This window comes from Mycobacterium sp. WMMD1722 (assembly GCF_049315205.1).
GTDB lineage: Bacteria > Actinomycetota > Actinomycetes > Mycobacteriales > Mycobacteriaceae > Mycobacterium.
Genome location: NZ_CP186056.1, coordinates 4,439,900 through 4,888,230, shown reverse-complemented (window position 1 = coordinate 4,888,230; position 448,331 = coordinate 4,439,900). Strand labels below are relative to the sequence as shown.

Annotated in this window: 451 protein-coding genes, 9 tRNA genes, 3 pseudogenes and 1 riboswitch (2 of these 464 running past the window's edge); of the genes and pseudogenes, 201 read left to right on the top strand and 262 right to left on the bottom strand. The window is 68.4% G+C overall.

Going from position 1 to position 448,331, the window contains the following annotated elements; genetic code table 11:
• A protein-coding gene (locus tag ACN27E_RS23650) for a YihY/virulence factor BrkB family protein (protein ID WP_422745198.1) crosses the window boundary here: on the top strand, positions 1–720 show its 3' portion. It extends 282 nt beyond the left edge of the window; only the last 720 of its 1,002 coding nucleotides appear in the window; its start codon lies beyond the left edge, outside the window; the stop codon is at positions 718–720.
• Positions 721–754: 34 nt separating this feature from the next.
• The gene (locus ACN27E_RS23645) at positions 755–2,341 is read left to right on the top strand and encodes a DUF2252 domain-containing protein (RefSeq protein WP_422745196.1); all 1,587 of its coding nucleotides are present in this window, start codon (positions 755–757) and stop codon (positions 2,339–2,341) included.
• A 26-nt stretch (positions 2,342–2,367) separates the two neighbouring features.
• On the opposite strand, the gene ACN27E_RS23640 is transcribed toward ACN27E_RS23645, so the two are convergent.
• From ACN27E_RS23640 to ACN27E_RS23595, 10 genes are all read right to left on the bottom strand, one after another.
• A complete protein-coding gene (locus ACN27E_RS23640) occupies positions 2,368–3,198 on the bottom strand; it encodes a DUF1206 domain-containing protein (RefSeq protein ID WP_422745195.1) in 831 nt (276 codons plus the stop codon).
• A gap of 145 nt (positions 3,199–3,343) precedes the next feature.
• A complete protein-coding gene (locus ACN27E_RS23635) occupies positions 3,344–4,600 on the bottom strand; it encodes a cation:proton antiporter (protein ID WP_422745194.1) in 1,257 nt (418 codons plus the stop codon).
• A 103-nt stretch (positions 4,601–4,703) separates the two neighbouring features.
• Positions 4,704–5,726, bottom strand: a complete 1,023-nt coding sequence (locus ACN27E_RS23630; protein WP_422745193.1) for a sodium:calcium antiporter — start codon at positions 5,724–5,726, stop codon at positions 4,704–4,706.
• A 242-nt stretch (positions 5,727–5,968) separates the two neighbouring features.
• Entirely contained in the window at positions 5,969–8,143 is a 2,175-nt protein-coding gene (locus ACN27E_RS23625) for a glutamine synthetase III (RefSeq protein ID WP_422745191.1), read from the bottom strand.
• 280 nt (positions 8,144–8,423) lie between these two features.
• Complete coding sequence (locus ACN27E_RS23620; protein WP_422745190.1) at positions 8,424–8,780, bottom strand: hypothetical protein; 357 nt, start codon at positions 8,778–8,780, stop codon at positions 8,424–8,426.
• A gap of 39 nt (positions 8,781–8,819) precedes the next feature.
• Complete coding sequence (locus tag ACN27E_RS23615; protein ID WP_422745188.1) at positions 8,820–9,131, bottom strand: hypothetical protein; 312 nt, start codon at positions 9,129–9,131, stop codon at positions 8,820–8,822.
• A 2-nt stretch (positions 9,132–9,133) separates the two neighbouring features.
• Positions 9,134–9,988, bottom strand: coding sequence for a phage major capsid protein (locus ACN27E_RS23610; RefSeq protein WP_422745187.1), 855 nt, complete (start codon positions 9,986–9,988; stop codon positions 9,134–9,136).
• A 100-nt stretch (positions 9,989–10,088) separates the two neighbouring features.
• Positions 10,089–10,529: a hypothetical protein gene (locus ACN27E_RS23605; protein ID WP_422745186.1), complete on the bottom strand. Its 441-nt coding sequence runs from the start codon at positions 10,527–10,529 to the stop codon at positions 10,089–10,091.
• A gap of 168 nt (positions 10,530–10,697) precedes the next feature.
• Positions 10,698–12,023: a phage portal protein gene (locus ACN27E_RS23600; protein WP_422745184.1), complete on the bottom strand. Its 1,326-nt coding sequence runs from the start codon at positions 12,021–12,023 to the stop codon at positions 10,698–10,700.
• Positions 12,020–13,336, bottom strand: a complete 1,317-nt coding sequence (locus ACN27E_RS23595) for a terminase large subunit domain-containing protein (protein ID WP_422745183.1) — start codon at positions 13,334–13,336, stop codon at positions 12,020–12,022. The genes ACN27E_RS23600 and ACN27E_RS23595 overlap by 4 nt, the downstream gene beginning before the upstream one ends.
• Before the next feature lie 151 nt (positions 13,337–13,487).
• Here ACN27E_RS23595 and ACN27E_RS23590 point away from each other — a divergent pair, with 151 nt between their 5' ends.
• On the top strand, positions 13,488–13,820 hold the full coding sequence (locus ACN27E_RS23590) for a hypothetical protein (RefSeq protein WP_422745181.1): 333 nt from the start codon (positions 13,488–13,490) through the stop codon (positions 13,818–13,820).
• 374 nt (positions 13,821–14,194) lie between these two features.
• On the opposite strand, the gene ACN27E_RS23585 is transcribed toward ACN27E_RS23590, so the two are convergent.
• The 6 genes from ACN27E_RS23585 to ACN27E_RS23560 form a co-directional block, all read right to left on the bottom strand.
• Positions 14,195–14,590, bottom strand: coding sequence for a hypothetical protein (locus tag ACN27E_RS23585; protein ID WP_422745179.1), 396 nt, complete (start codon positions 14,588–14,590; stop codon positions 14,195–14,197).
• Complete coding sequence (locus tag ACN27E_RS23580) at positions 14,587–15,996, bottom strand: AAA family ATPase (protein ID WP_422745177.1); 1,410 nt, start codon at positions 15,994–15,996, stop codon at positions 14,587–14,589. The genes ACN27E_RS23585 and ACN27E_RS23580 overlap by 4 nt, the downstream gene beginning before the upstream one ends.
• Positions 15,993–16,346, bottom strand: a complete 354-nt coding sequence (locus ACN27E_RS23575) for a DUF2742 domain-containing protein (RefSeq protein WP_422745176.1) — start codon at positions 16,344–16,346, stop codon at positions 15,993–15,995. Before ACN27E_RS23575 ends, ACN27E_RS23580 begins: the two co-directional genes overlap by 4 nt.
• Entirely contained in the window at positions 16,343–16,540 is a 198-nt protein-coding gene (locus ACN27E_RS23570) for a hypothetical protein (protein WP_422745174.1), read from the bottom strand. The genes ACN27E_RS23575 and ACN27E_RS23570 overlap by 4 nt, the downstream gene beginning before the upstream one ends.
• The gene (locus ACN27E_RS23565; protein ID WP_422745173.1) at positions 16,537–17,040 is read right to left on the bottom strand and encodes a hypothetical protein; all 504 of its coding nucleotides are present in this window, start codon (positions 17,038–17,040) and stop codon (positions 16,537–16,539) included. The genes ACN27E_RS23570 and ACN27E_RS23565 overlap by 4 nt, the downstream gene beginning before the upstream one ends.
• 257 nt (positions 17,041–17,297) lie before the next feature.
• Complete coding sequence (locus ACN27E_RS23560) at positions 17,298–17,510, bottom strand: DNA-binding protein (protein ID WP_422745172.1); 213 nt, start codon at positions 17,508–17,510, stop codon at positions 17,298–17,300.
• Positions 17,511–17,627: 117 nt separating this feature from the next.
• Between ACN27E_RS23560 and ACN27E_RS23555 the strand changes: the two genes are divergently transcribed.
• Entirely contained in the window at positions 17,628–18,179 is a 552-nt protein-coding gene (locus ACN27E_RS23555) for a helix-turn-helix domain-containing protein (RefSeq protein WP_422745170.1), read from the top strand.
• Positions 18,163–19,335, top strand: coding sequence for a tyrosine-type recombinase/integrase (locus ACN27E_RS23550; protein WP_422745169.1), 1,173 nt, complete (start codon positions 18,163–18,165; stop codon positions 19,333–19,335). The genes ACN27E_RS23555 and ACN27E_RS23550 overlap by 17 nt, the downstream gene beginning before the upstream one ends.
• A gap of 33 nt (positions 19,336–19,368) precedes the next feature.
• Here the strand turns inward: ACN27E_RS23550 and ACN27E_RS23545 are convergent.
• A tRNA-Leu gene (locus ACN27E_RS23545) sits at positions 19,369–19,442 on the bottom strand.
• Positions 19,443–19,511: 69 nt separating this feature from the next.
• Between ACN27E_RS23545 and ACN27E_RS23540 the strand changes: the two genes are divergently transcribed.
• Positions 19,512–20,489 (top strand): diphosphate--fructose-6-phosphate 1-phosphotransferase, encoded by a 978-nt coding sequence (locus ACN27E_RS23540; RefSeq protein ID WP_422745167.1) that lies wholly within the window; start codon positions 19,512–19,514, stop codon positions 20,487–20,489.
• 4 nt (positions 20,490–20,493) lie between these two features.
• Here the strand turns inward: ACN27E_RS23540 and ACN27E_RS23535 are convergent, their stop codons facing one another.
• On the bottom strand, positions 20,494–21,129 hold the full coding sequence (locus ACN27E_RS23535; protein WP_422745166.1) for a DUF4396 domain-containing protein: 636 nt from the start codon (positions 21,127–21,129) through the stop codon (positions 20,494–20,496).
• A 42-nt stretch (positions 21,130–21,171) separates the two neighbouring features.
• A complete protein-coding gene (locus ACN27E_RS23530) occupies positions 21,172–21,855 on the bottom strand; it encodes a decarboxylase (protein WP_422745164.1) in 684 nt (227 codons plus the stop codon).
• Between the two features lie 261 nt (positions 21,856–22,116).
• Here ACN27E_RS23530 and ACN27E_RS23525 point away from each other — a divergent pair, with 261 nt between their 5' ends.
• The 12 genes and pseudogenes from ACN27E_RS23525 to ACN27E_RS23470 all read left to right on the top strand — a co-directional run bounded on the left by ACN27E_RS23525 (position 22,117) and on the right by ACN27E_RS23470 (position 36,046).
• Positions 22,117–22,218 carry a potassium-transporting ATPase subunit F gene (locus tag ACN27E_RS23525; protein WP_422745163.1) on the top strand — a complete coding sequence of 34 codons (102 nt, stop codon included), beginning with the start codon at positions 22,117–22,119 and terminating at the stop codon, positions 22,216–22,218.
• The gene (kdpA, locus tag ACN27E_RS23520) at positions 22,219–23,889 is read left to right on the top strand and encodes a potassium-transporting ATPase subunit KdpA (protein WP_422745162.1); all 1,671 of its coding nucleotides are present in this window, start codon (positions 22,219–22,221) and stop codon (positions 23,887–23,889) included.
• Positions 23,890–23,891: 2 nt separating this feature from the next.
• The gene (kdpB, locus tag ACN27E_RS23515) at positions 23,892–26,018 is read left to right on the top strand and encodes a potassium-transporting ATPase subunit KdpB (RefSeq protein ID WP_422745160.1); all 2,127 of its coding nucleotides are present in this window, start codon (positions 23,892–23,894) and stop codon (positions 26,016–26,018) included.
• A gap of 1 nt (position 26,019) precedes the next feature.
• Positions 26,020–26,880: a potassium-transporting ATPase subunit C gene (locus ACN27E_RS23510; protein ID WP_422745158.1), complete on the top strand. Its 861-nt coding sequence runs from the start codon at positions 26,020–26,022 to the stop codon at positions 26,878–26,880.
• Positions 26,855–29,457 (top strand): annotated as a pseudogene (locus ACN27E_RS23505) (ATP-binding protein). The gene ACN27E_RS23510 and the pseudogene ACN27E_RS23505 overlap by 26 nt, the downstream one beginning before the upstream one ends.
• Positions 29,454–30,134 (top strand): response regulator, encoded by a 681-nt coding sequence (locus tag ACN27E_RS23500; protein ID WP_422745156.1) that lies wholly within the window; start codon positions 29,454–29,456, stop codon positions 30,132–30,134. Before ACN27E_RS23505 ends, ACN27E_RS23500 begins: the two are co-directional and overlap by 4 nt.
• A gap of 30 nt (positions 30,135–30,164) precedes the next feature.
• A complete protein-coding gene (locus ACN27E_RS23495) occupies positions 30,165–32,039 on the top strand; it encodes a propionyl-CoA synthetase (protein WP_422745154.1) in 1,875 nt (624 codons plus the stop codon).
• A gap of 106 nt (positions 32,040–32,145) precedes the next feature.
• Complete coding sequence (locus ACN27E_RS23490) at positions 32,146–32,613, top strand: DUF4383 domain-containing protein (RefSeq protein WP_422745152.1); 468 nt, start codon at positions 32,146–32,148, stop codon at positions 32,611–32,613.
• Between the two features lie 3 nt (positions 32,614–32,616).
• Positions 32,617–33,324: a ZIP family metal transporter gene (locus ACN27E_RS23485; RefSeq protein WP_422745150.1), complete on the top strand. Its 708-nt coding sequence runs from the start codon at positions 32,617–32,619 to the stop codon at positions 33,322–33,324.
• A gap of 18 nt (positions 33,325–33,342) precedes the next feature.
• Positions 33,343–34,128: a prolipoprotein diacylglyceryl transferase gene (locus ACN27E_RS23480; protein ID WP_422745149.1), complete on the top strand. Its 786-nt coding sequence runs from the start codon at positions 33,343–33,345 to the stop codon at positions 34,126–34,128.
• Positions 34,125–34,487: a hypothetical protein gene (locus ACN27E_RS23475; RefSeq protein ID WP_422745148.1), complete on the top strand. Its 363-nt coding sequence runs from the start codon at positions 34,125–34,127 to the stop codon at positions 34,485–34,487. Before ACN27E_RS23480 ends, ACN27E_RS23475 begins: the two co-directional genes overlap by 4 nt.
• Positions 34,484–36,046, top strand: a complete 1,563-nt coding sequence (locus ACN27E_RS23470; RefSeq protein ID WP_422745147.1) for a radical SAM protein — start codon at positions 34,484–34,486, stop codon at positions 36,044–36,046. The genes ACN27E_RS23475 and ACN27E_RS23470 overlap by 4 nt, the downstream gene beginning before the upstream one ends.
• On the opposite strand, the gene ACN27E_RS23465 is transcribed toward ACN27E_RS23470, so the two are convergent.
• From ACN27E_RS23465 to ACN27E_RS23440, 6 genes are read right to left on the bottom strand one after another with little or no spacing between them, the layout of a single operon-like run.
• Positions 36,017–36,835, bottom strand: coding sequence for a CbtA family protein (locus ACN27E_RS23465; RefSeq protein ID WP_422745145.1), 819 nt, complete (start codon positions 36,833–36,835; stop codon positions 36,017–36,019). The genes ACN27E_RS23470 and ACN27E_RS23465 overlap by 30 nt on opposite strands.
• Positions 36,826–37,047: a CbtB domain-containing protein gene (locus ACN27E_RS23460; protein WP_422745143.1), complete on the bottom strand. Its 222-nt coding sequence runs from the start codon at positions 37,045–37,047 to the stop codon at positions 36,826–36,828. Before ACN27E_RS23460 ends, ACN27E_RS23465 begins: the two co-directional genes overlap by 10 nt.
• Before the next feature lie 22 nt (positions 37,048–37,069).
• Complete coding sequence (locus ACN27E_RS23455; protein WP_422745141.1) at positions 37,070–37,381, bottom strand: nitrile hydratase accessory protein; 312 nt, start codon at positions 37,379–37,381, stop codon at positions 37,070–37,072.
• Positions 37,378–37,998 (bottom strand): nitrile hydratase subunit alpha, encoded by a 621-nt coding sequence (gene nthA / locus ACN27E_RS23450; protein WP_422745139.1) that lies wholly within the window; start codon positions 37,996–37,998, stop codon positions 37,378–37,380. The genes ACN27E_RS23455 and nthA overlap by 4 nt, the downstream gene beginning before the upstream one ends.
• A complete protein-coding gene (gene nthB, locus ACN27E_RS23445) occupies positions 37,995–38,732 on the bottom strand; it encodes a nitrile hydratase subunit beta (protein WP_422745138.1) in 738 nt (245 codons plus the stop codon). The genes nthA and nthB overlap by 4 nt, the downstream gene beginning before the upstream one ends.
• Complete coding sequence (locus ACN27E_RS23440) at positions 38,732–39,274, bottom strand: DUF1097 domain-containing protein (protein ID WP_422745136.1); 543 nt, start codon at positions 39,272–39,274, stop codon at positions 38,732–38,734. Before ACN27E_RS23440 ends, nthB begins: the two co-directional genes overlap by 1 nt.
• A gap of 311 nt (positions 39,275–39,585) precedes the next feature.
• On the opposite strand from ACN27E_RS23440, the gene ACN27E_RS23435 reads away from it, so the two are divergent.
• Entirely contained in the window at positions 39,586–40,638 is a 1,053-nt protein-coding gene (locus ACN27E_RS23435; RefSeq protein ID WP_422745135.1) for a GlxA family transcriptional regulator, read from the top strand.
• Here ACN27E_RS23435 and ACN27E_RS23430 read toward each other — a convergent pair.
• The 5 genes from ACN27E_RS23430 to ACN27E_RS23410 are packed head-to-tail and all read right to left on the bottom strand — an operon-like array spanning position 40,635 to position 44,899.
• A complete protein-coding gene (locus ACN27E_RS23430; protein ID WP_422750079.1) occupies positions 40,635–41,582 on the bottom strand; it encodes an exopolyphosphatase in 948 nt (315 codons plus the stop codon). The two genes, ACN27E_RS23435 and ACN27E_RS23430, sit on opposite strands and share 4 nt — an antisense overlap.
• Positions 41,583–41,593: 11 nt before the next feature.
• Entirely contained in the window at positions 41,594–42,091 is a 498-nt protein-coding gene (locus ACN27E_RS23425) for a DUF501 domain-containing protein (protein ID WP_422745134.1), read from the bottom strand.
• Entirely contained in the window at positions 42,084–42,800 is a 717-nt protein-coding gene (locus ACN27E_RS23420) for an FtsB family cell division protein (protein WP_422745131.1), read from the bottom strand. The genes ACN27E_RS23425 and ACN27E_RS23420 overlap by 8 nt, the downstream gene beginning before the upstream one ends.
• 20 nt (positions 42,801–42,820) lie before the next feature.
• A complete protein-coding gene (eno, locus tag ACN27E_RS23415) occupies positions 42,821–44,110 on the bottom strand; it encodes a phosphopyruvate hydratase (RefSeq protein WP_422745129.1) in 1,290 nt (429 codons plus the stop codon).
• A gap of 57 nt (positions 44,111–44,167) precedes the next feature.
• A complete protein-coding gene (locus ACN27E_RS23410; protein ID WP_422745127.1) occupies positions 44,168–44,899 on the bottom strand; it encodes a lytic transglycosylase domain-containing protein in 732 nt (243 codons plus the stop codon).
• A gap of 175 nt (positions 44,900–45,074) precedes the next feature.
• Between ACN27E_RS23410 and efeU the strand changes: the two genes are divergently transcribed.
• The 3 genes from efeU to efeB are packed head-to-tail and all read left to right on the top strand — an operon-like array spanning position 45,075 to position 48,431.
• Positions 45,075–46,001 carry an iron uptake transporter permease EfeU gene (gene efeU, locus ACN27E_RS23405; protein ID WP_422745125.1) on the top strand — a complete coding sequence of 309 codons (927 nt, stop codon included), beginning with the start codon at positions 45,075–45,077 and terminating at the stop codon, positions 45,999–46,001.
• Positions 45,998–47,158: an iron uptake system protein EfeO gene (gene efeO / locus ACN27E_RS23400; RefSeq protein WP_422745123.1), complete on the top strand. Its 1,161-nt coding sequence runs from the start codon at positions 45,998–46,000 to the stop codon at positions 47,156–47,158. Before efeU ends, efeO begins: the two co-directional genes overlap by 4 nt.
• The gene (gene efeB, locus ACN27E_RS23395; RefSeq protein ID WP_422745121.1) at positions 47,139–48,431 is read left to right on the top strand and encodes an iron uptake transporter deferrochelatase/peroxidase subunit; all 1,293 of its coding nucleotides are present in this window, start codon (positions 47,139–47,141) and stop codon (positions 48,429–48,431) included. Before efeO ends, efeB begins: the two co-directional genes overlap by 20 nt.
• A 75-nt stretch (positions 48,432–48,506) precedes the next feature.
• Here efeB and ACN27E_RS23390 read toward each other — a convergent pair whose 3' ends face one another.
• From ACN27E_RS23390 to ACN27E_RS23380, 3 genes are all read right to left on the bottom strand, one after another.
• Positions 48,507–49,508 carry a nucleoside triphosphate pyrophosphohydrolase gene (locus tag ACN27E_RS23390; RefSeq protein WP_422745119.1) on the bottom strand — a complete coding sequence of 334 codons (1,002 nt, stop codon included), beginning with the start codon at positions 49,506–49,508 and terminating at the stop codon, positions 48,507–48,509.
• Positions 49,509–49,675: 167 nt separating this feature from the next.
• On the bottom strand, positions 49,676–53,326 hold the full coding sequence (gene mfd, locus ACN27E_RS23385) for a transcription-repair coupling factor (protein WP_422745117.1): 3,651 nt from the start codon (positions 53,324–53,326) through the stop codon (positions 49,676–49,678).
• A 29-nt stretch (positions 53,327–53,355) separates the two neighbouring features.
• Positions 53,356–53,952: a TetR/AcrR family transcriptional regulator gene (locus ACN27E_RS23380; RefSeq protein ID WP_422750077.1), complete on the bottom strand. Its 597-nt coding sequence runs from the start codon at positions 53,950–53,952 to the stop codon at positions 53,356–53,358.
• Between the two features lie 201 nt (positions 53,953–54,153).
• On the opposite strand from ACN27E_RS23380, the gene ACN27E_RS23375 reads away from it, so the two are divergent.
• The 8 genes from ACN27E_RS23375 (at position 54,154) to pth (ending at position 60,083) form a co-directional block, all read left to right on the top strand.
• Positions 54,154–54,225 (top strand) — tRNA-Gln (locus ACN27E_RS23375).
• Between the two features lie 13 nt (positions 54,226–54,238).
• Complete coding sequence (glmU, locus tag ACN27E_RS23370) at positions 54,239–55,687, top strand: bifunctional UDP-N-acetylglucosamine diphosphorylase/glucosamine-1-phosphate N-acetyltransferase GlmU (RefSeq protein ID WP_422745115.1); 1,449 nt, start codon at positions 54,239–54,241, stop codon at positions 55,685–55,687.
• 108 nt (positions 55,688–55,795) lie between these two features.
• Positions 55,796–56,776, top strand: a complete 981-nt coding sequence (locus ACN27E_RS23365) for a ribose-phosphate diphosphokinase (RefSeq protein WP_422745113.1) — start codon at positions 55,796–55,798, stop codon at positions 56,774–56,776.
• A gap of 1 nt (position 56,777) precedes the next feature.
• Positions 56,778–57,122 (top strand): arsenate reductase (glutaredoxin), encoded by a 345-nt coding sequence (arsC, locus tag ACN27E_RS23360; RefSeq protein ID WP_422745111.1) that lies wholly within the window; start codon positions 56,778–56,780, stop codon positions 57,120–57,122.
• Positions 57,119–57,775 (top strand): LpqN/LpqT family lipoprotein, encoded by a 657-nt coding sequence (locus ACN27E_RS23355; RefSeq protein ID WP_422745109.1) that lies wholly within the window; start codon positions 57,119–57,121, stop codon positions 57,773–57,775. The genes arsC and ACN27E_RS23355 overlap by 4 nt, the downstream gene beginning before the upstream one ends.
• Positions 57,776–57,802: 27 nt before the next feature.
• A complete protein-coding gene (locus ACN27E_RS23350; protein WP_422745107.1) occupies positions 57,803–58,672 on the top strand; it encodes an oxidoreductase in 870 nt (289 codons plus the stop codon).
• A 148-nt stretch (positions 58,673–58,820) separates the two neighbouring features.
• On the top strand, positions 58,821–59,498 hold the full coding sequence (locus tag ACN27E_RS23345) for a 50S ribosomal protein L25/general stress protein Ctc (protein WP_422745105.1): 678 nt from the start codon (positions 58,821–58,823) through the stop codon (positions 59,496–59,498).
• A 6-nt stretch (positions 59,499–59,504) separates the two neighbouring features.
• Positions 59,505–60,083, top strand: coding sequence for an aminoacyl-tRNA hydrolase (gene pth, locus ACN27E_RS23340; RefSeq protein ID WP_422745104.1), 579 nt, complete (start codon positions 59,505–59,507; stop codon positions 60,081–60,083).
• Positions 60,084–60,105: 22 nt separating this feature from the next.
• Here pth and ACN27E_RS23335 read toward each other — a convergent pair whose 3' ends face one another.
• Both ACN27E_RS23335 and ACN27E_RS23330 read right to left on the bottom strand, forming a co-directional pair.
• Positions 60,106–60,414 (bottom strand): GlsB/YeaQ/YmgE family stress response membrane protein, encoded by a 309-nt coding sequence (locus tag ACN27E_RS23335; protein WP_422745102.1) that lies wholly within the window; start codon positions 60,412–60,414, stop codon positions 60,106–60,108.
• Positions 60,415–60,496: 82 nt separating this feature from the next.
• Positions 60,497–61,531 (bottom strand): 4Fe-4S binding protein, encoded by a 1,035-nt coding sequence (locus ACN27E_RS23330; RefSeq protein WP_422745100.1) that lies wholly within the window; start codon positions 61,529–61,531, stop codon positions 60,497–60,499.
• Between the two features lie 122 nt (positions 61,532–61,653).
• On the opposite strand from ACN27E_RS23330, the gene ACN27E_RS23325 reads away from it, so the two are divergent.
• Together ACN27E_RS23325 and ACN27E_RS23320 are read left to right on the top strand one after the other, a co-directional pair.
• On the top strand, positions 61,654–62,166 hold the full coding sequence (locus ACN27E_RS23325; protein ID WP_422745099.1) for a DUF6611 family protein: 513 nt from the start codon (positions 61,654–61,656) through the stop codon (positions 62,164–62,166).
• Positions 62,167–62,172: 6 nt separating this feature from the next.
• On the top strand, positions 62,173–62,346 hold the full coding sequence (locus tag ACN27E_RS23320; RefSeq protein ID WP_422745098.1) for a hypothetical protein: 174 nt from the start codon (positions 62,173–62,175) through the stop codon (positions 62,344–62,346).
• Here the strand turns inward: ACN27E_RS23320 and ACN27E_RS23315 are convergent.
• The 7 genes from ACN27E_RS23315 to ACN27E_RS23285 all read right to left on the bottom strand — a co-directional run bounded on the left by ACN27E_RS23315 (position 62,322) and on the right by ACN27E_RS23285 (position 70,195).
• Positions 62,322–63,170, bottom strand: coding sequence for an ABC transporter permease (locus tag ACN27E_RS23315; protein WP_422745096.1), 849 nt, complete (start codon positions 63,168–63,170; stop codon positions 62,322–62,324). The genes ACN27E_RS23320 and ACN27E_RS23315 overlap by 25 nt on opposite strands.
• Complete coding sequence (locus tag ACN27E_RS23310; protein ID WP_422745094.1) at positions 63,167–64,120, bottom strand: ATP-binding cassette domain-containing protein; 954 nt, start codon at positions 64,118–64,120, stop codon at positions 63,167–63,169. Before ACN27E_RS23310 ends, ACN27E_RS23315 begins: the two co-directional genes overlap by 4 nt.
• 114 nt (positions 64,121–64,234) lie before the next feature.
• Positions 64,235–65,869, bottom strand: a complete 1,635-nt coding sequence (locus ACN27E_RS23305) for a fatty acyl-AMP ligase (RefSeq protein WP_422745093.1) — start codon at positions 65,867–65,869, stop codon at positions 64,235–64,237.
• A 315-nt stretch (positions 65,870–66,184) separates the two neighbouring features.
• Positions 66,185–67,159 (bottom strand): 4-(cytidine 5'-diphospho)-2-C-methyl-D-erythritol kinase, encoded by a 975-nt coding sequence (locus ACN27E_RS23300; RefSeq protein WP_422745091.1) that lies wholly within the window; start codon positions 67,157–67,159, stop codon positions 66,185–66,187.
• Between the two features lie 75 nt (positions 67,160–67,234).
• Positions 67,235–68,119 carry a 16S rRNA (adenine(1518)-N(6)/adenine(1519)-N(6))-dimethyltransferase RsmA gene (rsmA, locus tag ACN27E_RS23295; RefSeq protein WP_422750075.1) on the bottom strand — a complete coding sequence of 295 codons (885 nt, stop codon included), beginning with the start codon at positions 68,117–68,119 and terminating at the stop codon, positions 67,235–67,237.
• On the bottom strand, positions 68,116–69,243 hold the full coding sequence (locus ACN27E_RS23290) for a transglycosylase family protein (RefSeq protein WP_422745089.1): 1,128 nt from the start codon (positions 69,241–69,243) through the stop codon (positions 68,116–68,118). The genes rsmA and ACN27E_RS23290 overlap by 4 nt, the downstream gene beginning before the upstream one ends.
• Positions 69,244–69,361: 118 nt before the next feature.
• Positions 69,362–70,195, bottom strand: coding sequence for a TatD family hydrolase (locus ACN27E_RS23285; RefSeq protein WP_422745087.1), 834 nt, complete (start codon positions 70,193–70,195; stop codon positions 69,362–69,364).
• Between the two features lie 26 nt (positions 70,196–70,221).
• On the opposite strand from ACN27E_RS23285, the gene metG reads away from it, so the two are divergent.
• The 4 genes from metG to ACN27E_RS23265 all read left to right on the top strand — a co-directional run bounded on the left by metG (position 70,222) and on the right by ACN27E_RS23265 (position 75,192).
• The gene (metG, locus tag ACN27E_RS23280; RefSeq protein WP_422745085.1) at positions 70,222–71,784 is read left to right on the top strand and encodes a methionine--tRNA ligase; all 1,563 of its coding nucleotides are present in this window, start codon (positions 70,222–70,224) and stop codon (positions 71,782–71,784) included.
• 85 nt (positions 71,785–71,869) lie between these two features.
• Complete coding sequence (locus ACN27E_RS23275; protein ID WP_422745083.1) at positions 71,870–73,030, top strand: NAD(P)/FAD-dependent oxidoreductase; 1,161 nt, start codon at positions 71,870–71,872, stop codon at positions 73,028–73,030.
• Positions 73,027–73,932: an RNA polymerase sigma-70 factor gene (locus tag ACN27E_RS23270; RefSeq protein WP_422745081.1), complete on the top strand. Its 906-nt coding sequence runs from the start codon at positions 73,027–73,029 to the stop codon at positions 73,930–73,932. Before ACN27E_RS23275 ends, ACN27E_RS23270 begins: the two co-directional genes overlap by 4 nt.
• A gap of 21 nt (positions 73,933–73,953) precedes the next feature.
• A complete protein-coding gene (locus ACN27E_RS23265; protein WP_422745080.1) occupies positions 73,954–75,192 on the top strand; it encodes an aminodeoxychorismate synthase component I in 1,239 nt (412 codons plus the stop codon).
• On the opposite strand, the gene rsmI is transcribed toward ACN27E_RS23265, so the two are convergent.
• Positions 75,162–75,998, bottom strand: a complete 837-nt coding sequence (rsmI, locus tag ACN27E_RS23260) for a 16S rRNA (cytidine(1402)-2'-O)-methyltransferase (protein WP_422745078.1) — start codon at positions 75,996–75,998, stop codon at positions 75,162–75,164. The genes ACN27E_RS23265 and rsmI overlap by 31 nt on opposite strands.
• A gap of 25 nt (positions 75,999–76,023) precedes the next feature.
• Between rsmI and ACN27E_RS23255 the strand changes: the two genes are divergently transcribed.
• Both ACN27E_RS23255 and ACN27E_RS23250 read left to right on the top strand, forming a co-directional pair.
• Positions 76,024–77,565 (top strand): dolichyl-phosphate-mannose--protein mannosyltransferase, encoded by a 1,542-nt coding sequence (locus ACN27E_RS23255; protein ID WP_422745076.1) that lies wholly within the window; start codon positions 76,024–76,026, stop codon positions 77,563–77,565.
• 99 nt (positions 77,566–77,664) lie between these two features.
• Positions 77,665–78,534: a hypothetical protein gene (locus tag ACN27E_RS23250; RefSeq protein WP_422745075.1), complete on the top strand. Its 870-nt coding sequence runs from the start codon at positions 77,665–77,667 to the stop codon at positions 78,532–78,534.
• Positions 78,535–78,561: 27 nt separating this feature from the next.
• Here the strand turns inward: ACN27E_RS23250 and arcA are convergent, their stop codons facing one another.
• A complete protein-coding gene (gene arcA / locus ACN27E_RS23245) occupies positions 78,562–79,767 on the bottom strand; it encodes an arginine deiminase (RefSeq protein ID WP_422745074.1) in 1,206 nt (401 codons plus the stop codon).
• Positions 79,768–79,822: 55 nt separating this feature from the next.
• On the opposite strand from arcA, the gene soxR reads away from it, so the two are divergent.
• Both soxR and ACN27E_RS23235 read left to right on the top strand, forming a co-directional pair.
• Positions 79,823–80,254: a redox-sensitive transcriptional activator SoxR gene (gene soxR / locus ACN27E_RS23240; protein WP_422745072.1), complete on the top strand. Its 432-nt coding sequence runs from the start codon at positions 79,823–79,825 to the stop codon at positions 80,252–80,254.
• Positions 80,255–80,288: 34 nt separating this feature from the next.
• On the top strand, positions 80,289–80,885 hold the full coding sequence (locus ACN27E_RS23235; protein ID WP_422745071.1) for an alpha-ketoglutarate-dependent dioxygenase AlkB: 597 nt from the start codon (positions 80,289–80,291) through the stop codon (positions 80,883–80,885).
• 4 nt (positions 80,886–80,889) lie between these two features.
• Here ACN27E_RS23235 and ACN27E_RS23230 read toward each other — a convergent pair whose 3' ends face one another.
• Complete coding sequence (locus tag ACN27E_RS23230) at positions 80,890–81,561, bottom strand: DUF5642 family protein (protein WP_422745070.1); 672 nt, start codon at positions 81,559–81,561, stop codon at positions 80,890–80,892.
• Positions 81,562–81,588: 27 nt separating this feature from the next.
• The gene (locus tag ACN27E_RS23225) at positions 81,589–82,251 is read right to left on the bottom strand and encodes a DUF5642 family protein (protein WP_422745068.1); all 663 of its coding nucleotides are present in this window, start codon (positions 82,249–82,251) and stop codon (positions 81,589–81,591) included.
• Between the two features lie 107 nt (positions 82,252–82,358).
• Here ACN27E_RS23225 and ACN27E_RS23220 point away from each other — a divergent pair, with 107 nt between their 5' ends.
• A complete protein-coding gene (locus ACN27E_RS23220; protein WP_422750074.1) occupies positions 82,359–83,078 on the top strand; it encodes an LpqN/LpqT family lipoprotein in 720 nt (239 codons plus the stop codon).
• A gap of 4 nt (positions 83,079–83,082) precedes the next feature.
• Here the strand turns inward: ACN27E_RS23220 and ACN27E_RS23215 are convergent, their stop codons facing one another.
• Positions 83,083–83,904, bottom strand: a complete 822-nt coding sequence (locus ACN27E_RS23215; protein WP_422745066.1) for a shikimate 5-dehydrogenase — start codon at positions 83,902–83,904, stop codon at positions 83,083–83,085.
• A complete protein-coding gene (locus tag ACN27E_RS23210) occupies positions 83,904–84,896 on the bottom strand; it encodes a GNAT family N-acetyltransferase (protein WP_422745065.1) in 993 nt (330 codons plus the stop codon). Before ACN27E_RS23210 ends, ACN27E_RS23215 begins: the two co-directional genes overlap by 1 nt.
• A gap of 146 nt (positions 84,897–85,042) precedes the next feature.
• Here ACN27E_RS23210 and ACN27E_RS23205 point away from each other — a divergent pair, with 146 nt between their 5' ends.
• Complete coding sequence (locus ACN27E_RS23205; protein ID WP_422745064.1) at positions 85,043–85,732, top strand: GAF domain-containing protein; 690 nt, start codon at positions 85,043–85,045, stop codon at positions 85,730–85,732.
• 128 nt (positions 85,733–85,860) lie between these two features.
• Positions 85,861–87,348: a sugar transferase gene (locus ACN27E_RS23200; protein WP_422745062.1), complete on the top strand. Its 1,488-nt coding sequence runs from the start codon at positions 85,861–85,863 to the stop codon at positions 87,346–87,348.
• Positions 87,349–87,360: 12 nt separating this feature from the next.
• Here the strand turns inward: ACN27E_RS23200 and ACN27E_RS23195 are convergent, their stop codons facing one another.
• From ACN27E_RS23195 to ACN27E_RS23170, 6 genes are all read right to left on the bottom strand, one after another.
• Complete coding sequence (locus tag ACN27E_RS23195; protein ID WP_422745060.1) at positions 87,361–88,860, bottom strand: sugar transferase; 1,500 nt, start codon at positions 88,858–88,860, stop codon at positions 87,361–87,363.
• A 108-nt stretch (positions 88,861–88,968) separates the two neighbouring features.
• Positions 88,969–89,041 (bottom strand) — tRNA-Ala (locus ACN27E_RS23190).
• 48 nt (positions 89,042–89,089) lie between these two features.
• Positions 89,090–90,181 carry a gephyrin-like molybdotransferase receptor GlpR gene (glpR, locus tag ACN27E_RS23185; RefSeq protein ID WP_422745059.1) on the bottom strand — a complete coding sequence of 364 codons (1,092 nt, stop codon included), beginning with the start codon at positions 90,179–90,181 and terminating at the stop codon, positions 89,090–89,092.
• A 170-nt stretch (positions 90,182–90,351) separates the two neighbouring features.
• Complete coding sequence (locus tag ACN27E_RS23180; RefSeq protein ID WP_422745057.1) at positions 90,352–91,005, bottom strand: GNAT family N-acetyltransferase; 654 nt, start codon at positions 91,003–91,005, stop codon at positions 90,352–90,354.
• Positions 91,006–91,014: 9 nt separating this feature from the next.
• Complete coding sequence (gene glp / locus ACN27E_RS23175) at positions 91,015–92,271, bottom strand: gephyrin-like molybdotransferase Glp (protein ID WP_422745056.1); 1,257 nt, start codon at positions 92,269–92,271, stop codon at positions 91,015–91,017.
• A gap of 38 nt (positions 92,272–92,309) precedes the next feature.
• Positions 92,310–93,221 carry a UTP--glucose-1-phosphate uridylyltransferase gene (locus ACN27E_RS23170; RefSeq protein WP_422745055.1) on the bottom strand — a complete coding sequence of 304 codons (912 nt, stop codon included), beginning with the start codon at positions 93,219–93,221 and terminating at the stop codon, positions 92,310–92,312.
• An 83-nt stretch (positions 93,222–93,304) separates the two neighbouring features.
• On the opposite strand from ACN27E_RS23170, the gene ACN27E_RS23165 reads away from it, so the two are divergent.
• From ACN27E_RS23165 to mscL, 4 genes are all read left to right on the top strand, one after another.
• Positions 93,305–93,892, top strand: a complete 588-nt coding sequence (locus ACN27E_RS23165; RefSeq protein ID WP_422745053.1) for a 5-formyltetrahydrofolate cyclo-ligase — start codon at positions 93,305–93,307, stop codon at positions 93,890–93,892.
• Positions 93,893–93,964: 72 nt separating this feature from the next.
• Positions 93,965–94,309, top strand: coding sequence for an FmdB family zinc ribbon protein (locus ACN27E_RS23160; RefSeq protein ID WP_422745052.1), 345 nt, complete (start codon positions 93,965–93,967; stop codon positions 94,307–94,309).
• A gap of 68 nt (positions 94,310–94,377) precedes the next feature.
• A complete protein-coding gene (locus ACN27E_RS23155; RefSeq protein WP_422745050.1) occupies positions 94,378–95,043 on the top strand; it encodes an SAF domain-containing protein in 666 nt (221 codons plus the stop codon).
• A 54-nt stretch (positions 95,044–95,097) separates the two neighbouring features.
• Positions 95,098–95,550, top strand: coding sequence for a large-conductance mechanosensitive channel protein MscL (mscL, locus tag ACN27E_RS23150; protein ID WP_422745048.1), 453 nt, complete (start codon positions 95,098–95,100; stop codon positions 95,548–95,550).
• A 108-nt stretch (positions 95,551–95,658) separates the two neighbouring features.
• On the opposite strand, the gene ACN27E_RS23145 is transcribed toward mscL, so the two are convergent.
• The 8 genes from ACN27E_RS23145 to ACN27E_RS23110 form a co-directional block, all read right to left on the bottom strand.
• A complete protein-coding gene (locus ACN27E_RS23145; protein ID WP_422745046.1) occupies positions 95,659–96,012 on the bottom strand; it encodes a hypothetical protein in 354 nt (117 codons plus the stop codon).
• A gap of 229 nt (positions 96,013–96,241) precedes the next feature.
• Positions 96,242–96,901, bottom strand: coding sequence for an MspA family porin (locus tag ACN27E_RS23140; RefSeq protein ID WP_422745044.1), 660 nt, complete (start codon positions 96,899–96,901; stop codon positions 96,242–96,244).
• A 690-nt stretch (positions 96,902–97,591) separates the two neighbouring features.
• Positions 97,592–98,089, bottom strand: a complete 498-nt coding sequence (locus ACN27E_RS23135; RefSeq protein WP_422745042.1) for a MogA/MoaB family molybdenum cofactor biosynthesis protein — start codon at positions 98,087–98,089, stop codon at positions 97,592–97,594.
• Between the two features lie 83 nt (positions 98,090–98,172).
• Positions 98,173–99,528 carry a S1C family serine protease gene (locus tag ACN27E_RS23130; RefSeq protein WP_422745040.1) on the bottom strand — a complete coding sequence of 452 codons (1,356 nt, stop codon included), beginning with the start codon at positions 99,526–99,528 and terminating at the stop codon, positions 98,173–98,175.
• A 196-nt stretch (positions 99,529–99,724) separates the two neighbouring features.
• Positions 99,725–101,263, bottom strand: coding sequence for an ATP-binding protein (locus tag ACN27E_RS23125; protein WP_422745038.1), 1,539 nt, complete (start codon positions 101,261–101,263; stop codon positions 99,725–99,727).
• The gene (locus ACN27E_RS23120) at positions 101,263–101,949 is read right to left on the bottom strand and encodes a response regulator transcription factor (protein WP_422745036.1); all 687 of its coding nucleotides are present in this window, start codon (positions 101,947–101,949) and stop codon (positions 101,263–101,265) included. Before ACN27E_RS23120 ends, ACN27E_RS23125 begins: the two co-directional genes overlap by 1 nt.
• Before the next feature lie 66 nt (positions 101,950–102,015).
• Positions 102,016–102,189, bottom strand: coding sequence for a 50S ribosomal protein L32 (gene rpmF / locus ACN27E_RS23115; protein WP_422745034.1), 174 nt, complete (start codon positions 102,187–102,189; stop codon positions 102,016–102,018).
• A gap of 108 nt (positions 102,190–102,297) precedes the next feature.
• Positions 102,298–102,702 carry a hypothetical protein gene (locus ACN27E_RS23110; RefSeq protein ID WP_422745032.1) on the bottom strand — a complete coding sequence of 135 codons (405 nt, stop codon included), beginning with the start codon at positions 102,700–102,702 and terminating at the stop codon, positions 102,298–102,300.
• 151 nt (positions 102,703–102,853) lie between these two features.
• Here ACN27E_RS23110 and ACN27E_RS23105 point away from each other — a divergent pair, with 151 nt between their 5' ends.
• From ACN27E_RS23105 to ACN27E_RS23075, 7 genes are all read left to right on the top strand, one after another.
• Positions 102,854–104,551, top strand: coding sequence for an acyclic terpene utilization AtuA family protein (locus ACN27E_RS23105; RefSeq protein ID WP_422745030.1), 1,698 nt, complete (start codon positions 102,854–102,856; stop codon positions 104,549–104,551).
• Entirely contained in the window at positions 104,548–105,720 is a 1,173-nt protein-coding gene (locus ACN27E_RS23100; RefSeq protein ID WP_422745028.1) for an acyl-CoA dehydrogenase family protein, read from the top strand. The genes ACN27E_RS23105 and ACN27E_RS23100 overlap by 4 nt, the downstream gene beginning before the upstream one ends.
• Before the next feature lie 89 nt (positions 105,721–105,809).
• Complete coding sequence (locus ACN27E_RS23095; RefSeq protein WP_422750072.1) at positions 105,810–107,342, top strand: acyl-CoA carboxylase subunit beta; 1,533 nt, start codon at positions 105,810–105,812, stop codon at positions 107,340–107,342.
• Between the two features lie 11 nt (positions 107,343–107,353).
• Positions 107,354–109,315 carry an acetyl/propionyl/methylcrotonyl-CoA carboxylase subunit alpha gene (locus tag ACN27E_RS23090; protein WP_422745026.1) on the top strand — a complete coding sequence of 654 codons (1,962 nt, stop codon included), beginning with the start codon at positions 107,354–107,356 and terminating at the stop codon, positions 109,313–109,315.
• Entirely contained in the window at positions 109,312–110,472 is a 1,161-nt protein-coding gene (locus ACN27E_RS23085; RefSeq protein WP_422745024.1) for an acyl-CoA dehydrogenase family protein, read from the top strand. The genes ACN27E_RS23090 and ACN27E_RS23085 overlap by 4 nt, the downstream gene beginning before the upstream one ends.
• A 31-nt stretch (positions 110,473–110,503) precedes the next feature.
• A complete protein-coding gene (locus ACN27E_RS23080) occupies positions 110,504–111,274 on the top strand; it encodes an enoyl-CoA hydratase family protein (RefSeq protein WP_422745022.1) in 771 nt (256 codons plus the stop codon).
• Between the two features lie 218 nt (positions 111,275–111,492).
• The gene (locus ACN27E_RS23075) at positions 111,493–112,077 is read left to right on the top strand and encodes a DUF1707 SHOCT-like domain-containing protein (RefSeq protein WP_422745020.1); all 585 of its coding nucleotides are present in this window, start codon (positions 111,493–111,495) and stop codon (positions 112,075–112,077) included.
• Here ACN27E_RS23075 and ACN27E_RS23070 read toward each other — a convergent pair.
• From ACN27E_RS23070 to ACN27E_RS23060, 3 genes are all read right to left on the bottom strand, one after another.
• The gene (locus ACN27E_RS23070; protein ID WP_422745018.1) at positions 112,074–113,054 is read right to left on the bottom strand and encodes a PE-PPE domain-containing protein; all 981 of its coding nucleotides are present in this window, start codon (positions 113,052–113,054) and stop codon (positions 112,074–112,076) included. The genes ACN27E_RS23075 and ACN27E_RS23070 overlap by 4 nt on opposite strands.
• A 128-nt stretch (positions 113,055–113,182) precedes the next feature.
• Positions 113,183–115,216, bottom strand: coding sequence for a VWA domain-containing protein (locus ACN27E_RS23065; RefSeq protein WP_422745017.1), 2,034 nt, complete (start codon positions 115,214–115,216; stop codon positions 113,183–113,185).
• A 50-nt stretch (positions 115,217–115,266) separates the two neighbouring features.
• Positions 115,267–116,649: a sigma 54-interacting transcriptional regulator gene (locus ACN27E_RS23060; protein WP_422745016.1), complete on the bottom strand. Its 1,383-nt coding sequence runs from the start codon at positions 116,647–116,649 to the stop codon at positions 115,267–115,269.
• Positions 116,650–116,728: 79 nt separating this feature from the next.
• On the opposite strand from ACN27E_RS23060, the pseudogene ACN27E_RS23055 reads away from it, so the two are divergent.
• Positions 116,729–117,940: pseudogene (locus ACN27E_RS23055) on the top strand (serine/threonine-protein kinase); the annotation flags it as partial.
• 106 nt (positions 117,941–118,046) lie between these two features.
• A complete protein-coding gene (locus ACN27E_RS23050; RefSeq protein ID WP_422745015.1) occupies positions 118,047–119,165 on the top strand; it encodes a GGDEF domain-containing protein in 1,119 nt (372 codons plus the stop codon).
• Positions 119,166–119,173: 8 nt separating this feature from the next.
• Here the strand turns inward: ACN27E_RS23050 and purH are convergent, their stop codons facing one another.
• Genes purH through ACN27E_RS23030 form a run of 4 tightly spaced genes read right to left on the bottom strand, consistent with a single transcriptional unit; the run spans position 119,174 to position 123,762 of the window.
• The gene (gene purH / locus ACN27E_RS23045) at positions 119,174–120,757 is read right to left on the bottom strand and encodes a bifunctional phosphoribosylaminoimidazolecarboxamide formyltransferase/IMP cyclohydrolase (RefSeq protein ID WP_422745014.1); all 1,584 of its coding nucleotides are present in this window, start codon (positions 120,755–120,757) and stop codon (positions 119,174–119,176) included.
• Positions 120,754–121,383, bottom strand: a complete 630-nt coding sequence (gene purN, locus ACN27E_RS23040) for a phosphoribosylglycinamide formyltransferase (protein ID WP_422745013.1) — start codon at positions 121,381–121,383, stop codon at positions 120,754–120,756. Before purN ends, purH begins: the two co-directional genes overlap by 4 nt.
• A 9-nt stretch (positions 121,384–121,392) precedes the next feature.
• Complete coding sequence (locus ACN27E_RS23035) at positions 121,393–122,808, bottom strand: DUF6350 family protein (RefSeq protein WP_422745011.1); 1,416 nt, start codon at positions 122,806–122,808, stop codon at positions 121,393–121,395.
• Between the two features lie 57 nt (positions 122,809–122,865).
• Entirely contained in the window at positions 122,866–123,762 is an 897-nt protein-coding gene (locus ACN27E_RS23030) for a DUF5336 domain-containing protein (RefSeq protein ID WP_422745010.1), read from the bottom strand.
• Between the two features lie 378 nt (positions 123,763–124,140).
• Here ACN27E_RS23030 and ACN27E_RS23025 point away from each other — a divergent pair, with 378 nt between their 5' ends.
• Positions 124,141–124,989: an LLM class F420-dependent oxidoreductase gene (locus tag ACN27E_RS23025; protein WP_422745008.1), complete on the top strand. Its 849-nt coding sequence runs from the start codon at positions 124,141–124,143 to the stop codon at positions 124,987–124,989.
• Positions 124,990–125,005: 16 nt separating this feature from the next.
• On the opposite strand, the gene ACN27E_RS23020 is transcribed toward ACN27E_RS23025, so the two are convergent.
• From ACN27E_RS23020 to sucC, 3 genes are all read right to left on the bottom strand, one after another.
• The gene (locus tag ACN27E_RS23020; RefSeq protein ID WP_422745007.1) at positions 125,006–126,565 is read right to left on the bottom strand and encodes an acetyl-CoA acetyltransferase; all 1,560 of its coding nucleotides are present in this window, start codon (positions 126,563–126,565) and stop codon (positions 125,006–125,008) included.
• Between the two features lie 134 nt (positions 126,566–126,699).
• Positions 126,700–127,614 carry a succinate--CoA ligase subunit alpha gene (gene sucD / locus ACN27E_RS23015; protein ID WP_422745006.1) on the bottom strand — a complete coding sequence of 305 codons (915 nt, stop codon included), beginning with the start codon at positions 127,612–127,614 and terminating at the stop codon, positions 126,700–126,702.
• 12 nt (positions 127,615–127,626) lie between these two features.
• The gene (gene sucC, locus ACN27E_RS23010; RefSeq protein WP_422745004.1) at positions 127,627–128,790 is read right to left on the bottom strand and encodes an ADP-forming succinate--CoA ligase subunit beta; all 1,164 of its coding nucleotides are present in this window, start codon (positions 128,788–128,790) and stop codon (positions 127,627–127,629) included.
• Positions 128,791–129,090: 300 nt separating this feature from the next.
• Here sucC and ACN27E_RS23005 point away from each other — a divergent pair, with 300 nt between their 5' ends.
• Positions 129,091–130,203 (top strand): M23 family metallopeptidase, encoded by a 1,113-nt coding sequence (locus tag ACN27E_RS23005; protein WP_422745002.1) that lies wholly within the window; start codon positions 129,091–129,093, stop codon positions 130,201–130,203.
• Positions 130,204–130,875, top strand: coding sequence for a hypothetical protein (locus ACN27E_RS23000; protein WP_422745001.1), 672 nt, complete (start codon positions 130,204–130,206; stop codon positions 130,873–130,875). It abuts the gene before it with no gap.
• A 21-nt stretch (positions 130,876–130,896) separates the two neighbouring features.
• Here the strand turns inward: ACN27E_RS23000 and pcrA are convergent, their stop codons facing one another.
• The gene (gene pcrA / locus ACN27E_RS22995) at positions 130,897–133,242 is read right to left on the bottom strand and encodes a DNA helicase PcrA (RefSeq protein WP_422744999.1); all 2,346 of its coding nucleotides are present in this window, start codon (positions 133,240–133,242) and stop codon (positions 130,897–130,899) included.
• Between the two features lie 200 nt (positions 133,243–133,442).
• On the opposite strand from pcrA, the gene ACN27E_RS22990 reads away from it, so the two are divergent.
• The gene (locus tag ACN27E_RS22990) at positions 133,443–133,742 is read left to right on the top strand and encodes a chorismate mutase (RefSeq protein ID WP_422744998.1); all 300 of its coding nucleotides are present in this window, start codon (positions 133,443–133,445) and stop codon (positions 133,740–133,742) included.
• A gap of 22 nt (positions 133,743–133,764) precedes the next feature.
• On the opposite strand, the gene ACN27E_RS22985 is transcribed toward ACN27E_RS22990, so the two are convergent.
• The 3 genes from ACN27E_RS22985 to ACN27E_RS22975 form a co-directional block, all read right to left on the bottom strand.
• Positions 133,765–134,217 (bottom strand): hypothetical protein, encoded by a 453-nt coding sequence (locus ACN27E_RS22985; protein ID WP_422744996.1) that lies wholly within the window; start codon positions 134,215–134,217, stop codon positions 133,765–133,767.
• A gap of 138 nt (positions 134,218–134,355) precedes the next feature.
• Positions 134,356–136,440 carry an acyltransferase family protein gene (locus ACN27E_RS22980; RefSeq protein ID WP_422744994.1) on the bottom strand — a complete coding sequence of 695 codons (2,085 nt, stop codon included), beginning with the start codon at positions 136,438–136,440 and terminating at the stop codon, positions 134,356–134,358.
• Between the two features lie 74 nt (positions 136,441–136,514).
• Positions 136,515–137,963 carry an NAD-dependent succinate-semialdehyde dehydrogenase gene (locus tag ACN27E_RS22975; RefSeq protein WP_422744992.1) on the bottom strand — a complete coding sequence of 483 codons (1,449 nt, stop codon included), beginning with the start codon at positions 137,961–137,963 and terminating at the stop codon, positions 136,515–136,517.
• 50 nt (positions 137,964–138,013) lie between these two features.
• On the opposite strand from ACN27E_RS22975, the gene pgi reads away from it, so the two are divergent.
• Entirely contained in the window at positions 138,014–139,678 is a 1,665-nt protein-coding gene (gene pgi / locus ACN27E_RS22970) for a glucose-6-phosphate isomerase (RefSeq protein WP_422744990.1), read from the top strand.
• A gap of 71 nt (positions 139,679–139,749) precedes the next feature.
• Here the strand turns inward: pgi and ACN27E_RS22965 are convergent, their stop codons facing one another.
• The 8 genes and pseudogenes from ACN27E_RS22965 to ACN27E_RS22930 all read right to left on the bottom strand — a co-directional run bounded on the left by ACN27E_RS22965 (position 139,750) and on the right by ACN27E_RS22930 (position 145,278).
• Positions 139,750–140,073, bottom strand: a complete 324-nt coding sequence (locus ACN27E_RS22965; protein WP_422744988.1) for a hypothetical protein — start codon at positions 140,071–140,073, stop codon at positions 139,750–139,752.
• A 98-nt stretch (positions 140,074–140,171) separates the two neighbouring features.
• Positions 140,172–141,740, bottom strand: a complete 1,569-nt coding sequence (locus ACN27E_RS22960; protein WP_422744986.1) for a succinic semialdehyde dehydrogenase — start codon at positions 141,738–141,740, stop codon at positions 140,172–140,174.
• A 36-nt stretch (positions 141,741–141,776) separates the two neighbouring features.
• Positions 141,777–142,235 carry a zinc finger domain-containing protein gene (locus ACN27E_RS22955; protein ID WP_422750071.1) on the bottom strand — a complete coding sequence of 153 codons (459 nt, stop codon included), beginning with the start codon at positions 142,233–142,235 and terminating at the stop codon, positions 141,777–141,779.
• 162 nt (positions 142,236–142,397) lie between these two features.
• Positions 142,398–142,640: pseudogene (locus ACN27E_RS22950) on the bottom strand (DNA-formamidopyrimidine glycosylase family protein); the annotation flags it as partial.
• Between the two features lie 14 nt (positions 142,641–142,654).
• Entirely contained in the window at positions 142,655–143,047 is a 393-nt protein-coding gene (locus ACN27E_RS22945; protein WP_422744984.1) for a phage holin family protein, read from the bottom strand.
• Between the two features lie 26 nt (positions 143,048–143,073).
• A complete protein-coding gene (gene cobF / locus ACN27E_RS22940; RefSeq protein WP_422744982.1) occupies positions 143,074–143,811 on the bottom strand; it encodes a precorrin-6A synthase (deacetylating) in 738 nt (245 codons plus the stop codon).
• Between the two features lie 15 nt (positions 143,812–143,826).
• Entirely contained in the window at positions 143,827–144,885 is a 1,059-nt protein-coding gene (locus ACN27E_RS22935) for a YihY/virulence factor BrkB family protein (protein WP_422744981.1), read from the bottom strand.
• A gap of 84 nt (positions 144,886–144,969) precedes the next feature.
• Positions 144,970–145,278 (bottom strand): DUF4235 domain-containing protein, encoded by a 309-nt coding sequence (locus tag ACN27E_RS22930; protein ID WP_422744979.1) that lies wholly within the window; start codon positions 145,276–145,278, stop codon positions 144,970–144,972.
• A gap of 51 nt (positions 145,279–145,329) precedes the next feature.
• On the opposite strand from ACN27E_RS22930, the gene ACN27E_RS22925 reads away from it, so the two are divergent.
• From ACN27E_RS22925 to ACN27E_RS22910, 4 genes are all read left to right on the top strand, one after another.
• Complete coding sequence (locus ACN27E_RS22925) at positions 145,330–146,196, top strand: LLM class flavin-dependent oxidoreductase (protein ID WP_422744978.1); 867 nt, start codon at positions 145,330–145,332, stop codon at positions 146,194–146,196.
• Positions 146,197–146,234: 38 nt separating this feature from the next.
• Complete coding sequence (locus tag ACN27E_RS22920; RefSeq protein ID WP_422744976.1) at positions 146,235–147,245, top strand: chemotaxis protein CheB; 1,011 nt, start codon at positions 146,235–146,237, stop codon at positions 147,243–147,245.
• Positions 147,235–147,993 (top strand): STAS domain-containing protein, encoded by a 759-nt coding sequence (locus tag ACN27E_RS22915; RefSeq protein WP_422744974.1) that lies wholly within the window; start codon positions 147,235–147,237, stop codon positions 147,991–147,993. Before ACN27E_RS22920 ends, ACN27E_RS22915 begins: the two co-directional genes overlap by 11 nt.
• Positions 147,994–148,087: 94 nt before the next feature.
• Positions 148,088–149,893, top strand: a complete 1,806-nt coding sequence (locus ACN27E_RS22910) for a CheR family methyltransferase (protein WP_422750070.1) — start codon at positions 148,088–148,090, stop codon at positions 149,891–149,893.
• On the opposite strand, the gene ACN27E_RS22905 is transcribed toward ACN27E_RS22910, so the two are convergent.
• Entirely contained in the window at positions 149,890–150,288 is a 399-nt protein-coding gene (locus ACN27E_RS22905) for a hypothetical protein (protein WP_422744972.1), read from the bottom strand. The two genes, ACN27E_RS22910 and ACN27E_RS22905, sit on opposite strands and share 4 nt — an antisense overlap.
• Before the next feature lie 57 nt (positions 150,289–150,345).
• Positions 150,346–151,389, bottom strand: coding sequence for a helix-turn-helix transcriptional regulator (locus tag ACN27E_RS22900; protein ID WP_422744970.1), 1,044 nt, complete (start codon positions 151,387–151,389; stop codon positions 150,346–150,348).
• A gap of 86 nt (positions 151,390–151,475) precedes the next feature.
• Here ACN27E_RS22900 and ACN27E_RS22895 point away from each other — a divergent pair, with 86 nt between their 5' ends.
• From ACN27E_RS22895 to rnhA, 4 genes are all read left to right on the top strand, one after another.
• A complete protein-coding gene (locus ACN27E_RS22895) occupies positions 151,476–152,237 on the top strand; it encodes an SDR family NAD(P)-dependent oxidoreductase (protein ID WP_422744969.1) in 762 nt (253 codons plus the stop codon).
• Positions 152,238–152,362: 125 nt separating this feature from the next.
• Positions 152,363–152,752: a hypothetical protein gene (locus ACN27E_RS22890; protein WP_422744968.1), complete on the top strand. Its 390-nt coding sequence runs from the start codon at positions 152,363–152,365 to the stop codon at positions 152,750–152,752.
• Between the two features lie 41 nt (positions 152,753–152,793).
• On the top strand, positions 152,794–153,432 hold the full coding sequence (locus ACN27E_RS22885; RefSeq protein WP_422744966.1) for a glyoxalase: 639 nt from the start codon (positions 152,794–152,796) through the stop codon (positions 153,430–153,432).
• Entirely contained in the window at positions 153,429–153,890 is a 462-nt protein-coding gene (rnhA, locus tag ACN27E_RS22880; protein ID WP_422744964.1) for a ribonuclease HI, read from the top strand. The genes ACN27E_RS22885 and rnhA overlap by 4 nt, the downstream gene beginning before the upstream one ends.
• Before the next feature lie 15 nt (positions 153,891–153,905).
• Here rnhA and ACN27E_RS22875 read toward each other — a convergent pair whose 3' ends face one another.
• The 3 genes from ACN27E_RS22875 to ACN27E_RS22865 all read right to left on the bottom strand — a co-directional run bounded on the left by ACN27E_RS22875 (position 153,906) and on the right by ACN27E_RS22865 (position 158,238).
• Positions 153,906–155,507: an FMN-binding glutamate synthase family protein gene (locus ACN27E_RS22875; RefSeq protein ID WP_422744962.1), complete on the bottom strand. Its 1,602-nt coding sequence runs from the start codon at positions 155,505–155,507 to the stop codon at positions 153,906–153,908.
• 139 nt (positions 155,508–155,646) lie between these two features.
• On the bottom strand, positions 155,647–156,843 hold the full coding sequence (locus tag ACN27E_RS22870; RefSeq protein ID WP_422744960.1) for an FAD-dependent oxidoreductase: 1,197 nt from the start codon (positions 156,841–156,843) through the stop codon (positions 155,647–155,649).
• A gap of 15 nt (positions 156,844–156,858) precedes the next feature.
• Positions 156,859–158,238 (bottom strand): rhodanese-like domain-containing protein, encoded by a 1,380-nt coding sequence (locus ACN27E_RS22865; protein WP_422744958.1) that lies wholly within the window; start codon positions 158,236–158,238, stop codon positions 156,859–156,861.
• 177 nt (positions 158,239–158,415) lie between these two features.
• Between ACN27E_RS22865 and ACN27E_RS22860 the strand changes: the two genes are divergently transcribed.
• From ACN27E_RS22860 to ACN27E_RS22850, 3 genes are read left to right on the top strand one after another with little or no spacing between them, the layout of a single operon-like run.
• A complete protein-coding gene (locus tag ACN27E_RS22860; RefSeq protein WP_422744957.1) occupies positions 158,416–159,012 on the top strand; it encodes a rhodanese-like domain-containing protein in 597 nt (198 codons plus the stop codon).
• Positions 159,013–159,014: 2 nt separating this feature from the next.
• Positions 159,015–159,890, top strand: coding sequence for a sulfite exporter TauE/SafE family protein (locus tag ACN27E_RS22855; protein ID WP_422744955.1), 876 nt, complete (start codon positions 159,015–159,017; stop codon positions 159,888–159,890).
• A gap of 59 nt (positions 159,891–159,949) precedes the next feature.
• Positions 159,950–160,219, top strand: coding sequence for a metal-sensitive transcriptional regulator (locus ACN27E_RS22850; RefSeq protein ID WP_422744953.1), 270 nt, complete (start codon positions 159,950–159,952; stop codon positions 160,217–160,219).
• Positions 160,220–160,233: 14 nt separating this feature from the next.
• Here ACN27E_RS22850 and ACN27E_RS22845 read toward each other — a convergent pair whose 3' ends face one another.
• The 5 genes from ACN27E_RS22845 to ACN27E_RS22825 all read right to left on the bottom strand — a co-directional run bounded on the left by ACN27E_RS22845 (position 160,234) and on the right by ACN27E_RS22825 (position 164,087).
• Positions 160,234–160,575 (bottom strand): DUF202 domain-containing protein, encoded by a 342-nt coding sequence (locus tag ACN27E_RS22845; RefSeq protein ID WP_422744951.1) that lies wholly within the window; start codon positions 160,573–160,575, stop codon positions 160,234–160,236.
• Position 160,576: 1 nt separating this feature from the next.
• Entirely contained in the window at positions 160,577–160,957 is a 381-nt protein-coding gene (locus tag ACN27E_RS22840) for a YidH family protein (protein WP_422744949.1), read from the bottom strand.
• An 89-nt stretch (positions 160,958–161,046) separates the two neighbouring features.
• Positions 161,047–161,886: an alpha/beta hydrolase gene (locus ACN27E_RS22835; RefSeq protein WP_422744947.1), complete on the bottom strand. Its 840-nt coding sequence runs from the start codon at positions 161,884–161,886 to the stop codon at positions 161,047–161,049.
• Between the two features lie 149 nt (positions 161,887–162,035).
• Entirely contained in the window at positions 162,036–163,550 is a 1,515-nt protein-coding gene (locus tag ACN27E_RS22830) for an HNH endonuclease signature motif containing protein (RefSeq protein WP_422744946.1), read from the bottom strand.
• A gap of 66 nt (positions 163,551–163,616) precedes the next feature.
• Entirely contained in the window at positions 163,617–164,087 is a 471-nt protein-coding gene (locus ACN27E_RS22825; RefSeq protein ID WP_422744944.1) for a MarR family winged helix-turn-helix transcriptional regulator, read from the bottom strand.
• Positions 164,088–164,160: 73 nt separating this feature from the next.
• Here ACN27E_RS22825 and ACN27E_RS22820 point away from each other — a divergent pair, with 73 nt between their 5' ends.
• On the top strand, positions 164,161–165,153 hold the full coding sequence (locus ACN27E_RS22820) for an NAD-dependent epimerase/dehydratase family protein (protein ID WP_422744942.1): 993 nt from the start codon (positions 164,161–164,163) through the stop codon (positions 165,151–165,153).
• A gap of 1 nt (position 165,154) precedes the next feature.
• Here the strand turns inward: ACN27E_RS22820 and ACN27E_RS22815 are convergent, their stop codons facing one another.
• The 6 genes from ACN27E_RS22815 to ACN27E_RS22790 form a co-directional block, all read right to left on the bottom strand.
• Positions 165,155–167,455 carry an ATP-dependent DNA ligase gene (locus tag ACN27E_RS22815; RefSeq protein WP_422744940.1) on the bottom strand — a complete coding sequence of 767 codons (2,301 nt, stop codon included), beginning with the start codon at positions 167,453–167,455 and terminating at the stop codon, positions 165,155–165,157.
• 37 nt (positions 167,456–167,492) lie between these two features.
• Complete coding sequence (locus tag ACN27E_RS22810) at positions 167,493–168,578, bottom strand: ABC transporter ATP-binding protein (RefSeq protein ID WP_422744939.1); 1,086 nt, start codon at positions 168,576–168,578, stop codon at positions 167,493–167,495.
• A gap of 12 nt (positions 168,579–168,590) precedes the next feature.
• Positions 168,591–169,463: a carbohydrate ABC transporter permease gene (locus ACN27E_RS22805; RefSeq protein ID WP_422744937.1), complete on the bottom strand. Its 873-nt coding sequence runs from the start codon at positions 169,461–169,463 to the stop codon at positions 168,591–168,593.
• Complete coding sequence (locus tag ACN27E_RS22800) at positions 169,463–170,446, bottom strand: carbohydrate ABC transporter permease (protein WP_422744935.1); 984 nt, start codon at positions 170,444–170,446, stop codon at positions 169,463–169,465. Before ACN27E_RS22800 ends, ACN27E_RS22805 begins: the two co-directional genes overlap by 1 nt.
• Positions 170,446–171,702 carry an ABC transporter substrate-binding protein gene (locus ACN27E_RS22795; RefSeq protein ID WP_422744933.1) on the bottom strand — a complete coding sequence of 419 codons (1,257 nt, stop codon included), beginning with the start codon at positions 171,700–171,702 and terminating at the stop codon, positions 170,446–170,448. Before ACN27E_RS22795 ends, ACN27E_RS22800 begins: the two co-directional genes overlap by 1 nt.
• 126 nt (positions 171,703–171,828) lie before the next feature.
• The gene (locus ACN27E_RS22790; protein ID WP_422744931.1) at positions 171,829–172,842 is read right to left on the bottom strand and encodes a sugar-binding transcriptional regulator; all 1,014 of its coding nucleotides are present in this window, start codon (positions 172,840–172,842) and stop codon (positions 171,829–171,831) included.
• Positions 172,843–172,970: 128 nt separating this feature from the next.
• On the opposite strand from ACN27E_RS22790, the gene ACN27E_RS22785 reads away from it, so the two are divergent.
• The 9 genes from ACN27E_RS22785 (at position 172,971) to ACN27E_RS22745 (ending at position 181,236) form a co-directional block, all read left to right on the top strand.
• Positions 172,971–174,398, top strand: a complete 1,428-nt coding sequence (locus ACN27E_RS22785; RefSeq protein ID WP_422744929.1) for a mannitol dehydrogenase family protein — start codon at positions 172,971–172,973, stop codon at positions 174,396–174,398.
• Positions 174,395–175,333 carry a carbohydrate kinase family protein gene (locus ACN27E_RS22780; RefSeq protein ID WP_422744927.1) on the top strand — a complete coding sequence of 313 codons (939 nt, stop codon included), beginning with the start codon at positions 174,395–174,397 and terminating at the stop codon, positions 175,331–175,333. Before ACN27E_RS22785 ends, ACN27E_RS22780 begins: the two co-directional genes overlap by 4 nt.
• Positions 175,333–176,301 (top strand): Ku protein, encoded by a 969-nt coding sequence (locus ACN27E_RS22775; protein WP_422744925.1) that lies wholly within the window; start codon positions 175,333–175,335, stop codon positions 176,299–176,301. The genes ACN27E_RS22780 and ACN27E_RS22775 overlap by 1 nt, the downstream gene beginning before the upstream one ends.
• An 80-nt stretch (positions 176,302–176,381) precedes the next feature.
• Positions 176,382–177,173 carry an SDR family oxidoreductase gene (locus ACN27E_RS22770; RefSeq protein ID WP_422744924.1) on the top strand — a complete coding sequence of 264 codons (792 nt, stop codon included), beginning with the start codon at positions 176,382–176,384 and terminating at the stop codon, positions 177,171–177,173.
• Between the two features lie 10 nt (positions 177,174–177,183).
• On the top strand, positions 177,184–178,260 hold the full coding sequence (locus ACN27E_RS22765) for a diacylglycerol kinase (RefSeq protein WP_422744922.1): 1,077 nt from the start codon (positions 177,184–177,186) through the stop codon (positions 178,258–178,260).
• Positions 178,261–178,289: 29 nt separating this feature from the next.
• Positions 178,290–178,532: a hypothetical protein gene (locus tag ACN27E_RS22760; protein ID WP_422744920.1), complete on the top strand. Its 243-nt coding sequence runs from the start codon at positions 178,290–178,292 to the stop codon at positions 178,530–178,532.
• 40 nt (positions 178,533–178,572) lie between these two features.
• Positions 178,573–178,836 carry a hypothetical protein gene (locus ACN27E_RS22755; RefSeq protein WP_422744918.1) on the top strand — a complete coding sequence of 88 codons (264 nt, stop codon included), beginning with the start codon at positions 178,573–178,575 and terminating at the stop codon, positions 178,834–178,836.
• 81 nt (positions 178,837–178,917) lie between these two features.
• Positions 178,918–180,171, top strand: a complete 1,254-nt coding sequence (locus ACN27E_RS22750) for an Nramp family divalent metal transporter (protein WP_422744917.1) — start codon at positions 178,918–178,920, stop codon at positions 180,169–180,171.
• Positions 180,172–181,236, top strand: coding sequence for a poly-gamma-glutamate hydrolase family protein (locus ACN27E_RS22745; RefSeq protein WP_422744915.1), 1,065 nt, complete (start codon positions 180,172–180,174; stop codon positions 181,234–181,236). It abuts the gene before it with no gap.
• A 6-nt stretch (positions 181,237–181,242) separates the two neighbouring features.
• Here ACN27E_RS22745 and ACN27E_RS22740 read toward each other — a convergent pair whose 3' ends face one another.
• Both ACN27E_RS22740 and ACN27E_RS22735 read right to left on the bottom strand, forming a co-directional pair.
• A complete protein-coding gene (locus ACN27E_RS22740) occupies positions 181,243–182,625 on the bottom strand; it encodes an APC family permease (RefSeq protein ID WP_422744913.1) in 1,383 nt (460 codons plus the stop codon).
• Between the two features lie 13 nt (positions 182,626–182,638).
• Entirely contained in the window at positions 182,639–184,237 is a 1,599-nt protein-coding gene (locus ACN27E_RS22735; protein ID WP_422744911.1) for an amidohydrolase, read from the bottom strand.
• 37 nt (positions 184,238–184,274) lie between these two features.
• Between ACN27E_RS22735 and ACN27E_RS22730 the strand changes: the two genes are divergently transcribed.
• From ACN27E_RS22730 to ACN27E_RS22720, 3 genes are all read left to right on the top strand, one after another.
• The gene (locus ACN27E_RS22730; RefSeq protein ID WP_422744909.1) at positions 184,275–185,042 is read left to right on the top strand and encodes a DUF1365 domain-containing protein; all 768 of its coding nucleotides are present in this window, start codon (positions 184,275–184,277) and stop codon (positions 185,040–185,042) included.
• A 64-nt stretch (positions 185,043–185,106) separates the two neighbouring features.
• A complete protein-coding gene (locus tag ACN27E_RS22725; RefSeq protein WP_422744908.1) occupies positions 185,107–185,688 on the top strand; it encodes a sigma-70 family RNA polymerase sigma factor in 582 nt (193 codons plus the stop codon).
• Entirely contained in the window at positions 185,685–186,434 is a 750-nt protein-coding gene (locus tag ACN27E_RS22720) for an anti-sigma factor (protein WP_422744906.1), read from the top strand. Before ACN27E_RS22725 ends, ACN27E_RS22720 begins: the two co-directional genes overlap by 4 nt.
• On the opposite strand, the gene ACN27E_RS22715 is transcribed toward ACN27E_RS22720, so the two are convergent.
• Entirely contained in the window at positions 186,431–187,543 is a 1,113-nt protein-coding gene (locus ACN27E_RS22715) for a glutamate--cysteine ligase 2 (protein ID WP_422744904.1), read from the bottom strand. The genes ACN27E_RS22720 and ACN27E_RS22715 overlap by 4 nt on opposite strands.
• 165 nt (positions 187,544–187,708) lie before the next feature.
• Here ACN27E_RS22715 and ACN27E_RS22710 point away from each other — a divergent pair, with 165 nt between their 5' ends.
• From ACN27E_RS22710 to ACN27E_RS22695, 4 genes are all read left to right on the top strand, one after another.
• Positions 187,709–188,533, top strand: coding sequence for an LLM class F420-dependent oxidoreductase (locus ACN27E_RS22710; protein ID WP_422744902.1), 825 nt, complete (start codon positions 187,709–187,711; stop codon positions 188,531–188,533).
• Positions 188,534–188,561: 28 nt separating this feature from the next.
• Positions 188,562–188,637: transfer RNA gene (locus ACN27E_RS22705), tRNA-Arg, on the top strand.
• 48 nt (positions 188,638–188,685) lie between these two features.
• The gene (locus ACN27E_RS22700; protein WP_422744901.1) at positions 188,686–190,449 is read left to right on the top strand and encodes an ABC transporter ATP-binding protein; all 1,764 of its coding nucleotides are present in this window, start codon (positions 188,686–188,688) and stop codon (positions 190,447–190,449) included.
• A gap of 127 nt (positions 190,450–190,576) precedes the next feature.
• The gene (locus tag ACN27E_RS22695) at positions 190,577–191,299 is read left to right on the top strand and encodes a hypothetical protein (protein WP_422744899.1); all 723 of its coding nucleotides are present in this window, start codon (positions 190,577–190,579) and stop codon (positions 191,297–191,299) included.
• A gap of 61 nt (positions 191,300–191,360) precedes the next feature.
• Here the strand turns inward: ACN27E_RS22695 and ACN27E_RS22690 are convergent, their stop codons facing one another.
• Positions 191,361–191,741, bottom strand: a complete 381-nt coding sequence (locus tag ACN27E_RS22690; RefSeq protein ID WP_422744898.1) for a DUF4189 domain-containing protein — start codon at positions 191,739–191,741, stop codon at positions 191,361–191,363.
• A gap of 193 nt (positions 191,742–191,934) precedes the next feature.
• Positions 191,935–192,618 carry a GAF and ANTAR domain-containing protein gene (locus ACN27E_RS22685; RefSeq protein WP_422744897.1) on the bottom strand — a complete coding sequence of 228 codons (684 nt, stop codon included), beginning with the start codon at positions 192,616–192,618 and terminating at the stop codon, positions 191,935–191,937.
• A gap of 283 nt (positions 192,619–192,901) precedes the next feature.
• Here ACN27E_RS22685 and ACN27E_RS22680 point away from each other — a divergent pair, with 283 nt between their 5' ends.
• Positions 192,902–193,348, top strand: a complete 447-nt coding sequence (locus tag ACN27E_RS22680) for an Hsp20/alpha crystallin family protein (protein ID WP_422744896.1) — start codon at positions 192,902–192,904, stop codon at positions 193,346–193,348.
• A gap of 25 nt (positions 193,349–193,373) precedes the next feature.
• Here ACN27E_RS22680 and ACN27E_RS22675 read toward each other — a convergent pair whose 3' ends face one another.
• The gene (locus ACN27E_RS22675; protein ID WP_422744895.1) at positions 193,374–193,841 is read right to left on the bottom strand and encodes a hypothetical protein; all 468 of its coding nucleotides are present in this window, start codon (positions 193,839–193,841) and stop codon (positions 193,374–193,376) included.
• Between the two features lie 76 nt (positions 193,842–193,917).
• Between ACN27E_RS22675 and ACN27E_RS22670 the strand changes: the two genes are divergently transcribed.
• Entirely contained in the window at positions 193,918–194,364 is a 447-nt protein-coding gene (locus ACN27E_RS22670) for a cupin domain-containing protein (RefSeq protein WP_422744894.1), read from the top strand.
• Here ACN27E_RS22670 and ACN27E_RS22665 read toward each other — a convergent pair.
• From ACN27E_RS22665 to ACN27E_RS22600, 14 genes are all read right to left on the bottom strand, one after another.
• A complete protein-coding gene (locus tag ACN27E_RS22665) occupies positions 194,354–195,079 on the bottom strand; it encodes a 3-keto-5-aminohexanoate cleavage protein (protein ID WP_422744892.1) in 726 nt (241 codons plus the stop codon). The genes ACN27E_RS22670 and ACN27E_RS22665 overlap by 11 nt on opposite strands.
• A 74-nt stretch (positions 195,080–195,153) precedes the next feature.
• Positions 195,154–196,575: an aldehyde dehydrogenase family protein gene (locus tag ACN27E_RS22660; RefSeq protein ID WP_422744890.1), complete on the bottom strand. Its 1,422-nt coding sequence runs from the start codon at positions 196,573–196,575 to the stop codon at positions 195,154–195,156.
• 37 nt (positions 196,576–196,612) lie between these two features.
• Positions 196,613–198,325 carry a thiamine pyrophosphate-binding protein gene (locus tag ACN27E_RS22655; RefSeq protein WP_422744888.1) on the bottom strand — a complete coding sequence of 571 codons (1,713 nt, stop codon included), beginning with the start codon at positions 198,323–198,325 and terminating at the stop codon, positions 196,613–196,615.
• 2 nt (positions 198,326–198,327) lie between these two features.
• Positions 198,328–199,299 (bottom strand): acyl-CoA dehydrogenase family protein, encoded by a 972-nt coding sequence (locus ACN27E_RS22650; protein WP_422750068.1) that lies wholly within the window; start codon positions 199,297–199,299, stop codon positions 198,328–198,330.
• A gap of 5 nt (positions 199,300–199,304) precedes the next feature.
• A complete protein-coding gene (locus tag ACN27E_RS22645; protein ID WP_422744887.1) occupies positions 199,305–200,468 on the bottom strand; it encodes an acyl-CoA dehydrogenase family protein in 1,164 nt (387 codons plus the stop codon).
• Positions 200,465–201,406: a Gfo/Idh/MocA family protein gene (locus ACN27E_RS22640; RefSeq protein WP_422744886.1), complete on the bottom strand. Its 942-nt coding sequence runs from the start codon at positions 201,404–201,406 to the stop codon at positions 200,465–200,467. Before ACN27E_RS22640 ends, ACN27E_RS22645 begins: the two co-directional genes overlap by 4 nt.
• Positions 201,403–202,341 carry an acyl-CoA dehydrogenase family protein gene (locus ACN27E_RS22635; RefSeq protein WP_422744885.1) on the bottom strand — a complete coding sequence of 313 codons (939 nt, stop codon included), beginning with the start codon at positions 202,339–202,341 and terminating at the stop codon, positions 201,403–201,405. The genes ACN27E_RS22640 and ACN27E_RS22635 overlap by 4 nt, the downstream gene beginning before the upstream one ends.
• On the bottom strand, positions 202,338–203,489 hold the full coding sequence (locus ACN27E_RS22630) for an acyl-CoA dehydrogenase family protein (protein WP_422750066.1): 1,152 nt from the start codon (positions 203,487–203,489) through the stop codon (positions 202,338–202,340). Before ACN27E_RS22630 ends, ACN27E_RS22635 begins: the two co-directional genes overlap by 4 nt.
• A gap of 2 nt (positions 203,490–203,491) precedes the next feature.
• A complete protein-coding gene (locus ACN27E_RS22625; protein WP_422744883.1) occupies positions 203,492–204,658 on the bottom strand; it encodes a CaiB/BaiF CoA transferase family protein in 1,167 nt (388 codons plus the stop codon).
• Positions 204,655–205,590 carry an SDR family NAD(P)-dependent oxidoreductase gene (locus ACN27E_RS22620; protein ID WP_422744881.1) on the bottom strand — a complete coding sequence of 312 codons (936 nt, stop codon included), beginning with the start codon at positions 205,588–205,590 and terminating at the stop codon, positions 204,655–204,657. Before ACN27E_RS22620 ends, ACN27E_RS22625 begins: the two co-directional genes overlap by 4 nt.
• A complete protein-coding gene (locus ACN27E_RS22615) occupies positions 205,587–206,420 on the bottom strand; it encodes a TauD/TfdA dioxygenase family protein (protein ID WP_422744879.1) in 834 nt (277 codons plus the stop codon). The genes ACN27E_RS22620 and ACN27E_RS22615 overlap by 4 nt, the downstream gene beginning before the upstream one ends.
• Positions 206,417–208,273: a flavin-containing monooxygenase gene (locus ACN27E_RS22610; RefSeq protein ID WP_422744878.1), complete on the bottom strand. Its 1,857-nt coding sequence runs from the start codon at positions 208,271–208,273 to the stop codon at positions 206,417–206,419. Before ACN27E_RS22610 ends, ACN27E_RS22615 begins: the two co-directional genes overlap by 4 nt.
• A gap of 61 nt (positions 208,274–208,334) precedes the next feature.
• On the bottom strand, positions 208,335–209,747 hold the full coding sequence (locus tag ACN27E_RS22605; protein ID WP_422744876.1) for an aromatic ring-hydroxylating oxygenase subunit alpha: 1,413 nt from the start codon (positions 209,745–209,747) through the stop codon (positions 208,335–208,337).
• Positions 209,744–210,595 (bottom strand): SDR family NAD(P)-dependent oxidoreductase, encoded by an 852-nt coding sequence (locus tag ACN27E_RS22600; RefSeq protein ID WP_422744874.1) that lies wholly within the window; start codon positions 210,593–210,595, stop codon positions 209,744–209,746. Before ACN27E_RS22600 ends, ACN27E_RS22605 begins: the two co-directional genes overlap by 4 nt.
• Before the next feature lie 167 nt (positions 210,596–210,762).
• Here ACN27E_RS22600 and ACN27E_RS22595 point away from each other — a divergent pair, with 167 nt between their 5' ends.
• From ACN27E_RS22595 to ACN27E_RS22560, 8 genes are all read left to right on the top strand, one after another.
• Complete coding sequence (locus ACN27E_RS22595; RefSeq protein WP_422744872.1) at positions 210,763–212,370, top strand: SMP-30/gluconolactonase/LRE family protein; 1,608 nt, start codon at positions 210,763–210,765, stop codon at positions 212,368–212,370.
• Positions 212,367–213,104: a GntR family transcriptional regulator gene (locus ACN27E_RS22590; protein ID WP_422744870.1), complete on the top strand. Its 738-nt coding sequence runs from the start codon at positions 212,367–212,369 to the stop codon at positions 213,102–213,104. The genes ACN27E_RS22595 and ACN27E_RS22590 overlap by 4 nt, the downstream gene beginning before the upstream one ends.
• Entirely contained in the window at positions 213,101–214,696 is a 1,596-nt protein-coding gene (locus tag ACN27E_RS22585) for an AMP-binding protein (protein WP_422750064.1), read from the top strand. Before ACN27E_RS22590 ends, ACN27E_RS22585 begins: the two co-directional genes overlap by 4 nt.
• Position 214,697: 1 nt before the next feature.
• Complete coding sequence (locus ACN27E_RS22580) at positions 214,698–215,474, top strand: SDR family NAD(P)-dependent oxidoreductase (RefSeq protein WP_422744869.1); 777 nt, start codon at positions 214,698–214,700, stop codon at positions 215,472–215,474.
• 25 nt (positions 215,475–215,499) lie between these two features.
• Positions 215,500–216,957 carry an AMP-binding protein gene (locus ACN27E_RS22575; RefSeq protein ID WP_422744867.1) on the top strand — a complete coding sequence of 486 codons (1,458 nt, stop codon included), beginning with the start codon at positions 215,500–215,502 and terminating at the stop codon, positions 216,955–216,957.
• A gap of 36 nt (positions 216,958–216,993) precedes the next feature.
• Entirely contained in the window at positions 216,994–217,650 is a 657-nt protein-coding gene (locus ACN27E_RS22570; RefSeq protein ID WP_422744866.1) for an NAD(P)H-binding protein, read from the top strand.
• Complete coding sequence (locus ACN27E_RS22565) at positions 217,647–218,078, top strand: VOC family protein (RefSeq protein WP_422744865.1); 432 nt, start codon at positions 217,647–217,649, stop codon at positions 218,076–218,078. The genes ACN27E_RS22570 and ACN27E_RS22565 overlap by 4 nt, the downstream gene beginning before the upstream one ends.
• A 111-nt stretch (positions 218,079–218,189) precedes the next feature.
• Positions 218,190–219,278, top strand: a complete 1,089-nt coding sequence (locus ACN27E_RS22560) for a GGDEF domain-containing protein (RefSeq protein WP_422744863.1) — start codon at positions 218,190–218,192, stop codon at positions 219,276–219,278.
• A gap of 30 nt (positions 219,279–219,308) precedes the next feature.
• Here the strand turns inward: ACN27E_RS22560 and ACN27E_RS22555 are convergent, their stop codons facing one another.
• Genes ACN27E_RS22555 through ACN27E_RS22530 form a run of 6 tightly spaced genes read right to left on the bottom strand, consistent with a single transcriptional unit; the run spans position 219,309 to position 225,865 of the window.
• Positions 219,309–219,755, bottom strand: a complete 447-nt coding sequence (locus ACN27E_RS22555; protein ID WP_422744862.1) for a type II toxin-antitoxin system Rv0910 family toxin — start codon at positions 219,753–219,755, stop codon at positions 219,309–219,311.
• Between the two features lie 2 nt (positions 219,756–219,757).
• Entirely contained in the window at positions 219,758–219,988 is a 231-nt protein-coding gene (locus ACN27E_RS22550) for an antitoxin (protein WP_422744861.1), read from the bottom strand.
• Positions 219,989–219,997: 9 nt separating this feature from the next.
• The gene (locus ACN27E_RS22545) at positions 219,998–222,400 is read right to left on the bottom strand and encodes a cation-translocating P-type ATPase (RefSeq protein WP_422744860.1); all 2,403 of its coding nucleotides are present in this window, start codon (positions 222,398–222,400) and stop codon (positions 219,998–220,000) included.
• Complete coding sequence (locus ACN27E_RS22540) at positions 222,397–224,001, bottom strand: serine hydrolase (RefSeq protein ID WP_422744858.1); 1,605 nt, start codon at positions 223,999–224,001, stop codon at positions 222,397–222,399. The genes ACN27E_RS22545 and ACN27E_RS22540 overlap by 4 nt, the downstream gene beginning before the upstream one ends.
• Before the next feature lie 9 nt (positions 224,002–224,010).
• Positions 224,011–225,129 (bottom strand): MBL fold metallo-hydrolase, encoded by a 1,119-nt coding sequence (locus tag ACN27E_RS22535; protein WP_422744856.1) that lies wholly within the window; start codon positions 225,127–225,129, stop codon positions 224,011–224,013.
• A 1-nt stretch (position 225,130) separates the two neighbouring features.
• Positions 225,131–225,865, bottom strand: a complete 735-nt coding sequence (locus tag ACN27E_RS22530; RefSeq protein ID WP_422744854.1) for an enoyl-CoA hydratase — start codon at positions 225,863–225,865, stop codon at positions 225,131–225,133.
• A gap of 28 nt (positions 225,866–225,893) precedes the next feature.
• On the opposite strand from ACN27E_RS22530, the gene ACN27E_RS22525 reads away from it, so the two are divergent.
• Positions 225,894–227,369 (top strand): carboxyl transferase domain-containing protein, encoded by a 1,476-nt coding sequence (locus ACN27E_RS22525; protein ID WP_422744853.1) that lies wholly within the window; start codon positions 225,894–225,896, stop codon positions 227,367–227,369.
• 6 nt (positions 227,370–227,375) lie between these two features.
• Here the strand turns inward: ACN27E_RS22525 and ACN27E_RS22520 are convergent, their stop codons facing one another.
• The 3 genes from ACN27E_RS22520 to ACN27E_RS22510 form a co-directional block, all read right to left on the bottom strand.
• On the bottom strand, positions 227,376–227,624 hold the full coding sequence (locus tag ACN27E_RS22520) for a hypothetical protein (protein WP_422744852.1): 249 nt from the start codon (positions 227,622–227,624) through the stop codon (positions 227,376–227,378).
• On the bottom strand, positions 227,621–227,836 hold the full coding sequence (locus ACN27E_RS22515; RefSeq protein ID WP_422744851.1) for a DUF3072 domain-containing protein: 216 nt from the start codon (positions 227,834–227,836) through the stop codon (positions 227,621–227,623). Before ACN27E_RS22515 ends, ACN27E_RS22520 begins: the two co-directional genes overlap by 4 nt.
• A gap of 61 nt (positions 227,837–227,897) precedes the next feature.
• Positions 227,898–228,452 (bottom strand): TetR family transcriptional regulator, encoded by a 555-nt coding sequence (locus ACN27E_RS22510; RefSeq protein WP_422744849.1) that lies wholly within the window; start codon positions 228,450–228,452, stop codon positions 227,898–227,900.
• 97 nt (positions 228,453–228,549) lie between these two features.
• Here ACN27E_RS22510 and ACN27E_RS22505 point away from each other — a divergent pair, with 97 nt between their 5' ends.
• Positions 228,550–229,689, top strand: coding sequence for an FAD-dependent oxidoreductase (locus ACN27E_RS22505; protein ID WP_422744848.1), 1,140 nt, complete (start codon positions 228,550–228,552; stop codon positions 229,687–229,689).
• Here the strand turns inward: ACN27E_RS22505 and ACN27E_RS22500 are convergent.
• From ACN27E_RS22500 to ACN27E_RS22490, 3 genes are read right to left on the bottom strand one after another with little or no spacing between them, the layout of a single operon-like run.
• The gene (locus ACN27E_RS22500; RefSeq protein ID WP_422744847.1) at positions 229,667–230,059 is read right to left on the bottom strand and encodes a hypothetical protein; all 393 of its coding nucleotides are present in this window, start codon (positions 230,057–230,059) and stop codon (positions 229,667–229,669) included. The genes ACN27E_RS22505 and ACN27E_RS22500 overlap by 23 nt on opposite strands.
• A gap of 54 nt (positions 230,060–230,113) precedes the next feature.
• Complete coding sequence (locus tag ACN27E_RS22495) at positions 230,114–231,727, bottom strand: AMP-binding protein (RefSeq protein ID WP_422744845.1); 1,614 nt, start codon at positions 231,725–231,727, stop codon at positions 230,114–230,116.
• Positions 231,724–233,433: an AMP-binding protein gene (locus ACN27E_RS22490; RefSeq protein ID WP_422744844.1), complete on the bottom strand. Its 1,710-nt coding sequence runs from the start codon at positions 233,431–233,433 to the stop codon at positions 231,724–231,726. The genes ACN27E_RS22495 and ACN27E_RS22490 overlap by 4 nt, the downstream gene beginning before the upstream one ends.
• Positions 233,434–233,509: 76 nt before the next feature.
• On the opposite strand from ACN27E_RS22490, the gene ACN27E_RS22485 reads away from it, so the two are divergent.
• Positions 233,510–234,613, top strand: a complete 1,104-nt coding sequence (locus ACN27E_RS22485; protein ID WP_422744842.1) for an epoxide hydrolase family protein — start codon at positions 233,510–233,512, stop codon at positions 234,611–234,613.
• A complete protein-coding gene (locus ACN27E_RS22480) occupies positions 234,613–235,983 on the top strand; it encodes an NAD(P)-binding protein (protein ID WP_422744840.1) in 1,371 nt (456 codons plus the stop codon). The genes ACN27E_RS22485 and ACN27E_RS22480 overlap by 1 nt, the downstream gene beginning before the upstream one ends.
• Before the next feature lie 18 nt (positions 235,984–236,001).
• Here the strand turns inward: ACN27E_RS22480 and ACN27E_RS22475 are convergent, their stop codons facing one another.
• The 3 genes from ACN27E_RS22475 to ACN27E_RS22465 are packed head-to-tail and all read right to left on the bottom strand — an operon-like array spanning position 236,002 to position 241,699.
• Positions 236,002–237,834, bottom strand: a complete 1,833-nt coding sequence (locus ACN27E_RS22475) for an ABC transporter ATP-binding protein (protein ID WP_422744838.1) — start codon at positions 237,832–237,834, stop codon at positions 236,002–236,004.
• Positions 237,831–239,756, bottom strand: coding sequence for an ABC transporter ATP-binding protein (locus tag ACN27E_RS22470; RefSeq protein WP_422744836.1), 1,926 nt, complete (start codon positions 239,754–239,756; stop codon positions 237,831–237,833). Before ACN27E_RS22470 ends, ACN27E_RS22475 begins: the two co-directional genes overlap by 4 nt.
• The gene (locus ACN27E_RS22465; protein WP_422744835.1) at positions 239,753–241,699 is read right to left on the bottom strand and encodes an ABC transporter ATP-binding protein; all 1,947 of its coding nucleotides are present in this window, start codon (positions 241,697–241,699) and stop codon (positions 239,753–239,755) included. Before ACN27E_RS22465 ends, ACN27E_RS22470 begins: the two co-directional genes overlap by 4 nt.
• Positions 241,700–241,788: 89 nt before the next feature.
• Here ACN27E_RS22465 and ACN27E_RS22460 point away from each other — a divergent pair, with 89 nt between their 5' ends.
• Complete coding sequence (locus tag ACN27E_RS22460; RefSeq protein ID WP_422744834.1) at positions 241,789–242,556, top strand: potassium channel family protein; 768 nt, start codon at positions 241,789–241,791, stop codon at positions 242,554–242,556.
• Here ACN27E_RS22460 and ACN27E_RS22455 read toward each other — a convergent pair.
• From ACN27E_RS22455 to ACN27E_RS22445, 3 genes are read right to left on the bottom strand one after another with little or no spacing between them, the layout of a single operon-like run.
• A complete protein-coding gene (locus tag ACN27E_RS22455; RefSeq protein WP_422744832.1) occupies positions 242,549–243,094 on the bottom strand; it encodes a chromate transporter in 546 nt (181 codons plus the stop codon). The genes ACN27E_RS22460 and ACN27E_RS22455 overlap by 8 nt on opposite strands.
• Positions 243,091–243,654 (bottom strand): chromate transporter, encoded by a 564-nt coding sequence (locus ACN27E_RS22450; RefSeq protein WP_422744830.1) that lies wholly within the window; start codon positions 243,652–243,654, stop codon positions 243,091–243,093. Before ACN27E_RS22450 ends, ACN27E_RS22455 begins: the two co-directional genes overlap by 4 nt.
• Positions 243,647–244,645 (bottom strand): phospholipase D-like domain-containing protein, encoded by a 999-nt coding sequence (locus tag ACN27E_RS22445; protein WP_422744829.1) that lies wholly within the window; start codon positions 244,643–244,645, stop codon positions 243,647–243,649. The genes ACN27E_RS22450 and ACN27E_RS22445 overlap by 8 nt, the downstream gene beginning before the upstream one ends.
• Before the next feature lie 115 nt (positions 244,646–244,760).
• Between ACN27E_RS22445 and prrA the strand changes: the two genes are divergently transcribed.
• Complete coding sequence (gene prrA / locus ACN27E_RS22440; protein WP_209305827.1) at positions 244,761–245,471, top strand: two-component system response regulator PrrA; 711 nt, start codon at positions 244,761–244,763, stop codon at positions 245,469–245,471.
• A 2-nt stretch (positions 245,472–245,473) separates the two neighbouring features.
• Positions 245,474–246,817, top strand: coding sequence for a sensor histidine kinase (locus ACN27E_RS22435; protein WP_422744827.1), 1,344 nt, complete (start codon positions 245,474–245,476; stop codon positions 246,815–246,817).
• A gap of 22 nt (positions 246,818–246,839) precedes the next feature.
• Here the strand turns inward: ACN27E_RS22435 and ACN27E_RS22430 are convergent, their stop codons facing one another.
• Both ACN27E_RS22430 and ACN27E_RS22425 read right to left on the bottom strand, forming a co-directional pair.
• Positions 246,840–247,415: a hypothetical protein gene (locus tag ACN27E_RS22430; protein ID WP_422744826.1), complete on the bottom strand. Its 576-nt coding sequence runs from the start codon at positions 247,413–247,415 to the stop codon at positions 246,840–246,842.
• Between the two features lie 30 nt (positions 247,416–247,445).
• Positions 247,446–247,820, bottom strand: coding sequence for an FKBP-type peptidyl-prolyl cis-trans isomerase (locus tag ACN27E_RS22425; RefSeq protein ID WP_422744824.1), 375 nt, complete (start codon positions 247,818–247,820; stop codon positions 247,446–247,448).
• A gap of 43 nt (positions 247,821–247,863) precedes the next feature.
• On the opposite strand from ACN27E_RS22425, the gene ACN27E_RS22420 reads away from it, so the two are divergent.
• Genes ACN27E_RS22420 through ACN27E_RS22410 form a run of 3 tightly spaced genes read left to right on the top strand, consistent with a single transcriptional unit; the run spans position 247,864 to position 250,058 of the window.
• Positions 247,864–248,112, top strand: coding sequence for a DUF2630 family protein (locus ACN27E_RS22420; protein ID WP_422744822.1), 249 nt, complete (start codon positions 247,864–247,866; stop codon positions 248,110–248,112).
• A 5-nt stretch (positions 248,113–248,117) separates the two neighbouring features.
• Positions 248,118–249,662: a phytoene desaturase family protein gene (locus ACN27E_RS22415; protein WP_422744821.1), complete on the top strand. Its 1,545-nt coding sequence runs from the start codon at positions 248,118–248,120 to the stop codon at positions 249,660–249,662.
• Between the two features lie 27 nt (positions 249,663–249,689).
• Positions 249,690–250,058, top strand: a complete 369-nt coding sequence (locus ACN27E_RS22410) for a hypothetical protein (protein WP_422744819.1) — start codon at positions 249,690–249,692, stop codon at positions 250,056–250,058.
• A 61-nt stretch (positions 250,059–250,119) separates the two neighbouring features.
• Here the strand turns inward: ACN27E_RS22410 and ACN27E_RS22405 are convergent, their stop codons facing one another.
• From ACN27E_RS22405 to pdxH, 7 genes are all read right to left on the bottom strand, one after another.
• A complete protein-coding gene (locus ACN27E_RS22405; protein WP_422744817.1) occupies positions 250,120–250,551 on the bottom strand; it encodes a MarR family winged helix-turn-helix transcriptional regulator in 432 nt (143 codons plus the stop codon).
• Positions 250,541–251,983 carry a DHA2 family efflux MFS transporter permease subunit gene (locus ACN27E_RS22400; RefSeq protein ID WP_422750062.1) on the bottom strand — a complete coding sequence of 481 codons (1,443 nt, stop codon included), beginning with the start codon at positions 251,981–251,983 and terminating at the stop codon, positions 250,541–250,543. The genes ACN27E_RS22405 and ACN27E_RS22400 overlap by 11 nt, the downstream gene beginning before the upstream one ends.
• A 119-nt stretch (positions 251,984–252,102) precedes the next feature.
• Complete coding sequence (locus tag ACN27E_RS22395; RefSeq protein ID WP_422744815.1) at positions 252,103–253,407, bottom strand: citrate synthase; 1,305 nt, start codon at positions 253,405–253,407, stop codon at positions 252,103–252,105.
• A gap of 45 nt (positions 253,408–253,452) precedes the next feature.
• Positions 253,453–254,139 (bottom strand): TetR family transcriptional regulator, encoded by a 687-nt coding sequence (locus ACN27E_RS22390; RefSeq protein ID WP_422744813.1) that lies wholly within the window; start codon positions 254,137–254,139, stop codon positions 253,453–253,455.
• Between the two features lie 9 nt (positions 254,140–254,148).
• Complete coding sequence (locus ACN27E_RS22385; protein WP_422744811.1) at positions 254,149–254,799, bottom strand: TetR/AcrR family transcriptional regulator; 651 nt, start codon at positions 254,797–254,799, stop codon at positions 254,149–254,151.
• A gap of 68 nt (positions 254,800–254,867) precedes the next feature.
• Positions 254,868–256,160: an MFS transporter gene (locus ACN27E_RS22380; RefSeq protein ID WP_422744809.1), complete on the bottom strand. Its 1,293-nt coding sequence runs from the start codon at positions 256,158–256,160 to the stop codon at positions 254,868–254,870.
• A complete protein-coding gene (gene pdxH, locus ACN27E_RS22375) occupies positions 256,161–256,820 on the bottom strand; it encodes a pyridoxamine 5'-phosphate oxidase (RefSeq protein WP_422744807.1) in 660 nt (219 codons plus the stop codon).
• An 82-nt stretch (positions 256,821–256,902) separates the two neighbouring features.
• Here pdxH and ACN27E_RS22370 point away from each other — a divergent pair, with 82 nt between their 5' ends.
• Together ACN27E_RS22370 and ACN27E_RS22365 are read left to right on the top strand one after the other, a co-directional pair.
• Positions 256,903–258,033, top strand: a complete 1,131-nt coding sequence (locus ACN27E_RS22370; protein ID WP_422744805.1) for a citrate synthase 2 — start codon at positions 256,903–256,905, stop codon at positions 258,031–258,033.
• On the top strand, positions 258,030–258,647 hold the full coding sequence (locus ACN27E_RS22365; protein ID WP_422744803.1) for a maleylpyruvate isomerase N-terminal domain-containing protein: 618 nt from the start codon (positions 258,030–258,032) through the stop codon (positions 258,645–258,647). The genes ACN27E_RS22370 and ACN27E_RS22365 overlap by 4 nt, the downstream gene beginning before the upstream one ends.
• 1 nt (position 258,648) lies before the next feature.
• Here ACN27E_RS22365 and ACN27E_RS22360 read toward each other — a convergent pair whose 3' ends face one another.
• Positions 258,649–260,955: a family 1 glycosylhydrolase gene (locus ACN27E_RS22360; RefSeq protein ID WP_422744801.1), complete on the bottom strand. Its 2,307-nt coding sequence runs from the start codon at positions 260,953–260,955 to the stop codon at positions 258,649–258,651.
• Positions 260,956–261,101: 146 nt separating this feature from the next.
• Between ACN27E_RS22360 and ACN27E_RS22355 the strand changes: the two genes are divergently transcribed.
• A complete protein-coding gene (locus tag ACN27E_RS22355; RefSeq protein ID WP_422744799.1) occupies positions 261,102–261,551 on the top strand; it encodes a VOC family protein in 450 nt (149 codons plus the stop codon).
• 6 nt (positions 261,552–261,557) lie between these two features.
• Here the strand turns inward: ACN27E_RS22355 and ACN27E_RS22350 are convergent, their stop codons facing one another.
• Positions 261,558–263,237, bottom strand: a complete 1,680-nt coding sequence (locus ACN27E_RS22350; RefSeq protein WP_422744797.1) for an FAD-dependent oxidoreductase — start codon at positions 263,235–263,237, stop codon at positions 261,558–261,560.
• A gap of 17 nt (positions 263,238–263,254) precedes the next feature.
• Positions 263,255–264,280: an AurF N-oxygenase family protein gene (locus ACN27E_RS22345; RefSeq protein WP_422744795.1), complete on the bottom strand. Its 1,026-nt coding sequence runs from the start codon at positions 264,278–264,280 to the stop codon at positions 263,255–263,257.
• A gap of 142 nt (positions 264,281–264,422) precedes the next feature.
• On the opposite strand from ACN27E_RS22345, the gene serC reads away from it, so the two are divergent.
• Both serC and sepH read left to right on the top strand, forming a co-directional pair.
• The gene (gene serC, locus ACN27E_RS22340) at positions 264,423–265,535 is read left to right on the top strand and encodes a phosphoserine transaminase (RefSeq protein WP_422744793.1); all 1,113 of its coding nucleotides are present in this window, start codon (positions 264,423–264,425) and stop codon (positions 265,533–265,535) included.
• A 102-nt stretch (positions 265,536–265,637) separates the two neighbouring features.
• Complete coding sequence (gene sepH / locus ACN27E_RS22335) at positions 265,638–266,471, top strand: septation protein SepH (RefSeq protein WP_422744791.1); 834 nt, start codon at positions 265,638–265,640, stop codon at positions 266,469–266,471.
• Between the two features lie 7 nt (positions 266,472–266,478).
• Here the strand turns inward: sepH and ACN27E_RS22330 are convergent, their stop codons facing one another.
• The 3 genes from ACN27E_RS22330 to ACN27E_RS22320 are packed head-to-tail and all read right to left on the bottom strand — an operon-like array spanning position 266,479 to position 268,033.
• Complete coding sequence (locus tag ACN27E_RS22330) at positions 266,479–266,757, bottom strand: DUF2537 domain-containing protein (RefSeq protein ID WP_422744790.1); 279 nt, start codon at positions 266,755–266,757, stop codon at positions 266,479–266,481.
• The gene (locus ACN27E_RS22325; RefSeq protein ID WP_422744788.1) at positions 266,754–267,605 is read right to left on the bottom strand and encodes a TrmH family RNA methyltransferase; all 852 of its coding nucleotides are present in this window, start codon (positions 267,603–267,605) and stop codon (positions 266,754–266,756) included. Before ACN27E_RS22325 ends, ACN27E_RS22330 begins: the two co-directional genes overlap by 4 nt.
• On the bottom strand, positions 267,602–268,033 hold the full coding sequence (locus ACN27E_RS22320) for a MarR family winged helix-turn-helix transcriptional regulator (RefSeq protein WP_422744787.1): 432 nt from the start codon (positions 268,031–268,033) through the stop codon (positions 267,602–267,604). The genes ACN27E_RS22325 and ACN27E_RS22320 overlap by 4 nt, the downstream gene beginning before the upstream one ends.
• Positions 268,034–268,107: 74 nt before the next feature.
• On the opposite strand from ACN27E_RS22320, the gene ACN27E_RS22315 reads away from it, so the two are divergent.
• Positions 268,108–268,374, top strand: a complete 267-nt coding sequence (locus ACN27E_RS22315) for a DUF2530 domain-containing protein (RefSeq protein WP_422744785.1) — start codon at positions 268,108–268,110, stop codon at positions 268,372–268,374.
• Positions 268,375–268,408: 34 nt separating this feature from the next.
• Positions 268,409–268,861: an SRPBCC family protein gene (locus ACN27E_RS22310; protein ID WP_422744783.1), complete on the top strand. Its 453-nt coding sequence runs from the start codon at positions 268,409–268,411 to the stop codon at positions 268,859–268,861.
• On the opposite strand, the gene ACN27E_RS22305 is transcribed toward ACN27E_RS22310, so the two are convergent.
• Complete coding sequence (locus ACN27E_RS22305; protein WP_422744781.1) at positions 268,858–269,631, bottom strand: DUF3027 domain-containing protein; 774 nt, start codon at positions 269,629–269,631, stop codon at positions 268,858–268,860. The genes ACN27E_RS22310 and ACN27E_RS22305 overlap by 4 nt on opposite strands.
• Positions 269,632–269,701: 70 nt before the next feature.
• Here ACN27E_RS22305 and ACN27E_RS22300 point away from each other — a divergent pair, with 70 nt between their 5' ends.
• Together ACN27E_RS22300 and ACN27E_RS22295 are read left to right on the top strand one after the other, a co-directional pair.
• Positions 269,702–271,429: an MFS transporter gene (locus ACN27E_RS22300; RefSeq protein WP_422744780.1), complete on the top strand. Its 1,728-nt coding sequence runs from the start codon at positions 269,702–269,704 to the stop codon at positions 271,427–271,429.
• Positions 271,426–271,914: a DUF2771 domain-containing protein gene (locus ACN27E_RS22295; RefSeq protein WP_422744778.1), complete on the top strand. Its 489-nt coding sequence runs from the start codon at positions 271,426–271,428 to the stop codon at positions 271,912–271,914. Before ACN27E_RS22300 ends, ACN27E_RS22295 begins: the two co-directional genes overlap by 4 nt.
• On the opposite strand, the gene ACN27E_RS22290 is transcribed toward ACN27E_RS22295, so the two are convergent.
• Positions 271,911–272,915, bottom strand: a complete 1,005-nt coding sequence (locus ACN27E_RS22290; protein WP_422744776.1) for a glutathione S-transferase family protein — start codon at positions 272,913–272,915, stop codon at positions 271,911–271,913. The genes ACN27E_RS22295 and ACN27E_RS22290 overlap by 4 nt on opposite strands.
• A 66-nt stretch (positions 272,916–272,981) precedes the next feature.
• On the bottom strand, positions 272,982–273,392 hold the full coding sequence (locus tag ACN27E_RS22285) for a cold-shock protein (RefSeq protein ID WP_422750060.1): 411 nt from the start codon (positions 273,390–273,392) through the stop codon (positions 272,982–272,984).
• A 139-nt stretch (positions 273,393–273,531) separates the two neighbouring features.
• Here ACN27E_RS22285 and ACN27E_RS22280 point away from each other — a divergent pair, with 139 nt between their 5' ends.
• The 4 genes from ACN27E_RS22280 to ACN27E_RS22265 all read left to right on the top strand — a co-directional run bounded on the left by ACN27E_RS22280 (position 273,532) and on the right by ACN27E_RS22265 (position 277,156).
• The gene (locus ACN27E_RS22280; protein ID WP_422744774.1) at positions 273,532–273,939 is read left to right on the top strand and encodes a YccF domain-containing protein; all 408 of its coding nucleotides are present in this window, start codon (positions 273,532–273,534) and stop codon (positions 273,937–273,939) included.
• A complete protein-coding gene (gene moaA, locus ACN27E_RS22275) occupies positions 273,936–275,000 on the top strand; it encodes a GTP 3',8-cyclase MoaA (RefSeq protein ID WP_422744773.1) in 1,065 nt (354 codons plus the stop codon). The genes ACN27E_RS22280 and moaA overlap by 4 nt, the downstream gene beginning before the upstream one ends.
• A 2-nt stretch (positions 275,001–275,002) precedes the next feature.
• Positions 275,003–275,269: a MoaD/ThiS family protein gene (locus ACN27E_RS22270; RefSeq protein WP_422744771.1), complete on the top strand. Its 267-nt coding sequence runs from the start codon at positions 275,003–275,005 to the stop codon at positions 275,267–275,269.
• A gap of 258 nt (positions 275,270–275,527) precedes the next feature.
• A riboswitch (cyclic di-AMP (ydaO/yuaA leader) is annotated at positions 275,528–275,699 on the top strand.
• 11 nt (positions 275,700–275,710) lie between these two features.
• Positions 275,711–277,156, top strand: coding sequence for a transglycosylase family protein (locus ACN27E_RS22265; protein ID WP_422744769.1), 1,446 nt, complete (start codon positions 275,711–275,713; stop codon positions 277,154–277,156).
• 2 nt (positions 277,157–277,158) lie between these two features.
• Here the strand turns inward: ACN27E_RS22265 and ACN27E_RS22260 are convergent, their stop codons facing one another.
• The 4 genes from ACN27E_RS22260 to ACN27E_RS22245 are packed head-to-tail and all read right to left on the bottom strand — an operon-like array spanning position 277,159 to position 278,737.
• On the bottom strand, positions 277,159–277,587 hold the full coding sequence (locus ACN27E_RS22260) for a molybdenum cofactor biosynthesis protein MoaE (protein WP_422744767.1): 429 nt from the start codon (positions 277,585–277,587) through the stop codon (positions 277,159–277,161).
• Positions 277,584–278,066: a MogA/MoaB family molybdenum cofactor biosynthesis protein gene (locus tag ACN27E_RS22255; protein WP_422744765.1), complete on the bottom strand. Its 483-nt coding sequence runs from the start codon at positions 278,064–278,066 to the stop codon at positions 277,584–277,586. The genes ACN27E_RS22260 and ACN27E_RS22255 overlap by 4 nt, the downstream gene beginning before the upstream one ends.
• On the bottom strand, positions 278,063–278,545 hold the full coding sequence (moaC, locus tag ACN27E_RS22250) for a cyclic pyranopterin monophosphate synthase MoaC (protein WP_422744763.1): 483 nt from the start codon (positions 278,543–278,545) through the stop codon (positions 278,063–278,065). The genes ACN27E_RS22255 and moaC overlap by 4 nt, the downstream gene beginning before the upstream one ends.
• Positions 278,546–278,737, bottom strand: coding sequence for a hypothetical protein (locus ACN27E_RS22245; protein WP_422744762.1), 192 nt, complete (start codon positions 278,735–278,737; stop codon positions 278,546–278,548).
• Between the two features lie 64 nt (positions 278,738–278,801).
• Here ACN27E_RS22245 and ACN27E_RS22240 point away from each other — a divergent pair, with 64 nt between their 5' ends.
• The 4 genes from ACN27E_RS22240 to ACN27E_RS22225 all read left to right on the top strand — a co-directional run bounded on the left by ACN27E_RS22240 (position 278,802) and on the right by ACN27E_RS22225 (position 283,886).
• Positions 278,802–281,093 (top strand): helicase-associated domain-containing protein, encoded by a 2,292-nt coding sequence (locus tag ACN27E_RS22240; RefSeq protein ID WP_422744760.1) that lies wholly within the window; start codon positions 278,802–278,804, stop codon positions 281,091–281,093.
• 37 nt (positions 281,094–281,130) lie between these two features.
• Positions 281,131–282,780: a DNA repair helicase XPB gene (locus ACN27E_RS22235; protein ID WP_422744758.1), complete on the top strand. Its 1,650-nt coding sequence runs from the start codon at positions 281,131–281,133 to the stop codon at positions 282,778–282,780.
• Positions 282,781–282,860: 80 nt separating this feature from the next.
• Positions 282,861–283,196, top strand: a complete 336-nt coding sequence (locus ACN27E_RS22230; RefSeq protein ID WP_422744755.1) for a hypothetical protein — start codon at positions 282,861–282,863, stop codon at positions 283,194–283,196.
• A 102-nt stretch (positions 283,197–283,298) separates the two neighbouring features.
• Positions 283,299–283,886: a hypothetical protein gene (locus ACN27E_RS22225; RefSeq protein WP_422744753.1), complete on the top strand. Its 588-nt coding sequence runs from the start codon at positions 283,299–283,301 to the stop codon at positions 283,884–283,886.
• Here ACN27E_RS22225 and ACN27E_RS22220 read toward each other — a convergent pair.
• Together ACN27E_RS22220 and ACN27E_RS22215 are read right to left on the bottom strand one after the other, a co-directional pair.
• Positions 283,883–284,227: a cupin domain-containing protein gene (locus tag ACN27E_RS22220; RefSeq protein WP_422744751.1), complete on the bottom strand. Its 345-nt coding sequence runs from the start codon at positions 284,225–284,227 to the stop codon at positions 283,883–283,885. The genes ACN27E_RS22225 and ACN27E_RS22220 overlap by 4 nt on opposite strands.
• Before the next feature lie 50 nt (positions 284,228–284,277).
• Positions 284,278–285,267 carry an LLM class F420-dependent oxidoreductase gene (locus tag ACN27E_RS22215; RefSeq protein ID WP_422744749.1) on the bottom strand — a complete coding sequence of 330 codons (990 nt, stop codon included), beginning with the start codon at positions 285,265–285,267 and terminating at the stop codon, positions 284,278–284,280.
• A gap of 81 nt (positions 285,268–285,348) precedes the next feature.
• Between ACN27E_RS22215 and ACN27E_RS22210 the strand changes: the two genes are divergently transcribed.
• On the top strand, positions 285,349–285,771 hold the full coding sequence (locus ACN27E_RS22210) for a pyridoxamine 5'-phosphate oxidase family protein (RefSeq protein WP_422744747.1): 423 nt from the start codon (positions 285,349–285,351) through the stop codon (positions 285,769–285,771).
• Positions 285,772–285,846: 75 nt separating this feature from the next.
• Here ACN27E_RS22210 and ACN27E_RS22205 read toward each other — a convergent pair whose 3' ends face one another.
• From ACN27E_RS22205 to ACN27E_RS22190, 4 genes are all read right to left on the bottom strand, one after another.
• A complete protein-coding gene (locus ACN27E_RS22205; RefSeq protein ID WP_422744745.1) occupies positions 285,847–287,994 on the bottom strand; it encodes a 3-hydroxyacyl-CoA dehydrogenase NAD-binding domain-containing protein in 2,148 nt (715 codons plus the stop codon).
• A gap of 9 nt (positions 287,995–288,003) precedes the next feature.
• Positions 288,004–289,215, bottom strand: coding sequence for an acetyl-CoA C-acetyltransferase (locus ACN27E_RS22200; protein ID WP_422744743.1), 1,212 nt, complete (start codon positions 289,213–289,215; stop codon positions 288,004–288,006).
• 126 nt (positions 289,216–289,341) lie between these two features.
• Positions 289,342–290,445, bottom strand: a complete 1,104-nt coding sequence (locus ACN27E_RS22195) for an alkene reductase (RefSeq protein ID WP_422744741.1) — start codon at positions 290,443–290,445, stop codon at positions 289,342–289,344.
• 13 nt (positions 290,446–290,458) lie between these two features.
• Positions 290,459–290,923, bottom strand: coding sequence for a RidA family protein (locus ACN27E_RS22190; RefSeq protein WP_422744739.1), 465 nt, complete (start codon positions 290,921–290,923; stop codon positions 290,459–290,461).
• A gap of 44 nt (positions 290,924–290,967) precedes the next feature.
• On the opposite strand from ACN27E_RS22190, the gene ACN27E_RS22185 reads away from it, so the two are divergent.
• Positions 290,968–291,435 (top strand): MarR family winged helix-turn-helix transcriptional regulator, encoded by a 468-nt coding sequence (locus ACN27E_RS22185; protein ID WP_422744737.1) that lies wholly within the window; start codon positions 290,968–290,970, stop codon positions 291,433–291,435.
• A 12-nt stretch (positions 291,436–291,447) separates the two neighbouring features.
• Here ACN27E_RS22185 and ACN27E_RS22180 read toward each other — a convergent pair whose 3' ends face one another.
• The gene (locus ACN27E_RS22180; protein ID WP_422744736.1) at positions 291,448–291,873 is read right to left on the bottom strand and encodes a DUF2000 family protein; all 426 of its coding nucleotides are present in this window, start codon (positions 291,871–291,873) and stop codon (positions 291,448–291,450) included.
• A gap of 80 nt (positions 291,874–291,953) precedes the next feature.
• Here ACN27E_RS22180 and ACN27E_RS22175 point away from each other — a divergent pair, with 80 nt between their 5' ends.
• Both ACN27E_RS22175 and ACN27E_RS22170 read left to right on the top strand, forming a co-directional pair.
• Positions 291,954–292,406 (top strand): Lrp/AsnC family transcriptional regulator, encoded by a 453-nt coding sequence (locus ACN27E_RS22175; protein WP_422744735.1) that lies wholly within the window; start codon positions 291,954–291,956, stop codon positions 292,404–292,406.
• A gap of 26 nt (positions 292,407–292,432) precedes the next feature.
• On the top strand, positions 292,433–293,602 hold the full coding sequence (locus ACN27E_RS22170; RefSeq protein WP_422744733.1) for a pyridoxal phosphate-dependent aminotransferase: 1,170 nt from the start codon (positions 292,433–292,435) through the stop codon (positions 293,600–293,602).
• Here ACN27E_RS22170 and ACN27E_RS22165 read toward each other — a convergent pair.
• From ACN27E_RS22165 to ACN27E_RS22145, 5 genes are read right to left on the bottom strand one after another with little or no spacing between them, the layout of a single operon-like run.
• On the bottom strand, positions 293,599–294,516 hold the full coding sequence (locus tag ACN27E_RS22165; RefSeq protein WP_422744732.1) for a TIGR03564 family F420-dependent LLM class oxidoreductase: 918 nt from the start codon (positions 294,514–294,516) through the stop codon (positions 293,599–293,601). The two genes, ACN27E_RS22170 and ACN27E_RS22165, sit on opposite strands and share 4 nt — an antisense overlap.
• A 39-nt stretch (positions 294,517–294,555) precedes the next feature.
• A complete protein-coding gene (locus ACN27E_RS22160) occupies positions 294,556–294,999 on the bottom strand; it encodes an SRPBCC family protein (protein WP_422744730.1) in 444 nt (147 codons plus the stop codon).
• A gap of 49 nt (positions 295,000–295,048) precedes the next feature.
• Positions 295,049–295,489 carry an SRPBCC family protein gene (locus ACN27E_RS22155; RefSeq protein ID WP_422744728.1) on the bottom strand — a complete coding sequence of 147 codons (441 nt, stop codon included), beginning with the start codon at positions 295,487–295,489 and terminating at the stop codon, positions 295,049–295,051.
• Positions 295,490–295,495: 6 nt separating this feature from the next.
• Positions 295,496–295,942, bottom strand: coding sequence for an SRPBCC family protein (locus tag ACN27E_RS22150; RefSeq protein ID WP_422744727.1), 447 nt, complete (start codon positions 295,940–295,942; stop codon positions 295,496–295,498).
• Positions 295,943–295,977: 35 nt separating this feature from the next.
• Entirely contained in the window at positions 295,978–296,427 is a 450-nt protein-coding gene (locus tag ACN27E_RS22145) for an SRPBCC family protein (protein ID WP_422744725.1), read from the bottom strand.
• Between the two features lie 51 nt (positions 296,428–296,478).
• On the opposite strand from ACN27E_RS22145, the gene ACN27E_RS22140 reads away from it, so the two are divergent.
• Both ACN27E_RS22140 and ACN27E_RS22135 read left to right on the top strand, forming a co-directional pair.
• The gene (locus tag ACN27E_RS22140; RefSeq protein WP_422744723.1) at positions 296,479–296,832 is read left to right on the top strand and encodes a UBP-type zinc finger domain-containing protein; all 354 of its coding nucleotides are present in this window, start codon (positions 296,479–296,481) and stop codon (positions 296,830–296,832) included.
• Positions 296,833–296,878: 46 nt separating this feature from the next.
• Positions 296,879–297,046 (top strand): hypothetical protein, encoded by a 168-nt coding sequence (locus ACN27E_RS22135; protein ID WP_422744722.1) that lies wholly within the window; start codon positions 296,879–296,881, stop codon positions 297,044–297,046.
• A gap of 3 nt (positions 297,047–297,049) precedes the next feature.
• Here the strand turns inward: ACN27E_RS22135 and ACN27E_RS22130 are convergent, their stop codons facing one another.
• Positions 297,050–298,036 (bottom strand): NAD-dependent epimerase/dehydratase family protein, encoded by a 987-nt coding sequence (locus ACN27E_RS22130; protein ID WP_422750059.1) that lies wholly within the window; start codon positions 298,034–298,036, stop codon positions 297,050–297,052.
• A gap of 94 nt (positions 298,037–298,130) precedes the next feature.
• Between ACN27E_RS22130 and ACN27E_RS22125 the strand changes: the two genes are divergently transcribed.
• A complete protein-coding gene (locus tag ACN27E_RS22125) occupies positions 298,131–299,492 on the top strand; it encodes a WS/DGAT/MGAT family O-acyltransferase (RefSeq protein WP_422750057.1) in 1,362 nt (453 codons plus the stop codon).
• On the opposite strand, the gene ACN27E_RS22120 is transcribed toward ACN27E_RS22125, so the two are convergent.
• The 4 genes from ACN27E_RS22120 to ACN27E_RS22105 all read right to left on the bottom strand — a co-directional run bounded on the left by ACN27E_RS22120 (position 299,493) and on the right by ACN27E_RS22105 (position 300,419).
• Positions 299,493–300,110, bottom strand: a complete 618-nt coding sequence (locus ACN27E_RS22120) for a TetR/AcrR family transcriptional regulator (protein WP_422744720.1) — start codon at positions 300,108–300,110, stop codon at positions 299,493–299,495.
• A gap of 8 nt (positions 300,111–300,118) precedes the next feature.
• Positions 300,119–300,195 (bottom strand) — tRNA-Phe (locus ACN27E_RS22115).
• Positions 300,196–300,235: 40 nt separating this feature from the next.
• Positions 300,236–300,312 (bottom strand) — tRNA-Asp (locus tag ACN27E_RS22110).
• Positions 300,313–300,346: 34 nt separating this feature from the next.
• Positions 300,347–300,419, bottom strand: a tRNA-Glu gene (locus ACN27E_RS22105).
• Between the two features lie 120 nt (positions 300,420–300,539).
• Between ACN27E_RS22105 and ACN27E_RS22100 the strand changes: the two genes are divergently transcribed.
• Positions 300,540–300,612: transfer RNA gene (locus ACN27E_RS22100), tRNA-Lys, on the top strand.
• A 322-nt stretch (positions 300,613–300,934) separates the two neighbouring features.
• On the opposite strand, the gene ACN27E_RS22095 is transcribed toward ACN27E_RS22100, so the two are convergent.
• Both ACN27E_RS22095 and ACN27E_RS22090 read right to left on the bottom strand, forming a co-directional pair.
• On the bottom strand, positions 300,935–302,503 hold the full coding sequence (locus ACN27E_RS22095; protein ID WP_422744718.1) for a phytoene desaturase family protein: 1,569 nt from the start codon (positions 302,501–302,503) through the stop codon (positions 300,935–300,937).
• Between the two features lie 54 nt (positions 302,504–302,557).
• Entirely contained in the window at positions 302,558–303,163 is a 606-nt protein-coding gene (locus ACN27E_RS22090) for a TetR/AcrR family transcriptional regulator (RefSeq protein WP_422744717.1), read from the bottom strand.
• An 81-nt stretch (positions 303,164–303,244) separates the two neighbouring features.
• Between ACN27E_RS22090 and ACN27E_RS22085 the strand changes: the two genes are divergently transcribed.
• Positions 303,245–303,739 (top strand): DUF2834 domain-containing protein, encoded by a 495-nt coding sequence (locus ACN27E_RS22085; RefSeq protein ID WP_422744715.1) that lies wholly within the window; start codon positions 303,245–303,247, stop codon positions 303,737–303,739.
• Here the strand turns inward: ACN27E_RS22085 and ACN27E_RS22080 are convergent.
• The 3 genes from ACN27E_RS22080 to ACN27E_RS22070 form a co-directional block, all read right to left on the bottom strand.
• Positions 303,736–304,956, bottom strand: a complete 1,221-nt coding sequence (locus ACN27E_RS22080; protein ID WP_422744713.1) for a serine/threonine-protein kinase — start codon at positions 304,954–304,956, stop codon at positions 303,736–303,738. The genes ACN27E_RS22085 and ACN27E_RS22080 overlap by 4 nt on opposite strands.
• A gap of 191 nt (positions 304,957–305,147) precedes the next feature.
• Positions 305,148–306,569: a PGRS repeat-containing protein gene (locus ACN27E_RS22075; RefSeq protein ID WP_422744711.1), complete on the bottom strand. Its 1,422-nt coding sequence runs from the start codon at positions 306,567–306,569 to the stop codon at positions 305,148–305,150.
• 641 nt (positions 306,570–307,210) lie between these two features.
• Complete coding sequence (locus ACN27E_RS22070; RefSeq protein ID WP_422744710.1) at positions 307,211–308,218, bottom strand: oxygenase MpaB family protein; 1,008 nt, start codon at positions 308,216–308,218, stop codon at positions 307,211–307,213.
• Positions 308,219–308,286: 68 nt separating this feature from the next.
• On the opposite strand from ACN27E_RS22070, the gene ACN27E_RS22065 reads away from it, so the two are divergent.
• The 7 genes from ACN27E_RS22065 (at position 308,287) to phoU (ending at position 316,477) form a co-directional block, all read left to right on the top strand.
• Positions 308,287–308,871: a TetR/AcrR family transcriptional regulator gene (locus ACN27E_RS22065; RefSeq protein ID WP_422744708.1), complete on the top strand. Its 585-nt coding sequence runs from the start codon at positions 308,287–308,289 to the stop codon at positions 308,869–308,871.
• 123 nt (positions 308,872–308,994) lie between these two features.
• Positions 308,995–309,990 (top strand): acyl-ACP desaturase, encoded by a 996-nt coding sequence (locus ACN27E_RS22060; RefSeq protein WP_422744706.1) that lies wholly within the window; start codon positions 308,995–308,997, stop codon positions 309,988–309,990.
• Positions 309,991–310,055: 65 nt separating this feature from the next.
• On the top strand, positions 310,056–311,189 hold the full coding sequence (dusB, locus tag ACN27E_RS22055) for a tRNA dihydrouridine synthase DusB (protein WP_422750055.1): 1,134 nt from the start codon (positions 310,056–310,058) through the stop codon (positions 311,187–311,189).
• A 123-nt stretch (positions 311,190–311,312) separates the two neighbouring features.
• Positions 311,313–311,966: an undecaprenyl diphosphate synthase family protein gene (locus tag ACN27E_RS22050; RefSeq protein ID WP_422744705.1), complete on the top strand. Its 654-nt coding sequence runs from the start codon at positions 311,313–311,315 to the stop codon at positions 311,964–311,966.
• The gene (locus tag ACN27E_RS22045) at positions 311,956–313,326 is read left to right on the top strand and encodes an FAD-dependent oxidoreductase (RefSeq protein ID WP_422744703.1); all 1,371 of its coding nucleotides are present in this window, start codon (positions 311,956–311,958) and stop codon (positions 313,324–313,326) included. Before ACN27E_RS22050 ends, ACN27E_RS22045 begins: the two co-directional genes overlap by 11 nt.
• 227 nt (positions 313,327–313,553) lie before the next feature.
• A complete protein-coding gene (locus ACN27E_RS22040) occupies positions 313,554–315,719 on the top strand; it encodes an LCP family protein (RefSeq protein ID WP_422744702.1) in 2,166 nt (721 codons plus the stop codon).
• Positions 315,720–315,808: 89 nt separating this feature from the next.
• Entirely contained in the window at positions 315,809–316,477 is a 669-nt protein-coding gene (gene phoU, locus ACN27E_RS22035) for a phosphate signaling complex protein PhoU (RefSeq protein ID WP_422744700.1), read from the top strand.
• A gap of 78 nt (positions 316,478–316,555) precedes the next feature.
• On the opposite strand, the gene pstB is transcribed toward phoU, so the two are convergent.
• The 6 genes from pstB to ACN27E_RS22005 all read right to left on the bottom strand — a co-directional run bounded on the left by pstB (position 316,556) and on the right by ACN27E_RS22005 (position 322,261).
• The gene (pstB, locus tag ACN27E_RS22030; protein WP_422744698.1) at positions 316,556–317,332 is read right to left on the bottom strand and encodes a phosphate ABC transporter ATP-binding protein PstB; all 777 of its coding nucleotides are present in this window, start codon (positions 317,330–317,332) and stop codon (positions 316,556–316,558) included.
• 17 nt (positions 317,333–317,349) lie between these two features.
• Entirely contained in the window at positions 317,350–318,267 is a 918-nt protein-coding gene (gene pstA, locus ACN27E_RS22025) for a phosphate ABC transporter permease PstA (protein WP_422744696.1), read from the bottom strand.
• Positions 318,264–319,313, bottom strand: coding sequence for a phosphate ABC transporter permease subunit PstC (gene pstC, locus ACN27E_RS22020; protein WP_422744694.1), 1,050 nt, complete (start codon positions 319,311–319,313; stop codon positions 318,264–318,266). The genes pstA and pstC overlap by 4 nt, the downstream gene beginning before the upstream one ends.
• 47 nt (positions 319,314–319,360) lie before the next feature.
• Complete coding sequence (gene pstS / locus ACN27E_RS22015; RefSeq protein WP_422750054.1) at positions 319,361–320,467, bottom strand: phosphate ABC transporter substrate-binding protein PstS; 1,107 nt, start codon at positions 320,465–320,467, stop codon at positions 319,361–319,363.
• A 127-nt stretch (positions 320,468–320,594) separates the two neighbouring features.
• Positions 320,595–321,494: a mycothiol synthase gene (gene mshD, locus ACN27E_RS22010; RefSeq protein WP_422744693.1), complete on the bottom strand. Its 900-nt coding sequence runs from the start codon at positions 321,492–321,494 to the stop codon at positions 320,595–320,597.
• Positions 321,491–322,261 carry a winged helix-turn-helix transcriptional regulator gene (locus ACN27E_RS22005; protein WP_422744691.1) on the bottom strand — a complete coding sequence of 257 codons (771 nt, stop codon included), beginning with the start codon at positions 322,259–322,261 and terminating at the stop codon, positions 321,491–321,493. The genes mshD and ACN27E_RS22005 overlap by 4 nt, the downstream gene beginning before the upstream one ends.
• Before the next feature lie 185 nt (positions 322,262–322,446).
• Between ACN27E_RS22005 and lmeA the strand changes: the two genes are divergently transcribed.
• The 8 genes from lmeA to ACN27E_RS21965 all read left to right on the top strand — a co-directional run bounded on the left by lmeA (position 322,447) and on the right by ACN27E_RS21965 (position 326,821).
• Positions 322,447–323,232 (top strand): mannan chain length control protein LmeA, encoded by a 786-nt coding sequence (gene lmeA / locus ACN27E_RS22000; protein WP_422750052.1) that lies wholly within the window; start codon positions 322,447–322,449, stop codon positions 323,230–323,232.
• A complete protein-coding gene (locus ACN27E_RS21995) occupies positions 323,229–323,651 on the top strand; it encodes a thioredoxin family protein (protein WP_422744690.1) in 423 nt (140 codons plus the stop codon). The genes lmeA and ACN27E_RS21995 overlap by 4 nt, the downstream gene beginning before the upstream one ends.
• A gap of 28 nt (positions 323,652–323,679) precedes the next feature.
• The gene (locus ACN27E_RS21990) at positions 323,680–323,769 is read left to right on the top strand and encodes an Ms5788A family Cys-rich leader peptide (protein WP_372442983.1); all 90 of its coding nucleotides are present in this window, start codon (positions 323,680–323,682) and stop codon (positions 323,767–323,769) included.
• 98 nt (positions 323,770–323,867) lie between these two features.
• Positions 323,868–324,353: a DUF4395 domain-containing protein gene (locus tag ACN27E_RS21985; RefSeq protein ID WP_422744688.1), complete on the top strand. Its 486-nt coding sequence runs from the start codon at positions 323,868–323,870 to the stop codon at positions 324,351–324,353.
• 33 nt (positions 324,354–324,386) lie between these two features.
• Complete coding sequence (locus ACN27E_RS21980; RefSeq protein ID WP_422744686.1) at positions 324,387–325,220, top strand: sulfurtransferase; 834 nt, start codon at positions 324,387–324,389, stop codon at positions 325,218–325,220.
• Positions 325,221–325,223: 3 nt separating this feature from the next.
• Entirely contained in the window at positions 325,224–325,526 is a 303-nt protein-coding gene (locus tag ACN27E_RS21975) for a DUF1416 domain-containing protein (protein ID WP_422744685.1), read from the top strand.
• A 161-nt stretch (positions 325,527–325,687) separates the two neighbouring features.
• Positions 325,688–326,008 (top strand): DUF732 domain-containing protein, encoded by a 321-nt coding sequence (locus ACN27E_RS21970; protein ID WP_422744683.1) that lies wholly within the window; start codon positions 325,688–325,690, stop codon positions 326,006–326,008.
• A gap of 141 nt (positions 326,009–326,149) precedes the next feature.
• Entirely contained in the window at positions 326,150–326,821 is a 672-nt protein-coding gene (locus tag ACN27E_RS21965) for an FABP family protein (RefSeq protein WP_422744682.1), read from the top strand.
• A gap of 1 nt (position 326,822) precedes the next feature.
• Here the strand turns inward: ACN27E_RS21965 and ACN27E_RS21960 are convergent, their stop codons facing one another.
• From ACN27E_RS21960 to ACN27E_RS21945, 4 genes are all read right to left on the bottom strand, one after another.
• The gene (locus ACN27E_RS21960; RefSeq protein ID WP_422744680.1) at positions 326,823–327,563 is read right to left on the bottom strand and encodes an amino acid ABC transporter ATP-binding protein; all 741 of its coding nucleotides are present in this window, start codon (positions 327,561–327,563) and stop codon (positions 326,823–326,825) included.
• The gene (locus ACN27E_RS21955; protein WP_422744679.1) at positions 327,560–328,399 is read right to left on the bottom strand and encodes an amino acid ABC transporter permease; all 840 of its coding nucleotides are present in this window, start codon (positions 328,397–328,399) and stop codon (positions 327,560–327,562) included. Before ACN27E_RS21955 ends, ACN27E_RS21960 begins: the two co-directional genes overlap by 4 nt.
• The gene (locus ACN27E_RS21950) at positions 328,396–329,256 is read right to left on the bottom strand and encodes an ABC transporter substrate-binding protein (RefSeq protein WP_422744677.1); all 861 of its coding nucleotides are present in this window, start codon (positions 329,254–329,256) and stop codon (positions 328,396–328,398) included. The genes ACN27E_RS21955 and ACN27E_RS21950 overlap by 4 nt, the downstream gene beginning before the upstream one ends.
• 258 nt (positions 329,257–329,514) lie before the next feature.
• The gene (locus ACN27E_RS21945; protein ID WP_422744675.1) at positions 329,515–330,384 is read right to left on the bottom strand and encodes an aminodeoxychorismate lyase; all 870 of its coding nucleotides are present in this window, start codon (positions 330,382–330,384) and stop codon (positions 329,515–329,517) included.
• Between the two features lie 32 nt (positions 330,385–330,416).
• On the opposite strand from ACN27E_RS21945, the gene ACN27E_RS21940 reads away from it, so the two are divergent.
• Together ACN27E_RS21940 and ACN27E_RS21935 are read left to right on the top strand one after the other, a co-directional pair.
• Positions 330,417–331,484, top strand: coding sequence for a YgfZ/GcvT domain-containing protein (locus tag ACN27E_RS21940; RefSeq protein ID WP_422744674.1), 1,068 nt, complete (start codon positions 330,417–330,419; stop codon positions 331,482–331,484).
• A gap of 135 nt (positions 331,485–331,619) precedes the next feature.
• Complete coding sequence (locus ACN27E_RS21935; RefSeq protein ID WP_422744672.1) at positions 331,620–331,799, top strand: DUF3073 domain-containing protein; 180 nt, start codon at positions 331,620–331,622, stop codon at positions 331,797–331,799.
• A gap of 12 nt (positions 331,800–331,811) precedes the next feature.
• On the opposite strand, the gene purM is transcribed toward ACN27E_RS21935, so the two are convergent.
• The gene (gene purM / locus ACN27E_RS21930) at positions 331,812–332,903 is read right to left on the bottom strand and encodes a phosphoribosylformylglycinamidine cyclo-ligase (RefSeq protein ID WP_422744670.1); all 1,092 of its coding nucleotides are present in this window, start codon (positions 332,901–332,903) and stop codon (positions 331,812–331,814) included.
• A 107-nt stretch (positions 332,904–333,010) separates the two neighbouring features.
• Here purM and ACN27E_RS21925 point away from each other — a divergent pair, with 107 nt between their 5' ends.
• Together ACN27E_RS21925 and ACN27E_RS21920 are read left to right on the top strand one after the other, a co-directional pair.
• Positions 333,011–333,445, top strand: coding sequence for a cupin (locus tag ACN27E_RS21925; protein ID WP_422750051.1), 435 nt, complete (start codon positions 333,011–333,013; stop codon positions 333,443–333,445).
• Between the two features lie 71 nt (positions 333,446–333,516).
• Positions 333,517–334,497, top strand: a complete 981-nt coding sequence (locus ACN27E_RS21920; protein WP_422750049.1) for an NAD(P)H-binding protein — start codon at positions 333,517–333,519, stop codon at positions 334,495–334,497.
• 2 nt (positions 334,498–334,499) lie between these two features.
• Here ACN27E_RS21920 and purF read toward each other — a convergent pair whose 3' ends face one another.
• From purF to ACN27E_RS21845, 15 genes are all read right to left on the bottom strand, one after another.
• Positions 334,500–336,038, bottom strand: coding sequence for an amidophosphoribosyltransferase (gene purF / locus ACN27E_RS21915; protein ID WP_422744668.1), 1,539 nt, complete (start codon positions 336,036–336,038; stop codon positions 334,500–334,502).
• Between the two features lie 170 nt (positions 336,039–336,208).
• Positions 336,209–336,601, bottom strand: a complete 393-nt coding sequence (locus ACN27E_RS21910; protein ID WP_422744667.1) for a sterol carrier family protein — start codon at positions 336,599–336,601, stop codon at positions 336,209–336,211.
• A complete protein-coding gene (locus ACN27E_RS21905) occupies positions 336,601–337,236 on the bottom strand; it encodes a CPBP family intramembrane glutamic endopeptidase (RefSeq protein WP_422744665.1) in 636 nt (211 codons plus the stop codon). Before ACN27E_RS21905 ends, ACN27E_RS21910 begins: the two co-directional genes overlap by 1 nt.
• Positions 337,236–338,948, bottom strand: a complete 1,713-nt coding sequence (locus ACN27E_RS21900) for an alpha/beta hydrolase (RefSeq protein WP_422744663.1) — start codon at positions 338,946–338,948, stop codon at positions 337,236–337,238. The genes ACN27E_RS21905 and ACN27E_RS21900 overlap by 1 nt, the downstream gene beginning before the upstream one ends.
• Complete coding sequence (purL, locus tag ACN27E_RS21895) at positions 338,945–341,251, bottom strand: phosphoribosylformylglycinamidine synthase subunit PurL (RefSeq protein WP_422744662.1); 2,307 nt, start codon at positions 341,249–341,251, stop codon at positions 338,945–338,947. Before purL ends, ACN27E_RS21900 begins: the two co-directional genes overlap by 4 nt.
• A 27-nt stretch (positions 341,252–341,278) precedes the next feature.
• Positions 341,279–342,496, bottom strand: coding sequence for a cation:proton antiporter (locus tag ACN27E_RS21890; RefSeq protein WP_422744660.1), 1,218 nt, complete (start codon positions 342,494–342,496; stop codon positions 341,279–341,281).
• 30 nt (positions 342,497–342,526) lie between these two features.
• Positions 342,527–342,874 (bottom strand): VOC family protein, encoded by a 348-nt coding sequence (locus tag ACN27E_RS21885; protein ID WP_422744658.1) that lies wholly within the window; start codon positions 342,872–342,874, stop codon positions 342,527–342,529.
• Between the two features lie 14 nt (positions 342,875–342,888).
• Positions 342,889–344,148 (bottom strand): M18 family aminopeptidase, encoded by a 1,260-nt coding sequence (locus tag ACN27E_RS21880; RefSeq protein ID WP_422744656.1) that lies wholly within the window; start codon positions 344,146–344,148, stop codon positions 342,889–342,891.
• 98 nt (positions 344,149–344,246) lie between these two features.
• On the bottom strand, positions 344,247–345,470 hold the full coding sequence (locus ACN27E_RS21875) for a hypothetical protein (protein WP_422750048.1): 1,224 nt from the start codon (positions 345,468–345,470) through the stop codon (positions 344,247–344,249).
• Between the two features lie 89 nt (positions 345,471–345,559).
• Positions 345,560–346,300 carry a hypothetical protein gene (locus tag ACN27E_RS21870; protein ID WP_422744655.1) on the bottom strand — a complete coding sequence of 247 codons (741 nt, stop codon included), beginning with the start codon at positions 346,298–346,300 and terminating at the stop codon, positions 345,560–345,562.
• A complete protein-coding gene (locus ACN27E_RS21865; protein WP_422744653.1) occupies positions 346,297–347,616 on the bottom strand; it encodes a hypothetical protein in 1,320 nt (439 codons plus the stop codon). Before ACN27E_RS21865 ends, ACN27E_RS21870 begins: the two co-directional genes overlap by 4 nt.
• A 23-nt stretch (positions 347,617–347,639) precedes the next feature.
• Entirely contained in the window at positions 347,640–347,924 is a 285-nt protein-coding gene (locus tag ACN27E_RS21860; protein ID WP_422744651.1) for a type VII secretion target, read from the bottom strand.
• 45 nt (positions 347,925–347,969) lie between these two features.
• Positions 347,970–348,644, bottom strand: coding sequence for a phosphoribosylformylglycinamidine synthase subunit PurQ (gene purQ / locus ACN27E_RS21855; RefSeq protein ID WP_422744650.1), 675 nt, complete (start codon positions 348,642–348,644; stop codon positions 347,970–347,972).
• Positions 348,641–348,880, bottom strand: coding sequence for a phosphoribosylformylglycinamidine synthase subunit PurS (purS, locus tag ACN27E_RS21850; RefSeq protein WP_422744648.1), 240 nt, complete (start codon positions 348,878–348,880; stop codon positions 348,641–348,643). Before purS ends, purQ begins: the two co-directional genes overlap by 4 nt.
• 36 nt (positions 348,881–348,916) lie before the next feature.
• Positions 348,917–349,585, bottom strand: a complete 669-nt coding sequence (locus tag ACN27E_RS21845; RefSeq protein ID WP_422750046.1) for an ATPase — start codon at positions 349,583–349,585, stop codon at positions 348,917–348,919.
• Between the two features lie 43 nt (positions 349,586–349,628).
• Between ACN27E_RS21845 and ACN27E_RS21840 the strand changes: the two genes are divergently transcribed.
• On the top strand, positions 349,629–350,282 hold the full coding sequence (locus ACN27E_RS21840) for an MBL fold metallo-hydrolase (RefSeq protein WP_422744647.1): 654 nt from the start codon (positions 349,629–349,631) through the stop codon (positions 350,280–350,282).
• Here ACN27E_RS21840 and ACN27E_RS21835 read toward each other — a convergent pair.
• The 5 genes from ACN27E_RS21835 to ACN27E_RS21815 all read right to left on the bottom strand — a co-directional run bounded on the left by ACN27E_RS21835 (position 350,279) and on the right by ACN27E_RS21815 (position 355,208).
• Positions 350,279–350,983: a DUF2334 domain-containing protein gene (locus ACN27E_RS21835; protein WP_422744646.1), complete on the bottom strand. Its 705-nt coding sequence runs from the start codon at positions 350,981–350,983 to the stop codon at positions 350,279–350,281. The genes ACN27E_RS21840 and ACN27E_RS21835 overlap by 4 nt on opposite strands.
• Before the next feature lie 72 nt (positions 350,984–351,055).
• Positions 351,056–351,559 carry a glutathione peroxidase gene (locus ACN27E_RS21830; RefSeq protein WP_422744644.1) on the bottom strand — a complete coding sequence of 168 codons (504 nt, stop codon included), beginning with the start codon at positions 351,557–351,559 and terminating at the stop codon, positions 351,056–351,058.
• A 27-nt stretch (positions 351,560–351,586) separates the two neighbouring features.
• A complete protein-coding gene (locus ACN27E_RS21825) occupies positions 351,587–352,141 on the bottom strand; it encodes a TetR/AcrR family transcriptional regulator (protein WP_422744642.1) in 555 nt (184 codons plus the stop codon).
• Positions 352,142–352,173: 32 nt separating this feature from the next.
• On the bottom strand, positions 352,174–354,318 hold the full coding sequence (locus ACN27E_RS21820; RefSeq protein WP_422744641.1) for a S9 family peptidase: 2,145 nt from the start codon (positions 354,316–354,318) through the stop codon (positions 352,174–352,176).
• Positions 354,315–355,208, bottom strand: coding sequence for a phosphoribosylaminoimidazolesuccinocarboxamide synthase (locus tag ACN27E_RS21815; RefSeq protein ID WP_422744639.1), 894 nt, complete (start codon positions 355,206–355,208; stop codon positions 354,315–354,317). The genes ACN27E_RS21820 and ACN27E_RS21815 overlap by 4 nt, the downstream gene beginning before the upstream one ends.
• A 141-nt stretch (positions 355,209–355,349) precedes the next feature.
• Between ACN27E_RS21815 and ACN27E_RS21810 the strand changes: the two genes are divergently transcribed.
• Entirely contained in the window at positions 355,350–355,967 is a 618-nt protein-coding gene (locus ACN27E_RS21810; RefSeq protein WP_422744637.1) for a hypothetical protein, read from the top strand.
• Between the two features lie 12 nt (positions 355,968–355,979).
• Here ACN27E_RS21810 and ACN27E_RS21805 read toward each other — a convergent pair whose 3' ends face one another.
• Positions 355,980–356,582 carry a TetR/AcrR family transcriptional regulator gene (locus ACN27E_RS21805; protein WP_422744635.1) on the bottom strand — a complete coding sequence of 201 codons (603 nt, stop codon included), beginning with the start codon at positions 356,580–356,582 and terminating at the stop codon, positions 355,980–355,982.
• Positions 356,583–356,650: 68 nt separating this feature from the next.
• Here ACN27E_RS21805 and ACN27E_RS21800 point away from each other — a divergent pair, with 68 nt between their 5' ends.
• Both ACN27E_RS21800 and ACN27E_RS21795 read left to right on the top strand, forming a co-directional pair.
• A complete protein-coding gene (locus tag ACN27E_RS21800) occupies positions 356,651–357,238 on the top strand; it encodes an FAD-dependent oxidoreductase (RefSeq protein ID WP_422744634.1) in 588 nt (195 codons plus the stop codon).
• Positions 357,239–357,463: 225 nt separating this feature from the next.
• On the top strand, positions 357,464–357,823 hold the full coding sequence (locus tag ACN27E_RS21795; RefSeq protein ID WP_422744632.1) for an FAD-dependent monooxygenase: 360 nt from the start codon (positions 357,464–357,466) through the stop codon (positions 357,821–357,823).
• Here the strand turns inward: ACN27E_RS21795 and ACN27E_RS21790 are convergent.
• The 4 genes from ACN27E_RS21790 to purB all read right to left on the bottom strand — a co-directional run bounded on the left by ACN27E_RS21790 (position 357,771) and on the right by purB (position 361,501).
• Entirely contained in the window at positions 357,771–358,331 is a 561-nt protein-coding gene (locus ACN27E_RS21790) for a DUF1707 SHOCT-like domain-containing protein (RefSeq protein ID WP_422744630.1), read from the bottom strand. The genes ACN27E_RS21795 and ACN27E_RS21790 overlap by 53 nt on opposite strands.
• Positions 358,328–358,777, bottom strand: coding sequence for an SRPBCC family protein (locus tag ACN27E_RS21785; RefSeq protein ID WP_422744628.1), 450 nt, complete (start codon positions 358,775–358,777; stop codon positions 358,328–358,330). The genes ACN27E_RS21790 and ACN27E_RS21785 overlap by 4 nt, the downstream gene beginning before the upstream one ends.
• Before the next feature lie 82 nt (positions 358,778–358,859).
• On the bottom strand, positions 358,860–360,083 hold the full coding sequence (locus ACN27E_RS21780; protein WP_422744626.1) for a cytochrome P450: 1,224 nt from the start codon (positions 360,081–360,083) through the stop codon (positions 358,860–358,862).
• Positions 360,080–361,501, bottom strand: coding sequence for an adenylosuccinate lyase (purB, locus tag ACN27E_RS21775; protein ID WP_422750044.1), 1,422 nt, complete (start codon positions 361,499–361,501; stop codon positions 360,080–360,082). Before purB ends, ACN27E_RS21780 begins: the two co-directional genes overlap by 4 nt.
• Before the next feature lie 59 nt (positions 361,502–361,560).
• On the opposite strand from purB, the gene relZ reads away from it, so the two are divergent.
• A complete protein-coding gene (gene relZ, locus ACN27E_RS21770; RefSeq protein WP_422744624.1) occupies positions 361,561–363,321 on the top strand; it encodes a bifunctional ribonuclease/(p)ppGpp synthase in 1,761 nt (586 codons plus the stop codon).
• On the opposite strand, the gene ACN27E_RS21765 is transcribed toward relZ, so the two are convergent.
• The 3 genes from ACN27E_RS21765 to ACN27E_RS21755 all read right to left on the bottom strand — a co-directional run bounded on the left by ACN27E_RS21765 (position 363,284) and on the right by ACN27E_RS21755 (position 366,067).
• Positions 363,284–364,714: an APC family permease gene (locus ACN27E_RS21765; RefSeq protein WP_422744622.1), complete on the bottom strand. Its 1,431-nt coding sequence runs from the start codon at positions 364,712–364,714 to the stop codon at positions 363,284–363,286. The two genes, relZ and ACN27E_RS21765, sit on opposite strands and share 38 nt — an antisense overlap.
• A 103-nt stretch (positions 364,715–364,817) precedes the next feature.
• Complete coding sequence (locus ACN27E_RS21760; RefSeq protein WP_422744620.1) at positions 364,818–365,429, bottom strand: TetR/AcrR family transcriptional regulator; 612 nt, start codon at positions 365,427–365,429, stop codon at positions 364,818–364,820.
• A 92-nt stretch (positions 365,430–365,521) separates the two neighbouring features.
• Positions 365,522–366,067 carry a hypothetical protein gene (locus tag ACN27E_RS21755; protein ID WP_422744618.1) on the bottom strand — a complete coding sequence of 182 codons (546 nt, stop codon included), beginning with the start codon at positions 366,065–366,067 and terminating at the stop codon, positions 365,522–365,524.
• Between the two features lie 73 nt (positions 366,068–366,140).
• Between ACN27E_RS21755 and ACN27E_RS21750 the strand changes: the two genes are divergently transcribed.
• Positions 366,141–366,983, top strand: a complete 843-nt coding sequence (locus tag ACN27E_RS21750) for an alpha/beta hydrolase (protein ID WP_422744617.1) — start codon at positions 366,141–366,143, stop codon at positions 366,981–366,983.
• 5 nt (positions 366,984–366,988) lie between these two features.
• On the opposite strand, the gene purD is transcribed toward ACN27E_RS21750, so the two are convergent.
• Positions 366,989–368,257, bottom strand: a complete 1,269-nt coding sequence (gene purD / locus ACN27E_RS21745; RefSeq protein ID WP_422744616.1) for a phosphoribosylamine--glycine ligase — start codon at positions 368,255–368,257, stop codon at positions 366,989–366,991.
• Positions 368,258–368,352: 95 nt separating this feature from the next.
• Here purD and ACN27E_RS21740 point away from each other — a divergent pair, with 95 nt between their 5' ends.
• Together ACN27E_RS21740 and ACN27E_RS21735 are read left to right on the top strand one after the other, a co-directional pair.
• The gene (locus ACN27E_RS21740; protein WP_422744614.1) at positions 368,353–369,588 is read left to right on the top strand and encodes a cytochrome P450; all 1,236 of its coding nucleotides are present in this window, start codon (positions 368,353–368,355) and stop codon (positions 369,586–369,588) included.
• A 43-nt stretch (positions 369,589–369,631) separates the two neighbouring features.
• Positions 369,632–370,225 carry a TetR/AcrR family transcriptional regulator gene (locus tag ACN27E_RS21735; RefSeq protein ID WP_422744612.1) on the top strand — a complete coding sequence of 198 codons (594 nt, stop codon included), beginning with the start codon at positions 369,632–369,634 and terminating at the stop codon, positions 370,223–370,225.
• 24 nt (positions 370,226–370,249) lie between these two features.
• Here the strand turns inward: ACN27E_RS21735 and ACN27E_RS21730 are convergent, their stop codons facing one another.
• The 5 genes from ACN27E_RS21730 to ACN27E_RS21710 are packed head-to-tail and all read right to left on the bottom strand — an operon-like array spanning position 370,250 to position 375,039.
• The gene (locus ACN27E_RS21730; RefSeq protein WP_422744610.1) at positions 370,250–371,476 is read right to left on the bottom strand and encodes a hypothetical protein; all 1,227 of its coding nucleotides are present in this window, start codon (positions 371,474–371,476) and stop codon (positions 370,250–370,252) included.
• Positions 371,466–371,900, bottom strand: a complete 435-nt coding sequence (locus ACN27E_RS21725) for a carboxymuconolactone decarboxylase family protein (protein ID WP_422744609.1) — start codon at positions 371,898–371,900, stop codon at positions 371,466–371,468. The genes ACN27E_RS21730 and ACN27E_RS21725 overlap by 11 nt, the downstream gene beginning before the upstream one ends.
• Positions 371,901–371,902: 2 nt before the next feature.
• On the bottom strand, positions 371,903–372,766 hold the full coding sequence (locus ACN27E_RS21720; RefSeq protein ID WP_422744607.1) for an NAD(P)-dependent oxidoreductase: 864 nt from the start codon (positions 372,764–372,766) through the stop codon (positions 371,903–371,905).
• A gap of 31 nt (positions 372,767–372,797) precedes the next feature.
• On the bottom strand, positions 372,798–373,559 hold the full coding sequence (locus tag ACN27E_RS21715; RefSeq protein ID WP_422744605.1) for an SDR family oxidoreductase: 762 nt from the start codon (positions 373,557–373,559) through the stop codon (positions 372,798–372,800).
• Between the two features lie 10 nt (positions 373,560–373,569).
• Complete coding sequence (locus ACN27E_RS21710) at positions 373,570–375,039, bottom strand: aldehyde dehydrogenase (protein ID WP_422744603.1); 1,470 nt, start codon at positions 375,037–375,039, stop codon at positions 373,570–373,572.
• Positions 375,040–375,224: 185 nt separating this feature from the next.
• Between ACN27E_RS21710 and ACN27E_RS21705 the strand changes: the two genes are divergently transcribed.
• The 10 genes from ACN27E_RS21705 (at position 375,225) to ACN27E_RS21660 (ending at position 383,032) form a co-directional block, all read left to right on the top strand.
• Positions 375,225–375,809, top strand: a complete 585-nt coding sequence (locus ACN27E_RS21705) for a TetR family transcriptional regulator (protein WP_422744602.1) — start codon at positions 375,225–375,227, stop codon at positions 375,807–375,809.
• A 22-nt stretch (positions 375,810–375,831) separates the two neighbouring features.
• Positions 375,832–377,052 carry a cytochrome P450 gene (locus tag ACN27E_RS21700; RefSeq protein WP_422744600.1) on the top strand — a complete coding sequence of 407 codons (1,221 nt, stop codon included), beginning with the start codon at positions 375,832–375,834 and terminating at the stop codon, positions 377,050–377,052.
• An 11-nt stretch (positions 377,053–377,063) separates the two neighbouring features.
• Positions 377,064–377,888: an SDR family oxidoreductase gene (locus tag ACN27E_RS21695; protein ID WP_422744599.1), complete on the top strand. Its 825-nt coding sequence runs from the start codon at positions 377,064–377,066 to the stop codon at positions 377,886–377,888.
• Positions 377,885–379,240, top strand: coding sequence for a cytochrome P450 (locus ACN27E_RS21690; RefSeq protein WP_422744598.1), 1,356 nt, complete (start codon positions 377,885–377,887; stop codon positions 379,238–379,240). Before ACN27E_RS21695 ends, ACN27E_RS21690 begins: the two co-directional genes overlap by 4 nt.
• A gap of 6 nt (positions 379,241–379,246) precedes the next feature.
• Positions 379,247–379,465 carry a ferredoxin gene (locus tag ACN27E_RS21685; RefSeq protein WP_422744596.1) on the top strand — a complete coding sequence of 73 codons (219 nt, stop codon included), beginning with the start codon at positions 379,247–379,249 and terminating at the stop codon, positions 379,463–379,465.
• Positions 379,465–380,004: a nuclear transport factor 2 family protein gene (locus tag ACN27E_RS21680; RefSeq protein ID WP_422744594.1), complete on the top strand. Its 540-nt coding sequence runs from the start codon at positions 379,465–379,467 to the stop codon at positions 380,002–380,004. The genes ACN27E_RS21685 and ACN27E_RS21680 overlap by 1 nt, the downstream gene beginning before the upstream one ends.
• Positions 380,005–380,095: 91 nt before the next feature.
• Positions 380,096–381,229, top strand: coding sequence for an NDMA-dependent alcohol dehydrogenase (locus tag ACN27E_RS21675; protein WP_422744593.1), 1,134 nt, complete (start codon positions 380,096–380,098; stop codon positions 381,227–381,229).
• Positions 381,230–381,233: 4 nt separating this feature from the next.
• Positions 381,234–381,662, top strand: coding sequence for a nuclear transport factor 2 family protein (locus ACN27E_RS21670; RefSeq protein WP_422744592.1), 429 nt, complete (start codon positions 381,234–381,236; stop codon positions 381,660–381,662).
• Positions 381,663–381,672: 10 nt separating this feature from the next.
• Positions 381,673–382,521, top strand: a complete 849-nt coding sequence (locus ACN27E_RS21665) for an SDR family NAD(P)-dependent oxidoreductase (RefSeq protein WP_422750043.1) — start codon at positions 381,673–381,675, stop codon at positions 382,519–382,521.
• A 106-nt stretch (positions 382,522–382,627) separates the two neighbouring features.
• A complete protein-coding gene (locus ACN27E_RS21660; RefSeq protein ID WP_422744591.1) occupies positions 382,628–383,032 on the top strand; it encodes an HIT family protein in 405 nt (134 codons plus the stop codon).
• On the opposite strand, the gene ACN27E_RS21655 is transcribed toward ACN27E_RS21660, so the two are convergent.
• Positions 383,027–384,463, bottom strand: a complete 1,437-nt coding sequence (locus ACN27E_RS21655; protein ID WP_422744589.1) for a sensor histidine kinase — start codon at positions 384,461–384,463, stop codon at positions 383,027–383,029. The genes ACN27E_RS21660 and ACN27E_RS21655 overlap by 6 nt on opposite strands.
• 49 nt (positions 384,464–384,512) lie before the next feature.
• The gene (locus ACN27E_RS21650; protein WP_422744587.1) at positions 384,513–385,232 is read right to left on the bottom strand and encodes a response regulator transcription factor; all 720 of its coding nucleotides are present in this window, start codon (positions 385,230–385,232) and stop codon (positions 384,513–384,515) included.
• Positions 385,233–385,326: 94 nt separating this feature from the next.
• Here ACN27E_RS21650 and ACN27E_RS21645 point away from each other — a divergent pair, with 94 nt between their 5' ends.
• The 6 genes from ACN27E_RS21645 (at position 385,327) to ACN27E_RS21620 (ending at position 389,719) form a co-directional block, all read left to right on the top strand.
• Positions 385,327–386,061, top strand: coding sequence for a hypothetical protein (locus tag ACN27E_RS21645; RefSeq protein ID WP_422744585.1), 735 nt, complete (start codon positions 385,327–385,329; stop codon positions 386,059–386,061).
• A 27-nt stretch (positions 386,062–386,088) separates the two neighbouring features.
• Positions 386,089–386,160 (top strand) — tRNA-Thr (locus tag ACN27E_RS21640).
• Complete coding sequence (locus tag ACN27E_RS21635) at positions 386,145–386,495, top strand: HNH endonuclease (protein ID WP_422750041.1); 351 nt, start codon at positions 386,145–386,147, stop codon at positions 386,493–386,495. Before ACN27E_RS21640 ends, ACN27E_RS21635 begins: the two co-directional genes overlap by 16 nt.
• Positions 386,492–387,475 (top strand): TIGR03885 family FMN-dependent LLM class oxidoreductase, encoded by a 984-nt coding sequence (locus ACN27E_RS21630; RefSeq protein WP_422744583.1) that lies wholly within the window; start codon positions 386,492–386,494, stop codon positions 387,473–387,475. Before ACN27E_RS21635 ends, ACN27E_RS21630 begins: the two co-directional genes overlap by 4 nt.
• The gene (locus tag ACN27E_RS21625; protein WP_422744581.1) at positions 387,472–389,151 is read left to right on the top strand and encodes an alpha-amylase family protein; all 1,680 of its coding nucleotides are present in this window, start codon (positions 387,472–387,474) and stop codon (positions 389,149–389,151) included. The genes ACN27E_RS21630 and ACN27E_RS21625 overlap by 4 nt, the downstream gene beginning before the upstream one ends.
• Before the next feature lie 79 nt (positions 389,152–389,230).
• Entirely contained in the window at positions 389,231–389,719 is a 489-nt protein-coding gene (locus tag ACN27E_RS21620) for a hypothetical protein (protein ID WP_422744579.1), read from the top strand.
• Between the two features lie 7 nt (positions 389,720–389,726).
• On the opposite strand, the gene ACN27E_RS21615 is transcribed toward ACN27E_RS21620, so the two are convergent.
• Positions 389,727–390,341: a M15 family metallopeptidase gene (locus ACN27E_RS21615; RefSeq protein WP_422750039.1), complete on the bottom strand. Its 615-nt coding sequence runs from the start codon at positions 390,339–390,341 to the stop codon at positions 389,727–389,729.
• Between the two features lie 228 nt (positions 390,342–390,569).
• Between ACN27E_RS21615 and ACN27E_RS21610 the strand changes: the two genes are divergently transcribed.
• From ACN27E_RS21610 to ACN27E_RS21590, 5 genes are all read left to right on the top strand, one after another.
• Positions 390,570–392,906: a xanthine dehydrogenase family protein molybdopterin-binding subunit gene (locus tag ACN27E_RS21610; protein ID WP_422744578.1), complete on the top strand. Its 2,337-nt coding sequence runs from the start codon at positions 390,570–390,572 to the stop codon at positions 392,904–392,906.
• A 2-nt stretch (positions 392,907–392,908) separates the two neighbouring features.
• Positions 392,909–393,598 carry an SRPBCC family protein gene (locus ACN27E_RS21605; protein WP_422744576.1) on the top strand — a complete coding sequence of 230 codons (690 nt, stop codon included), beginning with the start codon at positions 392,909–392,911 and terminating at the stop codon, positions 393,596–393,598.
• Entirely contained in the window at positions 393,595–394,485 is an 891-nt protein-coding gene (locus tag ACN27E_RS21600; protein ID WP_422744574.1) for an FAD binding domain-containing protein, read from the top strand. The genes ACN27E_RS21605 and ACN27E_RS21600 overlap by 4 nt, the downstream gene beginning before the upstream one ends.
• Positions 394,478–394,972, top strand: coding sequence for a (2Fe-2S)-binding protein (locus ACN27E_RS21595; protein ID WP_422744572.1), 495 nt, complete (start codon positions 394,478–394,480; stop codon positions 394,970–394,972). The genes ACN27E_RS21600 and ACN27E_RS21595 overlap by 8 nt, the downstream gene beginning before the upstream one ends.
• Positions 394,973–395,095: 123 nt before the next feature.
• The gene (locus ACN27E_RS21590) at positions 395,096–396,013 is read left to right on the top strand and encodes an NAD(P)-dependent oxidoreductase (protein WP_422744570.1); all 918 of its coding nucleotides are present in this window, start codon (positions 395,096–395,098) and stop codon (positions 396,011–396,013) included.
• Here ACN27E_RS21590 and ACN27E_RS21585 read toward each other — a convergent pair.
• Positions 395,996–396,832, bottom strand: coding sequence for an SDR family oxidoreductase (locus ACN27E_RS21585; RefSeq protein ID WP_422744568.1), 837 nt, complete (start codon positions 396,830–396,832; stop codon positions 395,996–395,998). The two genes, ACN27E_RS21590 and ACN27E_RS21585, sit on opposite strands and share 18 nt — an antisense overlap.
• 45 nt (positions 396,833–396,877) lie before the next feature.
• Complete coding sequence (locus ACN27E_RS21580; RefSeq protein ID WP_422744567.1) at positions 396,878–397,774, bottom strand: enoyl-CoA hydratase; 897 nt, start codon at positions 397,772–397,774, stop codon at positions 396,878–396,880.
• Positions 397,775–397,843: 69 nt separating this feature from the next.
• Here ACN27E_RS21580 and ACN27E_RS21575 point away from each other — a divergent pair, with 69 nt between their 5' ends.
• Together ACN27E_RS21575 and ACN27E_RS21570 are read left to right on the top strand one after the other, a co-directional pair.
• Positions 397,844–398,008, top strand: coding sequence for a hypothetical protein (locus ACN27E_RS21575; RefSeq protein ID WP_207361987.1), 165 nt, complete (start codon positions 397,844–397,846; stop codon positions 398,006–398,008).
• A 3-nt stretch (positions 398,009–398,011) separates the two neighbouring features.
• Positions 398,012–399,481 carry an alpha,alpha-trehalose-phosphate synthase (UDP-forming) gene (locus ACN27E_RS21570; RefSeq protein WP_422744566.1) on the top strand — a complete coding sequence of 490 codons (1,470 nt, stop codon included), beginning with the start codon at positions 398,012–398,014 and terminating at the stop codon, positions 399,479–399,481.
• Between the two features lie 7 nt (positions 399,482–399,488).
• On the opposite strand, the gene ACN27E_RS21565 is transcribed toward ACN27E_RS21570, so the two are convergent.
• The 12 genes from ACN27E_RS21565 to ACN27E_RS21510 form a co-directional block, all read right to left on the bottom strand.
• Positions 399,489–399,983 (bottom strand): mammalian cell entry protein, encoded by a 495-nt coding sequence (locus tag ACN27E_RS21565; RefSeq protein ID WP_422744565.1) that lies wholly within the window; start codon positions 399,981–399,983, stop codon positions 399,489–399,491.
• Positions 399,983–400,672, bottom strand: a complete 690-nt coding sequence (locus tag ACN27E_RS21560) for a mammalian cell entry protein (RefSeq protein WP_422744564.1) — start codon at positions 400,670–400,672, stop codon at positions 399,983–399,985. Before ACN27E_RS21560 ends, ACN27E_RS21565 begins: the two co-directional genes overlap by 1 nt.
• Positions 400,673–400,686: 14 nt before the next feature.
• Positions 400,687–402,435: an MCE family protein gene (locus tag ACN27E_RS21555; protein WP_422744562.1), complete on the bottom strand. Its 1,749-nt coding sequence runs from the start codon at positions 402,433–402,435 to the stop codon at positions 400,687–400,689.
• A complete protein-coding gene (locus ACN27E_RS21550) occupies positions 402,435–403,631 on the bottom strand; it encodes an MCE family protein (protein ID WP_422744561.1) in 1,197 nt (398 codons plus the stop codon). The genes ACN27E_RS21555 and ACN27E_RS21550 overlap by 1 nt, the downstream gene beginning before the upstream one ends.
• Complete coding sequence (locus ACN27E_RS21545; protein ID WP_422744559.1) at positions 403,628–404,980, bottom strand: MCE family protein; 1,353 nt, start codon at positions 404,978–404,980, stop codon at positions 403,628–403,630. The genes ACN27E_RS21550 and ACN27E_RS21545 overlap by 4 nt, the downstream gene beginning before the upstream one ends.
• Positions 404,981–404,994: 14 nt before the next feature.
• Entirely contained in the window at positions 404,995–406,053 is a 1,059-nt protein-coding gene (locus ACN27E_RS21540) for an MCE family protein (RefSeq protein ID WP_422744558.1), read from the bottom strand.
• Positions 406,046–407,080, bottom strand: a complete 1,035-nt coding sequence (locus ACN27E_RS21535; protein ID WP_422744557.1) for an MCE family protein — start codon at positions 407,078–407,080, stop codon at positions 406,046–406,048. The genes ACN27E_RS21540 and ACN27E_RS21535 overlap by 8 nt, the downstream gene beginning before the upstream one ends.
• Complete coding sequence (locus ACN27E_RS21530; RefSeq protein WP_422744555.1) at positions 407,080–408,282, bottom strand: MCE family protein; 1,203 nt, start codon at positions 408,280–408,282, stop codon at positions 407,080–407,082. Before ACN27E_RS21530 ends, ACN27E_RS21535 begins: the two co-directional genes overlap by 1 nt.
• A 6-nt stretch (positions 408,283–408,288) precedes the next feature.
• Entirely contained in the window at positions 408,289–409,131 is an 843-nt protein-coding gene (locus ACN27E_RS21525) for an MlaE family ABC transporter permease (protein ID WP_422744553.1), read from the bottom strand.
• A gap of 2 nt (positions 409,132–409,133) precedes the next feature.
• Positions 409,134–409,898, bottom strand: coding sequence for an MlaE family ABC transporter permease (locus tag ACN27E_RS21520; protein WP_422744552.1), 765 nt, complete (start codon positions 409,896–409,898; stop codon positions 409,134–409,136).
• A 260-nt stretch (positions 409,899–410,158) separates the two neighbouring features.
• The gene (locus ACN27E_RS21515) at positions 410,159–411,100 is read right to left on the bottom strand and encodes a 3-oxoacyl-ACP reductase (protein ID WP_422750037.1); all 942 of its coding nucleotides are present in this window, start codon (positions 411,098–411,100) and stop codon (positions 410,159–410,161) included.
• Positions 411,101–411,104: 4 nt separating this feature from the next.
• On the bottom strand, positions 411,105–411,296 hold the full coding sequence (locus ACN27E_RS21510; RefSeq protein WP_422744550.1) for a ferredoxin: 192 nt from the start codon (positions 411,294–411,296) through the stop codon (positions 411,105–411,107).
• Between the two features lie 179 nt (positions 411,297–411,475).
• Between ACN27E_RS21510 and ACN27E_RS21505 the strand changes: the two genes are divergently transcribed.
• From ACN27E_RS21505 to ACN27E_RS21490, 4 genes are all read left to right on the top strand, one after another.
• Positions 411,476–412,657: an acyl-CoA dehydrogenase family protein gene (locus ACN27E_RS21505; RefSeq protein ID WP_422750035.1), complete on the top strand. Its 1,182-nt coding sequence runs from the start codon at positions 411,476–411,478 to the stop codon at positions 412,655–412,657.
• 17 nt (positions 412,658–412,674) lie between these two features.
• Positions 412,675–413,772 carry an acyl-CoA dehydrogenase family protein gene (locus ACN27E_RS21500; RefSeq protein ID WP_422744548.1) on the top strand — a complete coding sequence of 366 codons (1,098 nt, stop codon included), beginning with the start codon at positions 412,675–412,677 and terminating at the stop codon, positions 413,770–413,772.
• Positions 413,773–413,774: 2 nt separating this feature from the next.
• Positions 413,775–415,289 carry a long-chain-fatty-acid--CoA ligase FadD17 gene (gene fadD17, locus ACN27E_RS21495; RefSeq protein ID WP_422744546.1) on the top strand — a complete coding sequence of 505 codons (1,515 nt, stop codon included), beginning with the start codon at positions 413,775–413,777 and terminating at the stop codon, positions 415,287–415,289.
• 119 nt (positions 415,290–415,408) lie between these two features.
• Complete coding sequence (locus tag ACN27E_RS21490; protein ID WP_422744544.1) at positions 415,409–416,119, top strand: LpqN/LpqT family lipoprotein; 711 nt, start codon at positions 415,409–415,411, stop codon at positions 416,117–416,119.
• A 28-nt stretch (positions 416,120–416,147) separates the two neighbouring features.
• Here ACN27E_RS21490 and ACN27E_RS21485 read toward each other — a convergent pair whose 3' ends face one another.
• Positions 416,148–417,278 carry an NAD(P)H-dependent flavin oxidoreductase gene (locus ACN27E_RS21485; protein ID WP_422750034.1) on the bottom strand — a complete coding sequence of 377 codons (1,131 nt, stop codon included), beginning with the start codon at positions 417,276–417,278 and terminating at the stop codon, positions 416,148–416,150.
• Between the two features lie 2 nt (positions 417,279–417,280).
• Positions 417,281–418,936: an acyl-CoA synthetase gene (locus tag ACN27E_RS21480; RefSeq protein ID WP_422744543.1), complete on the bottom strand. Its 1,656-nt coding sequence runs from the start codon at positions 418,934–418,936 to the stop codon at positions 417,281–417,283.
• 69 nt (positions 418,937–419,005) lie between these two features.
• Between ACN27E_RS21480 and ACN27E_RS21475 the strand changes: the two genes are divergently transcribed.
• Entirely contained in the window at positions 419,006–419,806 is an 801-nt protein-coding gene (locus tag ACN27E_RS21475; protein WP_422744541.1) for a crotonase/enoyl-CoA hydratase family protein, read from the top strand.
• Between the two features lie 106 nt (positions 419,807–419,912).
• A complete protein-coding gene (locus ACN27E_RS21470; RefSeq protein WP_422744540.1) occupies positions 419,913–420,752 on the top strand; it encodes a hypothetical protein in 840 nt (279 codons plus the stop codon).
• Between the two features lie 38 nt (positions 420,753–420,790).
• Here the strand turns inward: ACN27E_RS21470 and ACN27E_RS21465 are convergent, their stop codons facing one another.
• The 4 genes from ACN27E_RS21465 to ACN27E_RS21450 all read right to left on the bottom strand — a co-directional run bounded on the left by ACN27E_RS21465 (position 420,791) and on the right by ACN27E_RS21450 (position 425,199).
• Positions 420,791–422,164 carry an MFS transporter gene (locus ACN27E_RS21465; protein WP_422744539.1) on the bottom strand — a complete coding sequence of 458 codons (1,374 nt, stop codon included), beginning with the start codon at positions 422,162–422,164 and terminating at the stop codon, positions 420,791–420,793.
• An 11-nt stretch (positions 422,165–422,175) separates the two neighbouring features.
• On the bottom strand, positions 422,176–423,399 hold the full coding sequence (locus tag ACN27E_RS21460) for a cytochrome P450 (protein ID WP_422744538.1): 1,224 nt from the start codon (positions 423,397–423,399) through the stop codon (positions 422,176–422,178).
• Positions 423,396–424,076 carry an acetoacetate decarboxylase family protein gene (locus ACN27E_RS21455; RefSeq protein WP_422750032.1) on the bottom strand — a complete coding sequence of 227 codons (681 nt, stop codon included), beginning with the start codon at positions 424,074–424,076 and terminating at the stop codon, positions 423,396–423,398. The genes ACN27E_RS21460 and ACN27E_RS21455 overlap by 4 nt, the downstream gene beginning before the upstream one ends.
• A 91-nt stretch (positions 424,077–424,167) precedes the next feature.
• On the bottom strand, positions 424,168–425,199 hold the full coding sequence (locus tag ACN27E_RS21450) for an LLM class F420-dependent oxidoreductase (protein ID WP_422744536.1): 1,032 nt from the start codon (positions 425,197–425,199) through the stop codon (positions 424,168–424,170).
• 70 nt (positions 425,200–425,269) lie between these two features.
• Between ACN27E_RS21450 and ACN27E_RS21445 the strand changes: the two genes are divergently transcribed.
• The 4 genes from ACN27E_RS21445 to ACN27E_RS21430 are packed head-to-tail and all read left to right on the top strand — an operon-like array spanning position 425,270 to position 429,453.
• A complete protein-coding gene (locus ACN27E_RS21445; RefSeq protein ID WP_422744535.1) occupies positions 425,270–426,268 on the top strand; it encodes a Zn-ribbon domain-containing OB-fold protein in 999 nt (332 codons plus the stop codon).
• Positions 426,269–426,317: 49 nt separating this feature from the next.
• Positions 426,318–427,376, top strand: coding sequence for a thiolase domain-containing protein (locus ACN27E_RS21440; protein WP_422744534.1), 1,059 nt, complete (start codon positions 426,318–426,320; stop codon positions 427,374–427,376).
• Positions 427,376–428,572: a thiolase domain-containing protein gene (locus ACN27E_RS21435; protein ID WP_422744532.1), complete on the top strand. Its 1,197-nt coding sequence runs from the start codon at positions 427,376–427,378 to the stop codon at positions 428,570–428,572. Before ACN27E_RS21440 ends, ACN27E_RS21435 begins: the two co-directional genes overlap by 1 nt.
• Positions 428,572–429,453, top strand: coding sequence for a TIGR03619 family F420-dependent LLM class oxidoreductase (locus tag ACN27E_RS21430; RefSeq protein ID WP_422750030.1), 882 nt, complete (start codon positions 428,572–428,574; stop codon positions 429,451–429,453). Before ACN27E_RS21435 ends, ACN27E_RS21430 begins: the two co-directional genes overlap by 1 nt.
• 10 nt (positions 429,454–429,463) lie before the next feature.
• On the opposite strand, the gene ACN27E_RS21425 is transcribed toward ACN27E_RS21430, so the two are convergent.
• Positions 429,464–430,450 (bottom strand): MOSC domain-containing protein, encoded by a 987-nt coding sequence (locus ACN27E_RS21425; RefSeq protein ID WP_422744530.1) that lies wholly within the window; start codon positions 430,448–430,450, stop codon positions 429,464–429,466.
• Between the two features lie 185 nt (positions 430,451–430,635).
• Between ACN27E_RS21425 and ACN27E_RS21420 the strand changes: the two genes are divergently transcribed.
• Positions 430,636–431,796, top strand: coding sequence for a Rieske 2Fe-2S domain-containing protein (locus ACN27E_RS21420; protein WP_422744528.1), 1,161 nt, complete (start codon positions 430,636–430,638; stop codon positions 431,794–431,796).
• Positions 431,797–431,843: 47 nt separating this feature from the next.
• Positions 431,844–432,251, top strand: a complete 408-nt coding sequence (locus ACN27E_RS21415; protein WP_422750028.1) for a hypothetical protein — start codon at positions 431,844–431,846, stop codon at positions 432,249–432,251.
• A 13-nt stretch (positions 432,252–432,264) separates the two neighbouring features.
• On the opposite strand, the gene ACN27E_RS21410 is transcribed toward ACN27E_RS21415, so the two are convergent.
• The 3 genes from ACN27E_RS21410 to ACN27E_RS21400 are packed head-to-tail and all read right to left on the bottom strand — an operon-like array spanning position 432,265 to position 435,320.
• The gene (locus tag ACN27E_RS21410; protein ID WP_422744527.1) at positions 432,265–433,410 is read right to left on the bottom strand and encodes a sulfotransferase family protein; all 1,146 of its coding nucleotides are present in this window, start codon (positions 433,408–433,410) and stop codon (positions 432,265–432,267) included.
• The gene (locus ACN27E_RS21405) at positions 433,407–434,189 is read right to left on the bottom strand and encodes an SDR family oxidoreductase (RefSeq protein WP_422744525.1); all 783 of its coding nucleotides are present in this window, start codon (positions 434,187–434,189) and stop codon (positions 433,407–433,409) included. The genes ACN27E_RS21410 and ACN27E_RS21405 overlap by 4 nt, the downstream gene beginning before the upstream one ends.
• A 3-nt stretch (positions 434,190–434,192) precedes the next feature.
• Positions 434,193–435,320, bottom strand: coding sequence for a hypothetical protein (locus ACN27E_RS21400; RefSeq protein WP_422744523.1), 1,128 nt, complete (start codon positions 435,318–435,320; stop codon positions 434,193–434,195).
• A 99-nt stretch (positions 435,321–435,419) separates the two neighbouring features.
• Here ACN27E_RS21400 and ACN27E_RS21395 point away from each other — a divergent pair, with 99 nt between their 5' ends.
• Positions 435,420–436,313 (top strand): IclR family transcriptional regulator, encoded by an 894-nt coding sequence (locus tag ACN27E_RS21395; RefSeq protein WP_422744521.1) that lies wholly within the window; start codon positions 435,420–435,422, stop codon positions 436,311–436,313.
• Here ACN27E_RS21395 and ACN27E_RS21390 read toward each other — a convergent pair.
• Entirely contained in the window at positions 436,306–438,396 is a 2,091-nt protein-coding gene (locus tag ACN27E_RS21390) for a RecQ family ATP-dependent DNA helicase (RefSeq protein ID WP_422744519.1), read from the bottom strand. The genes ACN27E_RS21395 and ACN27E_RS21390 overlap by 8 nt on opposite strands.
• Positions 438,397–438,458: 62 nt before the next feature.
• Here ACN27E_RS21390 and ACN27E_RS21385 point away from each other — a divergent pair, with 62 nt between their 5' ends.
• Positions 438,459–439,100: a DedA family protein gene (locus ACN27E_RS21385; protein WP_422744517.1), complete on the top strand. Its 642-nt coding sequence runs from the start codon at positions 438,459–438,461 to the stop codon at positions 439,098–439,100.
• Here ACN27E_RS21385 and dmpG read toward each other — a convergent pair.
• From dmpG to ACN27E_RS21370, 3 genes are read right to left on the bottom strand one after another with little or no spacing between them, the layout of a single operon-like run.
• On the bottom strand, positions 439,097–440,158 hold the full coding sequence (gene dmpG / locus ACN27E_RS21380; protein WP_422744516.1) for a 4-hydroxy-2-oxovalerate aldolase: 1,062 nt from the start codon (positions 440,156–440,158) through the stop codon (positions 439,097–439,099). The two genes, ACN27E_RS21385 and dmpG, sit on opposite strands and share 4 nt — an antisense overlap.
• Complete coding sequence (locus tag ACN27E_RS21375) at positions 440,155–441,075, bottom strand: acetaldehyde dehydrogenase (acetylating) (RefSeq protein WP_422744514.1); 921 nt, start codon at positions 441,073–441,075, stop codon at positions 440,155–440,157. Before ACN27E_RS21375 ends, dmpG begins: the two co-directional genes overlap by 4 nt.
• Before the next feature lie 13 nt (positions 441,076–441,088).
• Positions 441,089–441,874 (bottom strand): 2-keto-4-pentenoate hydratase, encoded by a 786-nt coding sequence (locus ACN27E_RS21370; protein WP_422744513.1) that lies wholly within the window; start codon positions 441,872–441,874, stop codon positions 441,089–441,091.
• Between the two features lie 73 nt (positions 441,875–441,947).
• On the opposite strand from ACN27E_RS21370, the gene kstD reads away from it, so the two are divergent.
• Positions 441,948–443,630, top strand: a complete 1,683-nt coding sequence (gene kstD, locus ACN27E_RS21365; RefSeq protein ID WP_422744511.1) for a 3-oxosteroid 1-dehydrogenase — start codon at positions 441,948–441,950, stop codon at positions 443,628–443,630.
• A 4-nt stretch (positions 443,631–443,634) separates the two neighbouring features.
• Complete coding sequence (locus tag ACN27E_RS21360) at positions 443,635–444,495, top strand: MaoC/PaaZ C-terminal domain-containing protein (RefSeq protein WP_422744509.1); 861 nt, start codon at positions 443,635–443,637, stop codon at positions 444,493–444,495.
• Between the two features lie 62 nt (positions 444,496–444,557).
• Here the strand turns inward: ACN27E_RS21360 and ACN27E_RS21355 are convergent, their stop codons facing one another.
• From ACN27E_RS21355 to ACN27E_RS21340, 4 genes are all read right to left on the bottom strand, one after another.
• A complete protein-coding gene (locus ACN27E_RS21355; RefSeq protein ID WP_422744508.1) occupies positions 444,558–445,397 on the bottom strand; it encodes a hypothetical protein in 840 nt (279 codons plus the stop codon).
• 117 nt (positions 445,398–445,514) lie between these two features.
• Positions 445,515–446,216, bottom strand: a complete 702-nt coding sequence (locus ACN27E_RS21350) for a hypothetical protein (RefSeq protein WP_422744507.1) — start codon at positions 446,214–446,216, stop codon at positions 445,515–445,517.
• Positions 446,217–446,240: 24 nt separating this feature from the next.
• Entirely contained in the window at positions 446,241–447,359 is a 1,119-nt protein-coding gene (locus tag ACN27E_RS21345) for a hypothetical protein (RefSeq protein WP_422750026.1), read from the bottom strand.
• Positions 447,360–447,439: 80 nt separating this feature from the next.
• Positions 447,440–448,331, bottom strand: the 3' portion of a protein-coding gene (locus ACN27E_RS21340) for a lipid-transfer protein (protein ID WP_422744505.1). 266 nt of this gene lie beyond the right edge of the window; the window shows 892 of its 1,158 coding nt (coding positions 267–1,158); its start codon lies off the right edge, out of view; the stop codon is at positions 447,440–447,442.

Below are 448,331 nucleotides of genomic sequence, written 5' to 3'. Positions count from 1 at the left end.
GTGCAGAGCCTGCGCCGGCTGGTGCTGGTGCCGCCGAAGCCTTTCCTGTCCGATGCCACCTACGCCGCCTACGAGGGCACGGTGGCCACGTTGCTCGCGCAGACCCGGGGCGGCGTGGTGTCGCTGAGCATCCTGGTCAGTGTCTGGACCGGATCTCGAGCGGTCGGCCGCTACCTCGAAACCATCACCATCGCCTACGGTTTCGAACCGAGATCGATCTGGCGGCAGCGGGCGTTGGCGCTCGGCCTGACCGTGGGCGGTCTGCTCGCAACCATTGCGGTGCTGCCACCATTGGTGGCCGGGCCGAAGCTGGTGCGCTGGCTGACTCCCGATGCGGTCGCAGACACCACGCTGCGGGGACTCAATCTGCTGTTCTGGCCGGCGATCGTGGTCTTCCTCGTGACCGGGCTCGCCACGCTCTATCACCTGGGTGTGCCGTGGAAGACGCCCTGGCGCCGCGATCTGCCGGGGGCGATCCTGGCCATGGTGATCTGGCTGGTGGCATCTGCCGGACTGCGGGCCTACCTGTCGTTCTTCGTGTCCAACGGCGGCATCTATCAGCAACTCGCACTGCCCATCGCTGTGGTGCTGTGGTTGTACATCACCGCCATCGCGGTCCTGTTGGGCGCCGAGTTCAACGCCGGCATCGAGCGGTTGTGGCCGCACGAGCGCTACCCGTGGCGGCTCAGACCGCTCGTCCGGCGTCTGCGGAACAGGTGAACCCGGCCGTCTAGCGCCGATAGGCTCAATGGCCATGGACGACAAAGCGGCCACCCGCAAGGAGCTCCACAACGCGGCCACAGCGCTGGGAATATCCGTCCCCCGCAAAGCGAAGAAGGCCGAGATCCTCGCGTTGCTATCCGAGACGTCGGTGGACACCGACATGGAGGCTGACACCTCCGATTCCGACGAGACCGACGCCGGGGGTCGGGTATCGGCGCGCGACGACGAGTCCGCCGACGGCGGTGATCGCGGCCAGCCGGGGGCCGCCTCGCGGATGCCGGCGTTCCGGCTGCTCGCCCAGGCGCGCGCCGAGGGCCAGATGGTGCCGCTGCCAAGAAATTTGGCCGGCAACGATCGACGTATGCATGTGCGTCAGACCATCCGGGAGGACCACCAGCTGCGCATCGCGCGGCACAACGAGGAGGCTTTCGGGAAGTTCGACAAGCTGGCCGGGTCCAGGTTCTCCTTCTTCCGGGGAACCGCCCTGCTGTTCTACCGCGACATGGCCGGCGAGGACGCGTGGATGCCGACGGTGCTGGCTGCCGGCGACATCCACCCGGAGAACTTCGGCGTGATGCCCAATGCCGACAATGTGCCGATCTTCGGCATCAACGACTACGACGAGGTGTTCTATGCACCCTTCACCTGGGATCTCAAACGCGGCGCCACCGGGTTCATGATCGCCGCCGATGAGATCGGTGAATACGGGCAGGGCAAACGGGCCAAGATCGTCCGGTCGTTCGTGCACGGCTACGCCGACCGGATCAGCGCCTACGCCACCGACCACAGCGAGAACGATTCGGATCTGCGCGAGGACAACTCCCCCGAGCTCATCGCCGAGCTGATCAACAGCGCCAAATCCGGCGGCCGCGCCAAATGGCTGGCCAAGAAGTACTACAACGAGACGGCCTCCGGATTCAAGTCCAGCAAGAAGTTGGTGCCGATCTCCAGCCGCCGCGACGAATTCCAGGAGTTGATCGATCGGTATGTCGAGGAGTCCGGGGTGTCGGTGCCCGAACGGGCCGGCGCGATGCGCGTCAAGGACGTCGCCGAACGGCGGGGCCAGGGAACGGCATCGCTGGGTCTGGTCCGCTACTACGTGATGATCGAGGGACCCCTGTCCGATGCTTCCGACGACATCCTCCTCGAGCTCAAACAGGCGCGCCGCTCGGCGCTGGAAGGTTTGGTGCCGCCGTCAGAGCATGTCGTCGGCGGGAACGCCGACCGGGTGGTCCACGGTCAGCGGGTCCAATTGGTCAGCGGCGACCCGTTTTACGGCAGCATCAAACACCGTGGGATCAGCTTCCTGGTCAGGGAACGCTCATGGTTCCGCGACGACATCGACCTCGACGACCTCTCGTTCTCCCAGTGGCGGAACTACGCGCGGATCTGCGGGGAAGTGCTGGCCCATGCGCATGCGCTGTCCGACGAGTCGGGTCTGGTCGATTACGACGTCGAACCGGCGATCGTGGATGCCATCGGATCTCCAGAGCTGTTCGTCGACGACATCGTGCGCTTCGCCGAGGACGCGGACGACCGCTGCCGACGTGACCATGAGGCGTTCCGCGCCGACCACGAACTCGGCGCTTTCCGCCGCATCGATCTGGTCTACCGCTGAGGAATAGCGGGCCGCCACGGGGTCGGTTACGTGGCTCGGCGGTACCGCGCCTCGGCGAAGGCGAACAATCCGTACGCCATCACCCCGAGGGCGAGCAGCCACAGCACGAGCTGGCCCCACCCCTGGCCGGCGAGTTCGGCCAGGATGCCGGACAGCCCCCGCACGTTGTTCGGGTCGAATGTCAGGCCGGCGATGAACAGGAAGATGCCCACACCGATCGTCACACCGGAGCGGCCGGCGTAGCCCAACCGACCCAGCATCTCGATCGTCTTGTGCGCCTTGTGGTTCGATGAACCCAGACGCTCGGCGAACTTGCCGTTGATGGCGTGCTGATAGAGCTGGTAGCCGCCGAACCCGATCGCGGCCACCCCCGCGATCATCACGAGCCATCGGCCTCCCGGCAACCCCAACACCGCCGCGGTGGCCTGTTGCTTGCCGCCGCCCTGACCGGCGGACGAGCCGCCGGAGGAACCGCTCCAGTTCGCAATGAGAATCGACAACGAGGTGAGAGCCGCGCCGCCGTAGAGCACCGCTTTGACGGCGAATTTCGCACGGTCACTGGCATCGGAGCCCTCGACCGGGTCGCCGCCGATGGCCTGCAACACCTTCCACGCGACCAGGGCGACCAACACCGCGGTCAGCGCAATCAGCAGGAATTTCCCGAACGGTGCTTGAGCGACGACCTGGATCGCGCCGGTGCGGGTCGCCGACGATGCCGCGCGGTTGCCCAGGGCCACGCTGATCGCCAAGAAACCCAGCAGCGTGTACAGCGTGCCCTTACCGAGGAGTCCGGCCACCGCGGTGCGGGATCGCAGATCTTGGGCTTGGTGCTGGGCTTTGGCCGTCGCCCCGGGCATAGGGAACTCGCTTCCTTGTCGTGGCGGGTGGTGCCGATTGATGAACGTGTTCCCGGAGTGCCCGATGCGAAACACCGGATGTTCACCGACCCCGCCGGCGAGCGCGCCGAGTTGTGTGTCTCCGGCCGGATGCGCTGACTCGGCATCAATGCTGTTGCGGCGCAGCGCCTTCCGCCGTGCGGCTGTTGTGACTGGCGAGCCATTTGCTCAGCGGTACGGTCGACAGCCCGTGCAGCACCACCGACACCGCGATTGCGAAGGTGACGTAGACGAAGACTCGCTCGTCACCCAATCGACTCGAGGCGTCCATCGCGTAGTACAACGCTGACACGCCGATGGGTCCGAACCAGCTCATGAAAGCCAGTTCCTGGCGGGTGTGCAATGTGCGGTAGACCGGGCTGACCAGCCATACCGCCGCGATGCGGCGCAAGAAGACCGCGGCCACCAGCCCGAGCAGCAGCACCGGGCTCAGCTTGGCCCACTGCCCTATCGGCAGGAACACCCCCAGCAGCAGAAACAGGGGAATCATCAGCAACCGTGTCAACGCGTCGGCGACGGTGTCCTGCACCTCCTCGGCAGACTGCTGCACCACCTGACCGAATACCGCCGCGGTGATGAACACCCCGAGGATGCCGTCGGTGCCGATGAGTTTGAGCGCACCCAGCACGAACAGCCCGATCGGGATGGCGGTGATCAGCAGGCTGGAGTCGTCGAGGTAACCGCGGTCTCGGCAGGCGATGTAGGCCTTGCCGAACCCCCAGCCGGCCAGCGCCGCCAGCACCGCGGCGCCGAGCACTTTCCACAGCACCACATCGAGCAGCCACTGGGTCCACGCCTGCCCGGTGGGTTGCACCGTCAGCAGTAGCAGCGGCAGCATCACGAACAGAAAGCCGAGGCCGTCGTTGACACCACTCTCGCCGGAGAGGTTGAAGCGAACCCGGTCCGGAACGTACTTCTCGGCGTTGACGCCGGTGACGACGGGGGTGGTGGTGATCGGGTCGGTCGGGGTCAGCATGGCACCGACCAGCAGCGCCAGAGTCAGCGGCAGTCCCACCGCGAGCAGCAGGCCGGCCGCCGTCAACCACATCACCGCCATGCCGGCACCGATGATGCCGGCGATCCACCGCCAGTTCCGTCGCCAGTACCCGTGCGGCAGACGTAATGCCACGCCGACCAGTCCCACCCCGAGCGCGATGCGCGATCCTTCGGTCAGCAGCGGGTCGCGGTATTCGGCGAGCCGGTCGAACGGAATCACGTCGAGCGCGTGTGGACCGATGGCCGCGCCGATCACCACCGCCAGCAGCGGTGCCGGCAGGCTCCAGGAGCTCAGCCGCTCCGAGAGCAGTACCAACACCAGCACCACGGCGGCGCCCACCACGAGGGCGACATTCACCAAGTTCACGACTGCCTCAATCGTCGTCCGCTCACATGTCCGTGTTCGCCTTTCCCGCTGGCCGCTGCCGCCTAAACGCCACGGCGATCAGACCAGCAGCCGGGACGCCGCGTCAGCCGAGGGCGACCAGTGACGCCACGCCCAAGGCGTAGAACACCAGAATGCCGACGCCTTCGAAGCCGATGTGGCGGCGCTCGCGGCCCAGCATCCCGGCCGCGAGCGTCGCGGTGAGCAGCACCGTCAGGGAGGTGACGAAGATCGCGGACTGATCGGCTGCGTGGTAGACCGAGCCGTCGCGGTAGGCGACATCTGCACCGGCGACGAACAGCACATCGAAGGTGTTGCCGCCGATGATGTCGGCCACCGCCAAGGTGACCGCGCCGAGGCGCACCGCGGCCAGGACCGTGACGAGTTCGGGCAGCGAGGTGATCACGCTGGTGAACAGGCCGCCGACCAGCGATCCCGACAGGCCGGTCTCCTCGGCCAGCGCCAACCCGCTCTGCGCGATCACCCAGCCGACAACGGCCACCACCAGTGCCAGGACGCCGAACTCCAGCCACAGCCGCGGGGTGGACTCGTCGCTGGGTTCGTCCTCGGGCTCGTCCTGTACGGTCTGCTCGGTGCTCAGCGGCAACCACATCGGTTCGGCGTTGGCCCGGCGCGCCAGCACCAGGCCGTAGCCGTAGACGATCAGCAGGATCACCGTGGCCGGGTGGATACCGAAAACGGTGATGTCCGGGCTGCCGGTCGCGACCAGGACCACGCCGATCATGCTGATCAGCGTCATCGTCTGCACGATGTTGGGCACCGACGCGGCGGCATGCTCGAGATTGACCCGACGGTAGGCGAGATCGGCAATGGCGAGGAACGTGGTCTGCGCGGCGATCCCACCCAGCGCATTGGAGATCGCGAATCCGGCGTCGCCGGCGGCGGCGCCCGAGATCGAGGTGACCAGACCGGGCAACGACGTGGTCGCCCCCAACAGCACCGCGCCGGCCAGTGCTTCACCGATGCCGGTGCGGTCGGCCAATTCGTCGACGATCCTGGTGAAGCGCACTCCTGCGGTCAACAGCACGGCCCCACTGCCCACCAGCACCAGGATGAGGACCGTCAACGGCCATGCCTGCGGGGTCACCGAGAACACCGAAGGGATAGCGCAATTTTCATCGCGGCCTACTACCCGATATCGGTTGAGACGAATCGCCCTCGTTCGTCCGAGCTGAAAACACCTCTACCAGATGCTTCTATATCGTGCCGAGGGGTTGCGGGCATCGGATATGCCGCGGTCAGGGCGTCGAGTAGGGGATCGCCGAGTGTGGGGTGCGGATTACCAGTACCAGGCGGGACGAGTCCCCCACACTCGGCGATGTCCTCACCTCACAGGATGTAGAGCATCTCCTGATAGGTCGGCAGCGGCCACAGATCGTCGGCGACAATGCTTTCCAGCATGTCCGCCGCGGCCCGGATGTCGTCCATCAGCGGCAGCAGGCTCTGCGCGTGCGCCGCTTCCTCGGCGGCGGTGTCGCCTCCATGTTCGTCCATCGCCGTCTTGAGCGCCCCGATCGCGGCCGTCAGCTCGGTGACCGGAGCCGAAACCGCTTGCAGCAGGGTCAGATCCGGCTCCAGCCCCGCCGCCTTCATGGCGGCGGCATTCTGCGCCAGCTCGGTCTGATACCGGATGGCGGCCGGCAACACCACCGTGGAACCGATCTCGAGGGTCAGCTTCGCCTCGACGGCCACGGTCAGCGCATAGGTCTCGTAGCGCACCTCCAGTCGGCTGTGCAATTCGCGACTGTTGAAGACGCCGTACTTCTCGAACACCTCGATCGCCTCCGGGCTCACCAGTTCGGGGATGGCGTCGAGGGTGGTCTTGAGGTTCGGTAGCCCGCGTTCGGCGGCTTCGATCTGCCAGTTCTCGGAGTATCCGTCGCCGTTGAAGACGACGGCGCCGTGTTCGGTGATGATCTCGGTCAGCAACTTCTGCAAGGCAATATCGAACTCCTCGCCCTCACCGACGGCTTCCTCCAGCACCGTGGCCATGTAGTCCAGCGAGTCGGCCATGATCGTGTTCAGGACGATCATCGGCACGTTGATCGTCTGACCGGAGCCTGGCGCGCGAAACTCGAAACGGTTGCCGGTGAAAGCGAACGGGCTGGTGCGGTTACGGTCGCCCGGATCGGTCGGCAGGATCGGTAACGTGTCGACGCCGATGATCATGCTGCCCTTGCCCTTGGACGAGGTGGCCGCGCCCTTCGCGATCTGCTCGAACACGTCGGCCAACTGGTCGCCGAGGAAGATCGAGATGATCGCGGGCGGGGCCTCGTTGGCGCCGAGTCGGTGATCGTTGGTGGCCGAGGCGACCGATACCCGCAGCAGGCCGGCGAACTTGTGCACCGCACGGATCACGGCAGCGCAGAACACCAGGAACTGGGCGTTCTCGTGCGGGGTGTCCCCGGGGACCAGCAGGCTGCCGAACTGCGCGTTGCCCAACGAGAAGTTGACGTGTTTGCCCGAGCCGTTGACACCGGCGAAGGGCTTCTCGTGGAACAGGCATTCCATGCCGTGCTTCTTGGCGATGTTCCTGAACGTGGTCATCAACAGCTGCTGGTGGTCCGCGGCGATGTTGGCCCGCTCGAACATCGGGGCGATCTCGAACTGCCCTGGGGCGACCTCGTTGTGGCGGGTCTTCGCAGGGATGCCGAGCTTGAACAACTCCCGTTCGGTGTCCATCATGAATCCGAGCACCCGGTCGGGGATGGCACCGAAATAGTGGTCGTCGAATTCCTGGCCCTTCGGCGGCTTGGCGCCGAACAGCGTGCGGCCCGCGTTGATGAGGTCGGGGCGGGCGAGGAAGAAGTGCCGGTCGACCAGGAAATACTCCTGCTCGGGACCGCAGAACGACACGATGTGGTCGAAGTCCTTGTGCCCGAACAGCTTCAGAATGCGTTCAGCCTGGGCGCCCATGGCCTGCTGGCTGCGCAGCAGCGGCGTCTTGAAGTCCAGCGCCTCGCCGGTCATCGAGACGAAGACCGTCGGGATGCACAGGGTGTTGCCGTTCGGGTTCTCCAGGATGTAGGCCGGGCTGGTGACGTCCCAGCCGGTGTAGCCGCGAGCCTCGAACGTGCTGCGCAGACCGCCTGACGGGAAACTCGAAGCATCGGGCTCGCCCTGGATCAGCGTCTTCCCGGCGAACTCCGCGAGAGTCTGGCCGTCGGAGACCGGCTCGAGGAAGCTGTCGTGCTTCTCGGCAGTCAATCCCGTCATGGGGTAGAAGACGTGCGCGTAGTGGGTCGCGCCTTTGGACAACGCCCAGTCCTTCATCACCGAGGCCACCGAGTCGGCGACGGCCGGGTCGAGCTTGGCGCCCTTCTCGATGGTCGCCACCACCGACTTGTAGACCGACTTCGGCAACCGCAGACGCATCTCGGCCAGCGTGAACACGTTGGACCCAAAGACCTCGCCGGGCTCTTCGGCCGGGTCGAAGCTGAAGGCCGGAGGCACGTACGCCTCGACGTCGTTGATCGCCTGCAGGCGTACTGCATTTCCGCTCAATGGAGTTCCTATCACCACGTGCGCCCGCTTCTGGTGCGCGGGCGTTGACCGGCCAACGATAGGAACACCTCGTGGCGAATCTGTTACGGCGACGTCAACGTCTGAATCTTCTGCGCCGCGTCGGTGTCAGGCCACCGGATACCGTGCCCCCAGTCGGACTCGAACCGATTTCACGGCACTGGCAGATGCGTTGAACAGCCGATGAACTGGCAAAACACATCACTGATGTTCACAGCAGTTATATGTAACTGTGGGCAGATTGTGGGCAGAAAGTGGGCGATCAGTCGTCGGGTATGTCGTCCATCAGCGCCTGCCACGCTTCGTTGAGCCGCTTCTCACGCGTGAAGCGCTGCAGTTCCTCGCCCATGTTGCTATAGGTTCCCTGCTTCGCGGCCTGGACAACGATCACCAGTCGGCGTGCCAGTTCCTCAGCCTCGGCAATCGACAGGTTGAGTGACACCGAACCCTTCTCTGGCGGCGGAAGCGTCGACATGTCGAAGCCCTCTTCAAACACCGCCTCGGTATCGGGTCCGAATGGCTGCGCCATGATGGAGGGCTCCCGATCTTCACCCTCCCGAGTTGTGCTCGGGGGAATCGACCACACCGACGGCGTTGCGTCATTGTCCAGATAAGTCACCGATAGGAACATGGGGTGAACCCTAGGCGAGCGAAGCCATCACATCGCCCGAACGCGGTACCTGTTCAGGACGATCTGCTCAGCGAGGGTCCAGCCAGTGAAGGCCGACCGGTATTCCTTCTCGACGTCGTCGACCTTGTGCCGAACGGCGAGCTGGCCCCCGTTCGTGACCAAGCGAGCGGCTGCGGTGGTGATCACCGCGGCCAGCTCGTCGTTGGGCTCGCCCCCGTCGAAGCCTCGGCCGCGGGTGTACGCCTTCGCCATGGTGGTGACGAGGGGGATCACGATGGCGGGGTCGTACTCGCGGTGATTCGAGAGGCCGGCGACGACCTCGGGATCGACGGTGGCCACGATCAGGCCTCGGTGAGTAGCGTGACGGCCTTGTCCTGCAGCAGGCCGACGTCCCAGCGCGACACGACGCGGATGCCGATCGAGTCGTAGTCACCCCAGGTCTGGTCGAGGATCTTGACCTCGGCGTCCACGTCGCGGGCCACGACCACCTTGGACATGTCGACCAGAGCCACGCGCTTCTTGGTGGAGGCGGCCGGAATGTTGTCGGTGATGATCACGGGCAGGCCCAGCAGCCGGAAGTCGGTGCCGTTCTGAATCGTCTGCGGATCGATGACGTAACGCCGGTCGCCGGTCCCGACCTTGACCTTGCGGACGGCAGCGAAGCTAGCCGCGGTCATCACCCAGTGCGTCGGCTTGACCTTGTTGCCCTGCGCGGTGGCGAGGCCGTCGATCAGGCTGTCAGGGTCGGCCAGGTCCAAGACGCCGGTGGCGATGCCGCTCTGGCGCAGGATTCCCTTGATCGTGTTGGACGATCCGGTGCCGTCCCACAGTGCCGCGTCGAGGGCGTTGGCGACGTCGGCGACCAGGCGGGTACGGAGGACCGATTCGAGGCCCACGACGGAGGTGCGGATCAGCTCGTTGGTGAGCTTCACCAACACCTTGAGGCCCTTGAGGGTGGACGGCAGCAGGGTCACTTCGTCGAACGCGACGTCGCCGTCAGTGATCTGTGCGCCCTCGGCGACGAATCCGGCGGTGACCCCGTTGGCGACGCGGGGCACGCGCACAGGGCTCGATGAGTCGAGGATGACGGGACCGGCTGCCAGGAATGTCGATTCCTGTTCGAGCGGCTGGACAAGCAGGTCGGCGACCTGCGACTGAATGAGGGTGGAGTTACCCGAGGTTGTTTCGATAGCCACGATGAAGTCGTAACGGTGTGTCGGAGTGGGGATTCGACACGTCGCCAGGACGTCAATCGGGTCGAGGGCGCCAGGCCCGCTACGGTTGAGTGTACGACACTCAGGTCCGTTCTTTCAGTAGCCCGAGGAGGCTGAACGGTTCCGGGGATGAGCCGCGGTTGCCCTGTCCGATGTCTCCTACCGGCCGACGGGATGCCAGATGCGGTTTGCGCTCCAGTAGCTCGTCCACGGCGGCGGCCAGTGCGTCCGGGTCGTCGAGGTGGTCCTCGTTGAACTCCAGGTCTGTCGGATCAGCCAGTCGCCCAGTCGCTTTGACCAGCTCGACGTGCAGCCGTTGAGCGTAGGCGTCGGCCCTCTGGGCGCGCTGACGGTAGCGGCCGTTCTCCTGACGCAGATCCTCGACGACCTTGCGAGGGAACGTCTCCGACTCGCTTTCGTCGGTCGCCGGTTCCCCGGCCGGGTCGGCATCAGGGGTCGCATCTCGGATGTCATCCTCGGTGTTCTCGACCGTGGCTGCCTCGGTGAGAGTTTCGTCGCTCATGGTGCCTCCTGTGGAAGTGACTTGAATTCGGTTACTGCGTCGACCAATTGAGTGGCCAAGTCAAGGGCTTCGGCCTCGGTCATGCAAAAGGTCAGCGCGCCGGTGCGCAATCGGATGGGCCGCAGCCCTTCCGGCATCAGTGCAATTTTGAAGTCGAGGTCTCGCGCGCTAAGCCGCATCGTTGCTCACCTGTCGGGACACCGTGGCCGACGCCATCACCTTGGCGATCTCGTCGTCGGAGTAGCCCAGCTTCGTCAGCGCGTACGGCTGCGGCAGAAGGCCGGCCTGGTACAGCTTGACCACGGCATCGGCCTCTTGGGCGACTGAGCGGGTGGCGGCGTCGGCCCAGTGCACGCGGATGTCGTCGATCAGGTTGGGGTCTCGGCCATCCCGTACCGCGATCATTAGGCGAGCGACCTGCTCCCACGACCTGCCGAACGTCGCCTGACGGGCCTCCGCTCTCGCGGTGAGACTCGCCTCCGCAGCCCGCAGAGCATCAGCGGATGCCGGGTTGTCGGTGAACACCCCGACGTAGTGGGCAGGCAGCGTGGAGACGGCCATGACCTGCCCGAGGATCACGCGGACGCTAGCCTCGTAGCCACCCAGGTCAGCGGCGTTGAGTTGCCCGAACTTCGCTTCGTGGTTCTCCGAGATCATCGCCCGGTGGCCCTCGGGTATCGGGTTGACCTCCCGCAGCACCGGCTGGCCGTCGTCGAGGACCGGGTCGCCGTCGTCATCGAGGACGGGTTCCTCGGTGAGTTCGATGCCGGTGGCCCAGCGGCGCGGCCTGCCGACGTATTCGGAGGTGACCATCATGTCGGCCAAGCTCTTGTTGAGAGCGTCCACGAGGGGCTTGAGGTCGTCGATCTCCGAGATCCCCCAGTCGCCGACGATGCGGTCGGTGTTGCGCAGGTTAACAACCGGGACCACGCCCAGCGGGTTGGCGATCGTGTCGACGGCGGTGAATCCGGTGATGGCGCCGGTCTGCTGCGCGATCAGTCGGGTGATCTTGTCGGGCTCGTAGAGCATCGCGTGGGTGACGTTGCGGTCCTTGTCCTCCCATCGCTTGACCGCGGCGGTGATCTCCCGGCTGCCGGGATCGGTCTGGACGGCGACCTGCTTCGCCGATTCCACGGTGACTCGGGGCCGGCCGAACCTGTCGGCCCAGACGATGACGTAGGAGTCGCCCAGCAGCAGAGCTTCGCGGTGCGCGACTCCGCTGGTCTGGTCGAGGTCGTTACGGATCCAGTCTGCCCATAGCGCGGCGTCCCCGGTGAATCCGGTGATGCGTAGCCGCTCGGCCAATGCGGTGACGGCGAGGCGGGGAATGTTGGACGACATGATGCCGAACCTGTTGCCGAGGGCGACTTTCGCCTCCGGTGACAGGAACGCCAGTGGCGGCCGGCCCTCGTAGTAGCGGTCGAGATCGCTGTACCGGGCCAGTGGTGCGTTGAGCCGCTGGACCAGTCCAGTGAGTAGTTCATCTTGGGTCATGAGGCGAAGCTCCTTACTCTCTTGCGGTTTCGTTGTTGATGGAACGCGGCGCGGTCGAACGCGACGATGGCCGCCACAGCGGCGTCGATCTTTCGTGGCGAAGATTTCTTGTCCTTATGCACCAGATCGCCCTGCGGGGTGGCCTTTGCGACACAGTGCGCGATGTGCGCTGCCATCCTCGGGTTTCCGTCGTGGGTGACGGTGTGGGTGACGACGGCTTGATAGAGGCGGTCGGTGGCCGGGGCCATGCGGGCGGCGTGGGCGGTGTTCCACTCCACGACGCGGCGCTCACCGTGGCGCTTGGCCCAGTCCTCGATCTCGCTGCGCCAGCCCCACGGGTCGCACGCCAGCTCGGCGACGTCGTACTTGGTGAACGCCACATCCACGGCGCGGGTGACGTCCTCGCGTGGGACGCGCCAGCGGGGATCGCCGGGGTTCTCCCACAGGCCCTCGACCCACAGGTGACCGTCGAGTGTGCAGCCGACCAGGGCTGTGGAGTCACCAGAGGCCGACCCGTCGAACGCCAGGACCACACGCTCGCGGGGTTGGACTGCCCGCGACACCGCACACTGGTCCCACGCGCCGAACGGCAGCCAAGCGTCTACACCGGTCACCCATTGGCCGAGGCGAAGTTGACGGAACACCGGCTCTCGCAGGGTCCTCCGGGCCGCTTCGAGGCCATCCTCGGCGAGGAACGGGTGCTCGCACGCCAGCGCCGGGTTACCGATTCGCCACGCATCCCTATCGTCTGTCGCGCAGCCGTCCGGGGCGGCGAACTCCCGCAGCGCGAACGCCGGATCATCACCCATGCGGCCGTGCTCGACGAGCCGCCACATGATGGAATCAGGCGACGAGGCCGGCGTCGAGATCGCCAACGTCAGCGACTCCGGGCGCTTCCCAGTCATCGACGTGACCGCCTCCCAGACAGCCTCCGTGACCACGTGTAGCTCGTCGACGATCAACAAGCTCGGATCGTGCCCATGCAACGCACCAGGATCGGCCGGCAGCGGCAGGAGAATCGAGTCGTTGTGCGGCACGACGATCCGGTCGGCGAAGATCTGCGCTCGATCCGCCAGCTCCGGGTTGAGCTCGATCATCCGGCGAGCCATCCGCAACGTGATGTTGGCCTGCCGTTGATCAGATGCGACCACCAAGACCTCAGCAGAGGCGTCCCCGACGAACAACTCCGCGACTGCCAGCATCGCCGCCAACGCCGTCTTGCCGTTCGCCCGCGGAATGGACACCAGCGCGGTACGGATGCCGTCCGCGAACGCCGTCCGGATAATGTCGACCTGGAAGTCACGCAGCCGCACCGGCCCCCCGCACCCACGCCCTTCGGCACCAACAGGTACTGCGCAATGAACGCCAGCCGGCGCTCCGTACGGCCGTCGGGCAGCCCCGAGAAGTCGAGCGGCGCCGACTTAATAGTTCCTTTAGGCCCAGCCTTCATGGCACGCTCCGAAGATGAACCTCGCGGCAGATGGGCCCGTTTACGTCGACCCCGGGTTCGGCACTGTCGTCACCATCACCGTAGTCATCGCCATTCTGGCGATCGGCTTGGGCTTGGGCGACATCCTGATGTCCGCAACGAACCACGAGGTCCGTCGCTGGGGTCGCGCCCTCAAGCACACGACCCCGATCGCTACCGGCGCCGTCGTACTCGGCGCCGGGTTCGACCTGGAGCTGACGGTGAAGGTTGACGACGTGATCTGGATTATCGCTCTGTTCCTGATCGCGGTTGCGGCGTTCCGCGGCATGGAGTCCAAACGACTTCGGTGGCTCAAGCCGACCGACTGATGGTGTGAGACGCAAACTCGGGCTGGGCAGGGGTCGCTGGTGGCCCTCGGTGGGGTGCACCCCCCTGGTGGCTGACGGTCCGCGTGCGGCGCCGGCAGCGCGGTTGCAAGGTCCGCACCGGACGACGATGTCCTGCAGCCTGATCGGCTTGCCAGCGGCCTTGCGTGCCCACGCCTCGGGGGTGTGGTCACCCTGCAGATCCTCGGTGCTGCCGCAGTCGGTGCAGAACGGTTGGAGTCGGCGGGCTCTGCGGGACAGGCAGTCCCAGGCTGCGTCGTAACCGCGGGCGGTCGCCGTGCCCTTGGCTGTGGTGGTGTGCTCGGGGCAGCGAGGACCGGTGCTGGGCTCGCCGCAGTCGAGACACGTACGCATGGTCACTGGCCACCCTCGGGTTCGTGCCAGGTCATGCTGCGCCTGATCTCGTCGCCGGTCAGTTCCTCTTCGGTGTGCGCCCAGTAGGCCAACCACTCGCGGGTGACGTGGACGATCACTTTGTTGCTCTCGCTGAATCTGACGTAGGCATCGACGGCATCGCCGGACATGTACAGACCGCCCTTGTTGTTGAGGGCTTCCAGTGCGCGGCCTGCTTCCTCGTCGGTGATCCCTTTCTGCTCGGCGATGACCCAGACGGTCAGCTCAGCGAGCAGTTGCCGTTCGTCGTCGGTCAGCCGGCGGTTGATGGGAGCGGGGTTGTCGGTCATGGGGTTCTCCTCGATGGTGTGGGTGTCCCAGGTGCTGGGCGGCAGGAAGATGACGCGGCGGGCGGTCATGCTGATTGCTCTTTGCTGAGACACGACAGGTGGGCTTCACCCTGTCCTGCCATAACCGCCTTGCCGCAGATGTAGCAGCGGGGAACTTCTTTGCCCTTTACGCGGATGGTGCGACGGTGGCTCAGTTCCTGCCGGCGAACACTCAGCGGCGTTGGTGCCGCGAGTGCCGCTGTCAGCTCAGTGGGCTCTCCAGTCGGCTCACACATAGATGCGTGAGCCGACTGGAGGTTCGGCCCAGTTGGCTCATCGCGTTTGTGCAGGTCGGGCCCAGTTGGCTCAGTTGGCTCAGTCGGCTCATGTGACGCCCCAGTTGGCTCACCGTTGATCTGACTGGGCAGGTTCCATGTGGACGTCCGCGGGAACCCCGAGGATTGGTCGATGATGCCGATCCGCTTCTTTGCCCGCTTCAGGGTGGCTTCGCTGATCCCCTCCTTGCGGGCCTCGGCCTTGACGACCTTGGATGCCGTTGCTCCGTTCTCGGTCAAGTAGTCGTGCAGCCAATGCTCTGCGGCGGTCCGTTCACCGGCGTCATCGTCGCCGTCCCCTGCGAGAAGATCGCGTGCGTCGACCGTGGTGTCGCCGAGCCATTCCACCGATCCGATCTCGGCGGGTCCGTCGTCGGTGTCGACGGTGGTGGACACGATGCGGAACTCCACCGATCGGTCGGTGCCCACGTAGTTGGCCTTGGTGTTGGTCAGCACGCGGGTGCCGGTGTCCTCGTTCTCGGCGATCGACAGGACGCAGCGGGCCACCTGGGACCAGGCCACCGAGCCCAGTAGTAATTGCCCGGAGTCCGCGCCTTGTCGCTTACCGAAGTGGGCCAAGCCGACGACGGTGACCTTGGCGCGGTCGGCTAGGGCGGCGATGGGCTCGAGGTACTGGCGGACGGCGATGTCGTCGTTACCCGAGAACCCGGATGGCACGACGGCCTTGGCGGGGTCGAGGAACAACATGGTGACGTCGTGCTCCCGGATGACCTCTTCGATGCCGCGCAGGTCGAGGGGGAACACCAGGGCGCCGGAGCCCAGTTCGGTTTCGACGTCGATGAAGATGACGCGGTCCATGTCGGCGCCGGCCGCCATGAGTCGGGGTGCGATCGCGCATTCGCGGGATTCCTCGGTGCCGATCCACATCACGGTGCCGCCGTTGAGTGTCTCGCGGGCGGCCCACGATGATGCGACGGTGGACTTGCCTTTTCCTTCGCGGGCGGCGAGCAGGTTGATCGCGTCTTGGAGGACGAGTCCCGGCTCCCACCACACCAGACGTTTGGCCTTCACCTGCGAGCCACGGGTGACTACGAGTTGGCGTCCGGGGATCAAACCACGCTTCTCGGCCTCGTGCTTCTCGCACAGCTTGTCGGGTCCGACCTCGTCGCAGTCCCAACAGAACGACGACTTTCGCGTCACGATGCCCTCCGAATCTCGTCGATCTCGTGGCGCCGCTGAACCCGTCGTGCAACCTCGGTCCAGTCCTCGGCGGTCGACAGGTCGACGTTCGCCTGTGCGATGGCGTCCTGGCCGGTTTCGACGCGCAGCACGTGGTGCTCACCTGCGACCGCGAGGGACAGCAGTTTTCGGGGGTCGGCGTCGTCGAGTGCCCGCCATGCTGGTGTGCCGGCCCACGGCAACGTCGTGTTGGCCTGCGCGACCATCTCGGTGATGAACACGTGGGTGGCCCACCATGAAACTTCCTGAGACGACGCGGGAGAACCCGCACCCCAGCTCGGGGTGCGGGTCTCCGTCTTCGCTTCGGTCACAGTGCCGCCCGGAGCCGGTCGAGTTCGGCCAGGAGCGCCGTCGCTTGGTCGAGGATCTCGGTGGCGCGGGTCTTCCGTGCGTCGTCGAGATGCCCGATCGCATTGTCGATGAGGCAGCACACGGTGTCGGCGTGCCCTCTGGCGGCGTCGATGTCCCATGTGGCGGCGAACATCCGATCCACGGCGGCGGTCATTTGTCACCGCCGAACAGGGCTACCGCGGCCCGCAGCACCTCGGCCAATTCGAGTGCTTCCGCCGGGGTCATGTTGGCTGTAACGGGTTTATTCCACTCGCCGGTGATCATGTCGGCGTCGCTGTAGGAGATGCCGATGAGCGGCTCGCCGTCGTCGAACATCTTGGCCGAGATGTACATCCCGGCGCTGTACCACTTTTCACCGTCAGACTTTCCGGTCTGGTGGCTGAAGGTGACGTACGCGGAGCTCGACTTGTAGCTCGTGACGAGCATCGAGCGCCCTACAAGATCCTCATCCGGGTCGGCCCAGATCGGTCGGGGGATCGACATGACCACCGAGGCGTCACCGCCGTGGTAAATGGTGCCGTTGCCGCCGGCCTTCTCGCAGAGGCGGTCCCAGGCCTCCAGATGAGGGGGTCGAGGATCGAGGTCTACTGGCTCGAGGTCCACCGGGTTCGGATCGACCGGGGTGGTGTTGCTCTTCTTCGTTCGTGCAGCCATGATGGATGTACCTACTTTCTGATGAGGGTTGGTTCAGACGCCGGTCGGGTGGCAGCCCTGCCGGCGTCACTGTTTCCGGACCGGGTAGTCCGGAGGTCTTCCGTGTGATCCGAGTCGGGGATCAGGCCGAGGTCGGCATGGTCGTACTGCGCTAGGTGTCTCGGCGTTCCAACTACCGCTGAGTCGAGCTTTCCGGTGGGGGCCGCTTGGGCTGTTGTGGAACCACCGGTGGTTGAGGCACTCACTGGTCTCGTCATCTAGGCGGCGTCACCGCCGTATCGATTCGCGTGTAGATAGGCGAGAACGTCCTCGCGTAGATAGCGCACCCGGCCGCCAACCTTGATCCAGGGGACACCGCGACGGCGGTATCGATCCTGCGCCAGGGCGTCAACCGTCGTCTGGAGGAAATCAGCCACCTGTGCCGCGGTAGCGATGGCCGGCAGTTCCTCCGGAACGACCCGATTCCGCATTGTCATCTCCGTTCGATTTTATTGCCATACTTTGACAACGAGTCAGTTCTACCACGCGGCGTTATGGATCGTCAAGAGATGTGGATTTGAGTGCCAAAGTATGGCAGTGTGCGCAGTGTGGCAGGCAAAGAACCAGAGTCCGGTCCCACGGCAAAGACGGTCGCCGAGAACGTGGCACGCCTTCGTACGGCTCAGAAAATGAATTACAAGCAGCTCTCAGACACGTTGTTGGCACGCGCCAATTGGTCGATCAACGCCGTGGGAATTCGTCGGATCGAGTCGGGCGAGCGCCGCGTGACTGTAGACGACTTGATGGCTCTCTCTGTTGCACTTGGGGTTTCGCCATCGACCCTCATCTACCCAGACGCCGACGACGCGGGCGCTAGGGTCTCGGCTACAGGGCTTCCGCAGCCGGAGAATGCGCGGGTTCTTTGGGAATGGGTGTCAGCCAGCATGTGGGCGTACTGGGCCCTGGAGCACGTCGGCGGCTTTACCAAGCCGAGTGACTTCTTTCGGCGCGCCTGGCCGCAGTGGATGCTGCAGGACCTAGACGGGCCGAACGGTTCCACTCTGGATTTCTATGACAGCACATGGGCTGAATCGCGAGAGCAGACGCGCAAGAGACAGCTCGAGCGGGAAGTGCAGGCGCCCGATGGCGACGATCAGTAGCTACGAAACGACCTCCGGCGCAAGGCGGTACCGAGTTCGATACCGCACCCCAGATCGTCGCCAGACCGATAAGCGCGGGTTCAAGACCAAGCGGGATGCCGAGGCTTTCGCGGCCACGGTTGAGGTCACGAAGTTCCGCGGTGAGTACGTCGCGCCGGTGCTGGGCAAGGCCACGGTCGGCGACCTCGGGCCGGGGTGGCTGGACCGCCAGAAGGGCGTGATGAAGCCGTCCGCGTTCCACTCGATCGAGTCCGCGTGGCGGGTGCACGTGAAGCCGCGGTGGGGGTCGAAGTCCATCGCTGAGATTGAGTACTCCAGTGTTCAGGGTTGGGTCACTGAGTTGTCAGGCCGGCGGAAGGGCACGCTGGTCGCTACTGCATATTCGGTGCTGGCCCGCATCCTCGACGATGCCGTCCGGGACCGCCGAATTGCTGTCAATCCGGCGCGGGGCGTCAAGTTGCCCGCCAGGGCGAAGCGGAAGAACGTCTACCTCAGCGCCGAGCAGTTGCACGCGCTGGCGGTGGAGTCTGGCCGGTACGGCTCACTGGTGCTTCTGCTCGGAACTGCGGGCCTGCGGTGGGGAGAGGCAGCGGCCCTTCGTGTCGGTGACGTCGACTTCCTCAAGCGTCGGATCACGTTGCACGAGAACGCTGTGATGGTCGGCGGAGATGTTCACGTGGGCACGTTGAAGACTGGAAAGAGTCGCACGGTGGCGCTGCCGGTGTTCGTCGTCGAGGAGTTGGCCCGCACGTGTGAGGGCAAGGAGCACGGCGCGCTGATCTGGCCGGCGCGGGACGGTGGTTATCTCGGTCCGCCGTCGTCGCACGAGTCTTGGTTATCGGGTGCCGTAGAGAGGTGCCAGGCCGCAGCCGAGGCGGCGCGGACCAAGGAGGGCAAGGAGCCGACGACGCCGGTTTTCCCGCGGATCACCGCGCACGCCCTGCGGCACACCGCGGCGTCGTTAGCGATCTCGGCCGGCGCCAATGTGAAGGTGGTTCAGCGGATGCTCGGCCACTCGTCCGCGGCCATGACCCTGGATGTTTACGCGGACCTTTTCGACGACGACCTCACTGCAGTTGCCGACAAATTAGATGTGACTGTGGGCAAAATGTGGGCACGGACCTCATCGGCCACCACTCAGCAAACGGCGAAATAGCCGCTACCAGCGCATACGCGTTCAGAATTCCGGTGCCCCCAGTCGGACTCGAACCGACACTGGGCGGATTTTAAGTCCGCTGCCTCTGCCAATTGGGCTATGGGGGCCGCCGGTAAAGAAGGGTAATCGTCGGCCGGACAGCCACGCGCCGCCCACGCCCGTTGATACCGTGAGCCGTGGCCGAGGCCGTGCGGGAAGCCCTCATCACCTACCGCTACCTCCGCATGGCGCTGGTCACCCTGGTCGTGATGCTCGGCGCGTCGATTCTGTTCACCGAAGCCGCCGCCGACTGCTGGCAAGGCTCGATCAGCGACTACTACTACACGCCGTCACATCTGATTTTCGTCGCGTCACTGTGCGCCATCGGCATCTGCTTGATCGTCTACCGCGGGCACACCGCCACCGAGGATCTGCTGCTCAACTTCTCCGGACTTCTCGCGTTCGTGGTCGCGCTCGTGCCGACCACTGCGCCCACACTGTGCGGCGCCGGCATGCCCGGCATCGACGATCCAACCGCCGCCGCGGGCAACAACATTGGTGCGCTGCTCGTAGCGGTCACCGTCGGCGTGGCCAGCTACGGAGCGATTCGCCTGCTTCTCCCGATGTCGACGACGAAAGCACCCGAAGCCGGCACGGCGCACCCTCCGCACGCCCTGCTGCGGCTTCTGCGGCGCATCCTGCGACTGGCCGCCCGCCCGGTGGCCGTCCTGGACGCGGTGCTGCCGTGGTTGTTGACCGCACTGCTGGCTGCCCTGGCCATCGCGTTCTTTGTCGACCCCCGATTCTCCGGCCGCTACGGACACAACATCGCCGCCATCGCCATGTTCCTCGGCATCATTGCCGTCGTCGTGCACTACGCGCTCTACGCGGCGGCCCGGCGCAGCCGCACCACCCGGCGAATGTGCTTCGTGCTGCTGTATCTGTCCCTCGCCGCAGCCATGATCGTCACGCTCGCGCTGGCCATCGCCGCCGACTTCACCAACCACCCGCTAGGCGTGCTCATCGTGGAAGCTCTCCTGATCCTGGCATTCGCGGTGTTCTGGATCGTCCAGACCATCGATCTGTGGGACCTCGACGCCTACTCGGCAACCTCGCTCACCGAATTACTCCACGCGCTCGAAAGTGCTGCCACACCGAGCTCCGCCGCCGACTGATCTCTCAGCCGGCGCCCATCTCCGCGGCGATCGCCACCACCAGCCCGCCCAGCATGAAGGCCGCGATGGCCGCAGCCAGCGCACCGGTCCCCAGCGACGGGATCCACCGCCGCCACCCCTCGGCCTCTCCGCCCCCGTGGTGATACTCGTGGGTCAGCGCATGACCTTTGCCGCGCTGCAGCAGATACCGGTTCACCGGATACGCCGCCACGAACGCGGTAGCCAACGCGATCGACATGCCCACCCAGAAGACGACGTTCACCAGGCCGGCGTTCATCGCTCCCGGGATCAGCGCCATCACGATGTTGTCGACGATCTCCATGGTCAGGATCGACAGCGTGTCCGCCGCCAGCACGACGCTCAGCGCCGTCCCCAGCGCCAGGCCGGCCCGCAGTAGCGGCAGCGTCGACAGCGAATAGCCGAAGACGAACGCCAGCGCCACCGCGAGCGCGATCGTCGCGATGCTGCTCAACCCGAGCGCGGTGCCCACCATCAACCCGACGATCTCACCGATCGCGCATCCGGTCAGGCAATGCAGCGTCGCGCTGGCGGCCATCGCATTGAGGCCGCCGCCCATGTCGTGCGCGGCGTGCTCGTGGCCGGCCTGATCATGGCCGGCATGTCCGTGGTGCTCGCTCACGCCGGCCACTATACCCCTAGGGGGTATAAATGCTCAGTCCGTCTACGCGACGTCGACCAGCGCCTCGGCATCCAGCGACAGCACCAACGCGGGCCGCGGATACCTCAACTCGGCACACGCCTCCTCCACCGTGAGCTGCAACTGGTGCACCCCGTCGCGCAACTCCGCCGAATCTGCGCCTCCGCGCCCGAACCCGGACAGGCAGGCCCGCGTCATGATCACCCCGTGCGCCCGCTTGATACGGGCCATCTGCTCCACCATCGCACGCACCGCGTCGGCGGCATCGTCGTCCTGACCGCCGACCCGGCAGCGCAACCCGACGACGTCCAGCCGCGCCATACCCACCACCGAGGCCGCCAACCGCTCCCCCGCCGATTCGGTCACGTCGACCACCACCCGCGGCGTCGCCGCCTGCCGATTGGCCAACAGCATCACCTCTGCCCGCGAGCTGATGACGAACCGGCCGACCGGCGCGGCCATCGCCGCCTCGACCGTCAGCACGTCCGGGCACTGCGCGGCCACCCGCACCGCGGGCAACCCCGTCGCCAGCGCCAGGCGCAGCTGCTCGGCCCCCGACACGTCCACACCGAGGCCGCGCCGGCGCACCCACTCGGCCACCGAGGCACTGGTGAGGAGTTCGGCGGGCACCAGCAGGGGGGTGCCGCGCAAAGCGCGCCGGCAGACCGCGTAGCGCGGCAGTGACTGGGTGCGACGAAATCGGTTCATACCGAAGATCTTGAGCCGCAGGTCTGACATCCCACTGGGGGCGACCTGTCAACCTGCCAGTGCGGGCGCAGCGCGAAAGCCGTAAAGGTCGCCGCCCACACCGTCAAGAAACCGTCAAGACCGGGCTCAACGCTCTGAACAGGGCCGATTCTGGTGCACGGCCACCGAGAGCCGGTGGCCGTAAATGGGAGACGGAATGTCTGTTGTCGTGTACACCGCCCTGACGGTCGCGGTCTTCGCGCTCTTGGGTTTGGTGCAGAAGTGGGCCGAGCGCCTGTGATCCAGAACATCGTCGGCGTGGTCCTCGCCGCTGCCATCGCGGTCTTCGTCTTCGCCGCCCTGCTGTTTCCCGAGAGGTTCTGAGTGGACACCACCACCGCGGGGATCGTCTTCCTCGCCTCACTCGTCGTCGGTCTGGCAGCCGTGCACATCCCGCTCGGTGACTACATGTACCGGGTCTACTCGTCTGAGAAAGATTGGCGTGCAGAGCGCGTCGTCTACCGGTTGATCGGCGCCGACCCCAAGTCCGAACAGAACTGGGCCGGTTACGCCCGCAGCGTGCTGGCCTTCTCAGCCGTCAGCGTGCTGTTGCTGTTCTTCCTCCAGCTGATCCAGGGCAAGTTGCCGCTGCACCTGAGCGAGCCGGGCACCGAGATGACCCCCGCACTGGCGTGGAACACCGCGGTCAGCTTCGTCACGAACACCAACTGGCAGGCCTATTCGGGCGAATCCACCCAGGGCCACCTCGTCCAGATGGCCGGTTTGGCCGTGCAGAACTTCGCCTCCGCCGCGGTCGGTATGGCAGTGGCCATGGCGTTCGTCCGGGGCTTGGCCCGGCGCAACACCGGCGAGCTGGGCAACTTCTGGGTCGACCTGATCCGCGGCATCATGCGGATCCTGTTGCCGGTCAGCATCATCGGTGCGGTCATCCTGGTCGCCGGCGGCGTCATCCAGAACTTCGACGTGCACAGCCAGGTGGCCACCACCCTGTCCGGTGCGCAGCAGACCATCCCGGGCGGCCCGGTCGCCAGCCAGGAGGTCATCAAGGAACTCGGCACCAACGGCGGCGGCTTCTTCAACGCCAACGCCGCGCACCCCTTCGAGAACCCGACGACGTGGACCAACTGGGTCGAGATCTTCCTGCTGTCGTGCATCGCGTTCTCGCTGCCGCGCACCTTCGGCCGGATGGTCGGCAGCCGCCGACAGGGTTACGCGATCGTCGCCGCCATGACCGTCATCGCCACCGCCAGCGTCTCGCTGATGCTGCTGTTCCAGCTGCAGGCCCACGGCACCGTGCCCACCGCGACCGGCGCGGCGATGGAAGGGGTCGAACAGCGCTTCGGCGTTGCGAACTCCGCGGTATTCGCCGATCTGACGACCCTCACCTCCACCGGTGCGGTGGATTCCTTCCACGATTCCTACACCAGCCTCGGCGGCCTGATGACGCTGTTCAACATGCAGCTCGGTGAGGTCGCCCCCGGCGGGGTCGGATCCGGCCTCTACGGCATGCTGATCCTGGCCATCATCACCGTGTTCGTCGCCGGTCTCATGGTCGGGCGCACCCCGGAGTACCTGGGCAAGAAGATCACCCCGCGCGAGATCAAGCTCGCTGCAACCTATTTCCTCATCACACCGCTGATCGTGCTGACCGGCACCGCCGTCGCGATGGCCATGCCCGGCCAGCGGGCGGGCATGCTCAACACCGGACCGCACGGCCTGTCGGAGGTGCTCTACGCATTCACCTCGGCGGGCAACAACAACGGCTCGGCCTTCGCCGGCATCTCGGTCAACACCGAGTGGTACAACACCGCGCTCGGCCTGGCCATGCTGTTCGGCCGGTTCCTGCCCATCATCCTGGTGCTGGCGCTCGCGGGATCGTTCGCCCGCCAGGGCAAGACGCCCGAATCGGTCGGCACCCTGCCGACCCACCGGCCCCAGTTCGTCGGGATGGTCGCCGGCGTCACCCTGATCCTCGTTGCCCTGACCTTTCTGCCCATGCTCGCGCTGGGCCCCCTCGCCGAAGGAATCCACTGACCATGACCATCACCGCTGTCGAGGCGCGCACCGACGCCCCCGAAACCGCAGCGCCCAAACGCATCCGGGGCGGTCTGCTCGACCCGAAGCTGCTCTGGCGCTCGCTACCCGCGGCGCTGCGCAAGCTCGACCCCCGCACCCTGTGGCGCAACCCCGTCATGTTCATCGTCGAGATCGGCGCCGTATGGGCCGCCGTGTGCGCCATCCTCGATCCCAGCTGGTTCGGCTGGCTGATCGTGACGTGGCTGTGGCTGACCATCGTCTTCGCCAACCTCGCCGAAGCCGTCGCCGAAGGCCGCGGTAAAGCCCAAGCCGAGAGTCTGCGTAAAGCCAAGACCTCGACCATGGCCCGTCGCCTCGACGCGTCGGGACGCGAAGAGGAGGTCGCCGCGCCGCTGCTGCAACAGGGCGACATCGTGGTGGTCGAAGCCGGACAGGTCATCCCCGGTGACGGTGACGTCATCGAGGGCATCGCCTCGGTGGACGAGTCGGCCATCACCGGTGAATCCGCACCGGTGATCCGCGAATCCGGTGGCGACCGTTCTGCGGTCACCGGCGGCACCACCGTGCTGAGTGACCGCATCGTCGTGCGGATCACCCAGAAGCCCGGCGAGAGCTTCATCGACCGGATGATCGCCCTGGTCGAAGGCGCCGACCGGCAGAAGACGCCCAACGAGATCGCACTGAACATCCTGCTGGCCGCGCTGACGATCATCTTCGTCTTCGCCGTCGCCACCCTGCAGCCGCTGGCCATCTTCGCCAAGGCGAACAACCCCGGTGTCCCCGACACCCTGGCCCTCGACGGCAACGGCATCACCGGCATTGTCATGGTCTCCCTGCTGGTCTGCCTCATCCCGACCACCATCGGCGCGCTGCTCTCGGCGATCGGCATCGCCGGCATGGATCGTCTGGTGCAGCGCAACGTGCTCGCCATGTCCGGACGCGCCGTCGAAGCCGCCGGCGATGTGAACACCCTGCTGCTGGACAAGACCGGGACCATCACCCTGGGCAACCGGCAGGCGTCGGACTTCATTGCGCTGCAGGGTGTCTCCGAAGACGACCTGGCCGACGCCGCACAGCTGTCCAGCTTGGCCGACGAGACCCCCGAGGGCCGCTCGATCGTCGTGTACGCCAAACAACGCTACGGCCTGCGGGCCCGCACCCCCGGCGAACTCACCGACGCGACCTGGGTCGAGTTCAGCGCCACCACCCGGATGTCGGGCGTCGACCTCGGCGATCGCCGGCTGCGCAAAGGCGCGACCAGTGCGGTCGCGGAATGGATCCGCTCCGAAGGCGGCACCGTACCCACCGAACTCGGCGAGCTCGTCGACGGCATCTCCGCCGCCGGCGGCACCCCGCTGGTGGTGGGTCGGGTGCAGCACGGCCGCGCCGAGGTGCTCGGCGTCATCCACCTCAAGGACGTCGTCAAACAGGGCATGCGGGAACGCTTCGCCGAGATGCGCCGCATGGGCATCCGCACCGTGATGATCACCGGCGACAACCCGATGACCGCCAAGGCCATCGCCGACGAGGCCGGCGTCGACGACTTCCTGGCCGAGGCCACCCCCGAGGACAAGATGGCGCTGATCAAGCGTGAGCAGGCCGGCGGCAAGCTCGTCGCGATGACCGGCGACGGCACCAACGACGCCCCCGCGCTGGCCCAGGCCGACGTCGGGGTGGCCATGAACAGCGGCACGTCGGCGGCCAAGGAGGCCGGCAACATGGTCGATCTCGATTCCGATCCGACCAAGCTGATCGAGATCGTGGAGATCGGCAAGCAGTTGCTGATCACCCGTGGCGCGTTGACGACGTTCTCCATCGCCAACGACATCGCGAAGTATTTCGCGATCATCCCGGCGCTGTTCCTCGGCCTGTTCCCCGGCCTGGACCTGCTGAATGTGATGCGGCTGCACAGCCCCCAGTCGGCGATCCTGTCGGCGGTCATCTTCAACGCGCTCGTCATCATCGCGCTGATCCCGCTGGCGCTGCGCGGCGTGGGGTACACCCCGGGCAGCGCCTCGAAACTGTTGAGCCGCAACCTGTCGGTGTACGGACTGGGCGGCATCATCGCCCCCTTCATCGGCATCAAACTCATCGACCTCGTCGTGCAACTCCTCCCGGGAATGTGACATGAACACTCTTCGCCAGCACGCGGCCGCCCTGCGCGCCCTGCTCGTCCTGACCGTCGTCCTCGGCCTGGCCTATCCGGCCCTCATCTGGTTGATCGCCCAGCTGCCGGGACTGCAGCACAAAGCCGACGGCTCACTGCTCGAGGCGAACGGAAAACTGGTGGGCAGCAGTCTCATCGGGCAGCTCTACACCGGCGCCGACGGCGACCCCCTGCCGCAGTACTTCCAGGGCCGTCCGTCGGCCGCCGGGGACGGTTACGACCCGATGTCCACCAGCGCCAGCAACCTGGGGCCCGAGGATGTCGTCGACACCCCCGACCGGACCAGCCTGCTGACCACGGTGTGCGAACGCAGCCGAGCGGTCGCGGAATTCAACGGCCTGCCCGCAGAGGCCGGCCGGCGCCCGTTCTGCACCGGCGGCGGGGTGGGTGCGGTGCTGTCGGTGTTCGGTCCGCGCGACGCTGCGGGCAACATCGCCCACCCGACGCGGGTGGTCAGCGTCAACGAGTCCTGTGTCACCACCGCACGGCCGTTCCTCGACACCTACGAAGGCGTCCGCGTCGAATGCGCCACGCCGGGCGAGGATTACCGTGCCGGCCAGACGGTCCCGATCCCCGGCGCCGTCACCGACCCGCAGATACCGGCTGACGCGGTGACCGCCAGCGGCAGCGGCCTGGATCCGCACATCTCCCCCGCCTACGCCGATCTGCAGATCGACCGGGTCGCGGCGGCCCGCGGCATCAGCCCCGAGCAGGTGCGCGCGCTCGTCGCCGCCCACACCGACGGCCGGACCCTGGGCTTCCTCGGCGAACCGCGGGTCAACGTGCTCGAGCTGAATGTGGCGCTCGACGGGCAGCAGTAACCACGGTGCGCGGTTGCGGGAGCCGGTCCGGTGGATGATGAACAGGTGAGCACCAAGCGCGGGGAGTTGCGCATCTATCTGGGCGCGGCTCCCGGCGTCGGCAAGACCTACGCCATGTTGGGCGAAGCGCACCGGCGGCTCGAGCGCGGCACCGATCTGGTGGCCGCGGTGGTCGAGACCCACGGGCGGGAGAAGACGGCCGAACTGCTCGACGGCATCGAGGTCATCCCGCCGCGCTACATCAGCTACCGCGGCGCCCGCTTCCCCGAACTCGACGTCGACGCGGTGCTGGCCCGCCGGCCGCAGGTGGTGCTCGTCGACGAACTGGCCCACACCAACACCCCGGGCAGCCGCAACCCGAAGCGCTGGCAGGACGTCGAGGAGCTGCTCGCGGCGGGCATCACGGTGATCTCGACGGTCAACGTGCAGCATCTGGAAAGCCTCAACGACGTCGTCACCCGGATCACCGGCATCGAACAGCAGGAAAAGGTGCCCGACGAGGTGGTGCGCGCCGCCGATCAGGTCGAACTCGTCGACATCACCCCGGAGGCGTTGCGCCGCAGGCTCTCCCACGGCAACGTGTACGCCGCCGAGCGGATCGACGCCGCGTTGAGCAACTATTTTCGTCGCGGCAACCTGACGGCGCTGCGCGAGCTCGCCCTGCTCTGGCTGGCCGACCAGGTCGACGCGGCGCTGGCCCGCTACCGCGCCGACAACCGGATCACCGACACCTGGGAGGCGCGCGAACGGGTGGTGGTCGCGGTGACCGGCGGGCCGGAATCCGAGACGCTGGTGCGCCGCGCGTCGCGCATCGCCTCGAAGTCGAGTGCCGAACTACTGGTGGTGCACGTGATCCGCGGCGACGGACTGTCCGGGGTGTCGGCGCCCCAGATGGGCCGCGTGCGTGAACTCGCCGCCAGCCTGGGCGCCACCCTGCACACCGTCGTCGGTGACAGTGCTGGCGGGGTACCAGCCGCACTCCTCGATTTCGCCCGCGAACGCAACGCGACCCAGCTGGTGGTCGGGACGTCGCGGCGGTCGCGCTGGGCGCGCATTCTCGACGAGGGCATCGGCGCGGCCGTCGTCCAGCAGTCCGGTTCCATCGACGTGCACATGGTCACCCACGAACAGGCCAGCGGCACCGGCCGCCGGGGCCGCGCGGCACGCCGCGAGCAGCACGTCCTGTCCTGGCTCGCCGCGCTCGTGGTGCCCGCCGTGATCTGTGCGCTGACCGTGCTGGTGCTCGACCCGCTGCTGGGCGTATCGGGCGAGAGCGCCCTGTTCTTCGTGGGGGTGCTGCTGGTGGCCCTGCTGGGCGGGGTCGCCCCCGCGGCGCTGTCGGCGGTGCTCTCGGGTCTGCTGCTCAACTACTTCCTCATCGCGCCCCAACATACGTTCACCATCGCCGAACCCGACAGCGCGCTGACCATCGTCGTTCTGCTGGTGATCGCCGTCGCAGTGGCCGCCCTGGTCGACAGTGCGGCCAGCCGCACCCGCGAAGCCCGCCGCGCCTCCCGCGAAGCCGAACTGCTCGCCCTGTTCTCGGGTTCGGTGCTGCGCGGCGCCGATCTGACCACTCTGCTGGAACGGGTGCGCGAAACGTACTCACAGCGCGCGGTCAGCCTGAAGCGGGCCGGCACCGGCATCGTGGCCTGCGTGGGCGAGGATCCCTGCGTCGACGCCGAGACCGCCGACACCGCGATCGAAGTCGGTGCCGACGAGTTCTGGCTGCTGATGGCGGGCCGCAAACTGCCCGCCCACGACCGCCGGGTGCTCTCCGCGGTGGCCCGCCAGGCCGCCGGTCTGGTCCGCCAGCGTGAACTCACCGAAGAGGCCGGGCAGGCGGAGGCCATCGCCCGCGCCGACGAACTGCGCCGCGCGCTGCTCTCGGCGGTCAGCCACGATCTGCGCACCCCGCTGGCCGGCGCCAAGGCCGCGGTGTCCAGCCTGCGCAGCAGCGACGTCGACTTCTCCGCCGAGGACACCGCCGAACTGCTGGCCACCGTCGAGGAATCGGTCGATCAGCTGACCGCGCTGGTGGGCAACCTGCTCGACTCCTCGCGGCTGGCGGCCGGGGTGGTCCGGCCGGAACTACGGCGGGTGTATCTCGAGGAGACCGTGCAGCGCGCCCTGCTCGGCATCAGCCGGGGCTCGACGGGATCGGGGCAGCTGGGCGTGGACCGGGTCAAGGTCGACGTCGACGACTGCGTGGTCACCGCCGACGGTGGTCTGCTCGAGCGCGTGCTGGCCAACCTCATCGACAACGCGCTGCGCTACGCGCCCGACGGCCCGATCCGGGTCACCGCCGGACGCGTCGCCGACCGCGTACTCATCGCGGTCTCCGACGAGGGCCCCGGGATCCCCCGCGGCGCCGAGGACCGGGTGTTCGACGCGTTCCAGCGCCTCGGCGATCAGGACACCAGCAGCGGCGTCGGGCTGGGCCTGTCGGTGGCGCGCGGATTCATCGAGGCGATGGGCGGCACCGTGACCGCCACCGACACCCCCGGCGGCGGGCTGACCGTGGAGATCGATCTGGCCGCCCCGGACGGCAACCCAGGAGGTGGGGACCGCCCATGACCCGCGTGCTGGTCATCGACGACGAACCGCAGATCCTGCGGGCGTTGCGGATCAACCTGTCGGTGCGCGGCTACGAGGTCACCACCGCGGCCTCCGGCGCGGAGGCGCTGCGCTCGGCCGCCGACCACCGTCCCGACGTGGTGATCCTCGATCTCGGGTTGCCCGATATGTCCGGGATCGACGTGCTGGCGGGGTTGCGCGGCTGGCTGACCGCACCGGTGATCGTGCTGTCGGCCCGCACCGATTCCGCCGACAAGGTCGAAGCGCTCGACGCCGGCGCCGACGACTACGTCACCAAACCCTTCGGCATGGACGAATTCCTGGCCCGGCTGCGCGCCGCGGTGCGCCGCGCCACCGCCACCGGCGACGACGACGAACCCGTGGTGGAAACCGCATCGTTCACCGTGGACCTGGCCGCCAAGCGGGTCACCAAGAGCGGCAACGAGGTTCACCTGACGCCGACCGAATGGGGCATGCTCGAGATGCTGGTGCGCCATCGCGGCAAACTCGTCGGCCGCGAAGAGCTGCTGCGTGAGGTGTGGGGCCCGGCGTACGCGAAGGAAACCCATTATCTGCGTGTCTATCTCGCCCAGTTACGCCGCAAACTCGAAGACGACCCGGCCCATCCGGTGCACCTGCTGACCGAAGCGGGCATGGGATACCGGTTCCAGCCGTGAGGCCAACCGGGTGGGTATAGCGTTTCCGGTATGGGTGACTACCGGAAACTCTTCGACGCGAGTGTGACTGATCCGGCCGCCTTCTGGGCCGAGGCCGCGAAGGCCGTCACATGGACCCGCGAACCGACCCGCATCCTCGACGATTCCCGTCCCCCGTTCTACCGCTGGTTCCCCGACGGCGAACTGAACACCTGCGCCAACGCGCTGGACCGCCACGTCGAGGCGGGCCGCGCCGACCAGACCGCACTGATCTACGACTCACCGGTGACCGGCTCTCAACGGACCTACACCTATCGCGAACTGCTCGACCAGACCACCCGCTTCGCCGGTGTGCTCCGCGAACTCGGTGTGGCCAAGGGCGATCGGGTGGTGATCTACCTGCCGATGGTGCCCGAGGCACTGATCGCCATGCTCGCCTGCGCCCGCCTGGGTGCGGTGCACTCGGTGGTGTTCGGCGGCTTCGCCGCCCACGAACTGGCCGCCCGGATCGACGACGCCCGCCCCACGGTGGTGGTCTCGGCGTCGTGTGGTGTCGAACCCACCCGCACGGTCGAGTACAAACCGATGCTCGACGCGGCGCTGACCATGACCGACCATGCGCCCGCGGCATGCGTGATCCTGCAGCGGGAGCAGCATCCGTGCGAGCTGACCGCCGGTCGCGACCACGACTGGGCCGAACGGCTCGCGCAGGCCCGCCCGGTCGATCCGGTGCCCGTGGCCGCCACCGATCCGCTCTACGTCCTCTACACCTCCGGGACGACCGGCAAACCCAAGGGCATCCTGCGCGACAACGGCGGCCACGCCGTCGCGCTGCTGTGGACCATGCGCCACCTCTACGACGTGGCGCCCGGCGACGTCTTCTGGGCCGCGTCGGACGTCGGCTGGGTGGTCGGCCACTCGTACATCGTCTACGCGCCGCTGCTGCTGGGCGCCACGACAGTGATCTACGAGGGCAAGCCCGTCGGCACCCCCGACGCCGGGGCCTTCTGGCGGGTTGCCGCCGACTACCGCGTCAAGGCGCTGTTCACCGCACCGACCGCGATCCGGGCCATCAAGAAAGAGGATCCCGACGGCGCGCTCATCGCCGACTACGACCTGTCCGGGCTGGAATACCTGTTCCAGGCCGGTGAGCGGCTCGACCCGGCCACCTACCAGTGGGCGGCCGAGAAACTCGGGATCCCGGTGATCGACCACTGGTGGCAGACCGAGACCGGCTGGGCGATCGCCGGCGACCCGATGGGCGTCGAGCCGCTGCCGGTCAAGCCCGGCTCGGCGACGGTTCCGATGCCCGGATATGACGTCCGCATCCTGCACCCCGACGGATCGGAGTGCGACCCCGGCGAAGAGGGCGCGATCTGCGTGCGGCTTCCGCTGCCGCCGGGCACCCTGCCCACGCTGTGGGGCGATGACGACCGCTACGTCTCGTCGTATCTGTCGGCCTTCCCCGGCTACTACCTGACCGGCGACGGCGGCTACCTCGACAGCGACGGCTATCTGTTCGTGATGGGCCGCACCGACGACGTCATCAACGTGGCCGGGCACCGCATGTCCGCCGGATCGATCGAAGCGGTGCTCGCCACCCATCCCGCGGTCGCCGAATGCGCCGTCATCGGGGTGGCCGACGAGATCAAGGGGCAGGTGCCGCGCGGCTTCGTCGTCCTCAAGGCCGGCGCGTCCGCCGACGGTCTCGAAGCCGAACTCGTCGCCCTGGTGCGGGACAACATCGGCGCGGTCGCCTGTCTGCGAACCGTCGACGTCGTGGCGGCGCTGCCGAAGACCCGCTCGGGCAAGATCCTGCGCAAGACCATGCGCGGGATCGCCGACGGCCGCGACGAACCGCTGCCCTCGACCATCGAGGATGCGACGGTGCTCGACGAGCTGCACCCGGTGTTGCGCAACAACTGAGTCCGGCATTTCGCCGAGGGCGCCCGGCGCGCCGGTTAACCGGGGTGACGTGCGGGTAGTCGGGGGGATGACGTCGATATCCGCTGACCGGACGGGAGGCGATCAGGTGGCCCGCACACCCACGCTGATGGCCGTACAGGGCGCCGCGCTCCTCGTGGGCGCGGCGTACCTGGCGATCGGGGCGTTCGGCTTCGTTCCCGGCCTGACCGTGCATCAAGCGTCTCTGACCTGGGCCGGACACGCCTCCGACGCCGAACTGTTCGGTGTCTTCGCGACCTCCGGGCTGCACAACATCGTGCATCTGCTGTACGGAGCTGTCGGAATGCTGTGCGCGCGCACCTATTCCGCCTCCCGGGCCTATCTCTTGATCGGTGGCGCGGTGCTGATCGGACTGTGGACGTTGCGGGTGACGTCGGCCCACGCCGATGTCGCCGACTACTTCCCGCTCAACAGCGCCGACGGGTGGTTGCACCTCGCGCTCGGGGTGGTGATGGTGATCCTCGGGCTCACCCTGGGCGCCCAGCACGACCCGACCAAACCCCGGCGCCGCGCCGGTGCGAAGTCCCGTGCCTGACCGGTGCTGACCGCCCTGCTGTGGGGGTCGGTCGCGGCATCCTCACTCGTGGTCGGCGCGGCCGCCGGCGCGGTTCGCAGCTGGAATCAGCGACTGGTCGGGTTGGTCCTGGGATTCGGAGCCGGCGCACTGGTGTCATCGATCTCCTTCGAACTGGCCGAGGAGGGTTTTCGGGTCGGCGGCGCGCTGCCGGTCGCCCTCGGCCTGGCCGCCGGCGCGGTGACGTTCTACCTCGCCGACCGGACCGTCGACCGATTCGGCGGCTCCGACCCGAACGCGTCGTCGGGTAAACCGCTGCTCATCGGGGCGCTGCTGGACGGGATCCCCGAACAGGCCGTCCTCGGGATCGGGATCGCCGCCGGCGGTGCGGTCAGCCCCGCGCTGCTGCTGGCGATCTTCGTGTCCAATCTGCCCGAGGCCATCGGATCGGCCAGCGATATGCGCGCCGCCGGCCATCCCACGCGACGCATTCTGGGCGGCTGGGTCGCCATCGCCGCCCTCTGCGCGGCCGCCACGGTCGGCGGCTTCGCCCTGCAGGAGGTTGCGGGCAACGCGCTGCAGGGCGGTATCGACGGTTTCGCCGCCGGCGCCCTGCTGGTCATGCTCGTCGGGTCGATGATCCCGGAAGCCACCGAGAAGGCCCGCGAGCCAGCCGGTCTGGCCGCCGTCCTCGGATTCGCACTGGCCGCCGGACTATCTCTGGCCACCTGATTCGGTTACATTGCGCGGGTGATCCCCACCTGGGATGTCGGCCCGGTCACGGTACCGGTGCACGGCGTGTTCGTCGGCCTGGGCATCAGTGCCGCCGTCGTGGTGTTCGTGCTCGAGGCGCGCCGCCGCGGCGCGGTCAACGAGCAGTCCCTCGTGGCGGTGACCGGTGCGCTGGTCGGCGGAGCGATCGGGATGCGGCTGTCCGGATGGGCGCGCCACCTCGACCCCGCCGCCAACCCCAGCCTCGCGCAGGCGTGGCAGTTCGGCTCGCGCAGCATCATCGGCGGTCTGTTCGGCGCCTACCTCGGCGTGCTGGTGGCCAAGCGGATCGGCGGATACCGGGGCAAGACCGGTGACCTGTTCGCCCCCGCGGTGGCACTCGGGATGGCGGTGGGACGCATCGGCTGCCACCTCACCGAAGCCCCGGGCCGGCCCACGACGCTTCCGTGGGGGATCCACGCGCCCGTCACCACGCCCGAGTGTCCGGGCTGCCTGACCGGGGCGGCGATGCATCCCTCCTTCCTCTACGAGATCGCCTTCCAGCTCACCGCCTTCGTGGTGTTGCTGTGGCTCCGTGACCGGTTCGCCCGGCCCGGCGAGCTGTTCGTGCTCTACGTCGCCGCCTACGCCGCCTTCCGCTTCCTCGTCGAGTTCGCCCGTGCCAACGACACGGTCTGGCTGAATCTGACACGGCCGCAATGGGTTCTGTTGCCCTCACTGCTGCTTCTGGGCATTCGGCTGTGGTACGGCCACCGCCGCGGTTACTATCGCTCACCAGCCGGCTACCAGGAAGCGCACGCATGACCACCGGACCCGGGCCGCCCTATCCCCCGTACCCGCCGCCCTATCCCCCGCCGCCGCCCCGCAAGATCTCGGTGGGCATGGTGTTCGTCGGTGCGCCGATCTACTTCGTGGTCAACACGGTGCTCGGCTTCGCGGCGTTCATCGTCGCCGGCTCGCGGACCGAGTCGGCCAATCCGATCCTCGGCGGTGCCGCGGTGCTGCTCGCGGTGATCGCGTTCGCCGGCGGCGGCGCCCTGCTGGCGACGAAAAGCCCGCACGCGAAGGGAATCGGCCTCGGCCTGATGATCGGCTGGGCGCTGACCTCGGTGGTCACCGTCGGCTTCTGCACCGGTGTCAACCCCGCGCTGTACACCACATGACGGCCGGGATGGGGTTGCGTGGCGACCGGCTGCACCGCTACGTCACCGCGTTTTGCCCGCGCTGCCATGACGAGGCCCCGGAGCGACCGCTGGCCGAGGTGGAGCGGCTGAGCGGGCGGCTGGTCGAGCGCGACGGCCGGATCTGGCTGGAACGAGGCTGCCGCCGACACGGTGTGGTGTGCACGCTCTACGACGAGGATCCCGAGATCCTGCGCTACCTCGAGGAGTGGACAGCTCCCACCAAGACCCATACCCCCGATGTGGCGGGCAATTTCGATCCGGTGCCCATGGCCTATCTTCGCGGGCTGCCAGAGATGCAGACCCAGCACACCTGCATCCTGTTGCAGGACATCGCCGAGACCTGCAACCTGCGCTGCCCTACCTGCTTCACCGACTCCTCGCCGGACCTGCGCAACGTGGTGCCCGTCGCCGCCGTTCTGGCCAGCGTCGACCAGCGGCTGATCCGCGAGAACGGGCGGTTGGACGTGGTGATGCTCAGCGGCGGAGAACCGACGCTGCACCCGGCGCTGCCCGAGCTGCTCGCCGAACTGACCGCCCGGCCGATCACCCGGATCCTGCTCAACACCAACGGTTTGCGTCTGGCCACCGACGACGATCTGCTGGAGCTGCTGAGCAGCCACCGCGAACGCGTCGAGGTCTACCTGCAATACGACGGCATCTCCGAGGCGGCGCACCGCCACCACCGCGGCGGTGATCTCCGCCGAATGAAGAGCGAAGTGTTGCGGCGTCTTTCCTCTCGGGAGATCTTCACGACGCTGGTGATGGCGACCGCTCTCGGCGTCAACGACGGCGAGATCGGTCAGATGGTGCAGCTGGCGCTCGACACGCCGTTCGTCGGCGGCATCACGATCCAACCGCAGTTCGGTTCGGGGCGCAGCGCGATGATCGATCCGCTGCAGCGGCTCACCCACACCGGTGTGCTGCACCGGCTGGGCCCGCAGACCGACGGCGCGGTCACGTGGCGCGACCTGACCGCCCTGCCGTGTTCGCATCCGCACTGCTGCTCAGTCGGCTACCTGATCCGCGACGACAACGACCAGTGGCGCTCGCTGGTGTCGCTGATCGGCACCGATACGCTCAAAGCTCGGCTGGGGCTGGTGTCCAACCGGATCGCCGACACCGAATTGCCGCAACAGCTGCGGGTCGCGGTGCAGGAGTCCCTCCTCGGCCTGCTGTCAGAGCAGTCGTCGCTGTCCCATCCCGCCATCGGCGACATCTGGAAGACCATCTGCCAGAGTTGCGATCTGGGGATGTCGACACTGCTCACGCTGGCGTCCTCCGCGCTGCCGGGCCGGCGCCGCAAACTGCGGCGACTGTTGGGCGAGCGGGTCGTGCGAATCACCGTCAAACCGTTCATGGACATGTCCACGATGATCGAGGAGCGGCTGGTGCAGTGCTGTGTACACGTCGGCACCCGGTCGGATCAGGACCAGTGCGCCCCGTTCTGTGCAGTGCAGGCCTGGCCCGCCCTGAGCCGTCAGCGGCTGTCGGCGTCGGCGGGATCGGCGCTACCGATCGCGGCCGTGCGCCACGGTTAGCGGTCGCCGCGCCTCAGACCACCATTGCGTCGCCACCGCATAGACCACACCGATGACCGTCCACATCAGCGCCTGGTTGAGCAGCGTGTAGACGCGGAAGTCGGCCAGCACCTCGGCGGGGAAACCGTCCAGCAGCGGGCCCTGCGGTCCGGCCACCGAGCCCGGCACCTCGTGAAACGAGGGCAGCCACACCATCGCCGCCGCAACCACCACCGCGTATCCGCCGATCGCCCACGCGCTCACCCGCCGGCCGTCCCCACGCCGCCAGACCCGCACGGCCAGCCCGAGTGCCACCACCGCCCCCAGCACGGAGACCCCCAGCATCGTCAGAAACGCCGAACTGCGCTGTGCCACCGTTTCGTCCAGCCCCACGGTGGGCGGATTCGCCGGATACTTCAGAGCCGGAACAAGGGCCACCGCGACGAACAGCCCCGCACTGAGCAGCAACGTCAGCGCGAGGGGATCGGGCCGCACACCCCGGCGCGCGAGCACACCGGCGATGACCGTATAGGCGACCGCGAACAGCGTGCCCATCACCACGGCGAAGGCGACGATGCCCAGCCCGGCTCCGGCGTTCTCCTGCACGGCCCGGGTGAACAGTTCGTGACCATGGCTGTGCCCGTCACCGGTGAGCATCGCTTCGGCGTGCTCCCGTTCTCCCTCGTAGTCCACCGCCGAGCTGATCAGCGGTCCGATCAGCACCCGGCTGAACGCGAAGCACACCAGACCGGCCGCCAGCCCCGGCACCAGATAGCGCACCGCGGCGGGCGCCTCACCGCTCAGTGACACGGGAAGCCCAGCAGATGGCGTGCGTCGTGCAGGAATTCGTGGATGTGGGTGTCCGCACCGAACACCGAGACCGCGCCCTGGTCGAATCCCACGAAGTAGTAGGCGATCAGGGCGAGGACGGTGATCGCGGCCAGCCGCGCCGGGGCGGCCAGGGCTTCAGCGGCCGACCGGACATCGTTGCGTGGCAGGGCCAGAGCGGGTTCGGCGTTCATCGTGTTCCTCACTGTCGTCGGGCTAATGGTCGTGGTCGAGGGCGAGCGCATGGTCACCGGCGTCGGTGCGCACCGGCGCGGTCAACAATGCGTGCCGTTCGATCAGGGTCTCCAGCGCGACGACCCAGTGGTCGTAGTACTGCCATTGCCCGCGTTCGGGTTCGGGGGTGCTCTCCCAGTCCCCGATGGTCTTGATCAGCGCCTCCTGAAACTCGCTCCAGGGATAGTGGCGAAACTCCGACAGCGCGAGCGCCAACCCGAAGGCCCGGCGCTGCCATTCATGGTCGAATTGCGGCGCCGCCTGGTCGGTGGTGCAGGTTTCGTGCAATCTCATGAGGCCGACCCCGCCAGCGCCACCCCGATCATCGACTCGGTGGTCACCAGATCCATCAGCATCTCGTCGGTGTAATCCTCGGTGCCCGAGGGTCGTTCGGGGATCACGAACCATCGGGAGTGACCGCTGGAATCCCACACCTTGATCTCGGTGTCCGCGGGCAGATCCACCCCCACCTCGGCGAGCACCTTGCGTGGCTCGCGCGCGGCGCGCGCGCGGAACGTCGGATCCTTGTACCAGTAGGGCGGCAACCCGAGCACCGGCCAGGGGAAGCACGAGCACAGGGTGCAGATCACCAGATTGTGCACGCCGGCGGTGTTGGCGACGGCCTGCAGATGCTCACCCTCGGCGCCCGCCATACCGTCGGGCAGATCCAGTTCGGCGATGGCCGCCGGGGTGTCGGTGACGACCTTCTCGGCGAAGGCGGGATCGGTCCACGCCTTGACGACGATCTTCTTCCCGTTGAGCGGCGTCATCTCCGCTTCGAAGTAGGCCAGCACCTTGTCCACCGTCTGGGCGGTGATCACGCCCTTCTCGATCAGCAGCGCCTCGAGCGCCGCCGCCCGCTGGGCGCTGAGGTCCTCGCGGTCCGGCGGATACGCGAACTGACCGGTCATGATTCGTCCTCCATCGGTTCCAGATAGGCCTCGAACAATTCGGCGTACAGCGACAGCGGGCCGGCTTCGGCACGGCCACCCCAGATCTCCGCCGGGTCGAATCCGACGATGTAGATGGGCATCGCGTCGCCGATACCGTCCCCGGTGCGGCAGAAGTAGGCGTAGTCGCCTTCGAAGATGCGCTCCACCGTGCCGGTCCGCCCCCGCAGATAACCCGGAAGCCGGCTGTGGGCGTCGGTCCGCGGGTTGGCGATGCGCACCCGTGCACCGATCTCGAATCTCGGGTGGGCCACATCGCGGCGCGGCGAGTCCCCCGACCGCAGATAGGCGATCACCTGATCATCGATCGGCGCGGTCACGGCCTGCTTGGCGGACGGCGCGGCGTCGGCCATTCGTTGCGCCAGTTCGTCTTCGGTGATGTAGCCCTTGTCGAGGAAGAACTGGCTGATCCCGCCCAGCCACTTCTCGTAATAACGGAATTTGAAGTAGTCGAACGGGTTCATCGCCTCGGCCCCGGTGCGCAGATCGGCCCACGTCCACTCGTCAGCGAAGGTGGTGGGCACCTCGTCGATGGGATAGGCAGGGGCCGCGGAGCCGAGGTGGTTCGACAGACCCATCATCGCGACGTGGATGCCGAAGATCCGCTTCTCCCAGTCCTCGACGAACACCCGCTTCTCCAGCGTGAGCGGTTCGGGCAGACCTTCCAATCCGCCGAGGTAGTGCTGCAGTTTCATCAGGCGGGCCTGCTTTCTGTCGACGGGCTCTGGCTGGGTGCTTCGGGGTGCGCGGCGGGCCGGCGGGTCATCGCGGTCGCGAGGTATTCCGAGAGCAGGCCGAAGCACGCTCCGAGAACGCAGGCGACCGCGGCGACCAGGCCGGGGTGGGAAATCGTGGTGACCGTGATCTGGTTGCCGGTGCCGGCGACGGTGGAGACCGTGGAGGCGAATCCGACGACCACGGCGGGGGTGGTGGACAGCAGCGGAACCCATGAGGCCTGGACCATCACCGCACTGCCGACCCCCACGGCGATCGCGGTGACCAGCAGGCCGGCGCCCATCAGGTGGGCGGCGTACAGGCTGGCCGAGGCGATGACAACGCCGACCAGGTTCGACGAGACCGACCGGATCCAGCCCGTCACCCCACCGCCGACGAAGAAGAACGACGCCCACGCCAGGAACACCACCCAGATGGGGACGGTGATCACCTCCGCGGTCAACGCAACCGCCAGTCCACCCAGCACGCCGATACTCAGGGTCAGCGCCGTCCGAGAATCCATGGGTTCACCTCTTGCCGAAACGATTGTCGATGTGAATTCAGAGTCGGCGCAGTGCGTTTCACCTGCGTAACCGCTGCGTGTCAGGCTCCGTCCGGAGCGGACACGAACCGTGCACTTCCGGACGTCGCCGGGCTTCGCGGCGGGGCGGAGCAGCTCGTCGTGGCCGGCGTCGCCGCAGGTCCCGCGGGCGGTGCAATGCGGTGGTAACAGATCCGGATTAGCGTCACCAACACATTCGGCGGCGGGTGTGCCTGCGGGGATCGGGAGAACATGGTGACCGCGGTACATCGCACACCGCGGAAGTCACGGGCATGGAGAGGCAGCTGGTGTCCGACGAGAAGAGGTCGCAGCGACCCAGGACGGTCGTGTTCGCGCTCTACGACAAGGTGACGTTGCAGGATGTGGCGGCGCCGTTGGAGATCTTCGCCCGCGCCAACGACTTCGGGGCGCATTACCGAGTGCTCCTGGTCTCCCCGACCGGCGGCAGCGTCCGCACGACGTCCTTTGTGACCCTCGAGGTCGACATGCCGGCAGCCGATGTGCCCGACCGGATCGACACGTTGATCGTCCCGGGCGGGGTGCCGCCCGACTTCACCTTCCGGCCCGGCGAACACGACATCCCCGAAGAACAGACACCCGACACCGTGGACGCGGCCCTGGACCTGGTGCGCGGATTGGCGCCCCGGGCCCGCCGGGTGGCCTCGGTGTGCACCGGTGCATTCGTGCTCGCCGCGCTCGGCCTGCTCGACGGTCGTCGGGCGACCACGCACTGGGCGCACTGCGGTGATCTGGCCCGGGCCTACCCGCAGGTGACCGTCGACCCCGACTCACTGTTCGTGCAGGACGGTCGGTTCATCACCGGCGCCGGGATCAGCGCCGGGATCGACCTCGGTCTGGCCCTGGTGGAAAGCGACTACGGTCCGGACGTGGCCCGTCGGGTGGCCCGGTGGATGGTGGTGTTCCTACAGCGTCCCGGCGGGCAGACGCAGTTCAGTGTCTGGACCGAGGCGGCGCTACCGGTGTCGCGGGGTCTGCGCGAGATCATCGACTCCGTCGTCGCCGATCCCGCGGCCGACCACTCACTGGCGGTGATGGCCGATCGCGCCGCGGTCAGCGAACGCCATCTGGTGCGGATGTTCCGGGTTCAGGTCGGGACCACTCCGGCCCGGTTCGTCGAACAGGCCCGGCTGGAGGCGGCCAAGGTGCTCCTCGCCACCGGAGACCACGGCCAGGAGACGGTGGCGCGGCGGGCAGGCTTCGGCTCGGCCGACACCATGCGGCGCACCTTCCGGCGGGCCCTGGGCGTCTCACCCAGCGTGTACCGCAGCAGATTCCGGACCACTGGCGTCCGTCAGACGCTCTAGCCCATCGACAGGGCGATCCCGTCGAGGATGTCGTGCTCGCTGACCACCAGATCGCCGATCCCGGTGCGCTCGCCGAGGGCACGCACCAATTCGGTGACGATCAGCGCACCGCCGCCGATGACGTCGACGCGGCCCTCGTGCATCGGACCGAGTGCGGCCCGCTGCGCCCGGGTCATCGCGATCAACTCCTCGCAGGCCCCGAGGAGCGCACCGAACCCCACCCGCGACAGATGGATCGCCGCCGAGTCGTAAGTCGTCATCCGGTGGGCCAGAGCAGCCAGCGTGGTCATGGTGCCCGCGACACCGACCCACGTCCTCGCCGCGTCGACCGGCACCGCGCGCAGCGCCTCGTCGAGTGCCTCGCCGATCACCGAACGCGCCGCCGAGATCTCCTCGGCGGTCGGGGGATCCGAGTGCAGGCACCGCTCCGTCAGCCGCACACAGCCGATGTCCATCGAGAACGAGGCGTCCACCCCGTTCGCTGCGCCGCCGACGACCAGCTCGGTCGATCCGCCGCCCAGGTCGACCACCACGAAAGGTCCTGTCGCCGAATCCAAGTCGGCCACCGCACCGCGGAACGACAGCTCCGCCTCCTCGGTGCCGCTGATCACCTCCGCGACGGCACCGTCGACCACGGCACCGAGCACCTCGGCGGTCATCGCGAAGAACGCGTCGCGGTTGCTCACGTCCCGCGCGGCCGACGTCGCCACCATCCGCACCTCGGACACGCCGTGATCCTGCATCAGTCGGGCGTAGTCGGCCAACGCGGACCTGGTGCGCACCAACGCATCCGGAGCGAACTCGCCGGTGGCATCCACCCCCTGCCCGAGGCGCACGATCCGCATCTCCCGGTGGACGTCGGTGAGCCAGCCGGCATCGAGGTCGGCGATCAACAGCCGGATCGAGTTCGTGCCGCAGTCGACAGCGGCCACCCTCTTGGTCATACGCTGCTTGGTCATACGTTGCCCCACTTCTCCCGGTCCACGATGCCCTGCATACCCGCTTCACCGGCCAGGATCGCGAGCGCCTCGTCACCGAAGGGATTCAACCCCGGCCCCTTGGCCAGTGCGTGGGCGATCACGACGTGCAGGCACTTCACCCGATCGGGCATGCCACCACCGGAAAAGGTGGTGCCCAGCGACTCGATGGCGTCACGCTCGGCCAGATACGACTCGTGGGCACGGCGGTAGGCGGCCGCCAGCTCAGGATCCTCGCCCAGCCGCTCGGTCATCTCCCGCATCAGGCCCGACGACTCCAGCCGGCTCGCCGCCGCGGTCAGCGCCGGGTGGGTGAGGTAGTAGAGCGTCGGAAACGGCGTGCCGTCGGGCAGCCGCGGCGCGGTCTTCACGACGGCGGGCTCACCGTTGGGGCAGCGATAAGCGATCTCCAGGACACCGCGCGGTTCGCGCCCCAGCTGCCGGGCGACGGCGTCCAGATCTGCCGGGTCAACCACCGGGCGGCGGGAACGCTGGTGGTGGCGGCGGGCCCGGCGGCGGAGGGGGACCCGGCGGTGGTGCTGCCGGTGAAAGACCGTGCGGCTCATCGGCGATGGTCTTCCACAGCGACGTGTACCACGGTTGCCCCGCCGGCGCGGTCTCCGGGGCGGCACCGGCCGCGCTACCGGGAGTGACCGCACCCGGGGGCAACTGCACTTCGAACGGAATGTCGCCCGGCATCACGAAACCCAGCCGTTCCCGGGCCTGCGCGGCGATGAACACCGGATCGGCCAGCTTGATCTTCTGCTCCTCCAGTTCGCCGATCTGCACCCGTAGCTGCTCCTCGGTGGCCCGCAGCTGCTTCATCTCGGTGCGCTGGGCGAAATAGGTCCGCACCGGCCCGGCGATCGTCAGCGTCAGCACGCACACCACCGCCGCCAGGATCGCCGCGCGCCGGGCGGCCGAACCGAACCGCTGCTCGGACTGCCGCGCGGCGAGTTGTTCGGCGCGGTGCATGATCGACCGCCCGACCGGTTCGGGCCCGGTCGCGTCGGTGGGGTCGACGGGTTCGGCCGCCGGCCGGGCCTCGATCGCCCGCGGCTCACGTCGCTGCGCAGCGGTGGTCTTCGGGCGCCCCCGCGCCGCACCGCCCGCAGCCCCGGGCTTCCCCGGTCGCGACGACGCCGAGGACCGACGCTTCGGATCGGGCCGCTTCGACTCGGGCATCGTAGGTCAGCGCACCGACGCTATTTCGGCTCCACGCCATACCGCGGGAAGGCGAGATCTCCGGCGTAGCGGGCGGCGTCGCCGAGTGCCTCCTCGATGCGCAGCAACTGGTTGTACTTCGCGACGCGCTCGCTGCGTGCGGGCGCACCGGTCTTGATCTGACCGCTGCCCACCGCGACGGCCAGATCGGCGATCGTGGTGTCCTCGGTCTCGCCGCTGCGGTGGCTCATCATCGTCTTGTAACCGGCGTTGTGGGCCAGTGCCACCGCATCGAGCGTCTCGGTCAGGGTGCCGATCTGGTTCACCTTCACCAGCAGCGCATTGGCGGCACCGCGCTCGATGCCCTCCTCGAGCCGTTCGGGGTTGGTGACGAACAGATCGTCGCCGACCAGCTGTACCCGGTCGCCGATCTGGCTGGTCAGCGCCACCCAGCCGGCCCAGTCGTCCTCGTCCAGCGGATCCTCGATCGAGACCAGCGGATAGGCGTCGAGCAGACCCGCATAGAACTCGGCCATCTGCTCTGCAGTCCGGGTCTCCCGCTCGAAGCTGTACCCGGTGCCGTCGGTGAAGAACTCCGTGGCGGCGACGTCCAGCGCGAGCGTCACGTCGGTGCCCAGCGTGAAACCGGCCGCCTCGATCGCCGAGGAGATCAGATCCAGCGCAGCTGTGGTGCCGGCGACGTCGGGAGCGAAACCACCCTCGTCGCCCAATCCGGTACCCAGACCCTGCTTCTTGAGCACCGACTTCAGCGAGTGGTACACCTCGGCGCCCCAGCGCAGCGCCTCCTTGAACGACGGCGCACCGATCGGGGCGACCATGAACTCCTGGACGTCCACGCCGGTGTCGGCGTGGGCGCCACCGTTGAGGATGTTCATCATCGGCACGGGCAGGATGTGGGCATTCGGGCCGCCCAGGTACCGGAAGAGGGGCAAACCGGCACTCTCCGCGGCGGCCTTGGACACCGCGAGGGACACCCCGAGGATGGCGTTGGCGCCCAGCCGCGACTTGTCCGGGGTGCCGTCCAGATCCAGCAGCGCCTGGTCGATCAGCCGCTGGTCGTCGGCGCTGATGCCGATCACCGCAGGCGCGATCTCGTCGAGCACGGCCTGGACCGCCTTGTCCACGCCCTTGCCGCCATAGCGCGATCCGCCGTCGCGCAACTCGACGGCCTCGTGCTCACCGGTCGACGCTCCCGACGGCACCGCGGCCCGGGCGAACGTACCGTCGGTCAGGGCCACCTCGACCTCGACTGTCGGATTCCCCCGGGAATCGAGGATCTCGCGGGCTCCGACCTGCTCGATGATGGGCACTGGCATCTCCTTCGGGCTGTCGCTTCGGCTCACCAGCCTAGAGGCTGGCCGGCCCGGTCACAGCGCGCGGCCCTCGGCGTACGCCGTGGCCCAGTCGCGCACCGTGCGGGCGTACTGCTCGGAGTAGTTGTATGCGCGCAGCGCGTTCATCCAGCCGCGCGGCGTCGACAGGTTCTTGCCGGTGTAACAGAGGTAGCCCGCCGAGGACAGTGCGGCATCGTCGATGTTGTCGGGATCGACCTTCCCGTCGCCGTTGGCGTCGACGCCGTAGAGCCGCCACGTCTCCGGGATGAACTGCATCGGGCCCATCGCGCGGTCGAGATCGGGATCGCCGTCGAGCAGGCCGGCGTCAGTATCCCCGATTCGCAGATTGCCACTGGAGCCGTCCAGCCGCATACCGCGGATGGGCGGGGTGACCTCGCCGTTGGAGGCCACCATCGCCCCGCGGTAGTTGCCGTGGTGGCTCTCGACCATGCCGATGCCGGCCAGGGTGGTCCAGGTCAGGTTGCACTCGGGGTTCTCCACCTGCGCCACCCGCGCGGCGTAGGCGTAGGCCTCCAGCGCGGTGACCGGGATGCCCAGTCTGGGGGCCCGTTCAGCCGCCCACTCGTGCAACTGATCGGCCGCGCGCCCCCCGGCGTAGGTGTCGACGGCGGGCACGGGATCACCGGCCGGCGGCGGAACCCCCTCGGGAATGGGGATGCCCAGCTGCCATGAGCAACTCGAGGCCATCAGCAGAGCCGCGGCACCTGTGACCACGGCGCCCTGCATCCAACGAACTGGCGACACCGGACTCCCTCAACCCTTTCCGTCTTCCATAGTTCCATGGGTTCACACCTGCCCGGTTGAAGTCGCGCCGTGGCGGACGGATACCTTGCGTTCCAGGGCACTGTTAAGGTAGGCACACCTTGCTTTGGTTAGCCGAAGCATCGTTCGAGAAGATCCTGGTAGCGAGGTTCGGTCAATGTCGGTCGTCACGAGTATTCCGACCACCGTCATGGTCACCGTCGAGGCGGCGCCCAACGTCACGTCGCAGTTGCTCGGCAGCGGTCTGATCGGGCTACGCGAAGGACTCGAAGCCGCGATCGTGGTGACGATCCTGGTGGCGTTCCTGGTCAAATCCGACCGGCGCGATGCGCTCAAGTGGGTGTGGCTGGGCGTCGGCGCCGCCGTGGCCATGACGATCATCGTGTTCCTGGCCATCCAGTTCAGTGCGTACACGATCACCGGGCTGGGCGCCGAGGCGATCGCGGGTGTCGCGTCGCTGGTCGCCGTCGCGATCGTCACGACGATGGTGCTGTGGATGAGATCCGCTGCCGCCGGCCTATCCGGTGAGCTGCGCAGCAGCATGGGCCGGGCGCTGGAGACCGGCGCCTACGCCGTGGCGACTCTGGCCTTCCTGGCCGTCGGTCGCGAGGGTGTGGAAACCGCACTGTTCATGGTCGGATACGCCGAAGCCGAGACCGCGTGGCCGCTGATCGGGCTCATCCTGGGGGTGCTGATCGCGACGGCACTGGCCTACGGCATGTACGCCGGCGCGATCCGCATCGACCTCGCCAAGTTCTTCAAGTACACGGGTGTCTTCCTCATCATCGTGGCCGCGGGCATCCTGTCCTACGGCATCGGCGCGCTGCAGACCGTCGGCTGGCTACCCGGTCTGTCGGCCCGGGCGTTCGACATCAGCGGCTGGTTCAACTGGTCGGCCTGGTACGGCGAGGTGATCCAGGGGATCTTCAACGTCACACCGACGCCGACGGTGCTGCAGCTCATCGGCTGGCTGGCCTATCTGGCCGCGGTGCTGGTGGCCTACCTGCGGCCCACCCGCGCCACCTCCACTTCGGCTCCGAACCCGACTTCCCCCACTCCCTCCACCGAAAGGTCCACCACGTGAACGTCACCCCCGTAGCCAAGGCCGGCGTCGCCGCCGCCGCGTTGCTCACCGGCCTGTCCCTGGTCGGCTGCCAAGCCAAGGAACAATCGAGGGACAGCGGTGCGAACGGACCCGGGGAGATCACCGTGGACGCCTCCGACGACGCATGCTCGCTGTCGGGCACCGAGGCCAGCACGGGGCCGAGCACCTTCGTCGTCACCAACAGCGGCAACAAGGTGACCGAGTTCTACGTCTACGGCGAGGGCGACCGCGTCATGGGTGAGGTCGAGAACATCTCCCCCGGCCTGCAGCGCAAGCTCGTGGTGCAGCTCTCCGAGCCCGGCACCTACCAGACCTCCTGCCGCCCCGGAATGGTCGGCGACGGCATCCGCAGCGACTTCGTCGTCACCGGTGAAGCCAAGCAGATCGACACCGAAGGCAAGTTCAAAGAGGCCGCCGACAGCTACAAGCGGTACGTGAACAGCCAGGCCGATGCGCTGGTGCCCGCCGTCGAGGCGTTCACCGCCGCCATCAAGTCCGGCGACATCGAGGGCGCCAAGGCGCAATTCGGGCCGACCCGCACCTACTACGAGCGCATCGAGCCGGTCGCCGAGTCCTTCCCCAACGACCTCGACCCGCGGATCGACCTGCGCGAGGCCGACCTCGAACCCGGCCAGAAATGGACCGGCTTCCACCGCCTGGAGAAAGACCTGTGGGTGACCGGCCCGCAGCCCGACACCAACGCCATCGCCGATCAGCTGGTCGCCGACGTCAAGGAACTCCGCGACGGCGTCAAGGCCCCCGACTACACCATCGACTCCACCCAGATCGCCGGCGGCGCACAGGGTCTGCTCGACGAGATCGCGATCAGCAAGATCACCGGCGAAGAGGACATCTTCAGCCATACCGACCTGTGGGACTTCAACGCCAACCTGCAGGGCTCGCAGACCGCCGTCGCGTCGGTGCGCCCGATCCTCGACGAACGCGACCCCGAGCTGGGCAAGCGGGTGGATCAGCGGTTCGAGGAGGCCGAGGCGCTGGTCGAGAAGTACCGCGAGGGCGACGGCTTCGTGTCCTACGACAAGGTCACCGAGCCGCAGCGCCAGGAGTTGTCCCGCGCGATCGACGCGCTCAGCAAGGAAGTCAGCCAGGTGCAAGGTGTCGTCGCTCCCCAGTAACCCTCCCGAAGGCATCTCCCGGCGCCGGCTGTTCGGCGCCGCGGGGGTGACCGCCGCGGTGGTCGGCGCGGCCGGTGCCGGTGCACTGGCCGGCCGCGCGTCCGCTGCGGCCACATCCGACACCGGCCTGCAATCGCCGGTCGCATTCCGCGGTGAGCACCAAGCCGGAATCGTCACCGCACAGCAGGACCGGATGACCTTCGCCGTCTTCGACGTCACGTCGGACTCGCGCGAGGACGTGATCGGACTGCTCAAGCAGTGGACCGAGATGGCCGAGCGGATGACCAAGGGCGAAGAGGCGGTGCCCGAGGGGGCCATCGAGGGCAACCCGTACGCCCCGCCCGGAGACACCGGTGAAGCGCTGGGGTTGGCCGCCTCGCAGCTGACGCTGACCATGGGCTTCGGGCCGTCGTTCTTCCTCAAGGACGGCGAAGACCGCTTCGGGATCGCCGACCGCAAACCCGAACAGCTGGCCGACCTGCCGAAGTTCCCCAACGAGACGCTGGATCCCGCCCGCTGCGGTGGAGACATCGTCGTTCAGGCGTGCGCCAACGATCCGCAGGTGGCGTTCCACGCGGTGCGCAACCTGGCCCGCGTCGGGTTCGGCACCGTGGCGGTGCGCTACACCCAGCTCGGTTTCGGGCGCACCAGCTCGACCACCGCAGACCAGGCGACACCGCGAAACCTGTTCGGCTTCAAGGACGGAACGGCCAACATCAAGGCCGAGGAGACCAGCAAGATCGACGACTTCGTCTGGGTCGCCGACGGCGACGGGCCCGACTGGCTCACCGGTGGCAGCTATCTGGTGACGCGGCGGATCCGGATGCGGATCGAGAACTGGGATCGCACCACCCTGCTCGAGCAGGAGCGGGTGATCGGCCGGCAGAAGGGCAGCGGCGCGCCCAACGGTCTGGTCGACGAATTCGAGGAATTGAACCTGGATCTGAAGAACGGCCGGGGCGAACCGCTGATCGACAAGGACGCACATGTGCGGTTGGTGTCGCCGCAGAACCTCGGCGGCATCGAGATCCTGCGGCGCGGTTACAACTTCACCGACGGCACCGACGGGCTCGGGCATCTCGACGCCGGACTGTTCTTCATCGCCTTCGTCCGGGACCCGGTGAAACAGTTCATCCCGATGCAGGCCGAGATGTCGCGCCGGGACGCCATGAACGAATACATCACGCACACCGGGACCGCGGTGTTCGCGTGCCCGCCGGGTCTGCGCGACGGGGATTCGTCGGCCTACTGGGGTTCGACGCTGTTCTCCTGACGACCTTCACTCGTCGTCCCGCGTTTCCGTAACGCCAGGGCGGAGAACGGCGCGGAAATCCGCCGTGCCGTTACGCTATTCGGGCTCGCGTGCGGGCTCCGACTGGTCCACCGGTTCCACAGCCTCCGTCGTCGGCCAGTGCGTCCGCCACTCCTCTTCGGTGATGTCGCTCAGCGCGGAGCGGTCGAGCTGCTCGGGCACGTCGTCTCCGCGCCGGCTCCCGGCGATCGCCACCTCGACCGCGCGCACAGTGTCCATGAACTCGAGAACCTCTGCGCGCAGCACGTTTTCGGCGTCCTCGTCGGCCGAGATGTGGATCGTCGTCAAATCGTCCGGCACCAGATCGTCCGGCAACCCGGCCTGAGCGGCCCGCGCCAGCACCTTCTGCGCCAGCGCCAGAGCGGGCTGACCGGTCGGCACGTCGTCCATCGAGGACACCACGCCGCGGCGGGCCTTCTCGAGGGCTTTGCGTTCCTCCCACTGCGCCAGTTGATCTTCCAGCGAGATCGCCTCGCCGGCGAGCACCGCAGGCACCCGGTTGCCCAGCTTGCGGACAAGTGCATCGGCCACGTCGTCGATGGTGAAGGCGTGCTGGGTCGCGTCCTCGGCGATGCGGGCGTGAAACAGCACCTGCAGCAACACATCTCCGAGTTCGTCGCGGACCAGGTCGGCGTCGCCGCTGTGCACCGCGTCGAACAGCTCGTAGGTCTCCTCGAGCAGATACCGCCGCAGCGAGTCGTGAGTCTGCTCGCTCTCCCACGGGCCTGCGGTGCGCAGCTTGTCCATCATCACCACGGCGTCCACCAACCGCTCCCCCGGCTGCGGTTCCGGGGCAGAGATCACCCGGTCGCCGGCGGCGATGCGCGCACGCACCGCGGGATGAGTCGGATCCGACGACAGCAGCACCGGCGCCCGGTCGTCGTCGGATTCATCGGCGAAGCACGGCCGCGCCGCGGGCAGCGACCACGGCACCTTGATCGGCATCTCCTCGGTGTACTGCACGTCGCCGGTGAGCAGATCGATCGCGTCGATCGGGATCAGGGAGGGGCGGCGAGGGTCGACCAGAACGACGGTCACCTGGCTGCCCCCTCACGGATGTCGACGCGGACTGACCTCGGTTATATCAGTACACCGTCGGGTCTCGAAGGGCGTGCCGCACGGCCCGCCCACGACGATGGCCGCCCCGCCGGTGGGCAGAGCGGCGGACCCGACGGGTGTGTTGACCCGACACCGAGACCCGCGGCTCACGAAGTGGAGATCAATTTCGCGGTGACGTCGACGCTGCCGGGCGCCTTGCCGTCGAGGTTCAGCAGCAGATTGGCCGCCATCTGCACCAGCTCCAGGTCCCGGATTCGCGGCGCACCGACCCCCGCGCCGGCCCGCGGCACGGGGACCTGCACCGTCGAGGTGGTGGCCCGGTAGTTGGCGCCCGGATACAACCGCTTCAACCGCATCTGCGCGGAGTCGGGCAACTGCAGGGGTGACAGCTTCAGCGTGGATGCCGATGTCGCGGAGAGTTCGGTCACGCCGTACTCGCGGCACAGCAGCCGCAGTCGAGCCACCGCCACCAGACGCTGCGCCGGCTCCGGGAGCGGGCCGTAGCGGTCGACCAGCTCCTCGATCACCGAGTCCACCGCCGCATCGTCCGATGCCGCGGCCAGGCGCCGATACGCCTCCAGCCGCAACCGGTCGCTGCCGATGTAGTCCGGCGGCAGGTGGGCGTCGACCGGCAAATCGATGCGCACCTCCTTCGGTTCCTCTGCGGTGGCAACGGTTTTCCCGTCGGCGGCGGCTCGGTACGCCTCGACCGCCTCGCCCACCAGACGCACGTACAGATCGAATCCGACGCCCGCGACGTGGCCGGACTGTTCGGCGCCCAGCACATTGCCCGCTCCGCGGATCTCGAGGTCCTTCATCGCCACCGCCATACCCGCGCCCAGTTCGTTGTTCTGGGCGATGGTGGCCAACCGGTCATAGGCCGTCTCGGTCAGCGGCACCTCGGGCGGATACAGGAAATACGCGTATCCGCGTTCCCGGGAGCGCCCGACGCGCCCGCGCAGCTGATGCAGCTGCGACAACCCGAACGTGTCGGCCCGCTCGACGATCAGCGTGTTGGCGTTCGAGATGTCCAGCCCGGTCTCGACGATCGTCGTGCAGACCAGGATGTCGTATTCGCGGTTCCAGAAGCCCTCGACGGTCTTCTCCAGCATCTCCTCGGGCATCTGCCCGTGCGCCACCACCACCCGCGCCTCGGGGACCAGCGCCGCGATCCTCGCCGCGGCCTGGTCGATGGTGCGGACCCGGTTGTGGATGTAGAACGCCTGACCGTCACGCAGCAGCTCGCGGCGCAACGCAGCCGCGACCTGTTTGTCGTCGTGCGGACCGACATAGGTCAGCACCGGATAGCGCTCTTCGGGTGGGGTCAGGATCGTCGACATCTCGCGGATCCCGGCCAGGCTCATCTCCAGGGTGCGTGGGATCGGCGTGGCGCTCATGGTCAGCACGTCGACGTGGGTGCGCAAGGACTTGATGTGCTCCTTGTGCTCGACGCCGAAGCGCTGCTCCTCGTCGACGACGATGAGCCCCAGGTCTTTCCACGTCACCCCGGTCTGCAGCAGCCGGTGGGTGCCGATGACGATGTCGACCGAACCGTCGGTCATGCCCTCGAGCGTCGCCCGCGACTCGGCGGGATCGGTGAAGCGCGACAGCCCTTTCACCGTCACCGGGAACCCCGCCATCCGCGCGGTGAACGTCTGCAGATGCTGGTCGGCCAGCAGCGTCGTCGGCACCAGCACCGCCACCTGCTTACCGTCCTGCACCGCCTTGAACGCCGCCCGCACCGCGATCTCGGTCTTGCCGTACCCGACGTCACCGCAGATCACCCGGTCCATCGGAACCGGTTTCTCCATATCCGACTTGACCTCGGTGATCGCGGTCAGCTGGTCGACGGTCTCGGTGAAACCGAACGCATCCTCCATCTCGGCCTGCCACGGGGTGTCCGGTCCGAAGGCGTGTCCCGGCGCGGCCTGACGTTTGGCGTACAGCGACACCAGCTCGCCGGCGATCTCCCGAACAGCCCGCCGCGCTTTGGTTTTCGTGTTCGCCCAGTCGCTGCCGCCCAGCTTGGACAGCGACGGCGCCTCACCCCCGACGTAGCGCGAGAGCTGATCGAGTGAATCCATCGGCACATAGAGGCGGTCTGTGTTGGATGCCGCGCCGCCTCTTTTGCTCGACGCGTACTCCAGCACCAGGTATTCGCGCCGGGCCCCGCCGATCACCCGTTCGGTCATCTCGACAAAGCGGCCGATGCCGTGCTGGTCGTGCACCACCAGATCACCCGCGGTCAACGCGAGCGGGTCGACGACGTTGCGGCGCTTGGCCGCCAGCCGCTTGCCTTCGGTGGCCGTGACGCGGCTGCCGGTCAGATCGGCTTCGGTGACGATCACCAGCGCCGACCCCGGCAGCACCACCCCGTCGTGCAACGAACCCTTGAGCACGCCCACCACGCCGGCCTTGGGCGCCAGCCCCGGATCGAGAAGCGTTGCGGGGGTATCGGCGTCGGCCAGCTGTTCGACGACGCGCTGCGCGGTGCCCTGCCCCGGGGTGACCACGGCGGCGTACCCGCCGGTGGCCACGTGCGCCCGCAACATGGCGAAGATCTCCTCGACCGAACTCTGCCCGCGCGCCGACGGCGCCGAACGGATGTCGAGTTCGATCGCCCCCTCGTCGGACAGCTGGCTCAGCGTCCACCACGGATGACCGCCGGCCCGGGCCCCGTCGCGCACCCCGGACAGCTCCAGGAAACCGGAGGCGCCCAGCTGCTCCAGATCGATCGGGGCGTCCCCACCGACCGCCGCGGTGGACCACGACGCCTCGAGGAACTCGCGGCCGGTTTTGATCAGGTCGGCCGCCCGCGTGCGGACCTTCTCCGGATCGCACACCAGAACCGGCGCCCCGGTGGGCAGGTGATCGGTCAGCATGGACAGCTGCCCCGGCCGCAATATCGGCAGCAGGGCCTCCATTCCGTCGACGGGGATGCCCTCGGCCAGCTTGGCCAGCATGTCCGGAACCGCGCCGGGCACGGTGTTCTCCCCGGCCGGATGCTCGAGCGCCAGCGCCGCTGCGCGTTCGCGGACGTCCTCGGTCATCAACAGTTCGCGGCACGGGACCGCGATCATCGACGTGACCTCGATCTCGGGGATCGACCGCTGGTCGGCGACGGCGAACATCCGGATCTCGGAGACCTCGTCACCCCAGAACTCCACGCGCACCGGGTGTTCGGCGGTCGGGCAGAACACGTCGAGAATGCCACCGCGGACCGCGAATTCGCCGCGCTTGGCCACCATGTCGACGCGGGTGTAGGCCAGTTCGACGAGCCGGGCGATCGTCGCGTCGAAGTCCGCGTCCTCCCCGACGGTCAGCGTGACCGGCGCAGAATCTTCCAGGCGGCCCGGTCGTTGCGCCATCGGCTGCACCACCGAGCGGGTCGTGGTGACCACCACCCGCAGTGGCGGGCCGAGCCGGGAATCGTCCGGATGCGCCAGGCGCCGCAGCAGCATCATCCGGGCACCGACGGTGTCGACACCCGGGGACAGCCGCTCATGCGGCAGCGTCTCCCAGGACGGGAACAGCGCCACCGCGTCGCCGAGCACCCCGCGAAGTTCGGCGGTGAGATCGTCGGCTTCGCGGCCGGTGGCGGTGACCACCAGCAGCGGGCCGGTCGAGGCGAGCGCGGCGGCCACCAGCAGACGGGCGCTGGCCGGCCCCACCAGGGTGAGCTGCTCGGGGCGCTCGGCGGCGCGACGGGCCAGGTCGGTCAGGCAAGGATCGCGAAGCGCCAGCTCGACGAGCCCCGCGATCGGGTTTTGGACATGGTCGGGCCCCGATGCGGTCATGATGGCGTCCAGTCTAGGCGCGCGCCGGCTCAGTCCTCGTCCCGCAGTCGGGGGTCGGCCTCCAGATGGGTCAGCCCGTTCCACATCAGGTTCACCAGATGGGCCGCCACCACCTCTTTCTTCGGCTCGCGGGTGTCGAGCCACCACTGCGCGCTCATCGACACCGACCCCACCAGGGCCTGCGCGTAGAGCGGGGCCAGCTCCGGATCGAGTCCGCGCCGGGCGAAATCCCCCGCCAGGATCGACGACACCTGGTTGACCGCGTCGTTGAGCAGCGTCGAGTAGGTGCCCGAGGTGATCGCCGCCGGCGAGTCCCGAATCAGGATGCGGAAACCGTCGGTGCGTTCCTCGACGTAGGTCAGCAGCGCCAGCGCGACCCGCTCGAGCCGCACGCGGGAGCGGTTGTTGGTCAGCGAGGACGTGATGCCGTCGAGCAGCGCCGACATCTCCCGGTCCACCACGACGGCGTACAACCCCTCCTTGCCGCCGAAATGCTCGTAGACGACGGGTTTGGAGACGTTGGCCCGCTGCGCGATCTCCTCGATCGAGGTGCCTTCGTAACCGCGCTGGGCGAACAGCGACTTGGCGATCTCGATGAGTTGCTGGCGTCGTTCGCTGCCGGTCATCCTGGCGCGCGGCGCCCGGGTCTGACCATCGGACTTGTCAGGCACGGCCACGGGCTCCAGGGTATCCCCCAGGTCGCTTCGCTCCTGCCCGCCGAACCCATTCCCGGGTCGCTTCGCTCCTGCCCGCCGAACCCATTCCCGGGTCGCTTCGCTCCTGCCCGCCGGCCGTCTCGGCGTCGACTAGAGTCTCGGGGTGATCGATCCGTCGTGGTGTAATCGGCAGCACCTCTGATTTTGGTTCAGATAGTTCAGGTTCGAGTCCTGGCGACGGAGCAGGTGGGAAGCAATGACCGGACCGAACGAGACCGCCGTGCTCGTCCTCGCCGCAGGCGCAGGCACCCGGATGCGGTCGGACACCCCGAAGGTCCTGCACAGTGTGGCCGGACGCAGCATGCTGGCCCACGCGCTGCACGCGGCCGCCGAGCTCACACCGCACCGGCTGGTCGTCATCGTGGGCACCGCCCGTGAGCGGGTGACCGCGGCGGCCGAAGAGCTGGCCGCCACGCTGGGCCGACCGGTCGAAACGGCGGTGCAGGATCAGCAGCTGGGCACCGGGCATGCCGCGCAGTGCGGACTCGATGCGCTGGGTGACGACTTCGCCGGGACCGTGCTGATCACCGTCGCCGACGTGCCCCTGCTCGACGCCGCAACGCTGCGTGACTTCGTGGCCGCACACGCCGGTGCGGCGGCGACGGTGCTCACCACCACGGTGCCCGACCCCACCGGCTACGGCCGCATCGTGCGCGACGGCGAGCGGGTCACCGCGATCGTCGAGCAGCGCGACGGCACCCCCGAGCAACTGGCGATCACCGAGATCAACGCCGGTGTGTATGCCTTCGACGCAGCGGCGCTGCGCTCGGCACTGAGTCGGCTCGACACGAACAACTCGCAGGGGGAGCTGTATCTCACCGATGCGGTCGCGATCCTCACCGCCGAGGGGCGCACCGTGCAGGGCCACCACCTCGACGACAGCGCGCTGGTCGCCGGGGTGAACGACCGCGTCCAGCTCTCCGCGCTGGGTGCCGAGCTGAACCGGCGCATCGTCGCGCGCCACCAGCGCGCCGGGGTGACGGTGATCGATCCGCTGACCACCTGGATCGACGTCGACGTGACCATCGGCCGCGACACCGTCATCCGTCCCGGCACCCAGCTGCTGGGCACCACCGAGATCGGCGCGGGCGCCGAAGTCGGGCCGGACACCACGCTGCGCGACGTCGAGGTGGGCGATCGCGCCTCGGTGGTGCGCACCCACGCGACGCTCGCGGTGATCGGCGAGGGTGCCACCGTGGGGCCGTTCACCTATCTGCGGCCGGGCACGTATCTGGGCGCCGACGGCAAGCTGGGGGCGTTCGTCGAGACGAAGAACACCACCCTGGGTGCCGGGACGAAGGTGCCGCACCTGACCTACGTCGGGGACGCCGACATCGGCGAGCACAGCAACATCGGCGCGTCCAGCGTCTTCGTCAACTACGACGGGGAGAACAAGAGCCGCACCACCATCGGTTCGCATGTGCGGACCGGGTCGGACACCATGTTCGTCGCGCCGGTCACCGTCGGCGACGGCGCCTACACCGGCGCCGGCACGGTGGTGCGCGACGATGTGCCGCCGGGTGCGCTGGCGGTCTCGGCGGGGCCGCAACGCAACATCGAGGGTTGGGTGCTGCGAAAACGTCCCGGCTCGGCGGCCGCCGAGGCGGCGGCGCGGGCGCTGGCTGACGGAGACGACACCGAATAGTCGCGACCGCGACGATTCGCGTTGGCGATCCGGCTACCCGGCAGTACACCGACAGAAACGCTACGTACCATTAGGCCGACATCGATCCCCGACCGGCAGAGGCGCACAGTGGGCACCGAGTGGACCGACAACCGCAAAAACCTGATGCTCTTCTCGGGCCGGGCGCATCCCGAGCTGGCCGAGCAGGTGGCCAAAGAGCTCGACGTCCCCGTCACCGCGCAGACCGCCCGTGACTTCGCCAACGGGGAGATTTTCGTCCGCTTCGACGAGTCGGTGCGTGGCTGCGACGCGTTCGTGCTGCAGAGCCATCCCGCTCCGCTCAACCAGTGGCTGATGGAACAGCTCATCATGATCGATGCGCTCAAGCGCGGCAGCGCCAAGCGCATCACCGCGATCCTGCCGTTCTATCCGTACGCCCGTCAGGACAAGAAGCATCGCGGCCGCGAGCCCATCTCGGCGCGGCTGGTGGCCGACCTGCTCAAAACCGCCGGCGCCGACCGGATCGTGTCGGTCGACCTGCACACCGACCAGATCCAGGGCTTCTTCGACGGGCCGGTGGACCACATGCGGGCGCAGAAGCTGCTGACCGGCTACATCGCCGAGAACTACACCGACCACGACATGGTGGTGGTCTCCCCCGATTCGGGCCGGGTGCGCGTCGCCGAGAAGTGGGCCGATTCGCTGGGCGGCGTTCCGCTGGCGTTCATTCACAAGACCCGCGACCCGCTGGTGCCCAACCAGGTGAAGTCCAACCGCGTCGTCGGTGACGTGCGCGGCAAGACCTGCATCCTCACCGACGACATGATCGACACCGGCGGCACCATTGCCGGCGCGGTCAAACTGCTCAAGCAGGACGGCGCCGGTGACGTCATCATCGCCGCCACCCACGGTGTGCTGTCGGACCCGGCTCGCGAGCGCCTCGCCGAATGCGGTGCGCGTGAGGTGATCGTCACCAACACGCTGCCCATCGGCGAAGACAAGCAGTTCCCGCAGCTCACCGTTCTCTCGATCGCGCCGCTGGTGGCCAACACCATCCGCGCCGTGTTCGACAACGGTTCGGTCACCAGCCTCTTCGACGGGTCGGCATAGCTTGAGCGGCGCCACCATCTACCACAACCCTCGCTGCTCGACCTCGCGTAAGACGCTGGAGTTGTTGCGGGACAACGGTATCGAGCCAGAGGTCGTTCAGTATCTGAAGACGCCGCCGTCGCGGGACGAACTGGCGGCGATGATCCGCAACGCCGGTATCGACGTGCGCACCGCGGTCCGGAAGCGCGAATCCCTCTATGGCGAACTCGGTCTGGCCGATGCCTCCGATGACGAACTGCTTGACGCGCTCGCCGAACATCCGATTCTCATCGAGCGGCCGTTCGTGGTCACCGCGAAGGGGACCCGGCTGGCCCGCCCGATCGACACGGTGCGCGAGATCCTGTGACCCCGCGCCGCACCGCGGCCCTGTTCGCGTTCGTGTCCGTCCTCGGCCTGACCGGCTGCGGAGCGCAGACGCCGGACTACCAGTCGGTGTGGAGTACCACCACCTCGAGTCCGCCGACCACGACCGGCACCGAAGAACCCGTGCCGGTCGCGAAATATCTCGAGGACGCCGGTGTCGTCGGCCGTCCCGTCGCACCGGACAAACTGACCGACCTGACGGTCACGGTCCCCACGCCGCCGGGCTGGGCGCCCTACACCAACAACAACTTCGAACCGGGCACCCGGGTCATCGCCAAGGGCGACACCTATCCGATCGCCATGCTGATCGTGTTCGAACTCAACGGTGACTTCGATCCGGCCGAAGCGGTCCGCCACGGCGACGACGACGCCCGGCTGTCGGAGAACTTCAAGGAGCTCAACGCCTCCGACAAGGACTGGCGCGGCTTCCCGTCATCGATGATCGAGGGCAGCTACGACCTCAACGGCGCCCGGATGCAGACCTACAGTCGGATGGTCATCGCCACCGGAGCGCCACCGGCCAACCAGCGCTACCTCGTCCAGTTCACCGTCACCGACTTCGCCGACCAGGCGGAGAAGAACGGCAAGGACATCGAGACCATCATCTCCGGCTTCACCGTCGCCCCCAAGGACTGACGAACACCCCGCACTACAGTGACAGCCATGTCTGACTGGACCGCCGCCGACCTGCCCTCCTTCGCCGGTCGCTCGGTGATCATCACCGGCGCCAACAGCGGCCTCGGGCTGGTCACCGCCCGCGAACTCGCCCGGGTCGGCGCCGAGGTCGTCCTAGCCGTTCGCAACACCGACAAGGGTGACCGAGCGGCGGCCACCATGACCGGCAATGTGACGGTGCGCCGACTCGACTTGCAGGACCTCGGCTCGATCCGGGATTTCGCGGCCGGCACCGACACCGTCGACGTCCTGGTGAACAACGCCGGCATCATGGCCACGCCCTATGCGCGCACCGCCGACGGCTTCGAAAGCCAGATCGGCACCAACCACCTCGGCCACTTCGCGCTGACCAACTTCCTGCTCCCGAAGATCACCGACCGGGTGGTGACGGTGTCATCGTTCATGCACATCTTCGGCCGAATCAGTCTCGACGACCTGAACTGGAAGGCCCGCCCCTACTCGGCCTGGGCGGCGTACGGTCAGTCGAAGCTGGCCAACCTGCTGTTCACCAGCGAGCTCCAGACCCGGCTGTCCCGGGCCGGTTCGCCGCTCCGCGCGCTGGCCGCGCACCCCGGCTATTCGCACACCAACCTGCAAGGTCAGTCGGGGCGGCGGCTCGGGGATGCGGTGATGGCCGTCGGCGGCCGGTTCTTCGCCACCGACGCCGACTTCGGTGCCCGTCAGACGTTGTACGCGGTGGCGGCGGAGCTGCCCGGCGACACCTTCGTCGGCCCGAAGTTCGCGATGCGCGGACCCACCGGGCGGGCCTGGCGCACCCGCCGCGCGCGTGACACCCGGATGGCGACGGCACTGTGGGAACTGTCCGAGCAGCTCACCGACACCAAGTTCGCGCTCTAGCGGATTTCCGCCGGTCGGGTGGGTTGCGGTACTCTCGACGACGCGTCACGGCGAGGGTGGCAACGGCCACCGTTATCGACGGGAACACGCTTCGAACTCTGTTGCGACCCTGCCGTGCTGTGAACTGACCAGCAGACAGGAGCATCCCATGGCGAAGAACGCCCCCAACAAGCTGACCGCCGACGTCCGCACCGAGACGGGTAAAGGCGCGTCGCGCCGCGCCCGCCGCGAGGGCAAGGTTCCCGCGGTCCTCTACGGCCACGGCAGCGACCCCCGCCACCTCGAACTCAACGCCCGCGACTTCGCCGCGGTGCTGCGCAACGCCGGCACCAACGCGGTGCTGACGCTCGACATCGAGGGCTCAGAGCAGCTCGCGCTCACCAAGTCACTCGAGATCCACCCGATCCGTCGCAACATCCAGCACGCCGACCTGCTGGTCGTGCGGCGTGGCGAGAAGGTGACCGTGGAGGTGTCCGTCACCGTCGAGGGCGAGGCCAGCCCGGGCGCCCTCGTCACCCAGGATGCCAACGTTCTGCAGGTCGAGGCCGACGTGCAGTCGATCCCGGAGTCCTTGACGGTCTCCGTCGAAGGCGCCGAGGAGGGCACCCAGATCCTCGCGTCGCAGGTGGAGCTGCCGAGCGGCGTCACGCTCGTCTCCGATCCGGAGACGCTGGTGGTCAACGTCGTGAGCGCGCCGAGCGCCGAGGAGCTCGAGGCCGAGGGTGGCGGCGCGTCGCTCGAGGAGCAGTCGGCCGAGGTGGCCGAGGCCGAGGCCGAGGCCGAGGGCGCCGGCGAGGAAGCCGCCGGCGAGGAAGCCGCCGAGTAAGCCCCCATGGCGGAGCCGCTTCTGGTGGTGGGCCTGGGCAACCCCGGGCCCGCCTACGCCAAGACCCGGCACAACATCGGCTTCGTCGTCGCCGACCTGTTGGCCGGTCGCCTCGGGTCGGGCTTCAGCCTGCACAAGAAGTCCGGTGCCGACATCGCGACCGGCCGGCTGGCCGGACGCGCGGTCGTGGTGGCCAAGCCACGCACGTACATGAACGAATCCGGGCGCCACGTGGGACCGTTGGCGAAGTACTATTCCGTCGCCCCGGCCGACGTCATCGTGCTGCACGACGAACTGGACATCGACTTCGGCCGGATCCGGCTGAAGTTCGGCGGTGGTGTCGCCGGGCACAACGGTCTCAAATCCGTCGCGGCGGCGTTGGGCACCAAGGACTTCCAGCGCGTTCGGATCGGCGTGGGACGGCCGCCCGGCCGCAAGGACGCGGCGACGTTCGTGCTGGAGCCGTTCACCTCGAACGAACGCACCGAGGTGCCGACGATCTGCGAGCAGGCCGCCGATGCGACCGAACTGCTGATCAGCCACGGTTTGGAACCCGCCCAGAACACGGTGCATGCCTGGGGCTGAGGCCCCAGGCATGCACGCCGGCTCAGCGGGTCTTGCGGCCCTGCACCATCCCGAGGATCCAGAGCAGGATCACCGACCCGAGGATGGCGGTGAACAGCGTGAACCACCAGCCGCCGCTGGCAGTGTCGAGGAAGAAGCTGAGCAAGAAGCCGCCGATGAGCGCGCCGACGATGCCGACCACGATGTTCATCAGCAGCCCCGAGCCGCCGCCGCGCATGATCTTGCCGGCGATCCAGCCGGCGAGTGCTCCGATGATGATGTAGCCGATCCAGCCCACGCTGGTCAGGGTGCTGGAGCGGGCGAGGAATTCCGTGGCGGCGATTGCGTTCATGGCTCGGGTGTACCCCGGTTGTCCTGACGTCCACACAAAGATCCGGCGACAATTTGCTGAAGATCCGCTTGCCGGCGCGGGGTCAGGTGGTGGGTCGGGTGACTCCGCTGTCCACGATCTTGACGGGCTTGTGCGGAAATCGGCGTTCGGCGTGCGCCTGGGCGGCCGAACCGGGCAACACGTAGAGCGTCTCGCGTTTGTCCTGGAGCGGTTTGAGCACCCGGTTCATGAACTCCCGGCGGTCGTCGAGATACGGCTCGATGACGTCTTCGCCCGCCGGGCACACCGCCAGGCAGTACGCCGCCTTGTAGTTGGGCTTGAACGACAGGCTCTGCCACATCGAGGCGTTCTCCGAATCGCTGACGCGCGAGCGGAAGTCGGCGGCGTCGGCGCTGTCGGCGATGGTCTGCGCCCAGTCGGTGAACCCGCCCATGAATTCGCGGTAGTTGTGCACCGAGCAGGCGACGAAGTCGAACTCGCCGTCTTTGCCGATGGCGCCCACCGGGCAGGCCGCCACGCACAGCTTGCATTCCAGGCACGGCGAATAGTCCAGCGGCACACCATATTCGCTGACTTCGGCGGCGACCAGCACGGTGGCGAGCAGGATGAAGTTGCCGAACCGCGGATGGATCACGTTGCGATGGATGCCCATCACGCCCATCCCCGCGGCCACCGCGACCGGTTTGTGCGCGACCACCCAGATGCGGCCGGGGAAGCGGTCCATCTCCATCGGGAAGGTGGCCGACGGGTTGAGGGCGCGGTGTCCCGCGTCCTCCAGAGCCCGGGTGATGCGGTGGGCCGCCTCGTTGATGATCTCGCCGCTGCGGTGGAACTCCTGGTTGGCGACGCTGCGGGCGGTGGAGCGCACGTTGTCGCGGTTCATCCGGACCACCAGCGATACGAAGCTCTTGGCGCCGGGCAGCGCGGCCTCGGCGTGTTCCCGCTCGGCGGCCAGTGCCGGATCGTCGACCTTGGCGAACGCGACGTCGTCGGCGCCCGCAGCCAGGCACAGCTCGCGCAGCCATGCGGCGTCGATGACGCCCGTTGTCACCCTGGGCCTGGACCGCACCTTGCGGACGGTGGGGTGGTCCTCCAGGCGCGGCGCGATGCGGCTCATAGGCTGAGTATAGCCATAGATACCCAGCACTCCGCACGGAAGCCGTCAACATCGGCGGTCCGGGCGTCAAGAAAGCGTAGGGAGGCCGGCCGGGCGTCCCCTTCGCCGGTAGACATCGATCCATGAGGTTGCTCGATGGCTCCTGCGAGTGGGGCGGTTTGGACATCCGCACTGATCGCGCCGGGTTCACCCGATACCGCCTGGTCGTCTATCCGCCGGGAATCGGTGCGTCGGAGCGGCGCTGGCTGCGTGTCTACCGCGGGTGGCCGGTGTGGGGATCGGCGCTGTGGGCGGTGACGGCGATCGCCGCGCACACCGCGCTGGGTGTTCCGCAGGCCCTCGGGGTCGCGACCGCGGTGGCGCTGGCCGGCCGAGTCGTGAGCGCCTACGGCGCGGGCGGTCACCGGCACGCCGTACGGGTGTGGTCTGCCGTGCTCCTCGCCGGCGTCCCCGAGGAGTCGGCGATCGGCGCCCGCGACCGCATCAAACGCTTGGCCCTGCCGTTGTGTCACGCCGACGAAGCGGCCGCAGCAGGCACGATCACCCCTGCGCAACACGAATGGATCTGGTGGCAGGTCTACGACGCCATGTCTCCTCGTCCGGCGTCGTTCGCCGCCGGCCGCGCCGCCGAGTGAACGGTGATGACCGATATGCTGCCCATGATCCAGACCATCGCCCTGCTGGCCGCTCCGGCGAGCATCCTGTACGGAATCGGATGCCTCAACCGGCGGGATGAGCGCGCAGCCCACGACTCCCCGGCTGCGCCCACGTCTCAGTCGCCGATGAAGACTCAGCCTCCGGTGCGCCGGGCGTAGGCCCGCAGCGCGAACGGCCCGAAAATTGCCGTCAGCGCCAGTGACCACAGAATCGTCGCCAGCACCGGATGATGCAGCGGCAGTTGCGCACCGGCCGGCGCCGGACCGCCGTTGCCCCACAGTTCGCGCATCGCCTGCGCCAGTGAGGACACCGGATTCCACTCGGCGATCACCCGCAGCCAGTGCGGCATCGGCTCGGTCGGCACGAACGTGTTCGCCAGGAACGTCACCGGGAACAGCACCGTGAACATCGTCCCGTTCACCGCCTCGACGGTGCGCATCAGCGAGCCCACCAGGATGCCGAACCAGATCATCCCGAAGCCGAACACCAGGATCAGCGCGAACGCCAGCACCGCTTCGGCGACGCTGCCGCGGATCCGCCAACCGATCGCCAGCCCGGTCAGCGCCATCACCACCACCCCCAGCGACGAGTGGATGAGGCTGGCGATGCTGCGGCCGATCAGCACCGACGACCGCGAGATGGGCAGCGACCGGAAGCGATCGATGATTCCCTTCTCCACATCGGCGGTGATGCCCGCCGCCACGACGAAGGCCGAGAACACGATGGTCTGCGCCTGGATGCCGGGAAGCAGGAATTCCCGGTAGGACGCGCCACCGGTGTTGGTGATCGAGGCGCCGAACACGAACGCGAACAGCAGGACGAACATGATGGGCTGCGCGGTGACGTCGCTCAGCATCTCCGGCATGCGTTTGGTGTGGATCATGTTGCGCTTGACCATGATCCACGACTGCTGCGCCAGATTCGTGCGATGTGTCAGATCGCGGTGGACGCGATCGCCGGCCCGGTCCGCGATCGCGGTCATGCGCTCGCCTCCTCGTCCTCGGTACGGTGCCCGGTCAGGGAGAGGAACACATCGTCCAGGCTGGGCCGGGACAGGCCGATGTCGTCGACGTCGATGCCGCTCTCCCGCAACCAGCCGGCCACCCGGATCATGTCGGACAAGCCCTCTGCGGCTGCGGTCACCTGCCGCGCACCGGCGTCGACGAATACCTCCGCGCCGGTGCGGGCGAGCAGCCCCTGCGCGGTGGGCAGATCGTCGGCGTGCGCGACCGTCACCACCAGGCTGGCATTGCCCGCCTGCCGTTTGAGCTCCAGTGGCGCGCCCTCGGCGATGATGCGACCCTTGTCGATCACCACGATGTTGTCGGCCAGCTGATCGGCCTCCTCGAGGTACTGCGTGGTGAGTAGCAGCGTCGTGCCCTGTTTCACCAGATCGCGCAGCACCTCCCACAGCTCGCTGCGGCTACGCGGGTCCAGCCCGGTGGTGGGCTCGTCGAGGAAGAGCACCGGAGGCGAGGCCAGCAGGCTGACCGCCAGATCGAGCCGGCGCCGCATGCCGCCGGAGTACGACTTGACCACCCGGTCGGCGGCGTCCTCGAGGGAGAACCGGCCGAGCAGCTCGGCGCCCAGCCGGTCGAGCGCCTTGCGCCGGATGCCGTACAGACCGCCGATCATGCGGATGTTCTCGCGACCGGTGAGCAGTTCGTCGACCGTGGCGACCTGGCCGGTGAGCCCCATATGCCTGCGCACCTGATCGGGCTCACGCAGCACGTCGAACCCCGCAACCCGGGCGGTTCCGCTGGTGGGAACGCTCAGCGTGGTCATCATCCGCACCGTGGTGGTCTTACCCGCGCCGTTGGGCCCGAGCAGCCCGAGGACCGTCCCCTGCGGCACCGAGAAGCTGACCCCGCCGACGGCGGTGTGCTCACCGAAGCGCTTCACCAGATCGATCGCTTCGATGGCCGGTGTCATGCCACCAACGTATCGCCGGTCGCAAATGACTTTCCCGGCGAACGTGCGCAAACTGCCACCACTTCGCGGTGTGTCGCGCGCAGACACGCGCGCTCGCGGAAAAGGGACAGGGGGCTAGGTGACCAGCGAGACCGAATTCGCGCGGCGCAGCTTGCCCGACGAGGTCTTCGGGATGCTGCCGGGTCCGAGCACGACGACGTTGCGCGGCCGGACGTCGACCTCGGAGACCACCTCGTGGGCCACCTGGTGCTCGATGCGCCGCACCTCGGCGGGATCCTGCCAGTTGTTGGACTCGACGGCGACGGCGAACGTCTCGCGGGAATGGCCGGCATCCAGACGCACCGCCACCGCGCACCCGGGCCGCACGCCCTCGACGCGCTGAGCGGCCCGCTCGATGTCGGTCGGGTAGATGTTGCGTCCGGCCATGATGATGACGTCCTTGACGCGGCCGCACACCACCACGTGGCCGTCCTCGGTGGTGTAGCCGAGGTCGCCGGTGTCGTACCAGCCGTGCTCGTCCTGCGCGGGGACGAAGCCACCCATCGTCATGTATCCCGGCGTCACACACTCGCCGCGCAGCTCGATCACGCCGACGCCGCGGGCCGGCATCACGCTGCCCTGGTCGTCGATGACGCGAGCCTCCAGATCGGTCAGCAGCGGGCCGAGCTGGGCGAGGCGCTTGGTGTGGCCCTTGGTGGCGGGCACGGCCCGGCGCAGCGCGGCCAGCAGGTCGGCGTCGACCTCGTCGACGACGAGGCCGGCACCGCACGGGGAGAACGACACGGCCAGCGTCGTCTCGGCCATGCCGTAGGCCGGCAGGATGGCGTGCGGATCCAGACCGAACGGCTTACCGGCGTCCAGCAGGTCCTCGACATCGGCAGGTTCGACCGGTTCGGCGCCCGACAGGGCGAACCGCAGGGTGGACAGGTCGAAATCACCCGGGGTGGCGTTACGGCGCAGCCGCTTGGCCAGCAACGCGTAGGCGAAGTTGGGCGCCGCGGTCATGGTGCCCTTGTACTTGTCGATCAGCTTGGCCCACAGCAGGGTGTCGCGCAGGAAGTCCAGCGGCGTGACCTTGACCAGCTCGGCACCGAAGTACATGGGGATGGTCAGGAACCCGACCATGCCCATGTCGTGGAAGCAGGGCAACCAGCTGACCATGACGTCCTTGTCGACGTCGTATTCGGCGCCGATGAACATCGCCTCGGCATTGGAGTAGATGTTGCGGTGGGTGATCTGCACGGCCTTCGGAGACCCGGTCGATCCACTCGTCAGCTGCATGAGCGCCAGATCGTCCTCGCCGACCTCCACCGGATCGATCGGGTCGGCGGTGAGCATCTCGTCCACGGTCAGCACCGTGATGCCCTTCTCCTGTAGCACCGGGATGGCGGCGGTGAACGGTTCGCCGACGACGACCGCCTTGGCTTCGATCATCCCGATCACGTTCAGGGTGTCCTCGGCCCACGTCACGAGGTCGGTGCGGGGGGTGGGCTGGTGCAACATCGTCAGGCTGGCGCCCCGCATCCACAGTCCCTGTGCGGTCGGCGCGATCTCGACGGGCAGGCCCTCGAGCACACCCACGGCATCGCCCAGTCCGATTCCCGCGGCGGCCAGCCCGCCGGCGATCCGGCGGGCCCGCTCGTGCACCTCACCCCAGGTGTGCCGGACGGGCTCATACGGTTCACCGGTCACCATGCCGGTCTTGACCGTGCGCGCGTTGCGGTACATCTTCTCGGTGAACCTGCTCACGAGGACCTCCTGAATACCGGCGCCAGTGCCCGGTTTCTCATGCTCCGCCGCTCGGTCGACGCCGCCCAGTAGGCGCGCTCATACGATTGGGGAGCAGTTCGGTTTCGAATCGGTGATGGGGATACCGAGGCGGCAGGCCGGACGACGCGAAAGCCGCGTCCCCGCGCGACGGGGACGCCCGCGGGAAGCGGACGCATGTCCCACCGGGCGCCACATGACTGACCGCTGACATTCACCGTCGCTCATCTTAAGAAAACTCTTAAGTAGGTGACAAACTTTGGCGGTAATTGAGTCCTGGGTCACATTCGGTGATCCTCAGATCGACGTGGACGGTGCCGGCACCACCCGGGCGCCCTGCACCGGCCCGCTGGCCACCCGGACGGTGCGGCACACACCGGCCCCCGCGAGTTGGGCGCCGATGTCGATCGCCGCCGGCGACGAGCGGCAGAGGAACGCACACGTGGGGCCCGATCCCGAAACCACGGCCGCCAGCGCTCCGGCATCCAGCCCGGCGCGCAGCGTCCGGCGCAGATCCGGGTAGAGGCTCAGCGCCGCCGCCTGCAGATCATTGCCCAGAAGCGGTGCCAGTGCCCGCGGATCGCCGGAGGCCAGCGCGGCCAGCATCGGCTCGGGTGCGCCCACCTCGGGCGGTCGGCCCCGGGTGGGGTCAGCCCCGGCGCGCAGCCGGTCGAGTTCGGCGAAGACCTTCGGTGTCGACAAACCCTCACGGGCGAACGCCAGCACCCAGTGGAACGTGCTGCGGGCTAGGACGGTCGCCAGCTCCTCACCGCGACCGGTGCCCAGCGCGGTGCCGCCGTGCAGGGCGAAGGGGACGTCGCTGCCCAGCTCGGCCGCCATCGCATGCAGATCGCGGCGTGGCACCCCGAGTTCCCACAGGTGGTTCATCGCCACCAGAACCCCCGCGGCATCCGCGCTGCCGCCGGCCATCCCGCCCGCCACCGGAATCGTCTTCTCGATGGAGATCGCGACGTCCGGGGTGCGTCCGACGTGGTCGGCCATCAGCTCGGCGGCCTGCCAGGCGAGGTTGCGATGATCGGCGGGAAGCGATTCGACACCTTCGCCGGTCAGCTGCAGGGACATCACGTCGGCGTTGGTGACGGTGATCTCGTCGAGCAGTGACACGGCATGGAACACGGTGGTCAGATCGTGATAGCCGTCCTCGCGCAGCTCACCCACGCCGAGGAACAGATTCACCTTGCCCGGCACCCGCACCGTCACCGAACCGGTGGGAACCCACTCGGAGGCGGTATTGCCGTCACGCACGCCCACGAGGCTAACCCCGGTGCGGCAGACCGCAAATCCGCCGGCTCTACGGCGCGCCGCCGGAAGCCGAACCCGTTGGTGTCAGCGGACCCGGACGTGCTCTTCGGAATCGTCGGAGCGCTGCAGCAGGCGCACGAAGTCCGCGATGCTCAGCGTCTCGCCCCGGCGGGCCGGATCGATGCTCGCCGCCAGCAGGCGCCTGGCCGACTCGTTGCCCGACCCCGCCCATTCGGCGAACGCGTTGCGCGAGGTCTTGCGGCGCTGCGCGAACGCGATGTCGATGAGGTCGAAGACCTTGGCTCGGAAGTCCGCATCCGTCGGCCACGGCGTCGTCTCGTAGCGATCGAGCCGGACCAGCCCGGAGTACACCCGCGGGATCGGCCAGAACACGGTCGGCGAAACCATGCCGTAGCGGCGCACGCTGCCGTAGAAGCGCACCTTGGCGCTGGGAACGCCGTATTCCTTGCCGCCGGGCTCGGCGGCCAGCCGCTCGGCCACCTCGGCCTGCACCATGACCATCACCGAGCGGATCGTCGGGAACTCCGCCAGCAGATGCAGCAGGGCGGGCACCGCCACGTTGTACGGCAGGTTCGCGACCAGCGCGGTGGGTTGCTCGTCCAGATCCGCCGGCATCAGCGTCAGGATGTCCTGGTTGAGCACCGTGAGGCGGTTGATCTCGCTGTGCGAATGATCGGCGACCGTGGTGGGCAGCTGTTGCGCGAGCACCGGGTCGATCTCCACCGCGGTGACGTGCGCCCCGCGGTCGAGGAGCGCCAGCGTCAGCGACCCGAGGCCCGGTCCGACCTCCAGCACATGGTCATGCCGGTTGACCCCGGACGCCGAGACGATCCGGCGAACGGTGTTCGCATCGTGCACGAAGTTCTGCCCGAAGGCCTTGCGCGGACGAAAGTCGATGTCTTTCGCCAGACGCCGTATCTCGGTCCGCCCGAGTAGCCGAATCGTCAGGACGCCCCCACTCTTCCACTGCACGTGGGCCAGGCACCCCAACCTTGCCGCGCCCGCGTGACTTCAGCAATCGCGATCTGCTCTTCTCGTGTAGCCAGATCCGCCCTCGCAGCATACCTCAGACCGCCCTGTCGCTCCCAGGTGTTCTGGTCAAATTGGACGCCACCGAAATATCCGTTGCCGGTGTTGATGGCCCAGTTCCCACCCGCTTCGCACTGCGCCAGCGCATCCCAGGTCCCGCCGTTGGTGATCGGAGGCACCTCGGTACCGGGTTTTGCGCCCACCCGCACGACGCCGTCGCGCGCCGGGGTGACCACCACGTTGGCAACCGGCAACCGGCCGGTTTCCACGCCGTTGACGATTGCGACGGCAAAGGTGACGTCCTGGGTTCCGGGAGCGCCGGGGTCTTCGACGACCTGACGGCTCATGTTCATCGTGACGTCGTCGATGCGACGGTTGGCCGGCAGCAGCGGCAGGCGTTCGGTGCGCTTGTCGATGCGGATGCGCGTGACCTCGATGCGCATTCCGTCGACCACCGGGGACGCGGCGTCAGGCACCACGCGGTCGCGCTGCTGCAACGGCGCACCCGCGGCGTCGAGCAGTCCTGCAACGTTCGGGGCGGCCAGGCGGACGGTGCGCACTGCGCCGCCGTCGTCGATCTGCACGGTCTTGGGGCTGACCACCGGCAGTGCCATGCCCCCCAGCGGGACCCGGGTCCCGCGCGAGGCGGCGGTCGGCGCCTTGTCGGTCATCTGCAGCTGGGCCAACGCCTCGTCCACCGTGGACGCGGTGGTCCACACCTGCTCGGTGTGCGAACCGTCGGTCGAGATCTCCAGCGGTCGGCTCCGGCGCAGGGTGATGGTGTCGGACTGATGCACCTCGGTATCCCCGGCGGGGAACAGGTCGTCGCGCTCGTCGACCTCGAAGCCGTTCTCCTTGACGACGTCGATCACCCGCGACTTCATCGTGCTGACCGTCATCGGGGCGCCGTCGACGTTCAGGGTGACCGTCTTGTGCGTCGCGACGGCGAACCCGCCGGCGATGACGAGGGAGAGCAGCAGAGCACCCACCAGGAGGCGCAGGATCGGCGATCGGTCTTCGTGCAGTCGGTTCAGAGCAGTCAAGATGCGGCGTGTCTCTCGAGTTTCGGTGCAACTTCTCGGTGCAAAGTCGTCACGGCCTACGGCGGCCGAGCAACATTTGATCACAAAACGGTAACGTAAGCCCGCTTACGAGACCAATTCAGTGCAGTCCGTACACGCGGACCGCGGTTTCGGTCGTCTGAGCGGCGAGCTCCGGCGCAGAACGCCCGACGACGTCGGCGAGCGCGCGCACCGTGTACGGCAGACAGTACGGCTCGTTCGGCGCTCCGCGAAATGGATGCGGAGTCAGGAAGGGGGCGTCGGTCTCGACCAGGAGCTGTCCCGCCGGGACCAGTGCGGCCGCCTCCCGCAGGGCGTGCGCGTTCTTGAAACTCACCGTGCCCGACAGGCTCAGCACCCAGCCGGCGTCCACACACCTGCGCGCCATCTGCGCGTCCGAGGAGAAGCAGTGGAAGATCACCGTCTCCGGCGCGCCCTCGGCAGCCAGCACGTCGAGGACCGCCGCATCGGCGTCCCGGTTGTGGATCATCAGGGGCTTACCGGTGCGTTTGGCCAGGTCGATGTGCCAGGCGAACGCATCACGCTGCTCGGCCGGTTCGGCGCATCCGTCGAGCCGGCCCGGCCAGTACAGGTCCATCCCGGTCTCCCCGATCGCCACCACGCGCGGGTGACCGGCCAGGCGTTCGAGTTCGCTCCTGGCCTCCTCGGTCAGGGCGCCGGCCCGGGTCGGGTGCAGCGCCACTGCCGCGTACACCCGCGGATCCCACTCGGCCGCCTCGACGACCCAGCGGGCGGAATCCAGATCGTCGGCGATGGTGACGACGGTGCCCACACCGACGGCGGCGGCACGGTCGACGATGGCGCGAACGTCCTCGCCGGTGCGTGCGCCGCACGCGTCCAGATGGGTGTGGGCGTCGACGAGAGGGGTCAGCGGCTCGGGCGCGGGTGGGGCCGGACGGTTCGAGCGACTCACCTCAACACCATAGAGTTGGGCCTGAAATGAGCAAGCCAGGCAGCGATCCGACGTACTACATCACCACCGCCATCGACTATCCCAATGGCGCACCCCACATCGGGCACGCCTACGAGAAGGTCGCGGCGGACGCGATCGCCCGGTTCAAGAGGCTCGACGGCTACGACGTCCGCTTCCTGACCGGTACCGACGTGCACGGGCTGAAGATGGCGCAGACCGCGGAGCGGGAGGGCATCCCCACTGCCGAACTGGCGCTGCGCAACTCCGACACCTTCGAGGCGATGCAGCGTCGGCTCGGCAGTTCCTTCGACCGGTTCATCCGCACCTCGGACGCCGACCACGTCGACGCGTCGGCCGAGATCTGGAAGCGGATGGACGCGAACGGCGACATCTACCTCGACTCGTACTCGGGGTGGTACTCGGTGCGCGACGAACGCTTCTACAGCGACGACGAGATCGAGACCCGCGACGACGGCCAGAAATTCTCCATCGAAACCGGCACCCCGCTGACCTGGACCGAGGAGCAGACCTACTTCTTCCGGCTGTCGGCCTACACCGACCGCCTGCTGGCCCACTATCAGGCGCATCCGGAGTTCATCGGCCCCGATGTGCGGCGCAACGAGGTGGTCAGCTTCGTCTCCGGCGGCCTGCGCGATCTGTCCATCTCGCGCACGACGTTCGACTGGGGCGTGCCCGTGCCGGGGCACCCCGACCACGTCATGTACGTCTGGGTGGACGCCCTGACGAACTACCTGACCGGGGCGGGCTTCCCCGACGAGGCCGCACCGGACTTCCAGCGGTACTGGCCGGCCGATCTGCACGTCATCGGTAAGGACATCATCCGGTTCCACACGGTGTACTGGCCGGCGTTCCTGATGTCGGCCGGAATCGAACTGCCCAAGCGGGTGTTCGCCCACGGGTTCATCAACGTCCGCGGCGAGAAGATGAGCAAATCGGTGGGCAACGTCGTCGACCCGATCGCGCTCGTCGACGAGTTCGGCGTCGACGCGGTGCGCTACTTCCTGCTGCGCGAGGTGCCGTTCGGCCAGGACGGCAGCTACAGCGAGGACGCGATTATCGGCCGTATCAACGCCGATCTGGCCAACGAGTTGGGCAACCTCGCGCAGCGGTCGCTGTCGATGGTGGCCAAGAACCTCGAGGCCACCGTGCCCTCCCCCGGGGAGTTCACCGCCGAGGACACCGCCCTGCTCGGCGCCGCCGACGCGCTGATGGACCGCGTCCGCGACTGCTACGACCAGCAGGCGATGCATCTGGCGCTGGAGGCGATCTGGTCGGTCCTCGGCGCCGCGAACCGGTACTTCTCGGCCCAGGAACCGTGGGTGCTGCGCAAATCGGAGACCGCCGAAGGGCAGGACCGGTTCCGCACCGTGCTGTACACGACGTTGGAGACGGTGCGGATCGCGACCCTGCTGAGCCAGCCGGTGATGCCGGACTCGACGGCCACGCTGCTCGACCTGCTCGGTCAGACCGCCGAGCAGCGCACCTTCGCGGCAGTGTCGACTCGGCTGGCGCCGGGAACGCCGTTGCCGCCACCGGTCGGCGTCTTCCCCCGCTATCAGTCGGAGTGATCTGCGCCACACCTGGTGGTACATCTGTCACAAAGCGCGGATGCGCGGTGTCTCGAGAGCACAACCTTCGAGACGGGAGACAGTGATGATCGACAGCACGCATGTGGTGGTCCTCGGTGGCGGCTATGCCGGGGTGATGGCGGCCAACCGGCTCGGCCGTCGCAACGACGTCCGGGTGACGCTGGTCAATCCCCGGCCCGACTTCGTCGAGCGCATCCGGCTGCACCAGCTGGCAGCGGGCAACGACGACGCCACCGAGAGCTTCGGAACGCTGCTGCGCGACGGTGTGCACCTGGTCGTCGACGGCGCCGAGCGGATCGACGCACCGGCCCGGCTGGTTCGGCTGACATCGGGCGCCACGCTGGCTTACGACTATCTGGTCTACGCCGTCGGCAGCACCGGTTCGGTACCCGCGGCGGTGCCCGGCGCGGACGAGTTCGCCTACCCGCTCGGCGAACTCGAGCAGGCCCGGCGGTTGGCGGACCGGCTGGCCGACCTACCGATGTCCGCTCCGGTGACGGTCGTCGGCGGGGGGCTGACCGGCGTCGAGGCGGCCGCCGAATTCGCCGACGCGGGCCGGTCGGTCACCCTCGTCACCGACATCCTCGGCCCGTCGCTGTCGGCGGGCGGACGCCGTTCGGTCGCCAACCGGCTGACCAGGCTGGGTGTCGACGTCGTCGACGGTGTCCGCGTGGCACGGGTGGACGCGGACCGGGTGGTGCTCGGTGACGGACGCGCGGTGCCCAGCGCCGCGACGGTGTGGACCGCCGGATTCGGCGTCCCCGGGCTGGCCGCGGTCAGCGGGCTGAGCACCGACGCCCTCGGCCGGATGATCACCGACGAGACGCTCACCAGCGTCGACGACCCGCACGTCATCGCCGCCGGCGACGCCGCGTCCCCGTCGGCGCTGCCGCTGCGGATGAGCTGCCAGGCGGCGCTGCCGCTCGGTGCGCAGGCCGCGGAGACGGTGCTCGCGCGGCTCGCCGGCGAGAGCCCGGCCCCGATCAATCAGGCCTTCACCGGACAGTGCATCAGCCTGGGCCGCACGGCGGGCACCATCCAGCTCGCCCGTTTCGACGATTCGGTGCTGCCGCTGCACCTCGGCGGCCGGATCGCCGCGACGATCAAGGAGCAGGTCTGCAAGGGCACCCTGTCGTTCCTGCGCAAGGAGGCCGGCAAGCCCGGAAGCTATTTCTGGCTCAAGGGCGGCAAGCGCGCGCAGAAGGTTCCGGTGGCAGCGTCATGAGCGAGGTCGGGACCGACCACGCCGAACGGTTCACCGCGCTGCGACCGCTGTTGTTCACCATCGCTTACGAGATCCTCGGCAGTGCAACCGAATCCGACGATGTGCTGCAGGAGAGCTATCTGCGGTGGGCCGAGGTGGATCTGTCGACGGTGCGCGACACCAAGTCCTATCTCGCCCAGCTGGTCACCCGCCAGTCGCTCAACGCGCTGCGGGCGCAGTCCCGCAGGCGCGAGGAGTACGTCGGGCCGTGGCTGCCCGAGCCGCTGCTGCTCGACTCCGGCGACGGCACCGACGCGTCGACCGATGTGGTGCTCGCCGAATCGGTGTCGATGGCGATGATGGTGGTACTCGAGACGCTGACCCCCGACGAGCGCGCGGTGTTCGTCCTGCGGGAGGTGTTCGGTTTCGACTACGACGAGATCGCCTCGGCGATCGGCACATCGGCGGGGGCGGCGCGGCAGATGGCGCACCGCGCCCGCGGACACGTGCAGGCCAGGCGCAGGCGGTTCGAACCGGTGGATCCGCGCAGCGCCGAGCAGATCACCGGCCGGTTCTTCCTCGCCGCGGCCACCGGGGACATCGACGGCCTGATGGAGATGCTGGCGCCGGATGCGGTGTGGACCGCCGACAGCGACGGCAAGGTCAGCGCCGCGCGCCGGCCGGTGACCGGAGCCGAGCGCGTCGCCCGCCTGCTCGTCGGCCTGGTCCGGAACGCCGGTGAGTCCGGCCGGGTGGAACCCGCCACGTACAACAACGCTCCCGCGCTCAAGCTGTATCTGGGCGATCGCTTCGAAGGCGTCATCACCGTCGAGATCGTCGACGGCCGCATCACGCACTTCTACGCCATGCGCAATCCCGACAAGCTCGGCGGCGTCGACATCCGGCGGGAGATCAGCCGCTGAGCGGTCTGTCAGGCTAGGGGCGTGCGGATCGAGCGGCTCGGTGACCTCGGCGACGGCCCGGCGGTGCTGGCCGCCGTCGGGCACGCCGCGGCGCAGCGGTCGCTGGCACCGCCGGGCGCACTGCTCGGCGAATGGTTCGGTTCGCAGGCCGTCATCGCCCCCACCCTCGACATCGCGGCCGCCGATCCCGAACGGGTCTTCGCGGTCCCGGCCGGCAGCGGCACCGCGGTCGGCGGCGGCTGGTTCGGCTACCTGTCCTATCCCGACGCCGGCGCCGACGGCGCCGGACCCCGCATCCCGGTGGCCGCGGGCGGCTGGACCGACAGCGTGCTGCGGTGCGACCGGCGCGGCCGCTGGTGGTACGAAAGCCTCTCCGGCGCAGAACTTCCGGGGTGGCTTGCCGAGTCGCTCCGGCGCCCCGCCGCGACCGCCGGCCACCACGTCGACTGGACGGCGCCCGACCGTGACGCCCACACCCGCGGCGTCCTGGACTGCCTGGCGGCAATCGCCGCGGGCGAGGTGTACCAGGCCTGTGTGTGCACGCAGTTCACCGGCCGCCTCACCGGCGACAGCCTGGACTTCTTCGTCGACCTCGCCGCCCGCGGCCGGCCCGCCCGCGCCGCCTACCTCGCCGGCCCCTGGGGCGCCGTCGCGTCGCTGTCACCCGAACTGTTCCTGCGGCGCGCCGGCGCCACCGTCACGTCGAGTCCGATCAAGGGCACGCTGCCGGGCTGGGCCGAACCGTCGGCGCTGCTGACGTCGGTCAAGGACGTGGCCGAGAACATCATGATCGTCGACCTGGTCCGCAACGACCTCGGCCGGGTCGCGGTCACCGGATCGGTGACCGTTCCCGAACTGCTCGCGGTCCGGCCCGCACCCGGGGTGTGGCATTTGGTGTCGACGGTGGCTGCGCGCGTGCGGGAAGACATCCCGATGGGTGAACTGCTGGACGCCACGTTCCCACCGGCCTCGGTCACCGGAACACCCAAGACGCGGGCCCGTCAACTGCTCGCCGGCTGGGAACAGCATCGACGTGGAATATACTGCGGAACAATAGGTTTGGCTTCACCAGCGGCGGGCTGCGAGCTGAACGTCGCGATCCGCACCGTCGAATTCGGGCCGGACGGTTCGGCGGTGCTCGGCGTGGGTGGCGGCATCACCGCCGATTCGGATCCGGACCGCGAGTGGGACGAATGTCTGCACAAGGCGGCGCCGATCGTCGGAGCCGTTCAGTCCCGCGCGCGCAGCACCGCCTCGTAGAGATCACGCTTCGACGGGGCACCCGGGGTCTCGGCGACCACGGCCGCGCAGGCGTCCTTGACCCGGGCGCCGGCGGCCACCCGCTCGTTGACATCGTCGATCAAGGTGTCGAGGTCGGCGCGCGGCACCGCTCCGTCGAGCACCACGGTGATCTCGCCCAGTACCCCGTCGGCCGCCCAGTCGGCGAGCTCGCCGAGAGAGCCGCGCCGGACCTCCTCGTGGGTCTTGGTCAGTTCCCGGCACACCACGGCGCGCCGGTCGGCGCCCAGCGTGGCCACCGCGTCGCGCAGCGTCTCGGGCAGGCGGCGCGGGGACTCGAAGAACACGCACGTGCGCCGCTCGGCGGCCAGCTGCTGGAGCCACGCCATCCGGGCGGCCTGCTTGCGCGGCGGGAACCCTTCGAAACAGAAGCGGTCCGACGGCAGGCCCGACACCGCCAGCGCCGTCGTCACCGCCGACGGACCGGGCAGGCAGCTGACCGTCAGCCCCGCTTCCGCACACGCGCTGACCAGCCGATATCCGGGGTCGTTGATCAGCGGCATCCCCGCGTCGCTGACCACCAGCACCGTCGCCCCGGATCTGATGGCCTCGAGCAGCACCGGAACCCGCGACGATTCGTTCTGATCGAACAGGCTCATCACCTTGCCGACCGGCTTGACCTCCAGGGACTGCGCGAGCTGGCGGACCCGGCGGGTGTCCTCGGCGGCGATGATGTCGGCACGGGCCAGCGCAGCCACCAGGCGCGCGGACGCGTCGCCGGGCTGCCCCAGCGGGGTGGCGCCGAGCAGCAGTCGACCGGCACTCATTCCCGACAGCCTACGATCTGGAGGCGTGACGGCCCCCGCTATCGAAGCTCCACGCGCGGCCCCCGTCATCAGTCCGGCCCCGCTGGTGCCGGTGGCCGACTTCGGTCCGCTCGATCGCTTGCAGGGGTGGGCGATGACCGCGGTGATCGCGGCACTGGCCGCGATCACGCGGTTCCTGAACCTCGGATCGCCCACCGACGCCGGCACCCCGGTGTTCGACGAGAAGCACTACGCGCCGCAGGCCTGGCAGGTACTGCACAACAACGGCATCGAGGACAACCCCGGTTACGGATTGGTGGTCCACCCGCCCGTCGGCAAGCAGATGATCGCCATCGGCGAGGCGCTGTTCGGCTACAACGGCCTGGGCTGGCGGTTCTCCGGTGCGGTGTGCGGTGTGGTGCTGGTCGTGCTGGTGGCGCGGATCGCCCGTCGCATCACCCGGTCGACGGCGGTGGGCGCCGTCGCCGGGCTGCTGCTGATCGCCGACGGTGTCTCCTTCGTCACCTCGCGCACCGCGCTGCTCGACGGGTTCCTCACCGTCTTCGTGGTGGCGGCGTTCGGCTGCCTGATGGTCGACCGCGATGAAGTCCGGGCCCGCATGCACGTCGCGCTGCTCGAAGGCCGGATCGGCGAGACACCGTGGGGGCCGCGACTCGGCGTGCGTTGGTGGCGTTTCGGCGCCGGGGTGCTGCTGGGGCTGGCCTGCGCGACGAAGTGGTCGGGCCTGTACTTCGTGGTGTTCTTCGGCGTGCTGACGCTGGCCCTCGACGCCGTCGCCCGGCGCCAGTACCGGGTGCGCCGACCGTGGCGCGGGACGCTGCGCCGCGATCTGGGACCCGCGGCGTACGCGCTGGGACTGATCCCCTTCGCGGTGTATCTGGCGTCCTATGCGCCGTGGTTCGCCTCGGAGACCGGCGTGGACCGCCACGAGGTCGGACAGTCGATCGGTGAGCACAGCGCATGGCCGGTCCCGGACGCGATCCGTTCGCTGTGGCATTACACCTACGCCGCGTTCCGCTTCCATTCCGGTCTGACGAATGCGGCGGGCAACCACCATCCGTGGGAGTCCAAACCCTGGACCTGGCCGATGTCGTTGCGGCCGGTGCTCTACGCGATCGACAACCAGGACGTGCCGGGATGCGGCGCCCAATCGTGTGTGAAGGCCGTGATGCTGGTCGGTACGCCGGCGATGTGGTTCCTCGCGGTGCCCGTTCTGGGCTGGGCGGTGTGGCGGGCGTTCGTCAAGCGCGACTGGCGATACGCGGTGGCGCTCACCGGTTACTGCGCGGGATTCCTGCCGTGGTTCGCCGACATCGACCGGCAGATGTACTTCTTCTACGCCTCCGTCATGGCTCCATTTCTGGTGCTGATGATCGCGTTGATCCTCGGCGACATCCTGCACGCGCCCCGGCAGAACGCCGAGCGGCGGACGCTGGGGCTGCTGGTCGTCGCCGGCTACGTCGCGCTGGTCATCACCAACTTCGCCTGGCTGTTTCCCATCCTGACCGGCATCCCGATCTCGCAGACGACGTGGAATCTGCAGATCTGGCTGCCGAGCTGGCGATAGATCTCCCGCGAAACCGCATTCCCTGTCACCAAGCGCGCCTGTTGACAGCCCTGGTTACTGTCTCGCGAGTCTGTCGGAGGGGCTGGCGATCATCTGCCCATGGGCACCGTTTTCCTGGGCAGCGAAGAACTGGCTCGCGGCGCGATCACGCGTTCGCGCCTACGAACGGCGTATCGGGCGCTCTTCCCCGACGTGTATCAACCGGCGATCGCGGCTCCGACGCTGTACGCGAACACCGTCGGCGCATGGCTGTGGTCGAAGCGCCGCGGAGTGATCACCGGCAGAGCGGCCGCGGCACTGCACGGTGCCGAGTGGGTCGACGAAGACTCACCCGTCGAGTTGATCTGGCGCAACAACCGCCCGCCGCAGGGCATCATCGCGCGCGACGACCGGTTCGCCTACGACGAGGTCGTCGAGATCGGCGGCCTGCCGGTGGCGTCGATCCAGCGCACCGCGTTCGACCTCGGCCGGTTCCTTCCGCGCGGCCAGGCCGTCGCCCACCTCGATGCGCTCGCCAGGGCGACGGGTCTGGAGGCCGGCCACGTGGCTCCCGTCGCCGGCCGCTACAAAGGTGCGCGTGGTGCGCGCCGTTGCCGGGAAGCACTCGATGTGATGGACGCGGGCGCCCAGTCGCCGAAAGAGACCTGGCTGCGGCTGTTGCTCATCGACGCAGGCTTTCCAAGGCCGGTCACCCAGATCCCTGTCTGCGATGACTACGGCGCCCCGTTCGCCCACCTGGACATGGGGTGGGAAGACACGATGATCGCCGTCGAGTACGACGGCAAGCAGCACCAGGACGATCGCCGGCGATACGTGTGGGACCACCGACGTCTGACGCTGGTGCGACGGCGGGGCTGGTTGCACGTCCGGGTCATCAACGAGGACCGCCCCTACGACATCGTGCAGCGGGTCCGCGAAGCGTGGGCCCTGCGCGAGAGCGCACACCGGGCTACCAAGCGCCCGGCTTGATGACCGGGAATGCTGTTTCGCGGAGATTCAGAGCGGGTCGCGGGCCGCCGGACACGACATGCAGCGCGGTCCGCCGCGACCGGTGCCCAGCTCCGACGCCGCGATCGGCAACACCTCGATCCCCGAATCGGCCAGGCGCGTATTGGTTTCCACGTTGCGCTCGTAGGCCACGACGACGCCGGGTGCCACCGCGAGGGTGTTGTTGCCGTCATCCCACTGCTCACGCTCGGCGGTCACCGGATCCAGGCCCGTGTCGATCACCCGCAGTTTGCCGATGCCCATCGCCTCGGCGGCCGCATCCACGAACGGCGCCTCGCGGTCGATCTTCACCCCGCCGGCCGTGCGGTGGATGGTGAACGCCGACAACGAGTCGACGATGTTCGGATACATCACCACCGCATCGGTGTCGACCATGGTGCACACGGTGTCCAGGTGCATCTGCGCCCGCTCCTGCGCGATCGGCACGGCCAGCACGGTGTGCGCGAGATCGTCGTCGAACAGGCTGCGCGCCAACGCCTCCGCACCGGCGGGGGTGGTGCGCTCCCCCACCCCGACGGCGACCACACCGGGCGCCAGGAGCAGCACGTCCCCACCTTCCACCGGCGCCGAGCGCGATTCGTAAGCCCTTCGCACGCCGAGGAAGCGGGGGTGGTGCGCGTAGATCAGATCGGTCAGCGACGTCTCGCGAACCCGCGCCGGCAGTGCGAGCGACGTGATGGCGACCCTGGGTCCGATCCAGAATGACGAGTCGCGGGTGAACAGCAGATTGGGTAGCGGGTCGATGACGAAGTCGCCGCCGTGATGCATCCGTCGCACCAACGAGAACTCGCGCTCACCGAACGGCAGCTCGTTGAACGTCATACCGGCCATCAGCACATGCGCCAGCGGATGCGGCTCCAGCGTCCGCAGATACGCCGACAGCTCCTGCGCCAGAGGCAAACCCAGGCGCCGGGGATCCACCGCCGCGGCGATCCCCTGCATCCGCGCGGCCCCGCTGGCCAGCGCCTCGCTCAGCAGTTCGGCCAGGAGCAGCACCTCTACCCCACGCGAGCGCAGCACGTCGGCGAACTGATCGTGCTCCTCCTGCGCCTTGGACACCCAGGGCAGCCCGTCGAACAGCAGCGCGTCGTTGTTGCGCGGGGTCAACCGCTGCAGTTCAGCGCCGGGTCGGTGCAGGATGACCACGCGCAGCGCGCCCACCTCGGAGTTCGATCCCAGCACGATATCGGCCACCCGATCACCGTAACGCCATCGCGCGCCGACCGAGACCTGAAGTATTGTTCAGGTCATGGACGGCCACGAGCTGACCCCGAGCGAGATGGCGGTGCGCAGCGGGGTGGCGGTGTCGGCTTTGCACTTCTACGAACGCGAAGGACTGATCAGCAGCCGCCGCACCGCGGGCAACCAACGGCGCTACGCCCGCGAGACGCTGCGGCGGGTCGCATTCATCCGGATGTCGCAGCGGCTCGGTATCCCGCTGGCCCGGATCAGTGCGGCCTTGGCCACCCTGCCGTCGGATCGGGTGCCCACGACCAAGGACTGGGCCAAGCTGTCCGCCGGTTGGCGCGCCGACCTCGACGAGCGGATCCTGCACCTGCAGCGCCTGCGCGACAACCTCGCCGGCTGCATCGGCTGCGGCTGCCTGAGCCTCAAGACGTGCGTGCTGACCAACCCCGGCGACGTCCTCGCCGAACACGGGCCGGGTGCCGTCCGCCTCTGAGTCGATCGAACGGGTGTGCGATACACTCTCCGGCATGGAGCAGGCTCTTCAAGGCTCCCTGTTCGAGCACGCCGAGCGGCGCCACCTCGGCAACGGCGCATGGCTCGACGTCCGATCGGGCTGGCTGACCGACGCCGACACCCTTTTCGACGAACTGCGGGCCTGCGTCCCGTGGCGCGCGGAGCGCCGGCAGATGTACGACCGGGTGCTCGACGTCCCTCGCCTGCTCAGCTTCCACAACCTCGTGGACGAGGCGGCGCCCCATCCGCGCCTCAAGCAGATGCGCAGGCGCCTCAACGATTCCTACGGCGGCGAACTCGGCGAGCCGTTCACCACCGCCGGGCTGTGCCTCTACCGCGACGGCAACGACAGCGTCGCCTGGCACGGGGACAACATCGGCCGCAGCAGCACCCAGGACACCATGGTGGCGATCGTGGGACTCGGCGCCACCCGCGTTTTCGCGCTGCGCCCCCGCGGCGGCGGCCCGTCGCTGCGCATCCATCACCACCACGGCGATCTGCTGGTGATGGGTGGTTCCTGTCAACGCACCTGGGAGCACGCGATTCCGAAGACCACGAGACCCACCGGGGGACGCATCAGCATCCAGTTCCGGCCACACGACGTGCGGTGAGCGGTCAACCTCTGACGTCGGCGACCGCGGTGCTCAACAGATCCCGCGCCCGCTGGGTGTTGACCGGCACCACCCGTTGCCCCGGCACGACCAGCGGATTGGCCGTCACGATCACCAGATAGGAATCGAAGCTCGCGATGTAGTTGTAGAGCTCACCGGTGCGCGGGACACCGCCGACGACAGTCTGCACCACCCGATGGGTCGCCGAGGTCCGCGCCCCCTCGATCGCCGGGGCCTCGACGGCCTCGACCAGACCACGCACCTGCGGACCGCTGAACTCCACCTTGTTGCAGGCCTTGTCGGCGTCGTCGAGAGCGACCGGCTCTGAGGTCTCCACGGCGATCGCGATGAAGCGGTTGCCCTCGCCTTCGGCGGTGGCTGCGGCCATGTTGCCCTTGAGTCCCGATTCGGGCAGCAGTCCGCGGGCGTACTTCGCGCACTCCGGCGGCTGGAAGCGCACCCCCTCCGGCACCGGCTGCGGCTGCAGCAGTTTCGGGTCGATTCCGGTCGGCGCGATGTCGCGGTACTGGAACTGCGGTCCGAACGTCGATCTGACCTCGGAGATCCGGGCGATGTCAGCGGACGGCCCGGCACCGCCGCCCTGACCGTCGGATCCGCAGGCGGCGGTCAGCAGAGCCACCAAGACCACGGCCGGTATCGACTTCGGGGTGGACATCGCCGCCAATGTACCCGTCGCCTGTGCTCAGGCGCGCAACGCCGCGACCGTTTCGGTGAGCAGGTCGGCGGCGAAATCGCCCTCCAGCGCCGCATCCGATGCTCCCGGGTCGGTGACCACCGTGACGTAGACCAGGCGTCCAGCATCATGGGCCATCACAGTCGTTGCCCGCGAACGCGTTTCGGTACCGCCCTCGACGACCGTCAGCGTATCGGCCGCCATCGCGACGGTCTGCGCGCCGGGCACCGGCGGGGCCGGCACCACGCGGACGGTGCCGGTACTCGGCCCCGCCGACACCTGCCACGAGTCGCACTCGCCGACCACCGCCGGGTCGAGGCCCGCGGCGCCCGACGCCGCAACGGCGTAGACGATCCCGCCCGCGCCGGAGGCGGACCATCCGCGCACCGTCGCGGGCTCGACCGCCGGATCCGACAAGGCCCCGCAGGCCACCGGTTCGGCTCGCCAGCCGGGCCCGAACCCCCACTGGGCGAGCGGGGTGACCCGACCGCTCACGTCGGCCACCTCATAGTCGGGCGGCAGGTCGTCCCGAGCGCGGTCGATGCGCGACGGATCGATCGCGCCGGTGGCCGCGCTGGTCGCCGGCGGGGCTGCGGGCTGCGGCTCGTCCGGTGCCGCACCGCACCCGGCGAGGACTGCCGCGGCGGCCCCCACGGCCGCGATGTGGCGCACCAGCCGATGATTCCACAGCCGGCGACCCACCGGCCGTCACGCCAGATCGTGTCGCGACAAGGGACTTCGACGGTATCCTCCATCGGATCATGATCGAACGGAGTGCCATGACACCGTCATTACGAGCAGGCGCCGCCGCCGTCCTCGCCGCCGCCGTCGGCCTCGCCCTCGCGGGCTGCGACTCCGGCACATCCGGGGAGGCGGTGAGCGAGCAGCAGAGCACCTCGGGCGCCGCATCGTCGAGCAGCGCCACACCCACCGAACCCGAGACCCCCTCGCCGACGTCACCGACCGAGGCCGCCGGTCCGCAGCAGACGATCGCCGACTACATCCGCGAGAACGGCATCCAGCAGACCCCGGCCGAACCCGGTCAGCCGGGGACCCCGACGGTCGACCTGCCGACCCCCGCGGGCTGGGTGGACGCCGGCGACCGGACACCGCCGGGGGCTTACCGCGCAATCGTTTTCGACGATCCGGCCGCCGCGCAGGATCCCCCGATGATCACCGCGACGATGAGCAAACTGACCGGCAACGTCGACCCGGCCAAGATCCTCGAATACGCGCCGGGAGAGATCAAGAATCTGCCCGGCTACGAGAACCTCGGCGACGGGAAGGCCACCCAGCTCAGCGGTTTCGATGCCTATCAGGTCGGTGGGGCGTACACCCGCGACGGCGTGCGGCGGATGATCGCCCGCAAGACGGTCGTGATCCCTGCACCGGACGGCCTGTTCCTGCTCGAGCTGACCGCCGACGGCACGGAGGACCAGATCGGTCCGCTGCTCGACGCGACGGCGACCATCGACGAGCAGACCGTCATCCGACCCTGAGCGCTCAGGCCCGCGACAGTGCCGACGCCTCGGCAACCTGCTGGTCCGTCGGCCGCACCCCGGTGTAGCGCTCGAACTGTTCGGCCGCCTGCAGCGCGATGACCTCTGCGCCGGTGATGACCGGAACGCCGGCCGCCCGCGCCGCCGTGATCAGCGGTGTCTCCGCGGGCATCGCGACGACGTCGAAGACCGTGTGGGCACCGGCGATCGCTGTGTCGTCGAAGGCCGAGGCCTCCGCGTCCGGACCGCCGGCCATCCCCAGGGGTGTGACGTTGACGAGCACGGCGCCGTCGGGCCGCTCGACGCTCGAGGCGTATCGGTAGTCCAGCCGGCCGGCCAGTTGCGCGCCGGTGTCGCGGTTACGGGCAACGATCGTGCCGTCGAGGAATCCGTGATCGCGGAACGCGGCGCCGACCGCGGCGGCCATTCCCCCGCTACCGCGGATGACCACCGAGCGGGTGCGGTCGAGGGCATGCGCGTCGATCAGTCGCTGAACGGCCAGGTAGTCGGTGTTCGACGCGGTCAGATGTCCATCGTCGTTGACGATCGTGTTGACCGCATCGATGACTCGGGCGGACTGCTCGATCTCGTCGACGAGCGGGATGACGGCCTGTTTGAACGGCATCGACACCGAGCAGCCCCGGATGCCCAGCGCGCGCACCCCACCGATCGCCGCGGCGATGTCGTTCGTCGTGAACGCCTTGTAGACGTAGTCCAGGCCCAACACCTCGTAGAGGTGGTTGTGGAACCGGGTGCCGATATTGCTGGGCCGTCCGGCCAGTGAGATGCAGAGCCGGGTGTCCTTGTTCAGCGGGGGGCGAGCCATCAACCGACCGCCCGGATGACCTGGCCGGCCGTATCACGGATCTCGGTGGCCAGTCCGGTCGGCAGGGTCGTCCCAGCGGGCAGCTCGACAACGGTGGTGACGACGCCGATGTCGTCGTAGGTCCAGTGGGCGCCGAACTTGTCGAAGATTCTGCGCATGGGCACGTTGTCGGTGAGCACGCGCGCGGTGAACCGTTGCACGCCATCGTATTTCGCCGCGATCACCAGAGCGTTCATCAAGAACCCGCCGAGTCCGCGACCCTGGTAGTCGTCGCCGACCATGAACGCCACCTCGGCGGTGGTCGGGTCACGCTCGTCGCGGACGAAGCGGGCATCGGCGACCACCGGTCCGTCGATACCGTCGGTCATGACCCAGACGAAGTGGTCGGCGTAGTCCACCTCGAACAGGTACGCCATCAACCGCGGCGTCGGGCGCAGAGCGGATTGGAAACGGCGGTACAGCGTCTCGCTGGAGAACTCCACCGGCCCGTTGACCGTGCGTTCGTTGTCACCGGGCAGCACGGGCCGCAGGAAGAGTTCGGTGCCGTCGCGCATCCGAACGGGGATCGGGGTGATGAACGCGGCCAGCCGCTGGCGGGCCAGCCGGACCAGCCTGGCCATCAGGCCCGGAACCTCGAGCATGGCCTCGAACGCATCGTGCGCGCCGATCCAACCGGTCAGCGCATCGGTCGCGACGACCGTGGCCGTGCGGGCGGTGTCGCGCATCAAGGCGATCTCGCCGACGATCATGCCGGCATGCACCTCGACGACGGTGGGCGACGCGCCTACTCCAGAATGGGTCACCTGCGCGCACCCGGAGCCGATGAGCAGAAACGACACGGCGGGTTCGCCCTGGCGCATGAGCACCTCGCCCGGCGCTGCGGTCAGCGGCCGCAGCTGTGCGGCCAACGGCCCCAGCGAATCGACGGGGCAGCCGGCGAAGAAGTCCAGGCCCGCGAGTTCGGCTGCGCGGACGGCGGTGGAACCGGCCACGTCTGCGAGGCTACGGCGTGCTCGTCGGGACGGGCAAGGACGTCGGGGCGGCCGGGCGCGGTCGGCCGATGGTCGACTTTCGCAACCGCTGCGGCTGACGGCCGTATTGCGGTTCGCCGGAACGTCGCAGGCACTAATCTGTTGAGGTGACTGACTCGACGTCGCCGGACGGCGACGCCCCGAGCGGGGGGGCGGACGAGGAGGTCACCGATCCGAAAGTCGCACAGATCAACCGCGCACTCATCGAGACGGTGACCGGACCCGGGATCGACGATCCCACGGTCCGCCGGCTGGCCGCACAGTTGGCGGACAACGACAAGCTCCTCGACTCCCTGATGGATCTGTGGCTCGGTGACGCCGCCCGCATCGACGCCTTGCACCGAACCGGTCTGATGACCGGAGCGCAAAAGGATCAGCTCGACCGCATCGCCTCGTTGACCACCGAGGCGCTCGGTGCCCGCTACGCCGCCGTCTCGCTGGTGGACCGGGACACCCAGCTGCTCGCCGGGTGCAGCATTGTCGGCGACGACTTCACCCGGTCCCGGCCCATCGAGTTCTCGGTGTGCAAGTTCGCCGTCGTCGCCGGGCGGCCGCTGATCGTGGAGGACATGACCGCCCACCCGTTACTGGCCAAGCATCCGACCGTCGTTGCCGGTGAGGTGCTGGCCTACGCCGGGGTCCTGCTCACCGACGACGACGGCAACACGATCGGCACCCTGTGCGTCTGGGATGACCGCCCCCGCCGCTGGACCGGTCCGCAGGTGCAGCTCCTCGAGGATTTCGCCGCGATCGCACGGAAGAAGATCTTCGAGACGGCAAATGGCGAGGGGCGGTGAGCGACTTCGATGAACGGCACAAATCTTACGAGAGTCGGTCGTCCGCAAGACCGTCTGCCCAATCGCTGCGCCGGACTCATCGACAGCCAGTACTGTCCGCCCATGGCGGCGCGGGAGGTGTGACAGTCGTGGCGTCGGCAGAGACGGTCTCCGCCGCATTGGCGCCCGAGGCGCATTCTTCGGCCGATCAGCGACCGTCGAAGTCCCTGGCCGCGCTCGTGCGTGCGAATCCGCTCAACACCACCATCACCGTCGCCGTCGACGTGCTGTCCGCATCGCTCGGCGTCGCCGCCGGCCTCTGGTGGGCGTACAACACCCAGGAGGTGCTGGCGCCGCTGTGGATGGTGGCGTTGTTCGTGCCGCTGGTCCTCGTGATGCTCGCCTTCCGCTCGTCGTACCGCCGCACGCTCGACCGGAAGGTGATGGACGAGATCGGCCCGGTGGAGACCACCGTCGCGCTGGCCTCGATGACGGTGCTCGCGGTGCTGATCTTCAGCGACGTCACCGGTAAGCCCGGCGCGCTGATGTCCAAGATCTGGATCTGTGCGGGCGTGCTCATGCCGCTCGGCAGGTTGATCCACGCCTTCGTCCAGCGGCGACTACGGGTTGCCGTCGGTAGCGGCCTCGTCGCGCCCACGCTGATCGTCGGCAACGGCCGGGTCGCGCACCAGGTCGCCGAACGGCTCAGGACCTCCCCACAGTACGGACTCGCGCCGATCGGGCTGGTCTCCACGGAAGAACCGTGGAGTGGCGACGGTGACGACGTCCCGCTGCTCCCCCACGTCGGCAGCCCCGAGGGCATCGAGGGCGCGATCGACCGCACCGGCGCCGAGGCGTTGATCATCGCCTTCTCCCGTACCCAGGACCAGCTCCTGACCCGCGTCATCCGGGTCGCACACCAGCACGGCATGCGGGTCTGGGTGGTGCCGCGCATGTTCGACGCGGTGGGCGAAAAGGTGCGGGTCGAACACATCGGCGGCCTCCCGCTGCTCGCCCTGCCGCACGCCAACCCGCGCGGATGGCAGTTCACCGTCAAACACGTCCTGGACCGCGTGCTGGCCGCGCTGGGGCTGATCCTCATCTCGCCGCTCTTCCTGACGCTGATGCTGCTGGTGCGGCTCAGCTCGCCGGGGCCGATCTTCTTCACCCAGGAGCGGGTCGGTCGCGACGGTCAGGTGTTCGGCTGCCTCAAATTCCGCACCATGCGCGAACCTCGCGCTTCCGACGCCGCCTTCCAGCTGGGTGCCGGTTCGGCACCGGGCGGTGTCGAAGGCGTCGACCGGCGCACCAAGATCGGCAAGATCATGCGGGCCACGTCGATGGACGAACTCCCGCAGTTCATCAACGTCGTCAAGGGCGATATGAGCCTGGTCGGTCCCCGGCCGGAGCGCCCGGAGTTCGTCGAACTGTTCGAGATGCAGATCCGCCGCTACGGGGAGCGCCACCGGGTCAAGGCCGGTGTGACCGGCTGGGCCCAGGTCAACGGGTTGCGTGGGCAGACCTCCATCGCCGACCGGGCGGAATGGGACAACTATTACATCGAGAACTGGTCGATCGCCCTGGACATCAAGATCCTCCTGATGACGGTGCTGGCGGTGCTCAAACGCGCCGAGTGAGTTCCGAGCCGGTCACTCGGCGCGGCGCAACATCGCTGGGACGGTGAGCGCCAGGATCTTCACATCGAGGGTCAGGGACCAATTCTCGATGTAGTAGTTGTCCCATTCCGCGCGATCCTGCAGCGAGGTCTGGCCACGCAGACCGTGCACCTGAGCCCAGCCGGTCACACCGGCCTTGACCCTGTGACGCTCCCCGTAGCGGCGAATGTCGGCTTCGAATGCGTCGACGTACTCGGGCCGCTCGGGGCGCGGCCCGACCAGACTCATCTCGCCGCGCACGACGTTCACCAACTGGGGCAGCTCGTCCATCGACGTGGCCCGCATGATCTTGCCGATCGGGGTACGGCGGTCCCGTCCTTCGACCCCGCCGGGGGCCGTGAGCGGCTCGAGTGCGAAATCGCCGTCCGTTTCGGCCGGCTCTCGCATGGTGCGGAACTTCAGGCAGTCGAACACCTGGCCGTCACGCCCGACCCGCTGCTGCCGGAACAGGATCGGTCCGCGGGACGTCAGCGCGATCAGCGCCGCCAGCAGCAGCAACAGCGGCGACAGCGCCACCAGACCGGCGCCGGCCAGCACCCGGTCGCAGGCGTGTTTGACGGCGAACCGCCAGCCGCGGGGGTGGGCCGGAGCCACCGCCAGCAGGGGCAGTCCACCGATGTGCTCCACCCGCACCCCCTGCCCCACCACGTCGAACATGCGCGGCACCACCCAGACCCGCAGACGGTGTTCCAGCGCGACGGGCACCACGCGGGTGAGGAGGTGATCCTGCATGACCGAGAACGCGACGATGACCGCCTCGGCGCCGGTGGCGGCGATCGCCTCCGCGATCGACTCCGGCGGACCGAGGCGCGGAAGCGCGGTGGGGGCAGTGGCGTCCGACCCCGACCACGGATCCTCCACCGAGAGCAGGCCGATCGGCTTCAGCCCGTACCGGTCGGATTGCGAGAGGCGCTCGGCGATCTGATGGGCCACCATCCCGTTTCCGACGATGAGCGTCGGCGCGGCCAGCAGGTGGCGATGGGACAGCCGGCGCTGCAGCGTCACGTGGAGCACGCGGCCCGAGGGCATCAGCACGGCGGCGCAGATCCAGACTTTCGACATCAACCCGCCGGGACGGCCGGTGGTGTTGGAGAACGTCATCACGGTCAGCACCAGCATCGCCGCGAGCATCACCGTCGTCTCGACGGGACCCACCTCGTCCATGATTCGGCGGTTCAGATTGGGCCGGTACAGCGAACGCACGCCGAGGAGGACGACGACCAACGGCACGAACAGGGTGGCGAGCCATACCGGTGGTGCGGAGGTCTGCGTGCCGGAAGCCCATACACCGGCCAGGCCGACGGCCAGACCGGCGCATACGACGTCGACGGTGACCGCCACGACGGTGCGCAGCGGGTCGCGCCGCAGCGCAGCGGGGAGGCGGCCGACGCGCGCCGCAGTCGGCGGCATCACGCGGCGAGTGCCACTGTCCAACTGTCGTCCCCGATCGGCGTGCAGGTCAAGATCATCCACGCCGAATTGTGCGGGACACCGTCGCCGAAACCGAGTCGTTCGCCACCGAACACGGAGGCGGTAATAATTTGGTCGTCATTGGGCGACCGGGCCACCCCGGACGAGAAGTGGAGCTAAGGGGAATCGAACCCCTGACCTACTCGATGCGAACGAGTCGCGCTACCAACTGCGCCATAGCCCCTGATACCGGACGAAAGGCTACCAGCCTCGACGCACCGGCCGAAACCGGCTACTGACCAGCGGCCCTGGGCAGGTCGTAGTGCCGGGCGAACGCGACCTCGTCGAGGTGTTCGAACGCCGGGTCCTCGTCGTCGATCTCGAGCACCGCCGCCCCCGGCCGGCGCAACCGGGACGGCACGACGTCCAGATCGCTGTCGGCGGTGTTCTCCACGCCCAGGCGGGACCGGCGCACCCGCTGCGCGCGGCGACGGCGCACCTGCTCCTCGATGCGTGTTTGGCGACGCAGATAGCCCAGGTACAGCGCGGTCACGACGCCGACCACCCCGCACAGCCACCACGCCCACGGGGCGACGAGGTAGGCCGCCACACCCGTGACGAGGAGCGCGACCGCCATACCCGTCACCATGCGCTTGCGGAACTGGTACTTGCGGGCGCTCACCGCGGCCGCGGTCTTCGATTCGTAGCGACGCCGTCGAGCGGCGCTCACCGAATCGGCGATGCCCGGGTCGTCCTCCTCGGTCGACGCCTCCAGACCCGACGAATCCGCCACGTATTCGTACTCGTCGCGGGTGCCGTCGGCATCGGCGGCCTGGTCGGCCTGGTCGGCATCGTCGGCATCGTCGGCGGACTGCTGCTCCAGCCGCTCGGTGACGTCCTCGGATTCGGCTGTGTCCGAAAGGGTCTCGTGCAGCTCGGCCGGCTGCTCGACGGGCTCCTCGCGAACCGGGTCTTCGCGGAATTCGGTGGAGGCGGCAGCGATCGGCAGCGCACCGGAGTCCTCCTCGACCACATCGACGTCCAGATAGTCCGGTTCGTCGGAGGCAGTCGCGGCGGCGGCGAGCACGACGGTGCGCCGGGGCGCGTCCTGCGCGTCGGCCTCCACCTCGTCGAGGTCCTCATCGTGGTCCTCGCCGTGGGCGTCGGCCGACGGTTGCCAATCGGGGTCCGAGTGGTGTCCGGCGGCGGGTCGCGTACGGCGCAGCAGCCGCGCGCTCGAACCGGAGTTGAGCACCCGGGTCGACAGCGCGACGTCGCTCGTGCGACGGACTGCGTCCCGCTTGCTGATCAACATCGGAACCAGCACGAAGAGCCACAGCACGACGAGCGAGATCCAGAGAAGAGATTGGGGGATGCTTGGCATGGCGCCTGCTCCTTTCCCCTTCAGGCTAGGTCCGGTGACCAGCGCATCTGGGGACGACGCGCCGGGGACAATTACACACCTGTAATTAACCGCAGACAAGCACCACGAGTAACACCAGTCACACGTGTCACAATTTGGCCTCGCGGCGTCTGACGCGCAGCCGCCGACCGCTAGGCCCAGGCCGCCCGGCCCGTGTGCACCAACGCCGCCACGGCCGATACCGGTAGCTCCTCGGCCGTCACGGCGACCAGGAGATGATCGCGCCACGCCCCGTCCACCTCGAGATAGCGCTTGAGCAGACCCTCCTCGCGGAAGCCCACCTTGGCCAGAACGCGGCGGCTGGCGGCGTTCTCCGGTCGCACGGTGGCCTCCACCCGGTGCAGCATGACCGGCCCGAAGCAGTGGTCGACGCCGAGGGCGAGCGCTGCGGTCGCCACACCCCCACCGATCACGTCGCTGGCCACCCAGTAGCCGATCCAGGCCGACCGCAGCGCCCCGTGCGTGACGTTCCCGATCGTGAGCTGACCGGCGAACTGCCCGTCGAGTTCGATGGCGTAGGGCAGCATCCGGCCCTTGCGGGCTTCCGACCGCAGACCCGAACACACCGAGGGCCACGAGGACATGGCATGTCGCAGCGACCATTCCACGCCGGTGACCGGCTCCCATGGTTCGAGGTGGGCGCGGTCGGCCAACCGGATGCGGCTCCACGTCGCCCCGTCGCGCAGCCGAACCGGGCGCAGCCGCACCACTCCGCCGGGCACCCGCACCGGGCCCGTGGAGGTCGGCCAACCCGGGTGGGCGGAACTGGATCGCAGCGGATTCACCTCACTCGATCAGCCGCGCTGCGCCAGGAACGCCACGTCGACGGTTTCGCCGGTCCGGACCTCCTCGGCGTCGCTGGGCACGATCACCAGACAGTTGGCCTCGGCGAGCGTGGCCAACAGGTGCGACGATGCACCCGGCGCGCCACCGAGTGCCTGCACCAGATACTCGCCGGTGTCCTGATCGCGCATGAGCTGGCCCCGTAGATAGCCTTTCCGCCCGACCACCGACGTGATGGGCGACAGGGCACGCGCCGAGACGACGCGGCGCATCGGCGCCCGCTTACCCAATGACAGCCGGATCAGCGGACGGACCATCACCTCGAAGACCACCAGCGCGCTGACCGGATTGGCCGGCAGCAGGAACACCGGCACGCCGTCGCGGCCGAGCTGACCGAAACCCTGGACCGATCCGGGGTGCATCGCGATCCGCGCCACCTCCATCTCCCCGAGCCCGGCCAGCACGTTGCGCACCGATTCGGCCGCCGCGCCGCCGACCGCGCCCGCGATCACGACGATCTCCGCGCGGTTCAGCTGACCTTCGACCACCTCGCGCAGCCGGGCCGGATCGGCGTCGACGATCCCGACCCGGTTCACCTCCGCACCGGCGTCGCGCGCGGCGGCGGCCAGCGCATAGGAGTTCACGTCGTAGACCTGCCCGTTGCCCGGCGTGCGACTGATGTCGACCAGCTCGCCGCCCACCGACAGCACCGATAGGCGAGGCCGCGGGTGGACCAGTACGCGCTCCCGGCCCACTGCGGCCAGCAGCCCCACCTGGGCCGGGCCGATGATCGTGCCGGCCCGCACCGCCACATCGCCGGGCTGGACATCGTCACCGGTACGCCGGACATATGCGCCGGAGCGCACCCCGCGCAGCACTCGCACCCGACCCGAGCCGCCGTCGGTCCACCGCAACGGCAGCACCGCATCGGCCAGTGTGGGCATCGGGGCGCCGGTCTGCACGCGCGCCGCCTGCCGGGGCTGCAGGCGGCTGGGCGTGCGCTCGCCCGCCACGATCGACGCCATCACCGGCAGACTGATGTCCCGGCCGTCGTGATCCTCACCGTCGAGGCTCCCGACCCCCAGCACATCGACGCTGCGGACCGCGTATCCGTCGATGGCCGCCTGGTCGAAGCCGGGCATGGGACGTTCGGTGACCACTTCCTCGGCACACATCAGCCCCTGCGCCTCGGCGATGGCGACGCGCACCGGCCGCGGTGCCACCGCGGCGGCGGCTACCCGGGCCTGCTGCTCCTCAACCGACCGCACAACACGCCTTTCTGATCATCCGGGCCTGTCGCGCTGCGCTATTTCTCGGTCAGACCCAATCGCTCGACCAACCACTCCCGCAATTCGGGTCCGTAGTCGTCGCGTTCCAACGCAAAGTCAACCGCAGCCTTGAGGTAGCCGCCCGGATTTCCCAGGTCGTGTCGGGAGCCGCGGTGGACGACCACATGGACCGGGTGGCCCTCTTCGATCAGCAGCGCGATCGCGTCGGTCAACTGGATCTCGTTGCCCGCTCCGCGTTCGACGCGCCGCAACGCATCGAAGATCGCCCGGTCCAGGACGTAGCGACCGGCCGCGGCGTAGGGCGACGGCGCGTCCTCGGCCTTGGGCTTCTCGACCATGCCCCGCACCCGCAATACGTTCGGGTTGGTCGCATCGGGCACCACCTCCACGTCGAAGACGCCGTAGGCGCTGATCTTCTCCGGCTCCACCTCGATCGCGCAGAGCACCGAGCCGCCGCGTTTGGCCCGCACCTTCGACATCGTCTCCAGCACCCCGGTGGGCAGCACCAGATCGTCGGGGAGCAGCACGGCGACGGCGTCCTCGTCGTCCGACAGCGTCGGCTCCACACAGGCGACCGCGTGCCCGAGTCCCAGTGGTTCGCTCTGCACCACCGACTCGACCTTGATCAACGCGGGGGCACGCCGCACTTTCTCGAGCATGGTCTTCTTGCCGCGGGCCTCCAGCGTCCCCTCGAGGACCAGGTCCTGCACGAAGTGGGCAACCACCCCGTCTTTGCCTTCGGAGGTGATGATCACCAGTCGCTCGGCCCCGGCCTCGGCCGCCTCGGCGGCGACGAGTTCGATGCCGGGAGTGTCCACGACCGGCAGCAACTCCTTGGGCACCGTCTTGGTGGCAGGCAGGAAACGCGTGCCCAGCCCGGCGGCGGGGACGACCGCGGTGCGCGGGATGGGAACTTCAGGCGGTGTCATCGCCACCAAGATAACTGGTCGGAATCGGTTCGACCTCCCATAGCCGGCAATACGGACGAAGTCCGGATGTCATCGTGGAGGCTGTGAACCGCCCGACCAAGTCCGATCTTCGGACCGCGCTGCTGCGCGCCCGCCGCGAAGTGCCGGCGGCGCGACGCCAGGCCGACACCGAGGCGCTGTGCGGGCACCTGCCCGGCTTCGTCCGGGCCGGCGAGACGGTATGTGCGTACGTGCCCGTCGGTTCCGAACCCGGGTCGGTGGAATTGCTGGACGCCCTGCGCGCGCTTGGGGCGCGGGTACTGGTTCCGGTCACCGCCCACGACGCCACCGGAGCGGCCATGGCGCTGCGGTGGGCCGAGTACCGGCCCGGCCGGCTGATCGCCGCCCGCTACGGATTGCTCGAGCCGGCGGGGCCGACGCTCGGAGACGAAGCGATCGCGCATGCCGTGACGGTGCTGGTGCCCGCACTGGCAGTCGATCGCACGGGCGCACGACTGGGCCGGGGCGCGGGTTTCTACGATCGCTCACTTCCGCTGGCGGCCCCGGGCGCACGCCTGGTGGCCGTGGTGCGCGATGATGAATTGGTCGAGCAACTGCCCACTGAACCGCACGATGTCACCATGACGCATGCGTTGACCCCTGGGCACGGCTTGGTCCGGTTGCGGGAATGACACCCGCGGCGTGGCGGTTCTAGCACTTGAGTCGGTAGAGTGCTAACTAGTTTGACGACCTCGGAGGTTTTCGTGCCTACCTATTCCTATGCGTGCACCGAATGCGACAACCGCTTCGATGCCGTTCAGGCGTTCAGCGACGATGCGCTGACCGAATGCCCGCAGTGCAACGGCCGGTTGCGCAAACTCTTCGGCAAGGTGGGCGTCGTGTTCAAGGGCAGCGGGTTCTACCGCACCGACAGCCGAGAGGCCGGTAAGAGCTCGGGCAACGGCGCCGCCAAGAGTTCCGAATCCGCCGGCGGCTCCGAGAAGTCGACATCGTCGAGCAACGGATCGTCCGGCTCGTCGGGCTCGTCGGGCGACTCCGGTTCGAGCTCCACGGCCAAGAGCGCAGCGCCGGCCGCGGCCTCCAGCTGATTCGGGTTATCCACAGGCCCGTCCGTCCGACCGCGCGCAACGGGCCGATCCCGACCTAGCGTGACGGTGTGGGCGAATCTCTGGCGCCGTCGGCACTGGCGCGGTTGGCTGCATCACGCCCCGATTGGACCCGCACCGTCAGGGCGCGTCGTCTCGCCGCCGGCGGGCTCGTCGTGTTGGCGGCGCTGGCCGCGGTGCGCTCCGATCCAGACGGCGACCGGATCGCGGTCGTCGTCGCCGCGAAGGACCTCTCGCCCGGGCATGCGCTGACGGCCGACGATGTGACGGTGCAGGATCTACCGGCCGAATCCGTGCCGGACGGGGCGCGAGCCGAATCCGCCGACGTCCTGGGTTCGACTCTGGCCGGACCCACCCGACGCGGTGAGATCCTCACCGACGTAAGGCTTTTGGGTTCGCGGGTCGCCGAAGCCGCAGTAGGCGCGGATGCGCGATTGGTGGCGCTGCATCTCTCCGACCCCGCGCTGGTCGACCTGCTGCGTTCGGGCGACGTCGTCGACGTCCTCGCCGCCGACGCCACCGACGCCGTCGCCGGTGACGCGGGCGAGCGCCCGCAGGTGATCGCCACCGAGGCGGTCGTGGTGTTGGTGTCGCCGGCATCGTCCGGACCGGGCGCGTCCGGCGAGCGCGTGGTGCTGGTCGCGCTACCGGCTCGGGCGGCCACCGAGGTGGCCGGCGCCACGTTGACCCGGGCGATCACGCTGACCTTGCGCTGAGAGCGGACTAACGTTGCGCCACATCAGCGACCACCCGGAAGAAGGGCTCTGCACATGTTGAAGGGATTCAAGGATTTCCTGGCCCGCGGCAACATCATCGACCTGTCGGTCGCCGTCGTCATCGGTACCGCATTCACCGCGCTGGTCACCAAATTCACCGAGAGCATCATCCAGCCGCTGATCAACCGGGTGGGGGCCAGCGGTGAGTCGAACTACGGCATCCTGCGCATCAACATCGGCGGGGATCAGGCGATCGACCTGAACATCCTGCTGTCGGCGATGATCAATTTCATCCTGGTCGCGGCTGTCGTGTACTTCCTCATCGTGCTGCCGTACAAGAAGTTGCGCGAGCGGGGCCAGGTCGAGCAGGCGCAGGACACCGAGTTGTCGCTCCTGACCGAAATCCGCAATCTGCTGCGCGACGGGACCGGCACCAGCGATGCCGACGTGCCCGGCTCGGGTCCGGAACCGGATACGGCCGACACCACGAGCGCCGACCGCGGGTAGCCGCAAACCTCCACGCCCCCATCACGACAAGAAGGAGGTACGCCCGCCGATCGAGGCGGACGTACCTCCTCTTGAAGGCACCTGAAACTCGGCCCGCAGGCCGGCGGATCAGTACGGCGGTGTCGTCACCGGTCCGCAGGAGTTGTCCCAGTCGAATAGGCAGTTGATGCCCAGGTCCGAGAGGTTGCCGGGCTGCGGCGAGCCGGCGGTGATGTTCGGGACGGCGATCGCCGACGCGCGGGCCTCACCCTGGATTGCGGCGCTCTCGGCGGAGCCGGACGTCCGCACGCCATCCTCGACGGCGGGCCTCGACCGGGGATCCGACGGGTCTGCCGAGATCTCGTCGGCGAATGCGGTTCCAGCACCGAAGCTCAGCAATGCCCCCGAGACAGCGAGCGCACCGATCACCGTGGTGCCCAACTTCTTGGCACTCGCGAAGCCAATTCTGGCGGTATCAGCCACCGGGCTTCCTTTCTCTTAACTCACTCACGAAGGTTGCGATTTCCAGCGATGGAACGGCTATTGCAATGCTAGCACCGGAACGCCCGGCCCGCAGCGTGCTGGAAAGTCCTGATTTGACAGCGATTGTGGTTGTCCCACACGGGGATTCACCCTCGTGCGGGCCGATCCGTCAGGCGGGACGGCAGTCCCCGGCCGGAACCGGGGACTGCCTGTCACGATGAGTGGATCGTCAGTTCATGTTCCACGGTTCGCCGTAGGTGGTGACGCTGTCGCCGGTCGACGAGATCAGCCGGGCGTAGGGACGCAGCAGCACGCCGCCGGCCGCACCGGTCACGGTGCCGTGGGCGTTGGACACTGCCACCGCACCCTCCGGGCCGGTCACGTCCACCGAGAAGGTGGCGACCTCGGTGATGCCGGGGCCATTGCCCAGGTCGGCGGTGAACGATGCGCCGGGGAACAGCGGCGGGGTCGAGATGCCGGGGATCGGGTCGATAATTGTATCTCCGGGCGTTGCGCCAACGGCGACGAAGTCCTGGGCGTCCAGGGCGATGTTGGGCGTGGTGTAGCTGAAGTTGATGCCGACACCGAGCGACCAGGGGAAGCCGATCTGGTAACCCAGCTCGAGCGTGCCCTCGAAGTCATCGGCGCCCTCGCCGGCGACGATGTACTTGGCCCGGCCCGAGTGGAACCACTCGCGGGTCAGCCGGTTGCGATCGAGCGGGAACACCCCGTTGAGGAAGGTGTCCCACTGCTGGATCGTCATGGTGCGACCCTGTCCGTCGACCAGGCTGAGTTCGTTGTCCAAACCTGCGTGAGAAGTGCCTGTGCTCGTGAACAGAGCCGCGATGGCCGCAACCAACGCGATCAGCACCCGACTGATTGCCTTCATGTTCTCCCTAGCTTTCCGGTGATCGGAGGTTCTCCGACTGGTTGTTCGAGCGCTCGGTGCAATGTGTTACACCCCACACTCCGCAAGACCAACATGTGAGTGGAATTAAAGCCTCCACATGCCGCTCTTACGCTTATCTCATCGTTGACACGAGGAACATAACGGTGTGGCTACTCACCGGCAACGGGAACCGGAACGGCGGGTCGTACAGGATTCCGACAGCTGATCTTTGCTGAGTTCTCAGCCGGCCGACCCCTTGATCAGTCGCCCACCGACCTCGACGCCGGCCACCCCGACGCGTGGCGCCGGCCCATCCTCACATTGCCCGGTCCGCTCGGCGCGCCGGGCACCTGGACAATTGGCCAATGGCGGTGAAACCGCAGGTCAATCGTGGTGAGGCGGGATATTGTCGCGCAGCCAGCGATCGTGTAGGGAACCGTCGTCGCGGCCGTCCCCGTCGCGCTCATCGGCCGTCGTCTCCGGCAGTGCGTCGCCGAAGATTTTGTTAACTAGCTCTCGAGAAGGCTTAGCGGACTCCGGCATGACCTATTCCTGGTGTGATCAACGTCACAGGAAGGTGACGATCTCGTTCATTTTCCCGTAACTTTCCGAGAGCTGCTGAACGAAGAAAAACCGCCGTGGCGGGCCCGCACAGGCCCGCCACGGCGGCTTCGTGAGACGGTCGTGCCGTCAGATGTCCAAACTCGACAGCTGCCCGATGATCTGAACGGCCAGCGGTCCGAGCGTCGCCATCCCATCACGGACGGCCGCGCGGGAGCCGGCGATGTTCACCACCAGGGTGCTGCCGGAGATGCCGGCCAGACCGCGGGAGACCCCGGCATCGACGATGCCCGCCGACAGGCCGGACGACCGCAGCGCTTCGGAGATGCCCAGCAGTTCCCGGTCGAGGATGTCGCGCGTCGCCTCGGGTGTGACGTCGCGCGGTGTGACCCCGGTACCGCCGACCGACACCACCAGGTCGACGCCACCGATGACCGCAGTGTTCAGCGCGTTGCGGATCTCCACCTCGTCCGCCGAGACCACGACCACGCCGTCCACGACGAAGCCCGCCTCACCGAGCAGCTCGGTCACCAACGGACCGCTGTGGTCTTGCTCGTCGCCATGCGCGGTCCGGTCGTCGACGATGACGACCAGCGCCCGGCCCACCAACTCCCCTGGCTGTTCCATGACCTCAACCGTATATGTGGGCACGGACAGCGGCGCACTCGCGCGCGGCGTTCCGGGCCTGGTGCCCGGACGGAACCCGGTCGTCACTGCTGGGCCTTGCCGAGAGTGACGGAAACGGTCTGCGGCTTACCCGACTGATCGAGGAAGGTCAGTGTCACCTTGTCACCCGGGGCCTTCGACCGGACGGCGGCCACCAGCGCATCGGCGCTGTTGATCACGCGGTCGTCGACCTTGGTGACCACCACGCCGCTGGGCAGGCCGGCCGCGGCGGCGGCGCCGCCATTGGTGACCTCGACGATCTTGGCGCCGTCCGAGGTGCGGTCGTTACTCACCTGCACCCCGAGGGATGCGTGTGACGCGCTGCCGTTCTGGATCAGTTCGTCGGCGATGCGCTTGGCCTGGTCGACCGGGATGGCGAAGCCCAGACCGATCGACCCGCTCTGCGCCTGCGGCGAGTCGCCGCCCATGGTCGCAATGGCCGAGTTCACGCCGACGAGCTCGCCGTTCATGTTGACCAGCGCGCCACCGGAGTTGCCCGGGTTGATCGCCGCATCCGTCTGGATCGCGTCGAGGACCGTGTTCTGGTTCTTGGTGTCACCACCAGCGGCGACCGGTCGGTTCAGCGCGCTGATGATGCCGGTCGTGACGGTGCCCTCCAGGCCGAGCGGCGAGCCGATGGCCACCACGTCCTGCCCGACCCGCAGATCCGCCGACGACCCGAGGGTGATCGGGGTCAGACCGGAGATGTCGTCGGCGCGGACCACCGCGATGTCACTGCTGGGATCGGTGCCCACGACGGTGAATCCGGCGGTCCGACCGTCGTAGAACGTGACCTTCGTCTTCACCGGCTGGCCGCCGGGGGTGTTCGGCGTGCCGCCGGCCGCGGCGACGACGTGGTTGTTGGTGAGGATCAGGCCGTCGGAGGTGAGCACGATGCCCGAACCCTCCTCCGAGGCGCGTCCCAGATCGGTCTCGAGCTTGACCACGCTGGGCACCACCTTGGCCGCGACCTGTTCGACGCTGCCCGCCGGCAGCGCCGCCGCGGGTTGGGTGGGCGCCGCGCCCGAGAGGGTGTTGCTGATCGCGGGCCGGTCCTGCTGGGCGATCGTCGCCACGCCACCGCCGACGCCGGCCGAGACGATGGCGATCGCCAGCGCGCCGATCGCGAGAGTGCCGGTCCGCGAACGCTTCTGAACCGGACGCGGAGGACTGCCCAGAACCGCCGTGGGTTGGGCGGCACCCCGGTACGGGTCGTACGGCGCGCGGAACTGCTGCTGGTTCTGCGGGTTCTGCTGCTGCGCGGCCGTGGCGTAACGCCAGTCGTAGGCCTGCTGTGGATAGCCGTCGCGCCGCGGCGCACCCGGGTACCCGGTGTCGTGGCTACCCGGCCGGGGCCCGGGCTGCTGCGGCGGCGGTGTGTACCTCGGGTGGTTCGTCATGTCGCTTCGGTGCTCTCCCTCGTGAATGGTCCGACCCTCGGGTGTCCGACGTTGACTGATCCGCTATCTGGTCCAACGCCGGGTGCGCCTTCACAGTGCCCAGTGGGACTGAGAATCCACTTAGAGAACCGTTGCAGCCGCCCGAGACTTCGCCGTCGACAGGTGGTCTGCGTCACGAGGGCGGTCATACGGCCGCTCACCCGTTGTCCGCACGCGACCACGCCGGGTCCCGTTCGGCATCGGCATAGGCCGGTGTCTCGGCGTCCTGCGCAGCGGCGTGCTCATCGCCGAGGTCGCTGTCGGCCCGGTCCACCGGACGGCCGGGCAACATCAGGTAGATGCTCGTACCGGGTGGCTCGCCACCGGGCACGGTCTCCTCGACCCGCAGGGCGCCACCGTGTTTGAGGACGACTTGTTTGACGATCGCCAGGCCGAGTCCGGAGCCGGGCATCGCCCGGGCCGCGGTGGACCGGTAGAAGCGCTCGAACACCAGCTGGCGCTCCTGCTCAGGGATCCCCGGGCCCTCGTCGGAGACGACCAGCTCGGCGTGCACCGGATCCGTCTGGGTGAGAACGACTCCCACCCGACCGCCCGGCGGACTCCACTTCGCCGCGTTGTCGAGCAGATTGAGCACCGCGCGGGACAACCCCGCCGAGTCGCCGTAGACCTGCCAGCCGATGACCCGCACGTCGAACTCGATGTCGTTGCGGCGGCGGCGAACTCGTTCGAGACTACGGTCGACGACCTCGGCCAGGTCCACGGGCTCGTAGGTGACTCCGCCGGCGTCGTCGCGGGTGAGGTCGACGAGATCGCCGACCAGCGTGGACAGCTCCTCGATCTGGGCGATCACATCCGCGCGGAGATCCGCCATCTCCTCCTCGGGCAGCCGGGGCGCGCCCGGCGCCTGCGATGCCATCAGCAGCTCGACGTTGGTGCGCAGGGAGGTCAGCGGTGTGCGCAGTTCGTGCCCGGCGTCGGAGACCAGGCGGGCCTGACGTTCCCGACTCTCGGTCAGCGCCCGCAGCATCATGTTGAAGGTCTCGGTCAGCCGGGCCAGTTCGTCGCTGCCGTACACCGGGATGGGTCGCAGATCGTCGGTACGTGCGACGCGTTCGGCGGCCTTGCGCAACCGCGCGACCGGACGCAAGCCGGCGCGCGCGACCATGCCGCCGGCGACCGCGGCCACCGTCACACCGACCCCGCCGACGATGAGCAGCACCGTGCCGAGACGGCCCAGCACCTGGCTGGTGGGCGCCAGGCTCTTGGAGATCAGCAACGTGCTGCCGTTGGTGAGGTGCACAGCCAGCACCCGCTGATGGTTGGCGGTGCGCAGGGACAGCAGCAGTTCGCCGGAGATGACGTCCTTCTCGGCCTCGCCGAGCGGCAGCGTCTGGCCCTGCTGATTCGCAGTGTAGATGGACCGGCCCGGATTGACGAGCATGGCATTGACGTCGGAATAGGCGGTGCCCTCGATGGCCTTGCCCGGATCGGCGGCCAGTGACCCGCTCTCGATGAGCAGCCGCGCGCGGCTGTGTAGTTGATTGTCGATGTCGTCGTAGAGCGCGCGGGAGACCACGGCGTAGACCGCGACCGACATCAGCACCACCACCAGGGCCACCATCGACATCGCCAGCAGCATCACCCGCCACCGCAGCGACAACGAACTGGTGGTACGGGGCCGCTTGCGGCGTCCGGGCTTGGCCGGGGAATCAGGTGAGGGTGGGGCGACCGACATCAGGGCGGAGTCTCGCGCAGGACGTACCCCACCCCGCGCACAGTATGGATCAGGCGTGGCTCCCCCGAGGCTTCCGTCTTGCGCCGCAGGTAACCGATGTACACCTCGAGAGCGTTACCCGACGTCGGGAAGTCGAATCCCCACACTTCCTCCAGGATCCGGCTGCGGGTGAGCACCCGCCGGGGGTTGGCGATCAGCATCTCCAGCAGGGCGAACTCGGTCCTGGTGAGACTGATCTGCCGGGACCCGCGGGTGACCTCGCGGGTGACCGGATCCAGCGTGAGGTCGAGAAACGTCATCGCCGGCGACTCGGGCGCGTCGTCGGGCGCGGTACGGCGCAGCAGTGCCCGCATCCGGGCGAGGAGCTCCTCGAGCGCGAACGGTTTGGGCAGATAGTCGTCGGCCCCGGCGTCGAGGCCGGCGACCCGCTCGGACACCGAATCGCGGGCGGTCAGCACGAGGATCGGCAAGTCGTCGCCGGTGCTGCGCAGCTGCCGACAGACCTCCAGCCCGTCGAGCCGCGGCATCATCACGTCCAGCACCACGGCGTCCGGACGATCGTTGGCGATCAGATCGAGCGCTTCCACGCCGTCCTGGGCCAGTTCTACCGCGTATCCATTGAAGGACAGGGACCGGCGCAGGGATTCGCGCACGGCACGATCGTCGTCCACGACAAGAATGCGCACGGACCCAGTTTCACCTCAACGCCTGAGAGTGCGCTGAGAGGCGCGCCGTTGAGACAGTGTCTCGATTCAGCGACGATCGAGGTCGAGCAGACCCAGCCGGGCCGCCTTGAGCAGCCGACGCGGCACCTTGTGCTGCTGCCCGGCCACGGTCACACCGACCAGCTCGGCGGGCTTGGCCTTCCACTGCGCGCGGCGGCTACGGGTGTTCGAGCGCGACATTCTGCGCTTGGGCACAGCCATGGGAAGCTTCTCCTCGTACGGGTGGTGCCGCGCGGATATCCGCGGGTACGCGGGCGCAGGCAAGTGCCACCCAGGATAACCGGTGAGCTCGGCCGCTTCCAAAACAGCTCAGGACCCCCGCCGGCGGCTGCGCAGCGATTGCCCGGCCACGGGCGCGGCGGCCAGGGCGAACGAGGCGGCCAACACGCCGAAGGCGCCGATGGTCACATCGCGCGCGGCGATACCCCACCAGAGACCGCCGACGCCGGCGACACCCACGAGCAGGGTGCACAACGGGACCAGGATTGCGGTGCGGCGATCGGGCTCGCGGCCGCTGCCGTGGCGAGGCGCCGCCCGGTCGGCGGGGGCGGCCGCCCTGCGGAAGCCGTTGATCAGCAGGTACACCCCGAATGCGGCGAAAGCCCAGCCGGCATGCGGGCTCGAAGCGCCCCGGCCGGTCTCGCTCAGCGGCGGCCCGAGCCCGATGACGACACCGCCGACGGCCCACACGGCGCCCAGCAGCGCTTGAGCCATCCACGACATTCCACCAGTATCGAACGCCCCGCCGGACCGCATCGACACGTCTTGGCCAACCTCCACCCAGAACCGGAGGTAACGTCTAACCTACCGGTTGGTTGGTACCTCGATGGCGGGGCGCCGGCATCGATCTGCAAAGGAGCAGCGGTTGGGTGACCCCGTACGCATCGGCAACTGTTCGGGTTTCTACGGAGATCGCCTGGCGGCGATGCACGAGATGCTCACCGGCGGCGACCTGGACTTCCTCACCGGGGACTATCTCGCCGAGCTGACGATGCTGATCCTGGCCCGCGACCGCGCCAAGAATCCCGACCGCGGATACGCCAAGACGTTCCTGCGGCAGCTCGAGGACTGCCTCGGCACCGCCGTCGACCGCGGCGTGCGCATCGTCGCCAACGCGGGCGGACTCAATCCGGCCGGCCTCGCCACCGCCGTGCGCGCGCTCGCCGACCGGCTCGGGCTGACGGTCACGGTGGCCCATGTCGACGGTGACGACCTGCTCGCCCGCGCCGCTGAGCTCCAGCTGGGCACCCCGCTGGCCGCCAATGCGTATTTGGGCGCCTGGGGCATCGTCGACTGCCTGGACCGCGGCGCCGACGTCGTGGTCACCGGCCGGGTCACCGACGCATCGGTGATCGTCGGGCCCGCGGCCGCGCACTTCGGGTGGACGCGCACCGACTACGACGCCCTGGCCGGTGCGGTCGCCGCCGGCCACGTCATCGAGTGCGGGACCCAGGCCACCGGCGGCAACTACGCCTTCTTCACCGAGGTGCCGGAACTGCTGCACGCAGGCTTCCCGCTCGCCGAGATCCACGCCGACGGTTCGTCGGTGATCACCAAACACCCGGGCACCGGCGGAGCCGTCACGGTCGACACGGTCACCGCCCAGCTGCTCTACGAGATCTCGGGGCCGCGGTATGCCAATCCCGACGTCACGCTGCGCCTCGACTCCGTGCAGCTGAGCCCGGACGGCGCGGACCGGGTCCGCATCGCCGGCGTGCGGGGCGAACCGCCGCCGCCGACGGCCAAGGTGTCACTCAACAGCATCGGCGGATTCCGCAACGCCATGACCTTCGTCCTCACCGGCCTCGATCTCGAGGCCAAGGCCGCGCTGGTGCGGCGGCAACTCGATGCGGCGCTGACCGTGAAACCCGCCGACTTCGAATGGACCCTGGCGCGCACCGACCACGTCGACGCCGACACCGAGGAAACCGCCAGCGCGCTGCTGCACTGCGTGGTCCGCGACCCGGATCCGGCCGTCGTCGGTCGCCAGTTCTCCTCCGCCGCCGTCGAACTCGCCCTCGCCAGCTACCCGGGGTTCACCACCACCGCGCCGCCCGGCGACGGCCAGGTGTACGGCATCTTCACCGCGGGCTACGTCGACGTCGCCGACGTGCCCCACACCGCGGTGCACGCCGACGGGACGCGCACCGCCATCGCCCCGGCGACCGCCACCCTGCCCCTGGCGCCGGTCGACCAACCGCCCCTGCCGCCGCCGTGGCCGACCGGAGCGACCCGCCGGGCACCGCTGGGCCTGATCGCGGGCGCCCGCAGTGGGGACAAGGGCGGCAGCGCCAACATCGGGGTGTGGGTCCGCACGGACGAGCACTGGCGCTGGCTGGCACACACCCTGACCGTCGAGGCGCTGGGTGCGCTGCTGCCCGAAACGGACGGTCTGCCCGTGACCCGGCATGTCCTGCCGATGCTTCGGGCGGTCAACTTCGTCGTCGACGGCATCCTCGGACAGGGCGTGGCCTACCAGGCCAGATTCGACCCGCAGGCCAAAGGACTCGGCGAATGGCTCAGAAGCCGCCACCTCGACATCCCCCAGGAGTTCCTGACGTGACCAGCATCTGGCACACCCCCGAGCGCGAGCAGTTGCGCACGTCGGTGCGCACCTTCGCCGAACGCGAGGTGCTGCCCCACGTGGACGAATGGGAGCGCCTCGGCGAGCTACCCAGAGACCTGCACCGGCGCGCCGCCGAGGCCGGTCTGCTGGGCGCCGGGATGCCCGAGTCCGTCGGCGGCGAGGGCGGCGACGGCGCCGACGCGCTGATCATCTGCGAGGAGATGCACTACGCCGGTGCGCCGGGCGGGGTGTTCGCCTCGCTGTTCACCTCCGGCATCTCGACCCCGCACATGGCCGCCTCCGGCGACCAGCGGCTGATCGAGGAATACGTCCGCCCGACCCTGCGCGGCGAGAAGATCGGCGCGCTGGCGATCACCGAACCGGGCGGCGGCTCCGATGTCGGACACCTGCGAACCCGGGCCGTGCGCGACGGCGGCTCAGGAGATCACTACGTCGTGAACGGCGCCAAGACCTACATCACCTCCGGGGTGCGCGCCGACTACGTCGTCACCGCGGTCCGCACCGGCGGACCCGGCGCGGGCGGGGTATCGCTGCTGGTGGTGGATAAAGACGGACCGGGATGCTCGCCCGGGTTACACGTGACCCGCAAACTCGACAAGATGGGGTGGCGGTCCTCGGACACCGCCGAACTGTCCTACACCGATGTCCGCGTCCCCGCCGCCAACCTCGTGGGCGCCGAGAACACCGGATTCCTGCAGATCGCCGCCGCTTTCGTCAGCGAGCGGGTCGGCCTCGCCGGACAGGCCTACGCCGGCGCCCAGCGCTGCCTCGACCTGACGGTGCAGTGGTGCCGCGACCGGGAGACCTTCGGTCGACCGCTGATCTCACGGCAGGCGGTGCAGAACACGCTCGCGGAGATGGCGCGCCGCATCGACGTCGCACGGGTCTACACCCGCCACGTTGTGGAGCGGCAGCTCGCCGGAGAACAGAACCTCATCGCCGAGGTCTGTTTCGCGAAGAACACCGCGGTCGAGGCCGGCGAATGGGTCGCCAATCAGGCGGTGCAACTGTTCGGAGGGATGGGATACATGGCCGAGTCCGAAGTCGAACGTCAGTACCGGGACATGCGGATCCTGGGCATCGGCGGCGGCACCACCGAGATCCTCACCTCGCTGGCCGCCAAGACCCTGGGATATCAGTCGTGAGCCGAGCGAGTGGCGAAGCGGATCGCGCGTCAGCGCTGAGCTCGACGCTCGACGCGGCCTCTCCCGCCTACCTCGACGCTGCGACGGCGATGACGGCGAAACTCGAGGAGATCGCCGCCGAACACGCCAAGGCGCTCGCCGGTGGCGGCGCGAAATACGTCGAGCGTCACCATGCACGCGGCAAGCTCACCGCACGCGAACGCATCGAACTGCTCCTCGATCCCGATTCGCCGTTCCTGGAACTCAGCCCGCTGGCGGCGTGGGGCAGCGACTTCGCGGTCGGGGCCAGTGTCGTCACCGGCATCGGCGCCATCAGCGGTGTCGAGTGTCTGGTCGTCGCGAACGACCCCACGGTCAAAGGCGGCACCAGCAATCCGTGGACCCTGCGCAAGATCCTGCGCGCCAATCAGATCGCGCTGCAGAACCGGCTCCCCGTCATCTCGCTCGTCGAATCGGGCGGCGCCGACCTGCCGACCCAGAAGGAGGTGTTCATTCCCGGCGGGCAGATGTTCCGCGACCTGACGCGCCTGTCCGCCGCCGGCGTCCCCACCGTCGCGCTGGTCTTCGGCAACTCCACCGCCGGCGGCGCCTACGTCCCCGGCCTGTCCGACCACGTCGTCATGATCAAGGAACGCTCCAAGGTGTTCCTGGCCGGACCGCCGCTGGTGAAGATGGCCACCGGCGAGGAGGCCGATGACGAATCGCTCGGTGGTGCCGAGATGCATTCCCGCACATCGGGTCTCGGGGACTATCTTGCCGTCGACGAGTTGGATGCCCTGCGCATCGGCCGGCGCATCGTGTCGCGGCTGAACTGGCGCAAGCACGGTCCGCGACCGGGCCCGGTGACCGAGCCGCTGTTCGACACCGAAGAACTGCTCGGCATCGTCCCGGCCGATCTGCGCATCCCGTTCGATCCGCGTGAGGTGATCGCCCGCATCGTCGACGGGTCGGAGTTCGACGAATTCAAGGCGCTCTACGGATCGTCGCTGGTGACCGGATGGGCCACGCTGCACGGCTACCCGATCGGCATCCTCGCCAACGCCCGCGGCGTGCTGTTCAGTGCGGAGTCGCAGAAGGCCACCCAGTTCATCCAATTGGCCAACCGCGCCAACACCCCACTTCTGTTCCTGCACAACACCACCGGGTACATGGTGGGGCGGCAGTACGAAGAGGGCGGGATGATCAAGCACGGGTCGATGATGATCAACGCCGTCTCCAATTCGACCGTGCCGCACATCTCGCTGCTCATCGGCGCCTCCTACGGCGCGGGCCACTACGGCATGTGCGGGCGCGCCTACGATCCGAGGTTCCTGTTCGCCTGGCCCAGCGCCAAGGCCGCCGTGATGGGCGGCACCCAGCTGGCCGGTGTCATCTCGATCGTCGGCCGGGCCGCCGCCGAAGCGCGTGGGCAGACCGTCGACGAGGACGCCGATGCGGCGCTACGGGCCGCGATCGAGGCGCAGATCGACGCCGAGTCGCTACCGATGTTCCTGTCCGGGCGGCTCTACGACGACGGCGTGATCGATCCGCGCGACACCCGGACCGTGCTCGGAATGTGTCTGTCGGCCATCGCCAACGGACCGATCGAGGGGACGTCGAACTTCGGCGTCTTCCGGATGTGAAGGGCGCACCGATGATCACCAGAGTCCTCGTCGCCAACCGCGGCGAGATCGCCCGCCGGGTGTTCGCCACCTGCCGTCGCCTCGGGATCGCCACCGTGGCCGTCTACACCGATCCCGACGCCGGCTCACCGCATGTCGCCGAAGCCGACGCCCGGGTGCGGCTCGAGGGCACCAACGGCTACCTCGATGCGGTGCAGCTGATCGCCGCGGCGCGCGCCGCCGGCGCCGACGCCGTCCATCCGGGGTACGGATTCCTCTCGGAGAACGCCGAATTCGCCGCCGCCGTGGGTGATGCCGGACTGACGTGGATCGGGCCGCCGCCGGCTGCGGTCGCCGCGATGGGCAGCAAGATCGAAGCCAAGAAGCTGATGGCCGCCGCCGGGGTTCCCGTGCTCGAGGAGCTCGACCCGGCCGCGGTCACCGCCGGTCAACTGCCCGTGCTGGTGAAGGCATCGGCCGGCGGCGGTGGTCGCGGTATGCGGGTGGTGTACGAGGTCAACGCACTGTCCGCCGAAGTCGCCGCCGCCCAGCGCGAGGCGCAGTCCGCATTCGGCGATCCGACGGTGTTCTGTGAGCGCTATATCGCCGCCGGCCACCACATCGAGGTACAGGTGATGGCCGACGCCCACGGCACGGTGTGGGCGGTCGGCGAGCGGGAGTGCTCGATCCAGCGCCGGCACCAGAAGATCATCGAGGAGGCCCCGGCGCCGCTGGTCGAGCGGACACCCGGGATGCGGGAGCGGCTGTTCGACGCCGCCCGGTCGGCCGCGACCGCGATCGGCTACACCGGTGCCGGCACGGTCGAATTCATGGCCGACGAGGACGGCTCCTTCTTCTTCCTGGAGATGAACACCCGGTTGCAGGTCGAGCATCCGGTCACCGAGCTGACCACCGGGCTGGACCTGGTGGAACTGCAGGTGTCGATCGCCGAGGGCGGCCGGCTGGAACCCGAGCCGCCGCCGTCGCGCGGGCACGCCATCGAGGCCCGCCTCTATGCCGAGGATCCGGCGCGCAACTGGCAGCCACAGGCCGGCACGGTGCACCGCTTCGAGGTGCCGCCCGGGCCGCGGGTGGACACCGGCATCGTCGACGGTTCGGTGGTGTCGATCTTCTATGACCCGATGCTGGCGAAGGTGATCTCCTTCGCCACGACGCGCCGGCAGGCGGCGGCCCGGCTGGCCGATGCGTTGGCCCGCACCCGGGTGCACGGCGTGCGCACCAATCGCGATCTGCTCGTCAACGTCCTGCGCCATCCGGCCTTCCTCGACGGCGCCACCGACACCGCGTTCTTCGACACCCACGGGTTGGCCGAGCTGGCCGCGCCGGCCGGCGACCCGCGCGCGGTGTCGCTCTCGGCGGTGGCCGCCGCGCTGACCGACGCCGCGGCCAACCGGTGCGCGGCGACGGTGTTCGCGGCGGCGCCCAGCGGGTGGCGCAATCTCGCGTCGGGACACCAGCTCAAGCGCTTCGCCGACCCCGACGGCGCCGAAATCGAGGTGCGATACCGCTTCACCCGGGCCGGGGTCGAGGTCGCCGGGCACCCGGGGCTGCGGCTGGTGGCGGTGCAGCCCGACAATGCGGTGCTCGGCGTCGACGGCGTCGAATACCAATTCGAGGTGGCGCGATACGGGTGCCCGGACAGGTCGGCGATCCACGTCGACTCGCCGCTGGGCCCGGTGCATCTGACCGCGCTTGCGCGCTTCCCGGACCCCGACGCCGCGGTGGCGCAGGGCTCGCTGATCGCGCCCATGCCGGGAGCGGTGGTGCGGGTCGGTGCCGCGGTCGGGGACACCGTGACCTCGGGCCAACCGCTGGTGTGGCTGGAGGCCATGAAGATGGAGCACAAGCTCGCCGCCCCCGGTGACGGTGTGCTCGCCGAGATCAACGTCACGCCGGGCCAGCAGGTCGAGGTCGGCATGGTCCTGGCGCGAGTACTCGCCCCAGTTGAGAGCTCAGGAGGAGAACCCCGATGACCGGTTTCATCGAGACCGAGGAACAGCAGGCGCTGCGCAAGGCGGTCGCCGCGATGGCCGCCAATTACGGCCAGGACTATTACCTGGAGAAGGCCCGGGCCGGCGAGCACACCACCGAGCTGTGGGCCGAGGCGGGCAAGCTCGGCTTCATCGGGGTGAACCTGCCCGAGCAGTACGGCGGCGGCGGTGCCGGGATGTACGAGTTGTCGCTGGTGATGGAGGAGCTGGCCACCGCCGGGTCGACGTTGCTGATGATGGTGGTGTCACCGGCGATCAACGGAACGATCATCAGCAAGTACGGCACCGAGGAGCAGAAGCGGCGCTGGCTGCCGGGCATCGCCGACGGTTCGGTGACGATGGCGTTCGCGATCACCGAACCCGACGCCGGGTCGAATTCGCACCGGATCGTCACCACCGCGCGGCGCGACGGCGCGGACTGGATCCTCAACGGCCAGAAGACCTACATCTCGGGTGTCGATCAGGCGCAGGCGATCCTGGTCGTCGGCCGTACGCACGAGGAGCGGACCGGCAATCTGAAGCCCGCCCTGTTCATCGTCCCCACCGACACACCGGGGCTGAGCTGGACGAAGATCGACATGGAGCTCGTCAGCCCCGAGAACCAGTTCCAGGTCTTCATCGACGACGTGCGCCTGCCCGCCGACGCACTGGTCGGTTCGGAGGACGCCGCGATCGCTCAGCTGTTCGCCGGGCTGAACCCGGAGCGGATCATGGGTGCGGCCAGCGCGGTCGGCATGGGCCGGTTCGCCATCAACCGGGCCGTCGACTACGTCAAGACCCGTCAGGTCTGGAAGACGCCGATCGGGGCGCATCAGGGCATCTCGCATCCGCTGGCGCAGAACCACATCGAGATCGAGCTGGCCAAGCTGATGATGCAGAAGGCGGCGGCGCTCTACGACGCGGGTGACGACGTCGGCGCGGCGGAGGCGGCGAACATGGCGAAGTATGCGGCGGGCGAGGCGTCCACGCGTGCGGTCGACCAGGCGGTGCAGTCGATGGGCGGTAACGGGCTGACCAAGGAGTACGGCATCGCGGCGTCGCTGGTGGCGTCGCGGTTGGCCCGCATCGCGCCGGTGAGCCGGGAGATGATCCTGAACTTCGTGGCGCAGACGTCGCTGGGCCTCCCCAAGTCGTACTGATGAGCGCTTGCGCGAAGAAGAGACGGTACTGATGAGCGAGCTGGTTCACTACCGCGCCGACGGTGCCATCGCGCGGCTGACGCTGGACTCCCCGCACAACCGCAACGCGTTGTCGACCGCACTGGTCGAACAACTGCGCGATGGTCTGCGCACGGCAGCCGCCGACACCGCGGTGCGCTGTGTGGTACTCGGCCACACCGGCGGCACGTTCTGTGCTGGGGCCGATCTGTCGGAGTCCTCCGGTGGCGACCCAACGGAGTCGGCGCTGGGCCGCGCGCGGGAGATGACGGCCGTGCTGCGCGCCATCCTCGAACTGCCGGTGCCGGTGATCGGCGCCGTCGACGGACATGTCCGCGCCGGCGGTATGGGGCTCGTCGGCGCCTGCGACCTCGTGGTGGCCGGTGCGAAGAGCAGTTTCGCGCTGACCGAGGCCCGCATCGGCGTCGCGCCGTCGATCATCTCGCTGACCCTGCTGCCGAAGTTGACCCCGCGCTCGGCGGGCCGGTACTTCGTCACCGGGGAGAAGTTCGGCGCCGACGAAGCGGCGCGGATCGGACTCATCAGTCTGGCCGCCGATGACGTCGAGGCGGCCGTGGCCGCGCTGGCCGGACAGATCGGGCTCGGCTCGCCCCAGGGTTTGGCGGCCTCGAAGGCTCTGACGACTGCTGCGGTCCTCGAGTCCTTCGACCGGCGGGCCGACGATCTGGCGCGCCAGTCGGCGGAACTGTTCGTCTCCGACGAGGCGCAGGAGGGAATGCTGGCGTTCCTGCAGAAGCGTGCGCCGCAGTGGCCAGCGCGCTGACCCCGCGCTGAACATCACACTGCGGGCGCGGTGTCGGCGGGGTCGCCCTCGCGCGCTCAACGTCGCCGTCGGCCACCGCGGCCATCCGGTGACTTTTCGACGAACGCCCGGTTAATCCGAATAAACTTCGACGGGCTAGCGGCTTCGCCCGCGCCGGCGCGGGCACAGTTTGACCAACACCCTTGCATGTACCACTGATCGTCGTACCCTCGTAGACGATGAGCACACCTGCGACGCCGCCGAAGGGAGCACAGCGCGCGGCCGATACGGATCGGATCCAGATCGCGCAGTTCCTCACCGATGCCGCCGCGCAGGGCCGGTTGCAGATGAACGAATACGAGGACCGGCTGACCAAGGCGTACGCCGCCGAGACCTTCGACGAGCTGGCCCTGGTCAGCGCCGATCTGCCCGGTGCGATGACGACTCCTCGGGGGAACGGCCCATGCCGCCCGGCGCCCTCGACCGTGCTGCTCGCCATCATGAGTGGCTTCGAGCGGCGCGGGCGGTGGAACGTCCCGAGGCGCCTGACCACCATGGCGTTCCTCGGCAGCGGCGTCGTCGACCTCCGGTACGCGGACTTCACCGCCCCGGAGGTCGAGATCAAGAGCTACTCGGTGTTCGGCGGTCAGACCATCCTGGTGCCGCCGGAGGTCAACGTCGACCTCGACGGTGTCGGCATCATGGGCGCCTTCGACCACAACGTCGTCGGCGAGGGTTTGCCCGGCGCACCCTGCGTCCGGATCCGCGGCTTCGCACTGTGGGGCAGCGTCGCGGTGAAGCGCAAGAAGCGCAAGAGCAGCTAGCCGACCGCTCGGTCCGGCGGCTCGGCCAGCGAGCGCACCCCCTTGCGGACGGCCACGGAGACGTCGTCGGCGAACGTGCGGGTCTCCCGTGCGGTCGGCAGCAGCCGCGGGCGCCGCGCCCCCGCACGATCGGTCATCGGATCGTTGTCGGCGTAGCCGTAGTCGACGACGGTCCGCAGTGCGGGGTCGATCGCATCGGCGATGCGGGCGCCGGCCGGACCGCCGTAACGGCGCAGCGGCCGGGTGAGCGGCAGGTCGGCGGATTCGAACACCACCCGCGTGGTGTGGCCGACCCGATCGATGTGGGCGTAGCCGTCGGCGGTCGCGCAGCCGTCCTGGCAGCCGTCACGCACCACGACCGCCCCGCCGGCATCGACGGAGACCGGCAGATCCACCTGGCGCCGGTTCAGCCTGCGGTCGACGTAGGCCATGAACGAATTGGCCAGGGCGACGCCGTTGAAGACGTACGACGGGCTGTTGCCGTCCAGGTCGTATTCGAAACCGACATCGAGGCTCGACGGTTCCGCCTGCGCCGACTGCTCGCCGGGACCGTCCACGCCCTCACCCGCCACGTAGGCCGCGCTGCTCGATCCGAGGTGCTCGGGATCCGTGTGCGCCGGCGCGAGCGCATCGGTCACGGCCCAGCCGTGCGGGGGTGGCGGACCGGCCTCGTCGGAGGGGTGGGGCCCGGGCGCATGCTGCCGCCGCGTGGGTGCGGGGTGGAGGTCGATCGTGACCGCCGGGCCGACGGTGAAGCTGCGCTGGTAGAGGTCTTCGATGTCGGCACCGGCGGGGTGCGCGAAGCCGCCGTCGGCGATCAGCGCCGTCAACCCGTGCATCTTCGCCGCGACGGTCTCGGGGACGACCACCGCCACGCCGCCGACCGCGATCACCGTGACCACCGCGGCGCCGCCGATCGCGACCGGCGCGGCGGCACGCCGGGCGCGCCGCATCACTCGCGCTGGGAGCGCAGACAAGGTGATTCCCTCCGGGCGACGAACGGTGGCACCGTCCGCGGCTCGGCCTCCCCTTGACCCGGACCTGGTGAGTTCAGCAAACCCTAGCGCACGGTGCGCGGGGGTGGGGACGCCTGTTGTCCGGCGTGTCAGCGCCGGCGGCGCGCCGTCAGATAGTCCCCGACCACCGCAGCGCCGAGCCCGTCGAGGTCGGGCACCACCACGCGGCCGCCGACCCGGCGCGCCACCTGATCGATGAACCGGGCCAGGCCCGGATCGCTGCCGAGGCGGAAGATCGTGACCTGGGCGCCCAGCCGCGCCACCTCGTCGAATCCGCGGACGGTGTGGGCGATGGTCCGCGGGTGGGGCGGGTAGTCGAAAAACACAGCAGAACCCGCCCCCTCTTCGCCGCCGCCGTAGTCCTCGAGGTGCGCGGTCGGCTCGCCGTCGGTGACGACCAGCACGACAGGCTGGGCGTTGGGATGGCGACGTAGGTGGCGGGTGGCCAATGCGAGCGCGTGGTGCAGGTTCGTGCCCTGTTCGTAGACGCCCTCCAGGCCGGTCAACTCGGCCGCGGTCACCGTGCGGGCATACCGGCCGAAGGCGACGATCTGCAGCGCGTCGGAACGGAACCGGGTGCTCACCAGATGGTTGAGCGCCAGCGCCGTCCGCTTCATCGGCAGCCACCGGTTCTCCATGACCATCGAGAACGACGTGTCGACGAGCAGGACGACAGCGGCCTGCGTGCGCATCTCGGTCTCCGAGATCTCCACGTCGTCGACGGTGATGCTCATCGGGATCGCGCGTTCACCCGTACCTCTCCTGGTCCCCCGGTCGCTTCGCTCCTGCCCGCCGGCCTCACGCAGCACCGCATTGGTCAGCGTCCGGGTGACGTTCCACGGTTCGGTGTCCCCGAACTGCCACGGCCGGGTCGCGCCGGTCAGCTCCCCCGCCGCGCCGGCCCGGCGGGTGTCGCGCTCGCCGTGCCGCCCCGAGAGCTGCTGGGCGACGTCACGCAGCGCGGCCTGACCCAACTGGCGCATCGCCTTGGGCGACAGACGCCACTTGCCGTCCGAGCCGCGATCCATGAAGCCCTGATTCATCAGAGCCCGTTCGAGTTCGGCGAGCGTGCGGGCGTCGACGGCGGCGTCGTCTCCGAGCTGACGGGCCAGCGCGTCGAGGTCGACGTCGTCCATCGTGGCGCCCGCGTAGCTCTGCGAGAGTTGTTCGGCGAGCTGTTCGAGCTCGCCGATATCGGCCAGCGCCTGGGCGCCCTCCCCCATACCCAGCGGGTTCTCGCCGGAGAACTCCGAGCTGCCGTTCCAGTCCTCGCCGGGCCGCGCCGCCTGCAGATGCGAGTCCAGCCGGTTGAGCGCGTTCATCAACGACGGCGATCCGAACGCCTGCTGGGCCAGCGCGTCGAGTTCGGCGCGCTGATCGGCGTTGAGGCTGTTGCGGAAGCGCTGCGCGGCGGCGGCGCGTTTGGCCAGCGAGTCGAGCAGCTCGTCGACGTTGCGCGGGTTCTCCGGGAAGAACTCGCCGTGCTTGGCCATGAAGTCTTGGAAATCTGCCGGCGAATCCTGCCCCTTGGCGTGCTTGTCCAGCAGCTCGTTCAGGTCGTCGAGCATGTCGTTGACGCGCTGACGGTCTTCGTCGGTGGCGTTCTCCAAGGCTTGCTTCATCCCGGCGAAGCGCTGGTCGAGCATCTCGCGGCCGAGGAGGTCTCTGATCTGCTCGTACTTCTGGCGCGCCTCGTCACTGCGCCACTGGTAGTCGGCCAGCTCCTGCACGGCCTTGGCCGGCGACGGCGACAGCGACTCGATCTGCATCTCCGAGAAGCGGGCATCGTCGTCGAGGGCGCGCGCGAGTTCTTTGCGCTCGGCCAGCACCGCCTCGTCGAGCAGCTTCTTGATCTCCTGCAGGGTGCCGTCGAGATTGTTGCGGTTGAGCAGCTCGCGCCGCCGCCGGTTGGCCTCGGCCGCCAGCCGGTCGGTGCCGCGCATGTTCTTCGTGCCCCGGCGCAGCAGCTCGGAGAGCGCACGCCGCGGTGAGCTGCCCTCCATCACCTCCTCGCCGATCTGCTCGAGCGCGTCGCGCAGATCGACCGGCGGCGCCAACGGATCCGGCCCGCCGGTGTACCGCGAATAACGGGACGACCGTCCGTGCCGGGATCTAGGTGACATCGCCGCACTCCTCAACGCGGCTCGTCCCGCGCCGCTTGATCGTCGTGGGGCTAGCCATAGACGGTCTCGCCCTCTCCGGACACCTTGTCGATCCGCTTGGCCAGATACAGCGCCTCGAGCGCCAACTCCACCGCCGCGGCGCGTTCCCCGTCGGACTGCGCGCCGAGCCGCGTGGCGATCTCCTCGATCACCGGCAGATCGGGCAGCGCGGCCAGCACGTCCTTGGCCGACACCCGCTCCCCCGTCGTCACCGGCGAACCCTCCTCGACCGCCGCGACCAGCGGGCCGACGTCGAGGCCGCCCAACAGCCGCTGCGCGGTGTCGGCGGTGGCCCGGCGCAACAGGTGCTCCAGCACCGCCTGCTCCCGCCCCTCTTCCCCGGATTCGAACTCCAGCTTGCCGCGCAGCACGTCGACCACGGTCGCCAGATCGCACACCCGCGCCACCGGATCCTGTTCACCGAGGATGGCCGAGCGGTGCCGCGCCGACGCCGCCACCGTCTCCGCGGCGGCGATCGCGAAGCGGGCCGACACCCCGGAGCGCTGGTCGATCGAACTGGACTCCCGCAACGCACGCGCGAACCGGGCGAGCACCTGCAGCAGATACTCGGGGACAGCCGCCGCCAGCTGGGCCTCCTGCGAGATCACGCCGACCTCGGCGGACAGGGCGAGCGGGTAGTGGGTGCGGATCTCGGCGCCGAACCGGTCCTTGAGCGGGGTGATGATCCGGCCGCGGTTGGTGTAGTCCTCCGGGTTCGCACTCGCCACCACGATGAGGTCGAGCGGCAGACGCAGCGTGTAGCCACGCACCTGGATGTCGCGTTCCTCCATGACGTTGAGCATCGACACCTGGATGCGTTCGGCCAGATCGGGCAGCTCGTTGACCGCGACGATGCCGCGGTGCGCCCGCGGGATGAGCCCGTAGGCGATGGTCTCCGGGTCGCCGAGACTGCGGCCCTCGGCCACCTTGATCGGGTCGATGTCGCCGACCAGGTCGGCGACGCTGGTGTCCGGTGTGGCGAGCTTTTCGGTGTAGCGCTCACTGCGGTGCCGCCACGCCACCGGCAGGTCGTCCCCCGAATCGGCGGCTCGGCGGATCGACTCGGGGGTGATGGGCGTGAACGGATGCTCGTTGAGCTCGGATCCGGCGATCACCGGCGTCCATTCGTCGAGCAGCCCGCTCAACGCGCGCAGCAGACGCGTCTTGCCCTGACCGCGCTCGCCGAGCAGCACGACGTCGTGACCGGCGATCAACGCGCGTTCGAGCTGGGGGATGACGGTGTCCTCGAACCCGAGGATGCCGGGCCAGACGTCCCGCCCTTCGGACAGCGCGGCCAGCAGGTTCTCCCGGATCTCCTGCTTGACGCCGCGTTCACGGTGGCCGGAGGCGCGCAGCTCACCGACGGTCCGGGGCAGGTCATGGGGTTGAGTCACCACTCCACGCTACGACTGCGGTGTGGATACGGCACTGCTTCCCCCGTGAGCGAACAATGACGGCCGGTAGTCTGCGGCAATGCCGTTCGAACCCGGTGAGGTCTTCGCGGGCTACACCATCGTGCGGCTGGTGGGCACGGGCGGGATGGGTGAGGTCTATCTGGCCCAGCATCCGAGGCTGCCCCGCCAGGACGCGCTGAAGGTGCTGCCCGCATCGGTCAGCGCCGACGAGGAGTACCGGCAGCGGTTCACCCGGGAGGCTGACCATGCCGCCGGTCTGTGGCACCCCCACATCGTCGGCGTCCACGACCGTGGCGAATACGACGGCCGGCTGTGGATCTCGATGGACTTCGTCGACGGGCACGACGCGGCCCGGCTGCTGGCCCAGCGCTACCCGTCCGGCATGCCGCCGGCCGAGGTGCTGGAGATCGTGATGGCGGTGGCGGATGCGCTCGACTACGCCCATCAGCGTCACCTGCTGCACCGCGACGTCAAACCGGCCAACATCCTCATCACCGGGCCGGACCGCGGCCGCCGACGCATCCTGTTGGCGGACTTCGGCATCGCCCGCCACGCCGACGACAACACCGGCCTGACCTCGTCGAACATCGCGGTCGGTTCGATGAGTTACAGCGCCCCCGAGCAGCTGATGGGCCACCCGATCGACGGCCGGGCCGACCAGTATTCGCTGGCCGCGACGGCCTACCGGCTCTTCACCGGCGCGCCGCCGTTCCCGCACAGCAATCCGGCGGTCATCATCAGCCACCACCTCAACACCCCCGCCCCGCGACTGGGCGACACCAGACCCGAACTGCGCGCCTTCGACGCCGCCATGGCGCGTGCGCTGGCCAAGGACCCGGCGGCCCGCTACCCGACCTGTCACGAATTCGCGGTGGCGCTCAGCCATGCCGTCTCGGCTCCGCCGGCCGCCGCACCGCCGCCGCCGTCGGCCCCGCCCGGCGTCTCCTATCCCGGCCCCCCGATCGCCGCGGGCGGACAGTCCCCGCCGCCCGGCCAGGGCCCGCCGGTGCTGTTCTCGCCGTGGAGTCCCGCCGGCCAGCCACCTCCGGCGGGCCCGTTCCGCCCGGCCCTGCCGCACCGCGGCGAGCGCCGTCGCGGTGCGCTCATCGCGGCGATCGTCGTCGTGGTGATCGTGCTGGTCGCCGGTGCGGTCATCGCGATCGCCGCATCACGCAGTACCCCGACGGGTGCACGCGCACCCTCGTGGGCCTCCTCGGCCATGGTCTCCTCGTCCCGGCCCGACGATGTCGACCCGCCCGCGGGTGAGGCCGACGGGAGCGAGATCGACGGCGGGCGAATGGTGCGACCGTGACAGCGCGACGCCGATTCCGTTTTGCTAGCGTGCCTCGCAAGGTTGGCGACGTCTGGGGGCCATCATGCCGAGCGCGGTGCGGGAGTGGTGGCGTCAGCCCGATCACTACTACTGGCTGACCGCTTTCTTGGCTGCACGAGGCGCCCAGCGCGCCACGTGTCGGCTCGTCGCGGTCTCCATGGCGGGTTTCGCCGCGGTGCTGCTGCTCTCGCTGGGCAGCCCGTCGGGGCCACCCGAAGGCAGTCAGACCACCGTCGTGCTGGTCATCGCCGCGGTCAGTCTCGTCTCGGCGCTGCTCTGGCTGCGCGACAGCTGGCCCACGCAGCGGCAGTCCACCTACTTCGTCCTGGTGACCGCGGTGTCCATCAGTGGGTCCTGCCTCATGCAGAGCAACCCGGTGTACGGAATGTTCAGCGGCACCACATTCGCGATCCTGGCCGGCTACATCGCGTTCTTCCATACGCCGCGGCTGCTGGCGGCCAACTTCGTGCTGGCCTCCGCGACCGCCGTCGTGGTCGCGATCCGGCTGATGACGGCCGGTGACGTGCCGCTGGCCATCTCCACGCTGCTGTTCTTGATCGTGGTCAACATCGCCACCCCGTTCACCTGTCAGACGCTGGTGCACGTGCTGGGCATCGACGTGCTCAACAGCGATATCGACCCCCTCACCGGGCTGTACAACCGGGAGGCGTTCCAGCGGGCGGTGGCCGCGTTCATCGCCGCGCGTAACCGCGACGACGACCGCTTCCTGGTCATCGTGGTGATCGAACTCGACAACTTCGCGCTGCTGCTGCAGAGCGAGGGCCGCCTGGCCGGGGACCGGGCGCGGGTGGCGACGGCCCAGACGCTGCGCGAGACGACGCGCCAGAGCGCGGTCGTCGCCCACATTCCCGGCGCGGAGTTCATGATCGCCGACAGCTTCCCGACGACGGACAGCTCACCACTGATCGAACGGGTCCGCAGCGCGATCAGGACGACGCCGCCGCGGACGTCGGCGAGCATCGGGGTGGTGAGCACGCCGATGCGCGGACTGGCACAGCGACCGCCCTATGAGGTGCTCGACGAACTGCTCAACATCGCCCGCAACGCGGCCATCATCGCCCGCAGCCAAGGCGGCAACCGCGCCCATCATGTCGAGTGCCCCCCGCTGACCACCCTCGAGGACGACGAACCGCTGCTGTAGCGGGCGCCTCAGTGCGCGAAGTGCCGGGCGCCGGTCAGATAGAGCATGATGCCGGCCCGGGCCGCGGCCTCGGTCACCGCGTCGTCGCGCATCGATCCACCCGGATGCACCACCGCCGTCACCCCGGCGTCGGTGAGGGTCTCCAGACCGTCGGGGAAGGGGAAGAACGCGTCGGAGGCCGCGACGGCGCCGCGGACGCGCTCACCGGCGCGGGCGACGGCCAGCCGTGCGGCGTCGACACGGTTGACCTGACCCATGCCCACGCCCACGGTCGCGCCGTCGGCGACCACGACGATCGCGTTGGACTTGACCGCCCGGCAGGACCGCCAGGCGAACACCAGATCGGCCAGTGTCGCCGGATCGGCCGGCTCACCGGTGGCCAGCGTCCAGTTCAGCGGATCGTCACCGGTGGCATCGAGCGCGTCGCGCTGCTGGGCCAACAGGCCGCCGCTGATCTGACGCAGCTCGACCCCGGTCGTGGGGGGTTCCGAGGCGACCAGGATGCGGATGTTCTTCTTGCGCGACAGCACCTCGACCGCACCGCGCTCGTAGGCCGGCGCGATGATCACCTCGGTGAAGATGTCGGCGACGGTCTCGGCCATCTCGACACTGACCGCGGTGTTCGCCGCGATCACCCCGCCGAACGCCGACAGCGGATCGCATTCGTGGGCTTTGCGGTGGGCGTCGGCCACCGACACCGAGGACACCGCGATACCGCACGGATTCGCGTGTTTGATGATCGCGACGCAGATGTCCTCGTGGTCGAACGCCGCCCGCCACGCGGCGTCGGCGTCGGTGAAGTTGTTGTAGGACATCTCCTTACCGTGCAGCTGCTCGGCCTGGGCCAGGCCCGGCCATGCGGTGTCGTCACGGTAGAGCGCGGCCTGCTGGTGGGGATTCTCGCCGTAGCGCAGCACCGCGGCGCGGCGCCAGGTCCCGCCCACCCAGGCCGGCAGCTGCTGCGCCGGTTCCTCGGGTGCCAGCGTGGAACCCATCCAGGTGGCCACTGCCACGTCGTATTCCGCGGTGTGCCGGAAAGCCAAGGAGGCAAGGATCTTTCGCTCGGCGAGCGTGAAGCCGCCGGCACGCACCGATGCCAGGACCCCGTCGTAGCCGAGCGGATCGACCACGACGGCGACGCTGGGATGGTTCTTGGCCGCCGCGCGCACCATCGACGGCCCGCCGATGTCGATCTGCTCGACGCATTCGTCGATCGAGGCACCGGAATCCACCGTCTCACTGAACGGGTAGAGGTTCGCCACCACCAGGTCGAACGGCGCGACCCCGAGCTCCTCGAGCGCCGAGACATGTTCGGGTTTGCGCAGATCCGCCAGCAGTCCGGCGTGCACACGCGGATGCAGCGTCTTGACCCGGCCGTCGAGTACCTCGGGGAAACCCGTCACGTCCTCGACGGGTGTCACCGGAACACCCGCGCCGGCAATCGTTCTCGCGGTCGATCCGGTCGAGACGATGGCGACGCCGGCCTCGTGCAGACCGCGGGCCAGATCGGCCAGCCCGGTCTTGTCGTACACGCTGATCAGCGCACGCCGGATCGGCTTTCTCGTCCCAGCGGGCCCTTCGGTCCTGGTCATCCTATGGTCGCCTTTCGTCCGGTCCAGGTCACCCCGCGGGTCGCCACCGCGGCCAGGACATCCACCAGCAGTCGCCGTTCGACGACCTTGATCCGCTCGTGCAGGGTCGCCTCGTCGTCATCGTCACCCACGGTGACGGCCTCCTGGGCCAGGATCGGCCCGGTGTCCATACCCGCGTCGACGAGGTGCACCGTGCAGCCGGTCACGCGCACCCCGTAGGCCAGCGAGTCGGGCACGGCGTGCGCGCCCGGGAAGGCCGGCAGCAGCGCCGGATGGGTGTTGACCACGCGGCCGAGGAAACGCGAGAGGAATTGTGCGCCGAGGATTTTCATGAATCCGGCGGATACCACCAGATCCGGTCGGTGCGCCTCGGTGGCGGCGGTGATCGCGGCATCCCATGCCGCACGGTCGGGATGCTCGCCCAGCCGCACCGTGTAGGAGGGCACCGCGGCCGCTGCGGCGATGTCCAGCGCGGCACACGGCCGGTCGGTGCCGACCGCCACGACACGTGCGGGATAGTCGCCGACCGCCGCCTCCAACAGCGATGCGAGCAGCGATCCGGTTCCCGACGCCAGAACCACCAGCCGCGCAGGCGCGCTCGGGGGCACATGTAGCGGTTGCTGCACGGCAGAAGCCTAGTCGGCCGGGCGGCGGGAGTCGTCGGCGGTGCTTCCGCCTCCGAGGTCGCCGTCGGTGATGAAGTGTTCCTCGGGGTCGTGCGTGAGATCCGGCTCGACGGCACCGGCGGACGGCGCGGGTGCCGCCGACTTTTCGGGAAGCTCCGGTGGTGGCTGGTGGTCCGGATCGATGATCGGCCCGGTGTCCGCGTCGAGAATAGGCGCGGTCGCGGGTTCGGAATCGTCGTCGACCGCGGCATCCGGATCCGCCTCGACCTCGGGTTCGGCGGCGGCACGCACGGGCCGGGGCCGGCGGGCTATCCCGCCCGCCATCCCGACGGTGATCCCGCCGATGACCATGAACCACAGGAACACCGCCGGCCCGAGCGTGGTCTGGTCCACCCCGACCGAGCCGAAGTTGCCGAGGCGCCCGCCACCGATCTCACCCAGCAGTGCCATCGTCAGGGCCGCCAGCGCCGAGGCGACGACGAGTTTGAGTGCGGCCACGGTCAGCGGCGCGCGCCGCCGCGACACCTGCTGACCCACTGCGACCGCGGACGCCGCCGCGACGATGAGCAGCGCCACCCACACCGGCCCCAGGGGCGGCGTCGGCATGGCCGCGAGGATCGGCACCGCGGGAACGTCACCGCCGAGGACGGTGAACGAGCTGAACGTCGCCAGCCCGATGTGCGCGCTGGAACCGACAGCCACCGCGGCGGTACCGACGATGACGTTCGGCAGGTACAGCAACGACAGCACGGTGAGGCTGAACTGCCCGAACGCCGACTCGGTGATGCCGAACAGCTCGTGCATCGTCGACCAGTGCACCACCAGCGATCCGGCGGTGACCAGACCGGACAGGCCGGTCAGGGCGAGCACCCCGGCCGCGCCCGCGCGGATCGCGTCGGGCAGCCAGTTCGGCACGATGGCGGTACCGACGAGACGGCGGCCGATCCGCGAACCCACCCCGAGCGCGGCGCCGGCGACGTGCACACCCAGCACCCCGCCGAACGCGCGGAGCGCCGAGGGGGTCTGCAGCTCGGTGATGACCGACGCGGCGTCGTGAATGACGGCCAACGCAATGGCGGCGATCAGCAGCGGACCACCGACCGCCGAGGCCACCACCCAGCGGGTGACGAACCACGAGCCGCGCGGTGAGGTGGCCGCCGCGGTCGTCCGCGCGGTGCCGTACACCATCAGCAGCACCGGCAACAGCGGCATGACGCCCAGTTCCCGGCCCCCGATCGAGATGGGGACCTGGTGGACGCCCAGCCACATACTGGCGATGGCGCCGAAGGCGCCCGTCATGTCGCTGTTGGCGATGAGCAGCTGCAGCAGTGTCACCGCGGCGATGACGACCAGCGCCACCACCGACGGCCCGAAGGCGACCCGGAGCAGGTCACGCGCTTGACGCGTGCCGGCTGGTCGTTCCACTAGCTGGACCCCCCGCGCAGGCTGGCGCACGCGTTGGTCACGCACGCGCGCGTCAGCTTACGACGACGTCGGCGGGGTCTGCTGCGATGACGACTGGGGCTGCTGCCCCTGGCTGCTCTGCCCCTGGCCGCCCTGCCCGGAGCCGGGCTGCTGCTGGGGTTGGCCGTACGTCGGGAATCCGGTGGGCGGGGTGGGCGGGCCGCCCTGCTGACCGGCGGCCGGGAAGCCGCCGGTGTTCGGTCCGCCGGAGTAGCCGCCGAACTGTGACGGGTAACCCGGCCGCTGCTGCTGCGGGCCCTGCTGGTGGGACTGGCCGCCCTGCTGACCGACGTGGTGCTGCGGCTGGTGGGATTGGCTGGGCGGCTGGCCGTAGTAGGTCGACGGACCGCCGTACTGGCCGTACTGCTGCTGGTGCTGGTCGTACTTGGGGCGCGGCGCGGGTGGGGTCAGGATGCCGGCGTCGTAGAGCAGCGACGCCACCGACGACCCGGCCTGCAGCAGGGTCAGCGCGATCAGCGCGTAGAGGGCCCAGCCGATCGACGCCTCGGACGGCTTCTGCACCAGTTCGGCGATCACCAGCAGGAACGCCAGCACCGAGATGGCCGCCACGACGGCCACCTGGTTGCGCTGCCGGGGCAGCAGGCTGACCGCCGCCAGCAACCCGGCGAGCAGCCCGGCGACCACGGCGATGCCGATGCCCAGGGTGGAACCGCTGGTGGTGCCGCCCTGGCCGAGGATGTTGGGGGTGGTGACCTGGAAGATCGGACCGAAGTTCACCAGATAGATCAGCAGGCCGAGCACGGCCGAGGCGATCAGGAGGTAGCCGGGCAACTTACTCGGGCCGTCGGCGCCCTGGCCGAGATCGGGCTTTCCGAAATGCTGGGTCGGGGCGGAGAAATTGGTGGTCGGCTGATTGGGCGGCGGATAGCCGGGATTGCCGGGTGAGTAGGTCATGAACCTCTCCTGTGCTGTTTCGGGCGTCGGACGTGGGCACACGTGACGTATGCGCGGACCGCCTGAGCGAGGCGACCACCCACGCTATCGCACCGCCATCCGTACCCGGCCGGGCCCGGGCGGCAAACTCGACGCACTCCCACAAGGGCGAGGCGGCACGGATCCGCCCGCCCACTCGGGTGTGCCGATCCGCTGGCACCCGAGCCGTCGCGGCACAGCAACCGGGCACCGGGCGGTCACCAGGATGAATCTGAGGCGAGGTCAGGCGGGGGTGGGCACCCAGCCGGGGCCGCTCGCGTCCAGATCCGCGCCCCGCTCCCCCGGCTCACCTGCGCGACCGCTTGCGCGAGCCGACTGAAACACGTTCTAATTCTGGTCATGGATTACGGGCTTGTTCTCTTCACCAGCGACCGCGGCATCGCGCCCGCCACCGCCGCCAAGTTGGCCGACGACCACGGCTTCCGCACCTTCTACGTCCCGGAGCACACCCATATCCCGATCAAGCGGGAGGCGGCGCATCCCACCACCGGGGACGAGACGCTGCCCGACGACCGCTACATGCGCACCCTCGATCCGTGGGTATCGCTGGGCACCGCGGCCGCGGTGACCTCGCGGGTGCGGCTCTCGACCGCGGTGGCGCTGCCGGTCGAACATGACCCGATCACGCTGGCCAAGTCGATCGCCACGCTCGACCACCTGTCCGGCGGCCGGGTCAGCCTCGGAGTCGGGTTCGGCTGGAACACCGACGAACTCGCCGACCACAATGTGCCGCCGGGGCGGCGCCGCACCATGCTGCGCGAGTACCTGGAAGCGATGCGCGCCCTGTGGACCCAGGAGGAGGCGTCCTACGAGGGTGAGTTCGTCAACTTCGGGCCGAGCTGGGCGTGGCCCAAGCCGGTACAGGCCCACATCCCGGTTCTCGTGGGCGCCGCGGGCACCGAGAAGAACTTCAAGTGGATCGCCCGTTCCGCCGACGGGTGGATCACCACGCCGCGTGACTTCGACATCGACGAGCCGGTGAAACTGCTGCAGGACACCTGGGCTGCGGCCGGTCGTGACGGCGCACCGCAGATCGTCGCGCTGGACTTCAAGCCGGACGCCGAAAAGCTCGCGCGCTGGGCCGAACTCGGGGTGACCGAGGTGCTCTTCGGGCTGCCCGACAAGTCGGAGGCCGATGTCGCCGCCTATGTCGAGCGGCTGGCCGGAAAGCTCGCCGCGCTGGTCTAGGGGGCACGCCGCCGCGTCAGGCCAGCGTGGCGCGGTTGCCGTCGTCGGTGGACTTCACCGCGATTCGCACCCCGAGCGGGTCACCGTCGCTGAGCAGCGCCACGAGCTCCTCGTCCTCGGTGGTGGCCATGAATCGTGAATCGTCGGATTCCAAGCGTCCCACGATGATTCCGGTGCGCACCGGCCAGTCGTAGCGCACCGAATAGGTTTCGACGGTGCCGGTGCCGTCCGGCGCCTTGGTCACCGGAACCCGCGGCCAGGTTTCGACCGCCTTGCGCAGCGGCACACTGGTCGACGGCTTCCATTCGGTGGGTTCGGTCGAATAGATGCCGACCGAGTACTTGCTCATGATGCCGCCGTTGGCTCCGACGAAGCCGAATCTTCCCGGTGTGGAACGCATTTCGGCCACCGTCTCGGCGATTCCGTGCAGCGAGTAGCTGTTGCCCGGACCGCCGAAGTACGGCAGCCCACCGGTCAGCGTCAGCCCGCGCGGATCGTCGCCGTCGATGCCCAGCGCCTCGGCGGCGACGTACACCGGGAACGGGAAGCAGCTGTACAGGTCGAAGGTCGCGATCTCACCGGCGTCGACGCCGGCCATCCGCAGACCCTCGTGCACCGCCTGCACCGACGCCGGGCTCGCGCCGAGGTCGGGTCGGTCGAGCAGCGCCTGCTCGACCAGATCGGCGTGACCGTGCAGATAGACCCACTTCTCCTCGGGCACACCGAGTCTGCGGGCGGCGGCCACGGACATCAGGATGACGGCCGCACCCTGGTTCACCGTGTCACGGGCGACCAGCAACCGCGGATAGGGATCGCAGATCATCCGGTTCTCGGCGGTGACGGTCTCGATCTCGGCCACCGACCGCTCCACCGGAGACGACGAGAACGGGTTCTTCGCAGCGACTTTGGACATCGGCGCGAACAGTTCCGCCATGGATCTGCGGTATTCGGCCACGCCCAGCCCCAGTCTCGCCCGGCGCGCGTTGTCCAGCAGCGCGTACTGCACGGGCGCCCCGGTCAGCCCGTGTTTGACGGTGTACTCGTCGATGTAGCTGTAGATGCCGTGACCGCGGTCCTCGAGCTGGCCCTCGATGTGCTCGGTGAAGTCCGGCTTGTCGTCACGGTCGGCGAAATACCGTGCGGTGGAGCCGGGTTCGGAGCCCATCACCATCGCCACCTCGATGCGGCCGGCGGCGATCTCCCCGGCGAACTCGGTGACCACCTTCTGCGAACCCTGGCCGCCGACGGGTTCGAGGATGACGCGGATCGGGTCGGCGCCCAGGCGTTTCATCACCGAGCGTGGATAGTTGTTGGACTTGCCGAGGGTGGCCGGCATCGGACCGGAGATCTCGAACTGCCGAAGCCCGACGACGGTGTGCACGGCTTGGGCGATCGTGTCGACGTCGGCCCCGGTGTCGGCCAGCGCGGCCCTGGCCGCCTCGGTGGCCAGTTCGACCGCCGACATGCCGCGATAGTCCGCGTCGTCGATGCGTTCGGTGAACTGCCCGACACCGACGACGACCGGGGTCCGTGGGTCGACGGACGAGCGCTCGCGCGAGGACCGTGATGCCGTCATGCCTGACCTCCCTGACACGTGTTACTTCGACACGCTAACCGAAAACTAGAACGCGTTCCAATCGCCCACCCGGGGGACCAGACGCGAAGTCCCCCGCACGCCGGGCGTGCGGGGGACCTCCGAGCGTTTCGGGCCTACTTGCCTTCCAGCAGCTCCCGGGCCAGCGTGGCGGTCTCGGACGGCGTCTTGCCGACCTTCACGCCCGCCGCCTCGAGAGCCTCCTTCTTCGCCGCCGCCGTGCCCGACGAACCGGACACGATGGCTCCGGCATGGCCCATGGTCTTGCCCTCGGGAGCGGTGAAGCCGGCGACATAACCGACGACCGGCTTGCTGACGTTGGCCTTGATGTAGTCGGCGGCCCGCTCCTCGGCGTCGCCGCCGATCTCGCCGATCATCACGATGATCTTGGTCTCGGGATCCTTCTCGAAGGCCTCGATGGCGTCGATGTGGGTGGTGCCGATGACCGGGTCGCCGCCGATACCGATGGCCGTGGAGAAGCCGAGATCGCGCAGCTCGTACATCATCTGGTAGGTCAGCGTGCCGGACTTCGACACCAGACCGATCGGGCCCTTGCCGGTGATGTTGTTCGGCGTGATGCCGACCAGCGATTCGCCGGGGGTGATGATGCCGGGGCAGTTGGGCCCGATGATGCGGGTCTTCGGGACCTTGTTGCCACTCTTGGAAAGGTTGTAGGCCCACGCATAGGCGCTGTCCTGCACCGGGATGCCCTCGGTGATGACGACCAGCAGCGGGATCTCGGCGTCGATGGCCTCGATGATCGCGTCCTTGGAGAAGGCCGGCGGCACGAAGGCGATCGACACGTCCGCGCCGGTCTCCTTCATCGCCTCGGCGACCGAACCGAAGACGGGCAGCTCGATCTCCTTGCCGTCCTTGTCTTCGTGCTTGACGGTCGTGCCGGCCTTGCGCGCGTTCACACCGCCGACGATCTGGGTGCCGGCCTTGAGCATCAGCGCGGTGTGCTTGGTGCCCTCGCCGCCGGTGATGCCCTGGACGATGACCTTGCTGTCCTTGTTCAGGAAGATCGACATTTTTGGCGTCCCTTACTTCGCAGCCAACTCGGCGGCCTTGTCGGCGCCTTCGTCCATGGTCTGGGCCAGCACCACCAGCGGGTGGTTGGCGTCGGCGAGAATCTTGCGGCCCTCCTCGACGCGGTTGCCGTCGAGGCGCACGACGAGCGGCTTGTTGGCTTCGTCGCCGAGGATCTCCAGCGCCTTGACGATGCCGTTGGCCACCGCGTCACAGGCGGTGATCCCGCCGAACACGTTGACGAACACGCTCTTGACCTGATCGTCGCCCAGAATCACATCCAGTCCATTGGCCATCACCTCGGCCGACGCGCCGCCGCCGATGTCGAGGAAGTTCGCCGGCTTCACGCCGCCGTGCTTCTCCCCGGCGTAGGCGACCACGTCGAGGGTGGACATGACCAGACCCGCGCCATTGCCGATGATGCCGACCTGACCGTCGAGCTTGACGTAGTTGAGGTCGTTCTCCTTGGCCTTGAGCTCGAGCGGATCGGTCGCGTCCTTGTCCTCGAACTCGGCGTGGCCGGGTTGGCGGAAGTCCGCGTTCGCATCCAGGGTGACCTTGCCGTCCAGCGCCAGGATCTGATCGTCGGGGGTGCGCACCAGCGGGTTGACCTCGACCAGCGTGGCGTCCTCGGCGGTGAAGACCTCCCACAGCTTGGCGATGGTGACCGCCGCGGCGTCGAGCACCTCTGCCGGCAGGTGACCCTTCTCGGCGATCTCACGGGCGAACGCCTCGTCGACACCCTTGACGGCATCGACGGGGATGCGGGCCAGCCGGTCGGGTTTGGTGGCGGCGACCTCTTCGATCTCCACGCCGCCCTCGACCGAGCACATGGCCAGGTAGGTGCGGTTGGCCCGGTCGAGCAGGAACGAGATGTAGTACTCCTCGGCGATGTCACTCGCCTCGGCCACCAGCAGCTTCTTGACGACGTGGCCCTTGATGTCCAGACCGAGGATGTTCTGCGCGTGGGTGAACGCGTCGTCGGGGGTGGCGGCGTACTTCACGCCCCCGGCCTTGCCGCGGCCACCGACTTTGACCTGCGCCTTGACCATGACGGGCTTGCCGATCTCCTCGGCGATCGCCTTGGCGTCTTCGGCGGTGTCGGTCACCCGCCCAGGCGTGGTCGGGACGTTGTGCTTGGCGAACAGCTCTTTCGCCTGGTATTCGAAAAGATCCATTGACTCACTGTCTTCTGTCGTTGATTCCCAGGTCGCACGGCTCCGGGCCCGTGGGACGTGACGATCGAATGACTCGAGCGTTTGCGCCCTAGGGGCTCGTGGGAACCATATCCACACCGATCGCGGCGTCCCGCACCGCCCACCTGTGTTGTGGCAGATCTCACCGGGGCGCCGACGTGATACAGCTCACAAAAACGGTCGGAATACCCGCACGGGTTGCCAGCAACATTGGGATTTGGTTAACGTGCCATCTGGTCTCGACAGGTCACGTTCTGGTCACGACGCAAGGATTCCTCTCAGTTGGCAGCGCATCGTTCGTCCCGGTCCCGCGTGGGAACGACGGCGAACGCCCGCAACCGGCAGGCGGTCGTGAGACCGGCGGAGACGGCTGCGGAAGTCACCGACATCATCCCGTTCAACGAGTTCGGCGACCTCTCAGAAACGGTGTCGGACCTCGATTTTCGTGACAGCTCCGCGTTCGACCGCGAAGCCGAGGTGATCTGCGCACCCGAGCTCGACGATCTGCACGACACCGACGACCTGTTCCCCGTCCGGCTTGCGGTGCCGGCCGAATTCCGGGCCGACGCGCACGACGCCGCGGCCGACGGTGGCCGCCGGTCCCGCGGCTCGCACGCCTACCGCGACAGCCACACCGATGTCAGCGACGGCTCCGCACCCACCGACGTCATCCACATGGGCGCCCGCCACGGGTTGCACCGCAAGGATGTCGAAGGCCCGATCAAGAGCCGGTTGGTGATCGCCGCGATGGCTGCCGGCGCCACCGCCGCGGGCGCCTACTCGATGGTGAACAACACCACCCCGGCGTCGGCCGAGACGGTGCTCGCCGCCGGCTCGACGACCGTCGAGGGTGCGTCGATCACCGGATCCGTCGACGGCATGCAGATCGTCACCGTCGCGTCGAACACCAACTCCGCGGTGCACGCCGAGGAGGTCACCAAGGCTGCCGCATTCGCCCAGGAGCGCGCCGAGCGCGAGGCGCGTCAGCTGCGCCCCTTGTTCGTCATGCCCACCAAGGGTGTGTGGACGTCGGGCTTCGGATACCGCTGGGGCGTGCTGCACGGCGGTATCGACATCGCCGGCCCCATCGGCACCCCGATCCTGGCCGCCTCCGACGGTGTCGTGATCGACGTCGGCCCGACCGCCGGCTACGGCGCCTGGGTCAAACTGCGGCACGCCGACGGCACTGTCACGCTCTACGGCCACATCAACACCTGGCTGGTCAGCGTCGGCGAGCGGGTGATGGCCGGTGACCAGATCGCCACGATGGGCAACCGCGGCAACTCGACCGGTCCGCACCTGCACTTCGAGGTGCTGCTCGACGGGACGAACCGGATTGACCCGGTGGGCTGGCTGGCCAAGCGCGGGCTGTCCACCGGCACGTATGTTGGCTGAGTGAGCGCTGCCGATCCGACTGGCGCCCCAGCCGATCCGCCCCACCGCCACGACGACGCCGAGACCGGCATCATCCGCCGCCACCCGACCGGCGCCTTCCCCGTAGCCGCGCCCCCGCTGCCGAGCGACGCGCAGACCGGCATCATCCGGCGGCATCCGACCGGGGCGATACCGGTGGCGCCGGACACCGGCGCTTCAGCCGAACCCCGGACCACCTACATCGAACCGCCACCGCCCACGCCGGGCGTCCAGACCTCCTACATCCCGCGTCCCCGCCCGCTGGAGATCCCGCCCGCTGCCGTCGGGTTGGACCCCCGCACGGCGATTGCCGCCGCGGTGCTGAGCATTCTGTCGGGCTGGGCGACGGCGGTGATCGCGACCGATCTGATCACCGGCTGGTGGCGCACCGATCGGCTGTTCTGCGTCGCCATCGGCTTCCTCACCGCCATCTCCGCGGCCGCGACGATCGGTGGCCTGGTGGCCCTGCTGCTGCGCCGCCGCATGGGGCGGCTGCTGATCGTGGTCGGCTGCGTCATCGGGCTGCTCATCTTCGCCAGCCTCTTCGTCGCGGCGGCGAAGTTCCCTGCCCTCGTCTACGCCATCCCGGTACTGCCGGTGGCCGCCATCGTGGTCACCGCGCTGCCGTCCACCGGCCGCTGGGTTCGCGGCTGAACCGCTCCCCCGGTCCCGCCGTCAGAGCTTCTGTACGGGTGCGTGGTTGTGCATCAGCTTGACCCGCCCCGCGCTTCCGAAATCGATGAGCGACATCGCCGACTCACCGACACCGGAGACCTCCTCGACCCGGCCCAGACCGTACTTGTCGTGGGTCACGCGGTCGCCCGGCTCGAGCACGATCAGCGGCCGCTTGCCCGCGCTCGAGCGCGCCGGTGACGGGCGCGGGGTGCCGAAGCGACCGGCCCCACTGACCGGGGCACTGTAGGACGGTGTGGGGTCGGTACGCCGCCAGTCGATGAGCTCTTGGGGGATCTCGCGCAGGAAGCGCGATTCCGGGTTGAGCATGGGCTGCCCCCACGACGAACGGACCTTCGCCCGGCTGAGATAGAGCCGCTGCCGGGCCCGGGTGATGCCGACGTAGGCCAGCCGTCGTTCCTCGGACAGCTCGGTGGGATCGCCCAGCGCCCGCATGTGCGGGAACATGCCGTCCTCCCAACCGGTGACGAACACGACGGGGAACTCGAGCCCCTTCGCGGTGTGCAGCGTCATCATCGTGACCACGCCCGAACCGTGCTCGGGAATGTCGTCGGCGTCGGCCACCAGCGACACCCGCTCGAGGAACTGCGCAAGCACGCCGGTATCGGGCACATCCTCGTCGACCGGTTCGTCGAGTTCCTCCGCGAGCGCCGCGGCGTTGGCCCGATCGATGCTGAATTCGTGTGCGACACTGACCAATTCGTTGAGGTTGTCGAGCCGCGCCAGATCCTGCGGATCGTTGGACGCTTCGAGTTCGGCCCGGTAACCGGTGCGTTCGAGCACTGCCTCGACCAGTTCACCGAGCTCGTCGCCCAGTTTGCCGCGCAGGTCGTCGAGCATCTCGACGAAGCTCTTGATGCACTTCTCCGAGCGGCTGTTGAGCATCGGGACCCGGCCCTCGGCCGCGGACTGCAGGGCGTCGTCGAAGCTGCCGCCGGTGTTCTCGGCGTACACCGCCACACAGGCTTCGGCGCGGTCACCGATGCCCCGGCGCGGGGTGTTGAGGATGCGGCGCATGCTCACCGAGTCGCCAGGATTGTCGAGCACCCGCAGATAGGCGACGATGTCGCGGATCTCCTTGCGCTCGTAGAAGCGCACGCCGCCGACGACCTTGTACGGGATGCCCGCGCGAATGAACACCTCTTCGAGCGCACGCGAGCTGTTGTTGGTGCGGTAGAAGACGGCGAAATCGTTGTAGCTGTGTCCGTCGTCGGCCAGCCGGTCGATCTCCTGTGCGACGAATCGCGCCTCGTCGTGCTCGTTGTCGGCGACGTAGCCGACGATGAGCTCACCCTGACCCGAGTCGGTCCACAGCCGCTTCTCGCGTCTGCCCGAATTGCGGGCGATGACGGAGTTCGCCGCGTTCAGGATCGTCTGGGTGGAGCGGTAGTTCTGCTCGAGCAGGATGGTCGTCGCGTTCGGGTAGTCGCGCTCGAAGTCCTCGATGTTGCGGATCGTCGCCCCGCGGAAGGCGTAGATCGACTGATCGGCATCGCCGACGACGCACAGCTCGCCGGGCGGCACTGTGTCCATGTCGGCGGAGTCCCCAGGCCGCTCGTACCCCACCAGTTCCCGCACCAACATGTACTGCGCGTGATTGGTGTCCTGGTACTCGTCGACCAGGATGTGCCGGAAACGGCGCCGGTAGTACTGCGCGATCTGCGGGAAACGCTGCAGCACGGCGACGGTCTCGCCGATCAAATCGTCGAAGTCGAGCGCATTCGCCGCGCGCAGCCGCTTCTGGTACTCGGCGTAGACATCGGCGATGATGCGCGCCAGGTCCTCCTCGGCTTCCGACGCCTCGGCCGCGGCCTGCTCGGGACCGATCAGCTCGTTCTTGAGGTTGGAGATGCCGTTGGACAGCAGGCGCGGCGAATACCGTTTGGTGTCCAGACCCATGTCCTTACCGATCATCAACAGCAGCCGGCGGGAGTCGTCGGCGTCGTAGATCGAGAAGTTGGAGTTCAGCCCCGGCAGCAGCGAAGCCTGATTGCGCAGGATCCGCACACACGATGAGTGGAAGGTGGAAATCCACATGTTCCTGGCCCGCGGCCCCACCAGACCGACCACCCGCTCGCGCATCTCGGCGGCGGCCTTGTTGGTGAACGTGATGGCCAGCACCTGCCCGACCCCGACGTCCCGGGCCGCCAGCAGATAGGCGATGCGTCGGGTCAGCACCGCGGTCTTCCCGGAGCCGGCGCCCGCCACGATCAACAGCGGCGAACCCTCGTGCAGCACCGCTTGGCGCTGCTGCGGATTCAGGCCGTCCAGCAACCGCTCTGGCGCGTCGTCCAGGCCGGATCTCATTTCGGTCACGTGCACACTCATGTCCAGACCCAACTTACCGCCGGTGTCGGACAATCTTTGCGCTGGCGCCGCCGGTGGTGGCACACTGACAACGTGCTCAGCAAGCAGCGATTTTTCTACGGGTACCGGCCAGCGGTGCCCGTGGTCTAGCTGCTTCCCCCTTCAGCCCCGCGGTCCGCTCGGATCCGGGGCTCGTTTCTTGTGTGAGGCCCTGATACCGGATGACACCGCAACCGCCCCACAATGAAAACGAGGAGTCCGACATGAGTACCGACACCGTGCCCGACATCGACGATCTGCGCCAGGAGATCGACCGGCTCGACGCCGCCATCCTCGCCGCGGTGCAACGCCGCACCGAGGTGTCCCGACTGATCGGCAAGGCGCGGATGGCCTCCGGCGGCACCCGTCTGGTGCACAGCCGTGAGATGAAGGTCATCGAGCGCTACAGCCAGCTGGGTCCCGAGGGCAAAGACCTCGCCATGCTGCTGCTGCGCCTGGGTCGCGGCCGCCTCGGCCACTGACCGAATCGATGACGCCGAACGCTCAGTAGTGGCCGGGGTCGTAGTCGAAGTTGTCCTCGGAATTCGGGCGACCGTCGTTGTCGGGGTCGACGTCCAGCCATGCGCCGATCCCCGGCGCGTTCTGCTGTTGCTGCCAGACTTCGAGACCCTGCTGGATCTGTGCGGCGGTCGGGCCACCGTTGGCCGAGACGTAGTAGCACAGCCGCGAGTTCCGGGCGGCGGTCATGTACACCGCGGCGCCGGCCGGCGGCACACCGTTGGTCTGACTCAGGGCACACAGCAGGTAGCCGAGCTTGAGCTCATCGGCGTCCTGGCCGGCGATGTGCGCCCCGTTCGCGGCGAGGAGATTCAGATAGTCGGACTCCACCGACGACGGCGCCGGATCGGCGCCCGCGCCCGGGGCACCGGTCAACGCGAGAGTGGCGGCCACCCCCAGACCACTGACGATCGCGGCCGGTCTGATCTGAACACCCATGTCTCATCTCCCCTCGACGTCGGCTGCCGACGGGCTGACCGTAAACCGGGAACATGTCGTACGCACGCGAAACTGGCAAATGCAGCACACGCTGATTGACGATGCAAAAAGCGGCTTGGAGCAAACCCGCTCGCGGAACTATCGACGACCCTTCGGCGCGGGAGCAGGCGGCGGCTCGGGCGTCGCCAGCGCCTCGGTGAGCCAAGGCGTCAGCCACTCCACGGCCTCGGGTGTGGGATGCACACCGTCGCTGCGCAACCGGATGCCGTCGGCGCGCGTGGTGTAGTAGCCCCGTGGCGACATCTTCTCGTTGAGATCGAGCACGGTGACGTTGCGCCGAGGTTTGGCGACCGCGCGGAGCAGGTCGTTCCAGGCATCCGTGCGCTCGGGTTCGTCCTCGGGGTACAGGCTCCCGTCGGCGCGTTCGGCGCGGCGGTTGTAGGGCGCGGTGGTGACGACGATGCGGGCGCCGGTCGAGCCCAGGACATCCAGCGCTCGGTTGAGCTCACCGCGCAGGTAGGTGTCGTAGGAATCGTCGCCGACATGGGCCCACTTGCCGCCGCTCTGCCGGTCCACCAGTTCCCAGCGACCGATCATGAGCAGCACGACGTCGGGTCTGTCGTAGCCGATGCGCTGCGCCCACCGGGTCGGCCACGTATCGCACTCCGGCTTCTGCGTCAGCGTTTCGCCGGCGGCCCGGTAGGGCCCGCCGCGGGCGATACCGCAGCCGATGGTGGTGTAATTCGCGAAGTGCAGTCCCGGAGTCGGCGGCAGGTAGCGCATCAGGGTCCAGGCGATCGAGTCGCCGAACACCGCGACCGAACGGGTGCCCGGCGCGGTCTTCGCGGTGCCGCCGACCTGGACCGGGATCTCCGGCATCACCGCCGCGGCCGAGGCGATGTCGAATGAGTCGGCCCGCCCGGTGTCCTCGAGCGCGGTGCCGCCGACGGGGACGACGGTCAGGGTCACCACCGCCGCGGTCGCGGCCGACGCCACCGCCAGCGGCAGCATCGGCACCGAGACCGGGCGCCACCGCCGAATCGGGCGCTCCAGCACCCAGTACGACGCGATCGCCGCCGCCAGGGTCACCGCACACCGGACCGTCAGCAAGGTCCACCCCGACCAGCCGGTGCGTTCGTTGTTGAGCAGCAGGAAGATCGGCCAGTGCCAGAGGTAGACGCCGTAGGAGATGGTGCCCAACCAGACCAGCGGCGGGCAGGCCAGCAGCCGGGCCACCGGTCCCCCCTGATCCAGCGCGACGGTGGTTACCACGAGGACCGAGGCGGCCGCCGCCGCGGTCAACAGGCCCGTCCGGTATTCGTCCGGGCTGCCGGTCGCCAGGTGCGCCAGCGCGGCCACGCCGGCCAGTCCCAACAGTGACAGCGCGCGGGCCAGCCAACGGCCCCACCGCGGCCGGATCGGGGTGTCCATGGTGACCGTCGACCAGTCGCGGACCAGCAGCGCGGCCGCCGCGGCGCCGATCAGCAACGCCTGTACGCGGGTGTCGGTGCCGAAGTAGACGCGGTTGGCCATGGCAGCTGCGCCGGGCCCGGAGGTGAGCAGGATCGCCGCGGTCGCGCTGGCCGCCGCGCCCGCCACCGCCAACCCGAACACCGAGAAGCGCACCGCCCGCAGCGACGGCGCGGCGCGTCGGTAGGCCAGCACCCCGACGACGGCGACGATCAGCAGCGGCCACACCAGGTAGTACTGCTCCTCGACGCCGAGCGACCAGGTGTGCTGCAGAGGCGACGGCGGACTGCCCTGGGAGAAGTAGTCGGTCTGCTGCGCGACGAACGTCCAATTGGCCGCCCAGAAGAACGCCGCGACGGCGTCGTCGCGCAACGCGGTGACGGCCTCGGGCGGGAAGAGTTCGCGCAGGGCCACCACCGCGAGCACCACCGTCAGCAGTGCGGGCAGTAGGCGCCGAGCACGACGGATCCAGAAGCCGCGCAGATCGATCCGACCGGTACGGCCGAGCTCGTCGAGCAGCAGCGAGGTGATCAGGAAGCCGCTGAGCACGAAGAAGACATCGACACCGAGGAATCCGCCGCTGACGCCCGGAACGCCGCCGTGGTCGGCGAGGACGAGCAGCACCGCCATCGCCCGCACACCGTCGAGCGCCGGGATATCCCGTCGGGCCGAGCCGCGGCGAGGCGCCGTCGACGGAGGCGCCACCCACCGGCGTCGCCCGGTGACGCGGACCGGCGCCGCAGTCACGTCCATGACCTCCAAGATCGGGTTCGAGCAAGGAAGTCTATGGGTGCTGCGGCGCCGGATCCGGAAGGCGCGCCTGCGATCTACTTGGTCAGCGCGATGTATTTCGTGTCGAGGTACTCCTCGATCCCTTCGGTCCCGCCCTCGCGGCCGAAGCCGGACTCCTTGATCCCGCCGAACGGCGCCGCGGCGTCGGAGATCACGCCGCGGTTGACGCCGACCATGCCCGATTCGATGGCCTCGGCCACCCGCAGCGCCCGATCCAGCGATTCGGTGTAGATGTAGGCCGCCAGGCCGTATTCGGTGTCGTTGGCCGCGGCGATGCCCTCCTCCTCGGTGTCGAATCCGGTGATCGGGGCGACCGGTCCGAACACCTCCTCCTTGAGGATCCGGGCGTCGGCGGGGACGTCGGCGAGCACGGTGGCCGGATAGAAGTTGCCCGGGCCGCCGGGGGCCACACCGCCGACGGCGACGGTCGCACCGCGCGAGACCGCGTCGGACACGAGCTCGGTCACCTTGTCGAGCTGTTTGGAGTTGATCAGCGGGCCCAGTTTCGACGACTCGTCAAGGCCGTTGCCGAGGGTGAACTCGCTCATCCGCTTGACCAGCTTCTCGGTGAACTCCTCACGCACCGCGTTGGCGACGTGGAACCGGTTGGCGGCCGTGCAGGCCTCACCCCCGTTGCGCATCTTGGCCAGCAGCGCGCCCTCGACCGCGGCGTCGACGTCGGCATCGTCGAACACGATGAACGGCGCGTTGCCGCCCAGTTCCATCGACGTGCGCAACAACTTGTCCGACGATTGCTTGACCAGGGCCTTGCCCACCCCGGTGGAGCCGGTGAACGTCAGCTTCCGCAGCCGGCCGTCATCGATGAGGGCCTTGGTCACCGCGCCCGGATCACTGGTGGGCAACACCGAGAGCACACCCTTGGGTAGCCCGGCCTCATCGCACAGCTTGGCCAGGTAGAGCATCGTCAGCGGCGTCTCCTGAGCGGGTTTGACGATCATCGTGCAACCCGCGGCGAACGCCGGCCCCATCTTGCGGGTGCCCATCGCAAGCGGGAAGTTCCACGGCGTGATCGCGTAGCAGGGACCGACGGCCTGTTTGGTGACGATGATGCGGCCGGTGCCCGCGGGACTCGGGGTGTAGCGGCCGCCGATGCGGACTGCCTCCTCGGCGAACCAGCGGAAGAACTCCGCGCCGTAGGTCACCTCGCCCTTGCTCTCAGCGACGACCTTGCCCATCTCCAGCGTCATCAGCGCGGCGATGTCGTCGGCGCGCTCGGTGATGGTCTCGAACACCGAGCGCAGGATCTCGCCGCGCTTGCGGGCCGGGGTGGCGGCCCATTCGTCCTGCACGGCGACGGCGGCGTCGAGCGCGGCGATCGCGTCCTCGGCCGTCGCGTCGGCGACCGCGACCAGCACCTGGTCATCGCTGGGGTCGAGCACGTTGAACGTCGACGAACTCCGGCGCTCCTCACCACCGATCCAGAGGCCGGTGGGAACTGACTTCAACAGCGCGCTGGTATCCATACATCCATCATTTACACCTCTATTCGCTCGACCGCACTAGGGTCGGAAACATGCCCGCCGACTCTGCGCCGACCGACATCTCCGCCACACCCGCCTGGCAGGCACTGACCCGCCATCATGGCGAGATCGGTGCTACCCACCTGCGCGAATTCTTCGCCGACGACCCGGCGCGCGGCACCGAGCTGACCCTGTCGGTCGGCGATCTCTACATCGACTACAGCAAGCACCGCGTGACCCGTGAGACCCTGCGGCTGCTGCTGGACCTGGCGCGGGCCGCCGGACTCGAACAGCGTCGCGACGCGATGTTCGCCGGCGATCACATCAACACCTCGGAGGACCGTGCGGTGCTGCACACCGCGCTGCGGTTGCCGCGCGGCGCCACGCTGGAGGTCGACGGCCAGGATGTCGTCGCCGACGTGCACGAGGTGCTCGACCGGATGGGTGAGTTCACCGACCGGCTGCGCAGCGGTGAGTGGACCGGCGCGACCGGCGAACGGATTCGCACGGTGGTCAACATCGGGATCGGCGGATCGGATCTGGGCCCGGTGATGGTCTACGACGCGCTGCGCCACTACGCCGACGCCGGCATCTCGGCGCGTTTCGTCTCCAACGTCGACCCGGCCGATCTGGTGGCCAAGCTGGACGGCCTCGATCCCGCATCGACGTTGTTCGTGGTGGCGTCCAAGACGTTCTCGACGCTGGAGACGCTGACCAACGCGACGGCCGCGCGGCGCTGGCTCACCGATGCGCTGGGCGATGCGGCGGTGGCCCAGCACTTCGTCGCCGTGTCGACCAACAAGAAGCTCGTCGACGACTTCGGCATCGACACCGACAACATGTTCGGGTTCTGGGACTGGGTCGGCGGCCGTTACTCGGTGGACAGCGCGATCGGGCTCAGCGTGATGGCGGCCATCGGCAAGGAGAGGTTCGCCGAGTTCCTGGCCGGGTTCCATCTCGTCGATGAGCACTTCCGGACCGCCCCGCTGGCGGAGAATGCGCCGGCGCTGCTGGGGCTGATCGGGCTGTGGTACTCGAACTTCTTCGGCGCCCAGTCCCGCGCGGTGTTGCCCTACTCCAACGATCTGTCCCGCTTCGCCGCGTACCTGCAGCAGCTGACCATGGAGTCCAACGGCAAGTCGGTGCGGGCCGACGGCAGCCCGGTCGGCACCGACACCGGTGAGATCTTCTGGGGTGAGCCGGGCACCAACGGCCAGCACGCGTTCTATCAGTTGTTGCACCAGGGCACCCGGTTGGTGCCCGCCGACTTCATCGGCTTCAGCCAGCCCACCGACGACCTGCCGACCGCAGACGGCACCGGCAGCATGCACGACCTGTTGATGAGCAACTTCTTCGCGCAGACGCAGGTGCTGGCGTTCGGCAAGACGGCCGAGGAGATCGCCGGCGAAGGCACGCCGGAAAAGGTGGTGCCGCACAAGGTGATGCCGGGCAACCGGCCGACGACGTCGATCCTGGCGACCAAGCTGACGCCGTCGGTCGTCGGTCAGCTGATCGCGCTCTACGAACATCAGGTGTTCACCGAGGGTGTGATCTGGGGTATCGACTCGTTCGACCAGTGGGGTGTCGAACTGGGCAAGACCCAGGCCAAGGCGCTGCTGCCGGTCCTCACCGGCGCCGACTCCCCCGCCGAGCAGACGGACACGTCGACCGACGCGCTGGTGCGGCACTACCGGACCGAGCGCGGGCGATCGGCGTAAGACGCGCAAGCGCGGTGACAGCGTCGATTCCGACGCCGTCACCGCGCTTGCGGTCTGCGATCAGGCGGTGATCAGCCGGGCAGGTCGATGGTCTGGCACGGGCCGCCCGGAACACAGGCGACGCCGCCGCCGGGACCGGCCTGAGCGAACGGGCCGCCGGGGACACCGGCCGAGACCTGACCGTCCGAGCCGGCCTGTGCGCCGGGTCCACCGGGGATACCCGCACCGGCGCCCTGCGGTCCGGCCGACGGGGTGCACGGGGTGCCGTCGGGGTTGAAGCACGGCGGGGGCGGCGGCGGAGCCGGCTGAGCGAGAGCCATGGGCGCCGCTGCGATACCTGCGGCAGCGACACCCGCGAACAGAGCTGGGGTGAGCTTCGAGAGTTTCGCGTTCATGAGGTGAGGGTTGCCTCCGAGCGGATGGTTAAACCCACTCAGGAAGTTATTTCGGCGTGATGGCGCGCTCAGCGCGCTGCAGCACGCCGAAATCACTTCTATTTGACACCCGGGATGCGACGCAGCGCCTTCAACCCCGCGGTCATCACCTTGGCGTAGCGGTCGGCGCTCAGCCATGGCGGTGCGCCGACCGGAAGCCCGCGCTCGACCGCGATGGTCTGGGGTTCGGTGTACTTGAGCATGCCGTGCTCGCCGTGGCGACGCCCGACGCCGGAATCCTTCATTCCGCCCATCGGCGCGTCGACCGACGCCCACGCCGCGGCATAGGCCTCGTTGACGTTGACGGTGCCGGCCTGCAGCTTCGCGGCGACCTCACGACCGCGTTGTGGGTCGGCCGTCCACACGCTGAAGTTCAGCCCGAAGCGGCTGTCGTTCGCCTTGGTAATCGCCTCCTCCTCGGAGGCCACCCGATACAGCGACACCACCGGCCCGAAGGTCTCGTCCTGGTAGGCGTCCATCCCCTCGACGACACCCGAGAGGATCGTCGGTTCGTAGAAGAACGGCCCGATGTCGGGGCGGGCCTTCCCGCCGGCGAGCACCGTCGCGCCCTTGCTCACCGCGTCGTCGACGTGGTGGGTGACGGTGTCGAGCTGCGTCTGATTGATCAGAGTGCCCATATCGGCCGAATAGTCCAACGCGGCAGTGAGTTTCAGCGCGTTGGTGTATTCGACGAAACGACTGACGAATTCGTCCCACAGCGCGTCGGGAACATAGATCCGCTCGATCGAGATACACAGCTGACCGGCATTCGAGAACGCCGCCTTGACCGCACCGCGCGCCGCCTTCGCGACGTCGGCGTCGTCGAGGACCAGCAGGGCGTTCTTGCCGCCCAGCTCCATCGAGTAGTCGATCAGCCGTTCGGCGGCCTGTTTGGCGACGGTCCGCCCGGTGCTCGTCGAACCGGTGAACATCAGATAGTCCGACTGCTCGATGATCGGCGTCCCGAGTTCGGAGCCCGGTCCGGTGACGGTCTGGACGAGTCCCGCCGGCATCCCCGCGCGCTCCAGCAGCCGGACCGCCCACAGATGCGAAAACGGCGTCCGGTCATCGGGTTTGGCCAGCACCGCGTTACCGGCGACGATGGCGGGCAGGGCGTCGCTGATTCCGAGCGTCAGCGGGTAGTTCCACGGCGAGATGATGCCGACGAGGCCTTTGGCGTGGTAATGCTCCCAGACCTCGGTCAGCATCAGCTGCACGCCCTGACGGCGCTTCGGTCGCAGCGTCTCCTCGGCGGTGTGAGCGTAGTAGCGCGCGGTCAGTGCAACGTCGATGACCTCTTCGAAGGCGTGTCTGCGCGCTTTGCCGTTCTCCAGCTGGATCAGGTCGAGCACCTCGTCCTGGTGTTCGAGTACCAGATCGTGCAGGCGCAGCATCACCGCGGCCCGTTCGGCGACCGGTCGCGCCGCCCATTCGGCTTGCACGGCGCGAGCCCGCGCGGCCGCCGCGACGACGTCCTCGGCGGTGCAATGCGGCACCTGGCCCAGCGGCTGCCCCGTCATCGCGTCGACGATGTCGCGCACGCGCTCGTTGTCGGCGGCCTGTACTCGACGCGGCAACTCGGTCAGCAGCGGCTCGACCCGGGGGTGTGCGGTACGGAATGTCGTCATGACGTGAGTTATACCCAACGCCGATTTCGGCAAGCGCTACTTGAGCAGGCGGGACATCCGTCGGTCCGCGAGGATCTTGCCGCCGGTCTGACAGGTCGGGCAGTACTGGAAAGATTTGTCGGCGAACGAGATCTCGCGGACGGTGTCACCGCACACCGGGCACGGCAACCCCGCGCGGGCGTGCACGCGTAGACCGGATCGCTTCTCCCCCTTCAGCGTTGCGGCCTGCTGCCCCACCGACCGCGACACCGCATCGGTCAGCACCGAGATCATCGCGTCGTGCAGCGACGCCAGCTGGGCATCGGTCAGCTTTCCGGCGGTGGCGAACGGTGACAGCCGCGCCACGTGCAGGATCTCGTCGCTGTAGGCGTTACCGATGCCCGCGATCACCTTCTGGTCGGTGATGACGTTCTTGAGCCGGCCGGACTCCGTGGCCAGGATCCGGCCCAGATCCTCGGCGGTCAGGTCCAGCGCGTCGGGACCGAGCGTGGCGATGCCGGGTACCTTCGCCGGGTCGTCGACGAGCCATACCGCCAGCCGCTTCTGGGTGCCGGCCTCGGTGAGGTCGAATCCGACCGCCTCCCCCGGCGTGCCGAGGTGCACGCGCAGCGCGATCGGGCCCTTGCCCGGCTTGAGCGGTGCCGCGGCCAGCTTGTCCGACCAGCGCAGCCAGCCGGCCCGCGAGAGGTGGGTGATCAGCAGCAGGTCACCGGCGGCCAGCCCCAGGTATTTGCCCCAGCGGCGCGCGTCGGTGACCTCCCGGCCATGCAGCGCGGTGATGGGCGGGTCGAAGGTCTTGAGGACCGAGAACGCCGACACGTCGACCCGGACGATCGGCAGTCCGACGGCGTGGCGACGCAGATGGTCGGCGAGGGCTTCGACCTCGGGGAGTTCGGGCATGGTTCCAGTGTGCGTCAGCGGTCGGCGGTGAGCCCGCCGGTGACCAGGGACAGCAGCCAGCTCACGACGGACAGGAGGATGGCCGCCCAGATCGCGGTCCACCAGAAGTCGTCGATGTAGAGACCCCAGTGTGTGGTGTGTTCGGTGATCCACGCGGTCAGCCACAGCATGAGCGCGTTGACCACCACGTGGAACAACCCCAGCGTGAGGATGTACAGCGGGATGGACACGAACTGCACGATCGGCTTGATGACCGCGTTGACCAGACCGAACACCACGGCGACGACGAAGATGACCCCGATGCGGGCGAGCGTGGTGTCGCCGCCGACGAACTCGATACCCGACATCAACCGGGTGACGATCCACAGGGCGACGCCGGTCACCGCCGCGCGTAGCAGGAAGGCCATGGCCTGATCCTGCCAGCGCCCGTCACTCAGGCGCGCAGCAGATACGTGTCCATGATCCAGCCGTGCCGGGCCCGCGCCTGCGCACGCAGCTCCTCGATACGCGCGCCGTCCTCCCCGACGGTGCCGCTCACCAGCACCTCCTCCGAGGTGCCGAGGTAAGCACCCCACCAGATCCGCGTCTCCGGCGCGCATACGGTGAACGAGCACTCGGCGTCGAGCATCACCACCGCCGTACCGGAGAGGCCCTGCTCGCGCAGCCGCCGTCCGGTGGTGACCAGCACCGGTTCGCCGACGTCGTTGAGCGGGATCCGATGCCGCGCGGTCAGCGCCTGGATCGCGGTGATGCCGGGGACGACGTCGTAGTCGATCTCCACGAATTCGCGGACCAGATCGAGGATCCGCAGCGTGCTGTCGTACAGCGACGGGTCGCCCCAGGCCAGGAAGGCGCCGACACCGTCGGGCGCGAGCTCGGCTTCGATGGCGTCGGCCCACAGCCGGGCGCGCCGGGCGTGCCAGTCGGCGACGATCCTGCGGTATTCCCCGTCGGCCGCACGCTTGGGGTCGGGCAGCTCGACGAAGCGATAGTCGTGGTCGTCGATGAAGCGGCTGCAGATCTCCCGGCGCAACGCCACCAGATCGTCTTTGGTCTCCCCCTTGTCCATGGCGAAGAAGACGTCGGTGTCGTTGAGGGCTGTCACGGCCTGGGCGGTCACATAATCCGGGTCGCCCGCACCGATGCCGATGACGTGGATCCGTCGAGTCACGCCAGCGAGTATGCGCTAACTGGATCGGCCGCGGCTGCGCCGCAACGTTCGGCCCATCCTGACGTCCTTCTCCTCGGCCTCGGCCATCTTCTTGACATTGCGGTCATCGCGCGGCGGCAGCAGCAGTTCCCGCTCGGCGGGCATGCCCGCCTGCAGCTGCCGCCCACGTTCGAGTTCGGCGTCGAGTTCGGCCCCGAACAGCAGCACCAGATTGGTGATCCACAGCCAGAGCAGGAACACGATCACCCCGGCCAACGTGCCGTAGGTGGTGTTGTAGCTGGAGAAGTTGGCCACGTAGAGACCGAAGCCCACCGAGGCGATGATCCAGACGACGATCGCCACGGTGGCGCCGATACTGATCCAGCGGAATTTGGGCTGTTGGACGTTGGGCGTGGCGTAGTACAGCACGGCCACCACGGCGACGACGAACACCAGGATCACCGGCCACTTCACGATGTTCCACACGGCCACCGCCGCACCGCCCAGGCCGACCGCGTTGCCGACCGCCTCGGCAAGCGGACCGCTGACGGCCAGCATGAAGGCCACGGCGGCGGCCAGCACCAGCGCCACCAGCGTGAGCACCAACTGAAGCGGGCGCAGCTTCCAGAAGGGTCTGCCCTCGTCGATCTCGTACATCCGGTTCATCGCCCGCCCGAACGCGCCGACGTAGCCCGACGCCGACCACAGCGCTCCGAGGATGCCGATGACGAGCGCGAAGCCCGCGGACGGCGCCGCGACCAATTGTTCGATGGTGGGGCGCAGCGTGTCGACCGCCGATGCCGGGGCGACGTCACCGACGAGGTCGAGGACGGCGTCGGTGGTACGCCTGCCCTGACCGAACACACCGAGCAGGGACACCATCACCAGCATCGCCGGAAACAGGGACAGGACGGCGTAATACGTCAACGCCGCGGCGAGGTCGGTGCACTGGTCGGCGGTGAACTCGCGCGCCGTCTTGCGCAGCACGTACAGCCAGGACCGCTTCGTCAGATCGGCCGGCGAATCGGGTTTGCGTGGATCGTCGGGATCGGGCATCCGCTCAGGGTCGGCGATGTCCGTCTCGGTGTCAGCCATCTCCGGTCGATACCCGGGCTGTTTGGTGCCGAAACGATCCGACGGGCCGATGCCACGGAGGCGCTCTCGCGGCGCGCGTCGAGATCAGACCTCGGGGTCCTCGTTGGTGAGTGCGCGGAATCCCTTGGCCTGGGTACGCGCCACCGCAGCCCGGACCACGCCCACGATAAGGCCTTGCAGGGCCGCGGTGAGAAACACGTCGCGCGCAGACGTCGAGAGGTCCGTCGCCTCCGGTGGCTCCTCTCCTTCCGGATGGAGCCGCTCCCAGATCAGGGTGAAGATCTTGCCGGCCAACAGGCCGCCCCCGATGCTGCTGGCGATGGTCAGTGGTTTGTACAGAGTCTTGGCGGCGCTCACGACGAACTCGTTCCCGGCGTCCCGATCTTCAAACATGAAACTAGAACAGGTTCTAGTATTCGGTGCACCCGACCATCAGGAGGAGCTGTGCGGTTCACCTATGCCGAGGCGATGACCGATCCGACCTATTACATCCCGCTGGCCAAGGCCGCCGAAGCCGCCGGCTATCACGCGATGACGATTCCCGACAGCGTCGCCTATCCCTTCGAATCGGACTCCACCTATCCCTACACCCCCGACGGCAGCCGCGAGTTCCTCGACGGCAAGGCGTTCATCGAGTCGTTCGTCCTCGCCGGTGCGCTGTGCGCGGTCACCACCACGCTGAAGTTCAACTTCTTCGTCCTCAAGCTGCCGATCCGCCCGCCGGCGCTGGTCGCCAAGCAGGCCGGCTCGCTGGCCGCCCTGTTCGACAACCGGCTCGGCCTCGGCGTCGGCACCAGCCCTTGGAATGAGGACTACGAGCTGATGAACGTTCCGTTCGCCAAGCGCGGTAAGCGGATGGATGAGTGCATCGAGATCATCCGCGGGCTGACCACCGGCGACTATTTCGAATTCCACGGCGAGTTCTACGACATCCCCAAGACCAAGATGACGCCGGCGCCGACGAAGCCGGTACCCATCCTGATCGGCGGCCATGCCGACGCCGCGCTGCGCCGCGCCGCCCGCTGCGACGGCTGGATGCACGGCGGCGGTGACCCCGAGGAACTCGACGGTCTGATCACCAAGCTCAATCGGTTCCGCGAGGAGGCCGGTAAAACCGGGCCCTTCGAGATCCACGTCATCTCCGTCGACGCGTTCACCGTCGACGGCATCAAGCGGCTCGAGGACAAAGGCGTCACCGACGTCATCGTCGGCTTCCGGATTCCTTACATCACCGGCCCGGACACCGAGCCGCTCGAGGACAAGATCCGCAATCTCGAATGGTTCGCCGAGAACGTGATGGCCAAGGTGTGACCAGGTTCGGGAGGCCGGTCGGCGGGTACTAACCACTGATGGTTTCCGACCCCGACCCGCTCCGGGGCGTGGTGGCCGTCGGCGCATCCGCCGGGGGCGTGGAGGCCCTTACCCATTTCGCGGCCGCCCTGCCGCCCGACCTGCCCTACGCGGTGCTGGTGGTCCTGCACGTGCCCGCCGAGGCACCCAGCGTGCTGGCCAGGATCATCGACCGGCAGGGACCGCTGCCCGCCACGAGGGCCACCGACGGCGAAACCCTCACGGCCGGAAGAATTTACGTGTCCGCGCCCGATCGTCACCTGCTGGTCGACGACCACCGCATGCTGCTGACCGAGGGACCCACCGAGAACGCCCATCGCCCCTCGATCAACGCACTGTTCCGCTCCGTGGCGCTGGCATTCGGTCCCCGGGCGATCGGCGTGGTGATGTCCGGCGTGCTCGACGACGGTGTGCTCGGGGCCAAGGCCATCCGCGCCCGCGGCGGTGTGACCGTGGCCCAGCTGCCCGACGACGCCCTCTTCCCGGCGATGCCGCGAAATGCGCTCGACGCCGGGGCGATCGACCACCAGGCGGCGGCCGCAAACATCGGCGCCCTGCTGATGAAGCTGGCGGGCCGCACGATCGAGGAGTTGGCGATGGAACCCGACGCCGGCATGGAACTGGAGAACCGGATCGCGATGGGGTCACGGTTCACCGTCGCCGCGGACACCGAGGCGCTCGGACCGCCGTCGGGCTACACCTGCCCGGATTGCAACGGCTCGCTCATGCAGTTGAGCGAGTCGAGTTACCGCTGCCATGTCGGACACGCCTGGACCGCCGAGGCGCTGCTCGCCGCCCGGGACAGCGAGATCGAGGGCGCACTGTGGATCGCACTGCGCAGCCTGCAGGAGAAGGCCCGGTTGTCGCGCCGGCTGGCGGATAACGTCGGCCCGGGCGGCCTGAAGGACCGCTACACCCGTCAGGCGGAGGAGGCCGAACACGCGATGACGGTGCTCGGAGAACGCCTGTCGGACCCGTCGACCGGCATCGAGGATCACGGTGGCGCCTAGCCCGGGCGGACTGGTGATCGACGCCGGCGCCGCCGGCGAGGCGACGGTGCTGACACCGCGCGGTGTCCTCGACGGTGCGACCTACCGACAGCTGCGCGACCGGATCATCAAGGCGGCGCTGGACGGCCCCCACGCTGTCATCGTCGACGTCACCGGGTTGCTGGTCCCGGCCGAGTCGGCGTGGTCGGTGTTCACCAGCGCCCGCTGGCACGTCGCCCGCTGGCCTGATGTCCCGGTCGCGCTGGTCTGCGAACACAGCGGCGGACGGGCAGCTATCCGCCGCAACGGGGTGGCCCGTTACCTGCCGGTGTACGCCACCATCGGCGCAGCGCTCGCCGCACACTGCGACTCCGACGCTCGCCGCGTCCGGCGCAGGGCACGGGTGGATTTCGACGACGACGACGCCACCCTCGTCCGGGCCCGCGCGGCCGTCGAGGAGTGGCTGACGCGGTGGTCGCACACCGCCTACATTCCGGCGGCCAAGGTGGTGGCCACCGCACTGGTGGAGAATGTGTTGCAGCACACCGCAAGTCGGCCGTCCCTGCGCCTGGAGACCGACGGGACCGTGGTGACCGTGGCCGTCGAGGACACCAGTGCCGCCCCCGCCCACGTTCATGAAGCCGTCGAGTGGCCCGATCAGCCGTCGGGTCTGCGCATCGTCGCTGCACTCTGCCGAATGTGGGGCAACGCGCCGACGTCGACCGGTAAGACGGTGTGGGCGGTACTAGGGCCGGAGAAGTGCCTCTAGCGGTGAGTATGTTCGATCCGCAGCGGCAATCAGCGGGACGGGACGACGGGTGAGCGACGAGACTGACGAGGCGTTCGAAGCGCTGTTGCGTTATATGCGCGATTCCCGGGGTTTTGACTTCACCGGGTACAAGCGAACGTCGCTGATGCGACGGGTTCGGCATCGGATGGATCAGGCCGGGCACACCACATTCGAGGAGTACCTCGACGTGCTGCAGGCCTCCTCGGAGGAGTTCGCGTCCCTGTTCAACACCATCCTCATCAACGTCACCGGGTTCTTCCGCGATCCGCCGGCCTGGGAGGTGATCCGTGACGACGTGGTGCCCACCCTGCTGGCCGAGCGTGGCCCCAACGACCCGATCCGCATCTGGAGCGCGGGCTGCGCGTCGGGCCAGGAGGCTTACACGCTGGCGATGATCCTCGCCGAGGCGTTGGGGCCCGACGAATTCCGGCGCCGGGTGAAGATCTACGCCACCGATGTCGACGAGGACGCCCTGACCGAGGCCCGGGCGGCCACCTACGACGCCAAAGGCGTCGAAGGCATTCCCGCCGACCTCCTCGAGCGGTATTTCGACCATACGAACGGCCGCTACGTCTTCCGCAAGGACCTCCGCCGGGCGGTCATCTTCCGCCGCAACGACTTGGTCAAAGACGCGCCGATCTCCCGCGTCGATCTCCTGACGTGCCGCAACACCCTGATGTACTTCAATGCCGAGACCCAGCGAAACGTTCTCAGTCGCCTCCATTTCGGGTTGGCGCCGCACGGGACGCTTTTCCTCGGCCACGCCGAGATGCTGCTCAGCCACAGCGACCGCTTCACTCCCGTGGACCTGAAGAATCGCATCTTCCGCAAGACGCTCAGCCCCTATCGGCCACCCGAGCGCATCGACACGATGATCCCCGTGGTGGTCGACCGCGGCGGCGACCTGCCGACGCTGTCCCCGATCAGAGATCTGGCATTCCGCGTCAGCCCGGTGGCGCAGATCGTGGTGACCGGCGATGACGTCGTCGCGATGGTCAACCAGCAGGCGGAGCTGACGTTCGGCCTGTCCGCCCGCGACATCGGCCGGCTCCTGCGTGACCTCGAGGTCTCGTTCCGGCCGGTGGAACTACGCGCCTATGTCGAACAGGCGAAGGTCGAGCGACGCTCCGCCCGCATCGAGGATGTCCGGTGGCAGCGCGCCGGTAACGACGACATCTGGTTCGAGGTGCACGTCAACCCGTTGGTCGACGCCGACAACGGGCTGCTCGGTGTGTCGGTGGTGTTTTTCGACGTGACGTCCACCCGCGCGCTGGTCGACCGGGTGGTGCATACGAACGGACAACTCGAGGCCGCCTACGAGGAGTTGCAGTCCACCAACGAAGAACTCGAGACCACCAACGAGGAACTGCAGTCCACCGTCGAGGAACTGGAGACGACCAACGAGGAACTGCAGTCCACCAACGAAGAACTCGAGACGATGAATGAGGAGTTGCAGTCCACCAACGACGAACTGCACACCATCAACGACGCGCTCCGGGACCGCAGTGCCGAACTCGACGACGCTCAGCGATTCCTGGACTCGCTGGTGAATTCGGTGCGGTTCGGGCTGGTCGTCGTCGATCGTGAGATGCGGGTGGTGGTCTGGAACCGGGGTTGCGAGGAGTTGTGGGGGCTGCGCGCGACCGAGACCGTCGGCAACGCCCTCGCGACGCTGGACTTCGGACTGCCCATGACCGGAGTCAACCCGCTGATCGGTCAGGTGTTCGTCGAGGCGGACAGCGTCGGCAGGACGACGGTCGACGCGGTGACCAGGCGCGGCAGACCGGCGCGCATCCGCATCACCTGCAGTGCATTCCGTTCCCCGGGTGGGACGGTCGACGGTGCGCTGCTGCTGATGGAGGCCGAGGCGGCGGACTAGCGCATCCGCTTGCGGTCCGCGACTTCACCGACATCGTCCGCGTCGGCGGCGGCCTCGTGGCGAGCGGCCTCCTCGCGATGCCGCTCCGCGGCGTCCAGATGGGAATCGCCATCGCCGTCGGCGGCCCGCACCGCAGCGTCCTCATGTAAAGCCGCGGCGCGGCGGTGCACTTCCCCGGCCTCTCGGTGCCGGATCGCCGCGGCGTGATGCGCCAGCGCCGCACGGACGAGCGCCTCGTCGGCACGCACACGGGCACGCTCCACGGTGTCCCCCGAGGACGGCAGGCCATCCGCGAGTTCGGCGCGTCGGTAGCGGAGCTCGTCTGCGCGCGCCTTGGCCGCCGCACCCCGCGCTCCCGGTGCGGATCGATCGGGCGGATCGGACGTGGAGCTCATGCGTTCACTCCTGGACGAACAAGGACTTCACCTGGTGAGAACTGTGCCGTGCGGCGGTCAATCGCGCAGGGTTTCATGCGGGCTCCGGCCATACGTCTGCCGGTACATCACCGCGAACCGCCCGGTGTGCGCGAATCCCCAGCGCGCCGCGATCGCCGTCACCGTGTCGTGCAGAACATAGGCCTGCTTGAGATCTTGATGCGCATGTTCCAAGCGCAACCGCCGCAGGTACTGCAACGGAGTGGTGTCCAGGTGCCGGCGGAACATGTACTGCACGGCACGCGACGACACGTGCACCGCGTCGGCGATGTCGGCCAGCGCGATGTCGTTGGCGGCGTTGCTCTCGATGAACTCGACCGCGCGGCGCAGCAGGACCGGTTGGTGGTCGGTGCGGTCGTACGGGCGCGGTTCGGCGCCCGCCGACGCGGGGAAGGCGGACAGTGTCGCGGCGGCCAGCATGCGCCCGGCCTGACCGAGGAGCAGCGGCGAGACGGTCGCGTCACCTCCGAGCACGGTGTCTTTGACGAAAGCGAAGGTGTCCTTCCACAGCTGCGCCGCGGCACCGTCGATCGGGTCGAAACGCGCGAACCGCACCGAACCCGGAGCCTGCTCCGCGGGCAGGCCGGTCGCCACGCTCGCCACCATCGCGGGGTCGAGCAGCACCGACGTCACCTTCACGTCGACCGAGTGCGACTCGAACGGCAGGTCGTGTTGGGCGGTCATGGCGATCTCACCGGCGCCGGCGCGCCGGCCCATGCCCTCGCAATCCGATTCCACCACGCCGCGTTCGACCCACAGCACCCGAACCTTCTCCAACGCGTCGGGGGCACTCTTGATCTCGCCGTCGACGACGATGTCCTCCACGGCGAACGCGCCTGCCGAGATGCGAGTGTGCTCGAGCAGCGCGCGCCCGTCGCCGCGCGGCTCACCGATCGACAGGCGTAGCCGTACACCGTAGGCGGCCTCCAGGAACGCCGCCGCTTCGTCGGGATCGGTGATCGCGACGTGCGATCGGACGGGTGCGTCGGTCAGGCCGGCAGCTGAAGTAATGGTGACCACCTCAACCAGGAATGCGCTGCGGGGCTGGTCACTCAACCCCATGGTTGAGGACATTTTACTCAGTGCGGGCCGCCTCGGCCCTGAGAGCCGTTGACGGCCGTCAACGCCGATGTGGTGGGATGACGGGCATGCCCGTTCTGGACAAATTCCGTCTCGACGACAGGGTCGTCATCGTCACCGGCGCCTCCTCCGGACTCGGGGTGGCCTTCGCCCGGGCGTGCGCTGAGGCCGGTGCCGACGTGGTGCTCGCCGCGCGCCGGGCCGACAAGCTCGCCGGGACGGCGGAGCTGGTGCGTTCGGCCGGGCGACGCGCACTGGCCGTGGCGACCGACGTCGCCGACCCGGCCCAGTGCCAGGCCATGGTCGACGCCGCCGTCGCCGAGTTCGGCCGGGTCGACGTCCTGGTCAACAATGCGGGTGTCGGCACCGCGGTACCCGCCACTCGGGAGACCCCGGAGGAATTCCGCGCGGTCGTCGACGTCAACCTCAACGGGTCGTACTGGGCGGCGCAGGCCTGTGGGCGGGTGATGCAGCCGGGCAGTTCGGTGGTCAACATCTCCAGCATTCTCGGCATCACGACCGCAGCACTGCCGCAGGCCGCCTACTCCGCGAGCAAGGCGGCGATCGCCGGATTGACGCGGGACCTGGCGCAGCAGTGGGGTTCCCGTAAAGGCATCCGGGTCAATGCGATCGCGCCGGGCTTCTTCGCCTCGGAGATGACCGATCAGTACAAACCGGGCTACCTGGACAGCGTGACGTCGCGGGTGGTACTCGGCCGTATGGGCGACCCCGAGGAACTGGCGGCGACCCTGGTGTGGCTGGCCTCCGAAGCCGGTGGCTACGTCACCGGGCAGACCATCGTCGTCGACGGTGGCGTGACCATCACCTGAGCCCGTCTCACGCCACCAGGTAGTGCTGGCCCGGCATGAACTCACCGAGCGGTACGGCGCCCACATACCCGGGGTGCGTGCTGCCGAATCGGGTTTCGCCGGCACCGGCGGGGGTAGCCGGTGGCGTGTCCGATCAGTCGTTCCCCTTCGCGTTCACCCGGCCCTACCAACTCGCCGCGGCGCCGTTCGGGGTTTTTCCGTCCACCTCGGAAGTGGTGGTGCACGACGGGCGGCTCATCGTGTGGTTCGGTCCGTGGCAGGTGGAGTCGTCCTTGGACAACATCGTCGCCGTCGCGATCACCGGGCCGTATTCGTTTCTGCGCGCGGCCGGCTCGGCCCGGGTGGCGGTGGCCGACCGTGGGCTGACCCTGGCCACCAATGGCGACCGCGGGGTGTGCATGCTCTTCGAGGTGCCGGTACCCGGAATCGAGCCGACCGGGCGTATCCGCCATCCCAATCTGACCGTTACAGTGGCCGACTGCGAAGGCTTGGCCGCGGCACTGAAACCCGACTGACGACATCGGGGAGAGGAATCGATGATGCGCGCGAAACGGTCATGACCGTCGAAGTCGGTATCCTGGTTGTCGCCGACCCACCGCAAGCGTGGTCCGAAGCCGGTTTCACCGTCGGCCCCGACGCTCAGTGCCAGGTCGGTGGCGTCGGGATCCGGCTGGTGGGCCGCGATCACGGCACCGGCATCATCGGCTGGTCCCTGCGCGGAATTGCTTCGGACATCGCCGAGCTCGACGGTATTCCCACCCGCGCGGTGGACGGGTCACCGTCGGGTCGGCCCGGCGCGCACCCCAACGGCGTTCTGTCGATCGATCACATCGTGTGGATGTCGCAGAACCTGTCGCGCACCACGGCGTGTCTGGCGCAGGTGGGTGTACAGGCGCGCCGGGAGCGGGAGACCACCCTCGCGGGGCGGCCGATCCGTCAGATCTTCTTCCGGTTCGGGGAGGTGATCGTGGAGGTGGTCGGCTCGCCCGAGACGGCCGGCGACGGCCCGTCGTCGCTGTGGGGCATCACCTACACCGTCGCCGACATCGACGCGACGGCGGCGTTCCTCGGTGACCGGGCCGCACCGGTGAAAGACGCCGTGCAGCCGGGGCGCCGGATCACCACACTGCGCCACGACGCCTTCGGAATGTCGGTCCGCACGGCCGTGATCTCACCGCCTATCCTCACCGCATGACCGAAGACGTCGTCGTGATCCACACCGACGGCGGCTGCCGGCCCAACCCCGGCCCGGGCGGCTGGGGCGCGGTGCTGCGACACCGTGAGCATGTCCGTGAGATGTTCGGTGGTGAACCCGGCAGTACCAGTAACAACCGAATGGAGCTCACCGCGCCGATCATGGCGCTCGAGGCGCTGACCCGACCGGTCACCGTGCACCTGCACACCGACAGCACCTACGTCCGCAACGGCATCACCAAGTGGGTACTGGGCTGGGAACGCAACGGCTGGATGACGGCGGCGAAGCAGCCGGTCAAGAACGTCGATCTGTGGCAGCGCCTGCGGGCGGCCTGCGCGCAGCACCAGGTCACCTGGTTCTGGGTGAAGGGACACGCGGGCATCGCCGACAACGAGTTGGCCGACCAACTCGCGACCCGCGGTCTGCGCGAGGCGACTGCCGGCGTGACGCTCGGCTGAGCAATACGGCAAGCGCTATTGCGCCGCCTGCTCCGGTCCGGTGGACGGCTCGAGTGGTGCGTGTTCGACCACCTCGTGGGCGCCGGGTCCGCCGTCGAAGCGGCGCATGTACGAATCGATGTCGTTGACGATCGCCGGGCCGGGCACCCCCCACGATTCGCCGTAGTGGTAGACCTCGGCGAGGGGCCGGTGCCCGCGGTCGCCGTCGAGGATCTCCACATGCCGAGGGCTCAGCATGGCCGGATGGCGCACGCCGGCGGCCTGCGAGACCTTGAGCAGGTCGCGCCGCAGCGTCAGGACATAGTTGGCCAGCCGATGCGACTTCTGTTCCGGGTCCAGACCGCGTGCGAGCCAGGGGTTCTGGGTCGCCACGCCGGTGGGGCAGCGATCGGTGTGGCATTTCTGGGCCTGGATGCATCCGACGGCCAGCATCGCCTCACGCGCCACGTTGACCAGATCGACGCCCAACGCGAACGCCACGATCGCGTTGGCCGGCAAGCCGAGCTTGCCCGACCCGATCCAGGTGACCCGGTCGGTCATGCCGCGCTGGGCGAACACCGAGTAGACACTGGCGAAGCCGATCCGGAACGGGAACGACACATGGTCGGCGAAGACCAGCGGCGCTGCGCCGGTGCCGCCTTCGCCGCCGTCGACGGTGATGAAGTCCACCCCGCGCCCGCCGTCGTCCATCCGGTCGGCTAGCTCTTCCCAGAACCCGATGTCACCCACCGCCGACTTGATCCCCACCGGCAGTCCGGTCGTGTCGGCGATCCGTTCGACCACGTCGAGCATCTCGTCGACGTTGCCGAAAGCGGTGTGCCGGGACGGGCTGGCCACATCCTTGCCCTGTTCCACACCGCGGATGCGGGCGATCTCGGCGCTGACCTTCGCGCCGGGCAGATGACCGCCCAGACCCGGTTTCGCGCCCTGGCTGAGCTTGATCTCGATGGCGCGCACGGGGGCGGAGGCGACGACATCCACCAGCCGGTCCAGATCGAAGTCTCCGCGCGCGTTCCGACAGCCGAAATAACCGGTGCCGACCTGGAATACCAGATCACCGCCCTGGCGGTGGTGGTCGGACAGACCGCCCTCACCCGTGTTGTGCCAGCAGCCGGCGATTCTGGCACCCCTGTTCATGGCCGCGACCGCCGGAGGGCTCAGCGAGCCGAAGGACATCGCGGACACATTGACCACCGAAGCCGGGCGGAAGGCGAACCGCCGGCCGCGGGGCCCGCCGAGCACTTTGGCCCCCGGGACCTCGATGTCGTGGCCGTGGATGGGGGACGCCGGGACGACGTCGGAGAACGTCGCCTGCTTGATGATCGGATATGCCGAATTCTCGACGTCGTTGTCGGTGCCGAAGGCGAAGTAGTTGTTCTCCTTCTTGGCCGACGCATACACCCACCGTCGTTGATCCCGACTGAACGGCCGCTCGGCATCGTTGCTGGTGATGATGTATTGGCGCAGCTCGGGGCCGACGGATTCCAGCAGATAGCGCAACCGTGCGATGACCGGGAAATTGTGGCGCAGCGCATGCTCCTTCTGCAGGAGATCCTGCAGCGCGATGCCGGCCAGCGCCGCGGCCGGGGCCAGGGCGGCGAGCGTCCGCTTGCTCATGGCCGCAACACTGCCACACCGCGCGCCGCCTGTCGGGGAATCGGAGGATGCCGCGCAGCGCGATCACTCAAGAGCGACAGCCACTTTCGCTGCAGAGCCACCGCGCTTCATCGAGCCCCGCACGGGTCGTGGCGTTGGGTCAGGCGAGCCCCTTCAGCATCAGATTCCAGTACATGAACGGCAGTCCGTACTTCTTCAGATACCAGTAGCCGCGGTGCGGCGTGGTCGGGTCCACCAGAGGAATCGACGGAGTCAGGTTCAGGTCGTAGTCGAACTCCGCCAACAACATCGCGTGCGAGGACGTGACGATCGGGCATGACCCGTAGCCGTTGTACGACGCGGTCAGCGGGCGGCCCCGCAGCAGAGCGTCGATGTTCTCGACCACCACCGGGGCCTGTTTGCGGATCGCGGCCCCGGTCTTGGAGTTCGGTGACGATCCGGCATCGCCGAGGCTGAACACGTTGGGGTAGCGCACGTGCTGCATCGTGTGTTTGTCGATCTCGACGTACCCCGCTGCATCGCCGGTCGACAGGGGGCTGGATTTGATCCAGTCCGGGGCCGATTGATGCGGTACGGCGTGCAGGACGTCGTAGGGCAGCACCGTATCCACTCCACCTGCGGTCGCCGTCACACCCACCTTGCGGGATGCGGCGTCGACGCCGGTCACCTCGGCGTTGGTGTGCACGGTGATGCCGTAGTCCGCGGCGATCGCATCGAGGCTGTCGGCGATGGCCGGAATGCCGAACAACCGCGGGGTCGGCACCACCAGATGGACGTCGATGTCGGAGAGCACTCCCCGGGAACGCCAGTAGTCGCTGGCCAGGTAGGCGATCTTCTGCGGCGCCCCGGCACACTTGATCGGGCCGGACGGCATCGCGAACACCGCGGTACCCGACCGCAGACCGCGGATGAACTCCCAGGTCCGAGGTGCCAGATCGAACCGGTAGTTCGACGACACCCCGTCCTTGCCCAGAGCGTCGGTCAGCCCCTCGGTGCGGTTCCAGTCCAACTGGATACCGGGGCATACCACCAGGACGTCGTACTCGTAGACCGCACCGTCGACACAGCCGACCATGTTGTTGTCAGGATCGACTGTCGCCGCGGCATTCTTGATCCACGTCGCCCCCCTGGGCATCACCGAGGCCTCCGGCCGGGCGGTGGCCGCAGCCTCGGCCTGGCCACCGCCGACCAGCGTCCACAGCGGTTGGTAGTAGTGCACGTCGGACGGTTCGATGACGGCGACACCGGAGTAGCCCTTACGTACCAGGCGGGCCGCTACCGAGATACCGGCGGTGCCGCCGCCGACGATGACGATGTGATGCTTGTCGGTAGCCATGACTTGTCCTGTCGCTCAGGCGTTCTGGCGGGATTCCGCCCAGGCGCCGAAGCCACCCAGGATGTCGCTGACATCGGTGAAACCGTTGCGCCGCAACAGGCTCGCCGCCACCGAGGACCGGTAGCCGCCGGCGCAATACACGACGGTCGGTTTGGCGGCATCCAGCTCGCTCAGCCGCCCGGGCAGCTGGCCCACCGGGATGGAGATCGCGTTCGGGATGGTGCCGGCGGCCACCTCACCCGGGTTGCGGACGTCGACGATCTGTAGATCGGCCAGTTCGGTGGCACGCTGATCGAACGCCTTGGCCGTCAACCGGGACGCCAATTGCACGTCGTCGGGGTGCGCGAACATCACCTCGAACGGGCGGTCCAGATAGCCGATCACCCGGTCGAACCCGATGCGGGCGAGCCGGTTCTTGGCTTCCAGCTCCTGACCCGGCTCGGTGAACAGCACGATGTCGGCGTCGGTGGGGACCACCGAACCCGCGAACTCGGCGTACCGGCCGTCGAGTCCGATGTTGATCGCGCCGCGCAGGTGGCCGGTGGCGAATTCTTCGGGACCGCGCCCGTCGACCAGGATGGCGCCGGCCGTCATCGCCGTGCGCACCTGCTCGTAGGTCATGGCGGCCGGCATCTTGTTCTGGTCCAGCAGCCCCCGCTCCTTGCGGTTGAGGATGGCGTCGTAGACGAAGTAGCTCGGCGCCGGCGGCTGACCCTCGGTGACCAGCGCCATGAAGGTGTCCTTGTCCGGCGCCCGCAGCGCGTAGTTGGTCTCCTTCTGTTCACCGATCGTCGACCACAGATCGGTGGACAGGTTCTTACCGCAGGCTGAGCCCGCGCCGTGCGCCGGATACACCCGGGTCGCGTCGGGCAGCGTCATCAGCTTGTCGTGCAGCGAGTGGAAGAGCTTCTCGGCCAGTTCCTCACGGGTGAACCCGATCGAGGCCAGCAGGTCGGGCCTGCCGACGTCACCGATGAACAGCGCGTCGCCGGTGAGCACCCCGTAGGGCACCTCGTCGCCGGCATGTTCGTAGACGACGATGCTCATCGATTCCGGGGTGTGGCCGGGGGTGTGCCGGAACTCCAGCGACACGTCACCCAGCGAGTAGCGCTCGCCGTCGGCCACGCCCATCGAGTCGAACTCGGTCTCAGCGACCGAGGAGTACACGATCTTCGCGCCGGTCGCCTTCGCCAACTCCAGGTGTCCGGACAGGAAGTCGGCGTGGAAGTGCGTCTCGATGACGAGTTCGATCGTGAAGCCCAATTCCTCGGCGTCGGACAGGTACTCGGCCACATCGCGCTGCGGGTCGACAACGACTGCGCGCCCGGTGGTTTCGTCGGCGATCAGATAGGACGCGTGGGACAGGCAGTCCAGGTAGTACTGGATGAACTTCATGGCGGAGGTCCTCTCGTTCGGTGGGTGGGTCCGGCCTTCCGCGATCCAGAGTGCCGATACCCCTACGGGTATGTCAAGTACCCGGGGGGGTATATAAATTCCCACTTGCATTTACCCCATGGGGTATGTCTACCATGGATCAAGTAATACCCATGGGGGTATCGAGAGGACACCGACATGACCGCACCCACCACCATCGATCCCGGCGATCTGAACCGGATGCTCGGATCGGCCACCCCACCCCGGATGCTCGACGTACGCACCCCGGGTGAGTTCGAGACCACCCACATCGCGGGCGCTTACAACGTGCCGCTGGATCTGCTGCGCGAACACCGCGATGAGATCGTCAAGCACCTCGAGGAGGACGTGGTCCTGGTCTGCCGGTCCGGCCAGCGCGCCGCCCAGGCCGAGGAGGCCCTGCGCGATGCCGGCCTGTCGAATGTGCACATCCTCGCCGGTGGCATCACCGCGTGGACAGCCCAGGGCTTCGCGGTGAACCGGGGCGCGGCGCGCTGGGATCTGGAGCGACAGGTGCGGCTGGTCGCGGGCTTGATCGTGGTGTCCAGCATCCTGGGCAGCGTCGCCGCCCCGAAACTCAAGTGGGTGGCCGGCGCGGTCGGCGGCGGACTGACGTTCGCGGCATTGTCCAACACCTGCGCCATGGGCATTTTGCTGTCGAAGCTGCCTTACAACCGCGGCGCCTCCTGCGACGCCCAGAGCATCGTCACCCAGCTGATCGACGGCAGTTCCACGGACGAGACGACGGCGGCCTGACCATGTTCGCGCTCACCGTCGGCTTGGCCGTCTTCGTCGGCATCGCGCTCGGACTGTTGGGCGGCGGCGGCTCCATCCTGACCGTTCCGCTGCTCGCCTACGTCGCGGGCCTGGACGCCAAACAGGCCATCGCCACCTCCCTGCTGGTGGTCGGCGTCACCAGTGCGATCGGTGCGGTCTCGCACGCCCGAGCCGGACGCGTACAGTGGCGTACCGGCTTGATCTTCGGTGCCGCGGGAATGGCCGGCGCCTACGCGGGTGGGCTGCTGGCGCGTTTCATCCCGGGCACTGTGCTGCTCATCGGCTTCGCGCTGATGATGATCGCCACCGCCGTCGCCATGCTGCGTGGGCGGAAGACGATCGAGACCGCCGGAGCTCCGCATCGCCTGCCCATCCCCAAGATCGTCGCCGAGGGCCTGGTGGTCGGGTTGGTCACCGGACTCGTCGGCGCCGGCGGCGGCTTCCTCGTGGTGCCCGCCCTTGCCCTGCTCGGTGGACTGCCGATGCCGGTCGCGGTCGGCACCTCGCTGATCGTCATCGCGATGAAGTCGTTCGCGGGACTGGGCGGCTACCTGTCCAGCGTGCAGATCGACTGGTCGGTCGCCCTGGCGGTGACCGCTGCCGCCGTGGTCGGCGCGCTGATCGGTGCACGGCTGAGCGCCATGGTCGATCCCGATTCGCTGCGCAAGGCGTTCGGCTGGTTCGTGCTGACGATGTCGTCGGTCATCCTGGCCGAAGAGATCCACCTCGGGGTCGGGATCGCCGCGGCGACGTCGACCGGGATCGCCGCACTGCTGACGTTCGCCTGCAACCGCTACGCCCGCTGCCCGCTGCGTCGGTTCATCGGCGTCGGGGCCGCCCGCGGCGCGCCGGCGTGAGCGCGGGGAATACCCCCGCCGGTACCATCGCTGTACCGTCCGGAGAAGGGAGCGACACCATGGTGGGTGACGAGGATGCGATCGCCGCGGTGCTCAACCGGCTGCGTCGAGCGCAGGGGCAGCTCGCCGGTGTCATCTCGATGATCGAGCAGGGCCGGGAGTGCAAGGACGTCGTGACGCAGCTTGCCGCCGTGTCGCGGGCCCTCGACCGGGCCGGGTTCAAAATCGTGGCGAGTGGTATGCGCGAATGCATGACCGGTGAAGCGGCCGACGGCAAACAGCCGATGACCGAAGCCGAGCTGGAGAAACTCTTCCTGGCGTTGGCCTGACGCGTCGTAGATCCTCAGCCGAGTGCCGGGGTGAATATCAGCGCGCCGACGACGAGCAGGGCGAAGGTGACGGTGGCGGCGCCGATGAACAGGACCGCAGCCCGAGGTGCGTGCAGCACCGGTCGCCCGGCGACGTGCGGGCTGTGCCGGATTTGGCGAGCCCGCCGTTGACCGGTGAGCAGGACCAGGATGGCCAGGATCGTCGCGGTCAAAGCGAGCACGGCCCGCCCCGGCCCCAGCGGGCCGTGCTGGCGCAGCAAGACCAGCGCCCCGCCGACCAGGAAGCCGAACGCACTGCGCTCCCACGAGAGCAGGGTGCGTTCGGCGGGGAGGCCGGACTTCTCGGCCGGGGACATCTCAGCGCCCCGTCGGCGGCCAGATCAGCAGGATCACCAACACCACGATCGTGACGGCGAAGATGGCGCCGCCCAGCAACATCGGCACGAGGGTGCCGGGGAGCTCCTCCCCACGGCGCATGGCTGCTTGAACCCGTTGCCAGCGCCGCACCGCCAGAGCAGCCAGCAGACCTCCCCCCGCGGTCAGCGCAACGCTCAGCCCGTGCCGGACACCCGGTATCCCGAAGGACGGCACGAACTGGACGACGGCGATACCGCCGGCGATCAACGCCAGCGCGGTGCGGATCCACGCCAGGAAGGTTCGCTCGTTCGCCAGCGTGAAGCGGTAGTCCGGTTCCTCCTCGACGGTGGGCCCGGATCCGTCATCGTCGGCCGAGCTCATGAACCGCTCCCTCCATGCGCGCACCGTAGGGAGGGTACGGGTGACGCTGCTGATCGTTGGACGGTTCAGACCGGAAGGCCGAGTGCAACTCAGCGTACGGACGCGATGGCCCGTTCGATCACGGTCGTCACGGCGTCCGGGTGCGAGATCAGCGTGAGGTCAGACCCGCCGTTGAAGACGGTGACCTCCGAATGCGCGCGCTCTGCCATGGCCTGTTCGGAGGCCGCCGTGATGATCTGGTCGCCACTGCTGATGAAGTACCACGACGGGATGCTCTGCCATGCCGCGTACTTCGACGGGGTGTCGAACGCGGTCGTGGACGCCGCCCGCTGTCCGGCCCACAACCTGGCCGCCACGTCGCTGGGCAGGTCGTTGCCGAAGTGGTGTACGAAGATGTCCTTCTTCAGATACAGGTCCGCGGCGCCGTCCGGTGCACCCGGATACGGAAGCCGTTCGAACAGTTCATTTTCCGGCCGCTGCTCGAGCACCGAGTCGGATCCGCTCAGCGAGGCGTTGGTCTCTCCGACGGCGGGCGCTGCGGCGTCGACGTAGACGAGCGCCTTCACGTTCCGGTTGCCCGCGGCGGCGTTGGTGATCACCGAGCCGCCGTAGGAGTGCCCGACCAGCACGATGGGGCCGCTCAGCGATGCGAGGAAGTCCGCGACGGACTCGGCGTCGGTCGTGAGGTTTCGCAACGGGTTGGCGATCGCCCGGACGTCGTAGCCCTGCTGCTGCAGGGCCGACACCTCACCGTCCCAGCTCGACGTGTCCTCCCATGCCCCGTGCACCAGGACGACGGTCGGTTTCACCCCGCCGGGCGGGGGTGCCGCGGGCGCACCGGCGGACCAGCCGGTGAGTAACGCCACCGCGGCGACCACGGTGCCGGCCAGCACGCCGATGCGGATCATCGGGGCGACGATTCGAGGCATGGTTTTCACTCTCGTCGATACGACCTCCCGAGTCATGGCCGATGCCGGGTAATCGCAGTACCGGCTAGCAGTAACCCGCAGTGAACGTCACCCTGTGACGCCGATGTTGGAGATGAGGGCTCTGAGGATGCCGACGGGTGGCTGGTACGTCAGGCCGCTCGCTCGTCGGGTGGCGCCGGCCCACCCGGTTCGCCCGATTCGTCCTGGTGATCGACAAGGTTTTCGCCGACGCCGAAGGACTCCGTTGTCCCGGACGTCCCGGTGTCGTTGCCGCTCAGGGTTTCCGAATCGTCCGGAGGACGCAGAAGACGTTCGGGGCGGTGGTAGTGGTTGAGCCGCGCCTGGCCGGTGTCTAACTCACTCGGCGGTATCCACTCCACCTCGCACCGGTCGTTCATCTGCGTTCGCCAGCCGCCGCCCTTCCCGACGAGGCGGTTATCGGGCCCGCACGCGAGTCCCAGTTCGTCGATGTTGGTGTTACCACCGTCCGCCCAGTCAGCCGAGACGTGATGAACCTGGGAGCCGTACGCACCAACGGTGCAGCACGGCTTGGTGCATCCCCCATCACGAGCGATCAGCATGATCCGCTGCGCCGGGGACGCGATGCGCCTGGTGCGGAAGAGATCCAGAGCCGAGCCGGTGGCTCCGTCGAACACCGCGAGATAGTGGTTCGCGTGACCGCCCATTCGGATCACGTCCGCGATCGGCACGACGGCGCCTCCGCCGGTCACACCCACCCCGGCCGGGGACTCCAGGTCCTGCAGGGTGGTGCGGATGATGACCGAAACCGGCAGCCCGTTGAGCTGTCCGAGTTCGCCGCTCATGAGGGCGATGCGCCCGGCGGCCAGCATCGCGTCGTGCTGGCGCTGGGCCAGGCTGCGCTGGTCGTTGTCGATCTGGGCTTGTGACGGCGTCCCCGAGGTGCAGGGTTCGAGATCGTCGGGATTGCACATTCCCGGCGCCGCGTACCTGGCGAAGATCGCCTCCCACACCGCCCACGCTTCAGGAGTCAACGTCGCGGTCAGATCGACCATCGTGTCATCGCGCTGTTTGTGCGTGGTCACGCCGCGCTTACGGGCCCGTTCGGCGTCGTCAGGTTCGGGCCCGTCCTGGTCGAGCAGGAACAACATGCGATCGGCGTTGTCTTTGAGCTCCTTCGGCCCGACGCCGACTGCGGTGCGGACGAGGTCGACCTCGAACTGCTCGCGAGTGGCCACGTCCGCGAAACCCGGCAGCTTGTCGACGGCCTTGCGGATGACCTCGACGTGTTCACCGTTGATGAGCCCGTGGGTTTGGGCCACAGCGGTGGCGGGCAGCGTCGGCGGCAGGGACGGCCCGCTCACCGACTGCCGCGGTGCCAACAACGCCGCCTCGGTCAGCCGGCGGTTCGCCTCGGCGGTCGAGATCCGCCACCGGATCGAGAGCACGTCTTTCCACGATTTGGCGCCCAGTTCCTTCGGCGTCGCCTCGGTCTGCAGGCGGGCCAGCAACCGGTGGCTCACCGCAGGCAGTCGACACCCGAGCGTTTCCAGTTCGTCGAGGGCCTCGACGAGGTCGGGCCGGGTCAGTAGGTCGACATCGTGGGCAGCCACCTCGTCGAAGGCAGCGCGTAACACGGCCACCGCCTCCAGCAGAGCGCTCGCCGACATGCCTCGAACGTACATTCGACCACCGACACATTCCGGCCGCCGCAGCCCCCCGGCGGTCCACGGCCCTCGTGCGCGACTGGATTAGGCCGGGGGGTCCAGGGACTCGGCGATCCGATCGAGCAGTTCGGTCAGTCGGCGCTGCTCCTCGGCGCTGAGACAGTTGAAGATCTCGGTTGCGACGACGGCGTAATCGCGGAGCCACGCGCGCGCCTGCCGCTCGCCGGCGGGCGTCGTCGTCAGTCGTATCGCGCGGCGGTCGTTGTCATCGACGGCGCGAGCGAGAAGCCCGTCGCGAACGAGTGCCTCGACCAACGTCGACGCCGTCCCTTGGCTGACCCCGACTTCCCGGGCCAGATCCGCGAGCCGCACTGGTTGCATCCGAGCCACTTCGGCGAGCAACTTGGATCTGGGGGTCGATACTCCATGCTCCCCCAGACGGTCGTCGAAAGCCCGCACGACCGATTTCCCCGCGCGCCCGAACGCATCGGCCAGCCGCCCGGCGCGCTGCGCCGATGTTCCCGGCGCAGCGCGCACGCCCTTCGCTTCGTCCATGTTGACGGGATATTATCAGTGGCCATATAGTTTGATATCAAATGATTTGAGGCAGAACGAACGGAGTAGACCGATGCAGGTATTCGTCACCGGCGGCAGCGGATTCGTCGGGCAGCGCGTGATCAGGCGACTTGTCGATACGGGTCACCACGTGCGTGCGCTTGCCCGCACGGACGGCGCCGCGGAACTCGTCAGCAGGGCCGGGGCAGAGCCGGTCCTCGGCGACCTTTCGGAGCTGGTCGACAGTGCCCGACCACCGCAGTGGACGTCGGCACTGCTCGGCGCCGATGCCGTCGTGCACGGCGCTGCCCACATGGCGTTCTGGGGTCCTGACGACGTCTTCCGCAGAGCCAACCTCGAGCCCAGTGTCGGTCTTCACCGGGCCGCCGCATCGGGCGGAGTGAAGCGGTTCGTCCTGATCAGTGCCGCCAGCGTGGCCACCGGCACTCAGCGCGCACCGATCGTCGACGAGGACACCGATGAAGGTCGGCCCAATATCGCCTACAGCCGCATCAAGCTCGCCACCGAGCGCACCCTGCTCAGCGCGGCCACCCCGACGATGACGACGGTGGCCCTCCGGCCCCCCTTCGTCTGGGGCGCGGGCATGCCCACCCTTGCCGAGTTCGTCGCCGCAGCACGGGCCGGCCGATTCAGCTGGATCGACAACGGCAGGCACACAGTGGACTTCGTCCACGTCGACAACCTCGCCGAGGCCGTTCGCCTCGCCCTCACCCGAGGCCGAGCCGGCCGCCCGTACTACGTCACCGACGGCACCCCGATGCCCGCCCGCGACCTGTTCACGGCGCTACTGGCCACCCAGGGTGTCGACGTGAGCGCGACCCGCAGCGTGCCGATGGCCTTCGCGGCCCCGGTCGGAGCGCTCCTCGACGCGGGAGCACGGCTGCTGCGTCGGACCGAACCACCGATGTTGACGAATTGGATCACCGCGTTCATGGGTCGTGACCGCAGCTACGACATCAGTTCCGCAAGAAAGGATCTCGGCTACACACCGTCAGTCAGCCTGGCCGCCGGACTCGCGGACATGACGAGCTCCGTCTCCCGCTGAACTACTCCCACACCACCTCATCGGGGCTCTTGTCCGGCCGCAGCCCCCGCCAGGACGGTTGCCGCAGCCGGCCGTCCCCCGTGCGCTCGCTGTAGCGCACCTCCCCCACCAGTTCCGGACGCACGAACGTCACCCCCTTGGCGTCCTGAGTCGGAAGCTTTGTCGCAAAGGGTGATTCGTCGGTCTCGAGCGGAGTGAGTGTCTTCTTCAGATTTGCGAGATCCTTGTCGGTGAAGCCGGTCCCCACCCGGCCGACGAACTGCAATCCGTCAGGACCGGGAATCCCGAGCACCAGCGCCCCGATCCGGCTGGTGCGCCCGCCGGTGCCCTCACGCCAGCCGCCGATCACCACTTCCTGGGTGTTCCACAATTTGTCCTTGATCCACGCCGAGGAGCGCCGGCCCGGTTGATAGGTGGAGTCCCACTTCTTGGCGACCACACCTTCCCACGTGCGGTCGCGGGCGTGCTCGAGCGCCTCGCGTCCGTCGCCGTCGAGTAGGCCGGGGACGATGAGACCCCCGCCCGCAGCCAGGGTTTCGAGGATCTTGCGGCGGTCGCGGTATTTCGCCTTCAGCAGCCAGCGGCCGTCGAGACGCAGGATGTCGAACGCCCAGAACTCCACCCGGGTGGAGCGGGCCCGATTCTGCATCTCGCCGAAACTCGGCACCCCCTTGTCGTCGAGCGCCACGATCTCCCCGTCGAGCACCACGTGGTGGTCGGCGAGATCGGCGGCCAGCGCGCGTAATTGGGGGAACTCGGCGGTCACGTCCCGGCCGCTACGGGAGCGCAGGCACAACGTGCCGTGGTCGGCGTCGACCAGTAGCCGGTAACCGTCCCATTTACCCTCGAATGCCCACTGTTTCGCCGTGTACCTCTCGATCGAGCCGTGCGTGGCCAGCATCGGCGCGAAGTCGGAGAAGGTGGGGTTGGCCTGGTCCTTCATCCGGTGGGCCAGCCAATTCTTGCCTTCGGTCTGGATCAGGGCGTAACGGCCGTCGACCTTCTCGCCGTGCAGGGTGACGATGACCTCGCCGCCCTTGGCCGGGCCGTCGGGCGCATGGTCGTTGAACTTCTCGGTGTCGTAGGTGCCGGTGTCCCAGATGAACATGTCGCCGCCGCCGTACTCGCCCTTGGGGATGCTGCCGTGGAAGCTCAGATATTCGAGTGGGTGGTCCTCAGTGTGTACGGCGAGGCGATTCTCCGAGGGACTCTCCGGCAGGTTCTTCGGCACCGCCCAGCTGACCAGCACCCCGTCGCGCTCGAGACGCAGATCGTAGTGCAGGCGACGGGCGTGGTGCTCCTGGATGACGAAGCGGTCGTTGTTGCCGGCGGTGGGCGGTCGCGACGGCACCGGTTCGGGGGTCTTGGCCGGATCGCGCATGCTGCGGTAGCGAGTGAGCCGATCCTCGACGGGCACCTTCTCGTCGAGGTCGGCGAGCAGATCACCGAACTTCTCAACCCGTTCGAGGACTTCGTCGAAGCGAAGGTGTCTCAGACCGGGCTCTTCGATCTCGTCCCAGGTGCGCGGCGCCGCGACGGTCGGCTCGTCGCGGCCGCGCATCGAGTACGGCGCGATCGTGGTCTTGTTGCCGTTGTTCTGGCTCCAGTCCAGGAAGACCTTTCCCGAGCGCAGACTCTTGGTCATCGTCGCGGTGACCTGTTTGGGCATGGTCTTCTCGAGCTGCTGGGCGACCCGCTTGGCCAGCACCGACGCCCCCTGACTGCTGATCGGCTCGTCGAGCGGCACGTACAGGTGCAGCCCCTTGCTGCCGCTGGTCAACGGGAAGGCGGTCAGCCCGATGCCGGCGATGAGGTCGCGGACCTCGTGGGCGACCCGGCAGAGCTGGCGGAACGTCACCCCTTCGCCGGGGTCGAGGTCGAACACGATGCGGGTGGCCGGACCCGGGGTCAGCTCACCCGGATCGCCGGTGCTCTCGTCCACCCGCCCCCCGACGAAGCGCCACTGCGGGACGTGCACCTCCAGCGACGCCTGCTGCGCCAGCCAGGCCAGACCCTCGCGGGTGTCGATGATCGGATAGGTCGTGGTACCGGATTTGTGGACGACGGTGCCACGGGTGAGCCAGTCAGGCGCCGAGCTGGCCAGCTGCTTTTCGAAGAATTCCAGCTCGCCGACGCCGTTGGGCCAGCGCTTACGGGTGACGGCCCGGCCGGCGATGTGCGGCACCATCGCGTCGGCGACGTCGACGTAGTACTCGAACACCTCGGCCTTGGTGGTGCCCGTCGCTGGGTAGAGCACCTTGTCCGGGTTGGTCAGTCGCACCCGACCGTAGCCATCCACCACCCCACGGTATTACCCCGAATGTACGCAGACGCGACACCTAGTTCAGCCGCTCCCCCGTCTGCGGATGGAACAGGTGTACTGCGCCTTCGGGATGACGGCGCAGCCGCACCGTATCGGCCAGCCTGGGCGCTGTGCGCGGATTGCAGCGGGCCACCAACTCGACGCTCGATCCGGAACTGGCGTGGGTGTACACATAGGCCTCGCTACCGAGATCCTCAACGAGGTCGACGACCACCTCCACTCCGCCGGAGTCGGTCAGCTCGAGCTGTTCGGGCCGGATGCCGAAGGTGACCTCGGACAGATTCGCCTCGCTCAGCTTGCTCATGGTGTCGCGTTCCAGTTCCAGCGTCGAGTCACCGATCTTCACCCCGTCGGGGGCGACGGGCAGCGTCACCAGATTCATCGCCGGTGAGCCGATGAAGCCGGCCACGAACGCGTTGGCCGGCCGGTCGTAGAGCTCGTTGGGCGAGGCGAACTGCTGCAGCTTGCCGAATCGCAACACCGCCACCCGGTCGCCCATCGTCATCGCCTCCACCTGATCGTGGGTGACGTAGACGGTGGTGGTGCCGAGCCGACGCTGCAACGCGGCGATCTGGGTGCGGGTCTGCACCCGAAGTTTCGCGTCCAGATTGCTCAACGGCTCGTCCATGCAGAAGACCTGCGGCTCGCGCACGATCGCGCGGCCCATCGCCACCCGCTGTCGCTGGCCGCCGGACAGCTTGGCCGGCTTGCGGTCCAGGAACTCGGTGAGGTCGAGGATCTTGGCCGCCTCCTCGACCTTGCGGCGCCGTTCGTCGGCCGAAACGCCACGAAGCTTGAGCGCGAAGCCCATGTTCTCGGCCACCGTCTTGTTCGGATACAGCGCGTAGTTCTGGAACACCATGGCGATGTCGCGGTCCTTCGACGGCACGCCGACCATGTTCTTGCCGCCGATCTCGATGGTGCCCTCGTCGATCTCCTCCAGGCCGGCGAGCATGCGCAGCGCGGTGCTCTTCCCCGAACCGGATGGGCCGACCAGCACCACGAATTCGCCGTCGGCGATGTCGAGGTTGAGCGAGTCCACCGCGAGTTTGTCGGATCCCTCGTAGATGCATGAGGCGTTGTTGTAGGTGATCGATGCCATTGGTCGCTTCCTTTACTTGATCGCGCCGAAGGAGAGTCCGCGCACCAGCTTGTTCTGGGCGAACCAGCCGCACAGGATCACCGGGAGCGCCGACATGGTGGCGGCCGCCGACAGGACGGCCCAGTACTGCCCCTCGCCCGCGATGAACCCGACGAGGTACACGGGCATGGTCTGGGCGTTGACCGCGGTGAGGTTCACCGCGAAGAAGAACTCGTTCCACGCGAAGATCACGCAGATCAACGCGGTGGCCGCGATGCCGGGTGACACCAGCGGCAAGATCACCTCGCGCACCGAACGCCACAGGCTGGCGCCGTCGAGGCTGGCCGCCTCGAGCAGTTCACCGGGTACCTCGAGGAAGAACGACCGCATCATCCATACCGCGATCGGCAGATTCATCGCCGTGTACAAGATGATCAGCGCCCAGATGTTGTCCAGCAGGCCCACATTCGACACGATCACGTAGAGCGGCAGGATGACCGCCACGACCGGCAGCATCTTCGTGCTCATGAAGAAGAACAGCGCGTCCTGGGTTCTGCGCACCGGCCGCAGCGACAGTGCGAACGCCGCGGGCACCCCCAGCAACAGCACGATGATCGTCGACAGTCCGGTGGCGAAGATCGAGTTGAGCATCGCCGGCCCGATACCCTGGGCGAAGACCTCCCCGTACTGGCTCAGCGTCGGGGAGAAGATCAGCTTCGGTGGGCTGGTCGCCGCATCGCCCTCCTGCTTGAACGACGTCAGGATCATCCAGAACACCGGGAAGAAGAAGCCCAGCGCCACCAGCCAGGCCACCAACCCCCAGGCGCTGAACTTCCGGCTCTTCTTCTTGTGGGGTGCACCGGAATCTGTTGCGGTCTGATCTTTTTCAACGGTGGTGGTGGTCATCACGCCGCCTCTTCCTTGCCGGTGAACGATTTGAAGATCAGCCGCAACGCGAAGTTCGCGATGATGATCGTGAAGATCACCACGACCACCCCCATGGCCGCGGCCTGGCCGATGTCGAAGCCGAGGAACGCACGCTGGTAGATGTAGAACGGCAGGTTCGCACTCGCGATGCCCGGGCCGCCCTGGGTCATCATGTAGATCGCGTCGAAGGTGTTCACCAGGTAGATCGCGCCGAGCACGACCCCCAGTTCGATGAATCGCCGAAGGTGGGGCAACGTCAGCTCCCGGAAGAGCTGGAAGGTGCCGGCACCGTCGACTCGACCGGCCTCCAGGATGTCGCGAGGCATCGACTGGAGGCCGGCGAGGATCAACAGCATCATGAATGGCGTCCACTGCCAGATCAGTTCGACCATCACCATCGTCAGCGGGAACTGGCCGATCCAGTCGACCGGGCCGATCCCGACCAGCGACAGCAACCAGTTGAGGATGCCGTTGGTCGGATCGAGGATGGTGGTCTTCCAGATCAGCGCCGCGGCAACGGGTGTGACGAGGAACGGGGTGATGAGCAGGGTCCGCACCACGCCGCGGCCCAGGAAGGCCCGATCGAGCAGCAGGGCGAGCAGCAGACCGAAGAACGCCGAGATGACCACGACGCCGACGATGAGCACGACGGTGTTGAACGCCACCGACCAGAACTGGCTGTCCTTGACCACCGCGATGTAGTTGTCGAAGCCGACGAACTGGCGCGATCCGGGCCGGACCAGGTTCCACGACAGCGTCGAGTAGTACAGCGTGAACAGGAACGGGATCTGGGTGACCACGATCATGAAGATCAGCGCGGGAAGCAGCGGACCGCGCCGTCGCCAGCCTTCGGCGCGGCTGACGCCCAGATCCTGCGCGGCCTTGATCTTCCGGACCCGTTCGGCGACAGCGCTTTCGTCGGCGTCGGCCCCGGTCGCTGAGGTGTCGGAGGTAACGGTCATCACTTCTCCTGGTAGGTGCGGCCGACGACCTCGGCGTATTCCTGCGCTTGCTCGAGCGCGTCGTCCACCGACTTCTGTCCGGCGATCGCCGCGCTGATCTGCTGGCTCACCCGCGTCCCGAGGTCCTGGAACTCCGGGATGCCGACGAACTGGATTCCGGTGTACGGAACCGGCTGCACCGTCGGCCGCTTCGGATCGGCGTTCTCGATCGACTTGAGCGTCAACGGTCCGTACGACTTCGAAATGGCCTCGTACTCCGGCAGATCGGTGTAGGTGGAGACCCGGCTGCCCGGTGGGACACGAGCCCACCCCAGCCTCTCCCCGACCAGTTTGATGTACTCCCTGCTGGTCATCCACGAGATGAATTTCCATGCGCCGTCGGGGTTCTTGGCGGCCTTCGGGATGCCCAGGGCCCAGGTGTAGAGCCAGCCCGAGTTCGGCTTCTCGACGATCGGCGCGGGCAGGTAGCCGATCTTGCCGACCAGGTCGGGGTACTCCTGGGGATCCTCGAGCACCGAAACCGCCGAGGTGGCGTCGTACCACATCGCGGTCTGCCCCTGACCGAACAGATTGGCGCACTCCTGGAAACCTGTCGACGCGGCGCCCAGTTCACCGTATTTCTGCACGGTGTCGACGTAGAAGTTGACGGCCTTCTTGACTTCGGGGCTGTTGAGCTGGGCGTTCCACTGCTCGTCGAACCATCGGCCGCCGAAGGTGTTGATCACGGTGTCCAGTGGCGCAAGGACCTCGCCCCAGCCGGGCTTGCCGCGCAGGCAGATCCCGGCTCGGTTCTCGGTCTTGAGCTGCTCGGCCCACTGGGCGACTTCGGGCCAGGTGGGTTGGTAGTCCGGGCTCGGATTCACGTTGATCCCGGCCTGCTCGAACAGGTCCTTGCGGTACATCAAGAACGACGATTCGCCGTAGAACGGCACCGCATACATGTCGCCCTCGTGGGACAGCGACTCCCGCAGCGACGAGATGAAGTCGTTCTCGTCGTAACCCGGGGTGTTCTTCGCGTAGTCGGACAGATTGACCAGCCAGCCGTCCTTGGCCCACTGCGGAGTCTCGAAGTTGCTGATCATCACCACGTCGAATTCGCTGCCGCCCATGGCTGTCGACATGGTGATCTTGGCCCGGGCTTGATTCTCCGAGAGCGTGATGAACTTCAGCCTGGTCCCCGGGTTCTCTTTCTCGAACTCGCTCGACAGTTGCTGGGCATCGGTCATCTGCGAGTTGGAGACCAGCGCTATCGTCACCTCGTTGCCAGACGCACCGAGACTGCCCGCGCCCGAACAGCCGGCGGTCAACGTCAGGCCGATCGCGGCCGTACAGGCGGCGATCCGGTGGAGGACTCTTCGTCGAGTTTTCACGGGCAACCTTCCTTACTGCTCTTGGCTATGGGCCAGCAGCCAACGGGCACAATCGATGTCGCAGACCAGGAGCTTGGCCAGCCCGCCGCGAAGTGCGGCGAGCGTGGCATGGTGCTTACCAGCACCGCTGGAGATCAGCAGAGACTTGCCGCATGCCCGCACGTCTTCGAGCGGTACCGAGACCGCCCGTTGCTGCAGCTCGGTGTCGACGGGCTTGCCGTCGGCGTCGAAGAAGCGTCCGCCGATCTCGCCGACGGCGCCCGCGGCGACCTGTTCGTCGAGCATGCGGGTGTCGAGATAGCTGCCCTCGAACAGCGTGGTCGCCGTCGACACTGCGCCGACCCCGAACATCATCACGTCGGCGCGCCGGCCCGCATCGAGGGTCCGGGAGATCACCGAATCGCTGCGCATGGACGCGACGGTGCTGGGATCGGCGTAGAGCGGGGCGGGCAACCGGATCGTGGTGGCGTGCAGCAGGTCCGCACACCGGCTCAGGATCAGCTCGACGCCGGTCTGATACGCCGCGCTCGACATGGCGCCATCGAGTTGAACCACCGCACGGCAGGTGGCGACCCCGGGTGACAGTGCCGAGGCCACCGCGACCTGCTCCGGGCCCCAGGTGAACCCGAGGACGTCGTCGGATTCGAGTCGGCGCATCAGCAGTGCGGCCGCCGCGCGGCCCACACTGGCGAAGGCCGGCGGCCGGCCCGGAGCCCCGACATCGCTGCCGTGTCCGGCGATGACCACTTCGGTCAGTCCGAATCGGGTTTCGAGTTCCCGCTCCTCGTCGGCGTGCAGATCGTCGCTCAGGTCCGCGGGTACCACGATGTCGATGCGCACGAGGCCGCGGTTCTTGGCGCGCGCGACCAGCCGACCGGCGGTCGGGCGGCTGACGCCGAGGCGCCCGGCGATCTCGGCCTGGGTGAGGCCGTCCAGGTAGTAGAGGGTGGCGGCGCGCAAGGCCAGCCGTAGATCCTCCGGGGCGCGCGCGGCCGACTGGCCGTTCACTGCCGGGGCTGCCGCCACCCGTCCACCTCCCTGTGGCCCGTGAGCATATGCTCACGGGTGCGTGTAGATGCTCATCACGCTAGCATGGTCAGTGTGACGCACACAACACTTTGGCTGCCCGGCATGCTTAGCGACGTGATGGCCTCATGAAGCTCGACGCCGGCACCCTCGCGGACATCGATCTCGCCAAACCCACGTACGACCGGGCGGACGTCTCGGTCGGCATCGTGCATTTCGGCGTCGGCGGATTCCACCGCGCCCACCAGGCGATGTACATCGACCGACTGCTGAACGAGGGCGACTCCAAGGATTGGGGGATCTGCGGGGTCGGCGTGCTCCCGGGCGACCGGAAGATGGCCGACGTCCTGGCCGAGCAGAACGGCCTCTACACCCTGGTCCTCGAGAACCCGGACGGATCCCGCGACGCCCGCATCATCGGTTCGATCGTGGATTACCGCTTCGCACCCGACGACCGGGACGGCGTCATCGAACTGCTCGCGGCTCCGTCCACGCGAATCATCACCCTGACCATCACCGAAGGTGGGTACGACGTCGGCTCGATCGAAGATGACCAGGGCAGCGTCTTCGGCATCGTCACCGCTGCACTGGCCCGCCGCCGGGAGCGCGACATCGCGTCCCCGACGATCGTCTCGTGCGACAACATCGAGGGCAACGGCGATGTGGCCCGCGAGGCGTTCCTGAGCTTCGCCGAGCGCACCGACGGCGGACTCGCCGAGTGGATCAGGACGAATACGCGTTTCCCCAACAGCATGGTGGACCGGATCACGCCGGTCACCACCCCGGAGGTGGTTGCCGGCGTCCGCGAAGACTTCGGCGTGGAGGACCAATGGCCGGTGGTGGCAGAACCTTTCACTGCCTGGGTCCTCGAGGACACGTTCAGCGACGGCCGCCCCGCACTCGACGAGGTGGGCGTGCTCCTGGTCGACGACGTCACGCCGTACGAGCTGATGAAGCTGCGGCTGCTCAACGCCGGCCACCAGGCGCTGTGCTATTTCGCCTATCTCGCCGGGTATCGACTCGTGCACGAAGCGGCGGCCGATCCGTTGCTGGCCGAATTCCTGCGCCGCTACATGGACAACGAAGGAACCCCCACCCTCACACCGGTACCCGGCATCGACCTTGACGACTACAAGCGCACGCTGCTCGAACGCTTCGCCAATCCCGGTGTGCGGGACACCATCGCCCGGCTGTGCTACGGATCCTCCGACCGGATCCCGAAGTGGCTGTTGCCGGTGATCCGGGAGAACCTGCGCACCGGTGCACCGATCCGCCTCGCGACGGCCGTCGTGGCGAGCTGGGCTCGCTACGCCGAAGGTGTCGACGAGGACGGCGAGCCGATCGACGTCCAGGATCAGCTGGCCGACACGCTCGTCCCGCTTGCCCGCCGCCAGCGCGAGAATCCGACCTCGTTCATCGAGAACCGTTCAATCTTCGGTGATCTCATCGACAACGAGCGGTTCGTCACCACTTACGTCAATGTGCTCACCGCGCTGCACCGCGATGGCGCGCGGGCCACCCTGGAAGCCCTTCTCGACCAGGAGTCGGAGTCGTGACCGACCGGGCGTTGGTCATCGGTGAGGCGTTGATCGACATCGTCGAGCGCGACGGTGCCGTCACCGGCGAGCACGTCGGGGGCAGCCCGCTCAACGTCGCGGTGGGGTTGGCGCGACTCGGACGGGGCGTGGACTTCCTCACTCACATCGGCCGGGACGAGCACGGCCGGCGCATCGCCGATCATCTGGCCTCCTCGGGTGTCGAATTGGTCGACGGCAGCACCGATGCCGAGCGCACACCGACGGCGCGGGCCACGCTGGACCACGCCGGATCGGCGGAATACGAATTCGACATCGAATGGCGGCTGAGCGGGACGCCGGAGGTGGCGCCGCCGACGGTCGTCCACACCGGTTCGATCGCCTCGGTGCTCGAACCGGGATGCCTGGCCACCGCGGCACTCGTCGACACCTACCGCACCGCGGCCACCGTCACGTTCGACCCGAACGTGCGTCCGGCACTCATCGACGACGCGCAGGCCGCGCGCACCCGCATCGACCACCTCATCGAGCGCTGCGACGTCGTCAAGGTCAGCGACGAGGATCTCCGCTGGATCGACCCCGACCGGTCGCCGAAACAGATTGCCCGTACCTGGCTGTCGCTGGGCCCGTCGATCGTGGCGGTGACGCTGGGCGACCAGGGCGCCTTCGCGCTGTGCGAAGCGGGCAGCGCGAAGGTGGCCGCCCCGCCGGTCGACGTCGTGGACACCGTCGGGGCCGGTGACGCGTTCATGGCCGGTCTGATCGACGCGCTGTGGGCCCTCGGACTACTCGGCGGGCAGCGCCGCGCCGCCCTGCGCGGCATCGGGCTCGACGGGCTGAACGTCATGTTGCAGACTGCGGCGCTGTCGTCGGCGCTGACGGTCGCCAAGGCCGGCGCGGACCTGCCGGACCGCGAAACCCGGGATGCGGCCCGGTCATCGGCCATACTGGGCTGATGCGGTCCATCTGGAAGGGCTCGATCGCCTTCGGCCTGGTCAACGTGCCAGTGAAGGTCTACAGCGCCACCGAAGACCATGACATCAAGTTCCATCAGGTGCATGCCAAGGACAACGGCCGGATCCGCTACAAGCGAGTGTGCGAGGTCGACGGCGAAGTGGTCGAGTACCGCGACATCGCTCGCGCCTACGAATCCGACGACGGGCAGATGGTGATCATCACCGACGAGGACATCGCGACGCTGCCGGAGGAACGCAGCCGCGAGATCGAGGTGCTCGAGTTCGTGCCGGCCAGCGACCTCGACCCGCTGATGTACGACAAGAGCTACTTCCTCGAACCCGACGGAAAATCCTCGAAATCCTATGTGCTGCTGGCCAAGACACTCGCCGAGACCGACCGGGTGGCCATCGTCCACTTCGCGTTGCGCAACAAGACCCGGCTGGCGGCCTTGCGGGTCAAGGATTTCAGCAAGCGCGACGTGATGGTGATCCACACGCTGCTGTGGCCCGACGAGGTGCGCGACCCCGACTTCCCGGTGCTCGACAAGGAGGTCGAGATCAAACCGGCCGAGCTGAAGATGGCCGGCCAGGTGGTCGAGTCGATGACCGACGATTTCAACCCCGACCGCTACCACGACGACTATCAGGAGCAGTTGCGCGAGCTGGTGGCCGCCAAGCTCGAGGGCGGTGAGGCGTTCGCGGTGGAGGAGCAGCCGACCGAACTCGACGAGACCGAGGACGTGTCGGATCTGCTGGCCAAACTGGAGGCGAGTGTGAAGGCGCGCCGCTCCGGCGGTGGGTCCTCCTCCTCGGATGACGACGACTCCGACGACGGCGACGACGACACGCCCGCCAAGAAAGCCCCGGCGAAGAAGGCGGCGGCCAAGAAAGCCCCCGCCAAGAAATCCGCCGCGAAGAAGGCACCGGCCAAGAAGACCGCGAAGAAGGCGGCGGCCAAGAAATCCTGAACTAGAACCTGTTCCAGAAACCGCCCACCGCCGGCCGGCTGCACTGCTAGCGTGTCGCCCGGCGAGGGAAGTGAGGACACGTGATCCTGGACAGATTCCGGCTCGACGATCGGGTCGCCGTGGTGACCGGCGCAGGTCGCGGACTGGGTGCGGCGATCGCGGTCGCTTTCGCCGAAGCCGGTGCGGACGTGGTGATCGCGGCGCGTACGCAGAGTCAGCTCGACGAGGTCGCCGAACAGATCCGCGCCGCTGGGCGCCGGGCTCATGTCATCGCCGCCGACCTCGCCCGCCCCGAGTCGACCGCAGAGCTGGCCGGCGCCGCCGTCGAGGCCTTCGGGAAACTAGACATCGTCGTCAACAACGTCGGGGGCACCATGCCCAACGCGTTGCTGAACACGTCGACGAAGGACCTGCGCGATGCGTTCACCTTCAACGTCGCCACCGCCCACGCGCTGACGACGGCCGCCGTGCCACTCATGCTCGAGCATTCCGGCGGCGGCAGCATCATCAACATCACCTCGACGATGGCCCGGCTGTCCGGCCGCGGCTTCGCCGCCTACGGCACGGCCAAGGCCGCCCTGGCCCACTACACCCGCCTGGCGGCGCTCGACCTGGCGCCGCGCGTCCGCGTCAACGCCATCGCCCCGGGTTCGATCCTCACCTCTGCGCTGGACATCGTCGCGAGCAACGACGACCTGCGCGAGCCGATGGAGAAGGTCACCCCGATGCGCCGACTCGGCGACCCCGCCGACATCGCCGCCGCCGCGGTGTATCTCGCATCGCCGGCCGCCGAATACCTCACCGGCAAGACACTCGAGGTCGACGGCGGCCTGACGTATCCCAACCTCGACCTGCCCATTCCCGACCTGTAGAGGAGACCCCATGGCGATTCGCGTCGCACAGATCGGCACGGGCAACGTCGGCGGCCATGCGCTGACCCAGCTCATCACCGATCCGCAGTACGAGCTCACCGGCGTGTGGGTGTCCTCGTCGGCCAAAGCGGGCACGGACGCCGCGCAACTCGCCGGGCTGCCCGAAGCCTCCGGCGTCCTGGCCACCAACGACCTCGACGAGGTGCTCGACGCGAAACCGGACTGCGCGGTCTACACCGCAATGGCCGACAACCGGTTGCCCGAAGCACTCGAGGACTACCGGCGCATCCTGGCCGCGGGCATCAACGTCGTCGGCAGCGGACCGGTGTTCCTGCAATATCCGTGGCAGGTGCTGCCCGAAGAGCTCATCACCCCCATCGAGGAGGCGACCCGCACCGGCTGTTCCACCCTGTTCGTCGGCGGTATCGATCCGGGTTTCGCCAACGACCTTCTGCCCCTTGCCCTGGCGGGGACCTGCCAGAGCATTCAGCAGATCCGGTGCATGGAGATCGTCGACTACGCCACCTACGACAGCCCGACGGTGATGTTCGACGTGATGGGTTTCGGCAAACCGCTCGACGAGCTGCCGATGCTGCTGCAACCGGGCGTGCTCAGCCTGGCCTGGGGATCGGTGATCCGTCAGCTCGCCGCCGGCCTGGGCATCGAACTCGACGAGGTGACCGAGACCTACGTCCGTGAGCCCGCTCCGGAGGATTTCGAGATCGCCTCCGGCCCCATCGCCGCAGGCACTGCCGCCGCATTGCGTTTCGAGGTCCGGGGCATGGTCGACGGGCACGCCGCCGTGGTGCTGGAACACGTCACGCGGTTGCGCGAGGACCTGTGCCCGGATTGGCCCCAGCCCGCGCAGGAGGGCGGGTCCTACCGCGTCGAGATCACCGGCGAGCCCACCTACGCCATGGACCTGTGCCAGAGCAGCCCGAACGGCGACCACAACCGCGCCGGCCTGGTTGCCACCGCCGCCCGCATCGTCAATGCGATCCCGGCCGTCGTCGCGGCGCCGCCAGGCATCACCACCACGCTCGCTTTACCTCTCATTACCGGGAAAGGGCTGTACGCTGCTCATTAGCAGCGACAACTCAACACAAGGACGTCTCAATGCGGACCTCGCGCTATCTCTTGTCAGTTGCCGTCGCGGGTGCCGCGGCGGCCGTGCTGTCGGCCCCGATGGCGGCCGCGCAACCGAACTGCGTCACCACCGGACAGAATGGCTTCGGCGGGTCCACCACCCAGTGCCAGAGCCCCGGCAACGCACAGATCACCACATCCCCGGGCAACACGGCGTATCTGTACCCGTGGGATGACTACTACTACGGGCCCGCTCTCGTCTTCGGCGGCTGATCTGCCGCAGTAGTGGTCGCCTCGACGAGGAGGCCTTCTCATGCATTTTCGTTTGCCGACAATCGTTCTCGTCGCCGGCGTGGCGTCGGCGATCCTCGCCGCTCCCTCTGCCGCGGCCAAGCCCGATTGCGTCAGCATCGGACCGAACACCACTCAGTGCCAGAACCCCGGCGGCAGTAGCCAGATCATCACGTCACCCCCGCCGTCGAACTGCGGCGCCTGGGGCTGCGGCGCCTGGGGTTACGGCGGATACGGCGGATATGGCGGCTGGGGCTGGGGTCCCGGACTGTTCATCGGTATCTGACCCCGCCCGACTTCGGTCAGCAGGTTTCGGCTACCCTCACTTTTCTATTCGTTGACCCGGATAGCAGAGACGAGGAGTCGGATGCTGCCGCCTGCCCAGACCCGACCTGGTTCGGCCCGCGAGGGCGGATCTCCACGGTCTGCGTGGCTGCTGCTCGGTCCCGCCTTCGTGGCCGCGATCGCCTACGTGGATCCGGGCAATGTCGCGGCCAACGTCAGCGCCGGAGCACAGTTCGGCTTCCTGCTGGTGTGGGTGATCGTGCTGGCCAATGTGATGGCCGGGCTGGTGCAGTACCTGTCGGCCAAACTCGGCCTGGTCACCGGCCGCTCGCTGCCCGAGTCCGTGGCCGACCACACCCGCACCCCCACCCGCATCGTCTACTGGCTCCAGGCCGAACTCGTCGCGATGGCCACCGACCTCGCCGAGGTCGTCGGCGGTGCCATCGCTCTGCATCTGCTGTTCGACCTCCCGTTGCTGCTGGGCGGGGTCATCACCGGCGTGGTGTCGATGGCGCTTCTCGCACTGCAGAACCGGCGCGGACAGCGCGTCTTCGAACGCGTCATCACGGGCCTGTTGATGGTCATCGCCGTCGGCTTCCTGACCAGCCTGTTCGTCGAAACGCCGGCGCCGTCGGAGGTGGCCGGCGGGCTGGTACCCCGCTTCGAAGGCGCCGAGAGCGTGCTGCTGGCCACCGCGATGCTCGGGGCGACGGTGATGCCGCACGCGGTTTACCTGCACTCCGGGCTGGCCCGGGACCGGCACGGCCATCCGAAGGCCGGTCCGCAGCGTCGGCGGCTGCTCAAGGCGACGCGGTTCGACGTCACCTTCGCGATGCTGGTCGCCGGTGCGGTCAACCTGGCGATGCTGCTGGTGGCGGCGGTCAACCTGCAGGGCCTGGACAACACGGACTCGATCGAGGGGGCGCACGCCGCGGTCCAGCAGACGCTCGGCCCGACGGTCGCGCTGTTGTTCGCGATCGGATTGCTGGCGTCAGGGCTCGCGTCGACGTCGGTGGGCGCCTATGCCGGCGCGATGATCATGGGCGGGCTCCTGCGCCGGTCCTATCCCCTGCTGCTGCGCCGGCTGATCACCTTGATACCGGCGCTGGTGATCCTGGCGATCGGCGTCGACCCCAGCCGCGCACTGGTGCTCTCGCAGGTGGTGCTGTCGTTCGGCATTCCCTTCGCGTTGATCCCGCTGATCCGCTTGACCGGTGACCGCGCGCTGATGGGTGAGGATGTCAACCACCGCGTGACCAGCGTCCTGGGTTGGCTGGTCGCCGCATTGATTACCCTGCTCAACGTGGTGCTGATCTATCTGACCGTGACGGGCTGAATGCCCTCGGACATCCGGCACGCCTATTTCGCCTACGGGTCCAATCTGTGCGTGCAGCAGATGGCGCGACGCTGTCCGGACGCGGGCGATCCGCGGCGGGCGACGCTGGCCGACCACGACTGGTTGATCAACGAACGTGGCGTGGCCACCGTGGAACCCGTCGCCGGGGCGCAGGTGCACGGTGTGCTCTGGCAGGTGTCCGATCGCGATCTGGCCACCCTGGACAGCGCCGAGGGCGTACCGGTGCGCTATCGCCGCGACCGGCTCACCGTGCACACCGACGACGGCCCCGCGCACGCGTGGGTGTACATCGACCACCGGGTCGAGGCGGGCCCACCGCGGCCGGGCTATCTCGAGCGGGTCATCAACGGGGCGCTGCAGCACGATCTGCCGCACCGCTGGATCGAGTTCCTGCGGCGATGGGATCCGGCGCATTGGCCGCAACGCCACAGCGGTGTGCACGCCGATGCCCCGCAGTCGCTTTCGGAACTGCTGGCCGACCCCGGGGTGGTCGAACACAGTGAGCTGCGGTCGCGGTTCGGCTTTCTGGCCATCCACGGCGGCGGCCTGGAGCAGGTGACCGACGAGATCGCGATCCGCGCCGCCGACGCCGCGGGCGCATCCGTCTACGTCGTGCGCCATCCCGCGCAGTATCCGCACCACCTGCCCTCGGCCCGTTACCTGGCCTCCGAATCCGCTCGCCTCGCCGAGTTTCTCGATCACGTCCAGGTCGCGGTGTCCCTGCACGGCTACGGGCGGATCGGGCGCAGCACCGACCTTCTTGCGGGCGGCCGCAACCGCCGGCTCGCCGGGCATCTCGCCGCGCACATCGACATCCCGGGCTACCGCGTCGTGACCGACGTCGAGACGATCCCCCGCGAGCTGCGCGGTATGCATCCCGACAACCCCGTCAACCGGATGCAAGACGGCGGAGCCCAACTCGAACTGCCCTCCCGCGTGCGGGGACTGAGCCCACGCAGCCCGCTGCCTTCCGACGACGGGCTCTCCCCCGCGACGTCCGCCCTCATCCACGGTCTGGTGGCAGCGGCGCGCACCTGGGCGTGAACCGGGTCAGGCCGTGGCCGAGCGGGCCTGCGGTGTCTCTTCCAGGTCGAGGACCGGTGTCGGGCGCCGGAACCCGTGGGTGACGATGAGCAGCCACACGAATCCGGCGGCCAGCCAGATCAATCCGATGGTCAGCGCCTCGGCCGACAGGCTGGTCCACAACCAGACCGTGAGCGCGAAACCGATCAGCGGGAGCACCAGGTTGTTGAGCACGTTCTTCTCGCCGGAATCCACGAAGTAGTGCTTGACCACCGTCAGGTTGACCGCCGAGAAAGCCACCAGCGCGCCGAAACTCACCACCGACGCCAGGATCGCCAGGTCGATCACCAGCGCCAGCAGTGAGACCACCGAGATCGCCAGGATGGCCCAGGTCGGGGTGCTGAACCGCACCGAGACGTGGCCGAACACCTTGCGCGGCAACACCCCGTCGCGGCCCATCGCGTAGAGGATCCGCGCCACCGACGCCTGCGAGGTGAGCGCCGAACCGAGTGCCCCGGCAACGTAGGCGGCGGTGAAGAAGGCCGCGAGGAAGGCGCCACCGGCCGCCCGCATGACGTCCAGTGATCCGGAGTCCACGTTCTCGAAGGTGTTGGACGGGAAGACGATCTGCGACGCATAGGACAGGATGATGAACAGCACACCGCAGATCACGGTGGCCAGCATGATCGCCTTGGGCACATCGCGACGGGCGTCGCGGGCCTCCTCGGAGAGCGTCGACACCGCGTCGAACCCCAGGAATGACAGGCACAGGATGGCCGCACCGGCCAATACCGGCCCCATCCCGCCGGCGCTCCCGTCACCACGGAACGGCGCCATCACGTCGACGCTGCCCGAGCCCGAGAGCGTCACCACGGTCATCACGATGAAGACCACGATGAAAACCGCCTGGATCGCGATGATGAGCAGGTTGGCCCGTGCCACCGAGACGATCCCGACGATGTTGAGCACCGTGACGATCACGATCGTCACCACCACGATCACCCATTGCGGGATCGCGGGCACCGCCTCGTTGAGGTAGAGCCCGATCACCAGATAGTTGAGCATCGGCAGGAACAGGTAGTCCAGCAGCAGCGACCAGCCGGCGAGGAACCCGACCGGCGCGCCGAAGGTCTTCTGCGTATAGGCGTATGCCGATCCGGCGACGGGGTACGCGTAGGCCATCCGGGCATAGGACCGCGCGGTGAAGATCATCGCCGCCAGCGTCACCACATAGGCCAGCGGCACCCGGCCGCCCGATTCGACGGTGACGATGCCGTAGGTGGTGAACACCGTCAACGGCACCATGTACACCAGGCCGAACAGCACCAGCGACGGCACGCCGAGGACCCGCCGCAGATGGCCTTCGCCCTCCGCGGACAGCGGCGGGGGCACGGGCGAGGTCGAGGACATGAGGCGACTCCCTTCAGCGGCCGAACGGCGTTACGAGCTTGCCCCCCAAATACGTTCCGCGCACCTCGATCGCCGAAATCTGCAACCCGGGCGTGTCCCGCGGGTCTGCGCCGAGCCAGACCAGATCGGCGCTCGCCCCCGGCGCCAGCGTGCCCCAGGTGGTCTCGGCGAATGCCTGACGAGCCACTCCGGCGGTGTAGGCCCGCATCGCCCGCTCCACCGGCACAATCTCCTGCGGCGTCCACCCGCCGGCGGGCGTCCCGTCGGTGGTGCGCCGGGTGGCCGCCACCGCGATGCCGTCCAGCGGGGCTCCCGACGACACCGGCCAGTCCGAGCCGAACGCCAGCGCTCCCGCATCGTCGAGCGTGCGCATCCGGTACTGGCGGGCCGCCCGTTCCTCGCCGAGGCGCGGCAGCGTCAACACCGTCATCAGCGGGTCGAGCTGCGCCCACAGCGGCTGCATGTTCGCGATCACCCCCAACCGGGCGAACCGGTCGATGTCGGTGTCGTCGATCAACTGGGCGTGCGCGATCACCGGCCTACGGTCACGGGGTCCGTTGGCCGAGGCGGCGTGTTCGATCGCGTCGAGCGCCTGCCGAACCGCGGCATCACCGATGGCGTGGATGTGGATCTGCATCCCCATCGCGTCGACCCGGCGCACCGCATCAGCCAGCGAATCGCCCTCCCACACCTGCATGCCATGGGAGTGCAGCCCCGAGCAGTACGGCTCGATCAGGGCCCCGGTCTCGTTCTCGACCACACCGTCGGCGAAGAATTTCACCGTCTGCGCCGTCAGCAGTGGGTCACCCAGTTCCTCGACGCGCCCGCGGGCCTCGGCGAACCGGGGTAGCTGGGCGTCGAAGTATCTGGGGTCCGCGTAGAGGCCGAGGTTGAACCGGATGCCCAGCGCGCCCCGGCGCGCGGCCTCCAGATAGGTGTCGACATCGGCAGCCTCCACCCAGGCGTCCTGCACCCAGGTGACGCCGCGTGCGAGGTAGTAGTCCGCCGCGGTGCCCAGCGCCGCGATGCGCACCTCTTCGTCGCGGGGCGGCATCACCGCGGTGACGAGGTCGACCGCTCCCCACTCACGCAGTGTGCCGAGCACCGAACCGTCTGCTCGACGCGGGATCTCACCGAGCACCGGGTCGGGGGTCTGCTCGGTGATGCCCGCCCGCTGCAAGGCCATCGAGTTGCACCACACGGTGTGGTAGTCCCAGGCGCGCAGTACGACCGGCCGGTCGGCGACCGCGGCGTCGAGCCAGCGGGCGTCGAACAGGCCGCCGGGGGTGAGGCTGCCGTCATAGGACGCGCCGGTGATCCACTCCTGGTCCGGATGGTCGGCGGCGTAGCGCCGGACCGCCTCGACGATCGCGTCGACCGAGGTGCAGGCCCGCACCGGCGGCCCGACCTCCTCCAGACCGCCGAGCAGCGGATGCGCGTGTCCGTCACCGAAGGAGGGCATCAGGAAACCGCCCTCGAGGTCAACCTCGTCGGCGTGCGACGGCACGTCCTCGTCAGCGACGATGTGCCCGTCGACGACGGCGAGCCGGGTGGCGTCGGACCGGCCGCCCCCGGTCCAGATGGTCCCGTTGTGGAAGACGGTGGCAGCCATCCGAGGATCTAACCATCCATCCGCACCGCGGCGCCGAATGAAGGATGTGCAGAGCGAAGTTACCCCGGCGGTCTATCGCACCCGTGTCACGCATCTACGTCGGGCCCCGGTTCATCACTATTTCGAGCACAACAGCTACAGCTGGTATGTCGACGTCGACGAGCTGCCGCGGCTGCCGCGGTGGCTGGCGCCGTTCGCCCGGTTCGAGGCGACCGACCACTTCGACGGCGCGCCGGACGACACGCTGCGCATGCGCGTCGACGCTTTCCTCGCGCGCCACGGGGTACACCTCGGCGGCGGCCGGATCACCGCGCTGTTGCAGGCACGGGTGTTGGGCTACGTCTACAACCCGCTGAGCCTGTACTGGTGTCACGACGCCCATGGTGTGCTGCGGCACGTCGTCGCCGAGGTGCACAACAGCTACGGCGAACGGCACGCCTATCTGCTGCCGCCCACCGGCCCCAACCCCGCGATGATCCGCAATCAGCTCTACACCACACCCTTCACCGGAGTCGACGGCTATTACCTGGTGCGGGCCCCGCGGCCCGAGGACAAGCTCGACGTGACGGTGTCGCTGCACCGGGAGAACCAACCGGCGATCGTGACGACCCTTCGCGGTGCCCGGCGACCGGCCACCGCCGGTCAGCTGCTGCGGCTGCAGTTCACCGCACCGCTGGCCCCGCAGATGACCGCGATCAGCATGCGGATCCAGGGCGCGATCCTGCGGCTGCGCGGGGTTCCGGTGGTGCCGCGGATGCCGGCCGCGGGCGCACCGGTCGCCACGCGGCAGGTGGCGCAGGCGTGACGCGACCCGCTTTTGGTTGCTACGCATCCCGATTCGAACACAAACCGCCGGGACGGCGATATTTGTGACGGCCTCACTGGCTGCGGTTAGGCTACCGCTCGTGACCACCGACCTCGACGATCTGTTGCGTCGGGTGGCCCAACGCGACATCGATGCCTTCACCGCGTTCTACGACGCCACCCGCGCGCGGGTGTACGGGTTGGTCTCTCGAGTGCTCCGCGACCCGGGATACAGCGAGGAGACCACCCAGGAGGTCTACCTGCAGGTATGGCGTTCGGCCTCCGGTTTCGACCCGCAGTCCGGCACTCCGCTGGCCTGGCTGATGACGCTGGCTCACCGGCGCGCCGTCGACCGGGTGCGCAGCGAAGAGGCGGCATCGGCCCGCGAATCGCGCTACGGCGCCGCCTCTGTCGACCCGCCGGCCGACCACGTCTCGGATTCTGTGCTGCTGCTCGACGAACGCCGGCGGGTCACCGACTGCCTCGGTTCGCTGACCGATGTGCAGCGCGAGGCGATCCAGCTCGCCTATTACGAGGGTCTGACCTACGTGCAAGTCTCCGAGCGCCTGGCGGCGAATTTGGCGACCATCAAGTCGCGGATGCGCGACGGTATTCGCGGCCTACGTACCTGCCTGGGAATCTCATGACCGAACCGACGCACGCCGATCTGCTCGGCCTCGCGACGCCGTTCGCGCTGGACGCCGTGTCCCGCGCCGACGACGCCGCGATCGACCGGCTGCTGGCCTCCGCACCACCCGATCTGGCCGCCGCCTTCACCGGCGAGGTGCGCAGCGTGCGGGAGACGATGGCCGTCCTGTCCGCCGCCACGGCGGTGGAACCGCCCACCCGACTGCGGGACAACCTGCTGGCTGCGGTCAGCGCCGACCCCGTACGGCAGCTGCAGCCCCGCGCCGAGCGGCACCCGCAGCCCCCCGCCGAGCGGCGCGGACCGTCCCGGTGGCAGCGGGTGGCCCTGGCCGCGGCCGCGGTCCTCGCCGTGGGTGGCGCCGCGTTGGGGGTGGGGTTGTCGCTGCGGCCCGACTCGCCGCCGACCACCGCCGAACAGGTGTTCGCCGCGCCCGACGTCCAGACCGTCTCCACCCCGATCGCCGGTGGTACCGCGACGGTGGTGTTCTCCAAGGAGCGCGACGCCGGGGTGCTGGTGATGAACGACGTCCCGCCGCCGCAGCCCGGCACGGTCTACCAGATGTGGCTGGTCGACGACGACGGCGCACACTCCGCGGGAACGATGGACGACAAGGCGGTGGCACCGTCGACCACGGCGGTGCTCAACGACATCGACTCATCGCAGGTGCTGGCGTTCACGGTGGAGCCCCCGGGCGGTTCGCAGCGGCCCACGTCACCGGTCATCGCGCAGCTCTCGCTCGCCTAGTTCCCCGGTGTCGTTCCGGCCAGCGTCGCCGCGGCGGCGTCGGCGATGACGTCCCCGACGTCGTGGCGCCGCTGCCAGGACGCACGCTGACGCATCGCGCCGTTGCCCTGGTCGTCGAGTCTGGCGAGTTCCTCGCGGACCAGCTCGCGATCGCCGACGGCCGCCAGCGCGGGCGAGATGCGCTCGACAAGGTGATCGAGCAGCTCCCTCGCGGGGACCGGATCGTGCGAGTCGACCAGATCCACCGCCATGCCGTCCAGACCGTCACGGGCCGACCGCCAGTACGCCGCGCGCAGCGCGTGCGGCGACAGGTGCGGCAGCCCCGCCCGGCCGCGTTCTTCCTCCAGCGCGGTCATGACCGTGCCGCGGACCAGGGCGGCGAACACAACGGTGTCGGCGATCGTGGCGGGGACGTCGGCCACCCGCACCTCGATGGTCGGAAAGTTGGCCGAGGGCCGGACGTCCCAATAGACCATGCCGTCATCGAGCATCGCGCCCGTTCGCTGCATCATCGCCACCGTCGCGTCGTAGTCATCGGCGGATTCGAAATGCGGCGGCGGCCCGGCGCTGGGCCACCGCGCCCACAGCATGTGGCGCCAACTGGCATACCGGCTGTCGGCGTTGCGGTAGACCGCCGAGTTGGCACTGACGGCCAGCAGCAGGGGCAGCCAGGGCCGCAGACGGTTGCTGACCCGGACCGCGGCCTCACGGGTCGGCACCGCCACATGGACGTGGGCGCCGCAGACACCCTGCTCACTGGCCACCATGCCGAATCGTTCGGCGATGCGGTGGTACCGCGGGTTGTCGGTGATGGGAAATTCGGGTGGCACGGTCGGCGGCACGCCGACCGCGAGCAGCCGTGCGCCGCTGGCCTCGGCCGACCGCGCGGCGACGGTGCGCAGTCGGATCAGCTGGTCGCGGACCTCGGCGAGGCTGCCGGAGACCCCGGTGGCGGTCTCGACCTGACAACTGGTCAGCTCGAGCTGCAGGTCGACCCCCTCGACCGCGGCGCGGTCGGCGACAGCGCGGTTGAGTGCGACGGGTTCACCGGTGCTCGGGTCGACGAGCAGGAACTCCTCCTCGACACCGATCGTGGGATGACTGGCCATGATCCTTCTCCAAACATTGATCCGGCCCGTCGGGCGTACTCACGACGGGCCGGATCTTGGGGGTGGCTTCTGTTGGCTTCACAGGGCGAAGCGTGCGGGAAGTTAGTGCCCGTACCGCCGCGGCATGAAACCCGGTTTTCCTGAGAAGGTGCTTAGGATCAGTGGGTGACCGGTGACTTCCGCTTCGGGTTCGGCCTGCACTCCGCGACGTCGCTGCCGACGGTGCAGGAGGCGGCTCGGCGCGCCGAGGCGCTCGGTTTCGACGTGCTGCACGTGCCCGATCATCTGGGCGCCCCGGCACCCTTCCCGGTCTTGACGGCGGTCGCGGCGGCGACGACATCGCTGCGGCTGGGCACGTTCGTGCTCAACGCCGGGTTCTACAAGCCGGCACTGTTGGCCCGCGATGCCGCGGCGCTGCGCGACCTGTCCGGTGGCCGCCTCGAGCTGGGGCTGGGTGCCGGGTACGTGCGGGCCGAATTCGAGGCGGCCGAGCTGCCGTTCCCGACCGCCGGCCGGCGCGTCGCCTATCTGCAGCATGTGACCGAGTACCTGCGCGCGAATGTGCCCGACGTACCGCTGTTGATCGCCGGCAACGGCGACCGGCTGCTGAGCGTCGCCGCCCGCTACGGCGACATCATCGGGTTGACCGGAGGCGATCGGGCGCCCGAGGGGGACGACGATCCGCTGGCCGAGCGGATCGCGTTCGTGCGCGCCGCCGCCGGCGAGCGCTTCGAACAGCTGGAGCTCAATGTCGCGATCACGGCACTACCGCTCGACGGCAGTGAACGGCCGGATCTGCGGATCGTGCGCCGGTCCCTGCCCCACCTGACCGACGAGCAGCTACTGCGCCATCCCGGTGTGCTGTCGGGCTCCACCCAGGACATGGCCGACCGGCTGCGGTCCTACCGCGACGAGTACGGCATCTCCTACATCATCGTGCAGGCACCGCACGCGGAGGCGTTCGCGAAGGTCATCGCGCAGCTGCGGTGAGCGCTCCGGGCGGTAAGCTCCACGCGTCGCCCCCGTAGCTCAGGGGATAGAGCACGGCTCTCCTAAAGCCGGTGTCGCAGGTTCGAATCCTGCCGGGGGCACCACGCGACCGCTGCGCGCAGGAGCGCGCCCGGTGACAGGAGGCCGCTGCCATGACGCGCTTGGTGCTCACGCTGCTCAAGCCCTACCCCGGCAGGATCGTGGCCATCCTGCTGGCGACGCTCGTGCAGATCCTGATGGGCCTGGCGGCGCCCTGGCCGCTCAAGGTCATCATCGACAGCGTCGCCGGAGACCGGCCGGCCCCTCTCTGGATCGACTGGCTCCTACCGATGGTCGGAGGCGACCCGAAGATCCGCATCGCCATCGCGGCCGGCATCGTGACCGTCGTCATCGCCGCCGCGACCGGGATCGCCTCCTACGCCGCGAACTACTACACCGAGAGCCTGGGCCAGTGGGTCGCAAACGACCTGCGGGCGCAGATCTTTCATCGCCTGCAGCAGTTCTCCCTCGGGTACTACGACCACACCCGACTCGGCGTCATCCTCAACACCATCATGTCCGATGTCTCCACGATCCAGACATTCGCGTCCTCCTCCGCGACGACTCTGGTGACCGACATCTTCACCATCGTCGGCATGATCATCGTGATGTTCGTGCTGCGTTGGGATTTCGCGCTGATCGCCCTGACCGCCGTACCCTTCCTGGCCTACTTCGTGTTTCGCGTGAACAACCTCATCAAGAGTTCGACCCGCGAGGTCCGGGAACGGCAATCCGACCTGATCTCGATCCTGGAGGAGGGGCTGGAGGACATCGAGGTCGTCCAGGCCTTCGACCGCCAGGACATCGAGGAACGCAACCTGATGCAGGCGTCCCATGAGACGGTGAAGGCCTGGCTCAAGGCGCGGGGCGTGTCATCGCTGCTGGCCCCCATGGTCGGGTTGGTGGTGGCCTTGTCCACCGCCCTGGTGCTGTGGCGAGGTTCGATACTGATCCTCAGCGGTGTGATGACGGTCGGCACCCTCACGGTGTTCCTGGCGTATCTGTCCAAATTCTTCGGGCCGGTGCGTGACATCGCCGTGACGACCAATTCGATCGCTCAGGTGTCGGTCGGCATCGAACGGGTCAGGGCCATCCTGGAAGCGGACTACGTCGTCCCGGAGCGACCCAACGCCAAGCCACCGGCGACACTGCGGGGCGAAATCGAATTCGAACACGTCGCCTTCGGCTACAACCCCGATGAACCGGTGTTGAAGGACATCAACCTCAAGATCGAACCCGGCGAGATGGTCGGCATCGTGGGACCGACCGGAAGCGGCAAGTCGACGTTCGTCAGCCTCATTCCGCGCTTCCGCGACACCGACGCGGGATACATCCGGATCGACGGAACCGACATCTGCGACTACCAACTCCATCCCCTACGTCAGCAGATCGCCTACGTCTTCCAGGACACGGTGCTGTTCCGAGGGACGGTGCGGGAGAACATCGCGATCGGCCGTCCGGACGCGACCGACGAAGAGGTCATCGCTGCGGCCAAACTCGCCAACGCCCACGAATTCATCGTCCGCATGCGCAAGGGCTACGACAGCCTCGTCGGGGACCGAGGTATGACGCTGTCCGGTGGCCAGCGCCAGCGAATGGGGATCGCGCGCGCCTTCATCCGCAACAGTCCCATCCTGATCCTCGACGAGCCGACCGCGGCGCTCGATGCCGAATCCGAGGAACTCGTGATCGACGGCATGGAGCGTCTGATGAAGGGGCGGACGGTCATCGTCATCGCCCACCGACTGAGCACCATCCGCGATGCGGACCGGATCGTCGTCATCAAGGACGGGGTGGTGGCAGAACAGGGCACCCACGACGAATTGCTGGCGCTCGACGGGATTTACGCCGAACTGCACCGGATCCAGTACCGCTGAGGCATGGTCGGGCCGGGCGGAGGGGACCCCCGTTCAGTTGATTGCCGAGCCGAGCCCGGCCGATCATGCTAGCGTCCCCAACTGCGACTTCCCCCTCGAACTCTCATCGAAATTGGAGCGAGCGACCATGCTGAATGTGCGCGATCACGGCGTCGAGGATTACTCGGCGCTGCGTGACATGGACAAGACCGACGTCGGGTTCCTGTCCGACGACGACAGACAGTGCATCGATGAGATCGGCCGGTATCTCGTCGAAGCCGGAGCGGCGCAGCGTTTCGCGTTGTGGCTGCTGCACAAGCACTTCGACCCGCGCCCGGGAGAAGTCTTCGTCGAACGCTTCTTCACCGCGCCTCGTCGAACCGAGACCTCCCTCGTGGCCCGAGCCGACTACGGGTCAACGGCATTGCATCCGACGGCCTTCCGCTTCGACGGCTCGGTGACCTCCGGTGTCGGTGTGATCGGGATGGAGTTCGCCGAGGCGGACGACTTCGGTCCCGTCACGCCCGTGGGCGCCGAGGACGAAGCGGTGTTGGCCGGCGTGGCCGAACGCCTGGCTGCGCACGGCAAGACGGAGCGCTTCGGCGTCAAACTCATCCGCGACCCGCTGGATCTGCTCGAGCAGGAGCTGCTGCTGGAGACCTGCGACAGCACGCTGCGCACGTTGTACTGCGATGTGACCGCGCGCGATGCGGTCCGCGCCGAGGGTGCCCGCACCATCGAGACGTCCTGGCGCTACCAGGTGTCGGACGGCGATGGCGGGACCATCGTCATGAGGGAATGCATCAGCCTGTGCATCCGCGAAGTCGACGGTGGCCACGAATCGGATCACCGTCACCACCACAACGGATAACCCTCACCGAGACAGCCGCGCGGCGCCGGGCGATCGAGAATCGTCCGGCGCCGCCGGCCGTTCAGCTACAGGCCACACCGACCACCCGGCAGCCCGGACCGTATTTGCTGCATGAGACCAGCGACATCCGTTGGGCACCGGCGTTGTCGCGGTCCACGCCTGATGCCCAGGCCGCGTTCGGGGCCTGCGCGACCGCGCCGCATCCCTTGGTGAAGTTCACGACGGCGCGGCAGTCCCGGGCGCTGCACAGGCCGATGGCCGCCCGCTCGGCGTCGAGTGCGGAGTTGTAGCCCTGCGCGTAGCCCACCTTGCCGGTGTTCGGGGAGACGGCGATCGCCCCCCAGCCCAGCGCGCCGGCCGTCGGCGCCGTGATCGCGGCACCCCCGAGGAGGCCCGCGGCCACCATCGGGACCGCGAGCAGACGCCGAAGAGCAACCCGCATGACCGGATCGTAGGAGCGGGCAGCCTCGGCAGGTCCACGAGAGACCGAAGCGTTTCCGCATCGAGACGGCGGTGAGATGCCGTTTCGATGCGGGAAGAGCGTCGTTCTTCGTTGGCTTTGTCGTCAGATCGCCATCTCGCCCGGCGTCGCGATCTGTGGGCAATTTCGATCGGGAGCGCATGAGCGCGTTGACCTAGCCCCGGGTGTCGATCACCTGCTGGGCGATGTCGACCAGCCGCGTGTTGCCGTCCTGGGACAGCCGCCGCATCATCTCGAAGGCCTGCACGTCGTCGACCTTGTAGCGCTCCATGATGATGCCCTTGGCCTGGCCGATCCGATCGCGGCTGGACAGCGCCGACTCCAGCTGACTGCCCTGCCGGTTCGCCAGCACCGCGGCCGCGGCATGCGCGGCGAGCACCGTCCCGACGGTCTCGGCCTGGACGTCCCACGCATTGGCGCGGAAGCTGAACAGGTTCAGCGCCCCGGCCGTGCGGTCGGAGGTGTACAGCTTGAACGACAGCGAACCCAGCACCCCGATCTCCACGCACGCCGGCGCGTACTGCGGCCAACGGGTCTCGGTGCGGAAGTCATCGGTGCGCACGATGACGTCGTCGAGGGCGGCTTGCACACAGGGCCCCTCGTCGAACTTCATCTGCAGTCCGTCGAGACGGTGCGGGAGATCGGTCACCGCTCCCAGCGACTCGTAGCTGCCGCCCCGGCCGATCAGCAGAACACCGGCGGTGTCGACCCCGGGGATGAGTTCCTTGGCGGTCGAGGTGACACTCTCCAGGATCTCCTCGAGGCTGCGAGGCATGGCCACGACACGTGCCAACTCGGCCATCCGCACGGCCAGGTCGTGCGACTGCGACTGCGTCATGACTGGCAGTCTTCCTCATCGACGCCGATACACACACGTCTGTTTGCGTTCGCGCTGCCGGGCAATGCTCCCGAACAGGCGAGTGCGGCGGTCGACCGCTGCACTTGTCAGGTCTCGTCGGTTCAGACCGAGAGCCGACGGGGCCGAACCCAACTCGTCGAGCGCAGAAAATCGGCCTCCAAAATTCTGGCACTCTCAGGTGTCGAGTGCTAATCTGTGGTCGCACAGTGATTGGTCGCCCGCCAGGGTGGCGGGCTCCGGAACGACGAGGAGGTGTATTGCTGTGCTTCGTTTTGATCCCTTCAGTGACCTCGACGCCTGGACCCGCGGTCTGCTGACCAATCAGGGCGGATCAACCCGGACGCCCCGGTTCATGCCGATGGACCTCTGCAAGATCGACGACCACTACGTCCTCACCGCTGATCTGCCGGGCATCGACCCCGGCTCGGTGGACGTGAACGTCGACAACGGCACCCTCACCATCTCGGCCCATCGCACCGCCCGTTCCGAGGACTCCGTCCAATGGCTGGCCAACGAGCGGTTCTTCGGCACCTACCGGCGCCAATTGGCGCTCGGCGAGGGTATCGACCCGTCGGCCATCTCGGCGACCTACGAGAACGGTGTGCTGACCGTGACCATCCCGATGGCCGAGCGCGCCAAGCCCCGCCGCATCGACGTCGCCCACGGCGGCAGCCAGAAGTCCATCACGCCCACCGTCGACGCCGGCTGAGCCGGACGCCGGGGCCGCGGTCGGATCACGAATCCGCCCGCGGCCCTGTCGTATCGCGCGGGCGTGGCATCGCGGGACCGGATCGTCGCGAAAGCGCCTCCACCAGCGCCCACCCCGAGAGCGCCAGCGCGAGGACCGCGAGCGCCCCGGCGACGTACAGCCCGTAACCGGCGGTCACCGGCGCCAGCACATTGACTCTGTAGTACCACCCGGTCAGCCCGGTGATCAGCGCGGAAAGTGCAAGCGCGGCAGCTGAAGCAGTGCGCACCGAAACGCCGCGCGCCGCCATCGCCCCGGAGATGAGCAATGCGGAGGCCAACAGCACGATCAGCTGTCCGGCGCCGAACCGCGGCGCCAGCACGATACTGCCCACCGACCCGCCGATCGCGTTCGCGCGGCCGCCGCCCTGCGCGCTGGTGGTCAGCCACGGCAGCCAGGCGCTGACCGCGATCGCGGCCGCACACACGGCGATCAGCCACCCGGGTCGCAGCATGACCGGAGCCTATCGCGCGCCGGGCCCGCACCCACGGCACTACGCTGGGGGCGTCCTCGACCCAAGGCGGTGCCGCGTGAGTGAACTCCCCAGCTGGGCCCGGAAGCTCGACCTGTCGCCACATCCGGAAGGCGGCTGGTACCGGGAGACGTGGCGCAGCGAGCTCACCGTCACCCAGTCGGTGTTGCCGCCGGACTACACCGGTCCGCGCAGCGCGGGGACGGCGATCCTGTTCCTGCTCATGCCGGGACAACAGTCCGCATGGCACACCGTGCGCAGCGCCGAGCTGTGGCTGTTCCATCGGGGTAGCCCGCTGGAACTCGAGATGGGGCCCCAACACGATTCGGCCGCAACGCATCTGCTCGGCAGTGACATCGACGCCGGTGAGCATCCGCAGCTGCTCGTACCGCCCGGACACTGGCAGCGCGCCCGACCGCGTGACGACCAGCCCAGCCTGGTGAGCTGCGTGGTCGTGCCCGGCTTCGACTTCGCCGATTTCGAACTCGGCGCCGCTAGCGACTGAGCAGCTCGACGGCAGCCGACACGAGCGCCGCATTGTCCGGCGCCACCGATCCGTCGGGCAGCAGCAGTGTGTCCTCGAGTCCGATGCGGGTCTGCACGCCACGCAGTCCGGCGTGCTGCAGCAGCGGCCAGCAGCTCTCGTCGAGTCCGTGTAGCAGTACCGGCGCCGGCGACCCCGCTGCCTGCACCTGGTCGAGCAGGCGGTCGGCGAGATCGGTGTCGGCGTCGGGCTGCAGTTCGATCATCACCCGCATGCAGTGTTGCGCGAGATTGCCGGCGGCCCATGAGGTGGCGGCCTCGGCGTGGAAGATGCCGACCTCGACGCCGAGCCCCTTTCCGAGCAGCACCTCGGCCAGCTCCGGCGATCCGGGCTCATGCCAGTTCAGCGATGCGAAGTCGGGCAACACCTCCCATGCCTCGACGGCCCGCCTCCGCTCGGCCGCGTCGGGCAGGGCCCAGAACCCGGTGGTGACCCCCAGCGGCAACCCGGGCGCGGCATGCCGCACCGCGGTCACCGCCGCGGCGACGTCGTCGGCCAGCAGGGAATCGACGCCGTCTGCGGTCTTGGGGTGCAGGTGTACCGCCTTGGCCCCGGCCTCGTGCGCGGCGACCGCGGCCGCCGCCAGCTGATCGGGGGTGACCGGCAGCCCGGGGTGCGCGTCCGGGGTGCGGGCTCCGTTGATACACGCCTTGAGGTAGATCATGGGATTCGGCATACCCCATCTTCCCCTGCGTCAGCCGTGCACCGACCTCAGGTGGGTGCCCGCGCCGGTCGGATCGGTTACCGGCGTCAGGGCGCGTAGCCGAGCGCGGCCTTGGTCTCCAGATACTCGTCGAAGGCGAAGTGTCCCCACTCCCGGCCGTTACCGCTGCGCTTGTAACCGCCGAACGGCGCGTTCATGTCGAACGCGTGATTGATGGCCACCGAACCGGCGCGGATGCGGCGCGCGATTGCACGGGCCGTGTCCAGGTCGGCGGCCGAGACATAGCCCGCGAGTCCGTAGTCGGTGTCGTTGGCGATCTCGACGGCCTGGTCCAGATCGTCGTAGCCGAGGATGCACAGCACCGGACCGAAGATCTCCTCGCGCGCGATCGTCATATCGTTGGTGACGTTGCCGAACACCGTCGGCTTGACGTAGTAGCCGGCGTCGAGACCGTCGGCACGCCCGGGGCCACCGATGACGACTGTCGCGCCTTCGTCGACTCCGGCCTGCAGCAGCCCCTGAATCTTCTCGAACTGCGCCCGCGAGGCGACCGGCCCGATCGCCGACGGATCCGACGGGTCACCCACCTTCACCGGTTCCACTGTGCGACGGGCGATCTCGAGGGCCTCGTCCATGCGGGCCCGCGGCACCAGCATCCGTGACGGGGCGTTGCAGCTCTGCCCGCTGTTGACCATCATGACCTTTGTGCCGGCGGCCACACTCTCGGCGAATGCGTCGTCGTCGAGCACGATGTTCGGGCTCTTCCCGCCGAGCTCCTGGGTGACTCGCTTGACGGTCGGTGCGGCGTTACGGGCGACCTCGATCCCGGCCCGCGTGGACCCGGTGAACGACACCATGTCGACCTCGGGATGACTGGACAACGCCACCCCCACCCCCGGGCCGTCCCCATGGACCATGTTGTACACGCCGGCGGGAACGCCTGCGGCATCGACGATCTCGGTGAAGATCTGCGCTGAGTACGGCGCCACCTCCGACGGTTTGAGCACCATCGTGCAGCCGGTCGCGAGCGCCGGATACACCTTGACCGCGATCTGGTTGATCGGCCAGTTCCACGGGGTGATCAACCCGCACACCCCGATCGGCTCCTTGACCACCAGCGTCGATCCGTGCTGCGTCTCGAACTCGTAGTTCTTCAGGGCGTCGATCGCGGTCATCAGGTGTCCGAGTCCGAGGTTGACCTGAGCGCCGGCCGCCAGCGACGCGGGTGCGCCGATCTCCTCGCTCACCGCGTCGGCGAGATCTTCCACCCGTTTCTGGTATTCGGCGAGGATGGCCTGCAGCAGGTCCAGACGCTCCGCACGGGAGCTCTGCGACCAGGTCCCGAATGCCCGGCGCGCGGCCTGCACGGCGACGTCGACGTCGACGGCGGACCCGAGGGAGATGCGGCCGGACACGTCCTCGGTGATGGGGTTGTCGACGTCGAGGGTGTTCGGCCGCACGGGGTCGACCCAGCGGCCGTCGATGTAGAACTTCAGATATTCACGCATGGTGCTGCGCCTCTCTCTCGGCCGACCGTTGTCGGCGCTACTGGGTGCCTTCGGCGTACCAGGTGCGGAATCGGTCGTATTTCGGCATCTCCTCGGAGTTGGCCGTCGGGTCGATGCACACGTGCACCACACCGACTTTCCCGCTGGCGTAGGCGCGGGCGATCGCCGGGCCGATCTCGTCCTCCTTTTCGACGTACTCGCCGTGGCAGCCGAAGCCCTCCGCGATCTTGTCCATCCGGACGTCCTTGCTCCAGTGCACACCCGGCTGCGGCGAGGGCTGTTCGAAGGTGCGCTTGTACACGCCCACCTCGAGTCCCCACTGGTGGTCGACGCCCACCACGCACACCAGCGGCAGATTCTGGCGCGCGGCGGTCTCCAGTTCGGCGATGTGGAACAGGAATGCCGAGTCGCTGGTGAGCAGCATGACCGGGCGGTTGCCGCCCTCGGCCACCGAGGCGCCGATGGCGTAAGGGAGCCCGGTGCCCAGATGACCGAAGTTCTGGTTCCAGATGACGTCGCGCGGCTTGGACTGCGAGTAGGTCCACTGGAAGATCACGGTCGCTCCGCCGTCGCGCACCATGATCCCGTCGGTGAGTTCGGCGAACGCCTTCGTCGCCTCGACGACGTAGCGCGCCGGATGCACCGGGGTGCGACCGGTCGGCGCCTCCTCGGCCACCCGCGCCAGCTCGGCGGCGTCGGACTCGACCAGCGCGTCGAGGTTGGCCGAGGGTGCCCGTGGGGTGTCGCGGAGCGCGTCGACGAGTTGCGGCACGACCCCGCGTAGATCGCCCACCAGCGCGACGTCGATGGGCCGGTTCACCCCGATCGCGGTCGGATCCTGTTCGACAAGAATCCATTTGCGGTTCGCGTCGTTGCCGGCCCAGTGCTGCGTGCGGCCGTAGTGCATGGGCTCGCCGAGTTCGGTGCCCAGCGCGACGCACAGATCCGACTGCTCGACGGCCTCGTTGGCGGCCGGCGAGAAGAGATAGGGGAAGGTGCGGTCCTGCAGCCCCGGGATGAACGACGTTCCGCCCGAGGTCTGGATGACGGGGCAGTTCATCAGCTCGGCCAGCTGCTTGACCTGCTGCTGCGTGCGGGAGGTGTGCACGCCGTGGCCGACCAGCAGGACCGGGTTCTCGGCCTGCCGGATCAGCGCGACCGCCTCCGCAATCTCCCGCTCCCCGGCGCCCTGGTTGACGAGGCGGTACCGGTGGGGCGGCAACACCTCGGGCAGATCGAGCTCCTCGAGGATGACATGCGACGGATACTCGACGTAGCTGGGGCCGGGAGTGCCGGACATGGACTGCCGGATCGCCTCGTGGATGATCTCGTCGGTCTGGTCGGCGTATTCGATGGACGCGCTGTACTTGACCGACGGTGTGAAGAGCGGTTCCTGCCGGACGAATTGGATGCGGCCGCGACGCACCCGGCGTTCGGTGATGCGGGCCCGCTGGCCGCCGAGGAAGATCACCGGCGAGTTCTCCACCTTGGCGCACTGGATCGCGCCGGCGATGTTGGCCATGCCGGGTCCGAGGGTGCCGATGCACAGGCCGGGCCCACCGGTCATCCGCGACGCGGCCTCGGCCATGAAGCCGGCGCTGAGCTCGTGGTGCGGGGCGACGACCGACCAGCCGCGGGCGTCGGCCTCGGCGAACATGTGCACGAAGTTCGGGTCGGGGATGCCGAAGATCGTGTTGACACCCTCGGCCTCGAACAGGTCGAGGATGCGCTGGTAGACGGGGACACCCATGGTCATTTCCTTTTCGTCGGGTAATGGGACGCGAGTCTGCTGCGGTGTGCCGCAGGGGATCCGAACAGCGAACGGTTGAGAGTGGCGCGCTTGAGATAGACGTGGATGCCGGCTTCCCAGGTGTAGCCGATACCGCCGTGCAGTTGCATCGCCTTGCCGACGACCGTGACCGCGGTGTCGCACGCGTGCGACTTCGCCATCGCCGCGGCCACGTCACCGTCGGGGGCGCCGGCGGTCACGGCCCGAACCGCCTCGTCGACCAGCTGCCGCGTGACCGCGATGTCGACGAGCATGTCGGCACAGGCGTGCTTGACGGCCTGGAAGGATCCGATGGGCCGGCCGAACTGGTGACGCACCGTCGCGTACGACACCGTGGCGGCGAGCATGGCCTCGGCCAGTCCGAGGCTGTCGCAGGCGATCGCGACCGCGGCCCGATCCTGCAGCCGCCGCACTGCGGCGGCCGGGTCACCGTCGAAGCGGAGCATCTCGGGTTGGTCCGGCGTGCGCGACGAGACGGTGGCCAGTCGGCGCGTCGCGTCGACCACCGGCACCGGTGTGACGTCCAGATCGGCGAGGGCGACCGCACCGTTGACGACCACCAGGAGCTGATCGGCCCCGTCGGCGTCGGGGACGAACTCGAGGCTGTCCAGGGCCACAGCGAGCCGGAGCTCGCCGGAGGCCACTCCGGTCAGCAACCGGTCACGGGTGGGACTGGGCTGCAATGCGTTCAGCGTGCCGACGGCCAGCACGGCGCTGCCGAGATAGCTGTTCGCCGCGGCGGCCCGGCCGATCTCCTCGCAGACGACGGCCACCTCCGCGAACGTGGCGCCCGATCCGCCGAACTGCTCGGCCACCTCGAGGCCGACCCAGCCGGCATCGACGAGCACGGGCCAGTCCGCGGCGGCGTCCTTGGCCAGGACGTCGCCGGCGACCGACCGCAGCTCGTCGTGGAACTCCGCGAATTCTCCGGCCATCGTCATCACACAGCGCTCGGTTCCCGGGGCAGCCCGAGCCCGCGTTCGCCGATGATGGTGCGCTGGATCTCGCTGGATCCCCCCGGGATGGTCCACTCCCACGAGCCGATGAAGTCCAGCACCCAGGAGCCGGACTCCCAGCTGCTCGACATCGGCCTGGCCAGCTCGGTGTGTGCGGCCAGCCCACCGATCTCCGTCCCGAAATCGGTGAGCCGCTGCAGCAATTCGCTGTAGTACAGCTTGACGATCGACGCGTCGGCCGGTCCGGCGGTGCCGGACTCGTTTTCCTCCACCACTTTCCGGCACAATCCGCGCAGACCGGTGATCTCGGTCTCGAGGCGGGCGAGGCGGTCGGCTACCCGCGGATCGTCGACCGGGCTCGCGGCGACCAGACGGCGGAACCCCGCGTTGCCGAGGCGTTCGGCGAGTTCGAGCATCGTCATCCCCCGCTCTGCGCCGAGCGTTGCCTGGGCCACCTGCCAGCCCGCGTTCTGCGCACCGACCAGGTTCACCTCCGGGATACGCACGTCGTTGAGGAAGATCTCGCAGAAGTGCGAATCGCCGATCGCGTTGCGGATGGGGCGCACTTCCACGCCCGGGGTGGTCATGTCGAGCAGGAAGTAGGAGATTCCCTTGCGTTTCGGGGCGTCCGGGTCGGTGCGGGCCAGCAGCAGACACCAATCGGCGTGCATTCCTCCGCTGGCCCAGAGCTTCTGACCGTTGACCACGAACATGTCGCCGTCGCGGCGGGCGGTCGTGCGCAAACTCGCCAGATCCGAACCGGCCTCCGGTTCGGAGAAGCCCTGCACCCAGATCTCGCCGTCGGCGATGGCGGGCAGATGCCGTCGCCGCTGTTCGTCCGTACCCGCCACCAGCAGCGTCGACGCGGCGTGGTGGATGCCGACGAACGCCAGCACCAGGCGCGGAGCGTCGTGGGCCGCCAGTTCCTGGTACAGCACGATCTGCTCGGCCACCGACATGCCGCCACCCCACTCGCGGGGCCAGTGCGGAACCGCGTAGCCCGCGCGGTGCAGCTCGGCGAACCAGGCCTTCTGGAAGCGGACGAAGTCATCCTCACTCACGCCCGTCTGCTCCCGACGCCATCCGCGCGGAACGTGTTCGGCACACCAGGCGCGGACACTGTCGCGGAAGTCCTCGGGATTCGTCACGGGTGGGCTCGCAGCCGATCCATCACCGTCGCCACGGCGACGCCGTCGTCGAACGATGGGGTGATCTGCGTTCCGCTGCGGACCGCCTCGACGACCGCGCGCAGATGACCGCCGACGGCGGGGTCGGGTGCGCGGGGCGCGGGCGGCTCGAACTCGACGGTCTCGGGGTCCTGACCGGGCCGCGTGATCACCAGCCGCGTGTCGGCGGTCAGTTCGATCGAACCCGCGTCGCCCATCAGGATCGCCCGCGGGACGGTCGGCACGGCGGCGGCGAATCCGGTGTCGTGCACCGCGGTCGCGCCGTTGTCCATCCGGAACCAGGCGGTGTACGCGTCCTCAGCAGTGGCGGTGTGCGGGACACCGTCGCGGTCGGGATGTTGCGGGTCGTCGATGCGGGTCTGGCCGCCGCACTCGGCGACCTCGCTGCCGAACAGCCACCGGGTGAAGTCGATCAGATGCGAGCCGTAGGCGCCGATCCAGCCGCCGCCGAGTTCACGGTCGTTGATCCAGCCGTACCGGCGGCCGCGCAGTCCATTGCCGAACCACGTCCAGTGCAGGTGTGTCGGCGTGCCGATCGCACCCGCGTCGGCCAGCCGTTTGACCTCCGCCCACGACGGGCGGAGCCGAAACTCGAAGTTGAGGAAGTGCGGGACGCCAGCGGCGGCCGCCTGATCGCGCATGGCCTCGGCCTCGGCGGCGGTCCTGCCGAAGGGCTTGTCGCACAGTACCGGGATGCCGCGTTCGATCGCCGCGCCGACATGCGCGACATGCAGGAACGGCGGCGAATGCACCGACACCAGATCCGCTCCCGCGTCCAGCGCACGCGTCACCGCCGCATCGTCCCTGGGACTCACGATCTCGACGTCGAGACCGATCTCCCGGTAGGCCGGGGCGGCGGCGTACTTGCCGAACCCGGTGCCGATCACGAGTACCTTCACCGGGCGTCCTCGCTGTAGAGGCCCGAAAGGCCGTGGGTTCCGACGCGGCGGGTCAGCCGGTCGCGGGTGGCTGACAGACCCAGCGGCAGCCGGCGCAGCGGCTGGCTGTAGCGCGACAGCCAGGACAGCGTCGTCTCGTCGCAGAAGCCGACCGCGCCGTGCAGCTGATGACAGACCCGGAACACCACCTCGGCGGCTTCGAGCGCCGACATCCGCAGCGCCAGCGCGTCGTCGAGCGCTTCGGGTCTGCCCGTGGCGATGCTCCACAGCGCGTATTTGGCCAGGATGTCGACGCCGCTGCGCTCCACTTCGGCGTCGGTGAGCTGGAACTGGACGCCCTGGAACGACGACAGCGGCTGACCGAACTGCTTGCGCAGGCTGATGTGCGCGATCGTCAGCTCCAGCGCACGGTCGAGCATGCCCAGCAGCGTCCAGCAGGGCAGCGCAATGCCCAGCGCCAGATCGGCCGCGCCGGCGTCGTCGACGGCCGACAGCTCCAACTCGGTGACGAACGCCGGCCCGGGAGCGCCCTGAGCGCTCACGGTGCTGCGCGTGCCGTCGACATCGACGGCGCACCAACGGCCTTCGAGGCCCGCGAGTGGGGCCGACGGCCGAACCACGGCGACCACGACCAGGCCGTCGACGTCCAGATCCGCCGGACGGGCCAACCGCTCGGCGACCGGATACGGTGCGGCCCAGTAGCCGGCGCTGCGGCACAGCGCAGCGGCCGCCTCCAGTTCGTCGGCGTCGGTCCGTACGTCGAGGTCCCACGCGCCGAGCCCGGCCAGCGCGGGACCGACGAGCGCCTCCCGCTCGGCGGGTTTGGCCTCGGCCTGCTGCACCAGCAGATCGCCGCCCGCGGCCTCCAGCGCCCGCAGCGCCTCGCGGCCGAATTCGCGGGCATCGTCGCTCAGTTCGAACACGGGGCCGGTCATTTCGCCGCCGCCAGCAGAGCCCGCGACAGCAGGATGCGCTGCATCTCGATGCTGCCCGACGACACGGTCGAGGCCTGCGAATAGCGCCAGTGGTCCTCGACCTCGCCGAGGTACCACCGTGCCCGGGGGTCGTCGTGTGACACTTCCGCCGCGAGGTCGGAGAGCACCTCGGCGCTGTCCTGGTCGAGTTTGGTGACCGCGATCCGGTAGGCGGCGGCGTCGCCGGGCTGGATCCGCCCGCTGCTCTGCAGCGACACCACCCGGTAGGCGAGCAGCCGCGCGCGGCGGCAGTGGGTGAGCATGCGCACCCAGCGGCCGCGCAGGTCGCCGGGCAGATCGTCCCAGCGGTCGGCGAGCACGGTCGGCGCGGCGGCCAGCAGCCGCTCGCAGCGGGCGTAGCGAGCGATGCCGACCCGCTCGAAGGCCATCACGTCCTGCACGATCGACCAGCCCGCATCGACGGTGCCGAGCACGTCGGCCTCGGTGACGCGCAGGTCGTCGAAGAACACCTCGTTGAGGTGGTGCGGGCCCAACATGGCGCGGATGGGACGCACCGTGATCGCCGGATCGTCCATCGGCACCAGGAAGATGGTCAGACCCTGCTGCTTCTTCTCGCCCCTACTGGTTCGGGCGAGCAGGAAACACCACTGCGCCATCGTCGCGTACGACGTCCAGATCTTCTGACCGCTGACCAGCCACCCATCCCCGTCCGGACGCGCGGTGGTGCGCAGCGAGGCCAGGTCCGAACCGGCCTCCGGTTCGGAGAAGCCCTGGCACCAAATCACCTCACCGCGGGCGATCGGCGGCAGGTGTGTGCGCTGCTGCTCTTCGGTGCCGTGGCGCATGATGATCGGGCCAACCCAGTTGACCCCCATGTACTGCGCGCCGCGCGGCTCGTGGTGAGCCCACATCTCCTCGCGCACCACCGTCTGCTCCCAGACCGATGCGCCGCCGCCGCCGAATTCGGTCGGCCAGGCCAGGCAGAGCAATTCACGTTCGGCCAGCAACCGGCAGAACCGCTGCGCCGTCTCCAGGTCCGCCGGGTCATCGGTGAAAGCACCCAGGAAGTGTTCTGGCACTTCTTCTTTCACGATCGATCGTAGGTCACTGCGCAGTGCGCCGGCCTGCGGTCCGAGGGTGAAGTCCATGCTCATCGCAGCTTCGTGCCTTCCCGGGCGGCGAGCTCGGCGAGCACCTCGGCGGTGTCGGCGCCGAGGTCCGGCGCACCACCCCGGACGCGGCCCGGTGTGCGCGAGAACCACGTCGGCACACCGGGAAACCGCACCGGACCGTGCGGTGTGTCGAGGGTTTCGAACATGCCGACGGCGTTCAGCTGCGGTGAGTCGAACAGCGCGTCGAGGCTGTTGATCGGTGAGGCGGGGATCTCCAGCTTCGCGAACAGCGTGAGCCATTCCTCGGTGGTCCGCTCCCGCATCGTCTGCCCGAGTAACCCGTAGACCGTGTCGATCTGTTTGGCGCGCATGGCCAGGGTCCTGAAGGACTCCTCGTGTCCCACGATCCATGCCGGCTGCACCTCGTCGACGAAGGCCTTCCAGTGCTTGTCGTTGTAGATCAGCGCGGCGACGTAACCGTCCTTGGTGACATAGGGACGGCGGTTGGGCGCGACGGTCCGCGGGTAGACCGCGGGGCCGAGCGGGGGATCGAACATCGCGCCGTTGGCGTGTTCGACCAGCATGAACGACGCCATCGTCTCGAACATGCTGACTTCGACCTCCTGGCCCTCGCCGGTGCGCTCCCGGTGGAAGAGCGCCATCGTGGTGGCGTAGAGCGCCGTGAGCCCGGTGACCTTGTCGGCCATGATCGTTGCGACGTAGGTGGCGTCGCCGGTGAGTTGCTTCTGCACGGCGGGCAGTCCGCACTCGGCCTGGATGGTGTCGTCGTAGGCGGGCCGGTCGGCGTCGGGACCGCGCCGGCTGTACCCGTAGCAGTTCGTGTAGACGATCTTCGGGTTCATCTGCGCCACCGACTCGTAGCCGAAGCCGAGCCTGGCGATCGCTTTCCCGCGCATGGAGTGGATGAAGACGTCGGCCGTCTTGATCAGCTCGCGCAGCGCCCGGGCGCCGTCGTTGGACCTGAGATCGAGCACGACGCTGCGCTTTCCGCGGTTGACGTTCATGAAGACGCCGTTCATGCCCGGCGCGGGACCCTGGGCGACGTTGCGGGTGATGTCGCCCTCTGGCGACTCGATCTTGATGACGTCGGCGCCCATGTCGGCCATGATCTGCGTGCAGTAGGGCCCCATCACCACCGAGGTGACGTCCAGGACCCGGATCCCGCTCAGTGGTCCGTCACTCATGATCCGCCGCCCCTGCCGAAGCTGTATCGAAGGTGATCGGTGTGGCCGTCGGGCACCGGCGCGAACACCAGCGGCGCAGAGTCGTCCCGGATCGCGTCGATGCCGGCGGCGACGTCCTCGACCGACCAGCTCGGCTTGTACAAGCCGGGTGTCTCGGCAATGAACGCCCTCGCCACCCGGCCGGCGATCGCGACGTACATCTCACCGGTGACCGAACAGGTCTCGTGGGCGAGCCATCCGACGGTCGGTGCCACGAGCTCCGGGCCCATCGGCGGATAGGCCGACGTGTCGATGCCCTCGGCCATCCGGGTGACGGCGGCGGGCACGATCACATTGCTCGTCACGCCGTACGCGGCGCCCTCGATGGCCGCGACGTTCGAGAGCCCGATGACGCCGGCCTTCGCCACGGCGTAGTTGACGACGTCGTGGTTGCCGTAGAGGCCGCCGATCGACGAGGTGAGCACGATCCGCCCGTATCCGTTGTCGCACATCACCGGAAACGCCGGGCGCAGCACGTGGAATGCGCCCCGCAGGTGCACGTCGACGACAGCCTCGAAATCCTCGTAGCGGATGTCGCGCAGCGACGCCCGGCGGACGTTGCCCGCGTTATGGATCAGGATGTCGACGCGGCCGAACCGGTCGAGCGCCGCGTCGACGATCGCGCGGCCCCCTTCGGGGGTGCTGACCGAATCGGTGTTGGCTATGGCTTGTCCACCCGCGGAGCTGATCTCGTGCGCCACGTCGTGCGCGGGGCCGTCGTCGTTGCCGGTCCCGGTCAGATCGCCGCCGAGATCGTTGACCACGACCTTCGCTCCGCGCGACGCCAGCAGCAGGGCGTAGGCCCGGCCGAGCCCGCGGCCGCCGCCGGTGACGACGGCGACGCGGTCGTCGTAGCGCAGCGTGTCTGCTGTCGCAGAACTCGAGTCGCTCAAGCGAACGGTTCCTCACCTGCCAGCTTGGTGCGGTTCAGCAGCCGGCCGGAGTCGGGATCGTAGGGCCGGGCCCGGTGCATGGTGCCGGTGTTGTCCCACATCACCAGATCACCCACCGACCACTGGTGGCGGTAGACGAACTGCGGCTGCGTGGCCCATTCCCGCAAGCGCACCAGCAATTCGGTGCTCCGGGCACGGTCCGTGCCCACGACGTGCCCGGCGGTGCACCCCAGGACGAGGGATTTGCGGCCCGAGCGGTGCCGCCACACGAGCGGAAGTTCCCGCTCACCGATCGCCATCATCGCCTGCAGCGTCTCGAGCTTCGGTTCGGGCTCGTAGTACAGCAGCGTGGTCCACGTCGAGTGCATCACGCGCACGTCCTCGAGGGCCTGCTTGTCGTCGTCGGAGAGGTCCTCGTAGGCGGCGTAGGTGTTGCAGAACTCCGTGTCGCCGCCGCCGGTGCTCGGCAGCACCTTGCTCGACAGCAGCGACGCCAGGATCGGCACCTCGTTCATGGTGCCGTCCAGATGCCAGTACAGCGAGCCCTTCAGATAGTCGGCCTGCTTGTTGACCTTGGTGTCGAGCGTGACGTTGTAGAGCTTCTCGCCCTTGCGCTCGGTCGCCAGCGTGCCAAGCGTTTCGGTGAACGCCACCTGCTCGGCGTCGGTGAACCCGATCTGCGGAAACACCAGCACGCCGCGCTGTTCCAGCAGGTCGCGGATCTCCCCCGCATGCGCGCCCGAGAGCAGGGCGTCCTTGCCGGTCAACACCCGCGTCCCGATGCGCGGCGAGATCTCCTCTGTCGCCAGCGCCTTCTCGGTCGTCGTCATCGCAGCTCCAGACCCTCCAGATCGCCCTTGTCGCGCCACTCGGAGATCAACTCGTCGAAGGCGTAGAACCCGGGCGAGTAGAAGTCGCCGAGGAACGAGCCGTTCTTCTCCGCACCGCCACGGCCCTCGTTGTTGTAGTAGCCGGGGGTGCAGGACAATTCGAAGGCCGAGTTGTCGATCGCCAGCTCGCGGACGGTGTGCACCCAGGCGTCCTGGGCCTCCTGGGTGGGCTCGACCAGGCTCGCGTCCCGGTTCTGCGCCTCGGCGATGATGTAGGCGATATGCCGGGCCTGCTGTTCGAACATCGCCGTGGTGTTGGCCGACACTCCGCCCTGGATGAAGCCCATGAAGAACTGGTTCGGGAACCCGCGGCTGGTCATGCCGTGCAGGGTCTTGTAGTCGTTGCGCCAGTAGTCGAAGAGGGAGAGGCCGTCGCGGCCCACGATGCGATCGATGGCGAATCGGCGGCTGATCTCGGTAGAGATCTCGAAACCGCTGGCGAAGATCACGCAGTCGACCTCGTATTCGACGCCGTCGGCGACGATGCCCTTCTCGGTCAGGCGTTCGACGCCCTTGGCGGCCGACACATCGACCAGCGTCACATTGGGTCGATTGAAGGTGGCGAGGTAGTGCTCACTGGATGTCGGCCGCTTACACATGAAGCGGTAGTACGGCTTGAGCGCCTCGGCGGTCGCGGGATCCTCGACGATCTCGGCCACGCGGCGACGCAGCCGCTCCATGATCTTGTAGTCCTCCTCCTCGCGGAACGCCATGATCTGCTCGATCGTCACGGCGGTGGGATCGTCGCTGCTCGCGATCCGGGCGGTGAGGTTGCGCCCCAGCTCGGTCCAGAAGTCGCACACCAGATCCGGTTCACCGAACACCACCCCGACGAACGGAGACCAGTTGTGGAAGTTGCGCTTGCGCTCCTCCTGCCACCCCGGCCGCAGCGATGCCGCCCAGGCCGGATCGGTGGCTGGGTTGGACCGCTGATCGACTGACGACGGTGTCCGCTGGAACACGAAGAGTTCCCTGGCGTCACGCCCGAGATGCGGCACCAGCTGGATACCGGTCGCCCCGGTACCCACGAGAGCGACCCGCTTGTCCGCGAGCTTGTGCAGGCCGCCGTCGGCGTCACCGCCGGTGTAATCGTAATCCCAACGCGCCGAATGAAAGACATGGCCGCCGGCAGCGCGGTAGTCCTTGATCCCGGGGATTCCCGGCAGTTTCGGACGGTTGTAGGAGCCTTGAGCCATGACGACGAATCGGGCCCGGATGTCGTCTCCACGGTCTGTGCTGATCTGCCAGCGGTGCGACGTGTCGTCCCAGCGGAGTTCCCGCACCTGGGTGGAGAAGAGCGCACCGTCGTAGAGTCCGAAGTGTTTCCCGATGTTGCGGCAGTGCTGGAAGATCTCGGCGCCGTCGGCGAATTTCTTCGACGGCATGAAGTCGAGCTCTTCGAGCAGCGGGATGTAGCAGTACGCGTCGTTGTCGCACTGGATTCCCGGGAAGCGATTCCAGTACCAGACGCCGCCGAAATCGCCGGCCATCTCGATGACGCGAATCCCCTCGACGCCGGCCTTCTTCAGATATGCACCGGCCAGCAGCCCGGCGAATCCCCCGCCGAGAATGACCACGTCGGCGTCTTCGGTGATCGGATCTCGCTCGGTCACCACCGTGTAGGGGTCGATCTCGGCGAACTCGGCGAACTCCCCCTCGAGTTCCAGATACTGGTCGGCACCCTCGGGCCGCAGCCGCTTGGCACGCTCGGCGGCGTACTTCTCCCGCATCGCCGGGATGTCCACGTCGGCCGGGGTATCGGTCGGACCGCACGTGGTCTCGGTGGTCGTCATGTGTCTCCTTCAGTGATGTCGGCGTGGACCGGCGCGCTGCGCGCGCCTGATCACGCCGGCATCACAGGTCCTGGGGCGCTCCGTTACCCATGTACTTCGCCAGCTGGTGGTGCAGGTTGACGGTGCTGCGCTCGCGGTACGGGTTGGGCAGCGTTCCGGGGAAGCCGGCGGACTTCATGCCCTGCTGCACTGCCGCCATATTCGAGAAGTCCTGCGGCAGCACCGACAGCCAGTTCGGCGAGTCCTTCGGCGTGTACTCCCACTCCGACTCGGGCTCTTGGCCTTTCGGGTAGAGTTCGAACACCGCGACCTCGAAGATGCACTTGTTCGGGTCGTAGCTCGGATCGGGGCGCGCCGAGTAGCACAGCGCACTCGTCAGACCCTGGCCGATCTGGAAGTTCGGGAACAGCTGCCACGCCGTCCCGCTCTGGCCCAGGATGTCGGGCGGGATGGTCGGCCAGATCACGCCGCGTGCCTCGTCGTCGCGGCGGGCCGACGCCAGCCAGTGCTGCAGCACCTCGTCGGCGGGTGTGCCCGCCGGCAGTTCGTCGACCAGCCTCTTGGCGGCGTTCACCAGCGTCTGGGTGGTGGTGGCGTTGGTCTCCTCCATGGTGTAGACCTGCATCTCCGCGGTCGAGATGCGCGGATCACCGGTGCCCAGGCGGATCTTGGACTTCGTCTCGTCCATGCCTTTCGGGGCGTCGTAGCCGATGTTGGAGTGCCGGCCCTGCGCCTTCGCCCAGCCTTTGAATTCGCCGAACCGGTTGAACTCGGGGTGGGTGGTGAACACGTGGTAGGTCTCGTTGAAGGCCTCCATCGCGACTTTCCAGTTGCACTCGAAGTACAGCCACTTGCGCCACTTGTAGCGCATGTTCTCCAGACCGAACGGATCGAGGATCTTGGCCGCCGGCAGCAGGTAGTCGGTCAGCGGCTCGCAGTCGGGGTCCATGTTGACGAACAGCCAGCCGCCCCAGGTGTCCACCTGCACCGGCGCCAGATGGGTGTTGCGCGGGGTGAGCTTGCCCTTCCAGTCGTCCTGCTCGCGGATGTGGGTGCAGGTGCCGTCGAGACCGTAGGTCCAGCCGTGGAATCCGCAGACGAACGATTTGCGGGCCCGGCCGAGTGCGTTCTTCGCGCCGTCGGGGGTGTCGACGAGTTTGCGGCCGCGGTGCATGCAGACGTTGTGATGGGCGGCAAAGGAATCCGGTCCGGTGCGGACGATGATGATCGAGTCGTCGAGGATGTCGTAGGTCAGGTAGCTGCCGATCTCGGGAATCTCCTCGACGCGCCCCACCTGCTGCCACACCTTGCGCCACAACCTGTCCCGCTCGTTGCGGGCGTACTGCTCGCAGATGTAGGCCTCGACCGGGATGGTCATCGGCTGGTCGAGGTCCTCGGCGATCCGGCCGGTCGAATCGTCCGGATCCGCGGCGACCTCGATCGCGGCGTCGAGATCGGATTCGGTGTGGGTCATGAGAAGCTCCTGATGTTCTCGCGGAACGATTCGTCTTTGAGGAACAGCGACGTGTTGTCGGCGCCGAGGTGTGTCCATTTGAGGTTGAGCCCGCCGTCGACGAGCAGCGTCTGCCCCGTGATGTAGCCCGACAGGTCCGACAGCAGGAACAGGATCGCGCCGGCCTGCTCCTCGGGCCTGCCCCGGCGTCCCATCGCGATCGCGGTCCGGTCGCGCTGCGGGTCCTCGTCGACATAGGTGGCCGACGCCGCCGTCTCGGTCACGCCCGGCGCCACGGCGTTGACGCGGATCCCGTCGTGGGCGAGTTCGACGGCCATGGTGCGGGTCATGGCCACCACCGCGGCTTTGGCGGTTCCGTAGGCGATGTGGAAGGGCGCGGTGTTCATGCCGCTGATCGACGAGATCGAGACGATGGAGCCGGGCCGCTTCGTCTCACGCAGTTCGTTGGCTACTGCCTGGCTCATGAAGAACGTCGTCTCGAGGTTCGCGGTGAACAGCGCCCGCCAGTCGTCGCGGGTCACCCGGGTCGACGGCATCCAAGTCGAAGGCGCTGCACCGCCGGCGACGTTGACCAGTCCGTGGAGGTCGCCGCCGGCGCCGCGCGCCGCGTCGAGCACCCTTGCGATTCCCTCGTCGGTCGACGCGTCGGCGGCCACCGGGAGCACGGGCAGACCCTCGTCGATCAGGGGGCCGATGTGCCGGTCGAGATTCTCGCGGCCCCGACTCACCGCGACGACCGTCGCACCCGCCTGCGCGGCCATCCGTGTCACCGTCGTGCCGATGCCCCCGCCTCCGGCGCCGGACACCACCACGACCCGGCCGTCGAGGCGCAGCGATGGTTCCGTCATCGCCAATTGTCCGGACAACATATGATGTTCTGCATGTTGGAGAACACTATTCCGCAGCTGTTATCGCAGCGTCAAGGCCGAAAGAGGCCGTTTTGCAGCTATTGTCTGGACTAGTGCGGGCTTGATAGCGTCCTGGCGGAACCGGCGACGGAAGGATCCGACCAGGTATGGCCACCTCGCTCCAGCAGGCCCGCTACGCCCCTGAGAACGCGCCGGCTCTGGCGGCGGGGTGGGAGCTGCACCGCGTCACGGCTCCCAGCCGGCTCTTCGGCGCCAACGGCCTGCGCACGGGTCCCGACGGACGCATGTACATCGCCCAAGTGACCGGCAGCCAGATCAGTGCGATCGACGTCGGCACCGGCGTGATCGAGGCGATCAGCCCCAAGGGCGGTGACATCGTCGCGCCGGACGATCTGGCGTTCGACGGCGACGGAAATCTCTACGCGACGGAGTATTTCGACGGCCGGGTCAGTGTGCGCGAGCCGTCGGGCCGCACCCGGGTGCTGCGTGACGACCTGCCCGCCGCGAACGGCATCACCGTCCACCGCGGCCGGCTGTTCGTCAACGAGTGCCGAGAGGGCGGTCGACTGATGGAGCTCGACCCCGCCGGCGGCGCGCCGCGCGTCCTGCTGGAGAACCTGGCGGGTCCCAACGCGATGGAGGTCGGTCCCGACGGACTCCTCTACTACCCGTTGATGATGGCCAACGAGATCTGGCGAGTGAACCCGGACCAAGAGGGGCCCTGTGAACCGCAGCGGGTGGCGGCCGAACTCGGAGCCCCCGACGCGGTGAAATTCGACGCCGACGGTTTCATCGTCTCGACCCAGGTCGCCTCGGGTCAGGTGTTGCGCATCGACCCCCGCACCGGCGCGCAGACCGTTCTCGCGCAACTGAATCCGGGGCTGGACAACTTGACGATCGTCGACGGCCGGCTGTTCGCCTCGAACTTCACCGGCGAAATCACCGAGGTGCTGGCCGGCGGCGGTACCCGCGCGCTACTCCCCGGCGGCCTCAACTGGCCGCACGATCTGGCCATCGGCGGCGACGGCAGGCTCTACATCGCCGACGGCACCTACTTTTACGCTGTGGCGGCCGACGGCGCGCTGGAAACCGTCGCGATGCTGTTCACCCCCGGTTATCCCGGCTATCTGCGCGGGCTCGCGGCCACCGGCGCGGGTGACTTCCTGGTCACGACGTCGCTCGGCCAGGTGGGCCGCTACCGGCCCGGTGGCGAAACCGACTATCTCGCCACTGGATTCGACCAGCTCTACGGCATCGCCGTCGGCTCGGATGACACGGCGGTCTTCGCCGAACTCGGCGCGGGCCGGGTGCACGCGCTGCGCGGCGGCGCCACCGAGGTGCTCGCGACCGGCCTCGCCGAACCGTCCGGTGTCGCGTTCGGGCCCGACGGTGCGCCGCTGGTCACCGAAGCCGCCGGCGGCCGGGTGGTCCGTCTCGCCGGGGGGCGTGCCGAGACGATGGCCGACGGCCTCGACCAGCCGCAGGGGATTCTCGTCGACGGCACTACCGCATTCGTCGTCGACGCGGGCGCCAAGGCGGTGGTGGCGGTGGACCTCGGTACCGGGACGCGCGAGACCATCGCGTCCGGGCTGCCGATCGGGGCACCTCCGGGGGTGACACCCAAACCGCTGCGCGGCATTCCGCCGTTCTCCGGACCGCAGGGCCCGTTCGCCGGGATCACCCGCGCCCCCGACGGCACGCTGTACGTGGCCGCCGACGGCGACGGCAGCGTGCTGGCGCTGCGACGCGCATGACAGTCAGCCCGGTCGAGCACCGTTACCTCCAGGTCGCTCGCACGCTGCGCAAGGAGATCGTCGACGGCGTGTATCCGGTCGGCACCCAGCTGCCCACCGAACATGCGCTGTGTGAACGCTTCGAAGTCAGCCGCTACACCGTGCGCGAGGCGTTGCGGCGGTTGCGGGACGACAATCTCATCGCCTCCCGGCCCCGCGCCGGGACCCTCGTGGTGCCGCGGCAGGCGACCAGTTCCTACGCGCAGGACGTGATGACGATCAACGATCTGCTCGCGTTCGCCGAAGGCGCCCAGTTCGTCATCGACTCCTCGGCGATGGTGACCGTGGACGCCGACCTCTCGGCCCGCACCGGGCTCGAGGCAGGATCCGAATGGCTCGCGGTGCTCGGCTACCGGCGGGCCGACTCCGACAGCGCTCCGATCTGCCGCACGGAGTACTACGTCAACCGGGCGTTCACCGCGGTCGGCCGGCTGCTGCACCGGCACCGCGGTCCGATCTTCCCGCTCCTCGAGGATCTGTTCGGCGTGAGCATTGTCGAGGTGCACCAGGAGATCTCGGCGATCGTGCTGTCCGAGGATCTCGCCGCGCGGCTCAACGCCGATGCCGGCGCCGCCGCTCTGCAGATGCGGCGCGCCTATTCGACGTCGGACGGCGAGGTCGCCCAGGTGACCGTCAACACCCACCCGGCCTCGCGTTACCGGCATTCCATGACCATGCGCCGGGTCAAGGGCTGATCGCGGTGGTCCGCAGGGACGAGGGGCGGGCGGCCGATGCCTACCGGCGGGGCCTGTGGGTGCGCACCACCCTGGCCGACGCGCTGCGCGATGCCGCCCATGCCACGCCGGACCGGGTGTTACTTCTCGACGGCGACGTTCGCCTGGACTGCCGCACGCTGCACGAGCAGGCCCGAAAGCTGGCCGGCGCCATGGTCGACCGGATGCCGGCCGGCAGCACGGTGTCGTTCATGCTGCCGAATTGGCATGAGGCGGCCGTGGTCTATCTGGCGGCGACCCTGGCCGGTATGGTGGTCAACCCGATCCTGCCGTCGCTGCGGGACCGCGAGTTGGCGTTCATCCTCGCCGACGCGCAGAGCCGGATGATCTTCGTGCCGGCGACCTTCGGTCGCCATGACTACGCAGCGATGCTCAGCCGGGTGGTCGCCGAGATGACCACACCGCCGGAGGTGGTGGTGCTGCGCGGCGACCCCGGCCCGCACACGTCCTATGCCGCGCTGTCCGACGGCCCGGACCATCCCCGTCCGCTCTCGGTGCTCGACCCGGACGCGGTGCGCATGATTCTCTACACCTCCGGGACCACCGGTCGCCCGAAAGGTGTTCTGCACAGCCACAATACGCTTCACGCCCTGATATCCCAGCTGCGCGAGCACTGGATGGTCGAACCCGGTGACACGTTCCTGGTGCCCTCGCCGATCGCGCACATCGGCGGTTCCATCTACGCGTTCGAGTGTCCACTGCTGCTCGGCACCACGGCGGTGCTGATGGCGAGATGGAACGCCGACGACGGCGTCGCACTGATGCAGGCGCACCGCTGTACGCATATGGCCGGTGCCACTCCGTTTCTTGCCCAACTGTTGTCCTCGGCGCAGCAGGCCGGCACCCGGTTGCCGGATCTGAAGGTGTTCATCTGCGGCGGGGCATCGGTGTCGCCTTCGCTGATCCGTTCGGCAGCAGCGTATTTCGAGGGGGCGGCAGTGTCGCGGGTGTACGGTTCCACCGAAGTCCCCGTCACCACGGTGGGTGCACTCGCCGACCTGGACCACGCCGCCGAGACCGACGGCAGGCCCGGACTCGCCGAGATCACCCTGGCCGGGCATCCGGCCGCGCCGGCCGGCACCGGCGAGATCTGCGCGCGTGGTCCGCAGATGCTGATCGGATACCTGCATCCCGAGGACGAGACCGACGCCTTCGACGCGGCGGGATTCTTCCGCACCGGCGACGTGGGCCGGTGGGTCGACGACGACTTCCTGATGGTTACCGGACGCGCCAAGGACATCATCATCCGCAACGGGGAGAACATCTCGCCCAAAGAGGTCGAGGATCTGCTCGTCGCCCACCCCGCGATCGCAGAGATCGCAGTGGTCGGCGTTCCCGATCCGCGTACCGGCGAGCGGGCCTGCGCCGCCGTCGTGGCCACCGCACCCCCCGGTCCCGATGTCACCGAGTTGCGAGAATTCCTGGCCGGACACGGACTCGCGAAGTTCAAGGCGCCCGAGCGGGTGGTGGTGTGGGAGTCGTTGCCCAAGAACGACGCAGGCAAGGTGCTCAAGCACGAGATCCGGGCGGCGCTCATGGAGGAAGGCGGATGACATGCAGGTAGCGATCGTGACCGGCGCCAGCAGCGGGATCGGGTTCGGCTGCGCGACCAGGCTCGCGGCCGACGGGATGGCCGTGCTGGCCACCGGACGCGACGAGACGCGGCTGGCCGAGGTGGCCGACGCGGTCGGCGATCCGGAGCGGGTGGCCACCCTGGCGGTCGATCTCACCGCCGACGACGCCCCGGCCCGCATCGTCGACGCCGCCCTGCAGCGGTGGGGCCGCATCGATTTCCTGGTCAACAACGCCGGCGTCGGAAGCCCCAAACCGCTGCACGAAACCGACGACGACAGCCTGGACTACTTCCTGGGCCTGATGCTGCGGGCGCCGTTCCGCCTGGCCCGCGACGTCATCCCGCATCTTGGATCCGGATCGGCCATCATCAACGTCACCTCGACGTTCGCGGTCGTCGGCGGTCTGCGCGGCGGCGCATACTCGGCGGCCAAGGGCGGACTGACGGCGCTGACCACCCACATCGCCTGCCAATACGGCCCCCAGGGCATCCGCTGCAACGCCGTCGCGCCCGGCGTCACGCTCACCCCGATGGTGGCCCACCGGCTCGAGGACGAGCGGTTCCGCAAGATCAACACCGAGATGACGCCCTATCCGCGGCTCGGCACGGTGGACGATCTGGCGAGCACCGTGGCCTTTCTCTGTTCCGAGGGCGGCAGTTTCATCAACGGTCAGACCATCGTGGTGGACGGCGGGTGGAGTTCGACGAAGTACCTCTCGGACTTCGCGCTCACCTCCGAATGGGTTGCGCGCCGATGAACGCTTGCGCGAAGAGCAACGAACGGTGAACCTGTTCGGTCTCCTCGACCAGGCCGCGGCACGCTTCGGCGGCCGCGGTGCGGTCTATTCCGGTGAGCGACAGGTGCGTACGTGGTCCTCCCTGCGCGAGCGTTCGCTGCGTCTGGCGGGGTCCCTGGCCGGCGTGGGCCCCGGCGCGCGCATCGCGGTCGCCAGCGAGAACCGTCCCGAGATCGTCGAGCTGATGTTCGCGATCTGGGCGGCCGAATGCGTCTACGTCCCGCTCAACTACAAGCTGCACCCCCGGGAGATGGACCAGATCCTCACCGACGCCGACGTCGCGCACATCTTCGCGTCGCCGAGGATCGGCGCCCAGCTGTCGCCCCCGGTGGAGATCATCGGCGGCCCGGAGTATGAATCCCGCTGTACGACAGCCGCAGTCGATGCGCCACGCACCACCGATCCGGCGCGTCTGGCCTGGCTGTTCTATACCAGCGGCACCACCGGCCGCTCGAAGGGCGCCATGCTCTCGCACCGCAACCTGATCGCGATGACGGTGTCGCACCTGGCGGACTTCGACTCTCCGGACGAGGACAGCAGTCTGGTGCACGGTGCGCCGATGTCGCACGGCTCAGGACTCTACGTCCCGCCCTACGTGCTGCGCGGCGCACGTCAGGTGGTGCCGGCGTCGGGCGCGTTCGAGGCCGGGGAGTTCCTCGACCTTTGCGACCACCATCCCGGCTGCAGTGCGTTCCTGGCACCGACGATGGTGGCGCGCCTCGTGCAGACGGGTCGCGCGCGACCCCGCAATCTCGACACGATCGTCTACGGCGGTGGGCCAATGTACGTCGACAGCCTGAAGAAGGCGATGGCCGCGTTCGGACCGGTGTTCGTCCAGCTGTACGGGCAGGGCGAGGCGCCGATGACGATCACCGGCTTGCGGCGCGCCGACCACGAAGGCGCCGACGACGCCGTCCTCGGTTCGGTGGGATACGCCCGGTCCGGAGTGGACGTCAGGGTGGTGCGTGACGACGGGGCCACCGCCGACGTCGGTGAGATCGGCGAGATCGTCTGCCGCGGCGACGTCGTGATGAGCGGCTACTGGCGCAACCCCGAGGCGACGTCGGCGACGTTGACCGACGGCTGGCTGCGCACCGGGGACATGGGATCGTTCGATGACCGTGGCCTCCTCACGCTGCGCGACCGGTCCAAAGACGTGGTGATCAGCGGCGGCAGCAACATCTATCCGCGGGAGGTGGAGGAAGTGCTGCTCGAGCATCCCGCGGTGTCGGAGGCCGCGGTGGTGGGTGCGCCGGATGAGCAGTGGGGTGAGGTGGTCGTCGCGTTCGTCGTCGGGCAGGTCTCCCCCGAGGAACTCGATGCACACCTGCTCGAGCGCATCGCCCGGTTCAAGCGGCCCAAACGCTACGACTTCGTCGACGAGCTGCCGAAGAACAGCTACGGCAAGGTGCTCAAACGCGAGTTGCGCGAACGGCTGCGCTGACGTTTTGCCCCGGCGCACCGGGGAATCCTTGACCTCATGCGTGTGGTGATCGCCGGTGGGCATGGAAAAATCGCGTTGCACCTCGAACGGCTACTCGCCCAGCGGGGTGACTCGGTGGCGGGCCTGATCCGCAACCCCGACCACACCGCAGACCTCGCCGAAGCCGGTGCCGACGCAATCGTGGTCGACCTCGAGAACTCGTCGGTGGACGAGGTCGCGAAGCATCTCGACGGCTGCGACGCGGTGGTGTTCGCCGCAGGAGCCGGGGCGGGAAGCGGCGCCGAACGCAAACAGACCCTCGACCGGGACGGCGCGATCCTGCTCGCGGACGCCGCCGAGGCGGCCGGCGTCCGCCGCTACGTGATCGTCTCGTCGATGGGCGCGGATGCCGATGCACCCGACGACGCCGCCGACGATCCGGTGATGGTGACCTATCTGCGCGCCAAGGGTGCCGCCGATGACGACATCCGGCGGCGTGGCGGCCTCGACGCGACGATCGTGCGCCCGGGCATGCTGACCGACGATCCGGGCACCGGGCGCGTGCGGATCGCCGAGAAGACCGGCCGGGACAGCATCCCCCGGGCCGATGTCGCCGCCGTCCTGGTCGCGGTGCTCGACGCGCCGCAGACCGCGGGCCGAACGTTCGAGGTGGTGTCCGGTGAGCAGGAGATCGCCGAGGCCCTCGGCGGATGACCGCCCTCGACGCGCCGATCCCCCGCTTCCACCTGGCCATACCCGTCGACGACCTGTCCGCCGCCCGCCACTTCTACGGCGAGGTGCTCGGGCTGCCGCACGGCCGCAGTGCGCAGAGCTGGGTGGATTGGAACATGCACGGACACCAGGTGGTCACCCATCTGGCTCCCGAGCGATCCCGGGCCGTGCACAACCCGGTCGACGGCCACGACGTGCCCGTCCCACATTTCGGGTTGATCTTGAGCGTCGATGCTTTCCACCGGCTCGCCGAGCGACTGCGCGCGGCCGGTGTCGACTTCGTCATCGAGCCCTATGTCCGCTTCGAAGGTGAGGTCGGCGAACAGTGGACCATGTTCCTGTTGGATCCGGCGGGAAACGCCCTGGAATTCAAAGCGTTCGCCGACGATTCCCAGGTTTTCGCCGACTGAACGCGGTGGCAGTCTGCCATCGGCGCGGTGGTACTCCGTAGTACCCTAGTGGGGTTTGCCGGGGGTCCCGATCGGGTTTCCCCGGCCGGCTGCGATACGGGAGCGGCGAGGATGGCGGCGGCGTGGTCGGGCACCCAGCGGTCGGCGGCCAACCACTACGGGTGGATCAGCGATTATCTGGCGTCGCGCGGTATGACTACGGCCGTGCGGCTGATGATGGCCGGCATCGCCGGGTCATTGTCGATCTGCCTGTTCATTCTGCTGCGATTCGACGGGCCGGTGGGTGCGCTGCCGATCGCGATGACCTGGATCGCGGTCGCCTGTGGGCTGTTCGGGGTGGCGCTGTGGGCGTGGCGCTGGCCCTCGCACGGGCAATCCATCGTCTTCGCCCTGGTATCCAATGCCGCGATCGCGTTGTCGTGTCTGGGCTACCCCAACCCGCACGGCGCCCTGGTGGGCTGTGTCTCGTTCGCGACGATCGCCGCCTACATCGCGTTCTTCCACTCGACCCTGCTGGTGATCTACAACTTCCTGGTGACCACGGCTGTCGCCGTTGCCGCCACCGTCCGGATCGCCATGACCGGGCACGCCGCCATGGGCATCGTCGATCTGTTCATCGTGCTGCAGATCAACATCGCGATGCCGGTCGCCATCTACGTGCTGGTGCGGGCGTTGCGCAAAGATCTCGTGCGCGCCGAGGAGGATCCGCTCACCGGTCTGCTCAACCGTCGGGCGTTCTTCGCACAGTGCGCGAAGCTGCTGGGGGAGCGCGGATCCGACCCAGGCGGCCATCTGCTGATCCTGTTGGTCGATCTGGACGACTTCAAGCAGATCAACGACACCCGCGGACACCAGGCCGGCGACGAGGCATTGATCGCGGTAGCCCAGGCGATGCGCGAGGCCGTGTCCGAAACGGGGGCGGTGATCGGCCGCAGCGGCGGCGAGGAGTTCGTCGTCGCCGCCGTCCGTGACACCGCAGATTCCGCGGAACTGGCGCAGCGGATCTGCGCGGCGATCGCGGCGCTGCCCGGCGGCGTCACCGCCAGCGTCGGCACCGCCACCATGGCGTTGCGCCAGCCGCCCGAACACACCGACGGGTGGGATTTGGACCGCCTGATCAGCGCCGCGGACTCCGCGATGTACGACGCGAAGCGGGCGGGCGGAAACGGGTGCAGCCATTTCGGCGAAGTCCGCCGCTGACGCGCTCGAGTTCCGTCGGGGCGAGGATGCTCAGGCGGGGGCGAAGACCGTCTTGAATCGGTCCAGCGATTCCTGGATATCGCTGCGCAGCGCGGCGGCGACCACCATACCGATCGGCCCGAACAGGGCCGGGCCACCCAGATGCACGTCGAAGGTCACCGTGGAGGCCTGATCGCCGGATCCGGCGGGCCGGACCTTGCCCATCAGCTTGACCTTCACGCCGCCCTTACCGTCGCCGTTGAGCGTCATGCTCTGCGGCGGCTTGTAGTTCACGATCGTCCAGTGCACGCGGTTGGGCATGCCTTTGACCTCGACGATCGAGTCGATCTGGGTGCCCTTCTCCAGGGTCTCGGGCAGTTTCGAGCGCCACACGCGGTGAATGCTCAGCCATTCCTTGTAGCGGGACAGATCCGCGGCGCACTCCCACGCCTGGTCTGGGGGCAGCGGGACATCGACCGAAACCGACAGCTTGGCCATGGCTACGGATGCAGCGGGGGGTTCTGCGGGTTCACGCCCGGCCCGTCCGGCTTGTTCTTGTCGACCCCGTTCTTGTCGACGTAGCCGCGCGCCGCGTTCTGCGCCTTGTCGACCTGGGCGGCGTACTTGCCCTTGGTCTGCTTGTCGAAGAGGTCACCGGCCTTCTCGATCGCCTGACCGGCCTTGTCGGGATTCTTCGACACCCAGTTCTTCACCTTGTCGAAAAGTGCCATGCCGCGAGTTTACCGGTCACGCCACAGCCGCCGCCGCTCCCCGAGCACCCTGCCCTGGGCCCACCACAGCGCTTCGATCAGCACCGCGCCGAGCACTCCGATGCCGAGGGCGATCGAGGTCAACCTGGCGTTCGTCGGGTCGAGGATGAACAGCCGCTGTGCCGCCGGGAGGGAGAAGATGGCCAGGTAGGCGAGAGCGGAGACGGCGACCAGTGCGATCCGCCACCACTCGTAGGGCCGGGCCACCACGGCCAGCACCCAGATCGCGGTCACCAGCAGCGTGATCAGCGCGGCGGTCGACGCCTGGGTCTGTTCGGTCTCGCTGGCCGCGCGACCCTGGTAGGCCACCAGATACGACACGAATGTCGCCGCGCCGACCACCAGACCCGACGGCAGCGCCGCCGTCATCACCCGCCGGACGAATCCGGGCTGTGCCCGCTCGTTGTTGGGTGCCAGCGACAGGATGAAGGCCGGGATCCCGATGGTGAACCACGCCGCGATGGTGACGTGGATGGGCTGGAACGGGAACAGCAACGGGTCGCCGAAGGCGGAGCCGAACACCTTCGACCCCAGCCCGGCAAGCCCGACCAGCACCGCGAGCAGCACCGAGTAGACGGTCTTGGTCAGGAACAGATTCGATACGCGTTCGATGTTGCCGATCACCCGGCGGCCCTCGCCGACGACATGGGGCAGCGTGGCGAACCTGTTGTCGAGCAACACGATCTGCGCCACGGCGCGGGAGGCGGGACTGCCCGCACCCATGGCCACCCCGATGTCGGCGTCCTTGAGCGCCAAGACGTCGTTCACGCCGTCCCCGGTCATCGCGACGGTGTGCCCGCGGGACTGCAGCGCGTGCACCATGGCCCGCTTCTGATCCGGCCGGACCCGGCCGAAGGTGGTGTGCGACTCCAGCGCCTCGGCGAGTCGGCCGGTCTCGTCGGGCAGGTTGCGGGCGTCCATGCACTCGCCGCGCAAACCCAGCGACCCGGCGACCGCACTCACCGAGACCGCGTTGTCGCCCGAGATCACCTTGATGGACACGTTCTGAGAGGCGAAGTAGTCGAGTGTGCCGCGGGCGTCCGGCCGCACCCGCTGTTCGAGCACCACCAGCGCCGCAGGGGTGACCACGCCCGGCGCGTCGTCGTGGTCGACGGGCAGATCCGACGAGCCGAGCAGCAGCACCCGCAGTCCCCGGGCACCGATCTGTTCGGCCTGCCCGGCGGCCGGCGAGTCCGGGTCGAGCAGGACGTCGGGGGCGCCGATCACCCAGTTGCCGTGGTCGCCGAACGAGACGCCGCTCCACTTGGTGGCCGATTTGAACGGCGCGCTCGCGGTGGCCGTCCAGCCGGGCGGGTCCGGGTACGCCTCGGCGATCGCCTGCATGCTGGCGTTGGGCCTGGTGTCCGCGGCCGCCATGGCCGACAGGACTTCGCCGACGTCGGAATGGGTGAGGGCACGCACGTCCGCCAGCCGCATCCCGTTCTCGGTGAGCGTGCCGGTCTTGTCCGCGCAGACGACGTCGACCCGTGCGAGTCCCTCGATCGCCGGGAGCTCGTTGACCAGACACTGTCGGCGACCCAGCCGGACCACTCCCACCGCGAAGGCGATCGAGGTCATCAGGACGAGGCCCTCGGGAACCATCGGCACCAGCGCGCCGACCATCGCCAGCACGGCTCGTCGCCAGCCGGCGTCGGTGGTGAACAGCTGGGTGTAGATGGTGAGCAACCCGGCCGGGACCAAGAGATAGGTGATGAACCGCAGGATGCGGTCGATGCCGTTGCGCAGTTCGGATTTCACGAGCGTGAACTTGCTGGCCTCTTCGGCCAATTTGGCCGCGTACGCCTCGCGCCCGACCTTGGTGGCGCGGTAGGCGCCGGACCCGGCGACGACGAAGCTGCCCGACATCACGGCGTCGCCGGTGTCCTTCGCGATCGGGTCTGCCTCACCGGTGAGCAGCGATTCGTCGACCTCCAGGTTGGCGTGTTCGACCACCTCACCGTCGACGACGATCTGATCGCCGGGGCCCAATTCGATGATGTCGTCGAGGACCACCTGGCTCGGCGCCAGGGCACTGGTCACCGATCCCGCCGCGGTGAGGCGGCGCACCAGCGGTTTGGCCTGGCCGACGATCGCCAGCTCGTCGAGTGTCCGTTTGGCCCGCAGCTCCTGGATGATGCCGATCGCGCTGTTGGCGATGATCAGCAGGCCGAACGCGCCGTTGATCACCGAGCCGGTCGACAGCACGATGACCAGCAGCACCCCGAGGATGGCGTTGATCCGGGTGAAGATGTTGGCGCGCACGATCTCCCGTGTGCTGCGGGCGGCGCGGGTCGGCACGTCATTGGTCCGGCCCGCCGCGACGCGCTCGGCGACCGCGGCATCGGAGAGCCCGGTGACCACCCCGATGCTCACTTGACGAACACCCCGTCGTGGTGATCGTCGTAGTACTCCAGCGTCAGCCGGTCGCCGTCGAAGGTGGCCTTCGAGATCGAGCCGGGTGTCGTGTTCTCCGAGACCATCGAGAAGGTGTAGACATTGCCGTCCCAGTGGGTCAGCGGCCAGACGTCGCCGCGCGGCCCGAGCTGCAGCCCGAGCGAGTCACCGGCCTCGCTGACCGTGGCCGTCCCCCAGAACGGGTTGCGGTAGACGCCGGCCAGCGCCGCGGGGGGCGGTGACGGCGCCGGGTTGGCCGGGCGGGGTTTGCCCACCAGCGATCCCGACGGAACTTCCATGGCCGCGAAGGCCTGGTTGTAGAGCTGGTACCAGTCCTCCCGGATCTCGCCGAACTGAACGAGATCAGCGAATTGGGCGGTCAGGGCCTCGGGCACCCCGGCCGGTGTCGCGTTGGTGAGCGCGACGATCGCGACGTCGGCGGCCGGGAGCATGAGGAAATTCGTCCCCGCCCCCAGTTCGAAGGCGCCCGAGTGGCTGAGCTCGGTACGCGCACTCGAGGTGGTGCCGACGTTGAACCCGAAGCCGTAGAACCCACTGCGCATCGCCGGCTCGGAACCACGGCTGGAGACCACCTGCGGGGTCACCGCGGGGAGCAGGGCCTTCGGGTCCACGATCTGGTTCCCCTGGTAGCTGCCGTTGGCCAGCATCATGGTGAGCCACTTGGTCATGTCGTTGACCGACGAGCTCACCCCACCGGCGGGTGCCTCGGCGTCAGCGTTACGGACGTAGAGGGGTTGATAGCCCCCGTCGACGTGGATGTGCCCGACGGCACGGTCGGGGCGGGCCTCGTAGTCGGCGAACCGCGAACTGGTCGAGGACATCCCGAGCGGCCGGTAGAGCACCTCCTGGGAGAGGGTCTCCCACGGCTGACCGGCGGTGGCGGCCACCGCTTCGGCCGCGGCCGTCAGCCCGAAGTTGGTGTAGGCGTAGGACGTCCGGAACGGCGTCAGGGGCAGGTCGCGCAGGCGCTCGAGGATGTAGCGGCGGTCGTAGCCGAGATCCTCGAGCAGGTCGCCCGCGTGGTCGGGCAGCCCGGAGCGGTGGGAGTACATGTCGCCGACGGTCACCATCTGCGTCACCGCCGGGTCCGACAGGGCGAACCACGGCAGCGCGGACACGATCGGGGTGTCCCAGCTGACGTCGCCGTGGCTGACCTGATGAGCGACGACCGTGGCGCCCAGCGGTTTGGACAGCGACGCCAGCTGGAACACCGTGTCGGGGTCCACTGCCTCGCCGGTACGTACGTCTTTGACGCCGAAGCCTTTGGCGTACAACGTCTTACCGCCGTGCACGACGGCCACTGCCATTCCCGGGATGCCGGATCGCGCCATCAGATCCTCGGCGAGACCGTCGAGTCGCGACACCGCCTTGCCGACCGCATCGTCGGGCAGCGGCATGGCCGGCACCAGCGGCGGTGGCACGTCGGACAGCGTGGTGGGAGACGGCGGCGCGGCCGTGTCGCGGCGCGAACCGTCCGGAGCGGAATCGCAACCCGCGACGAGGGTCAGCGCCATGGTGAGCGCGGCGAGCGGCACGAGTCGGCGGATCACAGCCTGCACGCTAGCTCGTCACAGTTCCCACCACGGGTCGATCATGATCGACGCGCCGCGCTCCACGCGCTGTCCGGGTTTGGGGATCGCCACCTGGACACCGGCCGCGTCGGCGGCGGTCAACAGGCGCTCGACGGGCTCGGACCACGGGTGCGGAGCCAGCCGGAATGTGCCCCAGTGGATCGGCACCAGCACTCCGGCGCCGGCGTCGGTGACGTCGAGGTGGGCGCGCACCGCCTCCTCGGGATTCATGTGGATGTCCGGCCAGGCCGGGTGATAGGCCCCCACCGGCATGAGCGTGAGATCGAACGGCCCGTGGGCGTCGGCGGTGTCGGTGAAGCTCGTGGTGTAGCCGGTGTCACCGCCGAAGAAGACCCGATGCTGCGGCCCCTTGATCGCCCACGAGGACCACAGCGTGGTGTTGCGACTGAACAACCGGCCGGAGAAGTGCCGCGCCGGGGTGCAGACCACGGTCAGGTCGCCGAGCCGGTGACTCTCGTTCCAGTCCAGTTCGACGATGCGGTGTTCGGCGATACCCCACATCCGCAGGTGCGCACCGACTCCCAGCGGAACGAGGAACGGCGCGCGCTGGGTGCGAGCCAATCCGAGGATGGTGTCCATGTCGAGGTGGTCGTAGTGGTCGTGGCTGATGATCACCGCGTCGACGGCGGGTAGCCCCTCCAGCGGCACCGGCGGTTCGTGCATCCGCTCCGGGCCGACGGTTCGCGACGGCGAACACCGCTTGCTCCAGATCGGATCGGTCAGCACCCGGTAGCCGTCGACCTCGACGAGCACCGAGGAGTGGCCGTGCCAGTAGGCGGCCAGTCCCGCCGCCTCCCCGTCGATCCGCGCCGGAGCCACGACGGGGATGGGTGCGCCGGGCCGGCCGTTGTCGCGACCGGTGACCAGTTCCCGCATCAGCATCCGGCGCGCCTCGGCGTCCAGGCTCATGGTCTCGGCGGGTTCGAGGTTGACGAATGCGCCATCGTGGAATTGCGGGGACCGCTTGGCGACCAGCGCGATGTCGGCGGGTGTCGCCCCCAGCGACGCGGGGGTGCCCTGCAATGCGCGCAGCACCCAACCGCCGGCGAGCAGGGAGGCCGTGCCGAACCCGAACCGCAGCGCCCCGCGCAGCACCTCAGGCCCCCTGGAAACGTGGCGGTCGCTTCTCGATGCGGGCCACCTGCGCCTCGATGATGTCCTGACTGGCCCAGGCCCGGTCGAACAATTCGGTGTGGGCCGGCCACGGCTCCTCGTAGGCGCCGTCGTCGTTGAGCACGCGTTTGGCGTGCTGCAAGGCCAGCGGCGCGTATCCGGCGATCTCCTGGGCCCAGGCCTGCGCATCGGCCAGCGTGCCGATCCGGTTGGCCATTCCGGTCTGCAGGGCGACGTCGGCCGTGAGCCGCTCGGCGGCCAGCAGCATACCCCTGGCCCGGCCGGCGCCGACCAGTGACGTCAACCGGCGGATGCTCCAATTATCCAGCGCGATACCGTATTTCGCGACGGGAAACTGGAAGTAGGCCTCCGGGGCGACGACCCGAAGATCGCAGATCATCGAGAGGATGACCCCGGCGCCGATCGCCGGGCCGTTGATGGCGCCGATGACCGGAACCGGCGCCTTGTCGATGGCGAAGTTCAGCGCTCTGGCCTTGTCGGGCAGCTCGTCGGCGACGCCCTGACCACCGGACAGATCGGCACCCGAGCTGAACACGTGGCCCTGACCGGTCAGCACGATGGCGCGGACATCCTCAGAGGCGGACTTCTCGATGGTCTCGCGCAGGCTGTCGACCAGTTCGCTGTTGAGCGCATTGCGGCGCTCGGCCCGCTGCATCTCGATCGTCAGTACGTGGCCGTCACGGGTCACTCCAATCATGGCGGCCAGCCTAACTAGCCTTGCTGAGATGAGCCGGATCAGTGCCCAGCAGCTCCGCGACACGGTGCTCGACCCCGGCTCCTTCCGCAGCTGGGATGCGCCACCGCTGGCCGTGGCCGCCTCCGACTCCTACCGGGCCGAACTCGCCGCTGCCGCCGAGGCGACCGGTCTGGACGAATCGGTATTGACCGGTGAGGGCCGCGTCTTCGGCCGGCGGGTCGCGGTGCTGGTCTGCGAGTTCGATTTCCTGGCGGGCTCGATCGGGGTGGCCGCCGCCGAACGCATCACCGCGGCGGTGCAGCGGGCCACCGCCGAGCGGTTGCCGCTGGTGGCGTCGCCGAGTTCGGGTGGCACGCGGATGCAGGAGGGTACGGTCGCCTTCCTGCAGATGGTCAAGATCGCCGCTGCGGTCGAACTGCACAAGCGGGCCCGGTTGCCGTATCTGGTGTATCTGCGCCATCCGACCACCGGCGGGGTGTTCGCGTCCTGGGGTTCCCTCGGCCACCTCACCGCCGCCGAGCCGGGCGCGCTGATCGGATTCCTGGGTCCGCGGGTCTACGAGCATCTCTACGGCGAGCCCTTCCCGGCGGGAGTCCAGACCGCGGAGAACCTGTACCGCCACGGCGTCATCGACGGTGTGGTGCCGCTGCCGCTGCTGCGCGCCACGCTGCACCGAGCGTTGACGGTGGTGGCCGACCCACCCGACGATCCGCCGCAGCCACCGGCGCCCGAACCGCTCGAGGACGTGCCCGCATGGGATTCGGTGCAGGCGTCGCGGCGTCCGGACCGGCCGGGCATCGGCTATCTGCTACGGCACGGCACCACCGACCGGGTACTGCTGTCGGGCACCGACCAGGGCGAAGCCGCCACGACGCTGCTGGCGCTGGCCCGCTTCGGCGGTCAGCCGGCCGTGGTGCTCGGTCAGCAGCGTCTGGTGGGAGGGATGGTGGGCCCCGCCGCGCTGCGTGAGGCGCGCCGCGGTATGGCGCTGGCCGCCGGTCTGCAGCTACCGCTGGTGCTGGTCATCGACACGGCGGGGCCGGCGTTGACCGCCGAGGCCGAGGAAGGCGGGCTGGCCGGCGAGATCGCCCGCTGTCTCGCCGAGCTGGTCACCCTCGACACCCCGACCGTGTCGGTGCTGCTCGGCCAGGGTTCCGGCGGCCCGGCGCTGGCCATGGTGCCCGCCGACCGGGTGCTGGCCGCCCTGCACGGCTGGCTGGCCCCACTGCCGCCGGAGGGCGCCAGCGCCATCGTCTACCGCGACCTCGACCATGCAGCGGAATTGGCGGTCGCACAAGGCATCCGCTCGGTCGACCTGCTGCGGCGCGGCATCGTGGACACCATCGTCGGCGAACATCCCGACGCCGCCGACGAACCGCTCCAGTTCACCACGAGGCTGGCGGCGACGATCGCCGCCGAGCTGGCCGGGTTGCGCTCGATGTCTGCCGGGGCGCGGCTGGCGCGACGGCTCGACCGTTACCGCCGCATCGGGCTGCCCGACTGAGCCGGATCACCCGCCGAGTTCGTCGACCGCGGTGTTGAGTGCGGCGGCCTGCTCCTCGACGTCGCGATCGGACAGGTCGGCGCCGCCGGTGCGTTTGAGCAGTTCGTCGCGGGAGATCACCTCGAGCGCGCCCTGATACCGATCCGACCGCAGGTCGCCCTCGGTGACCACCTCGGCGCGACCCTCGATCATGATCAGGGTGGCTTCGCCGTCCGCACCGAGCAGTCGGCGGACGTGGTCGGCCCCGATCGTCATCCCTGCCCCCGTCCGGTCTGATCCTGCAGCCGGTCGATCATGGCCGAGGCCTCGGCCTTGGTCATGGTCTCGGACAGCTCCTCGTTGGCCTCGCGGGCCAGCGTCTGCAGATAGCTGCGCTGTGGTCCGGTCATCGGCTCGTCACCGGTGACCCATTCGGACTGGTCTTTCTGCGGATTCTCCTGCGGAGCCGCGGCTGGTTGTTCGCTCATGGCACTCCTATGCCCGCTGCGGCCCGGCACTATGCACGATGTCGAACATTCGTGCGATCGATCACGGCGTGTCGAGATACCGCTGGATCGTCGGGCCCAGCCAGTCTTCGAGCTGCGCCCGGGTCAGAGCGACCACCGGCGGCAGCCGCAGCACGTACCGACACAGGGCCAGGCCCAGCATCTGGGTGGCGACGAGCCCGGCTCTGGTTCCGGCATCCACCTCGGTGTCCGCCTCCCCGGCCGCCGCCACGACCGGCAGCAGCTGCGTGGTGAAGATGTCGCTCATCCGTTGCGCGGCCTCGGCGTTGGTGGCCGCCGCGCGCAACAGTACGACGAGTGCCTCGTCGCGCTCCCACCGTTGCACGAAATGGCCGACCAGCCGGCGCCCGAGCAGACCGGAGTCGGCCCCGCCGAGATCGGGCAGTTCCAGATCGAAGCGCGCCGCGGCCGCGAACAGCCCCTCCTTGCTGCCGAAATAGCGCATCACCATGGACGGATCGATGCGCGCGTCGGCCGCGATGGCGCGGATGGTCGATCGCTCGTACCCGCAGGTGGCGAACCGCTCGCGGGCCGCGGCGAGGATCACCTCTTTGGTATCGGCCGAGGAACGTCTCATGCCAACAACTGTAGGCCAACAAGTGTTGACATAGCCGCGCGACGCGCGCAGCATGGCCTTGTGCCAACAAGCGTTGGCATAAGCCAGAGGAGGCACCATGAGCGATGTCGATGTCCTGGTGGTCGGGGCCGGACCCACCGGCCTGACCCTGGCCGCGAGCCTCGTCCAACGCGGCATCGCGGTCGTGGTGGTCGACCGGCAGCCCGAGGGGACGAACACCTCGCGCGCCGCGGTCGTCAATGCCCGCAGCCTGGAGGTCCTCGAACAGCTGAAGGTGGCGGAACCCCTGGTGGGCAGCGGCATCCGGGCGCCTCGCTTCACCATCCGCGACAGCACGACGACGCTGATCGAGGTGGATTTCGCGCGGCTGCCGACGGTCTATCCGTTCAGTCTGATGGTTCCCCAGTCGACCACCGAGGCCGTCCTCGCCCGACGGCTGACCGAGCTCGGTGGACAGGTCCTGCGGCCCAGGACGCTGGCGGCCGTCCGACCCCATCCCGACGGCGTGGTCGGCGAGTTCACCGACGGCGACGCCCTGAGTGCGCGGTACCTGGTCGGCGCCGACGGTACCCACAGCACCGTGCGGACGGCCGCGGGTATCGCCTTCCCCGGCGGCCACTACGACGAGTCGTTCGCGCTCGCCGACGTGCGCCTGGCCGGCGATGCGCCCGACGACGAGGTGATCCTGTTCTGGGCCCGGTCCGGATTGACCGTCGTCGCACCGCTACCCGGCGGAGTACACCGCATCGTCGCGCCGGTGGCCCAGGCGCCCGAACATCCGTCGGCGGAGTTCGTCCAGGAACTCCTCGACGTGCGCGGTCTCGGGGCGGGGCGGATCCGGGTCGGCGAGGTGGTGTGGGGTTCGCGGTTCCGGGTGCAGCACCGGGTCGCCACCACCTTCCGGACCGGCCGTGTCCTGCTCGCCGGCGACGCCGCCCATGTCCATAGCCCCGCCGGCGGGCAGGGGATGAATCTCGGCATCCAGGACGCGATCGCCCTCGGCGACGCGCTGGCCGCGGTGCTGGCCGGCGGCTCGGATTCCCTGCTCGACGACTACAGCCGAGCCCGCCGGCCGATCGCCACCGATGTCGTCACCATGACCGATCGGCTCACCCGGCTCGCCACCGTGCCCAGCGCATGGCGACCGTTGCGCAACAACGCGATCCGCATCGCCGGCCGGCTACCGGCCGTGCCCCGGCGGCTGGCCTGGCAGCTCAGTGGCCTGGTCTACCGGTGAGCAGCCCGGCGTGGTGGCGGGTGCGCAGATACAACACCCCGGCGGCGAGCACCACCTCCACGACCGCCAGCGTCATCGCCACCCCCATCAGCGCCGGGACGGCCGGCGTCCCCGCCGCCTCGGCGTGGTGATGCGTCGGCATCGGGGCATGCACGGCCAGCATCGCCAGACTCATCAGTGCCACCGTCAGCCACGCGGCGAGCGTCTCGCGCCGCCACAGATGCCAGGCGCACCACAGGCAGCCGGCGATCATCGCGGTGAGCAACGCGGTCGCCAGCGCACCGCCCAGGTGTCCGAGCAGTGCGGCGTGCACCACGGCAGAGCACCCGGCCAGTGCCGCGTAGAGCCGTCGCCCGAGCGCCGCTGACATCGATCAATCCTGACAGGGCGACCGGCGGTCGGCAACGCAATCACCGGCGGGAATTCACCGCAGCGTCGGGGTGAACAGTTCTACGCTGCGTTCCCGCATTTCGACCTTGCGCACCTTGCCGGTGACGGTCATGGGGAACTCGTCGACGACGTGCACATAGCGGGGGATCTTGTAATGCGCGAGCTTCCCGGCGGCGAAGGCCCGCAACGTGTCGGCGGTCAGCGGCGCACGACCCGGCCGCATCCGGATCCAGGCGCAGATCTCTTCCCCGTACTTCTCGTCGGGCACGCCCACCACCTGGGCGTCCTCGATGTCGGGATGGGTGTAGAGGAATTCCTCGACCTCGCGCGGATAGATGTTCTCGCCGCCGCGGATGATCAGGTCCTTGATCCGGCCGACGACGTTGCAGTAACCGTCCTCCCGCATCACCGCGAGGTCGCCGGTGTGCATCCAGCCCTCGGCGTCGATCGCCTGCGCCGTCTTCTCGTCGTCGCGCCAATATCCCAACATCACCGAATACCCACGGGTGCACAGTTCGCCGGGCTCGCCACGGTCGAGGGTGTCACCGGTCCCCGGATCGATGACCTTCACCTCGAGATGGGGATGCGCCCGCCCGATCGTCGACGTACGCCGGTCCATGTCGTCGTCGATGAGGGTCTGACACGAGGTTTCGGTCATCCCGTAGGCGATCGACACCTGCGTCATGTTCATCGCGTGGACGCAGCGCTTCATCACCTCCACCGGACACACCGAACCGGCCATGATGCCCGTGCGCAGCGTCGACAGGTCCGTGGCCGCGAAGTCGGGGTGACCGAGCATCGCGATGAACATCGTGGGCACCCCGTAGACGCCGGTGCACCTTTCCTTCTCGATCGCGGCCAGCGTCAGCCCCGGGTCGAAGCCGGGCGCGGGAATCACCATCGTGGTGCCGTGCGTGGTGCAGCCGAGGTTGCCCATCACCATGCCGAAGCAGTGGTAGAACGGCACCGGGATGCACAGCCGGTCCTGCGGACCCAGCGCGATCATCTCGGTGGTGAAGAACCCGTTGTTGAGGATGTTGCGGTGCGACAGCGTCGCACCCTTCGGAAAACCCGTGGTGCCCGACGTGTACTGGATGTTGATCGGATCGCGATTGTCCAACTGCGCCATACGATCCTGCAATTGCGCGGTGCTCACCGCCTCGCCTCCGCGTTGCAGCGCCGACCAGTCGTCGGTCCCCAGGAACACCAGCTCACGCAGGGCATCACAGCGCGGACGCACCTCCTGCACCATCGACGCGTAGTCCGACGTCTTGAACGTCGTCGCCGAGATCAGCGTCCGCACGCCCGACTGCCCGAGCACGTAGGCCAATTCGTGCGTGCGGTAGGCCGGGTTGATGTTCACCAGGATCGCGCCGATCTTCGCCGTCGCGTACTGCACGACGGTCCACTCCGCGCAGTTGGGCGCCCAGATACCGACGCGATCGCCCCGCTGCACGCCCAGTGCCATCAATCCTTTTGCGATGCAGTCGATCTCGTCGTCGAGCTCGGCGTAGGTCCAGCGTCTTCCGGTACCGACCTCGACCAGGGCGTCGGTGTCGGGGTGCGCGGCAACGGTGCGTTCGAAGTTCGCGCCGATGGTGTCCTCGATGATCGGGACATCGGTCGGGCCGGCGTCATGGGAGATCACTTGGTCACCAGGTCCTCGTAGCGGTATTCGGTGGGGATGGGCGTGCCCGCGGCCCGTTCCTCGCGCCTGCGCAGTTCGACGCGACGGATCTTCCCCGAGATCGTCTTGGGCAGTTCGTGGAATTCGATGCGGCGCACCTTCAGATACGGCGCGAGATGATCACGGGCGTATTCGAAGATGGCGGTGGCGGTCTCGGCGTCGGCTGTCCAGCCGGCGGCCAGGGCGATGTAGGCCTTCGGCACCGCCAGCCGGGTGTCGTCGGGCTGAGGCACCACGGCCGCTTCGACCACCGCGGGATGTTCGATCAGCACACTCTCCAGTTCGAACGGTGACACCTTGTAATCGGAGGATTTGAACACGTCGTCGGTGCGGCCGATGTAAGTGATGAAGCCGTCCCGGTCGCGCCGGGCCACGTCTCCGGTGTGGTAGTAACCGCCCTCGGTGACGGTCCGGTTGCGGACCGGGTCGTCGAGATATCCGGTCATCAGGTTCAGCGGATCCCGGCTCAGGTCGAGGCAGATCTCCCCCTCTTCGGCGGGCACACCGGTGAGCGGGTCGACCAGCACGACCGGCACACCCGGCATCGGCCGGCCCATCGAACCTGCCTTGACCGGCGCCCCCGGGGTGTTGCCGATCTGCAGCGTGGTCTCGGTCTGGCCGAACCCGTCGCGGATCGTCAGCCCCCACGCCTTCTCGACCTGCGCGATGACGTCGGGGTTCAGCGGCTCGCCCGCACCGAGGATCTCGCGCAGCCCTTCGGGTCTCGCGCCCAGATCGCTCTGAATCAGCATGCGCCACACCGTCGGCGGAGCACAGAAGGTGTTGACCCCGGCGCGGTCGAGTTGCCGCAGCAGCGCGGCGGCGTCGAAGCGGCGGTAGTTGTAGACGAAGATCGTCGCCTCGGCGATCCACGGCGCGAAGAAGCAACTCCACGCGTGTTTGGCCCACCCCGGCGAACTGATGGCCAGGTGTACGTCACCCGGTCGCACGCCGATCCACGCCATGGTGCTCAGATGTCCCACCGGATAGCTGACCTGTGAGTGTTCGACCAGCTTCGGCTTGCTCGTCGTGCCGGAGGTGAAATAGATCAGCATCGGATCGTCCACCGTCGTGCGCGCGGGGAACGGCGCTGCGGACACGATGTCATAGGCGTCGGCGTAGGTGTGCCAGCCCTCGGACGCACCGCCGGCCTGATCGCCGACGACGATGCGGGTGTAGTCGCCGGCGACCTCGTCGAACTTCGGCGCGTCGGCGGCGTCGGCGATGACGTGGCCCGCACCGCCCCGCGCGATCCGGTCGGCGAGGTCGGCGGGTCCGAGCGCGCCGGTGGTGGGCATGATGACCGCACCCAGCTTGGCGATCGCGAGCATGGACTCCCACAGCTCGACCTGGTTGCCGAGCATCACAAGGACCCGGTCACCCTTGCCGACGCCGAGATGCGCCAACCAGGTCGCGACGCGATCGGAGCGATCCGCCATCTCGGCGAAGCTGAAGCGCTGCTCGCCGCCGTCCTCCTCGACGATCCAGAGCGCAAGCCGGTCGCGGTTGGCGGGCTCGCGGGCGACGACGTCGAACCAGTCGGACGCCCAGTTGAACGACCCGGTCAGCGTCGGCCAGCTGAAGGTCTCGACGGCCCTGTCGTAGTCGGCGATCACGGCCGCCAGCTGATCCCGGGCCGCCCGGTAGGCATCGGTGTTGGTGCGCATGCCCGCTATGATCTACGTCACACCCGGTCGCCGCCACCCCGCAGGCGAGCTCCGCGGACCGTGCAAGGATCGGAGCGTGTCCGCAGTCACACCGTTTCGCATCGACATTCCCGACGAGGCCCTGACCGACCTGCAGCAGCGGCTGGCCCACACCCGCTGGCCGGAGGCGGAAACCGTCGCCGACTGGAGCCAGGGCATCCCGCTGGCCTACACCCGTGAGCTCGCCGACTACTGGGCCCGCGATTACGACTGGCGGTCCCGCGAAGCCGCGCTGAACCGCTTCGACCACTTCACCACCGAACTCGACGGCCTGGACATCCACTTCATCCATCAGCGCTCCTCGCAGGCCGACGCGTTTCCCCTGCTGATCACCCACGGCTGGCCGGGGTCGGTGGTCGAGTTCGCCGAAGTGATCGAACCGCTCACCGCGGCCGGCTTCGATGTGGTGTGTCCGTCGCTGCCCGGCTACGGCTTCTCCGGGAAGCCGGTGAGTGCCGGCTGGGGCATCGAGAAGATCGCCACCGCCTGGGATGCGCTGATGGTGCGGCTGGGCTACCACCGCTACGGCGCCCAAGGCGGCGACTGGGGTTCGGCGGTGACCCGTCAGATCGGCATCGACGTCGGGCATTGCGTCGCCATCCACACCAACATGCCCATCGGCCGGCCGCCGGAGAACCTGTCCGATCCGAGCGAACAGGAGCAGCGGGCACTGGCCGCGATGGCCGAGCACCAGAAGTGGGGCACCGGATATTCCAAACAGCAGTCGACCCGGCCGCAGACGCTGGGCTACGGGCTGGTCGACTCCCCGGTGGCTCAGCTGGCCTGGATCGTCGAGAAGTTCTGGGCCTGGACGGACTGCGACGGTCACCCCGAGAACGCCGTCGACCGGGACACCATGCTCGACAACGTGATGCTGTACTGGCTGACGGCCTCGGGCGCGTCGTCGGCGCGGCTGTACTGGGAGAGCTTCAGCGGCTTCCGCACCGCTGCGAAGGTGGAGTTGCCCACCGGCGTCGCGGCGTTCCCCAAAGAGATCCTGCGGATGCCGCGACCCTGGTGCGAGGGGAGCTACCACATCACCCATTGGACCGACATGCCCCGCGGCGGACATTTCGCGGCGCTCGAACAACCCGACCTGTTCGTCGACGATGTGCGAGCCTTCTTCGACACCGTTCGCTGATGATCGACGTCGACTACCTGATCGTCGGCGCGGGCGCCATGGGCATGGCGTTCGCCGACACCTTGATCGCCGAGAGCGACGCGACGGTGGCGATCGTCGATCGCAACGATCAGCCCGGTGGGCACTGGACGACCGCCTATCCCTATGTGCGGCTGCACCAACCGTCGGCGTACTACGGGGTGAACTCACGTGTGCTGGGCAGCGGGGCGATCGACGCGGAGGGTCTCAACGCCGGCTTCCACGAGCTGGCCAGCGGCGCAGAGGTGTGCGCCTACTTCGACGCGGTCCTGCGCCAGCACCTGCTGCCGTCGGGCCGGCTCACCTATCTGCCGATGAGCGAATACCTCGGTGACGGCCGCGTCCGCAGCTATGCCGGGGACGACCTCGAGGTACGTGCCCGGCGCGTCGTCACCAGCCACGTCGAGATCGTGGTGCCGTCGATGCGCACGCCGTCCTACGCGGTGGCGCCGGGCGTGGACTGCGTACCGCCCAACGACCTGCCCCGACTGCGCGCCGGCCGGGACCATTACGTCATCGTCGGCGCCGGTAAGACGGCGATGGACGTGGGACTGTGGCTGCTGCGCCACCGTGTTGCGCCCCAGCGGATCACGTGGATCAAGCCGCGCGACTCGTGGGTGATGGACCGAGCCACGATCCAGCCCGGAGCGCAGTTCGCCAAGCGGGCGCTGGCCGATTTCGCCGGTCAGATCGCCGCCGTGCGGGAGGCCGAGTCGTTCGCGGACCTGTTCGTGCGCCTGGAGGCCAAGGGGTGTCTGCAACGCATCGACACCTCCGTCGAACCCACGATGTACCGGTGCGCGATCCTGTCGCAGGCCGAACTCGACCAGTTGCGGCGCATCCGGAACGTGGTGCGACTGGGCCATGTGCAGACGATCGAACCAGGTCGCCTCACGCTCGACCACGGAATCGCGGAGGTCGCCGAGGATGCCCTTTACATCGACTGCAGCGCAGACGGTTTGAGTCGCAAGCCACCGACGACCGTCTTCGACGGCGAACACATCTCGCTGCAGACCGTGCGCACCTGCCAGCCCGCGTTCAGCGCGGCGGTGATCGCGCACGTGGCAGCGGCCTACCCCGACGACGACACCCGCAACGCGCTGTGCGGACCCGTCCCCTACCCGCACGAGCCGGCGGACTGGCTGCGGATGATGCTGGCGTTCAACCGCAATCAGCTGGCCTGGTTCGCCGACCCGGACATGATGGCGTGGGTCGACGCAGCGCGGCTCAACGCGCTGCACCACGTGTCGGCCGGGGTGAGCCCCCGCGCGCGGGAGAAGATCATCTCGATGATGACCTCCCAGCTGCCGGCGATCAACGACAAGCTCGAGGCGCTGCTCGCCGAGGCGTGAACCGCACCGGCGTCGCCGTCAGGCCAGCGAGTGCTGCCAGGCCTCGTGCAACGCGGCGTAGTGGCCGCCGCCCTGGCCGATCAGGTCGGCCGGCGCACCGTCCTCGACGATGCGGCCGTTCTCGAGAACCAGCACCCGGTCGGCGATCTCGACCGTCGAGAGCCGATGGGCGATCACCAGCGCCGTCCGGTCCGAGAGCACCGTCTCCAAGGCGCGCTGCACCATCCGCTCACTCGGGATGTCCAGCGAAGAGGTCGCCTCGTCGAGAATCAACACCGCGGGATCGGCGAGGAACGCCCGGGCGAACGCGATGAGCTGACGCTGCCCCGCCGAGAGCCGGCCGCCGCGTTTGGCGACGTCGGTGGCGAAACCCTCGGGCAGCGCATCGATGAAGCGGTCCGCCCCGACGGCCGCCGCGGCGGCGCGGACCTCCTCGTCAGTGGCCTCGGGCTTACCGAACCGGATGTTGTCGGCCACGGTGCCGTCGAACATGAAGTTCTCCTGGGTCACCATCACGACGTGGCGGCGCAGTTCGCTCTGCGACAGCTGCCGCAGATCCGTGCCATCGAGGCTGACCGACCCCGACGTGGGATCGTAGAAGCGGGCGATCAGCTTGGCGATCGTGGTCTTGCCCGCGCCCGTGGTGCCGACCAGCGCGACCGTCTGCCCGGCCGGGACCTCCAGGGTCAGCCCCGGCAGCACGGGGCGGTCCGGTGAGTAGCCGAACGTCACGTCCGTGAACGCGATTTCACCGCGCACCGAGGTCAGCGCCACCGGTCGCCGCGGGTCCTCGATGCCCGGCTTCTCGGCCAGCACACCGGCCAGTTTCTCCAGCGCCGAGGACGCCGACTGGAAGGTGTTGAAGAACTGCGAGATCTCCTGCATCGGTTCGAAGAACATCCGCAGGTACAGCAGGAACGCGGTCAGGGTGCCGATCGTCATCTCGCCGTGCAGCACCCGGTAGCCGCCGTAGAGCAGCACCACGCCGGTGGTGATGTTGCCGACCAGCTTCACACCCGGCATGAAGATCGCCAGCAGCCGGAACGTGCGCTCGTTGTCGACGCGGTAGCGGTCGGCGATATCGGCGAAGATCTCCTGGTTGCGCGGTTCGCGCCGATAGGCCTGGACCGCCTTGATTCCGGTCATCGTCTCGACGAACTGGACGATCACCAGCGCAGCGCTCTCCCGGACCCGGCGGTAGGTCTTGGCCGACTCGTTGCGGAACCACCAGACCAGCGCCACCAGGATCGGAAACGCCGCCAGACACATCAGGCCGAGCTTGACGTCCAGGGTGACCAGCAGGATCGCGGTGCCGACCAGGGTGAGCACCGCCGTGATCAGGCTGTCGAAGCCCGTTTCGAGCATGTCCTGGATGGCTTCGACATCGTTGGTCGACCGGCTGACCACCCGCCCGGAGGTGTAGCGGTCGTGGAAGGCGATGTCGAGGCGCTGGAAATGCCGGAACACCCGGCGCCGCAATTCGAGCAGCACTTTCTGCCCGATCCGACCCGAGCGGCGCAGGAAGAACATCCGGCTCAACGCCTGCACCAGCACCACACCACACAGCGCGCCGACGATCAGCATGAGCTCGCGCGCCGGCCCACCGTCGAGCAGCGGGGGGATGCCGTGGTCGATGCCGCGCTGCACCAGCAGCGGCACCGACAGCCGCGCGGCGTTCTCCGCCACCACGACCAGCGCCAGCAGCAACAGGGTCATCCGGTAGGGGCGAAGCAGGGAACCCAGCAGCGCGCGGGCCTCGCGGCGACGCGGGACGGTCTCGTCGATCGGCAGGTCGTCCTGCTCGTCGCGGATCCGGCCGCGCCAGTCCGTCGGCGGGTGATCCTGGGTCATCGGCCGTCGGCCTCCGAGGTCACGAAACGCGGGTCCGCGCTGGCCTGTTCGGCCGCCTCGTGCGCGGTGAAGGCGTGTTCGAGGCGTTCGCGTCGGTCGGCGTCCTCCCATTCGCAGGCGTGTTCGGAGTCGTCGACCTCGTCGTCGGCGGCCAGCAGATACCGGTAGGCGGGCACATCGGCGAGCAGCTGGGTGTGGGTGCCGACGTGGGTGACGGTTGCCCCAGAAGAGTCAACCCTGTCGAGCAGGGCCACCCGGTCTGCCAGCAGCACCGTCGACGCCCGGTGCGCCACGACGATGCCGGTGACCGAGTGCAGCACCCGGCGTAGCGCCTCCTCGACTTTCGCCTCGGTGTGGACGTCCAGCGCCGACAGCGTGTCGTCGAGCACCAGGATGCGAGGCCGGGCCAGAATCGCCCGGGCCAGGGAAAGCCGTTGCCGCTGACCGCCGGACAGGCTCATGCCCTGCTCGCCGATACGGGTGTCCAGACCGAACGGCAGGTCGTAGACGAAGTGGGCGGCCGCGACGTCGACGGCCTCGGCGAGCTGCGCGTCGGAGGCATCCGGCCGGCCGAGCCGCAGGTTCTCCGCCACCGACATCGAGAACAGCGTCGGATCCTCGAACGCCGTCGCGACCGCCTCACGCAGGGCGGGCAGCGACAGTTCGCGGATGTCGCGCCCGTCGATCCGGATGGACCCCTCGGTGACGTCGTAGAGCCGCGACAGCAGCGACGCGAGCACCGACTTGCCCGATCCGGTGGCACCGACCAGCGCGATCGTCTCCCCCGGCTCGACGGTCAGATCGACGTGCCGAAGAGCCCAGTCCTCGCTGTCGGGGAACCGGAAGCCGACGTCGACGAGTTCGAGCCGGCCGCCGCGCGGGGGGTCGTGCTCCGGACCATCTTCGATGTCACGTGGGGCGTCGAAGATCTCGGCGATCCGGTTGGCCGCGGTGAACGACTCCTGCGTCATCGACAGCAGGAAGCCCAGCGAGGCGATCGGCCACACCAGCGACAGCATCATCGTGATGAACGCGACGAGCGTGCCCATCGTGACGGAGCCGTGGCCCGCGGCGTAGGCACCGAAGCCGAGCACCACGATCAGGGTCAGGTTCGGGATGATCTCGAGCAGCGTCCAGAACTTCGCCGACACCGAGACCCGGTCGACCTGCGTGTCGTAGAGATCGGTGAGCTGGCGATCGAACCGGTCGTAGACGTAGTCCTCGCGGCCGAACGATTTGACCACCCGCAAACCCAGCGCCGACTCCTCGACATGGGTGGCGACATGGCCGGACTGGTCCTGCGCCAGTCGCGACAACCGGGTGTACTCACGCTGGAAGTGCAGCACCGTCAGGGTGATCGGCACGATCGAGGCCAGCACCACCACGCCCAGCGGCCAGTACATCGCCAACAGGATCGCCGTGACGACGATGATCTGCAGACCGTTGAGGATCAGGAACACCAGGCCGAACGACATGAACCGGCGGATCGTCGACAGGTCGTTCATCACCCTCGACAGCAGCTGACCGGACTGCCAGCGACCGTGGAAGCTCATCGGCAGGATCTGCAGCCGCGCGTAGAGGTCCTTGCGGATATCGGCCTCGACGCCCATCGTCGCCCGGGACACCAACCAGCGGCGGATGAACCACAGCACCGCCTCGGTGACGCCGACGCCCATGGCCGCGGCCCCGAGCAACCAGAGGCCGTGCTGGTCCTGGTGGCGCACCGGACCATCGATGACGGCCTTGGTCATCAGCGGGATGCTGATGGTGGCCCCCAGGCTGGCGATCGCGACGGTGATCATCGCGATCCAACGGACCCGGTAAGGCATCAGATACGGCAGCATCCGCCACAGATCGGCGCCGGCCCATGCGCGCGATCGGGCAGCGCCGATCGCGGGCGCCGGGGTGTCGGAGGCTGTCACTTAGTCAATCTTCCCATTCGCGGCAAGCGAATAACGTCGTGCGGCGACCGGGATCGCCGCGCAGCCGGCTGTCGGCCGAACTGGGTGCGGTACAGCTCGGCATACCGGCCGCGCCGCTCGAGCAGTTCCTCGTGGGTACCCCGCTCGACGATGCGTCCCCCTTCGACGACCAGGATCACGTCGGCGGCCCGAACGGTGGACAGCCGGTGAGCGATCACCAGAGAGGTCCGCCCGGCGAGCGCCTCGCCGAGAGCCTGCTGCACCGCCGCCTCGGACTCGGAGTCCAGCGACGCCGTCGCCTCGTCGAGCACCACCACCCGTGACCGCCCCAACAGCAGGCGGGCGATGGTCAGCCGTTGCCGTTGCCCGCCGGACAGACGGTATCCGCGCTCACCGACAATGGTGTCCAGCCCATCGGGCATGGCGGCGATGACGTCGGCCAGGCGGGCCCGCCGCAACGCCTCCCACAGCTGCTCGTCGGTCGCATCCGGTGCGGCCAACGTGAGGTTGGCCCGGATCGACTCGTGAAACAGGTGCCCGTCCTGGGTGACCATCCCGACGGTGTCGCGCATCGACTCGAACGTCACGTCGCGCACGTCGGTGCCTGCCAGCCGCACTGCGCCGGACGAGACGTCGTAGAGACGGGCCAGCAGCGCGGCGATCGTCGACTTCCCGGCCCCCGACGACCCGACCAGGGCGACCATCTGACCGGGCTCGGCGACGAACGAGATGCCGTGCAGCACCTCTTCACCCGCGCGGGTGTCGGTGTCGGAGAGTTCCGCGACCTCCTCGAGCGAGGCCAGCGACACCCGGTCAGCCGACGGATAGGCGAAGCGGACCGCATCGAATTCGACGGCGACCGGGCCGTCGGGGATGGCCACCGCGCCCGGCTTCTCCTGGATCAAGGGCACCAGGTCGAGCACCTCGAAGACCCGCTCGAAGGACACCAGGGCACTGGCGATCTCCACCCGGGCGTTGGCCAACGCGGTCAGCGGCGCGTAGAGGCGGGTCAGCAGCAGGGCCAGCGAGACGATGGCCCCGGCCTGCAGGGTGCCACCGATGGCCAGGACGCCGCCGAGGCCGTAGACCAGCGCCAGCGCCAGCGCCGACATCAGGGTCAACGAGTTCATGAAGGTCGACTGCAGCATCGACGAGCGCACCCCGATGTCGCGGACCCGGCCCGCCCGTGCCGCGAACTCGCGGGACTCCTCGGCCGGCCTGCCGAACAGCTTCACCAGGGTCGCCCCCGGGGCGGAGAACCGTTCGGTCATCTGCGTGTTCATCGTCGCGTTGTGCATCGCGCTCTCCCGCGACAGGTCTGCCATCCGGCTGCCGATCCGGCGGGCCGGAACCACGAACAGCGGCACCAACACCAGCGAGACCAGGGTGATCTGCCACGAGATCGCCAGCATCACGGCCAGCGTCAGGGTCAGGGTCACCAGATTGGACACCACGCCGGACAGGGTGTCGGAGAACGCGCGCTGCGCCCCGAGTACGTCGTTGCCGAGGCGGCTGACCAGGGCGCCGGTGCGCGTCCGGGTGAAGAACGCGACCGGCATGCGCTGCACATGGTCGAACACCGCGGTGCGCAGATCGAGGATCAGACCCTCGCCGATCGTCGAGGACAGCCAGCGGGTGAGCAGTGCGACCGCGGCCTCGGCGATGGCCACGGCGGCGATCACCGCGGCCAGGCCGATCACCACGGTGGGTGCGCCGCCGCCGGTGATCTGGTCGACCACCCGCCCAGCCAGCACGGGCGTGGCGACGGCCAGGGCCGCGCTGAGCACGCTGACCGCGACGAACACCCCGAGCCTGCGGTGGTGGCGCGCGGCGAACCGCCAGATGCGCCGCAGCAGCGCACGGTCGGCCAGCGAGCGCAGATCGCCACCGCGCGCATGCGCCTGGCGGTACAGCGTCTGACGCGCAACCGTTTCGATGTTCATGGAGTTCACCGTAAAACCTCAACAAATGTCGAGGTCAATTGTTCCCCGGGCCGGTTCGGCGACCGCCGAGGCGGGTAGACAACAACACCGTGAGGAGAGCACGCGCCGATCTGGAGACTTGGGAACGCCGCACGGAGTGGCCGTTGGCAGCGGTCGCGGTCGCCTTCCTCGCCAGCTACGCCGTCGAGGTGCTGGCCCGCCCACAGGGTGCGGCCGCCGTCGCGGTGGGCGTGATCACGGCCACCGCCTGGGTGCTGTTCGTGTTGGACTACCTGGGCCGACTGATCCTGGCCCCGAATCGGTGGCGGTGGTTCTATCGGCACCTGTTCGATCTGGCGATCGTCGTACTGCCGGTGCTGCGCCCGTTGCGGTTGCTGCGACTGGTCACCCTGATCGCCGTACTGCAACGGGCGGCTGGCCACGCCATCCGCGGCCGGGTGGTGCTCTACACCGTGTCCGGCGCACTGCTGCTGGTGTTCGTCGCATCGCTGGCCGTCCTGGACAGCGAACGCGGCCAGCCCGACGCGCAGATCACGAACTTCGGACAGGCGCTGTGGTGGTCGGTCACCACCATCACCACCGTCGGGTACGGCGACCTGACCCCGGTCACCACCACCGGCCGGGTGATCGCGGTGCTGTTGATGATCGGCGGCATCAGCCTGGTCGGCTCGATCACCGCGACGCTGGCGTCCTGGATCGTGCAGCGGGTGGCCGACGAGGATGCGGATTCGGATGCCGTCACGACCTCGCACGTCGAAACGCTGCTGGCGGAGATCGGTCAGTTGCGCGCTGAAGTGTCCCGGCTCGGGGGCACCTCCACCGCCGGTAGCGATCCGGTCCCCGAACGCGTCAGATGATGCCGAAGTAGCCGACCACGCCGGCCGCGGCGACCACGATCAACGGATTGATCTTGGTGAACACGAACACCAGTGTGCACAGACCGGTGAGCAGATAGGCCCGCCAGTCGTGGTCGGCCGCGCGGCTCATGACCAGCGAGCTGGCCAGGATCAGCCCCACCGTCAACGGCGGGAATCCCTTCTCGACGGCGAATCTGAGCCGGGATCGCTGGGCCTTCTGCCAGACCTGGGCGAGCGCGAAGACCAGCGTGGCGGCGGGCAGGATCATCGCGACCGTGGCGACGACACCGCCGACGATCGCCCCGGGCACCCCGCCGACGTGCAGGCCGGCGCCGTATCCGACCAGCGCCACGATCAGGATGCTGGGCCCCGGGGCGGCCTGGGAGATCGAGAAGACGTCGGCGAACTGGCCGTCGGTGAGCCAGTGTTCGCGGTTCACCGCCTGCCGGTGCATATCGGGCAGCACGGTGTTGCCGCCGCCGATCGACAGCAGCGACAGCGAGCCGAACAGCGCCGCGATCTGCAGGTACGTGCTCACGCCGAGGCCTTGCGCGGCCAGGCCCAGAACAGGCTGATCGGCGCGAGGACGGCCAGGGTGAGCAGGAGCGGCCAGCGCAGCAGGCCATTGAGCGCGAAAGCGCCGGCGAACAGCAGGACCGGCACCACACCGACGAGCGCCTTGCGCCCGGTCTGGATGACCATCGCCACCGTGAGGGCCACGGCGGCCGCGGACGCACCGTGCAGCACTCCCTGGACGGCGGGCACCTCTTTGAAGCGGAAGTACACGTAGGCCATCGTGAGGACGAACACCAATGGCAGCAGGCACAGGCCGACCAGCGCGGCGAGCACCCCGAGCAGGCCGGCCATCTTGGTGCCCACGTACACCGCCAGGTTGACCTGGTTGGCGCCGGGCAGAATCCGGCACATGGTCAGCGCCGAGAGGAACTCCTCCTCGTCGAGCCAGCGCTTGTCGACGACGAGCACCTGACGCGACCACGCCGACAGCCCGCCACCGAACGACGCCAGCGCGATGTGGTTGAACGTCAGGGCGAGTTGGAGCAGCGACACCTTCGGTACGGGTGCGGCGGACTCACTCATGCACGAGCGTGGCGTCGGCGTGGAACTCGTGCGCGTCGTCCTCGTGGTGTTGCGTGGGGTCCAGCGGATCGGGCGGATGGTAGCTGTGCGACTGCGCCCAGTCCTCGTCGAACACCTGCTGCAGGCGCGCGACGACAGCGGGATCGTCGGTGGTGACGCCGAGTTCGCGGCGCAGATCAAAGGCGCTGCGGTCGATGTTCATGGAGCCCAGCAGGGCCCGGGACCCGTCGGCGATCAGGAGCTTCGCGTGCACCCGGTGGTTCTTCATCTTGTGCACCTTCACCCCGAAGCGGCGCAGCAGTCGCAGGGTGGCGAAGGTGTCGAGCACATCCCATTCGCTGATTCCGTGCCGGCCGCCGCACAGCACGTGGACCTTGACGCCGCGGTCGGCGGCGGCTGCCAGGTGCTCGAGGATCACCGCGTCGACATACTTGGGGTGTTGCACGTCGAGGCGGTCGCGGGCGCCGTCGATGAAGTGAGCCATCTGCCGGCGCGAGTTCGAGTTGCTCCACAGCAGGCCGTGGTCCGCACTGGGCACCCAGTCACCGTGGCTCCAATCCGCCTCGAACACCTCGGCGATCTGGGCCACCTGATCGGGGTCACAGGTGATCAATCCGTAGTCGCGCGTGCGGGTGAAGTACTTGGTGCACAGGTTGAAGGTGGCGACGAGTGCGGCGCGGCCGTCCACCACCACCGACTTCTCGTGGGTGACGTAGAACTGCGGATTGGTCCACTGCACATCCACGCCGGCGGCCCGCAGCCGCTCGTAGGTCTCGTCGTTGGCCCGGTCGCCGCCGGAGCGCGCGGGGTTGAGCATCACCCGCACCGCGACACCGGCCGCATACCGCTCGAGCACCGCATCCAGCAACGTCTCGTCGGTGAACGTGAACTGTTTGACCAGAAGCGATTCGCGGGCCGAACCGATCAATTCCCGCACGGGCTCCAGACCGTCGTCGGGTTCGACGATCAGCGCCTGCGCGGCCGGGGACACAAGAGTCAGAGGCTAGCACCGCCGCGGGAGCCCCTCGAGCTGTCCGCACCGAACTCACAGCTTTGGTTCGGCCGCTGCTCGCGCCTATCCGCTCAGCGGTTGACCATCAGGCAAGATTGCGGGCATGGACAGTGGTGTGGGATCACCCCGGGTGCTGGTGGTGGACGACGACCCCGACGTGCTCGCCTCCCTCGAGCGTGGACTGCGGCTGTCCGGGTTCGACGTCTCCACCGCCGTCGACGGCGCCGAGGCCCTGCGCAGCGCCACCGAGACCCGCCCGGATGCGATCGTCCTGGACATCAACATGCCGGTGCTCGACGGGGTGAGCGTGGTGACCGCGTTGCGCGCGATGGACAACGACGTGCCGGTGTGTGTGCTCTCGGCGCGCTCGTCGGTCGACGACCGGGTGGCCGGGTTGGAGGCCGGCGCCGACGACTACCTGGTCAAACCATTCGTACTGCAGGAGTTGGTGGCCCGGGTCAAGGCACTGCTGCGCCGGCGCGGATCGTCGGCCACATTCTCCTCGGAGACCATCCAGGTAGGCCCGCTGGAGGTGGACATCCCCGGCCGGCGCGCCCGCGTCAACGGCGCCGACGTCGACCTCACCAAGCGGGAGTTCGACCTGCTCGCGGTGCTGGCCGAGCACAAGACCGCCGTGCTGTCCCGCGCTCAGCTGCTCGAGCTGGTGTGGGGTTATGACTTCGCTGCCGACACCAACGTCGTCGACGTCTTCATCGGATACCTGCGCCGCAAGCTCGAGGCGGGCGGCGCGCCACGCCTGCTGCACACCGTGCGTGGAGTGGGTTTCGTGCTGCGGACGCAGTAGCAGTGGTCACGCTGTCGCGGATCTTCCGGCGCACCCCGTCACTGCGGACCAGGGTGGCCTTCGCGACGGCGATCGCCGCGGCCATCGTGGTCGGCATCGTCGGCACGGTGGTGTGGGTCGGCATCACCCAGGACCGCAAGGAGCGCCTCGACCGCAGACTCGACGAGGCCGCGGGTTTCGCGATCCCGTTCCTGCCCCGCGGACTGGACACCATCCCGAAGACGCCCAACGACCGGGACGCGATCATCACCGTGCGACGCGGTGACGGCGAGGTCAACTCCAACTCCGATGTGGTGCTGCCGCAGCTGCCCGTCGGATACGCCGACACCTACGTCGACGGGGTGCGCTACCGGGTGCGCACGGTCGACATCCGTTATCCCGAGCCGATGTCGGTGGCCGTCGGCGCCACCTACGACGCCACCATCGCCGATACGAACAACCTGCACCGCCGCGTCATCATCATCTGCTCGCTGGCCATCGGTGCGGCCACCGTCGCAGGCTGGCTGCTGGCCGCGTTCGCGGTCCGCCCGTTCAAACGACTCGCCCAGCAGACCCGCCAGATCGACACCGGGGACGAGGATCCGCACGTCGAGGTCCGTGGAGCCACCGAGGCCGTCGAGATCGCCGAAGCCGTCAAGGGTCTGCTCGAGCGCGTCTGGTCCGAACAGGACCGGACCAAGGCCGCGCTGGCCTCGGCGCGCGACTTCGCCTCGGTGTCGGCCCACGAACTGCGCACCCCGCTGACGGCCATGCGGACCAACCTCGAAGTGCTGGCCACCCTGGACCTCGCCGACGACCAGCGCAAGGAAGTGGTGGGCGACGTCATCCGCACGCAGTCGCGGATCGAGGCGACCCTCGGTGCACTCGAACGGCTGGCCCAGGGTGAGCTGTCGACCTCCGACGACCACGTTCCCGTCGACATCACCGAACTGCTCGACCGCGCGGCCCACGACGCCATGCGCGTGTACCCCGATCTCGACGTGTCGCTGGTGCCCGCGCCGACGGTCATCATCGTGGGGCTGCCGGCCGGTCTGCGGCTGGCGGTGGACAACGCGATCGCCAACGCGGTCAAACACGGCGGTGCGACGCGGGTGCAGCTGTCGGCGGTGAGCTCCCGGGCGGGTGTGGAGATCGCGATCGACGACGATGGCGTCGGCGTGCCCGAATCCGAACGCGTCCGGGTGTTCGAGCGGTTCTCCCGCGGATCGACGGCCTCCCAGTCGGGTTCGGGTCTCGGTCTGGCCCTGGTGGCCCAGCAGGCCGAATTGCACGGCGGCACGGCCTCACTGGAGGCCAGCCCGCTGGGCGGGGCGCGGCTGCTGCTGCGGTTGCCGGGGCCGAGCTGATCTACCGCAGCCGCTGGGCGACTCAGCCGGTCGGGCCGGGCGGGGGTGCGACGGCGATGTCGTTGACCAGGGTGAGCTCCGGGAACAGTCCCTTCGCGGTGATCCCCACGGCATCCTTCTCGGCCTGCGTGGGCGCGGTGCCGGTGAGCGTCAGCTTGTCCGGGTCACGTCGAAGCCCGAAGTTCTCGACCGGCTTGGCGGTGTCGAGCACCTTGGTCACCTGGGCCGGGTCGAAGGGCACCGACCCGGGGTTGACGGTCATGGTGTCGGCGATCCGGGCATCCGGGCCGACCGAGGCGACGATCGCGTTCTGCACCGCGGTGCGCGCCTGCTGATCGGCCACGTCGCCCGAGACGGTCACGTTGTCGCCGGTGACCGTCAGCAGGAACGGCTCCAGCACCGGGGCGGGGACCCCGGGGATCACCGACGTCAGCGAGGTGGTCGGCGGGGCGGCCACCGGTGCGCTGCTGGTCGCGGTCACGGTGCTGGTGGACGTGGACGTCTCGGTGGACGTCTCGGTCGCCTGCTCGGCGCTGCCGCAGCCGGCGGCCAACAGTGTGGCGGCGGCCAGGAGGGCGAAAGGTGTGCGTGCGGTCATGGCCTCAGTGGTACCCATGACCGGGGCGCGTCAGCGCGCGGCGAGCAGATCGATGACGAAGATCAGCGTCTTACCCGAGAGGCGGTGTCCGCCCCCGGCGGGGCCGTACGCCGCCGCCGGCGGGATGGTCAGCTTGCGCCGTCCGCCCACCCGCATCCCGGGGATGCCGTCCTGCCAGCCCTGGATCAGACCCTGGAGGGGAAACTCGATGGACTGGCCGCGGTTCCACGAACTGTCGAATTCCTCACCGGTGTCGTATTCGACGCCGACGTAGTGCACCTCGACGTTGCCGCCGGGTACCGCTTCCGCACCGTCACCGACGATCAGATCCTCGACGACCAGTTCGCTCGGGGCCGGGCCGTCCGGGAATTCGATCTCGGGCTTCTGTCCTGGGGTGGAAGTCACCCTCCCACGTTAGACCAGGCCGGAAGTCGGGCAGACTGGTCCCGTGGCAAAGGATGAAGACATTCTCGAACAGGTGAACAAGCTCGTCGCCGAAGAGCAGAAGCTGCGCGACGAACTGCAGCATCACGAGATCGACCAGAGCGAAGAGCACCAGCGGCTGCGTGCGGTGGAGGTCGCGCTCGACCAGTGCTGGGATCTGTTACGTCAGCGGCGCGCGCTGCGGGAGAGCGGAAAGGATCCCCGGGAGGCCGAGGTGCGTCCGGCCAGCGAGGTCGAGGGCTACCTGAACTGAGCGGGGTGTTCGACGCCATCGTCGTCGGCGGCGGGCACAACGGCCTGGTCGCGGCGGCCTACCTGGCGCGCGCCGGCCGTCGGGTCCGCGTGTTGGAGCGATTGGACCACGTCGGCGGGGCCGCGGTGTCGGCGCACGCATTCGACGGCGTCGACGCCCGGTTGTCGAGGTACTCCTACCTGGTCAGCCTGCTGCCCAGACGCATCGTCGACGACCTCGGCGCCCGCATCCGCCTCACTCGGCGTCGCTGTTCGTCCTACACCCCCGACCCGGCGACGGGCGGCCACACCGGTCTGCTCATCGGACCGCACAACACCTTCGCCGCGATCGGTGCGGCCGCCGACGAGGCCGGTTTCGCCGAGTTCTACCGCCGATTCCAGCTGCTCACCGAGCGGCTGTGGCCGACGCTGACAGCACCGCTGATGACGCGTGCCGACGTCCAGCGTCAGGCGGCGGACGCCGGCCCCGAGGCCGAAGCGGCATGGCGGGCGCTGACCGAGCGGCCGATCGCCGAGGCCATCACCGCTGCGGTCGACAACGACCTGGTGCGGGGAGTGATGGCCACCGACGCCCTGATCGGGACGTTCGCCCGCACCGACGACCCGTCGCTCCGGCAGAACATCTGCCTGCTCTACCACCTCATCGGCGGCGGGAACGGCGACTGGAACGTGCCGGTCGGCGGCATGGGTGCGGTCAGCGGTGCACTCGCGGCGGCCGCCGCCGGGTTCGGTGCGGAGATCGTCACCGGCGCCGAGGTCGAGGCCATCACCCCCGACGGGGAGGTGAGTTATCGCGTCGACGGCGTGGCGCACCGCATCGGTGCGCAGATCGTGCTGGCCGGCGTCGGCCCCGCGGTCCTGGCCCGGCTGCTCGGCGAGGCCGCTCCGGTGCCGCCGGCCGGCTCGCAGGTAAAGGTCAATCTGATGTTGCGCAGACTGCCGAGGCTGCGCGACGACACGGTGACCGCCGAGCAGGCGTTCGGCGGCACGTTCCACATCAACGAGACGCTGAGCCAACTCGACGGTGCCTACGAGCAGGCCGCCGCCGGCGCGGTGCCCGCCCCCCTGCCCTGCGAGATCTACTGTCATTCGCTGACCGATCCGTCGATCCTCTCCGATCGGCTGCGCGCGGCGGGCGCGCACACGCTGACCGTCTTCGGGTTGCACACCCCCCACGCCCTGCTGACCGGCCACGACCAGGACCGGATGCGCAACACCCTCACCTCAGCAGCCCTGCATTCGTTGAATTCCGTTCTCGCCGAACCGATTCAGGATGTCGTGATGGAGGACGCGGCGGGCCGGCTGTGCATCGAGACCAAGACCACCGCCGACCTCGAGCACGGCCTGGCCATGACCGGCGGGCACATCTTCCACGGCGATCTGCAGTGGCCCTTCGCCGAGGACGACGACCCGCTGGAGACGCCGGCGCAGCGGTGGGGCGTCGCCACCCACCACGACCGCATCCTGCGGTGCGGTTCGTCGGCGCGCCGCGGCGGTGCGGTGTCGGGGATCGGCGGGCACAATGCGGCGATGGCCGTTCTCGAGAGCTGACGCGGGCGCGTTGCTAGGCTCGCGAGCGTGAACGCCCCCTTCGCGGTTGCCGCCGCCGGTGCCGTCCTGGCCGGGATCGTGCTGGCACCGCCCGCGAGCGCCGGTCCCAGTTACGGCAGCAACGGGCTGTTCGGTGTCGACACCCAGGCGTCCCAGGGCTGGGTGACCACCTTCATCCCGCCCGGGCACTATCGCGTCGACCAGGCCCCCAGCATGCCGCCGTATCAGAGTGCACCGGGGTTCTGGTTGCGCTGCAACGCTTTTCCATGCGCCATCGAAGTGGGGCAGAACATCATCGCCAAGGGTGATGCGATCCGCGACGTGCCGACGTTCGTCGACATCCTGCCCAGCGACGCCGGGGTGCGCCTCTACAACGTCACGCTGACCCGGGTCTGACGGCCGGCTCCGCGAAAGAGCATTCCCGGCTACCACACGCCGCGCTTGACGACCAGGAATGCTATTTCGCCGAGGGTGGGCCGGCCAGTTTCGCCAGCACCGCACGCAACGCCTGCAGATCCGCCTCGTCGAGGCGGGCGAACACCTGCGGCGCCGGATCGTGGATGGCGGCGATGCCGTCCAGCACGGTGCGCCCCTGCTCGGTCAGCGACACGGTCTTGCAGCGCCGATTGGCCGGATCGGTCTGACGGACCACCAGGCCACGCGACTCCAGATCGTTGACCGCGACGGTCGTTGCGGGCGCGTCCATGGTCGCCGCGGCGGCGAGCTGTGTCACGGTCAGCGGTTGGGCGGCCAGCCGTCGCAGCACCCGAATCCGGCTGAACGGTAACCCGGTTCGCTCGACCACCGCCCGCCGCCAGCTGTCCCGGTTGTCGATCACCAGCGCGGCCAGCGCCTGCCAGACCTCGTCGGCGAGCTGTTCACGCGGCACGGACGCGCCCGGAATCCCGTGCCGCATCCCCGGCGGCCACCAGCGGTGCGAGTCGTTCGGCCGACCGTAGTCCGCGCCGGGACGTCGAGAGCACGCCGAGCGCGAAGACGAGCAGGCCGAAGCCGGTGAACACCAGCCACAGCGGGCGTGCCGCGACCGCGAAGTCGACGCCTTCGCCGGCCAGCGCCGCGCCGGCCACCGAACCGCACAGGGCGACGCCGAGGCTCACGCCGACCTGACGGCTCGTCGAGGCGATCGCCGAGGCCGCGCCGGCCCGGTCGGTGGGCATCCCGCTGACCGCCGCGTTGGTAATCGGGGCGTTGACCATCGAGAAGCCGATCCCGAACACCGCGAACACGATGAGCAGCCACCACACCGGCGTCGTGGCGCTCAGGCCGGTGAGCATCAGCGTCGCCGCGGTGATCAGCGTCCCCGCCACCAGCAGCGAGGGCCGGGCGCCGAAACGTCCGACCAGGCGGCCCGACAGCGGCGAGAAGATGAGCGCACCGACCGCCACCGGCAGGTAGATCAGCCCGGTGTGGACCGCCGAGAAGCCCCGCTCCCCCTGCAGGTAGAGCGACATCATGAACAGGAACGCCCCCCAGGCCGCGAAGGCGCAGACCGCAATGACCGTCGCCGAGGCGAACGGGATGCTCCGGAAGAACCGCAGGTCGATGAACGGGTCGCGGCGGCGGGCCTCGTAGCGCAGGAACGCGGCGAGCGCCAGCACCGCGGCGACCGCGATCGCGATGACGACTGGGCTGCCCCAGCCCAGCCCCGGCCCCTCGATGAGCACCGTCACCAGACCGAACAGGAACGCCATACCGAGTGCCTGGCCGACCGGGTCGACGTCGCGCATGCCGACCGAGCGGGATTCGGGGACGTAGACCGCGGTCAGCAGGATTGCCAGCGCGCAGATCGGCAGGTTGATCCAGAACACCGCGCGCCAGTCGACGTATTCGATGAGCACGCCACCGACGATCGGACCCAGCGCCATCGAGATCCCGACCACCCCGCCCCAGACACCGATGGCCCGGGCTCGTTCCACCCGGCCGGTGAACACCTGCGTGATGATCGACATGGCCACCGGGTTCAGCATCGAGCCGCCGACGGCCTGCAGGAACCGTGCCGCGATCAACATCTCGATGCTGGGCGCAAGGCTGCACAGCAGCGATCCGACGGCGAACACGGCCAGGCCGATGTGGAAGGTGCGACGACGGCCGATGCGATCAGCGGTCGCCCCGGACAGCAGCAACAGCGACGCCAGCACCAGGGTGTAGATGTCGATGACCCACTGCATCTGCGATGCGCTCGCGCCCAGATCGGACCGGATGCTGGGGATCGCCACGTTGACGATGGTCGCGTCCATCGACACGATCAGCAGGCTCAGACAGCAGGACACCAGGATGATGGCCTTGCGGCGCGCGCTCATACCGACAGCATCGATCACCTAACTATTGTGAAACTACAACTGTCAGGTGGCAAGGCGATGTGACCGAGCAGACGCAAAAGGCCCGCGACACACCGGGTGCGCGGGCCTTTTGCGTCTGCTCAGCGGCTACCCGCGTCGACGTAATCGCGTTCGGTGTATCCGGTGTAGATCTGGCGCGGACGGCCGATGCGGCCCGGCTCGGAGTGCATCTCGCGCCAGTGCGCGATCCAGCCGGGCAGCCGGCCGAGCGCGAACAACACGGTGAACATCCGGGTCGGGAAGCCCATCGCGCGATAGATGACGCCGGTGTAGAAGTCGACGTTCGGGTAGAGCTTGCGCTCGACGAAGAAGTCGTCGGTCAGCGCGACCTCTTCGAGCTGCTTGGCGATGTCGAGCAGCTCGTCCTCGACGCCGAGCTTGCCGAGGATCTTGTCGGCCTGCTCCTTGACGATGCGGGCGCGCGGGTCGTAGTTCTTGTAGACGCGGTGACCGAAGCCCATGAGCTTCACGCCGTCCTCGCGGTTCTTCACCTTCTTGACGAAGGTCTGCACGTCGTCGTCACCGTCGCGGATCTTGGTCAACATCTCGAGCACGGCCTGGTTGGCGCCGCCGTGCAGCGGGCCCCACAGCGCGTTGATGCCGCCGGAGATCGAGGTGAACAGGTTGGCCTGCGAGCTGCCGACGAGGCGCACCGTCGAGGTGGAGCAGTTCTGCTCGTGGTCGGCGTGCAGGATCAACAGCATGTCCAGCGCCCGGACGACCTCCGGATCCACCTCATACGGTTCGGCCGGGAAGCCGAACGTCATCCGCAGGAAGTTCTCCACCAGCGTCAGCGAGTTGTCCGGGTACAGGAACGGCTGACCGGCCGACTTCTTGTAGGCGTACGCCGCGATCGTCGGCATCTTCGCCAGCAGCCGGATGGTCGACAGTTCGACCTGCTCGTGATCCATCGGATCCAGCGAGTCCTGGTAGTAGGCGCTCAGCGCGTTGACCGCGCTGGAGAGCACCGGCATCGGATGCGCGTTGCGCGGGAAGCCGTCGAAGAACCGCTTGAGATCCTCGTGCAGCAGGGTGTGGCGCTGGATCGAGGTGGTGAACTTCTCCAGTTCCTCCGGCGTGGGTAGTTCGCCGTAGATCAGCAGATAGCTGACCTCGATGAAAGTCGACTTCTCGGCCAGCTGCTCGATCGGGTAACCCCGGTAGCGCAGGATGCCGGCCTCACCGTCGATGTAGGTGATGGCGCTCTTGGTCGACGAGGTATTGACGAAACCGCTGTCGAAGGTGGTGTAACCGCTCTTGGCCAACAGCGAACCCAGCGCGATGCCGTCGGCGCCCTCAGTCGCCGGGACGATATCCAGTTCGATCTCGCCACCCGGGTAGTTGAGAGTGGCGTGCTCCGCCGCGCTGGACGAGTTTTCGGCCACGGGAATCCCTTCTGAGCTGGTCGACAGGGCGAGGGGGGACCCCCTTCACCGAAGGTAGTCGCTATTGTCGCGCACCGCCCGCGGGGGTGAACCACCGGACTCCCATGGCGAGGACAACCGGGTGAACAGCGCGTATGTCTCGCGTAGCCGCCGGCACAGCACCTCGGGCTCGATCGGGTCTCCGCCGGGCACACCCATACCCCGGAACGACGTCGCGAACAACAGCGTCCAGGTGTCGGCGAGCAGGCGTACGGCCGGAGCGTCGGCCGGTAGTCCCATCCGCCGCGCGAGCACCCCGACCGTAGACTTGTCGGCCGGCTCGGGGGTGAAGGAGAACGCCGCGGTGTTGAAGGTGCTGGACGCGTTGACGATCGCGATGAGCACCGCCATCCGGTTGAACGCGCCGGGTCCGTTGGGCGCGTCGGGAGCGAAGATCTCGAGTTGGGTGCGCAGCAGAGCCTCGAGTTCACCGATATCCGACGGCTGCCGGGCCAGCACCGTCGCCATGTCCTCGTCGATCTCGTCGGCGAACGCCGCGATCACCGACTCCTTGCTGGGGAAGTACCGATTGAAGGTGCGGCTGGAAACCTCCGCCGCGGAGGCGATCTGCTCCACGGTCGTGTTGTCGTATCCCTGCCGGACGCACAGATCCGCGGCGACGTCGATCAGCGTCGTGCGGGTCCGACGCTTCTTGCGTTCACGGAGACCGAGATCCGGTGCGTCGTCGATCACCGCACCACCTTACGGTCGTGACCGCGGCAGTTCAGCGGTGACGGAGAGCAACCGCCGGAAGCTGTCGTCGATGCGATCGGCCATCAGATCCGGTCCCAGCGGCTGTCCGTCGACGTCGTCGATCAGGTCATAGCAAGCGGTGGCGATGACGCTGGAGGAGACGGCCAGCGCGATGCGCACGGTGCGGTCGCCGGCCTGCAGACCCATTCTGGCGGCCAGCGCCTCGAGCACCCCGTCCGACCGGAACTCCGCGGCGGCCAACCGCAGCGACTCGGTGGAGTTGAGGATCCGCAGCATGGTGGCGATCCGGTCGGGGGAAAGATTCGGGTTGTCGAGCGCGGTGACCGCGCGCAGGACGTCGACATGCGATCGGTACAGCGCCTCGAGTGGGGACATCTCGGCAGGCAACGCTGCCAGCCGGTCGGCCACCGCCGCGGCGAAGTCGTCGAGCAGAGTCAGCAGAACCGCCTCCTTGGAGGCGAAGTAGCGGCTGAACGTCCGCGGTGAGACGTCGGCCTGCGCGGCGATCTGTTCGACGGTGGTGTGTTCGTAGCCCTGCCGGGCGCACAATTCGATGGCGGCGTCGACGAGGGTGGCGCGCGTCCGGCGCTTCTTGCGTTCCCGCAAGCCGATGTCCGGTGCGCCGACGCCTTCAGCCACGGGTCGGATGCTAACCCGCCCGAGCGGCACCCAGGGCAGTTATGGCGTTGTGCGCATATCGCCGGGAGTCACCTTTTGTCGCTTTCCGGCACTTTCACCGGCTCGACCCGGTAGCGCAGGAAGACCGGGGCCAGGGCGACGGCGACCAGGACACCCACCACCACCAGCCCGCCGCCACCGGCAGCGGCCAGCGTGGTCCCGACCGCGGCGGCGGCCGCGCCGTGCGCGACATCGGCGACCCGCGGCCCACCGGCCACCACGACCACGAACACCCCCTGCAGCCGGCCGCGGACGTCGTCGGAGGCCGCCTGCTGCAGAATCGTCGACCGGAAGGCGGACGACACCATGTCGGCCGCACCGCCGACGGCCAGAAACACCAGCGCCACCCACAGCAGCACGCCGGTGTGTCCGCCGGCGAAGCCGCACGCCACGCCGAAGCCGACCATCGCCAGTCCCCACACCACAATGGCTCCCACCACCGCGCCGCCCTGTCGGCGCACCCGCGGTAACCAACCGGAGAACACCCCGCCCGCAACTGCACCCACCGACATCGCGGCGGCCAGCAGTGCGATCACCGTGCCGCCCTCGACCGGTCCCCCGAAGCTCTCGTGGGCGATCTGCGGGAACAGCGCTCGCGGCATGCCGAAGATCATCGCGATGAGGTCGACGACGAACGACATCAGCACCACCCGGTTGCCGGCGAGATAGCGAAACCCGTCGAGCACGGCGGTCAGACCGAACCTCGCGGCGGCATCGGTGGCGGTCGGGGGCATGGGCGCCAGCCGGAAGGTGGCCCAGATGGGCACGATGGTGGTGATGGCGTCGATCAGGTAGAGCGCGGACAGATCGACCCAGTGCAGCAGCACACCGGCCAGCAGCGGCCCGACGATCGCGCCGAACTGGAACACCGTCATGTTCAGCGAATTGGCTGCCGGCAGTTGGTCTTCGGGCACCATGCGCGGTATCGCGGCGGACCGGGTCGGCGAGTTCACGGCATAGAACGCCTGCTGCACCGACAGCAGGCACAACACCAGCCAGACGTTGTTCAACCCGAGTGCGGCCTGCAGCCAGAGCAGCACCGAGGCCAGCGCCAAGCCGCACGACGCGACGATCAGCAGCACGCGCCGGTCCATCGCATCGGCCAGCGCGCCGCCCCAGAGCCCGAACACGATCAGCGGCACCACCGCGAACACCCCGGCCAGACCCACGTAGGCGGAGCTCTGCGTCAACGCGTAGAGCTGCACCGGGACCGCGAAGATGGTCAGGTTGGCACCGATGACCGTCGGGATGCCGGCGATCCAGAGCCGGCGGAAGTCCGGCGTCCGCAGCGGTGTGGTGTCGGCGAGGAGCCCTCTGGCCACCTACGGCTGCAGCCGCTCGACGCGGCCGCCCGTCACGCAGATCCTGTTGTGGACCCGGTTCGCCCGGCCCTGCCAGAACTCCACCACCTCGGGTGCGATCAGATAACCGCCCCAGTTGGGGGGTACCGGAACCTCCGCGCCGGCGAAGCGGTCGGTGACCTCGGCCAGCTGCTCGAGCAGCGCCGCACGCGAGGCGATCGGCTGGGACTGGTACGAGGCCCATGCACCCAGCTGGGAGCCCCGGGGCCGCGTCGACCAGTAGGTCGCCGTCGCCTCGGCCGACACCTTGCGCACCGCGCCGCGGACATGCACCTGCCGGCCGAGGGCGTACCACGGAAATGTCGCCGAGGCGTACGGCGTACCCGCGATGTCGTGCGCCTTGGCCGAGTCGTAGTTGGTGAAGAAGGTGATGCCGTCGTCGTCCACGTTCTTGCACAACACCGTGCGGGTCACCGGTCGTCCCGCGCCGTCCACGGTGCCGACGACGATCGCGTTGGGTTCGGACAACCCCGCCTGCTCAGCGTCGGCCAGCCACCTGGTCAGCAATACCACCCAGCCGTCGGACACCCAGTCGGCGTCCAGGTCGGGGCTGCCGTCCTTCTCCACCGATCCGTACTCCACCCGCATGGTCGCCAAGTGCTCGTTCTCGAGCTCCGTCACCGCGCCAACGCTACGCCCGGCGTTCGTCTCGCGGTCACCGACCGGTACTGCCCGCCGGCCGCCCGGGTGCGAGAATCCCCCCATGACCGAGACGTCATCGCCGGTACCGACGGATTTCGTGGCGGGGCTGGAGGGCGTGGTGGCGTTCACCACCGAGATCGCCGAGCCCGACAAGGACGGCGGCGCCCTGCGCTACCGCGGGGTGGACATCGAGGAACTCGTCGGACGCCGGGTGACCTTCGGCGACGTGTGGTCGCTGCTGGTCGACGGGCAGTTCGGTGACGGTCTGACCCCCGCCGAACCGTTCCCGCTGCCCATCCACAGTGGAGATGTCCGCGTCGACGTCCAGGCCGGCCTGGCGATGCTGGCCCCGATCTGGGGTTACCGGCCGCTGCTCGACATCGACGACACCACCGCCCGCGGCCAGCTGGCCCGTGCGTCGGTGATGGCGCTGTCCTACGTCGCCCAGTCGGCGCGCGGGATCCACCAGCCCGCGGTGCCGCAACGCGCGATCGACGAATGCGCCACCGTGACAGCACGATTCATGACCCGATGGAAGGGCGACCCGGATCCGCGGCACGTCGAGGCGATCGACGCCTACTGGGTCTCGGCCGCCGAACACGGCATGAACGCCTCCACCTTCACCGCCCGGGTGATCGCGTCCACCGGAGCCGACGTGGCCGCCGCACTGTCGGGGGCGGTGGGCGCGATGAGCGGACCGCTGCACGGCGGGGCCCCGGCCCGGGTCCTGCCGATGATCGAAGAGGTCGAACGCAGCGGCGACGCCCGCACGGTGGTCAGGGACATCCTCGACCGCAAGGACAAACTGATGGGTTTCGGCCACCGGGTCTACCGTGCCGAGGATCCGCGGGCGCGGGTGCTGCGGGCGACCGCCGAACGCCTCGGGGCGCCGCGCTACGAGGTGGCCGCGGCGCTCGAGCAGGCCGCACTCGCCGAATTACGCGAGCGCCGGCCCGACCGGCCGATCGAGACCAACGTCGAGTTCTGGGCGGCGGTGATCCTGGACTTCGCCGAGGTGCCGCCGTCAATGATGCCCGCGATGTTCACCTGTGGCCGCACCGCGGGATGGTGTGCGCACATTCTGGAACAGAAGCGCCTCGGCAAGTTGGTCCGCCCGTCGGCGGTCTACGTCGGACCCGAACCGCGCAGCGCGGAATCGGTCCGGGGCTGGGACCGCGTCAAGACCTCGTGACCATCACCGGCCTCGCCGAATACGCCTCGGCAGCACACAGTTTCGCGCGCCTGGTGGCGTCGCTGCCCGCGGCCGGCTGGGATGGACCCGGACTGGGTGACTGGGATCTGCGCGCGCTGGTCGGCCACACGTCGCGCTCGCTGACCACCGTCACCACCTATCTGAGGACACGTGCGGTTCGCGAGGACGTCACCACACCGGCCGAGTACTACCTGCGGATCACCCCCGCGGCACTCGGTATCGACCCGGCCTCCGTCGCCGAACGCGGCCGCCAGGCCGGCCGTGACCTCGGCGACGATCCCGCCGGCACCGTCGAGCGTCTGGTCGATACGGCACTGGCCGACGCCCGGACCGCGGGTGACCCCCTCATCGAGGTGATCGGCGGACTGGGCATCCGGTTGAGCACCTACCTGCCGACCCGCACCTTCGAACTGGCAGTGCACGGATTGGACATCGCCCGGGCAGCCGGGGTCACCCACACCCCGCCGGCCGACGTCCTGGCCGCCGCGGTGGAGTTGGCGGGCCAGGTCGCCGTGGCCTCCGGGCAGGGCGAGGTACTGCTGCTCGGACTCACCGGTCGCCTCACCCTGCCCGCCGGATTCAGCATCGTCTGAGCTAGCCGGGCAGGTGCGGGATGAACCACTGCAGCAACGGGATCGGCAATCCGTTGGCCCTGGTGATCTGACTGATCGCCGCGATACTGGCCGGCTTCGGGATGCGTTCGAGCTCGGGCGTGTCCGGATCGGAGCCGTACAGACCGAATTGCAGGTCGTAACCCTCGGACCACTCGAGGTTGTCGACGAACGACCAATAGGTGTAGCCGCGGATGTCCATCCCGTGGGCCACGAGATCCTGGACCACCGCGATATGGCTGACCAGATACGACGGCCGCTTCGCGTCCTGCGAGTCGGCGATGCCGTTCTCGGTGACCCACAACGGCTTTCCATAGGATGCGGCGAGTTCGAGCACCTCCCGGAAACCACCGGGGTCGGTGGGCTGATTGAAGTCGCTGCAGGTGGGTGAGGGATCGCAGCGCACGGGAAGCCCGCGCAGGAACGGGAATCCGGGGATCGGTGCCAGGCCGAAGCCCTGCATCGGTTGCGATCCGTAGTACTGCACGCCCAGGAAGTCAGCCTTGCCGACGAAGTCGGCGTGCATTTCGTCGGAGGTCTTCTTGCCGTCGAAATTCGCGTCCACCCAGCCGTCGATGACCGCGTTGGGGAACCAGCGGTTGTAGAAGGCGTTCCACGCGTCGGCGGCCTCGTCGTCGAGGGGGTTGCGCGGATCGGCCGGACGGGCGGGGATCATGTTGTTGGTGAACCCGACGAACGCCGCCGGCTGCCCCGGTGTGGCAGAGACGGTGTCCCACAGATGGATCGCGTCGTAAGCCGCGACGTGTCCGCGGGCCTGGTTGACCAGCAGCGTCGAGGCGAGGTCGGGCCGCAACACCCCCGGCGGCCAGGCCGGGACCAGACCGGGGATGGCCAGCAGCTCGGTGAGCACCGGCGCGAACGGCTCGTTGATGGTGGCCCAGTTGTCCACCTGATCGCCGTATTTCCAGGCGACGTACGCCGCGTACTTGCCGAATTCGACCGCGGTGGACGAGGACAGCCAGCCGGCGCGAAGTGCCGGTAGCCCGAACTGGACCAGCCACCGCGACGCCAGCGGATCATGGATCCACAGCGGCAGGGTGAAGTGGTTGACGGTCACCAGCGGTTCGAGTCCTTGCGCACGCAGCGAGGTGAAGACCTCGCGGTAGTGCATGACCTGACCCTGGTCGGCGAGGGCGTCCATCGCCTGCAGGTCGGCCAGACTGACGGTGCCGCCCTCGTCGGTGACGTCGATCGCCGCGGTGGAGGTGGGAAACAGCCGACTCCACTCGATACCCATGCGGAACGTGTTCATTCCCAACACGTCACGGGCCAGAGCGGCATCGGTGCCGTAGCTGACGTAGGCACCGGGCCCGTTCTCGGGAACGCCGTGGGTCAGGCCGAAGAGTTGGTTGAACGGATCGTGCACCCACCGGTACCAGTCGGAGTTCGGATCGACGGGCGATCCGGGTCCGCCTTCGGCCTGGAATCCGGAATGCGCGACGCCCCAGCGGAACCCGGCGGGGAAGCCGAGGTCACGATCCGCGACCGGAGTGACGGTGACGGTGACGGTCGCCACGGCGCGATGTCCGCCGCCCGGGACGATGAGACTGCCGATGATCGGCAGGAGTTGCAGCAGGCCCGCGGGTCCGTGCCCATGCGGCGCCGCCGCCTCGTCACTGACCACGACGGTGAACTCGTCGGTTCCGCCGACGGCGGCCATCGCGTTCAACGGGCGGTAGGTGAACGCGCCGGTGCCGTCGATCGCCACGGTGCCGCCGTTGCGGGGCCGGCCGACGACGTAGGTGAGCGCATCTCCATCCGGATCGTCGACGTCGAGGCGGCCGGTGACCACCACATCGCCGGCATCGTCGACGCTCTGCGTGTTGCGGGCCGGGTCGTAGGTGATCCGGGGCGTCTCGTTGAACAGCTCGCGACCCACCCGCTCGGTCGGCGCGACGCGGCCGGCCGGTTGCGGCGGCTCTTCCGGCACGGCGGACGATCGGATGACCGGATAGGTCTGTGCGCGGGTGCCGGCCCGGCGGGCGTCGGCCACCGCCCGGACCGCCGGGCGCTCGGGTTCGGCGGCGGCGGCCTCGGCGGCCCGTGCCGCGGCGTGCAACACGCGGGCGTCGCGCCGCTCCGGTGGTGTCGTCGCGCCGCGCGCCGGACGCGTGGGGCCGGCCGGTTCTGCCGACTCCGCACCGCGCGTGACGCCGCCGGCGGTGTCGGGGTCGGTGTCGGCACCGGCCGCCGGTGCACCGGTCAGCACGCCGATCCCCAGCGCGATCCCGAACACGCCGATGCACCCGACGCGGGCCCGCGCTGCCATGGCTTCTGCTATACGCGCTCGGCTCCGCGAGCCGCGGCCTTTCGGAAAAAATTGACGCCGACGACCGCGATCGCTCACGGTCCGCCGATGAGATTTGTCGGTGCCATGGGTCAGCATCGGTGACATCCGCTCGAGAAGGAGGCCTCATGGCACCTGAAGTGACCCCGTTCATCGCCCCGCATCTCGTCGTCGACAACGCCGCCGCGGCCATCGACTTCTACGTAGCGGCGTTCGGCGCGTCCGAATACGGCCGCGTGCCGGGTCCGGACGGCCGGCTGGTGCACGCCGCGCTCGATATCAACGGCTCGATGGTGATGCTCAACGACGACTTCCCCGAGATGTGTGCCGACGCATCGATGACGCCGAAGGCTCTCGGCGGCTCACCGGTGACCATCCACCTGCAGGTCACCGACGTCGACGGCTGGTTCCAGCGGGCGGTCGACGCGGGCGCGACCGTGGTGATGCCCGTCGAGGAGCAGTTCTGGGGCGATCGCTACGGCGTGCTGAAAGATCCGTTCGGCCACATCTGGTCACTCGGCCAGCCGGTCCGCACCGTCCCCATCGAGGAGGTGCAGGCCGCCATGCAGGCGCAGTAGTCCGGGTCAGCGGAGCAATCCGGCCAGCAACCGGCGCCCGAGCGGCGGGGACGGGGCGGCATCCGCGGCGGCGAGCATCTCGGCGATCGAGGTGAACTTGTTGCGCGGGCGGTCCCCGCCCCCGCGCGCGATCTCGGCTGCGTCGATGGCTCGCCAGCCCGCGGCGTCGACGAGGTCGGGTCGGCGGGTGCGCACCAGCGCACCGATCCCGCCGGTACCGGCGGGCGCCGCTAGCGCTCCGGCGTTGTAGTCGTCGACCAGCGCGTGCACGGTTTCGGCGGCGCACGACTTGTTGGTGCCGATGAAGCCGGACGGCCCACGTTTGATCCAGCCCGCCACATAGCTGCCGGCGACCGGATCGCCTTGCGGGCCGACCACCCGGCCGCCGTCGTTGGGCACGGTGGCGGTGGTGTCGTCGAACGGCAGACCGTCCACGGGCTTGCCGCGATAGCCGATGGACGTGAGCACCAGACCGGCGGCGAGTTGGCGGACCTCATCGGTGCCCGTGACGGTGAACTCCACCCCGTCGGCCCGGTCGCCGCCGGTGATCCGTTGGGGCGTCAGCCGGTAGGCCAGCCGGATGCGTGGGCCCGTGATCGGGGCCTCGGCGTCGCCGAGTTCGGTCAGGATCTGCAACTTGTTGCGCGTCAGTGCGTCGGTGTCGGCCTCGAGGTCGCGGCGCACCAGTTCGTGGTCGGCCGCATCGAGCACGACCTCGCAGGCCGCGGTCAGCCCGATCAGCTCGGGCAGTGTGAACGCCGAGTCGGACGGACCGCGGCGGGCGGCGATCACGACCTCCTCGACGTGTGAGCCGCGAAGCGCCGTCAGGGCGTGATCGGCGATGTCGGTCCGCGAGAGGACGTCGGGATCGGTGGTCAGGACACGCGCGACGTCGAGCGCGACATTGCCGTTGCCGATGACGACGGCCCGGCGGTGGGTCAGGTCGACCGGCAGGTCGGCGAAGTCGGGATGACCGTTGAACCAGGCGACGATCTCGGTCGCGGTGCCGGTTCCCGCGGTGCCCATACCGGGGACGTCGAGCCGGCGGTCGTTCGGCGCCCCCACCGCATACAGCACGGCGTGATGGTGGGCCAGCAGATCGGAGTGGGTGATGTCGGTGCCGACCTCGACATTGAGATAGAGGTGCAGATTCCGCTTGCCGGTGATCCGGTCGAACAACCGGGTCACCCGTTTGGTGCTCTGATGATCCGGCGCCACCCCGGCGCGGACCAGCCCATAGGGCGTGGGCAGCCGCTCGAACATGGAGACCCGCACCCCGCGTTGGGTGAGCAGCTCGTCGGCGGCGTACATCGCTGCGGGACCGCTACCGACGATGGCGACGGTCAGCGGCCCGCCCGGCCGCTGGTGCACCACCGGGGCCTCCAGTACCGGCGCCAGCTTCGAGGTGGGCGGCACCTTCTCGTCGGCGCGGCGCTCGGGGTAGAACGCGGCGTTGAGTTCGACGAACGGCAATTGGTCCACGGTCAGCTTCGACTCGGGGGCGATCGCGCCGACCGGGCACGCGCTCACGCACGCACCACAGTCGACGCAGGATGCGGGATCGATGTACAGCATCTCCGCCGTGGCGAAGCCCGGTTCGTCCGGCGAGGGGTGGATGCAGTTCACCGGGCAGGCGTAGACGCACGACCCGTCGCTGCAACAGGACTGGGTGATCACATGGGGCACCGGCGGGCGTCCTCTGGTCAGGCGGCCGGCACGACGTGCTGCCGGTGCGGCTCACTGCGGTAGCGGCTGGGCCTGCCGTCGATTCGGCAGATCCGCCACATCAGCTTTGCCAGCGGGTTCATCAACCCGGTCTCGTGGCAGAGCATCCGCACATCGCCGAACATGTCCCGCAGGAACTGCCGCGACTCGGGCGCCTGGAAGAACAGCTCCTTGCGCACCGACCGCGGAATGTCGAATTCCTTCCAGAAGCTACGCGGCGGCTTGATGATCGCCTGGCACAACACGCGCATGACCACCGGCACGTACAGCGACAGGAAGAACCGCTGACGCTTGGGCAGGTGCGGCAACCGCTTGCGCAGGTATTCGTGGGCGAACGAGATGTGCCGCGCCTCCTCGGCGACATGGATGGCCATCACGCGCTCCATGATCGGGTGGATCGACTTGCCTTCGCGCAACACGTTCTTCTGGGTGTGGTCGATCGGCTCCTCGCCGGCGAGCACCCCGAAGAAGAACGGGATCGGCAGCGGACCGGCCACCAGCGGGATGAACGGCGACAGCCAGCGCAGCATCCGCGGCATACCGGGAACGTCGGCGCCGATGCGGTTCACCATCTCCTGGAACATCATGGTGTGGTTGCACTCTTCGACCGTCTCGTGCATGCAGTACCGGTACTCCGGTGAGCCGTTGGGCACCCAGAACGCGTAGTTGGTCAGGCCGCGGATCAGGATGATCTCGAACTGCAGGCCCACCTTGGCGACGTTGGCCTGCCGCCAGCGGCCGATCTCGATCTGCCGCTGCACCGGCTGCGCGCGATACCAGGGGTGCCGGCCGATCGGATCGGTGCCCGGCAGGATCCACCGTTCGTCGTGGTCGGTGACCGCGAACTCCGGGGAGCTCCAGTCGATGTCGGTGTAGGGGTTGAAGTTGCGGCGCACCGACCCCTCCGAGAGGGTCGTCAGAGTGTCGACGTATGCGCGGTCTTCGGGACCGTCGCCGATCTCCATGTTGCGGCGCCAGCGGCGGACCATGCGTGTGCGAGCCATTTGAGGGCCTCCCGACGTGGTTTACATTCACCGGTCTGCTGTACACAGTACCGCAGGTATCGGGTAAAAGTCCATGAGGTCTTTGAGAGTTTGCTGAGGACTGACCGCGTCCGCCGTCATCCGCGGCATCTAGGCTGAGGGCATGGCCGACCTCACGATTCCCGCCGACCTCAAACCCCGCGACGGACGTTTCGGGTCCGGGCCCTCGAAGGTGCGCCCCGAACAGCTCGCCGCCCTGTCCGCGGCGAGCGACCTGTTCGGCACCTCCCATCGCCAGGCGCCGGTGAAGAACCTCGTGGGTCGAGTGCGCGACGGCATCAAGACGCTGTTCTCCGTGCCCGAGGGCTACGACGTCATCCTGGGTAACGGTGGCTCCACCGCCTTCTGGGACGCCGCGGCGTTCGGGCTGATCGATCAGCGCTCGCTGCACCTGACCTACGGGGAGTTCAGCGCCAAATTCGCCTCCGCGGTGGCCAAGAACCCCTTCGTCGGGGATCCGATCGTCGTCAAGGCCGACCCGGGCAGCGCCCCGTCGCCGCAATCCGATCCCTCCGTCGACGTCATCGCCTGGGCACACAACGAGACCTCGACGGGTGTGTCGGTCCCCGTGCAACGGCCCGACGGCGCCGGGGACGCCCTGATCGTCATCGACGCGACGTCCGGCGCCGGTGGCCTGCCGGTCGACATCAGTCAGGCCGACGCCTACTACTTCGCACCGCAGAAGAATTTCGCCGGCGACGGCGGGCTGTGGCTGGCCGTGGTCTCCCCCGCCGCGCTGGCTCGCATCGACGCCATCGGCGCCTCGGGCCGCTGGGTGCCCGACTTCCTGTCGCTGCCGATCGCCGTGGACAACAGCACCAAGAACCAGACCTACAACACCCCCGCGATCGGCACGCTGGTGCTGCTCGCCGAACAGCTGGACTGGCTCAACGGCAACGGCGGGCTGGACTGGGCGGTCGGCCGCACCGCCGACTCGTCGGAGCGGCTGTACTCCTGGGCCGAGGCGTCGGCGTATGTCACCCCGTTCGTCACCGACCCCGCCCTGCGCTCACAGGTCGTCGGCACCATCGACTTCTCCGACGAGGTCGATGCGGCTGCGGTGGCAAAGGTGTTGCGCGCCAACGGGATCGTCGATACCGAGCCGTACCGCAAGCTCGGCCGCAACCAATTGCGCGTCGCCATGTTCGCCGCGGTGGACCCCGAGGACGTCACCGCGCTGACCGCCTGCGTGGACTGGGTGGTGGAACGACTCTGACCCGAGTGCCGCGTGTCAGCACGGTAACGGGCAGATAACGCAGTAGGGTCGGCTCTTGATCGGGCCGCGCCTCGCGCCGGCTTGAGCCCGGAGGAGGTCGGTGTGCGGGAACTCAAGGTCGTCGGATTGGATGTCGACGGCAAACGCATCGTCTGCGAGGCCGACTCCGGCGAGAAGTTCCTGCTGCGTCACGACGACCGATTGCGTGCGGCCGTGCGTGGCGACCGGGCGGGGTCCAGCCGGGCAGACAACCAAACCATGATGGATGTCGAGGTCCACAGCGTGCTTCGTCCCCGGGAGATCCAGTCCAAGATCCGTGCCGGCGCCTCGGTCGAGCAGGTCGCCAACGCCTCGGGGGTGCCGATCGAGCGGGTCGAGCGCTTCGCCCACCCGGTGCTGCTCGAACGCTCACGCGCCGCGGAACTCGCCACCGCGGCGCATCCGGTGCTCGCCGACGGCCCGGCGGTACTCACCCTCCTGGAGACGATCACCACGGCGCTGGTCGCACGCGGCCTCGACCCCGATGCGACGACCTGGGACGCCTGGCGCAACGAGGATGGCCGCTGGACGGTGCAGCTGGCGTGGAAGGCCGGCCGTTCGGACAACGTCGCGCATTTCCGCTACGTCCCGGGTGCCCATGGCGGCACGGTCACCGCGTTCGACGAGGCGGCCGCCGACCTGATCGACCCGCACTTCGCCCGGCAGTTGCGCCCGGTCGCGCCGGTGGCTCAGCTGGACTTCGACGAGCCGGCCCCCGCGCCCGCACCTGCGCCCGCCCCCGCTCCATCCCCGGTACCGGCGCCCACGCCGTCCCCCGAGCCGGTGGCCGAAGACGAGGTTCCGGCGGCCAAGCCGGCCCGCGCCCGCAAGGCCAAGCCGACGGTGCCCGCGTGGGAGGATGTGCTGCTGGGCGTCCGCTCCAGCGGGCAGCGTTGATCCGTCGTTAGACGACCCCGCCGGCGGCGAGCGCCAGCAGCGCGATCCAGCCGGCGGCCACGCCGACTGCGCCGCCGAGCACGAACCACCGCCACACCGGCCGGTGGCGCCACCCCCACACCGTCGGGGCCAGCCCGCCGACGGCCACCAGGTTCAGGCCGACCGCCAGCAGCGGATGCACCCGGATCAATCCCACACTCAGGACGACGACGGCGGCCCCGATGACGGCGGCCACCAGCGCGGCCACCGTCAAGCCCGTTCCCCAGGGCGTGGATTCGTCGGTCACCGGCCACCCTCTCCCCCGCTGCCCGTCGGACCCGTCCTGGCTCGCTCGTAGAACGCCAGCGCCGCGGCCGTCGCCACGTTGAGCGAATCGGTGCCTCGCGACATCGGAATGCGTACCCGGACATCGCTGGCCCACATCGCCCGCTCGGTCAGACCGGGCCCCTCCGCGCCGACGAGGATCGCCACCTTCTCGCCACGCAGCCTCGGCACGGCGTCGGCCAATGTCTCGGCCGCCGCATCAGGGGTCATGGCGAGGAGTCGAAACCCGTTGTCCTTCACCGCTTTCAGCTCTTCTGGCCAGGCGATCGAGCGGGCGAAGGGCACCAGGAGGGCGTGGCCCATCGACACCCGGACCGCCCGCCGGTACAGCGGGTCCGCGCAGCCGGCCCCGAACATGATCGCGTCGACATCGAGGCCGGCGGCGTTGCGGAAGATCGAGCCCAGGTTCTCGTGGTCGTTGACCCCTTCCAGAACCGCCACCGTGCGGGCCCCGTCGAGGATCTGCGCCACCTCGAGTTCGGCCGGCCGTGACGCCGAGGCGAGCACCCCGCGGTTGAGGTGGAAACCGACCACCTCGGCCATCACCTCGGCGCTCGCCCGATAGAACGGGGCGTCCACCCCGTCGAGCACTCCGCCCAGCTCGGTCAGCCGGCGGTCGGTGCCGAGCAGGGCCCGCGGGGTGAATCTGGACGCCACCATGCGTTCGACCACCAGAACGCCCTCGGCGATCACCAGACCCTTGCCGGTCGGGAGATCCGGGCGCCGGTCGATGCTGTTCAGATCCCGGAAGTCGTCCAGACGTGGGTCGGCCGGGTCGTCGACGTCGACGACGGTGACGGGCCGGCTCACGCGCTCTGATCGACGATCGCGGTCATCAGATCGGCCGCCGTCAGCAATGTCCGGCGCTGCTCGGGGTCGAGCCGCTCGAGCCGACGTTTCAGCCACTCCTGGCTGGCCCGCTTCTCCGCTTCGATGAGGTCGGCGCCCGCCTGCGACACCGACACCAGCACCTGGCGACCGTCGTCGGGATGGGCGCTGCGTGCGACGTAGCCCAGTTCGACCAGCGACGCGATCACCCTCGTCATCGACGGCGGCCGGACCCGTTCCCGCTCAGCTAACGCACCGGGAGTCATCGCACCCTCTTTGGCCAGAGTCGACAGCGCCGACAGCTGGGACAGCGAGATCGGCGATTCGGCACGCCGGAACCGCAATTGGCGTGCCAGCCGGATCACCGCGAGCGACAGGTCACTGGCCAGTCGAGCGTCGGTGTCCACCACGAGGCAAATACTACCCAGGGCAAAAGACGCGATCGTTCGTTTGGCTGACTTTCGATCCGCTAGGTTGGCCCACGATGACCGACGATCACCGTCACCACGGCGCCACACCGCAACCGCCCGCGCTGCCCGCGGCGCTGCTCGAGCCGTGGCCGGTCATCCTGGTGATCGCCACCGGCTGGCTGTTCGCCACGGTGCTCGCCTTCACCGTCGGCGCGCTGCACACCTGGCGCCCGTTCACCGTCGCGGGCCTGGGCATCGGGGTGCTGGGCACCACGACCTTCCTGTGGCAGCGACACGCGGCGCGCCGCGGCGCCCGCGGCGCACAGAGCGGGCTGCGCTGACCCACCCCACCCGACCGTCTCCCGAGGAGGAGCCATGGCCGCACCGTTACTGCACGCACAGATCGACATCGACGCCCCGGCGGCGACGGTGTGGTCACTGGTGTCAGACCTCAACCGCATGCCCCAGTGGAGCCCCCAGTGCCGCGTCATGAAGCCGCTGGGCCCGGTGCGCCCGGGCACCCGGACGGTCAACCTGAACAAGCGCGGCCCGCTGTTCTGGCCCACCACCTGCACGATCACCGACCTGGTGCCGGAGAAGAAGATCGCGTTCCGGGTGAACGCCAACAACACCGTGTGGAGCTACGAACTCGAGCCCACCGCGACCGGTACCCGACTGACCGAGACGCGCGATGCGACCGGCGGCGTCAAGGCCGTCTCGACGATGACCGTCAACGCGCTGTTCGGCGGGGTGCCGAGCTTCGAAGAGGAACTGGTGGCCGGGATGAACGAGTCGCTGCGCAAGATCAAGGCCGCCGCGGAGCGCTAATCGCGCTCGGCCACCTCGACGACACCGTCGTCGTACGGGTCGTACAGCGGCGAACCCGTGCCTTGCGGCGCCGGGGTATCGGAGTGCGCGCCACAGCCGTATTCGGATTCGACGACGTGCCCGTCGGCGGACATCTCGTTGGCGCAGACGCCGAACAGCACGCCGAGCGACCCGGACAGCGGCAGATAGAAGCCGCAGTCGCGGCACACCCGTTTGGTGAAGCGGGCCATCGCCGAACCGGGGCCGAACTCGCCGTCGTGCCAGCGTTGGGCGGCCTCGGTGCGACCCCACCGGCTGAGCACCTGCCGCCGGCCGAAGCCCAATTCGGCCGCGACCTCCTCGACCTGGGGGTCGTCGCCGGCCAGATACGCCGGAACCAGGCGGGGGTCCTCCGATTGCGGGGCGAGCAGGTCGCCGGGGCCGAGGTCGCCGGGGCGCACCCGCTCCTCCCACGGCACCCACTTGGGCGCCAGCAGCGCCGTCGGTCCCGGCACCAGCGCGATCTCGCTGATCGTGGCGTGGTCGGAGCCGGGGTAGGCGGCCACGACGACGGCCCACTGCCAGCCGCGGTAGCCCGGCAGATCGGCCAGGAACCGGTGCGTCGCCGAGGTCGGGTCCTCGAACGTGGCCCCGAGGTACTCCCCGACGCTGTCCTGCCCGCTGGACTCGGCCAGCGCCGCGCGCGCCTGATCGGCGGCACCCAGCAGGACCGCCTCGAGCTCCGCAGGGCGGTGTGCCACGTCCGTGGCGGTATCGGTCACGCTGTCCATCGCCTCCCATAGTGCCGCAGAGCGACAGTCGAAAGCCACACCGGTCGGCTGTCCGCCCGCTGTCGGGTTCATGAGGGAGAATCAGGAGGTGACCGGCGGAGGAGATCGCGCAGGAGATCGCGACGACGGGGAATTCCGGCGCGACGCCCGCTACTACCCGCCGCGGCCACCGGCCGGTGCAGACCACCCGGGGATGGCCAACTACCCCAGCGATGGCTACACCCACCGGCGGCGCGGCCGGCCGATGCCGAGTTCCAACCGCTGGCTGCCGCCCCTGGACTCCGATCCGACGCCCGAGTACCGCTCCGAGCGCGCGCGTGACGCCGACTACTCCTATGAACAGCAGAAGATCACCGTCACCCGGGCCGCGGCCGCCCGTAGCCGGGAGATGGGTGAGCGGGTGTACGGCCTGGTGCACCGGGCGGCCACAGCCGACGGCGCCGACAAATCCGGGCTGACGGCGCTGACCTGGCCGGTGGTGGCGAACTTCGCCGTCGACGCCGCGATGGCCGTCGCGCTGGCCAACACGCTGTTCTTCGCCGCGGCCAGCGGTGAGAGCAAGAGCAAGGTGGCGCTGTACCTGCTCATCACCATCGCGCCGTTCGCCGTCATCGCCCCGCTGATCGGTCCGGCGCTGGACCGGCTGCAACACGGCCGCCGGGTCGCGTTGGCCGCCTCCTTCCTGTTGCGCACTGCGCTGGTGGTACTGCTGATCGCCAACTACGACAGCGCCACCGGGAGCTACCAGTCCTGGGTGCTCTACCCGTGTGCGCTCGGGATGATGGTGTTGTCGAAGTCGTTCTCGGTGCTCAGAAGCGCCGTGACGCCGCGGGTGCTGCCTCCGAGCATCGATCTGGTCCGGGTGAATTCGCGGCTGACCACCTTCGGCCTACTGGGCGGCACCGTGGTGGGCGGAGGTCTGGCCGCGGGCGCCGAGTATCTGCTCAACCTGTTCCACCTGCCCGGGGCGCTGTACATCATCGTCGCGGTGTCGGCGGCCGGCGCGGTGCTGTCGATGCGGATCCCGAAGTGGGTGGAGGTCACCGCCGGGGAGGTGCCGGCCACGCTGGGCTATCACGGCGGCGACGGCGATCAGGGCCGGCCGGACCACCCGCGCAGGCGTGCCGGGCGGGCCCGGCAACCGCTGGGCCGCAACACCATCACCTCGCTGTGGGGCAACTGCACCATCAAGGTCATGGTGGGGTTCTTGTTCCTGTATCCGGCGTTCGTGGCCAAAGCACACGACGCCGGCGGATGGGAGCAGCTGCGCATCCTGGGCCTGATCGGTGCGGCGGCCGCGATCGGCAACTTCGTCGGGAACATGACCGCTGCCCGGCTCACCCTCGGACATCCCGCGCGGGTGGTGGTGCGCGTCGCCACCGCCGTCACCGCAGCGGCGCTGGTGACCGCGGTGACCGGCAATCTGCTGGTGGCCGCCGTCGCGACGCTGATCACCTCGGGCGCCAGTGCCATCGCCAAGGCGTCACTGGACGCATCCCTGCAGGACGATCTGCCCGAGGAGTCGCGGGCCTCGGCGTTCGGCCGCTCGGAGTCTCTGCTGCAGCTGGCCTGGGTGGCCGGCGGGGCCACCGGGGTGCTCATCTACACCGACCTCTGGGCCGGGTTCACTACCATCACGGCCGTGCTGTTCCTCGGACTCGCCCAGACGATCGTGAGTTATCGCGGTGAATCGTTGATCCCCGGCTTCGGCGGAAACCGCCCGGTGCTGGCCGAGCAGGAAGGTCCGCGGTCCGCTTCCCCGACCGGCCGGGTCGACGCCCGGGTGACCCCCGAGTGAGGCGGGTGCTGGCGGTCCTGACCGTCGTGGCCGTCCTCTCGACGGCGGCCACCGCGGCCCTGATCTGGCGGTTGACCCGCGACCACGAGCCGCAGCTGCCCGAGATCAGCGCATACTCGCGGGGCGTGGCCACGGTCGTCGGCCCGTATCAGTACTGCCAGGTGCTCGACCTCAACGCCTGTCGGGCGCCCGGCGCGCAGGGCGAACTGCGGGTCGGCGAACGCGACCCGGTGCAGCTGTCGGTGCCGTCGGCGATCGCCAGGGCGCCGTGGCGACTGCTGCGGGTCTACGAGGATCCGTTGGACACGACCCAGACGGTGTACCGGCCGGACACTCGCTTGGCGGTCACCATCCCGACGGTCGATCCGCAGCGCGGCCGGCTCACCGGGATCGCGGTACAGCTGCTCACGCTCGTGCAGGATCAGACCGGCGAGATCTTCGAACTGCCGCACGCGGAGTGGTCGGTGCGCATGCTCTGGAACTAGAGCGGGGTGTGCTCCGGTGCGACGCGCTCACCCTCGCGGGTCGGGCCGGGCGGCGTGCCGTCCCCGAACGGCCGGCCGCCCAACTGTTCCCGGCCGTGCGGGGTCAGCCAATTCGCGAGCTCCGGGCCCTTCGGCACGATCTGCGTGGGATTGATGTCCGCATGGACGATGTAATAGTGCTGCTTGATCTGCACGAAGTCGATGGTGTCGCCGAACCCCGGGGTCTGGAACAGATCCCGCGCATAGCCCCACAGCGCAGGCATCTCCGCGAGCTTGGCGCGGTTGCATTTGAAGTGACCGTGGTAGACGGGATCGAAACGAGCCAGCGTGGTGAACAACCGGACATCGGCCTCGGTGATGGTGTCGCCGACGAGGTAGCGCTGGGTGCTCAGCCGGTCCTCGAGCCAGTCCAGCGCGGTGAACAACCGGTCATAGGCTCTGTCGTAGGCGGACTGTGAACCGGCGAAACCGCAGCGGTACACGCCGTTGTTGACCTCGGTGTAGATGCGCTGGGCGACCTCGTCGATCTCGTCGCGGTGCTGCTGCGGATAGAGATCCGGGGCACCGTCGCGGTGCAACTGCGTCCACTGCGTCGAGAAGTCCAGCGTGATCTGCGGGAAGTCGTTGGTCACCACCTCGCCGGTCTCGACCTCGACGATCGCGGGGACGGTGATGCCCTTCGGATAGTCGGGGAAGCGCTTGAGATAGGCGTCCTGCAGCCGGGGGATCTTCAGCACCGGATCGACACCGTCGGGGTCGAGGTCGAACGTCCAGCTGCGTTCGTCGTGGGTGGGCCCGCAGAACCCGATCGACAGCGCGTCCTCGAGCCCGAGGAGGCGCCGGACGATGATGGTGCGATTCGCCCACGGGCAGGCCCGGGCGACGATCAATCGGTAGCGACCCGCCTCCACCGGATAGCCGTCACGACCGTCGGCGGTGATGCGGGTCGTTATGTAATCGGTGTCGCGGTCGAATTCGCCTCCGCTGGCCACATAGCTCATGGCCTTGATCTTCCCCGCGGAGTCCGCGGATAAGCGCGATATTCGAGGACGCTGCCGGGCGGACCGTCAGGCGTCGAGTTCGCGTGCGACGGCCTTGACGACCTCCGACACGCGGCGCGCGACCTTGCGGTCGGGGTAGCGACCCTTCTGCAGATCCGGCTGGATGGCGCTCTCCAACAGGGTGATGAGGTCGCCGATCATGCCGTGCAGCTCGTCGGGGGTGTGCTTGTGCTCGGGGCGTTCGGCCTCGCGCCGGGTCTTGGACAGACTCGGCGGCGGATCGATCAGCTTGAGGCTCAGCGCCTGCGGACCTCGACGACCCGCGGCGACACCGAACTCGACACGCTGACCGGCCTTGAGGCCCTCGACACCTGCGGGCAACGCGGAGGAGCGGACGTAGACGTCCTCCCCCTCCTCCTGGGACAGAAAGCCGAAGCCCTTCTCGGCGTCGTACCACTTCACCTTGCCGGTCGGCACTGTCTTCACCCGCTCGTCTGCTCGCCAACATCAGAAAGCGTCCCGCTTGCGCCGGGACGCGACGAGCCAGAGTCTACTCGGACCGCGCCCGTGACAGCACCTGTGTTATCGGTAGGCTGGGCGGACCGCTGGAGGGACGATGCGACTGCTACTGAACATCATCTGGTTGATCTTCGGTGGCCTGTGGCTTGCTTTGGGCTACGCGCTGGCCGGTGTGCTGTGCTTCGTCCTGATCATCACCATCCCCTTCGGCTTCGCCGCATTCCGGATCGCCGCCTACGCGCTGTGGCCGTTCGGGCGCACCGTCGTCGACAAGCCCGGCGCCCGTCCCGGCGCGCTGATCGGCAATGTCATCTGGATCCTGTTGTTCGGTATCTGGCTGGCGATCGGCCACATCGTCACCGCGGCGGCGATGGCCGTGACGATCATCGGCATCCCGTTGGCGCTGGCCAACCTCAAGCTCATCCCCGTCTCGCTGCTCCCGCTCGGCAAGGACATCGTCCCGGTCGACGGACCGGCGCAATATCCCGTGCGGACGGCCGCATGACCGTCACCTCGCTCGGCCTACCGACGGTCAAGCGTCCCGCAGCGTCGAGCACCGCGGGGATGCCCACCACCGGCCCCCTGGTCGACACCTTCGGCCGGGCCGCGACCGACCTGCGGGTGTCGCTGACCGACCGCTGCAATCTGCGCTGTACCTACTGCATGCCCGCCGACGGTCTGGACTGGCTGCCCGCCGAACAACTGTTACGCCACGACGAACTGGTCCGGTTGCTGCGCATCGCGGTGACCCGGCTCGGGATCACCAGCGTGCGCTTCACCGGCGGGGAACCGCTGGTGGTCCGCCGGCTCGAAGACGTCGTGGCGGCGACGGCCGCGTTGCGCCCTCGGCCCGAGATCGCGATGACCACCAACGGCATCGCGCTGGCCAACCGCGCCGACGCGCTGCGGGCGGCGGGGCTGGACCGGGTCAACATCTCGCTGGACACCGTCGACTCCGCCCGTTTCGCCCGCATCACCCGGCGCGACCGCCTCGACGATGTGCTCGCCGGTCTGGCGGCCGCCGCCGCGGCCGGCCTGACGCCGGTGAAGGTCAACGCCGTCCTCGACCCGGACACCGGGTTGGACGATGCGGTGTCCCTGCTGCGGTTCTGCCTCGCCAACGGATACCAGTTGCGGATCATCGAGCAGATGCCGCTCGACGCCGAGCATCAGTGGCAGCCCGGGCGCTCACTCGTGGCCGCCGACATCCTGGCCGCGTTGCGCGCTCACTTCACGCTCACCCAGGACCCCGCTCCCCGCGGGTCGGCGCCGGCGCAGCTGTGGCGTGTCGACGGAAGCACCGCGACAGTCGGCGTGATCGCCTCGGTGTCGCAGGCGTTCTGTGCGGCCTGCGACCGCACCCGCCTCACTGCCGACGGCCAGGTGCGCAACTGCCTGTTCGCGCGCGAGGAGAGCGATCTACGCGCCCTGCTGCGCGACGGTGCCGACGACGACGCGGTCGAGCACGCCTGGCGTGTGGCGACGTGGTCCAAGGCTGCGGGGCACGGAATCAACGATCCTGATTTCGAGCAGCCGGCGCGGCCGATGAGCGCGATCGGCGGCTGAGCATGACGAGCACGACGACGGTGCGGGTGACCGTCCGATTCTTCGCGGCCGCACGCGCCGCAGCGGGGACCGACAGCGAGGAGCTGGAGTTGCCGGCGGGCACCACTGTCGCCCAGGTGATCGATCAGCTGGCCGATCGGACACCGGACCTGGCGCGGGTGCTGGCCCGCTGCTCGTTTCTGTGCGACGAGGTGGCGGTGCGGGATCGCGAGACGGCGCTGCGCAACGCGCAAACCCTCGATGTCCTTCCGCCGTTCGCCGGCGGGTAACCGTGATTTGCGTCACATCACGGTTTGATCACAAGCTGGCTATCGGGCACCAACAGTCACACAACTCCTGGGAAAACGCGAAACCAACCTGCGGGTTTAGAAACCCTTTAATATTTGCTCTCGCCGAAAACGCCGAGGTCGACACGAGGTGACGGGTACGCGGACAGCGGTTACCGTTCAGTCCCAGGCCAGCCGACCCTAATCGACCGGCCCGTCCCGCCCGATAGCGCCGAGCTCCATCCATCGCCAGCGGGGCACCACCACGAACCACCTGGATGGAGGCGGGGGACCCACCGGTCCACCGAGTTGTTAAGGACCTGGGGCTACGGCCCCTTGGGGTGAAGCCGAACGTCGGGAAACCGACCGAGGCCGGGTGACCTCTCCTACCCGAACCCGACAGCTGACCTCGCGGGCGCTCGAACGAGAGGACCAATCGCACTTATGAGTGGACGGCACCGCAAACCCACTACGTCATCTGTCAGCGTCGCCAAGATCGCCTTCACGGGCGCCGTCATCGGTGGTGGGAGCATCGCCCTCGCCGGGCATGCGGGAGCCGCCACCGACGGTGAATGGGACCAGGTCGCGGCCTGCGAGTCCGGTGGCAACTGGGCCATCAACACCGGCAACGGATATCACGGCGGCCTGCAGTTCTCGCCGAGTACCTGGTCGGGTAACGGCGGCGGCGAATACGCCCCGACCGCGTTCATGGCGACCAAGGAAGAGCAGATCGCGGTCGCCGAGCGCGTCCTGGCCAACCAGGGCAAGGGGGCATGGCCCAGCTGCGGTGGCCCGCTGTCCGGTGCAACACCGCGCAACGTCGTCGACGAGCCCGCCCCGCTGAACAATGTGCTGCCCCCGCTGCCGGCGCCGTTCAACCCGTTCGCGCCGCCGCCCCCGCCGGCACCTGCGCCATTCGACGCCATGGCCGCACCGGCCCCCGCCCCCGAGGCGCTGCCGCCGGCTCCCGAGGCCCTGCCGCCCGCCCCGGCCCCCGAGGCCCTGCCGCCGGCCCCCGTTCCGCCGCCCGCTGAGCTGCCCCCGCCGCCTCCGCCCGCCCCGGCACCGGCACCGGCACCGGCACCGTTCGATGCTGCGGCCGCCCCGGCTGACCCCGCCGCGTGGGCCGCCCCGGCACCGGCCCCGGTCGGCGCTCCGCTGCCCCCGGCGGTCGAGCTGCCTCCGCCGCCTCCGCCGGGCAACTCGCTCAACGGCGTTCCGATCCCGCCCGTCGTTCCGGCGCCGCCGCCGGTCGAGGCGCAGACCGTATCGGCGATCTCCTGGGACGAGGCCGAGGCACCGGCCGACCATCCGCAGATGTGGTCGCTGCCCGTGGCCCCGGCACCTGCGCAGCCGGCTCCGCCGCTGCCTGAGCCGCCGGCTCCGGTGCCCGCGCCGCCGGCACCCGCACCCGCGCCGCCGGTGCCCGCGGCGGCCCCGGTGGCCGCTCCGGCTCCCAACCCGCTGGGCGCGGTCGACATCCCGGCTCCGGCGTACGCCGCCGCCAATCAGGCCGTGTCCGGCCAGATTCCGGCGCTGCCCCCCGTGCCGGCCGAGATGCCGCATCTGGTCAGTCCGGAGAACCCGCCGCCGGGGACCACGACCGATCGGGCGCAGGTCCCCGGTCAGGGCCCGAACGCGACCTATCTGCGCGAGCTCTGGCAGGCCATCCAGACCCAGGACATCTCGGGCAAGGATGCGCTGTTGGCCCTCGCACAGCGGCCGCTGACCACGCCGGACACCCCGGGCGGCCCGCCGCCGAACCTGCCGGTGCCGAATGCCCCGGCTCCGGCGCCGCTGGCCGCCCCGGCTCCGGCTCCGCTGGCCGCTCCGGTTCCGGCTCCGGCCCCCGCGCCGCTGCCGGGCGCTCCGGTGCTGCCGCCGGCCTGAGTTCAGGCCGAGTTCACCCACTCGTCGGAGCCGTCGCCGAAGAACTGGTGCTTCCACACCGGAAGCCGGTCCTTGACGGCGTCGACGAGCCGGGCACAGGTGTCGAACGCCGCCCTGCGATGGTCCGCTGCCACAGCGGCCACCAGGGCGGCGTCGCCTATCTGTAGGGGTCCGACGCGGTGACTGACCGCGATGGCCCGCACCCCATCGGCACCGGCGGCGATGTCGGCGACGACCTCGGCGAGGATCTGCCCGGCGCTCGGATGCGCGGAGTATTCGAGCCGGTTGACGTCGCGTCCGCCGTCGTGGTCACGGACGACACCGGCGAAGCTCACCACCGCACCCGCTGACTCGGTGGCGACCAGTCGCTCGTGCTCGGCCGTGTCGATCGGATGTTCGGTCACGTCGGCGCGGAGCACGCGGACAGTCATCGCGGATGGTCCTTTCCGACCAGTTGATCCAGCGCGTGATCGAGAACGTCGGCCAGCACGGACAGCCCGTCCTTCACGCCGCCCGGCGAACCGGGCAGGTTGACGATCAGGGTGCGGTCGCGAACGCCGCAGATGCCGCGTGAGAGCACCGACGTCGGCACCTTGGCCTCCCCGGCCCGCCGGATCGCGTCGGCCAGACCCGGGATCTGGTAGTCGACGATGTTGGCGGTGGCATCGGCGGTGCCATCGGTCGGCGAGATGCCCGTGCCGCCCGAGGTGATGATGACGCTGACCTGCTCAGTGACGGCTTCGAAGAGCGCGCGGTTGACACCCAGTCCGTCGGGCACGACCGCCGGGGGTGGGGTCTGCACACCCCGGGCGTTGAGCCAGTCCACGATGATCGGACCGGTGCGGTCCTCGTAGACCCCCGCCGCGGCACGGGTGGACGCGATGATGACCCGGCCGGTCCTGGTGGTCATGGCCGGGTCCAGGTGCCGGTCTTACCGCCTTCTTTCCGCACCACGGCGATGCCGTCGATGCGGGCCGCCGGATCGACGGCCTTGATCATGTCGTAGACCGTCAGGGCGGCGACGCTCACCGCCGTCAATGCTTCCATCTCCACCCCGGTCCGATCGGTGGTGCGCACGGTGGCCGTCACGCCGATATGCCCCTCGCCGATCGCGAAGTCGACGTCGACGCCGGTCAGTGCCAGCTGGTGACATAGCGGCACGAGATCGCTGGTCTTCTTGGCGGCCATGATGCCGGCGATTCGCGCGGTGGCCAGTGCGTCACCCTTCGGCAGGCCGCCGGACGCGATGAGCGCCACGACGTCCGGGCGGGTGTGCACCGTGCCCTCGGCCACGGCCACCCGCCTGGTCGCCGCCTTGGCGCCGACGTCGACCATATGCGCCGCGCCTGACTCGTCGACGTGCGAAAGCCGGTCAGGCCGGACGCTCACCTATTTGTTGACGACGGTGACGGGGTGCACGTAGGGCACCTCGTCGGCGGGCAGCGGGAAGGTGACATCACCGAAGGGTGACAGCGCGCCGGTGCGGTCGGCGGCGAGTTCGCTCACGGCGTGCTCGTCCCCCTCGAGGTGGACCGGCCACCCGTTGTCGACGTAGTGCTTCTTCGATTTCTTGTCAGCCACGTCCTCATTGTGGCAAACGCCGCACCCGCTGGCGAGGTCGGCAGCTGCTTTACGCTGGTCAGCAATGACTCGACACTCTCCGCCGGCGGGCAGGAGCGAAGCGACCCCGGGGAACTCGGGCGTCCCACTGGGCGCCTGGCTGGCACAGCTGCCCGATGAGCGGCTGATCCGGCTGCTGGAGTTGCGACCCGACCTCACCCAGCCGCCGCCGGGCAGCATCGCCGCGCTGGCCGCCCGCGCCACCTCGCGACAGTCGGTCAAGGCGGCCACCGACGAGCTGGACTTCCTGCGATTGGCCGTCCTCGATGCCCTGCTGGTCCTGCAGGCCGACACCGCGGCGGTCCCCGTCGCCAAGCTCGTCGAACTCATCGGGCCGCGCGCAACCGTCCCGGTTCTCGACGCCGCGATCGACGATCTGCGTGCCCGCGCGCTGGTGTGGGGCGACGACCCGATCCGCGTCGCCGCCGAGGCCGCGACGGGCCTGCCGTGGTATCCCGGCCAGGCGGTGGTCGAGTCGGCCGACCTGTCCGCGGCCGACCTGGCAGCCCGGTTGGCGGATCTGGACCCCGCCCAGCGCGAACTGCTCGACCGATTGCGCGAGGGATCGCCGGTCGGCCGCACCCGCGATGCGGCACCGGGTACCCCGCCGGATCGTCCCGTCCAGCGCCTGCTGGCCGCAGGCCTGCTGCGCCAGGTCGACACCGACACCGTGATCCTGCCCAGACTCGTCGCCCAGGTGCTGCGCGGCGAGGCGCCCGGTCCGTCCGATCTCACCCCGCCCGACCCCGTCGTGTCGACCACCAAGGCCGCCGACGTCGACGCCGTGGCCGCCGGCGCCGCGATCGATCTGCTGCGCGAGACCGACATGCTGATCGAGACGTTGTCGGCCGCCCCCGTACCCGAACTGCGCAGCGGCGGGCTCGGCATACGCGACGTGAAGAGGCTGACGAAGAGCACCGGCATCGAGGACGTCCGGCTGGGGCTGATCCTCGAGGTGGCCGCGGCGGCGGGACTCATCGCCGCCGGGATGCCGGAGCCGGATCCAGGCGACGGATCGGGCCCGTACTGGGCCCCGACGGTGGCCGCCGACCGCTTCATCGAATCCCCGGCCGCGGCGCGCTGGCACCTGCTGGCCTCCACGTGGCTTGACCTGCCCGGTCGGCCGGGCCTCATCGGGCAGCGCGGGCCGGACGGCAAACCCTATGCGGCGCTGTCTGATTCGCTCTACTCCACGGCCGCGCCGCTGGATCGGCGTCTGTTGCTGACGGTGCTGGCCGAGCTGCCGCCCGGCGGTGGCGTCGACGCAGCTTCGGCCTCGCAGGCGATGATCTGGCGTCGGCCACGCTGGTCGGTACGCCTGCAACCGCAACCGGTGGCTGGGCTGCTGGACGAGGCGCATGCGGTCGGACTGCTGGGACGCGGCGCGCTGGCCGCCCCCGCGCGCGCAATGCTGGCCGGTGATCCGGTCGACGACGTCGTCGCCGCCATGACCAAAGTGCTGCCCGCACCGATCGACCACTTCCTGCTGCAGGCGGATCTGACGGTCGTGGTGCCCGGTCCGCTGGAGCGCGAGTTGGCCGAGCGGCTGGCCGCGGTGGCGACGGTGGAATCGGCGGGTGCGGCCATGGTCTACCGCGTCGGTGAGGCATCGATCCGGCGAGCTCTGGACACCGGCAAGACCGCCAGCGAACTGCACGCGTTCTTCGAGCGGCACTCCAGGACCCCGGTACCGCAGGGTCTGACGTATCTCATCGACGACGTGGCCCGCCGGCACGGCCAACTCCGCGTCGGTATGGCGTCGTCGTTCGTGCGCTGCGAGGACGCCGCGCTGCTGGCGCAGGCCGTGGTGGCCCCGGCGACCGAAGCTCTGGAGATGCGGCTGCTGGCGCCGACGGTGGCGGTGTCGCAGGCGCCGATCGCCGACGTGCTGGCCGGGCTGCGTGTCGCGGGTTTCGCACCGGCCGCGGAGGACGCCTCGGGCACCATCGTCGACATCCGCGCCCGCGGCTCCCGGGTGCCGGCGCAGGCCCGCCGACGCGTCTTCCGTCCCGCGCCCACCCCGACCGCCCAGACGCTGGGCGCCATCGTCGCGGTGCTGCGCAAGGTCGCCGCCGCGCCGACCGGGAACATGCGGCTCGATCCCGGCGTTGCGATAACGCAGTTACAGGAAGCGGCCCAGCGGCAGACCTCGGTGGTCATCGGCTATGTGGACCCCGCGGGCGTCGCGACCCAGCGAGTGGTGGCACCCGTCAACGTCCGCGGTGGACAACTGACGGCCTACGATCCGGCGTCCGGCCGGGTCCGCGAATTCGCCATCCACCGCGTGACCTCGGTGGTGGCGACCGAGAGCGAATAATGGAGCGGACGAGCTCCAGCGGATCCAGGGGAGATACATGACCGACGGTCCTTTGATCGTGCAGTCCGACAAGACGGTGCTGCTCGAGGTCGACCACGAACAGGCCGGTGCCGCACGTGCGGCGATCGCGCCGTTCGCCGAACTGGAGCGTGCACCCGAACACGTGCACACCTACCGCATCACGCCGCTGGCGCTGTGGAATGCGCGGGCGGCCGGTCACGACGCCGAGCAGGTCGTCGATGCGCTGGTGAACTTCTCTCGGTACGCGGTCCCTCAGCCGCTGCTGGTCGACATCGTCGACACGATGGCCCGCTACGGCCGCCTGCAGTTGGTCAAACATCCCGCGCATGGGTTGTCACTGATCAGCCTGGACCGCGCGGTGCTCGAAGAGGTGCTGCGCAACAAGAAGATCGCACCGATGCTGGGCGCACGCATCGACGACGACACGGTGGTGGTGCACCCGAGCGAACGCGGCCGGCTCAAGCAGATGCTGCTCAAGATCGGCTGGCCCGCCGAAGATCTCGCGGGCTACGTCGACGGCGAGAAGCACGCGATCGACCTGCAGCAGGACGGCTGGCAGCTGCGTGACTACCAGGAGATGGCCGCCGACTCCTTCTGGGCGGGCGGCTCCGGCGTCGTCGTACTGCCCTGTGGCGCCGGCAAGACGCTGGTGGGTGCGGCGGCGATGGCCAAGGCCGGAGCCACCACGCTGATCCTGGTCACGAACACCGTCGCGGGTCGGCAGTGGAAGCGCGAACTGGTCGCGCGCACATCGCTGACCGAAGACGAGATCGGCGAGTACTCCGGGGAACGCAAGGAGATCCGCCCGGTCACCATCGCGACCTACCAGGTGATCACCCGCCGCACCAAAGGCGAATACCGCCACCTCGAGCTGTTCGACAGCCGCGACTGGGGACTGATCATCTACGACGAGGTGCATCTACTGCCCGCGCCGGTGTTCCGGATGACCGCCGATCTACAGTCCCGGCGTCGACTCGGGTTGACGGCCACGTTGATCCGCGAGGACGGCCGGGAGGGCGACGTGTTCAGCCTCATCGGCCCGAAGCGCTACGACGCACCGTGGAAGGACATCGAGGCACAGGGCTGGATCGCCCCGGCCGAGTGCATCGAGGTCCGCGTGACGATGACCGACAACGAACGGATGCTCTACGCGACCGCAGAACCCGATGAGCGTTACAAGCTGTGCTCGACCGCGCACACCAAGATCGCGGTGGTGAAGTCGATCCTCGAGAAGCACAAGGGTGAGCAGACACTGGTGATCGGCGCCTACCTCGACCAGCTCGACGAGCTCGGCAAAGAGCTCGACGCCCCGGTGATCCAGGGGTCGACGAAGAACGCCGAACGCGAGGTGCTGTTCGATCAGTTCCGGCGCGGCGAGATCTCGACGCTGGTGGTTTCCAAGGTGGCCAACTTCTCCATCGATCTACCCGAAGCGTCTGTGGCTGTGCAGGTTTCGGGAACGTTTGGTTCTCGGCAGGAGGAGGCACAGCGGCTCGGCCGGCTGTTGCGGCCCAAGGCCGACGGCGGCGGAGCGGTGTTCTACTCGGTGGTGTCGCGTGACAGCCTCGACGCCGAATACGCCGCGCACCGTCAGCGGTTCCTCGCCGAACAGGGCTACGGATACGTCATCAAGGACGCCGACGATCTACTCGGACCCGCCATCTGATCAGTTCGCCGAGGTCGGTGGGGGTTCGGCGGCACTGGGAGGCCGCCGCTCCCAGCTGTGAGGATGCCGGTCCTGGCCGCATGAACCGTTCCGCCGCACGCTGGTCGATCCTGCCGCTGATGACCGCACCCGCAGGAGTGGCCGCGCACACTGCCGCCGATCTCGCGACCGCCAACTACGTCGGGTATCTGATCGGTGCGCTGGCGGGCACCGTGTCGCCGCCCACCGGGATGACGGTCGCCTACCGGATCCTCGAGGCCCGACCGCTCGGCGAGCAGGCCGCACTGGGTTACGTCGCCGCCGACTTCTCCTACCCCGACCGGCCGACGGTTCACCTCGCCGTCGACGTGGTCGCCGTCAGGGCGTCGAAGGGCTGGCGGTTCGCGCACTATCAGGCGGGCCCGGTCGCCGGCTGAGCAGGCCCGGTGCAACATCAGCGGCGGCGGCGGCGATTACCAGGCGTGCGATCTTTCACTCGACAGCCCGCGAGCGCCGGTCAGCCGCTAGCCTCGTCACTCATGACAGCACGTACGCGCGTCGGCGCCGCCAGGTTCGCACTGGCCGGGGCCGTCGCCGGGCTCGGCGCACTGGCCCTGCCCGCCCTTGCCGCGGCCGATCCAGCGGCGCCCCCGGCACCTCCGGCTCCCGGACAGCCGGTCGTGGTCGTCGCTGACGGCGCCGAGCCGCCGCCGGCGCCCCCGCCGGCCGGGATGCCCATCGTGCCGCAGATCCCGAACGCCGCATACGGGCAGAGCCAGTCCGGGGGTTTCCTCGGTTCGATCCGCGACGCCTGGCACGTGGCCCGCGACCCGTACAACATGACCGGAGCGCCCGGCGCGCTCCCGATGCCGGCTCCGCCACCGCCCGGCGCCGGGCCCGCGCCCGCACTGCCGCCCGGCTACACCTCGCTGACGGCGCCGGAATCGTCGACGCCGAAGCTGGCGCCCGAGCCGGGTACCGCACCCGGCGGGCCACCCCTGCCGCCCGGCTACTACCCGCTCGACGGGCCGCCGCCGCCCGGCTACTTCGACGCGCCGCCGCCTGCTCCGCTGCCGCCCCCGTCCGCGCCGGTGGTGACCCGGCTGGACGCGACGGGCAACCCCTAGGACCCGGCGCTCAGCCGGTTCATCACGGTCAGCAGCACCACCGAGTCCTGCAGCGCGTGCAGGCTGTGCCGGACGTCGGGGATGACGACGAGATCCCCGGTCGCGCCCTCCCAGCTGGTGTCGCCCGCGTCCAGGCGCACCCGGCCGTCAAGCACCTGCAGCGTCGCCTCTTCGGGCGCCTCGTGCTCGTGCAGATCCTGCTCGGCGGCCAACGCGATGAGGGTCTGACGCAGCGAGTGCTCGTGGCCGCCGTGCACGGTGTGCGCGCTGCGGCCGCTGTTCGAGGTGCGTGCCTTCTCCAGGTGTTCACGTGCCAGCGCGGTCAGTGAGATCGTGTCCATCCCCGGATTGTTCCCGTCCGAGGGCGGCACTACGCGAGGATCCGCGTCTTTCAGCTCAGCGCGGGGATCACCTGCTGCTCGAACAGCTCGATACCGGACCGGTCGTAGGCGGCCTCCGGGAAGTACAGGATGGCGTATTCGCATCCGAGGTCGCGCATCCGCTGCAGCTTCTCGATCACCTGCTCGGGCGTGCCGCTGGCCGCTTCGGGCGCGGTTGCGGTGGACAGCATGGCGTTGACGGCGTCGGCATCGGCCACGGCGGTCTGTCGCTCGCGGATCCGTTTGACCCGGTCGGCGACGTCGGACTCGGATTCCCCGATGACGGCGTTGAAGTTGGCCGACCGGACGATCGCGTCGTAGTCGGTACCGACGTCGCGGCAGTGCCCGGCGAGGATCTCGGACTTGCGGGTGAAGCCTGCCGGTTCGCAGGTGAAATTCGTGTACTGCGCGTACTTGGCGGCGATCCGCAGCGTCACCTTCTCACCGCCACCGGCGATCCACAGCGGTATCCCCTTGTCCTGCAGCGGTTTCGGAGCGACGATGGCACCGTCGACCTGATAGTGCTTCCCGTCGTGGCTGACCCGCCCGTCGCGCCAGGCGTCACGCATGATCTGCACACCCTCGTCGAGCCGGCCCAGCCGTACGCCCGCCGAGGGGAAGCCGTAACCGTATGCCCGCCATTCGTGTTCGTACCAGCCGCCACCGATGCCCATCTGCACCCGGCCGCCGGAGATGACGTCGACGGTGGCGGCCACCTTGGCCAGATACACCGGGTTGCGGTAGCTCATCGCCGTGCACATCTGGCCGAGCTTGATGCGCGACGTCGTGGCCGCGTAGGCCGCCATCAGCGTCCAGGCCTCGTGGGTGGCCTCGTCGGTGGGCATCGGGACGGTGTGGAAGTGGTCGTAGACCCACAGCGAGTCCCACCCCGCGTCGTCTGCGTGCGCAGCCAACTCGCTCATGACCTGCCAGTGTCGTCCGGTGGGGATGCCGACCAGATCCAGCCGCCAGCCCTGCGGAATGAACAGTCCGAAGCGCATGACACCCGACTGTAGACCCGGAGCGGGGCGAATCGACCAGAGTCACGAACACTGTCGGCAGGCGCCGTTACCCTCCCCGACATGGCCCTGTCACAAGACGAACGCGAACAGTTCCTGGCCGAGCCGCACACCGCGGCGCTGTCGGTTCACGCCGGTTCCGGACGCGGTCCCCTCACCGTGCCGATCTGGTACCAGTACCACCCCGGCGGCGAACTGTGGCTCACCACCGGAGAGGGGTCCCGCAAACATCGCCTGATCGAGGAAGCCGGGTATGTCACGCTGATGGTCGACCGGGTCGAGCCCACGGTGCGCTATGTGACGGTCGACGGTCCGGTCGACCGGATCGAGCCCGGCACCGACGAGCTGGTCGAACTGACCAGACGCTATCTGCCACCCGAGGCGGTCGATCCCTATCTGGAGATGGCCCGGCGCGAGCACGGCCCGAGCGTGGCGATCTTCCTGCGCCCGCAGCATTGGCTGTCGGCGGATCTCGGGTCCTTCTAGGGCGTCGCGACACCCGTCCGATCAACGGCGAAGGCCCCCGAAACGCCGTGGTTTCGGGGGCCTTTGCGACAGGTGTTACTTCGTCAGCGACTCCGGCGGGGTGAACCGGTCGCCGTAACGCTCGGCAAGTTCGCGGGCTCGGGCCACGAACGCCTGCTTACCGACACCGTGCGGACCCTCGTAGCCGACGATGAACTGTGCCGAACCGCCGGTGTAGGGCGGGAACCCGATACCCATGATCGAGCCGATATTGGCGTCGGCGGTCGTCATGAGCACGCCCTCGTCGAGGCACTTCTGCGTCTCGATCGCCTCGGCGAACAGCATCCGGTCGATCATGTCCTGCAGGGGCAGCTCCGTCTTGCCCGACCCGAAGGTGTCGGCCAGCCCCGGCCACAGACCGGCGCGCTTGCCGTCGACGTACTCGTAGAAACCGGCGCCCTTCAGCCGCGACGGCCGCTCGATCTCGATCATCTTCTCGACGACCGCCTCGGCGGGATGCGGCTCATAGGTGGCACCGGTCTCCTCGACCGCCTTGCGGGTGGCGGTCGCGATCTTGTGCATCAGCTCGAGGTTGAGCTCGTCGGACAGCTGCAGCGGCGGGGCCGGGTACCCGGCCTGCGAACCGGCCTGCTCGATGCTCGCCGCGGCGACGCCCTCACCCAGCATGGCCAGCGCCTCGTTGACGAAGGTGCCGATCACACGGCTGGTGAAGAAACCGCGACTGTCGTTCACCACGATCGGGGTCTTGCCGATCGCCAGCGTGTAGTCGAACACCCGGGCCAGCGCCTCGTCGGAGGTCTTCTCACCCTTGATGATCTCGACCAGCGGCATCTTGTCGACCGGCGAGAAGAAGTGGATGCCGATGAAGTCCTCCTGGCGCTTCACCCCGGTCGCCAGACCGGTGATCGGCAACGTGGAGGTGTTCGAGCCGAGCAGCGCGTTCGGCTCGACGATGTCCTCGATCTCCTGGAACACCTTGTGCTTGAGTTCCTGGTTCTCGAACACGGCCTCGATCACGAAGTCGACGCCTGCCAGATCCTGCGGATCGGCGGTCGGGGTGATGCGGGCCAGCAACGCGTCGGAGCGCTCCTGCGTCGTGCGGCCGCGCTCCAGCGCCTTCGCCTCCAGCTTCTCGCTGTAACCCTTGCCCTTGTCGGCGGCTTCCTGCGAGACGTCCTTGAGCACCACGTCGAACCCGGCCTTGGCCGAGACGTAGGCGATGCCCGCGCCCATCATGCCGGCGCCGAGCACACCGATCTTGCGGATCTCCTGCTTGGCGATGCCGTCCGGGCGGGACCCGCCGGCGTTGATCGCCTGCAGATCCAGGAAGAACGCCTGGATCATGTTCTTGGCCACCTGACCGGTCACCAACTGGGTGAAGTACCGGCTCTCGATGCGGCTCGCGGTGTCGAAGTCGACCTGCGCACCCTCGACCGCAGCGTCGAGGATCGCCCGCGGCGCCGGCATCGGCGCGCCCTTGAGCTGCTTCTTGAGCAGCGCCGGGAACGACGGGAGGATGCTAGCCAGTCCGGGGCTGCTCGGGGTGCCGCCGGGCATCTTGTAGCCCTTGGCATCCCAGGGCTGGGTGTGGGACTCAGGATTGGCCTTGATCCACGCCTTCGCGGCGGGGACCAGATCCTCGACGCTGTCCACCAACTCGTCGACCAGGCCGGCCTCCTTGGCCTTGCCCGGCTTGAAACGCGTTCCCTGCGAGAGGATCTCCATGAACGCCTTCTGGATGCCGAACATCCGGACGGTGCGCGTGACGCCGCCACCGCCGGGCAGCAGCCCCAGGGTCACCTCGGGCAGCCCGATGACCGAACCCTTGACGTCCGCGGCGATGCGGTGGTGGCAGGCCAGCGCGATCTCCAGGCCACCGCCGAGTGCGGCACCGTTGATGGCGGCGACGACCGGCTTGCCGAGGGTCTCGAGCTTGCGCAGGTCGGCCTTGATCGACTCGACCTCGGCGAACGAGGCCGCGGCGTCGTCGGGCCCGACGTTCATCATGCCCTTGAGGTCACCACCGGCGAAGAAGGTCTTCTTCGCGCTGGTGATGACGACACCGGTGATCGAATCCGCTTCTGCCGCAAGTCTTTCCACGGCGTTGTGCATGGATTCCTTGTAGTGCTCGTTCATCACGTTGGCCGAACCGGTCGGATCGTCCAGCGTCAGGGTGACGATGCCGTCGTCGTCCTTGTCCCACTGAATGGTGTTCTCTGCCATTGCTCTTCCTCAGACTCGCTCGATGATGGTCGCCACGCCCATGCCGCCGCCGATGCACAGCGTGACCAGCGCACGCCGCGCATTGCGACGCTCGAGCTCGTCGACCATGGTTCCGGTGATCATGGCGCCGGTGGCGCCCAGCGGGTGGCCCATCGCGATGGCGCCACCGTTGACGTTGAGCTTCTCGTCCGGGATGTTCAGATCCTTCTGGAACTTCAGCACCACCGAGGCGAACGCCTCGTTCAGCTCGAACAGGTCGATGTCGTCGACCGTCAGCCCGGCCCGGTCGAGCACCTTCTTGGTGGCCGGGGTGGGCCCGGTCAGCATGATGACCGGGTCGGCGCCGGAGGTGGCGGTCGCGACGATGCGGGCGCGGGGGGTGAGGCCGTTTGCGCGCCCTGCGCTTTCACTGCCGACGAGCACCAGTGCGGCGCCGTCGACGATGCCGGAGCTGTTGCCCCCGGTGTGGACGTGGTTGATCCGCTCGACGTTGTGGTACTTCTGCAGCGCCACATCGTCGAAGCCGCCCATGGCGCCGACGCCGTCGAAAGCGGTGCGTAGCTTGGCCAGGCCCTCGGGAGTGGTGTCGGGGCGCATGTGCTCGTCATGGTCGAGGATGACCAGGCCGTTCTGGTCCTTGACCGGGACGACGGACTTGGCGAAGTATCCGCCCGACCATGCCGCGGCGGCCTTTTCCTGGCTGCGCAACGCGTAGGCGTCGACGTCCTCGCGGGAGAAGCCCTCGATGGTGGCGATCAGATCGGCGCCGATGCCCTGTGGGACGAAGCCGACGCGGTAGTTGGTCTCGGGGTCGGTGGCCCAGGCGCCGCCGTCGGAGCCCATCGGAACGCGGCTCATCGACTCCACGCCACCGGCGAGCACCAGGTCGTCCCAGCCGGAGCGGACCTTCTGCGCGGCGGTGTTGACGGCCTCGAGTCCCGAGGCGCAGAACCGGTTGAGCTGGAACCCGCCGGTGGTCTCGGGAAGCTTGGCCACCAGCGCCGCGGTACGGGCGATGTCGCCGCCCTGATCGCCCACCGGGGACACGACGCCGAGGATGACGTCGCTGATCATGTTCTCGTCGAGGTCGGGATAGCGGGCGCGGATCTCGTCGATCAGACCCACGACCAAGTTGACCGGCTTGACCTCGTGCAGCGATCCGTTCTTCTGCTTGCCGCGAGGCGTACGGATGGCCTCGTAGATGAAGGCTTCTTCAGACATGAGGCCGAGCGTAACAGCCTAAACCAACCAGATGGTTGGGCGGTCGCCTTTTCCGGCGAGCAGACGCAGAAGTTCCCTCACCACGGCGATTCGGGGGACTTTTGCGTCTGCTCGCGGAGGAAAGGGTCAGGCGCTCTGCGGCTCGAGCTGATCCAGCGTCGGGTAATCGACATAGCCCTGCGGCCCCGGCGCGTAGAACGTGGCGACGTCGGGTTCGTTGAGCTCGGCGCCGAGCACCAACCGGTCGATCAGGTCGGGATTGGCCAGGTAGGCCCGTCCCACCGCCGCAGCGCTGATGACGCCCCAGTCGGCCAGTTCCTCGAGTTCGCAGAACCGGGTGTCGCGGTCGCGGCCGGTGTTGAGCACGACCGCACCGGGCCACGCCCCGCGCAGGGCGCCGAACGCCGGATCGTCGGGGTGGATCAACAGGTGCAGGTAGGCCAAGCCCAGCGGAGCGATGCGGTCCAGCAGCGCCTGATAGGTGCACACCGTGTCGTTCTCCTGCATCGCGCCCGCGGTGTTTCCGGGCGAGATCCGCAGGCCGACGCGGCCGGCTCCGATCTCCTCGGCGACGGCTTCGACCACCTCGGCGGTCAACCGCGCTCGATTGGCCGGCGAACCGCCGTAGGAGTCGGTGCGCTGGTTGACCACGTCGGAGGAGAACTCGTGCAGCAGGTAGCCGTTGGCACCGTGGATCTCCACACCGTCCATCCCGGCGTCGACGGCCCGGCGGGCGGCGGCCCGGAACTGGCCGACGATGTCGCGGATCTCGGAGACCTCCAGCGCCCGCGGCACCGGCAGCGGCTTCTTACCGGTCGGCGTGTGGGTCACCATGTCCGCGGCGATCGCCGACGGTGCGACGTTCTCCACTCCGCTGATGTCCGGATGCCCCATCCGGCCGACATGCCACAGCTGCACGAACATCCGGCCGTTCGCCGCGTGCACCGACGAGGCGATCTCCGACCACTTCTGCTGATGCCGGTCGGTGTAGATGCCCGGGGTGTTCAGATAGGCGCCGTTGGCCTCGCGCGAGATCGCAGTGGCCTCGGAGATGATCAGTCCGGCGGCCGCCCGCTGGGTGTAGTACTCGACGGCCAGATCCGACGGGGTGCCGTCGGCCTGGGCCCGCGACCGGGTGAGCGGCGCCATGAAGAGGCGGTTCTTCGCGTCCGTGTCACCGATCTGGACGGGTTTCAGCAGGGCGGCGTCGCCGTCGAATTTGAAGGTCACGTGGCAATAGACATCAGATCGCCCGGTTTTCATTCCCGGCGCCCGCGAGGTGCGCGCCCAGGATGGCCGTCACCCGGATCTCGACACGCATCTTCGGAGCCCCGAGCACCGTGACGCCCGTCTGGGTCCAGATCGGCGCGTGCTCGGGCATGCGCAGACGCATCTGCTCGACCATGACGTCGTTGTGGGCGCGGCCGATCGCGTCCGCCTCCGTCGCCACGTGATACGAGTTCACGTGGACGACGTCGCGCCACGTCGCACCCGCAGTGGCCAGCGTGCGCTCGACGTTGTCGAACGCCCGGACGATCTCGTCGGCCAGCGATTCGGGGAAGTTGATGTCGTCATCCCAGCCGCCCTGTCCGGAGATCTCCACCCGGTCGCCGATGCGCACCGCCTGGCTGTAGTGCAACGACTGCAGCGCCTTCTCGCCGAAACCGGGGGTGACGAAGAACTCGACATCTGATTTCACTTCATGCATGAAGTAAACGTACATGATATGACTTCACGCGTAAAGTGATGGCAATGACAGGCAGGCGCAGGCCGCAGTGGCTGACCGCCGAGGAGAAGGACGCCTGGACCGGTTTCGTGTCGCTGATGCTCCTGCTGCCCGGCAAACTCGAAGCACCGCTTCGCGAGGTGGATCTGACGCTGTTCGAGTATCTGACGCTCAGCCACATCTCCGAAGCTCCGGATCGCCGAATCCGCATGAGCGAGTTGGCCTTTCTGGCCAACGGTTCACTGTCTCGGCTGTCCAACGTCGTCAAGCGGTTCGAACAGCGCGGGTGGGTGACGCGGTCGGCCGATCCCGACGACGGCCGCTACACGCTGGCCACGCTCACCGATACCGGATACCGACTCGTGGTCGAGGCCGCGCCGATCCACCTGCGTGCGGTCCGCGAGCTCGTCCTCGACCGCCTCACCGCGACCGACCTCGCGGCGATGACTCGGATCGCCGCCAAACTGCGCGTGGTCCCGCCCGACTTCGGGTAGCGGCGCGCCGGTTCAGCTGTACAGCCGCAACCCGTCCACGACCTTGTCGACCGTCTTGCGCTCACCGCGGACGGCCAGCCCCACCAGATCGAGGTTCGCACGGGCCGTCGACGCGACCGCCGCCCGGTTGGCCGCGTCATGGCCGGTCGAGAAGAGGTCCGCGGTGAAGACGGCCGGCATCAACCCCCGGGAGAGGGCTCGGTCGAGGGTCCGCGTCATGCGGGGTGCGTCGGCGGCGTAGACCATCACGGGCTGGCCGAACATCGGCGCGTATTTCGTACCGTCGGCATCGGCGTAGTGCTCGCCGATCGCCTCTACGGCCGTCGTGGCGACGCCGCTCGCGAGAAAAGCCGTGGCGTTGAGCTGCTGCCAGGTGGGCACGTCGTGGCGCAGCACCACAACGATCTTGGTGTCGAATTGCGTGCGTTGATCGGTCATGAAGCCCGAAATTAGCCACTCGGCGGTTGTTCATGGCTGACCGCCGAATTATGTTCGGCATTCGGGGGTAGGGAGGCGTCATGGACGAACTTGATTCGGCGATCCTCGCCGTTCTGCAGGCCGATGGCCGGCGCAGCAATCGGGAACTGGCGGCTCAGCTCGGCGTGGCGCCGTCGACGGCTCTGGAACGGGTCCGCGCCCTGCGCCAGCGTGGGGTGCTGACCGGGGTGCACTATGTGGCCGACCCCGCCCGCCTGGGTCGGCCGGTGCAGGCGATGGTGACGGTCCGGTTGCGGCCTCAGTCCCGCGAGATCGTCCAGGGCTTCCGCGACTTCGTGGTCCGCCTGCCGGAGACGTTGCAGGTGTTCGTCACCACCGGCACCGAGGATCTGCTGGTCCACGTGGCGGTGCCGTCGACCGAGGCGCTGCGGGACTTCGTGCTCGACTCCCTCACCACCCGGCGCGAGGTCGCCGGCGTACGCACCGAGGTGGTGTTCGACCACGTCCGCAACCACGTCGTGCCCCCGGCCTGACGGAGCCCCCGCTAGGCTCGGCGGGCGTGACGGTGTCGAGGTTGCGTCCCTACGCGGTGACGGTGTTCGCGGAGATGTCCGCTCTGGCCGCCCGGATCGGGGCGGTCAACCTCGGTCAGGGGTTCCCCGACGAGGACGGCCCGGCGGCGATGTTGAAGGTCGCCCAGGATTCCATCGCCGCGGGCGTCAATCAGTACCCGCCGGGGCTCGGAATCGAACCCCTGCGCAAAGCCATTGCCGCGCAACGGGAACGGAAATACGGTGTGGCGTACGACCCGGACACCGAGGTGCTCGTCACCGCAGGCGCCACGGAGGCGATCGCGGCGTCGGTGCTCGGCCTGGTGGAACCGGGTTCCGAGGTGCTGCTGATCGAACCGTTCTACGATTCCTATTCGCCGGTGATCGCCATGGCCGGGTGCCACCGCGCCGCGGTGCCGCTCACCCGGAACGGCGGCGGGTTCGGCATCGACATCGAGGCGCTGCGCCGCGCCGTCGGCCCGCGCACCCGGGCGCTGATCGTCAACTCGCCGCACAACCCGACCGGCTGGGTGGCCTCCGACGCCGACCTCGCCGCGCTGGCCGAGCTGGCGGTGTCCGAGGACCTGCTGGTGATCACCGACGAGGTGTACGAGCACCTGGTCTATGACGGCCACCGGCACCTCCCCCTGGCGGGCTACCCCGGCATGGCGGACCGCACCGTGACGATCTCGAGTGCGGCCAAGATGTTCAACGTCACCGGCTGGAAGATCGGATGGGCCTGCGGCCCTGTCGATCTCATCGCCGGTGTGCGGGCGGCCAAGCAGTATCTGACGTATGTGGGCGGTGCGCCGTTCCAGCCCGCGGTGGCTGAGGCGCTCGACCACGAAGACGACTGGGTGGCGGCGCTGCGCGATGCATACGAGGACAAGCGGAACCGATTGAGCGCCGCGCTGACCGACCTCGGCTTCGCGGTGCACGCCAGCGCCGGCACCTACTTCCTGTGCGCGGATCCGCGTCCGCTCGGCTACCGCGACAGCACCGCCTTCTGCGCGGAACTGCCCGAACGCGCCGGAGTTGCGGCGATTCCGATGTCGGCGTTCTGCGATCCGGATTCCGCGCATATCGACCAGTGGAACCACCTGGTCCGCTTCGCGTTCTGCAAACGCGACGACACCCTCGACGAGGCGATCCGGCGTTTGCAGGTGCTGCGGAGTTAGAGCGCGGCGGCGACCTCGCGCAGCCGGGCCCGCGCCGCCGCATCGACCGGCCCGATGGGAGTGAGCACCAGGTCGGTCGCGCCGGCCTCGGTGTAGCGCCGCACCTGCCGAATAACCGCGTCGGCTGATCCGACCGCGGCGAGTTCGGCTGCGCTGCCGACTCTTTCCCGGGCGATCACCCGCTGGTAGGACGGGATGGTCTCGTAGAACGCCAGCTCGGCGGCCACCTCGGCGAAGACGGCATCGCGGTCGTCGGTGACCAGGACCGGTACCACCGCGATGATCCGCGGGGCGGGCCGGCCGGCCGCCGCCGCGGCGCGGGCGATGGTCGGCTCGATGAACTCGGAGATCGTGCGGGGGCCGGCCAGGTAGGGCAGCGTGCCGTCGGCGAGTTCACCACTCGCCGCCAGCGCCTTCTCCCCCATCGCGGCGACGTAGATCGGTACCGGGGTGCCGCCTGCGACCGCGGTCGGCCACTGGGGCGCGGCGCCGAGGAATTCGCCGTGAAAGTCCACACCGCCGGTGTCGAAGATGGATCGCAGCACCGTGAGATGTTCGCGCAGCCGTCCTACCGGGTTGGCCCAGGTGGCGTCGAACGCCTTTCGCTCCGGCTCGTGCGAACCCAGCCCCAGCCCGAGGCTGAACCGGCCGTGCGATGCGGCCTGGGCGGTCTGCGCCGCGGAAGCGACGAGAAGTGGATGACGCGGGTTGATCGGTACGACGGAGGTGCCGACGCCGAGGCCGGGCACCGCGGCCCCGACCACGGCGGCCAGCGCGATCGCGTCGAGGTCGACCCGCTGGGCCAACCAGATCTGCTCGATGCCCAGCGCGTGAGCCGCGCGGGCCTGGTCGATGACGTCGTCGACGGCGTTGCGGGCGGCCGCGTCGGGATGGATGGCGATTCCGGTGGGCATACCGGCTGACAACCCACGCCGCGCACCGTCTGTTCCGTTCTACTCGGCGCGCACCGAACTCATCACCCGCTCGCGCAGTCGTTCCGTGGCCGAGTTCAGCACGATCTTCTTGGCGCGTTTGACCAGAAATCGGGGTAACGGCGCGGACGGGTCGACGATGACGTCGAAGCGCACCCGAGTGCGGTCTTCCTCGGGAGTCAGGTTGTATTCGACGTGCTGCCCGCGCTGCTGGAACGTCTCCTCGGCGTCCCACACCACCCAGTGCCGACCCCAGTGGTATTCCAGGATCTCGGTGTCGGTGACACCCATCAGCCGCACGGTGGCCTCCACCCGGCGGGGCCGACCGTCGGGGTAACGGTCGAGCACCGTCGTCTTGCGGTAGAGCGCCGACCACGTGGGGATCGCCTCCACGTCGGCGAGGACGTCGAGGATCGCCTCGGGTGGTGCGTCGAACACCACCTCCCGCGTCGCACGGACAGCCATAGAGCGAAGGTAACCCCGATCGCCGCGGGGTTTCGCCGAATCGGGCCGCTCAGCCGCCCTTGACCTCGAGCACCCGCTTACGCAGGCCGTCGGTGGCGGTCTCCATCAGACCCTTGGCGCCCTTCTTGACCAGGAAGCCGGGCAGCGGCACGGTCGGGTCGACGGTCAGCTCGAAGCGCACCGTGGTCTTGGCACCATCGGGAATCAAGGTGTATCGACCGTCCTGTGCCCGTTGCTGTTTGGAGCTCACCAGCGTCCAGCTCACGCCGTCGTCCTCGACGGTGTAGTCGAGCACCTGTTCGTCGCTGACGCCGACGATCTTCACCACCTGCCTGGACCGCTTGGGCCGGCCCTCCTCGTCCCGTTCGAGGATCTCGACCTGCTGGTGCGCCGAGGACCAGTCGACCAGGGATTCGAGGTCGTAGAGCACTTCGAGGATCTCCTCCGGTGTGGCTTCGATGACGGTCTCGCGGGATTCGGTGATGGCCATGGGTGGCTATGTGCCACTCTTCTTCACCTTCAAAACCTGTTTGCGAAGACCGTCGGTCGCCGTCTCGAGTGCACCCTTCATCGCGCGCTTGAGCACGAAGCCGGGCAGCGGTACCGACAGATCGATGGTGATGTCGAACCGGACCTTGGTCGCATCGCCGTCGGGCGTCAGGGTGTACGAGGCGTCCTGCGCCTTGAGTTGGCCGGCGCTGACCAGCGTCCAGCTGACCTTGGTGTCCGACCAGGTGTATTCGATCACCTGCTCGTCGGTGATACCGGCGGACTTCACCTTCATCCGCACCTGGCGCGGCCTGCCGTCGTCGTAGGTCTGGAGGATCTCCGCGCTCTGATACTGCGACGACCAACTCGGTGTCGACTCCACATCGGCGATCACGTCGAGGATCTCCTCGGGGGTCGCTTCGATCACCACTTCACGCTTGTCGCTGGTTGCCATGGGAGGACCATAGCGACCGGATGCGGGCGCAGTGATCAGTTCGCCCGACCACCCACTTCGAGCACCCGCTCGCGCAGCCCGTGGGTGGCGGTGTCCAGAACGCCCTTGGCGGCGCGGCGCAACAGGAAACCCGGCATCGGCATCATCGGGTCGACGGTCACCTCGAACCGCACCCGGGTCGAATTGCCCTCGGGGGTCAGCGTGTACCGCGCATCCTGGGAACGCTGGTAGGTGGAGCTGACGAGCGTCCAGCTGTACCCGTCCGGGTGATAGGTCAGCGCGATCACCGCCTCGTCGGTGACGCCGACCGGGGTCTTGACCGTCGCCCGGCTGCGCAACGGCCGCCCGAGTTCGTCGCGTTCGAGGATCTCCGAGGACAGGTGCGCCGGCGACCACTGCGGCAACGATTCGAGATCGAGCATGACCGAGAGGATCTCGTCGGCGGGCGCTTCGATCACCACCTCGCGCGATTCCCGGATGGCCACGGCGCCGACGATACGCCGCCGTGCTCCTCCCGAGACTAGGCTCACGGAACTATGAGCCAGGCGGTCGACCCGACGGTCCCCCCGAGCGGCACCGGATGTGTGGAATGCGATGCGGCCGACGGGTGGTGGATCCATCTGCGCCGCTGCGCGGCGTGTGGACACATCGGGTGCTGTGACGATTCCCCGGCGCGGCACGCGTCCGCACACTGGCGCGAGACCGGGCATCCGGTGATCCGGTCGTTCGAGCCCGGCGAGGACTGGTTCTGGAACTACGACACCGACAGCTACTACGACGGTCCGCAGCTGGCCGCGCCGCAGAGCCGTCCGGTCGATCAGTCCGTGCCCGGGCCGCGTGGGCGGGTTCCGCACGACTGGGCCCAGCAGTTGCGCCGTCGCGCGGACTAGCGCCGGTGCCGTTTCCGCGAACGCCGGCCAGGGTACTGCGTCCTGCGTGAATGCAGACGGCCCGAAGACCACCGAATCCGACAAGGGTCCGGACAACGCCCGCGATGACGTGCAGAGCGATCCCGGCGAGGGCGCCGGCGACCGCACCGACTGGTCCGGTGAGGGTGGCGCCACTCCCAGTGGGCCGGCCGACACCGGCGACCAGACCCAGTAGGTTTCAGCGCACAATACTGGCGAGGGCCGAAAGGGTCTCGGCCGCAGAGTATCTCGGCGTCCACCCCAGCTGGTTCCTGGCCTTGGCGGTGTCCATCACCACCGAGGTGCGCCCGGCGTGCAGCCACTCCAACGCCGACGGGACGAACGGCAACCGGGCGATGACCTCGGAGGTGACGACCGCCGCGGCCCGCGGCACGGGAACCGGCCGGGCTCCGAGCGCCTCCCCCACTGCGGACATCGACAGCACTCCGTCACCGGCGATGTTGTAGGCCCCCGGGGGCGCCGATCTGGTCGTTGCGGCCAGCGCGATGGCCGAGGCGACATCGTCGTGGTGCACGAGCTGCAGCGCCGTGCCCGGATCGGGGAACGGCGGTTTGAGCAGCGGGAGCGCCTGGGTGACCCGCCTGACCGGTCCCGGCAGCTGATTCCACGGCATCGCATCGGCGAGGGCGGGCGCCTTGGGCCCGGCCACGATGCACGGCCGCAGCACGTACACCTCCAGGTCCGAGCCGTCGGTGATCTCGGTCAGGGCACTCTCGCAGGCCGCCTTCTGCTCGGAGTAGTAGTGCTCGGACGAGCCGCGGGTGGCGACGTCCTCGGTGATCGGCACGGGATTGTCGGAGTGATAGCCGTAGGCGGCGACCGACGACGTGTACACCAGCCGCCGCGGCCGCGCGGCGGCCACCGTCGCCTCGAATACGTTGCGGGTTCCGGCCAGGTTGACCCGGGCGCTCTCCTGCCGAGTGCCCATGATGATGAACGCCAGGTGCACCACCACGTCGGCGTCGGCGACGAGTTCGTCGACCGCGGCACGGTCGAGGATGTCGCCCTGCAGGTAGCGCGTCTTGGTCCAGCCGCGCGCCTGCGGGTCGAACGGCCGCCGCGCCATTCCGGTGATCTGCTCGACCTCCGGATGATCTTCGAGCGCCTCGATCGCCGAGATGCCGATCTCTCCGGTGGGACCCGTGACGGCGACGCACAGCGACATGCCCGTCGGCGTTCCCGCGCACAGATCCGGCAAAACGTTGCCCACCGCGCGAGTGGGTAATACAAAGGAGGCCGACAACGTGAAGGGGACCGCCATGCAGCTGATCTCGCCGACGGACTCGATGTTCTTGCTGGCGGAATCCCGCGAGCACCCCATGCACGTGGGCGGCCTGCAGCTGTTCGAGCCGCCCGAGGGCGTCTCCGGCGCGGAGTTCCTGCGCGATGTGCACCAGAAGATGGTCGAGCACACCGAGTTTCAGCCGACCTTCCGCAAACACCCGGGCAAGCTGCTCGGCGGTATCGCCAACCTGACGTGGGCGGTGGACGACGAGGTCGATCTCGACTACCACCTGCGCCGCTCTGCGCTGCCGGCGCCGGGGCGGGTGCGCGAACTGCTCGAGTTGACGTCGCGGTTGCACGGCACGCTGCTCGACCGGCACCGGCCGCTGTGGGAGGCACACCTCATCGAGGGCCTCAGCGACGGACGCTTCGCGGTGTACGTCAAATTCCATCACGCCCTGATCGACGGGGTGTCCGCGCTCAAGCTGACCCAGCGGGCGCTGTCGACCGACCGGGCGGACACCGAGCGGCGGGTGCCATGGGACCTGCCCTACCGGCCGCGCCCGAAACCCCCCGAGGCGTCATTGCTGCAGAAGGTCGGCCGGACGGCGGGCTCGGTGGCGGGTCTGGCACCGTCGACGCTGGGGCTGGCCCGGGCGGCGTTGCTGGAACAGCAGCTGCAGCTGCCCTTCGGTGCTCCGAAGACGATGTTCAACGTCCCGATCGGCGGGGCCCGGCGCGTGGCCGCCCAGTCCTGGCCGCTCGAGCGCATCCGCAACGTCAAGGCGGCGGCCGGGGTGACGGTCAACGATGCGGTACTCGCGATGTGCGCCGGGGCCCTGCGCGCGTATCTGATCGAGCAGGAGGCGCTGCCGGATGCGCCGCTCATCGCGATGGTTCCGGTGAGCCTGCGCACCGAGGACGAGGCCCACACCGGGGGCAACATGACCGGCGTCCTGCTGTGCAATCTGGCGACCGATCTGGTGGATCCGGCCAAGCGGCTGGATGCGATCAGCACCTCGATGCGCAACAACAAGAAGGTGTTCTCCCAACTGCCGCGCACCCAGGCGCTGGCGTTGTCGGCCACGATGCTCGCGCCGCTGGGCCTGGGTGCACTGCCGGGGTTCGTCTCGGCCACGCCGCCGCCGTTCAACATCGTGATCTCCAACGTTCCCGGCAATCAGCAGCCGCTCTACTGGAACGGTGCCCGGCTCACCGGCAACTATCCGTTCTCGATTGCGCTGGACGGTCAGGCGGTGAACATCACGCTGGCCAACAACGCCGACAGCCTGGATTTCGGGCTGGTCGCCGCCCGTGGCAGCGTCCCGCACATGCAGCGGCTGCTGGGCCACCTGGAGGACTCGCTGAAGGATCTGGAACGGGCGGTCGGCGTCTAGCTAGCCCTGGACGGTGACGGCGCCCTCGGGGCGCAGCAGCGCGATCGAGGCGGCGACCGCCTCGTCGGTGATGTCGCTCAAGGCGCCGCCGGTCTCGGCGGTGACAGCGGTCAGTTCGCGCAGGCCGCCGAGCAGCATCACCGCCCGCAGCCGCGATACCGGACCGATTCCGGCGGAGTGGAATTCGCCGGTGTCCCCGAGCGCCTGCACCATGGTGACGAAGTTGTCGATCACCTCACGCTGCAGACCCCGGGCGGTGGCACCGAGTGCGGGCAGGTCGCGGATCGAACTGAGCATCAGCGCCGAACGCGCCTGGGCCGAGGAGATCCACGCCTCCACGGCCTGTCGAACCTGCACCCGCCATGGCGACTCGGGGTCGACGGCCGCCGAGATCTGTCGCACCTGATCGGCATACGCCTCACCGAGCAACGCGATGAAGCACGCGTCCCGACTGTCGAAATGTTCGTAGAAGGTGCGCCGGGAGGTCCGGGCCCGCCGGACGATATCGGCCACCGTCGTCTTCTGATAGCCGTCCTCGGCGATCGACTCCTCGAGCGCACGAAGCAGCCGCTGCCGGAAGGTGTTCCTGTCGTCGACGGCGGGCTGCTCGGTCGTCATGGGATACATGGTGGCCAGGGCCGGGATCGAACCGGCGACCTTCCGCTTTTCAGGCGGACGCTCGTACCAACTGAGCTACCTGGCCGGAAGGCACCGATCCGTGAAGATCGACTGCCTCGCCAAACTGGCGACCCTGACGGGACTCGAACCCGCGACCTCCGCCGTGACAGGGCGGCGCGCTAACCAACTGCGCCACAGGGCCTTACTCGTGCACTCCCCCCGGTGAGAGTCGCGCGTACCCCCTACGGGATTCGAACCCGCGCTACCGCCTTGAAAGGGCGGCGTCCTAGGCCGCTAGACGAAGGGGGCCAGCCGAATCTCTCCGGGGTACTCGCAACGCAAGCGTTGGGAGCTTCGATAGCTTAGGACACCGATACCCGAATCCTCAAACGAGGGTCGGGTTGGCACCCAGTATTGTGGTGCAGCGTCGCCCCTATAGCTCAGTTGGTAGAGCTACGGACTTTTAATCCGCAGGTCGTAGGTTCGAGCCCTACTGGGGGCACTCAGGTCTCTTTCGGCGTCTGCCGCGTCCGCAACTCGCCCGTGGATGGGGAGTTGCGGCGCACATCACAGATTCGTTGCTGATCTCTCAGAAAAATGAGTGCATTTTCAAAGGTTCCGTGCGCATAGTCGAGTCATGGGCTCAAGGACGCGGCCGGGCAGGGTTGCTCAAACGGTGTGTGAGTGCGGATGTTCACGTACGGCACACGTCGGGGCGCGGCGGTATGGCGCGCTGTGCGCGGTGTGTGGTTTCCACTGCCCCGGCTACGCGCGGCGCGGCCGGGAGGTCGCTGCCACGTCGGCCGCATAGACCCGGCGCGGGGTCAACCGAGGTCGGCGAGGACCTGTTTGGCCGCGTTGTAGCCGGGGACGAAGGTGATGCCCGGGCCGCCGTGACAGCCGGCACTGGCCAGGTACAGGCCGTCGATGGGAAGCGGCTGATCGGCATAGCCTCTGGGACCGGGCCGGTTGGGGCCGATCTGCTCTGGGTGGATCAGACCGTGGCAGTAGTCCCCGCCGGGTGCGCCGAACATGGTTCCCATGTGCTTGGGCGTGAAGGTGGTGTGCAGGCTGATCAGGTCCTCGAACCCGGGCGCCAACCGGCTGATCTTCTCGATCACCCGCCGGCCCATCTCCGCCTTCATCTCCCCGTAGCTCGACGGGTTGCCCGCCTCGGGGATGGGGAACCACAGCGAGAACGCCGATGCGGCGTGCTTACCGGGCGGCGCCAATCCCGGGTCGTTCACCGACGGGATCTGCAGGGCGATCGCCGGATCGGCGGGAACGATCCCGCGACGGCAGTCCTCCCACTGGCGCTGCAATTCCTCCGGCGTGCTGAAGATGCCGATGTTGGACTGCATGGCCGGGTCGTTGAGCAGCTCGTAGGGTGCGGCGAACTCCGGAATGCCGTCGAGCGCGAAATGCATCTGCAGATAGCTGCCGCGATGATCGATGCGCGAGAAGCGGTCCCGCACGTCGGCAGGAACCGCGGCCGGGTCGATCATCGCGTTGACCGTGGTGTCCGGTGCGACACCGGACACCACCACCGGTGCGGTGATGCTCGATCCGTCCTCGAGGCGAACCCCGGTCACCCGGCCGTCGGCGGTGAGCACCTCCACGACGCGGCTACGCAACCGCAGTTCGCCTCCCCCCGAGCGGAATTCGTTCTGCAGATGTGACGTCAGCGCCCCGATGCCGCCGCGCAGTTTCTTGACCAGCAGCGCGTTCTCGTCGGGAACGGCGAATCCGTACGCCAACGCCGCGGCGGTGCCGGGTGTCTCCGGTCCGCGGTAGGTGGTGTTCACCGCCAACAGGGCGAGCATGCCCCGCAGAGCGCCGTGCTTCTCCCGGTCGGGCAGGTAGCGGTCGAGCACGTCGGTCACCGAGCCGAACAGCAGGTCGGTGATCGACGCCCGTTCGAATTCGCTTGTCGCACAGGAGTACATCTCGTCGAGCGTTTTGGGCGGCGTCCCGGCCTCGAATCGGCCGAGTGCGCGCGTCGGCGCCTGACACCACGCCATCAGACCCGCCATGCCGTTGACCGCTTCGGCGCCGTGGACCTCGTTGAGGTGGGCGAGCAGTCTCATCGGATCGGTGTAGTACACCACCGGCGGATCACCGACACCGCGCAGCGAGACCGACATGACCTCCAGCTCGACAGTCGGGAGGTCGTCGAGGCCGAGCTCGCGACTCACCACCGCCGAGGTCGGGATCTGCACCGAGCCGGCGATCTCGAACCGGTAGCCGTCGAAGAGTTCGACCGTGGAGGCCATGCCACCCGCGTAGAGCTTGGAATCCAGGCACAGGGTGCGCAGCCCCGCCCGCTGCAGCAGCGTCGCCGCGGTCAGGCCGTTGTGGCCCGCACCGACGACGATCGCGTCATAGTCCGCCATGCGCCGAGCTTCCCCGGGTCGGCAAGTTTTGTCAATATTGACAAAACTTTGCCCTCAGGGGTGGTCGCCGATCCCCTTCGCCACCAGTTCGAGAGCCTCCCGGGTGCGGCGTTCCAATTCCGGAAGTGACCGCTGTGGGCCCAGCATCCAGCCCTCCATGGCCCCGAAGACCGCGGCCGCGATGCACCGGGCGGCCACCGTGATGCGCATTCGGGCATCGGTGCCGGGCGCCGGGACGTCGCCGCGCATGAGGTGGTCCTGGACCGCCTCGGCGAAGTCGGCCTCGACCTGACGCAGATGCCGCACGACGCGCCCGGGGTCGAGTTCCTGGGCACGCAGCATGGCGATCTTGGGCAGCGCGGCCTCGTCGTAGGGGCTGGACATGATGGCCGAGTAGACCGCGTCGATCACCGACTCGTCGGGCGAGCGGGCGGCCAGCGCGGCCCGGAACCAGTGCAGGCCTTCGTCGTAATCGGCGAACAGCAGGTCGTGTTTGGAGGCGAAGTGGCGATAGAAGGTTCGCAGCGAGACGCCGGCGTCGGCCGCGATCTGCTCGGCCGACGTGTCCTCCACCCCCTGGGCGAGGAACCGCACGAGGGCGGCCTGGCGCAGAGCCGCACGGGTGCGCTCGCTGCGAGCGGTCTGCGCCGGCCGGGCCATGGCTGCAAGTTACCGCACTCCGAACTCGACACGAGTTTTGACAATATTGACAAAACTTGTGGTTCTGGCGAGACTCCCGTCATGGTGTCGCTCCTTGTTCACGGCATTCTCGGCTTCGTCGTCATCGCGGTCATCGTGAAGACGAATCCGCGTATCTACTCGCGCGTTCCCGCCGGCGCGCCATTGTCCGCGCTCGAGGCGTTCTATTACGTGGTCGGCGTCGCGTCGATCGTGTTGGGCTACTACTTCAACAACCAGTTCGTGGCCGAGTACGCGCCCCCGGGCGGCCTGCACAACTTCATCTGGGGGCCGGGCAGTTGGACCGAGTTCATCCTGCTCGGTTACGACAACCCCGCAGCGAGTTCGGCGAGCCAGGACTACACGATCATGAGCCTGCTGATCTTCCCGGTGTGGTCGGTCGTCGACGGCCGCCGGCGTGGCATCAACCACGCCTGGCTGTTCATCGGTTTCATCCTGTTCGGCAGTTCGGCATCGGCGTGGGCCTTCTATCTGGCCGCAGTCGAGCGTCAGCGCCGGCACCAGCGGGCCGCCGCCGGCGTCGAGTCGACGGTCTAGTCGCCCTCACCTTTGGGGCCCTTGCCGTTCCCCCGCCCCGGCTTCGGTCCGGGACCGGGACCGGGACCCGGGCCGGGTTCCGGAGCGACGATGACCGGCGGTGTCGTGACGACCGATGGCGGGGGCGGGGCGGGTGCCGAGGCCGCCGGCGGGACGGTTGTCGTGGGCACCGGGGCGCTGGTGCCGACCGGTCGTGGATTCGACGGCTGCGAACTGCTTTCGGCGACCATCACGATCAGCCCGAGCACCACGGCGAGCATCGCCGCAGCAGCAGTAAGCAATCCGCCGTACCGGCGCCGGCGTGTGGGTGGGCCCATTGGAGCCGGCACGAACGTCGGCGGCGGAAGCGGTTGGGCGAGAACCAGAGTGGGCGGCCGGGTGGCCGGCACTGGAGCAGCTGGACCGACGGGTGGGCGGCCGGCCAGCGACTCGCGCATCTGCTGCGCGCTGGTGAAGCGCCAGTGCGGATCGCGTGCCATGGCCCGTTCGATCGTCATCGCGAGGGCGGGGTCGACGCCGGGACACACCTGCTGCAGCGGTGCCACCGGCTGTTCGGCGACCGCGCGCGCGAGTTCCACCAGGTTCTCCTGAGCGAAGACGCGGCGCCCGGTGAGGGCCTCATAGCCCACCACCCCGACGGCATAGAGATCGTCGGACACGGTGGCCGGATGGCCGGCGATGCGTTCGGGCGTCAGGTAGGCCATCGTGCCGAAAACCCGGCCGGCCATCGTCTGCACCGCTTCCCCGCTCTTGGCGATGCCGAAGTCCGCGACCTTGGTATCGCCGAGTTCGGTGAACAGGATGTTCGCCGGCTTGATGTCCCGGTGCAGAATGCCGGTCGCGTGGGCGGTGGCCAGCGCCGAGAGCACGCCGTCGAGGATGAGCCGCACCTGGAACCACGGCAGCGGACCTTGGGCGATCGCGTCGCCGAGGGTCCGCCCCGGCAGCCGCTCCATGACGATGTAGGGAATGCCGTCGTGTTCGCCACTGTCGTGTACGGCGACCAGGTTGGGGTGGTTGAGCGCTGCGGCCGCCCGGGCCTCGCACTCGAACCGGTCACGCTGGTCGGGCTGCGCCCCGATCGCGGGGTGCAGCAGCTTGACCGCCACCGGACGGCCCAGCCGCCGGTCCCACCCATCACGGACTTCGGCCATACCACCGCGGCCGAGGACGCCCCGAAGTTCGTACCGGCCGCCCAGGACCTCCGGCGGCTTCATCTCTTCACGCTAGCCCGCACCGGCAGATCGCAAACCTCCTGGCGAACGAAACACCGGGTCCACGGTGTGTGGACCCGGCGTTCGTCGTCAGGTGTGCTCAGCCCCGGGAGCGAAGGGGGAAAGCCCTCCGGGGGCTGATCACGACTGTTGTCATTCAGTGTCATTCAGAACTTTCACGCGGTCCTGGCTTGTCAGCTCCGGGCGACGGGGCCAGGAGCCGGGGCGGGATCGGGGCGTCCGGTGCCGGCCTTGCCGCTCGCACCGGGCGCACCCGACACACCGTCCGTGCCACCCGTGCCAGCGGTGCCGCCAGCGCCGCCGGCGCCACCGGCGCCACCCTCGCCCGCAGTTTCTCCGTCGAGTCCGGTCGCCCCGGCGCCTCCGTTGACACTGGCCCCACCGGCACCGCCGACCCCGACGTTGCCGCCGTTGCCGCCGACTCCGCCCTTGCCGCCGTTGCCACCATTACCACCAACACCGGGGGTGGTCAGGAACGGGATGAAACCGGCCTGGCCTGCTTCGCCGCCACGGCCGCCGGTGCCACCGGCGCCACCGGCCGCGCCGTTACCACCGTTACCGCCGACCCCACCGGCGCCACCGTCCACGTCCACACCGACACCACCGACACCACCGTTGCCACCGTTGCCACCGTTGGCACCCGCACCGCCGGGGCCGCCATTGCCGCCACGACCGCCGGAACCGGCGACACCGATGAGGTAGCCGCCGTTGCCGCCACGGCCGCCGGCGCCGCCGGTACCACCCTTGCCACCGGTCGCAGAAGAATCCGCACCGTTACCACCGTTGCCGGCCGCACCACCGACGCCCGGAGCGCCCGCACCGCCGGTGCCACCCTGGCCGCCGCCGCCGAGCGCGTCGCCACCGGCACCACCGGGCACCGCGGTAACGCCATCGACGAGGCCGGAGCCGCCGTTACCGCCGTTTCCGCCGTTGATGCCGCCGTTGCCGCCGGGCTCCGACGAATTCGGGGTGCCGTTCACGCCGTTGAACACGGTGGGGCTGGTCGCCGTCGGGTTCACGCCCGGCGTACCCGGACGGCCGGAGCCGCCGCGGCCACCCCAGCCGCCGTTACCGAACAGGAGCGCGCCGTTGCCGCCGTTGCCACCGTTTGCGCCGCTGCCCCCGGCGCCGTTGCCACCATTGCCGCCGTTACCGAAGATCAGGCCACCGTTACCACCGCTGCCACCGTTGACGGTCTGGTTGGTGATCGGGTCGATGTATCCGCGGTAACCGTTGCCGCCGTTGCCGAACAGCAGACCGGCATTGCCGCCGTTCGGGTTGGTGATGGTGCCGTCGGCGCCGTTGCCGATGAAGATGTTGAGGACCGGGATGCTGGCGGCGATGTCGAGCCACGGATCGGCGAGCACGAGCGGGTTGAAATCGGTGATCGGCACGCCGAATGCATCGCCGAAGAACTGTCCGAACTCACCGAGCTGCTGCGGCGCGGGCGCGAAGACCGGCGCGGCCTGAGCGGCCGGAGCGGCCATGAGGGTGGCGACGGGAGCGCCGAGGGCGATGGCGGCGCCACCGATGACGGCGGCGGTCGCGACGGCCGGGCGAGAGCGCCTGGGCGCCTCAGTTGCGGAGATGGTCATGTAGTTCAAACCCCTTACGGAATGAGCTGGTGGATGAGCAGCAGCAACGTAGCACCGCCTAACAACCCGCTGAGGGCCACGTTCCGGGTTACTTTTGTTTTCAACTACATTTTAGTTGCAATGCGAACGGTTTCCCTGAGAAGGGCGCCATCTGTTCACAGCAAGCGCACAGCTGATCGCGCTACATAAAACCCCACGCAGAATGCATAATCTTGTGCGAGAGAGCACTGCGGTGCCGGCTGTTATCACTCTTGCCTCCCCGAGGGTTCAGTCTTCTCTCAGGCCTGCCTCAGTTTCGAGAATTGGTTTGGGAATGGCTCATCTACGGACTGACCGCGGCGCAGACAGCTCCATGAAAGCCGCTTCTGTGGCTAATTCCAACGCGCCAGCAAACTCCGGGTGGAACCGGGCACCGAGTGCGACCACGGATCCGCCGTCGCACACCGCGCTGGTGCGTGACGCGCAACCCAGAGTGCGATTGGAAACAGTTCTTCGCTCCGCGGACAACGACAAGCTGCTGCGCGCCACCCGAGTTGCGCCTGCTGCTTCGAGGCGGCGGTGACGCGGCGTAGCGCAGGCCGCCGAGCAATTGCTCAGCACCGCGCGGGCCCCGCGGCGGCAACACAGGGCGACCCGGTGAATCAGACCTCGGGGCAGTAGTGGATCGGCTTTCCGCGGTGCTCCAGCGGGGGGAGGTTACGAGCCGGCGTTTGCACGAGCGGCGCGTCGGCGCCGATGCGCCCGGTCGCGCGGTCCCAGCCGGCGCGCGCCCGCGGGTGATAGCGCCGTCGGCGCGGAAGCGCCGTGAAGGCGACATTCACCAGGCGCCCGAACATTCGGTGCAGCCGCTCGTCCCGGCGGGTCCATCGATAGCCCATCAACTCGCGCACCGCGGGGTGATACAAGCCGACGGTCACCCACACCGCGAACGGGCCGACGATGCCGAGCTGGAACCGCCACACCGGATCCGGAAGCCATCGCAGAGACGGGTGTTTGGGCATGGTGGACAGATCCAGCACCTGGCGCGCCGCCCAGTTGTTCTCGAGCACGTTGCGGCACATGTGGTCCCAGTACTCGCAGAACGCCTCCCAGCTCGGCGGCACCGGACGCATGCTCATGCCATACATCCGGTACCAGGTGACGTGTTCGTCGAAGAGCTGACGCTTCTGCGCCTCGGTCAAGCCGCCGCCGAAATGTTCGGCCGTCAGGATCGTGCCCATGAAGAACGTGGCGTGCGCCCAGTAGAAGACATCCGGATTGAGTGCGCTGTACCGGCGCCCCTGATCGTCGACGCCTTTGATGCCGATGTGGTAGTCGCGCACCTCGGCCCCGGTCCGGGTAGCGCGCTCACCGTCGAAGACCACACCGCCGATCGGGTACAGCGAGCGCAGCAGGCGCGGGATGCGCTCGATGAAGAAGATCGAGTGCTGCTCCACGGCGGCCCCCAACTGCGGATGCATGTTCTGCATCGAGCCCGCCCACGGCCCCTGCAGCAGCCCACGCCAGTCGCCGAAGAGCTGCCAGGTCAGCGATTCGGGTCCGAGCGGCACCGGAGGTGCGTCGTAGCCGGCCGGACTCACCGGGCACCCGCTGGCGACCGGGGTCGATTCGCTGGTCACCGGGCATACCGCAGAAGTATCTTGACTCACTGATGATCGTCCGTCCGCATGGGCAACGCTTCTGACTACGCGCGTTGTCACAACAGCTTAGGAGCCACGTGTCCTCCGGTCAACGACGTGGGCGCTGGACGGGGGTGCCCCTGCGCGATCGCCAGGCGCTTCGCCGCGACGAACTGATCGCCGCCGGGGTCAAACTGCTGGGAAGCGCGGGCGGCCCCGCGCTCACCGTACGGGCGGTGTGCCGGGAGGCGGGTCTGACCGAGCGCTATTTCTACGAGAGCTTCGGCGACCGCGACGAGTTCGTCCGGGCCGTCTACGACGACGTCTGCCGCCGCGCGATGTCGGCGCTGCTCCACGCTCAGACCCCACGAGACGCCGTCGAGGGCTTCGTGGCGCTGATGGTCGACGACCCCGCCCGGGGCCGTGTCCTGCTGCTGGCGCCGGCGTCCGAACCCGTGCTCACCCGGTCCGGCGCCGAATGGATGCCCGATTTCATCGACCTGGTCCAGCACAAGCTGACCCGCATCACCGACCCCGCGGTCCAGGCCATGGTGGCGACCGGACTGATCGGCTCGCTCACCGCACTGTTCACGGCCTACCTCGAAGGGCGGCTCAGCGCCAGTCGCGAGCAGTTCATCGACTACTGCGTCGGCATGCTGCTCGGCCGGGTGACGAATTACTGAGCGGCCGAACCGGGTATGCCCGGACCGCCGTGACTTGCGCGACATGCCCCGGCCAAACTTGATGTCACCGGGGGACACAGATATATTGAGTGCAACCAACAGGTACAGATAACTGGAGGGGCAATGCACGAAAACCTGACTGACCTGCACCTGCTTCACGAGCTGGAGCCGGTCGTCGAAAAGCTGCTCAACCGGCACCTGACCATGCGCAAGGACTGGAACCCGCACGACTACATCCCGTGGTCGGACGGCAAGAACTACTACGCCCTCGGCGGCCAGGACTGGGATCCCGAGCAGTCCAAGCTCTCCGAGGTCGCCCAGACCGCGATGGTGCAGAACCTGCTGACCGAGGACAACCTCCCCTCCTATCACCGCGAGATCGCGATGAACATGAGCATGGACGGCGCCTGGGGCCAGTGGGTCAATCGCTGGACTGCCGAGGAGAACCGGCACGGTATCGCGCTGCGCGACTACCTCGTCGTGACGCGGTCGGTCGACCCGGTGCAGCTCGAAGAGCTGCGGGTCGAACAGATGACCCGTGGCTTCTCCCCCGGTCAGAACCAGCAGGGCGATCTGTTCGCCGAGAGCCTGTTCGACTCGGTCATCTACGTGACCTTCCAGGAACTCGCGACCCGTGTCTCGCACCGCAACACCGGCCGGGCGTGTGACGAGCCGGTCGCCGATCAGCTGCTGCAGCGCGTCTCCGCCGACGAGAACCTGCACATGATCTTCTATCGCGACGTATCCGAGGCCGGCTTCGACATCGCTCCCGACCAGGCGATGCACTCCCTGCACCGGGTGTTGCGCAACTTCAAGATGCCTGGATACACGGTGCCGGAGTTCCGCCGGAAGGCTGTCATCATCGCCGTCGGCGGCGTTTACGATCCGCGAATCCACCTCGACGACGTGGTGCGCCCGGTGCTCAAGAAGTGGCGCATCTTCGAGCGGGAGGACTTCACCGGCGAGGCCGCCCGCATGCGTGACGACCTCGGTGTGCTGGTGACCGAGCTCGAAGAGGCGTGCGAGAAGTTCGAAGCCGCCAAGCACAAGCGACTCGAGCGGGAAGCCAAGATGGCCGAGAAGAGGGCCAGTAAGGTGCTCGCGTCATCAGCGTCGTAACCCCGGAGCGCGATACGGCCCGATCTGACCTGATTCCCCGAGGCGCTTCGCGCCTGCCCGGCGAACTGCGGATCGGGCCGATCGCGTTGCGCAGCCCGGTCGTGCTGGCCCCGATGGCCGGCGTGACCAACGTCGCCTTCCGCACCCTGTGCCGGGAGCTCGAGGTGGCCAGAGCCGGCACGGTCAGTGGGCTGTACGTGTGCGAGATGGTGACCGCCCGCGCGCTGGTGGAACGCCATCCGGCGACGCTGCACATGACCACTTTCGCGCCCGACGAGTCACCGCGGTCGCTACAGCTCTACACGGTTGACCCGGACACCACCTACGCCGCGGCGAAGATGATCGCCGACGAAGGCATGGCCGATCACATCGACATGAACTTCGGATGTCCGGTGCCCAAGGTCACCAAACGCGGCGGAGGTGCCGCACTGCCCTACAAACGCCGCCTGTTCGGCAACATCGTGCGTGCGGCGGTGCGCGGAGCCGCCGGCTCCGGCATTCCGGTCACCGTCAAGTTCCGCATCGGCATCGACGACGCACACCGCACCCACCTCGACGCGGGTCGCATCGCGGCCGAAGAGGGTGCGGCCGCGATCGCGCTGCATGCCCGCACCGCGGCGCAGCGCTATTCCGGGACCGCCGACTGGGAGCAGATCGCCGCACTCAAGGCGCACGTCCCGAGTGTCCCGGTGCTCGGCAACGGCGACATCTTCGACGCCGACGACGCGTTGGCGATGATGGCCGCGACCGGGTGCGACGGTGTGGTGATCGGCCGCGGCTGCCTGGGTCGCCCATGGCTGTTCGCCGAACTGTCGGCCAGATTCACCGGACGGCCGGTGCCGACCCCGCCGGCGCTCGGAGAGGTCGCCGACATCGTCCGCCGGCACGGCGAACTGCTCACCGACCACTTCGGCGAGGACAAGGCGATGCGCGACATCCGCAAGCACGTCGCCTGGTATCTGCACGGCTTCCCCGCCGGCTCGGATCTGCGGCGCGGACTCGCGCTGGTCAAGACCCGGGCCGACCTCGACGCGCTACTCGGCCGGCTCGATCCCGATGTGCCCTTCCCGCCCGCGGCGAACGGTCCGCGGGGACGACAGGGCTCCCCTGCGTCGGTGTCGCTGCCCGAGGGCTGGCTCGCCGACCCGGACGACTGCACGGTGCCAGCCGGCGCAGACGTGATGCACTCGGGCGGTTGAGCAAGAATCCCCGGCGGCCTGAGTCGGCTTATGTGATTTCTCCAGCTAACGTCCACTGATCTCGTGACAGTGATAACGTTCGCGCGGACCGGTCCCGCGCGAACGAGGATGTGCCCAACTCAGATGCCCTACCCGCCGCAACACGTCGGCCTCATTCCGGACGGAATGCGCAGGTGGGCCAGACAAACGTCATCCTCTTTGGAACATTCCTATCATCTGGGCGCGGGCAAGACCGCCGAATTCGTCGCCGCCATGGCCGCCGAAGGGGTTACCGAATTCTCGATCTTCGGTTTGAGCCGAGCGAATCTCGAACGCACACCCACCGAACTGAACGCGCTCTACCGCGCCGCGCTCGATCTGCTCGAGGAACGCTTTTCCGAAGCGCTTTCCGGCGTCGACTGGACATTCCGCCTCATCGGCGAGCGCGAACTCCTCCCGACCTCCCTGCGCGACACCGCCGAGCGACTGGAGAAAAGGCACGACGGTAATCGTTTCCGGGTCAACATCCTCGCCGCCTACGACCCGGCTCACGAATTGCAGAACGCATTCCGCAAGGCCGCGGTATCCGGTATCGACTTCGAATCCGCGCTCGACGTGCCCGATCTCGACGTGGTGATCCGGACCAGTCCAGAAAAGCTGCTCAGCGGATTCCTGCCGTGGCAGAGCCGGAATGCGCTCCTGCATTTCTCGGAGATACCGCTCAATGACCTCTGCGTCGACGAATTCATCCGCATCGTGAAGTCGTTGTCGAGCATCGAGCCGCTTCGTGGCCGCTGAGCGGACCGGGGGTCGGCACCCCCTGATCGTCGGCGCCGGGCCGGCGGGGCTGACGGCATCGCTGTACCTACTGGGCCGCCAGATCCCCTCCACGGTGTTCGAGAGCTCCCGGTGCACCGGCGGCCTGGCCCAGACCGCGGCCAAGGACGGTTGGCTGGTCGACCCCGGCGGACACCGGTTCATGACCGATGATGCCGAGATCCTCGAGATCTGGCGCAGTCTGGTGCCACCCCAGGAATGGTTGACCGTCGAACGATCCTCGGCGATGTACGTAGACGGCCACTTCGTGAAATACCCGCTGGAAGCAGGGGATCTGCTACGCGAGCTGGGTGGCCGGCGAGCCGTCCGAGGCATCCTCAGCTATGGCCTCGGCCGGCTGCGTCACCTGTTGCACACCCCCGGCGACGAATCGTTCAAAGCCTGGGGTGTGCGCACCTTCGGGGAATTCTGGTACTGCACCTTTTTCGACTCCTACACCCGCAAGACGTGGCGGGTCGATCCGACGCACATCACCTCGGACTGGGCACGCCAGCGAATCCAGCCGATCCAGTGGGCGTCGCCGGCAGCTCAACGCGGACAGCCCTTCTCGTTCCCTGTGCACGGACCCGGGCAGGTTTGGCAAAGTATGGCCGACCGGCTGACGACCTCCGGAATAAACCTGCATTACGGCAGTTCCGTCACCGAGATCCGCCGGCGCGAATCGGTCTGGGAATTGGAATTGCACGACGGATCGATTCACACCGGGGACGCGATATTCAGCAGTATGCCGCTGCGGACATTGGTCAATGCAATCCACCCGATTCCGCCGGAAGAGGTCCTCGCCGCCTCCCGTCAGCTCGCATATCGTGATGTGGTGACCGTGGCGGTGCCGGTCGGCCCCGAGTCGAATTTCCCGTACCAATGGGTCTATATACCGCAAAACGACGTGCAGGTCGGGAGAATCCAGAATTTTGCTCAATGGTCGCCCCATATGATGCCGGCCGACTGGAACGGCACGTGCCTCGGTCTGGAATACTACGTGCCGGAATCCGAGCGGGATCACCATGACGACGAGTATTTTCTCCGGACGGCGGAGCTGGACCTGTCCCGGCTGGGAATCAAGACGACCGAACGAGGAGCGGAATTCGTCGTGCGGTCGACCTATGCGTATCCCATATACGACGACCGGCGCGCCGACGCCGTTTCGGTGGTGAGCACGTGGCTCAAATCGGTGCACCCCACCTTGTACTCCATCGGACGCAATGGAATGCACCGCTATTACAACCAAGATCACGCGATGATAAGCGCCATGGCGAGTGTGCGGAATTACCTCGGCGAAAATGTCGACCCGTGGTCGAGCAATAACTTTGTGAAACCCTGAATCGCGCGTCCAGCCGGGTCCCGCCGGTTCCGAGATCCGCACGTCCCGGTTCCGAGACGTTCCCGAGACGTTCGCCGACTGGCTGTCTCTCAGGTTGTCTCAGTACGATGAGGGTCCCGTCGCGGCACGCTCCACCAGCGGGCGGGCCCGTGTCCTGCCACGGACACGAGGAGCTGCGACCATCCGCACTGCACACGACGCTGACTTGAGCCGGAGGCCGGTAGGACATGAGTGACGGCGACAACGCCACTCCTGATGCCACTCCTGACTCCGGGCCCGACTCCCGGCGCCCGGGAGCAGCCGGGTCCGATGCCGACAACGACTGGCATACCCGATCGTCGCGCCGGGTTCCAGGCGCCGCGCCGTGGGAGCGCCGAGACATCGATCCCGAGCCGGCGCCGACCGATCCGGAGTCCGACGCGGACTCCGACCTGCCGACCGGGAATCACACCGACGGCGGCATCACCGTCGCCGATCTGATCGCCAAGCTCGCCGAGGACGGCCGCACCCCACGTCGGCGCCGTCGCGTGGCCGCCGACACCGATGTCGATGCCGGTGTTGATGCCGACGATGCCGGTGTCGACGCCGCCGACGGCGACGAGCCGGAACCACCGGCGCCGCCGACAGAGGTCATCGCGGCGGTCGACGATGCGGTGGAGCCGCACGCCGACCCCGACCACCTGGACACCGAGATCATCCCGGTGACCGCCGACGCGTACGCCGCCGAACTGCCCGACCTCGCCATCCAGCACGACGCCGCCCGCACCCCACCCTTCCGGATCGGCGACGGCGGCGGGTTCACCGGCGAACAGGATCTGCCGAGACGACGGCGCCGCGCCGTCGCGGCCGGCCGCGTCGCCGCGGCCCTGCTCGCCGTCCTGGCCCTGGCGCTGACCGGCGGCGCCTGGCAGTGGCAGTCCTCGAAGAACAACAGCCTCAACAAGGTCTCCGCGCTCGACCAGGACTCGCGCGACATCATCGATCCCAACGCACAATTCGGCGACGAGAACTTCCTGATCGTCGGGGTGGACAGCCGCATCGGCGAGAACAGCGACATGGGCGCGGGCACCACCGACGACGCCGCGGGTGCCCGGTCGGACACCGTGATGCTGGTCAACATCCCGGCCAACCGCGAACGCGTGGTGGCCGTGTCGTTCCCCCGGGACCTGGCCATCGACCCGATCGAATGCGTGCCGTGGAATCCCGAGACCGGCGCGTACGGGCCGATCATGGATCCCGAATCCCCGATGTACAACCGGGAGACCGTCTACACCGAGACCAAGCTGAACTCGGCCTACGCCGTCGGCGGACCGAAATGCCTGGTGCGCGTCATCCAGAAGTTGTCCGGATTGTCGATCAACCGGTTCATGGCCGTCGACTTCGCCGGCTTCTCGAAGATGGTCGACGCCCTGGGCGGCGTCGAGGTCTGCAGCACCACCCCGCTCGAGGACTACGAACTGGGCACCGTGCTGTCCCATGCCGGCCGCCAGATGGTCGACGGGCACACCGCGCTCAACTACGTCCGGGCCCGCCAGGTGACCACCGAGATCAACGGTGACTACGGCCGCATCAAGCGTCAGCAGCTGTTCCTGTCGTCCCTGCTGCGGTCGCTGATCTCCAAAGAGGTCTTCTTCTCCCTCTCCAAGCTCAACAACGTCGTCAACATGTTCATCGACGACAGCTTCGTCGACAACATCGACACCCACGACCTGGTGATGCTCGGTCAGTCGATCCAGGGCGTCAACGCCGGCCGGATCAGCTTCGTCACCGTGCCCACCACCGGCTACGCCGACGACTACGGCAACGAGACGCCCCGCACCGACGACATGCGGGCACTCTTCGACGCGATCATCAACGACGACCCGCTGCCGGGCGAGAAGAACGCCGACAACAGCCCGGTCCCGGGGACGCCCGAGTCCAGCTCCCAGCAACCCGATCCCGCCGGCGGCAGCGGCAGCGCGCGGGAGACCGCCGAGCTGGTCAGCGCCGTCACCACCGACCCGCGCGACGTCACCGTCCGGGTGTCGAACTCGACCGGCGAAACGGGCCTGGGCGCGACCGCTGCCGGCGCGCTGGAGTCGCACGGATTCAACGTCGAGAGTCCCGACGACTATCCCGACAAGCTGACGTCGACCACGGTGTTCTTCTCGGCCGGGAACGAGGAGGCTGCCGCGACCGTCGCCTCGTCGTTCCCCAACCCGACGATCGAGCGCGTCAACGGGATGGGACAGGTGGTCCGGGTGGTGATCGGCAGCGATTTCAACGCCGTGAAAGCGCCCACCCCGAGCGGTTCCCCGGTGGAGGTGAACGTGTTGCACGACACCGATCACGAGCAGTCCCATCTGCCCGAGGATCTGACCGTCACCAACGCCGCCGACACCACCTGCGAGTGACGCCCACCTAGCGTTTGGGCAGGTGGCATTCACCGCGAGTTCACCAACAGCGCCGTGACGGTGCGCCGGGATACCTCTAGGCTTGGCCCATGCGTACCGCCTACCACGAGCAACTAGAGGCTCTCACCGTTCAGCTGGGTCAGATGTGCGGTCTCGCGGGCGTCGCGATGGAACGTGCCACCCAGGCGTTGCTGCAGGCCGACCTCGTGCTGGCCGAGCAGGTCATCACCGACCACGAGCAGATCACCTCGATGAGCGCCCGTGCCGAAGAGGCCGCGTTCGTCCTGCTGGCCCTGCAGGCACCGGTCGCCGGTGACCTCCGCTCGGTCGTCAGCTCCATCCAGATCGTCGCCGACGTCGACCGTATGGGCGCCCTCGCGCTGCACGTCGCGAAGATCGCCCGCCGCCGCCACCCGCAACACGTGCTCCCCGAAGAGGTGAACGGCTACTTCGCCGAGATGGGCCGGGTCGCCGTCGAGCTCGGCAACGCCGCCCGGGAGGTGCTGGAAACGCGCGATCCCGAAAAGGCCGCGCGCATCCAGGAGGAGGACGATGCGATGGACGATCTGCACCGTCACCTGTTCACCGTGCTGATGGACCGCGAGTGGAAACACGGCGTGACCGCCGCGGTGGACGTCACCCTGCTCAGCCGCTTCTACGAGCGTTTCGCCGACCACGCCGTCGAGGTGGCCCGACGGGTCATCTTCCAGGTGACCGGGCACTATCCGGCCGACGAGCCGGTGACGATCCCGCGCTGAGCTGCCGAGCAGACGCAAAAGGTCCCCGACACGCCGAGTGCCGGGGACCTTTGCGTCTGCTCGCCGAAGGGCTGACGGTCAGCCGAAGCGGCCGGAGATGTAGTCCTCGGTCGCCTTCTGCGTCGGGTTGGAGAAGATCTTGTCGGTGTCGTCGATCTCCACCAGCTTGCCCGGCTTTCCGGTGGCCTCCAGGTTGAAGAACGCCGTCTGATCGCTCACCCGCGCGGCCTGCTGCATGTTGTGCGTCACGATCACGATGGTGAAGTCCTGTTTGAGTTCGGCGATCAAATCCTCGATCGCCAGCGTCGAAATCGGGTCGAGCGCCGAACACGGCTCGTCCATCAGAAGCACGTCGGGTTGTACGGCGATCGCGCGGGCGATGCAGAGACGTTGCTGCTGACCGCCGGACAGGCCGCCGCCCGGCTTGTCCAGCCGGTCCTTGACCTCGGTCCACAGGTTCGCGCCCCGCAGGGAACGCTCAGCAACCTCGTCGAGGGTCTTCTTGCTGCGCACTCCCTGCAACTTCAGCCCGGCCACCACATTGTCGCGGATGGACATGGTAGGGAACGGGTTCGGCCGCTGGAACACCATCCCGATCGTCTTGCGGACGCCCACCGGGTCGACGCCGGCGCCGTAGATGTCGTCGCCGTCGAGCAGCACCGAGCCCTTGACGTACGCACCCGGGATCACCTCGTGCATGCGGTTGAGCGTGCGCAGCACCGTGGACTTACCGCAGCCCGACGGGCCGATGAAGGCCGTCACGCTGCGCGGCGGCACCGACAACGACACATCGGCGACCGCGTGAAACGTTCCGTAGTAGATGTTGACGTCTTTGAGATCGAGGCGTTTGGCCATATCCGAATTACTTCCTGCTAGACCTTTTTGGGGGCGAAGAACTTGGCGGCGAACCGCGCGCCGACGTTGAGCAACGCAATCAGGATGATCAGGGTGAATGCCGCACCCCAGAGGCGGTCGGTGGGCACCGGATTGGCGCCGGCGCCCGCGGACACCTGGTCGTACATCATCCCGGGCAGCGAACCCATGAAGCCGCCGAAGATGTCGAAGTTGATCGCTTGCGCGTACCCCACCAGGATCAGCAGCGGCGCGGTCTCGCCCATCACACGGGCCAGCGCCAACATGATGCCGGTGACGATGCCCGACAGGGCGGTCGGAATCACGATCGACGCGATCGTCTTCCACTTCGGCACCCCGAGGGCGTAGCTGGCCTCGCGCAGATCCATCGGAACGATCCGCAGCATCTCCTCCGTGGAGCGCACGATCACCGGGATCATCAACAGCACCAGCGCCAGTGACACGGCGAACCCGGACCGCTCGAAGCCCAGGGTGGCGACCCACAGCGCGTAGATGAACAGCGCGGCCACGATCGACGGCACACCGGTGAGGATGTCGACCATGAAGGTGGTGACCTTGCCCAACCGGGTGCCGCCACCGTACTCGACCAGGTAGATGCCGACGAAGACGCCGATCGGGATCGAGATCAGCGCGCACACCACGCCCTGCAACAGGGTGCCCACGATCGCGTGGTAGGCCCCGCCGCCGGGGGCGAAGGCCGTCATACCGGACTGCGAGTTGAACCACCAGGTGCTCGATGTGATGGCACCGAAACCCTTGACCACCACGGTGACGAGCACCCACACCAGCGGGATCACCGCGATCAGCACGGACAGGGTGACCAGCACGGTGGCCAGATTGTTGGTGAACTTGCGCCGTGCGCTGACGCCCTGGAAGGTGGGCACCTTCACCGGTTGGTCGAGTGCTGAGGTCGTCATGATGCGGACCTGTCCTTTCCGGCGACCGCGGCCCGGGCCAGCGAGTTCACCACGAACGTCAGGATGAACAGCACCAGGCCGGCCGCGATGTAGGCACCCGCTTTGTACTGGTCGTTGAACTCGGATGCAGCGGCGGCGATCAAGCTGGCGAATGTGTAGCCGGCGTCGAAGAGCGACCAGCCGAAGGCCTCCTGGGTGCCGCGCAGAATGATCAGCAGGGCGATGGTTTCACCCAGCGCGCGGCCCAGGCCGAGCATCGCACCGCTGATGTAGCCGGACATCCCGAACGGCAGCACGGTGGTGCGCACCACCTCCCAGCGGGTGGCCCCCAGCGCCAAGGCGGCCTCGATCTGGCCGCGGGGGGTCTGGACGAACACCTCGCGGGTCACCGCGGTGATGATCGGCAGGATCATCACCGCCAGCACGATGCCCGCGGTGAAGATGGTGCCGCCGCCGGCCACCGACGCGTTGCCGGTCTGGAACAGGAACAGCCAGCTGAGGTTCTCGTTGAGCCACAGCGCGATGGGCCGCAGTACCGGGGCGAGTACGTAGAGGCCCCAGACGCCGTAGATGATCGACGGCACCGCCGCGAGCAGATCGACCATGTAACCCAGCGGACCGGAGACCCGCCGCGGTGCGTACTGGGTGAGGAAGATGGCGATGCCCAGCGCCACCGGCATCGCCAGCAGCAGTGCGAAGACCGAGACGAACACCGTCACCTGGAGCAGGTCGAAGATGCCGAACTGCATGGCGGAGGTGTCGGTGGTGACCCAGTTTCCGCCGTAGAGGAAGAAATTCTGCTCGTTGCGCATCAGCGCCGGCACCGCACGCCACACCAGGAACAAGCCGATGGCGGCGATCAACGCGACGACGAAGATCCCCGACCCCTCCGACAACCACCGGAAGATGCGGTCCCCCGGGCGGACCTTCGCGTGCCGCCCGGGGTCGGCGGAAGTGGGTTCCGGTTCGGGGAAGGGCGCGGCCATCGCTGCGCCCGACCCCGCCTCAGTGGGATTCGGTTCTGTCACATCAACCCTGTCGGTCATGGGTTAGGCATTCCGTCCTCGCCGCAGTATTGCCATTGTGCAAGCAGTCAGGCAGTCGACGCGATGGCGTCGATGGAGCCCAGCAGCCGCTCCTTGAACCGGTCGGGCAGCGGCACGTAGCCGGCCTGGGAAAGCCCCTGCTGACCGTCGTTGGCCGCATGGTGCAGGAACGACTTGACGGCCTCGGCCGTCGGCGCGTCGTAGCCCTTGGAGCAGACGATCTCGTAGGTTGCCAGCACCAACGGGTAGGCGCCCTCCTCCTTCGTCGCGTACAGCGACTCCAGGTTGAGCACCAGATCGTTGCCCTCACCGGCGAAGGTGGCGGCGTCGATGGCCTTTCCGGCCGACTCGTCGGTCAGCTCGACCGCGCCGCTGCCATTGTCGACCTGCGCGAACGGCAGCCCAGCCTGCTCGGCGAAGCCCTTCTCGACGTAGCCGACGGAGCCCGGCGTGGCCTGCACGGCCTGCACCACGCCCGACGACTTCTGCGCGCCCTCGCCGGCGCCGCCCTGGAATTCGCTGCCGGCGCCCTTGGTCCAGGTCTGCGGCGCGGCGGCGGCCAGGTACTTCTGGAAGTTGTCGGTGGTGCCCGAGGAGTCCGACCGGTAGATCGGCGTGATGTTCAGATCCGGCAGGGTCTTACCCTCGTTGAGGCCGGCGATGGCCGGATCGTTCCACTTGACGATCTGCCCCTGGAAGATCTTCGCCAACACGTCGGCGTTGAGCGTCAGGCCGTCCACCCCTTCGACGTTGTAGGCCATCGCGATCGGCCCGAACACCAGCGGCAGGTGCCATGCGGGGTTGCCGGCGCAGCGCTGCGCGGCCTGGGGGACCTGCTCTTCGGACAGCGGGGAGTCCGACCCGGCGAAGTCGACGTTGCCGGCGATGAACTGCTGGCGGCCCGCGCCGGAGCCGGTCGGGTTGTAGGACAGGTTCTTGCCCTGGCACATCTGGCCCCACACCTGGTTGAACAGCGCGATGGCGTTCTGCTGCGCCGACGAACCCTCGGCGTTGATGGTGGGCTTCCCGCCGCAGTTCTCACCGCTGGCGGACGAGCCTGTGCCCGCGCTGCTGCCGGAACCGGAGCCGGTGTTGTTGTCGCTACCGCAGGCGGTCAATGTCAGCGCCGCGACGGCTGTCGCGGTCAGAGCCATGCCAAAGCTGTTGCGCTTCACTTATCCCACTTTCCGTTGACGGCTTCGAACTCCCCGGCAACGTATGCGGCCGCGGTGGACGCTTCGCGGATCGCGGGTTAACGGAAGGTGAACAGGTTCAGTGATCTCACAGGTCGGCCGTGTAGGCGGCGTCGGTGCTGAACACCTCGAAGCCGAGGCGTCGATAGGTTTTCACCGCCGCGGTGTTGTCGGACTCGACGTAGAGCAGCACCGTCGGCTGCGCGGACGCCGACATGACCTCGGCCAGGTGGTGCAGTCCGGTCAGGGTGAGCAACGCGCCGAGCCCGCGGCCCTGTGCGGCCGGATCGACACCGACCACGTACACCTCGGCGAGGTCGGCACTGTGCTGTTTGGTCCAGTGGAATCCGGCGAGCGTGCCGGGACGGCGCTCCTCGTCGAACGCCAGGAACAGTCCCGCCGGATCGAACCAGGCCTCACCCCGCCGTTGCGCGATGTCGGCTTCGGTCCAGCCACCCTGTTCGGGATGCCAGGCGAAGGCGGCGTTGTTGACCCGCAGCAGCTCGTCGTCGTCCTGCGGCCCGGCATAGGTTCTGACGTGTATGCCCGCGACGGGTGCGATCGCGGGCAGCCCGGTCAGCGGGCGGCGCATCTGGAGCAGTTCCCGCACCACGGTCAGACCGAGCGCGCGGGCGGTCGCCTGTGCGGCGTCGAGGTTGCCGTGGGCCCAGATGCGGGCACCGTCGCCGCCCCGCGCCAACCCGGTGCCCGCCATCCGGGCGCCGATTCCCCGCTTGCGGTGGTCCGGATGCACCACCAGCTCGGCCATGGCGGGTGCCTCACCCGACGCGGGTGCGAGGTTCAGATAGCCGACCACACCGGCGCCGTCGGTGGCGACCAGGTGGCCGGTGCGCTCCGCGGACAGCTCGCGCAGGACCTGATCGCCCACCGGCGCGACGCCGTCGACCCCGGTGGCCGTGGCGATCAGGGCACGGATCTGGTGCTGGTCGGCGTCGGACAGCCGCTCCCGCCAGTCGATGGCCGTCACTGGGTGCGCAGCTGATCCGACAGGGCCGCAGGCACACTGTCCGGCGCGTCGAAGTCCGGATCGTCGGGCATATCCGCCTCGGGCGCCGGGGCCCGGCCCCGCGCGGGCCGCACCGCCTTGTAGCCCACATTGCGGACCGTGCCGATCAGCGATTCGTATTCCGGCCCGAGCTTGGCGCGCAGCCGCCGCACATGCACGTCCACCGTGCGGGTGCCACCGAAGAAGTCGTACCCCCACACCTCCTGCAGCAGCTGGGCCCTGGTGAACACCCGCCCGGCGTGCTGGGCCAGGTATTTGAGGAGTTCGAACTCCTTGTAGGTCAGGTCCAGCGGCTTACCGCGCAGCCTCGCGGTGTAGGTGCCCTCGTCGATGACCAGTTCACCGAGGCTGATCTTGCCGACGTTCTCCTGATTGGTGACGCCGCCGCGACGGCCCACCAGCAGCCGCAGGCGGGCGTCGATCTCGGCGGGCCCGGTGCCGGGCAGCAGGATCTCGTCGAGACCCCATTCGTGATTGACGGCCACCAGACCGCCCTCGTTGACCACGGCGACCACCGGCACGGAGGTGCCGGTGGTGCCGAGCAGCCGGCACAGACCGCGCGCGGCGGCCAGATCGGTGCGGGCATCGACGATGGCGACGTCGGCCGACCCGGCCTCCAGCAGCGACGACACCTCGGTCGGCGCCGCGCGCACGGTGTGTGCCAGCAGCGACAGCGACGGCAGAACCGACTCAGGGTGCGGGTCGACGGTCAACAGGAGTAGGTCCACAGGCCCTCCAGCGGTCCGGGGTCGACGACCCGACGTCGATGTCTCGGTGATCTCCCAGATTCATGCCTGACATGCGGCCGTTACCGGCCGTTGGTGAACTAACGATAGCGCGCCACCTGCAGATCAGCCGCGTCAAGCCGCTCGCCGCGCTGCCGGTGGGCAAGAATGTGGCGGTGCGCAAGGTCATGATCGGACTCGCCGCGGCGATCACCGCGGTGGTCGTGGGTGCGGTCGGGACGGACTTCGGCGCCGCGATCTATGCCGAATACCGCTGGTCACGGGCGCTGCGAACGATCGCGCATCTCGAGTTCGACCCGTGGGTGGGCATCATCGGCTTTCCGTTCATCCCGCAGGCCCGCGACCACGAGTACAACGAGATGGAGATCCGGGCCAGTGGCGTAGCTCACCCCGTGGTGGGCAAGGCCTCGCTGGAGGCCACGCTGCATGCGGTCGGCCTGACGCAGTCGTCATGGCTGGTGCGGCCGGGGTCCACCCTGCCGGTCGGAAAGGTGGAGAGCCGGATCATCGTCGATTCCACCCACGTCGGACGGTTCATGGGCATCGACGACCTGCTGGTCGAAGCGCCGGCTCCGGAGAGCAACGACGCCACCGGCGGCACCACCGAATCGGGCATTTCCGGCAATCAGGGCGTCATGTTCACCGGTACCCCCAAGAGCGCCGGCCTCGACGAGCGCGTCACCGTCGCCGTGGACCTCACCGTCGCGGGCCCCGACCAGACCACCCTCGTGATGACCGCCACGGGCATACTCACCGGCGCCGGCACCGCCGACACCGACGTCCCGCCGGACAAGGTCGCCGCCGTCCTCGCCGAGTTCAGCGCGACGATGCCCGGGATGGAGCTGCCGTTCGGCGTGGCGCCGACCGCGCAGGGAGTGCGGGGTTCGGACGTCATCATCGAGGGAATCTCGCAGGACATGACCATCACGCTCGACGGGTTCCGGCAGTCGTGAGCGCGTCCTGGATCGTCGTGATCGCGGTGTTGATCGCGGTGTTCGGTATCGCGTTCGTCGTCGGCCGGCTGGTCAGCCTGCGCTCGGGCCTGCTCAAAGCCGAGGCCGCGGCGGCGAACGTGGACACCTCCGGTCTGGGCCTGTCCGACACCGGCCCGACGATCCTCCACTTCAGCGCCGTCTGGTGCGGGCCCTGCGCCGCAGTGCGCCGGGTGGTCGACCAGGTGGTTCAGGACCTGCCGCAGGTGGCGCACGTCGAGATCGACATGGACGCGGATCCGGAGGCGGCGCGGCGTCTCTCGGTGATGTCGTTACCCACCACGATCGTCTTCGACAGCGACGGCCGGCCGCGCTATCGCAGCTCCGGCGTCCCGACGGCCGCTGACCTGCGCTCGGTGTTGACGCCGCTGTTGGCTTGATCACCCGGTCATTGGGTAAGCTGGCCGCGTGTTCGCCCGCCTCGAGCTGATGCTCACCAAGCGCCGCGCAGTCGATCTGTGCCGCGTCGCGGGTTGTTGCTGTTGTTGTAGCTGCTGAAGCGGCGTCGCGCAGTCGCGCGCGTGCGCTCGGAACAGCCGATCCGGCCCGTTCCCCCGGTTCCATCCAGACCATCAGCGCAACAGGAGCAATCCGATATGACCCCGCCCAGGCCCACCCCGGTGCCTCAGGTTCCGGTCCCCCAGGTCGACGTCCGCGGCCCCCGCTTCGCCGCCTGGGTCACCACCGCCGTGCTGGTGGCGGTCATCGTCGTCACGGCGGTCGACACCGTCGGCGCGGCGGTGCTGCTGGGCGTCCAGGCCGTGGTGTTCGGCATCGGGGCCGCGTTCGGACCGCGCCGACACCCGTACGGCGTCGTCTTCGCCCGCCTCGTCGCACCCCGGCTCGGACCGGTGACCGATCGGGAACCGGTGGCGCCGTTGCGGTTCGCGCAGCTCGTCGGACTGGTCTTCGCCGGTGCCGGCACGCTCGCACTGGCGGTGGGCGCAACCGTCGTCGGCCTCGTGTTCACCGCGTTCGCCTTGTTCGCAGCCCTCCTGAACGCAGCCTTCGGCATCTGCCTGGGCTGTCAGCTGTACCCGATCGCCGTCCGCCTCCGGCATACGGCGTCCACCCCCGCATGACTTCCACCCACTGATCGATCGAAAGGACCATCAATGGCTCGCTCGGACGTCCTGGTCACAGCAGACTGGGCCGAGAGCAATCTCAACGCGCCGAACATCGTGTTCGTCGAGGTCGACGAAGACACGTCGGCCTACGACGGCGGACACATCGAGGGCGCCGTGAAGATCGACTGGAAGACCGACCTCCAGGACCCGGTGCGCCGCGACTTCGTCGACGCCCAGCAGTTCTCCAAGCTGCTGTCCGAGCGCGGCATCGGCAACGACGACACCGTGGTCCTCTACGGCGGCAACAACAACTGGTTCGCCGCCTACGCCTACTGGTACTTCCGGCTGTACGGACACCAGGACGTCAAACTGCTCGACGGCGGCCGCAAGAAGTGGGAGCTCGACGGGCGCCCGCTGTCGACCGACACCGTCAGCCGGCCGGCCACCACCTATTCGGCCAAGGACCCGGACACCAGCATCCGGGCGTTCCGGGACGAGGTCATCGCCGCGATCGGCGAGAAGAACCTGGTCGACGTGCGATCCCCCGACGAGTTCTCCGGCAAGATCCTGGCGCCGGCGCACCTGCCGCAGGAACAGAGCCAGCGCGCCGGCCACATCCCCACCGCCATCAACGTGCCGTGGAGCAAGGCCGCGAACGAGGACGGCACCTTCAAATCCGATGAGGACCTGGCCAAGCTCTACGCCGACGCCGGTCTGGACGGGGAGAAGGAAACCATCGCCTACTGCCGCATCGGCGAGCGCTCGTCGCATACCTGGTTCGTGCTGCAGGAGCTGCTGGGCCACAAGAACGTCAAGAACTACGACGGTAGTTGGACGGAGTACGGCTCTCTCGTGGGAGCCCCGATCGAGTTGGGAAGTTGAGATATGTGCGCACCACCTAAGCAAGGCCTGGCTCTGCCCGCCAGCGTCGACCTGGAGAAGGAGACCGTCATCACCGGTCGCGTGGTCGACGGGTCCGGTGAGGCGGTCGGCGGTGCGTTCGTGCGTCTGCTCGACGCCTCGGACGAGTTCACCGCCGAGGTCGTCGCCTCGGCCACGGGCGACTTCCGGTTCTTCGCCGCTCCCGGCACCTGGACCCTGCGGGCCCTGTCGAAGATCGGCAACGGCGATGCCACCGTCGCACCGTCGGGTGCCGGCATCCACGAGGTCGACGTCAAGGTCGCCTGACCGGCCGATGTTTGCCTGCGCCGGGGCTTCGGTACGTTTCGGGCTCCGGCGCAGGTAGCTCCACGCAGACTGTGAAAACTCTGCGAAAAGGCTGCTGATCGGTCACGATGTGGTGACTTCGCGCGCGCCGCGCCGAAGCACCTCACCGAACAGGACCGACCATGAGAGTCACACACGTCTTCGCCATCGCCGCGGCCGCTGGGGCCGTCACGCTCGCGGCCGCCCCGCTGGCCGCCGCCGCTCCCGAGGACGACTTCCTCGACGCGATCGCGGGCGAGGGCATCACCTGGGCCCCCAGCAACACCCCGGCCGTCATCGACACCGGACACGCCGTCTGCACCGACTGGGACAACGGCTTCACCTTCTCCCAGGAGGTCGCCGAACTCGTCGGGGCAACGGACTGGACGCTGGAACAGGCCGGCGCATTCATCGGCGCATCGACCGGCGCCTTTTGTCCCCAGCACATGAACAAGATCGGCTGACCGGCCGGGACGCCGCCGCCACCAGCAGGTCGCTAGACTCACAGTCATGGTGCTGTTCTACGAAATCCTGCTGGTGGTGTGCACCGTGGTGATCACGTGGTTCGCGCTCTACGCGCTGTACCGCCTCATCACCGACGAGTCGTGAGTTCCCCCGACGCCGCAGACGAAGGTGGTCCCCTGTTCGGAACCTCCGGGGACCGCGCGGTCGCCGCGGCTGCCGAGCGCGCCAAAGCCACCGCGGCCCGCAACATCCCCGGCTTCCACGACCTCCCGATGCCCGCCGACACCGCGAACCTGCGCGAAGGGGCGGGCTTCAACGACGCGCTGCTGGCGCTGCTGCCGCTGGTCGGCATCTGGCGCGGCGAGGGTGAGGGCCGCGACGCCCACGGCGACTACCGGTTCGGTCAGCAGATCGTCGTCTCCCACGACGGCGGTGACTACCTGAACTGGGAGGCGCGCTCGTGGCGCCTCACCGACGACGGCGGCTACGACCGGATCAGCCTGCGCGAGACGGGGTACTGGCGCTTCGTCGACGATCCGGCCGACCCGAGCGAATCGCAGGCGATCGAACTGCTGCTGGCCCACTCCACGGGCTACATCGAACTGTTCTACGGCCGTCCGCTCAACCAGTCGTCGTGGGAACTGGTCACCGACGCGCTCGCCCGCAGCAAGTCGGGTGTTCTGGTCGGTGGCGCCAAGCGGCTCTACGGCATCATCGAGGGCGGCGATCTCGCCTACGTCGAAGAGCGCGTCGACGCCGACGGCGGTCTGGTGCCGCATCTGTCGGCCCGGCTCGCGCGCTACGCCGGCTGACTCACCCGCGGGACACCCGCCGCAGGAACTCCCGGGTGCGTTCGCGTTCCGGGGCGGAGAGCACCTGCGCTGCCGGACCCGTCTCGACCACCACTGCGCCGTCCAGGAAGCACACCGTGTCGGCGACGTCGCGGGCGAACGCCATCTCATGGGTGGCCATCACGATCGTGCGGCCGGCGGCGGCCAGTTCGCCGACCAGCTCCAGGACCTCCCCGACCAGCTCCGGGTCCAGGGCGCTGGTGATCTCGTCGAGCAGCAGCAGCCGCGGTTCGTAGGCCAGCGCGCGGGCGATCGCCACACGCTGCTGTTGACCGCCCGAGAGCCGGTCGGGATATGCGTCGGCCTGGTCGGCCAGACCGACGCGTTCGAGCAGCTCCCGCCCACGCTGTGCGGCGGTGCGCCGGTCGAGTCCGTGGACCGCGCGCGGCGCCACGGTGATGTTCGCCAGCGCCGTCATGTGCGGAAACAGGTTGTAGGACTGGAACACCATCCCGATCGCCCGCCGTGCCGCGTCGGCGTCGATTCGGGGATCGCTGATATCGCGGCCGTCGAGCAGGATCTGACCGTCGTCGATGTCTTCGAGCAGGTCGATGCAGCGCAGCAGTGTCGACTTCCCCGAGCCCGACGGGCCGATCAACGCCACCACCTGGTGTTCTGCGACGTCGAGGTCGACGCCGGCCAGCACGGTGCGCCCGTCGTAGCTCTTGCGCAGTCCGCGCACCGAGAGCACCGGTGCGGTCACAGCGCCCCCTGCCGGGTCGCCGCACGCCGAGCCGCCCAGTCGGCGAGCCGCGCCGACGGTACGGCCAATGCGATGAACAGCAGACCCGCCAGCACGTACGGCGTGAAGTTGTAGGTCGTGGCGGACTGGATCTGCGCCGCCCGAACCGCGTCGACCGCACCGAGCACCGATATCAGACCGCAGTCCTTCTGCATGGCGACGAAGTCGTTGAGCAGTGCGGGGGTGACCCGGCGCACCGCCTGGGGCAGGACGACCAGGCGCATGGTGCGGCGGTGACCCAGGCTCAGCGACTTCGCCGCCGCCAGCTGCGAGGGGTGCACCGATTCGATGCCGCCGCGGAAGACTTCGGCGACATAGGCCGAGTACACCAGCACCAGCGCCAGACCGCCGAGCAGCACGGGATCGTTGGGCACGCCGGTCAGTCGCAGACCGGGCAGCCCGAAGCCGACCAGGTACAGGCAGATCAGCAGCGGGAGTCCGCGGAAGACGTCAACGTAGGCGGTCGCCATGGCCCGCACCGGAAACCACACCGGCCCGCGCAGGGTGCGCAGCAACGCCAGCCCCAGCCCGACGGTCAGGACGAGCACGGTCGCCACCGCCAGCACCCGCAGGTTCAGCCACAGCCCGGATACCACGGCGGGCAGGCTGTCCCAGCCGATCCGCAGGTTGAAGAACGATTCGCGCACCCGCGGCCAGCCCGGCGCGGTGCCCACCGCGAACAGCAGGACGGCGGCGAACACCAGCGTCGAGGCCAGGGCGACCAGCGTCGAGTTACGCGTCCGGCGGCGGCGGAAGGCCTGCCGGTCGACGGTTGCGAGTGCGTCCGGTGCCGTCACGACAGGAACGGGGCGACTCCCGGCCCGGCCAGCCATTGCTTCTGCAGCCGGAACAGCACACCGTCGTCGCCGAGTTGGTCAACCGCTTCGGATACGCACCGGGTCAGGGGGCTGCCCTTGTCGAGCACGATGCCGAAGTGCTCGGCGTGGTCCGGATCGGGTGGAAGCTGACCGACGATGACCGATCCGGGCAGTTCGGCCTGCACGGCGAATGCGGTCGGCAGGTCCAGAGCCAGGGCGTCGATCTGGCCGCTGACCAGCGCGGCCTTGGCATCCTCGTTGGTGTTGTACACGGCGACCTGCTGGCTGGGGCCGATGCCGCGGGCGGCGTCGTAGCTGGTGGTGCCCACCTGGGCGCCCAGCCGCACGTCGCGCAGGCCCGCGACGGTGGTGACGCCGGCCGCCGGTGAGGACGGCAGGGTGACGAACGCCTGGGTGACGTTGAAATACGGCGACGAGAAGTCGACCGCCTGTTCACGCTCCTCGGTGATCGAGAACTCCGACAGGTTCGCATCGAAGGATTTGGGACCGGGGGCGATGGCCGCGTTGAACGGGACCCGCACCCAGCGCACATCGTCCCGGCGGTAGCCGAGCTTCTCGGCGACCGCATAGGCCACCGCCGACTCGTAGCCCTGCCCGTTGGCGGGGTCGTCGTCGACATACCAGGGCTGATACGCCGGTTGATCGGTGGCGAAGGTCAGCGTTCCCGGCGTCAGGGTGGGCAGCGAGTCCTTCTGGCAGGCGACCGGCGCGGCGGAGGTGTCGGGCGCGGATTCGTCGGCGGGGGCACATCCGCCCAGCACGGCCGCGACGGCGAGCGGGACGGCGAACGCGGTCAAGATCGCTGGTGTGCGCATGCGCGGCATCTTCGCACAGATATGGAGCGGCCCCCGAGCCGTTGGTTCCTGGTCGGACGGACCGGGGGCTCGGGGGCCGGGTGGCTGCGGGGAATTCGCCAGCGCACTCAGTTCAGTGCGGACACTCCCCTGGTGCTGCTAGCGGGCAGCCACCTCACATGTCCATAAGTCACTCAATTTGTCGGACCACCTCCCTTCCTGTGTACGAGCGACCGTACCCGCGGTCGCCGTGGCCGACAAGGGAATATCGGTTCGCGCTCAGCGATCACTCACGATCGCCGCGTCGACCAGGGCGGCCATCTCCGCGGCCAACGGTGTCGGCCGCAACGCGACCCCGTCGAGAGTGTGCACCCGAGCCGCCAGCGTGATGCTCGAGACCAGCCAAACCCCCTCGGCCGCAACAAGATCAGCCGGTCGCAGCACCTGGTAGTCGCAGTCGTAGCCTTTGGTCCTGGCCACCTCGAACAGGGCCTGCTGGGTGGTGCCGCGCAGAATCGGATACCAGGGTGGCGGGGTCAGCAGGCCGAGCCTGCCGTCGTCCATCCGGGTGGCGATGACGACGGTCGAACGCGGCCCCTCGAGCACGTGGCCCTCGGTACTGACGAATACGACGTCACCGGCGCCATGGCGCTCGGCGTGCCGCAGCGCGGCCATGTTGATCGCGTAGGACAGCGTCTTGGCGCCGGCCAGCAGCCACGGCAGATCGGCGGCGTCGGTGGACATCCCGCGGGCCAGACTCATCGCGGCGAGACCGTCGCGTCGGACGGTCGCCACCCGGGCGGGCAGTTCGGCCACCGTCACGTAGCCGGTGGGCGGACCCCCGCCCTCCCGGCCGCGGCTGTACACCAGACGCAACACCCCGTCGGCGCCACGCCAGGCGTCCACCGCGGTGTTCACCGCCGCCCGCCACCGCGGCAGGTCCGGTTCGGGCAGGTCCATCAGCGCGGCGGACTGGGTGAGCCGGGTCAGGTGGGACTCGAGCAGGCACGCCCGGCCCTCGCGCACCAGCAGCGATTCGAAGATCCCGTCGCCGCGGACGGCGGCCAGGTCGTCGGCGTACAGCAGTGGCTGCTGCGGGTCGCACAGCCGGCCGTCCAACGTCACCACCACCGCCGGTCCGCTCGCCATGGCCGCCAAGCGTAGCGCCGTACGATCGAGGTATGTCAGCAGTTCCCGCGCCCGAGAGCGGACCGGACGCCGGTGCGGTGTGGCACTACGGCGATCCGTTCGGCGAGCAGCGCGCCGCCGCCGAGCACGCCGTCGTCATCGACCGCTCGCACCGCGCGACCCTGAGCCTGACGGGGGGTGAACGGCGCACCTGGCTGCACACCATCTCCTCCCAGCACGTCAGCGAACAGGCCGACGGAACCGTCACCCAGAACCTCAACCTCGACGGTCAGGGCCGCGTCGAGGATCACTGGTTCCAGGTGGAACTCGGTGGCGCGACGTATCTGGACACCGAACCGTGGCGGGGCGAGCCACTGCTGGCGTTCCTGCGGCGCATGGTCTTCTGGGCCGACGTCGCCGTCGAACCCGCCGATCTCGCGGTGCTGTCGCTGCTGGGGCCCGCGCTGGCGGACACGCCGGTGCTCGATGCCTTCGGACTCGACACGCTGCCGGTCGAGGGAACCGCCACGGCGTTGGGCGCCGGGGGTTTCCTGCGCCGCACCGCGGCCGGCGACCTGGATCTGCTGGTACCGCGCGAGGCAGCGGCCGACTGGCGGTCCCGGCTCACCGGCGCCGGTGTCCGGCCGGCGGGCGTGTGGACCTACGAGGCGCACCGCGTGGCCGCGCTGCAGCCGAGGCTCGGCGTGGACACCGACGAGCGGACCATCCCGCACGAGGTCGGCTGGATCGGTTCGGCCGTCCACCTGGACAAGGGGTGTTATCGCGGCCAGGAGACGGTTGCCCGGGTGCACAACCTCGGTAAACCGCCGCGGATGCTGGTGCGCCTGCAGCTCGATGGATCCGGTGAGCGGCCGGCCACCGGCGATCCGATGCTGGCCGGCGGGCGCACGATCGGCCGGCTGGGCACGGTGGTGGACCACGTCGACGAGGGACCGGTGGCCCTGGCGCTGGTCAAACGAGGCCTGCCGGCGGACACCGCACTGACCACCGGCGGCCAGGTCGCCGTCGCCGCCGTGGTCGACCCGGATTCGCTGCCGCCGGCCGACGCCGTGGGCGCCGGCCGGCTCGCCGTGGAGCGGTTGCGGGGCGGCGCCCGGTGACGCTCGTCACCGGCTGAAGGGCCTACCAGCGCGCCGCCCGCGAGGGCGGTAAGGTGTGGGCAGGACAATAACGACACTGGAGAATCGGAGCCGCCTGTTCACGGGCCGCTCCGTTATTGCGCGAGGGGGTCCCCCATGGGCCGCGGCCGGGCGAAGGCAAAGCAGACGAAGGTCGCTCGCGACCTGAAGTACAGCTCGCCTCAAACTGATTTCGAGCGGCTCCAGCGCGAGCTGGCAGGTGGTTCGAACGATACGAACCACGGCGACGGCGTAGCCGACGACGAGTGGGCGCCCGAGGACGACTGGCGCCGCTAGTCCTTTTCGTTCCTAGAACCGCGGGTGCTGGCCCACCAGCTGCGCCCGCGGCTCTTCTCTGCCGCCCTTCTTGACGGTCCCGAGGGTCCAGCAGTCGAGGTGGCGGGCGGTCAGGATCGCCAGGGCGCGGTCGGTGTCCTCCGGCGCGACGATGGCGACCATGCCCACCCCCATGTTGAAGGTCTTCTCCATCTCGACGCGCTCGATGCGTCCGCGTTGGGCGATCATGCCGAAGACCGGGGCCGGCGTCCAGGTGCCGCGATCCAGCTCGGCCACCAGCCCGTGCGGGATGACCCGTTCGAGGTTTCCGGCCAGCCCGCCGCCGGTGACGTGGCAGAACGTGCGGACCTGGGTCTCGGCGGCCAGCGCCAGACAATCCTTGGCGTAGATCCGGGTGGGTTCGAGCAGTTCCTCGCCCAGCGTGCGGCCGAACTCCTCGACGTGGCCGGCCAGGTTCATCCGGTCGATCTCGAGCAGCACCTTACGGGCCAGCGAGTAACCGTTGGAGTGCAGCCCGGAGGATCCCAGGGCGATGATCACGTCGCCGGGGCGCACCCGGTCGGGACCCAGGACGTCGTCGGCTTCGACCACACCGACGCCGGTGGCCGAGATGTCGTAATGGTCGGGCGCCATCAGGCCGGGATGCTCGGCGGTCTCACCACCCAGCAGCGCGCAACCGGCGATGATGCAGCCCTGCGCGATGCCGGAGACCAGTTCGCTGACCCGCTCGGGCACGGTACGGCCGACGGCGATGTAGTCCTGCAGGAACAATGGTTCGGCTCCGCAGACCACGAGGTCGTCGACGACCATCGCGACCAGGTCCAGGCCCACGGTGTCGTGCTTGTCCATCGCCTGCGCGACGGCCAGCTTCGTGCCGACTCCGTCGGTCGACGAGGCCAGGACGGGCTCCCGGTAGCCGCCGCGCAGGGCGAACAAGCCGGCGAACCCGCCCAGTCCGCCACGCACCTCGGGACGGGTGGCCTTGGCGGCGAGGGGTTTGAACAGTTCGACGGCGCGGTCACCGGCTTCGATGTCCACCCCGGCCGATGCGTAGGAGATGCCGTGTTGTTCGGCGATGCCCCGGTTTTCCACGCCTTTAGTCATCGCCTGAAAGGTTACCGGTCGAGGTGCCGACCGGGTGCAGGTCGTCCCCGTTGCCGTCTCCGCCGGTTCACCCCGCTCGCCGCCGCCGGTATGCCAGTGTGACCACCATGCATGCACTGCGTCGCACCCTCGTCGCCGCTGTCGCCGTATTCGCGGTGATGACCGCTTCTGCCGTGGCGGCCGACGCCACCCCGCCCCGGGATATCGACGGGACGATCCTGTGGCAGGTCAGCGATGACGGCAAGGACTACGTCTTCCGGGAGATCACCATCGCCCCCGGCGGCAGCACCGGCTGGCACTCCCACCCCGGAGAGCTACTCGGCACAGTCAAGGAGGGCGTGCTCGTGCACAACCGGGCCGACTGCTCGGTCGACGGCGTGTACGTGGCAGGTCAGGACGTGGTCGAGAAGGGCGGCCCGAACTATGTGCACATCGGTCGCAACCTGGGGCCGGGGCCGTTGGTGCTGCAGATCCTCTACATCAACCCGGCGGGTGCGCCGCTGGCCGAGGATGCGCCCGATCCCGGCTGCGGGTTTGCCTGACGGTTCCGGCGGTCATCCTTGCGTCCACCGGCTCCGAATACCCGGAGAAGGTGACGACGGACGGAGACCTGGTGCCCGCAGAACAGATCCGCTGCCTGGTGACGGGCGCCACGGGCTACATCGGTGGCCTGTTGGCGCCGGCGCTGCTTGAGCGCGGCCACCAGGTGCGGGCGATGGCCCGCACGCCGGACAAGTTGTCGAAAAAGCCCTGGCGCGATCGGGCCGAGGTGGTGCAGGGCGATCTGACCGATCCGGAATCGCTGGTGAACGCGTTCCAGGACACCGATGTCGTCTACTACCTCGTGCACTCGATGGGCACCTCGAAGGACTTCGTCGCCGAGGAGGCGCAGTCGGCGCACAACGTCGTCGAGGCCGCGAAACGGGCCGGGGTGCGGCGGTTGGTGTACCTGAGCGGGCTGCACCCCGAGGGCAAAGAGTTGTCGCGGCATCTGGCGTCGCGCACCGAGGTCGGCGAGATCTTGATCGACTCCGAGGTCGAGACCCTGGTGCTGCAGGCCGGCATCGTCATCGGGTCGGGTTCGGCGTCGTTCGAGATGATCCGCCACCTCACCGACCGGCTACCGGTCATGACCACTCCGAAGTGGGTGCACAACAAGATCCAGCCGATCTCCATCGACGACGCGCTCTACTACCTGGCGGAGGCCGCGACAGCGGAGGTCCCGGAATCACGCACCTGGGACATCGGCAGCCGCGACATCCTCGAGTACGGCGACGCCATGCAGATCTACGCCGAGGAGGCCGGCCTGGTCCCGCGCCGGATGCTGGTGCTGCCGTGGCTGACCCCGACGCTGGCGAGCCGCTGGGTGGGTCTGGTGACCCCGATCCCGTCGGGTCTGGCGCGGCCGCTGGTCGAATCGCTCGAGGTCGACGCGGTGATGCATGAACACGACATCGACTCGATCATCCCGCCTCCGCCGGGCGGCCTCACCGGCTACCGCGACGCGGTAACCCAGGCGCTGGAGCAGGACGGCACCGCGGCCAAGGGCGGCAGACGCCGGCTGGTGCGGTTCAGTTCCACTGCCGCGCAGTAGTTTCAGGGGCGGCGCAGCGCCGAGACGTTGTCGTTGGCCTGCTGCAGCGGGACACCGTTGCGGGCCGCGGTGGCCAGCATGTGCTCGATGACGTTCTTGCCGAGGGCCGATTCACCGGGCAATTCGATCGGGTAGCTGCCGGAGAAGCACGCCGTGCACAGCCGCGACGCGGGTTGTTCGGTGGCCGCGATCATCCCCTGCTGGGAGATGTAGCCGAGCGTGTCGGCGCCGATCGCCCGGCGGACCGCCTCGAGCATCTCGTCCTCGTCCTCGACGGCGTTGGCGATCAGCTCGGCGGGGGTGGCGAAGTCGATACCGTAGAAGCACGGCCACTTCACCGGCGGAGAAGCGATGCGGACGTGCACCTCGACCGCCCCGGCCTCGCGCAGCATCCGGATCAGGGCCCGCTGGGTGTTACCGCGGACGATCGAGTCGTCGACGACGATGAGCCGCTTACCGCGGATCACTTCCTTGAGCGGATTGAGCTTCAGCCGGATCCCCAGCTGACGGATGGTCTGCGAGGGCTGGATGAAGGTGCGCCCGACGTAGGCGTTCTTCATCAACCCCTGTCCGTACGGGATCCCCGAGCCCTGCGCGTAGCCGACGGCGGCCGGGATCCCGGATTCGGGCACGCCGATCACCAGATCGGCGTCCACCGGCTTCTCGTTCGACAGGCGGCGCCCGATCTCGACCCGGGTGGCGTGCACCGAGCGGCCCGCGATGGTGCTGTCCGGGCGGGCCAGGTACACGTACTCGAAGACGCAGCCCTTGGGTGTCGGGTTGGCGAAGCGGGTGGAGCGCACCCCGTCGGCGTCGATGGCCAGCAGCTCACCTGGTTCGATGTCGCGGACGAAGGAGGCGCCGACGATGTCGAGTGCCGCGGTCTCGGAGGCGACGACCCAGCCGCGGTCCAGCCGGCCGAGCGACAACGGCCGGATGCCGTAGGGGTCGCGGGCGGCGTAGAGCGTGTTCTCGTCCATGAAGGTCAGGCAGAACGCACCCCGGACCGTGGGGAGCAGCTCCAGGGCGGCCTGTTCGAGGGTGGCGTCGGCCGCGCCGTGGGCGAGCAACGCCCCCAGGATGTCCGAGTCGGTGGTGGCCGCGCCGGGCGTGCGGGGATTGATCAGCCCGGCGTCCCTGGCCCGCGCCGCCAGCTCGGTGGTGTTGACCAGGTTGCCGTTGTGACCGAGCGCCACACCGGTGCCCGCCGCGGTGTTGCGGAACACCGGCTGGGCGTTTTCCCACGTGGTGGATCCGGTGGTGGAGTAGCGGCAGTGCCCCACGGAGACGTGGCCGGGCATGGCGGCCAGCGTCTGTTCGTCGAAGACCTGGCTGACCAGCCCCAGATCCTTGAACACCAGCACCTGCGAGCCGTCGGCGACGGCGATACCCGCGGCTTCCTGTCCGCGGTGCTGCAGCGCGTACAGGCCGTAGTACGACATCTTGGCCACGTCCTCGCCGGGGGCCCAGACGCCGAAGACGCCGCACTCCTCACGGGGGTCGGTGTCGGTGGCGGGCTCGAGTGCTTCGGGGCCGGTCACGATAGGGCTTCTCCCAGGGGGCGGTGGAGGATGCTGCTCAGTCTACGGTCAACTGCGGCCAACTACGGAATCCAACGACGGCCGGCCGCCTTCTGATCAACGGTGGTATTCCACAGTGAATTTCCGTCCACACCGCCCGGGCCCTCCTGACGCTGTGATCCCGGTCGCAGTCACCCCTCCACGGTGACCAGCGGCAGCCAGTTCCCGATCTCTCCCGCGCGGCTGCCGGACGCCTGCACGGCGGCCGAGGCGAGTGCCGCGTCGAAGGTCAGCAGACCCGCCGCCAGGCGTAGCCAGGTGCGCGGATCGGTCTCCACCACGTTGGGCGGGTTCCCCCGGGTGTGGGTGGGGCCGCTCACGCACTGCACGGCGACGAAGGGCGGCACCCGCACTTCGACGGTGGCGCCCGGCGCGGCGGCGGCCAGCGTGCGTGCGGTCAGCCGAACCGCCTCGGCGATCTGTTGCCGCGGTGGTTCGGCGGCGTCGTCGTCGCGCAGCCACTGTGCGACGGCGCTGACCGCGGTGCGGGTCTGAACGGGATCGGCGCTTCGGCGGGCTGCCATCAGACCAGTGTCCCCGTTCGACGCCGTTGGACGAGCAGGGCGGCCACCGCCCCCGCCTCGTTGACCGCCAGGTGCGCCAGCAGCGGGGCCGCCAGGCTTCCGGCCCGTGCCGTCAGCGCCGCGAACACCCAGCCCGCGACGGCGGTCACCGCCACCGTGGGCAGCACCGGGTCCCCGGCCGCTCGCGCGTCGGCGATGTGTGACAGTCCGAATGCGGCGGCCTGCACGAGCCGGCCCGCGACCGGACCGAAACCGTCGGCGCTCAGCGAAGCCAGCGCCGCCCGGTAGGAGGTCTCCTCCGCCCATGCGGTGCCGAGCGGGATGCGCAGCAGCAGCCATCGTGCCGGCCCGCCCGCGGGCACCGGCCGCTCGCGCATCGCGGCGCGCACCGCGGGTGACGCCGTCGCGACGGTGACCGCCGCGCAGACCGCCGCCGCGGCCGGCGCGCCGTGACGCAGGCCGGTGTACACGGTGGGCGGCCTCAGCCCGAGCGGTGCCCGCGTCCACGCCGCCAGCGCCGTCCCGAGCGCTGCGTTGGCGAACGGCTGGACGGCGTCTGGCAGCCGCGGACCGACGAAGCTCCACGCCACCAAACCCGCCGCCGTCACGGCCGCTCGAATTCGCTGGACGGACATCAGTATTCGGTGTCGGTGCGTCGCAGGTCGGCTCTGATCCGCTCGGTGTCGGCGGCCGTCCAGCCCGGTGGCGGCGCCACCGCGGCCCAGCCGTCGAGCACCGATTCGCCGTAGTTGTGGCCGTGTCCGCCCGGCACCCCCACCGCGTTGGTCATATCGGCGCTCACCTGCCAGAACGTGACGATCGGGTACCACCGCATCGAGGCGGTGCGGTCCAGGCCCGGCGGCTCCTCCAGCCAGTCCGGGCGCGCCGTGACCAGGTCGGGTGACCACCAGACGATCGGATCGGAGGCATGCTGCAGGAACAGCACGCGGGTGCCCTGCCACGGGCCCGCCGTATCCCGCGCGATCACCTCGGGGCTGGTGGCCTGTGAGAACCGGACGGTGCGACCGCCGTCGTAGCGGGGTTGCACCTCCGAACTGCCCGGATCACGCCGGTCCATCAGCGCACTCCACAGTGGGCTGGCGTTGGGCGGACCCACCCACAGCACCGACGAGAACCCCATATCGGCGATGTCGGGCAGCCACCCGAACGCGGCCTGCCCGGCCATGGAGCCCAGGCTCTCCCCGTAGAGCACGAGTTTCGGCCGGCGATCCGGCCGTTGCTGCGCCCAACGCTGCTGCACCGCGTCGATCAGCATGCGGCCCGACTCCATCGATTTCTGCCGGTCGCCCAGGAACGAGATCCAGCTCGGCAGATACGAATACTGCATCGCCACCATTGCGGTGTCGCCGTTGTACATCAGCTCGAGCGACCGCGCGGCGATCGGGTTCACCCAGCCGGTGCCGGTGGTCGGCACGACGGCCAGTACCGCGCGGTCGAACGCGCCGGTGCGCTCCAATTCGCTGAGCAGCACCGCGATCCGCCCGTCGTCGGTGTCGGCGGTCTGGAGTCCGGCGTAAACGCGGATCGGCTCGACGGCTGGCCTGCCGTTGACCTGTTCGAGCTCGGCCACGTGCGGACCGGAGGCCACGAAATTGCGGCCCTGGAAGCCGAGCGTGTCCCACGGGGCGAAAGAGGCTGGGCTGCCGGACTTCTCGGGCTGAGTGGGCTGACTCATCCCGTCCCGGGTGGTCGAGTTCTGTGGCTGGAACACCCCACTCGCCCCGGCCAGGAAACCCTGCAGCAGAACGCCGTTGACGAGTGTGATGACCAACACGACGACGACCGCGGTGCCGATCAGGAGAGCGACCTCGTCGTGCAGCCGCCAGCGGCGGATCAGCCAACGCGCCAACAGCTTGATCGCGTCGAGCACGATCCGCGACACCGCGACGCACGTGCCGCCCACCACGGCCGCGATGAGCAGGACACGCAGATAGCCGAGGGTGTCGGGCCCGGGAGTGCCCATCTCGGCTGCGGCCTGCCGCTGCCAGGCGGCGGCGGGCACGATCATCGACACGCTGGCGGCCAGGGCCAGCACCACGACGGCGGCCTTGCCGGTGTTGAGCACCCGGCGCGCCGGTGGCCACCAGCGGGCATCGCGAAGGACGAAGCGGCTCGCCATCTTTGCGACGAAGACGCCGATTCCGTATCCGATGGCGGCGTTCAGGCCGCCGATCAGGCCGGCGAACAACCAGTCACGCGGCAGCAGCGACGGCGTCAGTGACAGACAGAAGAACAGAGCGCTGAAACCGACGCCGACGAAATCGAGCCGGATCAGTCCCCACGCCCAGACGAGCAGCGGATGGTGTGTGTCGGCCGGAGCCTTCACCCGAACAATCCCGGCAGCACGCCCTCCGACGTGCGGCGCAATTCGTCGAGCGACACCGTGAACTGTCCTTGGACCTCGAGCGCGTCAGCGGCCTGGTCGACGACCCCGATGCGGGTAGCGGGCAGGTCGCGCGCCTCGCACATCGCGCGTAACCGGCTCTCCTCGGTGCGGGGTACCGCGACCAGCACGCGTCCGGCCGATTCGCTGAACAAGAAGGTGAAGGGAGCCGTGCCTTCCTCCCAGCCCTCCGGAATCACGATGCGGCAACCGGTTTCACCCGCCAGCGCCGCTTCCACCACAGCCTGGATCAGACCGCCCTCGCTGAGGTCGTGCGCGGCCGAGATCAGTCCGTCGCGCGAGGCCGCGGTGAGCACCTCGGCCAGGAGCTTCTCGCGCTGCAGGTCCACCCGCGGCGGCACGCCGCCGAGGTGGTCGCCGGTGACCTGCGCCCAGATGGACCCGTCGAACTCGTCGTGGGTGTCGCCGAGCAGGATCAACGTCTCGCCCGGCTCGGTGCCGAACCCGGTCGGGATGCGACGCCGCACGTCGTCGAGCACACCGAGCACACCCACCACGGGGGTGGGCAGGATGGCGGTGCTGCCGGTCTGGTTGTAGAAGCTGACATTGCCGCCGGTGACCGGGATGCCCAGCGCCGCACAGCCGTCGGCGAGTCCGCGCACGGCCTGGGAGAACTGCCACATCACGCCGGGATCCTCCGGGGAGCCGAAGTTCAGGCAGTTGGTGACCGCGACCGGGGTGGCGCCGGTGACCGCGACGTTGCGGTAGGCCTCGGCCAGCGCGAGTTGGGCACCGGTGTAGGGGTCGAGTGCGGTGTAGCGACCCGAGGCGTCGGTGGAGACCGCGATGCCGCGGCCGGTGGCCTCGTCGATGCGCAGCACGCCGCCGTCGGCGTGTTCGGCCAGCACGGTGTTCCCGCGTACGTAGCGGTCGTACTGTTCGGTGATGTAGGCCCGGCTGCACAGATGCGGGCTGCCGACCAGGGCCAGCAGGGTGGCGCGCAACTCGTCCCCGGTGGCGGGTCTGGGCAGCGAGGCCGAGGTGTCGGCGTTGAGCGCGTCCTGGGTGTCCGGGCGGGCGACCGGGCGCTCGTACACCGGGCCCTCGTGGGCGACCGTGCGGGGCGGCACGTCGACGACGACGTCGCCGTGCCAGGTGATCTCGAGGCGATCCCCGTCGGTCACCTCGCCGATCACCGTCGCCAGCACGTCCCACTTGCGGCAGACGGCCATGAACGCGTCGACGTTGTCGGGGGTGACGACAGCGCACATGCGTTCCTGCGATTCGCTCGACAAGATCTCCGCGGGGGTCATGTTGGCCGCCCGCAGCGGGACCTGCTCCAGCTCAACCCGCATACCACCGTCCCCGGCGGACGCCAGTTCGCTTGTCGCGCAGGACAGTCCGGCACCACCGAGGTCCTGGATGCCGACCACCAGCCCGGCGGCGTAGAGCTCCAGGCAGCATTCGATCAGCACCTTCTCCATGAACGGATCGCCGACCTGCACGCTGGGTAGTTTCTTGCGGCCGGGCCCGGACCCTTCGTCTCCGCCGAACGTCTCGCTCGCCAGCACCGACACCCCGCCGATGCCGTCGAGCCCGGTCCTCGCCCCGAACAGGATGATCTTGTTACCGGCGCCGGAGGCGAAGGCCAGGTGCAGATCCTCCTTGCGCATCGCCCCGACGCACAGCGCGTTGACCAGCGGGTTGCCCGCATAGGACGGGTCGAAGACGGTTTCGCCGCCGATGTTGGGCAGTCCGAGCGAGTTGCCGTAGCCGCCGACGCCGCGCACCACCCCGTCGAGCACCCGCCGGGTGTCCGGCGCGTCGGCGGCGCCGAAGCGCAACTGGTCCATCACCGCGACCGGTCGTGCGCCCATCGCCATGATGTCGCGGACGATGCCGCCGACCCCGGTGGCCGCACCCTGGTAGGGCTCCACATACGAGGGATGGTTGTGCGACTCGACCTTGAACGTGACCGCCCAGCCGTCGCCGATGTCCACCACACCGGCGTTCTCACCGATACCGGCCAGCATCGCGGCCCGCATCTGCTCGGTGGTGGTCTCGCCGAAATAGCGCAGATGCACCTTCGACGATTTGTAGGAGCAGTGCTCGCTCCACATCACCGAGTACATCGCCAGTTCCGCGTCGGTGGGCCTGCGGCCGAGGATGTCGCGGATGCGCTGATATTCGTCGTCCTTGAGGCCCAACTCCCGGAACGGCTGCGGTTGGTCCGGGCTGGCGGCAGCCCGCTCGACGGTGTCGGTGGGGGCAAACTCCTGCGTCACGCCGACATTCTATTTGTCCCGGCCAAATCAGACCGTGGCGTCGGACTCGGGTCCGCCCGAACGGGCGTGGGTCCGCGCGGCCACCGGCGCCCCCGCCCCGTGCAGGACGATGCTGCTCAGCACCGCCACCACGGTCACCTGCACGACGATGTGTTCGCCGTTGCCGTCGAGCACGTTGAACGCCAGCAGTCCGAAGACGATCGAGGTGGTGCCGCGCGGTCCGAGGCCGCCGACCAGCAGCCGTTCCCGCCAGGACAGCCGCGACCCGACCAGGCTGAGCACCACGGGCACCACGCGGACCAGGGTCAGCGCGAGGAGACAGAACACCACGATCCCGATCGACACCCCGCCGTGCAGGGCGATCACCGCCGTGGCCCCGAAGGCCAGCCACATCGCCATGGCCAGCAGGAATCCCACGTCGTCGACCAGTTCCAGTTCGGCGCGGATGTCCTCGGAGCGGCGCAGGGTGTTGAACGCGATGCCGCACACGAATGCCGCCACGAATCCGTTTCCGCCGGCCGACAGGCTGAGCCCGAACGCCAGCAGCGGGGCCGCGACCAGCAGCAACCGGGTCGACTGGTGGGTCATCCAATGGCGCTGTTGGGCGGCGTTGGCCGCCAGCGCCAGCGCGGCGCCGACCGCGGACCCGACCAGGATGGCGGTGAGCGCTTCGGGAACGGCGGCGCCCAGCGCCTCGAGCGGGCTGTCGGCGCGGGTGGACTTCTCGGCCAGCACGAGGGCGAAGATGAACAGCGGGGACACGATGCCGTCGTTGTAGCCGGCCTCCACGTTGAGCAGATTGCGGACCCGTTCGGGAATGCGGTCGTCGCGCAGGATGGACGCGGCCGGCGCGAAGTCGATCGGAATCACGATGCACGCCAGGATCAGCAGCACTCCCCACGGCAGTCCGGGCAGCAGCCATCCGCCGATCAGGATCGCGGCGACGATGCTGACGGGCATGGCGATGAACAGCACCCGCATCGCCGCGCGTGGCTGTCCGCCGAACAGGCCGCCGCGCACATCGGTGGCGTCGACGAACAGCAGCACCGCCAGGATGATCTCGGCGATGTGCTCGGCGGTGTCGGTGTTGAGCGTGTCGGAGATCTCGTCGTAGCTGGTGAATCCCACGGTCAGGCCGGCCAGCACCATCACCATCGGCGCGGTCAGACGCCAGGCCTCCATGCGGCGCCCGAGCAGCGACCACACGGCCAGCACTCCCGACGCGGAGATTATCGACAGCAGCACGGGCGCGATCTTTCCAGCGCGCGTGCGAAACTACCCGCCGGCCACGCAGAACGCGTTGCCCTCCGGATCGGCCATCACCACCCAGCTGAACTCGTCGCCGAAGCTGTGGCGACCGGTCTCGGTGGCCCCCAGACTCTTCAGCCGGGTCACCTCGGCGTCCCGGTCTTCGGCGGAGAAGTCCAGGTGGACCTTGTTCTTGCCCGGCGTCGGATCGGGGACGCGCTGAAACCCCAGCGTCGGCCGGCCGTCACCGGTGACCATGACGAAGTCGCCTGGCGCGAGGGCGTTCACATCGCCGCCGGCCACCTTGGACCACCAGTCGGCCAGGCCGTCGGGATCCGCACAGTCGAACGTGATCATCTCCACGGTGAGTGCCATGGGCCGACCTTAGGTCAGGCCGGTGACAGGAAGGCCTGCAATGCGGCCGCGTAGGCCGCGACGTCGTCGGCACCCATCAGTTCGCGCGCGGAGTGCATCGCCAGCTGCGCCGCACCGACGTCCACGGTCGGGATGCCGGTGCGCGCGGCGGTCATCGGTCCGATCGTCGAGCCGCACGGTAGGTCGGCGCGGTGTTCGTAGCGCTGCAGGCGCACTCCCGCCTGGGCGCACGCCAGCGCGAAGGCCGCCGCGGTGCGGCCGTCGGTGGCGTAGCGCAGGTTCGGCTGCACCTTGAGCACCGGCCCGGCGTTGACCTCGATCAGGTGACCGGGTTCGTGTCGCTCCGGGTAGTTCGGATGGGTGGCATGCGCCATGTCCCCCGAGGCGACCATCGACGCCGACAGCCGCCGCAGCAGCTGTTCCCGCTGTCCCCCGGCGGCCAGGGTGATGCGTTCGAGCACCGTCGGCAACAGGTCGGACTGGGCGCCGTGGTCGGAGGTCGAGCCGACCTCCTCGTGATCGAACAGCGCCAGGACGGGTACGACCCGCTGCGCCTGCACCGCGAGCAACGCCTCCAGCCCGGCGTAGCAGGTGACCTGGTTGTCCAGTCGCGGTGCGCTCACGAGTTCCCGATCGGCGCCGACCAGGGTGGCCGGCGCGAGATCGTGGGTCATCAGATCGGCGGCCAGCACGTCGGAGGGTTCGACACCGGCGGATTGGGCGACGTAGTCGACGAAGGACCGGGTGCCCGCACCGACGCCCCAGACGGCGTTGACGTGGCGTTGCGGGTTGAGTTCGACACCCTTGCGGTCCTCGGACAAGTGGATGGCCAGCTGCGGTACGCGCAGGAGCGGTTCGTCGATGCGGACCAGCCGGTCCCCGATGCGATCGCCGCTGCGGACCGACAGGCGGCCGCTGACCCCGAGGTCGCGGTCCAGCCACGAGTTCAGCCAGGCTCCGCCGTAGGGCTGCAGCGCGACCACCCGCCAGCCGGACACGAAGCGGTCCGGGTGCTGTTTGACGCGCAGATTGGGGCTGTCGGTGTGCCCGCCGACGATGCGGAACGGCGCGGCCGAATCGGTTCCGCTGCGCCAGGCGACCAGTGACCCGGCTCGCACCGTGAAATAGCCCCCGGGGTCCGACGGCCAGGCATCACCCTCGGCGAGTTCGGCGAAACCCGCGGCGCGCAGACGCGCCGCGGCGGTGGCGCAGACGTGAAAGGGCGTAGGCGATGCGTCGATGAAGCTGCACAGGCCGTCGGGGCTAGCTGCCATATTCCCCATCCTTCACTCCGCGAGCGTGCGTGTCTGCCCCGGGACACGCCGTGACACCTGAGCAGTTTGCGCACGCTCGGAGTCGTGCGAGCGTTCGATCAGGGCGCAACGAGCGAGAAGAGTCTGTCGTTCGTGCGCTGGACCAGCGTGGTGTTCACCTTCCACACTTCTTTGGCTTCGTTCGGCGCGGAGCCCGGGATCGACCAGAGGACCTCGCAGGTCGCGAGGTCCATGCCCTGGGCGGGTGAGCGATCGCCGAGCGCAACGGCTACATCGCCGTCGGAGGCGATGTAGTAGGGGCCGAGACTGTCGCCCTGGCAGTTCTTTCCGGCGTTCCCGGTGTCCAGATCGAACTGCTGCCAAACCTTGGTCAGCGGATCCGAGGACAGGTAGAAACGCGACCCGATCAGGCGCGCGCTGGTAGCCGTCCTCGACGGCGGCAGTTCGAGCAGTCGGCGACCATCGAGAGTGAAGACTTCACGGCTTCTCTTGCCTGCGACCATCGGAAGTTCTAGTGAACCGCTGTCGAGCGGGCCGAGCACCCCGGGCTCCGCGAGCTCCGCACCTCGCTCGTCGAAAAAGGCCACCTGCTCTTTGAACAAGTCGTCGGCGGGATGGAATTCGTATCCGAAGCCGCCTGGATACACAACGGCTTTTCCCAGTTGGACATCCGACGTCAACTCCGGTTCGACGACTCGGCCGTCGACGACCGAGAAAACGATATCGGCGACTCCGCCGCTGCCCTGAATGGCCAGGGTCGATTCAGGCGTGTCGCGGTCCGGCTCGGTGAATTGGGTGGGCAGGATTCCGTCCCCGGGCACGAACCAGGTCAGCTCGCCACGTGGACCCACCCCGTGCACACCCTCACCTGTGGCCACGGCGACCGCGTAGTCCCCCACCTGCTCGAGTCGGGGGCGACTGCCCGTACCGGCTACCGCCAACTCGGTGGGCCCGTCGTAGGTCAGTGCGCCCGTCGACGTGTCGACCACCCAGGCCGTCGACGGCGCTGCGGGGTCGGGGCCCTGGCGTACGCAGATCACCGAGGGCGGGCGGTTGACGAAGCAATTGAAATCGGTGGCGTTTCCGGCGATTCCGAGTCGCACCGGAACGAACAGCCGCTGGCCGCTGGTGACGTCGAGAGCGAGCAGGAACCACCCCTCGTCGGTGATTCCCAGGAAGATGCCGCGATCGCCGATGTTGCCCACCGGGCGCACCACGGTGGTCGGAGGGAGCTCGAGATCCGCGACGGTGACGGTCCACCCCGGCACCGGTTGCTCGCGCATCGACGAGGACAGCAGGATTTGCTGGGGCAACTTCGGCACTGACGGCGCCTGCGGCGTTCCCTCGGTGGTCGTGCCGGTGCAGCCTGCCAGGCACAGGAGTACCAAGACGGCGGCGAGGTATTGGCGAATCATTGTGGCTTTCGTCGAGATTCAGCTTCGAACCGTCGGACGGCCCGGCCGTCCGAGAGTTCGTCTCGGGCTTCCGGGTGGCGCCAGTAGAAGCGAACGACGTCGAGTAGCGCTTGCCCTCCTGGCGTGTACCAACTGGACGGGATCTCCCGGGAGTGCCCGTCGTCGGTGAGGATGTAGATGGCGCCGCCAGGCTGACGTCCGTTTCGGGGCCTATCTGCCATGTCGGTCACGTCCTCCCACCGTCGCTGCACCGAGGTCATGGTGTTGCCGGTCTCCAGCCCTGCGGCGTCGAGGCGCAGATAGCTCGTACCCCGCCTCCGAATAATTTGCCTCAGGCTGACCAGGCCCACCACTACCGCGGCAGCGCAGACGATCACGAAGTAGCGCTGATTCTTCCCCGCCACCTCGATATCGAGCATGTGCAATGGCGCGAAGACCGCGTACACCGCCATAGCGATGAACGCCCCGACGGTCGATGCGATGAGCAGACCATCTACTTTTCGGTCCGGCCGCACTGTGACGCCGTCGCCGTCGGCGGATATGCGTGGCGCGACATTGCCGGTTGCGACGATCAGCAGCATCGCGACCAAACCCAGGGTGAAGACGGCGAACCCCAGTGCTACGACGGCGGAAAGCAGTTGCGTCCGGGACGCGAACACGAACGTCCAGGCGAGGCAGAAGATCCCGAAGGGTCCGAAGACCAGACAAAGGAACGCTGTCGCCATCGACGACTTCACGGGCCGCACATCACATTTCCGACCAACTTTCCCACATAGCCGAACAGGAACCCGCCGGCGACGTTGGCGCCCATTGCGGCGAAGGGGCCCACCCCCGGGATTGCGCCCACCGCGACGGACGTCGCAATGCCGCCCGCGAAGCCGATCCCGCCGGACCAGGTGGCCACACAGTGTTCGTACACCGTATCGGCGCTGTAGACGCCGAGGACGGCCTGGGCGATGCCCATGGCGGGTCCGCCCCACTTCGCACCGGCCTTCAACCCGTCCAGCGCCGGGGCGCTCAATCCTTGGATTCCTTTTCCTGCCTTCACTTCGAGGCCCGACAGCGCACCACCGGCCAAAGTCGGGAGCGGGTCCTGGAAGAACGAGTCCGGAAGAACAGCGTGCTTGCCGTCAGCCGTGATGCAGCTGCCGGACTGTGTGCCATCCGGATTCTGCGAGATCGTGATGTGCGTCCCACCCGCATACGAAACCTCCGTTCGCTTACCGCCGTCCTCGCGGGGCGTGGTCATGGTTTCTGAAACGAGATGGGCGTTTTTGTCGGTGTGGACGACTCTCAGGGTTCCGGCGGGATAGATCTGTTGACTCGGCAGGCCCTGGTCGATGTATTCGGTGGTGACCTGGGTGCTGCCGTCGACCATCGTGTACGTGCTGACCAGGTTGCCGTCGCGATCGGTGGATTCGGCGACCTCACGGACGGTCGTCGCCATGTCCTGGTCGCGTGCCATCTCCTGGAACTGTCTACCCTCCGGGGTCGACGGGTCGCGCACGTCATCTGACGGCGCCTCAGGCACGGGTCCGGGCGGCCCATACTCAAGACTCTCGAAAACCCGTCCTTGTCCCCTGGCCACGATGAGCGCTTGTGTCGTCTGGTCGTCGGCCTCGCCGACCGCTTGCAGCAGCTCGTTCACCTCGGCCTGCGCCAACACGGCCAGCTTCTGTAGTTCGGCGGCCCGCTCCGCGGACATACCGGCGGGATCGATCAACACGACCCATTGGTCGGTGACGTTCAGCGGAGTCGCGTCGATCTCGTCTGCCTTGCTCAAGAGAGCCGTTCGTGCGCTACCAATAGTCCGGCATCCCTTCTGCAGCGCGCCGGCGAATGCGTCCGTGTAGTTCTTGAGGACCGACGAGCGATCTGTAGCCCGCGTAAACATGCGGGTGGCGGCGTCGTGGCCCTGTCCGGCCCAGCCGCGGGATTGGGGCATCCGATCGATGCCGTCGTCGAGTGTGACGACGGCATCGTAGATCGACTCTCCGGCGGTCTGGATGGCCGTTGCGGCAGCCGCCAGAGACCCTGGGTTCCAGCCAAGCAACCGTGAACGCGAAGGCAACACGGTCAGAACAGCCGGTCGAAGGCGCCTGACAAGCCGGAGTCCTCGACCTCGTAGCGGTCGCCGGCGCCACGGACGGCGACGCCCATCGCCTGGACATCCTTGACTATATCGTCGGCCGCCAGCCCCAGGTGGTGACCGACCTGCCGGGCCGCCCACTGCGTCGAAGACCCGGCGAGGCCGTCAGCGGCGGTAGGCGCGACGGCCGTCACATCACGTCCACTGATCTCCGTCGCAGCCGCATCAACCTGCTCCGCGAAGGCACGCAGCACGTCTGGATCGACTAGCACCGCTCGAACGTAACACCGACCCGAACAGGCCCAGGGCACAAATTTTCAGACGGTCAGCACCGCATCCAGCGCGGACAGGAACAAGCCGAGCCCATCGTCGGACGGACCGGTGAGCGCCTCGGTGGCGTGCTCCGGGTGCGGCATCAGACCGACCACACGGCCGTTGGCCGAGCTGATTCCGGCGATCCCGCGCATCGAGCCGTTCAGATTCTCGCGAAAGCGGAAGACGACGCGGCCCTCGCCCTCGAGTTCGTCGAGCACCTGCTCGCTGGCGACATAGCGGCCCTCACCGGATTTCAGCGGGATCAACAGATCAGCACCGACCTCGTAACGCGTGCTCCACGCCGAGGTGTTGGACACCACCTCGAGCCACACATCGCGGCAGATGAAGTGCAACCCCACGTTGCGCGTCAGCGCCCCGGGCAGCAGGCCCGCCTCGCACAGCACCTGGAATCCGTTGCAGATCCCCAGCACCGGCATCCCGCTCTCGGCGGCGCGGATCACCTCGCCCATCACCGGCGCGAACTTGGCGATCGCGCCGGCCCGCAGATAGTCACCGTAGGAGAAGCCACCGGGGACGACGACCGCGTCGACGCCCTTGAGGTCGGCGTCGGCGTGCCACAGGCTGACCGGTTCAGCGCCCGCCAACCGAACCGCGCGTGCGGCGTCGATGTCGTCGAGCGATCCGGGGAAGGTGATCACTCCGACGCGCGCCGTCATGACTCTCCCCTGGCCACCGACCAGTCCTCGATGACGGTGTTGGCCAGCAGGGATTCCGCGATCTCGGCGAGCGTCTCGTCGGTCACGCCGTCGTCGACCTCGAGCTCGAATCGTTTGCCCTGGCGAACATCTGAGACGCCCGTCACACCGAGACGGCCCAGGGCCCCGACGATCGCCTGCCCCTGGGGGTCGAGGATCTCGGCCTTGGGCATCACGTGCACCACCACCTTTGCCACGCCGACGATCCTACCGGTGAGCAGGGCGCTCGCCCGCTACCGGCATGACCCGATGTAGGCCGTGCACAGCGGCGCGGCCATCGCGTCGAGTACCGAAGCGTCCGACGTGGCGGGCCAGGGCACCTGCGGCGGCGACACCGTCGACCACAGAGCAAGCTCGGTCAACGATCCGTTACGCGGGTCGACGAGCAGGTACTGGTGCAGCACGGACCGCTCCGGAGTGCTGAGCACCGCGGCCAGCCGGTTCGGCTCGGCGGTCGTCACCGATGGGGAGGTGAACGGAGAGGTCAGCTGGCAGCGGCGCACCGCTGCGACCGCGGTGTCGAAGACCTCGACAGCGGTCTGACCCGAACGCCAGGTCTCCCCGCGCCAGTGCAGCACCTGCGACTGCAGCTGCCACTGCCCGTCCGGTGAGGTGACCGACGATCTCGCCGCCACCGCCCATGCCCGGGGGTCATCGGTGGCGGGTTCGGTGGCGCACTCCTGCTCGAAACGGAACCGTGGATCTCGGGCCGTCACCGACACGTTCGACAGTTCCGGCCAGCGGTAGACGTCGTAGAGCGGAATCGAGGTCGGCGCGATCCATGCCGACGCGGGAATGCGGTCGCAGAGCGGCGGGCAGTCCAGCGGCTGCGCCCACGCGGGTACCGGTAGTGCGAGCGCCAACCCGCAGCTCGTCAGCACCGCTGCCAGCATCAGCCGCATCCGAACCCCCACCCCGGCCCCGTTTGAGCGCCACAATATCCTCATGCAACTCACGCATTTCGGCCATTCGTGCTTACTCGCGAGCTTTTCGGATCCCTCGGGGCACGACACGACGGTCCTCTTCGATCCGGGCACCTTCTCACACGGGTTCGAAGGCATCACGGGGCTGTCGGCGATCCTGGTCACCCACCAGCACCCCGACCACGCCGACACCGAACGCCTGCCCGCCCTGCTGGACGCCAATCCCGATGCGGCGCTGTATTGCGACCCGCAGACCGCTCAGCAGCTCGGCGGGAATTGGCGCGCGGTGCACGCCGGCGACGAGTTCACCATCGGTCACCTGAGCGTGCGGGGGGTGGGCGGGCGACACGCGATCATCCATCCGGAACTGCCCGAGATCGACAACATCTCCTACCTCGTCGGTGACGGAGAGCACCCGGCGCGGTTCATGCATCCCGGTGACGCACTGTTCGAGCCGGGCGAGCCGGTCGACGTGCTGGCCACTCCGGCCGCGGCACCGTGGATGAAGATCTCCGAGGCGGTGGAGTATCTGCGGGCGGTCGCCCCGGCCCGGGCGGTCCCGATCCATCAGGCGATCATCGATCCGAGCGCCCGCGGCATCTTCTACGGCCGGTTGAGCGAGATGACCGACACCGACTTCCAGGTGCTCGACGAGGAGAACGGCACCGAGTTCTAGGCCGCGTCGATGAGCGCCGGATGGGGCTCCCACCGGTAGACCTGCGGCATACACCGGTGCAGCAGCGCCAGATCGACGGCGTCCAGGATCGCCTGGCGTGGGCCGGATTTGCCCAGGTGCTTTCCCGATACCGCCAGGCGCACGGTGCCCGACCGGCGCGCGGTTCGCTCGGCCGACAGCACGACGGTCCGGCACCACCACGGTTCGGCGACGAAGCCGGCACCGATTCCGACGACGCGGGCCCGCATGGTGTGACCGCGGACCAGGTCGGTAACCCCGTTGAATCCGGCCAGCAATCGGAAGCCGTTGCGCGGCAGCGCCACTGCAGTGCCCTGCGAAACCGCCCAGCCCGGTGCGGCGAAGAGTCTGGTGCGCAACCCGAGGTGTTCGAGCACCCGGTCGGCACCCATCAGCCGGAGGTTGGCCTCATGCGCGGGCAGCGAGGCGAATTCGCTGCGCCGCTTCTTGGTGGCGGCCTCGTCGAAGCCGTGCAGCACGATCGCGTCTCCGGCGGCGCGCTGATCGGCCAACCAGGTCACCGTCGGGGCGTCGAGATCCAGCCGGTACCCGCCCTTGAGACGGGGTGCGACCAGGAATGAGGCCGGGACGCCGCGCGATTCGAGGTCGTCGCGAAACGCGGCCACATCGTCGAGGGTTCGCGCGCTGACGTGTGAGATCGAGACGATCAGTTGTCCAGCCATGGACGCGAGTGTGGCAACGTCAGGTGTCGGGGCGGTTGCGACGACATCGACGTCAGCTGACAACTGCGCGATTCACCGCTGTGGCGGCAGCACCGCTTCGATCGCCGCCACCACTTCCGGCGCATCGGGCTCGGTGCGCGGCCGGAACCGGTTGACCACCGAACCGTCCGGCGCCACGAGGAACTTCTCGAAGTTCCACTGGATGTCGCCGGCTTCGCCGTCGGCATCGGGCGCCTGGGTCAGCTCGGCGTAGAGGGGATGCCGGTTCGGCCCGTTGACCTCCGTCTTGGCCAGCAACGGGAACGTCACCCCGTAGGTCGTCGAACAGAACGTCTGGATCTCCTCGGCCGTACCGGGCTCCTGGCCCATGAACTGGTTGCACGGCACGCCGATCACCGTCAGCCCGCGGTCGCCGTAGTCCTGGGCCAGTTTCTCCAGCGCGCTGTACTGCGGGGTGAGACCGCACTTGGAGGCCACGTTGACCACCAGCGCCGCGCCGTCGGCCAGTTCGCGCAGCGTCGTCGACGTGCCGTCGAGCGTGTTGAGTTCGATGTCGGAGAGAGTCGAGTCCACCATTTCCCGGACGCTACTCCACCCGGGCCGCTACTCGCCGAACAGCATCTTCGCAACCCTCGCCACCTCGTCGACCGGATCGTCGGTGGTGGGAATCACGTGATTGAGCCGCAGCATCACAAATCCGTGGACCAGCGACCAGGCCGCCAGCGCGGCACCGTCGGGGTCGGACTGCGCCCGCGCGTCTGTCAACGTCGCCACGCCGCGGCTCAGTTCCGTCCGGGCGGCCGACTCGGCCTCGACGAGTGCCGGATCCGCGCTGTCCACCAGTGACCGGTCGAACATCACCGCGTAGTGACCGGGATGACCGAACGCAAAGCCGACGTAGGCGGTTGCGGCGTCGAGGAATTCGGGACGGGCACCTTCCAGCGCGGCGGCCAGTTCGCGCCAGCCCTGCGCGGCCAGCGCGGTGAACAGGCCGCGACGGTCGGTGAAGTGGTGGGCCGGGGCGGCATGCGATACACCGGCAGCCCGAGCCAGCTCACGCAGTGAGATGCCATCGGCTCCCCGCTCGGCGACCATATCGGCCGCCTGCGCGAGAATCGTGGCTCGCAGATCGCCGTGGTGGTAGGTGTTTCTGCCCACCACGCCAGCCTAGGCACCCAACTTGTCGGCGACTAGATGGCGGGGCCGGTGAAGAAGTTACCCACCTGTCCGCCGCCGTAGTGCTCGCGATCCGCGGTGGCCAGCACCCAGGCGTACTGGAACGCGGCCTCCTTCCACCGCTCGTAGCGGCCGCTGATACCGCCATGCCCGGCGCTCATCTCGGTCTTGAGTAGCACCGGGTTCGTATCGGCTTTCGAATGTCGAAGTGCAGCAACCCATTTCGCTGGCTCGACGTAGAGCACCCTGGTGTCGTTCAACGACGTCATGGCCAGGATCGGCGGATAGTCCCTGGCGACGACGTTCTCGTAGGGCGAGTAGGACTTCATGTAGTGGTAGACGATCTCGTCCTCGAGCGGATTGCCCCACTCGTCCCACTCGGTGACGGTCAGCGGCAGCGACGGGTCGAGGATCGTGGTCAGCGGGTCGACGAAGGGGACCTGGGCCAGGAAGCCGGCGAACAGCTCGGGCGCCAGATTGGCCACCGCGCCGATGAGCAGACCGCCGGCGCTGCCGCCGAGCGCCACCAGGTTCTCCGGACGTGTCACCCCCGTGGCGATGAGATGCCTTGCCACGGCGATGAAGTCGGTGAAGGTGTTGGCCTTCTCGAGCAGCTTGCCGTGCTCGTACCACGGGCGTCCGAGCTCGCCCCCACCGCGGACGTGCGCGACGGCGAAGACCATCCCCCGATCGAGCAGCGAGAGCCGGGCGATGGAGAACCGGGGGTCCTCGCACGATTCGTAGGCGCCGTATCCGTAGAGCAGTGTCGGCGCGGAGAATTGTAGCCCGGCATGGTGGACGATCGAGATCGGGATCCGGGCGCCGTCGGGCGCCACTGCCCAGTCCCGCCGCTCGACGTAGTCCTCGGGCCGGTAGTCGCCGAGGACGGGCTGCTCACGCAGCAGCGTCCGTTCCCCGGTGGCCAGCTCGATGTCGTAGATCCGCACCGGCGTGACGAACGAGGTGGCACCGACCCGCAGTCTGGGCGCGTCCCAATTCGGGTTCGCCCCCAGCCCCGCCGAAGTCAACTCGCTGTCGAAGGTGATGTCCTCGGCGCGGCCGTAGGTGCCGTCCGGGCTGAGCGGCCAGAGCTGGATCTTGGGCAGAGCGTCGGCCCGGTAGCTGAGCACGAGGTGGCCGGCGAAGGCGTCGACGGCGTCGAGCCGCACGTCGTCGCGGTGTTCGATCAGGGTCCGCAGCTGCATGGGATCGCTCACCGGGGACTCGACCAGAGTGAAGTTCTCCGCGCCGTCGTTGTGCAGGATCAGAAACCGGTCCTCACCGCCCACCACGGCGTGTTCGACCTCGTATTCCACACCATCGCGGCGCGGCCACACGACGGCGAACTCGGCGTCGGGATCCGCCGCGTCGGCGTAGCGGATCTCCGAGGTGACCGCGCTGCCGGCTGCGATGATCAGATACTTGTCGCTGCGCGTGCGCCCCACGCCCAGCCAGTACCGTTCGTCGGGTTCGTGGTACACCTTCTCGGCCGGCAGACCGGAGCCCAGGCGGTGCCGCCAGATGGTGTCCGGACGCCAGGCGTGGTCGACGGTGGAGTAGTACACGGTGCGGTTGTCGGCGGCCCACGTCGCGCCGGCGCCGATTCCGACGATGGTGTCCTCGAAGAGCTGACCGGTTCGAAGGTCCTTGAACCGCAACGTGTACCGCTCATCTCCGACCGTGTCGACGGAGTAGGCGAGGATGTCGCCGTCGATGCTGACCGTGGCGGCGCCGAGGGCGAAGTACTCATGCCCCTCGGCCTCGACGTTCTCGTCGAGCAGGATCTCCTCACCGGTGATCGCGGTGTCCTCGTCCAGGTGCGGAGGCATCCAGTCGCCCGGATCGATGACCGGACAACGACATTGCACCCCGTACTGCTTACCCTCGAAGCTGCGGCCGTAGTACCACCAGTCACCGCGACGGGTGGGCACCGAGAGGTCCGTCTCCTTGGTCCTGGCCTTGATCTCGTCGAAGATCGCCGCCCGCAGGGGCGCCAGGTGCGCGGTCTGCTCGTCGGTGTAGGCGTTCTCGGCTTCGAGGTGGGCCAGCACCGCAGGATCGGATTTGTCGCGGAGCCACTCGTAGGGGTCGATGAAGACGTCGTCGTGGAACTCGCGGCGGTACTCGACGCGTTTGGCGACCGGCGGTGTGGCCCTCACGCGCGCGCCCCGATCCACGCGTCGAAGCACAGGCCCGAGATCTGTTCGTACGCCTCGATGTAACGCGCGCGGGTTGCTTCGACGATCTGGTCGGGCAGCGGGGGCGGTGGCTGGTCGGCGGCGCGGTCCCAGCCCGAGTCGGGGCCGGTGAGCCAGTTGCGTACGAACTGCTTGTCGTAGCTGTTCTGCACCTGGCCCTCGCGGTAACCCGCGGCGTACCAGTAGCGCGACGAGTCTGGCGTGAACACCTCGTCGGCGAGGACGAGATCGCCTGCGGCGTCGACGCCGAACTCGAATTTCGTGTCGGCGATGATGATCCCTTTCCGGCGCGCGTGCTCCGCGCCCTGGGTATAGGTCTGCAGCGTGCGCTGACGCAACTGCTCGGCGCGCTCGGCACCGACCAGTTCGACCGTCCGGTCGTAACTGATGTTCTCGTCGTGGCTGCCGAGTTCGGCCTTCGACGCCGGCGTGTAGAGCGGTTCGGCGAAGCGGCTGGCCTCGGTCAGTCCCTCGGGCAGAGCGATGCCGCAGACCGTACCGGTGTTCCGGTAGTCGACCAGACCCGAACCGGTGAGATAGCCCCGGGCGACACACTCCACCGGCAACATCTCCAGCTGTCTGACCACCAACGCCCGGCCCAGGACTTCCTCGGGGATGCGCTCATCGTCGGGTGGACCGGCCAGGTGGTTGGGTCCGTCGAGCAGATCGAAGTAGAACACGCTCATCGCGGTGAGGATGCGGCCCTTGTCCGGAATCGGCGTGGACAGGATGTGGTCATAGGCCGAGATCCGGTCCGTCGCGACGAACAGCAGGTGTCCCTCGTCGATGCGGTACAGCTCGCGAACCTTGCCGCTGGCCAGATGGCGGTAGTCGGACAGAGGGGGACGCATCGGGTCAGCATAAGTTCCCCGGTCGCTTCGCTCCTGCCCGCCGTCCATAAGTTCCCGGGTCGCTTCGCTCCTGCCCGCCGTCCATAAGTTCCCGGGTCGCTTCGCTCCTGCCCGCCGTCGCCATCGGGCAGCATCTGTGGCATGACTTCTCGGTTTGTGCCCTATGCCACTACTCCGGGCCGCCTGCTCGGGCAGTTGGTCAGCGACATCGTGATCGTGGTGTGGTCGTTCATCTGGGTGACGGTGGGCTTGGCGGTGCACTCGGCGGTGGCCACCATCGCCGAGGTGGGCCGCCAGGTCGAGGAGGGCGCGAACGGTGTCGCCGACAATCTCGACGCCGCGGGCGATCGCACCGGAGGCATCCCGCTGCTGGGTGACGCACTGCGCGGGCCGCTCCGAGCGGCCAGTGAGGCGTCGCTGGACATCGCCGGCGCCGGGCACAACCTCGACACCACGGCGTCATGGCTGGCATGGGTGCTGGCGCTGGCCGTCGCGTCGCCGCCGATCCTGGCGGTGGCCATGCCGTGGTTGTTCCTCCGGCTGCGGTTCTTCCGGCGCAAGTGGACCGCCGTCACGCTGGCCGCCACCCCGTCGGGCCAGCAGTTGCTCGCTCTGCGCGCGCTGGCGAACCGGCCGTTGGGCAAGCTGGTCAGCGTCAACAGCGACCCGGTCGCGGCCTGGCGCAATCAGGATCCCGTCGCCATCCGCGGGCTGGCGGCCCTCGAGCTGCGCTCCGCCGGAATCGCCAGCCGCGGCTGAGCCGGAGCGGGGTCAGCTCGGGTGGTAGTCCAGTAGCGGCAGGAAGATGGTGTCGACGATCTCCTCGATGGTCTGATCGGACACCGGACGAAGCGTGAAGAGGATTTCGTAGCGGAATAGATCCGCCGGCAGTCGCGCGATACGTTCGGTGACTCGATCGGCGCGGATCTCACCACGGTCGACGGCGCGCTGGATCGCCTCGTCGAGGCTGTGGTCCGGACCTCCCAGCACCGGCGTTCCGAGGTCGGCCAGACTGGTGCCCGTCTGACGGTAGAAACCGCCGAGCTGGGTGAACACCTGAGTTGCCAGGCCGATGCGTGATTCGTTGGCGCGTTGCAGCAGTCCGATCACGTCGCCGCGCAGACTGCCGGTGTCGGGGACCACGACGGTGTCCCTGCGCACCTCGCGGATCAGGGCGGCCAGCACCAGATCCTGTTTGCCCGGCCAGCGCCGGTAGAGCACCGCGCGGCTGGTGCCCGCCCGCGCCGCGACCGCGTCGATCGTGAACTCGTCATAGCCGCGTTCGGCGATCTCCGCCCACGCCGCTTCCAGGAGCGCCTCCTCGAGAGCAGCCCCTCGGCGGCGTCGCGGAGCATCGTCGGATTTAAGAGACATTGCGTTCCCTATTTGAGGCCTCTATGTTTAAGAAACACTGCGTATCTTATGGCATGAGGAGCGAATCGATGCGAATTCTCATCTCCGGCGCGGGCATCGCCGGTCTCAGTACAGCGATCACCCTCGCCGCCGAGGGGCATCAGACCACCGTCGTCGAACGGGCGGACCGCCTCCGCACGACGGGCTCACCGATCGACATCCGGGGCGACGCTCTGGCGGTGGCCGACCGAATGGGCGTCCTGGAATCGATCCGCAGGGCGCGCATCGACATGAGCGAACGCGTGCAGTTCGTCACCAGTACCGGCGATGTCGTGGCCGAGATACCGCCCGACGAGGTCAACGACTCCGCCGACGACATCGAGATCCCTCGCCAGGACCTGATCGAGATCCTGCGCGATCGACTCGATCCGACCACCGCAGTCAGGTTCGGTGATTTCGTGGTGGGACTCGACGATCATGCCGACGGGCTCGACGTCACCTTCGCCGCCGGGACCCGCGAACGCTACGACCTCGTGGTCGGCGCCGACGGTCTGCACTCGGGGATCCGCCGCCTCGGGTTCGGACCCGAGAGCCATCACCTGCGCCACCTCGGCTTCTACATCGCGTTGGCCGCACTGCCGGACTTCCATCCGACCAGTCGGATCAACCCGATGTAAAACTTCCCCGGACACCTGGTCGGCATCGTCACCTACCGGACGACGGCGCTGGCGATCTTCGCGTTCCGCTCCCCATGGATCGAATACGACTATCACGACCTGGACGCGCAGAAACAGATCCTGTGCGACGCCTATGCCGGTCACGACGAGTGGCGCATCCCCGAACTCCTCGATGCCGTCCGCGCCGATGCCGGCCTGTACTTCGATTCGATCAGCCAGATCGAGATGCCACGGTGGCATCAGGGACGGGTGGCCCTGGTTGGCGACGCCGCGTACTGCGCGTCTCCGCTGTCCGGTCGCGGCACCAGCCTTGCGATGACCGGCGCCTGGCATCTCGCCCACGCGCTTCGCAGCCACCCCGACGACCTGCCGCAGGCGCTGGCGCAGTATCAGCGCGACCAGCTTCCCTACGTCACACGCGCGCAGGCCACCGCGGGCCCGGGAGGTGACCTGCTGATCCCGGCCACGCAGGACGCGATCGACGCCCGCAACCGGAGATTGATCGCGGAGTCCGCCCACCGTGCCGGTGCGCTCAGCGCGACCGGAACCGCCGCAGCGCCGCGCCGAACGGGTGACGCACGGTGACCGATCCCATCCGGATGCGTCCACGCACGATCAGATGCAGCCGCGACGACCGCGGCGCGGTGGCGACTTTGAGGGTGACGCTGCCCGCGACGGTCTCCACGCCGAACAGATCTGCGGTGGCGTCGTCGGGCAGGACGATCTGCGTCGAACTGCAATAGTCGTCAATCGTCAGTTCGACGACGGGGCTGCGCAGCTGCGCCGACGTGAAGTCCAGCGTGGTGTCGCACATCCGCGTGTTGAGTCGGATCTGCGGTGGCGCCGTCCACTGTCCGCGCCGCACCAGTGAGGTCATCCGCCCGCGCAGCTCGACCGGATCGGACGACACCTGCACCGGCAGATCGTGCAGCAGCGGGTCCAGCTCCGCGCGGGTGCGGGCGGCCAGCACCGCGTCGACCCGCTCGGTGAACTCGTCGAGGGTCAGTCTGCCCTCGCCGACGGCGCGTTCGAGGATCAGGCGGACCGCCGACCGGTCGGCGTCGGAGATCCGGATGTGCCCGCCGCCGGTCATCGCCGCTCCGCGACCGCGGCCAGCCGGTCCAGCGACGCCTTGAGTTTGTCGCCGGTGGTGGCGCGGGCCCGCTGCATGCGCACCTCGTCGGTCAGCTGGCTCCAGTCGTAGGTGTGGGTGACCAGTGTGCGATTCGGCCCGAGCGGCTCGAGCTCCCATCGCCACAGATGACCCGGAGGCGGACTGTCCGGCTCTGCCGGCTGCCACGCGATGCGCCGCCCCTCGACGAATTCGACGACGTGATTGTGCCGCAGTGCCCCGGTGGTGATCGACATGGTGAACACCTCACCGACCGCCCGCACCCGCTGACCGGAGGGCGCTTCGGCGAGGTTGTCGTTGCCGTCCCACTCCGGTTGCCGCGCCGGATCGGCGATCAGTTCGAAGACGGCCTCGGCCGGTGCGTCGATATCGCGGCCGACGCTGACGACCCGCATGAAATCACCCATGGTCCCGACGGTACGACAGCGTCCTGTCCCGGCCAACCGGTCTTATGGTCGGTGACTGTCACCGCCGCTGACGCGTCCGGCTTCACGCGTCGAGTTGCACCACCAGATGCCGCATTCCGGTGTGACGGTTGCTGCGCGTCCACTCGACCGGAGCCGCCAATCGGGCCGAACCGAATCGACTCAGCAACTCCTCGAACAGCACCCGCAGTTCCAGCCGGGCCAGATTCGCGCCCAGGCAGTAGTGCACCCCCTGCCCGAAGCCCAGGTGCGGGTTGGGTTTGCGGTCGATGCGGAAGGTGTCCGGGTCGGCGAACACCGCGGCGTCCCGGTTGGCCGAACCCTCCCAGATCTGCACCTTCTGCCCGGCCCGGACGGTGCATCCGCCCAGCTCGACATCGCGCGTCGCGGTGCGGCGTTTCGACGGTGACGGCGAGGTCCACCGCACCATCTCCTCGACCGCCGGCGGGAGCCCATCGAGATTCTCACGCAGACAACGCATCTGGTCGGGATTGTCGATCAACGCCAGTAGTCCGCCCGCCACCGCGTTGCGGGTGGTTTCGGCGCCGGCGCTGAACAGCAGGCTGAAGAACAGATAGAGCTCCAGATCCGTCATCGCTTCGGCCGTCGCGTTGGCCACCACCGAGAGCATGTCATCGGTCGGCTCGGCTCGTTTGGCCGCGATCAGCTCGGTGCCGTAGGAGTACATCCGCGATCCGGCCTCCTCCGCCGACATCTGGCCCACGGTGCCCAACTGGGCCCTGCGGGCAGAGCCGAAGTCGAACTGCGGTTCGATCGCGTGGAACAGCCAATGACGTTCGGACTCCGGCACTCCGAGCAGGATGCAGATCATCTGCATCGGTAGTTCGGCGGCCACGTCGACGAGGAAGTCGAAGGGTTCGCCGGGGACCACCTCGTCGAGCAGGCGGCGTGCCCGGGTGCGCAGGTCGTCCTCCACCCGCGCGATCATCCGCGGAGTCAGTCCGGAGCTGACCAGCCGCCGGATCTGCGAATGCCGCGGATCGTCCATCATGTTGAGGACCTGTCCGGCGATGGACAGATCCTGCAGCAGCGTGCCGCCGTAGGGTCGCTGGCCGCCGGTGACCGACGAGTAGGTCTCCGGATCGCGAAGGACGGCAAGGGTTTCGGCGTAGGTGGCCACCGACCAGAAGCCCTCCCCGTCCGGGGTGTGCTCGGTGGGTTCGTGCCAGTACACCGGGGCCGCGCGCCGGTGTAGGGCGAACAGATCGTGGGGGAACCCGTTGGCGAAGTTGTCCAGATCGGTGAAGTCGATCCGCTCGAGCTTCACAGGATGGCGCCCGAGGTGTACTTCGCCGCCTCCGGATACCGGCTCACCAGTTCGTCCACCTCCTCGGCGACCCGGTCGACCTGGTCGCCCGCGGCGCCGGTGAACGCCTGGCGGTCGGCCAGTGCGTCCTCGAGCGCGACGCGATCCAGCGGCAACCGGGGATCGGCCGCCAGCCGGTCCAGCAGATCGGGCTCCTGACCCTGCTCCCGCATCGCCAGCGCCACGGCGACGGCGTGCTCCTTGATCACCTCGTGCGCGGTCTCGCGGCCGACCCCGGCGCGCACGGCGGCGATGAGCATGCGGGTGGTGGCCAGGAACGGCAGATAGCGGTCGAGTTCGCGCTGGATCACCGCGGGATAGGCGCCGAATTCGTCGAGCACGGTCAGGAACGTCTCGATCTGCCCGTCCACGGCGAAGAACGCATCGGGCAGGGCGACTCGGCGCACCACCGAGCAGAACACGTCACCCTCGTTCCACTGTGCACCGGCCAGTTCGGCCGCCATCGAGCCGTATCCGCGCAGCACCACCTGCAGGCCGTTGACCCGTTCACACGACCGGGTGTTCATCTTGTGCGGCATGGCCGACGAACCGACCTGACCGGGCGCGAAGCCTTCGGTCACCAGTTCGTGGCCGGCCATCAGGCGGATCGTGTGGGCCAGCGACGACGGACCCGCGCCGAGCTGCACCAGCGCCGAGATCACGTCGTGGTCGAGCGAACGCGGGTAGACCTGCCCGACGCTGGTGAACACGTTGCGGAAGCCCAGGAACGCTGCGACCCGCGTCTCCAACTCGGCCAGTTTGACCGTGTCGCCGCCGAACAGGTCCAGCATGTCCTGGGCGGTTCCCATCGGCCCCTTGATGCCACGCAGCGGATAACGGTCGATGAGTTCCTCGATGCGGGTCAGCGCGATCAGCGTCTCCTCGGCCGCCGAGGCGAAACGTTTACCCAGAGTGGTGGCCTGGGCGGCGACGTTGTGGCTGCGGCCGGCCATCACCAGGTCGCGGTAGCTGACCGCGCGTTCGGCCAGCCGCGCTGCCACCGCCACGCCGTGGGCGTGTACCAGCTCCAGGCTGCGGCGGATCTGCAGCTGCTCGACGTTCTCGGTGAGGTCGCGGCTGGTCATGCCCTTGTGGACGTGTTCGTGGCCGGCCAGCGCATTGAACTCCTCGATGCGCGCTTTGACGTCGTGGCGCGTCACCCGCTCCCGGGCTGCGATCGAGGCCAGGTCGACGTTCTCGAGCACCCGCTCGTAGTCGTCGATCGCCGAGGCGGGCACCGCGGCGCCCTCGGTGCCGAGCTCGATCTGCGCTCTCAGCACCGCCAGCCACAGCCGGCGTTCGGCGACGATCTTGGCCTCCGGCGACCAGATCGCCACCATGTCCTCGCTGGCGTAGCGATTGGCCAGCACATTCGGCACGGGCGCGGGGTTCGTCACGAACACACAGCTTACGGCGCTGGGTACGGCAGGCTGGGGGGATGTACTACGTGGGGCTGGACCTCGCCTGGGGTGAGAAGAAGCCGAGCGGTGTCGCGGTGATCGACGAGGCCGGCGCGCTCGTGCACCTGTCCGCCCAGTCCGACGACGCGTCGATCCTGGCCGCGCTCGGGCCCTTGGTCGAGGGCGACTGCGTGGTCGGCATCGATGCACCGCTGGTCGTGGTCAACTCCGAGGGCAATCGGCCGGCGGAGGCCGCGCTCAACCGGGATTTCCAGAGGTTCCAGGCCGGCGCGCATCCGTCCAACACCCGCAAACCGGAATTCGCCGGCGGACCGCGGGGCGGTCGCTTGGCCGCCGCGCTGGACCTCGATCTCGATCCGCGTTCCGGTGCGGACCGCATCGCGCTGGAGGTCTATCCCCACGCCGCGTCCATCGCCCTGTTCCGGCTCGGCCGCACTCTCAAATACAAGGCCAAACCGGGCCGGGCGTTCGGCCTCCTGCAAGCGGAACTGCTGCGGCTGATGGACCTCATCGAGGCACTCGCCACCGCGGACCCGCCGCTGCAGGCCGCCGCGTCCGACGACTGGCGCCGGCTTCGGCGATCCGTCGAGACCGCCACCCGCAAAAACGAATTGCGCCGGGCCGAGGATCCGGTGGACGCGGTGCTGTGCGCCTATGTCGCACTCTTCGCGCACCGGCGCCCCGACGACGTCACCGTGTACGGCGACATGGACACCGGGTGCATCGTGACTCCCACCCTGCCCCCCGACCTCGAACCCACACCCACTCAACACCTTTCACCGGTCGCCCGCACAGCCGTCTCGGACTACGCGGCCCGGCGGCCCGCGCTGGTCTCCGCCACCGAGCGCTACCTGCAGCTGGTCACTGCGCTGCTCGACGATGCCGGCATCAACTACCTGAGCATCACCGCGAGGACCAAGAGCGTCGAGTCATTCGCGGCCAAAGCCGAACGCAGCGTCGACGGGCACCGCCTCTTCACCGACCCGCTGGTCGAGATCACCGACCAGATCGGTCTGCGGGTGATCACCTATCTGCGCGAGGACGTCGACGCGGTGGCCACTCTGATCTCCGACGAGATGCGCCTGATCGATGACCGCGACATGGGTCTGGAGACAGCCCGCGAGGGCCGCTGGGGTTACGCCAGCCGACACCTGCTGGTCGGCGTGGAGGGCCAGCAACAACCGGCGTCCATCCAGATCCGCACGGTCCTGCAGCACGCCTGGGCCGAGTTCGAACACGACATCCGCTACAAGGGGTCCATCCCCGCCGAGCATGTACCCGATCTGGACCGGCGTTTCTCGCTGGCGGCGGGTCTGCTCGAATTGGCCGACCGGGAGTTCACCGCCATCCGGGAGCGGCTGCGCATCGAGTTGACCGACGAGGAACTCACCGGCGACGACGCCGATCCGTCAGCGGATCCGCGGATCTCGACCGCGGTGTTGGCCACCTATCTGGGCAATCGGTACGCCGACGCGGGATGGTCGCGCACCGACCACTACGGCTGGATCTCAGGGCTGCTGCTCGAACTCGGCATCACCTCACTCGACGAGCTGACCGTCCTGCTCGACGGGGTGGACACCGAAGCGATCAACACCGCGATGGGATACCGGTTCCCGGCCGGGGCGGTGCGCCGACTCGACGACGCACTGCTCGCGGCGTTCGGACAGCGATATCTGCGGCTGCACGGCAACGCCCACCGAGTGGAGTTGCTGGGTAACCGACTGGAACGACTCCGCTCGGCTAGTCCGGATTCGAACCCAGCTTCGTCGGATCGGTGATGTGACCGTCCTTGATGCCGAGCTGACGGTTGATCAGGTGCGTCACACCGAACAGCACGATTCCGACGGCGACGAGCACACCGGCCACCAGATATTGCGCCGCGGGCCGACCCGATGTCGGCAGGACGAGGTAGGCCGAGGTCAGGAACCCGATCACGGGAAGCGCGGTCGGGGTCTTGAAGTGGCCGCCGGTCTGCTTCACGTCGCGACGCAGTACCAGCACCGCGACGTTCACCACGGCGAACACCGTCAGCAGCAGTAGCGACGTCGTCCCGCCGAGCACCGACACCGCCTTGCTGCTGGCGAAGGCGCTGACGTAGAGGATCAGTCCGAAGGCGATCAGCGTGGTGAACACGATGGCCACCCAGGGGGTGTGCCGGCGCGGATGCACCGTCCCGAGCACCGGCGGCAACACCCGCTGCCGGGACATGCCATAGATGAGCCGGCTGGCCATCAGCATGTTGATCAGCGCCGTGTTGGACACCGCGAACATCGTGATGAACGGGAAGATCTCGTCGATCGGCAGTCCGGGTGCGGCGGCCTCCACGACGGCAACCAGCGGGGTGGCGGTCTCCCGCAGTTCGCCGATGGGCACCAGGGCGACCGCGATGATCGACACCAGGATGTAGACGATCCCGGCAATGGTCAATCCGCTCAACAGGACTCGCGGAAACACCCGGGTCGGGTCCTTGGTCTCCTCGGCCATGTTGACCGAGTCCTCGAAGCCCACCATGGCGAAGAAGGCCAGCGAGGTGGCGGCCGTGACGGCCAGCAGGATGTTCTTGTCGCCCTGACTCTCGAAGACGACAGCCCGCGAGAAGTCGACGTCGCCGCCCTGCGTGAACGCCCACAGCCCGACCAGGATCACCAGCAGCAGACCGGTGATCTCGATGATCGTCAGGACGACGTTGAGCTTGACGCTCTCGCTGACCCCACGCAGGTTGATGGCCGCGAGCAGGGCCATGAAGGCCAGCGCGATGATGGTGACCGCGCCCTTGCCCCAATTTCCGTCCTCACCGATTCCTTTGATGAGGTTGGACGCGAAGGCCTGGGACGCGGTCGACGCCGACGTGATTCCCGAGCACATCACGATGAAGGCCACCAGGAACGTCACGAAGTGGATGCCGAATGCTTTGTGCGCGTAGAGAGCTGCGCCCGCGGCCTGCGGATATTTGGTGACCAGCTCGAGGTACGAGAACGCCGTGATGGTGGCGATCACGAAAGCCAGCAGGAACGGCAGCCAGGCCGCGCCGCCCACCTGCCCGGCCACCTGCCCGGTCAGCGCGTAGACGCCGGTGCCCAGGATGTCGCCGACGATGAACAGCAGCAGCAGGCCTGGGCCCATCACGCGCTTCAGCGCGGGCTGCTCGCCGACCTCGTTGGGCTGACTCATGCGCTCTCCCGTCGTGAAGGTGAAGCCACCATCATCGGACAGCTTCGGTCCGAGCGCAGTGTCTTGCCCCAATCGATACCCCGATCGGGCACCCCCCGACCGGTCAGCCGACGGGGGCGAGGACGTCGATGACGTCGATCAGCGTCGCTCTGGCGCTGGCCCGGGGGCCGTCGCCATCGCCGACCAGTGAGGCGACGACCGCCCCGTCGACCGCGCACACCAGGGCGGTGAGCAGTTCGGCCCGCACCGCCCGACCTGACCGCTCGACCACCTCGACGACCGCATCGGTGCGTTGCCGCAGGATCTGCCGCTGGATGTCCCGCAGCCCCGGCTGACGCGCGCAGGCGATGTAGCGCTCGTAGCGCGAGATCAGCGACTCGCTGCCGGGGGTTCCGGGGGCCTCTCCGAGCAGCAGATCGACCAGCACGTCGGCCGTGGACTCCGCGCCGCGGCGCCGCCGCGACAGGGCCGCCACCCGGCGGCGCAACTGTTCGGCCTCGCGGAGTTCGACATGTTCGACGGCCTTGGCGATGAGATCGTCGAGCGAGGAGAAGTAGTAGGTGGTCGACGCCAGCGGTAGCCCGGCGCGACGGGCCACCGCCCGGTGTCGCACCGCGTCGAAGCCGCCCTCGCAAAGCAGATCGGCGGCAGCGCTGACCAGCGCGTACCGCCGCCGTTCGCCCTTGGGGGTGACCGCTGCCGTCACGTCTTGCATGGTGCCAGTCGGCGGGGTGCGGCACCGGATTTTCGCCGGAACGCTCAGTCTCGACCGAACGCGCTCACCGGTCCCTCGGGCGGGCGCCGGCCTCAGCCGAGTTGGGCGCAGGCGAGCTTCGGGGTGGAGTGGCTGCCCTGCCCCATCGCATGCACCACGACGCTCTCGGCCTGACCGTCCGGCAGCGGACGCGCCACCTCGGTAACCGCGATCCCGTCGCCCTGCGCATCACTGGTGAACCGCAGATGCACCTCGTTCGGGGGTGCGTCCGGACCGCTGGGGTCGAATGCGAAATGAGCGCCACCCGGGTCGGGCAGACTGCACGGGCCGACGTGCAGATGGGCGATGTAGTCGGTGTTCGGAACGAGTCCGCCCAACTCCACCGACACCGTGGCCCCGTCCGAGAACCGCCGCTGCTCCGCGATACCCCGCACTGTTTCCGCCTGCGGTGGGGCGCCGGCCACCGGATGGAAATCGGCGCGCAGCGTCACGGCATCCCCGGCGGCATCCGGTTCGTTGTCCGCGGTGGCGGTACCGGACGGTGAAGCACCGCCCGCCGCATCGGATTCTTCGCCGCACCCGGTGACGATCAGCAGCCCGGCGAATCCGAATGCAGCGATCAAAGTCTGTGTCGACACGTCAGCACGTCCCCTTCCTGTCCTCGAGCGCGTACCCCCGCCGGCAGTCGGTCACACACCGGGCGCCGATGGCATGATGGCCGCCATGTCCGACCCGCTGAGTCGCCGCGCGCTGCTGCGCCGGGGTATGGGTGCCGCCGTGGGCGCCGCCGGCGCGTACGCCCTCGCCACGGCGCCGGTCAGCGCCGCTTCCCCGCCCGAGGCGGCGCCCACCTATCAGACCGGCTCATTCGTGTCGGCGGCACGCGGCGGGCTCACCACGAATTGGGCGATCGCCCGCCCGCCCGGCCAGACCGCGGCGTTACCGCCGGTCATCGCGTTGCACGGCAAGGGCGCCGACGCCGCCCAGGTGATGGCCGGCGGCGTCGAACAGGGTCTGGCCGAAGCTGTCGCCGCCGGGCTGCCGCCGTTCGCGGTCGTCGCCGTCGACGGTGGCGGAAGTTACTGGCACAAGCGGGCTTCCGGCGAGGATGCCGGCGCGATGGTGCTCGATGAGCTGATCCCGATGCTCGACACGATGGACATCGACACCTCACGGGTCGGATTCCTCGGGTGGTCGATGGGCGGCTACGGCGCATTGCTGCTGGGCGCCCGGCTCGGCGCCGGACGTACCGCAGCGATCTGCGCGGTCAGCCCGGCGTTGTGGACGTCGGCGGGCGCCGCTGCTCCGGGGGCGTTCGACGGTCCGCAGGACTATGCCGACAACAGTGTGTGGGGTCGGCCGGAATTCGCCTCGATTCCGATCCGGATCGACTGCGGCACGTCGGATCCGTTCTACTCGGCCACCCAGGATTTCATCGCCCAGCTGCCCAACCCGCCGGCGGGCGGATTCTCTCCCGGCGGGCACAACGGCGAGTTCTGGAGTTCGCAGCTGCCCGCGGAGATCACCTGGATGGCACCGCTGCTGCGGGCCTGATCCCGCTACAGCGCAATCCGCCCCTCGGCCGCAGCCAGCCCGATGTCGGTGCGGAAGTGACTGCCGGGCAACCGAATCGAAGAGATCAGCGCATACGCGGTCGCCCGGGCCGCGCTCAGATCCGCCCCGGTGCCGACCACCGAGAGCACCCGGCCGCCGGAGGACACCACCGCACCGTCCGCACGGCGCGACGTCCCGGCGTGCAGGATGCCGTCGGCCTCCGCGCCGGTGATGACGTCGCCGACCCGGGGCCGTCCCGGATAATTCTCCGCGGCCACCACGACCGTGACCGCCGCGCCGGGCCGCCAGCGCAGCGTCTCGAATTCCGCGAGCCGGCCCGTGGCCGCCGCCTCCAGCAACTGGCCGAGGGGCGACTCGAGCAGGGCGAGCACAGCCTGGGTCTCGGGATCGCCGAAGCGGCAGTTGAACTCGACGACCGCCGGCCCCTGCGAGGTGATCGCAAGCCCGGCGTACAGCAGCCCGGAGAACGAACTACCCCGCCGGACGAGTTCAGCGGCAACGGGTTTGACCACATCGTCGACGATCATGGCGGTCGTCGCCTCGGGCAGCCAGGGTAGCGGCGCATAGGCGCCCATACCGCCGGTGTTCGGTCCGGAGTCTCCGTCGCCGACACGTTTGAAGTCCTGAGCGGCCAGCAGCGGCACCACGGTCTCACCGTCGACGACGCAGAACAGCGACACCTCCGGGCCGTCGAGGAACGACTCGAGCAGCACCGGATGGCCGGCGTCGAGCAACCCGGCGGCGTGCGATCGAGCAGCGTCGCGGTCGGCGGTCACCACCACGCCCTTACCCGCGGCGAGGCCGTCGTCCTTGACCACCCAGGCGGCCTGACCCGCGGCCGGACCGAAGCGGTCCAGGGCGGCGTCGAGACGTCCGGGGTTGTCGACGATCTCGCTGCTCGCGGTCCGGACACCGGCGGCGGTCATCACATCCTTGGCGAACGCCTTGGATCCCTCGATGCGCGCGGCGTCCTTGGTCGGACCGAAGCAGGCGATGCCGGCGGCGCGCACCGCGTCGGCCACGCCGAGCACCAGTGGCACCTCCGGGCCGATCACCACGAGGTCGGCCTCGACCCGTTGCGCGAGCGCGACGACGGCCTCTCCCGAGGTGACGTCCACGTCGTACTGATCGGCGACGGCGGCGGTGCCGGCGTTGCCGGGGGCCACCGCGAGGCCCTCGACCTGGGGGTCGCGGCGCAGCGCGAGCAGCAGGGCATGTTCACGGGCACCGGATCCGATCACCAGGACGCGCACACGTTGCACCCTAGCGTCCGCGTTCGGGCATACAGTTGACGCCAGAGTGTATGGTCGTGCATGAGGTGGCCACCGTCACACCGAGAGGAGCCAGCATGACGACAATGCAGAGCCGATGCCCGTTCGGGGCGGGGTTCGACTTCACCGATCCCGACGTGCTGGTGCGGGGCATCCCGGTAGACGAATTCGCGCAGCTGCGTCGGACGGCACCGGTGTGGTGGAACGAGCAGGCCGAGTCGATCTTCGACGACGGCGGCTACTGGGTGATCAGCCGGCACGAGGACATCAAGTCCATCTCCCGCAACGGCGACCTGTGGTCGACGAACGCCAAGGGCGCGGTGATGCGGCTGCCCGAGGGTGTCACCAGTGAGCAACTCGACCTCACCAAAGCGCTGCTGATCAACCACGACGCCCAGGAGCACACCCGGCTGCGAAAGATCGTCTCGCGGCTGTTCACCCCGCGGTCGGTCGCCGCGCTGGAGGAGAAACTCGCCGTCGCCGCCCGCGACATCGTCACCGCCGCCCGGGAGAAGGGCAGCGGCAACTTCGTCGACGACATCGCGATGAGCCTGCCGCTGCTGGCGATCGCCGATCTCATCGGCGTGCCCGAAGCAGATCGCGAAAAGCTCTTCGAGTGGACCAACGCGATCATGAACACCGACGATCCGGATTTCGATTCGGATCCGACCACCGCCAACGCCGAGCTGATGGGCTACGCCTACACCATGGCCGAGGAGCGCAGGCGCTGCCCGGCCGACGACATCGTCACCCGCCTCGTCCAAGCCGACCTCGACGGTGAAGCGCTCGGCGACGTCGAATTCGCCTTCTTCGTGATCCTGTTGGCGGTGGCCGGCAACGAGACCACCCGCAATGCGATGACCCACGGGATGAACGCCTTCTTCGACCATCCCGACCAGTGGGAACTGTTCAAGCGGGAACGTCCGTCGACAACGGTCGACGAGATCGTGCGCTGGGCGACACCGGTGCACTGTTTCCAGCGCACCGCGCTGGCCGATGTCGAGCTCGGCGGGGTCACCATCCGAAAGGGGCAACGGGCCGGCCTGTTCTACAGCTCGGCCAACTACGACGAGGCCGTCTTCGACGCACCGTTCCGGTTCGACATCACCCGCGAGCCGAACCCTCATCTGGGCTTCGGCGGCAACGGCGCGCACTTCTGCATCGGCGCGAACCTGGCCCGGATGGAGATCAAGCTCATCTTCAACGAACTGGCCGATCAGATCCCCGACATCGCCAAGGTCGGCGAACCGCTGCGCCTGCGGTCGGGCTGGATCAACGGCGTCAAGGAACTTCCGGTCAGCTATACCGGCTGATCCGTCCGGCTGATCGGCCGCAGCCGAGCAGTACCATCTGCGCATGCGCACCCACGGCTGGTCCGGCTCGGCGCCGGCCAGCGACGAGGAGGCCGTCGAACGGATCCTGGCGGCCGCCGGCCGGGCGATCGACGAACACGGGGCCGATCTGAGCATCGCCGACGTCGCCCGCACGCTCGGGGTGACCCGTCAGACGGTGTACCGATACTTTCCGAGTACCGAGGCGTTGCTGGTCGAGGCGGCGGTGCACGCGGCCGCCGATTTCCTCGACCGACTGGCCGACCATGTGCGAGGCGTCACGGAGCCGGCCGAGGCGATCACCGAGGCGATCGCCACCGCGCTGGAGTGGCTGCCCAAGGACAAGCACATCGGCCTGCTCGTCACCCCGGGCCGGGCCACCACTCACTCGGAGTCGGTGACCTCCGATGTGGCGTTGCAGTTCGCCCACAACATGGTGCGTCGTTTCGACGTGGATTGGCAGAGCCGGGGTTTCGGTGACGAGGACCTCGACGAACTCGCCGAGTATCTGCTGCGCATCATCCAGTCCTTCGTCGTCGATCCCGGACGGCCGCCGCGCACGGGCGAGGATCTGCGTGCATTCCTGCGGCGCTGGGTCGGCGCCGCGGTCGCGCGGTGAGCTGGTACGGCCGGGCGCCGGCTCTCAGACCACCGTCAGCGGCAGCGACCGGCGTTCCTCGAACACCCAGGACGCCCCGCCGCTGACCTTGCACACCTCGACCTCCGACAGCTCCTTGGCCGGGGTGTCGGTCTCGATCACCCGCACGGTCCAGTCGGATTCGCTGCCCGAGACCTCCGCCCGCAGATGCGGATCGACGGCGGCGACGATCGCCTGCAGTGGCAGGTCCGCGACCGGCGAGACCAGCGAGATCCAGGACCCGTCGTCGTACGCCGGCGACCGGCGCACGTGCACGAAGCCGGGGTCGATGTCGGCCCACACGTAGGCCGCCGGGTTCAGCAGCGGGTGCAGTTCGAGCACCCGCAACGCGCCCGGCACCCCGCCGGGCAGCTTCAGCGCCCGGTGGATGCGTTCGGCGGCCACCCCGGCGATCCCGATCAGCTGCTTGGTGCGAATCGACCGTTCCAGCGCCACGTCGCCTTTCGCGCGCTTGCGCACCGCCACCGTGAATGACAGCACCAGCAGATGCATCTGCAGGCACACCTCGTCGGCGATCCGCACGAGCGCCGAATGCGAGAACGCCCCGAAATCGACATCGGCCAGCAGCGGCCCCGCATAGTCGGCCGCGCCCTCATCATCCGGGTCGATCGGCTCGAGTTCGCACGAGTACGCGTGGCTGGCACCGATGATGTCCAACTCCGGGATGAACGGCACCTCGGGATAGGACTCGTCGATGATCACCGTCCAACGGCAGTGCGGATGCTGGTCGGCCGGCGTCCTGGGCGGGCGGTGGACGGGCCGCACCTGGGCCTTGCGATTGGTCGCCAACGCGGTCGCGTCGAACGTCGGATCCTCGATGTCGTGGCACATGCCGCGCACGTAGTCCTCGCCCATCGGCTCGACGTCGAGCAGTGCACCACAGTGGTTCAGGTAGAACTCCCCGTGCCAGCGGTCGTGGACGATGTAGCGGAAATCCATGAACTGCGGCGGGGCGCCGATGTCGAGCTGCAGACCCTTGAACAGCGTGAAGATATCGACGCCCTCGTACTTCAGCGCCTTCTGCATCCGCTTGGTGTACAGGGGGCTGGACGCCGCCCACTCCTCGATCGCGATCTGCAGCATCTCTTCGCGGCCGAAGTTCGAGATACACCAGGCCATTCCGGAGCGGTCGATGAGCTGCCCGATCAACAGCAACTCGCGCACGAGCGTGGCGAGTTCCTCACGCGACAACGCGGCGTACCTACTCATCATCGAGCGAGCTCCCCGAGTGCATGTTCAGCGCGGCGTTGACGTTCGCCTTCTTGTCCTCGCCCTTCTCAGCGGTCTTGCGGCGCTGCTTGGCGACCTTGGTCACCACCCCGTCGAGCTTCGATCCCAGCGGGAAGCCGAGATAGTGGGTCAGGAAGATCGCCATCTCCTTGAGCTCCTCCTCGCTGAGCTCCTCGTTGGCCAAGGCTGCGTTGGCCTGGATCTCGGCCAGATCGGTGATCCCGAGCGCGGTGACCACCGTCAACGTCATGATCCGCTTGTCCCGCATCGACAATCCGGGTCTGGTCCAGATGGTGCCGAAGAGGTGGTCGGCGGTCAGCGCGAAGTACTCGCCGGGCATATCGGGCATCTCCCAGCCGTACACCTCGTTCATCTTGTCGAGGCCCTTGCGGCGCAGTTCGTCCATGCTCACTCCTCCGTGCTGGATTCGACGTGCGGAACACCCAGTCCCGCTGCGAGATTCGCCAACGCCAATCGCGCCAGCGGCAACTCGACCGACACCGAGTCACCCAACTCCAGCGCCAGGCTCAGGTCCTTCTCCCCCAACCCCCGAGTGTGCAGGAATGATTCGTAGAGGAAGTTGTCGTGATCGAGGGGGCGCATGTCGTCGCGCACCATGATCGCGCCGGGGCCACCGGTCAGCGCATCGGTGTGGCGTACCACTCGGCCGAGCTGCTGTAGATCGATTCCGGCCTGCTCGGCCAGCGCCATCGCCTCGCATGCCGCCGCAAATCCGATGAATGTCAGCATGTTGCGGGCCAGCTTCATCCGGGTCCCTGCTCCCGGCGGGCCGGCGTGGATCACCATCGATGCGAATTTCTTGAACGCCGGCTTGATGCGCTCGTAGACGTCACGGTCGGCGCCCACCATCACCGCCAGCTCACCCTTGGCCGCCGCTGCGCCGCCGCCGCTGACCGGCGCGTCGACGATGTGGATGTCGCTGGGACGCAACAAGTCAGCGAGTTCGACGGCGGTCTCCGGGCTGATCGTCGAGTGGATCGCAATGACCGTGCCGGGTGTGGCGTTCTGGGCGAGCTCGCCGACCACCGAGCGCACCTGCTCGTCGTTGAGCACCGTGACGCTGATGATGTCGGCGTCCGCCACGTCGGCCACGCTGTCGGCCAGCGACGCACCGGCTTCCACCAGCGGCGTCATCGCGTCGGTGCGCAGATCGAAGACGACGAGTCCGCCGGGCCAGTCGACCAGGCGGCCGGCCATCGGAGCACCCATGTTTCCCAGACCGATGTATCCGTACCTCAGGTCGGCGCTCATCAGCTCTGTCTCCTCTTCGCGCAAGCGCTCATCAGCGGATGATCTGTCCGCCGTCGACGTTGAAGATCTGCCCGGTGATCCACTTCGCCTGATCCGAGAGCAGGAACAGGCACATGCCGACCAGGTCGTCGGTCTCGCCCATCCGCGACAGCGGGATGCCCTTGACGATGTCGGCCACCATCTCCTGCGGCGTCGTCGTCCGGTTGGCCTCGGTGTCGATGGGACCCGGCGCGATGGCGTTGATCCGGATGTTCTGGCCCCCCAGTTCGGTGGCCAGCTGTTGGGTCAGACTGTTGACGCCCGCCTTGGCCAGACCGTAGAAGTTCGAGTACAGCCAGGCCGCGGTGGATGATTGGTTGACGATCGCTCCGCCGCCGCGCTTGGCCATCTTCCGGTAGACCGCCCGGGTACACACCAGCGCCCCATCGAGATTCACCGACATGAATTTCTTGTAGTAATCCCAGTCCACGGTGATCAGGAAGTCGAGCTTCATCCCGCCGAAGATCGCCGCGTTGTTGACCAGGTAGTCGATCCCGCCGAACTCCGAGAGTGCCTGCGCAGCCATCTCTTTCGCGGAGTCGGGGTCGGAGACGTCGACACGCACGGCCAGTGCGTTGCCGCCCTCACCATTGATACCGTCGACGACTTTCTGGGCGCCCTCGGTGTTGATGTCGGCCACCACGACCGCCGCCCCCTCCCGGGCCAGCGCCTCGGCATACGCCTGGCCGATCCCGCCACCGGCACCGGTGACGATGGCGACCTTGTCCTTGAATTGCTCCCCGTACAGTCCCACGCCCGTCTCCTTAATTCGCCGCGGTGGCGATGAGCTTGATCTCGGTGTATTCCTCGAAACCGGCCACGCCCATCTCGCGGCCGATGCCGGACTGCTTGTAACCGCCGAACGGCGCATCGGCCGAGTACCAGATGCCGCCGTTGACGTTGACGGTGCCGACGCGCAGCCGGGAGGCGACCGCCTGCGCGCGATCGTCGTCGCCGCCGAAGACGGTGCCCGACAATCCGTACGGGGAGTCGTTGGCGATCCGCACCGCATCGTCGTCGCCGTCGTGAGCGATCACGGTCAGCACCGGCCCGAAGATCTCCTCACGGGCCACCCGGGCGTCATTGGTCAAGCCTGCGATCACGGTCGGCTCGATGAAGAAGCCGGTGTCGCGGTCCGCGGGGCGTCCGCCGCCGCAGGCGAAGCGACCGCCCTCCTGCAGCGCGAGGTCGAGATATCCCTGGACCCGGTCGCGCTGGCGCGCCGAGATGACCGGACCGCACACCGTGCGTTTGCTGGTCGGATCCCCCGGGACGATCGATCCCATGGTGGCCGCGGCCGCCTCCACGGCCTCGTCGTAGCGCGACCGGGGTACCACCAGCCGCGTGGTGATGGCACAGCCCTGGCCGGCGTGCATGGCGGCGGTGAACGCCGCCATCGAGCACGCGCCGGCCAGATCCGCGTCGTCGAGCACCAGGAATGCCGACTTGCCACCCAGTTCGAGGAAGACCTTCTTGATGGTGGCGGCGGCGTCGGCCATCACGGCCCGACCCGTGGCCGTCGACCCGGTGAAGGACACCAGGTCCACCCGCGGGTCCTTGGCGAGCAGGGCGCCGACGGAGTGGTCGCTGGAGGTGACGACGTTGACGACGCCGGGCGGGAAATCGGTGCGCTCGGCGATGATCTCGCCCACGGCCGCCGCGCACCACGGGGTGTCCGGGGCCGGCTTGAGCACCAGGGTGTTACCCGCAGCCAGGGCCGGGCCGACCTTGGCGAAGTTGATCTGATGCGGAAAATTCCACGGTGTGATGGCACCGACGACGCCGACCGCCTCGCGCACCAGGCTGCGCCGGGTCGGAATCCCCTGCGGCGTGGCATATCCCAGATCGGTGCGCCACTGATAGGACTCGGCCAGATCGGCCGCGAAGCCGAGGTCGTCGACCGGCCCCTCCAGCTGCGCCCCCGCGGTCAGCATCCGCGGCGCGCCCACCTCGCTGATGGTCAGGTCCCTCAAGTCTTCGATGTGTTCGCGCAGCGCGTCTTTGAGCTGACGTAGGCAGCGCACCCGCAGCGCGGTGTCGGTCGACCAGTCGGTCGCGTCGAACGCGGTGCGGGCCGCCTCGATCGCCCGGCTCATGTCGCCGGCGTCGGCGTCGGCCGCGACGCCGAGCACCTCCTCGGTCGCCGGGTTGACCGTGGGGAAGGTCCCACCCGCACCTGCGACGAGCTTGCCGTCGATGAGCAGTCGGCTCTCGCGGTCGGCCAGTATCGACATCCGCACTCCACTTCGCATCCGCTGGACAACTGTCCGGCTCTGTTCCGTCGAACCATAGCGGCCAGGCGACGCGGTAGGCAAGCAATCGGCGGGTCGACCGTCCCAGCGCGGCACGATTACCGGTCTGATCTGCATATTGTTCGATCCGCTTGCGGCTCACCCGGCCCGTCGGATAACTTGGACATGTGTCCAGCGATGCCGTGGTGGCTGTCACAGAGACGCCGCGTAACCGCCGGCAGGAGGAGACCTTCCGCAAGGTGCTGTCCGCCGGCGTGCAGATGCTGCGCGAATCGTCGTACGCCGACCTCACCGTGCGCGCCGTCGCGGCCCGCGCCAAGGTGGCACCCGCAACCGCCTACACCTACTTCTCGTCGAAGAACCACCTGATCGCCGAGGCCTATCTCGACCTCATCCGCCAGGTGCCCTACTTCACCGACGTCAACGACAGCACGACCACCCGCGTCGACAAGGCCCTGCGCAGCATGACGCTGATGCTGGCCGACGAACCGGAAGTGGCCGCAGCCTGCACCACCGCCCTGCTGAGCAACGGCGACGCCGCGGTACGCACGGTCCGCGAGCGCATCGGCGTCGAGATCCACAAGCGGATCACCTCGGCGATCGGGCCCGGTGCCGACCCCCGCACGGTGTCGGCGCTGGAGATGACGTTCTTCGGCGCGCTGGTCAACGCCGGCAGTGGCGCTTTCACCTATCACCAGATCGCCGACCGCCTCACCTATGTGGTCGGCCTCGTCCTCGGAGAGGACCGATGACCATCAGCCTGGGAGACGAGCAGTGACCCTCGACGTATCCGACGTCAACCTCGATCCGTACGACTACGACTTCCACGAGGACCCGTACCCGTACTACCGCCGGCTGCGTGACGAGGCGCCGCTGTACCGCAACGACGACCTCGGCTTCTGGGCGCTGTCCCGCCACCAGGACGTGCTGCAGGGCTTCCGCAACAGCACGACGCTGTCCAACAAATTCGGCGTGTCACTGGATCCCGCGTCACGCGGACCGCATGCATCCAAGACGATGTCGTTTCTCGCCATGGACGATCCGGCCCATCTGCGCTTGCGCACCCTGGTGTCGAAGGGCTTCACGCCCAGACGTATCCGCGAACTCGAACCGCGGGTCACCGAAATCGCGGTCGCCCACCTGGACGTGTTGATGGAGAAGGCGGCGTCGTCACCGCAGGGCACCGTCGACTACGTCGACGAATTCGCCGGCAAGCTCCCGATGGACGTGATCTCCGAACTGATGGGGGTGCCGCAACCCGACCGCGACCAGGTGCGGGCCTGGGCGGACGGCGTGATGCACCGCGACGAAGGGGTGACCGACGTGCCGCCGGAGGCCGTCGAAGCATCCCTCAATCTGATCGTCTACTACCAGGCGATGGTCGAGCAGCGCCGCTCCGAGCCCACCGACGATCTGACCACGGCGCTGCTCGAAGCCGAGATCGACGGGGACAAACTGACCGACGACGAAGTGCTCGGCTTCATGTTCCTGATGGTCATCGCCGGCAACGAGACGACGACCAAACTCCTTGCCAACGCGGCTTTCTGGGGTCATCGCAACCCGGACCAGCTGCAACCGGTCTACGACGATCTCGACCGGATTCCGCTGTGGGTGGAGGAGACCCTGCGCTACGACACCTCCAGTCAGATCCTGGCCCGCACGGTCGCCGGGGAGCTCACCCTCTACGACACCACCATCCCCGACGGGGATGTGGTGCTGCTCCTGCCGGGCTCGGCGCACCGCGACGAGCGGGTCTTCGATGCCCCCGACGACTATGTGATCGGCCGCGAGATCGGCTCGAAGCTGATGAGTTTCGGCAGCGGCGCACACTTCTGCCTGGGCGCCCATCTGGCCCGCATGGAAGCCCGTGTCGCGTTGACCGAGCTGTTCAAGCGCATCAGCGGGTACGAGGTGGACGAGGCCGATGCGGTCCGCGTCCACTCGAGCAACGTCCGCGGATTCGCCCACCTGCCCATCACGATCCGACCTCGTTAAGGCCCGACACCATGCCCCGTTTCGCACCTCTGCCCGAACGCCGGCCCGCCCTCGTCGCGGGCGCCTCCTCCGGGATCGGCGAGGCCACCGCCATCGAGTTGGCCTCGCGCGGATTCCCCGTCGCACTCGGCGCGCGCCGGGTGGAAAAGCTCGACGACCTCGTCGGCAAGATCAACGCCGACGGCGGGGAGGCGGTCGGATTCCACCTCGACGTGACCGACCCGAACTCGGTGAAGTCCTTCGTCGCACAGGCGACCACTGCGCTCGGCGAGATCGAGGTGCTGGTGGCCGGGGCCGGCGACACCTATTTCGGCAAGCTGGCCGAGATCGCCGGCGACGAATTCGACTCCCAGCTGCAGATCCACCTCGTCGGTGCCTTCCGGCTGGCGTCGGCCGTGCTGCCCGGCATGCTGGAACGTCAGCGCGGCGATCTGATCTTCGTGGGATCCGATGTGGCACTGCGGCAACGACCCCACATGGGTGCCTACGGAGCCGCCAAGGCCGCGCTGGTCGCGATGGTCAACAACTTCCAGATGGAACTCGAGGGCACCGGAGTGCGCGCCTCCGTCGTGCATCCCGGCCCGACGAAGACGTCGATGGGTTGGAGCCTGCCGGCCGAGAAGATCGGCCCGGCCCTGGAGGACTGGGCCAAATGGGGTCAGGCCCGCCACGACTACTTCCTGCGTGCCTCCGACCTCGCCCGCGCCATCACCTTCGTCGCCGAGACCCCGCGAGGCGGCTTCATCGCCAACATGGAGTTGCAGCCGGAGGCTCCGCTGGCCGAGGTGAGAGACCGACAGAAACTCACGCTCGGCGAGGAGGGAATGCCGACATGACGACCGCGATCGTGCCCCGGGTGTCCGGCGGCGAAGAGGAGCACGGCCACCTCGAGGAATTCCGCACCGATCCGATCGGCCTGATGAACCGCGTCCGCGCGGAGTGCGGGGACGTCGGCTGGTTCCAGCTCGTCGACAAGCATGTGATCCTGCTGTCCGGAGCGGAGGCCAACGAGTTCTTCTTCCGCTCCACCGACAGCGAGCTCAACCAGGCCGAGGCCTACCCGTTCATGACGCCGATCTTCGGCGAAGGCGTGGTGTTCGACGCGGACCCGGAGCGCCGCGCCGAGATGCTGCACAACACCGCCCTGCGGGGTGAGCAGATGAAGGGTCATGCCGCGACCATCGAGAACGAGGTCAGGAAGATGATCGCCGGGTGGGGCGAGGAGGGTGAGATCGAACTGCTCGATTTCTTCTCCGAGCTGACCATCTACACCTCGACCGCATGCCTGATCGGGCCGAAGTTCCGCGAGCAGCTCGACAGCCGGTTCGCCCACTACTACCACCAGCTCGAACGCGGCACCGACCCGCTGTGCTACGTCGACCCGTACCTGGACATCGAGAGCTTCCGCATTCGTGACGAGTCGCGGGTGAAACTCGTTGCGCTGGTGCAGGAGATCATGAACGGCCGGCTGGCCGCGCCACCGGCGAGCAAGGCCGACCGTGACCTGCTCGACGTGTTGGTGTCGATCAAGGACGACGAGGGCAATCCCCGCTTCTCGGCCAACGAGGTGACCGGCATGTTCATCTCACTGATGTTCGCGGGCCACCACACCAGCTCGGGCACCTCCGCCTGGACCCTGATCGAACTGATTCGCCACGCCGGCACCTATGCCGAGGTGCAGCAGGAACTCGACGACCTCTACGCCGACGGCCAGGAGGTGAGTTTCCATGCGCTACGGCAGATCCCGAAGCTCGACAATGTCGTCAAGGAGACACTGCGCCTGCACCCGCCGCTCATCATCCTGATGCGGGTCGCGCAGGACGAGTTCGAGGTGAAGGGTCTGCCGATCCACAAGGGCGACTTCGTCGCGGCGTCGCCGGCGATCTCCAACCGGATCGCCGAGGACTTCCCGGACCCCGACGCGTTCAACCCGGACCGCTACAACAAGCCCGAACAGGCCGACATCGCCAACCGGTGGACGTGGATTCCGTTCGGTGCGGGTAAGCATCGCTGCGTCGGCGCCGCCTTCGCCCAGATGCAGATCAAGGCGATCTTCTCGGTCCTGTTGCGCGAGTACGAATTCGAGATGGCCCAGCCCGCCGAGAGCTATCACAACGATCACTCCAAGATGGTGGTGCAGCTGGCGCAGCCGGCGAAGGTCCGCTACCGCCGGCGAGCCAAGGCCTGATCGGATATGGGCTGCTACCGCGTGGTCCTCGACGAAGACCTCTGCCAGGGCCACGCCATGTGTGAACTGGAGGCCCCGGACGTCTTCGCCGTGCCCAAACGCGGGGTCGTCGAGATCCTCGACCAGGAGCCACCCGACGACCTCCGCGAGGACGTCGAACGGGCGATCGACATGTGTCCCACCCGAGCAATCTCCCTCGAAGAGATCGAAGAGAAGGAAAGCTGATGGCCACACGCGAACAACTCGAGAACTGGGCCGACCGGTGGCTACAGGCGAACCGGGATGCCGAGAAGGCCGGCGACTGGAAGCCGTTGGCGGAGTTCTACACCGACGACGCGACCTACGGCTGGAACATCGGGCCCAAGGAAGACGTCATGTGCATCGGCAAGGCCGAGATCCGCGACACCGCACTGGGTCTGGAGATGGAAGGCCTGGAGAACTGGGTCTACGAGTACCAGAAGGTGCTCATCGACGAGAAGCAGAACGAGATCGTCGGATTCTGGAAGCAGATCGCCAACAAATCCGACGGCACCACCGACGAGATCTACGGCATCGGCGGCAGCTGGTTCCGGCTCAACGACCAGTTGCTGATCGAGTGGCAGCGCGACTTCTTCGACTTCGGGCACGTGCAGAAGGCGTTCCTCAAACTCATCGAATCCGGCGATCTCACCCCGACGATGCAGAAGCGCATCGAGCGCAGCCTGGCCGGTGAGAAGCTGCCCGGTTACTACCCGATCGGCCAGGCGCCGGTCCCGATGTGGTGACCCGGCCAAGCAGTTGCTTGGGGGTGCGTGTGACGCACCTTACTAATCCCTCTAGTCTGTGGTCACCGGCTCTAGTGGAAGGCAGCCTTCGATGAAGACAAAAGGTGCTCTCATCTGGGAGTTCAATCAGCCGTGGTCGATCGAGGAGATCGAGATCGGGGACCCCGTCAAAGACGAGGTCAAGATCCAGATGGAAGCGTCCGGCATGTGCCATTCGGACCACCACCTGGTGACCGGCGACATCCCGATGGCCGGCTTCCCGGTCCTGGGCGGCCATGAGGGCGCCGGCATCGTCACCGAGGTCGGTCCCGGCGTCGAGCACATCGCACCCGGTGATCACGTCGTCCTGTCGTTCATTCCGTCGTGCGGCGAATGTCCGGCCTGCCAGGAGGGTCTGCGCAACCTGTGCGATCTGGGCGCCGGACTGCTCGCCGGCACCGCGGTCTCCGACGGCACCTACCGCATCCACGCCGCCAAGAACGGTCAGCCGGTCATCCCGATGACCCTGCTCGGCACGTTCAGCCCGTACATGGTGGTGCACAAGAGCTCCGTGGTGAAGATCGACCCGTCGATTCCGTTCGAGGTGGCGTGCCTGGTGGGCTGCGGAGTGACCACCGGATACGGCTCCGCCGTCCGCAGCGGTGACGTCCGCCCGGGCCAGGATGTGGTGATCGTCGGCGCCGGCGGTGTCGGAACCGGAGCCCTGCAGGGGGCTCTCAACGCGGGCGCGCGCAACATCTTCGTGGTCGACCCGGTCGACTTCAAGCGCGACACCGCGCTGAAGTTCGGCGCGACCCACGCCTATCCGGACATCTACAGCGCGATGGCCGGTGTCGCCGAGGTCACCCAGGGCCGGATGGCCCATAAGACGATCGTCACCGTCGGCGAGCTCAAGGGCGAGGACATCGACGATTACATGAACATCACCGCCAAGGGCGGCACCGTTGTCGCCACCGCGGTGGCGAACATGGCCAGAAACGACGTCAAGCTCAACCTGTCGATGCTCACTCTGCTGCAGAAGAACCTGCAGGGCACCATCTTCGGCGGCGGCAACCCGCACTACGACATCCCCCAGCTGCTGTCGATGTACAAGGCCGGCCGGCTCAACCTCGACGACATGGTCACGCGGCAGTACCAGCTCGAGCAGCTCAACGACGGTTATCGCGACATGCTCGAGGGACGCAACATCCGCGGCGTCATCCGCTACACCGACGCCGACCGGTAGACCTGTGTCGCAGGAAACGGTCGAGCAGACCCCGGTCGTCGCGGCGTCGCGTTCGTCGTGGCGCTGCGTACAGACCGGGGACCGCGAGGGCTGGTTGGCCCTGATGTCCGAGGACATCGTGATCGAGGATCCGATCGGGCAGTCGGTCACCAATCCCGACGGCACCGGGGTGCGCGGCAAGCAGGCGGTGGGCGAGTTCTTCGACGCCAATATCGGGCCGAACCAGCTGACGGTGACCTGCGAGGCCACCTTCCCATCCAGTTCGCCGACCGAGATCGCCTACATCCTGGTGTTACGGACCCGATTCCCGAACGGATTCGTGGCCACCGTGCGCGGCGTGTTCACCTATCGCGTCGATGACGCCGGGCTGATCACCAATCTGCGCGGCTACTGGAACATGGACTCGATGCAGTTCGGCCAGGAAGGCGAGTAACGTCGGCCCGCTGGCCGGACGCGGTGCGCTCGTCATCGGCGGCACGCGCGGCGTCGGATTGGCGGTGGCCGAACTGCTCACCGCACTGGGCGCCACGGTCCTGGTCAACGGGCGCGATGCCGATGCCGTCGCCGCTGCGGTCCAAGCCATCCCGGGTTCGCACGGCATGGCCGGATCGCCGGCGGATGCGGCGGTGGCCGATGCCCTCGTCGACGCCTGCGTGCAGCAGTTCGGGCGCATCGACATCCTGGTGAACTGCGCGGGCACCGCCGAGCCGCCCGGGTCGTCGATTCTCACCGTCACCAGCGGTCAGTTCCGGGACCTGATGGATGCGCATCTGGGCACCGTGTTCGAGACCTGTCGCGCGGCGGCGCCGCGGATGGTGGCCCAGGGTGGCGGCGCCATCGTCAACACCAGCTCATTCGCCTTCCTGGGCGACTACGGCGGCACGGGGTATCCCGCCGGCAAGGGCGCGGTCAATGCGCTCACCCTGGCGATCGCCGCCGAACTCGCCGAGCACGGGGTGCGGGCGAATGTGGTGTGTCCCGGGGCGAAGACGCGGCTGTCCACCGGGCCCGACTATGAGGCACACATCGCCGAGCTCAACCGGCGGGGCCTGCTCGACGACGTCAGCATGCAGGGCGCCTTGGATGCCGCGCCGCCGGAGTACGTCGCGCCGACATACGCCTACCTGGTCAGTGACCTCGCCAAAGACGTCACGGGTCAGATCTTCATCGCCGCCGGCGGATTCGTCGGCCGCTTCGACCGGCAGACACCATCGATCGTGGCCTATCGCGGCCACGCCGACGAACCGCCGTGGACGCTCGAGGAGCTCGACGGCCTCATCACTTCACGTTGACTCTGCACACAGATCGCTGAATTCGCGATTTCGGCGATCCGTGTACAAAGTCAACGTACGAGGGCTCTCGACAGAAGAGGGCCGCTGCCGTGACATCCTGGATCCCATGGCGACCGTCTTCACCAAGATCATCAACGGAGAACTGCCGGGCCGATTCGTCTACCAGGACGACGACGTCGTCGCGTTCCTGACGATCGCGCCGATCACCCAGGGCCACACGCTGGTCGTGCCGCGCGCCGAGATCGACAACTGGCAGGACCTCGAACCCGCGGTCTTCGGCCGCGTCATGGCGGTCGCGCAGCGCATCGGCAAGGCTGTCGTCCGGGCGTTCCCCGCCGAGCGTGCCGGTGTCATCATCGCCGGACTCGAGGTTCCGCATCTGCACGTGCACGTCTTCCCGACCAGCGATCTCGCCGATTTCGGCTTCGCCAACGCCGATCAGAACCCGTCGCCGGAATCGCTCGACGAGGCTCAGCAGAAGATCAAGGCCGCACTGGCCGAGCTGTCATAGCGGGCTGTGCGCCGGCACGTCCACGATGCGCGGCAACCTCACCGTGAAGGTGCAGCCCTGACCGGGCGCCGTGGTCACCCCCACGGTGCCGCCGTGTGCGAAGACCAGCGAGTCGACGATCGACAGACCCAGGCCGGTCCCGCCGCTCTCCCGTGCGCGTGAGGAGTCGGTCCGGTAGAACCGCTCGAAGATCCGGTGGGCGTCCTCGGAATTCATCCCCGGTCCCTCGTCGCGGACCTCGAGCACGGCGTAGACGTCACCGCCGTCGTCCTCCGTGCCCACCCGCACGCAGATGCCCGCACTGACCGGTGTGTGCTGCAGCGCGTTGGCCACCAGGTTGCCCAGCACCTGCCGCAGCCGGGCCTCGTCGCCGAGGACCTCCGGGGTGCCCGGTCCGTCGAAGACCTCCAGGGAGATCGTGCGTTCGGGGGCGATCGACTGAGCGTCGTGCACCGCGTCGGTGGCCAGGGTCAACAGGTCGACCCGATGCTGCTCGAGGGGTCGCTGCGCGTCGAGGCGAGCAAGCAGCAGCAGGTCCTCGACGAGCAGACCCATTCGGCGCGACTCGCTCTCGATGCGATTCATCAGCATCTCGACGTCGCGGGCGGCGCCCTGGCGGTACAGCTCGGCGAAGCCGCGGATGGTGGTCAGCGGGGTCCGTAGTTCGTGGCTGGCATCGGTGATGAAGCGACGCATCCGCTCCTCGGAGGTCTTGGCCGCGGCCGCCGAGGACTCCGAGGAGGCGACGGCGCGCTGGATCTGCGCGAGCATGCCGTTGAGCGCCAATGACAATCGGCCGACCTCGGTGCGCGGATCGCGTTGCGGGACACGGCGATCGAGCTGTCCACCGGCGATGGCGGCCGCGGTCTCCTCGACTTCGGCCAGCGGACGCAGGCTGCGGTGGACCACCGCGAATCCGGCGATACCGATGACCAGCAGCACCGCCGCGCCGATACCGGCTTGCGACCAGATCAGCGCACGCATGGTCGACTGGACGTCGGACAGGTCGATCGCAACGGTGGTCAGGCCGCCGTCCGGCCCGCGCACGGTCATCGCCCGCCATTCGATCTCGGAGTGGTCGACCGAGCGCACCGTGACCGGCACCGGTCCGACGTCGTTGTCCGGCGGCAGCGCCGGTTCGGCCTCGCGATCGTTGACCACCATCCACATATGGCCCGCGGGATCGATGCCGCGCACGTAGAAGTCCGACGGCGGCCGCGCCGGGTTGGGCCCTTCCATGGGAACGATCGGAATGCGTCGAGGCGCCTGCGCCCAGCTGCGGGAGGCGTCGAGCAGTGTCTCGTCCACCCGGCTCTCCAAGGTGTGGCGCATGATCGACGTCACCGCAATCCCGGATGCGAGCAGACCGAAGGCGACCAGCACGAGCGTCGCGGCGACCAGGCCCACCCGCAGGGGTACTCCCCTGCCCATCAGCAGAGCTCTCGGCTCAGCCCCGACTCTCTGCTCTTCGCGCGAGCGCTCATCGCGGCTCGCGGAGGACGTATCCCACACCTCGCAAAGTGTGCAACAGACGCTTCTCGCCCGTGTCGATCTTGCGTCGAAGGTAGGACACGTACGACTCGACCACGTTCACGTCGCCGCCGAAGTCGTAGCGCCAGACATGATCGAGGATCTTCGGCTTCGACAGCACCGTGCCGGCATTGATGATGAAGTAGCGCAGCAGCGTGAATTCCGTCGGCGACAGCGAGACCGGTTCGCCGGCCTTCCACACCTCATGGGTGTCCTCGTCGAGTTCGATGTCGGCGAACTTCAGCCGCGAGGTCCTGGGCTCCTCGACCCCGTGGCCCGTACGGCGGAGGATGACGCGCAGCCGCGCGACCACTTCCTCCAGGCTGAACGGTTTGGTGACGTAGTCGTCACCGCCGAGGGTCAGCCCGGCGATTTTGTCCTGCAGGGTGTCGCGGGCGGTGAGGAACAGCGCGGGAGCGTCGATACCGTCGGCGCGCAGCCGGCGCAGCAGGCCGAACCCGTCCATGCCGGGCATCATCACGTCCAAGATGACGGCGTCGGGCTTGACATCGCGCGCCTTGTCGAGCGCCGAGGCGCCGTTGGAGGCGGTGTGCACCTCGAAGCCCTGGAATTTCAGGCTGACCGAGAGCAGCTCCACGATGTTCGCCTCGTCGTCGACGACGAGGACCCGGGCCTCGGGTGTGGTCTCCGTTAGTGCAGCCATAGCCATCACCTCAATGTCCAGGATGCGCCTTGGAGTCAATCTGGGGGTTGGCTGTGAGCTTTCTGTGAGTTGTGGGTTGCCTGATCCCTAGACTGGGCGGATGGACTTCGGCCGGAATCTGGTGCAGCTCGCGAGTATGCCGGCCCGCATCGGGCTCGCGTTCGCCGAGACGGGCCTGGAGGTGGCCAACGGCGCGCTCGGGATGGCCAAGGCCTCGCTGGGCGAGACGAACGAGCGCGTCAACATCCGCGCCGGGGGGTTCGCCCAGATGCTGGGCATCGACGATGCGGTCGAGCGGGCCAACCGGCTGGCCCGGCTGATGGACGAGGATCAGCCGCTCGGCCGGGCCTTGGCCCCCGACGGCCCGATGGACCGGCTGCTCAAACCGGGCGGCGTGATCGACCGGCTGACCGCCCCCGGCGGGGTGCTCGACCGGCTCACCCAGGAAGACGGCGGGCTGATGCGCGCCATCGAACCCGGTGGCCTGGTGGATCAGCTGCTCGACGAGGACGGTCTGATCGAGCGCCTGCTGGCTGAGGGCGGAATAGCCGACCGACTGCTGGCCGAGGGCGGAGTGGTCGACAAGCTGACCGCCCGCAATGGTCCGCTCGAGCAACTGGCGGCGGTTGCCGACACGCTCAACCGTCTGGCGCCGGGACTCGAGGCGTTGGAGCCGACGATCGAGGCGCTTCGTGAGGCGGTCATCTCCCTCAGTCAGGTGGTCAACCCGCTGAGCTCCATCGCCGACCGCATCCCCCTGCCGGGCCGCCGTGCCCGCGGCCGCACCCCGGGCACCCCGATCCGGTCGCAGCGGCTCTACGACCCGCCCCAGTGACCGGATAAACTGCCACCGCACCACCTCGCCTCCTTAGCTCAGTGGTAGAGCAACGCTCTTGTAAAGCGTAGGTCGTCAGTTCAATCCTGACAGGGGGCTCCGCGCACCGGCGATGTGTCGGGGCACCGTCGCACCGTCCGGGCCATGAGACACTGTCGCGGCTGTGGTTTACCACTTCTCACGCGCAGCAAAAAGGCGCCGTCTGGCTCGATTTCCCGCTCGCGTTCGTCCTCGACCACATCGACGGCGATCCGTCCAACAATCGGCGGGAGAATCTGGTCTGCCCGAACTGTGATTCGCAGCTGGCGACGTACAAGGGCCGCAACCGTGGACAGGGCCGCCACTACCGGCGGCAGCGATACGCCGACGGCAAGTCGTTCCTACAGTCGTTCACCGCTTCAACTCGGCCGAACCTGGGAACACGCTGTGAGTGACCGTCATCGGCTTCCATTGTTCCCACGAACAGATATCGCCCGGACAACTCCTCCGCGACGTCCAGCACGCCGAACAGGCCGGCTTCACCGCCGCCATGTCCTCGGATCACTTCAGTCCGTGGAGTGAACGACAGGGCGAATCCGGCTTCGCGTGGTCGTTTCTCGGGGCCGCGCTGGCCACCACCAACCTGCCGTTCGGTGTGGTGAACGCGCCCGGCCAGCGGTACCACCCCGCGATCATCGCTCAGGCGATCGCCACGCTCGGCGAGATGTTCCCCTGTCGCTTCTGGGCCGCGATCGGCAGTGGCGAGGCGTCCAATGAGCGGGTCACCGGGGACGTGTGGCCGCGCAAGGAGGTCCGCGACGCGCGACTGCTCGAATGCGTCGACGTCATCCGTCGCCTGCTGCGCGGCGAGGAGGTCAGCCACGAAGGGCTGGTGCACGTCAACCGGGCGAGGTTGTGGACGCTGCCCGCCACGATCCCCGACCTCGTCGGTCCCGCGGTCACCCCGCAGACCGCTGCGCGCCATGCCGCCTGGGCCGACGGCCTGGCCACCGTCAACCAGGACATGCAGACTCTGGGGCAGGTGCTCGATTCGTACCGCGGCGCCGGCGGGCGCGGTCCGGCCCGGCTGCAGATCCACCTGAGCTGGGCTCCCGACCACGACGAAGCGGCCGCCATCGCCCACGACCAGTGGCGCACCAACATCTTTCCCCCGCCGGCGTGCTGGGACATCGAATCGGTCGAGGCCTTCGACGCCGTCGGCGCGGACGTCTCCGTCGACCAGGTCGCCAAGGCCGTGAACATCTCCCATGACCTCGGAGAGCACACCGCCTGGCTGCACGACTACATCGAGCAGGGCTGGGACGAGCTGTACCTGCACTTCGTCGGACAGGACCAGACGCGCTTCATCGACGCCTTCGGCGAACACGTCCTGCCGCAGCTGTCGCCCACTGCGCCGCAGCGGGTCGGCGCATGAGGCGTGCCGACACGGGCGATCTCTGGTGGAAGAACGCCGTCATCTACTGCGCCGACGTCGAGACCTTCTACGACTGGAACGGCGACGGGTGCGGCGATCTGCGCGGGATGACCGAACGTGTGCAGTATCTCGCCGATCTCGGCGTGACGTGCCTGTGGCTGATGCCGTTCTATCCCACGTCGCGGATCGACGACGGTTACGACATCACCGACTTCTTAGGCGTGGATCCCCGACTCGGCACGCTCGGCGACTTCGTCGAACTCGTCCGCACCGCGAAGGCCACCGGCATCCGCGTGATCATCGACTTCGTCATGAACCACACCTCCGACGCGCATCCGTGGTTCAAATCCGCCCGCCGCAGCAAGGACGACCCGTACCGCGATTACTACGTGTGGAGCCCGACGAAGCCGAAGTCGAGCAAGGCCGACGTCGTCTTCCCGGATCAGGAGGACAGCCTCTGGGAACTCGATCCCAAGACCGGCGAGTACTACCTGCACCACTTCTACAAGCACCAACCCGACCTCAACATCGAGAACCCCAAGGTGCAGGAGGAGATCTCCCGCACCCTCGGCTTCTGGCTGCAGCTCGGGGTGTCGGGCTTCCGGGTCGACGCAGTGCCGTTCCTGTTCGCCAAGGATGCGGTGCCGGGCCGCCCGGATCCGTTCGACCCGATCGAATACCTGGGCGACGTCCGCAATTTCGTGACCCGCAGGCTGGGCGACGCCGTGCTGCTCGGCGAGGTCAACGTGCCCTACGCCGATCAGAAGGCGTTCTTCGGCGGACCCGACGGCGACGGGCTCAACATGCAGTTCGACTTCATCGGTATGCAGAACTTCTACCTGTCACTCGCGCGCGGCGACGCCGGTCCGATCACCGCGGCCCTCGAGCAGCGGCCCACCCTCGACATCACCAGCCAGTGGGCGAACTTCGTCCGCAATCACGACGAGCTCACCCTGGACAAACTCGGCGACGACGAGCGGCAGGAGGTGTTCGCCGCATTCGGACCGGATCCGGACATGCAGCTCTACGACCGCGGCTTGCGCAGGCGGCTGCCGTCGATGCTCGGGGGTGACACCCGGCGGATGAAGATGGCGTATTCGCTGGCGTTCTCGCTGCCCGGCACCCCGGTGCTGTTCTACGGCGAGGAGATCGGCATGGCCGAGAACCTCGACGTAGAAGGCCGATTCGCGGTCCGCACGCCGATGCAGTGGAGCGGCGACGTCAACGGTGGGTTCTCCACGGCCGACAGGCGGCGCCTGCCCCGCCCCCTGCCCGACGGACTCTACGGACCGGACCGCGTGAATGCCGCCGACCAGCGCCACGACCATCAGTCGTTCTGGTGGTTCATGCGTAACCTCATCCACACCTACCGGCAGCAACCGGAGATCGGATGGTCCACGGTCTCGGTCCTCGACCAGCCCGACAGCGCCGTGCTCGCCCACGTCTGCCGGGAGGACGAATCGGACTGGGCGATGGTGGCGCTGCACAACTTCGGCGCGGAGAGCGCGATGGTCTCGGTGCGGCTCGAGGACGCGCCGAACTGTCTGCTGGTCGACCTGCTCGACGGTCTCACCGCCCACGAACTCGACGACAAGGGCCGCCTCGACATCGGTCTCGAGCCGTATGGTTACCGATGGCTGCGCCTGCGCAGACCCGACGACGATCCGATCATCTAGCGCCCGCGGTTTTGCCGAGACCGAGTCCGGGTAGAACGGCAACGAGAAGGCCCATCCGCAAACCGTCAGGGAGACCACCATGTCAGCGGTACACCAGCCTCGTTCGTCCCATCGCGCCGGCCGCCGGTATTCGGCCATCGTCGGCATCGCCGCCGCGGTGGCCATGGCGCCCATCGCCGTGGCGTGTGGCAGCAGTGAAGAACCCGCGGAGTCGAGCACCTCGAGCACGCCCGCATCCACCTCGGCCACGCCCAGTCAAGGCGTGATGCCCGCACCGGCGCCCTCCGGCGCCCCGGGGGCTGGCGGCGCCGGCGGCAACGGGGGCAGCGGCGGCTCGGGCGGAATCCTCGGCGGTAGTGACGGATCCGGCGGAGCGGGGGGCCAGGGCGGGGCCGAAGCGCCCGCACCTGCCCCTGCGTCACCGGCTCCCGCGCCCGGAGCGACCACCAGGCCCGAGACGCCGACGAACCCGCCCGAGGCGGGCTCCGTGGCGCCCAAGACCGAAGGGCCGGGTTCCGGCTCCGAATCCGATATGGGTGGCATCGGCGGCGCCGATCGCGAGGGCTGACCGCAGATCAGCTCAACGGCACCTCGAGGATCGGGCGGCCTTCACCGGCCCCCGGTCCGTCGAAATGCCACCACTCCCCTTCGTAAACGGTCAGGCCGCCGGCCTCCATCGCCTCGCGTAACCTTGCGCGGTTCGCCTGTGCGGCGGCGCTGACACCGTCGGTCGCGTAGGCATGGCTGCGTGGGGAGAAGTCGTCGAATCCGGTGCCCATGTCGGCACCGGCGATCGTCACATCCACCGAGCGCCCGGCGGTGTGGCTGCGTGCGAAAGCCCCGGGCCGCGCGACCCACGCCGGATCGGGTACGGCGGCGAACATCTCGACCTGAACGTCGTGCGGGCGGTAGCAGTCCCAGAACACCAACACGTCAGGGCGCAGGTGCGCGGCGGCGGTCGCCAACCCGGCGGCCAGCGACTCGTGCACCAGGCAGGGTGCGCCGGCAGGGTAGAGCGGCCGGCCCACGAAGTTGTCGGCCGTCGCGTACCGCAGATCGACGATCGCGTCGGGCACGACGGTCCGGACGTCGACGAGTCCGGCCTGTGCCGCCGGTGACGCGGCCGCGACGCCCGGCGCCAGCACGGCGAATCCGGCGACAACCGGTGCGATCCTGCGCAGACAACCCATCTGCGCATCATCGCCCGGTTTTGCGATTCGCACCCGCGTCTGGTGACGGTTTGACACCCTGTGCAGGTGCTCAGCGCGTTGACCACAGCTCTACCTGCGGAAATGCGCCTCTCTCTTTTCGGCATGCCTCTTATCCATGTACGATAACGGCACTCTTTGCTGCCCCTGCCGCATGCGGAACCACCCTCGCTTACGCGCAGTAGCCACCGACGGACAGGAGCGTTCGCGATGACCGACACCGTCGCCACCCGCTACTCGGGCACCCGGGTGCCCAGAGTGGAGGACGATCGACTGCTCACCGGCCGCGGCACCTTCGTCGACGACATCCAACGCACCGGCATGCTGCACGCCTGCTTCGTGCGCAGCCCGTTCGCCCGGGCCGAGGTCGACGGGATCGACACCGCAGCCGCGCTCGCCATGCCCGGCGTGCACGCCGTATTCACCGCGCGCGACCTCAACGGCGACGTCGTCGAGGCCTGGCACGCGGTGGCGGGCAAGGATGTTCCGGACACCCCGCGCCCACCACTTGCGGAGGGACAGGTGAAATTCGTGGGTGACCCGGTCGCCCTCGTCGTCGCCGAATCACGCTATCTCGCCGAAGACGCCGCCGACGCGGTCGAGGTGGCCTACCGGCCGCTGCCCGCTGCCGCGGACTTCCGGACCGCGGTGAACTCCGATGTCGTCGTCCACGAGCAGTACCCGGACAACGTCGCGGGCGGCATGGGCGGCGCCCCGCCGGACGAGGAGACGTACGCCACCGCGCCGTGCGTGGTCAGTCAGCGCATCTACCAGCAGATGTATGTGCCGGTGCCGATCGAGACGCGCGGGCTGGTGGTCGAATGGGAGGCCACCACGGGGAATCTGACGCTGTGGGCCTCGACCCAGACACCGCATGAGTTGCGTGCCTTCACCGCGCGCCTGCTGGGCATTCCGGCGCAGCGGGTCCGCGTCATCATGCGCGATACCGGCGGCGGATTCGGCCAGAAGGTCGTCCCCATGCGCGAGGACATGTGCATCATGCTCGCCGCACGCAAGGTGCCCGGTCCGCTCAAGTGGATCGAGGACCGTCGCGAAAACCTGATGTCGGCCGGGCAGTCGCGCCACGTGGACGGGACCGCCCGCATGGCACTCGACGCCGACGGCACGCTGCTCGCCGTCGACATCGATTTCAATCAGGACGTGGGCGCGTATCCGACGCCCTATCCGGTGCTGACCACCGCAGCGATCGGCATGTTCTATCCCGGCCCCTATCGGGTGCCCAAGGCCAGCTTCAACTACAAGACCGTGTTCTCCAACACCGCAGGGCTCCACGCCTACCGCGGACCCTGGCAGTACGAGACCCTGGCCCGCGAGATCATGCTCGACATCGCCGCCCGCAAGCTGGACCTCGATCCGGTCGAGCTACGCCGGCGCAACATCCTGCGCGGCGACGAGATGCCGTACTTCAACCCCAACGGAATGCCGTATGACCATGTGGCTCCGGCGGATACCTTCGAACAGGCGGTCAAGATCCTCGACCACGAAGGTTTCCGTAAAGAACAGGCCGATGCCCTTGCCGAGGGTCGCTACATCGGTCTGGGATTCTCGGCGTACATCGAGCCGACCGGTGCGGCCACGGGCCATCTCGGTACCGAAGGCTGCACCATCCGCATGGAGCCCACCGGCAAGATCAACGTCTACGTCAACGGTGGCTCGACGGGAAACAGCCTGGAGACGACCGTCGTCCAACTCACCGCCGACGCGCTCGGCGCCCATATCGACGACGTCGCGACCATCCAGGGCGACACCGCGGTGACCCCGTACGGCGCCGGCACGCAGGGCAGCCGCAGCGCCCCCATGACGGCGGGCGCCGTCGACGAAGCCGGCACCATCCTGCGCGCTCAGCTCATCAGACTGGCCGCACACCAGCTGAGCGTGCCCGAGGACGACGTCGAACTCGGTGGCTCACAGGCATATTCGCGGTCCAATCCCGACACGTCCGTCAGCTTTGCCGACATCGCCTACCGCGCGCACTACCAGCCCGAGCAGCTGCCGCCAGGCGGATCGGCCACGCTGGAGGCCACCGCGCGGTTCACCTCGATGGCGATGATCCACTGGGCCAACGCGACCCACGCCTGCACGTGCGAGGTCGACGTCGACACCGGCCACGTCACCCTGACCCGCTACATCGTCAGCGAGGACGTCGGGCCGATGATCAACCCGAACGTGGTCGAAGGACAGGTCGCGGGCGGGACGGTACAGGGCATCGGTGGAGCGCTGCTCGAGAGCCTGGCCTACGACACGGACGGAAACCCATTGTCGTCCACATTCGTCGACTACCTGCTGCCGACAGCCACCGAGGTCCCCCCGATCGAATTCGGCCATGTCGAGATTCCCGGCCCGGGGGTCGGTGGCTACAAGGGAGCCGGCGAGGGCGGCGCGATCGGCTCCACCCCAGCCGTGATCAACGCGATCAACGATGCGCTCGCCCCGCTCGGCGTGACCGTCACCAGCCTCCCCGCCACCCCGTCGGCCATCGTCGACCTCATCGAAGCCGCCAAACGAGCCCAGCGAGAGGACCACTGACCGTGGAACTGAACAACGAATTCCGGGTCGGGGTGCCGACCGCCAAGGTCTGGGAGGTGTTCACCGACGTCGAGCGGGTCGCACCGTGCCTTCCCGGGGCCACCCTGCTGTCGGTGGACGGCGACGACTTCACCGGCGCCGTCAAGGTCAAGGTCGGTCCGATCACGGTGTCCTACAGCGGCAATGCCACCTTTCAGGAAAAGGACGCCGCCGCCGGGCGCGTCGTCCTCAAGGCCACCGGCAAGGAGACCCGCGGCAACGGCAGCGCCTCGGCGTTCGTGACGGCGCACCTCAAGGACGAAGGCGACGCCACGCACGTCGTCATCGGCACCGACCTCACCGTCTCGGGTAAGGCCGCGCAGTTCGGCCGCGGCGTGCTCGCCGACGTCGCCACCAATCTGATCGACCAATTCGCCAAGAGTCTCGAGGCCGACCTGCTCGGGGACCGCTCGACCGCGACCGCTGCACCCACCGCGGAGGCAGCCACCGCGGCGGCTCAGGCCGGGGCCGGCGACTCCGTCGACCTGCTCAAGGTCGTGGCACTACCGGTGGCCAAACGCTTCGCCCCGGTGGCCGGCGGCATCGCGGCGGGCGCGGTCGTCGGCTTCCTGCTGGGCCGCCGGCGCAAAGCCCACCCGGCCACCGTGCTGACCGAGGACCTGCAAACCGCGCTCGCACGGCTGCTGTCATGAAGGCCGCCCCCTTCGCCTACCACCGCGCGGACACGGTGAGCGAGGCGGTCAAGCTGCTCGCACAATACGGTGACGACGCCAAGATCCTGGCCGGCGGTCAGAGCCTGGTGCCGATGCTGGCCATGCGGCTCACCCACTTCGATCATCTCATCGACATCTCCGGCATCGATGAGCTGACCGGTATCGACCTGCACGGCGAGGAGGTCGTAATCGGGGCAGCCACGCCGCATGCACTGGTCGGGATGGACGACGAGGTCGCCGATTCCGCACCGCTGCTCACACTGGCCACCCCGCACATCGGCCACTTCCAGATCCGTACCCGCGGCACGCTCGGCGGCGCGATCGCCCACGCCGATCCGGCCGCCGAATACGCCGCCGTCGCACTGGCTCTGGACGCCCGGATGACGGCGGCGTCGGCCCGCGGCAGCCGGCAGATCGCGGCGTCGGACTTCTTCACCGGCCTGTGGGAGAACTCACTGGCCGACGACGAGATTCTGACCGCTGTGCGCTTCCCGGTCTGGGGCCGTCGGTCCGGTTTCGCCGTCGAGGAATTCGCGCGCCGCCACGGGGATTTCGCCATCGCCGGCGCCGTGGTGGCCGTCGAACTCGACGACGACGAGCGGATCGCCCGCTGCGGCATCGGGCTGCTCGGGCTCGGCTCGACCCCGCTGCGGGCTGCGACAGCCGAACAGGCGATCGTCGGCAGACCGGCCGATGAGGTGGACGGCGACGAGATCGGCCGCCTGTCCATGGCCGGATTGACCGACGTCCCGTCCGACCTGCAGGGTTCGGCCGACTATCGCCGCCGGGTCGGGGCGGCGATGGTGTCGCGCGCATTGCGGTCGGCGATCAGTGGCATAAACGCGGAGGTGGCAATCCATGAATGAGCAGCCGATCGAGTTGACGGTCAACGGCCGCAGCCACCGCGGATACGTGGAACCGCGGGTCACCCTTGCCGACTTCCTCCGCGAATCATGCGGGCTGACCGGCACCCACCTCGGCTGTGAACACGGGGCCTGCGGCGCCTGCACGGTGCTGCTCGACGATCAGGCTGTGCGATCGTGTCTGATCTTCGCGGTGCAGACCGAAGGACAGCAGGTGACGACGGTCGAGGGCATCGCCGGACCGGGCGGACAGCTGTCGCCGGTGCAGTCCGCCATGCGGGAGTGCCACGGCCTGCAATGTGGTTTCTGCACACCAGGATTCGTCACCACGATCACGGCCCTCTTGGCCGAGAATCCCGATCCGAGTGACGACGAGATCCGCGAGGGTCTGTCGGGCAACTTCTGTCGCTGCACCGGGTATCAGAGCATCGTCAACGCCGTGCGCCGCGCCGCCGAGACGACCCGCGACGGTCCAGACGTCGGACAATAGCTCTGATCCACCCGCGCCCGCCCAGCGTGCAACGTGGGCGCCGGTTGTGCATCCACGGTGGTCATCGGGCCGCGTTGACCGCCCCATCGGCACACTCGACGCCCTGGGTGCACACTCGTCGGCATGGATATCGGATTCATCGGACTGGGCAACATGGGTTCGGCCATGGCCGGCAACCTGCTGGATGCAGGGCACCAGGTCAGCGCCTACAACCGATCAGCGGATAAGGTCGACGCGCTGGCCGCCCGGGGTGCCCGGGCGGCGCGCACCGTCGCCGAGGCCTGCGGCGGCGAGGCTGTGGTGACGATGCTCGCCGACGATGCGGCGGTGGAGGCGGTGTCATTCGGTCCGGAGGGGATCCTGGCGACGCTGGCCCCCGGAGCGGTGCACGTGTCGGCCTCGACGATCAGCCTGGCGCTGGCCGAGCGCCTCACCGATGCCCACGCGGACGCCGGTCACAGGTTCGTGTCGGCGCCCGTATTCGGCCGCCCCGAGGCGGCTGCAGCGAAGAAGCTGTTCGTGGTGACCGCCGGTGCGCCCGATGCGCTCACGGCGATGTCGCCGGTGTTCGAGGCGGTCGGCCAGCGGACGTTCGTCGTCGGCGAGGAACCCAAGGCCGCCAACCTGGTCAAACTGTCGGGCAACTTCCTCATCGCCTCGGTGATCGAATCCCTCGGCGAAGCAATGGCGTTGGTCACCAAGGGCGGCGTGGACGCCGAGCAGTACCTCGAGTTGCTGACCTCCACGCTGTTCGACGCGCCCGTCTACCGAACCTATGGCGGGCTGGTGGCCCGCCGGGAATTCGATCCGCCGGGGTTCGTCGCCACCGGCGGACTCAAGGACGTGCGGTTGGCGCTGGCGGCCGGGGAAGCGCTGCAGGTCCCGCTACCGGTCGCCAGCCTCCTGCGCGACCGGTTCCTCACGCTCCTGGCAACCGGCGGCGGCCACCTCGACTGGTCGGCGATCGGCGCCCTGGCCGCGTGGGAAGCCGGAGCCGCCGGGCCGGCGACATCGGATCCCGCCTCAGACCACCCCGCGTAGCCCGTCGGCGCCGAAGATGCCCTCGAGCATCCCCGACATGTCCGGCCCGCGGCGCAACCCGTGTCCGCCATCGACGTTGATGACCTGGCCGGTGATCCAGCCGGCGGCGTCGCTGAGCAGGAACACCGCGAGGTTCGCGATGTCCTCCACCTCGCCGAACCGCGGCAGCGGCGTGCAGGCGCGGTAGTCGGCCGACACCTCCGGCGACTCCATGACCGGCCCCACCAGCTCGGTGCGAGTCAGCCCCGGACGAATGCCGTTGACCCGCACCCAGGATGGGCCGAGTTCATCGGCGGCCAACATCATGATGTGGTCGAGGGCGGCCTTGCTGGGCCCGTATGCGCCGAACCAGCGATGAATGTTGCTCGACGCGATCGAGGAGATGCCGACGAACGAACCACCGCCGCCGCGCACCAGTTCCTTGGCCGCATGCTTGATGACGTACATCGTCCCGTTGACGTTGAGGTCGACGGTGCGCCGCCACGCTTCGGAGTCGATCTGGGTCAGCGGCCCGATGGTCTCGGATCCGCCGGCGCTGTGCACCACGCCGTGCAGCCGTCCGTGCCAGGCGGTGGCGGCGTCGACGACCCGGGCCACCTCGTCCTCGACGGTGACGTCAGCCGGTTCGTAGCGCACCTCGCCCGCACCCTCACCCGCGGCGGCGGTCAACTCGTCGACCGCTGAGGAGAGCCGATCGGCGTTGCGGCCGGCCAGCATGACGTTGCCCCCGGCGGCGATCACGGCCGCGGCCGCCCCCTTCCCGATGCCACTGCCACCACCGGTGACCAGATACGTTCGATCCGCCAGAGACAGCTGCACCGGGACCCCTTCGTCGGCTGAATTGGAACGAGTTCTAGTTATAGCTCAGGGCTCGTCGCGGCGCGACAACTTCGGGGCGCCCAGGGTGCGCCAGTCCGGTACGTCCGGCGGCATTCCGACCGGGAACCGGTTCTCGTTGTGGGCGGCCCAGTGCGCGTGGCCCAGTTCGTGGATGTGAAATGCGTGCCGCAGCGCCTCGGTGAACCCCATCGCATCGGCTGCGGCGTTGACCGAATCCTTCACCAGCAGGGCCGCCATCGTCGGGCGCTCGGCGATCCGCCGGGCGAACTCCAATGTCCGGTCCTCGAGTTCGTCGCGCGGGAACACCTTCGACACCATGCCGAGCCGGTGCGCCTCATCGGCGTCGATCGAATCACCGGTCAGCAGAAGCTCTTTGGCTTTGCGCGCGCCGAACTCCCACGGATGGGCGTAATATTCGACGCCGGGCATCCCCATCCGCACCGCCACCACGTCGCTGAACTTCGCATCGTCGGCCGCGACGATCAAGTCGCAGGCCCAGATCAGCATCAGGCCCGCCGAGATCGCATTGCCCTGTACCTGCGCGATGGTGATCTTGCGCAGATCGCGCCACCGCCGGGTGTTCTCGAAGAAGTAGTGCCACTCCTGCAGGTAGGTCCGCTCCGAGACGGCGGCCCGCGTCGCACCGTTGATGCCGAACGTCGGGTGCTGCCCCGGGCCGGGCTGACGTTCGGCCAGCGCCTCCTCGGAACCGAGGTCGTGGCCGGCCGAGAAGTTCTTCCCCCGCGCGGCCAGGATCACCACCCGCACCTCGTCATCGGCCTCCGCGCGGCCGAACGCTTCGTCGAGCTGCACCAGCAGGGTGCGTGACTGGGAATTGTGGGTCTCCGGCCGATTGAGCCAGATGCGCGCGATGCGCCCCTCGTCCAGCGTCTCGTAGGTCACCTGGTCAGCGTTGGCCACTGGAGTACCGTACGCCGCCCTGACCAGGGGCGTTGCCCCGGGGCAGCCCTCGTCGCCTAGAGTTGTACCATGCCTGCCAAGTCTGATCCCGCCGAGATCGGCGACGTCGAACCACTCGCCGACAGCACCGCCCGCCAGGCCCGGCGCGTCGTCGCGGCCTACGCCACCGATGCCGACGAATGCCGCGTCTTTCTCTCCATGCTCGGCATCGGACCGTCGAAGCCCGAGGCCTAAGCGGTGCCGGAGGACGACCCGCACGTCGACTCCGCTGACATCGGCACCGCCGAGTTCGTCGTCGTCGCCAATCGGCTGCCGATCGACATGGAGTTGCTGCCCGACGGACAGATCTCCTACAAGCGCAGTCCCGGCGGTCTGGTGACCGCGCTGGAACCTCTGCTGCGCAAACGGCACGGCGCCTGGATCGGGTGGGCCGGCATTCCGGACAGTCCCGAGGATCCGATCGACGACGACGGTCTGCAGCTCTATCCGGTGGCGCTGTCCGCCGAGGACGTCGCCGACTATTACGAGGGCTTCTCCAACGCCACGCTGTGGCCGCTCTACCACGACCTGATCGTCAAACCGATCTACCACCGCAAGTGGTGGGACCGCTATGTCGAGGTGAACCGGCGGTTCGCCGAGGCGACCGCCCGCGCCGCCGCCCAGGGCGCCACGGTCTGGGTACAGGACTATCAGCTGCAGCTGGTGCCCAAGATGCTGCGGATGCTGCGGCCCGATCTGGTCATCGGATTCTTCCTGCACATCCCCTTCCCGCCGGTCGAACTGTTCATGCAGATGCCGTGGCGCACCGAGATCATCGAGGGGTTGCTCGGCGCCGATCTGGTGGGCTTTCATCTGCCCGGCGGTGCGCAGAACTTCCTGTTCCTCGCCCGCCGCCTGACCGGAGCCAACACCTCTCGGGCATCGGTCGGCGTGCGGTCCCGTTTCGGCGAGGTCCAGGTCGGTTTCCGCACCGTCAAAGTCGGCGCGTTCCCCATCTCGATCGACTCCGCCGATCTGGACGCCAAGGCGCGCAACCGGGCGATCCGCCAGCGGGCCAAGGCGATTCGCGCCGAATTGGGTAACCCGCGCAAGATCCTGCTCGGGGTCGACCGGCTCGACTACACCAAGGGCATCGACGTCCGCCTCGCCGCGCTGGCCGAGCTGTTGGAGGACGGTCGCATCGACCGCGAGAACACCGTTCTGATCCAGTTGGCCACCCCCAGCCGGGAGCGCGTCGAGAGTTACATCGCGATGCGCGAGGACATCGAGCGCCAGGTCGGTCACATCAACGGCGAATTCGGCGAGGTCGGCCATCCCATCGTCCACTATCTGCACCGGCCGGTCCCGCGCGATGAGCTGATCGCTTACTTCGTGGCCGCCGACGTCATGCTGGTGACTCCGCTGCGCGACGGGATGAACCTGGTGGCCAAGGAGTACGTGGCGTGCCGCAGCGATCTGGGCGGTGCCCTGGTGCTCAGCGAGTTCACCGGCGCCGCAGCCGAACTCCGGCAGGCCTACCTGGCCAACCCGCACCACCTCGAGGACGTCAAGGACGCCATCGAGGCGGCGTTGACCCAGTCCCCCGAGGAGGGCCGGCGCCGGATGCGGGCCCTGCGCAGGCAGGTGCTCGCCCACGACGTGGACCGCTGGGCCAGAGCCTTTCTCGACGCGCTCGCCGGGACGCGCGACGACGCGCAGCCCGTCTAGGCCCGAGTTAGATCGGTGCGATGTAGTCGATCATCCACTTGCCGTCGACCTTGGTGTAATCGACGCGCAGACGGCTGCCGTCGTACACCGGCTTACCACCCTTTTCGGTGACCGTCCGGTTCAGGAACACCATGACCTGAGCCGAATCCCGTTGCGCGCTCAGCACACCCACACCGACGACGTTGGCCTGACTGACCACCTGCCGCTCCCTGGCCTGCGGGATGATGTCCTTGGTGGCGCGGTCGCGGAACTCCTGCCGGAAATCGGGTGCGAGCAGATCGTATGCCTCGGTGAGACTGCGCTCCACCGTCTGGTAGTCGTACCCGAACACCTTCGGGATCTGCTCGGCGGCAAGAGGTTCTAACGCCGCTCGCGCGTCCTGCGCACCCTTGGTCTCGACCCGCTGCCAGTAGAGCCACCCGCCGGCGCCGGCCAGCACCACGAACGCCACAGCGCACAGCACGCTCAGCGACCCGATCAACCGGGTGGACCACTTGCCCATCAGTTGCCACCGTCGGGGTACTTGAGGTCGTATCCGGTCATGTGACCGTTGTCGTCCTCGTGGACGATGATTCGCAACCGGTAGGGCTGCGAGGGCTTGTTGGTGCCGTCGATGTCGGTGACCGTCACCCGCACCGACACCAGCACCGCGGCGTTGTCGCTGACCTCGTCGATCTTCTCCAGTGCCGCGCCGTTGATCACGGCCTCCGAGCTGGCCTGGGTATCCCGGAAGATCGCCTTGAGGTTGTCGACGTTGTTGTTCTGGCTGAGCATGTCGCGCAGTGGGCCGCTGGTGCCGTCGACGAAGCGGTTCACGCTCTCGTCGATGTCGTCCTGGGTGTAGCTGAACATATTGATCGCGGTCTGCGATGCGGTGTCAACGAACCGCTGTTCGCGCGCCGCCTTGGCCTCGGCATCCCGCTGCTGGCCACCGAGTACCAGCACACCCGCGGTGAGTGCAGCCAGCGCCACCCCCACCACCGCCAGCGCAACCGCCGCCACCAGCGTCCGGTGCGACTGCCGCCGAGGCGGCGGGCCCGCGGGCCGGACACTGCGGACCCGGGTGAGCGGGGGCGTCGCGCCCGTGTTCACCCCACCCGAGGTGTCGTTGCCGTTGCCCTTGGCCGGTCCGGCCGCGCGCGACGCACGACGCCGCGCGGGCTTCGTCGCCGAAGCCGCGTCGTCTGCCATCAAGTCCTGCCTATCTACATCTGCTTCGGGGCCATCATCAGATCCGCCCAGGTCTCCGCAGGCGCCAGTGTGTCAGCGCCCGAGGCGAACACGCCAGTCCCGCCCTGGGGATCGGCGAAGGCTCCGGTTCTGGAGTCGTAGCTGGTCATCGCCGGACCGCTGGCCATCGGCGCCTCCGCGGGTAGCGGAGGCCCGCCGGGCAGCGGCACCCCGTTGAGCGAATTGCCCGGCGGAATCGGCGGCGGCGGCGCGGGAACCGCGGGCGGCGCGGGAGCCGGGGGCGAGCCAGGAGCCGGGGGCACCGGCCTGCCGTACGGCGGCGCAACCTGATCGGGCGGCGCGTAATACGGCAGCGGGGGCGGCATACCGGGGTCGCTCGGCGGCACCGGAAGCGGGAACGGCGCGTGGGGCGCGGGCCCCGGCCCGGCGGGGACCCCGGGCGGCAGCTGCACCAGTGGCGGGCCGGGGTCCGGGTCGATCTGCGGCGGGATGAACGGGAACTTGTTCATGGGCAGCGACATCCGCGGATCGGTGACCGGTGTGTCGAGCGGCACCGGCGGTCCCCGCCACGGGTTGGTGCCGATCGGCACGAACCCCGCCGGGTCGCGGCACAGCTGCACCGTGGGTGCCCGCTTACCCGGGAACTCCTGGCACGGATAGTTGCGGGCGCCGCGCACGACCGTGGGGTCGTTCTGCGGCGCCTTGCAGTACAGATCCCCCGGCAGATCACGCAGCGTGGTATCGGCGGGTGAGCGGATCGTCGTCGGCGGCAGGAAACCGGTGGAACACGTCGGCGGGTCGTTCAGGTGGATCTTGAAGTCGAGCTTGCCGCCCTCGTCGGCCGGCACCCCGCCGGCGACGGTGTTCAGACCCGCCATCAGGGCGGGGAAGATGACCAGCGCCTGTTCGATCGACTTGTGGTAGATCACCCCGATCCGCCCCAAGTTGGCGAGATTTGCGGCCAGCACCGGGAACGTCGGCCGGATGCCCGCGAATGTCGTATTCGCCACCTCGGTCGTGCCCGGAACGGTCTGCAGGGTCGATCGCAGCTGCGAATCGGCGCCCGCGACGTTGCCGGTCAGTCGCGCCAGACCATCGGCAAGTGATCGGATGTCGTCGCCACTGCGAATCTGGCTGTCGAGGAACGGACCCGCCTGATCGATCAGCGCCATCGTCTGACCCGCGTTCGCATTCGCCTCGTCGATCAAGTCTCTCGACGACTGCAGGAGACGGGACAGCTCCGGCCCGGTTCCGTTGAAGGCGTTGAACGTCTCACCCAACAGATCTCGCAAGCGGCTGTTGCCCACACTGCTGACCAGTCTGTCGGCTTCCTCGAGCATTCCCGAGATGTCCTGGCCGATGGCCGTACGGTCCATCCCGATGTCAGAGCCGTCGCGCAGCGTCGCCGACGCCGCCTTCTCCGGGGGAACCAGATCGACGTACTGCTCGCCGATCGCCGACACGCTCTTGACGGTGGCGGTCACGTTCTCGGGCACCGGAGTGTCGCTGTTGAGGCGCATGTGCGCGACGACGCCGTCGTCGGACAGGCCCACCGATTCCACCCGGCCGATGGTGACACCGCGATAGGTGACGTTGGCGTTCTCGTAGAGGCCGCCGCCCGCCACGAAATTCGCGGTCACGTCGTAGGAGCCGATCCCCACCGCCGAGGGCAGGCGCAGGTAGAACAGCGAGATCGCGCCGACGGTCAGCACGGTGACCACCGCAAAGATCGCCAGCTGTAGACGGGTGAGCCTGGTGAGCATCAGGGCGTCCCCTCGTGCTGGGTCGCGGTGCCCGGCGGAATCGTGAACGGATCGGCGGCCTGACCCGACAGGTTCGCCATCGCACCGGTCAGGAAGTCCGGCGGATTCACCACCTCAGACATGCGCTTCATGTTCGGATCCAGCCCGAGCGACGTCGTGAACACCGACTCCCCCAGCCGCCGCAGCGTCAGGTCGAAGGTCACGAAGACATTCAGGTAGTCGCCGCGTACCGCGTTGCGCAGATACTTGTAGTGGAACGGGAACGTCGGCAGGAACTCCAGATCCTTGATGAAGTCGTCGGCGTTGTCGTTGAGCGCCTTGATGACCGGGTAAAGGTCTTTGAGATCCGCAGTGAAGTCGGTTTTGGTTTCCGAAAGCATCCGCGAAGCGACGGTGGCGAAGCCGCGCAGCGCGCTGAAGGCGTCGACGATGTTGCCGCGATTCTTGTTCAGTACTTCCACAGCGGCCGGCAACGTGTCCAGTGTCCGACCCAGACTGTCCCGGCTGCGGGCCAGGATCGCCGCGAACCGGTCGATGCCCTCCATCGCGGCGATGATGTCGGTCGTCTGCCGGTCCAGTGAGCTGGTCAGCTCGGCCAGCCGCGGAATCAGATCGGCGAACGTGCCCTCACGGCCCGCCACCGCGGCGTAGGCCTCATCGGTGATGTCCTGCAGCGCGCCGAGATTGCCCTTGTTCACCACGACGCCCAGCGTCGAGAGCACCTCCTCGGTGCTGGGGTAGCGCCCCGTCCGGTCGAGCGGGATCTGCGACCCATCCTGCAGACGACCGACACCCGGCTCGTTCTTCGGCGGGGCGAGCTCGATGTGCTGAGAGCCCAGCAGCGAGGTCTGCGCCACCTTCGCCGTCGAGTTCTCGGGCAGATCGACGTTGCGGTCCAACGACACCTGGACCGCGGCGTAGAACGTTCCGTCGGAGCGCTGCACGGCGTCGATGCCCGACACACTGCCGACCGTGACGTCGTCGACCATCACCGGAGAGTTCTGCGGCAGCGTTGCCACGTCCGGCAACTGCACGGTGATCTTGTACGAACCCGCACCGTGTCCGGCGGTACCGGGCATGTTCAGGGAGTTCAATCCCCCGAACTGACAGCCGGCCAGCAGCAGCACACCGCCGCCCAATGCCGCAGTCCGCAGTCCCGTGCGGGTTGCGCTGCGCGACAGAGACGTGCGCCTCATCGGCCACCACCTTCTTCGGCGGGCAGGGGGGCAGCAGGCGGGCCGGGAGCCGGCGCCGGCGCGGATGCGGCGTCCGCGGGCGCGGACGGTAGGAACAGCGAACTGAGGTCCGCGCCCTCGGCCATCTGGGCCGGCGTCACACCGGGCGCGTTCTGCCACTGCAGATAGGGCAGCGGAGTCCTGGCCTTGGCTTCGGTCTCCGGGGTGTCGTAGATGATCTGCCCCTTGTAGGCGGTGATGCTGTTGATCGGGTGGAACAGCAGGGGCGGGAAGTTCATCGCGATGCGTTTGAACACCGGACCCATCCGCTGCCGGCAGATCTCGGCGCGTTTGAAGTTGTCCGGATTGGCGCCGACGTCGAAGGTGCCACCGCAGATGAACTGCACCGGGTTGGCGAAGTTCGGCAACGTCAACAGGCCGCCGACGGTGCCCTGGGCCGGGTTGTAGATGTTGTAGAAGTTCGCCAGGCCGTTGGGCGTGATGTGCAGGATCTGTTCGATGTCGTCGCTGTGGTCGGTGAGGATCTGAGTGAAGTCGGCCAGCTTACCCACCTGGGCGATCAACGCTTCGTTGTTGTCGCCGAGCAGTTCCCGGACGTCGACCAGCGCCTGGTTCAGGGTGCCGAGGGTGTTGTCGAGGTCGGCGGTGCTGTCGGCCAGCACCTGGGACACCGACGCGACGTGGTTACTGAACTGCACGATCTGCTCGTTGCTGTTCGACAACGCGTTGATCAGGGTCTGCAGATTGCGGACCGTGCCGAACAGATCGGTGCGGGAGTCGCCGAGCCGGCCCGCGGTCTGGGAGAGCTCACGAAGGGCCTGACGGAAGGAGTCGCCGTTGCCGTCGAAGGTGTCGGCGGCCTGGTTGACGAAACTGCTCAGCGGGCCCTGGACGTCGCCGTCCTGCGGTCCGAGTTGGCTCGACAGCGCCGTCAGCTGTTCCTTGACCTCGTCCCACTCGACCGGCACGGCTGTGCGGTCGAGGCTGATGGCACCGTCGTCGGGCATCTGAGGACCGCCGGTGTAGGCGGGCGTCAGCTGGATGAATCTGGCAGCCACCAGATTCGGCGAGATGATGAGCGCCTGCGCGTCGGCCGGCACCTTGACGCCGTTGTCGACGGTCATGGTGATCTTGACGTCCTGCGCCCTGGGCTCGATCGAGTCGATCGTCCCGACGGGCACCCCGACGATTCGCACCTCGTCGCCGGGGTACAGCCCGACGGCCGAGGTGAAATACGCCGTGAGCTTGGTCCCGCCCCGCGAGGGCCACACCAGGAAAATGCCCACCGCCAGCGTGATCACCAGAACGGCGGCCAGCGCCACCCGCGTCCAGCGGTTGCCCGTTTTCACCGAATCCCCTTGCGTCACGGCGACTTCGGCCTGATGATCAGCCGCTCGGTGATCATCCCGCGGAGATAGTCCGCGAGGCTGTCCGGCAGCTTGCCTGGCTGGAAGTAGGTGTCGAGCAACACCTCGGATATCGTCGCGGGCGGCAGACCGTAGAGGTTGATCTGGAATCCGGGACCGGAACCGACCACCTCACCGAGCGCGGTGGCATACGGCGGCAGTCGGCGCAACGCCTCACCGATGTGCTCGCGGCGCTCGAGCAGGTTGTCCATCACCAGGTTGAGCTTCTCGAGCAGGGGCCCGAACTCTTTGCGGTTGTCCGCCACGAACCCGGACAGCTGCGCGGAGACGTCGTCGATGCCGCCGATCAGCTGGCTCAGTGCCTGGCGTCGCTGGTCGAGTGCCGCGAAGAGCAGGTTGCCATCGGTGATGAGCTGGTTCACCTGTCCCGACCGCTGCGCCAAGGTGTCCGACACCCGCTTGGCCCGGCCCAGCAGCTGGGCCAACGCCTCGTCGCGGGCATTGAGGCTGCGCGACAGATTCGCCACCCCGTCCAACGCGCCGCGCAGCTGCGGGGTGGCTTCCTTGAGCGAATCGGTGAGGGTCTGCAGGGCCTGCTCGAAGCGGGGTTTGTCGAGTTCGCCGACATTTCCGCCGAGATCCTGCAGCGCGGTGTTGAGGGTGTACGGGGTGGTGGTGCGTCCCAGCGGAATCGACGTCACCGACCCCGAACCCTGCGGGGTGACCGCCAGGGACTTCTCACCCAGCACGGTGTCGGTCTTGATCGCCACCAGTGACTGGTCGCCGACCCGAACGTCGCGGTTGACGGTGAAGTTCACCCTCGCGGTGTCACCGGCGAGCGACACTCCGGTGACCTTGCCGACGGTGATGCCCGAGACGTTGACCACGCTGCCGGCGGTGATGCCGGCGGCGTCGGTGAAATACGCCTCGTAGGGCTTGCCCTGCGGCCAGAACGGGAGATTGGTGTAGCCGAAGGAGACGAGCACCAGGCACACGACCACCGCGATGCCGAAGATGCCGGTCCGCAACGGATTCGAACTGTCGGGTCTAGCCACGCTCGGAGCACCTCCCCTTCGAGGGGTCCGACGGTCCGCCGAACGGGATCAGGATGTCGCTGCCCGCCGGGCCGTTGATCTTCATCCGGATCGAGCAGTAGTAGATGTTGAAGAACGAACCGTACGCGCCGAGAGCGTTGAGCCGCAGGTAGTTCTCGGCCAGCGGCTCGATCACCTTGTTGACGTCACCCTTGCGCTCGTCGAGCCGCTGGGCGAGCGGACGGGTGTTCTCGATGATGGCCTGCAGCGGTCGCCGGGAGCTCTGCAGCATCTCGGTGAGATCGTTGGTGGCCGACGCGAGCGGCGGGATGGCGCCGGCGATCGGATCACGACCCTCGGCCAGCCCGGTCACCAGCTGTTGCAGCTGATCGACGCTCTTGTCGAACTGTGCGCCCTTCTCGTCCACAGTGCCCAGCACCGTATTGAGGTTGTTGATCACATCGCCGATCAGCTGATCGCGCGCCGCGAGGTTCTGGCTGAACGAACTGGTGCTGGCGAGCATGTTGGCCAGTGCGCCGCCCTTACCCTGCAGCATCTCGATCACCGCGCCGCTGATCTCGTTGATCTTCGCGCCGTCGAGCCCTTTGAGAACCGGCTTGAGCCCGCCGAGCAGAGCATCGAGATCCAGTGCGGGCTGGGTGTTGGACAGCGGGATGGTCGCGCCGGGGGGCAGCTTGCGCAGCTCACCCGGGCCAGAGGTGATCTCGAGATACCGGTCGCCGACGAGGTTCTCGTACCGCACGACCGCCCGCGTGGACGAGTAGAGCTGGTACTTGTCGTTGACGTCGAACTCGACGTCAACGGTGTTGTCGGAGTTGAGTGTCAGGCCCTTGACGGTGCCGACCGGGACACCGGCGATGCGGACGTCCTGCCCGGCCTTGAGGCGCGATGCCTCGGTGAAGTTCGCGTGGAAGGTGTGGCCCGATGCGAATCGGAATTCGCCGAACACCACGACGAGTGCGCCGGCCACGAGCAGCATCACCACGGTGAAGATGCTGACGTTGAGCAGGGTCCGGTCGCGGTTCATCAGAAGTCGTCCTTCTCGGCGAAGGCGCCGTTGAACAGGAACTGAACCGTCGACGGTGCGTCGAACTGCAGTTCGGTGTTCGGCTGATAGGGCACGTAGGCGTTGTCGGTGACGAGGAACGGGGTGTGGTACCAGGACCCGCCGAACTGCTTGCTCGGTGGGCTCGGCAGTCCGCGGCAGTTCGGGCCACCGGAGGCGTTCACGATCGGCAGGCTCTCCGGGTAGGTGTAGGCGGGAGCGCCCGGGAGGAAGTTCGACGAGACGAACAGGCCCGGACGGATTCCGCCGATGATCGGCGCGAACCGGTCCACACCCACCGAGACACCCTGCAGGATGCAGCCGATCTCCGGGGAATACTCACCGGCCACCTTCAAGGGCGCCCGCAACCGCTGGATCGCGGCGATGTAGTTGTCGGCCGCCGGCTCGAGGGTGGCGGTGCCGTTGTCGGCCAGACCGGTGGCCGCGAGCAGCGTCCTGTTCAAATTGTCCTGCTGATCGACCAGGGTGTTGCTGATCGTGGGCGCGTTGTCGAACACCCGCACCAGATCCGGCGCCGCGTCGGCGTAGATGTTGCCCACCTCGGCGGTCCGGCGGAAGTCCTCCTGCAGCGTGGGCAGTTTCGGATTGAGCTGCTGCAGATAGGACGACAGCCCCGACAATGTCGCGCCGAGATCGTCACCGTTTCCGCGCAGCCCCTCCGCGAGCGCGCTCATCGTGGCATTCAGGTTGATGGGGTCGATCTTGTCCAAGGTGTCGGTGAGGGTCTGGAAAAGCGTATTGACCTCGAGCTGGACGTCGCCGGCCTGCACCTCGGCGCCCGGGCGGATCGACGACTGCTGGGGCTGCTCGGGCGGGATGAATTCGACGGCCTTTGCGCCGAACACCGTGGTACCGGCGATGCGCACCCGGGCGTTCGACGGGATGTAGCGCATCTCGTCGCTGCGGATCGCCAGGGTCAACTTGGCCTGGTCACCGGCGTACTCGATGGACTTCACCTCACCGACCTGGATGCCGCGGTACTTGACCTTGGCGTCGGTGTCCATCACCAGACCCGCACGCGGGGAGAGCACGGTGACGGTCTCGGTCGAGGTGAACGCCGCGGTGTACGACAGATAGGTCAGGACAGCTGCGGCCAACACGACCGCCGCGAGGACCGCCGCGGCGATCCGGACATGACTGCGCTTCTTCTCGATATCGGCCATCTCGCCCTATCCCGACAGGTTGAAGTTGCCGGACGCGCCGTAGACGGCGAGCGAGATGAACAAGGTGATGGTGACGACCACGATCAGCGAGGTGCGCACGGCCTGGCCGACCGCGATACCCACGCCGACCGGCCCGCCCGAGGCGTTGTAGCCGTAGTAGGTGTGCACCAGCATGACCGCGATCGACATCACGATCGCCTGCAGGAACGACCACAACAGATCGCTGGGGATGAGGAACGTGTTGAAGTAGTGGTCGTAGAGACCGGCGGACTGACCGTTGATGAACACCGTCGTGAAGCGGGCGGCGAAGAATGCGGCCAGCACCGACAGCGAGTACAGCGGCACGATCGCGATGAGTCCGGCCATCAGGCGGGTGGAGACCAGGTACGACACCGAGTGCACTGCCATCGATTCCACCGCGTCGATCTCCTCGGCGACGCGCATGGCGCCGAGTTGAGCCGTGGTGCCCGCGCCGATGGTGGCCGCCAACGCGATGCCGGCGATGACCGGCGCGACGATGCGGACGTTGAGGAAGGCCGACAGGAAGCCGGTCAGCGCCTCGATACCGATGTTGCCCAGCGAGGAGTAGCCCTGCACGGCGATCACACCGCCGGAGGCGAGTGTGAGGAAGGCCGCGACGCCGACGGTTCCGCCGATCATGACCAGCGCTCCCGCGCCCATGGTCATCTCGGCGATGAGCCGGATCGTCTCCTTGCGGTAGCGAGTGAGCGCATTGGGGATGTAGCGCATGGTCTCGCCGTAGAACAGCGCCTGCTCACCGATGGTGTCGACGGCTTTGGGCGCCCACCGAAATGCCCGGCGCAACCGGACGGTCGTGTCGAAGCTCATCGCTATCGCACCAGCACTCTCACGCCGATGGCAGTCATGATCACGTTGATCACGAACAGGCAGATGAACGCGTACACCACGGTCTCGTTCACGGCGATGCCGACGCCCTTGGGGCCGCCCTGCACCGTCAGGCCGCGGTAGCAGCCCACCAGACCCGCGACGACCCCGAACAGCAGTGCCTTGATCTCAGCGAGAACGAGCTCGCCCAGGCCGGTCAGCACGGTCAAGCCGTTGATGAACGAACCGGGATTGACCCCTTGCAGGAAGACGGAGAAGACGTATCCCCCGGCCAGGCCGATCGCGCACACCAGGCCGTTGAGCAGCAGCGCCACGAAGGTGGAGGCAAGCACACGCGGTACCACGAGCCGCTGGATCGGGTCGATTCCGAGCACCCGCATGGCGTCGATCTCTTCGCGGATGGTGCGTGCACCGAGGTCGGCGCAGATCGCTGTCGCACCGGCGCCCGCGACCACCAACACCGTCACCACCGGTCCCAGCTGGGTGATGGTGCCGAATGCGGTGCCCGCGCCGGACAGATCCGCCGCACCGATCTCCCGCAGCAGGATGTTGAGTGTGAAGGCGACCAGCACCGTGAACGGGATGGCGACCAACAGCGTCGGGATCAGCGACACCCTGGCGATCATCCAGGTCTGATCCAGGAATTCGCGGAACTGGAATGGCCGGCGGAAAATCTTGACGAAGGTGTCGATCGACATCTCGACGAAGCCGCCCACCGCCCGCGCCGGTGCCGCGAGTTGCTCGATCAACCTCGGCTCCGTTCTCGGCTAGGGATGCGTCGGATCACGTCCACGGCGAAGAGTGCACAACCCCTTGCCAAGTCGGCTTTCCCACCCCTGTGTTCAACGCTGCTCTGCGTGAGCCGGATCATACTAACTAGAACACGTTCGCAGTGTCAAAGATGGACAAATACCGCGATCAAACGCTGAAATTGCAGGTCAGAGCACTTGTGACGCAGGTCATTCTGAAACGTGTTCTAGTAGCCGTCGGCCGCTGACAACCGAGACTGTCAGTCTCGGCTCTCCATCAACTCAGTGGCGGAGAAGCCACGCTCGGGATCGCGGCCAGCAAAGTATTCGCGCAGCGTTGTCCCGAGGTCGGCGGGGTCCCACGCCGCGCCGTCCGCGGTGAAGTGGGTCTCGGCGACCGGCGCCGCGACGAGCGTCACCTTGGGACCGTAGACGATGAACAGCTGTCCGTTGACCCCTTCGGATGCCGGAGAGGCCAGAAATCGCACAAGCGTCACAACATGGTCGGTCGACAGCGGATCCACCTGGCCGGCGTCGAGTTCGGGTGCGTCGCCGAACACTCCGGCGGTCATGGCGGTGCGGGCACGTGGGGCGATGGCGTTCGCCCGCACGCCGAACCGCTCGAGCGCACGCGCCGCCGACAGCGTCAGCGCGGTGATACCGGCCTTGGCCGCACCATAGTTCGGCTGGCCGATCGGGCCGGACAGACCGGCCTCCGAAGAGGTGTTGACGATGCGGCCGTAGACCTGACCATCACCGGCCTTCGCCTTGGCCCGCCAGTACGTCGCGGCGTTGCGGGTCAGCAGGAAGTGGCCGCGCAGGTGCACGGCGATGACGGCATCCCACTCTTCGTCACTCATGTTGAACAGGATTCGGTCTCGGGTGATCCCGGCGTTGTTGACGACGATGTCCAGACCGCCCAGCCCGTCGGCGGTCTCGACCAGTTCGTCGGCCGTCGAGCGCGCACTGATGTCCCCGGCCACCGCGATGCCCTTGGAGCCCGCCGACTCGATGGCGTCCAGCACGTCGGACTTGTCGAGTGCGCCGGCCATGTCGTTGACGACCACGGTGGCGCCCGCCGCGGCCAGGCCGATCGCCTCGGCCCGGCCGAGTCCGGCGGCGGCACCGGTCACCACGGCCACCCGCCCGGACAGGTCGGTCAGATCGTTCGCCGAAGCGCTGGGAGTGCTCAATTTATGAATACCTCTAGTCTTTGCGGATCAGGGCGGCGCGGGGGCACTCGGCGATCGACTGCTCGGCGAGGTCCTCCTGGCCGTCGGGGACCGGGTCGGCTTTCACCACCGCGTAGTCGTCGTCGTCCAGATCGAAGATGTCAGGTGCAATTCCCACGCAGACCGCGTTGCCCTCGCAGCGATCCCGGTCGACTTCCACTCGCATGACGGCTCCCTCGCACTCCTCGCGACTGCCGGTGGCAATCGCCCGGCCACAATCCGGGGTCAGAATACGACCCGCGGAAGCAGCCCGGCGACGATACCGGCCTGGACCCCCAGACTAGAACGTGTTACAACCGGGTGGGAAATACGCCCCCGAAGACCCGAGACAGTGAGGACGAGGCGATGCGGATCGGCTACACCCCCGAGCAGGAGGAGTTGCGCCGCGAGCTGCGGTCGTACTTCGCCCGTCTCATGACCCCGGAGCGGGCCGAAGCGCTGGCCTCCAACGACGGCGAGATGGGACGCGGCAACGTGTACCGCGAAACCGTCGCGCAGATGGGCAAGGACGGGTGGCTGACGCTGTCATGGCCAGAGGAGTTCGGCGGCCAGGCCCGCCCGCCGATGGACGGGCTCATCTTCACCGACGAAGCCGCCATCGCCAACGTTCCGGTGCCGTTCCTGACGATCAACAGCGTCGCGCCGACGATCATGCACTTCGGCACCGACGAACAGAAGAAGTTCTTCCTGCCCAAGATCGCCGCCGGTGAACTGCACTTCTCCATCGGCTACTCCGAGCCCGGGGCCGGCACCGACCTGGCGGCGCTGCGCACCACCGCGGTGCACGACGGCGACGACTACGTGATCAACGGGCAGAAGATGTGGACCAGCCTGATCGCCTACGCCGATTACGTGTGGTTGGCGGTGCGCACCAATCCCGAGGCCAGGAAACACCGCGGCATCTCCATGCTGATCGTCCCCACCACCGCCGAGGGCTTCTCGTGGACGCCGGTGCACACCTTGGCCGGCGTCGACACCAGCGCCACCTATTACCAGGATGTGCGCGTCCCTCAGACCGCGCTGGTGGGCGAGGAGAACGGCGGTTGGAAGCTGGTCACCAACCAGCTCAACCACGAGCGCGTCGCGCTGGTATCGGCCCAGCCGATCTATGTGGCCCTCAACGCGGTCCGGGAGTGGGCGCAGAACACCAAGGACGTGCACGGCAAACGCCTGATCGACTCGGAGTGGGTGCAGCTCAATCTCGGTCGGGTGCACGCCAAGGCCGAGGTGCTCAAGCTGATCAACTGGGAACTGGCCTCGGCGCAGGACGCCGCACCGTCACCGGCGGACGCGTCGGCAGCCAAGGTGTACGGCACCGAACTGGCGACCGAGGCCTATCGCCTGCTGATGGAGGTGCTGGGGACCTCGGCGACGCTGCGCGCGGACGCCAAGGGGGCGCTGCTGCGCGGCCGCATCGAGCGCATGCACCGGTCGGCGCTGATCCTGACCTTCGGCGGCGGTACCAACGAGATCCAGCGCGACATCATCGGCATGGTCGCGCTCGGGCTCCCCCGGGTCAATCGGTAGGGACGAGGAGACTTCGGATGGATTTCTCGACGACGGAAGCCGCCAACGACCTCGGCGGCCTGGTGCGCACCATCACCGAATCGGTGTGCACACCCGAACACCAGCGCGAACTCGACCAGCTCGAGCAGCGTTTCGACCGCGACCTGTGGCGGAAGCTGATCGACGCCGACGTGCTGTCGACCACCGCTCCGGAGGCACTCGGCGGCGGCGACTTCGGCGTCCTGGAGGAGGTCGCGGTACTGGTGGCGCTCGGACGCCAACTGGCGGCTGTGCCTTACCTGGAGTCGGTGGTGTTGGGTGCGGGCGCCCTGGCTCGATCGGGTTCGACCGAGCTCCAGCAAGATTGGGGTGCCCCCGTGGTCAGCGGCGACAAGGTGCTGGCCGTCGCCCTGGACGGTGAGATGGGACAGGGTCCCGTACGAGCCCAGACGAGCGGCTCGGGAGTTCGGCTGACCGGCTCACGCACACTGGTGGCCTACGGCCCGGTGGCCGACGCGTTCCTGGTGCCGGCCGAGACCGACGACGGCACCGGTGTCTACCTGGTGACCGCCGGCGCCCCGGGCGTCACCGTCACCCCGCTGGATACGACGGGGCTCGGCAGCGTGGGGCTGGTCGAGTTCGAAGGTGTCGAGGTCGATGAGAACAGGCGGGTGGGCGGCGAGGATCTGCTGGCTTGGCTCACCTCCCGAGCCGCCCTCGGCCGCACCGCTTTCCAGCTCGGCGTGTTGGAGCGGGCGCTCGAACTCACCGCCCTGTACGCGCGGGAGCGCGAGCAGTTCGAACGGCCGATCGGCAGCTTCCAGGCGGTGTCGGCGCGGCTTGCGGACGGCTACATCGATCTCAAGGGTCTGCGGCTCACCCTCACCCAGGCTGCGTGGCGGGTCTCGGAGGATCTGCCCTCGGATATCGACGTCAGTTCCGCGGCGTTCTGGGCCGCCGAGGCCGGCCATCGCGTCGCGCACACGACGGTGCACATCCACGGCGGCGTCGGCATCGACACCGATCACCCGGTGCACCGTTATTTCCTGGCGGCCAAGCAGACCGAGTTCGCGGTCGGGGGTGCGACCGGTCAGCTGTTGCGGATCGGCCGCGAACTGGCCGACACCCCTGTCTGAGGGTGAATGACGAAGCTCCGACGGTCACGCGGCTGCTCGAACCGCTGACCGACGTCGACGACCGCGGTGTGCGCGACGAAGACCGGTTCGTCAGTTGGCGTGCGCACATCCGGGCCGGTGCCGCCCTCGGCTCGGCCCTGCGCGCCCGTCTCGATCCGGCGCAGCCGCCGCACGTCGGTGTGCTGCTGGGCAATACCCCGTTCTTCTCCTCGGTGCTGGTGGCCGCTGCGCTGACCGGAATCGTCCCGGTGGGTCTGAATCCCACCCGGCGAGGCGCAGCGCTGGCCAGTGACATCGCCCGCGCCGACTGCCAGCTCGTGCTCGCCGACGACGACGCGTACGTACCCGAGAGCCCCGACGTGCCCACCGTCATCGACGTGACGTCACCGGGATTTCTCGCCGAGGTCGACGCGCATCTCGATGCGGCCGTGCGGTTCCCGGATCCCGATCCGGACGATCTGTTCATGCTCATCTTCACCTCGGGCACCAGTGGCGAACCCAAGGCCGTTCGGGTGACCCATGAGAAGGTGGCGTTCCCGGGCCGCATGCTCGCCGAGCGGTTCGGCCTCGGTCCCGCCGACACGTTCTACCTGTCGATGCCGCTGTTCCACTCCAATGCCGTGATGGCCGGGTGGGCGGTCGCGGTAGCGGCCGGGGGTTCGATCGCGTTGCGCCGCAAGTTCTCCGCCTCGCAGTTCATCCCGGACGTCCGCCGGTACGGCGCCACCTACGCCAACTACGTCGGCAAGCCGCTGTCGTACATCCTGGCCACCCCCGAGCGCGACGACGACGCCGACAACCCGTTGAAGTTCCTGTACGGCAACGAAGGTGCGCCGCGCGACCTCGACCGCTTCGCCGAGCGTTTCGGCGTGGTGGTGGTCGACGGTTTCGGCTCGACCGAGGGCGGGGTGTCGATCGCCCGAACGCCCGACACCCCCGACGGCGCCCTGGGACCGCTCACCGACGAGGTGGCGATCCTGGACGTCGAGACCGGCCAGCCGTGCCCACCGGGGCGGATCGGCGAGTTGGTGAACCCGAAGGGGCGCGGCCAGTTCCGCGGCTATTACCGCGACGAAGACGCCGAATCGGCGCGGATGGCCGGCGGCATGTATCACAGCGGCGACCTGGCCTATGCGGACGAGAACGGCTACATCTTCTTCGCCGGCCGGCTCGGCGACTGGATGCGCGTCGACGGCGAGAACCTCGGCACCGCACCTATCGAGCGCGTCCTGCTTCGGCATCCGGATGTCGTCGAGGCGGCGGTCTACCCCATACCGGATCCCGCCGTGGGAGACCGGGTGATGGCGGCGCTTGTCCTGCGCCCCGGTGCTCGCTTCGATGCCACCGAGTTCCGTAGTTTCCTCGGCGCGCAGCCCGATCTCGGCCCCAAACAGTGGCCGTCGTTCGTGCGGGTCGGCACGACGCTGCCGCGGACCGAGACGTTCAAGGTGATCAAGCGGCAGCTGTCGGCCGAGGGCACCGAGTGCGCCGACCCGGTCTATCCGGTGCCGCGCTGATCCGCATCCGGTCAGCCCCGCCCGACATGTAACCGAATCGTCGTCGTGATGCGTTTTCCGGTGGTCACAGGGTTAGGCTTCGCTGCGCGCGATTTCGCCCAACACCTAAGGAGTGACCCATGAGAGCTTCGGCGATGACAGGAGCGGCCGTAGCCGCCACTGCGCTGGCCATCGTCCTGTCCGGCTGCGGGTCGGGAGGTGATTCCTCCGCCGAGTCCGGCACCGCGAGCTCGTCGAGCGTCGAGAGCTCCGACACCTCCACCGAATCGAGCACGGCACAGGCGTCCGAGTCCTCGGAGGCACCCGAACCCGGCAGCACCATCGCCGACTATCTCAACGAGAACGAGATCGCCCAGGTCTCCGTCAAACCCGGCGAAGCCGGTGCCCCCACGATCGACCTGCCGACGCCGCAAGGGTGGGAGCAGAAGAACGACGGCCTGCCCGAGGGCGCCTACGGCGGCATCACCTACACCGGAGCCGACGCCTCTCCCGGCTTCCCCCCCACGATTTTCGCCTACCTGTCTCGGCTGGACGGACCGGCCGACCCCGCGGCCATCCTCGGGGCGGCACCCAACGAAATGCTCGCCCTCGACGGCTTCCAGGGCAACCCCGGCGCCCCCGAGAAGCTCAGCGGTTTCGACGCATTCGAGATCGCCGGACAGTACGACCAGGACGGCAAGCCCACCTTCGCCGCCCAGAAGACCGTCGTGATCCCCGGGACGAACACCCTGTACATGCTGCAGCTCAATGCGTATTCGACGCCCGAGCAGCAGGACAAGCTCGGCGCCGCCATGGGTCAGATTGACCAGCAGACCCAGATCACGTTCTGACGTCCGACCGCTCTCGGCGGCATCCGGTTCAGTTGTCCCGGATGCCGTCGAGGCGTTTCGACGCCTCCTCGAAGCCGCTGACCAGTTCGGCGATGATGTCGGCGACGGGCCGGATCTCGTTCATCCGCCCCACGATCTGGCCGACCGGCATCGCGACGGTGTCGGGATTGTCCGACTCGTTCATCCGCTGATGCGCCTCGCTCACCAGGATGTTCTGCAGCGGCATCGGAAGCGGCTCGGGCGCGTCCGTGGCGTCCCAGGCCTCGGTCCACTTGGTCTTGAGCAGTCGCGCGGGCTTACCGGTGTAGATACGCCGACGCACCGTGTCACCGGAGGTCGCGCGCAGCATCGCCTCCTGAATCGTGGACACACCGCTCTCCCTGCGGTGGCCGAGGTCGTATTCGGCGGAGGTGAGGAACGCCGAGCCCATCCACACGCCCGATGCACCGAGGGCGAGCGCCGCGGCGACCTGCCGTCCGGTGCCGATGCCGCCGGCCGCCAGGACGGGAGTGTCATGACCGCTTGCGCGCAGTCCGTCGACGACCTCGGGCCAGAGCACCATCGAACCGATCTCGCCGGTGTGCCCGCCGGCCTCATGGCCCTGCGCGACGACGATGTCGACACCGTTCTCGGCGTGGCGCTGAGCGTGTTTGGCGCTACCCGCCAACGCCGCGACCGGGACACCCGCCTCGTGCACCTGGTCGACGACGTCCTTGGGCGGGGACCCCAGCGCGTTGGCGATCAGTTTGATCGGGTGCTTGAGCGCCACCTCGACGTGTGAGCGCGCCACCGAATGCAGCCAGCCGAGCACACCCTCGTTGCGATCACCCTCGTCGGGCAGCGGCGGGACACCCAGATCGGCCAGCGTCTTGTCGACGAAGTCGCGGTGGCTCTGCGGGATGAGCTTGTTGATGTCGACTGCGGTGCCCTCGGTCGGGATCTTCGCGGGCATCACGATGTCGACGCCATACGGCTTACCGTCGGTGTTCTCGTCCATCCACTGCAGGACATTCTCGAGGTCGTCGGCGTCGTTGAACCGGACACATCCCAGCACACCCATGCCGCCGGCGCGGGTGACCGCGGCCGCGACCTTCTCCGAGGGGGTGAAGACGAAGATCGGGTACTCGATGCCGAAGCGTTCGCACAGTTCGGTTTTCATGCTCATGCTTCTGCTCCTGCCACATGCTTTGCGTGAACCTCGTCGGCCGGGCGGGCTTCGGTGACGTCCTTGGCCCATCGATAGTCGGGTTTACCCGCCGGTGATCGCTTGACCTCCTCGACCAGCCACAGGCTGCGGGGAACCTTGTATCCGGCGATCTCGGTACGCACGAACGCGTCGAGCTCGGCCAGGGTCGGACGAGTGCCCTCGCGGACCTGGACGACCGCCGCGACGTGCTGACCGAAGCGCGGATCCGGGACACCGACGACCAGCGCGTCGAAGACGTCCGGATGGCCCTTCAGAGCCGCCTCGACCTCTTCGGGGTAAATCTTCTCGCCACCGCTGTTGATGGACACCGATCCGCGGCCCAGCATCGTCACGGTGCCGTCGGCCTCGACCTCGGCGTAGTCGCCGGGAATCGCGTAACGAATTCCGTTAAACGTCTTGAACGTCTCGGCGGTCTTCTTCTCGTCCTTGAAATAGCCGACCGGGATGTGGCCGCACTTGGCGATGACACCGCGCTTGCCCGAACCCGGCTCGACCTCGTTGCCGTCCTCGTCGAGCACCTTGGTGTTCTTGTCGATGGTGACTCGCGGACCACCGGTGTGCGACTGGCCTTTGGCCACCACGCTGCTGCCGCCGAAACCGGTCTCCGACGAGCCGATGGAGTCGGTGATGATGCGGTTGGGCAACAGCTCGAGGAATTTCTCCTTGAGGCTGGTCGAGAAGAGCGCCGCGGTGCTCGCCAGCAGGAACAGCGACGACAGGTCGTAATGATCGCCCCCGTCCTGGTGTGCCAGCAGTGCGTCGAGCAGCGGGCGGGCCATCGCGTCGCCGGTGAAGAACAGCAGGTTGACCTTGTGGTCGTGGATCGTCTTCCAGACCTCGTCGGCGTCGAATTCTGGTGCCAGAACCACGGTTTGGCCGCCGAACAGCGCCATCCAGGTCGCCGACTGCGTCGCGCCGTGGATCATCGGCGGAATCGGGTACCGCACCATCGGCGCATTCTCGACGGCCTGCCGGGACAGGTCGTATTCGTCGGCGTACGGTTCGCCGGTGGCGAAGTCGGTGCCGCCGAACAGCACCCGGTAGATGTCCTCGTGGCGCCACATCACACCCTTGGGGAAGCCGGTGGTGCCGCCGGTGTAGAGCAGGTAGATGTCGTCTTCGCTGCGCGGCCCGAAGTCGCGTTCCGGTGAGCTCTGCGCGAGCGCGGACTCGAATTCAACTCCGCCGTAACCGGAGTAATCGTCTTCGGTGCCGTCTTCGATCACCACGACCGTCTTCACCAGCGGCGTCTCGGGCAGCACGTTGGCGACTCGGTCGGAGTAGCGACGCTCGTGTACCAGCGCCACCATGTCCGAGTTCTCGAAGAGATACTTCAGCTCGCCTTCGACGTACCGGAAGTTGACGTTGACCAGGATGGCGCCCGCCTTGACGATGCCCAGCATCGCGATGACGATCTCGATGCGGTTCCGGCAGTAGAGGCCGACCTTGTCGTCCTTCCGCACCCCCTGGTCGATCAGGTAGTGCGCGAAGCGGTTGGCCTTCTCCTCGAGTTGGCCGTAGGTCAGCTGTTGGTCGCCGCTGATCAGGGCGACGCGGTCAGGCACGGCGTCGATGGCGTGCTCGGCAAGATCGGCGATGTTCAGGGCCACGGGACCTAAACTAGAACGTGTTACATTTCGTGACAAGTCTGTGGCACCGACGCTGAGAGGCGGACACCTGTGAGTCAACCGGAAAAGGGCCCCGACGCCCTCGTTGAGCAGCGCGGACACACGCTGATCGTCACGCTGAACCGACCCGAGGCACGCAACGCCCTTTCGACCGAGATGCTCTCGATCATGGTGGATGCCTGGGACCGTGTCGACAACGATCCGGAGATCCGGTCGTGCATCCTGACCGGGGCCGGCGGCTACTTCTGCGCGGGGATGGACCTCAAGGCGGCCACGGCCCGGCCGCCGGGCGACTCGTTCAAGGACGGCAGCTACGACCCGTCGCGGATCGATGGTCTGCTCAAAGGGCGGCGCCTGACCAAACCGTTGATCGCCGCCGTCGAGGGTCCGGCCATCGCCGGCGGTACCGAGATCCTGCAGGGCACCGACATCCGCATCGCCGGCGAGAGCGCGAAGTTCGGAATCTCCGAGGCAAAATGGAGCCTTTACCCGATGGGCGGCTCCGCCGTCCGGCTGGTCCGGCAGATCCCGTACACGATTGCGTGCGATCTGCTGTTGACCGGCCGGCACATCACCGCCGCTCAGGCTCTCGAATACGGGTTGATCGGGTACGTGGTGCCCGACGGCTCGGCACTGGACAAGGCGCTCGAGATCGCCGAGGTGATCAACAACAACGGTCCGCTCGCCGTCCAGGCCATCCTGCGGTCGATTCACGAGACCGAGGGTCTGCACGAGAACGACGCGTTCAAGATCGACACCAAGATCGGCATCGAGGTGTTCCTGTCCGAGGACGCCAAGGAGGGCCCGCTGGCCTTCAAGGAGAAGCGGGCGCCGAACTTCAAGATGCGCTAGCCGGCCCGCTTCTCCACGAAAGTGAACGCACTGCGAGAATCGACGCCGATTCTCGCAGTGATTTCACACTCGCGAACGTGTCAGACGGTGCCGCGACACTGCGGGCATGGGGGAACCGTTCATCGGGAGTGAGGCCGTCGCGGCGCGTCGGCTCACGCCGTATCAGCTGCGCAGCCGCTTCGTGGCGGTGCATCCGGACGTCTACGTTCCGATCGGCACCGAACTCACGGCGGCAGGCCGGGCATCCGCCGCCTGGCTGTGGTCAAGGCGCAGAGGCGTGGTCGCCGGCCGATCGGCAGCGGCACTGCACGGCGCGAAATGGTTGCGCGACACCGCGCCCGCCGAGCTCATCTACGACAACCGGCACGTCGGTCCGGGAATCCGCACCTGGCGCGATCTCGCCGCCGCCGACGACGAGGTGAACGTGGTCGACGGCATCCGCGTGACCACTGCTGCGCGCACCGCGTTCGACATCGCGTGTCGGCGGCCCGTCGACACGGCGGTCGCGGAGATCGACGCGCTCGCCCGGGCCACCCAACTGGAGGTCGCCGACGTCGAATTGCTGGCCGACCGGTACCGAGGACGACGCGGCATCAGGGCGGCCCGAACCACACTGACTCTGGTCGACCCGGGCGCCGAATCACCCCGCGAAACCTGGCTACGGCTGCTGGTGATCCGGGCCGGCTTTCCGCCACCGACCACGCAGATCCCCGTGTACGACGAATACCGCCAACTCATCGCGGTGCTCGACATGGGCTGGGAGAACATGAAAGTCGCACTGGACTACGACGGAGCGCACCACCGCGACCCGCAGAGGTTCACCAAGGACATCCGCCGCCACGACGCCGTCACCGAACTCGGGTGGATCGACATCCGGGTCACCTCCCGGGACACCCCGGCGGTCATCGTGGACCGGCTGTCAAGGGCGTGGGCTCGGCGAGTGTGAACGCACTGCGAGAATCGACGCCGATTCTCTCGACGATTTCACACTCGCTGACCGGCCCGCAGGAACGCGTCGCCCCGCTCACGGTCCAGATAGGTGCTCGACTTGTTCTTCAGGAAGAACACATACACCACCAGCGAGATCGCGATGCAGACCGTCACGTACCCGATGAACAGCGGCACCTGATCGCGGGCCTTGAGCGCCTGGTAGATCAGCGGCGCGGTGCCACCGAACATCGAATTGGCAAGCGCGTAACCGACTCCCACACCGAGCGCCCGGACGTGCGCCGGGAACAGCTCCGACTTCACCAGCGCGTTGATCGACGTGTACCCGGTCAGGATCACATAACCGACGGCCACCAGACCGAACGAGGCCAGCGGTGAGGTGGTCTGGGGCAGATACGTGATCAGCACATAGGTGTAGAACAGGCCACCGACACCGAAGAACACCAGCAGCGGCTTACGGCCGATCCGATCGCTGAGCATTCCGCCCACCGGTTGCAGCAACATCAGGAAGATCAACCCGATCAGGTTGATCCAGGTGCCCGTCATGCCCTCGCCCTTGTACGCGGTCTTCACGATCGCCGGGGCGTTGACGCTGTAGGTGTAGAACGCGACCGTGCCCCCCAGGGTGATCAGGAAGCACATCAGCAGAGGCGTGCGATAGGTCGTGAACAGCTCACGCATCGAGCCGGCCCGCTTCTCCTGCCCCGCCTTCGCCGCCTCGATGACGTCCTCGGACAGCGACTCGTCCATAGTGCGCCGCAGCCAGAAGACCACCACCGCGGCGACGCCGCCGACGGCGAAGCCGATGCGCCAACCGAAATCGCGCAACTGGTCGTCGTCGAGGAACGCGTCGAGGATCAGCAGGGTGAACTGGGCCAGCACGTGGCCGCCAACCAGCGTGACGTACTGGAACGAGGAGAAGAAGCCGCGCCGCTCCCGGGTGGCCGCTTCCGACATGTACGTCGCCGACGTCCCGTATTCGCCGCCGGTCGCGAAGCCCTGGACCAGACGGGCCAGAATGAGGACCACCGCGGCGGCCGCGCCGATGCTGGCCTGCGACGGCACCAGCGCGATCACCGCGGAGCACAGCGCCATCAGCGACACGCTGACCGTCAGCGCCGCGCGGCGCCCACGCCGGTCGGCGAACCGGCCGAAGAACCATGATCCGACCGGCCGCATGACAAACGTGACGGCGAAGATCGCGTACACGTACACCGTGGAGTTCTTCTCGGACTCGTCGAAGAACTGGGCCTCGAAGTACGGCGCGAACACCGTGTAGATGTAGACGTCGTACCACTCGACGAGGTTGCCGGACGAGCCCCGAATGATGTTCCAGATGGCCCGGCGGGTTTGCGCGGGCGTGGAGGCAGACGGGGCAAGTCCCGGGTTTGGTGCTGACGGAGCGGTCATCGCGCCTGACGTTACGACAGCACGCGCTCCGTCGGGGTGAATACCACCGGCATGGCCTCCGGCCCGCTGACGAAGTTCGCGGGGCGCAGCGGCACCTGGGCGCTGTCGGCCAGGCGCAGATCCGGCAGCCGCTGCAGCACCTTGGTCAGCATCAACCGCAGCTCGAGCCGGGCCAGCTGGTTACCCAGACAGAAGTGGGTGCCGAAGCCGAAGGCCAGGTGGCTGTTCGGGTTCCGGTCGATGCGGAACTCATCGGGATCGCCGAAGACCGACTCGTCGAAGTTCGCCGATTCGAACATCAGCATGATCTTCTCGCCCGATTTCAGCTCGGTCCCGTGGAACTCGGTGTCGGCGGTCAGGGTTCGGCACATGTTCTTCACCGGCGACGTCCAGCGCAGCATCTCCTCGATCGCGCCGGGAAGCAGTTCGCCGGGGTTCGCGACCAGCCGCTCCCACTGATCGCGATGCCGCAACACCTGCTCGGTACCGCCGGAGAGGGTGTGCCGGGTGGTCTCGTCACCGCCGATCAGGATGAGCAGGGTCTCGAACACGATCTCGTCGTCGGTCATCCGGGAACCCTCGACCTCGGCGTTGACCAGGATCGAGAACAGGTCGTCGGTGGGTTCGGCGCGGCGTTTGGCGATCACGTCCATGGTGAACGCGGTGTACGCGGCGAAGGTGTCCATCAGCTTCTGGATCACCAGCTCGTCGACGTGGGAGCTCAACCCGCACACCAGATCGTCGGACCAGGTGAGCAGCATCTCCCGCTCGGTGGGCAGCACGCCGAGCATGTCGCCGATGACCGCCATCGGCAGCGGCGCGGCGATGTCGCGGACGAAGTCACATTCGCCGCGCTCGCACACCGCGTCGATCAGCGTGTCACACAGCCGCTCGATCGAGGGCACCTTGTCCATCACGCGTTTGCGGGTGAACCCGGAATTCACCAGCTTGCGCCGCAACAGATGCGCCGGGTCGTCCATGTCGATCATGTACGGCATGCCGGGCTGATCGGGCCGGATGCCGCCGGTCGACGAGAACAGCTCAGGGTTGCGTTCGGCGTCGAGCACCGCCTGATAGGTCGCCGCGGCGGCCAACCCGTTACGGTCGCGAAACACCGGCTGATTGGCTCGCATCCAGCGGTAGGCCTCGCGCGCGCCGCGATCGGCGTAGAAGGTGCCGTCGGTCAGGTCGACGTCGGGCCTGGAGTCGGCCGTGGTGGACAGGACCTGTGTCATCGAATCTCCCGGGCGTCACCGAATGTCATCTCAACATTGGCAGAGGACTGGCTGGCGAATGCGCGCTTCGGCAGACCGAGTGAGCGCAGTTCCTGGGCGTAGGGATGGTCACCCAACCGCAGCCGGGCTCCGCCCACGGCGACGCGCATCCCGCTGTTGCGCATCTCCCAGGGGATTTCCCGGGTCACCCCGTCCAGATGGCTGTAGGCGGTGAGCATCTGCGGACGCGCGGTGAGCGCCGACGGCAGCGGCAGCCCGGCGCCGTATTCGATTCCGGCGACCAGCTTCCCGTCGACGCTGATGTCGAAGTCGAACCGCGGGGTCTCCCGGACGCGGAACTCGGACATCACCTTGGGAAAGCCCCAGATTCGCCGGCCGGCCTCGAGGGTGAACCCCTGGTTCACGGGTAGGTGATGGATGAACGCACCCGCCTTGGCGATCGCGGCGGGTCCCTTCGCGGTCGACCCAGGCCGGTTCACCATCACGGCGGTGCCGAATTCGTGGTACTGCCCGAGATCGCCCTCGTGGTAGCGCACCAGCATGAGCATCACCACCGCGCGTCCGGACCGGTACTCGCAGACCCGCAGTCCGCTGTAGTCGATCATCCGCTGCGCCGGCTCGGCCGAGACGGAGAACATCGCGACGTGGGTGTCGGCCCTACGGATGCGGACCGGCATGGTCAGCACCGTTCCCTGGATGGTGTGCTGTGAGGTGTCGGTCACACCGTCAACTTAGAACGTGTAGTAGACACCTTGCAACAAGTGTCTACTACACCAGCGCGGCGAGGTCGTTGATCTGCTCGACGGAGCGGGCGCCGACCACCATCATCGTGACGCCGGACGCCTCCCACGCCTTGATCTGCTCCTGCACGAACGCCAGATCACCGACGATCGCCGAATCGTCGACCAGTTCGTCGGGGATGACTTTGGCCGCTTCGTCCTTGCGGTCGCTGCGGAACAGCTTCGTCACGTCGTCGACGACCTCGGCGTATCCCATCCGCCGGTAGACGTCGGCGTGGAAGTTGGTGTCCTCGGCGCCCATGCCGCCCATGTAGAGCGCCAGATGGGGCTTCATCAGCTCCATGATCGCGGGACGGTCGTCGGTCACCACCACCTGCGCCGTCGCGCAGATCTCGAAGGTCTCGCGGGTGCGGCGGGCGCCCGGGCGGGCGAAGCCCTCGTCCAACCATTCGTTGTACATGCCGGCAATGCGCGGCGAGTAGAAGATGGGTAGCCAGCCGTCACAGATCTCGGCGGCCAACGCGACGTTCTTGGGCCCTTCGGCGCCGAGCATCACCGGGATGTCGGCGCGCAGCGGGTGGGTGATGGGCTTCAGGTTCTTGCCCAGGCCGGTGGTGCCCTCACCGGTCAGCGGCAGCGGGTAGTGGGGGCCGTCGCTGTGCACCGGCGCCTCGCGCGCCCACACCTGGCGCAGGATGTCGATGTACTCGCGGGTGCGGGCCAGCGGCTTGGGGAACTTCGCCCCGTACCACCCCTCGACGACCTGCGGGCCGGAGACCCCGAGCCCGAGGATGTGCCGCCCGCCGGACAGATGGTCCAGCGTCAGCGCCGCCATCGCACACGCAGTGGGGGTACGCGCCGAGAGCTGGATGACCGACGTCCCCAGGCGCATCCGGGTGGTCTCGCGGCCCCACCAGGCCAGCGGCGTGTAGGCATCCGAACCCCACGCCTCGGCGGTGAACACCGTGTCGAAACCGGCGTCTTCGGCCGCGGTGACCAGTTCGGCGTGGTTGGTCGGAGGCTGCGCTCCCCAATATCCGAGTTGGAGTCCGAGCTTCATTTCGGCCGCCTCTCTAGGCTGTCTACATGGTCCCTTGAATCCATTCTTAGAACCTGTTCTACTCGATGCCGTGACCACCAGCCAAAGCAGCCCGGTGCAGATCGACCCCCATGAGCCGCCGCTTTCGGCGCCTCTGAGGCTGTCATTCGACTACACCCGTTCAGTAGGACCACTCCTCGGCGAGTTCTTCACTGCTCTGCGCGCTCGGCGCATCGTCGGGGTGCGCGGATCGGATGGCCGCGTCCTCGTCCCGCCGGCCGAATACGACCCGGTCACCTACGAACAGCTGACCGAGATCGTACCGGTGAGCAGTGTCGGAACCGTGGTGTCGTGGACATGGCAGCCGGCGCCGCTGGAAGGCCAGCCGCTGGACCGGCCGTTCGCCTGGGCGCTGATCCGGCTCGACGGTGCGGACACCCCGATGATCCACGCCGTGGATGTGGGGGCCGCGGGTTCCGACGCCATCAGTACCGGCGCCCGGGTGCACGCGCACTGGGTCGAGGAGCCGGTGGGGGCCATCACCGACATCGCCTACTTCGTCCTCGGCGACGAGGCCGAAGACGTTCCGCCGGCACCCGAGGGTCTGGAGCCGGTGACGATGCTGGTGTCACCCAGTTCCATCGAGATCCAGCACACGGCGTCGCTGCCGGAGAGCACCTTCCTGCGCGCGCTCGAACAGGGCAAGCTGCTCGGCGCCCGCACCGGCGAAGACGGCAAGGTGTACTTCCCCCCGAAGGAAGCCAATCCGGCCACCGGCCTCGAACTGGACAACTACGTCGAGCTGCCCGACAAGGGCACGGTGACGACGTTCGCGATCATCAACATCCCATTCGCGGGGCAGCGCATCAAGCCGCCGTACGTCGCGGCCTATGTACTGCTCGACGGGGCCGATATCCCGTTCCTGCACCTGGTCACCGAGATCGACCCGGCGGACGTGCGGATGGGTATGCGGGTCCAGGCGGTGTGGAAGCCCAAGGAGGAGTGGGGCCTCGGCATCGACAACATCGACTATTTCCGGCCGACGGGTGAGCCCGATGCCGACTACGACACCTACAAGCATCACCTGTAAAGGGATTTGACACCCATGACCCACCAGCGAGAAGCGGAGCGGATCGCGCATGTCTGAAGTTGCTGTCGTCGGGTTCGCGCATGCGCCCCACGTCCGTCGCACCAACGGCACCACCAATGGCGTGGAAATGCTGATGCCGTGCTTCCACCACCTGTACGCCGAGCTCGGCATCAAACAGACCGATATCGGGTTCTGGTGCTCGGGATCCTCGGACTACCTTGCCGGCCGGGCGTTTTCGTTCATCTCGGCGATCGATTCGATCGGCGCGGTGCCGCCGATCAACGAGTCGCACGTCGAGATGGACGCCGCCTGGGCGCTCTACGAGGCCTACATCAAGATTCTCACCGGCGAGGTCGAGACCGCGTTGGTCTACGGGTTCGGCAAGTCCTCGGCAGGCACGCTGCGCCGGGTGCTGGCCCTGCAGACCGATCCCTACACCGTGGCCCCGCTGTGGCCGGACTCGGTGAGCATGGCCGGTCTACAGGCCCGGTTCGGGCTGGACTCGGGTAAGTGGACCGCCGAACAGATGGCCCAGGTGGCCCTCGACGCGCAGGCGGCGGCACCCCGGGTGGACCGGCTCGAGCCGGGCACCAGCGTGGACGAACTGCTGAATCAGCCGTATTTCGCGGATCCGTTGCGCCGCCACGACATCGCCCCGATCACCGACGGGGCGTCGGCGATCGTGCTGGCCGCCGGTGACCGTGCCCGCGAACTGCGGGAGCGCCCGGCGTGGATCAGCGGGATCGAGCACCGCATCGAGACCCCCGTGCTCGGAGCGCGCGATCTGACCACCTCACCGTCGACGGCTGCGTCCGCGCAGGCCGTCACCGGTGGCGACACCTCTTCGATCGAGGTGGCCGAACTCTACGCACCGTTCAGTCATCAACAGCTGATTCTCAAGGAGGCCATCGGCCTGACCGACCGGACGAGGATCAATCCGTCCGGCGGCGCACTCGCCGCGAACCCGATGTTCTCGGCCGGCTTGGAGCGGATCGGCTTGGCGGCCCAGCACATCTTCGACGGCAGTGCCTCACGTGTCCTTGCCCACGCGACGAGCGGGCCTGCGCTGCAACAGAATCTGGTCGCGGTCCTGGAAGGGAAGAACTGATGGCCCCGAAGACAGGTAAGAAGCTCGCTGCCGTTCTGGGCACCGGCCAGACGAAGTACGTCGCCAAGCGCAAGGACGTCTCGATGAACGGCCTGGTGCGCGAGGCGATCGACCGTGCGCTCGCCGACGCCGGGGCGACAATGGACGACATCGACGCGGTCGTCGTCGGCAAGGCTCCGGACTTCTTCGAAGGCGTCATGATGCCCGAGTTGTTCATGGCCGACGCCACCGGTGCGACCAACAAGCCGCTGATCCGCGTGCACACCGCCGGATCGGTGGGTGGTTCGACCGCGATCGTCGCGGCCAGCCTGGTGCAGTCCGGTAAGTACCGCCGGGTGCTGACGATGGCCTGGGAGAAGCAGTCGGAGTCCAACGCCATGTGGGCGTTGAGCATTCCGGTGCCGTTCACCAAGCCGGTCGGTGCCGGCGCCGGCGGCTACTTCGCTCCGCACGTGCGCGCCTACATCCGCCGTTCCGGTGCACCGACCCACATCGGCGCGATGGTCGCGGTCAAGGATCGCCAGAACGGCGCCCGGAATCCCCTGGCCCACTTGCATCAGCCCGACATCACCCTGGAGAAGGTGATGGAGTCGCCGATGCTGTGGGACCCGATTCGCTACGACGAGACCTGCCCGTCGTCCGACGGTGCGGCGGCGATGGTCATCGGCGACGAGGAGAGCGCCGATGCCCGCGTGGCCGACGGCCATCCGGTGGCATGGGTCCATGCCACCGCCCTGCGCACCGAGCCCCTCGCCTACTCCGGTCGCGATCAGGTCAACCCGCAGGCCAGCCGCGACGCGGCCGCCGCACTGTGGAAGGCCGCCGGTATCGAGAGCCCGATCGACGAGATCGACGTCGCTGAGGTGTATGTCCCGTTCTCGTGGTACGAGCCCATGTGGCTGGAGAGCCTGGGCTTCGCCGCCGAAGGCGAGGGCTGGAAGCTCACCGAGGCCGGTGAGACGGCCATGACCGGGCGGATTCCGTTCAACCCGTCCGGCGGTGTGTTGTCGTCCAATCCGATCGGCGCCTCGGGCATGATCCGGTTCGCCGAATCGGCCATCCAGGTGATGGGCAAAGGCGGCGAGCACCAGGTGCAGGGTGCGCGCAAGGCACTCGGCCACGCCTACGGCGGCGGCGCGCAGTACTACTCGATGTGGGTCGTCAGTTCGGATAAACCCGGGGACAAGTCCTCATGATGAAGTACACGGTCAGCATCGCTTTCAGCCCGCTCGACCAGTTGATCGAGATCGCCAAGGCCGCTGAGGAACTCGGCTTCGACAACATCGCGCTGCCCGACTCCATCTTCTACTTCGAGAAGCAGTCCGTCGACTATCCCTACACCGCCGACGGCAAGCGGATGTTCGACGAGAATTCACCCTGGGTCGATCCGTTGATCCTCGCGGGTGCGTTGGGTGCGGTGACGTCGAAGCTGCGCTTTTACACCAATGTGATGAAGCTCGGCTCGCGCAACCCGCTGCTGCTGGCCCGCCAGGTCGGGTCGGTGGCGAACCTGACGAACAACCGATTCGGCTTCGGTGTGGGGATCGGCTGGGCCCCCGAGGAATTCGAGTGGTGCGGGGTGCCCTACGCCAAGCGCGGCAAGCGTGTCGACGAGATGATCGACGTCATCAAGCTGGTGCTGGCCGGCGGCATGGTCGAATTCCACGGCGATTTCTACGATTTCGACCGACTCCAGATGAGCCCCGAGCCCTCGGTGCCGGTGCCGTTCTACGTCGGCGGGCACACCAACGTGGCACTCAAACGGGCGGTGCGCATCGGGGACGGCTGGACCAGCGCGATGATGACGTGCGACCAGTTGGCTGAGACGATCAGCAAGCTCAAGACGATGCTGTCCGACGCCGGCCGCGCCGACGACCCGTTCGAATACCAGGCCGTGTGCATCGACAAGTTCGGCGTCGATGGTCATCGCGAGCTGGCCGCTGTCGGGGTCACCGACTACATCGGTATTCCGTGGGTGTTCGAGGGTCTGCCCTTCGACGCCCCGGTGGACCAGAAGATCGACTCGATGAAGCGCTTCGCCGACACCTACATCCACTCGGGGTGGCAAGAGCGCTGATCCCCGCGGCCTAGCGCGAGATCCGGTCCACCGCCGCTGTCGCGGCCCCGAACGCCAGGCGTTTGGCCCGCTTCGCGGCGCCGGCGAACAGGTTGGGCCGGTGCGGTCGGAGTTTCACGGCATCGCCGACGCGCACCGCACCACCGGCGTCCACCCAGCAGTAGCTGCCCAGGCACCGATTCGCCTTCGCGGCGACCGCTTTGGTGACCCGCCGATCGACGTCGAGACCCGGTTGTGCTCGGCTGGGCACCACGCACCGGATGGTCGGCATGGTGACCTCGAGCACGGCGCCGCCCAGGCTCAGCTTGCCGCCGGTCCAGTCGTGTTCGGGCAGCTCGCCGGCCGGGTCGTCGAGGGCGAGCACGATGTTGGGCCGGAACCGCCGGACATCGACGGACCCGACGTCATCGCCGATCTCCGCCGCGATCGTCGCCAGGCTGGTCTGACTCATGACGTGTACCGGGGCGAGGTCGACGAACATGCCGGGCGGGGTGGAGTAGCGGGCGAAGGTGGCCAGGTCCGCCATCCGGAACATGGACAGATCCGGGAACCGCTCACCATCGTCGACACCGAAGTCCTTGCGCAGCGCGGCGATCGACGCATTGTCCCGCTCGGCGGGGCTCAGCCGGTGCAGGCTGGTGTCGTCGGCCGGCGGCAGTGCGGTCAGGCGCACCTCGCGGCCGGCCAACTCCGAGAGCTTCGCATGTACGCCGTCGTCGCAGCTGGACAGCACTGCACCGTCGGGGAACGTGATCTCGACATCGGGCACCCGACCCGGTCCGGCGTGGGCCGGCACCGGGTCGGCATAGCGCGCCGAGGCGGTCAACAGGACGGGCATGCGTCGCGCCGTCGCCGTCACGTCGTTCTCCACGTCGCGGACCGCCCAGAGCCGATCGCCGAGCACTCCGCGCCCACCGATGTCGGTCTGTTCGATACGCTCACCGCCGAGCGATTTGACCGGATACCGCCACAGCCCGGCCACCTGTCCGACTCGCATGGATCCACCGTAAGCCCCCCGCCGACGCATGCCGCCGTCAGCTGACATCTGCGGCAGGAATCCGGCGGGCACCGGTTCAGGCCATCCGTCCAGGGGTATGCCGCAGGTCACGCCTTAATTATTGCGGGACCGCGGGGCAAAACTGTAACGTGTTCTAGTTAGAAGCCGAGATTCTGGAGGCGTAGGTGAAGACCGACACCGCTCACAGCGGTATCCGCGAGATCGACACGGGTACGCTGCCCGACCGCTTTGCCCGTGGCTGGCACTGCCTGGGGCCTGTCAAGGACTACCTCGACGGCCAACCCCACGGCATCGAGATCTTCGGCACCATGCTGGTCGTCTTCGCCGATTCGCAGGGTGAGCTGAAGGTGCTCGACGGGTACTGCCGCCACATGGGGGGCAATCTCTCGCAGGGCACCATCAAGGGCGATACGGTCGCCTGCCCGTTCCACGATTGGCGCTGGGGCGGCGATGGGAAATGCAAGCTCGTTCCCTACGCCAAGCGCACGCCGCGGCTGGCCCGCACCCGCGCCTGGCATACCGACGTCCGCGGTGGCCTGCTGTTCGTTTGGCACGATCACGAGGGCAACCCGCCGCCGGAGGATGTCCGGATCCCCGACATCCCGGAGTTCGCGAGCGACGAGTGGACCGACTGGCGCTGGAACACGATGCTCATCGAGGGCAGTAACTGCCGCGAGATCATCGACAACGTCACCGACATGGCGCACTTCTTCTACATCCACTACGGCCTGCCGACGTACTTCAAGAACGTGTTCGAAGGCCACATCGCCAGCCAGTACCTGCACAACGTCGGTCGGCCCGACGTCGGTGACATGGGCACCACCTACGGTGAGGCGCATCTGGACTCCGAGGCGTCCTACTTCGGGCCGTCGTTCATGATCAACTGGCTGCACAACAACTACGGCGGCTTCAAGGCCGAGTCGATCCTGATCAACTGTCATTACCCGGTGACGCAGGATTCGTTCGTCCTGCAGTGGGGTGTCATCGTGGAGAAGCCCAAGGGCCTCGACGAGAAGACGACCGACAAATTGGCCCGGGTGTTCACCGAGGGTGTCAGCAAGGGCTTCCTGCAGGACGTGGAGATCTGGAAGCACAAGACCCGGATCGACAATCCCCTGCTGGTCGAGGAAGACGGTGCGGTGTATCAGCTGCGCCGCTGGTACCAGCAGTTCTACGTCGACGCCGCCGACGTCACGTCGGAGATGACCGACCGCTTCGAGATCGAGGTCGACACCACCGCGGCCAACGAGTACTGGAATACCGAGGTGGCGGAGAACCTCAAGCGGCAAGAGGCCGAGAAGGAAACAGAGAAGGCTCAGCAGTAGTGGCCCCTCGCGACCGGGCGCCCGACGTCGACCAGCTCGCGCGGTCGATGCTCGAGCTCTACGGCGCCCACGATGACGACGACCACCCCGCGGGCGGCGGTGGCGGTACCGGCTCGTGGTCCAAGGCGCCGGCCTTCGGTCCGGAGCGGGCGCGGGCCCTCCAGGAGGCCACCGCCCGCGACCGCGAGCGGTATCTGAGGTCGGGGCTGGTGTCGGTGGACTGCCGCTTCTGTCATGTGTCGGTCGACGTCAAGAAGCTCGGACCCGGTCACACCGCGGTGCAGTGGAACTCGCAGGCCACCTCACGGTGCGCGTTCTTCAGCGAGATCCGCGAGGCCGGCGGACAGCCGGCGCGGTCGCGGTCCTGCCCGCGGCTGGCCGACAGCATCAAACACGCGGTCGCCGAGGGGTGCCTCGAGGAGTTCTCGAGCGCCCCCTCCCCCGGCGACGGCTGATCCTCGCCGTCAGCTACAGCCCCTTGAAGCGCTCCTTGACCTGTTCGTCGGTCAGGCCGTAATCGCCCAGCGAATAGGAGTGCTTGGGCGCGCGCGGCCCCTTCTTGCTCTCCTCATGGCTGTCCACCATGGCCGTGCGGGACTCATCGGTGACCTCGATATCGAAATGCCGGTAGATCTTCTCCACCTCAGCCACCGGATCCTTGATGAAGTCGAAGTAGTCCATGTCGTAGAACTGCGACGAATCGTGCTTGGCGCGTTCGCGATTGAACTGCTCCAGGCCACGTGACCAGGTCTCCATCGAATCCGCGCCGATGACCTCGCCGACGAAGGTGTTCGACCACCCCGCCGTGGTGTGCTGCGCCAGCGAGCACATCGACGCCATCAACGTCTCCGGCGGTCGGTGACATTGGATCACCAGCGCGTCGGGGTAGGTGGCGAACAGCGCGTCGAGGGCGAACAGATGGCTCGGATTCTTGAGCACCCAGCGTTTCTCGGGGTCGTTGAGGCCGATCAGCTGCAGGTTGCGGCGGTGTCGCTGATACGGCTTGACCCAGTCCTGGCGGGCCAGCCACTGCGCGTAGCTGGGGATGTGCGCCAACGTCTCGTAGGAGACCGAATGCAGGCTCTGGCGCAGCAACTGCCAGCACTCCTCGACCTCGTCGGCGGTCATGTAGTGCAGCCCGGTGTAGTCGGGGTTCTCCTCGTGCGCCTTGGTGAACTGTGCGTCGAGCTGCTGGAAGACGGGGTTCTGCGACCAGGTCTCCCGGGGCGGTCGCGGTTGCGGGAACTCCGCGAGCCACAGCTCGAGACCCTGATGACGCGGGTCGGCGGCCAGCAGCCGATGCAGTGCCGTGGTCCCGGTGCGCGGCAGTCCGGTGACGAAGATGGGCGCCTCGATCGGCACGTCGAGGTGCTGCGGATACTGCTTGAACGCCGCCTCGGATACCAGGCGTGCCACCAGCGCGTTGCGCACGAAGAACCGCTGCATCTTGCTGCCGAGCTCGGTCAGATCCGCCTCGCGGGCATACGCGTCGAGCAGCACGCCGAGCGCTTCGCGGTAGTTGTCGTCGTCCGGGCCGAAGTCCTCGAGGCCGCAGGCCTTGATCGCCGAGGCGTGCAGGTCTTCGACAGTGCCCACATTGGTGCGTGCGCTCACGCCTTGTACTCCCCGCAGTTGACGTCGAGCGTCTGACCGGTGATCCCGCTGGACAGATCGCTGGCCATGAACAGGATCGCCGAGGCGACCTCGTCCTCGGTCGGCAGTCGCTTGAGATCCGAGGCCGCGGCGGTGGCCTTGTAGATCTCCTCGACCGTGGTGCCGTATTTGCCGGCCTGGTGGTTGAAATACGACTTCAAGGTGTCACCCCAGATGTAACCCGGGACAACCGAATTGACGCGGATACCCTGCTCGCCGAGTTCGGTGGCCAGCGATTGGGACATGGCCAGCAGCGCCGACTTCGCCATCTTGTAGGCGCCGTATTTGGCCTGCGAGTGCCGCACCACCATCGAGTTGACGTTGACCACCGACCCGTTCGACTCGGCCAGCGCGGGAGTGAAGCCCTGGGTGAGGCGCAGTGCGCCCAGCACCGTGAGCTCGATGGCCTCGCGAATGTGCTCGAAGGTGGTGTTGGCCAGCGGCTTCATCGAGGGCACCCGAAAAGCGTTGTTGATCAACACGTCCACCCGGCCATAGGCCTCCAGCGACGCGGCCACGAGATTGTCGACCTGGTCGCCGTCGGTGATGTCGGTGCCCACCGTCACCGCGCGGCGGCCGAGGTCGGCGACCTGTCCTGCGACATCCTCGAGGCGCTCCACGGTCCGCGCGGCGAGCACCAGATCGGCACCGTTCTCAGCGCACCGACGCGCCAGCGTGGTTCCCAGGGCGGGCCCCACCCCGCTGACGACGACCACCTTGTCCTTCAGCAGTCCGGACATCGCTCAGCCCACCATCCTCTCGCCGATCTGTTTCTGCCGCAGCGCGATCCGCGCCCGCCAATCCTGTTCTGAGATCTTGTTGTGCTCGTAGTGGGGCAACGCGGCGCCGACCCGGTCGACGTCGACGATCTCCATCGTCGGGCCGTCGGCGGCGGTCAGCTCCCGCGACACGCGTTGCCAGCGAAACTGCAGATAGCCCTTGGCGTGGCCGAGGGTTTCACACCAGTTGGTGACGCCGGGGTTGCGTTCGGCGACCACGATGCGGATCTTGCCGTCGGGGTCGGGCTGAGCCTGGGTGCCGTTGAGCGAGGTCTGATGGTTGATGTAGTCCAGCGAGATGTACCAGAGGCTGCCGAGCTGGAATCCGACGTAGGGGGCGTCGCTGACCGGCAGCGTGATCACGATCGCCTGATCGTCGCGCAGGTCGTAGTGGCCGACCGACGAATACTGGGTCGCCAGCCCGCCTGGCGTCAGCCGTGGAGCGGTGAGCGTGTTGACCGGCAGGGAGTCGTAGAACCACTGCGGGAACTGCAGCCAGGTTTTCACCCGCTGCACCAGCTGCTTGCCCGCCACGGCGTAGCGCTTCTCGATGAGCTCTCTACTGAGCGGCGGCGGCGCGGTGCCGGCCGTGTCGGTGCGCGAGATCGCGAAGGTACCGCGCTGGGCCGACCAGTCGTTGGAGACCTCGCGGATCACCAGCTGCGCGGGCGTATCCGGGGTGAAGCGCCATTCGAAGGTGCCGTCGTCGGCGATGTCGAGCCGGCGGTCGTCGAACGCGGTCTCGCTGTCCGGGACGTTCTCGTCGGTGTACTCGCCACCGAGGAGTTGGAAGCTCACGTCGGTCGTGGTGCCGCGCCGTCCCGTGACGACGTACTCGTGGCCGGGCTGAACCCGGGTGCCGAAGTACATCGTGTCCGGGTTGTCCAGCCCCATCTTGGTGAACGGACCCGTGCCGCTGTGCAGGAAGGGATGCTCGCGGTCGTAGTCGAACGCGACGTGCGTGCACGCCGCGATACAGCCGGCGAGGTACTGCAGACCTTCGAGCAGGTCGGCTTCGGACTCGATGAACGGCGCCGCCGCCACCAGGCTTTCGGCCTCGGCGATGGCGTCGGCCAGTGGTTGTGCGTACATGGGCGGTGCGCCTCCCGCGGTTCAATATTGGACCGTGCTGGTAGAGTTCTGGTCCGACACTAGAACGTGTTCCAATTCGAGTCAACGGGCGGGGCGGCGATGGCGGACGCGACCACGGGGCGGACCTCACCGCCGACGGCACGGGTCATCGCCCTGTTGGAGTTCCTGTCCCGCAATCCGCATGACCGGTTCGGCCTCTCGGATCTCGCGCGCCGAAACGGGCTCAGCAAGCCGACGTGCCTGGGCATCGTCACCACCCTGGCCGAGGCCGGTTATCTGCTTCGCGACCCGCAGGACAAGACCTACCGCCTGGGCCCCGCCCTGATCGCGTTGGGCCACACCGCACAGGAGTCGATGCGCGTCGATCCCGCTGCGCGCGAGGAACTCCGGCGGTTGTCCGGGGCCTTCGGCACCACCGCAGCCCTGTCCGCGGTGATCGACGACCGCATCACCCTGCTGGAACTGGTCGGACCGGCCGGAACGGACGTCGGAGTGCGGGTGGGCGAGAGCTACCCATTCGCCCCACCGGTCGGCCTGATGTTCGTCCTGTGGGATGACGAAGCGCTGCGCACCTGGCTGGCCAAAGAGCCCACCATCGCGCTGCGCACCGAATCCGAGCATCTCGACAGGGTTGTCGCGCACTGCCGCAGCGCGGGCTACCTGGTGGAGCGGTTGACCCCGCGCGGACGTCGGCTCTATTCGCTCATGGCGGGTATGTCGAGCACGCTGCCGGACGAACTGCGGGCCCTGCTGGGGGAACTGATCTCCGACGTCGGTGAGCGGGTGTATCTGCGCGACGAATCCGACGGCGGCCGCCAGCGCCACGACATCAGTGTCGTGTCCGCCCCGGTGTTCGACCACCACCGGCGTCAGATCATGGTGGTGTCGCTGCAGATCGGCCGCGCGCTCACCGACGCCGAGATCACCAGACACGCCAAGGGCGTGGTGGCGACCGCGCGGGCGCTGAGTGCCCGGTTCGGCGGCCTCAGCTGACCGAGGCCAACGCGAAGGGCAGCACCTCGGGCGCCCCGGCGGCCCGCACCACCCGTGCCGCCATGGTCAGCGTCCAGCCGGTGTCGGCCACATCGTCGACCAGCAACACCGGACCACCCGGTGCGCCGATGTCGGGGTTCTCCCACGAATCATGCAGGCCGGCAACGCGATAGGCCGAGTTCGCGGCGGTCACCGGGCGGCGGTCGGGACGGTAACGCAGGGTGCCCAGGTCGGTCAGCCGGCCCAGCTGGGCCAACCGCTGGGTCACCGACCGGATCAGCGTGGGATGGGTGTGCGAATCCAGGCCGAGCACCGCCACCGGACGGGTCTGCCACGTCCAGGCGGCAAGCACGTCGACCGCCGCGCGCACCACATCGTCGGGCACCTCCGCGTCGGGCTCGTCGAGCAGCCGCCGCAGCCGGGCGCCCCACCCCAGGTCGGTCAACCGGCCGATGACGCGGCCGGTCGACGGACCGTCGCCGATGCGTCCGCTCAGATCCAGACCGAGCTTGACCAACCCGGAGGGCCATTGCCGGCGGGCGGCGAGTTCGACTCCCGGCCGCATCAGCCGTTCCCGGACGTCGTCGACGGCCGCGGCGTCGACCAGGGCGGTGAAACGCGGGCCGGCACAGTTGTCGCAGCGGCCGCAGCGGTCACCCTCGCGCAGCTGCGGGTCGTCGAGCTGGCGGCGCAGAAAGGCCATCCGGCACCCGGTGGTCTCCTGGTAGTCGAGCATCGCCTGCTGTTCGCGACGGCGCGCGTCGTCGAGCCGCCGGTAGCGCTGCTCGTCGTAGGCCCAGGGGGCGCCGGTGGCCAGCCAGCCGCCTTTGACGCGGCGGACCGCACCGTCGACGTCGAGCACCTTGAGCACCATCTCCAGCCTGCTGCGGTTGAGGTCGACGAGAGGTTCGAGCGCGACGGTCGACTGCGGCCGGTCAGGCTCGAGTGCGTCGATCACCCGGCGCACCGTGGTCTCCGCCGGGAACGCGACCGACGCGAAATACCGCCACACCTCCTGGTCCTCCCGACCGGGCAGCAGGACGACCTCGGCGCTGGCGGTGGCGCGCCCGGCGCGGCCGACCTGCTGGTAGTAGGCGATCGGCGAGGACGGCGCGCCGAGGTGGACCACGAAGCCGAGATCGGGTTTGTCGAATCCCATCCCCAGCGCCGACGTCGCGATCAGGGCCTTCACCCGGTTGCGCAGCAGATCGCCCTCGAGCTGTTCGCGTTCGGCGGGGTCGGTCGACCCGGTGTAGGCGGCGACCGGGTGCCCGTGTTCGCGCAACAGCGCGGCGATGTCATGCGCCTGGGTCACGGTGAGGGTGTAGATGATGCCGGAGCCGGGCAGTTCGGCCAGGTGTGCGGCGACCCACGCTGCCCGTTGAGCGGGATTACCCGCGGTGACCACCGACAGCCGCAGCGACTCCCGGTCGAGCCCGCCGCGCAGCACAAGGGTGTCTCGACCACCGACCCCGAGTTGGGTTGCCACATCGTCGACCACCCGGTCGTTGGCGGTCGCGGTGGTGGCCAGCACCGGGATGTCCTGTCCGAGCTCGGCGATCAGGGTGCGGATACGCCGGTAGTCCGGGCGGAAGTCGTGACCCCAGTCCGAGACGCAGTGCGCCTCGTCGACCACGACCAGTCCGGCGTCGGCGGCCAGTGCGGGCAGCACGTTGTCACGGAAGTCGGGGTTGTTGAGCCGCTCCGGGCTGACGAGCAGCACGTCGAGCTCACCCTGGCGGACCCGCGTGTGGATGTCGTCCCATTCGGCGACGTTGCCGGAATTGATGGTCGCCGCGTGCACACCGGCCCGATCGGCGGCCGCGACCTGATTGCGCATCAGGGCGAGCAGCGGAGACACGATGACCGTGGGCCCGCGCCCACCGGCTCGCAGCAGTTTGGCGGCGATGAAGTAGACCGCCGATTTCCCCCAGCCGGTCCGCTGGACGACCAGGGCCTGCCTGCGATGGACCACCAGCGCCTCGATCGCCGACCATTGGTCGTCCCGCAGCGTCGCGCCCGGACCGGCCAGCTGTTCGAGGATCTGCTGGGCATCACTGCGGGTCGCGGTGCGGGCGGTCATCTGCCTATCGTGCCCGGCTGCACCGACAGGTCGCGGTCGGCCCCGCCTCTATTCTCGATGGCATGGACGCCCCCGCGCTGGCAAACGAACCCGGTGAGATCGGCGGAGTGGCCGGCTGGGCGGTCGGGCTGATGGAGCGGCTCGGTGGTGCGGGTGCCGGTGCGGCGATCGCCGCGGAGAACGTGTTCCCTCCCCTGCCGAGCGAGATCATCCTGCCGCTCGCCGGATTCGCCGCGGCGCGCGGCGAGATGACGCTGGCCGAGGCGATCGTGTGGACGACGGCGGGTTCGGTCGTGGGCGCCGTCGTGCTGTATCTGATCGGTGCCCTGCTCGGACGCGACCGGATCCATCGGCTCGTCGACCGGTTGCCGTTCTTCTCCCTCGACGACCTCGCCAAGAGCGAGTCGTGGTTCCACCGCCACGGGGACAAGGCGGTGCTGTTCGGACGGATGATCCCCGTGGTTCGCAGCCTGATCTCGGTACCGGCCGGCATGTATCGCATGCCGGTGATGCGGTTCCTGACCCTCACCGCGCTGGGCAGCGCGTGCTGGAACAGTCTGCTCGTCGTCGCCGGCTTCCATCTCGGCGGGAATTGGGAAGCCGTCTCACAGTGGGCATCCCGCTACCAGTACGGCGTATTCGCGATAGTCGGCGTACTGGTCGTCGGATGGTTCGTTCGCCGGCGGCGCGCGCAGATCGGCTAGCCGGCAGCAGCCTGCTCGGACTCCATCTCACGCTTGATCTCGAGCGCGATGTCGATGAGCTGGTCCTCCTGGCCGCCGATCAGCTTGCGCTGCCCGGCCCGGTGCAGCAGCTTGTGGGCCGGAACGCCGTAGCGCTCGGACTGGCGGATCGCGTGCTTGAGGAAGCTCGAGTACACGCCCGAGTACCCCATGATCAGCGCGTTGCGGTCCAGCAGGCACTCCTGGGGCATGGCGGGCGCCACCACCTCTTCGGCGGCGTCGGCGATGTCGAAGAAGTCGATACCGGTCTTCACGCCGATCTTGTCGAACACCCCGATCAGCGCTTCGACCGGTGCGTTACCGGCACCCGCGCCGAACCGCCGGCACGAACCGTCGATCTGCTTGGCACCGGCCCGCACGGCCTCGATGGAGTTGGCGACCCCCAGGCCGAGATTCTCGTGGCCGTGAAAACCGACTTGGGCGTCGTCGCCGAGTTCGGCGACCAGCGCGGCCACCCGGTCACGCACCCCCTCCAGGACCAGCGCGCCCGCCGAATCCACGACGTACACACACTGGCATCCGGCGTCGGCCATGATGCGCGCCTGCTTGGCCAGCTTCTCCGGCGGGATCGTGTGGCTCATCATCAGGAAGCCCACGGTCTCCAGACCGAGTTCGCGGGCCAGCCCGAAGTGCTGGATCGACACGTCGGCCTCGGTGCAGTGGGTGGCGATCCGGCAGATCGAGCCGCCGTTGTTCTGTGCTTCCTTGATGTCCTCCTTGGTGCCCACACCCGGCAGCATCAGAAAGGCGATCTTGGACTCCTTGGCCGTCTCAGCGGCCAGCTTGATCAGCTCCTGCTCCGGGGTCTTGGAGAACCCGTAGTTGAAGCTGGACCCGCCCAGCCCGTCACCGTGGGTCACCTCGATGACCGGCACGCCCGCAGCATCCAGCGCGGCGACGATCGCGTGCACCTCGTCCTTGGTGAACTGGTGACGCTTGTGATGCGAGCCGTCGCGCAGCGACGTATCCGTCATCCGGATGTCCCACATCGGGTTGAAGTAGATGTCCTCGGTACTCATGATTGCGCTCCTGCCGGCACCTGGTTGACGCGATCCCTCGCTATTTCTTCGCCCACCTTGGCCGCCGCCGCGGTCATGATGTCCAGATTGCCCGCGTAGGGCGGCAGATAGTCACCGGCACCCTCCACCTCGATGAACGTGGTGACCAGGGCCTGACCGCCCGAGTTGATGGACGGATCGTCGAACTGGGGTTCGTTGAGGAGCCGGTATCCGGGCACGTAGGTCTGCACCTCGGCCACGACGTCGCGGATCGACTGCGCGATCGCCTCGCGGTCGGCGTCCTCGGGGATGGCACAGAAGATGGTGTCGCGCATGATCATCGGCGGATCGGCGGGGTTGAGGATGATGATCGCCTTACCGCGCTTGGCGCCGCCGATGTTCTGCACACCCGCGCTGGTCGTCTTGGTGAACTCGTCGATGTTCGCCCGGGTACCCGGGCCGGCCGAGGCCGACGACACCGAGGCGACGATCTCGCCGTAGGGCACCTCGACCACCCGGCTGACCGCGTGCACGATCGGGATGGTGGCCTGCCCACCGCAGGTCACCATGTTCACGTTCGGCGCGTCCAGATGTTGACGCAGATTCGCCGGCGGGATCACCCCGGGTCCGACCGCCGCAGGGGTCAGGTCGATCGCCCGGATCCCGGCCTCCTGGTAGCGCGGAGCCGCGTCACGGTGTACGTAGGCACTCGTCGCCTCGAACACCATGTCCGGCTTCTCCGATTGCGCCAGCAGCCAATCCACCCCTTCGTGGGTGGTTTCCAGCCCCAGTTTCCGGGCCCGGGCCAACCCCTCGGACTCCGGGTCGATCCCCACCATCCAGCGCGGCTCCAGGTACTCCGAGCGCAGCAGCTTGTAGAGCAGATCGGTACTGATGTTGCCGGATCCGACGATCGCGACCTGTAGTTTCTGCGGCATCGTTCTCCCTGCCTTACTCGAAATTGAGCTTGACTGAACCTAACCCGGCGAAGTCAGCGACGAAACGGCTACCGGGCGGTGCATCTATCGCACGGGTGCAGGAGCCGGGCAACACGATGTCGCCGGCCCGCAGCCGCACCCCGAAACTCTCGACCTTGCGCGCCAGCCACGCCACCGCGGTGACCGGGTTGCCGAGCACCGCATCGCTGCGGCCTTCGGCCACCGTCTCACCGTTGTTGGTGAGCACGGCGTCGATGGCTCGAATGTCCACGTCCTTGGGCGAAACCCGCGCCTCGCCCAGCACCCAGCCGGCCGATGAGGCGTTGTCGGCGATGGTGTCGCAGAGTTTGATCTTCCAGTCGGTGATGCGGGTGTCGATCAACTCGATGGCCGGCGCGAACGCCGCCGTCGCCGCCAGCACGTCCTCCTCGGTGCATCCGGCACCGGGCAGGTCGTCGGCCAGGATGAACCCCACCTCGACCTCGACGCGCGGATACAGGAAGCGGTCCGACCGAACGGCAACGTCTTCGAACACCTGCATCTCGTCGAGCAGGTGGCCGTAGTCGGGTTCGTCGACGTTCATCATCTTCTGCATGGCCTCGCTCGAGAGGCCGACCTTGTGACCGATCACGCGCGCGCCTTCGGCGACCCGCTGCCGGATGTTGATCAGCTGGATCTCGTAGGCGTCCACGACGTCGATATCGGGCTGACGGTCGGTCAGCGGCGTGATCGGAACCCGGCTCCGCTCGGCCTCCGCCAGGTCGGCGGCCAGCTGATCACGTACCTCGGCGCTGAGCATTTACGTGAAGTCCCCTCGTATCGTCGACCGGCACAGTTGTGGGTCGGCCGGGCAATTCTATAACGTGTTCTACATGACCGGACAGGAGTACGACGTCATCGTCGTGGGAAGCGGCGCGGCCGGTATGGTCGCCGCCCTCACCGCTGCTCACCAGGGCCTCTCGACAGTAGTCGTCGAGAAGGCCCCGCACTATGGGGGTTCCACTGCGCGGTCGGGTGGCGGTGTCTGGATTCCGAACAACGAGGTGCTCAAACGCGACGGGGTCAAGGACACCCGCGAAGACGCCCGTCGGTACCTGCACGCGATCATCGGCGACGTGGTGGCTCCGGAGCGGATCGACACCTACCTCGACCGCGGACCCGAGATGCTCTCGTTCGTGCTGAAGCACTCACCGTTGAAGCTGTGCTGGGTGCCCGGCTACTCCGACTACTACCCCGAGACGCCGGGCGGAAAGCCGACCGGACGTTCCGTGGAGCCCAAGCCGTTCAACGCCAAGAAGCTCGGCGAGGATCTGCCCGGACTGGAGCCGCCGTACGGCAAGGTGCCGCTCAACATGGTCGTCATGCAGCAGGATTACGTGCGACTCAACCAGCTCAAGCGCCATCCGCGCGGGGTCCTGCGCAGCCTCAAGGTCGGGGTCCGGTCCGTCTGGGCCAACGCCACCGGCAAGAACCTCGTCGGCATGGGACGCGCCCTGATCGCCCCGCTACGCATCGCATTGCGCCAGGCCGGGGTACCGGTGCTGCTCAACACCGCGCTCACCGACCTGTACGTCGAGGACGGCGTCGTGCGCGGGATCTATGTCCGCGACATGACGGCTCCGGAGTCCGACGAACCCCGGCTGATCCGCGCCCGCCGCGGAGTGATCCTGGGCTCCGGCGGGTTCGAGCACAACGAGCAGATGCGGGTCAAATACCAGCGCGCCCCGATCACCACCGAGTGGACGGTCGGCGCCACGGCCAACACCGGTGACGGCATCCTGGCCGCCGAGAAGCTCGGCGCGGCACTGGACGTCATGGAGGACGCCTGGTGGGGGCCGACGGTTCCCCTGGTCGGCGCCCCGTGGTTCGCGCTCTCGGAACGCAACTCCCCCGGATCGATCATCGTCAACATGTCGGCCCAGCGCTTCATGAACGAATCGATGCCCTACGTCGAGGCCTGCCACCACATGTACGGCGGCCAGTACGGCCAGGGGTCGGGACCGGGCGAGAACATCCCCGCCTGGCTGATCTTCGACCAGCAGTACCGCGACCGCTACATCTTCGCCGGACTTCAACCGGGACAGCGCATTCCGAACAAGTGGCTGGAATCCGGCGTCATCGTCAAGGCCGACACCCTCACCGAACTGGCCGAGAAGGCCGGCCTGTCGGCCGAGGCGCTGACCGCGACGGTCGACCGGTTCAACGGCTTCGCGCGCAGCGGGGTCGACGAGGACTTCCACCGCGGTGAGAGCGCCTACGACCGCTACTACGGCGATCCCACGAACAAGCCGAATCCCAATCTCGGCGAGATCAGCCACGGCCCGTTCTACGCAGCGAAGATGGTGCCGGGTGACCTCGGCACCAAGGGCGGGGTACGCACCGACGTCCACGGGCGGGCACTGCGTGACGACGGCTCGGTCATCGAAGGCCTCTACGCCGCGGGCAACGCCAGCTCGCCGGTCATGGGCCATACGTATCCCGGTCCGGGCGGGACGATCGGGCCCGCCATGACGTTCGGATATCTGGCCGCGCTGCACCTCGCCGGTAAGAAATAGCGCCATGCCGATCAATCTGGACGAAGCCCTGGGTGCCGAGCTGCCGCCGGTCGAATTCTCGTGGACCAGTAGCGATGTGCAGCTCTACCACCTGGGTCTGGGCGCCGGCGTCGATCCGATGGATCAGCGCGAGCTGCGCTACCTGGTGGACAACACCCCGCAGGTGCTCCCGACCTTCGGCAGCGTCGCACAGAGCTTTCACATGACCGAGCCGCCCTCGGTGACGTTCCCCGGGATCGAGATCGAGCTGTCCAGGGTGCTGCACGGCAGCGAGGCGGTGTCCGTCCCCGGGCCGATCCCGTCGTCGGGCAGTGGCGTCGGCGTCACCCGCATCACCGACATCTGGGACAAGGGCAAGGCCGCGGTCATCTGGTCGGAGACCACCGTCGCCGCGCCGGACGGTACGCCGCTGTGGACGCAGAAGCGGTCGATCTTCGCCAGGGGTGAGGGCGGATTCGGCGGTGAGCGGGGTCCGTCGACCTCGGTCGAGCCGCCGCAGCGAGCACCCGACGCCGAGGTCGATCTGCCGATCCTGCCCCAGCAGGCGCTGCTCTACCGCCTGTGCGGCGACCGCAACCCGCTGCACTCCGACCCCGAATTCGCTGCGGCAGCAGGCTTTCCGCGGCCGATCCTGCATGGGTTGTGCACCTACGGCATCGCATGCAAGGCGATCGTCGACACCTTCCTCGACGGTGACGTCTCTCGCGTCGCGTCCTACGGCGCCCGCTTCGCCGGCGTGGTGTTCCCGGGCGAGACGCTGCGGGCCAACGTCTGGAAAGACGGCGACACCCTGCTCGCCACCATCACCGCACCCAGCCGCGACGACGCCATCGCCCTGTCCGGCGTGGAACTGATCGCGAAGTAACTCCGGGTCCTGCCGCGAGCGTGACGCTGGAGTCACGCGGGCGTTCGAGCGTGGCACTGGCGTCACGTTCGGCGGGAGCGTGCCGCGCGTACCCGCCGGATGATGTCGGCTTCACGGTCGTCTGCAACGACCCGGACGACAAGCCAGCCGCAGCGTTCGATTCTTTCCTGACGCCGAATGTCCCAGGTGTACTGCTTGCGATCTATCCGGTGTTGCTCGCCGTCGTATTCCACGGCGACCATGACGTCCTCCCAACCCATGTCCAGAAACGCGAAGGGTCGGCAGTCGTCGTCGTATACCGGGATCTGTGTGGTCGGCCGCGGAAGGCCCGCTTCGACGAGGACAGTGCGTAGCCACGACTCCTTGGGCGATTGCGCACCGCTGTCGATCAGGCTCAGGGTGGCGATCGCTTGCCCGATGCCCCGGCGACCGCGGTACCGCTCGGTCAGCAGGTCGACGTCCGCCATCTTCAGATCCACCGCCCGGGCCAGCGCGTCGATGGCGGCGACCGCCGTGCCTCGGGGGTACCAACAGGCGAGGTCGAGTGCGGTGCGGGCCGGCGTGGTCACCGGCACACCGGCGATCAACTGCCGTTCGTCATCGTCCAGCCGGTCACCCCAGATGCGCAGCTCTGGCAGCCTGTGGCGGTTGTCATGCAGCAGTTCCGCCGGCCGCGATGCGTTCACCCATCGGCTTCCGTGCAGGGCCGCCGCCGAGAATCCTGCGACCACTGCGTTCCTTCGCGACCACAGCCACGCGGCATGGGCTTTGCGCTCCGCGGTCAGCACGATCCCGGGCTCGATGTAGACGTCTCGGTACAGGCGCGTGTAGTGCCGCCGCAGCGCACTCTTGGTGACGAGTCCCATGGCGACGGCTTCACTGCCGATGAACGGCTCCCCCATGGCTGAACTCTGGCATCGTGCACCGACAGCACTACCGCGCGTGACGCTGGAGTCACGAGCGACGGCGAATGTGACTCCAGCGTCACGTTCGGAGGCAGAGACAGACGCAGCCAGCCGCTACAGCATGCGGCGGGCGAGGTCCTCCACGTCGGTGTCGGTGGACGGCTGCGGCGGCGCGACCGGCGCGGGCCCGGCGCCCCGGGCGTGGTCGTCGGGCCCGGCATCGGCCCGTTCGAGCAGCGGTCGCCGCTCCTCGTCGCGTCCCTTCTCCTCGGCGGGAGGCTGGTGTTCGCGATTCTGGTCTGCGGGCGGCGCCTGCGGAGCCGGAGCTCCGGCACCGGCGGCAGGCGCGGCTGGCGGCGCGGACCCGGCCTGAGCACCTGAGGCGGGTGCGCCCTGACCGCCCTGGCCCTCCTTGCCGCCGCCGAACTGCTGGGCCGCCTGCATCGCCTGCTGCATCATCGACCCGAACATGCCCCCGCCCTGACCACCGCCGGCGCCCTTTCCGAGCGACCCGGCCGCCTCGCTGCCCATCTTGCCGAGCTGACCCAGCATGTCGGTGAACTGTCCGACGCCCTGACCGCCCTGGTCGTCGGCGTTCGTGTACGCCGCCTGCGCACTCACCAACTTTCCCGAGAACATGCCTTCGTTGGCTTGCAGCGCAACGACATTCGCGGTGAGCGGCGCGGCCAGCGTCGGCAGCACGGCCGAGATCGTCGCGCTCATCGCGTCCTCACCCGGTGGCACCATCGGCATCTCGGGCAGCTGCACCGAAGCGGCATCCCAGGAGATGCCTTCCGGCTTCTTGAACGGTTCCATCAGCGCTTCGCCCCCTCGGCGTCCTCACCACTCATCGTCGACGTCCTCGTCGAGGTCGTACTCGAGTTCCGGCGGCCCGGTCAGACCCGCCGTCGTCCCGCCACTGGTGCCGCGCTGGCCCATCATCCCCATCGGCGCGCCGCCGCCCATACCGCCCGCGGCCACCGGCGCCACCCCGCCGACCGCGACGGACCCGGCGCCGACCGGTTCGGGTGGGGCCGTGGACACGGCGTTGGTGCCCACCAGCCCGGCCATCAGCGGCGTCTGCGCCCCCACGCCGCCCGAGCCGGGCAACGACGCCGCCCGGACCATGCCGGCCCCGCCACTGGCGCCCGATCCGCCCGCGGCGGGATGGTTCGAGAACGACGAGAACGGCGATCCGGCGGCACCCAGCGCATCCCCCTTGCCGCCCTGGCCGAACATCGACGTGAGCTGCTGCAGGGGCTGCGACAGCTGTTGCAGCGGCTGCATCATCTGCTGGGGAACCTGGGTCACCATCTGGCCGAGTTGCGACGGCAGCTGCGCACCCATCTGCGCCATCTGCATCATCATCTGCATACCCTGCTGCGATCCCTGCTCACCGGCTTTGCCGGCTTCCTTCGCCGCCTGCTGACCCGGCACGGTCGGTGGGGCGCCCGGTTTCGGGATGCTCGGCGGCACCCCCAGCGTGTTGGCGAGTTCGGTCGAGTTGGCCGTCACGGTGGCGGTGTTCTGTGACAGCCCCATCTTGATCCGGCTCTGCGCCAGTTCCTGCGCGTTCGGCAGGGGCATCGCCGAGATGGCCTCGACCTCGTGCTGGGTTTCCTGAGCGACGGTGTTGACCAGCATCTTGGTCTGCGCGACGGCCGCTTCCATCGAGCGCAGCTTGGCCGCGATCGCGGCGGCGTGGGCCGCATTGGTCTCATGCCCGCCGATGATGGTGCTGGCCTCTCCCGCGGCCGCGACCGACCCGCCGCCCTGCCAGTCCTCGGCGAGCTTCATCAGCTGACTCGTCTGTTCGGGGACGACGCTGCCGCTGAGTTTCGCGGCCAGCGCCTCGTAGGAGGCGGCGGCGGCGCCCAGCGTCTCCTCATCGACGTTCGGCCAGCCGGGGCCCGTCACGGTTTGGGAACCGAACGGGCTGCTGTCCGGCATGATGCCCACGGTCACGACCCCCTCTGCGCATGGTCAGACGACTACGCAGCAAACTTTACCCGGTAGCTCGGGGGGTCGGCGACGGATGTTCAGCCCAGGATCAGCCCGGAGGTCGGAACCCCGGTGCCGGCGGTGACGAGCACATGCTCGACGTTGTCGACCTGGTTGACCGAGGTGCCGCGCAGCTGACGGACACCTTCGGCGATGCCGTTCATCCCGTGGATGTAGGCCTCGCCGAGCTGGCCGCCGTGGGTGTTGATCGGCAGCTTGCCGCCGATCTCGATGGCCCCACCGGCGATGAAGTCCTTGGCCTCGCCCCGGCCGCAGAATCCGAGTTCCTCGAGCTGGATCAGGGTGTACGGGGTGAAGTGGTCATAGAGGACGGCGGTCTGGATATCGTCGGGCGACAGACCGCTCTGGGCCCACAGTTGACGACCCACCAGACCCATCTCCGGCAGCCCGAGTTCGTCGCGGTAGTACGAGTACATGGTGAATTGATCGGCCCCGGCAGCCTGCGCGGCCGCCTCGATGACCGCGGGCCGATGCTTGAGGTCCTTCGCGCGCTCCGGAGTCGTCACGACGATCGCGACCCCGCCGTCGGTCTCCTGGCAGCAGTCCAGCAGGCGCAGCGGCTCGGCGATCCACCGCGAATTCTGGTGGTCCTCGATGGTGATGGGCTTGCCGTAGAAGTGTGCCTTGGGATTGTTGGCCGCGTGCCTGCGATCGGCCACCGACACGGCGCCGAAATCGGCGCTGGTGGCGCCGTATTCGTACATGTAGCGCTGCGCGATCATGGCCACTGAAGCGGCGGGGGTGCTGAGACCGTGTGGGTAGGACCAGCTGTACTCGACACCGCGGGAGTCGGCGTTGACGGTCAGACCGGTCATCACCTGGCCGAAGCGGTGTTCCGAGCGTTCGTTGAACGCCCGGTAGGCGACCACGACCTCGGCGACGCCGGTCGCGACGGCCAGTGCGGCCTGC

What these genes read in the sequence shown, in the direction of transcription:
- ACN27E_RS23645 (WP_422745196.1), top strand. Translation starts at nt 755, where the DNA reads ATGGACGACAAAGCGGCCACCCGCAAGGAGCTCCACAACGCGGCCACA.
- ACN27E_RS23640 (WP_422745195.1), bottom strand. Translation starts at nt 3,198, where the DNA reads ATGCCCGGGGCGACGGCCAAAGCCCAGCACCAAGCCCAAGATCTGCGA.
- ACN27E_RS23605 (WP_422745186.1), bottom strand. Translation starts at nt 10,529, where the DNA reads ATGAGCGACGAAACTCTCACCGAGGCAGCCACGGTCGAGAACACCGAG.
- ACN27E_RS23600 (WP_422745184.1), bottom strand. Translation starts at nt 12,023, where the DNA reads ATGACCCAAGATGAACTACTCACTGGACTGGTCCAGCGGCTCAACGCA.
- ACN27E_RS23590 (WP_422745181.1), top strand. Translation starts at nt 13,488, where the DNA reads ATGAACCTCGCGGCAGATGGGCCCGTTTACGTCGACCCCGGGTTCGGC.
- ACN27E_RS23585 (WP_422745179.1), bottom strand. Translation starts at nt 14,590, where the DNA reads ATGACCGCCCGCCGCGTCATCTTCCTGCCGCCCAGCACCTGGGACACC.
- ACN27E_RS23570 (WP_422745174.1), bottom strand. Translation starts at nt 16,540, where the DNA reads ATGACCGCCGCCGTGGATCGGATGTTCGCCGCCACATGGGACATCGAC.
- ACN27E_RS23565 (WP_422745173.1), bottom strand. Translation starts at nt 17,040, where the DNA reads ATGGCTGCACGAACGAAGAAGAGCAACACCACCCCGGTCGATCCGAAC.
- ACN27E_RS23560 (WP_422745172.1), bottom strand. Translation starts at nt 17,510, where the DNA reads ATGCGGAATCGGGTCGTTCCGGAGGAACTGCCGGCCATCGCTACCGCG.
- ACN27E_RS23550 (WP_422745169.1), top strand. Translation starts at nt 18,163, where the DNA reads ATGGCGACGATCAGTAGCTACGAAACGACCTCCGGCGCAAGGCGGTAC.
- ACN27E_RS23530 (WP_422745164.1), bottom strand. Translation starts at nt 21,855, where the DNA reads ATGAACCGATTTCGTCGCACCCAGTCACTGCCGCGCTACGCGGTCTGC.
- kdpB (WP_422745160.1), top strand. Translation starts at nt 23,892, where the DNA reads ATGACCATCACCGCTGTCGAGGCGCGCACCGACGCCCCCGAAACCGCA.
- ACN27E_RS23510 (WP_422745158.1), top strand. Translation starts at nt 26,020, where the DNA reads ATGAACACTCTTCGCCAGCACGCGGCCGCCCTGCGCGCCCTGCTCGTC.
- ACN27E_RS23500 (WP_422745156.1), top strand. Translation starts at nt 29,454, where the DNA reads ATGACCCGCGTGCTGGTCATCGACGACGAACCGCAGATCCTGCGGGCG.
- ACN27E_RS23495 (WP_422745154.1), top strand. Translation starts at nt 30,165, where the DNA reads ATGGGTGACTACCGGAAACTCTTCGACGCGAGTGTGACTGATCCGGCC.
- ACN27E_RS23475 (WP_422745148.1), top strand. Translation starts at nt 34,125, where the DNA reads ATGACCACCGGACCCGGGCCGCCCTATCCCCCGTACCCGCCGCCCTAT.
- ACN27E_RS23470 (WP_422745147.1), top strand. Translation starts at nt 34,484, where the DNA reads ATGACGGCCGGGATGGGGTTGCGTGGCGACCGGCTGCACCGCTACGTC.
- ACN27E_RS23460 (WP_422745143.1), bottom strand. Translation starts at nt 37,047, where the DNA reads ATGAACGCCGAACCCGCTCTGGCCCTGCCACGCAACGATGTCCGGTCG.
- ACN27E_RS23455 (WP_422745141.1), bottom strand. Translation starts at nt 37,381, where the DNA reads ATGAGATTGCACGAAACCTGCACCACCGACCAGGCGGCGCCGCAATTC.
- nthA (WP_422745139.1), bottom strand. Translation starts at nt 37,998, where the DNA reads ATGACCGGTCAGTTCGCGTATCCGCCGGACCGCGAGGACCTCAGCGCC.
- nthB (WP_422745138.1), bottom strand. Translation starts at nt 38,732, where the DNA reads ATGAAACTGCAGCACTACCTCGGCGGATTGGAAGGTCTGCCCGAACCG.
- ACN27E_RS23440 (WP_422745136.1), bottom strand. Translation starts at nt 39,274, where the DNA reads ATGGATTCTCGGACGGCGCTGACCCTGAGTATCGGCGTGCTGGGTGGA.
- ACN27E_RS23435 (WP_422745135.1), top strand. Translation starts at nt 39,586, where the DNA reads ATGGAGAGGCAGCTGGTGTCCGACGAGAAGAGGTCGCAGCGACCCAGG.
- ACN27E_RS23430 (WP_422750079.1), bottom strand. Translation starts at nt 41,582, where the DNA reads ATGACCAAGAGGGTGGCCGCTGTCGACTGCGGCACGAACTCGATCCGG.
- ACN27E_RS23420 (WP_422745131.1), bottom strand. Translation starts at nt 42,800, where the DNA reads ATGCCCGAGTCGAAGCGGCCCGATCCGAAGCGTCGGTCCTCGGCGTCG.
- efeU (WP_422745125.1), top strand. Translation starts at nt 45,075, where the DNA reads ATGTCGGTCGTCACGAGTATTCCGACCACCGTCATGGTCACCGTCGAG.
- mfd (WP_422745117.1), bottom strand. Translation starts at nt 53,326, where the DNA reads ATGACCGCATCGGGGCCCGACCATGTCCAAAACCCGATCGCGGGGCTC.
- ACN27E_RS23380 (WP_422750077.1), bottom strand. Translation starts at nt 53,952, where the DNA reads ATGACCGGCAGCGAACGACGCCAGCAACTCATCGAGATCGCCAAGTCG.
- glmU (WP_422745115.1), top strand. Translation starts at nt 54,239, where the DNA reads ATGACCGGACCGAACGAGACCGCCGTGCTCGTCCTCGCCGCAGGCGCA.
- ACN27E_RS23350 (WP_422745107.1), top strand. Translation starts at nt 57,803, where the DNA reads ATGTCTGACTGGACCGCCGCCGACCTGCCCTCCTTCGCCGGTCGCTCG.
- ACN27E_RS23345 (WP_422745105.1), top strand. Translation starts at nt 58,821, where the DNA reads ATGGCGAAGAACGCCCCCAACAAGCTGACCGCCGACGTCCGCACCGAG.
- pth (WP_422745104.1), top strand. Translation starts at nt 59,505, where the DNA reads ATGGCGGAGCCGCTTCTGGTGGTGGGCCTGGGCAACCCCGGGCCCGCC.
- ACN27E_RS23335 (WP_422745102.1), bottom strand. Translation starts at nt 60,414, where the DNA reads ATGAACGCAATCGCCGCCACGGAATTCCTCGCCCGCTCCAGCACCCTG.
- ACN27E_RS23330 (WP_422745100.1), bottom strand. Translation starts at nt 61,531, where the DNA reads ATGAGCCGCATCGCGCCGCGCCTGGAGGACCACCCCACCGTCCGCAAG.
- ACN27E_RS23325 (WP_422745099.1), top strand. Translation starts at nt 61,654, where the DNA reads ATGAGGTTGCTCGATGGCTCCTGCGAGTGGGGCGGTTTGGACATCCGC.
- ACN27E_RS23320 (WP_422745098.1), top strand. Translation starts at nt 62,173, where the DNA reads ATGACCGATATGCTGCCCATGATCCAGACCATCGCCCTGCTGGCCGCT.
- ACN27E_RS23315 (WP_422745096.1), bottom strand. Translation starts at nt 63,170, where the DNA reads ATGACCGCGATCGCGGACCGGGCCGGCGATCGCGTCCACCGCGATCTG.
- ACN27E_RS23310 (WP_422745094.1), bottom strand. Translation starts at nt 64,120, where the DNA reads ATGACACCGGCCATCGAAGCGATCGATCTGGTGAAGCGCTTCGGTGAG.
- metG (WP_422745085.1), top strand. Translation starts at nt 70,222, where the DNA reads ATGAGCAAGCCAGGCAGCGATCCGACGTACTACATCACCACCGCCATC.
- ACN27E_RS23275 (WP_422745083.1), top strand. Translation starts at nt 71,870, where the DNA reads ATGATCGACAGCACGCATGTGGTGGTCCTCGGTGGCGGCTATGCCGGG.
- ACN27E_RS23270 (WP_422745081.1), top strand. Translation starts at nt 73,027, where the DNA reads ATGAGCGAGGTCGGGACCGACCACGCCGAACGGTTCACCGCGCTGCGA.
- rsmI (WP_422745078.1), bottom strand. Translation starts at nt 75,998, where the DNA reads ATGAGTGCCGGTCGACTGCTGCTCGGCGCCACCCCGCTGGGGCAGCCC.
- ACN27E_RS23250 (WP_422745075.1), top strand. Translation starts at nt 77,665, where the DNA reads ATGGGCACCGTTTTCCTGGGCAGCGAAGAACTGGCTCGCGGCGCGATC.
- soxR (WP_422745072.1), top strand. Translation starts at nt 79,823, where the DNA reads ATGGACGGCCACGAGCTGACCCCGAGCGAGATGGCGGTGCGCAGCGGG.
- ACN27E_RS23235 (WP_422745071.1), top strand. Translation starts at nt 80,289, where the DNA reads ATGGAGCAGGCTCTTCAAGGCTCCCTGTTCGAGCACGCCGAGCGGCGC.
- ACN27E_RS23230 (WP_422745070.1), bottom strand. Translation starts at nt 81,561, where the DNA reads ATGTCCACCCCGAAGTCGATACCGGCCGTGGTCTTGGTGGCTCTGCTG.
- ACN27E_RS23220 (WP_422750074.1), top strand. Translation starts at nt 82,359, where the DNA reads ATGACACCGTCATTACGAGCAGGCGCCGCCGCCGTCCTCGCCGCCGCC.
- ACN27E_RS23215 (WP_422745066.1), bottom strand. Translation starts at nt 83,904, where the DNA reads ATGGCTCGCCCCCCGCTGAACAAGGACACCCGGCTCTGCATCTCACTG.
- glpR (WP_422745059.1), bottom strand. Translation starts at nt 90,181, where the DNA reads ATGCCAAGCATCCCCCAATCTCTTCTCTGGATCTCGCTCGTCGTGCTG.
- ACN27E_RS23170 (WP_422745055.1), bottom strand. Translation starts at nt 93,221, where the DNA reads ATGACACCGCCTGAAGTTCCCATCCCGCGCACCGCGGTCGTCCCCGCC.
- mscL (WP_422745048.1), top strand. Translation starts at nt 95,098, where the DNA reads ATGTTGAAGGGATTCAAGGATTTCCTGGCCCGCGGCAACATCATCGAC.
- ACN27E_RS23140 (WP_422745044.1), bottom strand. Translation starts at nt 96,901, where the DNA reads ATGAAGGCAATCAGTCGGGTGCTGATCGCGTTGGTTGCGGCCATCGCG.
- ACN27E_RS23135 (WP_422745042.1), bottom strand. Translation starts at nt 98,089, where the DNA reads ATGGAACAGCCAGGGGAGTTGGTGGGCCGGGCGCTGGTCGTCATCGTC.
- ACN27E_RS23130 (WP_422745040.1), bottom strand. Translation starts at nt 99,528, where the DNA reads ATGACGAACCACCCGAGGTACACACCGCCGCCGCAGCAGCCCGGGCCC.
- ACN27E_RS23125 (WP_422745038.1), bottom strand. Translation starts at nt 101,263, where the DNA reads ATGTCGGTCGCCCCACCCTCACCTGATTCCCCGGCCAAGCCCGGACGC.
- rpmF (WP_422745034.1), bottom strand. Translation starts at nt 102,189, where the DNA reads ATGGCTGTGCCCAAGCGCAGAATGTCGCGCTCGAACACCCGTAGCCGC.
- ACN27E_RS23110 (WP_422745032.1), bottom strand. Translation starts at nt 102,702, where the DNA reads ATGGCTCAAGCGCTGCTGGGCGCCGTGTGGGCCGTCGGCGGTGTCGTC.
- ACN27E_RS23095 (WP_422750072.1), top strand. Translation starts at nt 105,810, where the DNA reads ATGACGGCGAAACTCGAGGAGATCGCCGCCGAACACGCCAAGGCGCTC.
- ACN27E_RS23090 (WP_422745026.1), top strand. Translation starts at nt 107,354, where the DNA reads ATGATCACCAGAGTCCTCGTCGCCAACCGCGGCGAGATCGCCCGCCGG.
- ACN27E_RS23085 (WP_422745024.1), top strand. Translation starts at nt 109,312, where the DNA reads ATGACCGGTTTCATCGAGACCGAGGAACAGCAGGCGCTGCGCAAGGCG.
- ACN27E_RS23080 (WP_422745022.1), top strand. Translation starts at nt 110,504, where the DNA reads ATGAGCGAGCTGGTTCACTACCGCGCCGACGGTGCCATCGCGCGGCTG.
- ACN27E_RS23075 (WP_422745020.1), top strand. Translation starts at nt 111,493, where the DNA reads ATGAGCACACCTGCGACGCCGCCGAAGGGAGCACAGCGCGCGGCCGAT.
- ACN27E_RS23065 (WP_422745017.1), bottom strand. Translation starts at nt 115,216, where the DNA reads ATGTCACCTAGATCCCGGCACGGACGGTCGTCCCGTTATTCGCGGTAC.
- ACN27E_RS23050 (WP_422745015.1), top strand. Translation starts at nt 118,047, where the DNA reads ATGCCGAGCGCGGTGCGGGAGTGGTGGCGTCAGCCCGATCACTACTAC.
- purH (WP_422745014.1), bottom strand. Translation starts at nt 120,757, where the DNA reads ATGACCAGGACCGAAGGGCCCGCTGGGACGAGAAAGCCGATCCGGCGT.
- ACN27E_RS23030 (WP_422745010.1), bottom strand. Translation starts at nt 123,762, where the DNA reads ATGACCTACTCACCCGGCAATCCCGGCTATCCGCCGCCCAATCAGCCG.
- ACN27E_RS23025 (WP_422745008.1), top strand. Translation starts at nt 124,141, where the DNA reads ATGGATTACGGGCTTGTTCTCTTCACCAGCGACCGCGGCATCGCGCCC.
- ACN27E_RS23020 (WP_422745007.1), bottom strand. Translation starts at nt 126,565, where the DNA reads ATGACGGCATCACGGTCCTCGCGCGAGCGCTCGTCCGTCGACCCACGG.
- sucD (WP_422745006.1), bottom strand. Translation starts at nt 127,614, where the DNA reads ATGTCGATCTTCCTGAACAAGGACAGCAAGGTCATCGTCCAGGGCATC.
- sucC (WP_422745004.1), bottom strand. Translation starts at nt 128,790, where the DNA reads ATGGATCTTTTCGAATACCAGGCGAAAGAGCTGTTCGCCAAGCACAAC.
- pcrA (WP_422744999.1), bottom strand. Translation starts at nt 133,242, where the DNA reads ATGAGTGTGCACGTGACCGAAATGAGATCCGGCCTGGACGACGCGCCA.
- ACN27E_RS22990 (WP_422744998.1), top strand. Translation starts at nt 133,443, where the DNA reads ATGACACCGCAACCGCCCCACAATGAAAACGAGGAGTCCGACATGAGT.
- ACN27E_RS22985 (WP_422744996.1), bottom strand. Translation starts at nt 134,217, where the DNA reads ATGGGTGTTCAGATCAGACCGGCCGCGATCGTCAGTGGTCTGGGGGTG.
- ACN27E_RS22980 (WP_422744994.1), bottom strand. Translation starts at nt 136,440, where the DNA reads ATGGACGTGACTGCGGCGCCGGTCCGCGTCACCGGGCGACGCCGGTGG.
- ACN27E_RS22975 (WP_422744992.1), bottom strand. Translation starts at nt 137,963, where the DNA reads ATGGATACCAGCGCGCTGTTGAAGTCAGTTCCCACCGGCCTCTGGATC.
- pgi (WP_422744990.1), top strand. Translation starts at nt 138,014, where the DNA reads ATGCCCGCCGACTCTGCGCCGACCGACATCTCCGCCACACCCGCCTGG.
- ACN27E_RS22965 (WP_422744988.1), bottom strand. Translation starts at nt 140,073, where the DNA reads ATGAACGCGAAACTCTCGAAGCTCACCCCAGCTCTGTTCGCGGGTGTC.
- ACN27E_RS22960 (WP_422744986.1), bottom strand. Translation starts at nt 141,740, where the DNA reads ATGACGACATTCCGTACCGCACACCCCCGGGTCGAGCCGCTGCTGACC.
- ACN27E_RS22945 (WP_422744984.1), bottom strand. Translation starts at nt 143,047, where the DNA reads ATGGCCTTCCTGCTACGCGCGGCGGTGACCGGCGTCGCCCTGTGGATC.
- ACN27E_RS22935 (WP_422744981.1), bottom strand. Translation starts at nt 144,885, where the DNA reads ATGGCTGACACCGAGACGGACATCGCCGACCCTGAGCGGATGCCCGAT.
- ACN27E_RS22930 (WP_422744979.1), bottom strand. Translation starts at nt 145,278, where the DNA reads ATGTTTGAAGATCGGGACGCCGGGAACGAGTTCGTCGTGAGCGCCGCC.
- ACN27E_RS22920 (WP_422744976.1), top strand. Translation starts at nt 146,235, where the DNA reads ATGGTTTCCGACCCCGACCCGCTCCGGGGCGTGGTGGCCGTCGGCGCA.
- ACN27E_RS22910 (WP_422750070.1), top strand. Translation starts at nt 148,088, where the DNA reads ATGCGCGATTCCCGGGGTTTTGACTTCACCGGGTACAAGCGAACGTCG.
- ACN27E_RS22905 (WP_422744972.1), bottom strand. Translation starts at nt 150,288, where the DNA reads ATGAGCTCCACGTCCGATCCGCCCGATCGATCCGCACCGGGAGCGCGG.
- ACN27E_RS22900 (WP_422744970.1), bottom strand. Translation starts at nt 151,389, where the DNA reads ATGGGGTTGAGTGACCAGCCCCGCAGCGCATTCCTGGTTGAGGTGGTC.
- ACN27E_RS22895 (WP_422744969.1), top strand. Translation starts at nt 151,476, where the DNA reads ATGCCCGTTCTGGACAAATTCCGTCTCGACGACAGGGTCGTCATCGTC.
- ACN27E_RS22885 (WP_422744966.1), top strand. Translation starts at nt 152,794, where the DNA reads ATGACCGTCGAAGTCGGTATCCTGGTTGTCGCCGACCCACCGCAAGCG.
- rnhA (WP_422744964.1), top strand. Translation starts at nt 153,429, where the DNA reads ATGACCGAAGACGTCGTCGTGATCCACACCGACGGCGGCTGCCGGCCC.
- ACN27E_RS22875 (WP_422744962.1), bottom strand. Translation starts at nt 155,507, where the DNA reads ATGAGCAAGCGGACGCTCGCCGCCCTGGCCCCGGCCGCGGCGCTGGCC.
- ACN27E_RS22870 (WP_422744960.1), bottom strand. Translation starts at nt 156,843, where the DNA reads ATGGCTACCGACAAGCATCACATCGTCATCGTCGGCGGCGGCACCGCC.
- ACN27E_RS22865 (WP_422744958.1), bottom strand. Translation starts at nt 158,238, where the DNA reads ATGAAGTTCATCCAGTACTACCTGGACTGCCTGTCCCACGCGTCCTAT.
- ACN27E_RS22860 (WP_422744957.1), top strand. Translation starts at nt 158,416, where the DNA reads ATGACCGCACCCACCACCATCGATCCCGGCGATCTGAACCGGATGCTC.
- ACN27E_RS22855 (WP_422744955.1), top strand. Translation starts at nt 159,015, where the DNA reads ATGTTCGCGCTCACCGTCGGCTTGGCCGTCTTCGTCGGCATCGCGCTC.
- ACN27E_RS22850 (WP_422744953.1), top strand. Translation starts at nt 159,950, where the DNA reads ATGGTGGGTGACGAGGATGCGATCGCCGCGGTGCTCAACCGGCTGCGT.
- ACN27E_RS22845 (WP_422744951.1), bottom strand. Translation starts at nt 160,575, where the DNA reads ATGTCCCCGGCCGAGAAGTCCGGCCTCCCCGCCGAACGCACCCTGCTC.
- ACN27E_RS22840 (WP_422744949.1), bottom strand. Translation starts at nt 160,957, where the DNA reads ATGAGCTCGGCCGACGATGACGGATCCGGGCCCACCGTCGAGGAGGAA.
- ACN27E_RS22835 (WP_422744947.1), bottom strand. Translation starts at nt 161,886, where the DNA reads ATGCCTCGAATCGTCGCCCCGATGATCCGCATCGGCGTGCTGGCCGGC.
- ACN27E_RS22830 (WP_422744946.1), bottom strand. Translation starts at nt 163,550, where the DNA reads ATGTACGTTCGAGGCATGTCGGCGAGCGCTCTGCTGGAGGCGGTGGCC.
- ACN27E_RS22825 (WP_422744944.1), bottom strand. Translation starts at nt 164,087, where the DNA reads ATGGACGAAGCGAAGGGCGTGCGCGCTGCGCCGGGAACATCGGCGCAG.
- ACN27E_RS22820 (WP_422744942.1), top strand. Translation starts at nt 164,161, where the DNA reads ATGCAGGTATTCGTCACCGGCGGCAGCGGATTCGTCGGGCAGCGCGTG.
- ACN27E_RS22810 (WP_422744939.1), bottom strand. Translation starts at nt 168,578, where the DNA reads ATGGCATCGATCACCTACAACAACGCCTCATGCATCTACGAGGGATCC.
- ACN27E_RS22805 (WP_422744937.1), bottom strand. Translation starts at nt 169,463, where the DNA reads ATGACCACCACCACCGTTGAAAAAGATCAGACCGCAACAGATTCCGGT.
- ACN27E_RS22800 (WP_422744935.1), bottom strand. Translation starts at nt 170,446, where the DNA reads ATGACCGTTACCTCCGACACCTCAGCGACCGGGGCCGACGCCGACGAA.
- ACN27E_RS22785 (WP_422744929.1), top strand. Translation starts at nt 172,971, where the DNA reads ATGAAGCTCGACGCCGGCACCCTCGCGGACATCGATCTCGCCAAACCC.
- ACN27E_RS22775 (WP_422744925.1), top strand. Translation starts at nt 175,333, where the DNA reads ATGCGGTCCATCTGGAAGGGCTCGATCGCCTTCGGCCTGGTCAACGTG.
- ACN27E_RS22765 (WP_422744922.1), top strand. Translation starts at nt 177,184, where the DNA reads ATGGCGATTCGCGTCGCACAGATCGGCACGGGCAACGTCGGCGGCCAT.
- ACN27E_RS22760 (WP_422744920.1), top strand. Translation starts at nt 178,290, where the DNA reads ATGCGGACCTCGCGCTATCTCTTGTCAGTTGCCGTCGCGGGTGCCGCG.
- ACN27E_RS22755 (WP_422744918.1), top strand. Translation starts at nt 178,573, where the DNA reads ATGCATTTTCGTTTGCCGACAATCGTTCTCGTCGCCGGCGTGGCGTCG.
- ACN27E_RS22750 (WP_422744917.1), top strand. Translation starts at nt 178,918, where the DNA reads ATGCTGCCGCCTGCCCAGACCCGACCTGGTTCGGCCCGCGAGGGCGGA.
- ACN27E_RS22745 (WP_422744915.1), top strand. Translation starts at nt 180,172, where the DNA reads ATGCCCTCGGACATCCGGCACGCCTATTTCGCCTACGGGTCCAATCTG.
- ACN27E_RS22740 (WP_422744913.1), bottom strand. Translation starts at nt 182,625, where the DNA reads ATGTCCTCGACCTCGCCCGTGCCCCCGCCGCTGTCCGCGGAGGGCGAA.
- ACN27E_RS22735 (WP_422744911.1), bottom strand. Translation starts at nt 184,237, where the DNA reads ATGGCTGCCACCGTCTTCCACAACGGGACCATCTGGACCGGGGGCGGC.
- ACN27E_RS22730 (WP_422744909.1), top strand. Translation starts at nt 184,275, where the DNA reads ATGAAGGATGTGCAGAGCGAAGTTACCCCGGCGGTCTATCGCACCCGT.
- ACN27E_RS22720 (WP_422744906.1), top strand. Translation starts at nt 185,685, where the DNA reads ATGACCGAACCGACGCACGCCGATCTGCTCGGCCTCGCGACGCCGTTC.
- ACN27E_RS22715 (WP_422744904.1), bottom strand. Translation starts at nt 187,543, where the DNA reads ATGGCCAGTCATCCCACGATCGGTGTCGAGGAGGAGTTCCTGCTCGTC.
- ACN27E_RS22700 (WP_422744901.1), top strand. Translation starts at nt 188,686, where the DNA reads ATGACGCGCTTGGTGCTCACGCTGCTCAAGCCCTACCCCGGCAGGATC.
- ACN27E_RS22695 (WP_422744899.1), top strand. Translation starts at nt 190,577, where the DNA reads ATGCTGAATGTGCGCGATCACGGCGTCGAGGATTACTCGGCGCTGCGT.
- ACN27E_RS22690 (WP_422744898.1), bottom strand. Translation starts at nt 191,741, where the DNA reads ATGCGGGTTGCTCTTCGGCGTCTGCTCGCGGTCCCGATGGTGGCCGCG.
- ACN27E_RS22685 (WP_422744897.1), bottom strand. Translation starts at nt 192,618, where the DNA reads ATGACGCAGTCGCAGTCGCACGACCTGGCCGTGCGGATGGCCGAGTTG.
- ACN27E_RS22675 (WP_422744895.1), bottom strand. Translation starts at nt 193,841, where the DNA reads ATGCTGCGACCCGGGTGGCTGATCGCCGTGTGTGCGGCCGCGATCGCG.
- ACN27E_RS22665 (WP_422744892.1), bottom strand. Translation starts at nt 195,079, where the DNA reads ATGCCGAATCCCATGATCTACCTCAAGGCGTGTATCAACGGAGCCCGC.
- ACN27E_RS22660 (WP_422744890.1), bottom strand. Translation starts at nt 196,575, where the DNA reads ATGCGTGAATATCTGAAGTTCTACATCGACGGCCGCTGGGTCGACCCC.
- ACN27E_RS22655 (WP_422744888.1), bottom strand. Translation starts at nt 198,325, where the DNA reads ATGGGTGTCCCCGTCTACCAGCGCATCCTCGACCTGTTCGAGGCCGAG.
- ACN27E_RS22650 (WP_422750068.1), bottom strand. Translation starts at nt 199,299, where the DNA reads ATGGCCGGAGAATTCGCGGAGTTCCACGACGAGCTGCGGTCGGTCGCC.
- ACN27E_RS22635 (WP_422744885.1), bottom strand. Translation starts at nt 202,341, where the DNA reads ATGACCGGCCCCGTGTTCGAACTGAGCGACGATGCCCGCGAATTCGGC.
- ACN27E_RS22630 (WP_422750066.1), bottom strand. Translation starts at nt 203,489, where the DNA reads ATGGACTTCACCCTCGGACCGCAGGCCGGCGCACTGCGCAGTGACCTA.
- ACN27E_RS22625 (WP_422744883.1), bottom strand. Translation starts at nt 204,658, where the DNA reads ATGAGTGACGGACCACTGAGCGGGATCCGGGTCCTGGACGTCACCTCG.
- ACN27E_RS22615 (WP_422744879.1), bottom strand. Translation starts at nt 206,420, where the DNA reads ATGACGACGACCGAGAAGGCGCTGGCGACAGAGGAGATCTCGCCGCGC.
- ACN27E_RS22610 (WP_422744878.1), bottom strand. Translation starts at nt 208,273, where the DNA reads ATGACGACCACCGAGACCACGTGCGGTCCGACCGATACCCCGGCCGAC.
- ACN27E_RS22605 (WP_422744876.1), bottom strand. Translation starts at nt 209,747, where the DNA reads ATGACCCACACCGAATCCGATCTCGACGCCGCGATCGAGGTCGCCGCG.
- ACN27E_RS22600 (WP_422744874.1), bottom strand. Translation starts at nt 210,595, where the DNA reads ATGACGGAACCATCGCTGCGCCTCGACGGCCGGGTCGTGGTGGTGTCC.
- ACN27E_RS22595 (WP_422744872.1), top strand. Translation starts at nt 210,763, where the DNA reads ATGGCCACCTCGCTCCAGCAGGCCCGCTACGCCCCTGAGAACGCGCCG.
- ACN27E_RS22590 (WP_422744870.1), top strand. Translation starts at nt 212,367, where the DNA reads ATGACAGTCAGCCCGGTCGAGCACCGTTACCTCCAGGTCGCTCGCACG.
- ACN27E_RS22580 (WP_422744869.1), top strand. Translation starts at nt 214,698, where the DNA reads ATGCAGGTAGCGATCGTGACCGGCGCCAGCAGCGGGATCGGGTTCGGC.
- ACN27E_RS22570 (WP_422744866.1), top strand. Translation starts at nt 216,994, where the DNA reads ATGCGTGTGGTGATCGCCGGTGGGCATGGAAAAATCGCGTTGCACCTC.
- ACN27E_RS22565 (WP_422744865.1), top strand. Translation starts at nt 217,647, where the DNA reads ATGACCGCCCTCGACGCGCCGATCCCCCGCTTCCACCTGGCCATACCC.
- ACN27E_RS22560 (WP_422744863.1), top strand. Translation starts at nt 218,190, where the DNA reads ATGGCGGCGGCGTGGTCGGGCACCCAGCGGTCGGCGGCCAACCACTAC.
- ACN27E_RS22555 (WP_422744862.1), bottom strand. Translation starts at nt 219,755, where the DNA reads ATGGCCAAGCTGTCGGTTTCGGTCGATGTCCCGCTGCCCCCAGACCAG.
- ACN27E_RS22550 (WP_422744861.1), bottom strand. Translation starts at nt 219,988, where the DNA reads ATGGCACTTTTCGACAAGGTGAAGAACTGGGTGTCGAAGAATCCCGAC.
- ACN27E_RS22530 (WP_422744854.1), bottom strand. Translation starts at nt 225,865, where the DNA reads ATGATTGGAGTGACCCGTGACGGCCACGTACTGACGATCGAGATGCAG.
- ACN27E_RS22525 (WP_422744853.1), top strand. Translation starts at nt 225,894, where the DNA reads ATGAGCCGGATCAGTGCCCAGCAGCTCCGCGACACGGTGCTCGACCCC.
- ACN27E_RS22520 (WP_422744852.1), bottom strand. Translation starts at nt 227,624, where the DNA reads ATGACGATCGGGGCCGACCACGTCCGCCGACTGCTCGGTGCGGACGGC.
- ACN27E_RS22515 (WP_422744851.1), bottom strand. Translation starts at nt 227,836, where the DNA reads ATGAGCGAACAACCAGCCGCGGCTCCGCAGGAGAATCCGCAGAAAGAC.
- ACN27E_RS22510 (WP_422744849.1), bottom strand. Translation starts at nt 228,452, where the DNA reads ATGAGACGTTCCTCGGCCGATACCAAAGAGGTGATCCTCGCCGCGGCC.
- ACN27E_RS22505 (WP_422744848.1), top strand. Translation starts at nt 228,550, where the DNA reads ATGAGCGATGTCGATGTCCTGGTGGTCGGGGCCGGACCCACCGGCCTG.
- ACN27E_RS22500 (WP_422744847.1), bottom strand. Translation starts at nt 230,059, where the DNA reads ATGTCAGCGGCGCTCGGGCGACGGCTCTACGCGGCACTGGCCGGGTGC.
- ACN27E_RS22490 (WP_422744844.1), bottom strand. Translation starts at nt 233,433, where the DNA reads ATGCGCACCAACACCGATGCCTACCGGGCGGCCCGGGATCAGCTGGCG.
- ACN27E_RS22480 (WP_422744840.1), top strand. Translation starts at nt 234,613, where the DNA reads ATGATCGACGTCGACTACCTGATCGTCGGCGCGGGCGCCATGGGCATG.
- ACN27E_RS22475 (WP_422744838.1), bottom strand. Translation starts at nt 237,834, where the DNA reads ATGACCCAGGATCACCCGCCGACGGACTGGCGCGGCCGGATCCGCGAC.
- ACN27E_RS22465 (WP_422744835.1), bottom strand. Translation starts at nt 241,699, where the DNA reads ATGAACATCGAAACGGTTGCGCGTCAGACGCTGTACCGCCAGGCGCAT.
- ACN27E_RS22450 (WP_422744830.1), bottom strand. Translation starts at nt 243,654, where the DNA reads ATGAGTGAGTCCGCCGCACCCGTACCGAAGGTGTCGCTGCTCCAACTC.
- ACN27E_RS22430 (WP_422744826.1), bottom strand. Translation starts at nt 247,415, where the DNA reads ATGACCGCACGCACACCTTTCGCCCTCCTGGCCGCCGCCACACTGTTG.
- ACN27E_RS22400 (WP_422750062.1), bottom strand. Translation starts at nt 251,983, where the DNA reads ATGAGCGCGCGCCGCAAGGCCATCATCCTGGTGTCCTGCTGTCTGAGC.
- ACN27E_RS22370 (WP_422744805.1), top strand. Translation starts at nt 256,903, where the DNA reads ATGACCGAGACGTCATCGCCGGTACCGACGGATTTCGTGGCGGGGCTG.
- ACN27E_RS22360 (WP_422744801.1), bottom strand. Translation starts at nt 260,955, where the DNA reads ATGGCAGCGCGGGCCCGCGTCGGGTGCATCGGCGTGTTCGGGATCGCG.
- ACN27E_RS22355 (WP_422744799.1), top strand. Translation starts at nt 261,102, where the DNA reads ATGGCACCTGAAGTGACCCCGTTCATCGCCCCGCATCTCGTCGTCGAC.
- ACN27E_RS22345 (WP_422744795.1), bottom strand. Translation starts at nt 264,280, where the DNA reads ATGGCTCGCACACGCATGGTCCGCCGCTGGCGCCGCAACATGGAGATC.
- serC (WP_422744793.1), top strand. Translation starts at nt 264,423, where the DNA reads ATGGCCGACCTCACGATTCCCGCCGACCTCAAACCCCGCGACGGACGT.
- ACN27E_RS22315 (WP_422744785.1), top strand. Translation starts at nt 268,108, where the DNA reads ATGACCGACGATCACCGTCACCACGGCGCCACACCGCAACCGCCCGCG.
- ACN27E_RS22310 (WP_422744783.1), top strand. Translation starts at nt 268,409, where the DNA reads ATGGCCGCACCGTTACTGCACGCACAGATCGACATCGACGCCCCGGCG.
- ACN27E_RS22305 (WP_422744781.1), bottom strand. Translation starts at nt 269,631, where the DNA reads ATGGACAGCGTGACCGATACCGCCACGGACGTGGCACACCGCCCTGCG.
- ACN27E_RS22300 (WP_422744780.1), top strand. Translation starts at nt 269,702, where the DNA reads ATGAGGGAGAATCAGGAGGTGACCGGCGGAGGAGATCGCGCAGGAGAT.
- ACN27E_RS22290 (WP_422744776.1), bottom strand. Translation starts at nt 272,915, where the DNA reads ATGAGCTATGTGGCCAGCGGAGGCGAATTCGACCGCGACACCGATTAC.
- ACN27E_RS22280 (WP_422744774.1), top strand. Translation starts at nt 273,532, where the DNA reads ATGCGACTGCTACTGAACATCATCTGGTTGATCTTCGGTGGCCTGTGG.
- moaA (WP_422744773.1), top strand. Translation starts at nt 273,936, where the DNA reads ATGACCGTCACCTCGCTCGGCCTACCGACGGTCAAGCGTCCCGCAGCG.
- ACN27E_RS22270 (WP_422744771.1), top strand. Translation starts at nt 275,003, where the DNA reads ATGACGAGCACGACGACGGTGCGGGTGACCGTCCGATTCTTCGCGGCC.
- ACN27E_RS22265 (WP_422744769.1), top strand. Translation starts at nt 275,711, where the DNA reads ATGAGTGGACGGCACCGCAAACCCACTACGTCATCTGTCAGCGTCGCC.
- ACN27E_RS22260 (WP_422744767.1), bottom strand. Translation starts at nt 277,587, where the DNA reads ATGACTGTCCGCGTGCTCCGCGCCGACGTGACCGAACATCCGATCGAC.
- ACN27E_RS22255 (WP_422744765.1), bottom strand. Translation starts at nt 278,066, where the DNA reads ATGACCACCAGGACCGGCCGGGTCATCATCGCGTCCACCCGTGCCGCG.
- ACN27E_RS22240 (WP_422744760.1), top strand. Translation starts at nt 278,802, where the DNA reads ATGACTCGACACTCTCCGCCGGCGGGCAGGAGCGAAGCGACCCCGGGG.
- ACN27E_RS22235 (WP_422744758.1), top strand. Translation starts at nt 281,131, where the DNA reads ATGACCGACGGTCCTTTGATCGTGCAGTCCGACAAGACGGTGCTGCTC.
- ACN27E_RS22230 (WP_422744755.1), top strand. Translation starts at nt 282,861, where the DNA reads ATGAACCGTTCCGCCGCACGCTGGTCGATCCTGCCGCTGATGACCGCA.
- ACN27E_RS22225 (WP_422744753.1), top strand. Translation starts at nt 283,299, where the DNA reads ATGACAGCACGTACGCGCGTCGGCGCCGCCAGGTTCGCACTGGCCGGG.
- ACN27E_RS22220 (WP_422744751.1), bottom strand. Translation starts at nt 284,227, where the DNA reads ATGGACACGATCTCACTGACCGCGCTGGCACGTGAACACCTGGAGAAG.
- ACN27E_RS22215 (WP_422744749.1), bottom strand. Translation starts at nt 285,267, where the DNA reads ATGCGCTTCGGACTGTTCATTCCGCAGGGCTGGCGGCTGGATCTGGTC.
- ACN27E_RS22210 (WP_422744747.1), top strand. Translation starts at nt 285,349, where the DNA reads ATGGCCCTGTCACAAGACGAACGCGAACAGTTCCTGGCCGAGCCGCAC.
- ACN27E_RS22205 (WP_422744745.1), bottom strand. Translation starts at nt 287,994, where the DNA reads ATGGCAGAGAACACCATTCAGTGGGACAAGGACGACGACGGCATCGTC.
- ACN27E_RS22200 (WP_422744743.1), bottom strand. Translation starts at nt 289,215, where the DNA reads ATGTCTGAAGAAGCCTTCATCTACGAGGCCATCCGTACGCCTCGCGGC.
- ACN27E_RS22190 (WP_422744739.1), bottom strand. Translation starts at nt 290,923, where the DNA reads ATGCATGAAGTGAAATCAGATGTCGAGTTCTTCGTCACCCCCGGTTTC.
- ACN27E_RS22185 (WP_422744737.1), top strand. Translation starts at nt 290,968, where the DNA reads ATGACAGGCAGGCGCAGGCCGCAGTGGCTGACCGCCGAGGAGAAGGAC.
- ACN27E_RS22180 (WP_422744736.1), bottom strand. Translation starts at nt 291,873, where the DNA reads ATGACCGATCAACGCACGCAATTCGACACCAAGATCGTTGTGGTGCTG.
- ACN27E_RS22175 (WP_422744735.1), top strand. Translation starts at nt 291,954, where the DNA reads ATGGACGAACTTGATTCGGCGATCCTCGCCGTTCTGCAGGCCGATGGC.
- ACN27E_RS22165 (WP_422744732.1), bottom strand. Translation starts at nt 294,516, where the DNA reads ATGCCCACCGGAATCGCCATCCATCCCGACGCGGCCGCCCGCAACGCC.
- ACN27E_RS22160 (WP_422744730.1), bottom strand. Translation starts at nt 294,999, where the DNA reads ATGGCTGTCCGTGCGACGCGGGAGGTGGTGTTCGACGCACCACCCGAG.
- ACN27E_RS22155 (WP_422744728.1), bottom strand. Translation starts at nt 295,489, where the DNA reads ATGGCCATCACCGAATCCCGCGAGACCGTCATCGAAGCCACACCGGAG.
- ACN27E_RS22150 (WP_422744727.1), bottom strand. Translation starts at nt 295,942, where the DNA reads ATGGCAACCAGCGACAAGCGTGAAGTGGTGATCGAAGCGACCCCCGAG.
- ACN27E_RS22140 (WP_422744723.1), top strand. Translation starts at nt 296,479, where the DNA reads ATGAGCCAGGCGGTCGACCCGACGGTCCCCCCGAGCGGCACCGGATGT.
- ACN27E_RS22130 (WP_422750059.1), bottom strand. Translation starts at nt 298,036, where the DNA reads ATGTCGCTGTGCGTCGCCGTCACGGGTCCCACCGGAGAGATCGGCATC.
- ACN27E_RS22125 (WP_422750057.1), top strand. Translation starts at nt 298,131, where the DNA reads ATGCAGCTGATCTCGCCGACGGACTCGATGTTCTTGCTGGCGGAATCC.
- ACN27E_RS22120 (WP_422744720.1), bottom strand. Translation starts at nt 300,110, where the DNA reads ATGACGACCGAGCAGCCCGCCGTCGACGACAGGAACACCTTCCGGCAG.
- ACN27E_RS22095 (WP_422744718.1), bottom strand. Translation starts at nt 302,503, where the DNA reads ATGGCGGACTATGACGCGATCGTCGTCGGTGCGGGCCACAACGGCCTG.
- ACN27E_RS22090 (WP_422744717.1), bottom strand. Translation starts at nt 303,163, where the DNA reads ATGGCCCGGCCGGCGCAGACCGCTCGCAGCGAGCGCACCCGTGCGGCT.
- ACN27E_RS22085 (WP_422744715.1), top strand. Translation starts at nt 303,245, where the DNA reads ATGGTGTCGCTCCTTGTTCACGGCATTCTCGGCTTCGTCGTCATCGCG.
- ACN27E_RS22080 (WP_422744713.1), bottom strand. Translation starts at nt 304,956, where the DNA reads ATGAAGCCGCCGGAGGTCCTGGGCGGCCGGTACGAACTTCGGGGCGTC.
- ACN27E_RS22075 (WP_422744711.1), bottom strand. Translation starts at nt 306,569, where the DNA reads ATGACCATCTCCGCAACTGAGGCGCCCAGGCGCTCTCGCCCGGCCGTC.
- ACN27E_RS22060 (WP_422744706.1), top strand. Translation starts at nt 308,995, where the DNA reads ATGCACGAAAACCTGACTGACCTGCACCTGCTTCACGAGCTGGAGCCG.
- ACN27E_RS22050 (WP_422744705.1), top strand. Translation starts at nt 311,313, where the DNA reads ATGCCCTACCCGCCGCAACACGTCGGCCTCATTCCGGACGGAATGCGC.
- ACN27E_RS22040 (WP_422744702.1), top strand. Translation starts at nt 313,554, where the DNA reads ATGAGTGACGGCGACAACGCCACTCCTGATGCCACTCCTGACTCCGGG.
- phoU (WP_422744700.1), top strand. Translation starts at nt 315,809, where the DNA reads ATGCGTACCGCCTACCACGAGCAACTAGAGGCTCTCACCGTTCAGCTG.
- pstB (WP_422744698.1), bottom strand. Translation starts at nt 317,332, where the DNA reads ATGGCCAAACGCCTCGATCTCAAAGACGTCAACATCTACTACGGAACG.
- pstA (WP_422744696.1), bottom strand. Translation starts at nt 318,267, where the DNA reads ATGACGACCTCAGCACTCGACCAACCGGTGAAGGTGCCCACCTTCCAG.
- pstC (WP_422744694.1), bottom strand. Translation starts at nt 319,313, where the DNA reads ATGACCGACAGGGTTGATGTGACAGAACCGAATCCCACTGAGGCGGGG.
- pstS (WP_422750054.1), bottom strand. Translation starts at nt 320,467, where the DNA reads ATGGCTCTGACCGCGACAGCCGTCGCGGCGCTGACATTGACCGCCTGC.
- lmeA (WP_422750052.1), top strand. Translation starts at nt 322,447, where the DNA reads ATGATCGGACTCGCCGCGGCGATCACCGCGGTGGTCGTGGGTGCGGTC.
- ACN27E_RS21985 (WP_422744688.1), top strand. Translation starts at nt 323,868, where the DNA reads ATGACCCCGCCCAGGCCCACCCCGGTGCCTCAGGTTCCGGTCCCCCAG.
- ACN27E_RS21980 (WP_422744686.1), top strand. Translation starts at nt 324,387, where the DNA reads ATGGCTCGCTCGGACGTCCTGGTCACAGCAGACTGGGCCGAGAGCAAT.
- ACN27E_RS21975 (WP_422744685.1), top strand. Translation starts at nt 325,224, where the DNA reads ATGTGCGCACCACCTAAGCAAGGCCTGGCTCTGCCCGCCAGCGTCGAC.
- ACN27E_RS21970 (WP_422744683.1), top strand. Translation starts at nt 325,688, where the DNA reads ATGAGAGTCACACACGTCTTCGCCATCGCCGCGGCCGCTGGGGCCGTC.
- ACN27E_RS21950 (WP_422744677.1), bottom strand. Translation starts at nt 329,256, where the DNA reads ATGCGCACACCAGCGATCTTGACCGCGTTCGCCGTCCCGCTCGCCGTC.
- ACN27E_RS21945 (WP_422744675.1), bottom strand. Translation starts at nt 330,384, where the DNA reads ATGGCGAGCGGACCGGCGGTGGTGGTGACGTTGGACGGCCGGCTGTGC.
- ACN27E_RS21940 (WP_422744674.1), top strand. Translation starts at nt 330,417, where the DNA reads ATGTCAGCAGTTCCCGCGCCCGAGAGCGGACCGGACGCCGGTGCGGTG.
- ACN27E_RS21935 (WP_422744672.1), top strand. Translation starts at nt 331,620, where the DNA reads ATGGGCCGCGGCCGGGCGAAGGCAAAGCAGACGAAGGTCGCTCGCGAC.
- purM (WP_422744670.1), bottom strand. Translation starts at nt 332,903, where the DNA reads ATGACTAAAGGCGTGGAAAACCGGGGCATCGCCGAACAACACGGCATC.
- ACN27E_RS21925 (WP_422750051.1), top strand. Translation starts at nt 333,011, where the DNA reads ATGCATGCACTGCGTCGCACCCTCGTCGCCGCTGTCGCCGTATTCGCG.
- ACN27E_RS21910 (WP_422744667.1), bottom strand. Translation starts at nt 336,601, where the DNA reads ATGGCAGCCCGCCGAAGCGCCGATCCCGTTCAGACCCGCACCGCGGTC.
- ACN27E_RS21905 (WP_422744665.1), bottom strand. Translation starts at nt 337,236, where the DNA reads ATGTCCGTCCAGCGAATTCGAGCGGCCGTGACGGCGGCGGGTTTGGTG.
- ACN27E_RS21885 (WP_422744658.1), bottom strand. Translation starts at nt 342,874, where the DNA reads ATGGCACTCACCGTGGAGATGATCACGTTCGACTGTGCGGATCCCGAC.
- ACN27E_RS21880 (WP_422744656.1), bottom strand. Translation starts at nt 344,148, where the DNA reads ATGGCAGCTAGCCCCGACGGCCTGTGCAGCTTCATCGACGCATCGCCT.
- purQ (WP_422744650.1), bottom strand. Translation starts at nt 348,644, where the DNA reads ATGACGGCGCGCGTCGGAGTGATCACCTTCCCCGGATCGCTCGACGAC.
- ACN27E_RS21845 (WP_422750046.1), bottom strand. Translation starts at nt 349,585, where the DNA reads ATGCGGCTGATGCTGGCAGCGGTGCTGACGAGCTGCGGGTTGGCGCTC.
- ACN27E_RS21840 (WP_422744647.1), top strand. Translation starts at nt 349,629, where the DNA reads ATGCAACTCACGCATTTCGGCCATTCGTGCTTACTCGCGAGCTTTTCG.
- ACN27E_RS21835 (WP_422744646.1), bottom strand. Translation starts at nt 350,983, where the DNA reads ATGGCTGGACAACTGATCGTCTCGATCTCACACGTCAGCGCGCGAACC.
- ACN27E_RS21830 (WP_422744644.1), bottom strand. Translation starts at nt 351,559, where the DNA reads ATGGTGGACTCGACTCTCTCCGACATCGAACTCAACACGCTCGACGGC.
- ACN27E_RS21815 (WP_422744639.1), bottom strand. Translation starts at nt 355,208, where the DNA reads ATGCGTCCCCCTCTGTCCGACTACCGCCATCTGGCCAGCGGCAAGGTT.
- ACN27E_RS21810 (WP_422744637.1), top strand. Translation starts at nt 355,350, where the DNA reads ATGACTTCTCGGTTTGTGCCCTATGCCACTACTCCGGGCCGCCTGCTC.
- ACN27E_RS21805 (WP_422744635.1), bottom strand. Translation starts at nt 356,582, where the DNA reads ATGTCTCTTAAATCCGACGATGCTCCGCGACGCCGCCGAGGGGCTGCT.
- ACN27E_RS21800 (WP_422744634.1), top strand. Translation starts at nt 356,651, where the DNA reads ATGCGAATTCTCATCTCCGGCGCGGGCATCGCCGGTCTCAGTACAGCG.
- ACN27E_RS21795 (WP_422744632.1), top strand. Translation starts at nt 357,464, where the DNA reads ATGCCACGGTGGCATCAGGGACGGGTGGCCCTGGTTGGCGACGCCGCG.
- ACN27E_RS21790 (WP_422744630.1), bottom strand. Translation starts at nt 358,331, where the DNA reads ATGACCGGCGGCGGGCACATCCGGATCTCCGACGCCGACCGGTCGGCG.
- ACN27E_RS21785 (WP_422744628.1), bottom strand. Translation starts at nt 358,777, where the DNA reads ATGGGTGATTTCATGCGGGTCGTCAGCGTCGGCCGCGATATCGACGCA.
- relZ (WP_422744624.1), top strand. Translation starts at nt 361,561, where the DNA reads ATGTACTACGTGGGGCTGGACCTCGCCTGGGGTGAGAAGAAGCCGAGC.
- ACN27E_RS21765 (WP_422744622.1), bottom strand. Translation starts at nt 364,714, where the DNA reads ATGAGTCAGCCCAACGAGGTCGGCGAGCAGCCCGCGCTGAAGCGCGTG.
- ACN27E_RS21760 (WP_422744620.1), bottom strand. Translation starts at nt 365,429, where the DNA reads ATGCAAGACGTGACGGCAGCGGTCACCCCCAAGGGCGAACGGCGGCGG.
- ACN27E_RS21750 (WP_422744617.1), top strand. Translation starts at nt 366,141, where the DNA reads ATGATGGCCGCCATGTCCGACCCGCTGAGTCGCCGCGCGCTGCTGCGC.
- ACN27E_RS21740 (WP_422744614.1), top strand. Translation starts at nt 368,353, where the DNA reads ATGACGACAATGCAGAGCCGATGCCCGTTCGGGGCGGGGTTCGACTTC.
- ACN27E_RS21735 (WP_422744612.1), top strand. Translation starts at nt 369,632, where the DNA reads ATGCGCACCCACGGCTGGTCCGGCTCGGCGCCGGCCAGCGACGAGGAG.
- ACN27E_RS21730 (WP_422744610.1), bottom strand. Translation starts at nt 371,476, where the DNA reads ATGATGAGTAGGTACGCCGCGTTGTCGCGTGAGGAACTCGCCACGCTC.
- ACN27E_RS21725 (WP_422744609.1), bottom strand. Translation starts at nt 371,900, where the DNA reads ATGGACGAACTGCGCCGCAAGGGCCTCGACAAGATGAACGAGGTGTAC.
- ACN27E_RS21720 (WP_422744607.1), bottom strand. Translation starts at nt 372,766, where the DNA reads ATGAGCGCCGACCTGAGGTACGGATACATCGGTCTGGGAAACATGGGT.
- ACN27E_RS21710 (WP_422744603.1), bottom strand. Translation starts at nt 375,039, where the DNA reads ATGTCGATACTGGCCGACCGCGAGAGCCGACTGCTCATCGACGGCAAG.
- ACN27E_RS21695 (WP_422744599.1), top strand. Translation starts at nt 377,064, where the DNA reads ATGCCCCGTTTCGCACCTCTGCCCGAACGCCGGCCCGCCCTCGTCGCG.
- ACN27E_RS21690 (WP_422744598.1), top strand. Translation starts at nt 377,885, where the DNA reads ATGACGACCGCGATCGTGCCCCGGGTGTCCGGCGGCGAAGAGGAGCAC.
- ACN27E_RS21685 (WP_422744596.1), top strand. Translation starts at nt 379,247, where the DNA reads ATGGGCTGCTACCGCGTGGTCCTCGACGAAGACCTCTGCCAGGGCCAC.
- ACN27E_RS21680 (WP_422744594.1), top strand. Translation starts at nt 379,465, where the DNA reads ATGGCCACACGCGAACAACTCGAGAACTGGGCCGACCGGTGGCTACAG.
- ACN27E_RS21675 (WP_422744593.1), top strand. Translation starts at nt 380,096, where the DNA reads ATGAAGACAAAAGGTGCTCTCATCTGGGAGTTCAATCAGCCGTGGTCG.
- ACN27E_RS21660 (WP_422744591.1), top strand. Translation starts at nt 382,628, where the DNA reads ATGGCGACCGTCTTCACCAAGATCATCAACGGAGAACTGCCGGGCCGA.
- ACN27E_RS21655 (WP_422744589.1), bottom strand. Translation starts at nt 384,463, where the DNA reads ATGGGCAGGGGAGTACCCCTGCGGGTGGGCCTGGTCGCCGCGACGCTC.
- ACN27E_RS21650 (WP_422744587.1), bottom strand. Translation starts at nt 385,232, where the DNA reads ATGGCTATGGCTGCACTAACGGAGACCACACCCGAGGCCCGGGTCCTC.
- ACN27E_RS21645 (WP_422744585.1), top strand. Translation starts at nt 385,327, where the DNA reads ATGGACTTCGGCCGGAATCTGGTGCAGCTCGCGAGTATGCCGGCCCGC.
- ACN27E_RS21625 (WP_422744581.1), top strand. Translation starts at nt 387,472, where the DNA reads ATGAGGCGTGCCGACACGGGCGATCTCTGGTGGAAGAACGCCGTCATC.
- ACN27E_RS21620 (WP_422744579.1), top strand. Translation starts at nt 389,231, where the DNA reads ATGTCAGCGGTACACCAGCCTCGTTCGTCCCATCGCGCCGGCCGCCGG.
- ACN27E_RS21615 (WP_422750039.1), bottom strand. Translation starts at nt 390,341, where the DNA reads ATGGGTTGTCTGCGCAGGATCGCACCGGTTGTCGCCGGATTCGCCGTG.
- ACN27E_RS21610 (WP_422744578.1), top strand. Translation starts at nt 390,570, where the DNA reads ATGACCGACACCGTCGCCACCCGCTACTCGGGCACCCGGGTGCCCAGA.
- ACN27E_RS21600 (WP_422744574.1), top strand. Translation starts at nt 393,595, where the DNA reads ATGAAGGCCGCCCCCTTCGCCTACCACCGCGCGGACACGGTGAGCGAG.
- ACN27E_RS21595 (WP_422744572.1), top strand. Translation starts at nt 394,478, where the DNA reads ATGAATGAGCAGCCGATCGAGTTGACGGTCAACGGCCGCAGCCACCGC.
- ACN27E_RS21590 (WP_422744570.1), top strand. Translation starts at nt 395,096, where the DNA reads ATGGATATCGGATTCATCGGACTGGGCAACATGGGTTCGGCCATGGCC.
- ACN27E_RS21575 (WP_207361987.1), top strand. Translation starts at nt 397,844, where the DNA reads ATGCCTGCCAAGTCTGATCCCGCCGAGATCGGCGACGTCGAACCACTC.
- ACN27E_RS21565 (WP_422744565.1), bottom strand. Translation starts at nt 399,983, where the DNA reads ATGGGCAAGTGGTCCACCCGGTTGATCGGGTCGCTGAGCGTGCTGTGC.
- ACN27E_RS21560 (WP_422744564.1), bottom strand. Translation starts at nt 400,672, where the DNA reads ATGGCAGACGACGCGGCTTCGGCGACGAAGCCCGCGCGGCGTCGTGCG.
- ACN27E_RS21555 (WP_422744562.1), bottom strand. Translation starts at nt 402,435, where the DNA reads ATGCTCACCAGGCTCACCCGTCTACAGCTGGCGATCTTTGCGGTGGTC.
- ACN27E_RS21550 (WP_422744561.1), bottom strand. Translation starts at nt 403,631, where the DNA reads ATGAGGCGCACGTCTCTGTCGCGCAGCGCAACCCGCACGGGACTGCGG.
- ACN27E_RS21535 (WP_422744557.1), bottom strand. Translation starts at nt 407,080, where the DNA reads ATGAACCGCGACCGGACCCTGCTCAACGTCAGCATCTTCACCGTGGTG.
- ACN27E_RS21530 (WP_422744555.1), bottom strand. Translation starts at nt 408,282, where the DNA reads ATGGCCGATATCGAGAAGAAGCGCAGTCATGTCCGGATCGCCGCGGCG.
- ACN27E_RS21525 (WP_422744553.1), bottom strand. Translation starts at nt 409,131, where the DNA reads ATGAGCTTCGACACGACCGTCCGGTTGCGCCGGGCATTTCGGTGGGCG.
- ACN27E_RS21510 (WP_422744550.1), bottom strand. Translation starts at nt 411,296, where the DNA reads ATGCGAGTGGAAGTCGACCGGGATCGCTGCGAGGGCAACGCGGTCTGC.
- ACN27E_RS21505 (WP_422750035.1), top strand. Translation starts at nt 411,476, where the DNA reads ATGCGGATCGGCTACACCCCCGAGCAGGAGGAGTTGCGCCGCGAGCTG.
- ACN27E_RS21500 (WP_422744548.1), top strand. Translation starts at nt 412,675, where the DNA reads ATGGATTTCTCGACGACGGAAGCCGCCAACGACCTCGGCGGCCTGGTG.
- ACN27E_RS21490 (WP_422744544.1), top strand. Translation starts at nt 415,409, where the DNA reads ATGAGAGCTTCGGCGATGACAGGAGCGGCCGTAGCCGCCACTGCGCTG.
- ACN27E_RS21485 (WP_422750034.1), bottom strand. Translation starts at nt 417,278, where the DNA reads ATGAAAACCGAACTGTGCGAACGCTTCGGCATCGAGTACCCGATCTTC.
- ACN27E_RS21470 (WP_422744540.1), top strand. Translation starts at nt 419,913, where the DNA reads ATGGGGGAACCGTTCATCGGGAGTGAGGCCGTCGCGGCGCGTCGGCTC.
- ACN27E_RS21465 (WP_422744539.1), bottom strand. Translation starts at nt 422,164, where the DNA reads ATGACCGCTCCGTCAGCACCAAACCCGGGACTTGCCCCGTCTGCCTCC.
- ACN27E_RS21460 (WP_422744538.1), bottom strand. Translation starts at nt 423,399, where the DNA reads ATGACACAGGTCCTGTCCACCACGGCCGACTCCAGGCCCGACGTCGAC.
- ACN27E_RS21455 (WP_422750032.1), bottom strand. Translation starts at nt 424,076, where the DNA reads ATGCCGGTCCGCATCCGTAGGGCCGACACCCACGTCGCGATGTTCTCC.
- ACN27E_RS21450 (WP_422744536.1), bottom strand. Translation starts at nt 425,199, where the DNA reads ATGAAGCTCGGACTCCAACTCGGATATTGGGGAGCGCAGCCTCCGACC.
- ACN27E_RS21440 (WP_422744534.1), top strand. Translation starts at nt 426,318, where the DNA reads ATGTCTGAAGTTGCTGTCGTCGGGTTCGCGCATGCGCCCCACGTCCGT.
- ACN27E_RS21435 (WP_422744532.1), top strand. Translation starts at nt 427,376, where the DNA reads ATGGCCCCGAAGACAGGTAAGAAGCTCGCTGCCGTTCTGGGCACCGGC.
- ACN27E_RS21430 (WP_422750030.1), top strand. Translation starts at nt 428,572, where the DNA reads ATGAAGTACACGGTCAGCATCGCTTTCAGCCCGCTCGACCAGTTGATC.
- ACN27E_RS21425 (WP_422744530.1), bottom strand. Translation starts at nt 430,450, where the DNA reads ATGCGAGTCGGACAGGTGGCCGGGCTGTGGCGGTATCCGGTCAAATCG.
- ACN27E_RS21415 (WP_422750028.1), top strand. Translation starts at nt 431,844, where the DNA reads ATGCTCGAGCTCTACGGCGCCCACGATGACGACGACCACCCCGCGGGC.
- ACN27E_RS21405 (WP_422744525.1), bottom strand. Translation starts at nt 434,189, where the DNA reads ATGTCCGGACTGCTGAAGGACAAGGTGGTCGTCGTCAGCGGGGTGGGG.
- ACN27E_RS21400 (WP_422744523.1), bottom strand. Translation starts at nt 435,320, where the DNA reads ATGTACGCACAACCACTGGCCGACGCCATCGCCGAGGCCGAAAGCCTG.
- ACN27E_RS21395 (WP_422744521.1), top strand. Translation starts at nt 435,420, where the DNA reads ATGGCGGACGCGACCACGGGGCGGACCTCACCGCCGACGGCACGGGTC.
- ACN27E_RS21390 (WP_422744519.1), bottom strand. Translation starts at nt 438,396, where the DNA reads ATGACCGCCCGCACCGCGACCCGCAGTGATGCCCAGCAGATCCTCGAA.
- ACN27E_RS21385 (WP_422744517.1), top strand. Translation starts at nt 438,459, where the DNA reads ATGGACGCCCCCGCGCTGGCAAACGAACCCGGTGAGATCGGCGGAGTG.
- dmpG (WP_422744516.1), bottom strand. Translation starts at nt 440,158, where the DNA reads ATGAGTACCGAGGACATCTACTTCAACCCGATGTGGGACATCCGGATG.
- ACN27E_RS21375 (WP_422744514.1), bottom strand. Translation starts at nt 441,075, where the DNA reads ATGCCGCAGAAACTACAGGTCGCGATCGTCGGATCCGGCAACATCAGT.
- ACN27E_RS21370 (WP_422744513.1), bottom strand. Translation starts at nt 441,874, where the DNA reads ATGCTCAGCGCCGAGGTACGTGATCAGCTGGCCGCCGACCTGGCGGAG.
- kstD (WP_422744511.1), top strand. Translation starts at nt 441,948, where the DNA reads ATGACCGGACAGGAGTACGACGTCATCGTCGTGGGAAGCGGCGCGGCC.
- ACN27E_RS21360 (WP_422744509.1), top strand. Translation starts at nt 443,635, where the DNA reads ATGCCGATCAATCTGGACGAAGCCCTGGGTGCCGAGCTGCCGCCGGTC.
- ACN27E_RS21355 (WP_422744508.1), bottom strand. Translation starts at nt 445,397, where the DNA reads ATGGGGGAGCCGTTCATCGGCAGTGAAGCCGTCGCCATGGGACTCGTC.
- ACN27E_RS21350 (WP_422744507.1), bottom strand. Translation starts at nt 446,216, where the DNA reads ATGGAACCGTTCAAGAAGCCGGAAGGCATCTCCTGGGATGCCGCTTCG.